425 protein-coding genes, 2 tRNA genes and 14 pseudogenes (2 of these 441 cut by a window edge) are annotated in these 453,194 nt (G+C 59.7%); 220 read left to right on the top strand and 221 right to left on the bottom strand.

The window, feature by feature from the left end; all coding sequences use genetic code 11:
- The 3 genes in view from J3P85_RS19680 to J3P85_RS19670 are tightly spaced (each overlapping or abutting the next) and all read left to right on the top strand, a layout consistent with a single transcriptional unit that may run on beyond the window.
- On the top strand, positions 1-1,229 hold the 3' portion of the coding sequence (locus J3P85_RS19680; RefSeq protein WP_434703084.1) for a terminase large subunit domain-containing protein. It extends 73 nt beyond the left edge of the window; the window shows 1,229 of its 1,302 coding nt (coding positions 74-1,302); the start codon falls outside the window, past its left edge; the stop codon is at positions 1,227-1,229.
- A complete protein-coding gene (locus J3P85_RS19675) occupies positions 1,226-2,686 on the top strand; it encodes a DUF4055 domain-containing protein (protein WP_434703083.1) in 1,461 nt (486 codons plus the stop codon). The genes J3P85_RS19680 and J3P85_RS19675 overlap by 4 nt, the downstream gene beginning before the upstream one ends.
- Positions 2,661-3,746 carry a minor capsid protein gene (locus J3P85_RS19670; RefSeq protein ID WP_434703082.1) on the top strand — a complete coding sequence of 362 codons (1,086 nt, stop codon included), beginning with the start codon at positions 2,661-2,663 and terminating at the stop codon, positions 3,744-3,746. The genes J3P85_RS19675 and J3P85_RS19670 overlap by 26 nt, the downstream gene beginning before the upstream one ends.
- Positions 3,747-3,766: 20 nt before the next feature.
- Here J3P85_RS19670 and J3P85_RS19665 read toward each other — a convergent pair whose 3' ends face one another.
- Positions 3,767-4,087, bottom strand: coding sequence for a helix-turn-helix domain-containing protein (locus J3P85_RS19665; RefSeq protein ID WP_434703081.1), 321 nt, complete (start codon positions 4,085-4,087; stop codon positions 3,767-3,769).
- 118 nt (positions 4,088-4,205) lie between these two features.
- Here J3P85_RS19665 and J3P85_RS19660 point away from each other — a divergent pair, with 118 nt between their 5' ends.
- Genes J3P85_RS19660 through J3P85_RS19645 form a run of 4 tightly spaced genes read left to right on the top strand, consistent with a single transcriptional unit; the run spans position 4,206 to position 7,055 of the window.
- Positions 4,206-4,913, top strand: coding sequence for a hypothetical protein (locus J3P85_RS19660; protein WP_434703079.1), 708 nt, complete (start codon positions 4,206-4,208; stop codon positions 4,911-4,913).
- Between the two features lie 11 nt (positions 4,914-4,924).
- Positions 4,925-5,893, top strand: coding sequence for a major capsid protein (locus tag J3P85_RS19655; RefSeq protein ID WP_434703078.1), 969 nt, complete (start codon positions 4,925-4,927; stop codon positions 5,891-5,893).
- A gap of 50 nt (positions 5,894-5,943) precedes the next feature.
- Complete coding sequence (locus J3P85_RS19650) at positions 5,944-6,510, top strand: hypothetical protein (protein ID WP_434703077.1); 567 nt, start codon at positions 5,944-5,946, stop codon at positions 6,508-6,510.
- Between the two features lie 41 nt (positions 6,511-6,551).
- Entirely contained in the window at positions 6,552-7,055 is a 504-nt protein-coding gene (locus J3P85_RS19645) for a DnaT-like ssDNA-binding protein (protein ID WP_434703076.1), read from the top strand.
- 2 nt (positions 7,056-7,057) lie between these two features.
- On the opposite strand, the gene J3P85_RS19640 is transcribed toward J3P85_RS19645, so the two are convergent.
- The gene (locus J3P85_RS19640) at positions 7,058-7,363 is read right to left on the bottom strand and encodes a hypothetical protein (RefSeq protein ID WP_434703075.1); all 306 of its coding nucleotides are present in this window, start codon (positions 7,361-7,363) and stop codon (positions 7,058-7,060) included.
- Positions 7,364-7,385: 22 nt separating this feature from the next.
- Here J3P85_RS19640 and J3P85_RS19635 point away from each other — a divergent pair, with 22 nt between their 5' ends.
- The 10 genes from J3P85_RS19635 (at position 7,386) to J3P85_RS19590 (ending at position 15,129) form a co-directional block, all read left to right on the top strand.
- Entirely contained in the window at positions 7,386-7,754 is a 369-nt protein-coding gene (locus J3P85_RS19635; protein ID WP_434703073.1) for a hypothetical protein, read from the top strand.
- Positions 7,751-8,347 (top strand): hypothetical protein, encoded by a 597-nt coding sequence (locus J3P85_RS19630; RefSeq protein ID WP_434703072.1) that lies wholly within the window; start codon positions 7,751-7,753, stop codon positions 8,345-8,347. The genes J3P85_RS19635 and J3P85_RS19630 overlap by 4 nt, the downstream gene beginning before the upstream one ends.
- Positions 8,344-8,760 carry a phage tail terminator-like protein gene (locus J3P85_RS19625; RefSeq protein WP_434703071.1) on the top strand — a complete coding sequence of 139 codons (417 nt, stop codon included), beginning with the start codon at positions 8,344-8,346 and terminating at the stop codon, positions 8,758-8,760. The genes J3P85_RS19630 and J3P85_RS19625 overlap by 4 nt, the downstream gene beginning before the upstream one ends.
- 69 nt (positions 8,761-8,829) lie before the next feature.
- Positions 8,830-9,477: a phage tail protein gene (locus J3P85_RS19620; RefSeq protein ID WP_434703070.1), complete on the top strand. Its 648-nt coding sequence runs from the start codon at positions 8,830-8,832 to the stop codon at positions 9,475-9,477.
- A gap of 9 nt (positions 9,478-9,486) precedes the next feature.
- The gene (locus tag J3P85_RS19615; RefSeq protein WP_434703068.1) at positions 9,487-9,870 is read left to right on the top strand and encodes a phage tail assembly chaperone; all 384 of its coding nucleotides are present in this window, start codon (positions 9,487-9,489) and stop codon (positions 9,868-9,870) included.
- A 47-nt stretch (positions 9,871-9,917) separates the two neighbouring features.
- Positions 9,918-10,190, top strand: coding sequence for a DUF1799 domain-containing protein (locus J3P85_RS19610; protein ID WP_434703067.1), 273 nt, complete (start codon positions 9,918-9,920; stop codon positions 10,188-10,190).
- Between the two features lie 27 nt (positions 10,191-10,217).
- Entirely contained in the window at positions 10,218-13,265 is a 3,048-nt protein-coding gene (locus J3P85_RS19605) for a phage tail tape measure protein (protein ID WP_434703066.1), read from the top strand.
- Positions 13,265-13,603 carry a phage tail protein gene (locus tag J3P85_RS19600; RefSeq protein ID WP_434703065.1) on the top strand — a complete coding sequence of 113 codons (339 nt, stop codon included), beginning with the start codon at positions 13,265-13,267 and terminating at the stop codon, positions 13,601-13,603. Before J3P85_RS19605 ends, J3P85_RS19600 begins: the two co-directional genes overlap by 1 nt.
- 9 nt (positions 13,604-13,612) lie before the next feature.
- Entirely contained in the window at positions 13,613-14,362 is a 750-nt protein-coding gene (locus J3P85_RS19595) for a phage minor tail protein L (RefSeq protein WP_434703064.1), read from the top strand.
- A gap of 2 nt (positions 14,363-14,364) precedes the next feature.
- Positions 14,365-15,129 carry a C40 family peptidase gene (locus J3P85_RS19590; protein WP_434703063.1) on the top strand — a complete coding sequence of 255 codons (765 nt, stop codon included), beginning with the start codon at positions 14,365-14,367 and terminating at the stop codon, positions 15,127-15,129.
- Positions 15,130-15,135: 6 nt separating this feature from the next.
- On the opposite strand, the gene J3P85_RS19585 is transcribed toward J3P85_RS19590, so the two are convergent.
- The gene (locus J3P85_RS19585; protein ID WP_434703062.1) at positions 15,136-15,795 is read right to left on the bottom strand and encodes a hypothetical protein; all 660 of its coding nucleotides are present in this window, start codon (positions 15,793-15,795) and stop codon (positions 15,136-15,138) included.
- Between the two features lie 375 nt (positions 15,796-16,170).
- Here J3P85_RS19585 and bamE point away from each other — a divergent pair, with 375 nt between their 5' ends.
- The 10 genes from bamE to J3P85_RS19535 all read left to right on the top strand — a co-directional run bounded on the left by bamE (position 16,171) and on the right by J3P85_RS19535 (position 25,901).
- Positions 16,171-16,458 carry an outer membrane protein assembly factor BamE domain-containing protein gene (bamE, locus tag J3P85_RS19580; protein WP_434703061.1) on the top strand — a complete coding sequence of 96 codons (288 nt, stop codon included), beginning with the start codon at positions 16,171-16,173 and terminating at the stop codon, positions 16,456-16,458.
- Positions 16,459-16,932: 474 nt separating this feature from the next.
- Positions 16,933-17,526, top strand: coding sequence for a tail assembly protein (locus tag J3P85_RS19575; protein WP_434703060.1), 594 nt, complete (start codon positions 16,933-16,935; stop codon positions 17,524-17,526).
- A 58-nt stretch (positions 17,527-17,584) separates the two neighbouring features.
- Positions 17,585-21,154, top strand: coding sequence for a phage tail protein (locus tag J3P85_RS19570; RefSeq protein ID WP_434703059.1), 3,570 nt, complete (start codon positions 17,585-17,587; stop codon positions 21,152-21,154).
- Between the two features lie 319 nt (positions 21,155-21,473).
- Positions 21,474-22,148: a hypothetical protein gene (locus tag J3P85_RS19565; protein WP_434703058.1), complete on the top strand. Its 675-nt coding sequence runs from the start codon at positions 21,474-21,476 to the stop codon at positions 22,146-22,148.
- A gap of 12 nt (positions 22,149-22,160) precedes the next feature.
- Entirely contained in the window at positions 22,161-23,264 is a 1,104-nt protein-coding gene (locus J3P85_RS19560) for a pyocin knob domain-containing protein (RefSeq protein WP_434703056.1), read from the top strand.
- Positions 23,264-23,575 carry a hypothetical protein gene (locus J3P85_RS19555; protein WP_434703055.1) on the top strand — a complete coding sequence of 104 codons (312 nt, stop codon included), beginning with the start codon at positions 23,264-23,266 and terminating at the stop codon, positions 23,573-23,575. The genes J3P85_RS19560 and J3P85_RS19555 overlap by 1 nt, the downstream gene beginning before the upstream one ends.
- Positions 23,572-23,940 (top strand): phage tail protein, encoded by a 369-nt coding sequence (locus tag J3P85_RS19550; RefSeq protein WP_434703053.1) that lies wholly within the window; start codon positions 23,572-23,574, stop codon positions 23,938-23,940. The genes J3P85_RS19555 and J3P85_RS19550 overlap by 4 nt, the downstream gene beginning before the upstream one ends.
- Before the next feature lie 59 nt (positions 23,941-23,999).
- A complete protein-coding gene (locus J3P85_RS19545) occupies positions 24,000-24,425 on the top strand; it encodes a cell wall hydrolase (protein ID WP_434703052.1) in 426 nt (141 codons plus the stop codon).
- On the top strand, positions 24,422-24,934 hold the full coding sequence (locus J3P85_RS19540) for a lysis protein (RefSeq protein WP_434703051.1): 513 nt from the start codon (positions 24,422-24,424) through the stop codon (positions 24,932-24,934). The genes J3P85_RS19545 and J3P85_RS19540 overlap by 4 nt, the downstream gene beginning before the upstream one ends.
- A 385-nt stretch (positions 24,935-25,319) precedes the next feature.
- Positions 25,320-25,901: a hypothetical protein gene (locus tag J3P85_RS19535; protein ID WP_434703050.1), complete on the top strand. Its 582-nt coding sequence runs from the start codon at positions 25,320-25,322 to the stop codon at positions 25,899-25,901.
- 127 nt (positions 25,902-26,028) lie between these two features.
- On the opposite strand, the gene J3P85_RS19530 is transcribed toward J3P85_RS19535, so the two are convergent.
- The 3 genes from J3P85_RS19530 to J3P85_RS19520 all read right to left on the bottom strand — a co-directional run bounded on the left by J3P85_RS19530 (position 26,029) and on the right by J3P85_RS19520 (position 27,751).
- Positions 26,029-26,709, bottom strand: coding sequence for an SOS response-associated peptidase family protein (locus J3P85_RS19530; protein ID WP_434703048.1), 681 nt, complete (start codon positions 26,707-26,709; stop codon positions 26,029-26,031).
- 2 nt (positions 26,710-26,711) lie between these two features.
- Entirely contained in the window at positions 26,712-27,452 is a 741-nt protein-coding gene (locus J3P85_RS19525) for a hypothetical protein (RefSeq protein WP_434703046.1), read from the bottom strand.
- 89 nt (positions 27,453-27,541) lie between these two features.
- On the bottom strand, positions 27,542-27,751 hold the full coding sequence (locus tag J3P85_RS19520; RefSeq protein WP_186707499.1) for a hypothetical protein: 210 nt from the start codon (positions 27,749-27,751) through the stop codon (positions 27,542-27,544).
- 120 nt (positions 27,752-27,871) lie between these two features.
- On the opposite strand from J3P85_RS19520, the gene J3P85_RS19515 reads away from it, so the two are divergent.
- From J3P85_RS19515 to J3P85_RS19495, 5 genes are all read left to right on the top strand, one after another.
- A tRNA-Ser gene (locus tag J3P85_RS19515) sits at positions 27,872-28,000 on the top strand.
- Between the two features lie 200 nt (positions 28,001-28,200).
- Positions 28,201-28,602, top strand: coding sequence for a hypothetical protein (locus J3P85_RS19510; RefSeq protein WP_434703044.1), 402 nt, complete (start codon positions 28,201-28,203; stop codon positions 28,600-28,602).
- A 390-nt stretch (positions 28,603-28,992) separates the two neighbouring features.
- Positions 28,993-29,253 (top strand): YHYH domain-containing protein, encoded by a 261-nt coding sequence (locus J3P85_RS19505; RefSeq protein ID WP_434703042.1) that lies wholly within the window; start codon positions 28,993-28,995, stop codon positions 29,251-29,253.
- A gap of 74 nt (positions 29,254-29,327) precedes the next feature.
- Complete coding sequence (locus J3P85_RS19500) at positions 29,328-29,816, top strand: hypothetical protein (protein ID WP_434703041.1); 489 nt, start codon at positions 29,328-29,330, stop codon at positions 29,814-29,816.
- A complete protein-coding gene (locus J3P85_RS19495) occupies positions 29,809-30,570 on the top strand; it encodes a DUF1828 domain-containing protein (RefSeq protein ID WP_208666149.1) in 762 nt (253 codons plus the stop codon). The genes J3P85_RS19500 and J3P85_RS19495 overlap by 8 nt, the downstream gene beginning before the upstream one ends.
- A 73-nt stretch (positions 30,571-30,643) precedes the next feature.
- Here J3P85_RS19495 and J3P85_RS19490 read toward each other — a convergent pair.
- Positions 30,644-30,895 (bottom strand): annotated as a pseudogene (locus J3P85_RS19490) (type II toxin-antitoxin system RelE family toxin).
- A gap of 286 nt (positions 30,896-31,181) precedes the next feature.
- Here J3P85_RS19490 and J3P85_RS19485 point away from each other — a divergent pair.
- The 4 genes from J3P85_RS19485 to J3P85_RS19470 all read left to right on the top strand — a co-directional run bounded on the left by J3P85_RS19485 (position 31,182) and on the right by J3P85_RS19470 (position 34,837).
- Entirely contained in the window at positions 31,182-31,445 is a 264-nt protein-coding gene (locus J3P85_RS19485) for a hypothetical protein (protein WP_434703040.1), read from the top strand.
- 315 nt (positions 31,446-31,760) lie between these two features.
- Positions 31,761-32,276 carry a hypothetical protein gene (locus J3P85_RS19480; RefSeq protein WP_434703039.1) on the top strand — a complete coding sequence of 172 codons (516 nt, stop codon included), beginning with the start codon at positions 31,761-31,763 and terminating at the stop codon, positions 32,274-32,276.
- A 204-nt stretch (positions 32,277-32,480) separates the two neighbouring features.
- Positions 32,481-32,852 carry a hypothetical protein gene (locus J3P85_RS19475; protein ID WP_434703038.1) on the top strand — a complete coding sequence of 124 codons (372 nt, stop codon included), beginning with the start codon at positions 32,481-32,483 and terminating at the stop codon, positions 32,850-32,852.
- A gap of 35 nt (positions 32,853-32,887) precedes the next feature.
- On the top strand, positions 32,888-34,837 hold the full coding sequence (locus J3P85_RS19470) for a hypothetical protein (RefSeq protein ID WP_434703037.1): 1,950 nt from the start codon (positions 32,888-32,890) through the stop codon (positions 34,835-34,837).
- 180 nt (positions 34,838-35,017) lie between these two features.
- Here the strand turns inward: J3P85_RS19470 and J3P85_RS19465 are convergent, their stop codons facing one another.
- Positions 35,018-35,743 (bottom strand): type II toxin-antitoxin system HicB family antitoxin, encoded by a 726-nt coding sequence (locus tag J3P85_RS19465; protein ID WP_434703035.1) that lies wholly within the window; start codon positions 35,741-35,743, stop codon positions 35,018-35,020.
- A gap of 2,073 nt (positions 35,744-37,816) precedes the next feature.
- On the opposite strand from J3P85_RS19465, the pseudogene J3P85_RS19460 reads away from it, so the two are divergent.
- From J3P85_RS19460 to J3P85_RS19445, 4 genes and pseudogenes are all read left to right on the top strand, one after another.
- Positions 37,817-37,906: pseudogene (locus J3P85_RS19460) on the top strand (transposase domain-containing protein); the annotation flags it as partial.
- 87 nt (positions 37,907-37,993) lie between these two features.
- Positions 37,994-38,359 carry an NIPSNAP family protein gene (locus J3P85_RS19455; RefSeq protein WP_434703034.1) on the top strand — a complete coding sequence of 122 codons (366 nt, stop codon included), beginning with the start codon at positions 37,994-37,996 and terminating at the stop codon, positions 38,357-38,359.
- A gap of 294 nt (positions 38,360-38,653) precedes the next feature.
- On the top strand, positions 38,654-39,319 hold the full coding sequence (locus tag J3P85_RS19450; RefSeq protein WP_434703033.1) for a hypothetical protein: 666 nt from the start codon (positions 38,654-38,656) through the stop codon (positions 39,317-39,319).
- 171 nt (positions 39,320-39,490) lie between these two features.
- A pseudogene (locus J3P85_RS19445) lies at positions 39,491-39,859 on the top strand (IS21 family transposase); the annotation flags it as partial.
- A gap of 94 nt (positions 39,860-39,953) precedes the next feature.
- On the opposite strand, the gene J3P85_RS19440 reads toward J3P85_RS19445, so the two are convergent.
- Positions 39,954-40,241, bottom strand: coding sequence for a type II toxin-antitoxin system Phd/YefM family antitoxin (locus J3P85_RS19440; protein WP_024619455.1), 288 nt, complete (start codon positions 40,239-40,241; stop codon positions 39,954-39,956).
- Between the two features lie 271 nt (positions 40,242-40,512).
- Here J3P85_RS19440 and J3P85_RS19435 point away from each other — a divergent pair, with 271 nt between their 5' ends.
- Both J3P85_RS19435 and J3P85_RS19430 read left to right on the top strand, forming a co-directional pair.
- Complete coding sequence (locus J3P85_RS19435) at positions 40,513-40,977, top strand: hypothetical protein (RefSeq protein WP_434703030.1); 465 nt, start codon at positions 40,513-40,515, stop codon at positions 40,975-40,977.
- 276 nt (positions 40,978-41,253) lie between these two features.
- The gene (locus tag J3P85_RS19430) at positions 41,254-41,526 is read left to right on the top strand and encodes a hypothetical protein (RefSeq protein ID WP_018610855.1); all 273 of its coding nucleotides are present in this window, start codon (positions 41,254-41,256) and stop codon (positions 41,524-41,526) included.
- A 139-nt stretch (positions 41,527-41,665) separates the two neighbouring features.
- On the opposite strand, the pseudogene J3P85_RS19425 reads toward J3P85_RS19430, so the two are convergent.
- The 3 genes and pseudogenes from J3P85_RS19425 to J3P85_RS19415 form a co-directional block, all read right to left on the bottom strand.
- A pseudogene (locus tag J3P85_RS19425) lies at positions 41,666-41,974 on the bottom strand (addiction module antidote protein).
- A gap of 166 nt (positions 41,975-42,140) precedes the next feature.
- Positions 42,141-42,665 (bottom strand): DUF2867 domain-containing protein, encoded by a 525-nt coding sequence (locus J3P85_RS19420; protein WP_434703028.1) that lies wholly within the window; start codon positions 42,663-42,665, stop codon positions 42,141-42,143.
- 24 nt (positions 42,666-42,689) lie between these two features.
- Entirely contained in the window at positions 42,690-43,334 is a 645-nt protein-coding gene (locus J3P85_RS19415) for a DJ-1/PfpI family protein (protein ID WP_434703026.1), read from the bottom strand.
- 126 nt (positions 43,335-43,460) lie between these two features.
- Between J3P85_RS19415 and J3P85_RS19410 the strand changes: the two genes are divergently transcribed.
- The 5 genes from J3P85_RS19410 to J3P85_RS19390 all read left to right on the top strand — a co-directional run bounded on the left by J3P85_RS19410 (position 43,461) and on the right by J3P85_RS19390 (position 46,537).
- Complete coding sequence (locus tag J3P85_RS19410) at positions 43,461-44,021, top strand: TetR/AcrR family transcriptional regulator (RefSeq protein WP_434703024.1); 561 nt, start codon at positions 43,461-43,463, stop codon at positions 44,019-44,021.
- Between the two features lie 113 nt (positions 44,022-44,134).
- Entirely contained in the window at positions 44,135-44,896 is a 762-nt protein-coding gene (locus J3P85_RS19405) for a hypothetical protein (RefSeq protein ID WP_434703022.1), read from the top strand.
- A 481-nt stretch (positions 44,897-45,377) separates the two neighbouring features.
- Entirely contained in the window at positions 45,378-45,923 is a 546-nt protein-coding gene (locus J3P85_RS19400) for a DUF4410 domain-containing protein (RefSeq protein ID WP_186707507.1), read from the top strand.
- An 86-nt stretch (positions 45,924-46,009) separates the two neighbouring features.
- Positions 46,010-46,228 (top strand): hypothetical protein, encoded by a 219-nt coding sequence (locus J3P85_RS19395; protein WP_434703020.1) that lies wholly within the window; start codon positions 46,010-46,012, stop codon positions 46,226-46,228.
- Between the two features lie 108 nt (positions 46,229-46,336).
- Entirely contained in the window at positions 46,337-46,537 is a 201-nt protein-coding gene (locus J3P85_RS19390; RefSeq protein WP_434703018.1) for a hypothetical protein, read from the top strand.
- A gap of 78 nt (positions 46,538-46,615) precedes the next feature.
- Here J3P85_RS19390 and J3P85_RS19385 read toward each other — a convergent pair whose 3' ends face one another.
- The 3 genes from J3P85_RS19385 to J3P85_RS19375 all read right to left on the bottom strand — a co-directional run bounded on the left by J3P85_RS19385 (position 46,616) and on the right by J3P85_RS19375 (position 48,083).
- Positions 46,616-46,834: a hypothetical protein gene (locus tag J3P85_RS19385; protein ID WP_434703017.1), complete on the bottom strand. Its 219-nt coding sequence runs from the start codon at positions 46,832-46,834 to the stop codon at positions 46,616-46,618.
- Between the two features lie 146 nt (positions 46,835-46,980).
- Complete coding sequence (locus J3P85_RS19380; protein WP_434703015.1) at positions 46,981-47,196, bottom strand: DUF6434 domain-containing protein; 216 nt, start codon at positions 47,194-47,196, stop codon at positions 46,981-46,983.
- A 29-nt stretch (positions 47,197-47,225) separates the two neighbouring features.
- Positions 47,226-48,083 (bottom strand): AraC family transcriptional regulator, encoded by an 858-nt coding sequence (locus J3P85_RS19375; protein WP_434703013.1) that lies wholly within the window; start codon positions 48,081-48,083, stop codon positions 47,226-47,228.
- 140 nt (positions 48,084-48,223) lie between these two features.
- On the opposite strand from J3P85_RS19375, the gene J3P85_RS19370 reads away from it, so the two are divergent.
- The 4 genes from J3P85_RS19370 (at position 48,224) to J3P85_RS19355 (ending at position 50,770) form a co-directional block, all read left to right on the top strand.
- Positions 48,224-48,730 carry an AAA family ATPase gene (locus J3P85_RS19370; protein ID WP_434706407.1) on the top strand — a complete coding sequence of 169 codons (507 nt, stop codon included), beginning with the start codon at positions 48,224-48,226 and terminating at the stop codon, positions 48,728-48,730.
- 242 nt (positions 48,731-48,972) lie between these two features.
- The gene (locus J3P85_RS19365; RefSeq protein WP_434703011.1) at positions 48,973-49,380 is read left to right on the top strand and encodes a hypothetical protein; all 408 of its coding nucleotides are present in this window, start codon (positions 48,973-48,975) and stop codon (positions 49,378-49,380) included.
- A gap of 291 nt (positions 49,381-49,671) precedes the next feature.
- The gene (locus J3P85_RS19360; RefSeq protein ID WP_434703009.1) at positions 49,672-50,271 is read left to right on the top strand and encodes a hypothetical protein; all 600 of its coding nucleotides are present in this window, start codon (positions 49,672-49,674) and stop codon (positions 50,269-50,271) included.
- A 214-nt stretch (positions 50,272-50,485) separates the two neighbouring features.
- Positions 50,486-50,770, top strand: coding sequence for a hypothetical protein (locus J3P85_RS19355; RefSeq protein WP_434703007.1), 285 nt, complete (start codon positions 50,486-50,488; stop codon positions 50,768-50,770).
- Positions 50,771-50,834: 64 nt separating this feature from the next.
- On the opposite strand, the gene J3P85_RS19350 is transcribed toward J3P85_RS19355, so the two are convergent.
- The 4 genes and pseudogenes from J3P85_RS19350 to J3P85_RS19335 all read right to left on the bottom strand — a co-directional run.
- Positions 50,835-52,709: a UvrD-helicase domain-containing protein gene (locus tag J3P85_RS19350; protein WP_434703005.1), complete on the bottom strand. Its 1,875-nt coding sequence runs from the start codon at positions 52,707-52,709 to the stop codon at positions 50,835-50,837.
- Complete coding sequence (locus J3P85_RS19345; RefSeq protein ID WP_434703003.1) at positions 52,706-55,015, bottom strand: AAA family ATPase; 2,310 nt, start codon at positions 55,013-55,015, stop codon at positions 52,706-52,708. The genes J3P85_RS19350 and J3P85_RS19345 overlap by 4 nt, the downstream gene beginning before the upstream one ends.
- Positions 55,016-55,640: 625 nt before the next feature.
- The gene (locus J3P85_RS19340; RefSeq protein WP_057451612.1) at positions 55,641-56,075 is read right to left on the bottom strand and encodes a hypothetical protein; all 435 of its coding nucleotides are present in this window, start codon (positions 56,073-56,075) and stop codon (positions 55,641-55,643) included.
- An 81-nt stretch (positions 56,076-56,156) separates the two neighbouring features.
- Positions 56,157-56,438 (bottom strand): annotated as a pseudogene (locus tag J3P85_RS19335) (transposase domain-containing protein); the annotation flags it as partial.
- A gap of 61 nt (positions 56,439-56,499) precedes the next feature.
- On the opposite strand from J3P85_RS19335, the gene J3P85_RS19330 reads away from it, so the two are divergent.
- Positions 56,500-56,793 (top strand): FAD-dependent oxidoreductase, encoded by a 294-nt coding sequence (locus tag J3P85_RS19330; RefSeq protein WP_434706406.1) that lies wholly within the window; start codon positions 56,500-56,502, stop codon positions 56,791-56,793.
- Here the strand turns inward: J3P85_RS19330 and J3P85_RS19325 are convergent.
- Positions 56,775-57,698, bottom strand: a complete 924-nt coding sequence (locus tag J3P85_RS19325) for a LysR substrate-binding domain-containing protein (RefSeq protein ID WP_434703001.1) — start codon at positions 57,696-57,698, stop codon at positions 56,775-56,777. The genes J3P85_RS19330 and J3P85_RS19325 overlap by 19 nt on opposite strands.
- A gap of 104 nt (positions 57,699-57,802) precedes the next feature.
- Here J3P85_RS19325 and J3P85_RS19320 point away from each other — a divergent pair, with 104 nt between their 5' ends.
- Positions 57,803-58,252 (top strand): PACE efflux transporter, encoded by a 450-nt coding sequence (locus J3P85_RS19320; RefSeq protein ID WP_434702999.1) that lies wholly within the window; start codon positions 57,803-57,805, stop codon positions 58,250-58,252.
- Positions 58,253-58,276: 24 nt separating this feature from the next.
- A complete protein-coding gene (locus J3P85_RS19315) occupies positions 58,277-58,843 on the top strand; it encodes a DUF4765 family protein (RefSeq protein ID WP_434702997.1) in 567 nt (188 codons plus the stop codon).
- A gap of 214 nt (positions 58,844-59,057) precedes the next feature.
- On the opposite strand, the gene J3P85_RS19310 is transcribed toward J3P85_RS19315, so the two are convergent.
- Positions 59,058-59,486: a DUF2628 domain-containing protein gene (locus tag J3P85_RS19310; protein ID WP_434702995.1), complete on the bottom strand. Its 429-nt coding sequence runs from the start codon at positions 59,484-59,486 to the stop codon at positions 59,058-59,060.
- A 303-nt stretch (positions 59,487-59,789) separates the two neighbouring features.
- On the opposite strand from J3P85_RS19310, the gene J3P85_RS19305 reads away from it, so the two are divergent.
- Both J3P85_RS19305 and J3P85_RS19300 read left to right on the top strand, forming a co-directional pair.
- Positions 59,790-60,500: an AzlC family ABC transporter permease gene (locus J3P85_RS19305; RefSeq protein WP_434702993.1), complete on the top strand. Its 711-nt coding sequence runs from the start codon at positions 59,790-59,792 to the stop codon at positions 60,498-60,500.
- On the top strand, positions 60,497-60,805 hold the full coding sequence (locus J3P85_RS19300; RefSeq protein WP_186707518.1) for an AzlD family protein: 309 nt from the start codon (positions 60,497-60,499) through the stop codon (positions 60,803-60,805). The genes J3P85_RS19305 and J3P85_RS19300 overlap by 4 nt, the downstream gene beginning before the upstream one ends.
- A 53-nt stretch (positions 60,806-60,858) precedes the next feature.
- On the opposite strand, the gene J3P85_RS19295 is transcribed toward J3P85_RS19300, so the two are convergent.
- Positions 60,859-61,065 (bottom strand): hypothetical protein, encoded by a 207-nt coding sequence (locus J3P85_RS19295; RefSeq protein ID WP_434702992.1) that lies wholly within the window; start codon positions 61,063-61,065, stop codon positions 60,859-60,861.
- Positions 61,066-61,288: 223 nt separating this feature from the next.
- Positions 61,289-62,500 (bottom strand): MFS transporter, encoded by a 1,212-nt coding sequence (locus tag J3P85_RS19290; protein ID WP_434702991.1) that lies wholly within the window; start codon positions 62,498-62,500, stop codon positions 61,289-61,291.
- 129 nt (positions 62,501-62,629) lie between these two features.
- On the opposite strand from J3P85_RS19290, the gene J3P85_RS19285 reads away from it, so the two are divergent.
- The gene (locus tag J3P85_RS19285; RefSeq protein WP_434702990.1) at positions 62,630-63,166 is read left to right on the top strand and encodes an anti-virulence regulator CigR family protein; all 537 of its coding nucleotides are present in this window, start codon (positions 62,630-62,632) and stop codon (positions 63,164-63,166) included.
- A gap of 259 nt (positions 63,167-63,425) precedes the next feature.
- Here J3P85_RS19285 and J3P85_RS19280 read toward each other — a convergent pair whose 3' ends face one another.
- On the bottom strand, positions 63,426-65,270 hold the full coding sequence (locus J3P85_RS19280; protein ID WP_434702988.1) for a sigma-54-dependent Fis family transcriptional regulator: 1,845 nt from the start codon (positions 65,268-65,270) through the stop codon (positions 63,426-63,428).
- Positions 65,271-65,689: 419 nt separating this feature from the next.
- Between J3P85_RS19280 and J3P85_RS19275 the strand changes: the two genes are divergently transcribed.
- The 6 genes from J3P85_RS19275 to J3P85_RS19250 are packed head-to-tail and all read left to right on the top strand — an operon-like array spanning position 65,690 to position 71,643.
- Positions 65,690-66,784 carry an ABC transporter ATP-binding protein gene (locus J3P85_RS19275; RefSeq protein WP_434702987.1) on the top strand — a complete coding sequence of 365 codons (1,095 nt, stop codon included), beginning with the start codon at positions 65,690-65,692 and terminating at the stop codon, positions 66,782-66,784.
- Complete coding sequence (locus J3P85_RS19270) at positions 66,784-67,893, top strand: ABC transporter ATP-binding protein (protein ID WP_434702986.1); 1,110 nt, start codon at positions 66,784-66,786, stop codon at positions 67,891-67,893. Before J3P85_RS19275 ends, J3P85_RS19270 begins: the two co-directional genes overlap by 1 nt.
- Complete coding sequence (locus J3P85_RS19265; RefSeq protein ID WP_030142069.1) at positions 67,890-68,756, top strand: carbohydrate ABC transporter permease; 867 nt, start codon at positions 67,890-67,892, stop codon at positions 68,754-68,756. The genes J3P85_RS19270 and J3P85_RS19265 overlap by 4 nt, the downstream gene beginning before the upstream one ends.
- Positions 68,757-68,766: 10 nt before the next feature.
- On the top strand, positions 68,767-69,567 hold the full coding sequence (locus tag J3P85_RS19260) for a carbohydrate ABC transporter permease (protein ID WP_014337490.1): 801 nt from the start codon (positions 68,767-68,769) through the stop codon (positions 69,565-69,567).
- A gap of 10 nt (positions 69,568-69,577) precedes the next feature.
- Positions 69,578-69,850 (top strand): DUF2160 domain-containing protein, encoded by a 273-nt coding sequence (locus J3P85_RS19255; protein WP_186707524.1) that lies wholly within the window; start codon positions 69,578-69,580, stop codon positions 69,848-69,850.
- A 50-nt stretch (positions 69,851-69,900) separates the two neighbouring features.
- A complete protein-coding gene (locus tag J3P85_RS19250; protein WP_186707525.1) occupies positions 69,901-71,643 on the top strand; it encodes an ABC transporter substrate-binding protein in 1,743 nt (580 codons plus the stop codon).
- Positions 71,644-72,448: 805 nt separating this feature from the next.
- Here J3P85_RS19250 and J3P85_RS19245 read toward each other — a convergent pair.
- A pseudogene (locus J3P85_RS19245) lies at positions 72,449-72,970 on the bottom strand (methyl-accepting chemotaxis protein); the annotation flags it as partial.
- A 387-nt stretch (positions 72,971-73,357) separates the two neighbouring features.
- Positions 73,358-74,236: pseudogene (locus J3P85_RS19240) on the bottom strand (cache domain-containing protein); the annotation flags it as partial.
- A gap of 445 nt (positions 74,237-74,681) precedes the next feature.
- Here J3P85_RS19240 and J3P85_RS19235 point away from each other — a divergent pair.
- Positions 74,682-75,725, top strand: coding sequence for a GlxA family transcriptional regulator (locus J3P85_RS19235; RefSeq protein WP_186709725.1), 1,044 nt, complete (start codon positions 74,682-74,684; stop codon positions 75,723-75,725).
- A 118-nt stretch (positions 75,726-75,843) separates the two neighbouring features.
- Here J3P85_RS19235 and J3P85_RS19230 read toward each other — a convergent pair whose 3' ends face one another.
- The gene (locus J3P85_RS19230; protein ID WP_250963012.1) at positions 75,844-76,257 is read right to left on the bottom strand and encodes a hypothetical protein; all 414 of its coding nucleotides are present in this window, start codon (positions 76,255-76,257) and stop codon (positions 75,844-75,846) included.
- Positions 76,258-76,758: 501 nt separating this feature from the next.
- A complete protein-coding gene (locus J3P85_RS19225) occupies positions 76,759-77,481 on the bottom strand; it encodes a pirin family protein (RefSeq protein WP_186709727.1) in 723 nt (240 codons plus the stop codon).
- Between the two features lie 334 nt (positions 77,482-77,815).
- Here J3P85_RS19225 and J3P85_RS19220 point away from each other — a divergent pair, with 334 nt between their 5' ends.
- Positions 77,816-78,766, top strand: a complete 951-nt coding sequence (locus J3P85_RS19220) for a GlxA family transcriptional regulator (protein ID WP_434702984.1) — start codon at positions 77,816-77,818, stop codon at positions 78,764-78,766.
- A 184-nt stretch (positions 78,767-78,950) separates the two neighbouring features.
- Positions 78,951-80,429: an ATP-binding protein gene (locus J3P85_RS19215; protein ID WP_434702982.1), complete on the top strand. Its 1,479-nt coding sequence runs from the start codon at positions 78,951-78,953 to the stop codon at positions 80,427-80,429.
- On the opposite strand, the gene J3P85_RS19210 is transcribed toward J3P85_RS19215, so the two are convergent.
- Positions 80,376-83,180 carry an ATP-binding protein gene (locus tag J3P85_RS19210; protein WP_434702981.1) on the bottom strand — a complete coding sequence of 935 codons (2,805 nt, stop codon included), beginning with the start codon at positions 83,178-83,180 and terminating at the stop codon, positions 80,376-80,378. The genes J3P85_RS19215 and J3P85_RS19210 overlap by 54 nt on opposite strands.
- A gap of 357 nt (positions 83,181-83,537) precedes the next feature.
- Between J3P85_RS19210 and J3P85_RS19205 the strand changes: the two genes are divergently transcribed.
- The 7 genes from J3P85_RS19205 to J3P85_RS19175 all read left to right on the top strand — a co-directional run bounded on the left by J3P85_RS19205 (position 83,538) and on the right by J3P85_RS19175 (position 90,336).
- Complete coding sequence (locus J3P85_RS19205; protein WP_186730305.1) at positions 83,538-84,359, top strand: alpha/beta fold hydrolase; 822 nt, start codon at positions 83,538-83,540, stop codon at positions 84,357-84,359.
- 126 nt (positions 84,360-84,485) lie between these two features.
- Positions 84,486-85,427, top strand: coding sequence for a LysR family transcriptional regulator (locus J3P85_RS19200; protein ID WP_434702980.1), 942 nt, complete (start codon positions 84,486-84,488; stop codon positions 85,425-85,427).
- Complete coding sequence (locus J3P85_RS19195; protein ID WP_434702978.1) at positions 85,424-85,837, top strand: DoxX family protein; 414 nt, start codon at positions 85,424-85,426, stop codon at positions 85,835-85,837. The genes J3P85_RS19200 and J3P85_RS19195 overlap by 4 nt, the downstream gene beginning before the upstream one ends.
- Entirely contained in the window at positions 85,830-86,468 is a 639-nt protein-coding gene (locus tag J3P85_RS19190; protein ID WP_434702976.1) for an antibiotic biosynthesis monooxygenase, read from the top strand. The genes J3P85_RS19195 and J3P85_RS19190 overlap by 8 nt, the downstream gene beginning before the upstream one ends.
- A gap of 118 nt (positions 86,469-86,586) precedes the next feature.
- Complete coding sequence (locus tag J3P85_RS19185) at positions 86,587-88,425, top strand: amidohydrolase (protein WP_039592859.1); 1,839 nt, start codon at positions 86,587-86,589, stop codon at positions 88,423-88,425.
- A gap of 145 nt (positions 88,426-88,570) precedes the next feature.
- Entirely contained in the window at positions 88,571-89,200 is a 630-nt protein-coding gene (gene ycaC / locus J3P85_RS19180) for an isochorismate family cysteine hydrolase YcaC (protein ID WP_014337664.1), read from the top strand.
- Positions 89,201-89,457: 257 nt separating this feature from the next.
- Entirely contained in the window at positions 89,458-90,336 is an 879-nt protein-coding gene (locus J3P85_RS19175) for a LysR family transcriptional regulator (protein WP_434702975.1), read from the top strand.
- Between the two features lie 54 nt (positions 90,337-90,390).
- On the opposite strand, the gene J3P85_RS19170 is transcribed toward J3P85_RS19175, so the two are convergent.
- The 24 genes from J3P85_RS19170 to J3P85_RS19055 form a co-directional block, all read right to left on the bottom strand.
- A complete protein-coding gene (locus J3P85_RS19170) occupies positions 90,391-90,867 on the bottom strand; it encodes a hemerythrin domain-containing protein (protein WP_434702973.1) in 477 nt (158 codons plus the stop codon).
- Positions 90,868-91,157: 290 nt separating this feature from the next.
- Entirely contained in the window at positions 91,158-91,418 is a 261-nt protein-coding gene (locus J3P85_RS19165) for a CopG family ribbon-helix-helix protein (protein ID WP_434706405.1), read from the bottom strand.
- Positions 91,419-91,770: 352 nt separating this feature from the next.
- Entirely contained in the window at positions 91,771-93,234 is a 1,464-nt protein-coding gene (gene nuoN, locus J3P85_RS19160; protein WP_003203388.1) for an NADH-quinone oxidoreductase subunit NuoN, read from the bottom strand.
- A gap of 7 nt (positions 93,235-93,241) precedes the next feature.
- The gene (nuoM, locus tag J3P85_RS19155; protein WP_053123219.1) at positions 93,242-94,774 is read right to left on the bottom strand and encodes an NADH-quinone oxidoreductase subunit M; all 1,533 of its coding nucleotides are present in this window, start codon (positions 94,772-94,774) and stop codon (positions 93,242-93,244) included.
- 39 nt (positions 94,775-94,813) lie between these two features.
- Complete coding sequence (gene nuoL / locus J3P85_RS19150) at positions 94,814-96,667, bottom strand: NADH-quinone oxidoreductase subunit L (RefSeq protein ID WP_186709762.1); 1,854 nt, start codon at positions 96,665-96,667, stop codon at positions 94,814-94,816.
- Entirely contained in the window at positions 96,664-96,972 is a 309-nt protein-coding gene (gene nuoK, locus J3P85_RS19145; RefSeq protein ID WP_003180046.1) for an NADH-quinone oxidoreductase subunit NuoK, read from the bottom strand. The genes nuoL and nuoK overlap by 4 nt, the downstream gene beginning before the upstream one ends.
- 4 nt (positions 96,973-96,976) lie before the next feature.
- Entirely contained in the window at positions 96,977-97,477 is a 501-nt protein-coding gene (nuoJ, locus tag J3P85_RS19140; RefSeq protein WP_434702972.1) for an NADH-quinone oxidoreductase subunit J, read from the bottom strand.
- Positions 97,478-97,486: 9 nt separating this feature from the next.
- Complete coding sequence (gene nuoI / locus J3P85_RS19135) at positions 97,487-98,035, bottom strand: NADH-quinone oxidoreductase subunit NuoI (protein ID WP_003180051.1); 549 nt, start codon at positions 98,033-98,035, stop codon at positions 97,487-97,489.
- 11 nt (positions 98,036-98,046) lie between these two features.
- Positions 98,047-99,054, bottom strand: coding sequence for an NADH-quinone oxidoreductase subunit NuoH (nuoH, locus tag J3P85_RS19130; protein WP_053123213.1), 1,008 nt, complete (start codon positions 99,052-99,054; stop codon positions 98,047-98,049).
- Positions 99,051-101,765, bottom strand: coding sequence for an NADH-quinone oxidoreductase subunit NuoG (gene nuoG / locus J3P85_RS19125; RefSeq protein WP_434702971.1), 2,715 nt, complete (start codon positions 101,763-101,765; stop codon positions 99,051-99,053). The genes nuoH and nuoG overlap by 4 nt, the downstream gene beginning before the upstream one ends.
- Before the next feature lie 140 nt (positions 101,766-101,905).
- Positions 101,906-103,264, bottom strand: coding sequence for an NADH-quinone oxidoreductase subunit NuoF (nuoF, locus tag J3P85_RS19120; protein WP_434702970.1), 1,359 nt, complete (start codon positions 103,262-103,264; stop codon positions 101,906-101,908).
- On the bottom strand, positions 103,261-103,758 hold the full coding sequence (nuoE, locus tag J3P85_RS19115; protein WP_186709765.1) for an NADH-quinone oxidoreductase subunit NuoE: 498 nt from the start codon (positions 103,756-103,758) through the stop codon (positions 103,261-103,263). The genes nuoF and nuoE overlap by 4 nt, the downstream gene beginning before the upstream one ends.
- 2 nt (positions 103,759-103,760) lie before the next feature.
- Entirely contained in the window at positions 103,761-105,545 is a 1,785-nt protein-coding gene (gene nuoC / locus J3P85_RS19110) for an NADH-quinone oxidoreductase subunit C/D (protein ID WP_434702969.1), read from the bottom strand.
- A gap of 72 nt (positions 105,546-105,617) precedes the next feature.
- Positions 105,618-106,292 (bottom strand): NuoB/complex I 20 kDa subunit family protein, encoded by a 675-nt coding sequence (locus J3P85_RS19105; RefSeq protein ID WP_030141322.1) that lies wholly within the window; start codon positions 106,290-106,292, stop codon positions 105,618-105,620.
- Between the two features lie 10 nt (positions 106,293-106,302).
- On the bottom strand, positions 106,303-106,716 hold the full coding sequence (locus J3P85_RS19100; protein WP_003203367.1) for an NADH-quinone oxidoreductase subunit A: 414 nt from the start codon (positions 106,714-106,716) through the stop codon (positions 106,303-106,305).
- Between the two features lie 629 nt (positions 106,717-107,345).
- Positions 107,346-108,671: an isocitrate lyase gene (aceA, locus tag J3P85_RS19095; protein WP_014337679.1), complete on the bottom strand. Its 1,326-nt coding sequence runs from the start codon at positions 108,669-108,671 to the stop codon at positions 107,346-107,348.
- A 457-nt stretch (positions 108,672-109,128) separates the two neighbouring features.
- Entirely contained in the window at positions 109,129-109,890 is a 762-nt protein-coding gene (locus J3P85_RS19090; RefSeq protein WP_434702968.1) for a secretin N-terminal domain-containing protein, read from the bottom strand.
- 256 nt (positions 109,891-110,146) lie between these two features.
- Positions 110,147-110,572 (bottom strand): GNAT family N-acetyltransferase, encoded by a 426-nt coding sequence (locus J3P85_RS19085; protein ID WP_186709768.1) that lies wholly within the window; start codon positions 110,570-110,572, stop codon positions 110,147-110,149.
- A complete protein-coding gene (locus tag J3P85_RS19080) occupies positions 110,565-111,731 on the bottom strand; it encodes a JmjC domain-containing protein (protein ID WP_434575159.1) in 1,167 nt (388 codons plus the stop codon). Before J3P85_RS19080 ends, J3P85_RS19085 begins: the two co-directional genes overlap by 8 nt.
- Before the next feature lie 84 nt (positions 111,732-111,815).
- Positions 111,816-113,186: an adenylosuccinate lyase gene (purB, locus tag J3P85_RS19075; RefSeq protein WP_434702967.1), complete on the bottom strand. Its 1,371-nt coding sequence runs from the start codon at positions 113,184-113,186 to the stop codon at positions 111,816-111,818.
- A 252-nt stretch (positions 113,187-113,438) separates the two neighbouring features.
- On the bottom strand, positions 113,439-114,062 hold the full coding sequence (gene hflD / locus J3P85_RS19070; RefSeq protein ID WP_053123192.1) for a high frequency lysogenization protein HflD: 624 nt from the start codon (positions 114,060-114,062) through the stop codon (positions 113,439-113,441).
- Positions 114,059-115,183, bottom strand: coding sequence for a tRNA 2-thiouridine(34) synthase MnmA (gene mnmA, locus J3P85_RS19065; protein ID WP_434702966.1), 1,125 nt, complete (start codon positions 115,181-115,183; stop codon positions 114,059-114,061). The genes hflD and mnmA overlap by 4 nt, the downstream gene beginning before the upstream one ends.
- Positions 115,184-115,242: 59 nt before the next feature.
- Positions 115,243-115,689, bottom strand: a complete 447-nt coding sequence (locus tag J3P85_RS19060) for an NUDIX hydrolase (protein WP_434575166.1) — start codon at positions 115,687-115,689, stop codon at positions 115,243-115,245.
- 657 nt (positions 115,690-116,346) lie between these two features.
- Positions 116,347-118,572 carry an NADP-dependent isocitrate dehydrogenase gene (locus J3P85_RS19055; protein ID WP_434702965.1) on the bottom strand — a complete coding sequence of 742 codons (2,226 nt, stop codon included), beginning with the start codon at positions 118,570-118,572 and terminating at the stop codon, positions 116,347-116,349.
- A gap of 482 nt (positions 118,573-119,054) precedes the next feature.
- Here J3P85_RS19055 and icd point away from each other — a divergent pair, with 482 nt between their 5' ends.
- On the top strand, positions 119,055-120,311 hold the full coding sequence (gene icd, locus J3P85_RS19050; RefSeq protein ID WP_053123183.1) for an NADP-dependent isocitrate dehydrogenase: 1,257 nt from the start codon (positions 119,055-119,057) through the stop codon (positions 120,309-120,311).
- An 80-nt stretch (positions 120,312-120,391) separates the two neighbouring features.
- Here the strand turns inward: icd and cspD are convergent, their stop codons facing one another.
- Positions 120,392-120,664, bottom strand: coding sequence for a cold shock domain-containing protein CspD (cspD, locus tag J3P85_RS19045; RefSeq protein WP_434702964.1), 273 nt, complete (start codon positions 120,662-120,664; stop codon positions 120,392-120,394).
- Between the two features lie 227 nt (positions 120,665-120,891).
- On the opposite strand from cspD, the gene clpS reads away from it, so the two are divergent.
- Positions 120,892-121,254, top strand: coding sequence for an ATP-dependent Clp protease adapter ClpS (gene clpS, locus J3P85_RS19040; RefSeq protein ID WP_003180089.1), 363 nt, complete (start codon positions 120,892-120,894; stop codon positions 121,252-121,254).
- A gap of 29 nt (positions 121,255-121,283) precedes the next feature.
- Complete coding sequence (gene clpA, locus J3P85_RS19035) at positions 121,284-123,554, top strand: ATP-dependent Clp protease ATP-binding subunit ClpA (protein ID WP_024616766.1); 2,271 nt, start codon at positions 121,284-121,286, stop codon at positions 123,552-123,554.
- A 338-nt stretch (positions 123,555-123,892) separates the two neighbouring features.
- On the opposite strand, the gene infA is transcribed toward clpA, so the two are convergent.
- The 4 genes from infA to trxB all read right to left on the bottom strand — a co-directional run bounded on the left by infA (position 123,893) and on the right by trxB (position 126,716).
- Positions 123,893-124,111, bottom strand: coding sequence for a translation initiation factor IF-1 (infA, locus tag J3P85_RS19030; RefSeq protein ID WP_002553999.1), 219 nt, complete (start codon positions 124,109-124,111; stop codon positions 123,893-123,895).
- Between the two features lie 122 nt (positions 124,112-124,233).
- On the bottom strand, positions 124,234-124,941 hold the full coding sequence (locus J3P85_RS19025) for an arginyltransferase (RefSeq protein WP_186710162.1): 708 nt from the start codon (positions 124,939-124,941) through the stop codon (positions 124,234-124,236).
- 57 nt (positions 124,942-124,998) lie between these two features.
- Complete coding sequence (gene aat, locus J3P85_RS19020) at positions 124,999-125,679, bottom strand: leucyl/phenylalanyl-tRNA--protein transferase (RefSeq protein ID WP_434702963.1); 681 nt, start codon at positions 125,677-125,679, stop codon at positions 124,999-125,001.
- A gap of 77 nt (positions 125,680-125,756) precedes the next feature.
- Entirely contained in the window at positions 125,757-126,716 is a 960-nt protein-coding gene (trxB, locus tag J3P85_RS19015) for a thioredoxin-disulfide reductase (RefSeq protein ID WP_434702962.1), read from the bottom strand.
- A gap of 318 nt (positions 126,717-127,034) precedes the next feature.
- Here trxB and J3P85_RS19010 point away from each other — a divergent pair, with 318 nt between their 5' ends.
- The 6 genes from J3P85_RS19010 (at position 127,035) to cysG (ending at position 134,679) form a co-directional block, all read left to right on the top strand.
- A complete protein-coding gene (locus tag J3P85_RS19010; protein ID WP_186710172.1) occupies positions 127,035-129,440 on the top strand; it encodes a DNA translocase FtsK in 2,406 nt (801 codons plus the stop codon).
- Positions 129,441-129,498: 58 nt separating this feature from the next.
- Positions 129,499-130,122: an outer membrane lipoprotein chaperone LolA gene (lolA, locus tag J3P85_RS19005; RefSeq protein WP_186609279.1), complete on the top strand. Its 624-nt coding sequence runs from the start codon at positions 129,499-129,501 to the stop codon at positions 130,120-130,122.
- A gap of 169 nt (positions 130,123-130,291) precedes the next feature.
- Positions 130,292-131,617 (top strand): replication-associated recombination protein A, encoded by a 1,326-nt coding sequence (locus tag J3P85_RS19000; RefSeq protein ID WP_434702961.1) that lies wholly within the window; start codon positions 130,292-130,294, stop codon positions 131,615-131,617.
- Positions 131,614-131,988 carry a fluoride efflux transporter CrcB gene (gene crcB / locus J3P85_RS18995; RefSeq protein ID WP_018608522.1) on the top strand — a complete coding sequence of 125 codons (375 nt, stop codon included), beginning with the start codon at positions 131,614-131,616 and terminating at the stop codon, positions 131,986-131,988. The genes J3P85_RS19000 and crcB overlap by 4 nt, the downstream gene beginning before the upstream one ends.
- A gap of 15 nt (positions 131,989-132,003) precedes the next feature.
- On the top strand, positions 132,004-133,284 hold the full coding sequence (serS, locus tag J3P85_RS18990; protein ID WP_434702959.1) for a serine--tRNA ligase: 1,281 nt from the start codon (positions 132,004-132,006) through the stop codon (positions 133,282-133,284).
- On the top strand, positions 133,285-134,679 hold the full coding sequence (gene cysG, locus J3P85_RS18985) for a siroheme synthase CysG (protein WP_434575177.1): 1,395 nt from the start codon (positions 133,285-133,287) through the stop codon (positions 134,677-134,679). It abuts the gene before it with no gap.
- 138 nt (positions 134,680-134,817) lie between these two features.
- On the opposite strand, the gene J3P85_RS18980 is transcribed toward cysG, so the two are convergent.
- The 7 genes from J3P85_RS18980 to J3P85_RS18950 all read right to left on the bottom strand — a co-directional run bounded on the left by J3P85_RS18980 (position 134,818) and on the right by J3P85_RS18950 (position 138,855).
- Positions 134,818-135,822 (bottom strand): glutathione S-transferase family protein, encoded by a 1,005-nt coding sequence (locus J3P85_RS18980; RefSeq protein ID WP_434702958.1) that lies wholly within the window; start codon positions 135,820-135,822, stop codon positions 134,818-134,820.
- An 88-nt stretch (positions 135,823-135,910) separates the two neighbouring features.
- Positions 135,911-136,912, bottom strand: a complete 1,002-nt coding sequence (locus J3P85_RS18975) for a glycosyl transferase family protein (protein WP_434702957.1) — start codon at positions 136,910-136,912, stop codon at positions 135,911-135,913.
- A complete protein-coding gene (locus tag J3P85_RS18970; protein WP_434702956.1) occupies positions 136,909-137,244 on the bottom strand; it encodes a TusE/DsrC/DsvC family sulfur relay protein in 336 nt (111 codons plus the stop codon). Before J3P85_RS18970 ends, J3P85_RS18975 begins: the two co-directional genes overlap by 4 nt.
- The gene (tusB, locus tag J3P85_RS18965; protein ID WP_250962979.1) at positions 137,241-137,534 is read right to left on the bottom strand and encodes a sulfurtransferase complex subunit TusB; all 294 of its coding nucleotides are present in this window, start codon (positions 137,532-137,534) and stop codon (positions 137,241-137,243) included. The genes J3P85_RS18970 and tusB overlap by 4 nt, the downstream gene beginning before the upstream one ends.
- Entirely contained in the window at positions 137,534-137,896 is a 363-nt protein-coding gene (tusC, locus tag J3P85_RS18960) for a sulfurtransferase complex subunit TusC (protein ID WP_186710189.1), read from the bottom strand. The genes tusB and tusC overlap by 1 nt, the downstream gene beginning before the upstream one ends.
- A complete protein-coding gene (tusD, locus tag J3P85_RS18955) occupies positions 137,896-138,288 on the bottom strand; it encodes a sulfurtransferase complex subunit TusD (RefSeq protein WP_434706404.1) in 393 nt (130 codons plus the stop codon). Before tusD ends, tusC begins: the two co-directional genes overlap by 1 nt.
- A 231-nt stretch (positions 138,289-138,519) precedes the next feature.
- Positions 138,520-138,855 (bottom strand): DUF6388 family protein, encoded by a 336-nt coding sequence (locus J3P85_RS18950; RefSeq protein WP_434702955.1) that lies wholly within the window; start codon positions 138,853-138,855, stop codon positions 138,520-138,522.
- 134 nt (positions 138,856-138,989) lie between these two features.
- On the opposite strand from J3P85_RS18950, the gene J3P85_RS18945 reads away from it, so the two are divergent.
- On the top strand, positions 138,990-139,340 hold the full coding sequence (locus J3P85_RS18945) for a hypothetical protein (RefSeq protein ID WP_434702954.1): 351 nt from the start codon (positions 138,990-138,992) through the stop codon (positions 139,338-139,340).
- A 173-nt stretch (positions 139,341-139,513) separates the two neighbouring features.
- On the opposite strand, the gene J3P85_RS18940 is transcribed toward J3P85_RS18945, so the two are convergent.
- Positions 139,514-139,945, bottom strand: a complete 432-nt coding sequence (locus J3P85_RS18940; RefSeq protein WP_434702953.1) for a GNAT family N-acetyltransferase — start codon at positions 139,943-139,945, stop codon at positions 139,514-139,516.
- Between the two features lie 299 nt (positions 139,946-140,244).
- Between J3P85_RS18940 and ggt the strand changes: the two genes are divergently transcribed.
- The 4 genes from ggt (at position 140,245) to J3P85_RS18920 (ending at position 144,625) form a co-directional block, all read left to right on the top strand.
- A complete protein-coding gene (gene ggt, locus J3P85_RS18935) occupies positions 140,245-141,972 on the top strand; it encodes a gamma-glutamyltransferase (protein ID WP_434702952.1) in 1,728 nt (575 codons plus the stop codon).
- 36 nt (positions 141,973-142,008) lie between these two features.
- Positions 142,009-142,542 carry a cysteine hydrolase family protein gene (locus J3P85_RS18930; RefSeq protein ID WP_250962974.1) on the top strand — a complete coding sequence of 178 codons (534 nt, stop codon included), beginning with the start codon at positions 142,009-142,011 and terminating at the stop codon, positions 142,540-142,542.
- A 195-nt stretch (positions 142,543-142,737) separates the two neighbouring features.
- Positions 142,738-143,958 carry a helix-turn-helix domain-containing protein gene (locus J3P85_RS18925; RefSeq protein WP_434706403.1) on the top strand — a complete coding sequence of 407 codons (1,221 nt, stop codon included), beginning with the start codon at positions 142,738-142,740 and terminating at the stop codon, positions 143,956-143,958.
- 34 nt (positions 143,959-143,992) lie between these two features.
- A complete protein-coding gene (locus J3P85_RS18920; RefSeq protein WP_434702951.1) occupies positions 143,993-144,625 on the top strand; it encodes a Vgb family protein in 633 nt (210 codons plus the stop codon).
- A 152-nt stretch (positions 144,626-144,777) separates the two neighbouring features.
- On the opposite strand, the gene J3P85_RS18915 is transcribed toward J3P85_RS18920, so the two are convergent.
- Complete coding sequence (locus J3P85_RS18915; protein WP_434702949.1) at positions 144,778-145,638, bottom strand: CAP domain-containing protein; 861 nt, start codon at positions 145,636-145,638, stop codon at positions 144,778-144,780.
- 344 nt (positions 145,639-145,982) lie between these two features.
- Positions 145,983-146,948, bottom strand: coding sequence for an EamA family transporter (locus J3P85_RS18910; RefSeq protein WP_434702948.1), 966 nt, complete (start codon positions 146,946-146,948; stop codon positions 145,983-145,985).
- 536 nt (positions 146,949-147,484) lie between these two features.
- Between J3P85_RS18910 and J3P85_RS18905 the strand changes: the two genes are divergently transcribed.
- Both J3P85_RS18905 and J3P85_RS18900 read left to right on the top strand, forming a co-directional pair.
- Entirely contained in the window at positions 147,485-148,615 is a 1,131-nt protein-coding gene (locus J3P85_RS18905) for a sensor histidine kinase (RefSeq protein WP_434702947.1), read from the top strand.
- Between the two features lie 96 nt (positions 148,616-148,711).
- Positions 148,712-149,803, top strand: coding sequence for an SMP-30/gluconolactonase/LRE family protein (locus J3P85_RS18900; protein ID WP_186710205.1), 1,092 nt, complete (start codon positions 148,712-148,714; stop codon positions 149,801-149,803).
- A gap of 172 nt (positions 149,804-149,975) precedes the next feature.
- Here J3P85_RS18900 and J3P85_RS18895 read toward each other — a convergent pair whose 3' ends face one another.
- The 4 genes from J3P85_RS18895 to J3P85_RS18880 all read right to left on the bottom strand — a co-directional run bounded on the left by J3P85_RS18895 (position 149,976) and on the right by J3P85_RS18880 (position 154,680).
- Positions 149,976-150,392, bottom strand: coding sequence for a DUF1850 domain-containing protein (locus J3P85_RS18895; protein ID WP_434702946.1), 417 nt, complete (start codon positions 150,390-150,392; stop codon positions 149,976-149,978).
- Positions 150,389-152,416: a TRAP transporter permease gene (locus tag J3P85_RS18890; RefSeq protein ID WP_434702945.1), complete on the bottom strand. Its 2,028-nt coding sequence runs from the start codon at positions 152,414-152,416 to the stop codon at positions 150,389-150,391. Before J3P85_RS18890 ends, J3P85_RS18895 begins: the two co-directional genes overlap by 4 nt.
- Positions 152,417-152,494: 78 nt before the next feature.
- Entirely contained in the window at positions 152,495-153,448 is a 954-nt protein-coding gene (locus J3P85_RS18885; RefSeq protein WP_434702944.1) for a TAXI family TRAP transporter solute-binding subunit, read from the bottom strand.
- 233 nt (positions 153,449-153,681) lie between these two features.
- Positions 153,682-154,680 carry a LacI family DNA-binding transcriptional regulator gene (locus tag J3P85_RS18880; RefSeq protein WP_434702943.1) on the bottom strand — a complete coding sequence of 333 codons (999 nt, stop codon included), beginning with the start codon at positions 154,678-154,680 and terminating at the stop codon, positions 153,682-153,684.
- Between the two features lie 166 nt (positions 154,681-154,846).
- Here J3P85_RS18880 and J3P85_RS18875 point away from each other — a divergent pair, with 166 nt between their 5' ends.
- The 3 genes from J3P85_RS18875 (at position 154,847) to J3P85_RS18865 (ending at position 158,612) form a co-directional block, all read left to right on the top strand.
- The gene (locus tag J3P85_RS18875; protein WP_434702942.1) at positions 154,847-156,022 is read left to right on the top strand and encodes a Gfo/Idh/MocA family protein; all 1,176 of its coding nucleotides are present in this window, start codon (positions 154,847-154,849) and stop codon (positions 156,020-156,022) included.
- Positions 156,019-157,110 (top strand): sugar phosphate isomerase/epimerase family protein, encoded by a 1,092-nt coding sequence (locus J3P85_RS18870; RefSeq protein WP_434702941.1) that lies wholly within the window; start codon positions 156,019-156,021, stop codon positions 157,108-157,110. The genes J3P85_RS18875 and J3P85_RS18870 overlap by 4 nt, the downstream gene beginning before the upstream one ends.
- Before the next feature lie 269 nt (positions 157,111-157,379).
- Positions 157,380-158,612: a nucleoside permease gene (locus tag J3P85_RS18865; protein WP_434702940.1), complete on the top strand. Its 1,233-nt coding sequence runs from the start codon at positions 157,380-157,382 to the stop codon at positions 158,610-158,612.
- An 18-nt stretch (positions 158,613-158,630) separates the two neighbouring features.
- Here the strand turns inward: J3P85_RS18865 and J3P85_RS18860 are convergent, their stop codons facing one another.
- Positions 158,631-159,287, bottom strand: coding sequence for a polysaccharide lyase family 7 protein (locus J3P85_RS18860; protein ID WP_186730905.1), 657 nt, complete (start codon positions 159,285-159,287; stop codon positions 158,631-158,633).
- A 246-nt stretch (positions 159,288-159,533) separates the two neighbouring features.
- On the opposite strand from J3P85_RS18860, the gene J3P85_RS18855 reads away from it, so the two are divergent.
- The gene (locus J3P85_RS18855; protein WP_434702939.1) at positions 159,534-159,869 is read left to right on the top strand and encodes a hypothetical protein; all 336 of its coding nucleotides are present in this window, start codon (positions 159,534-159,536) and stop codon (positions 159,867-159,869) included.
- Positions 159,870-160,036: 167 nt separating this feature from the next.
- Here the strand turns inward: J3P85_RS18855 and J3P85_RS18850 are convergent, their stop codons facing one another.
- The 5 genes from J3P85_RS18850 to J3P85_RS18830 form a co-directional block, all read right to left on the bottom strand.
- Complete coding sequence (locus J3P85_RS18850) at positions 160,037-161,800, bottom strand: L-lactate permease (protein WP_434702938.1); 1,764 nt, start codon at positions 161,798-161,800, stop codon at positions 160,037-160,039.
- 275 nt (positions 161,801-162,075) lie between these two features.
- Positions 162,076-162,411 (bottom strand): DUF6124 family protein, encoded by a 336-nt coding sequence (locus J3P85_RS18845; protein WP_250964480.1) that lies wholly within the window; start codon positions 162,409-162,411, stop codon positions 162,076-162,078.
- A 537-nt stretch (positions 162,412-162,948) separates the two neighbouring features.
- Positions 162,949-163,329, bottom strand: a complete 381-nt coding sequence (locus J3P85_RS18840; protein ID WP_186729661.1) for a RidA family protein — start codon at positions 163,327-163,329, stop codon at positions 162,949-162,951.
- Positions 163,330-163,402: 73 nt separating this feature from the next.
- On the bottom strand, positions 163,403-164,284 hold the full coding sequence (locus J3P85_RS18835; RefSeq protein ID WP_434702937.1) for an NmrA family NAD(P)-binding protein: 882 nt from the start codon (positions 164,282-164,284) through the stop codon (positions 163,403-163,405).
- 17 nt (positions 164,285-164,301) lie between these two features.
- Positions 164,302-164,985, bottom strand: coding sequence for an SOS response-associated peptidase family protein (locus J3P85_RS18830; protein WP_434575219.1), 684 nt, complete (start codon positions 164,983-164,985; stop codon positions 164,302-164,304).
- Positions 164,986-165,331: 346 nt separating this feature from the next.
- Between J3P85_RS18830 and J3P85_RS18825 the strand changes: the two genes are divergently transcribed.
- A complete protein-coding gene (locus tag J3P85_RS18825; protein ID WP_434702936.1) occupies positions 165,332-166,132 on the top strand; it encodes an aminoglycoside adenylyltransferase family protein in 801 nt (266 codons plus the stop codon).
- Here J3P85_RS18825 and J3P85_RS18820 read toward each other — a convergent pair.
- The gene (locus tag J3P85_RS18820) at positions 166,115-166,960 is read right to left on the bottom strand and encodes an MBL fold metallo-hydrolase (RefSeq protein ID WP_434702935.1); all 846 of its coding nucleotides are present in this window, start codon (positions 166,958-166,960) and stop codon (positions 166,115-166,117) included. The two genes, J3P85_RS18825 and J3P85_RS18820, sit on opposite strands and share 18 nt — an antisense overlap.
- A 55-nt stretch (positions 166,961-167,015) precedes the next feature.
- Between J3P85_RS18820 and J3P85_RS18815 the strand changes: the two genes are divergently transcribed.
- The gene (locus J3P85_RS18815) at positions 167,016-168,020 is read left to right on the top strand and encodes a GlxA family transcriptional regulator (RefSeq protein WP_434702933.1); all 1,005 of its coding nucleotides are present in this window, start codon (positions 167,016-167,018) and stop codon (positions 168,018-168,020) included.
- A 6-nt stretch (positions 168,021-168,026) separates the two neighbouring features.
- On the opposite strand, the gene kefC is transcribed toward J3P85_RS18815, so the two are convergent.
- The 5 genes from kefC to J3P85_RS18790 form a co-directional block, all read right to left on the bottom strand.
- Positions 168,027-169,853, bottom strand: coding sequence for a glutathione-regulated potassium-efflux system protein KefC (gene kefC / locus J3P85_RS18810; RefSeq protein WP_434702932.1), 1,827 nt, complete (start codon positions 169,851-169,853; stop codon positions 168,027-168,029).
- A 1-nt stretch (position 169,854) separates the two neighbouring features.
- Positions 169,855-170,376, bottom strand: a complete 522-nt coding sequence (gene kefF, locus J3P85_RS18805; RefSeq protein ID WP_434702930.1) for a glutathione-regulated potassium-efflux system oxidoreductase KefF — start codon at positions 170,374-170,376, stop codon at positions 169,855-169,857.
- A gap of 202 nt (positions 170,377-170,578) precedes the next feature.
- Positions 170,579-171,925, bottom strand: coding sequence for an ATP-binding protein (locus J3P85_RS18800; protein ID WP_434702929.1), 1,347 nt, complete (start codon positions 171,923-171,925; stop codon positions 170,579-170,581).
- Positions 171,922-172,632: a response regulator gene (locus J3P85_RS18795; RefSeq protein ID WP_434702928.1), complete on the bottom strand. Its 711-nt coding sequence runs from the start codon at positions 172,630-172,632 to the stop codon at positions 171,922-171,924. Before J3P85_RS18795 ends, J3P85_RS18800 begins: the two co-directional genes overlap by 4 nt.
- Before the next feature lie 41 nt (positions 172,633-172,673).
- Complete coding sequence (locus J3P85_RS18790) at positions 172,674-172,883, bottom strand: hypothetical protein (RefSeq protein ID WP_434702927.1); 210 nt, start codon at positions 172,881-172,883, stop codon at positions 172,674-172,676.
- A gap of 85 nt (positions 172,884-172,968) precedes the next feature.
- On the opposite strand from J3P85_RS18790, the gene J3P85_RS18785 reads away from it, so the two are divergent.
- The 4 genes from J3P85_RS18785 to J3P85_RS18770 all read left to right on the top strand — a co-directional run bounded on the left by J3P85_RS18785 (position 172,969) and on the right by J3P85_RS18770 (position 175,989).
- Positions 172,969-173,757: an MlaA family lipoprotein gene (locus J3P85_RS18785; RefSeq protein WP_434702926.1), complete on the top strand. Its 789-nt coding sequence runs from the start codon at positions 172,969-172,971 to the stop codon at positions 173,755-173,757.
- Complete coding sequence (locus tag J3P85_RS18780; RefSeq protein ID WP_186710719.1) at positions 173,750-173,986, top strand: hypothetical protein; 237 nt, start codon at positions 173,750-173,752, stop codon at positions 173,984-173,986. The genes J3P85_RS18785 and J3P85_RS18780 overlap by 8 nt, the downstream gene beginning before the upstream one ends.
- A 152-nt stretch (positions 173,987-174,138) precedes the next feature.
- Complete coding sequence (locus tag J3P85_RS18775; protein WP_434702925.1) at positions 174,139-175,440, top strand: Nramp family divalent metal transporter; 1,302 nt, start codon at positions 174,139-174,141, stop codon at positions 175,438-175,440.
- A gap of 69 nt (positions 175,441-175,509) precedes the next feature.
- Positions 175,510-175,989, top strand: a complete 480-nt coding sequence (locus J3P85_RS18770; RefSeq protein ID WP_434702924.1) for a VOC family protein — start codon at positions 175,510-175,512, stop codon at positions 175,987-175,989.
- Positions 175,990-176,206: 217 nt separating this feature from the next.
- Here J3P85_RS18770 and J3P85_RS18765 read toward each other — a convergent pair whose 3' ends face one another.
- Positions 176,207-176,608 (bottom strand): RidA family protein, encoded by a 402-nt coding sequence (locus tag J3P85_RS18765; protein WP_207961599.1) that lies wholly within the window; start codon positions 176,606-176,608, stop codon positions 176,207-176,209.
- 131 nt (positions 176,609-176,739) lie between these two features.
- Between J3P85_RS18765 and J3P85_RS18760 the strand changes: the two genes are divergently transcribed.
- Positions 176,740-177,666 carry a LysR substrate-binding domain-containing protein gene (locus J3P85_RS18760; protein WP_434702923.1) on the top strand — a complete coding sequence of 309 codons (927 nt, stop codon included), beginning with the start codon at positions 176,740-176,742 and terminating at the stop codon, positions 177,664-177,666.
- A gap of 33 nt (positions 177,667-177,699) precedes the next feature.
- A complete protein-coding gene (locus tag J3P85_RS18755) occupies positions 177,700-178,092 on the top strand; it encodes a GFA family protein (protein WP_434702922.1) in 393 nt (130 codons plus the stop codon).
- Positions 178,093-178,285: 193 nt separating this feature from the next.
- Here J3P85_RS18755 and J3P85_RS18750 read toward each other — a convergent pair whose 3' ends face one another.
- Positions 178,286-179,239: an alpha/beta fold hydrolase gene (locus J3P85_RS18750; RefSeq protein ID WP_434702921.1), complete on the bottom strand. Its 954-nt coding sequence runs from the start codon at positions 179,237-179,239 to the stop codon at positions 178,286-178,288.
- A gap of 633 nt (positions 179,240-179,872) precedes the next feature.
- Positions 179,873-180,673: a hypothetical protein gene (locus J3P85_RS18745; protein WP_434702920.1), complete on the bottom strand. Its 801-nt coding sequence runs from the start codon at positions 180,671-180,673 to the stop codon at positions 179,873-179,875.
- Between the two features lie 216 nt (positions 180,674-180,889).
- Here J3P85_RS18745 and J3P85_RS18740 point away from each other — a divergent pair, with 216 nt between their 5' ends.
- From J3P85_RS18740 to J3P85_RS18725, 4 genes are all read left to right on the top strand, one after another.
- Positions 180,890-181,624, top strand: a complete 735-nt coding sequence (locus J3P85_RS18740) for a substrate-binding periplasmic protein (RefSeq protein WP_434702919.1) — start codon at positions 180,890-180,892, stop codon at positions 181,622-181,624.
- Positions 181,625-181,926: 302 nt separating this feature from the next.
- A complete protein-coding gene (locus J3P85_RS18735) occupies positions 181,927-183,114 on the top strand; it encodes an AAA family ATPase (RefSeq protein WP_434702918.1) in 1,188 nt (395 codons plus the stop codon).
- Entirely contained in the window at positions 183,107-183,799 is a 693-nt protein-coding gene (locus J3P85_RS18730) for a hypothetical protein (protein WP_434702917.1), read from the top strand. Before J3P85_RS18735 ends, J3P85_RS18730 begins: the two co-directional genes overlap by 8 nt.
- Positions 183,800-184,037: 238 nt before the next feature.
- Positions 184,038-184,379 carry a hypothetical protein gene (locus J3P85_RS18725; protein ID WP_434702916.1) on the top strand — a complete coding sequence of 114 codons (342 nt, stop codon included), beginning with the start codon at positions 184,038-184,040 and terminating at the stop codon, positions 184,377-184,379.
- 482 nt (positions 184,380-184,861) lie between these two features.
- Here the strand turns inward: J3P85_RS18725 and J3P85_RS18720 are convergent, their stop codons facing one another.
- Complete coding sequence (locus J3P85_RS18720; RefSeq protein WP_434702915.1) at positions 184,862-187,030, bottom strand: TonB-dependent siderophore receptor; 2,169 nt, start codon at positions 187,028-187,030, stop codon at positions 184,862-184,864.
- Positions 187,031-187,319: 289 nt separating this feature from the next.
- Here J3P85_RS18720 and J3P85_RS18715 point away from each other — a divergent pair, with 289 nt between their 5' ends.
- Together J3P85_RS18715 and J3P85_RS18710 are read left to right on the top strand one after the other, a co-directional pair.
- Entirely contained in the window at positions 187,320-188,369 is a 1,050-nt protein-coding gene (locus tag J3P85_RS18715; protein ID WP_434702914.1) for a nucleoside hydrolase, read from the top strand.
- 97 nt (positions 188,370-188,466) lie between these two features.
- A complete protein-coding gene (locus J3P85_RS18710; protein WP_434702913.1) occupies positions 188,467-190,455 on the top strand; it encodes a M10 family metallopeptidase C-terminal domain-containing protein in 1,989 nt (662 codons plus the stop codon).
- Between the two features lie 192 nt (positions 190,456-190,647).
- Here J3P85_RS18710 and J3P85_RS18705 read toward each other — a convergent pair.
- Together J3P85_RS18705 and J3P85_RS18700 are read right to left on the bottom strand one after the other, a co-directional pair.
- Positions 190,648-190,887 (bottom strand): annotated as a pseudogene (locus J3P85_RS18705) (hypothetical protein); the annotation flags it as partial.
- A 330-nt stretch (positions 190,888-191,217) separates the two neighbouring features.
- Positions 191,218-192,135 (bottom strand): LysR family transcriptional regulator, encoded by a 918-nt coding sequence (locus J3P85_RS18700; protein WP_434702912.1) that lies wholly within the window; start codon positions 192,133-192,135, stop codon positions 191,218-191,220.
- A gap of 84 nt (positions 192,136-192,219) precedes the next feature.
- Between J3P85_RS18700 and J3P85_RS18695 the strand changes: the two genes are divergently transcribed.
- Both J3P85_RS18695 and J3P85_RS18690 read left to right on the top strand, forming a co-directional pair.
- Positions 192,220-193,011 (top strand): NAD(P)H-dependent oxidoreductase, encoded by a 792-nt coding sequence (locus J3P85_RS18695; protein WP_434702910.1) that lies wholly within the window; start codon positions 192,220-192,222, stop codon positions 193,009-193,011.
- Positions 193,012-193,344: 333 nt separating this feature from the next.
- Entirely contained in the window at positions 193,345-195,177 is a 1,833-nt protein-coding gene (locus J3P85_RS18690; protein ID WP_434702909.1) for an AAA family ATPase, read from the top strand.
- Between the two features lie 89 nt (positions 195,178-195,266).
- Here the strand turns inward: J3P85_RS18690 and J3P85_RS18685 are convergent, their stop codons facing one another.
- The 5 genes from J3P85_RS18685 to J3P85_RS18665 all read right to left on the bottom strand — a co-directional run bounded on the left by J3P85_RS18685 (position 195,267) and on the right by J3P85_RS18665 (position 198,517).
- Positions 195,267-195,851: an addiction module antidote protein gene (locus J3P85_RS18685; RefSeq protein ID WP_434702907.1), complete on the bottom strand. Its 585-nt coding sequence runs from the start codon at positions 195,849-195,851 to the stop codon at positions 195,267-195,269.
- 1 nt (position 195,852) lies between these two features.
- The gene (locus J3P85_RS18680; RefSeq protein ID WP_434702906.1) at positions 195,853-196,167 is read right to left on the bottom strand and encodes a type II toxin-antitoxin system RelE/ParE family toxin; all 315 of its coding nucleotides are present in this window, start codon (positions 196,165-196,167) and stop codon (positions 195,853-195,855) included.
- A 166-nt stretch (positions 196,168-196,333) separates the two neighbouring features.
- Positions 196,334-196,606 (bottom strand): hypothetical protein, encoded by a 273-nt coding sequence (locus tag J3P85_RS18675; RefSeq protein ID WP_210639323.1) that lies wholly within the window; start codon positions 196,604-196,606, stop codon positions 196,334-196,336.
- 423 nt (positions 196,607-197,029) lie between these two features.
- A complete protein-coding gene (locus tag J3P85_RS18670; protein WP_434702905.1) occupies positions 197,030-197,539 on the bottom strand; it encodes an HIT family protein in 510 nt (169 codons plus the stop codon).
- Positions 197,540-197,650: 111 nt separating this feature from the next.
- Positions 197,651-198,517: a LysR family transcriptional regulator gene (locus J3P85_RS18665; protein ID WP_434702904.1), complete on the bottom strand. Its 867-nt coding sequence runs from the start codon at positions 198,515-198,517 to the stop codon at positions 197,651-197,653.
- 102 nt (positions 198,518-198,619) lie between these two features.
- Here J3P85_RS18665 and J3P85_RS18660 point away from each other — a divergent pair, with 102 nt between their 5' ends.
- The 3 genes from J3P85_RS18660 (at position 198,620) to J3P85_RS18650 (ending at position 200,845) form a co-directional block, all read left to right on the top strand.
- A complete protein-coding gene (locus tag J3P85_RS18660; protein WP_434702903.1) occupies positions 198,620-199,537 on the top strand; it encodes a DMT family transporter in 918 nt (305 codons plus the stop codon).
- Between the two features lie 379 nt (positions 199,538-199,916).
- On the top strand, positions 199,917-200,360 hold the full coding sequence (gene parS, locus J3P85_RS18655; protein ID WP_434706402.1) for a type II RES/Xre toxin-antitoxin system antitoxin: 444 nt from the start codon (positions 199,917-199,919) through the stop codon (positions 200,358-200,360).
- Complete coding sequence (locus J3P85_RS18650; RefSeq protein ID WP_053189200.1) at positions 200,357-200,845, top strand: RES family NAD+ phosphorylase; 489 nt, start codon at positions 200,357-200,359, stop codon at positions 200,843-200,845. The genes parS and J3P85_RS18650 overlap by 4 nt, the downstream gene beginning before the upstream one ends.
- Before the next feature lie 420 nt (positions 200,846-201,265).
- Here the strand turns inward: J3P85_RS18650 and J3P85_RS18645 are convergent, their stop codons facing one another.
- Together J3P85_RS18645 and J3P85_RS18640 are read right to left on the bottom strand one after the other, a co-directional pair.
- Positions 201,266-201,808 carry a hypothetical protein gene (locus tag J3P85_RS18645; protein ID WP_186729690.1) on the bottom strand — a complete coding sequence of 181 codons (543 nt, stop codon included), beginning with the start codon at positions 201,806-201,808 and terminating at the stop codon, positions 201,266-201,268.
- Positions 201,809-202,055: 247 nt separating this feature from the next.
- The gene (locus J3P85_RS18640) at positions 202,056-202,250 is read right to left on the bottom strand and encodes a hypothetical protein (protein ID WP_186709262.1); all 195 of its coding nucleotides are present in this window, start codon (positions 202,248-202,250) and stop codon (positions 202,056-202,058) included.
- A 109-nt stretch (positions 202,251-202,359) separates the two neighbouring features.
- Between J3P85_RS18640 and J3P85_RS18635 the strand changes: the two genes are divergently transcribed.
- Positions 202,360-203,487 carry a mechanosensitive ion channel family protein gene (locus J3P85_RS18635; RefSeq protein ID WP_434706401.1) on the top strand — a complete coding sequence of 376 codons (1,128 nt, stop codon included), beginning with the start codon at positions 202,360-202,362 and terminating at the stop codon, positions 203,485-203,487.
- A gap of 109 nt (positions 203,488-203,596) precedes the next feature.
- On the opposite strand, the gene J3P85_RS18630 is transcribed toward J3P85_RS18635, so the two are convergent.
- The 9 genes and pseudogenes from J3P85_RS18630 to J3P85_RS18590 form a co-directional block, all read right to left on the bottom strand.
- Positions 203,597-204,670, bottom strand: coding sequence for a protein-glutamate methylesterase/protein-glutamine glutaminase (locus tag J3P85_RS18630; protein WP_186709264.1), 1,074 nt, complete (start codon positions 204,668-204,670; stop codon positions 203,597-203,599).
- 2 nt (positions 204,671-204,672) lie between these two features.
- On the bottom strand, positions 204,673-205,170 hold the full coding sequence (gene cheD, locus J3P85_RS18625; RefSeq protein ID WP_250964943.1) for a chemoreceptor glutamine deamidase CheD: 498 nt from the start codon (positions 205,168-205,170) through the stop codon (positions 204,673-204,675).
- Complete coding sequence (locus J3P85_RS18620; RefSeq protein WP_434702901.1) at positions 205,167-206,003, bottom strand: CheR family methyltransferase; 837 nt, start codon at positions 206,001-206,003, stop codon at positions 205,167-205,169. The genes cheD and J3P85_RS18620 overlap by 4 nt, the downstream gene beginning before the upstream one ends.
- Positions 206,000-206,536 carry a chemotaxis protein CheW gene (locus J3P85_RS18615; protein ID WP_186709271.1) on the bottom strand — a complete coding sequence of 179 codons (537 nt, stop codon included), beginning with the start codon at positions 206,534-206,536 and terminating at the stop codon, positions 206,000-206,002. The genes J3P85_RS18620 and J3P85_RS18615 overlap by 4 nt, the downstream gene beginning before the upstream one ends.
- A 39-nt stretch (positions 206,537-206,575) precedes the next feature.
- Positions 206,576-208,234, bottom strand: coding sequence for a methyl-accepting chemotaxis protein (locus tag J3P85_RS18610; RefSeq protein WP_434702899.1), 1,659 nt, complete (start codon positions 208,232-208,234; stop codon positions 206,576-206,578).
- Between the two features lie 34 nt (positions 208,235-208,268).
- Positions 208,269-210,371: a chemotaxis protein CheA gene (locus J3P85_RS18605; RefSeq protein ID WP_434702898.1), complete on the bottom strand. Its 2,103-nt coding sequence runs from the start codon at positions 210,369-210,371 to the stop codon at positions 208,269-208,271.
- Positions 210,372-210,407: 36 nt separating this feature from the next.
- A complete protein-coding gene (locus tag J3P85_RS18600; RefSeq protein WP_434702896.1) occupies positions 210,408-210,692 on the bottom strand; it encodes an STAS domain-containing protein in 285 nt (94 codons plus the stop codon).
- A 15-nt stretch (positions 210,693-210,707) separates the two neighbouring features.
- Positions 210,708-211,076 (bottom strand): response regulator, encoded by a 369-nt coding sequence (locus J3P85_RS18595; RefSeq protein ID WP_186709275.1) that lies wholly within the window; start codon positions 211,074-211,076, stop codon positions 210,708-210,710.
- A gap of 11 nt (positions 211,077-211,087) precedes the next feature.
- Positions 211,088-212,029, bottom strand: a pseudogene (locus tag J3P85_RS18590) (methyl-accepting chemotaxis protein); the annotation flags it as partial.
- A gap of 766 nt (positions 212,030-212,795) precedes the next feature.
- Here J3P85_RS18590 and J3P85_RS18585 point away from each other — a divergent pair.
- A complete protein-coding gene (locus J3P85_RS18585) occupies positions 212,796-214,142 on the top strand; it encodes an MATE family efflux transporter (RefSeq protein WP_411387174.1) in 1,347 nt (448 codons plus the stop codon).
- A gap of 172 nt (positions 214,143-214,314) precedes the next feature.
- Positions 214,315-214,974, top strand: coding sequence for an HAD family hydrolase (locus tag J3P85_RS18580; RefSeq protein ID WP_434702895.1), 660 nt, complete (start codon positions 214,315-214,317; stop codon positions 214,972-214,974).
- 398 nt (positions 214,975-215,372) lie between these two features.
- On the opposite strand, the gene ppnN is transcribed toward J3P85_RS18580, so the two are convergent.
- A complete protein-coding gene (ppnN, locus tag J3P85_RS18575; protein ID WP_053122984.1) occupies positions 215,373-216,746 on the bottom strand; it encodes a nucleotide 5'-monophosphate nucleosidase PpnN in 1,374 nt (457 codons plus the stop codon).
- Positions 216,747-216,963: 217 nt separating this feature from the next.
- Between ppnN and J3P85_RS18570 the strand changes: the two genes are divergently transcribed.
- Both J3P85_RS18570 and J3P85_RS18565 read left to right on the top strand, forming a co-directional pair.
- A complete protein-coding gene (locus J3P85_RS18570) occupies positions 216,964-217,497 on the top strand; it encodes a DUF3087 family protein (protein WP_434702894.1) in 534 nt (177 codons plus the stop codon).
- 106 nt (positions 217,498-217,603) lie between these two features.
- Positions 217,604-218,359 (top strand): OBAP family protein, encoded by a 756-nt coding sequence (locus J3P85_RS18565; RefSeq protein WP_434702893.1) that lies wholly within the window; start codon positions 217,604-217,606, stop codon positions 218,357-218,359.
- A gap of 202 nt (positions 218,360-218,561) precedes the next feature.
- On the opposite strand, the gene J3P85_RS18560 is transcribed toward J3P85_RS18565, so the two are convergent.
- The 8 genes from J3P85_RS18560 to J3P85_RS18525 all read right to left on the bottom strand — a co-directional run bounded on the left by J3P85_RS18560 (position 218,562) and on the right by J3P85_RS18525 (position 225,333).
- Complete coding sequence (locus J3P85_RS18560; protein WP_434702892.1) at positions 218,562-218,789, bottom strand: hypothetical protein; 228 nt, start codon at positions 218,787-218,789, stop codon at positions 218,562-218,564.
- A 63-nt stretch (positions 218,790-218,852) separates the two neighbouring features.
- Entirely contained in the window at positions 218,853-219,032 is a 180-nt protein-coding gene (locus J3P85_RS18555; RefSeq protein ID WP_082343568.1) for a general stress protein, read from the bottom strand.
- A 223-nt stretch (positions 219,033-219,255) separates the two neighbouring features.
- Positions 219,256-219,819: an ATP-dependent Clp protease proteolytic subunit gene (locus J3P85_RS18550; protein WP_250965899.1), complete on the bottom strand. Its 564-nt coding sequence runs from the start codon at positions 219,817-219,819 to the stop codon at positions 219,256-219,258.
- A gap of 118 nt (positions 219,820-219,937) precedes the next feature.
- Positions 219,938-220,993 carry a DNA topoisomerase IB gene (locus tag J3P85_RS18545; protein WP_434702891.1) on the bottom strand — a complete coding sequence of 352 codons (1,056 nt, stop codon included), beginning with the start codon at positions 220,991-220,993 and terminating at the stop codon, positions 219,938-219,940.
- Between the two features lie 278 nt (positions 220,994-221,271).
- Positions 221,272-222,351, bottom strand: a complete 1,080-nt coding sequence (gene modC / locus J3P85_RS18540) for a molybdenum ABC transporter ATP-binding protein (RefSeq protein ID WP_434702889.1) — start codon at positions 222,349-222,351, stop codon at positions 221,272-221,274.
- 3 nt (positions 222,352-222,354) lie between these two features.
- The gene (gene modB, locus J3P85_RS18535) at positions 222,355-223,035 is read right to left on the bottom strand and encodes a molybdate ABC transporter permease subunit (protein WP_434702888.1); all 681 of its coding nucleotides are present in this window, start codon (positions 223,033-223,035) and stop codon (positions 222,355-222,357) included.
- Positions 223,036-223,785: a molybdate ABC transporter substrate-binding protein gene (gene modA / locus J3P85_RS18530; RefSeq protein WP_434702886.1), complete on the bottom strand. Its 750-nt coding sequence runs from the start codon at positions 223,783-223,785 to the stop codon at positions 223,036-223,038. It abuts the gene before it with no gap.
- A gap of 477 nt (positions 223,786-224,262) precedes the next feature.
- Positions 224,263-225,333 carry an NAD(P)H-dependent flavin oxidoreductase gene (locus J3P85_RS18525; protein WP_434702885.1) on the bottom strand — a complete coding sequence of 357 codons (1,071 nt, stop codon included), beginning with the start codon at positions 225,331-225,333 and terminating at the stop codon, positions 224,263-224,265.
- Between the two features lie 148 nt (positions 225,334-225,481).
- Between J3P85_RS18525 and J3P85_RS18520 the strand changes: the two genes are divergently transcribed.
- Entirely contained in the window at positions 225,482-225,970 is a 489-nt protein-coding gene (locus tag J3P85_RS18520; protein ID WP_207961695.1) for a GyrI-like domain-containing protein, read from the top strand.
- Here the strand turns inward: J3P85_RS18520 and ada are convergent.
- The 5 genes from ada to J3P85_RS18495 all read right to left on the bottom strand — a co-directional run bounded on the left by ada (position 225,934) and on the right by J3P85_RS18495 (position 229,251).
- Positions 225,934-227,007, bottom strand: coding sequence for a bifunctional DNA-binding transcriptional regulator/O6-methylguanine-DNA methyltransferase Ada (gene ada / locus J3P85_RS18515; protein WP_434702883.1), 1,074 nt, complete (start codon positions 227,005-227,007; stop codon positions 225,934-225,936). The two genes, J3P85_RS18520 and ada, sit on opposite strands and share 37 nt — an antisense overlap.
- Positions 227,008-227,094: 87 nt before the next feature.
- The gene (gene alkB / locus J3P85_RS18510; protein WP_434702882.1) at positions 227,095-227,775 is read right to left on the bottom strand and encodes a DNA oxidative demethylase AlkB; all 681 of its coding nucleotides are present in this window, start codon (positions 227,773-227,775) and stop codon (positions 227,095-227,097) included.
- Positions 227,762-228,481 (bottom strand): 2OG-Fe(II) oxygenase, encoded by a 720-nt coding sequence (locus J3P85_RS18505; RefSeq protein WP_434702881.1) that lies wholly within the window; start codon positions 228,479-228,481, stop codon positions 227,762-227,764. Before J3P85_RS18505 ends, alkB begins: the two co-directional genes overlap by 14 nt.
- A gap of 268 nt (positions 228,482-228,749) precedes the next feature.
- Positions 228,750-228,920: a hypothetical protein gene (locus tag J3P85_RS18500; protein WP_186709303.1), complete on the bottom strand. Its 171-nt coding sequence runs from the start codon at positions 228,918-228,920 to the stop codon at positions 228,750-228,752.
- Between the two features lie 28 nt (positions 228,921-228,948).
- Positions 228,949-229,251 (bottom strand): DUF1883 domain-containing protein, encoded by a 303-nt coding sequence (locus tag J3P85_RS18495; protein WP_003182962.1) that lies wholly within the window; start codon positions 229,249-229,251, stop codon positions 228,949-228,951.
- A 202-nt stretch (positions 229,252-229,453) separates the two neighbouring features.
- Here J3P85_RS18495 and J3P85_RS18490 point away from each other — a divergent pair, with 202 nt between their 5' ends.
- Both J3P85_RS18490 and J3P85_RS18485 read left to right on the top strand, forming a co-directional pair.
- Positions 229,454-229,804 carry a hypothetical protein gene (locus tag J3P85_RS18490; protein WP_053122953.1) on the top strand — a complete coding sequence of 117 codons (351 nt, stop codon included), beginning with the start codon at positions 229,454-229,456 and terminating at the stop codon, positions 229,802-229,804.
- A 110-nt stretch (positions 229,805-229,914) separates the two neighbouring features.
- Positions 229,915-230,145, top strand: coding sequence for a hypothetical protein (locus tag J3P85_RS18485; RefSeq protein WP_186709307.1), 231 nt, complete (start codon positions 229,915-229,917; stop codon positions 230,143-230,145).
- 1 nt (position 230,146) lies between these two features.
- Here the strand turns inward: J3P85_RS18485 and J3P85_RS18480 are convergent, their stop codons facing one another.
- Together J3P85_RS18480 and J3P85_RS18475 are read right to left on the bottom strand one after the other, a co-directional pair.
- Positions 230,147-230,428 carry a hypothetical protein gene (locus J3P85_RS18480; protein WP_186709309.1) on the bottom strand — a complete coding sequence of 94 codons (282 nt, stop codon included), beginning with the start codon at positions 230,426-230,428 and terminating at the stop codon, positions 230,147-230,149.
- A 118-nt stretch (positions 230,429-230,546) separates the two neighbouring features.
- Complete coding sequence (locus J3P85_RS18475) at positions 230,547-230,759, bottom strand: hypothetical protein (RefSeq protein WP_060741669.1); 213 nt, start codon at positions 230,757-230,759, stop codon at positions 230,547-230,549.
- A gap of 234 nt (positions 230,760-230,993) precedes the next feature.
- Here J3P85_RS18475 and galU point away from each other — a divergent pair, with 234 nt between their 5' ends.
- From galU to ahpF, 4 genes are all read left to right on the top strand, one after another.
- Positions 230,994-231,833 (top strand): UTP--glucose-1-phosphate uridylyltransferase GalU, encoded by an 840-nt coding sequence (gene galU, locus J3P85_RS18470; protein WP_003182953.1) that lies wholly within the window; start codon positions 230,994-230,996, stop codon positions 231,831-231,833.
- Positions 231,834-232,190: 357 nt separating this feature from the next.
- On the top strand, positions 232,191-233,546 hold the full coding sequence (gene gorA / locus J3P85_RS18465; protein ID WP_434702879.1) for a glutathione-disulfide reductase: 1,356 nt from the start codon (positions 232,191-232,193) through the stop codon (positions 233,544-233,546).
- Between the two features lie 229 nt (positions 233,547-233,775).
- Complete coding sequence (ahpC, locus tag J3P85_RS18460) at positions 233,776-234,339, top strand: alkyl hydroperoxide reductase subunit C (protein ID WP_053122943.1); 564 nt, start codon at positions 233,776-233,778, stop codon at positions 234,337-234,339.
- A 125-nt stretch (positions 234,340-234,464) separates the two neighbouring features.
- Positions 234,465-236,027, top strand: a complete 1,563-nt coding sequence (gene ahpF / locus J3P85_RS18455; protein ID WP_434702878.1) for an alkyl hydroperoxide reductase subunit F — start codon at positions 234,465-234,467, stop codon at positions 236,025-236,027.
- 416 nt (positions 236,028-236,443) lie between these two features.
- Here ahpF and gloA read toward each other — a convergent pair whose 3' ends face one another.
- Positions 236,444-236,965: a lactoylglutathione lyase gene (gloA, locus tag J3P85_RS18450; protein WP_434702877.1), complete on the bottom strand. Its 522-nt coding sequence runs from the start codon at positions 236,963-236,965 to the stop codon at positions 236,444-236,446.
- A gap of 194 nt (positions 236,966-237,159) precedes the next feature.
- Here gloA and J3P85_RS18445 point away from each other — a divergent pair, with 194 nt between their 5' ends.
- Positions 237,160-237,687, top strand: a complete 528-nt coding sequence (locus tag J3P85_RS18445; RefSeq protein ID WP_434702876.1) for a DUF4946 domain-containing protein — start codon at positions 237,160-237,162, stop codon at positions 237,685-237,687.
- Between the two features lie 100 nt (positions 237,688-237,787).
- Here the strand turns inward: J3P85_RS18445 and J3P85_RS18440 are convergent, their stop codons facing one another.
- The 3 genes from J3P85_RS18440 to J3P85_RS18430 form a co-directional block, all read right to left on the bottom strand.
- Positions 237,788-238,153 carry a histone-like nucleoid-structuring protein, MvaT/MvaU family gene (locus tag J3P85_RS18440; protein ID WP_434702875.1) on the bottom strand — a complete coding sequence of 122 codons (366 nt, stop codon included), beginning with the start codon at positions 238,151-238,153 and terminating at the stop codon, positions 237,788-237,790.
- A gap of 223 nt (positions 238,154-238,376) precedes the next feature.
- Positions 238,377-239,921 carry an EAL domain-containing protein gene (locus tag J3P85_RS18435; protein WP_434706400.1) on the bottom strand — a complete coding sequence of 515 codons (1,545 nt, stop codon included), beginning with the start codon at positions 239,919-239,921 and terminating at the stop codon, positions 238,377-238,379.
- Positions 239,922-240,197: 276 nt separating this feature from the next.
- The gene (locus J3P85_RS18430; RefSeq protein ID WP_434702873.1) at positions 240,198-241,061 is read right to left on the bottom strand and encodes a LysR family transcriptional regulator; all 864 of its coding nucleotides are present in this window, start codon (positions 241,059-241,061) and stop codon (positions 240,198-240,200) included.
- A 222-nt stretch (positions 241,062-241,283) separates the two neighbouring features.
- Between J3P85_RS18430 and J3P85_RS18425 the strand changes: the two genes are divergently transcribed.
- A complete protein-coding gene (locus J3P85_RS18425; RefSeq protein ID WP_434702871.1) occupies positions 241,284-242,228 on the top strand; it encodes a DMT family transporter in 945 nt (314 codons plus the stop codon).
- Positions 242,229-242,479: 251 nt separating this feature from the next.
- Positions 242,480-243,556 (top strand): 4-hydroxyphenylpyruvate dioxygenase, encoded by a 1,077-nt coding sequence (hppD, locus tag J3P85_RS18420; RefSeq protein WP_434702869.1) that lies wholly within the window; start codon positions 242,480-242,482, stop codon positions 243,554-243,556.
- Positions 243,557-243,633: 77 nt separating this feature from the next.
- Here hppD and J3P85_RS18415 read toward each other — a convergent pair whose 3' ends face one another.
- The 5 genes from J3P85_RS18415 to J3P85_RS18395 form a co-directional block, all read right to left on the bottom strand.
- Entirely contained in the window at positions 243,634-246,537 is a 2,904-nt protein-coding gene (locus J3P85_RS18415) for a hypothetical protein (protein WP_434702867.1), read from the bottom strand.
- Positions 246,538-246,615: 78 nt separating this feature from the next.
- Positions 246,616-250,095, bottom strand: coding sequence for a hypothetical protein (locus J3P85_RS18410; RefSeq protein ID WP_434702866.1), 3,480 nt, complete (start codon positions 250,093-250,095; stop codon positions 246,616-246,618).
- A 109-nt stretch (positions 250,096-250,204) separates the two neighbouring features.
- Positions 250,205-251,089 carry an EamA family transporter RarD gene (gene rarD, locus J3P85_RS18405; protein WP_434702865.1) on the bottom strand — a complete coding sequence of 295 codons (885 nt, stop codon included), beginning with the start codon at positions 251,087-251,089 and terminating at the stop codon, positions 250,205-250,207.
- A 153-nt stretch (positions 251,090-251,242) separates the two neighbouring features.
- Positions 251,243-252,256 (bottom strand): aldo/keto reductase, encoded by a 1,014-nt coding sequence (locus tag J3P85_RS18400; RefSeq protein WP_434702864.1) that lies wholly within the window; start codon positions 252,254-252,256, stop codon positions 251,243-251,245.
- Positions 252,257-252,452: 196 nt separating this feature from the next.
- On the bottom strand, positions 252,453-253,763 hold the full coding sequence (locus J3P85_RS18395; RefSeq protein WP_434702863.1) for an MFS transporter: 1,311 nt from the start codon (positions 253,761-253,763) through the stop codon (positions 252,453-252,455).
- A gap of 184 nt (positions 253,764-253,947) precedes the next feature.
- On the opposite strand from J3P85_RS18395, the gene J3P85_RS18390 reads away from it, so the two are divergent.
- The 5 genes from J3P85_RS18390 to J3P85_RS18370 all read left to right on the top strand — a co-directional run bounded on the left by J3P85_RS18390 (position 253,948) and on the right by J3P85_RS18370 (position 260,164).
- Positions 253,948-255,072, top strand: a complete 1,125-nt coding sequence (locus tag J3P85_RS18390) for a sugar diacid recognition domain-containing protein (RefSeq protein WP_434702861.1) — start codon at positions 253,948-253,950, stop codon at positions 255,070-255,072.
- 306 nt (positions 255,073-255,378) lie between these two features.
- Positions 255,379-256,515 carry a glycerate kinase gene (locus J3P85_RS18385; RefSeq protein ID WP_434702860.1) on the top strand — a complete coding sequence of 379 codons (1,137 nt, stop codon included), beginning with the start codon at positions 255,379-255,381 and terminating at the stop codon, positions 256,513-256,515.
- A 239-nt stretch (positions 256,516-256,754) separates the two neighbouring features.
- Positions 256,755-257,939 (top strand): pyridoxal phosphate-dependent aminotransferase, encoded by a 1,185-nt coding sequence (locus J3P85_RS18380; protein ID WP_411387191.1) that lies wholly within the window; start codon positions 256,755-256,757, stop codon positions 257,937-257,939.
- A gap of 217 nt (positions 257,940-258,156) precedes the next feature.
- On the top strand, positions 258,157-258,858 hold the full coding sequence (locus J3P85_RS18375; RefSeq protein WP_122566285.1) for a response regulator transcription factor: 702 nt from the start codon (positions 258,157-258,159) through the stop codon (positions 258,856-258,858).
- A gap of 4 nt (positions 258,859-258,862) precedes the next feature.
- Positions 258,863-260,164 carry an ATP-binding protein gene (locus tag J3P85_RS18370; RefSeq protein ID WP_434702857.1) on the top strand — a complete coding sequence of 434 codons (1,302 nt, stop codon included), beginning with the start codon at positions 258,863-258,865 and terminating at the stop codon, positions 260,162-260,164.
- Positions 260,165-260,250: 86 nt separating this feature from the next.
- Here J3P85_RS18370 and J3P85_RS18365 read toward each other — a convergent pair whose 3' ends face one another.
- Positions 260,251-260,892, bottom strand: coding sequence for a DUF1345 domain-containing protein (locus tag J3P85_RS18365; RefSeq protein WP_250965748.1), 642 nt, complete (start codon positions 260,890-260,892; stop codon positions 260,251-260,253).
- A gap of 38 nt (positions 260,893-260,930) precedes the next feature.
- Positions 260,931-261,584, bottom strand: a complete 654-nt coding sequence (gene pncA, locus J3P85_RS18360) for a bifunctional nicotinamidase/pyrazinamidase (protein ID WP_434702855.1) — start codon at positions 261,582-261,584, stop codon at positions 260,931-260,933.
- Positions 261,585-262,083: 499 nt separating this feature from the next.
- Between pncA and J3P85_RS18355 the strand changes: the two genes are divergently transcribed.
- Positions 262,084-264,162: a putative bifunctional diguanylate cyclase/phosphodiesterase gene (locus tag J3P85_RS18355; protein WP_434702853.1), complete on the top strand. Its 2,079-nt coding sequence runs from the start codon at positions 262,084-262,086 to the stop codon at positions 264,160-264,162.
- A 7-nt stretch (positions 264,163-264,169) separates the two neighbouring features.
- Here the strand turns inward: J3P85_RS18355 and J3P85_RS18350 are convergent, their stop codons facing one another.
- Positions 264,170-265,270: a DNA alkylation repair protein gene (locus J3P85_RS18350; protein WP_434702851.1), complete on the bottom strand. Its 1,101-nt coding sequence runs from the start codon at positions 265,268-265,270 to the stop codon at positions 264,170-264,172.
- A 270-nt stretch (positions 265,271-265,540) separates the two neighbouring features.
- Here J3P85_RS18350 and J3P85_RS18345 point away from each other — a divergent pair, with 270 nt between their 5' ends.
- The gene (locus J3P85_RS18345) at positions 265,541-265,849 is read left to right on the top strand and encodes an RcnB family protein (protein ID WP_434702850.1); all 309 of its coding nucleotides are present in this window, start codon (positions 265,541-265,543) and stop codon (positions 265,847-265,849) included.
- Here the strand turns inward: J3P85_RS18345 and J3P85_RS18340 are convergent.
- Positions 265,846-266,169 carry a protealysin inhibitor emfourin gene (locus J3P85_RS18340; protein ID WP_053122893.1) on the bottom strand — a complete coding sequence of 108 codons (324 nt, stop codon included), beginning with the start codon at positions 266,167-266,169 and terminating at the stop codon, positions 265,846-265,848. The genes J3P85_RS18345 and J3P85_RS18340 overlap by 4 nt on opposite strands.
- A complete protein-coding gene (locus J3P85_RS18335; RefSeq protein WP_434702849.1) occupies positions 266,169-267,230 on the bottom strand; it encodes a M4 family metallopeptidase in 1,062 nt (353 codons plus the stop codon). Before J3P85_RS18335 ends, J3P85_RS18340 begins: the two co-directional genes overlap by 1 nt.
- 144 nt (positions 267,231-267,374) lie before the next feature.
- Between J3P85_RS18335 and J3P85_RS18330 the strand changes: the two genes are divergently transcribed.
- Positions 267,375-267,716 (top strand): FKBP-type peptidyl-prolyl cis-trans isomerase, encoded by a 342-nt coding sequence (locus tag J3P85_RS18330; RefSeq protein ID WP_092254046.1) that lies wholly within the window; start codon positions 267,375-267,377, stop codon positions 267,714-267,716.
- A gap of 15 nt (positions 267,717-267,731) precedes the next feature.
- Here the strand turns inward: J3P85_RS18330 and J3P85_RS18325 are convergent, their stop codons facing one another.
- Positions 267,732-268,853, bottom strand: coding sequence for a cytochrome P450 (locus tag J3P85_RS18325; RefSeq protein ID WP_434702848.1), 1,122 nt, complete (start codon positions 268,851-268,853; stop codon positions 267,732-267,734).
- 82 nt (positions 268,854-268,935) lie between these two features.
- Between J3P85_RS18325 and J3P85_RS18320 the strand changes: the two genes are divergently transcribed.
- Positions 268,936-269,706 carry an ArsR/SmtB family transcription factor gene (locus tag J3P85_RS18320; RefSeq protein WP_434702847.1) on the top strand — a complete coding sequence of 257 codons (771 nt, stop codon included), beginning with the start codon at positions 268,936-268,938 and terminating at the stop codon, positions 269,704-269,706.
- A 326-nt stretch (positions 269,707-270,032) separates the two neighbouring features.
- Here the strand turns inward: J3P85_RS18320 and J3P85_RS18315 are convergent, their stop codons facing one another.
- Positions 270,033-270,827: a helix-turn-helix domain-containing protein gene (locus J3P85_RS18315; protein WP_434702846.1), complete on the bottom strand. Its 795-nt coding sequence runs from the start codon at positions 270,825-270,827 to the stop codon at positions 270,033-270,035.
- Positions 270,828-270,940: 113 nt separating this feature from the next.
- Here J3P85_RS18315 and J3P85_RS18310 point away from each other — a divergent pair.
- Positions 270,941-271,868, top strand: a pseudogene (locus tag J3P85_RS18310) (DMT family transporter).
- 214 nt (positions 271,869-272,082) lie between these two features.
- Here the strand turns inward: J3P85_RS18310 and J3P85_RS18305 are convergent.
- The 5 genes from J3P85_RS18305 to J3P85_RS18285 all read right to left on the bottom strand — a co-directional run bounded on the left by J3P85_RS18305 (position 272,083) and on the right by J3P85_RS18285 (position 278,334).
- Positions 272,083-273,102, bottom strand: a complete 1,020-nt coding sequence (locus tag J3P85_RS18305) for a branched-chain amino acid aminotransferase (RefSeq protein ID WP_186706271.1) — start codon at positions 273,100-273,102, stop codon at positions 272,083-272,085.
- 281 nt (positions 273,103-273,383) lie between these two features.
- Positions 273,384-274,766, bottom strand: coding sequence for a dihydrolipoyl dehydrogenase (gene lpdA / locus J3P85_RS18300; protein ID WP_434702845.1), 1,383 nt, complete (start codon positions 274,764-274,766; stop codon positions 273,384-273,386).
- 3 nt (positions 274,767-274,769) lie between these two features.
- The gene (locus J3P85_RS18295; RefSeq protein WP_434702844.1) at positions 274,770-276,038 is read right to left on the bottom strand and encodes a dihydrolipoamide acetyltransferase family protein; all 1,269 of its coding nucleotides are present in this window, start codon (positions 276,036-276,038) and stop codon (positions 274,770-274,772) included.
- Positions 276,039-277,097 (bottom strand): alpha-ketoacid dehydrogenase subunit beta, encoded by a 1,059-nt coding sequence (locus J3P85_RS18290; protein ID WP_030141237.1) that lies wholly within the window; start codon positions 277,095-277,097, stop codon positions 276,039-276,041. It abuts the gene before it with no gap.
- Between the two features lies 1 nt (position 277,098).
- Positions 277,099-278,334 (bottom strand): 3-methyl-2-oxobutanoate dehydrogenase (2-methylpropanoyl-transferring) subunit alpha, encoded by a 1,236-nt coding sequence (locus J3P85_RS18285; protein ID WP_030141238.1) that lies wholly within the window; start codon positions 278,332-278,334, stop codon positions 277,099-277,101.
- Positions 278,335-278,527: 193 nt separating this feature from the next.
- Between J3P85_RS18285 and bkdR the strand changes: the two genes are divergently transcribed.
- On the top strand, positions 278,528-279,016 hold the full coding sequence (gene bkdR / locus J3P85_RS18280; RefSeq protein WP_003202929.1) for a Bkd operon transcriptional regulator BkdR: 489 nt from the start codon (positions 278,528-278,530) through the stop codon (positions 279,014-279,016).
- 280 nt (positions 279,017-279,296) lie between these two features.
- On the opposite strand, the gene J3P85_RS18275 is transcribed toward bkdR, so the two are convergent.
- Positions 279,297-280,160 (bottom strand): MBL fold metallo-hydrolase, encoded by an 864-nt coding sequence (locus tag J3P85_RS18275; protein ID WP_434702843.1) that lies wholly within the window; start codon positions 280,158-280,160, stop codon positions 279,297-279,299.
- A gap of 138 nt (positions 280,161-280,298) precedes the next feature.
- Here J3P85_RS18275 and J3P85_RS18270 point away from each other — a divergent pair, with 138 nt between their 5' ends.
- Positions 280,299-281,099, top strand: a complete 801-nt coding sequence (locus J3P85_RS18270) for a sulfite exporter TauE/SafE family protein (RefSeq protein WP_434702842.1) — start codon at positions 280,299-280,301, stop codon at positions 281,097-281,099.
- A gap of 176 nt (positions 281,100-281,275) precedes the next feature.
- Here J3P85_RS18270 and J3P85_RS18265 read toward each other — a convergent pair whose 3' ends face one another.
- The 7 genes from J3P85_RS18265 to J3P85_RS18235 form a co-directional block, all read right to left on the bottom strand.
- A complete protein-coding gene (locus J3P85_RS18265) occupies positions 281,276-282,145 on the bottom strand; it encodes an aldose 1-epimerase (RefSeq protein ID WP_434702841.1) in 870 nt (289 codons plus the stop codon).
- Between the two features lie 197 nt (positions 282,146-282,342).
- Positions 282,343-283,623, bottom strand: coding sequence for a TRAP transporter large permease (locus tag J3P85_RS18260; RefSeq protein WP_186706157.1), 1,281 nt, complete (start codon positions 283,621-283,623; stop codon positions 282,343-282,345).
- Positions 283,623-284,150: a TRAP transporter small permease gene (locus J3P85_RS18255; protein WP_186706158.1), complete on the bottom strand. Its 528-nt coding sequence runs from the start codon at positions 284,148-284,150 to the stop codon at positions 283,623-283,625. Before J3P85_RS18255 ends, J3P85_RS18260 begins: the two co-directional genes overlap by 1 nt.
- Before the next feature lie 76 nt (positions 284,151-284,226).
- The gene (locus J3P85_RS18250) at positions 284,227-285,195 is read right to left on the bottom strand and encodes a TRAP transporter substrate-binding protein (RefSeq protein WP_434702840.1); all 969 of its coding nucleotides are present in this window, start codon (positions 285,193-285,195) and stop codon (positions 284,227-284,229) included.
- Positions 285,196-285,251: 56 nt separating this feature from the next.
- A complete protein-coding gene (locus tag J3P85_RS18245; protein ID WP_434702839.1) occupies positions 285,252-286,157 on the bottom strand; it encodes an SMP-30/gluconolactonase/LRE family protein in 906 nt (301 codons plus the stop codon).
- Positions 286,158-286,200: 43 nt separating this feature from the next.
- The gene (locus J3P85_RS18240) at positions 286,201-287,022 is read right to left on the bottom strand and encodes an NAD-dependent epimerase/dehydratase family protein (protein ID WP_186706161.1); all 822 of its coding nucleotides are present in this window, start codon (positions 287,020-287,022) and stop codon (positions 286,201-286,203) included.
- Between the two features lie 170 nt (positions 287,023-287,192).
- Positions 287,193-288,380 carry an OprD family porin gene (locus tag J3P85_RS18235; RefSeq protein ID WP_411387493.1) on the bottom strand — a complete coding sequence of 396 codons (1,188 nt, stop codon included), beginning with the start codon at positions 288,378-288,380 and terminating at the stop codon, positions 287,193-287,195.
- 904 nt (positions 288,381-289,284) lie between these two features.
- On the opposite strand from J3P85_RS18235, the gene J3P85_RS18230 reads away from it, so the two are divergent.
- Positions 289,285-289,629, top strand: a complete 345-nt coding sequence (locus J3P85_RS18230) for a DUF6124 family protein (RefSeq protein ID WP_411387211.1) — start codon at positions 289,285-289,287, stop codon at positions 289,627-289,629.
- Between the two features lie 283 nt (positions 289,630-289,912).
- On the top strand, positions 289,913-290,533 hold the full coding sequence (locus J3P85_RS18225; protein ID WP_186729398.1) for a TetR/AcrR family transcriptional regulator: 621 nt from the start codon (positions 289,913-289,915) through the stop codon (positions 290,531-290,533).
- A gap of 52 nt (positions 290,534-290,585) precedes the next feature.
- Here the strand turns inward: J3P85_RS18225 and J3P85_RS18220 are convergent, their stop codons facing one another.
- The 4 genes from J3P85_RS18220 to hydA form a co-directional block, all read right to left on the bottom strand.
- The gene (locus tag J3P85_RS18220) at positions 290,586-291,674 is read right to left on the bottom strand and encodes an RHS repeat-associated core domain-containing protein (RefSeq protein ID WP_434702838.1); all 1,089 of its coding nucleotides are present in this window, start codon (positions 291,672-291,674) and stop codon (positions 290,586-290,588) included.
- A 249-nt stretch (positions 291,675-291,923) separates the two neighbouring features.
- Positions 291,924-293,198 (bottom strand): NAD-dependent dihydropyrimidine dehydrogenase subunit PreA, encoded by a 1,275-nt coding sequence (gene preA, locus J3P85_RS18215; RefSeq protein ID WP_434702837.1) that lies wholly within the window; start codon positions 293,196-293,198, stop codon positions 291,924-291,926.
- Positions 293,199-294,566 (bottom strand): NAD(P)-dependent oxidoreductase, encoded by a 1,368-nt coding sequence (locus tag J3P85_RS18210; protein ID WP_434702836.1) that lies wholly within the window; start codon positions 294,564-294,566, stop codon positions 293,199-293,201.
- A 181-nt stretch (positions 294,567-294,747) separates the two neighbouring features.
- Complete coding sequence (hydA, locus tag J3P85_RS18205; RefSeq protein ID WP_434702835.1) at positions 294,748-296,187, bottom strand: dihydropyrimidinase; 1,440 nt, start codon at positions 296,185-296,187, stop codon at positions 294,748-294,750.
- A gap of 607 nt (positions 296,188-296,794) precedes the next feature.
- Between hydA and J3P85_RS18200 the strand changes: the two genes are divergently transcribed.
- The 4 genes from J3P85_RS18200 (at position 296,795) to J3P85_RS18185 (ending at position 301,811) form a co-directional block, all read left to right on the top strand.
- Positions 296,795-298,273: an NCS1 family nucleobase:cation symporter-1 gene (locus J3P85_RS18200; protein WP_434702834.1), complete on the top strand. Its 1,479-nt coding sequence runs from the start codon at positions 296,795-296,797 to the stop codon at positions 298,271-298,273.
- Between the two features lie 198 nt (positions 298,274-298,471).
- A complete protein-coding gene (locus J3P85_RS18195; protein WP_434702833.1) occupies positions 298,472-299,755 on the top strand; it encodes a Zn-dependent hydrolase in 1,284 nt (427 codons plus the stop codon).
- 85 nt (positions 299,756-299,840) lie between these two features.
- On the top strand, positions 299,841-301,325 hold the full coding sequence (locus J3P85_RS18190; protein ID WP_434702831.1) for a helix-turn-helix transcriptional regulator: 1,485 nt from the start codon (positions 299,841-299,843) through the stop codon (positions 301,323-301,325).
- Between the two features lie 240 nt (positions 301,326-301,565).
- Entirely contained in the window at positions 301,566-301,811 is a 246-nt protein-coding gene (locus J3P85_RS18185; protein WP_053185383.1) for a DUF1652 domain-containing protein, read from the top strand.
- A 181-nt stretch (positions 301,812-301,992) separates the two neighbouring features.
- Here the strand turns inward: J3P85_RS18185 and J3P85_RS18180 are convergent, their stop codons facing one another.
- Together J3P85_RS18180 and J3P85_RS18175 are read right to left on the bottom strand one after the other, a co-directional pair.
- Complete coding sequence (locus tag J3P85_RS18180) at positions 301,993-303,378, bottom strand: sensor histidine kinase (protein WP_434702830.1); 1,386 nt, start codon at positions 303,376-303,378, stop codon at positions 301,993-301,995.
- Complete coding sequence (locus J3P85_RS18175) at positions 303,356-304,039, bottom strand: response regulator transcription factor (protein WP_053122824.1); 684 nt, start codon at positions 304,037-304,039, stop codon at positions 303,356-303,358. Before J3P85_RS18175 ends, J3P85_RS18180 begins: the two co-directional genes overlap by 23 nt.
- Positions 304,040-304,315: 276 nt before the next feature.
- On the opposite strand from J3P85_RS18175, the gene hcnA reads away from it, so the two are divergent.
- From hcnA to hcnC, 3 genes are read left to right on the top strand one after another with little or no spacing between them, the layout of a single operon-like run.
- Positions 304,316-304,639, top strand: coding sequence for a cyanide-forming glycine dehydrogenase subunit HcnA (gene hcnA / locus J3P85_RS18170; RefSeq protein WP_434706399.1), 324 nt, complete (start codon positions 304,316-304,318; stop codon positions 304,637-304,639).
- Positions 304,636-306,045, top strand: a complete 1,410-nt coding sequence (hcnB, locus tag J3P85_RS18165) for a cyanide-forming glycine dehydrogenase subunit HcnB (RefSeq protein ID WP_434702829.1) — start codon at positions 304,636-304,638, stop codon at positions 306,043-306,045. The genes hcnA and hcnB overlap by 4 nt, the downstream gene beginning before the upstream one ends.
- The gene (gene hcnC, locus J3P85_RS18160) at positions 306,038-307,297 is read left to right on the top strand and encodes a cyanide-forming glycine dehydrogenase subunit HcnC (RefSeq protein WP_434702828.1); all 1,260 of its coding nucleotides are present in this window, start codon (positions 306,038-306,040) and stop codon (positions 307,295-307,297) included. The genes hcnB and hcnC overlap by 8 nt, the downstream gene beginning before the upstream one ends.
- A 167-nt stretch (positions 307,298-307,464) precedes the next feature.
- Here hcnC and J3P85_RS18155 read toward each other — a convergent pair whose 3' ends face one another.
- The 3 genes from J3P85_RS18155 to J3P85_RS18145 all read right to left on the bottom strand — a co-directional run bounded on the left by J3P85_RS18155 (position 307,465) and on the right by J3P85_RS18145 (position 308,986).
- On the bottom strand, positions 307,465-308,526 hold the full coding sequence (locus J3P85_RS18155) for a 3-deoxy-7-phosphoheptulonate synthase (protein WP_434702827.1): 1,062 nt from the start codon (positions 308,524-308,526) through the stop codon (positions 307,465-307,467).
- A gap of 47 nt (positions 308,527-308,573) precedes the next feature.
- Positions 308,574-308,726: a hypothetical protein gene (locus J3P85_RS18150; protein ID WP_434702825.1), complete on the bottom strand. Its 153-nt coding sequence runs from the start codon at positions 308,724-308,726 to the stop codon at positions 308,574-308,576.
- 131 nt (positions 308,727-308,857) lie between these two features.
- A complete protein-coding gene (locus J3P85_RS18145; RefSeq protein ID WP_434702824.1) occupies positions 308,858-308,986 on the bottom strand; it encodes a hypothetical protein in 129 nt (42 codons plus the stop codon).
- 155 nt (positions 308,987-309,141) lie between these two features.
- On the opposite strand from J3P85_RS18145, the gene J3P85_RS18140 reads away from it, so the two are divergent.
- From J3P85_RS18140 to J3P85_RS18110, 7 genes are all read left to right on the top strand, one after another.
- On the top strand, positions 309,142-309,900 hold the full coding sequence (locus tag J3P85_RS18140; RefSeq protein WP_434702822.1) for a carbon-nitrogen hydrolase family protein: 759 nt from the start codon (positions 309,142-309,144) through the stop codon (positions 309,898-309,900).
- Positions 309,901-309,910: 10 nt separating this feature from the next.
- Positions 309,911-310,345 (top strand): GNAT family N-acetyltransferase, encoded by a 435-nt coding sequence (locus J3P85_RS18135; protein WP_434702820.1) that lies wholly within the window; start codon positions 309,911-309,913, stop codon positions 310,343-310,345.
- A 127-nt stretch (positions 310,346-310,472) separates the two neighbouring features.
- Positions 310,473-311,114 (top strand): response regulator transcription factor GacA, encoded by a 642-nt coding sequence (gene gacA / locus J3P85_RS18130; protein ID WP_003200277.1) that lies wholly within the window; start codon positions 310,473-310,475, stop codon positions 311,112-311,114.
- A gap of 2 nt (positions 311,115-311,116) precedes the next feature.
- Complete coding sequence (gene uvrC, locus J3P85_RS18125; protein WP_434702819.1) at positions 311,117-312,940, top strand: excinuclease ABC subunit UvrC; 1,824 nt, start codon at positions 311,117-311,119, stop codon at positions 312,938-312,940.
- A 32-nt stretch (positions 312,941-312,972) separates the two neighbouring features.
- Positions 312,973-313,533: a CDP-diacylglycerol--glycerol-3-phosphate 3-phosphatidyltransferase gene (gene pgsA, locus J3P85_RS18120; protein ID WP_434702818.1), complete on the top strand. Its 561-nt coding sequence runs from the start codon at positions 312,973-312,975 to the stop codon at positions 313,531-313,533.
- A 63-nt stretch (positions 313,534-313,596) separates the two neighbouring features.
- A tRNA-Gly gene (locus J3P85_RS18115) sits at positions 313,597-313,672 on the top strand.
- Between the two features lie 235 nt (positions 313,673-313,907).
- Complete coding sequence (locus tag J3P85_RS18110) at positions 313,908-315,749, top strand: tyrosine-type recombinase/integrase (protein WP_047882230.1); 1,842 nt, start codon at positions 313,908-313,910, stop codon at positions 315,747-315,749.
- Positions 315,750-315,878: 129 nt separating this feature from the next.
- Here J3P85_RS18110 and J3P85_RS18105 read toward each other — a convergent pair whose 3' ends face one another.
- The 4 genes and pseudogenes from J3P85_RS18105 to J3P85_RS18090 form a co-directional block, all read right to left on the bottom strand.
- The gene (locus J3P85_RS18105) at positions 315,879-316,088 is read right to left on the bottom strand and encodes a hypothetical protein (protein ID WP_371263997.1); all 210 of its coding nucleotides are present in this window, start codon (positions 316,086-316,088) and stop codon (positions 315,879-315,881) included.
- A 73-nt stretch (positions 316,089-316,161) separates the two neighbouring features.
- Positions 316,162-316,311, bottom strand: a pseudogene (locus tag J3P85_RS18100) (GNAT family N-acetyltransferase); the annotation flags it as partial.
- A gap of 141 nt (positions 316,312-316,452) precedes the next feature.
- Positions 316,453-318,363, bottom strand: a complete 1,911-nt coding sequence (locus tag J3P85_RS18095) for a UvrD-helicase domain-containing protein (protein ID WP_434702817.1) — start codon at positions 318,361-318,363, stop codon at positions 316,453-316,455.
- A 125-nt stretch (positions 318,364-318,488) separates the two neighbouring features.
- Positions 318,489-320,531, bottom strand: coding sequence for an ATP-dependent nuclease (locus J3P85_RS18090; RefSeq protein ID WP_434702816.1), 2,043 nt, complete (start codon positions 320,529-320,531; stop codon positions 318,489-318,491).
- Between the two features lie 765 nt (positions 320,532-321,296).
- Between J3P85_RS18090 and J3P85_RS18085 the strand changes: the two genes are divergently transcribed.
- A complete protein-coding gene (locus J3P85_RS18085; RefSeq protein WP_434702815.1) occupies positions 321,297-322,844 on the top strand; it encodes a DUF4041 domain-containing protein in 1,548 nt (515 codons plus the stop codon).
- Positions 322,845-323,051: 207 nt separating this feature from the next.
- A complete protein-coding gene (locus J3P85_RS18080; RefSeq protein ID WP_434702814.1) occupies positions 323,052-323,636 on the top strand; it encodes a hypothetical protein in 585 nt (194 codons plus the stop codon).
- A gap of 323 nt (positions 323,637-323,959) precedes the next feature.
- Here J3P85_RS18080 and mobH read toward each other — a convergent pair whose 3' ends face one another.
- Positions 323,960-325,684, bottom strand: a complete 1,725-nt coding sequence (mobH, locus tag J3P85_RS18075) for a MobH family relaxase (protein WP_434702813.1) — start codon at positions 325,682-325,684, stop codon at positions 323,960-323,962.
- A gap of 231 nt (positions 325,685-325,915) precedes the next feature.
- On the opposite strand from mobH, the gene J3P85_RS18070 reads away from it, so the two are divergent.
- On the top strand, positions 325,916-326,110 hold the full coding sequence (locus J3P85_RS18070) for a DUF7740 domain-containing protein (RefSeq protein WP_027912535.1): 195 nt from the start codon (positions 325,916-325,918) through the stop codon (positions 326,108-326,110).
- 155 nt (positions 326,111-326,265) lie between these two features.
- Here the strand turns inward: J3P85_RS18070 and J3P85_RS18065 are convergent, their stop codons facing one another.
- Both J3P85_RS18065 and J3P85_RS18060 read right to left on the bottom strand, forming a co-directional pair.
- Positions 326,266-327,207 (bottom strand): ArdC family protein, encoded by a 942-nt coding sequence (locus J3P85_RS18065; protein WP_434702812.1) that lies wholly within the window; start codon positions 327,205-327,207, stop codon positions 326,266-326,268.
- 130 nt (positions 327,208-327,337) lie between these two features.
- Entirely contained in the window at positions 327,338-327,667 is a 330-nt protein-coding gene (locus J3P85_RS18060) for a hypothetical protein (protein WP_434702811.1), read from the bottom strand.
- Between the two features lie 449 nt (positions 327,668-328,116).
- On the opposite strand from J3P85_RS18060, the gene J3P85_RS18055 reads away from it, so the two are divergent.
- On the top strand, positions 328,117-328,527 hold the full coding sequence (locus J3P85_RS18055; protein WP_434702809.1) for a DUF3742 family protein: 411 nt from the start codon (positions 328,117-328,119) through the stop codon (positions 328,525-328,527).
- Here the strand turns inward: J3P85_RS18055 and J3P85_RS18050 are convergent.
- From J3P85_RS18050 to J3P85_RS18030, 5 genes are all read right to left on the bottom strand, one after another.
- Positions 328,520-330,058 carry a conjugal transfer protein TraG N-terminal domain-containing protein gene (locus tag J3P85_RS18050; RefSeq protein WP_434702808.1) on the bottom strand — a complete coding sequence of 513 codons (1,539 nt, stop codon included), beginning with the start codon at positions 330,056-330,058 and terminating at the stop codon, positions 328,520-328,522. The genes J3P85_RS18055 and J3P85_RS18050 overlap by 8 nt on opposite strands.
- Before the next feature lie 10 nt (positions 330,059-330,068).
- Positions 330,069-330,377, bottom strand: coding sequence for a hypothetical protein (locus tag J3P85_RS18045; RefSeq protein ID WP_434702807.1), 309 nt, complete (start codon positions 330,375-330,377; stop codon positions 330,069-330,071).
- A 3-nt stretch (positions 330,378-330,380) separates the two neighbouring features.
- Entirely contained in the window at positions 330,381-331,763 is a 1,383-nt protein-coding gene (locus tag J3P85_RS18040; RefSeq protein ID WP_434702805.1) for an integrating conjugative element protein, read from the bottom strand.
- Positions 331,760-332,716: a TIGR03756 family integrating conjugative element protein gene (locus J3P85_RS18035; RefSeq protein WP_434702804.1), complete on the bottom strand. Its 957-nt coding sequence runs from the start codon at positions 332,714-332,716 to the stop codon at positions 331,760-331,762. Before J3P85_RS18035 ends, J3P85_RS18040 begins: the two co-directional genes overlap by 4 nt.
- A gap of 115 nt (positions 332,717-332,831) precedes the next feature.
- Positions 332,832-333,086 carry a helix-turn-helix domain-containing protein gene (locus J3P85_RS18030; RefSeq protein WP_027912527.1) on the bottom strand — a complete coding sequence of 85 codons (255 nt, stop codon included), beginning with the start codon at positions 333,084-333,086 and terminating at the stop codon, positions 332,832-332,834.
- 76 nt (positions 333,087-333,162) lie between these two features.
- Between J3P85_RS18030 and J3P85_RS18025 the strand changes: the two genes are divergently transcribed.
- From J3P85_RS18025 to J3P85_RS18015, 3 genes are all read left to right on the top strand, one after another.
- On the top strand, positions 333,163-333,504 hold the full coding sequence (locus J3P85_RS18025; RefSeq protein ID WP_434702803.1) for a LasR-specific antiactivator QslA: 342 nt from the start codon (positions 333,163-333,165) through the stop codon (positions 333,502-333,504).
- Between the two features lie 185 nt (positions 333,505-333,689).
- Positions 333,690-333,938, top strand: a complete 249-nt coding sequence (locus tag J3P85_RS18020; RefSeq protein ID WP_434702802.1) for a hypothetical protein — start codon at positions 333,690-333,692, stop codon at positions 333,936-333,938.
- Entirely contained in the window at positions 333,935-334,681 is a 747-nt protein-coding gene (locus tag J3P85_RS18015) for a zeta toxin family protein (RefSeq protein ID WP_434702800.1), read from the top strand. Before J3P85_RS18020 ends, J3P85_RS18015 begins: the two co-directional genes overlap by 4 nt.
- A gap of 24 nt (positions 334,682-334,705) precedes the next feature.
- On the opposite strand, the gene J3P85_RS18010 is transcribed toward J3P85_RS18015, so the two are convergent.
- Genes J3P85_RS18010 through J3P85_RS17970 form a run of 9 tightly spaced genes read right to left on the bottom strand, consistent with a single transcriptional unit; the run spans position 334,706 to position 342,164 of the window.
- Positions 334,706-337,453, bottom strand: coding sequence for a conjugative transfer ATPase (locus J3P85_RS18010; protein ID WP_434702799.1), 2,748 nt, complete (start codon positions 337,451-337,453; stop codon positions 334,706-334,708).
- Positions 337,453-337,869: a TIGR03751 family conjugal transfer lipoprotein gene (locus J3P85_RS18005; protein WP_434702798.1), complete on the bottom strand. Its 417-nt coding sequence runs from the start codon at positions 337,867-337,869 to the stop codon at positions 337,453-337,455. The genes J3P85_RS18010 and J3P85_RS18005 overlap by 1 nt, the downstream gene beginning before the upstream one ends.
- Complete coding sequence (locus J3P85_RS18000; protein WP_434702797.1) at positions 337,832-339,346, bottom strand: TIGR03752 family integrating conjugative element protein; 1,515 nt, start codon at positions 339,344-339,346, stop codon at positions 337,832-337,834. Before J3P85_RS18000 ends, J3P85_RS18005 begins: the two co-directional genes overlap by 38 nt.
- Positions 339,336-340,148 carry a TIGR03749 family integrating conjugative element protein gene (locus J3P85_RS17995; protein ID WP_434702796.1) on the bottom strand — a complete coding sequence of 271 codons (813 nt, stop codon included), beginning with the start codon at positions 340,146-340,148 and terminating at the stop codon, positions 339,336-339,338. The genes J3P85_RS18000 and J3P85_RS17995 overlap by 11 nt, the downstream gene beginning before the upstream one ends.
- Positions 340,145-340,786 (bottom strand): PFL_4703 family integrating conjugative element protein, encoded by a 642-nt coding sequence (locus J3P85_RS17990; RefSeq protein ID WP_434701828.1) that lies wholly within the window; start codon positions 340,784-340,786, stop codon positions 340,145-340,147. Before J3P85_RS17990 ends, J3P85_RS17995 begins: the two co-directional genes overlap by 4 nt.
- Positions 340,783-341,196, bottom strand: a complete 414-nt coding sequence (locus tag J3P85_RS17985; RefSeq protein WP_434702795.1) for a TIGR03750 family conjugal transfer protein — start codon at positions 341,194-341,196, stop codon at positions 340,783-340,785. The genes J3P85_RS17990 and J3P85_RS17985 overlap by 4 nt, the downstream gene beginning before the upstream one ends.
- Before the next feature lie 7 nt (positions 341,197-341,203).
- Positions 341,204-341,575: a TIGR03745 family integrating conjugative element membrane protein gene (locus J3P85_RS17980; RefSeq protein ID WP_434702794.1), complete on the bottom strand. Its 372-nt coding sequence runs from the start codon at positions 341,573-341,575 to the stop codon at positions 341,204-341,206.
- A 17-nt stretch (positions 341,576-341,592) separates the two neighbouring features.
- Complete coding sequence (locus J3P85_RS17975; RefSeq protein WP_434702793.1) at positions 341,593-341,832, bottom strand: TIGR03758 family integrating conjugative element protein; 240 nt, start codon at positions 341,830-341,832, stop codon at positions 341,593-341,595.
- A complete protein-coding gene (locus tag J3P85_RS17970) occupies positions 341,829-342,164 on the bottom strand; it encodes an RAQPRD family integrative conjugative element protein (protein ID WP_434702792.1) in 336 nt (111 codons plus the stop codon). The genes J3P85_RS17975 and J3P85_RS17970 overlap by 4 nt, the downstream gene beginning before the upstream one ends.
- 348 nt (positions 342,165-342,512) lie before the next feature.
- On the opposite strand from J3P85_RS17970, the gene J3P85_RS17965 reads away from it, so the two are divergent.
- Positions 342,513-342,968, top strand: coding sequence for a hypothetical protein (locus J3P85_RS17965; RefSeq protein ID WP_434702791.1), 456 nt, complete (start codon positions 342,513-342,515; stop codon positions 342,966-342,968).
- Positions 342,969-343,228: 260 nt separating this feature from the next.
- On the opposite strand, the gene J3P85_RS17960 is transcribed toward J3P85_RS17965, so the two are convergent.
- The 12 genes from J3P85_RS17960 to J3P85_RS17905 form a co-directional block, all read right to left on the bottom strand.
- Complete coding sequence (locus tag J3P85_RS17960) at positions 343,229-343,960, bottom strand: TIGR03747 family integrating conjugative element membrane protein (protein WP_434702789.1); 732 nt, start codon at positions 343,958-343,960, stop codon at positions 343,229-343,231.
- An 89-nt stretch (positions 343,961-344,049) separates the two neighbouring features.
- Positions 344,050-346,155 (bottom strand): type IV conjugative transfer system coupling protein TraD, encoded by a 2,106-nt coding sequence (gene traD / locus J3P85_RS17955; RefSeq protein WP_434702788.1) that lies wholly within the window; start codon positions 346,153-346,155, stop codon positions 344,050-344,052.
- A gap of 9 nt (positions 346,156-346,164) precedes the next feature.
- Complete coding sequence (locus tag J3P85_RS17950) at positions 346,165-346,680, bottom strand: integrating conjugative element protein (protein ID WP_434702786.1); 516 nt, start codon at positions 346,678-346,680, stop codon at positions 346,165-346,167.
- Positions 346,677-347,225, bottom strand: a complete 549-nt coding sequence (locus J3P85_RS17945; RefSeq protein ID WP_434702784.1) for a lytic transglycosylase — start codon at positions 347,223-347,225, stop codon at positions 346,677-346,679. Before J3P85_RS17945 ends, J3P85_RS17950 begins: the two co-directional genes overlap by 4 nt.
- The gene (locus tag J3P85_RS17940; protein WP_434702782.1) at positions 347,207-347,926 is read right to left on the bottom strand and encodes a TIGR03759 family integrating conjugative element protein; all 720 of its coding nucleotides are present in this window, start codon (positions 347,924-347,926) and stop codon (positions 347,207-347,209) included. Before J3P85_RS17940 ends, J3P85_RS17945 begins: the two co-directional genes overlap by 19 nt.
- A 9-nt stretch (positions 347,927-347,935) precedes the next feature.
- Positions 347,936-348,607: a chemotaxis protein gene (locus J3P85_RS17935; RefSeq protein ID WP_434702781.1), complete on the bottom strand. Its 672-nt coding sequence runs from the start codon at positions 348,605-348,607 to the stop codon at positions 347,936-347,938.
- Positions 348,604-349,146, bottom strand: a complete 543-nt coding sequence (locus J3P85_RS17930) for a PilL N-terminal domain-containing protein (protein ID WP_434702779.1) — start codon at positions 349,144-349,146, stop codon at positions 348,604-348,606. The genes J3P85_RS17935 and J3P85_RS17930 overlap by 4 nt, the downstream gene beginning before the upstream one ends.
- 106 nt (positions 349,147-349,252) lie before the next feature.
- Entirely contained in the window at positions 349,253-349,999 is a 747-nt protein-coding gene (locus J3P85_RS17925; protein ID WP_434702777.1) for an ABC transporter substrate-binding protein, read from the bottom strand.
- A 53-nt stretch (positions 350,000-350,052) separates the two neighbouring features.
- Positions 350,053-350,547, bottom strand: a complete 495-nt coding sequence (locus J3P85_RS17920) for a JAB domain-containing protein (protein WP_434702775.1) — start codon at positions 350,545-350,547, stop codon at positions 350,053-350,055.
- A gap of 99 nt (positions 350,548-350,646) precedes the next feature.
- On the bottom strand, positions 350,647-350,904 hold the full coding sequence (locus J3P85_RS17915) for a hypothetical protein (protein ID WP_434702773.1): 258 nt from the start codon (positions 350,902-350,904) through the stop codon (positions 350,647-350,649).
- Positions 350,905-350,975: 71 nt separating this feature from the next.
- A complete protein-coding gene (locus J3P85_RS17910; RefSeq protein ID WP_434702772.1) occupies positions 350,976-351,557 on the bottom strand; it encodes an STY4534 family ICE replication protein in 582 nt (193 codons plus the stop codon).
- A gap of 866 nt (positions 351,558-352,423) precedes the next feature.
- A complete protein-coding gene (locus J3P85_RS17905; protein WP_434702771.1) occupies positions 352,424-352,765 on the bottom strand; it encodes a helix-turn-helix domain-containing protein in 342 nt (113 codons plus the stop codon).
- A 208-nt stretch (positions 352,766-352,973) separates the two neighbouring features.
- Here J3P85_RS17905 and J3P85_RS17900 point away from each other — a divergent pair, with 208 nt between their 5' ends.
- A complete protein-coding gene (locus J3P85_RS17900; protein WP_434702770.1) occupies positions 352,974-353,231 on the top strand; it encodes a hypothetical protein in 258 nt (85 codons plus the stop codon).
- Positions 353,232-353,274: 43 nt separating this feature from the next.
- Here the strand turns inward: J3P85_RS17900 and J3P85_RS17895 are convergent, their stop codons facing one another.
- The 18 genes from J3P85_RS17895 to J3P85_RS17810 form a co-directional block, all read right to left on the bottom strand.
- Positions 353,275-355,242 (bottom strand): DNA topoisomerase III, encoded by a 1,968-nt coding sequence (locus J3P85_RS17895; protein ID WP_434702769.1) that lies wholly within the window; start codon positions 355,240-355,242, stop codon positions 353,275-353,277.
- 315 nt (positions 355,243-355,557) lie between these two features.
- Entirely contained in the window at positions 355,558-356,364 is an 807-nt protein-coding gene (locus J3P85_RS17890; protein WP_434702768.1) for an oxidoreductase, read from the bottom strand.
- A gap of 372 nt (positions 356,365-356,736) precedes the next feature.
- On the bottom strand, positions 356,737-357,192 hold the full coding sequence (locus J3P85_RS17885) for a single-stranded DNA-binding protein (RefSeq protein ID WP_434702766.1): 456 nt from the start codon (positions 357,190-357,192) through the stop codon (positions 356,737-356,739).
- A complete protein-coding gene (locus J3P85_RS17880; protein ID WP_434702765.1) occupies positions 357,189-357,707 on the bottom strand; it encodes a DUF3158 family protein in 519 nt (172 codons plus the stop codon). The genes J3P85_RS17885 and J3P85_RS17880 overlap by 4 nt, the downstream gene beginning before the upstream one ends.
- A complete protein-coding gene (locus tag J3P85_RS17875) occupies positions 357,704-358,459 on the bottom strand; it encodes a PFL_4669 family integrating conjugative element protein (RefSeq protein WP_434702764.1) in 756 nt (251 codons plus the stop codon). The genes J3P85_RS17880 and J3P85_RS17875 overlap by 4 nt, the downstream gene beginning before the upstream one ends.
- 144 nt (positions 358,460-358,603) lie before the next feature.
- Entirely contained in the window at positions 358,604-359,791 is a 1,188-nt protein-coding gene (locus J3P85_RS17870; RefSeq protein ID WP_434702763.1) for an STY4528 family pathogenicity island replication protein, read from the bottom strand.
- Entirely contained in the window at positions 359,788-360,336 is a 549-nt protein-coding gene (locus J3P85_RS17865; protein WP_434702762.1) for a DUF2857 domain-containing protein, read from the bottom strand. The genes J3P85_RS17870 and J3P85_RS17865 overlap by 4 nt, the downstream gene beginning before the upstream one ends.
- The gene (locus J3P85_RS17860) at positions 360,333-361,895 is read right to left on the bottom strand and encodes a ParB family protein (protein WP_434702761.1); all 1,563 of its coding nucleotides are present in this window, start codon (positions 361,893-361,895) and stop codon (positions 360,333-360,335) included. The genes J3P85_RS17865 and J3P85_RS17860 overlap by 4 nt, the downstream gene beginning before the upstream one ends.
- Before the next feature lie 14 nt (positions 361,896-361,909).
- Complete coding sequence (locus J3P85_RS17855; RefSeq protein ID WP_434702760.1) at positions 361,910-362,119, bottom strand: hypothetical protein; 210 nt, start codon at positions 362,117-362,119, stop codon at positions 361,910-361,912.
- 85 nt (positions 362,120-362,204) lie between these two features.
- Positions 362,205-363,047, bottom strand: a complete 843-nt coding sequence (locus tag J3P85_RS17850; RefSeq protein ID WP_434702758.1) for a ParA family protein — start codon at positions 363,045-363,047, stop codon at positions 362,205-362,207.
- Between the two features lie 4 nt (positions 363,048-363,051).
- Positions 363,052-363,282: an AlpA family phage regulatory protein gene (locus J3P85_RS17845; RefSeq protein WP_434702756.1), complete on the bottom strand. Its 231-nt coding sequence runs from the start codon at positions 363,280-363,282 to the stop codon at positions 363,052-363,054.
- 108 nt (positions 363,283-363,390) lie between these two features.
- Positions 363,391-364,143, bottom strand: a complete 753-nt coding sequence (locus tag J3P85_RS17840; RefSeq protein ID WP_434702755.1) for a hypothetical protein — start codon at positions 364,141-364,143, stop codon at positions 363,391-363,393.
- Positions 364,144-364,905: 762 nt separating this feature from the next.
- On the bottom strand, positions 364,906-365,925 hold the full coding sequence (locus J3P85_RS17835; RefSeq protein WP_434702754.1) for a Gfo/Idh/MocA family protein: 1,020 nt from the start codon (positions 365,923-365,925) through the stop codon (positions 364,906-364,908).
- Positions 365,926-365,931: 6 nt separating this feature from the next.
- Positions 365,932-366,819: a shikimate dehydrogenase family protein gene (locus tag J3P85_RS17830; protein WP_434702753.1), complete on the bottom strand. Its 888-nt coding sequence runs from the start codon at positions 366,817-366,819 to the stop codon at positions 365,932-365,934.
- A 116-nt stretch (positions 366,820-366,935) separates the two neighbouring features.
- On the bottom strand, positions 366,936-368,372 hold the full coding sequence (locus J3P85_RS17825; RefSeq protein WP_434702752.1) for an MFS transporter: 1,437 nt from the start codon (positions 368,370-368,372) through the stop codon (positions 366,936-366,938).
- 283 nt (positions 368,373-368,655) lie between these two features.
- Entirely contained in the window at positions 368,656-370,236 is a 1,581-nt protein-coding gene (locus J3P85_RS17820; RefSeq protein ID WP_434702751.1) for an aldehyde dehydrogenase (NADP(+)), read from the bottom strand.
- A gap of 60 nt (positions 370,237-370,296) precedes the next feature.
- Entirely contained in the window at positions 370,297-371,844 is a 1,548-nt protein-coding gene (locus tag J3P85_RS17815) for a UxaA family hydrolase (protein ID WP_434702750.1), read from the bottom strand.
- A 123-nt stretch (positions 371,845-371,967) separates the two neighbouring features.
- Positions 371,968-372,954, bottom strand: a complete 987-nt coding sequence (locus J3P85_RS17810) for a LysR family transcriptional regulator (protein WP_434702749.1) — start codon at positions 372,952-372,954, stop codon at positions 371,968-371,970.
- Positions 372,955-373,074: 120 nt separating this feature from the next.
- Between J3P85_RS17810 and J3P85_RS17805 the strand changes: the two genes are divergently transcribed.
- The 6 genes from J3P85_RS17805 to J3P85_RS17780 all read left to right on the top strand — a co-directional run bounded on the left by J3P85_RS17805 (position 373,075) and on the right by J3P85_RS17780 (position 379,318).
- Positions 373,075-374,253: a fumarylacetoacetate hydrolase family protein gene (locus J3P85_RS17805; protein WP_434702748.1), complete on the top strand. Its 1,179-nt coding sequence runs from the start codon at positions 373,075-373,077 to the stop codon at positions 374,251-374,253.
- Between the two features lie 286 nt (positions 374,254-374,539).
- Positions 374,540-375,346 (top strand): IclR family transcriptional regulator, encoded by an 807-nt coding sequence (locus tag J3P85_RS17800; protein ID WP_434702747.1) that lies wholly within the window; start codon positions 374,540-374,542, stop codon positions 375,344-375,346.
- The gene (locus J3P85_RS17795; protein ID WP_434702746.1) at positions 375,343-376,143 is read left to right on the top strand and encodes a fumarylacetoacetate hydrolase family protein; all 801 of its coding nucleotides are present in this window, start codon (positions 375,343-375,345) and stop codon (positions 376,141-376,143) included. The genes J3P85_RS17800 and J3P85_RS17795 overlap by 4 nt, the downstream gene beginning before the upstream one ends.
- A gap of 3 nt (positions 376,144-376,146) precedes the next feature.
- Positions 376,147-377,040, top strand: coding sequence for a fumarylacetoacetate hydrolase family protein (locus tag J3P85_RS17790; RefSeq protein WP_434702745.1), 894 nt, complete (start codon positions 376,147-376,149; stop codon positions 377,038-377,040).
- A 21-nt stretch (positions 377,041-377,061) separates the two neighbouring features.
- The gene (locus J3P85_RS17785) at positions 377,062-377,757 is read left to right on the top strand and encodes a hypothetical protein (protein WP_434702744.1); all 696 of its coding nucleotides are present in this window, start codon (positions 377,062-377,064) and stop codon (positions 377,755-377,757) included.
- Between the two features lie 280 nt (positions 377,758-378,037).
- A complete protein-coding gene (locus J3P85_RS17780) occupies positions 378,038-379,318 on the top strand; it encodes an OprD family porin (RefSeq protein WP_434702743.1) in 1,281 nt (426 codons plus the stop codon).
- Between the two features lie 79 nt (positions 379,319-379,397).
- Here J3P85_RS17780 and J3P85_RS17775 read toward each other — a convergent pair.
- From J3P85_RS17775 to J3P85_RS17760, 4 genes and pseudogenes are all read right to left on the bottom strand, one after another.
- Positions 379,398-379,907: pseudogene (locus J3P85_RS17775) on the bottom strand (aldo/keto reductase); the annotation flags it as partial.
- A gap of 174 nt (positions 379,908-380,081) precedes the next feature.
- Positions 380,082-381,500 carry a sugar porter family MFS transporter gene (locus J3P85_RS17770; protein ID WP_434702741.1) on the bottom strand — a complete coding sequence of 473 codons (1,419 nt, stop codon included), beginning with the start codon at positions 381,498-381,500 and terminating at the stop codon, positions 380,082-380,084.
- Positions 381,501-381,597: 97 nt separating this feature from the next.
- Complete coding sequence (locus tag J3P85_RS17765) at positions 381,598-382,557, bottom strand: sugar phosphate isomerase/epimerase family protein (protein ID WP_434702740.1); 960 nt, start codon at positions 382,555-382,557, stop codon at positions 381,598-381,600.
- The gene (locus tag J3P85_RS17760; RefSeq protein ID WP_434702738.1) at positions 382,554-383,582 is read right to left on the bottom strand and encodes a Gfo/Idh/MocA family oxidoreductase; all 1,029 of its coding nucleotides are present in this window, start codon (positions 383,580-383,582) and stop codon (positions 382,554-382,556) included. Before J3P85_RS17760 ends, J3P85_RS17765 begins: the two co-directional genes overlap by 4 nt.
- A 336-nt stretch (positions 383,583-383,918) precedes the next feature.
- Between J3P85_RS17760 and J3P85_RS17755 the strand changes: the two genes are divergently transcribed.
- Positions 383,919-384,944: a LacI family DNA-binding transcriptional regulator gene (locus J3P85_RS17755; protein WP_434702736.1), complete on the top strand. Its 1,026-nt coding sequence runs from the start codon at positions 383,919-383,921 to the stop codon at positions 384,942-384,944.
- A gap of 218 nt (positions 384,945-385,162) precedes the next feature.
- Here the strand turns inward: J3P85_RS17755 and J3P85_RS17750 are convergent, their stop codons facing one another.
- On the bottom strand, positions 385,163-386,212 hold the full coding sequence (locus J3P85_RS17750; RefSeq protein WP_434702735.1) for a LacI family DNA-binding transcriptional regulator: 1,050 nt from the start codon (positions 386,210-386,212) through the stop codon (positions 385,163-385,165).
- 162 nt (positions 386,213-386,374) lie between these two features.
- Here J3P85_RS17750 and J3P85_RS17745 point away from each other — a divergent pair, with 162 nt between their 5' ends.
- Genes J3P85_RS17745 through J3P85_RS17730 form a run of 4 tightly spaced genes read left to right on the top strand, consistent with a single transcriptional unit; the run spans position 386,375 to position 389,909 of the window.
- The gene (locus J3P85_RS17745) at positions 386,375-387,463 is read left to right on the top strand and encodes a fatty acid desaturase family protein (protein WP_434702733.1); all 1,089 of its coding nucleotides are present in this window, start codon (positions 386,375-386,377) and stop codon (positions 387,461-387,463) included.
- Positions 387,464-387,499: 36 nt separating this feature from the next.
- Positions 387,500-387,820, top strand: coding sequence for a MocE family 2Fe-2S type ferredoxin (locus J3P85_RS17740; RefSeq protein ID WP_434702732.1), 321 nt, complete (start codon positions 387,500-387,502; stop codon positions 387,818-387,820).
- 18 nt (positions 387,821-387,838) lie between these two features.
- On the top strand, positions 387,839-389,071 hold the full coding sequence (locus J3P85_RS17735; RefSeq protein ID WP_434702730.1) for an NAD(P)/FAD-dependent oxidoreductase: 1,233 nt from the start codon (positions 387,839-387,841) through the stop codon (positions 389,069-389,071).
- 1 nt (position 389,072) lies between these two features.
- Complete coding sequence (locus J3P85_RS17730; protein ID WP_434702729.1) at positions 389,073-389,909, top strand: sugar phosphate isomerase/epimerase family protein; 837 nt, start codon at positions 389,073-389,075, stop codon at positions 389,907-389,909.
- 289 nt (positions 389,910-390,198) lie between these two features.
- Here the strand turns inward: J3P85_RS17730 and J3P85_RS17725 are convergent, their stop codons facing one another.
- On the bottom strand, positions 390,199-391,689 hold the full coding sequence (locus tag J3P85_RS17725; protein ID WP_434702728.1) for a CoA-acylating methylmalonate-semialdehyde dehydrogenase: 1,491 nt from the start codon (positions 391,687-391,689) through the stop codon (positions 390,199-390,201).
- A 216-nt stretch (positions 391,690-391,905) separates the two neighbouring features.
- On the opposite strand from J3P85_RS17725, the gene J3P85_RS17720 reads away from it, so the two are divergent.
- The 13 genes from J3P85_RS17720 (at position 391,906) to J3P85_RS17660 (ending at position 403,648) form a co-directional block, all read left to right on the top strand.
- Positions 391,906-392,817, top strand: a complete 912-nt coding sequence (locus J3P85_RS17720; RefSeq protein ID WP_434702726.1) for a LysR family transcriptional regulator — start codon at positions 391,906-391,908, stop codon at positions 392,815-392,817.
- Between the two features lie 223 nt (positions 392,818-393,040).
- The gene (locus J3P85_RS17715) at positions 393,041-393,883 is read left to right on the top strand and encodes a substrate-binding periplasmic protein (RefSeq protein WP_434702725.1); all 843 of its coding nucleotides are present in this window, start codon (positions 393,041-393,043) and stop codon (positions 393,881-393,883) included.
- Between the two features lie 57 nt (positions 393,884-393,940).
- Positions 393,941-394,762, top strand: a complete 822-nt coding sequence (locus J3P85_RS17710) for an amino acid ABC transporter ATP-binding protein (RefSeq protein WP_434702724.1) — start codon at positions 393,941-393,943, stop codon at positions 394,760-394,762.
- An 11-nt stretch (positions 394,763-394,773) separates the two neighbouring features.
- Complete coding sequence (locus J3P85_RS17705; protein ID WP_434702722.1) at positions 394,774-395,445, top strand: amino acid ABC transporter permease; 672 nt, start codon at positions 394,774-394,776, stop codon at positions 395,443-395,445.
- 10 nt (positions 395,446-395,455) lie between these two features.
- On the top strand, positions 395,456-396,121 hold the full coding sequence (locus J3P85_RS17700; RefSeq protein ID WP_434702720.1) for an amino acid ABC transporter permease: 666 nt from the start codon (positions 395,456-395,458) through the stop codon (positions 396,119-396,121).
- A gap of 24 nt (positions 396,122-396,145) precedes the next feature.
- Complete coding sequence (gene dapA, locus J3P85_RS17695; RefSeq protein WP_434702718.1) at positions 396,146-397,027, top strand: 4-hydroxy-tetrahydrodipicolinate synthase; 882 nt, start codon at positions 396,146-396,148, stop codon at positions 397,025-397,027.
- Positions 397,028-397,198: 171 nt separating this feature from the next.
- Positions 397,199-398,482: an NAD(P)/FAD-dependent oxidoreductase gene (locus tag J3P85_RS17690; RefSeq protein WP_434702717.1), complete on the top strand. Its 1,284-nt coding sequence runs from the start codon at positions 397,199-397,201 to the stop codon at positions 398,480-398,482.
- Positions 398,479-399,960 (top strand): aldehyde dehydrogenase family protein, encoded by a 1,482-nt coding sequence (locus tag J3P85_RS17685; RefSeq protein ID WP_434702716.1) that lies wholly within the window; start codon positions 398,479-398,481, stop codon positions 399,958-399,960. The genes J3P85_RS17690 and J3P85_RS17685 overlap by 4 nt, the downstream gene beginning before the upstream one ends.
- Positions 399,961-399,970: 10 nt before the next feature.
- Positions 399,971-401,002 (top strand): proline racemase family protein, encoded by a 1,032-nt coding sequence (locus J3P85_RS17680; RefSeq protein WP_434702714.1) that lies wholly within the window; start codon positions 399,971-399,973, stop codon positions 401,000-401,002.
- Positions 401,003-401,034: 32 nt separating this feature from the next.
- The gene (locus tag J3P85_RS17675) at positions 401,035-401,748 is read left to right on the top strand and encodes a GntR family transcriptional regulator (RefSeq protein ID WP_434702713.1); all 714 of its coding nucleotides are present in this window, start codon (positions 401,035-401,037) and stop codon (positions 401,746-401,748) included.
- Between the two features lie 162 nt (positions 401,749-401,910).
- The gene (locus tag J3P85_RS17670) at positions 401,911-402,618 is read left to right on the top strand and encodes a GntR family transcriptional regulator (RefSeq protein WP_434702712.1); all 708 of its coding nucleotides are present in this window, start codon (positions 401,911-401,913) and stop codon (positions 402,616-402,618) included.
- 264 nt (positions 402,619-402,882) lie between these two features.
- On the top strand, positions 402,883-403,275 hold the full coding sequence (locus J3P85_RS17665; protein ID WP_434702711.1) for a hypothetical protein: 393 nt from the start codon (positions 402,883-402,885) through the stop codon (positions 403,273-403,275).
- 82 nt (positions 403,276-403,357) lie between these two features.
- Positions 403,358-403,648, top strand: coding sequence for an RES family NAD+ phosphorylase (locus tag J3P85_RS17660; RefSeq protein ID WP_434702710.1), 291 nt, complete (start codon positions 403,358-403,360; stop codon positions 403,646-403,648).
- Positions 403,649-404,112: 464 nt separating this feature from the next.
- On the opposite strand, the gene J3P85_RS17655 is transcribed toward J3P85_RS17660, so the two are convergent.
- The gene (locus J3P85_RS17655; RefSeq protein WP_434702709.1) at positions 404,113-405,219 is read right to left on the bottom strand and encodes a DUF2855 family protein; all 1,107 of its coding nucleotides are present in this window, start codon (positions 405,217-405,219) and stop codon (positions 404,113-404,115) included.
- A 27-nt stretch (positions 405,220-405,246) separates the two neighbouring features.
- Positions 405,247-406,644 (bottom strand): NAD(P)/FAD-dependent oxidoreductase, encoded by a 1,398-nt coding sequence (locus tag J3P85_RS17650; RefSeq protein ID WP_434702708.1) that lies wholly within the window; start codon positions 406,642-406,644, stop codon positions 405,247-405,249.
- A gap of 110 nt (positions 406,645-406,754) precedes the next feature.
- Between J3P85_RS17650 and J3P85_RS17645 the strand changes: the two genes are divergently transcribed.
- Positions 406,755-407,363: a TetR/AcrR family transcriptional regulator gene (locus J3P85_RS17645; RefSeq protein ID WP_434702707.1), complete on the top strand. Its 609-nt coding sequence runs from the start codon at positions 406,755-406,757 to the stop codon at positions 407,361-407,363.
- 78 nt (positions 407,364-407,441) lie between these two features.
- Here J3P85_RS17645 and J3P85_RS17640 read toward each other — a convergent pair.
- Both J3P85_RS17640 and J3P85_RS17635 read right to left on the bottom strand, forming a co-directional pair.
- Positions 407,442-407,561: pseudogene (locus J3P85_RS17640) on the bottom strand (type II toxin-antitoxin system RelE/ParE family toxin); the annotation flags it as partial.
- A complete protein-coding gene (locus tag J3P85_RS17635) occupies positions 407,558-407,848 on the bottom strand; it encodes a type II toxin-antitoxin system ParD family antitoxin (protein ID WP_434702706.1) in 291 nt (96 codons plus the stop codon). The gene J3P85_RS17635 and the pseudogene J3P85_RS17640, both read right to left, overlap by 4 nt.
- 353 nt (positions 407,849-408,201) lie before the next feature.
- Between J3P85_RS17635 and J3P85_RS17630 the strand changes: the two genes are divergently transcribed.
- From J3P85_RS17630 to J3P85_RS17480, 31 genes and pseudogenes are all read left to right on the top strand, one after another.
- Entirely contained in the window at positions 408,202-411,681 is a 3,480-nt protein-coding gene (locus tag J3P85_RS17630) for a PAS domain S-box protein (protein WP_434702704.1), read from the top strand.
- Between the two features lie 343 nt (positions 411,682-412,024).
- Positions 412,025-413,518 carry a cellulose biosynthesis protein BcsE gene (gene bcsE / locus J3P85_RS17625; protein WP_434702702.1) on the top strand — a complete coding sequence of 498 codons (1,494 nt, stop codon included), beginning with the start codon at positions 412,025-412,027 and terminating at the stop codon, positions 413,516-413,518.
- Positions 413,515-413,709, top strand: coding sequence for a cellulose biosynthesis protein BcsF (gene bcsF / locus J3P85_RS17620; protein ID WP_208666893.1), 195 nt, complete (start codon positions 413,515-413,517; stop codon positions 413,707-413,709). Before bcsE ends, bcsF begins: the two co-directional genes overlap by 4 nt.
- Positions 413,702-415,321, top strand: coding sequence for a cellulose biosynthesis protein BcsG (bcsG, locus tag J3P85_RS17615; protein WP_434702701.1), 1,620 nt, complete (start codon positions 413,702-413,704; stop codon positions 415,319-415,321). The genes bcsF and bcsG overlap by 8 nt, the downstream gene beginning before the upstream one ends.
- A complete protein-coding gene (gene bcsR, locus J3P85_RS17610) occupies positions 415,318-415,542 on the top strand; it encodes a cellulose biosynthesis protein BcsR (protein ID WP_434702700.1) in 225 nt (74 codons plus the stop codon). The genes bcsG and bcsR overlap by 4 nt, the downstream gene beginning before the upstream one ends.
- Positions 415,539-416,261: a cellulose biosynthesis protein BcsQ gene (gene bcsQ, locus J3P85_RS17605; RefSeq protein ID WP_434702699.1), complete on the top strand. Its 723-nt coding sequence runs from the start codon at positions 415,539-415,541 to the stop codon at positions 416,259-416,261. The genes bcsR and bcsQ overlap by 4 nt, the downstream gene beginning before the upstream one ends.
- Positions 416,258-418,849 carry a UDP-forming cellulose synthase catalytic subunit gene (gene bcsA / locus J3P85_RS17600; protein WP_434702698.1) on the top strand — a complete coding sequence of 864 codons (2,592 nt, stop codon included), beginning with the start codon at positions 416,258-416,260 and terminating at the stop codon, positions 418,847-418,849. Before bcsQ ends, bcsA begins: the two co-directional genes overlap by 4 nt.
- Positions 418,846-421,110 (top strand): cellulose biosynthesis cyclic di-GMP-binding regulatory protein BcsB, encoded by a 2,265-nt coding sequence (bcsB, locus tag J3P85_RS17595; RefSeq protein ID WP_434702696.1) that lies wholly within the window; start codon positions 418,846-418,848, stop codon positions 421,108-421,110. Before bcsA ends, bcsB begins: the two co-directional genes overlap by 4 nt.
- On the top strand, positions 421,110-422,225 hold the full coding sequence (gene bcsZ / locus J3P85_RS17590) for a cellulose synthase complex periplasmic endoglucanase BcsZ (protein ID WP_434702694.1): 1,116 nt from the start codon (positions 421,110-421,112) through the stop codon (positions 422,223-422,225). Before bcsB ends, bcsZ begins: the two co-directional genes overlap by 1 nt.
- Entirely contained in the window at positions 422,213-425,437 is a 3,225-nt protein-coding gene (locus J3P85_RS17585) for a cellulose synthase subunit BcsC-related outer membrane protein (RefSeq protein ID WP_434702692.1), read from the top strand. The genes bcsZ and J3P85_RS17585 overlap by 13 nt, the downstream gene beginning before the upstream one ends.
- A gap of 211 nt (positions 425,438-425,648) precedes the next feature.
- Positions 425,649-427,418: a diguanylate cyclase gene (locus J3P85_RS17580; protein ID WP_434702691.1), complete on the top strand. Its 1,770-nt coding sequence runs from the start codon at positions 425,649-425,651 to the stop codon at positions 427,416-427,418.
- Positions 427,419-427,809: 391 nt separating this feature from the next.
- On the top strand, positions 427,810-430,542 hold the full coding sequence (locus J3P85_RS17575) for a PAS domain-containing protein (RefSeq protein WP_434702689.1): 2,733 nt from the start codon (positions 427,810-427,812) through the stop codon (positions 430,540-430,542).
- Positions 430,539-431,168, top strand: coding sequence for a response regulator (locus tag J3P85_RS17570; RefSeq protein WP_434702687.1), 630 nt, complete (start codon positions 430,539-430,541; stop codon positions 431,166-431,168). The genes J3P85_RS17575 and J3P85_RS17570 overlap by 4 nt, the downstream gene beginning before the upstream one ends.
- 166 nt (positions 431,169-431,334) lie before the next feature.
- A complete protein-coding gene (locus J3P85_RS17565) occupies positions 431,335-431,976 on the top strand; it encodes a response regulator transcription factor (protein ID WP_434702685.1) in 642 nt (213 codons plus the stop codon).
- Between the two features lie 385 nt (positions 431,977-432,361).
- Positions 432,362-433,504, top strand: coding sequence for a methyl-accepting chemotaxis protein (locus tag J3P85_RS17560; RefSeq protein ID WP_434706398.1), 1,143 nt, complete (start codon positions 432,362-432,364; stop codon positions 433,502-433,504).
- 11 nt (positions 433,505-433,515) lie between these two features.
- Entirely contained in the window at positions 433,516-433,884 is a 369-nt protein-coding gene (locus J3P85_RS17555; RefSeq protein ID WP_433861544.1) for a response regulator, read from the top strand.
- Positions 433,885-433,919: 35 nt separating this feature from the next.
- Positions 433,920-434,228, top strand: a complete 309-nt coding sequence (locus J3P85_RS17550; protein WP_434702683.1) for an STAS domain-containing protein — start codon at positions 433,920-433,922, stop codon at positions 434,226-434,228.
- 13 nt (positions 434,229-434,241) lie between these two features.
- On the top strand, positions 434,242-436,368 hold the full coding sequence (locus J3P85_RS17545) for a chemotaxis protein CheA (protein ID WP_434702681.1): 2,127 nt from the start codon (positions 434,242-434,244) through the stop codon (positions 436,366-436,368).
- A 56-nt stretch (positions 436,369-436,424) separates the two neighbouring features.
- Positions 436,425-438,068, top strand: coding sequence for a methyl-accepting chemotaxis protein (locus J3P85_RS17540; RefSeq protein ID WP_434702679.1), 1,644 nt, complete (start codon positions 436,425-436,427; stop codon positions 438,066-438,068).
- Between the two features lie 4 nt (positions 438,069-438,072).
- A complete protein-coding gene (locus J3P85_RS17535) occupies positions 438,073-438,594 on the top strand; it encodes a chemotaxis protein CheW (protein ID WP_434702678.1) in 522 nt (173 codons plus the stop codon).
- A 65-nt stretch (positions 438,595-438,659) separates the two neighbouring features.
- Positions 438,660-440,294 (top strand): annotated as a pseudogene (locus tag J3P85_RS17530) (MCP four helix bundle domain-containing protein); the annotation flags it as partial.
- A 144-nt stretch (positions 440,295-440,438) separates the two neighbouring features.
- Positions 440,439-441,212 carry a methyl-accepting chemotaxis protein gene (locus J3P85_RS17525; protein ID WP_434706397.1) on the top strand — a complete coding sequence of 258 codons (774 nt, stop codon included), beginning with the start codon at positions 440,439-440,441 and terminating at the stop codon, positions 441,210-441,212.
- A 31-nt stretch (positions 441,213-441,243) separates the two neighbouring features.
- Positions 441,244-442,146, top strand: coding sequence for a chemotaxis protein CheW (locus J3P85_RS17520; RefSeq protein ID WP_434702677.1), 903 nt, complete (start codon positions 441,244-441,246; stop codon positions 442,144-442,146).
- Between the two features lie 43 nt (positions 442,147-442,189).
- Complete coding sequence (locus tag J3P85_RS17515; protein WP_434702676.1) at positions 442,190-444,196, top strand: methyl-accepting chemotaxis protein; 2,007 nt, start codon at positions 442,190-442,192, stop codon at positions 444,194-444,196.
- A 45-nt stretch (positions 444,197-444,241) separates the two neighbouring features.
- Positions 444,242-445,048, top strand: coding sequence for a CheR family methyltransferase (locus J3P85_RS17510; RefSeq protein WP_434702675.1), 807 nt, complete (start codon positions 444,242-444,244; stop codon positions 445,046-445,048).
- Positions 445,041-445,553, top strand: coding sequence for a chemotaxis protein CheD (locus J3P85_RS17505; protein ID WP_434702673.1), 513 nt, complete (start codon positions 445,041-445,043; stop codon positions 445,551-445,553). Before J3P85_RS17510 ends, J3P85_RS17505 begins: the two co-directional genes overlap by 8 nt.
- The gene (locus tag J3P85_RS17500; RefSeq protein WP_434702671.1) at positions 445,550-446,611 is read left to right on the top strand and encodes a protein-glutamate methylesterase/protein-glutamine glutaminase; all 1,062 of its coding nucleotides are present in this window, start codon (positions 445,550-445,552) and stop codon (positions 446,609-446,611) included. The genes J3P85_RS17505 and J3P85_RS17500 overlap by 4 nt, the downstream gene beginning before the upstream one ends.
- 105 nt (positions 446,612-446,716) lie before the next feature.
- Positions 446,717-449,218: a sensor domain-containing protein gene (locus tag J3P85_RS17495; RefSeq protein ID WP_434702669.1), complete on the top strand. Its 2,502-nt coding sequence runs from the start codon at positions 446,717-446,719 to the stop codon at positions 449,216-449,218.
- A 266-nt stretch (positions 449,219-449,484) separates the two neighbouring features.
- The gene (locus J3P85_RS17490; RefSeq protein ID WP_434702667.1) at positions 449,485-451,413 is read left to right on the top strand and encodes a TonB-dependent receptor plug domain-containing protein; all 1,929 of its coding nucleotides are present in this window, start codon (positions 449,485-449,487) and stop codon (positions 451,411-451,413) included.
- A complete protein-coding gene (locus tag J3P85_RS17485; RefSeq protein WP_434702665.1) occupies positions 451,410-451,943 on the top strand; it encodes a YfiR family protein in 534 nt (177 codons plus the stop codon). Before J3P85_RS17490 ends, J3P85_RS17485 begins: the two co-directional genes overlap by 4 nt.
- A gap of 4 nt (positions 451,944-451,947) precedes the next feature.
- Positions 451,948-453,194, top strand: partial view of a diguanylate cyclase domain-containing protein gene (locus J3P85_RS17480; RefSeq protein WP_434702664.1) — the 5' portion only. Its footprint extends 31 nt past the window's final position; only the first 1,247 of its 1,278 coding nucleotides appear in the window; the start codon lies at positions 451,948-451,950; its stop codon lies beyond the right edge, outside the window.

Raw genomic sequence — 453,194 nt, 5'->3', positions numbered from 1 at the left:
TCGGCTCGGGCAAGACTTGGGTGGGCTGTTCGGCACTGAGCAAGCACTTCATGGAGTGGCCTGGTGTCAACGCTGGCTACTTCGCTCCGACTTACCCGCAGATCCGGGACATCTTCTATCCAACCATGGATGAGGTGGCCTATGACTGGGGGCTGAAGACAAAGATCAACCAGGCGAACCATGAGGTTCACATCTACAGCGGCCGGCAGTACCGCGGCACTGTGATATGCCGGTCGATGGAGAAGCCACAGACCATCGTCGGCTTCAAGATCGGCCACGCCCTGGTGGATGAGCTGGACGTGCTGACGGCTGTCAAGGCGCAGCAAGCCTGGCGCAAGATCATCGCCCGGATGCGCTACAACCTGCCCGGGCTGAAGAACGGGGTGGACGTCACCACGACGCCGGAAGGCTTCAAGTTTGTCTTCCAGCAGTTTGTGAAGCAGTTGCGCGACAAGCCGTCGCTGAAGGACATGTATGGCCTGGTCCAGGCGAGCACGTTCGACAACGAGCTGAACCTGCCGGACGACTACATCGAATCGCTGATGGAGTCGTATCCGCCTCAACTGATCTTGGCGTACCTGAAGGGCCAGTTCGTCAACCTGACGTCCGGCACCATCTACACGGCCTACGACCGAAAGCTGAACCAGTGCTTCGATACCTTGCAGCCCGGAGAGCCCCTGTTTATCGGGATGGACTTCAACGTCGGCAAGATGGCGGCCATCACGCACGTCAAGCGTGAGCACGGCATGCCCAGGGCGGTCGATGAGCTGATCGACGGCTACGACACCCCCGACATGATCCGTCGCATCAAGGAGCGGTACTGGCAGCACGACGGCAACGACTTCAAGAAAACCTGCGAGATCAGGATCTACCCGGACGCCTCGGGAGATTCACGCAAGTCCGTGAACGCCAGCATCACTGACCTTGCCATGCTAAAGCAGGCTGGGTTCACGGTCATCGCTCCAGCGGCAAACCCGCCGGTGAAGGACCGAATCAACGCCATGAACGCCATGTTCTGCAATGCGCAGGGCGAGCGACGCTATCTGGTGAACCCGTTCACTTGCCCAACCTACGCCGATGGCCTGGAGCAGCAGGTGTGGGGCGCGAACGGGGAGCCAGACAAGACCGCCGGCATCGATCACGCAAACGACGGCGGCGGCTACTTCATCCACCGCGAATACCCGATCGTCAAACCGATCACCACAATGAAAATGGGAGTCGCCCGATGACGGACGTCACTTTCACCCGTCCCGAGTACACGGCGGCGCGATACCGCTGGCGCTTGGTGCGCGACGTCTGCAAAGGGTCAGAGACCATCAAGGCTGCCGGTGACCATTACCTGCCACGGCCGAACGCCACTGACACCAGTCAGGACAACAAGGGCCGTTACGAGGCTTACAAGAAGCGAGCGGTGTTCTACAACGCTACCGGACGGACGAAGCATAGCCTGGTAGGCGCTGTGTTCCGCACCTGGCCGACGCTGACTGTTCCTGCGGCGCTCGACTATGTGTCCAAGGATATCGACGGCCAGGGTGTGAGCATCTACCAGCAGTCGCAGTCGGTCATCGGGCACCTGCTTGAAGTCGGCCGGCATGGGTTGCTGGTGGATTACGCTGCTGTTAAGGCTGGCACCGTGAGCAAGGCGGACGAGCTTTCCGGTCGGGCCCGGGCAAACGTTGCCAGCTACCCAGCCGAAGCGATCATCAACTGGAAGACACGTCAGATCGGTGGCAGACATCTGTTGAGCCTAGTGGTCCTCCGCGAAGAGGTCGATGTCGATACTGCAGATGGATTTGGCATTGAGCGGGCGGTTCAGTATCGGGTGCTTCGCCTGGACGCCTTCGGCATCTACACCCAGGAAGTCTGGAAAGAGGGTTCCAGCGAAACGGCGATGATCGTCGCACCTTTTGCTCCGCTGAACGGAACCGGCCAGCCCTGGCAGGTAATCCCGTTTCAGTTCCTTGGCAGTGAGAACAACGACTCGAGCATCGACGATTCGCCGCTATACGACATGGCCGAGGTCAACATCGGCCATTACCGGAACAGCGCGGATTACGAAGAGGCAGCCTATTTGGTTGGGCAGCCTCAGCCGTGGATGGCTGGATTGGATGAGCAGTGGCGCGATCACATGGAGAAAGGCGGCATCTTCTTGGGCTCTCGTGCGCCTTGGATACTTCCGGTCAATGGTTCGTGCGGTGTTTGGCAGGCCCAGCCCAACACGGTTGCCAAGGAGGCCATGGACGCCAAGAAGGAAGACATGGTGTCTCTCGGTGCCAGGCTGATCGAGCGGGGCAGCGCGGTGAAGACCGCAACCCAGGCCGATAACGACAGCGCGGCAGAGCACAGCGTTCTCTCCTTGGTGGTGAGCAATGTCAGTGAGGCCTACAGCCAATGTCTTGTCTGGATGGCTGAGTTCGTGAATGCCACGGGCGAAACGTTCTACAAGCTCAACCAGGACTTCAGCCAGATCAGCCTTGACGCGACGATCCTGGTCGCGCTGTTCAACGCAGTGCAGGGCGGCAAGATGCCGGAGGGAGACTTCTGGCAATACCTGCGTGATCGCGGCGTGATCAACCCAGAAAAGACGGACGACGACATTCGGGGCGAGCTTGAAACGCAAAGCGCTGGGCCTGACCTGGATGATGACGAGGCGAACCTAAATGGCGGCAAACCAAGCAATCCTTGACGCCACCATCCGGCATGCTGTCTTCCTTGAGCAGCTGAAGTCGGGCGAGGTGAAGAAGTTTGTACCCTTCCTCAGAGAGATCGACCGCTCGATTCGTGAGCGGCTGACCCGGGCGGATTTGACGGATTACACCGTCGCCCGCTTGGAGCGGCTGCTGAGCGAAGTCGACAGCATGCTCCTGGGCATCTTCGATCGGTACAGCGAGAAGCTGAACCTCGACCTGGTGGACATCGCCAACTACGAGGCCGAGTTTGAGGCAACCAGCCTGACCCGGGCGGCGCCGGTCGGTGTGTCGTTCGACGCCGCAGTGCCAGGTGCTGCTGCGATCAGGGCAGCCATCCTCACTAATCCGCTCAGCGTGCGCGGTGCTGACGGCGGCAAGCTGCTCAAGACCCTCATTGATGACTTCACTGCTACAGAGAAGCAACGCCTCACAGGCGCGATCAGGCAGGGCTTCTTCGAAGGCCAGACAAACTTCCAGATCATTAAGAACATTCGCGGGACCAAGGCGCTTCAGTACAACGACGGCATCCTGGCCTCGACCAACCGCAACGCCGGCGCCATCGTGCGGACGGCCGTGCAGCACGTCGCGACCCAGGCGCGCATGGAGACGCTTAAGGTGAACTCCGATGTCGTGCAATCGGTGGAGTGGGTCAGCACCCTGGACACGAAGACTACTAGCCAGTGCCGAGCGCTCGACAAACGCCGGTTCAAGCTGACGGAGGGGCCTAGGCCGCCGATCCACATCAACTGTCGCTCGACGGTGGTGGCGGTGACTCGCTTCAGCACGTTGTTCGCCGAGGGCGCCACCAGGGCATCGATCGGCGACCGAGGTGCCCAGCAGGTGAGGGCAGACCTCAGTTACTACGACTGGCTCAAGCAGCAGCCGGCGGCGTTTCAGGACAAAGCTATTGGCCCGGTTCGGGCGAAGTTGTTCCGTGAAGGCGGCCTGAGCATCGAGCGTTTCGCTGAGCTGCAGCTTGATCGCAATTTCAAGCCGCTGACTCTCATACAGATGAAGGCTCTTGAGCCATTGGCGTTTGAGCGGGCGGGTTTTTAATCGTCCCGCTCAATTTGTGCTCAGTAGCTGATGCTGACGCTCGAAGCACCGCGCGCTTTGAGTTCACGGATGATTTCTTCGACTGTCGCCTCAGCCAACAATGCTTCGCTCGGCGCCGTTTCCGCAGGAATTACTTCGGAACCAAAAAGAACACCATTCAGCTTATCCCACGTCTCTTGGCGAGGCGCACAGAAGCAGGAGTGGTCGCGATTCTCGTAGCGAGAAGGCATGGCAGGGTTAATATTAATGGCGTGTGCAAGTTGGGTGAAAGTTAGTCCTTTTTGTTCGCGCGCAGCCTTCAGTGCCTCTGGAAAATCTTTGCTTGTTGGGAATGGCAGCATTTTCAACATCCTCTGTGTTTTCGTGTTTGGCTGATAATACAGTACCAATACTGTATTGCAAGTTAAAAGTTAGTCATCCGCAGGCAGGGCCTGCACCTACGTCTCTGGGAGACAATCAATGCTGAAATTCCAACTGGATACCCTGGAAGGGGTAGATGAAGCCGTGCGCGCTCTTTACACCGAGAAGGACGGTAAGTTCGTGCTCGGCATTGAAGGTCTGCCGCAGCCTGAAGATGTCTCGGGCTTGAAATCCAAGGTCCAGGAGCTGCTGGACGAGAAGAAGGCTGCCGACAAGGCACGCAAGGATGCCGAAGAGCAGGCCCGCCTCGATCGCGAGGAGGCCGCTCGCAAGTCCGGCAACGTCGAAGAGCTCGAACGATCCTGGACTGAAAAATACAACCGCCGCGAAGCTGAGCTGAACGGCATGCTGGAACAGGAGCGTGGAACGCTGGGCGGACAGATCCGGGATCTGACCGTTGGCCGTACCGCAACTGACATCGCGTCCGCCCTGGCAATCCCGGGCAGCGCCAAAGCCCTGTTGCCGCACATCGAGCGCCGCCTTGGCGTCGAGCAGCGCGACGGGAGGCCTGTTGTGGTCGTCCTCGATCCGCAGGGCAAGCTCTCGGCGGCAACGCTGGATGAGCTGAAAGCAGAATTCGCAAACGACACGGCCTTCGCGCCGTTGATCGCGGGTAGCAAGGCATCTGGCGGCGGGGCTGCGGGTGCTGGAGGTGGCGGCGGGGCCGCAAAAGGAAAAATCGGCGGCACCAAAGAGGAACGACAGGCAGCAATTGCGAGCCGGTTCCCGGATCTCCCTCAATCGTAAGGAAATAACTCATGTCCCTGTCGCAAATGCAGGTTTTCAACGAATACATCATGCCGGCGACTCTCGAGACGCTGGACCAGTATCTCGCTGCTTTCAACGCCGCCAGCCGTGGCGCAATCGTGCTGTCCCCGGACGGCTTCACTGGCGACTTCCTCCAAGAGTCGTTCTTCCAGACTCTGGCAGCGGCCCAGCGTCGCGTGGATCGCTACAGCGCAAACACCGCTGTTGCTGCTACCGACCTGACCGAACTGAAGAACACCTCGGTGAAAGTTGCCGGCGGCTTTGGTCCGATCCGCTACGAGCCATCGCAGATGACCTGGTTGGAGCGTCCAACGGCGCAGGGCGTCGAGGTTGCGAGCCGCGCGTTCGCTGAAATCCTGCTGAAGGATCAACTGAATACCGCGATCGCCGCCCTGGTCGCTGCTATCACCGCCCAGGCTGCTGCCGTCAACGATGTGTCTGCTACCGCTGGCATCACCTACGCCGGACTGAACAACGCCCACGCGAAGTTCGGCGACGCAAGCCAGAACTTGGTCACCCAAGTGATGCAGGGCACCAGCTACCACAAGTTGGTCGGCCAGAATCTGGCGAACCAGCAACAGTTGTTCCAGGCCGGCAACGTCCGCGTGGTGGACATCCTCGGCAAGATATCCATTGTGACGGATGCCCCGGCGCTGATGCAGGCGGGTACGCCGAACAAGGAAATCATCCTGTCCCTGGTCCAGGGCGCCGCCCTGGTTCACGACGGCCGCGACATTGTCAGCAACGTCGAGACCACCAACGGCAAGGAGCGCATCGAGACCACTCTCCAGACCGACTACACCTTTGGCTTGGGCCTCAAGGGTTACACCTGGGACACCACCGCCGGGGGCAAGTCTCCAACCGACGCCGAGCTGTCTACCGGCACCAACTGGGACAAGACCGCTACCAGCATCAAGCACACCGCCGGTGTAGCTCTGATCGGTGACGCCTCCAAGTAACCCTTCATAGCTGAGCCGGGTATCTCGCCCGGTTCGGTGAGGACATGATCATGAACGATAAAAACGTCTGGTATCTGCCAGGTCCGTTCCATCAGTATCTGGAAGATGTAAAAGCCCTGGCGAAAAAGGCAGGCCTTCGCATCATCGACGCGAACGTGACCGAAAGCCGTGAAGATGCGGCCGAGGACACTCCTAAGGTAACGATCAGGGCACCGGCACAGCCGTTTGTTCTGGTCGTTGACGAAGGCGAGCAATTCGACGTTGCCGAGTTGGTTGCCCAGCTTCGCGGCATTGCTGTCCTCATCAATGCTGTCGAAGGCTTGGCGCCGCTGGAGCATCCTGGCGCTGGCGAACTGGCTATTCGCCTGTTCGATGTTCTGAAGAGTATCAATGAAGGCATGGATCACCTGGATGGCCTGCGTAGCACGTTGGCGGATGAAAACGAAGCGCTGCGAGGAGAGGTCGAAGCGCTCAAAGCAGCAGCCGACCAGTCGAAGGCCGAACAAGATAAGACCTCAGCTCTCAAGGCCAAGCTCGACGACGCGGGTGTTTCCTACCGCTCCAATGCTTCGATTGAATCGCTGGAAAAGGCTGTCGCTGAACTGTCCAAGGACTGATACTTCGGTCGATCATCAGAACCCAACTTGCGAGTTACTCCATGACACTCATCATCGAGGACGGCACCGGCAAGCCGGACGCCGAAAGCTACGCGAGCGCCGAGGATCTGGCGCTGTATGCCGTGAAGTTCGGCGTCGTCATTCCTGCTGATGCGCCCGCGCAAGAAGCGTTGCTTCGCCGGTCCGCCTTGGCGATGGATGGTATGACCTGGAAAGGTCGGAAGATGAGCAGCGATCAGGCGCTGGCCTGGCCGCGTCGAGGTGTTGAGCTGGACTGCGAGATCAAGCCGGACAACTACCTTCCTGCGCGGATTCAGTACGGCCAGATGGCATTGGCTGCCGAGATCCATGTCGATGACATTGATCCGATCGAGCAGCGCAAAGGTGCGATTACCCGAGAGCGTGTTGAAGGCGCAGTTGATCGCGAGTACACGACTATTTCAAACACCAGCGGGCGACTGTTGCCGGCTGCGCCGGATCGGCCGAGTGCTACGCAGTTTGCTGATTACTTGCAGAGGCGTGGGCTATTCGCTGTTCGGGCGTAACGCTACATCCCGAGTTCATGCTCAAGCAGCTCAGCTTTAAAAATTTTGACAAGTGATTCTTCGCTACTCCCTTTGATAGCGGCAGCCAGTACCGTTATGGGGACAGGAGAGAAATCCCCAACTGTGGGCACATATTTGTCCTGAATATCCTTTGTTAAGCATTCAGCTCTGGTGCCGAGCAGTACGAGTCGTATCCGTTCCCGCAACGACATCCTATACGGGTACTCCGCAAAGCGACCCTGGTCAATCGACCTTTCGAGATGAGAGATTGCCTCCAACAAATAGGTGCCTTTTTCTTGATTGTTCATCCGAATTCCTTGGGTAATTTCCATGACCTTCTACGAAGAAATGGCCGTGATGGCTCTGGACATGATCACAGAGTTCGGTCAGCCCGTAATCATCCGGGATATCAAGTTAGGTGAGTACGACCCTGGCACAGGCACCGTGCCACCGGATACCGTCGTTGAGCAGACCGCCCAGGGCATTCTGCTGGACTTCACCGGGCAAGAATTCCAAGCCAACAGCCTCATCAAGGTTGGCGACAAAAAGCTCAAGATCGCTGCGCAGGGCCTGGATTGGCCTCCGAGCCTTCTGAACAAAATCATCGTTCAGGGGCGCATATGGTCGATCATTCCGCCGCTGAAAGAGATCAACCCGGCCGGCACGCCGATTCTTTATGAACTGCAGGTGAGGTCATGAGCAGGGCAGGCGCCGGGCAATCTGGCAGCTTCACGCTGAGCCTGGCCGAGTTCGCTCAACAAGCCACGGAAGCCATCGACGCGAGTCTGCGCGAGATAATCATCGAGGTGGGCAGCAGCGTCATACGCATGTCACCGGTGGGGAATCCCGAGATCTGGGCACAGAACACCGTGGCTCGCGAGTACAACAAGGCCGTCGACGACCATAACAGCGCGCTACGCAGCGACCCAGCCAATCTGACCAAGGCCGGACGGCTGAAGCCTGGACGGAAGCTGAACGATGGCATGGATATCATCGCACCGGAAGGTTATGTGGGCGGGCGGTTTCGGGCCAACTGGCACCTTTCGATCAATGTCGTTGAAAACGTCACGTTTGACGAGGTTGATCCTGGCGGGCAGGCGACGATAGCTGCGCTGGTCTCGGCGGTCAGTGATTTCACGGCGGGCCAGACTGCCTACCTCATCAATAACCTTCCATACGCCATCCCGCTGGAATTTGGGCATTCGACCCAGGCGCCTGGCGGCATGGTTCGTATCACCGTGGCCCGCTTCCAGCAGATCGTGCAGGAGGCCATCAGGAATAACCAGGTATGAGCCACAAGATCATCCGCTCGCTGTTGGAGTCGCGCCTGAGCGCCTGGGCGAGCGATCGAACGCCAGTGTTGCGCATCGCGTACCAGAACGTTGCGTTTACCCCGAACAACGACGAGACGTACCTGCGAGCGTTTCTCCTGCCGGCCGGTACCGACAGTAACGACCTGGCCGGTGCACACCGGCTGTACACCGGCTTGTTTCAAATCACCATCGTGACACCGACAGGCAATGGCCCCTCGGGTGCAGAGACGATCGCTGACGAACTTGCAGCGCTATACCCCCTCAACGACCGGTTGATTCGCAACGGCCTCACAGCCCTGATCATGACTCCGGTTGAGCCAGGTCCCGAACAAACTGAGAACACCGCGTTCGCCTTGCCCGTCTCGTTCCAGTACCGAGCCGACACCACTTAATCCGCCCGTTGGGCAACCCAGAAACCCGCCATCGAGCGGGTTTCGTCATTTCTGCACAGAGGAAAACCCATGAGCGTCTCGATTCCCAACGGCACTACCTTCGAAATCGCCAGCGTCATGAGCGCTGCGAAGCCGTTCACTGCAATTTCCAACGCCAATCCGGCTGTCTTGACCGCAGCGGCCCATGGCCTGGCCGATGGCGACATCATCGTCATTGACTCGGGCTGGGCGAAACTCAACGGTCGTCCGTCTCGGGTGATTGACTCCGATGTCGGCGACTTCGCCGCGGAAGGGATCAACACTACCAGCGTCAAGAGTTTCCCGGCTGGTTCTGGGGCAGGCTCTGTCCGAGCCGCCTCCAGTTTCATTCAAATTTCCCAGATCACTGAGCCGGCCGCCAACGGCGGTGAGCAGCAGTTCCTGACCTACGGGTTTCTGGAAGATGACGACGACCGTCAACTCCCGACCACCAAATCGGCCAGCAGCATGACGCTGCCGGTGGCAGATGATCCCCATCAACCGTTCGTTGCGGTCGTTGAGGCTGCGGACGAAGACAAGGAGCCGCGGCTGATTCGCGCAAATCTCCCGTCTGGCTCGACCATCCTTTACTACGCCTACGTGTCGATCACTGCGACGCCGACGCTGAGCCGGAACAACATCATGACCCGGACCATCACTCTGTCGTTCGCGTCCCGTCCAACTCGCTACAACGCCTAAGGAGGCCTCATGGCAAAGTTTTCAATCGCGCCGAAGCCGACCTTTACGGTCGACGTAGCGATACCCCAGGTGGGCGGCAAGCCGGTCATGGTCCCGTTCACGTTTCAATATCGCGACCGCACCGCCCTGGCTGAGCTGTTTGACGCTTGGAGTGCAAAGGCTGAAGCCTTGAACGAACGTTTCAAAGGCACTGAGCCAACCATCTCCGATATCACCCAGGCGGAAGTCGAGCAGGGTGTCGAGCAGGTTCGGGATCTGGTCGTTGCATGGGGTTTCAGCGACAGACTGAACGACGAGTCCATCACCGCTCTGGTGAAGAGCTGCATCGGTGTTTCGGATGCTGTTGTGAAGGCGTACAGCGACGCCTTCGGCAAGGCCCGCCTGGGAAACTGACCGCCGCCGCCCGGGCGCTCTACGAGCCAGCCGCAACCGCCGAGCAATTGGCGGTATTCGGATTCTCCCCTGAAGACTATGACGAGACGTTCGAAGTCTGGCCGGACGCCTGGTCTTCGTTCCTCGTCATGGACGCCATGGGAACGCAGTGGCGTACCGGCGCGTGCGGCGCTACCGGACTTGATTATGCCGTGCTGCCCAGCGTGATGCGCCTTATCGGCGTGCCTGCAAAGGATCGCCCGACAGTTTTCCAGGACATTCGTGTGATGGAGTCGGAAGCGATCGCCGTAATGGCTGAGTTACGCGATAACCGCCCGTGAGAACGGGCACCTATTCAAGGTGAGTCGATGAACATTGCAGAACTCGGCGTCAAGATCGACTCGGCCGATGCAATCCAGGCCAAAACGAGTCTGGATGAAATGGCGAAGGCCGGCGGCCGCGCCGAGAAGTCCGCTGTTTCGCTGATGAACGAAATGCAGGCCCTGGAGAAGTCGCTGTCCACCGGCGCCAAAACCACCCAGGACCTAGCAAAGCAAAGAGACGCTCTCGCCAAACTGACCAAGACCGGCGCCTATGGCGAGGCTGAGTTCACCAAGATCACCGCCCAGCTCGACAAGCAGCAGGTCGCCCTTGCAAAGTCCACCATGGATGAGCAGAAGGCCCTGAACAGCCTTTTGGGTGCCATTGATCCGGCCCGCGCGGCACTGGCGAAGCTGGACAAGCAAGTCGAGGATCTGGGAAAGCACCTCGACGCCGGGCGGATCAGTCAGGACGAGTTCAATTCCTCGCTGAGCAAGATCGACAAGGACTACGCGAAGCTAGAAAAGACCGCCACGGGGTTCGACAAGCTGCGTCTCGGCACCCGCCAAGCCCAGGAAAACGTCGTTCAATTGGGTAATGCGCTGTCCTCGGGTGACTGGGGTAGCGGTGTGCGTGCTGTCGCTCAGTTGGGCGCTGGCGCGGAGGTGTCCGCCGCCAGAATGCTGACCATGCTTGGGCCTCTCGCGCTCGCGGCAGCCGCTGTAGGTGTCCTGGCGTACTCTTACTACAGAGGCAGCGAAGAACAGGACAGCTTCAATAAATCACTAATACTGACCGGCAACTACGCAGGCGTAAGCGCCGGGCAGCTTGGGGATATGGCGCGCCAGGTGGGCGCTACAGTCGGCACAACCGGGCAGGCCGCCGAAGTGCTGGCGCTGCTGGCCGGGAATGGCAAGATCGCTGGCGAAAGCTTCCTGGGCATAACCCAGGCCGCCGTGTCGATGCGGGAAGCCACCGGCAAAGCAATCAAGGAGACGGTAGCCGAGTTCGAGAAGATCGCCGACGAGCCGGTGAAGGCCTCGGCCGCGCTCAACGAGCAATACCACTACCTGACGGCCTCGGTTTACTCCCAAATCGCAGCGCTCGAAAAACAGGGCGACCATGCCGGCGCGGTGAAGCTGGCAACCGAGCAGTACGCCGACGCAATCAACGAGCGTACTCCGAGAATTCTGGAAAACCTGAGTTTTTGGGAGAAGGGGTACAACGCGGTAGCGCGGGCAGCGGATAGCCTGAAGAACCTGGGTCGTCCGGATATCGATGCTGACATCGACCAGGCCCGGCGGAATCTGGAGCAGGCTCAATCAGGAAATGTCGGGGCGTTTCAGAACCAGAAGAAAATGGTTGAGCTCTATGGCAACCAGCTCAACATGCTCGAGGATCAGAAGGCTGCGGCGGAGGACATCGCCAAGTGGGAAGGTGAGCAGGCCAAAGCTCAGCGGGATGCTGTCACGGCGATGGGCAAGGTTGATGCCTTGAGCAAGTCCGCCTGGACGAATGAGCAAAAGCGCGCCGACGCACTGAAGGAGTACAAGCGGCAGCTCGACGATATTCGCAAAGTCAGCCCCAACGATGCGCGTCTGAATCAGGCCGTGGTCGATAAGAACATTGCGAATATCAACGACCAGTTCAAGGATCCGAAGGCGGCTGCAGGTGCTGTCGACCTGACCAGCTTCAACAACTCGAAAAACGCGCTCAACGAAATTCTGTCCGATTACAAAAACGCCCAAAAGGAACTGGACGCAGCCCAAAAATCTGGTCTTGTCTCGCAGTCTGACTATCTGCTGAAACGCCAGGCGATGATCGGCAATCAGCGCGACGAAGTAACCGCCGCTTACGAGGCGGAAATCTCGGCGCTTGAGGCGACCAAGGGTAAAGCCGGTACGTCAGCCGCCCAGCGTATCCAGTTGGACCAGAAGATTGCTGACGCGCGCTCGGCGATGGTCAAGGCTCAGAAGGAATCCGATTCTGAGCTGGCCGTGCTGTCCGCGAACGAAGAGGGCCGCCTAAAGAAACAGGCCCTGGCCGTCAACACTTATACCGGGGCACTGCAACGCCAAGTTGAAACGCTTCGAGAGCAGGGGATTCGAGCAGCATCCGGCCTGGGTCAGGGTGATCGGCAACGTGGGCTGACAGATCAGCAGAACGGCATCGACGATCGCATCAACCAGCAGCGGCTCGAACTGGCGAATCAGTACGGCGACGGCTCGCGCGGCATGAGCCTCGACGAGTACACGCAGAAGCTCAACGCACTGAAAGCCACGCAGCAGGATCTGCACGACACAGTGCTGGCCAACTACGACGATATGACCGCAGCCCAGGGCAGCTGGAGCGCTGGAGCATCGTCGGCCTGGCAGAACTACCTGGAGTCGGCGCGGGACGTGGCCGGACAGACGAAAAGTCTGTTCACCAATGCCTTCAGCTCGATGGAGGACGCCATCGTCAACTTCGCCATGACCGGGAAGTTGTCCTTTGCGGATTTTACCAAGTCCATCCTAGCGGACATGGCGCGTATTGCGACCCGGGCCGCGGCGTCTTCAGCAATGGAGGCTTTGTTCGGCCTTGCGGCCTCTGCCGCCGGATCGTATTTCGGTGGCGGCGCAACGTCGGCCGGCTCCACCCAGGCAGGCTACTCCGGCGACCTATCAGGCTTCACCCCGGGCAGCATTCAGGCCAAGGGCGGTGCGTGGTCGGGCGGCGTGCAGATGTTCGCCAATGGCGGAGCCTTCACCAACTGCATCGTGAGCAAGCCGACCGCGTTCGGCATGTCCGGCGGCGGTATTGGGGTAATGGGCGAGGCCGGGGAAGAGGCGATCATGCCGCTGACCCGCACGGCTGGCGGCCAACTGGGCGTTCGCGCTATCTCGGGTGGCGGTAGCGGTGGCGGGAACGTTTACAACTTCCCCGTCGCGGTTTCTGTCCAGACCACCGGTGACGGCGGCACGACCACCACGGAAGACACCACGCAGTTGGGCAAGGGCATTCAGCAGGCGGCCAAGACTGAAGCCGATACAGCAATTGCCCGGGGCTTGCAGCCAGGCGGCGCCATCTGGCGCGTTATCAACGGGAGGGGCTGATGGCTATCGAAACATTCACCTGGCCCACCCAGCACGGAGACGCGCCCGAAATCACGTATCGGGTGCGTACCTCCCGGTTCGGGAGTGGTTACAAGCAGACCGCCGGCGATGGGCCCAATAACAAGGAAGACAGCTATCCGATTACCTATACGGGCCCCCGGGCTAGCGTGAAGCAGATCATGGATTTCTTCGACCGACACGCCGGCGACAAGGCTTTCCTCTGGACCACACCATTGGGGCAGTTGGGGCTGTTCACCTGCATCAATCCGGTCCCAACCCCTGTTGGGGGCGGGGTCTTCAAGCTAACGGCCACGCTCGAACGGGCCTTCCATCCATAAGGGGCAACCATGCCGTTGATCAGTGACATCCAGGTTCTTGAGCCTGGCAGCGAAGTGCTGCTCTTCGAATTGGACGGCTCCGACTACGGTGCGGACATCCTGCGCTTCCATGGGCACGCGATTCCGCATACACAGGCTGAGCTGATCGCCGCCGGCTCTGCCGCTGATGAGCTGCCGGCGAAGCCTATCTACTGGCAAGGCAACGAGTACAGCGCCTGGCCGATGCAGATCGACGGAATTGAGTCCAACGGCGACGGCACGGCGGTTCGTCCCACGCTGTCGGTGGGCAACGTCAACGGCCGCATCACTGCCTTGTGCCTGGCCTTTGATGATCTGCTCGAGTTCAAGTTGACCATGCGGCACACGCTGGGCACGTACCTGGATGCCGAGAACTTTCCATCCGGCAACCCAACGGCAGACCCAACCCAGGAGACGATCGAGGTCTGGTACATCGACCAGAAGACGAACGAGGACGGGGAAACCGTGACCTGGGAGCTTGCTAGCCCGGGTGATGTGGGCGGGGAGTCCATAGGACGCCAGGCCACGACCCTGTGCCATTGGTGCCTCACCGGCGGCTATCGCGGCCCGAACTGCGGCTACACCGGACCCTACGTGACAACGGACGGGGTGGTCACCGATAACCCCGAACTGGACGAATGCGATGCCACGCTGGGCCGGGGCTGCATTCCGCGCTTCGGCGAGGGCAATCCGCTGCCTTTCGGCGGCTTCCCCGCCGTTTCCCTGATCGCCCGGAGCTGACCATGCGCAAACACATTTTGAGCGCGATCCAGGCGCACGCGGCGACCGAGTACCCGAAAGAGTGCTGCGGGCTTCTGCTGGCCCTAGGCCGGAAGCAGAAGTACTTTCCATGCAAGAACATCGCGACGGAGCCGAACGAGGAGTTCAGCATCGATCCGGAGGAATACGCCGCGGCTGAAGACCTTGGCGAGATCATCGGCATCGTTCATTCGCACCCGGACGCCACCAGCCGGCCGTCGCCGCGCGACCTGGCGATGTGCGAAGCCACGGCCATGCCCTGGCACATCCTGAGCTGGCCGGAGGGCGACCTGCGTACCGTGGTGCCCACGGGCGAGACACCGCTGCTAAAACGCCCATTCGTCCACGGTGCCTGGGACTGCTGGCAGGTTTGCGCCGACTGGTACAAGCGCGAGTGGGGGCTTGAGTTCGAAGCCTTCAAGCGCGCCGATGGCTGGTGGGAGAGCAGGGACAGCACCAGCCTGTATGAAGCGAACTACGAAGCCGCCGGCTTCTACCGGGTCAATCAGCCGCAGCGCGGCGACATGATTGTGATGGAGGTAGGCCGGACGGTTCATCCTAACCACGCTGGAATTTTTCTCGGCGCGGAGCCGGCGCTGCCCGGCGAGGATGCCCAGACGTCTGGACCAGGGCCGTTCCTGCTGCACCACCTGTATGGGCGCCCGAGCGAAATCATCGTCTTCGGCGGTCCCTGGCATGACAGAACACGACTGATCCTCAGGCACAAACATATCTGGGCGACCCACTAAGTGTGCCTACGGCACGCGTCGTAGATCGGTGAGATCAACACTGCAAAGGAAATTGTGTACCCATGAAATCAGATCCTTGTGAGTCTGAGCAGACTGAGCGCGCGGGTAAATCGTTATTAGAAATTGCGGCTCTTTTTCACGGAAGGAAAATGCCCGATACTTCCATTCCACATTACTGCGAAGCGCATCCGCCAGGCCCGGATATGCAGCGCAATTCGTCGCATTCCACTGGAGCCATTGAGGGTAGATTGCCTTGATGGCGTCTTCGTCACGGGCGATAGCGGGATCGCGAGGGGTGAATTCAATATAGGTGTAGTAAACCCCGTCAATATCGCCTGCAATACATCCTAACGTCATGAATGCCCGGCCTGGCTTGTTCATGGAGATGAGCAAATCCCTGAGACCGTTTTCCTCAGTGGCCTCATGGATGATGTCGATCAGCTCCGGGTTGGCGACTAGGTCAATGCCGCCATTGTTCCTGTCATCATTGACAGATATCTCGGCCGGTTTAAACGGCCAAATGGCATAGCCTGTAGAGTCGTCATCCTTTTTCATTTCGGCTTTTACCGCTTGACTCGCTACCACATTGACCTCCAGGTCATAAACGCGCCGATATTGGCGCAATCCCAGTCCTTGGGCTTGCAGGCAAAGGACTGGGGAATCCATTGAATGGCTCGCCAGTTAGTCGTTCCAGTCCTTCACAATGTAAAGGCTTGGTTTTCCATCTTTGCCTACTGGCTCGAATTCGAAGACAGCGGTGGATGAGCTTTGTTCGCTATGGAATCTGATGGTTCCGGCCCACGGATTTTTCGATGAGATCTCAACGCTCCGATGCAAGTGCTTTAGATCCGGATATCGCTCGCTGATTGCTGTTTCTAGTAGCTGAGATACATCTGGTGTCATTACAGGAGTTTTTGCCATCTCACGTTTCCTTTTGCTGTGAGATCACAAGGCTACTATTCATCAGCACTACGCGTTACTGGGGATTCGTACAGGCGGAAAGCGGTGGTACAGTCGGCTCTTTAGGGATGAGGAATAGCCATGAGGATTATCAACTTCGTCGCCACTGCCGTACTGGCGCTTGTGCTTGCAGGCTGCGCCGGGACTAACTTTTCGTATGATGATGCCAGGAAGGTCAAGGTCGGGATGACCGAGGACGAGGTAACTCAAATCATGGGGCCTCCGTACTCTGTCGTTTCCAGGGCGGACGGTCAGATGTGGGTATGGAGCCATGCGAACGGGATGAGCGGAGCAAGCCGCGTGATTTCCTTCAGAATGGTGGACGGGAAGGTCGTAGAGGTGCCTGTGATTCCGTCCAGCTTCAAGTAGTTTCCAGAGATTGAATGCCGGCCCAGCCCACCCGCTGGGCTTTTTCATTTCTGATATCTTGTGGCCATCTTCCACAGGAGTGACCCCATGAGATTGTTCTTAGGCGCGGTAGCTGTTGCTTTGCTGGCGGGGTGCTCATCGCCATCCGATCTGATGTCCTCTGCCCCGGTAGTAACTGTTGCGTCTGCCAAAACGCCAAAAGCCTTTGCTCTTTGTGTATTTCCTGAATGGCAGGAACACAACTCGAATGCGAGCATGAGCGAAACGGCGACCGGGTACCGGCTCGTTAGCGGTTTCGCACAGCAAACGGACGATGTGCTGGATATTAGCCAGGCCAAGTCTGGCAGCGTCGCAAAGCTATACCAGCGTGTGGCGTGGTCTCAGCTGGGGCGGGGCGGGCTTCGAGACTCGCTTCAGAAATGTCGATAAATACGAAACCGCCGAAAGGCGGTTTTTTTATGGTTGGAGAAAATCATGGCTAGTGCTTCGTTTGCCAGAGGCATGACTACGGTCAAGCTTTCAGGCTCTCTCGCCCGAAAATTTGGGAGAAACCACCCGCGACAGATTGATTCAGGGACGGCTCGTGAAGTGTTCAAGGCATTGAACTGCACGATCGATGGCTTCGAGAAGGAAATCAAACGGCTGGCTTCCCTGGGCATGCGCTTCGCAGTGTTCCGCAATCGCAGGAACGTAGGTGAAGCAGAGTTCGAACTCGGCGGCACTCGCGAGATTCGAATCGTCCCGGTGGTAGAGGGGAGTAAGCGTGGTGGCGTACTGCAAACCGTGGTGGGCGTGGTTCTGCTGGCGATTTCCTATGTATTTCCAGTCACTGCACCATATTTAACCCCTGCGGGTATTGGGCTGATCGCCGGCGGCGTCATCCAGATGCTCAGCCCCCAGGCATCGGGCCTCAAGCAGAGCGCCGGGCCTGAGAACGCGCCGTCCTATGCCTTCGGCAGCGCCAAGAACACCACGGCCAGCGGCAACCCCGTCCCGATCTGCATCGGCGAACGCCGGTGGGGCGGAATGATCATTTCAGCCTCGATCTACGCCGAAGACAAACAGTAACGAGATCGCAGCAAGCAGGCCGCCCATGAGGCGGTTTTTTTTTCGCCTGGAGGAAAGCATGGGCGCAGCACAGCAGATAGAAATCCACGGCGCGAAGGGCGGAGACAAAAAGCCTAAGTCTCCGACTGAGGCCAGCGACAACCTGCGCTCGACGAACGTGGCGAAGCTGCTCATTGCGGTGGGAGAGGGCGAGTTTGAAGGGGTGCCCACGGCTGCCGACATCTACCTGGACAACACGCCAATCAATGACGCCAGCGGCAACGTCAACTTCCCCAACGTGAAGTGGGAGTGGCGCTCCGGGTCTGTCGATCAGACCTACATCCCCGGAATTCCATCTGTTGAGAACGAGACATCGTTGAACATCGAGCTGCGCAGCGATGCGGCCTGGGTTCGGTCCGTTACGAACACCCAACTTTCAGCCGTGCGCCTGCGCTTCGCCTGGCCCGCGCTTCAGCGCCAGGACAACCAAGGCAACATTGGCGGCTATCGCATCGAGTACGCAATCGACGTGGCTACCGACGGCGGAGCCTATCAGCAGGTCCTGATCGATGCCGTAGACGGCAAGACGACCACCCGTTACGAGCGGTCCCGCCGTGTTGATCTGCCAGAGGCAACCACAGGCTGGCAGATCCGCGTCCGCCGCATCACGCCGAACCAGAACAGCAACAAGATTGCCGACACCATGCTGATCGCCGGCTTCACCGAGGTGATCGATGCGAAGCTGCGCTACCCGAACACCGCGCTGCTGTACATCGAGTTCGACGCCGAGCAGTTCACCAACATCCCAGCCGTTACCGTGAAGTGCAAGGCCCGGAAATGGCAGGTCCCGAGCAACTACGACCCGATCAGCCGCACCTACACCGGCACGTGGGACGGCAGCATGAAGCTGGTCTGGACCAATAACCCGGCCTGGATCACGTACGGCGTTTGCACTGAAGACCGTTTCGGTCTGGGCAAGCGCATCAAGGCGTTCATGGTCGACAAGTGGGAGCTGTACCGGATCGCGCAGTACTGCGACCAGCTCGTTCCCGACGGCCTGGGCGGCACAGAGCCGCGCTTCCTCTGTGATATGAACCTGCAAGGCAAAGCCGACGCCTGGACGCTGCTGCGGGACATCTCCGGCATCTACCGCGGGATGACCTACTGGGCCCAGGGCCAGCTGATCATGCAGGCCGACATGCCGCGTGCGCAGGACTTCGACTACGTATTCACCCGGGCCAACGTTATTGGTGGAAAATTCTCCTACGGCAGCGCCTCGGCGAAGACCCGGTACACCCGGGCCCTGGTCAGCTACGACAACCCGGCGAACAACTACGACACCGACGTCATTCCGTTTTCGGATCTGAGCCTTCAGCGCCGCTATGGGGACCGGCCAACCGAGTTGAGCGCCATTGCCTGCACCCGCGCCTCCGAGGCCCAGCGCCGGGGCAAGTGGGCGATCCTGAGCAACAACCTGGACCGAACCGTCACCTTCAAGACCGGGATGGAGGGCGTGATCCCGCTCCCGGGCCACATCATCCCTGTGGCCGATTCTCTGCTGGCTGGCCGGGAGATTGGCGGGCGGATATCGGCTGTGGCCGGTCGTGTTGTGACTCTTGACCGCGACACCCTGGCGAAGGCCGGGGACCGACTGATCATCAACCTGCCCGGCGGGCGCGCAGAAGGGCGCACCGTACAGAGTGTCGCTGGCCGTGCCGTGACCGTGACCGTCGCCTACAGCGAGGCGCCGCGGGCACAGCTTCAGTGGGCGCTGGATGCTGACGACCTAGCGATCCCGTTGTACCGGGTCCTGCGGACCAAGCGCACCACCGAGGGCGACTTCGAGATCAGTGCTCTGCAGTACGAGCCAAGCAAGTTCGCCTTTATCGACACCGGCGCACGCCTGGAAGACCGGCCGATCAGTGTCATTCCGATCACCGTCGTGCCTGCGCCTACGAGTGTCACAGTCGTATCGACCTCCTCGGTTGTCCAGGGGTTGGCCGTGGCCACCATGACAATCAGCTGGCCTGCCGTCGATGGGGCGGTGGCCTATGACGTCGAATGGCGAAAGGACAGCGGGAACTGGATCAAGGTCCAGCGCACCGGCTCGACCAACGTCGATGTAGTGGGCATCTATGCCGGCGCCTACGTTGCCCGCGTCCGCGCGGTGAGTGCATTCGACATCTCGTCGATCTGGCGTAACTCCGTGCTGACCGAGCTCAAGGGCAAGGAAGGCCTGCCGCCGGCGGTGTCGTTCCTGACGGCGACCTCGCTGCTGTTTGGCATCGGCCTCAAGTGGGGATTCCCTGCTGGCGCCGAGGACACCCAGCGGACAGAGATCTGGTACGGCCCAACCAACGTCCTGGAAAATGCCACGAAGCTGGCCGACCTGGCGTATCCCCAGAACGATTACAACCTGCAAAGCCTGCTGGCCGGGGCCACGTTCTTTTTCTGGGCACGCCTGGTGGACCGCACCGGGAACATCGGGCCATGGTACCCAGTCGGCAACGGGGTGCTGGGCCAGGCCAGTTCGAACGCCGGGCCGATCCTTGATTTGATCAAGGGGCAGATCACGGAAACGGAGCTCGGTGAGGATCTGCTCACGGAAATCGAGAAAATACCCGGCCTCCAGGACCAGATCGACGCGCTCGACGACATCCTGCTCTATGACCCGGCCAAGACCTATGTCAAAAACGACATCGTTCGTCAGGGACAGCGGCTGTACCAGGCCAAGGGGCCCGTGCCGATTAACAAGCCACCGCCAAACACCACTTACTGGCTCGATGTGGGGCAGTCGGTCGAGACGGCCAATGGCCTGGCGCAGCAGGTGGCGACCAATACCGCTGACATTACCGAGATCGACGGCGTGGTCACCGCCCAGGCCACGGCCTTCGAAGCCTTGCGGGCAGCGTATCGGGACGACAACGGGGAAGGGGAGCTGGCCGATGCAATCAAGGGATGGACCAGCACCGCGGCTATAGCCTCGGAGAGCAGCGTTCGAGCCTCTGAAAACGAAGCCTCGGCCCGGCGCCTGACCACTTTGGATGCCCAGGTGGCCGGCAACGCGGCGAACGTCACCCTGCTCGAACAGGCGGTCGTCACCAATCAGCAGGCCACGGCTCAGCAGCTTTCCCAGATCAGTACCACCGTTGGCCAGCAACAAACCGCTATCCAGCAGAACACGTCGATCATCAACGACGTGAACGGGAAGGTGAACACGAGCTGGTCCGTGAAGATGCAGTACAACTCCGGAACAGGGCAATACATCACCGCAGGCGTTGCCTTGGGCATCGAGAACGGCCCGGCCGGCCTGCAAAGCCAGTTCCTCGTGAGTGCTGACCGGTTCGCGATTGTGAACACCATCGCTGGCGGCGCCGTGTCGGTTCCGTTTGCGGTCCAGGGCGGCCAGGTGTTCATGAACTCGGCCTTCATCCAGGACGGCAGCATCACGATGCTGAAGATCGGCCAGTACCTGCAATCGGATAACTACTTAGCCGGCTCGCAGGGCTGGCGCTTGGATAAAGCCGGAAACCTGGAGTTCAACGGTCCAGCACCTGGCGGTGGGCGCCTGACCATGACCAATCGCGCGATCAAGGTCTACGACGAAAACGGCGTGAAGCGCGTGCAACTTGGAGATCTTTCGGCATGAGTTACGGGCTGGAAATCCGGGATGAGAACGGCAACGTCACGCTCGATCCATCGTCGTTCACGATGAGAGTTGTGTATAGCGGTGTAGTCACTGGAAGTAACTCAAAAAACTTCCAAACTATATCTGTGCCCGGGCTGACACCAACCAACGGGACTGCCTTTGTAGTCCCGATTGGAAGTTACGATATTAATCTGGCTTCGCAGCTTGAAACGGAAGTTATACTCGACGCTGTCCGCGTTTATAGCTATGTTCGAGGTCGCGAGCAGTACAGTAGTACCACTGGCGTAACAATGCGTCTAATCGCCATAAGGTTTTCCTAATGTCTTTCGGACTAGAATTCACAAACGATAGCAATGTCGTGACTGTAGATTCCGAGTTCACTCGGCTCGTTGTTTTGGCGAAGGGTACTTATTCGCCGACCCAAGAGTCTGGGCTAGGGTCTGTAACATCGTTTCCACGAACCATTACCAGCCAGGAGCCGCCGCTAGTATTTGTCCGTCCTGCCGGTAGTAGCGGTATAGCTGGCCTGTGCTTGATGCGGGTAATTGGGTCCCCCGGCGCTTGGACCGGCTTTTACGTGCGGGCCTACAACGAAAATACCTTGCAACCAAACGGTTCATACTTCGCTTGCGGGTTCGCAGCCACTGCACTTGCAGATTTTGGAATGAGGATTTGGGATGGTAGCTCAAAGCTTTTGTTTGATAGCGGCACCCCATACGCTAGATTTACAAGGTCTTTCCAGAACTGGACATATATAAAAAGTGATAACACCTCCCAGGGGGTGACCCGAAGCTATTACCGGGTCAATTTTGATTTTCCGGTTGGCGAATACATGCTTATCAACACGTTTAGCATGCACATGCTGGCTGATGACGGGCTAAATCGGTCGTTATATTGTTGGTGGGATTTTTCGGGCGGGAATCTCTACGCGATAACAGTTGGACCGTCCAATCCCATTGTGTTCTTCATGCCCGCTGTATTTGCGAAACTATAAAGGAAATTTTATATGCCCTGGTATAAAGCGGGGACGGTCAACGTCACCCTGAATTCCAATGCCGTTACAGGCACTGGCACCGCCTTCATCGTAAACAGCCGGGTCGGTGATGCATTTCGTGGGCCGGATGGCCGGTGGTATGAGGTCACCAACGTAGCGAGCAACACGGCGATCTCCATCGATCCTCCGTACATCGGCGCGACGGCATCTGGCGGCAGCTATGCGCTGGCACCCATGCAGGGCTACGTCAAGGATTCAGCTGATGCGCTTAGATCCATCGTGAACGCATACGGCTCCCAGCTCGCAGCCCTCAAGACCACCGGCAACTACGACGTGCTGCCGCTCAACAAGGGTGGTACTGGCGGTACGGATCTCCAAACCGCACGCGAAGGGCTGGGGCTTGGAACGGCCGCAACAGCCACGCTGACTACCTCCGCGGCTGATTCGACAGTCGGTCGCGTCCTCAGGGTCGGTGACCACGGTATCGGTGCTGAATCGTTGAACAGCGTCGCCGGGACCACTATCGATGCTCTCAGGTCCAATGGGTTCTATTATGTTGCGTCAGGCGCAAACCAGGGCAGCGCACCTTCTTCTACTAACGGTTACCTTTGGAACAGGAGTATCACGCAGGCTTACGCTATCCAAAATTATTACGTGGTCACAACCGGCGTTGAATACAAGCGAGTGCTCAACAACGGGACGTGGACGGCCTGGAGTGTGGTAGGTAGTCCTATTGTCGGGACGACGTCTCAGTCTGGCGGGGTTCCGACAGGAGCTATTATCGAGCGGGGCACAAACTCTAACGGAGAATATACCCGCTTCGCTGACGGTACTCAGATATGCATGGTTAGTATGCCTACCATAGCCCAAGCCGTTAACACTGCGTCAGGTACTCTTTTCCAATCGGCGAGCGTCTCTATTACTTGGTCAATGCCATTTTTTGCTACACCTACAGTTTCTAGTTTTGTTGGAAGGAACTCGTCTGACACAATCTCATTAGGAATTACATTGCGCACTGTTTCTAACGCAGCGTGCGATTTCAAATGGTGGAGCACTTTCTCTTCAGCATCGTTGGGAGTGTTTGGTTCTATTATTGCAATTGGAAGGTGGTATTGATGAAAATCATACTGAGTCCTCAGCGGCGAGATGACACGCTAGAAATAATAAAGAACGGCGATGTCCTGACGGTTAATGGCGAAGACTTCGACTTTACGCTAGTCGGCGATGGCGACACGTTACCGCGGCATGCAATAAATTCGATCTGGTTCGCTGGGGATGTAGATCGAATCAATGGCGAGCTGGTTCTGACACTGCTGCTCCCGAACCCCTGGAACTACAGCCCCGAACAGGCCTTCCCGGTTCCGCTCAAAAATGTCCTGGACGGCCCGGTTGTGTTCCCTGGACCACTTATCGAGGCAGGCATATGAGCAATATTGACTGGTCCCAACTGATTACCAAAGCCATCAAGGATGCCGCGGCAGCGGCCGCTCAACTGGCCGCGGCGAAGGCCGAGCTATCAGCCAGGAATGCCAGAGCGCTGGCGCAAATCGAGCGCATCCAGGATCGCATCGATACGATCGGCTTCGGCATCGACATCGGCGAGGCAACGCCAGAGGAGGAGGCTGAGCAGGTCGCGCTGGGAGCGCCGCTCAAGGCCTGGAAAACGTACAAGTTCGCCCTCGGCAAGGTCACGGTTCAGCCGACTTGGTACCAGGCGCCGGTGTGGCCTACTGAGCCGGCAATTCCCGAGATTATCGCCGCTCCGATGCTGGCCGCCGCTGAACCCATCTGACGTAACTAGAACACCGCAACCCGCCATCGAGCGGGATTTTTTTTGCCCGGAGAAAAGTTATGACCGCAACCGAGAAAGACCGCGACATCCTCGCGCGCACGCTGTGGGGCGAAGCCCGTGGCGAGAGTTTCGCCGGCCAGGTGGCGGTGGCCTGCGTCATCCGCAACCGCGTGAACGACGGTAAGGACCGTTCGTGGTGGGGCGAAGGCTACGCCGGCGTCTGCCTGAAGCCGTACCAGTTCAGCTGCTGGAGCCAGAACGACCGGAACTATCCTTACCTGAGCGGCGCCAAGCCGATCCCGCCGAAGCAGTTCGCCCAGGCGCAACGGGCGGCGGATCTGGTGATCTCCGGCCAGGAGCCAGACATCACCAATGGCGCGACCCATTACTACGCGACCACGATGCCGAAGCCGCCAGCCTGGGCCAAGGACGCAACCCAAACCTTCCGCCTGGGCAATCACATCTTCTTCAAGGACGTGCCATGAGCCCCGGAACTCTGAAGCTGCTCATCGCCGGGGTGGCCGTGGCGCTGATCCTGGCGATCAGCGCGACATGGAAGGTGCAGGACTGGCGGTACAGCGGGCAACTGGCAGAGCAGGCCAACGCCCATCTATCCGACCTCGCCAAGATCGGCAGCGCGGCCGCGGACCAGGTTCAGGCAGAGCAAGGCAAGCGCCTGGCCCTGGAGCAGCAGCTGACCACCAGTGACCAAACCCACCACCGAGCCCTTACCGATGCCCAACGTAATCAAGATCGCCTGCGCGATCGCCTCGCTACTGCTGATGTCCGGCTGTCAGTCCTACTCGCCGAGGATCCTGCCAGTTGCAGCGGAGTGCCTGCCACCCCCGGCGCCGTCGGCGTGGTTCATGGAGCCCGTCGAGCCCAACTTGACCCAGCGCATGCTCAAAGAATTATCGCCATCACCGATGCCGGCGACCGGGGGTTGATCGCGCTGCAGGCGTGCCAATCTTACGCCCGTTCGGTTTCCCGTTGATTTGAAGCAGCCGCCAACAAGTTAAGCTACGATTGAGATCAGCTAGCATAAAGAAACGATATGAAAGATGCGGCAGAGCAGATTTTTCCGTCGCAGCATGCAGTCTCGACATCTGGTATCTCCCGTGAAGAAATATGGAGGCTATAACATGAGAGAAGCAAGACCTGCGATACCGGAGTCTATTAGACGGCAAGTAAGGAAAGAGTGCTATTTCGGGTGTGTTTTATGCGGGTGTCCAATTTTCGACTACGATCACATGATTGACTATGCCCAGTTACCTGAACATCGTGTAGATAACCTCGTCTTGTTATGCAGGTCGCATCATACAGACAAAACAGGAGATAGGTTGTCTTTGGAGAGGGTCCGTTACGCCAGAGCCAATCCTGTGAATAAGCTCAAGTCTCTTACTTCGGCACATAAGCTTGAGGGCAACAAAGAGATTGAATTGTTGCTAGGTTCAAACCGCTCTGTAGTTAATCTGTCCTCGGAGAGGGACAGTCATTATGCTCTTTGGGTAAACGGTGTTGGATACCTAATGCTGCACTTCGAAGATGGCTGGCTGACATTTTCCATGAGATCCACGGATGCGCAAGGAAACGTATTGCTGGTAGTAGATAGAGGGCAGCTTAGTGTCGCCACCAATGCATGGGATTATAGATATGAGGGAACAAAGCTAAAGATATGGGAGGGCAAGGGGAAAGTGCTGTTTGAAGCAGATATTAGTAATTATAGGGTGCATGTTACAAAAGGCACATTCATAGATTCTCATCAAGACGGCTTCATTATAGAAGGAGATGTCATGGCCGCTGTCGCAGGCGGGACGGCTAAAAGTTGGTATGATGCCTGTGTGAGTGAGGATTGCGAGACTGGTAGTTGGGCTTTTGCACGAATGAATCTTTTACCAGAAGGAATTCCACGGGGGTTTGGTATCGTGCGGGCTATTGGAGAACTAAAGTTTTCGGATTGAGCATCGAAACGCTCGGCTCAACGCATTGGTTTATTACAGAGATCAATTCATCCTGCCTTCGAACGCAGGCAATAGGAAATAGGACTTGGAGCGCTGTGTGTGGCCCCGATTAGTCCAGGACTATTGTTCATGTGTTTCGTTTAATCAGATCGGGGCCTTGGTTCCTCACGTTTCCAATAGCCCGGTCGACCTTGAACCACTCGAAGGCCTCGGCCGGCTCGCCCTGATGCAGGACTATTTGCTCGGCCCGCTCCTTTGGTGTGGCCGGATCCAGCCACTCGCGGGCCAGGTCCGGCGTCAGCACTACCGGACGGCGGTCGTGGATGTCGACCATGCCGCCCACGCTGTCGGCGGTGATGATCACAAAGCCGTCGTGCTCACCCGGCTCACGGCCACCAGCGGGGAACTGGCCGATGGACGCGCACAGGACAGGAGCCTGGTCTCGCCGGCGGATCAAGTAGGGCTGCTTCTTGGGGCCGCCCTCATCGACCCACTCAAACCAGTTGTTGATAGGCGTTATGGAGCGGTTCGGCCAGATCGACCGGTAGAAAGGCCCGTGGGCGACTTTCTCGACTCGGGCATTGATCGGCGCTGCCCGGTCTTTGGCCCAGGCCGGCCGCCAGCCCCAGCGCACCAGATCGGCGTGTAGGACATCATCCTCCAAGTGGAAGAGGGCGAGCTGCTGCGACGGCGCGCCGTTGTACCTCTCCAGCGGCAGGTCGCCGGCAGAGTTCACCATGGGGTTGGGCATGCTCAAGGCGGCCACGAAGTCGTGGATGCCGGAGTACTGCGAGAGTCGTCCACACATGTTTAACCCCCTGAATTATGAAGATAGCTACGGCTCAAGAGCTTGGGGACGAAACCCTGGCCGTCGCATACAATGCAATCCTCTCGTTTGCCAAAGCGGTCTAGGCACGTCGAGCACTGACGGAATCTCGCCAGTTCCAGAAAGGGCCTGATTCTCTCCACGATGTCGACGTCCCGGGTTTCAGTAGCGACCTGGACGACATCGACCATCCAGCGATACACGTCTGGATCCTCAATAGCTGTGTACACCTTTCCCTGCACCATCCGCCTGGCCTCGATCAGGTCGAACTGCCTTCCGTCTGCCATAGTCAGGACCAACCCCTCGATGCTCCCGGTTTCCGTCGAGGAACTGTATTTCAGCACCAGCCCAGTCTCGTCCCGGTAAACCTTCCCATCATAGGGGCGGAGTGAATCGCTACTGCTTGCATCCAGGCGGAGAACAGAATGGAAAATCGTCCCGATCCTTGGCCCTCCGCCTCGGGGGAGGACGTCATAACCATATGAGGGCCGGAAAATAGTCGGGTTCGATTGCAGCTCTTCTACGGCGTGCCAGTACGCGGCGTTCGCCATTTCATCCATCTCGAATTGTTCAATCCGATCAATGAGCCCTTCCTCTGCTAGCCGGGCGCTTGACTCGAGGAGGGTGGAACGATGCGCCTCCGGGCTCTCCATTCGGAAGTCGTGGTCGTCGAGGGTTGTTCGCCAGAGCTGGATCCTCAGCGCCTTGGCCTGTTCAAAGTTCATGATGGGGATCGCTTGCTAGATACTGTTTGTATGTACAGTAATCGAGGCGATGAGATCCGGGCGAGTGTGAGCCGACGAGCAGCGTTATTTCATTCCGGCGCCATCAGCACGGCAAGCGTCAGCTTGATAAATTCTTCGTTCCTGTCGATGGTGTCCAGGGCGCCGCGCACGTTGTCGGCCACGTCAGCCGAGCCGCGTGCCTCTACCCAATTGGATAGCTCCATGATGGCGGCCTCAAGCGCGAGCTGGTTCTCGTTGATTTTGCACAGCAGGGAAGGGAGAAGGTCCGAGTTGGGCATGTGACGACTCCTTGGGCAATGGAGTCAGCGTAGCAGTTTGGGGAAGAGGGGCTTGTCGGCAGGACGCCGGAGGAGGGGCAATACTGTAGGAATATACAAGCCTAAGTTATTGATTCTTATAGGGTGATACGTCGAATTTAAAACACTCGGCAGGGGTAAACTTTCCTTTATTTTTCATGATGTTACACTTGCTTCACGGTCACCTTGACATGGTGGGGGTCGTTGGTTCGAGTCCAATCGCGCCTACCAAACAAAATCCGCTCTGCTGGGCGGTCTAGAAGGGCTCACCGAAAGGTGGGCCCTTTTTGCGTCTGGGGGTTTTTAACGCTGCGACGTAGGAGGTTTCTGAAAATCTCTTCAAGGGCACTAATCTGACCCCAAGCCCCTCGCCGGAGGTTTTTTATCGCGTTACGCTCTGAGCGTTTTCAGGAAAGAGGTTTGGTAAGGCGATGGATAGGCGTATCGGTGGCGTTAATGTGCAGTTTCTTATGAAACGTGTTGTTGCCGATCTGAGCAAGCTCGATACCGACATGAGTCAATGCACCAAGATTTTATGCGAGGAAAGCGTTCCCGAACGTTATCTGGAAGGCCACCCTTTTGGCCTGGTCGCAGATAACCTGAGGTTCGCAGAGAAGAAGCTCCGTGAAGTTGGCGCTCCGCTTGGGCGCGAAAAAGAGCTCAATACGCTGCTTCGAGCTGTAGCGAAGGCACGCTCGGTCGCGGCGATGAATAATTCCCTTATACGCCAACGCACCATCGTTCCGAATATCATCGAGAGCGATATCGACTTGGAAGGGCTGAAAACCCTGACGACACGCAACACTCAGCGTCTGATCGATCAAGTCGGATAGTGGTTATTCGAGTCGAAATCCATCCTGAATTGCGGGCTGATATCGAGTTGGCACTCGCAGCCCATCCTTTTGCACTAGGCCAGATAATCAAGGATTTTACCCGTTTGAGGGAAAACGGGGGCCGACCACGATTGTGATATGGTCCGATTACCAGCTCAAATCGTGGTCTGTCCTCGATTTTCCGTCGGCAAAGCCAAACCAGGCAGCCGTGAATGCGACGTAGACGAATATGAACATCAGCGCCTCAAACAGGCGCATCGCTGATAAGCGATTAGGGGGGGGCACGTTCTCCAGGCTGAGCGAGAGGGGCTACCTTCATGCTCGTAGTGGCGAATTAATGGTGCTAAATTCTGCGCATCCGTCAAAGGAAACCATCACAGGAAGTGGACTGTGAAAATCATCACCCTTGTACTGGCCGCAGTTCTCGCAGTCGCCTCTGTTTCTGCAATCGCTCACGGTGGCCGCACGGACAGCCAGGGCTGTCATAACGACAAGAAAGCTGGAACACGTCACTGTCTGAGCGCCGTAGAACTCTTGACCCAGGGACGGTTAACCGGGCCGAATCAGGAGGCTGCGTCTCGGCCTCCAAGAGGATCGCCCCTATTCAAGCGGTCTAGCGCAGATCTGACGTTGCGGTCGACCATAAACTAGGGGATGGAGAGAGGCGAAGGCGGGAATGACTGTGCGGGTGAGGCTGAGTACGCCAACAACATCAAGGAGTGGTAATGCACAAAGACACCTGGCTAGACGACTGTCGCCAGTGGTGCCAGCGGATAAAATTTCTATCGGAAGATGTGGAGTGGTTCGAAAAGCCCTCCCACAGCGGATGGCTTGAAGCTACCAGCATGCTGCTGGATGATCGTCGCGTTACCATTCCGCATCTGTACTTCAAGGGCGAGTTTCAGCCTGGGAGGATGGGCGAGCGGGTTAGTTATGGGCTTATGTACCGGGAGGGCAAGGAAAAACGCCGCGTTTTCATGCTTGAGGTTTGGCCAGAGCATGAGCGATCCCATAGAGAAAAAGGAATGGACATGTTCGGGCCTCACCTTCATCTTGGTGACGAGCGTTTGGCTCAAGTGACAAAAAAGGTCCGGTCGTCTATCAGTGGTGCCACCGAGCGCCGGTGGGTTGAGCGATTCGTGCGCCACGCTAGAATTGTAAGCAGCAGTGGTCGTTCAATATCGACTCCTTTCGAGGACGATCTATTTGGGTGAGGGTATGTGCAGCATTGGATGCGGAGATTTTTTCTCAAAATCGGGATGGCATTGCCAGACCGTTAATGTAGGTAGCGGACCGGCTACCTACATAAGCACGCCTATAACCTTGCCAGGGGGAAAGCCTCTCGATTTCTACCTGATTAAGCGCGGAAACCATATTGAATTTACCGATGACGGAATAACAATTTTCGCGCTTCGCTCGCTTGGCTACGCTCTCGGCGACAAGAGAAACTGGAAAGGTCTCGAGAATCTTGGCGTCCGCCACGGTTTTGAATTGACCAGCGCAGGCGCCTTTGAATGCGTTTTTCCCGAAGATGATCTCGATATTTGGGGAGCGAAGATTCTTCGGCTTATGGCTGCGATTGCTACCTGGGAGGAAGACAGGTTTTTTGAAGGAGATACTGACTTCTCGTTGACTGAGGAAGTTGAAATGCTGCTTCGGGCCAAAGACCCGGAAAGGAAGCTGCTCAGAAATGCTGCTCTCAGGGTAGGCAAGGTTGATGTCACCTTCGACTTCTTGTGGGGAGATACATACGTTGATGCTGTCGCTCCGGTGCAACAGTCAATCAATGCTCGGCTCAGGAAGGCCGTGATCATCAATAAATCCGAAGAGCCAGTTGATGTATTGTTCATAGTTGATGATCGGGACAAGAAACAAAAAGCCGAGGACGAAATCAATGTTCTTGGCGGACTGTCCCCAACGATATTGTTCAGTGACTTTCAGGCGCATTACAGTTCCGCCGTTCACTGACTCCAGCCCGGCCCTGCGCCGGGCTGCTTGTATCTGCCTACCGATTCCTGGCCGAATCATAGACGCCGCTTCGTTACCGCTTGCCGACAGTCAGCACCAGAATGACAATCCGTGCATTCTCAACGCGGTACACGAGTCGGTAGCCGGCTCCGCGCAATTTGATCTTGTAGAAATCCGTCTTCCCGTGAAGCGCATCTCCTGGCTCTCGTGGCCCGGCCTGCCGTTCTTGGAGCTTTCAAAAGAATTGGAGGTGGGTGGTGCCGTCGAGCTTCCGCAGTTCTTTTAGAGTCTTTGGATCCCACTCAACTCCGTACTCAACGGCCATTGGCGATATCTACCTCGGCCTCTCCGATGAGACCGTTGAGAGATACTCGAATGGGTGTTTCGTCGGCGTCAGAAAAGGGAGGAAACGGGACGGAAAAAAGGGAAAGGGGACAAGGGGAAAGGGACAGATTTATTTTTGCTGTGTGTCCCGTCTCAAGAGATCTAGAAGGCTTTGACTGTTAACCTCTCCCAGCTGAGGAGAGGTAGACAATGCTCCTTTAGAAAGCGCACTGATGTCGCTAGAATCTGGAATGTGTATCACCCCATACCGAGCACTGGAGGCAATCATGGCTGGATCTGAAAAAAAAGCGCTCTCTGAAGAAGCTATCCAGAACCTGGAAGTTCAGATCCCGGACGTGGCAGCGGGCGCTACCCATGCAGCTTTTGTCCGCGCCCTTGCAGCTGGGCACACGGTGCTCATGGTTGAGGGAGCCCACCTGGTTGAGTCGAAGGCTGACGGCAGCATCCGTGTAGTGGGTGAAGCTAAGCCTCGCCGTAAGGTGACTGTCGGAGAAGTCGTCAAAGTTCGTCGTCTCAGTGTCTATGCCTAGGTTGCGGGTGTTTGCCGGTCCTAATGGTTCCGGTAAGAGCACCATCAAGGACCAGATCCCCTCAAATCTCATTTGCACCTAACGGTACTGATCTTCAGTTCCACGAAGAAGAAATACCTGACTGGTTTATGAATACGTATGTAGACCAAGTCCTATAAGTTAACGCTCTGTAAGTGATAACCTACAAGTTCTTCTAAAGATTTGGATACTGTTATGACAAGCTGTTTGAGGACGCTCGGAGCTCGCCTCGCTAACAGTGTAGTGGTCCCCGCCGCTTGGATATCGGGGCTTGCGACGATAGGACTCTTGTGGGGCATGATAGAGTTTTCGTCCGGTAAGCTTACAGTCGAAGGACGCCAGCTCTTCCTGGCTTCTGTTTCTATTTTTTGCCTCGCCATATGGCACTTGATACGGCGCAAGAGACGAGCAAAGGCGCTTGTAGCATCCATCAACCTAAAAGAAGGCCTGAGCCTTGACGATACTCAGTTGCTCGGCTTTCCAAACCCTCTATTTTTTGCCTTTGACCCTTCCAACAAAAAACTTGCTCAATGCCAAAGCGCCACCGGCGATTATCAAGTTCGAGATTTCACCTGGGTAACAGGCTGGCAGTGTGAGTGGAAACAGATTGACACCAGGGTGTCGGGCGGGGTTCTTCAAATAGTCGATGGGGCGGGCATGAGTGTTCCAGCCGACGAGATTCGGCGTAGATTCATAGGATTCTCAGTGGTTTTGACGGTTGCCGATACAAGTCATCCCCTCCGTCGTTTTCCAATGAGCCGGAGCGCAGCCGAAGGGTGGTGTGCCCGGTGCAATGTGCTTTTCAAGTGCTGAACCCGAAGCATCACACCCGAAAAAAGCGAGAAAGGGCAGATTTGTTTTCGCTTCGTTGCGCTGCGGGCTTCCATCGAATGGATTCGCTTGGATGAACTAGCTGCACGATTGGAAATAATCCGTTTCCTTTTTCCGCTTTTTCCGTCCTTTTTCCGTCTAAGATATTCTCCGAATAATTTCGCAATTGACTCTAGGGGAACGGGTATGCGCGAGTCAGATGCCCTGTGCGACGAAGCAGTGGATGCTCAATGGGCGCGAGAGGACGTACTGGCACGCCACTTGAAGCCGCTTCTAGATCTCTACGACCTCAAATGGCGTGGCCATGGGCACATTTATGTCGATCATCAAGAGCATAACGTTCTTGCCGCGAGTATGGTTCTGGTTGAACTGGGTAGCATTCTAGGGGTGCCTTCTGCAGTGGTCCGGGCTAGGCTGATCGAGTTGGGATGGTTAAGAGATGTTCGCGATACTCAGCCCAACCCGAATGAGGTCAAGCGTGTAGAGCTATTGCATAGAATCACGAGCGACCGAGAGGTCGATTGCTCTGAATGCGACGATGAATTTGATGAGGATTAGTCCTACAATGCGGCCTGCCTTGGTAATGAGGTTGTATGCAACCGGAACACTTTGATCTATCCACGCCTCTTTTCCTTCCCATCACGGAAGAAACCTGCGCAGGTTTGCTCGAAGGCTCCCAGGAGGCTCTCGACGTACTGACAGATCCGGAGCTGGCCGCAATGCTGGTCATCCAGAACCTTGTACAGGTCACCGAAAAGGATCTTACCCCGACAGCCGTCGAGCGAATTCTTGTCAAGCTGTTGGATTGGGCAGCGGACGCACCTAGCCTGACAAAGTCTAAGTTGCTGCCAGAGGCAAAACGTTTATTCGACCGCCGTAAACTATATTTTGGCATCGAAACGATCAAGAAATCGAATCTACGCTTCCTGCTCGCCGATGAAGTCATTGCTCAGAAATACCTGTTGTCCAGCGGTAGGTGGGACGTCGACTATAAGTATCGCCATGTCCGCTACCATCATCCCTTCCAGAGGCAGATGGTTACCACCTGTCACGATGAACGCTGGTTGAGTGGCGCACAGGATCATCTTGTTAGGACTTTTAGAGCCAATCTGGACGAGCACCTGCATGTGCAAGGCTACGCGGGAATTGGTAAAAGCCACCTGATGGGTGCGTTGGTTGAATGCTTGCAGCCGAAGACTACGCTGGTACTGGCGCACACCGAGGAAAAGCTTGCGACCCTACGCAAGCGAATGAAAAACAACAGCAGTGAACCGACCTGCAGCACTTTTCGCAAGTTTGCATCGGTACTTCTTCAACGCCGAATCGTTCATCCAGTAAATGAAGGAGGAGGGCCAAGCAAGCAAATGCTCGCCCAACAGCTGAATATCGTCGGGCTGGGATCGCACGATACACCGGCGACTATGGATATTTGCTTGAGAATGTTGGAGCTCTATTGCCGGTCGCGGGACTACACCTTGTCGGCTAAACACATGCCTGCTCTACACAAGTTGCTATCCAAAACCGATGCTATGGTGCTGCTGGAATATTCGAGTCGGCTATGGACATACATTCAAGCAAATCCAGAGTGGGGACGCCGCACTGGCTTCGAAGTGTTACTGATGATCAAGTGTGCCAGTCTGGAAGGTTGCGTGGTGTCGCCTCGCTATTCGCATGTGCTTATCGACGAGAGCCAAGATGTTCCAGCTTCCTTGCTTCAGATTCTAGAGCGCGGACGTCAGGTGCTGGTTACCTTGGGGGACGAGTACCAGCATGCAGAAAGCGATGTTGTCGCCCGTGGGCAATCGGTTCGGCAGAGCACCATTGGCTTCTCAGTGCGCTCTGGTCGTAACATCGAGCGCTTGGTCAATCCCTTGATCTCCCGGCATTCAAGAAAGACCAAGGAGCCTTTCGAAGGTGCTCGCCATGCAGACGTCGGCATTGAGGAGTATCCTGAGGCATTCGTACCGCCAGAGGAGTGCGTTGTGCTCACGGCTTCTTTGTGGGACACCATGAAGTGGGTTATCCAATTGCGCGACCTGAGATGCCCATTTAGTTTTTACTCTAGCAAGGAGCAGAAGGACCTTTGGCGTTTCATGACCACTGCCATCGGTTTGTTCAATCCGCGCTTTCACCAACTGGGTGAGGAAGCAGCGCATCCATATTTCAATGAGTGGACGCATTGGCAACAGGTGCGAGAAGCGAACCAGTACGACGACTCCTTTCTATGGTTAGAGGCCGAACTGGAAAAGGGTTTTAGAGTGGCAGACGTCACTCAAATGAGCACTCTAGTAGGTCAGCCTGGCAAAAGCTGCATGTTGATGAGAGCAGAAGAGGCAGGGGGTATGGAGTTTGATTATGTGCTCCTGACCCCGGGGTTGCTCACAACGTCGATGTTTAAGGACGCCTATGAATTTGATCGGCGGATCTGTGCTGTCTACATCGCCATATCCCGAGCTAAGCGGAGGCTTTATGTTCCTTACAAAGTACATGACTGGATTGTACATCACGACACTCAGAAGTTTCGCGAAGTCTTTGCTCGTTGATAACGTCGTTGAATCTAATGCAACATTCTGGGCAGGATTCGCTTGGTTGGATCGGGAGCCGGCAGAAAATACACCCCTTTTTCCGTCCCGTTCATATGCCAGCAAGCGGCACCAACTGGATCAGCTAAAACAATACCTCAGGACATAGGCGCCTCGACATTGATTGGCGCCTTTTCGTTTTCAGCCGCGTTGCTCCAAATCCTCGTCGTGAGTAGGGCCCAGGTTTTCATGTTTCAGCCTCGCAAGGCTAAAAGCATCCCAACCAAGGCTGCTGAGGCGTTCAGAACTTTCACTGAGCCACCAAAACTCATTGTCGTCACCGTCTAGAACTACGGTTGCGATCTTTGGTGGAACGGCGGCGTACTCCTGTGCCAGCCCAGTTGGCAGGCTCAATTCATCCAAGCCTTTATTTGCAAGATGCACAAGGTAACGGGTGGCCGTCGGCTCTTGAATTTGGCGAATCAACAATCTGGTTGGGTTCTGGCTCATTACCTTAATATCAACGTAGAGCTCAAGAGCATCCAAGGCGCGTTCGACCTGATCCATTCTGGAGGTGTGGAGAAAGTCGACCAAGCGATCGCCTTGGGCCTGATGCACGCCGAGCAGCCGGCACAAGTCGGCCTTTCGCATATCTCGTTCCATCATGGTGTTCCAAAGCGCAATCTTCGCCACAGTCACCGCAGGTAGATGGACGACGTGTTCGCCTTCCAGCGGGTCCGACGCGGGCGGAATCGAGCGGCGCTCATCGACGTAGATGGAGAGGGTGGATTCAATCCCGTCCAGGGCTTCGCGGATTGCGTGCTCCCGGTCATCCCCGTAGCTGTTCAGCTCTGGCAAATCACGGCAGAACACGGCAACGCCTGGGGCGCGACCGTCCTGTTCGAATCGGATTGGATAGTCGTACATGGTCATTCCTTGAAGATAATCGTCAGCGCTCAGGTGTGGGGAAAAGGCTCTCCAGAGCCCAGTTGTTTATTGTTCGCCTTACCGGTCGGTCCGGCCTTTCCTTGGAGCCGTGATCCGCGAGATAGATCTGTCGCGGTGGGCGGACTTTGAAGGGGCTTCCCTTGCCTGCTTCGAAGGTCACCCTTCGGGTCTTCACCATTGTCTGAGCTCGCAGAAATTCATCACTTCGCTTGGTTGTTTGGATAAGCCACTCTACAACATTTCTGTTGTAACGATACAACATTTTTGTATTGTTGGTTTCGGGCAGTGCCCAGACTATGCAGGCTATTTTTCTTTCTTGAGTGACGATGGATGCTGCTGATCTAGGCACGCTTCGCGTCGGAAAACGGGGAAGGAAAACGGGGGACAGACCACAATTATGAGGCGGGCGGATCACAGATAAACTCAAATCGTGGATCATCGCCGGTTTCTAGGGCGCGTACCTTTAGTAGCGCACAAAGAAAAGCCCGGCTGGGGAGGCCGAGCTGAAAGGGTTTCACTAGGAGCGGAGATGACCATAGGCGTTCGGCTGTGAAAGGGATGTGAAGATTGCGTTCAGTTCGAGTTTTAAAACCGTGATCTGTCCCAAGTTTCCGCTGTGCACTGTTGGAGGCTGGGCTGTGATTGAAGGCTGATCGGGATCGCCTTTCACTTGCGCGTGGTTCTGGCATGAGCAACGTAACCCGCCTACACCATGCGCTTCCTTTGAGCCAGCACATCAAACAAGGCCGTGACGGATCTTGACGTTGCTGCTGCCAAGGCCATCGTGCCGGATTGCCTTAAGGGCTGGTGGTGGCAATCCTTCACGGACAGGCTCACGCCCAGGCGTACGAAATAGTGGCTCGGAACGCTGGTCCAGACAGGTGTATAGCCTGTTACGGTTTTCGCACCGCTTCAATGAGCGCAGAGATCGGATCGGGCTTGTCATTCATACGTGTATCGGAGCCTGCCTCAAATATAACCTCAGCACTTATGAGTAACTGGTCGTTGAGTGTGAGCTTGCAAAAAGTGACACGGGGCTTAGAGCTAGAGGTTTGATTCAGCGGGTCGCATTTGAGAAAGCCCACATGGCCTTTAAGGGGCACCTTCGTTCCCGCGATAGCGTCACTGAGCTGAAACTGAGGCGGCATCCGATTTCCTAGGCCTGCCCATATTTGAGGTTGATCATCAAAGGAAAAGCCCGAATGGGATCTTCCGCATAGATTCACGCCGGTACGCTTACCGTCAATGATCTGCGCGTCCCAGTAGCATACATACTGTCTGGTTACGACGACGATCTTCCCGGGGCCGTAATTAACCTTTGTCTCTTTTGGATAGCTGGCGCACCCACTCAGAGCTAATGCGGCAAAAACGGATACTGCTGTGAGACGGTTAGGAACGAATTTCACTGGCCAGCTACCTTGCTATTAAATGGCGCCAGTAATACCGGCAAATAGCCACTGTTGCAAGCATGAGCTGATGATGGACAGGTCATGCCCTTCGTCGTCGCTGGTTGAATGAATGTCTCCAGTCAGGCGCCGCCATCCCGCGACCGATGGTGGCAATTTGGTTTGATTTGGGGTTGAATGCTGCGTTCATTCCACACGATCTGGATGCGGATATGTCGAAAGCTCGGGCGCTACGGGCCTTAGCAATTGCCCTGGTAATTACTGCCACAGGCGGCTGTATCTCCTACACTGAAAAAGCAGCTGAAGGATTAACGGATTCTGACGTTGCGCGTATTGGCCTAACCGACAAGTCGCTGTTCATTGCCACAGTTGACGGCCGGAAAACCAATTTCGCACTCGCTACCCAAACAGAATATCGACTCACTTCCGGTAGGCATCGACTGGAACTCAGGTATTGGGTCGGCACTACCAGTTCTTTGGATCGAAAGCTTCGAGACGTTAATCTTGTCGCTGGTCGCTTATACAAGCTTACAACCGCCCCCAGTGACACTTGGTGGGACATGATCATTGTCGATACGAGCACCGGGGAACGAGTGGATGAGCACGTTCCGCCCCGTTAACCCCCCTTGTGCTTGGCTTAATCTAGTCTGCGAGGCTCAACGGGCATGAACCGTATGCTTATTTGAAAGGCGTCCTTGCGCGCCTGCCGACGCAGCGAGCAAGTGAGATTACGTAACTGCGGCCGCATAGCTGGAATCCCGCCTAATAACGTAAGCTGGGATGTACGGATACTTACGTTGAAACTCCACATGGAAGACTTGGAATGACTCGAATTATTGAAATCCTGATGTACACCTTAAAGCCAGGATCGGGATTGGACTTTCATCAAGTAATGCAAAATGTAAGTGTTCCGCTTCACCTGGAAGCTGGCATAGATGTCGTTTCTTATGGCGGCTCATTACATGATTGTGATAGCTATCACCTGATTCGCTCCTATGAAAGCGAGAGCCATCGCCAAGTATCTCAAGATGCTTTTTACGCAAGTGCTGCCTGGAAACAGGGCCCGAGAGAAGACATTATCAGTCGGATTGAGATCAGTACAACGACAGTTATGGCGTTCTCTCAAGACGCAATTGATGCCATCAAAGCTTCCGTAAATCTATCTAGCGTCCAAGCTCGATCAGCGTAGCTGACATCGATAAAGGCAGACCCCGTAGCCTGCGGGCATCAGGAAGATGTGTTGGCCGGACGGTTACGTCCAGGCAGCAGCAAGGAGACGTTTGAATGAAATTCTCTCGGAATGGATCGGTACCAGAGGGAAAACGGGGACTGACCACGATTGTGATACGGTCCGATTACCAGCTCAAATCGTGGTCTGTCCTCGATTTTCCGGTTTTCTGCGATTTTCCCTCCGATTTTCCCTGCCTGGGTTCGGTGCCATCAGGGATAATCGCCCCAACAACCACAGGGAGAGGGATGCAGCATGACCTACAATCTTATCGACATAGGCAAACATCCAGAAGAGCCTTTAAATATTCATATGTTGCTCCCTCTTCCGGCAAATACCCCATTTGGAAATTTCCAACTCAAGTGGATGGATATGATGTCGAGACTCAACGAAGCAAATCGGCAGATTATCGTAAGTCATGATACGTGGGAGGCAACAGTTGGGGGTGACATAGAAGACAGTATGAAAGATGTTTTCAACAGACACCGCTTCTCAACGGAATACGCAGTAACTGGGATGCGAAGGGTTGCGGATGAGCTTGTAGGCTTGGTCTGGTGTTTGGAAAGACTAGAAATCACCGGAGAGTATCCGAAGAAAATCAAGATCGATAGCATTGGAGCAGTCAAAGAGTCTTATAACGGACCGAGTGGCCTTATTAAGCGTCATCACGGGCTGATAAAATTATTGAATGAACTTTCCAACACATTCAAGCATTCGTTCATTCAGTCAGATCTGGCAAGAGTGGGGCAAGATGAGCCATTAGTGTTAGCGTTGAACCTCAAGGGCGCAGACCATAGGAATGAGCCAGTATTCTACACAGTGAGGATGTCAGAACTGGTACGTTGCTACACTCAGTTCTTCCATGAGTGTCGTGAATGGCTCAACCAAAACTGCATGTCTCGAAACCAGCAGCACCAATGACATGGCTCTATCAGGATGAGGATTCCATGGCCATCCGGACACCCATTCCACCAACATCCGGACACTGATTCCGCGGCCATTCGGACACTTTCAGGCAGGCAGCAACGCAGGATATTCACTACCATCGATCTCTTTTATCGAAGCGAAGAGGTCGTCGTGGAGCGTTTATCTATGCGTAAAATCCGAGAGGTACTACGCCTAAAGTTCGACGCCGGCCTGTCCGTGCGCAAGATCGCCGCCAGCTTGTCCATCGGCCATTCGAGTGCAGGAGATTACCTTTGCCGGTTCGCCGCTAGTGGGCTTCAGTGGCCCATCGATATTTCTGATGCGGAGCTGAATCGACGGCTGTTTTTCCACCGGCAGTGTCTGGGCCCACCGATCAGCGCCCGATGCCTGACTGGGCGTGGGTACACGCCGAGTTGCGCCGCCCCGGCGTAACTCTGGCCTTGCTCTGGCAGGAATATGCAAGGCTTCCAGTACAGCTGGTTCTGCGAGCACTACCGCCTATGGGTCGCCAAGGTCGACGTGGTCATGCGCCAGGGGAAAGCGGGGACAGACCACGATTATGAGACTGGCCGATTATAGGCGGACCAAAATTGTGGTCTGTCCCCCTCGGTTCTCCTCGACTCCGTACTCAACGGCCATTGGCGATGTCTGCCTCGGCCTCGCCGATGAGATCGTCGAGAGATACTCGAACGGGTGTTTCGCTGGCATCGAGCCGTGCCTTGACCAAGTGAACCAGTTCCAGTTCGTCCAGGCGCTCAACCATCGCCTCGTACACGTTGGCAGGGACCATGTAGCCCATAACGCGGTTGTGATTCAGCACTGCCACGGGCAAGCCATTGGCGCCGCTCAGGACGGCAGAGGGGTTCTTCTTGAGTTCGGATACGCTGACGGCCACATCGGCCAGAATATTTTGCATAGATAAGGCTCCTATATAGGTCGTTATTTTGGTCTTTTACTGCTGTGTAGGGAAGCGTTCAGCGTTCCAATCCCTCGTTCAAAGGTTGGATGGAACTTGGCGCCGGACGTTTTTGTTTCGGAAAAAGGGAGATATTTATTTTTTGCGTCTGCCTGAAAGCCATCTGTCGATGGAGTCGCTTGGATCAACTGGCAGCCGGCTAGAAAATAAAGCTGTTCCTTTTTTCTCAATGACCGGCGGTGGCAATTTGGTTTAGGTTGGGGTATGACGGATGACCGGCATGGGCCGGCTTGAGGATAAGTCGATGCTTTATCGGGGCGAGTGCAGGGCTGTGCATGACTCAAACAATGGAAAGATTTTTCCCAAGAATATGAATGGTGAAACAGAGGTTGTTGCACGGAGGGATGGACGAATCCGTTATGACGGGCGCTTCACACACGGGCCAACCGAAGCCAACAGGGTTGCAGCGCACCAGATCGAAACGGGACTTTATGGCGGCTGCTCCGTTTCCACTACACGCTCACACGATGAAGCTAAACGATTCGCTTTGTATGCTGATGACCAAGGCGTTGTCTACTGGATTGACGATAGTAAATTCGAGGCGCATGGCGTTCTAGCGATAGAGCCAGAAAATCCAGAGATCCCGAGTGAACAGGAAGTAACCATTCGCGCTGGCGACGGCGGAGAAATTCCTGCTGCACTGATCGTTCGTGTTGAACTAGTGGAGCGAAGCTGACCCGCCTACTAACCCCTGGATGAATTGGAGGCAGGGGGAAAAGGGGCGAAAAAGGGGGGAGCGTCTGCCCCTTCGCTACGGCTTATGAGGACTCAAACGAGCGCCGCGAAAGGCATTGACGCAAATTCCTACACAAACCTCGGAAGCTAACGCATTGCAGCATCTAGGTAGGCGACTTATTGTCTCTATATCGCCCAGATGGCGATTCGGGTTTGGCGACTCGATTGAATGAAGCGCAGAAGCTCCTGCTCCTTATCAATTGAAGAGGTACTACTCATGACCCGATACATGCCCATCACCGGCATCGACTGTATCCCCGCAACCCTGCTCATCGACACCGAAGCGCCTCTGGACGTCCTTTTCGAAACCGCCGATTACCGCATCCGCACGGTGACCCAAGTCCTGGAAAATATCGCGTTTCGCTCGGACATCAGCTCAGACACCGTGGTGCTCACTGATTTTTGTAAATTGCTGACCACATCGTTACGCGATGGTTGTGATGTCATGGATGTGATCGGAAGACGATTGCGGGCGCAGGTGGCGGAATAATGAAAACGGGCGACTAATCAGTCGCCCGTTTTCATAAAGCTTGGGAAAAAATTCAAGAGGGCAGGGCATGTGTCCCGATTGTTTGCAGGGTACGGGTAAAGAAGAGGCCAAGCCAAAAAATAAGGAAAGGCACCCATACTCAGGCAGGCGAATGTTCAGCTCCATGCCCAGGCTGCGCATCAAGATCAATGCCTAGCGCTTGAATGACTTTGAGTACGGTATCGAATCTCGGCTTTGATCCAGGTGCGAATGCCTTCTACAAGCTTTCTCGGCCCCTGCCAGAGTCTTTAGCGATCTGCGCCATGCCTCGGGCCTTGGCGACATAACCGATCGCTAGGAGAAACTCCTCGTTATCACCATCAGCCAACACTTGAGAAAGGTATTCACTGATGGCTTCGTCGCTATCGAGTAGTGCCGCCATGTCAAATGTCGTCAGGTGTTGGCTCATGTTCAAATCTCCTTGCCAATTTCTTCGCTTAAAACCTTGGACTGTCCCCAGTCTTTTGTCCTCAGTCTCTGCGGTTTGTCTGTAAAACCGCGCCTCCCATTTTTAGGGCGGCTTCGCCACCCAGCGGGAGCAAGCTCCCTCGCCACAGGGTTTTTGGTGTCTCGCCTCAGGCAGCCAAAGGCCAACCAATGCGCGCTGCACGGCGCAGGCTCGCCTTAACAACCAAACGATGAAATGGCGCAATTACGAAGATGTAGGCCCGGCCCAGACGGTTGTGGCACTGCACCACGGTTGAAAAAACCAGTTGGCGACTACCTTCCTGCTCTACCTCTCCAGAACACAGGATCGATATGCGGAAGTCGAGGTGCTTGTCGTCCTCTCCCAACACGATTTCAGTCTGGTCGGTGCTGTAGACCTTGAAGATTTGAATCCGATGAGCAAGTGTCGCCAGATGCCTGGCTGTCTTGAGCCCAAAACAGCCAACGACAGTGTCTCGGACTTTCATGAGCCATCCGATCCAGGATGGCTGGTGGGAAAGGATGAATCGAGCGAGCACTTCTGGATCGCTGGACGTGCCCGCTGGGAGTCGAATCGCAAAAGCGTCCGCCAGGTTCGTCGACTTGTAAAGGTGGGTGACGCCGGACCTCGAGGGGACCGGCACAGACATAATGAGCTCAAATTCTCGGGGCATCGGGGATCTCTTCCTGAGTGCTAACTACCAATTAGATGACATGCCATGTCGCGTTTCTTGTTGGGAGGCGGCCACTTCTCCTTGTCGGATACTGAGCCCGATCAGCGCATCATACAGCGCCTGCTGCCCAGCGGGCAGAACAGGGAGCAGCGTCGCACGGCGCTTGTCGGCATCGAACCAGGATTCAACCAACCATCCCACCAGGTAGAGCGCCGAAAGGCATCCGCCAGCGGTTGCGACGTTGCCCTGGCATACAAGAGGCTGGTCCACGGGCTCAAGTCCCAGGGCTTGCAAGCCCGATCGTGCATCCGGGTGTGTCGTTGCTCGGCCGCTGAGCAGCCCAAGCCGTTGGAGAATGAAAGCGCCGGCGCAGATGGAGCCGATTCGCTGGCGTCTGGGGTCAAGTTCAAACGACGGCAGGAAATCCGGGGAGGCCAGTGCGGCGGGTATTCCTTCCTTGCCGCTGGCGAACAATACCGCGTCGGCACTATTGGCCTCGGAAAGCGGACCGTGCACCGAAACAGGCAGGCCATGTGCCGATCGTACGACAGGGCTGGAACCTAATATTCGTACGTGCCAGTCCTCGGTGTTGCGGCCTAAGATGTCCCACATCAGGAATAGGTCGATATCGGTGAATTGGTCGAAAGCAACCAGGACGATTTTCTTCAAGGCGAGCTCCATGAAAAGTGCTGGCGTGCAAAACGCAACGGCCATCTTTGCCGGCGTTCGCAGGGTATCTATCGGTTGCGCGCCATACACAGCCTGTATGGCGATAAATAAGGAGCGAAATAACGGATGGAAAAACTAACGCGTCACCATTGGATCGCGGCAGGTTTCGAGGCCCTCGATCAGACAGGGCATATTGGCGTGTCAGCCGAGAGTCTATCGCGCCGATTGAATGTGACCCGCGGATCGTTCTATCACCATTTCCGTAATCGCGAAGACTTTGTCCGCACCTTGCTGGCCGCTTGGGAAGAAGACTACACGGAGCGCATGCTCGCTTTTGCGGCCCAGGGTCGTAGCGCGGGCGAAATCTTGAAACGCTACTTGAGTGTTGCCGCTGAGAAACAACCTGGGCGAGAAGTGTCCATCCGAGCCTGGTCGCTGCACGATCCGTTGGTAGGCGAGGTTCAGCAGCGTGTTGACGCACGACGATTGGACTTCGCGATACGGACGTGTCGTCGTTTGGCCCATAGGCCAGGCGAAGCAGAAGTGATGGGGCAGGTGGCCCACCTGTGCCTGATTGGGGGGCAACAGGCGGGGCTGCGGCGTGATGCCGCTCGCTTCAACCGTTTCGTGCATCGAGCCTTTTCGCTTTTCGAAGGGGTTCTTCCACCGTGGCGGTCCAGGTCGTAAGAAGAAATGAGCAGGGGAGTGCCTGACCTGATAGCGTCGTGGAAAAGGGCCATGAATGGGCCGCGAATGGGCAAACCGTGTGTTCCGATGTCTATTCGGAATGAGGACCGATAATGCCGTACAACTACACGAACGGCCGCTACCTGGTCTTCAAAGGCCGGGGCAGCGATGGGGCGCCCTTGGGCCGGCTTCATCAGGACGGAATAGTTCGAAATCTTCAGGGTGAGCCGCTGTATTACGTAAACACGGACGAACATGCGTTCGTTTCGGTCGATTTTATCTTTCAAGGCGGTATACAAAAATGTAGCGGCACGTTTTATGTGCTCGGCGACAAAGTTCTTTTCACATTTTCCGAGATGACGGTCAAGCCACAGGGAAACGAGACCGAGGAGGAGGCGCTTCACAGGGAATTCAAAAAAAGGGCGTTAAGTTTGGCAGGGCAGATCGTCCAGGCGAAAAATGAGATGGTGCAGGCACGCCTGGATATGGCCTGGTCCAATTTAAATCTTTTCCGCCGTTTTCGTGCCTTCTTGACGAGCCGAGCCCGTAGGGAGCGAACATCACCAGGGTGGCGTTACAGTGGGTTGGAAAGTGGTCATGAGCTCAAATCGAATGTCTCTTCATCGTCACTCGCGACAATGGTTTTGTGGGCTGCGGATGCAAGGAAAACGCGGGCAGACCACGATTATGAGGCGGTCCGATTACACATAAACTCAAATCGCGGTCTGTCCTCAGCCTTCTGGTGTCCGCCGTTTGAGGTGGGTTCTATAGCTGCACTTGCAGGAAGTCCTCGTCGTAACTCGCGCTGGGAAAACATCCAGTCAATCTATACGCCGCGTTTTGCCCGGACACTCGTCAAATTGATTGGGAATTAAATGAAACAGGTAGTGTTGGCACTTTCGCTGGTCACATTGGCAGCCTGTATGCCTTATCAATCTGTGAGCTCGCCAGATCCAAATTGGATGCGTCTGGGTGGATATGAACCTGAAGGCTATCCGAGGACGTTTGTCGAGAACCTAAGCGGCGATTGCTCTTTGGTTACCGAGTCATGGTCTGACAGTAGAATCAACGGTCGTATTCTGTGGAAGAAGCGGCAGTCTCGAGAGCCTGTTGCCTGTCCGTAGGCGCCTGTGTAAGGGCTGACTTCGCGTCGGGAAGAGGGGACAACCCACGATTTGAGACCGCCAGATTAATGTACGCAATATCGAGGGCTGTCCCAGTTGTTCTGACTCCCGCCCTTGGCTCGTAGCAGCGAAGCAATGGTGCTAAATTCTGGGCGTCCAGCGTGTGGGCCCATCTGGCTCGGCGGGGATATTTAACGCCTCTCTCAACCGATTTTGTGGATATGGAAATTCAATGAACACACCTAAGCTTTCGATTGCGCTGTCCTGTGCTGTTGCAGTTTTGATGTTGAGCGGATGCGCTGCCTCTGTAAAAAGCGGCGGAACTGAAACGCTCGTCATTCAGGAGTCAGCCAAGCAGAACCTGGTTGTAAACTTTGAGGGAAATAGCAAGGTTCAACAAAACGAGGACTGGCCTCGCTTGAAGCGAGAGTGGAATGACGCTCTGCAAGTCGAAGCAACTCGCGCCGGCTACAGACTTACAGAGGCTCAGGCGTCAAGCCAAGAGGGTAAGGAGGGTGTCGGTATCAAGATCAACGTGACCAATTTCCGTTACCTGACTCCAGGCGCTCGCTACGGAGCAGGGGTCATGGTGGGAAATGCATGGGTCAATTCCAGTGCCGATTACTCGGACCTGAAATCAGGCCGCCTGATTGGAACTCGCACCTATGACACCTCCTCGTCGGCTTGGGAAGGCGTTATGTCGGCCATGACCCAAGAGCAGGTTCAGGCTATTTCTCAGAAAATCATAAGTGACATCAAGAGCGCAAAAGCCAAGTAGTGCGATCTTGGGTTACCCGTGCCGGTTAACCGGAGCGGGTAGCATCATGAGTGGGACAAAGTAAAGCGGTTTGCGGAAGAGCACGGATGAGTCAATGGAAAACACAGGGATTCTGGAGCAAGGCGTGGCTCTATGCGCTGTTGGTATTTCTAGCAGCGTTTACCTTTTACTCCGATGCGACCTGGTTGGGCGACGGCTCATCCGCACGCAAGCGGGTCTTCAGCCCCGGCTTCATCGCGTTCTGCACGTTGGTGGCTGTGTTTGAACTGATGATGTTGAATCACTTCTATAGTGCGAGTGGATGAGGTTCTCCCTATCTCCTGCCTGGCGGCATCCCTCCAGCTTCACTCAATCTAGCCTCGGGACTTTCCTTTAAATTGATATGAAGCAACGCGCCCGAGGACGATTGATCAATGCCCAAGAAACTTCAGGAAAGTAAAACAGCAACGGCTGCTGACATCGAGCGCTCTATCCAGGCACTGAACAAAATGGCTGAACGCCTCTGGGGCGACGGTCGGGAAGCTGAGGCGAAAGCCTTGCTTGATGCCTTGGATGCTTTAAACAGAGCGCTCGACAGGATAAGGATTGGGGAGAGTCGCAGAATTCTTCATTAATGCTTAAGGGGGGAATGGGGACGCTCACGATATGAATCGAGCCGATTACACGAGGCCAAAATCGTGGTCGGTCCCCGGCTACGGGGACTGAAACTGATGCAGCGCCACCATCATCGCAATCACCACAGCAGCAATTCCTAATCCCATCGTCCAGTTCGACTCGGGTGTATCCTTGAACCACATACCTTTACTCGGGTAACGCCCCAAGCTGATCAACTTGACTATTGGCCAGCCGATTGGAAAGAAAATAGCCCGCCCCACAGGTTCGAGAACGAATTCCACTAATGCGTCCAACATCGTAGCTCCCCCTCGCATATGCGCTCCTTGGTAAGCGTATCGCAAGTACGCCTTGCGTAGTAAAACGGACGCCCACTTACGCGACGGGCTGATTGCAGGTGAGCTCAAATCGTGGCCTGTCTCCGATTTTAGTCACGCCCGCTCGTTCAATGGCCATCGCGATTACGCTGCCGCCACTCGTCAACGACCTCTCCAAGCGTCTTAGGGACGCCATCACGTATCCAGGCCATAAAGCCTCTATCAAATTTAAACTTCACACCGCAGTGCTCCACCATGAATCTACGTACGTTCTGTGTGTTTCGATAATCCTTGCAAACTGGCGTATCTCTTGTGAGCTGGTCACTGTGCCAATTAAAACTCATGGGGCGGGCTCCGTACTGGATGGTCAGACCTATAAATCCATGACATCGGATGCTTGGCGTCTTGCAAGGGGTATCCACACGTCCACGTAACCCATCCCTCGGGAAGGTTCGAAATCCGGACTGTACTGCTCGAACTCAGGCGCGTCGGCGAGCTCGTATTCGGATTCAGGCAGCCAGTGATTGAAAATGGTGAAGAACGTCTGATGGATCGTCGAGATATGGCCTTGGTGTCGAAACACGCCATAGTTTTGCTGCGGCACCCTGAAATAACAAAAAGCCGGAGGAAGACTGTCGATGCAGGACACCTCTGTGCCGGCAATGTACTCAAAACTACCGTCCAGTCCAGGGTTACAGCACAGGCCATAGCTCCAGTTGTTCACCTGATCGGGGACCCGTCCCAGGTAGGGGGAGAACGCTTGCCACAAACCGACGATGCCTTCGTTCTTATCGAAGGTATAACGATCCCCCATACCTGCGATGAAAAACGCTGCCCTGGTTTCAAAGCGAGGTTCGGAGAGTGTTATGAGCTTCCTTTCTTTCATACGTAACGGCTCCACTAGCGAGAGATGTTCATCCTCGTTTCCACGCACCTGCTTCGGCGTGACTCCAAACAGATCGCAGAAGGCGCGAGTAAAGGCTTCATGGGAACCGTAGCCGGCATCCAGCGCTACTTGCAGAATGTCCGGCGCACCTCGACGCAAGGCCAGTGCTGCTTGGCTCAACCGCCGAGCACGGATGTACCGCATCACCGACCAGCCCGTCGACAACGCAAACAAACGGGCCAAGGCAAAGGGAGACAGGTTGCAATGGCGCGCGACACGTCCCAGATCGAGTTGGGATCCCAGCTCCAACTCGATGTACCACAGGGCCCTCTCGATATTCAGCATGACGATCTCCATGAATGCTGAAAGCGACGTTATCAAATGCATGGGGAGAACATTTGATCGTTCTTGCGGTTTTTGCTTTCTACTGCCGTATAACGGGCTGCTGCCTACACTGGATTAACTCATTCATTCAAGGAACTGGAATGCTCATTGTTTTCAGCGGCCTGCCCGGCACCGGAAAAACGACTATCGCCCATGATCTCGCCGCTACGACAGGCGCCGTGTACCTGCGGATCGATACGATTGAACAGGCGATTCGGAACTCGGGGGCGCTTGCGCAAGATGTGGGGCGCAGTGGTTACATGGTCGCCAATGAGCTGGCCCTGAGTAATCTTCGTTTGGGCCGCACGGTTGTCGTTGATTGTGTCAATCCGGTCATCGAAAGCCGAACCGCGTGGAGCGAAGTTGCCTCACGGGCGGGTAGTCGGTTGGTAAATATCCAAGTGATTTGCTCCGATAAACATGAACATCAGCGCAGGGTAGAAACGAGGGAAGGTGACATTCCCGGGCTGACGCCACCTACCTGGCAATCTGTACTGGATCATGAATATGAGCCATGGGACGAAGCTCCGTTTTGCATAGACGCAGCCATGGCCTCTCCGGCGCAAGCAGTCTCGATGATCATCAATCGATTTCTGTCCAGGGAGTAGGATTGGGACCGGTAGAAGGTTGGCTTCCTCCGTAAACGAGAGGCGGGGCAGACCATGGTTATGAGGCTGGCGTGTCATAGGTGAACTGGCCAGGGTGCTCCGTCCGCAGTTTCTTAATGTCAGCAAACACTGCCGCCGCGCTCGTTGGCGTGCGGTAAATCGCTTGTAGGGTTCTGTCCGATCTAAAGAACATCGGAGCAATGTCGATACCTAGTTATCGTGCATTCATGGAGCGGATGGATATGTTTGATTTTTTGGCCGGCAAGGCGAAGGCGTTATCAGGATCGGTGGGTGAAAAGGTCAGCTCCGCAAAGGATTCAATCCTGGATTCTGTAGGGGAGGGGAAAAACGTAGCGGTGGATTACCTGGAAAAAAACTGGCCGCAAATAGAGCGCGTTCTGGTTGATGGCTTGCTTACCGTTACGCATGACCGCATAAAGGACGATGAGATCTTCTTGCTTGTGGCAGAGAAGGCTTTTGAGCTTTTGCCCGCCCCTGTGCGGCTACTCCTGCCGAGGTCTACTTTTCTGGCACACACCGAAAAACATCGTGCATCCATTGTCGAAATGATAGAGACCAAGCGTGAGCAGCGCCTGGCGCTTGAAGGTCCCGCCATGATTGAGCCTGAAACAAAACCTGCCGGGGTGTAGACAGGAATAGGCATTTTTGGCTTTCTGCTGCGTCATGGTTAGAAGAACTCAAATCGTGGTCTGTCCCCCCGTTTCCATGCCAGGCGACTTATAAATCGCCCGTTTCATAAGATTTGGCAGAGCCCCCTCCGGGCGGTTTTTTATGACTGGAGAAAAGCCTTTTCCGTGTGCGCTCATCTGGCTCGGCGGGAAATATCTACCTCCGCCTCAACCCCATTTATGGATACGAAATTCGATGGATAAACCCAAGCTTTCGATTGCCGTTGTGCCTTCCCGTCGGAGGGGGAAAGTATGAAGCGGACTGTGCTTGTTGCGATTGCGATTGCGATTGCGATGCTGAGCGGGTGCAGCACGGGGCCTATCTGGAAAATATCCAGCGAAACCGATGTATTTTCCAAACGAACTTCAACGATAGTCACTCTCGGAAATTACACGGCGGGTACCTCGATCCTGAATATTTCGAATGTACTTCCAGTTGTACGTAAGGAGAAAGAGGGAATCTACGTCGGGTTGATGTCCGATGGCGATGTCCCGATTCCGATTGTCACAGCTCAAATATGGATTGATCAGAACGAGATATGGACAATATCCTCTCAAGAAACCCCTATCATATTGGCGAAGCCCTCCCTGGCATATGTCTTAGGACCACAGCCGAAGCTTATAAAACAGGCCCAGGCGCAAGGCCTGAATGTAAACAAAGTGACAGGTGGCTGCGCAGTGGCTGGAGGGGATAAAGCCAAGGCGATTCTTAAGCAAATGCTTACTGGCCGAGTTTTAAAATTTAGAACGGTTGATATCGATAACGCTGCGTCCTCGACCCAAGAAGTGGTCCTGGACGAGTCATTCTTTAAATCGCTCAAATCAATCGGGGTCGGTCCGAAAAGCCTATAAGCGTCTAAACGTTTGAGAAAACGCGTCATGATGGCAAAAGCCCAAAGTTCCTGCCTGTCTGCGGTTATCCGCCCGTCGCCAGCTTCCCAAGTCCCCCCAGCTTCCCTTTGGGAACTGGCCCGCTGGCGTGGTGGTGATCTGCGGGAGTCAGACAGTTGAAACTTCCACCCTTACGAGGCGATCTCCTAAGCATCGGCTAAAAAGGAGGTCAGGTATGAATTGCTATCTATGTGGGTTAGAAGCTCAACAGTCTGAAGAGGGGCAAAAGGGTGAGCTCGTCAATTGCGCTGACTGCGGTACATATACAATTTCAGGCCTTGTTCTAAAAGAGCTGGGGACCAGGAAACTCAATTATCCGAAAATGCGCGATGACCTGCACCGCCAGCGGCAGTTCAACGCTACCTCTGTTGCCGAAATTAATACCGAGACGGCCATCTGGGGCGTAACCGTTCAGCAAACACATTTTGCTGAAGCTGCCGCTGGAGGCCACGGTGAATAGGCGTTGCGCCCAATCGGCGGCTATGCAAGGTTGAGTGCCTCTGCCTGCCCCCTCAAGAGCTGCTTTAAAGCACTACGACCTCTTCGGCTGTCAACCAGCCAGCGTCAATAACTCTATCCCTCGCAACCTCTGGCTGAGAGCTGTAAACCACGATAGCCAAGCTCTCCTCTGCACGACTGCAGGTGACGTACAGAAGCCTGCGTGTGCGTGACATCGACGTGTCTTTACCCTCGCTCTCATTCTTCATATCTGTGGCGGAGGCAGGTGTAACACCGAGCAATTTCTCATAGCTGAACAGAAAACCACCAGCTTCTTCGTCGTTCAGGATGACCATCACCCGGGGAAACTCCAGGCCTTTGACGCCCTGGTGGGTACCGTAGGGCGAGAGGCCATCTGCGTAGCCTGCGAATGCCGCCATCTCTGAGTAACGACGCCCTAGGACAACCCGATAAGCATGGATTTCAAGCGCCTCGCGATCGGAGGTTTCTGGTGCTGGGTCTGCAGTGGCTCCTTGAGCCATTGCAGCAACGAGCCGATCAGGCAGCGCAAGCAAACCCGAACTCTGGAGGATTTTAGCCACCTCTTCAATCAAGGGATCGTTATCTCTGAGCATCCCGCAGAGTGCATAGGTCGCAACCCCAACAGACTCCAGCAGCTCGAATTGATTGTTGCCAGCCGCCTCCAGGTGCTTAGGATCAAGCAAAGGAGAGCGCAACCGCACCGCCTCCATGAGCGTGAAATCATCCGAACGGGCTGCGGCGACGATTGGAGCGACCCCATCGAAGAAAACCTTGAGGATGGGTAGCGTACCGTCCATCAGCGCGGTATTCAGATGTGCAACTGCATAGAGCGGAGCGAACACGCCTTCAAACCCCATCCGACGGGCAGCCATCTTGTGCTCTAGGATCAGCGTCTTGCGGCCATCCTTGCCGGCGGCCCACTGCGCATCACCCGTAATCTCTGCCATTTGCTCAGCGATCTGGTCTTCCAAGCTGAAATCCTGCCCGGGCGCTTGCCGGGTACAGAACATACGTACGGTACCTTGGGCAGCTTCCGGCTTTGGTATCTGCAGATGATCATCGGCGCCGGCGCGGATATCGTTGATCAATTTGACAACCCGAATCGGACAACGGCGATTGATACGTTTTTCAGGCTTGGCCCAATCTGGTGGTATCGCCTCATCAAGCCCTGGCTTCCCGTCGTTATAGATACGTTGCATCGTGTCGCCGAGCAGTCCTAAGCAAAATCTCCCAGGAATCGCTGCCTGAGCTTTCAGAAATGCATCCATGAGCGCGCCATTCGTATCCTGGCTTTCATCGATGAGCAGCACCGGGTGCCGATCCGCCATAACATCGAGTAAAGGCGGCTGGGGCAAAAACGCTGCAGCCATCTGGATGACTTCACTGTGGTTCAGCGATTGCCTACTTACGTTGTCTCCCGTCGGGCTGTAGGTAAATTCAGGAATTTCATCCAGGGCCACCAAACGACGAGCTTTGCTATCCCGGCTCGCCTGGTTAGCCAGGGACGTCTTGTTCACTGTTCTCGCCCGACCGAGCCTGTCGTCCAATTCAGCGATGTCGCTCGCAAGTTTGATACGTAACCATGCACGAATATCGTCGTTGAAGCCCTTGATCATCTTCCAACAGAAAGCATGAATGGTTGAAACCTCAACCAGCGGATCGTGCTCAAGGCGACCTGCGATTTCCTCACAGGCTGCGTTGGTGTACGTGATGATCGCTATTTGCCGCCCCTCAAACGTGAGGCGCTGACGCTCACGTTCCTTGAATGATTTCACCGCTACGACGAGTGAGTGGGTCTTACCTGAGCCGGCACCAGCGTATAGGAAGAAACTGCGTGGCGTCTCCAGGTTCAGGCATTCCTGGATAACGTCATCCGCAGTCGGCGTGACTTCATCGTCGACACCCTTTATGACACTCATTTGGCAGTCACCTCGACACTGGCCGCCGGGATAATCAAGAGCTCCTTGCTCTTCTTCTGCAGCTTTTGCTCTAACCAGACGAGCCCTTCCCGGATGTACTCTGGAACAGCGACCTTGGCAAAGTCGGGGTCTCCAAGCACCTGTAGCGCGAACTCCGCCTTGTCACCCGACCTGAGCGCGTCGAACAAAGCCTTACCTAGGTCGTCTGCGGTTTCAGAATCACGCAGCGCTTTGGCGAAAGCCTTGGTCAGACCCCGCCCCTGCTTCGTTGCAAAGTGCTGCACATTACTCAGCACCAAACTGTCTTCAAACGTGTTGGGCAGCGCCTGGACTTCACCTTTAGTCTTAGGCAGAACGATGTTGATGGGGGTCTGATACGCGATTCGGATCGCAAACAAGTGGTCTATCTGCTGCGATTTTTGCTCCCCATCCAGATCCAGCAATGTGTCGACATCGTGCCCTATTCCCAAGGCGGTCACCCAACTACGCAGGGTGGGGTTGTTGGTTTCTTGTTTGGCCTTGCGCTTGACGGGTACCGCTGACTTCTTCAGTCCGGCGTCCAAATCCGTGATCACCAGGGTCACAATTCCCAGCGCATCGACTAATGGCCTTAGGCGATGTGCGTGACTGCCTCCGATATCCAGGACGGTGATGTAGCAACGATCAAGGAACGGAAATTGACTGCGTAAGAAATGCGGCAACATCATTCGTTCCGCAGCGCCTTCAACCAAGATCACCGCGTCAGCGAAGAAGAGATCAGCATGCTGCGCCCGCAGGTAACGAGTCACGAACTCCTTGGTTTGCCTGTGACGGTTTTTGTCACCGAACACGGTGCTCAAGTTAGAGACGGTGGAAACCGGGATGCGTACACCGGCCATTCCTGCGGGTAACCTTCGGAAATACCGAAGGTTTGCATAATCAGTCTCGTGAGCAACATGGCTGGAGTGGGAGCTGACCACCAGCTGTGTTTTGAGCCTCGGGTACTTCTTGAGAAGCGGCTCATTACATAGGACGTGATACGCGTGCTTGATGAAGGCCTGCTGCACTTGGACATGGAGATGAGCCTCAGGCTCCTCAACCAGCACAAGGTGGATCGGCTCGACGCCTGCGTCGGACTGCTCCTCGGTATTTTTGTACTTCCTCAGCCACTCATCCCGAAATGCCATCAACTGGAAAATCATCGAGATCAGGTTTTGGTAACCGAGGCCGTTGGATGTTTCCGGGAGGCACATGGGAGGAGCACCAGGTGCGCCCGAGACTGAATCCAACTCGAACAGCACTGCAGCTTCATGGTTCATGCCGTCCGTAGGGGAAAGCCGGGTTTCTACCCTGATCGCCGGGTCAGTAGTATTCGGATAGCCCAGACCGGCGACCTCTACAAGGGCCGGAGCGAAACTGGAGGTTAGTCGAGAGTCGAATGCCGACTGCGCCGCTTGAATGGCTGTCAGCGCCTCCAAATCCGAAATGTCAGGGCTATCACCAGGATCGAGATGCCGACTGTAGTAAGCACGCAATTGCTCAGTTAGTTTTTTTCCTGAACCACCTCGACCCTCAGTGATGGACTCCTCGGCGCTGTCACCGAAGCCGCGCTGCGCATTGATCTCGTGCACGCGTATGAGATCGGTCAACGGATTGCTCTCCAGCGGAAGTGAATTCGCAGACAGCGCTTGCAGGCTGGCGTGACGAGTCTCGGGATTTGGGTCGCAGAGCTGCGCCGGGTCGAGACGGTACCAGCGTATGGTGAACATCGCCCCCAAGCGCCGGTTAAGGTAGTCATGCAGGCTTTGCGGCCAAAGTGACAGCGTGGGCGGAGTTTTTCCTTTCTCGGTCTTGTTCGAAATCTCATGCAACAGCGTTTTGACCCGGTTACGCTCTTTCCTGTAGTCGGTGAAGAGTTTGGCCATGTCCTTAGGCTCAAGTCGAAAACGCATCCCGACAGAGCCGCCTTTCCAGGCAAAATTGGGAATCAGATCCTTGATGTAGTGCAGTTCCCCTTTCGAGGCTTCCACCCATAGATCGAGAGTGGGTAACCAATGCGTCCACTCATTTGCCGCTGGAATCTCGAAGGTTTCGTCAGCTCCTTCCCACGCGACACCAATATCATTGATGGTCGTGAGGTGAGCAAGCGTTAAATCCTGGAGGCGAAAAGCAGTCGCTCTCGAGAGCAGGAATTTACGCAATGCCAACATTGCGGAGGACTTACCGCTGTTGTTGGCCCCGACCAACAGAGTGGTGGTGCTCGCTAGGTCGATTCGAACGGACAGGAGCTTGCGGAAATTCGCGATCTCCAAATATTGGATCTGCATAGCCTCTTCCTTGTAACGGCTGAAGGTAATTCGCCGGGCTGATGAATTCTGAGACTCTAGCTCAGCGCCTGCAGCGCTCCAATACTCGTAGTGGGTTTTCGCCACTACGTTCTGGTTATGGGGGCGGCAGCGATCACGAGCCAGGTTCAATCGACGAGCACCAAGACTGCAATCAAGCTCAACACATCATCGTGATCTGGCTCGCTGCTAGTTTGCCCAGATATGTCCTTGGCGACCCCATGCAGGCTATTTTCGACATCGCACAGAACCGCCTGGTCGACTGTAACACTGATATCCTCTACCACTTCCCTAGGATTGATGCCTTGATCACGCCTTGGAAATGGCGCCTAGCCCAAGCGAAGAACCTGGGGCACTGGCTACTCCGAGTGAGAGAACTGCTGGAAGCCGGTCACCCAGTTGATCTGGCTGCTGCTCCCCGCGAAGTCCAGTGGACACAGAGTAAGCGTCCGCCCAACACGCCTTGCGTGATGATCAGCTTCCCTAGGGAAGCAAGAAGTCTACCTCGTAGATACCCCGCGCCGCGCGGATGGTCACAGGGGGTGTACCAGGCCTTACATAACTCAACTCCCATGCAAGCCAGTCATCTTCAAAATAACTTGCGTTTCTACAGAGAGTCGATCTGCGCTTGAAGTCGGATTGCCGACATTTCAAATGCTGTTTTTTCTAAGCTGACTGTTCCCAGAGGGTGTGGCGGGACAAGCCAAAATAGGTAGGTGATCCACTTCGAATATGTTTCCCCAATTGCTGCGCGCAACTGGGGGTGCCTGCGGATCTCCTGATCCACGCTAGCGTTTCCTGACTCCATTTTGTCCTCAATGCATATTTTGGGGGCTTCAATGATTTTGGATTTGGAAAGCGCGACTTCGTAGCTGTTTGCTCCGTGCTTCTGCAATGCGGTATCAGCATTTGCTAGCGCCGTGGCCCCTATGATTTCGCATTCATATGCCCAATTTTTTAGTGACGAAACAAAAGTCGTCGTTTCTGAAGCGTAGGCCGGAGCAGACAAAGCGAGCAGCACGAGAGCGCTGAAAATTTTCAAGTGGATCCCTCCCCAAATAGAGCGCGAACTTTACCATCTGTGACGCATAGCGTAAGCGAACGGCGCCCCCACCTTGCGTGATTACGCCGGCTGCCACTTATGCGACAGCAACTCGTCAATCTGACTCATCTTCTGCGTCGGCAGCCGCGCCAGCACGTCTTTCAAATAAGCATACGGATCATGCCCGTTGAGCCGCGCCGACTGGATCAAACTCATGATCGCCGCCGCACGTTTACCGCTACGTAACGAGCCAGCGAACAGCCAGTTCGAGCGCCCAAGAGCCCACGGCCGGATTTGATTCTCGCACCAGTTGTTATCGATGGGCAGAGCACCGTCATCGAGATAGTGCGTCAGCGCTATCCAGGACGTCGATCTTGATTGCCTGATCATCGGCGCCGGCCCCGCCGGGTTGATCAAACTGGCGGTGGAGATTGGCGCCGAAACCGACCAGCAGGGTGCGCTGCGTGTCGACGCGCACCAGGGCACCACCGTCCAGGGCTTGTATGCGGTTGGAGACGTTGTTGATTCGCTCAAGCAGATCAGTGTCGCCACCGGCCAGGCAGCCGTGTGTGCGACGGCGGTGCATAACAGCCAGGAAGTGCGGTTGTGGACCGAGCGCATGACAAGAGGACATGCTTGGATTCAGTTTGAATGCCTGTCGGTACGATTGCTTATGCACTTCAGGACGAATACGCAGCCTCACCTTTCCCGGATATAAACTCCCCGATCATTGCTCATTGAACCGTTACTCTGCACCAACAACCACTCACTAAAAGCCCTCACCTCCACCTGCCGCTCCCGCCCCGGCACGCACACCACCGTATATCGCGCGCCCGCCAAACGAACCTCAGGCCGGTAATCAATCAACTCCCCCCGCGCAACCGCGTCGGCAACCAGCACATTGCTGGCGAGCACCAGCCCATGCCCGGCGATCGCCGCTTGCAGGGCGTGCTGTTCCTCGTCATAACGCCGAAAACGTGCATTTTCCAGCCAGCCCAGGGTGCCAGCCTTGGCGCACCATGCCGGCCAGTCGACCGCCACCTTGGCGCTGTTCAGCCATGGCACGTCGATCAGTTCAACAGGCGAGCCCGCTGCGGGTGGTTGCCAGCCGGGGCGGCAATACACACCGAAATACTCGTCCAGCAAAGGCTGTTCGAACAGTTGTGGATCCGGCGTGAACAGGGCGCGGATCGCCAGGTCGATGCTGGCATCACGTCGCAGGTCCACTACGTCGTTGCTGCTGTGCAGGCTGACGTCGATCTCCGGATGCAACCGATGAAAATCCCCGAGCCGAGGGATCAGCCACAGGCTGGCGAACGCCGGCGTAGTGCTCACCACCAGCGACTGGGCGGCACACGAGGGCGACAGTATTTGCAGGCCCTGTTGGATATCGAGCAGGGCGCGGTGCATGTAAGGGTGAAGGCGCTCGCCGTCGGCGCTCAGGCGCACGTTTTGACTGGAGCGTTCGAACAGACGCACACCCAGGAAGGCTTCAAGGCTTTTGACTTGATGGGAGATCGCCGCCGGGCTGACGTTCAGTTCCTGGGCCGCGGCCTTGAAGCTGCCCAGCCGTGCGGCGGACTCGAAGCCGCGCAAGGCGGTGAGGGGCAGTTTGGCGAACATGCGGGTGGGTTACTCAGGTTGAGCGTGGCTCAATTTAGCTCAATTGTGCGCGGGGGCTCAACTTGCCAGGCTGTGGTCTTCCAACCCAGCCAAGGAGTCCAGCGATGCAAGGCACACCCCGTAAAATTCTCCAGGCCATCCTCTATGAAGCTGGTGGTGTGCTGTTCGTGGCACCGGCGCTGGCGCTGACCTACGAACAAGGGATGGGCTATTCAACCCTGCTGTCCCTGGTGATTTCCGCCGTTGCGCTGGCTTGGAACATGGTTTTCAACGGCCTTTTCGAAGGGTGGGAGCGTCGCCAACCCAGCCGCCATCGCAACTGGCAGCGGCGGTTGCTGCATTCCCTGGGATTTGAAGGCGGCTTGACGCTGATCCTCACGCCGGTGATTAGCGCATGGTTGGGCATCAGCCTGTGGTTGGCGCTGGTGACCAACCTGGGGTTGTTCGTGTTTTTCTTTTTTTACTCGCTGGTTTTTCAATGGGTGTTTGATCGAGTGTTTGATGTTCCGCTTTCGGCGCAGGCCGATCAGGGTTCCGTTTCCAACGCCCGTTGAGTCAGTCGCAGGGCGGGAAATCAGATGTCTTCCTATACTCATCGGTCCGGCCCGGACATTCACCGGAGCCATCATGGAAGAGGAAATAACATGGCTTCCACCAGTAGGACACTCGCTCCGCAAGATGAAAGCGGGATAGCCGGTGCTTTAGAGGGAATCGTCACGAAGACCGATGTCATTGCCGAGGCGATAAGGAGCGGCAATCACAAAGATGTGGTGCTGGTTCGGGGAGGGAGCGCTACAGGTTGCGCAGCGGCAGTCAATGCCTCTAGTGCCGGTGGGGAGCCGGCGAATGCGGGTTGTGGAGTGCCAACTCTGCAGCAAATGATCAGTCAGGTGGGTGGGTCTCAGCCAGGTATACCCCAGGAGAAGCTACCAGAGTTCACTTCCGTTCCTGCCAACGCCACAAAATGGGCCCGGCGCGGAGGATGGCTATTGGTAAAGATCAATACGAGATATCTCATCGCCGGAGACGCTAGGGAGACAGGTTGGGTTTGCCTCAAGAATGCACCGTTGGTTTTCGCGTCCTTTCTTCCGCACCCCAACCCCTTAACGGCGGAGGAAGGAAAGGCCTTCCTTAATGCGGATTAGCGCAGTCACCAAAGAGTCAGGGCGCGCTGACGGCGCAGTGATCGTGAAACCTAGGCGATTGAACGTGTGCTGTGATGGTAGCTGAAAAGCGAAACAAAGCCGCATAGCAAGCCCGCCGTGGACCGGAGCGTTGAAGCTCTTTCTTGCCGCCGGAAACAGCAAAACCCGCACGCTCTATGACGAGGTGCGGGCTCTTCATGACCCAAGCCTGCAATCAGAGACGCATGCCTTTGAACGGGTTCCAGCCTTGCTCGCCTTTAACTTCCTTGAGGTAGTACGCGTAGTTGGCCATCAGCGCGTACATCATCGACATGGCAATGCTCAGCCCCGTGCTCAACGGCCGCGGAAACTCCATGCCAATGATGGCGAAAATAACGCTCAAGGCGATGTTGATCGCCAGGAAAATACCCAGCAGGGCCAGGTTCTTCTTCCAGAGGCCCAGGACGAACAGGTAGATAGGGCCGAAGAAAAATGCGATCACGTTTGCATTGATGAGGATTTTTTTCTTGAAGCCAGGCAGCGCTTTGAAGGCTTCCTTGTAGCGCGGGTCGCTTGGCGCACCGTAGGTGTCAAAGAAGTCGAAGCGTTCCTGCCACTTGGCGCTGTATTTACCGGCGTTTTGTACTTGTTCAGTCGTGTTCATTTTCAAGGCTCCTGTTTTCCATACTTAATTTTTTCTTTCTTCCAAGAAATCCTGTGCTCTGGTTCAGAGCATTGGCTGCTTTGGTTTTTGTCGAAGAACGCGCGTGAATCTTTAGGGTGCCCATTTTGCCGCTTTATGGCTGGAGGTGTGGAACATTCCGCACTGGCCGCTTGTGCGGTCGCCTGGTCTGTGACGGGCTTCACTCTATTGATTCGCTGGATTGTCCGGTAAAAAGTTTTCGGCATACAGAATCAGCTTCATACTCCCAGTTTTACACCGTGGATAACCAGAAGAGGCGATGTTTTGTCGAGCGATCAACCCCATCTGCATGAGCTAACGCTGAAGTACATTTACGACGGTTTCAAGCAACTGATCCCCCTCTCTCTTTTTGTCGTCGTGTTCGGCGTTGCTTTCGGCCTGGCGGCTGCGCAAACGGGTTTGAGCGATGCGTCAGCTGTGCTCATGAGCACGTTGGTTTTTGCTGGCGCTTCTCAATTTGCCGCGCTGGATCTGTGGGGGCAGCAAGTGCCGGTCGTTCCACTGATGATCACCGTTTTCGCCATCAACGCCCGGCACTTATTGATGGGCGCGACACTTTACCCGTGGTTGCGGGAGCTGCCCGTCGCCAAACGCTACGGTGTCATGCTGGTTGTTTCGGACGCCAACTGGGCCATGGCGATGCAGGCGTTCAGTCGAGGCAAGCCGGGGCTGGGGATTCTATTCGGCGGCGGCATTGCGCTCTGGGTCACTTGGATCCTGGGCAGTTGGCTGGGGCTTCACTTTGGCAGCGCCATCGAGAACCCGGTCAGTTTCGGGCTCGATATGGTGATGGGCTGTTTCTTGTTGGCGATGGTCGTGGGCGGGAAAAAGAACCTGCGCATGTTCATCATCTGGACGGTGGCGGCCTGCTCATCGCTGTTGGCCTTCTGGTATTTGCCGGCTAACAGCCATGTCGTGGTGGGCGCTTTGGCGGGAGGCGTCCTGGGCGCCGTGTGGATGGAGAAACAACGATGAACATTGAAACGGCGGGTTATGGCACCTTGCTTGTCATCTTGATCATGGCCGCAGTGACCTTGGCCACTCGGTGGGGCGGTGTTTTCGTGATGTCGTTCGTGCCGATCAACTATCGGGTGCAGCAGTTCATCACGGCCATGTCCGGCTCGGTGTTGGTGGCGGTGCTGGCTCCGCTGGCGGTTAAAGGTGACAACGGCGCACGCCTGGCTTTGCTGGCCACCGCAATCGTCATGCTGACCCTTAAAAAGCCGCTGCCGGCAATTGCGGCCGGCATACTTGCAGCGGCTTTAGCCAGACAGTTTTGAACGGCCGAGTCGCCCGCTTACAAACGGGCGATGGAGGCTCATCAACGCCCAGGTCAAAAACTCAGCGCAGCCGCTTCCCCGAACGAGTGATCTTGTACACCTGTCATAAAATGCAGCGACATCTCTTGGGGCGCCTCGTGGGGGGGAATTTCAAAACTTCCCACCACCTGTCCCTGAAGCGCACTCAACCGCATCGACTCTTCTTCCTTTAACTTTGCCATTCTCGCGTGGTTCGCTGCGATTTCGTTGAGAGTTGACACGGTACATCTCCGTTTGCTGACCCAAGCATTGATTAATTTGCCGCCGCGTCAGAATTATGTCGTTCTTGGCTGCTGAGACAGGCCAGTGCAAACCCTGAGCCAGACATGGCCGCCTGTAGATTCCAACATTTAACAGGTGACGAATGGTGGGAAGACGCGCATCGACGCTGGCAACGATGCAACCATGCCTCAAGAATAAGTCACTGATAATACAAGCCGAGGGTCAATCTGAATCGGTACGGTAGACGCTTTTCCCCTGTGTTGATTGCCTGTTCATCACGACCACTCCGACTCCGATCAGGCTGGTGACCACCGCCAGCAGCAGAATCACCTCCTGCGTCCCAACAGGCGCTGCCAACACCGCGACGAGCAAGCCCGCGAACGGTTGCGACAGGTTGTTGAGCAGCGTAATCACGCCGACGGTCTTGCCAAAGTCCTGTGGGGGAATGACCTGCTGACGGATGCTGCGCATGTACACGTTGAACATCTTGTCGAAGCCGACGATCAGCAGGAAACCGACGACGTAGCCCCAGAGGGTCGGGCTGAGCGCGGTGATGAAAGCGCCGACGGCAATCAGCGTGTAGGAGAGGGCGCCGAGGAGTTTCAAGGGCAAGGTGACCCGGGCCAGGAGAAACAGGATGACGATGGTGGTCACGGCACCGGCCGCCTGCAACCCGGCGTAATCATCTTTTCCGGCGCCATAGTGGCCGATGACCATGGCCGCCGACGTGGCGAGGGTGACGCCGATGATCAGGTTGACGCCCACCGCCAGGCTGATGACTTTTTTCAGTTCCGCCAGGTTGCGGATGTGACCAAGGGCAATGCGCAGCGGGTTCAACCAGAGGTCGTGGTGTTGCTCGAAGGACTCGAGGGTGACCGAGCTGGTGCGCTGCCAGTACAACATGGCCAGGTCTGCCAGCAGGAACAGCCCGGCGATCGCCAGCACCACCCAGTGCCACGCCCACACCTCGAGCAGCAGCGCTGCGACCAGCGGCCCCAGCACCAGGCCGGTCTGGTCGGCGATTTGTGAATAGGACAGCGTCTTGGTGTAGGTGTAGTGCTTGAAGATGTAAGGCAAGACCACTTCGCGGGCCATGATTCCTTGGGTGGTCAACACGCCACAGAGGGCCGACAACGCCACGATCCAATAGACACCGCCAAAGACGCCATAGAGCACGACTGCGACGCCGCAGGCTGCGGCGCGATAGACTTGGCTGATGTGCAGGATGCGAATCGGCGGGAACTTGTCGCACAGCGCGCCGCAGATCGGGAACGCCAGGTAGCGTGGCAAGGATTCGACAAAGAACGCCAGGCCCGCCCAGGAGACGCTGTTGGTGGTCTGGAAAACAATCAGCGGGACGATGAACAGCAAGATCTGATCGGCCAACCGCGAGAGGAACATCGAGACGAAAAAAGCCAGGTAATCCTTGCGCATGGAGCTCCTTGATTGCGGTGTTCAGGTGTTATCCGGTCCAGGCAAGCGACGCGAAGCGTGATATGGAACTAATATCACCGTTAGTCTCTATATCTTTACAGGGGATGTCCCTTTTCCGAGAGAACTGCCATGTTCAAATCGCGCTCGTTGATTGCTGCTGTTACCTGTTTCGCCTTGGCGGCGGGCCCTGGCATTGTTGTCGCGGACCCGGGAAACGGCAAGGGAAACGCTCAATTTGATCAAGGTCCCGGTCAAGGGCAAGGAGGCAAGGGCGGGCAGGGCAACAAAGGTGGGCAAGGGAATCCTGGTAACAAGGGTAACCAGGGCGGCAAAGGCAACCAAGGCAACCAAGGCGGCAAGGGAAACCAAGGCGGTGGCAGTGATTGGCATAACGCCCCCAGCATCGACCGTGGCGGCATCCTGGGTGTGATTGGCGGTTATCGCGATTATTGGAGCCCCGGTCCGGCATTGCCGCCGGGCATCCAGAAAAACCTGGCCCGAGGCAAGCCGTTGCCACCCGGCATCGCCAAGAAGCTCGATGGCCGGCTGTTGGGACGCTTGCCGCACTATGACGGTTATGAATGGCAGCAGGTCGGCACGGACCTGATCCTGGTGGCGATTGCCACTGGCATCATTTATGAAGTGCTCAACGGTGCGTTCGACTGAGCCGGTACTTCCAGTTAGGAAATGAAACCTGTAGGAGCGGGCTTGCTCGCGAAAGCGGTGGGTAAGGTACTTCATCATCGGCTGAACTGACGCTATCGCGAGCAAGCTCGCTCCCACTGTTTTCGTGGGCGTTCAAGCAATCGGCATTCACACAAACTCCCTGTGGGAGCGAGCTTGCTCGCGATAGCGGTGTGTCATTCAACGTTGATTTGGCTGACGCGACGCCTTCGCGAGCAAGCCCGCTCCTACAGGTTTTGTATCAGCTTTCCAGCTGCCGCAGGCGTTTGTACAAGGTATTGCGGCTGACCCCCAGTCGGCGCGCCAGGTGCGAGATATTCCCGCCCACGGCTTGCAACTGGCGGTTCAAATCCTCGGCATCGTTGAGGTCCACCGTCAGTGGTTCAGGGGTTTCCACCGGTTCCATTTCCAGGTCGACAAAAAAGTCGTCGGGCAGGTGTTCCGGACGGATCGGCTGTTCCTCGGCCATCGCCAGGGCCACTTGCAGTACGCTGCTGACCTGTCGCAGGTTGCCCGGCCAGGGGTGGCGTTCAAACAGGTCCATTACCTCACGGCTCAGGCCGGCCCATTGGGTCGGTTCGCGGTGGTGTTCCCACAGGCGCTTGAACAGGGCCTGCTTGTCGCTGCGTTCGCGCAAGGGCGGCAGTTCCAGGGTCAGGCCGCCGATGCGGTAGTACAAGTCTTCGCGAAACCGCCCCAGTTGCACCTGTTCGCGCAGCGAGCGGTTGGTGGCGGAGATGATGCGGATGTCCACCGGGAACAGCTCGGCGCTGCCCACCGGTTGCACGCAACGTTCCTGCAAGACCCGCAGCAGCCGGGCCTGGGTCGGCAGGGGCATGTCGCCAATCTCGTCGAGAAACAGCGTGCCGCGGTCGGCCTTGCGGATCAGGCCGATGCTGCCTTTCTGGTTGGCGCCGGTGAACGCGCCTTTCTCATAACCGAACAATTCCGACTCCACCAACTCGGCGGGGATCGCGGCGCAGTTCACGGCAATGAATGGCTGTTTGGCGCGCGAACTGGCCTGGTGCAGGGCCTTGACGAACACTTCCTTGCCGACGCCGGTCTCGCCATGGATCAACAGTGGAATGTCCTTCTCCAGCAAGCGCTCGGCCTGGCGCACGGCTTTCTCCACGCGGCTGTCACCGAAGTGCAGGGTGTTGAGGCCGATGGTGTTGCTGGAGGGGGTCGGCGCAGGCGTTGCTTCGGTGAACAAGCGTGCCCTGATCGACACCTGGTTCGGGCGCCTGAGCAGACATTGGAATCGATTGCTGCCAGACGCTTGCAGGGCGAACGGCAGGCCGTCGGGCTGGTTCAGCAGTTCCAGCAGCGACACCTTGAACAGGCTTTCGATGCTGACCCGTGACAAGCTCAGGCCCAGCAGGTTATCCGCGCGTCGATTCGCCGAGAGCACCTGGCCGCTTTCATCGAAAATCAACAGCCCGGCCCACTGGCTGTCGAGGTTGTTCAAACCGGTGTTGAACGTCAGTTGGAAGTGTTCACCGCGAAACAGGTTGAGGATCAACCGGTTCTCCACGGTCTGGCTCATCATCTTGACCATGCCCAGGGTGTGGGACGGCGGCAGGTAGCTGTCGCTGGAGACGTCCAGCACGGCGATGACCTTGCGCTCGGCATCGAAGATCGGCGCGGCGGAGCCGGTCATGAAGCGGTTGGCCTTGAGGAAATGTTCATCGTGTTCGATGTGCACCGCCTGTTCGCAGGCCAGCGCGGTGCCGATGGCGTTGGTGCCGGTGCAGCGCTCCATCCAGCTCGCCCCGGCGCTGAAGCCATGGGCCAGTTTCGGCTCGATGAAGCGCTGGGTGCCCCAGGAGGTCAGCACTTGGCCCTGGTTGTCGGCCAGCATGATCAGGCAATTGGAGTTGCTGAGGATGTTCTCGTAATACGGCAAGACCTCCTGATGGGTGGTCTGCACCAGCGAATGCTGGCTTTCCAGCAAGTGGGCGATGCCTTGGGCGGGCAACTGATCGAAGGCCGGCACGCTCTGGTGATTCAGGCCGAAGGCGCGGCAACGGGACCAGGAAGCCTGGATGATGGCCTCGTGGGACAAGGCAGGAGCAGGTGCGGCCATGGGGCACTCTCGCAGGAGCTGTTTTTATTGTTGTGGCAAGTCTCGCACAGACTCCTTGTGCTGGGGCAGGCCTGAATACCACTTCATACACAGATCCTGTGGGAGCGGGTTTGCTCGCGATAGCGGTGCCTCAGTCACATCAATGCCGCTGAAACACCGCTATCGCGAGCAAGCTCGCTCCCACAGGGGCATGGCCAGGCTAGCCGAAAACGTTCTTTCAGTGTTGTTCAAAATTGTTCATTGTCAACCCGTCCATTGTTCAGTTGTTCATTCCTGATTGTTCACTTCTGTTCATCAACGAACGCCTTTTGCCTGCCACTCCAGGAAAATATCAACCCGATCAATGGCTTGTGATTTCTGGCACGGCTTTCGCTTTGAAGCTCGGGTCGCTTGACTCCAAATAATAAAAAGGCCGAGCCATGTCATTAAAGCTTGAGCACATCTGTCGCACCGTCGAAGGCCAGACCTGGATCGACGATGCCAATCTGAGTTTCGAACCCGGATCCTTCAACGTCCTGTTGGGCCGCACGCTGTCCGGCAAGACCAGCCTCATGCGCCTGATGGCCGGTCTGGACAAGCCCGACAGCGGCCGCATCCTGATGAACGGCGTCGACGTCACCCACCGTCCGGTGCGGCTGCGCAACGTGTCGATGGTTTACCAGCAGTTCATCAACTACCCGACCATGACCGTTTTCGAAAACATTGCCTCGCCGTTGCGCCAGGCCGGTGTGTCCGAGGAGATCATCCAGGGCAAGGTCCTGGAAACCGCAAAAATGTTGCGGATCGAGAAATTCCTCAAGCGCCATCCTCTGGAGTTGTCCGGCGGCCAGCAGCAGCGCACGGCCATGGCCCGGGCCCTGGTCAAGGACGCCGAGCTGATCCTGTTCGACGAGCCTTTGGTGAACCTCGATTACAAGCTGCGCGAAGAGCTGCGCCAGGAAATGCGCGAGCTGTTCCAGGCTCGCCACACCATCGCCGTCTACGCCACCACCGAGCCTAACGAGGCGCTGGCCTTGGGCGGCACCACCACGATCCTGCACGAGGGCCGGGTGATTCAGAGCGGCAAGTCGTCTTCCGTCTATCACCAGCCGCAAACCGTGCTGGCCGCCGAGCTGTTTTCCGAACCACCGATCAACCTCATGCCGGGGCGGATCGCCGGTAATGAAGTCAGCTTCGCCAATTTTGTCCACTTCCCGCTGAACGTCGACCTGCGCCCGGTGGGCGAGGGCGAGTTCCGCTTCGGCGTGCGCCCCAGCCATATTTCCCTGGTGCCGAGCAACGACGACGACCTCGAGCTGGCGGTGACTGTCGAGGTGGCCGAGATCAGCGGCTCGGAGACGTTCCTGCATGTGCGCAACGAACATTTCCTGCTGGTGCTGCACTTGCCAGGGGTGCATGAGTACGACGTGGACGCGCCGATCCGCATCTACATTCCGACCCATAAACTGTTTGTCTTCGATGCCCAAGGCAAGCTGGTCCAGGCCCCGGGCCTGCGTATTGCGAGGGTTGCCTGATGGCTGAAATTCGTTTGCAGAACCTTGCCCACAGCTACACCAGCACCCCGGCGGGCCCCGAGGACTACGCGATCCGCGAGATGAACCATATCTGGGAGCAGGGCGGCGCCTATGCGCTGCTCGGCCCTTCGGGTTGCGGCAAATCCACCTTGCTCAACATCATTTCCGGCTTGCTCAGCCCTTCCGAAGGGCAGGTGATGTTCGACAGCAAAGTCGTCAACGACCTGACCCCGGAACGCCGCAACATCGCCCAGGTGTTCCAGTTCCCGGTGGTCTACGACACCATGACGGTGTTTGACAACCTGGCGTTCCCGCTGCGCAACCAGGGCATGGCCGAGGCGAGGGTCCACACCAAGGTGCAGGAAATCGCCGAGGTCCTGGACCTGCAGAACCTGCTGGACAAAAAGGCCCGTAACCTCACCGCCGATGAGAAACAGAAAGTCTCCATGGGCCGCGGGTTGGTGCGCGACGATGTGTCGGCGATCCTGTTCGACGAACCGCTGACGGTGATCGACCCGCACCTGAAATGGAAACTGCGGCGCAAGCTCAAGCAGATCCACGAGCAGTTCAACATCACCATGGTCTACGTCACCCATGACCAGTTGGAAGCCTCGACGTTCGCCGACAAGATCGCGGTGATGTACGGCGGCCAGATCGTGCAGTTCGGCACGCCTCGGGATTTGTTCGAGCGCCCCAGCCACACCTTTGTCGGCTACTTCATCGGCAGCCCGGGGATGAACCTGATCGAAGTCACGGCGCAGCCCGGTGGCGTCGGCTTCGCCTCGACCCATTTGCCCCTGTCGGACACCTTGCAACGGCGTATCGCCGAAGCCGAGGGCAAAAGCTTGAAGGTCGGCATCCGCCCCGAGTTCGTGCATGTCTGGGATGGCCCTTACGACGACGCGATGCGGGCCGACGTGGTCCACGTCGAGGACTTGGGCACCTACAAGATCCTGACCCTCAATCTCGATGGCGCACCGCTTAAGGTCCGCCTGGCTGAAGACAAGCCTGTACCGGAAGGCACGGCGTACATCAGTTTTCCGGCCCAATGGCTGATGGTCTATGCCGATGAGTATTTGCTGGAACCGTTGAGTGAGGTGCAGCCATGAACAAGGTGCAGAACAACAAGGCCTGGTGGCTGGTGTTGCCAGTGTTCCTGCTGGTGGCCTTCAGCGCCGTGATCCCGATGATGACCGTGGTCAACTATTCGGTGCAGGACATCTTCGATCAATCCAGCCGCTACTTCGTCGGCGCCGATTGGTACAAGCAGGTGCTGCTCGATCCACGGCTGCACGATTCGCTGCTGCGCCAGTTCATCTACTCGGCGTGTGTGCTGCTGATTGAAATCCCCCTGGGCATCGCCATCGCCTTGACCATGCCGACCAAGGGCAAGTGGTCGTCCCTGGTACTGATCATCCTGGCGATTCCGCTGCTGATCCCGTGGAACGTGGTGGGCACCATCTGGCAGATCTTCGGCCGCGCCGACATCGGTTTGCTGGGCTCCACCCTTAACGGCCTGGGCATCAACTACAACTATGCGGCCAACACCATGGACGCCTGGGTCACCGTATTGGTGATGGACGTCTGGCACTGGACGTCGTTGGTGGCGCTGCTGTGTTATTCGGGGCTGCGGGCGATTCCCGACGTCTATTATCAAGCGGCGCGGATCGACCGGGCGTCCAACTGGGCGGTGTTCCGGCACATCCAGTTGCCGAAGATGAAGAGCGTGCTGCTGATCGCCGTGATGCTGCGCTTCATGGACAGCTTCATGATCTACACCGAGCCGTTCGTGCTCACCGGCGGCGGGCCGGGCAACGCCACCACGTTCCTCAGTCAGACCCTGACGCAGATGGCCATCGGCCAATTCGACCTGGGCCCGGCGGCGGCGTTCTCCCTGGTGTATTTCCTGATCATTCTGTTGGTGTCCTGGCTGTTCTACACCGCCATGACGCACTCCGACGCCAACCGTTGAGGCCCGCACAATGAGCAAGAGAAAGCTGATTCCGCTGTTGATCTACATCCTGTTCCTGCTGGTGCCCATCTACTGGCTGCTGAACATGTCGTTCAAGAGCAACACCGAGATCCTTGGCGGCCTGACCCTGTGGCCCCACGATTTCACCTTCCACAACTACAAGGTGATCTTCACCGACCCGAGCTGGTACACCGGTTACCTCAACTCGCTGTACTACGTGAGCCTGAACACGGTGATTTCCCTGGGCGTTGCGTTGCCGGCGGCCTATGCGTTTTCCCGTTATCGGTTCCTGGGGGACAAGCATCTGTTTTTCTGGCTGCTGACCAACCGGATGGCGCCACCGGCAGTGTTCCTGTTGCCGTTCTTCCAGCTGTATTCGTCCATCGGCCTGTTTGACACCCATATCGCCGTGGCCCTGGCTCACTGCCTGTTCAACGTGCCGTTGGCGGTGTGGATCCTCGAAGGGTTCATGTCCGGGGTGCCGAAAGAAATTGACGAGACCGCCTACATTGACGGCTACAGTTTCCCCAAGTTCTTCGCCAAGATCTTCATTCCGTTGATCGGCTCCGGCATCGGCGTCACGGCATTTTTCTGCTTCATGTTTTCCTGGGTCGAGCTGTTGCTGGCCCGTACGCTCACCTCGGTGAATGCCAAGCCGATCGCGGCGGTCATGACCCGTACGGTGTCGGCGTCGGGTATCGACTGGGGGGTGCTGGCGGCGGCGGGGGTGTTGACCATCCTGCCGGGCATGCTGGTGATCTGGTTCGTTCGCAACCACGTGGCCAAGGGCTTCGCCCTGGGCCGGGTCTGAGGAGTCGATGATGGAATGGATGAACTGGACCGTCCCGACGGCGGCGTTTTTTGGTGTCATCGCCTTGCTGCTGGTGGGCATGACGACGTGGGAATTGCGTTCGCCGAGTATCCCTCGGCGTGGTTTCCTGCCGATTGCCACGACCCGTGGCGATCGGTTGTTTATCGGTCTTCTCGGTAGCGCCTACCTGCACCTGCTGGTGATTGGCGTGACCGACTGGAGCATCTGGATAGCGTTCGCGTTGTCTTTGGTGTGGCTGTTGGCAGTGATGCGGTGGGGCTAATCGCGACAACGCGACGATCAGGCTCTTAAACCCAAACAGGAGAGGTCTCTATGTTCGATAAAAACAATAAGCTGCGACATAGCGTTTCATTGGCAGCCATGCTGGCACTCAGCGGGCTGAGCGCTACGGCCTGGGCCGACGCCTATGAAGACGCCGCTAAAAAATGGATCGGCAGTGAATTCAAGCCGTCGACCCTGACAGCCGAGCAGCAGCTTGAAGAATTGAAGTGGTTCATCAAGGCCGCCGAACCGTTTCGCGGGATGAAAATCAACGTGGTGTCGGAAACCATCGCCACCCACGAGTATGAATCCAAGGTATTGGCCAAGGCCTTCAACGAAATCACCGGGATCCAGCTGACTCACGACCTGCTTCAGGAAGGCGACGTGGTGGAGAAGCTGCAGACCCAGATGCAGTCGGACAAGAATATCTATGACGGCTGGGTCAACGACTCGGACCTGATTGGCACGCATTTCCGCTATGGCAAGACCGAGTCGATCACCGACCTGATGGCCAACGAAGGCAAGAATTTCACTTCGCCGACCCTGGACCTCAAGGACTTCATCGGTATTTCCTTCACCACCGCGCCGGACGGCAAGGTCTATCAACTGCCCGACCAGCAGTTCGCCAACCTGTACTGGTTCCGCGCCGACTGGTTCGAGCGTGCGGACCTGAAGGCCAAGTTCAAGGAAAAGTACGGCTACGAGTTGGGCGTACCGGTGAACTGGTCGGCCTATGAGGACATCGCCAAGTTCTTCTCCGAAGACGTCAAGGAGATCGACGGCAAGCGCGTCTACGGCCACATGGACTACGGCAAGAAAGACCCGTCCTTGGGCTGGCGCTTCACCGATGCCTGGTTCTCCATGGCCGGCGGCGGCGACAAGGGCCTGCCCAACGGTTTGCCCGTGGACGAGTGGGGCATTCGTGTCGAGGACTGCCATCCGGTCGGTTCCAGCGTGACCCGTGGCGGCGACACCAACGGTCCAGCGGCCGTGTTCGCCACCACCAAATACGTGGATTGGATGAAGAAGTACGCGCCACCGGAAGCGGCGGGCATGACCTTCTCCGAATCCGGCCCGGTGCCGTCCCAAGGCAATATCGCCCAGCAGATTTTCTGGTACACCGCTTTCACCGCCGACATGACCAAGCCGGGCCTGCCGGTGGTGAATGCCGACGGCACGCCGAAATGGCGCATGGCGCCGTCGCCACGCGGTCCGTATTGGGAAGAGGGCATGAAGCTGGGGTATCAGGACGTGGGTTCGTGGACGTTCATGAAGTCCACGCCTGAGAAGCAGAAACTCGCGGCCTGGCTCTATGCGCAGTTCGTGACGTCCAAGACGGTATCGTTGAAGAAGACCATCGTTGGCTTGACGCCGATTCGTGAGTCGGACATCAACTCCCAGGCCCTGACCGACCTGGCACCGAAACTCGGTGGCCTGGTGGAGTTCTACCGCAGCCCGGCCCGCGTGCAATGGACCCCGACCGGGACCAACGTGCCGGATTATCCACGCCTTGCGCAGTTGTGGTGGAGCCACATCGCCGAAGCGGCCAGCGGCGAGAAGACCCCACAGCAAGCCCTTGATGGCTTGGCCAAGGACCAGGACGCGATCATGACGCGCCTGGAACGCTCCAAGGCCCAAGCCACCTGCGCACCTAAGATGAACCCTGAGCGCGACGCGCAATACTGGTTCGACCAGCCGGGTGCTCCGAAGCCGAAACTGGCGAACGAGAAGCCGAAAGGCGAAACCGTGAGCTACACCGAGCTGTTGAAGTCGTGGGAAGCGGCCCGCAAGTAAAGCCCCCGCTGTGAGTGTGAAAACGGCACCGAAAGGTGCCGTTTTTTTTGTGCCTGGGCTTACGGCGACAGACAGACCCACCGCCTTCGCGAGCAGGCTCGCTCCCACAGGGTTTTGTGGTGAATGCAGATATGGCTGACACCACAAGTCCGCTGTGGGAGCGAGCCTGCTCGCGAAAGCGGTGTGCCTGTCACGGGAACGCTGAGTGCACCGCCGCCATCGCGAGCAAGCTCGGCTCCCACAGGGTTTTGTGTTGAATGCAGATATGGCTGGCACCACACGTCCACTGTGGGAGCGAGCTTGCTCGCGAAAGCGGTGTGCCTGTCACGGGGATGCTGAATGGACTGCCGCCTTCGCGAGCAGGCTCGCTCCCACAGGGTTTTGTGGTGAATGCAGGTATTGCTGGCACCACAAGTCCACTGTGGGAGCGGGCTTGCTCGCGAAAGCGATGTACCTGTCACGGGAATGCTGAATGTACCGCCGCCATCGCGAGCAAGCTCGGCTCCCACAGGGTTTTGTGGTGAATGCAGATATGGCTGACACCACAAGTCCACTGTGGGAGCGAGCCTGCTCGCGAAAGCGGTGTGCCTGTCACGGGGATGCTGAATGTACCGCCGCCATCGCGAGCAAGCTCGGCTCCCACAGGGTTTTGTGGTGAATGCAGATATTGCTGACACCACACGTCCACTGTGGGAGCGAGCTTGCTCGCGAAGAGGCCGGCACATCCAGTCTATTCATTGGCTGTGACAACGCCTTCGCGAGCAAACTGCTCCCACATTCGATCTTCAGTGGACGTAAGCCCGGTTTAGAACTTGAAGCGCCCCACCAACCCCTTGAGCTGTCCGGAAATGTCCGTCAAGCGCCCCGAGCCGGTCTGCGCCGTGTGAGCAAACTCTTCGACCAGCTGCGCATCGGCATGAATCTGCGCGATGTGCCGGTTGATGTCCTCGGCGACCTGGTGCTGTTGCTCTGCCGCCGTGGCGATTTGCGTGTTCTGGTCGCGAATCGAGTCCACCGAGTTGCGGATCTTGTCGAAGCTGTCCCGCGCCTGCTGGATGCGCTCGACGCTGGTGTGTGACACCTGGAGGCTGCTTTGCATCTGCTGGGTCACTTCCTGGGTGCGCCGTGCGAGGTTGCCCAGCAGGCTGTCGATCTCGCCAGTGGAGTCGGCGGTGCGGCGGGCCAGGGCCCGTACCTCATCGGCTACCACCGCAAAGCCGCGACCCTGGTCACCGGCGCGCGCGGCCTCGATGGCGGCGTTGAGGGCCAGCAGGTTGGTCTGCTCGGCGATGGAACGAATGGTGTCGAGGATGGTGTTGATGTTCTTGCTGTCCTGCTCCAGCGCCTGCATGGTCTGGGTCGACTGCTGCAGGTCCTCGCTCAGTTTCAGCACGCTGCCCGTGGCTTCGCCGATGTGATGCTGGCCATCGTGTACATCGCGATAACCCTCGTCCGCACTGGTGGCGGCCTGGCTGCACGAGCGGGCCACTTCGTTGGCGGTGGCGACCATTTCGTTGAACGCGGTGCTCACCAATTCAACGGCCTGGCGTTGGCGCCCGGCGGCGTCGTTCATGTTCTGGGCCACGTGGCTGGTATCGGCTGCGGCGGTCTGCAAGTCGGAAGAGGCGCTGCCGATGCGCTGCATCAGTTGCGCGATCATGCCCAGGAATTGGTTGAACCAGCCCGCCAGGGTGGCCGTTTCGTCCTTGCCTTGCACCGAGAGTTTACGGGTGAGGTCGCCTTCACCCTCGGCGATTTCCTGCAGGCCGTTGGCTACGCCGCGAATCGGCCGCACGATGACGCTGGCGAAACTGGCGCCCACCACAGCGAAGACCACGGCCAGCACGGCAGCAATGGCGGCGATCAGCCAAGTCAGGCTCGAAGCCTCGGCCATCACTTCATCGCGCTTGATCAGGCCGATGAAACGCCAGCCCAACCCTTTGGAACTGACCACGTTGGCCATGTAGGGCACGCCGTCGATCTCGATCTGGGTCACGCCATCGCTGCTTTTGGCCAGCTCGGCATAGTTGGGGCCCAGGTCGGCCAGCGGCTTGAAGTTGTGCTTGGCATCGGCGGCGTCCACCAGGACGTTGCCGTTGGCTTCCACCAGCATCAGGTAGCCACTGTCGCCCAGCTTGATGTTCTTCACCAATTCGGTCAGTTGCTTGAGCGACACGTCCAGGCCGACCACGCCCACCAGCTTGCCGGCGGCGTCGGAAACCGTGTGCACGATGCCGATCAACGACACATCATCCGGCGCCCAATAATAAGCGTCGGTGCGCACGGTGGTGCCCGGCGCGGCGATGGCCGCCTTGTACCATGGACGCACCCGTGGGTCGTAGTTGGAGATTTTGGGGTCGTCAGGCCAACTGGCATAACCGCCGTCGGCCAGGCCCAGGGAAAGGTAGGCGGTCGTCGGGTGACTCTTGGCGAATCGGTCGAAGATCTCCAGCAGCTGTTTATTGTTCTCGGTAAGCGGGATTTGTGCGGCGTCGGCACCCGAGTAGTTCTTCAGATCCTTGGCTGCGACGATCCGTGGATCCTTGGCGAAGAATTCGACGTTCTGGCTGATGCCATCGAAGAACTGCTTCATGCCGTTGTCGATCTGGCGGATTTCTCGGCCGCTGCTGTCCAGGAAGTTGGCTTTCGCAGCGTCGCGCAGGTTCAGTACGACAAGCACCGCCACCAGGATAACGGGAAGGCAGGCGATGGTCGCGAACGCCCATGTCAGCTTCTGTTTGATATTCATGACTTCTCCCGCGGAATATTTTAAGTGTTGGAACGGCGGAAACGGCTGTGGTTGGCGTTGCGAGTCTCTGGAAGGGAAAAGCGCCCATGCCTACTGTCAGTGTATCGACCAAAGTCGTAGGCACTTGAGGCTTGCCTTTTTTGGCGCGGGCCGAACGGTAGACGGCGCAGGTGCGAATGCGGCCGGCTTGACTTGTCTGGAAGATAACGTGGTCTGCCCTGCGCCTTCGCCCTGCGGCAGGGCACCCACGTGCAGCCAATCCTCATCTTTGATGTATTAACGAGGCCCTATGCCAAGCGCATTCGAGAGCGTACTCAAAAACAAGAACATGGCTTATCGGCCACTCGGATCGGCACCCGCCAGCCAGGCGCCGATCCGCGTCGCGTTTGTATTGATGGACAACTTCTCGATGATGTCCTTCACCGGCGCCGTGGACGCGCTGGTGACCGCCAACCTGATGAGCGACATGCCCCTCTACGAGGTGCTGACGGTGGGGGTGTCGGGTGGTCAGGTGACGAGCGACCTGGGCATTGTCATCTCGACGGACATCGAACTGGCGCAGATACCGGAAAACCAGGATGTGCTGATCGTTGCCGGAGGCTTTCGCGTGAAGTTGCAAGGCCATCCCTTGCTGCGCCGCAAGCTGCGGGCCAATGCGACGTCCGGGGCGATCCTGGGCGGGCTGTGGAACGGTGCCTTCTTTGTGGCGGATGCCAATCTGCTGGATGGTTTCGAATGCGCTGTTCACCCCGAGAGCCGCGCCATGATGGCGGAGGTGTTCCCCCATGTGAAGGTGTCCAATCGTGCCTATGTGGTTGACCGGGAGCGGGTCAGTTGCGCGGGTGCCAACAGTTCGCTACGCATGATGCTCCAGTTGATCCGCCAGACGGGCGGGGCGATGTTGGTGGGGGCTATCGAGGAAATCCTGCGTTGCGATGAGTCCGGCGAGGATGCGACAGACCTGCCGCCGGTTTTTGTCGAGACCGACCCGACGCTGCCGGAAAGCCTCAAGTTGGCGTTGGAACTGATGTGGCAGAACGTGGAAGAGCCCTTGACCATCGATGAGCTGGCGGCGTGCGTAAAGATTTCCAAGCGCCAGTTGGAGCGGCGCTTCTGCAGTTTTCTCGGTGCGACCCCCACGCGTTATTACCTGGAGCTGCGCCTGACGCGCGCGCGCCAACTCATCCAGCAGACCAATCGGTCCGTGACCGAAATCGCCGTGGCGACAGGTTTCGTCAGTTCGCCGCACTTCCAGCGTCGTTTTCGGGATTTCTTCGGTGTGCCGCCTGGCAGCTACCGTTCGAAATCGGAGCGCAAGCAAGCCTTGCGATGAAGACGCTGATTGATCAGGGATGAGTATCTAGAGCGGGGAGAGGGCGTTGCCGGGAGCTGTGCGGGAGCCAGGTGGAGCAAGCCTTGCTCCCACACAGCTCCCGCGTCACGGACACAAATCAGCTGTTATCGTCGGTTTGTGTTTCGGTAGGCAGGTCTTCGGTTTGCGGAGCGGCTTGCGATGCGGTCAAGGTCGTCTCCTTGCACAGCGTCTTGCCAACTTCGTCGGCGATCGAGCCGTCGATGATCCGTCCTTGCATCTGGTCGAACTCGGCTTTCTCCAACCCTGCGAGACTGTTGTACATGCCCATGTGCCGTACATTGCGGCTGGCACAGTCGAGTTCCAGTTTCGTGTAGTTGGTGAAGTAAGTGCCCTTTCTCTGCACGGTGGCCTGGATGGCTGAACCGCTGTCGACAGACGAGACGATGGAGTACACGGCATCCGAATCATCATATAGGTATTTGATGTTCTGGACGTCCGCGGTCGCAGTGCACGCAATCGAGATTAAAGCGAAGGATATGGCGGTTTTCATGCTTTCTTCCGTGAATAAGCAAGTCAGGAGAGAATTGGTGGCAAAGTGAAATCATTTTGCCTAGGCTCTAGCGTTGGGTCAATTTACTTCAAGCAGTATCAATGACCGTCGGTCAGAAACGAAATATTTTCGGGAACTTTATAGAGCGCCGTGCTTCGTGGCAACAGACGAGCGCGTTCAGATTACGCAATGATGCTGTCCGAAGCGTGCTGTAGCTCCAAATAGATCAAAGCCTGAATTTGACCCATCGGCTGACTTTTTTTAGAAGTTTTTCGTCTGAGTTGTCTTCGTAATCACGACTTCAAGACTTTCGAACGACAGTCACCCACCGCTGAATCCGCCACTCATCCACTGTGGGAGCGAGCTTGCTCGCGATGGCGTCAGGTCAGTTGATACTCATGTGACTGACAGTCCGCCATCGCGAGCAAGCTCGCTCCCACAGGGGTTAAAGGTTGATCCATGAGATCTGTGGCAGTTTCTCCCACAGGGTATAAGGGCGCTTCACGGCATCTGCGGCAATTCCTGCGGCCGCAGATCGAACACCAGCACCTCGGCATCCTGGCCATTGCTCAAGGTCAGCGCCTGCTCCTGGCGCACCCGAACGCCATCCCCTTCCTGTAATTGCACGCCGTTAAGCTCGACAGCGCCCCGGGCCACGTGCACGTAGGCATAACGATCCGCTGCCAGGGCCAGGGTGGCGCGTTGCTCGCCATCGAACAACCCGGCGTAGACCCGCGCGTCCTGGCGCACCTGGAGCGAGCCGTCGGCCCCATCCGGGGAGATGATCAATTGCAGGCGTCCCTGTTTCTGCTCGCGGCTGAAGTGCTCCTGTTGATAACGGGGTGTGGCACCGCTGACGTCGGGCACGATCCAGATCTGCAGGAAGTGCACCGGCTCGTCCGCGCTGTGGTTGAACTCGCTGTGGGCCACGCCGCTGCCAGCGCTCATCAACTGCACGTCACCGGGGCGAATGACCGAGCCCGTGCCCAGGGTGTCCTTGTGTTCCAGCGCCCCTTCGAGCACATAGGAAAAGATCTCCATGTCCCGGTGCGGATGCTGGCCGAAACCCTTGGCGGCGGCGACCCGGTCGTCGTTGATGACCAGCAGGTCGGAGAAGCCCTGTTCGTTGAGGTTGCGGTAGCTGGCGAACGAGAAGGTGTGGAACGAGGTCAGCCAGCCGTGGCGAGCAATGCCGCGGTCCGAAGCTTTGCGAAGGGTCAGCATGATGAATTCTCCTGATGTCTTGGGCGGCGGCTGGGGCCGTTCGCCGGGTTCAGAAGAAGGTTAATGGTTACCGATAAATTCAATAAGCAGGTGGAAAACGAAAGACTGTCCGTTTTGAGTGGACAATAGAGAATGCCTACCGGCGGATGCTTCGCTTCGACATAATGCTGAGTCCTGATACCCCATAAAAAACCTGTGGGAGCGAGCTTGCTCGCGATAGCGGTATATCAGCGACATTGATGCTGGCTGATCAACCGCTATCGCGAGCAAGCTCGCTCCCACATGGGATCATCTGTGGCCTACAGTTCCCCTCGATTTTTTGGCGTCTTTCTTGATGAAAACCGTTGCAATGGTGCTGTTCCCGGATTTCTTGCTGCTCGACATGGCCGGGCCGCTGGAGGTGTTTTCCATCGCCAATCGCTACCTCGAGACGAACCAGCGTTATCAACTGCTGACCCTGGGGACCGAGCGCGGGCCGTTGCGCGCATCCAACGGCGTGGCGGTGCAGGCCGATATCCATATCGACCAGGCCTGGGCGGCCTATGACGTGTTGTTGGTACCGGGCGGGCCGGGGGCCTATAACGATCAACATCCGGGGCTGCACACCTGGCTGCGCGCCGCGGCGCAACGGGCGACGCGCTACGGTTCCATCTGCACCGGCGCCTTTGTGCTCGGTGAGGCGGGCTTGCTCGACGGTTATCGCGTCACTACCCATTGGCATTACACCGAACGCCTGATCCAACGTTTCCCCGAGGCCTTGGTGGAAACCGACAAGATCTTCCTGCAGGACCGCCGCCTGATCACCTCGGGCGGCGTCACCGCCGGGATCGACCTGGCCCTGTCCATCGTCGCCCAGGACCATGGCCGCAAAATCGCGTTGGACGTGGCCAAGGTGCTGCTGGTGGTGATGAAACGCCAGGGTGGCCAGGCGCAGTTCAGTCCCTCGGTGGCGGCGGTGTCGACACAGGAATCGGCCATCACCCGGGTGCAGAATCATGTGATGGAGCACCTGGAAGAGCCCTTCACCATCGAACGCATGGCCGCGCTGGCCGCCATGAGTGCGCGGCATTTCGCCCGGGTCTTTGCCCGAGAAGTGAAGATGACGCCCATGGAGTTCCTGCAAGGCGCACGCATCGACCGGGCGCGCCAGTTGCTGGAAACCACTGACCTGCCACTCAAGACCGTGGCGTTTCGCAGCGGCTTCGGCAGTGTGCGGCACATGCGTTTTCTGTTCGGTGAAAAGCTCGGCCTGACCCCGGTGCAATATCGTCAGCAGTTCAGTTGAGCCGTCGGTGTCCGTCCAAGGCACCGTGATGTCCGTGGTGCTCCCTGTGCCAGCATTGTTCTGTGGCGTGCGCCTGCCAAGATAACGGCGAACCCCTTGGAAAGGATGCGCAGGAGCCCAGGGCAGACGTGTTCGGTGATCCGCACGCTGACGCCTGCACCGGTTTTCCGGCGCTGGATCGCCCATGAACAGTTTCGTCAAACCCGACAGCAAGCCGGCGGTGAGCTTCGGTCCGTTTGCCTTCTACCGGCAGCAGCGGCTGGTCACCCGTGACGGCCAGCCACTCGCATTGGGTGGTCGCGCCCTGGATGTTTTGCAGGTGCTGGTGGAGCACGCCGGCCGTTATGTCAGTAAGCAAACCCTCATCGCCCACGTCTGGCCTGACAGCGTCGTGGAAGACATCAACCTGCGGGTGCACATCGCGGCGCTGCGGCGGGCCTTCGGCGACGGGCGGGACGGCGCGCGCTATATTCTCAACCATCCGCGACAAGGCTATTGCCTGGCGGTTCACGAGGACATCCAGACGCCATTCAGTCTCCCAGCCGAGCGACACAACTTGCCCACGCGCTTGAGCCCGGTGGTCGGCCGCGACAGGATCCTGGGACGGTTGTTGGCGCAAGTGCCTCGTCAAGCCCTGACCACAGTGACCGGCCCGGGCGGGGTCGGCAAGACCACCGTGGTGCTGCGGGCGGCAGAGCTGTTGCTTGAACATTTTGACGACGGTGCCTGGTTCGTTGACCTGGCCGCCATCAGCGAGCCCTCGCAGGTGACGGCTCAGGTGGCCGGCGCGCTGGGCCTGGCGCACGGGGCTTTAGGCCGGCGCCTGGAATCCTGCCGGATGTTGCTGGTGCTCGATGGCTGCGAGCATGTGCTCGGCGCCTGTCGGGAACTGGCCCAGGCGCTGGCTGTGACGGCACCGGGGGTGGCGCTGTTGTGCAGCAGCCGCGAACCGCTGGAACTGCCGGGCGAAAGAATCGTGCCACTGCCGGGCCTGGCCGTGGCATCGCCCCTCGAGTCGGAGCACCAGATCGTCGCATGCCCGGCGGTGCAACTGCTGATTGAGCGGGTTAGCGCCCGGCAGCAGGATTTCAAGCCCCATGGCCGCGACTGGCTGGTCCTGGCCCAGATTTGCCAGCGCCTGGACGGCTTGCCGCTGGCGCTGGAATTGGCGGCGGCCCAGGTCGACGCCTTGGGGGTGGCTGGGGTGCTCGAACAGTTGGACTACGGTTTGTCCCTGTTGAGTCATGGGCGGCGTACCGCAGTGGCCCGGCATCGGAGCCTGGAGGCGGTGTTGGATTCGAGTGTCGAGCGTTTGAGCGCTGACGAACGAACCGCGTTCCAGCGCCTGGCGGTGTTCGAGGGACCGTTTACGCTCAAGGCGGCGCAGGCCGTGATCAGTTGCGCTGAACTGAGTGTCGGGCAGGTGCCCAGGTTGCTGTTGCGGTTGGCGAGCGTGTCACTGCTGATGGTCGAGCCGTTGGCCGAGGGCGGGCGTTTTCGACTGCTGCACACCACCCGCGCCTATGCCATGGACAAGCTGCGGCGCAGCGGTCAGTGGCCTGTGTTTCATCGGCGTTACGTACTGCAAGGTGCTTGGGGGGCGCGGCGTTCACGGCCCCAGCCGGCGAGTCAGCGTTTGGAGCAGCGCGTCGGCTTCCAATAGGTCAGGGGTGTCAAAGCCCTCGCTGAAACGGCGGTAGACCGGCCCGAGCAGTTCCTGCGCGGCATGCACCTGCCCTTGACGTTGCCACAAGCGGGCCAGGGAGGTCGCGCTGCGCAGTTCCCAGGCCAGGGCTTGATGACGACGGGCCACGGCCATGGCGTCCAGCAGTTGCGCTTCGGCGGTTTCCTCCAGGGACGGCTCGTTCCGCGCCAGCAAGGTTTCGGCGCCGGCCCGCAGAATCTCCGCCGAACACCAGCCCGCAGCGCCACTGCGGGCCCGTTCCAGTTGCGCGGGGCTGACCCAATCAGGGCGCAGGGTGACGACGATGTCCTGGATCAGCCCGTTTGTCGTACTCGGCTCCAGCGTCTCGCCATCCAATACCCAGGTGTAATGGCAGGCCCAGTCATGGAACAGCATCACCGAATGTTTCTTGGCCTGCTGCTTCAACAGATCGAGCCTTTCCCGCGTGGTCGAATGATCGCCGGTGTAGTGGGCGATCACGCAGCCGGTGAGTGCCAGGGTGTAGCAGATCGAAATGCCGTGATTGATCTGCAGGGCGATCTGCAACGCCAGGTTGGCGGTGCGCCGGGCTTTCTCGGCAAAACCTTGTAGCCAGAGGATCCGCGCCAGAATCGTCAGCGCCGCCACGCTCTGGTCGTATTGCACGCCGAAGCCGTGACTGAAGCGGCTGAGGTGGCCGCTCTGGGCCAGGCGCTGGATCACTTGCTCGGCTTCATGCCGCGCCGCGCCCTGGTCACCGGTGAAATGCAGTGCCAGCACCCGCAGGCGTTGGGCGCTCAGGGACAGGGTCGGGTCGCCCTGCAAACCCAACCGATCGAAATCCAGGCTGTGGTCCAAGGCCTGTTGGTAGCGGCCGCAACTGAGGTCGACGGTCATTTGCCCGGACACGGCCCGCAGCTCGCCGGCCAGGTCCTGGCATTGCCGGGCCAACTGCCGGGCGGTGGCGAAGGCCCGCACGGTGGCCGGTGTACCGCCCTCGGTGTGGTAGTTGAAACTGGCGTGGGCCAGTTCCAGGGCCAGGGTCAAGCGTGGGCAGGGACTGGGGCTGGCCCGCAGCAAGTTCAGTGCCCGGTTGACGTAGAGGCCGTGTTCCTTGAGCAGCGACAGTTCCTGCCAGAGGGGCAGGGTGCGAGCAGTCAGGCGAATCGCCACGGCGTGTGAACCCTGCGGGCCCAGGCCTCGGTCGAGCGCGGCGCGGATGTCATCGCGATAGTCGGCGTAGCGGGCGATCCACAATCGAGTAGGGGTGTTTTCCCAATCGCTTTCCGCTTGCCCCATGAGCGCCAGGCAGCGTTCGGCGTGGCGTTCCTGGCTGGCCGCCAGTTCCCCGGCTTCGGCGAGTTTTTCCAAGGCATAGCGGCGGGTGGTGTCCAGCAGGCGATAGCGCACCTCTTCATCGCCGATCTCAACGTTGAGCAACGACTTGGCGACCAACTGGCTGATCGACACCAGCACCTGTTCGGGCGCCACATGCTGGCCGACGATCACCGCCGCGGCCGAGGCCAGGTTGAAACTGCCCATGAACACCGCCAGCCGCCGCAGGCAGGTCTGCTCGCAGGCCGTGAGCAGCGCGAAGCTCCAGTCCAGCGTGGCGCGCAGGGTCTGCTGGCGCGGTGCGGCGCCGGTGTCGTTGTGGAGCAGGGCGACGCTGTCTTGCAGGTGTCGGTGAAGCGCCTCCAGGGTGAAGCGGCCAAGCTGTCCGGCGGCCAGCTCGATGGCCAGGGGAATGCCGTCCAGCCGCTGGCAGATGTCGATCACCAACGGCACCTCGCGGTCGGTCAGTTCGAAGTCGTCACGGCTGGCCATCGCACGCTCGGCAAACAGTTGCAGTGCCGGGTACTCCAGGGCGGGATAACCCTCGATGGGCATTTCCCTGGGCGGAAACGCCAGGGCGTCCAGGCGCTGCATGTGTTCACCTTCGGCGCGCAGGCCTTCGCGGCTGGTGGCCAGGATGTGCAGGTGAGGCGCACCACGCAGCAAGGTTTCGCTGAGCTGGGCAATGGCGTCGATCAGGTGCTCGCAGTTGTCGAGCACTAGCAACAGATGCCGTTCCTTGAGCTGTCGGCCGAGGGTGTCCAGCGGATCGCCGTCTTGCAGGGGCAGGTCGAGCAACGCACAGAGGTTGGGAGCGATCATGGCCGCGTCGTTGAGCGACGCCAGGTCCAGCAGGTGGGTGCCGTCACGGTAATAGCCGATCAGCCGTTCAGCGACCCGCAGGGCAACGGTGGTCTTGCCGATGCCGCCGGTGCCGACCAGGGTAATGAAGCGTTTTCGCGGCAGCTGGGCCACCAGGTTTTCCACCAGGGCCTGGCGACCGATCAGGCGCGTGCGCTGCAGTGGCAGGTTGCGCGCCAGGGACGGATGGGGGATGCGCGCCAATGGGTCAAGGGATTTGAAAGCCAGCGGCGCGACAAAGCTGTAGCCGCGCTGCGCCACGGTGACGATGTAGCGCTGCCCGGCCTGGCCGTCCCCGAGGGCCTTGCGCAGGGCTGCGACGTGTACGCGCAGGTTGGTGTCTTCCACCACGCTTTTGGGCCAGACCCGGGCGATCAGTTGTTGCTTGCTCACCACCTCGCCAGCGTGTTCGAGCAACACCAGCAGGATCTCCACGGCCCGCCGCCCCAGGCGCAACGGTTGCTCGCCCTCCAGCACCAGGCGCTGGCGCGGATGGACCCGGTAAGGGCCGAAGTGCACCGTCTGTTCGACGGGCAGGCTGAGGTAGTGGCTCATGGTGCTCTCAATGTTCTGGTCCCGATGCCTGGGCTTTACCCGAGCATATTCCTCAGGTTTGGCTTCAAGCGCAACGGCGCAGGCTCTACTCCCGGCCTTCCAGACGCCGAACCTGTGGCGAGGGAGCTTGCTCCCGCTGGGCCGCGAAGCGGCCCCAAAGGCCCCACCTCCCAATCAATCTGACACTCCGAGGTGACAGTTCTGGGGCTGCTGCGCAGCCCAGCGGGAGCAAGCTCCCTCGCCACAAAAGCGGGTTTTTAACACCGCCGTTCCGAAAAAATTAACAACGTTTAACTCACGCAAACGTCTCCTCCGACCGGACCATGAAGCGATCCACCCACCTCAAGGAACCCTGTCATGAGCACCTTCATCACCCGCGACGGCACCGAGATTTACTACAAGGATTGGGGCACTGGGCAACCAGTGGTCTTGAGCCACGGCTGGCCGCTGAACTCGGACAGTTGGGAGGGGCAGATGATGTTCCTGGCGTCCAACGGCTACCGGGTGATCGCCCACGACCGCCGTGGACACGGGCGCTCCAGCCAACCCTGGGACGGCAACGACATGGACACCTACGCCGATGACCTGGCTGAGCTGATCGAACGGCTGGACTTGAAAGACGCGGTGTTGATCGGCTTCTCCACGGGCGGTGGTGAAGTGGCGCGCTACATCGGCCGCCATGGCGCGGCCCGCGTCGCCAAGCTCGGCCTGATCTCGGCGGTGACGCCGTTGATGCTCAGGACCGCGGCCAACCCTGGTGGCTTGCCCATCGAAGTGTTCGACGGTTTCCGCCAAGCCTCCCTGGCCGACCGTTCTCAGCTATACAAAGACGTGGCCAGCGCGTTTTTCGGCGCCAACCGCCCGGGCGCCAAGGTCTCCCAAGGCATGATCGACTGGTTCTGGATGCAAGGCATGCAGGCCGGCCACAAGAACACTTACGACTGCATCAAGGCGTTCTCGGAGACCGACCTTTCCGAAGACCTGCGCAACATCGACGTGCCGACCTTGGTGGTGCACGGCGATGATGACCAGATGGTCCCCATCGAAGCGGCCGGCATTGCCGCTGCCCAGTTGCTCAAGAACGCGCAGTTGCTGGTCTACCCGGGTGCGCCCCATGGCCTGACCGATACCCACAAGGACCGGCTGAACGCGGACCTGTTGGCGTTCATCCAGGGTTGATCAAACCACACACCTGTGGGAGCGAGCTTGCTCGCGATGGCGTCATTACATTCAACATCGATGCAAGCTGACCCACCGCTATCGCGAGCAAGCTCGCTCCCACAGGATCGATAGGATTTCACTCCCATGAACCGCAACGATTTACGCCGTCTCGACATGAACCTGCTGGTGATCTTCGAGGCGCTGATGTTCGAGAAAAACCTGACCCGCGTCGCCGAAAAGCTGTTCATGGGCCAGCCGGCGGTGAGTGCGGCGCTGGGGCGGTTGCGGGATCTGTTCGACGATCCGTTGCTGATCCGTCACGGTCGCGGCATGGAACCGACGCCGCGGGCCCTGGCGATCCTGCGAGAGCTGCAACCGGCCATGGACACCATCTCCGGCGCGGTCAGCCGGGCCAAGGCGTTCGATCCGTCCACCAGTTGCGACGTGTTTCGCATCGGTCTGTCCGACGATGCCGAATTCGGCCTGTTTCCTCCGCTGCTGAGCCAACTGCGCGAAGAAGCGCCGGGGATCATCGTGGTGGTGCGCCGGGCCAATTTCCTGCTGATGTCCTCGCTGCTGGCCAGTGGGGAAATCAGCGTCGGCGTCAGCTACACCACCGACCTGCCGGCCAATGCCAAGCGCAAGAAACTGCGGGACATTCCCTGCAAGGTCTTGCGCGGCGACAAGCGCCCGGGGCCGCTGACCCTGGACGAATACTGCTCGCGGCCCCACGCCATGGTTTCGTTTTCGGGCGACCTGAGTGGCAACATCGACTTGGACCTGGCCCGCATCGGCCGGAGCCGCAAAGTGGTACTGGCGGTGCCGCAATTCAGCGGGCTGCGAGCACTGTTGGCGGGCACCGAGCTGATCGCCACCGTGCCCGACTACGCCGCCTGCGCACTGGTGGAAGGCTGCGCGTTGCGCGCCGAGGACCCGCCGTTCGAGATCAACGCCGCCGAACTGTCGATGGTCTGGAGCGGCGTGCATGACAACGACCCGGCCGAACGCTGGCTGCGTTCGCGCATCGCCAGCCACATGTCGCAACCACTGCCGGCCGCTGCGGCCGCGGACGGAGCCGACCGATGAACCTGACCGATGAGCGCCCGTTGCAGGACCTGGGCTTGTTGTTCCTGCGCCTGAGCGGCGGATTGTTTTTGCTGTGGGTCCATGGCTTGCCGAAGCTCTTGAACTACAGCAGCGAGCTGACCCGCATCGAAGACCCGTTCCACCTCGGCGCGGCGCCGACCCTGATCCTGGCGATTTTCGCCGAGGTGCTGTGCCCACTGTTGATCATGGCCGGTGTGCTGGTGCGCCTGGCGTGCCTGCCGATCCTGTTCCTGCTGGCCGTGGCGCTGCTGGTAGTGCATCCGCAGTGGAGCCTGGAAGAAGGGCAGTTTGGCTGGTTGCTGTTGATTGTATTTACCAGCGTGTTCATTGCCGGCCCTGGACGCCTGGCGCTGAACGCGCGTTTTGATGGAGTGCTGCGTCATGCCTGAGTCCCAAACCCTCGGATCCACCGCGAGCCCGGCGGTACCCGGTTTCGATGAAATCGTCACCTTGGTGGTCAAGCACCGAATCAAAGCCGGGCAGAACGATGCCTATGAGGCCTGGTTGCGGCGCATCGTCACCGTGGCCGGCCAGTGGCCGGGCCATCTGGGCGTCGACGTTGTGCGGGGCAAGCAGGACGGATTGTCATTGTTTACCTGCGTGCTGCGTTTTCGCTCCACCGAAGCCATGCAGCGCTGGCTGGACTCCCCCGAGCGGCGTGAATTGGTGGCCGAGGCTGCGCCACTGTTGGCCGACGGTGATCAGATCGAGGTCGGTTCCCATAAGGAATTCTGGTTCGCCCCGTTGGCCGATGCCGCCACGCCACCGCCGCGCTGGAAGCAATCGGTGGTGACGCTGCTGGTCATCCTGCCGCACACCTTGCTGGTGCCGTTGCTCTGGGGCCCGTTGCTGCAACTCAACGCCTTTCTGTCCAACTACGTGGTCGCCACGTTTTTGATCACCGTGACCATCGTGCTCTCGGTGGTGTACGTGTGCATGCCGCTGGCGACCCGGCTGTTCGCGCCGTGGCTGGAAGCTTCCACAACCCACGAACACTTGGAGCCCGGTCATGGCCGATAAGGACGACCCAACCGATCCGCTGCGCCGCCAATTGCTCGCCGCCGGGTCCTTGCTCAGCGCGGCGGCGGCCTTCTGGCCACGCCTGTCCCTTGCTTCTTCCCATTCACAAGGAAATCCTATGAACGCCGACCTGATTCTGTTCAATGGCCAATTCCACACCGTCGATCGCGAGAAGCCCCGCGCCAGTGCGGTCGCTATCAGCCAGGGCCGCTTCGTCGCCGTGGGCACCGACGCCGAGGCCATGGCCCTGCGCGGCAGCGGTACCCAGGTCATCGACCTCAAGGGCCGCACCGTCATTCCCGGTCTCAACGACTCGCACCTGCACTTGATCCGGGGTGGCTTGAACTACAACCTGGAGCTGCGTTGGGAAGGCGTGCCGTCGTTGGCCGATGCCTTGCGCATGCTCAAGGACCAGGCCGACCGCACGCCAACGCCGCAATGGGTTCGCGTGGTGGGCGGCTGGAACGAATTCCAGTTCGCCGAAAAGCGCATGCCGACCCTGGAAGAACTCAACCAGGCCGCCCCCGATACGCCCGTGTTCGTGTTGCACCTGTATGACCGCGCCTTGCTCAACCGCGCCGCGCTGCGTGTCGCCGGCTACACCCGCGACACGCCGAACCCGCCGGGTGGCGAGATCGTACGCGACAGCAAGGGCGAGCCCACCGGCATGCTGGTGGCGCGGCCCAACGCGATGATCCTGTACTCGACGCTGGCGAAAGGGCCGAAGTTGCCGCTGGAATACCAGGTCAACTCCACCCGCCAGTTCATGCGCGAACTCAATCGCCTGGGCCTGACCAGCGCCATCGACGCTGGCGGCGGCTACCAGAACTACCCGGACGACTACGAGGTCATCGAACAGTTGGCCCGCGAGCAGCAGTTGACGGTACGCATCGCCTACAACCTGTTCACCCAGAAGCCCAAGGAAGAACTCACCGATTTCAAGAACTGGACCGGCAGCGTCAAGCTGCACCAGGGCGACGATTTCCTGCGGCACAACGGCGCCGGGGAAATGTTGGTGTTCTCGGCGGCGGACTTCGAAGACTTCCTCGAACCGCGCCCGGATCTGCCACCGGGCATGGAACAGGACCTGGAGCCGGTGGTGCGTCACCTGGTGGAGCAGCGCTGGCCGTTCCGCCTGCACGCCACCTACGACGAATCCATCAGCCGCATGCTCGACGTGTTCGAGAAGGTCAATCGCGACATTCCGTTCAATGGCCTGCCGTGGTTTTTCGACCACGCCGAAACCATCACGCCGAAAAACATCGAGCGTGTACGGGCACTGGGCGGTGGTATTGCGATCCAGGATCGCATGGCCTTCCAGGGCGAATACTTCGTGGATCGCTACGGCGCCAAGGCCGCCGAAGCCACGCCGCCGATCAAGCGCATGCTCGCCGAAGGCGTGCCGGTGGGCGCTGGCACCGACGCCACCCGCGTGTCGAGCTACAACCCGTGGACTTCGTTGTACTGGATGGTCAGTGGCCGCACCGTCGGAGGCCTGTCGTTGCACGAAGAGGGCCTGCCGCGCCTGACCGCGCTGGAGTTGTTCACCCACGGCAGTGCCTGGTTCTCGTCGGAGCAGGGCAAGAAAGGCCAGATCAAGGTCGGCCAACTGGCGGACCTGGCGGCCCTGAGCGCGGACTTCTTCAGCGTCGAGGAAGAAGCCATCAAGTGGATCGAGTCGGTGCTGACCGTAGTGGACGGCAAAGTGGTGTACGCCGCTGGCGACTTCGAAAAACTCGGCCCAGCCAGCGTCCCGGTGCTGCCGGACTGGTCGCCCGTGGTCAAGGTCCCGGGGCATTGGCGCCCGAGCTCCCCATTGCAGGCGCAAGTCCACCAGTGCAGCGGGCCGTGCAAGGTGCATTCCCACAGCCACGAACGGGCGCGACTCTCGAACGTCCCGGTCAGCGACTTCCAGGGTTTCTGGGGCGCGTTTGGCTGTTCCTGCTTTGCCTTTTGACTGAACAAACATCTATCCCCCTGTGGGAGCGAGCTTGCTCGCGAAGGCGGCGGAACATTCAACATCACCGCCGCCTGACACTCCGCTATCGCGAGCAAGCTCGCTCCCACAGGTTTCGTAACATCCATCCCAAAGGAGTCACCCCATGAGCAACGTTCCCGCCTACAACCGTCTGAACAAAGACGACGCGGTCGTCCTGCTGGTCGATCACCAGACCGGTCTGATTTCCCTGGTCCAGGACTTCTCGCCCAACGAGTTCAAGAACAACGTGTTGGCCTTGGCCGACCTGGCGAAGTTCTTTGAACTGCCGACCATCCTGACCACCAGCTTCGAACAAGGCCCCAACGGCCCGATCGTGCCGGAACTCAAGGAAATGTTCCCGGACGCGCCGTACATCCCGCGTCCAGGCCAGATCAACGCCTGGGACAACGAAGATTTCGTCAAGGCAATCAAGGCCACCGGCCGCAAGCAACTGATCATCGCCGGCGTGGTCACCGACGTCTGCGTGGCATTCCCGACCTTGTCGGCGCTGGCTGAAGGCTTCGACGTGTTCGTCGTCACCGACGCTTCGGGGACCTTCAACGAAACCGTGCAACAAGCCGCCTGGGTGCGCATGACCGCTGCTGGCGCGCAGATGATGAACTGGTTCTCGGTGGCCTGTGAGCTGCACCGCGACTGGCGCAACGACATCGAAGGCCTGGGCAACCTGCTGTCCCAGCGCATTCCGAACTACCGCAACCTGATGAACAGCTACTCGGCGCTGACGGCCAAGTAAGCGGTTCATGTTGTATGACGCCCGCCTTGTGCGGGCGTTTTTGTGCAGGGCATTAAACCCTTTCAAACCGAACCGCTATCGCGAGCAAGCTCGCTCCCACAGGGTTTGAGGTGTATTCAGGTTCTGTCATCACTCGGAACCCATGTGGGAGCGAGCTTGCTCGCGATGGCGTCAGCCCATTCGAAACCTTTCCAACCTGCTTTACACCACCCACAATGCCCAACTCATCTCCCTGACTGTCCACCCCAGGAATGACAATGAACCCCTTCGAAGAAATGCGCATCTTTGCCCAGGTCATGGAGTCAGGCAGTTTCACCGCCGCCGCGGACAAGCTCGGGCTGTCCAAGCAGTTCGTCAGCCGCAAGCTCATGGCACTGGAGCAGCGCCTGGGTGTGCGCCTGCTCAATCGCTCGACCCGCCGGCTGGACGTCACCCCGTTGGGCCAGCGCTACTACGAAGCGGCGCTGCGCCTGCTCAATGACGTCGAACAAGTGGAGCAGGGCATCAGCGGCCAGACCAGCGAGCCCCGCGGCACGATTCGCCTCAGCGCACCGCTGTCCTTCGCTGTGGCGCACCTGGGCAGCCTGTTGCCGCTGTTTCTGCAACGCTATCCGGGCGTCAGCGTCGAGGTGGACCTGAGCGACCGTTCGGTGGATCTGCTGGGGGAGGGCTATGACCTGGCGCTGCGCATCGGCGTGCTGGAGGATTCGACCCTGATTGCCCGGCGCATCGCGACCATCGAGCGGGTGTATTGCGCCAGCCCCACCTACCTGGCGCAAAAAGGCACACCCGCGCGGCCTGAAGACCTGCGCAGCCATGACTGCCTGCCCTATGGTCACAGTCGTCAGGTGCAGTGGCGTTTCGCGGGGGCGGGCAAACCGTTGACGCTGGAGGTCACGGGGCGCATGCGCGCCAATAATGGTGATTTGCTCAGAGACGCGGCCATTGCCGGCATGGGCATCACCTATCTGCCCGCTTTCATCCTCGGCGATGCCTTGAAGGATGGTCGGCTGATCAAGGTCCTGGAAGGCTTCGAGACCGAACCGTTGGCGCTATCGGCGGTGTATCCCCAGCATCGGCAAAGTGCACGCCCAGTGCAGGCGTTGGTGGAATTCTTACGCGACCAAATGCAGTAAAGGGGCGCAACGCATTCAGCCGCCACATGACGGCTGAAGCATCTGGCGCTTTGATCAGGCGGCGAGGTTGGCGCTGCTCAGTTCTTTTTTGTACTGCGCTTTCATGGTTTCCATTTCCGCGCCCAAGGCGTCGAGCTTGGCCTTACCCAGCAGTTTTTTCGCGTGGGGGAACATTTCCTTTTCTTCTTCTTCGATGTGGTGCTCAAGCAGTTCCTTGACCACTTTCACCCGACCGGCGAATTCCGGCTGGGTTGGATCGGTGGTTTTCAGGTCCGGCAGCACCAACGAGTCGACGGTGCGGTGTTCTTCCTTGGCCTCGTAGTACATTTCGGCCTCGTCCTTGCCACCGGCTTGCTTGAACGCCGGATAAAGAATTTCTTCTTCCAGGCGAGTGTGGATGGAAATTTCCATTTCCAGTTTCGCCAACAGGTCGGAGCGTTTTTTCACAGCGCGCTCGGTCGACTCGCTCAGTTGAGTCAAGATGGCTTTGACGCGCTCATGGTCGGCTTTCAACAGATCGATGGCATTCATGGGGAGCTCCTCGGCAATTCACGGATGCGGGCAGGCTTCGAGCGCCGACGCCGCGTAAGCGTTGAATTGCATGAGCTGTGCCAGCCGAGACGGGTTTTAAAATGCTTTAAAAACAATGGGTTGAAGTGTTCTTGATTTTCAGCGTCGTGCAAGCTGCATGAGCCGGGAAAAAAACGCGTTGCAGTTTGCGCTGATGGCACGCCACGGCGCGTTCGAATCGACATACATCTCAGCCGATCACCAAATGGAAAGGCCACTGCGCTTTGGCAGTCAGGTTGGTCGAGCCGAAGTTATCGATCCCCGTTGAGACTATCGGCCCAAGCCTGGACTGCTTGGTGGTCAATCACTCGGCCAGTGTCAACATCGGCCAAGGCCTCATGAGTCAGGAGACTGCGTTCCTCTTCCTGGTTTATCCAGGCAGATAGCGCTTGTTTAACGATCCAATCCTTGGAGCGCCCGAGGCGTTCGGCCATCAAGTCGACTTTTTCGGCCAGGTGCACTGGGACGTGAGCTGTAACCGACCGGGTTTCGTGGTGGCTGTCATGGCGGATTTCTCCATTGCAGTTGGCGGTACACGCCCTGTCTTCTGAGGCAGTCGCTTCTGGAAGGATGATCGTAGATGATTGTTGCCGATATTCTCTGCGGCAAACTATCAGATGTAATAAGAAACCGTCTCACTTTCAGAAAAAACACCAACCCGTGGCGAGGGAGCTTGCTCCCGCTCGGCTGCGTAGCAGTCGTAACGTTCGTTTACCCGATGGTCCGTGTTGAGCTGATCGAGGCTGCTGCGCAGCCTAGCGGGAGCAAGCTCCCTCGCCACGGTTTTTGATCACTCGAATCCTGCTCAAAAAAAATGCCCGCATCTCACGAAACGGGCATTTTTGTTCGGTGACGCTCAGGCAATCACCCCGTCAGCCCAGCCTGCTGAACCAACGTCAGCAACGGCTGCGGGTACACACCCAGGAAGAACGCCAATACGGCGATGGCCAGCAGCATCACGCCGCCTGCCTTCTGTTCCCAGTGCAACTCGGCGTCGTGGCGACGCAGGTTCGGTTCCATCAGGTACAGGGTGACCATGACGCGCAGGTAGTAGAACACGCCGATGGCGCTGCCCAGCACCAGGGAGCCGACCAGCCACCATTGGTGGGCCTCGACGCCGGTGGCGATGATGTAGAACTTGCCGATGAAGCCGGCGGTCAGCGGAATGCCGGCCAGGGACAGCATCATCACGGTCAGCACGGCGGTCAGGTACGGACGGCGCCAGAACAGGCCGCGGTATTCGTACAGGGCGTCGGCGTCGCGGCCGTTGTACGGCGAGGACATCAGGGTGATCACGCCGAAGGCGCCGAGGCTGGTGATCACGTAGGTGACCAGGTACACGCCGATGGCTTCCACGGCCAGGCCCTTGCTGGCGATCAGGGCGATCAGCAGGTAGCCGAAGTGGGCGATGGACGAGTAACCCAGCAGGCGCTTGAGGTTGCTCTGGGTCAGTGCCAGCAGGTTACCGAACAGGATCGACGCGATGGCGATGATGGTCAGCACGTTGCTCAGCACACCGCTGCTGGCCACTGGCGAGATCTGGAACAACCGCACCATCACTGCGAACACCGCCACTTTCGACGCAGTGGCAAGGAACGCCGCCACGGGCGCCGGGGCGCCTTCGTAGACGTCCGGGGTCCAGAGGTGGAACGGGACCAGCGACAGCTTGAACGCCAGGCCGATCAGCATCATGCCCAGGCCCAGTTGTGCGATCGGGCTAGGCAGGCCGGTGGCGGCCAGGGCCTGGCCGATGCCGACGAAGCTCAGGGTGCCGGCTTCGGCGTAGAGCAGGGCCATGCCGAACAACAGGAACGCGGAACCGGCCGCCGACAGCACCATGTACTTGATGCCGGCTTCCAGGGAGCGCTTGTTGAAGAAGGCGTAGGCCACCAGGCCGTAGACCGGTACCGACAGCAGTTCCAGGCCGATGAACAGGCTGGCCAGGTGTTGCGCGCTGACCAGGACCAGGCCACCGGCGGCAGCCATCAGGATCAGCAGGTACAGTTCTTCGCGGTTGCCCGGGTAACCCGAACCGCCATCGCCGAGGTAGGCGTGGGCGAGGGTGACGCAGGCCAGGGTGGCGACCAGGATCAACGCCATGTAGAGGCAGGCGAAGCTGTCGATCTGGATCAGCGGCGTGACCGCCAGTGGCGCGACTTTCAAGGCCGGCAAGATCGACAGCAAGGCCAGGTTCAGCCCCGCCACCGACAGCAGGAAGGTCTGTGAGTGATTGCGCCGCCAGGCGATCGCCAGCATCACCACGATGATCGTGGCGCTGGTGATCAACAGCGGCGCAAGCGCGATAAAGTGTTGAATCGTGAATTCCATAGCGCTCTTACCGGGCCGAAGCGAGTTGAGAGAAGGCGGTGCCGAGCCACTGCTGCACGCCATGCATCGTGGCGGCAGAGGTGTCGAGGAACGGTTGCGGGTAGACGCCGAGGTAAACCAGCAGCACCGCAAGGCCGAGCACCATGATCAGTTCGCGACCGTCCATGCCACGCAACACTTCATCCGACTTGGCCGGACCGAAGTAGGCGCGGTGGATCATGATCAGCGAGTAGACCGAACCGAACACCAGGCCGGACGTGGCAATCGCCGTGATCCATGGCGCACTGACGAACGAGCCGATCAGGATCAGGAACTCGCCGACGAAGTTGCCGGTACCCGGCAAGCCCAGGGAAGCGGCCGCGAAGAACAGGCTGATGGCCGGCAGGTAGGCGATGCGCGACCAGATGCCGCCCATCTCACGCATGTCCCGGGTGTGCAGGCGCTCGTACAACTGACCGCTGAGGATAAACAGCGCCGCGGCCGACAGGCCGTGGGCGAGCATCTGGATCACCGCGCCTTGCAGGGCCAGCTGGCTGCCGGAGTAGATCCCGATCAGCACGAAGCCCATGTGCGAAACGCTGGAGAACGCGATCAGGCGCTTGATGTCGGTCTGGGCGAACGCCAGGAACGCACCGTAGAAAATCCCGATCAGGCCCAGGGTCATGGCAATCGGCGCGAACTCGGCCGAGGCATTGGGGAACAGCGGCAGGGCGAAGCGCAACAGGCCGTAGGCCGCCGTCTTCAGCAGGATACCCGCCAGGTCCACGGAACCGGCGGTCGGCGCCTGGGCGTGGGCGTCCGGCAGCCAGGAGTGGAACGGCACCACCGGCAGCTTCACCGCGAAGGCGATGAAGAAGCCGAGCATCAGCACGTACTCGGTGGTCTTGGACATCTGCACTTTCAACAGGTCGGCGTAGTTGAAGGTAATCACGCCGGTGTTGTTGAAGTTCACCAGGACCAGGCCAAGGATCGCCACCAACATGATCAGGCCGGAAGCCTGGGTGAAGATGAAGAACTTGGTCGCCGCGTAGATCCGGGTTTTCTTGCCGTCCGAAGAGCTGTGACCCCAGAGCGCGATGAGGAAGTACATCGGCACCAGCATCATTTCCCAGAAGAAGAAGAACATGAACAGGTCCAGGGCCAGGAACACGCCGACGACGCCGCCCAGGATCCACATCAGGTTCAGGTGGAAGAAACCGACGTGACGCTGGATCTCTTTCCAGGAGCAGAGCACCGAGAGGATACCCAGCAGGCCGGTCAGCAGGATCATCAGAAGCGACAGGCCGTCGAGGGCCAGGTGCACGCTGATGCCGAAGCGCGCGATCCAGGCGTGCTTGAACTCAAGCGCCCAGGTCGGATCGGCGCCAGGGGCCGGTGCAAATGAATAGTCGCCGGTCGCCCACAGCCAGAGGCCGAGCGCGAGTTCCAGGGACATGGTCAGCAGCGCAATCCAGCGCGGGAGCGTGGAGCTGGAGCGCTCCGCGATCCAGCACAGCAGGCCGCCGATGAAGGGGATCAGGATTAGCCAGGGCAGAATCATGACGGGCTCGTTTCCTTTCGCAAGTTCGCAAGGTTCATATCAGACCGCTACCAGCACGATGGCGCCGATAACCAGCACGGCGCCAGCCGCCATGGAAGCCGCATACCAACGCAGTTGTCCGGTCTCGGTACGGCTCAGGGCAGTGTGGCCGCCCTTGGCCATGCGCGGGATCAGGCCAATGGTCTGGTCGAGCGGGTCTTTGCGCAGAATGTGGCTGATCGCAAGGTATGGCTTGACGAACAGTTTGTCGTAGATCCAGTCGAAGCCCCAGGCGGCGAACCACCAGGCCGAAAGGAAACGCCCGATGCCGCTGTTGGCGATTGCCGTGACGAAACGGCGCTTGCCGAGGAACAGCAGGGCAGCCAGCAGGATACCCGCCAGGGCGATGGCGCCCGAGGCGATTTCCAGGCTGTGCTTGGCTTCGCCGCCGGCATGGCCGACGCTTTGCGGCAGCACATCGGCCAGCGGTGGGGTGATCATGGCGCCGACGAAGGTCGACAGCACGATCAGCACCGACAGCGGCAGCCAATGGGCAATGCCGTGGCCTGCGTGGGCTTCGGTCTTGGCTTCACCGTGGAACGCGATGAAGATCAGGCGGAAGGTGTACAGCGAGGTCATGAACGCACCCACCAGGCCCGCGTAGAGCAGACCCTGGTTACCGCTGGCGAACGCTTCCCAGAGGATCTCGTCCTTGGAGTAGAAACCGGCGGTGACCAGGGGCAGGGCCGCCAGGGCCGCGCCGCCGACGATGAAGCTGGCGTAGGCCAACGGCAGTTTTTTCCACAGGCCGCCCATCTTGAAGATGTTCTGCTCGTGGTGGCAGGCAACGATCACCGCACCGGAGGCAAGGAACAGCAGCGCCTTGAAGAAGGCATGGGTCATCAGGTGGAAGATCGCGCCTTCCCAGGCACCGACGCCCAGGGCCAGGAACATGTAGCCGATCTGGCTCATGGTCGAGTAGGCGAGGATGCGCTTGATGTCGGTTTGCACCAGGGCGGCAAAACCGGCCAGCACCAGGGTCACACCGCCGACGATGCCGACCAGGTGCAGGATGTCCGGCGCCAGGGCGAACAGGCCGTGGGTACGGGCGATCAGGTAGACACCGGCGGTCACCATGGTCGCGGCGTGGATCAGTGCCGAGACCGGGGTAGGGCCGGCCATCGCGTCCGCCAACCAGGTTTGCAGCGGCAGTTGCGCGGATTTACCGACGGCGCCGCCCAGCAGCATCAGGGTCGCCAGGACGATCCAGAAGTCACCGACCTTGAAGTGCTCGGGTGCCTTGACCAGCAGTTCCTGGATGTTCAGCGTACCCAGTTGCTGGAACAGGATGAACAGGCCGATGGCCATGAACACGTCGCCGATCCGGGTCACGATGAACGCCTTGAGCGCGGCGTTGCCGTTGTTGCGGTTGCTGTAGTAGAAACCGATCAACAGGTACGAGCACAGGCCCACGCCTTCCCAGCCGAAGTACAGGAACAACAGGTTATCGCCGAGCACCAGGAACAGCATGCTGGCGATGAACAGGTTGGTGTAGGCGAAGAAGCGCGAGTAACCGGCTTCACCGCGCATGTACCAGGAGGCGAACAGGTGGATCAGGAAACCCACGCCGACCACCACGCCGAGCATGGTCACCGACAGGCCGTCCAGGTACAGGGCGAAGTTCGGCGTGAAGCCCTCCACCGCCATCCACTGCCACAGCACCTGCACGTAACGGCCACCTTCCGGTGGGGCGACGTTGAATTGCCAGATCACGTAGGCCGTGACGATGGCGGACAGGCCGATGGAACCCACGCCCACCAATGCCGACAGGTTTTCCGACCAGCGTCCACGGGAGAACGACAGCAGCAGGAAACCGACAAGAGGAAATATGAAAGTCAGGAAGAGAAGGTTCATCCGCGCATCTCGCTGGCAGCGTCAATATCGAGAGTGTGGAAGCGGCGATACAGCTGCAACAGGATCGCCAGGCCGATACTGGCCTCGGCGGCTGCCAGGCTGATCACCAGGATGAACATGATCTGTCCATCCGGTTGCGCCCAGCGAGCGCCCGCGACGATGAAGGCCAGGGCGGAGGCATTCATCATGACCTCCAGGCTCATCAGCACGAACAGGATGTTGCGGCGGACCATCAGGCCGACCAGACCGAGGCAGAACAGGATGCCGGCAACCGCCAGGCCATGTTCGAGAGGGATAGCAGGCATGTGATTACTCCTTCGCCTCGTTACGGCCCAAATGGAACGCCGTGACGGCTGCGGCAAGCAGCAGCATCGAGGCGAGTTCGACCACCAGCAGGTACGGGCCGAACAGGCTGATGCCCACGGCCTTGGCGTCTACGATGGTGTGGCCGATGGCCTGGCCGCTCTGGTGAGCGAACAGCACATACAGCAATTCACCCAGCAGCAGGGCGGACAGGATCACCGGTCCCGCCCAGATGCCGGGCTTGAGCCAGGCGCGTTCCTGCTGGACCGCGGCCGGGCCGAGGTTGAGCATCATCACCACGAACACGAACAGCACCATGATGGCGCCGGCGTAGGCGATCACTTCCAGGGCACCGGCGAACGGCGCGCCGAGGGCGAAGAAGGTCATGGCCACGGCGATCAGCGAAATGATCAGGTAGAGCAGGGCGTGCACGGGGTTGGTGTTGGTGACCACACGAAGCGTGGACACCACCGCGATACCCGATGCGAAATAGAAAGCGAATTCCATCTTTCTTCCTTAAGGCAGCAAGCTCTTCACGTTGATCGGTTCGGCTTCGTTCTGCGCGGCGCCTTTTGGCTTACCGGCAATGGCCATACCTGCAACACGATAGAAGTTGTAATCAGGGTTTTTACCGGGACCGGAAATCAGCAGATCTTCTTTCTCGTACACCAGGTCCTGACGTTTGAACTCGGCCATTTCGAAATCCGGCGTGAGCTGGATCGCGGTGGTCGGGCACGCTTCCTCGCAGAGGCCGCAGAAAATGCAGCGCGAGAAGTTGATGCGGAAGAAGTCCGGGTACCAGCGACCGTCTTCGGTTTCAGCTTTCTGCAGCGAGATGCAACCTACCGGGCACGCCACGGCGCACAGGTTGCAGGCCACGCAGCGTTCTTCGCCGTCGGGGTCGCGGGTCAGGACGATGCGGCCACGGTAGCGGGGCGCCAGATAGACCGGCTCTTCCGGGTATTGCAGGGTGTCGCGTTTGCGAAAGCCATGGCCGAAGATCATGACCAGGCTTCGCAGTTGGGTACCGGTACCCTTAACGATGTCGCCAATATATTTGAACATGGGTCAAATCCTCACTGAACCGCGGCCGCAGGCGCGTTCATCAAAACGATCGCAGCGGTCACCAGCATGTTGATCAGGGTCAGCGGCAGGCAGAATTTCCAGCTGAAGTCCATCACCTGGTCGTAGCGTGGGCGCGGGATCGAGGCGCGCAGCAGGACGAACAGCATGATGAAGAACGCGGTCTTCAGGGCGAACCAGACGAAGGACAGTTGCGGCAGGATGCCGAACGGACCGTGCCAGCCACCGAAGAACAGCGTTACCAGCAGTGCCGAGATCAGGATGATGCCGATGTATTCACCGACGAAGAACATGCCCCACTTCATGCCGGCATATTCAATGTGGTAACCGTCGGCCAGTTCCTGCTCCGCTTCCGGCTGGTCGAAGGGGTGACGGTGAGTCACGGCCACGCCAGCGATGAAGAAGGTACAGAAACCGAAGAACTGCGGAATGATGAACCACAGGTTCTGGGCCTGGTACTCGACGATGTCGCGCATGTTGAACGAGCCGGCCTGGATCACGATGCCCATGAGCGCCAGGCCCATGAACACTTCGTAGGACACGGTCTGGGCCGAGGCCCGCAGGCTGCCCAGCAGGGCGAACTTGTTGTTGCTCGACCAGCCGGCGAACAGCACCGCGTACACCGACAGGCCGGCCATGGCGAAGAAGAACAGCAGGCCGATGTTCAGGTCCGCCACGCCCCAGGTCGGGGTGATCGGGATGATCGCGAAGGCGATCAGCAAGGCGCTCATGGCCACGATCGGCGCCAGGGTGAAGATCACCTTGTCGGCAAACGGTGGTGTCCAGTCTTCCTTGAAGAACATCTTGATCATGTCGGCGGCGATCTGGAACATGCCGAACGGGCCGACGCGGTTCGGACCGTAGCGGTCCTGCCACCAGCCCAGCAGGCGACGTTCGACGAAGCTCAGCAACGCGCCGCAAACCACCACGGCCAGCAGGATCACGATGGCCTTGAGGACCGTCAGGATCACAGCGATCACTTCAGGGGTGAACCAGCTCATTGCGCTGCCTCCTGCAGACCGTCGACAGTCTTGCCGAAAATCGCCGGTGGAATACCCGCCAGGCCAGCCGGCAGGGCCACCAGGCCGGCGCCCAGTTCTTCATTGATGCGCAGCGGCAGACGCAGGGTCTGGCCGGCCACGTTCAGGCTCAGCAGGGCGCCGTCGTTGACGCCCAGGCGATCGGCTTCCGACTTGGCCAGCGACACGTAGGCGGCGGGGATGCGTTCCTGCACCGGTGCGGCTTTGGAAGAGTTCTCTTCGCTGCCGAACAAGTGATGGAACGGTACGACCTGCCAGGTGCCCGGTGCCGGGTTGAAGGCACGCGGAACGCTGGCGAACCAGCCCAGGCCATCGCCCTGGCTTTCGATCAGGCGGGTGCCCGGGTCACCGGCACGCAGGTGACCACCGACTTCGTCCTGGAACTTGTTCCAGGCTTGCGGCGAGTTCCAGCCCGGCGACCAGGCGAACGGCACTTGCGAGCGCGGTTCGGCGGAGCCCGAGTAACCTTCCATGGAGAACGAGAACGCGGTGTCCTTGTCCTGGGAAGTGCGGGGTTCGTGGACACTGATGTTGGCGCGCATCGCGGTGCGACCGGAGTAGCGCAGCGGTTCGCGGGCCAGCTTCAGGCCCTTGATGCGGAACGCGGCCGATGGCGCGGCATCGACGATGCGCGCCAGTTGCGGGCTGCTCGACGCGACGGCGGCGGTGACGTGGTCCAGTTGCGTCCAGTCGATCGGCTGGTCCAGCAGGGTGGCGCGCAGGGCATGCAGCCAGCGCCAGCCTTCGTGGACCAGGATGCTGGCGTCCAGGTAAGTCGGGTCGAACACCTGGAAGAAGCGCTGGGCGCGACCTTCCTGGCTGACCAGCGTACCGTCGCCTTCGGCGAAGCTCGCCGCCGGCAGCACCAGGTGGGCGCGGTCGGTGGTGGCGGTTTTCTGATGGTCGGCGACGATCACAACCTTGGCGGCGTTCAGCGCGGCATCGACCTTGGCCCTGTCAGTGCGGGTGAACAGATCGTTCTCCAGCACGACGATGGCGTCGGCGTTGCCGTCGATCACGGCTTGCAGGGCAGCATCGACGGATTCGCCACCGAGCATGGCCAGGCCGAGGCTGTTGGCTTCCGGCACGATCAGGCTGATGGAACCGTTCTTCTCGCGCAGCTTCAAGGCCTTGGCGATGTTGGCGGCGGCTTCGATCAGCGCCTTGGAACCCAGGGAGGTGCCGGCGATGATCAAGGGGCGCTTGGCCGCCAGCAGGGCGTCGGCGATGCGTTGGGCGAGGGCGGCCGCTTCGCTGTCCAGGCCGTCGACGGCCGGGGCGCTGGCGTCCAGGGCGTGGGCCACGGCGAAACCGATGCGGGCCAGGTCGTCCGGGGCGGCGTGGACGCATTCTTCGGCCACGTCGTCGAGCTTGGTTTCAGCGAGGCTGGCGATGAACAGTGGGTTCAACGCGTCCTGGCCGATGTTCTTCACGGCGGCGTCGAGCCATGGCTGCACGCGCATGGCGTCGGCCATGGCCTCGGCCTTGCCCTTGACCGACTGGCGCAGGGCCAGGGCCATGCGGGCGGCGGTCTGGGTCAGGTCTTCGCCAAGGACGAACACCGCGTCGTGGTCTTCGATGTCGCGCATCGTCGGCACGGGCAGCGGGCTGTCCTTGAGCACTTGCAGCACCAGGCGGATGCGTTCCAGCTCGCCGGCTTCGATGCCGCTGTAGAAGTGCTCGGCGCCAACCAGCTCACGCAGGGCGTAGTTGCTTTCCAGGCTGGCGCGAGGCGAACCGATGCCGACAATGTTGCGACCGCGCAGCAGCTCCGCGGCCTTGTCCAGGGCTTCGTCCAGGCTCAGCGTGGCGCCGCCCGCCAGCAGCGGCTGGCGTGGGCGATCCTTGCGATTGACATAGCCGTAGCCGAAACGGCCACGGTCGCACAGGAAGTACTGGTTGACCGAACCGTTGTAGCGGTTTTCGATGCGACGCAGTTCGCCGTAGCGTTCGCCCGGGGAAATGTTGCAACCGCTGGAGCAGCCATGGCAGATGCTCGGCGAGAACTGCATGTCCCACTTGCGGTTGTAGCGCTCGGAATGGGTCTTGTCGGTGAACACACCGGTCGGGCAGACCTCGGTGAGGTTGCCGGAGAATTCGCTTTCCAGGGTGCCGTCTTCAACGCGACCGAAGTACACGTTGTCGTGGGCACCGAACACGCCCAGGTCGGTGCCGCCGGCGTAGTCCTTGTAGAAACGCACGCAACGGTAGCAGGCGATGCAGCGGTTCATCTCGTGGGAGATGAACGGGCCCAGTTGCTGGTTCTGGTGGGTACGCTTGGTAAAGCGATAACGGCGCTCGTTGTGGCCGGTCATCACGGTCATGTCTTGCAGGTGGCAGTGGCCGCCTTCCTCACAGACCGGGCAGTCGTGAGGGTGGTTGGTCATCAGCCATTCGACGACGCTGGCGCGAAACACTTTCGCTTCTTCGTCGTCGATGGAGATCCAGCTGCCGTCGGTGGCAGGGGTCATGCAGGACATGACGATCCGACCACGCTTGTCGTTTTCGTCGGTGTACTGCTTGACCGCGCACTGGCGACAAGCGCCAACGCTGCCAAGGGCGGGGTGCCAGCAGAAATAAGGGATGTCGAGGCCCAGCGACAGACATGCCTGTAACAGGTTGTCTGCGCCATCGACTTCGAGCTCTTTGCCGTCTACGTGGATAGTGGCCATGGTTCAAAGTTCTTCGTTGGCCCGGTGTCAGCGGGCGTGGCTAATGGAATCTTGTCGTTCGTCCGAATCCAAACAGCCTGGTAAAAGGCGTCATCGGACGAAAGGCGCAGGGCACGGACCCTGCGCCTTCTAAAGCGTCGTTACGCGCCAACCATGGTCGGCGTGACCACCTGATTGAGGTCGCCCGCGCGGGTTGGCGCGATGCCGGCCTCGAATTCAGGGCGGAAGTATTTGATCGCGCTGCCCAACGGCTCCACGGCACCCGGTGCGTGAGCACAGAAGGTCTTGCCCGGGCCGAGGAAACCCACCAGACCCAGCAGGGTCTCGATGTCGCCGGGCTGGCCTTCGCCGTTCTCGATGGCCATCAGCAGCTTGACGCTCCAGGGCAGGCCATCGCGGCAAGGGGTGCAGAAACCGCAGGATTCGCGCGCGAAGAACTGCTCCATGTTGCGCAGCAGCGAGACCATGTTGACGCTGTCGTCCACCGCCATGGCCAGGCCGGTGCCCATGCGGGTGCCGACCTTGGCGATGCCGCCAGCGTACATTTGCGCGTCCAGGTGTTCCGGCAACAGGAAGCCGGTACCGGCGCCGCCAGGCTGCCAGCACTTGAGCGTGTAGCCGTCGCGCATGCCGCCGGCGTAGTCCTCGAACAATTCGCGACCGGTGACGCCGAATGGCAATTCCCACAGGCCAGGGTTCTTGACCTTGCCGGAGAAGCCCATGAGCTTGGTGCCCATGTCTTCGCTGCCGTCGCGGGCCAGGGATTTATACCAGTCCACGCCGTCGGCGATGATCGCCGGCACGTTGCACAGGGTCTCGACGTTGTTCACGCAGGTCGGCTTGCCCCACACGCCGACGGCGGCAGGGAAGGGCGGCTTGGAGCGTGGGTTGGCGCGGCGGCCTTCCAGGGAGTTGATCAGCGCGGTTTCTTCACCGCAGATGTAGCGCCCGGCACCGGTGTGGACGAACAGCTCGAAGTCGAAGCCGCTGCCCAGGATGTTCTTGCCCAACAGGCCCGCGGCCTTGGCTTCTTCCACGGCACGGTTCAGGTGCTTGGCGGCGGTGGTGTACTCGCCGCGCAGGAAGATGTAGCCACGGTAGGTCTTCAGCGCACGGGCGCTGATCAGCATGCCTTCGATCAGCAGATGGGGCAGTTGCTCCATCAGCATGCGGTCCTTCCAGGTGTTGGGTTCCATTTCATCCGCGTTGCACAGCAGGTAGCGGATGTTGATGGATTCGTCCTTGGGCATCAGGCCCCACTTCACCCCGGTGGGGAAGCCCGCGCCACCACGGCCCTTGAGGCCGGAGTCTTTCACGGTCTGGACGATGTCGTCGCCGGCCATGTCGGCGAACGCCTTGCGCGCGGCGGCGTAGCCGTTCTTGGCCTGGTATTCGTCCAGCCACACCGCTTCGCCGTCGTCACGCAGGCGCCAGGTCAGGGGATGGGTTTCGGCCGAACGCTGGATGCGGTTGGCGGGCCCGAAGGAAGTCAGGGTCATACGTAGCCCTCCAGCAGTTTGGCGACGCCGTCAGGCTTGACGTCACCGAAGGTGTCGTCGTCGATCATCAACGCCGGTGCCTTGTCGCAGTTGCCCAGGCAGCACACCGGCAGCAGCGTGAAGCGGCCGTCGGCGGTGGTCTGGCCCAGGCCGATGCCCAGTTTGCTCTGGATCTCGCCGACCACCGATTCGTGGCCGCCGATGTAGCAGACCATGCTGTCGCAGACACGAATGATGTGACGGCCGACTGGCTGGCGGAAAATCTGGCTGTAGAAGGTGGCTACGCCCTCGACGTCGCTGGCCGGGATGCCGAGGATCTCGCCGATGGCGTAGAGCGCGCCATCAGGCACCCAGCCACGTTCCTTCTGGACGATCTTCAGGGCTTCGATCGACGCCGCGCGCGGGTCTTCGTAGTGATGCAGCTCGTGCTCGATGGCCGAGCGCTCGGTTTCGCTCAGGGCGAAACGGTCAGTCTGGATAAGCGTGCTGTTCATGCTTAGCGGTCCACGTCGGCCATAACGAAATCGATACTACCCAGGTACGCGATCAAGTCCGCGACCATGCTGCCTTTGATCACCGAAGGGATCTGCTGCAGGTGCGGGTAGCTTGGGGTACGAATCCGGGTGCGGTAGCTCATGGTGCCGCCATCGCTCGTCAGGTAATAACTGTTGATGCCCTTGGTCGCTTCGATCATCTGGAAGGACTCGTTGGCCGGCATGACCGGGCCCCACGAAACCTGCAGGAAGTGCGTGATCAGGGTCTCGATGTGCTGCAGCGTGCGCTCCTTGGGTGGCGGCGTGGTCAGCGGGTGATCCGCCTTGTACGGGCCTTCCGGCATGTTGCGCATGCATTGGTCGATGATCTTGATGCTTTGGCGCATTTCCTCGACGCGGACCATGCAGCGGTCGTAGGCGTCACCGTTGGCCGCCAGCGGTACTTCGAACTCGAAGTTCTCGTAGCCGGAATACGGACGCGCCTTGCGCAGGTCGAAGTCGCAACCGGTGGAACGCAGGCCGGCACCGGTGACGCCCCATTCCAAAGCTTCTTTGGTGTTGTAGGCGGCGACGCCGATGGTACGACCCTTGAGGATGCTGTTCTGCAGGGCTGCCTTGGTGTATTCGTCCAGGCGCTTGGGCATCCACTCGACGAACTCCTTGACCAGTTTCTCCCAGCCGCGGGGCAGGTCATGGGCCACGCCACCGATGCGGTACCAGGCCGGGTGCAGGCGGAAACCGGTGATGGCTTCGATCACCGTGTACGCGCGCTGGCGGTCGGTGAAGGTGAAGAACACCGGGGTCATCGCGCCGACGTCCTGGATATAGGTGCCCAGGAACAGCAGGTGGCTGGTGATGCGGAAGAACTCGGCCATCATGATGCGGATGACATCGACCCGGTCCGGCACCTTTATCCCGGCGAGTTTCTCGACCGAGAGCACGTACGGCAGGTTGTTCATCACGCCGCCGAGGTAGTCGATGCGGTCGGTGTACGGAATATAGCTGTGCCAGGACTGGCGCTCGGCCATTTTCTCGGCGCCACGGTGGTGGTAGCCGATGTCAGGCACGCAGTCGACGATCTCTTCGCCGTCCAGTTGCAGGATGATGCGGAAGGCACCGTGGGCCGAAGGGTGGTTCGGGCCCAGGTTGAGGAACATGTAGTCCTCGTTGGCGCCCGAACGCTTCATGCCCCAGTCTTCAGGCTTGAAGCGCGCGGCTTCTTCTTCGAGCTGTTGCTTGGCCAGGGACAGGCTGAACGGGTCGAACTCGGTGGCACGGGCCGGGAAGTCCTTGCGCAGCGGGTGACCTTCCCAGGTCGGCGGCATCATGATGCGGGTCAGGTGCGGGTGGCCGGGGAAATCGATCCCGTACATGTCCCACACTTCACGCTCGTACCAGTTGGCGTTCGGCCAGATGCCGGTCACGGTCGGCACGCTGAGGTCGCTCTCGGACAAGGCGACCTTGATCATTACGTCACTATTACGCTCGATCGACATCAAGTGATAGAACACGGTGAAGTCGACGCCGTCGGGCAGCCCCTGACGCTTGGTGCGCAGGCGTTCGTCCACGCCGTGCAGGTCATAGAGCATGACGTACGGCTTGGGCAGGTTGCGCAGGAAGGTCAGGACTTCGACGAGTCTGGCGCGGGCAACCCAAAGCACCGGCATGCCGGTGCGGGTCGGCTGGGCGGTGAACGCCTCGGGGCCAAAACGGTTGTTCAGTTCGACGACCACATCCTGGTCGTCTGCCTTGTAAGGCGGGATGTACAGAGCACTGCCTGTAGTCATGGTTATTTATCGCTTTCGGTCAACGTAAAGAATGAAGCCAGGTTCTCGTTTCTTGTACAGAGCAGAGCTGGATCAGACTTCGTCGGGGCTGCGCAGGTTGGTGACTGCGATACGCTGTTCGCGGCGCTGTTCCTTTTGCGACGGCATCTCGGCGCGATAGACGCCTTGATCGCCAACGACCCAGGACAGTGGGCGACGCTCCTGGCCAATCGACTCCTGCAACAGCATCAAGCCTTGCAGGAACGCTTCAGGGCGAGGTGGGCAGCCAGGCACGTAGACGTCCACGGGCAGGAATTTGTCCACGCCTTGAACGACGGAATAGATGTCGTACATGCCACCGGAGTTGGCGCACGAACCCATGGAGATGACCCACTTGGGTTCGAGCATTTGCTCGTAGAGACGCTGGATGATCGGCGCCATCTTGATGAAGCAGGTACCGGCGATAACCATGAAATCCGCCTGGCGCGGCGATGCCCGTATCACCTCGGCGCCAAAGCGCGCGATGTCGTGGGGCGCCGTGAAGGCGGTGGTCATTTCCACGTAGCAGCACGAAAGGCCGAAGTTGTACGGCCACAGGGAGTTCTTGCGACCCCAGTTGACCGTGCTGTTCAGCACGTCTTCGAGCTTGCCCATGAAGATGTTCTTGTGGACTTGATCTTCTAACGGATCGGCGACGGTTTCCCGCTTGCCAATCGGATACTGCTCGTTAGGAGCATCGGGGTCGATCCTGGTGAGATTGTATTGCATTGCCAAAGCCTCATTGTTTCAGCTTCGCTTGCCGCTTGCGCCGAGCTTCCGGAGCCCAATCAAGTGCCCCCACCCGGTAAAGGTAGACAAGACCTGCCAACAGAATTGCTATGAAAACGAGAGCTTCGACGAATCCGGTCCAGCCGCTTTCGCGGACGGACACAGACCATGCAAAGAGAAAGAGGGCTTCGATATCGAAGATCACGAACAGCATCGCGACCAGATAGAATTTGGCTGAGAGCCGCAAGCGGGCGCCACCGGTAGGTAGCATGCCGGACTCGAACGGTTCATTTTTGCTGCGGCCCCAGGCTTTTGACCCAAGCAGGCTCGACACGCCGAGCATGAAAGCACACAGGCCAACAACGCCCAGAAGGAAAATGGCAAAGCCCCAGTTGTGGGCCATGAGTCCTGTCGCTTCGGACATGCTGGAAATCCTTAACAGAGAGCAAAGGTCTCTGAGCTTGAATGAAATAACGCAGTGACGATATGTCGCAGCAATCAATCGCGGTGATTTTATGGCTAAACACCGGGCAAGTAAAATTCCTATAGCGAAATTATTTATTGGAATAAGGACATAGCGCGCCTCCATGACCCCGCAGCCCCGGCGGGGCGGGCATTGACCCGTTATTCAACAATTATATTTCGTGCAGGTTGTAACAAGGAAAGCTCCAGCTAAATGATAATTATTATTGTTTGGCGTGGCTTTTGATCAATACTGCGACGCAGTGGCTGAGAACTTTTCTTACATGCTCGTTAACTGCAGTTGTCAGCGCCGGCCGTTTTACTCTTTTTCAGACTGCCTGATACTGCGTTCGATCAATTTTTCTGCGTATCCGCTCATTTCCTGTGGGAGCGAGCTTGCTCGCGATAGCGGTGTGTCAGTCACCTGCATTTCAACGGATCTGGCGCTATCGCGAGCAAGCTCGCTCCCACAAAGGGTGGGGGCGGTCTGCGAAGCATAGGCAAAAAAAAGCCCCGAACCAGTCGGGGCGTCAGATCGTCGGCTTTGCGGTTAGCTTTTATTCGGTCCGCAAGGGCCGTTTGGCTCATGGATCAGTGGAACTGTTCTTCTTCGGTGGAGCCGGTCAGTGCGGTCACCGACGAAGTGCCGCCCTGGATCACGGTGGTCATGTCGTCGAAGTAGCCGGTGCCCACTTCCTGCTGGTGAGCCACGAAGGTGTAGCCCTTGGCGGCGTCAGCGAACTCCTGCTCTTGCAGCTTCACGTAGGCAGTCATGTCGTTGCGGGCGTAGTCGTGCGCCAGGTTGAACATGCTGTGCCACATGTTGTGAATGCCGGCCAGGGTGATGAACTGGTGCTTGTAGCCCATGGCGGACAGTTCGCGCTGGAACTTGGCAATGGTCGCGTCGTCCAGGTTTTTCTTCCAGTTGAAGGAAGGCGAGCAGTTGTACGACAGCAGTTGGTCCGGGTATTCCTTCTTGATCGCTTCGGCGAAGCGGCGGGCTTCGTCCAGGTCCGGCTTGGCGGTTTCGCACCAGATCAGGTCGGCGTACGGCGCGTAGGCCAGGCCGCGGGCGATGGCTTGGTCGAGACCGGCGCGCACTTTGTAGAAGCCTTCCTGGGTGCGGGTGCCGGTCACGAACGGCTGGTCGTACGGGTCGCAGTCCGAGGTCAGCAGGTCGGCGGCGTTGGCGTCGGTACGGGCCAGGATGATGGTCGGTACACCGGCAACGTCGGCGGCCAGGCGGGCAGCGGTCAGCTTCTGCACGGCTTCCTGGGTCGGCACCAGGACCTTGCCGCCCATGTGGCCGCATTTCTTCACCGAAGCCAGTTGGTCTTCGAAGTGAACGCCAGCGGCGCCTGCCTCGATCATGCTCTTCATCAGCTCGTAGGCGTTCAGGACGCCGCCGAAACCGGCTTCGGCGTCAGCCACGATCGGTGCGAAGTAGTCGATGTAGCCTTCGTCGCCCGGGTTCTTGCCGGCTTTCCACTGGATCTGGTCGGCGCGACGGAACGAGTTGTTGATGCGCTTGACCACGGTTGGAACCGAGTCCACCGGGTACAGCGACTGGTCGGGGTACATCGACTCGGCGGAGTTGTTGTCCGCGGCCACTTGCCAGCCCGACAGGTAGATCGCCTGGATGCCGGCCTTGACTTGCTGTACAGCCTGGCCGCCGGTCAGGGCGCCCATGCAGTTGACGAAATCTTTCTCGGGACGGAAGGCTGGCTTGGCGCCCTGGGTGACCAGGTTCCAGAGCTTCTCGGCGCCCATCTTCGCAAAGGTGTGCTCAGGTTGAACCGAGCCACGCAGACGGACGACGTCAGCAGCGGAATAATTGCGCTTCACGCCTTTCCAGCGCGGGTTTTCAGCCCAGTCTTTTTCAAGGGCTGCAATTTGCTGTTCGCGTGTCAGTGCCATGGAGATAAACCTCGTCGCATAGGTCTTGGTGGAAAATTCCTGCTCCTGCCGACCAGGGGGCTGGCGTACAAGTCGGTTCAGGCGGGGTGGCGACGGGATGAACGATGGGCTCGAGGGGAAAGTGAGCAGGTAGGGGCGAACTGCGGGCGCATTCGGGCGTCGTGGGCCTTTCATACGAACTCAGAGTGATGCCGGGTTACCTAGTTACGCTTCCGTCCCTCGGGACAACTTCGTTCCAGTCGCAACCTCGTCAAACACACCTTGTGGGCGGTACAGACACGAATCGGCTCGCAGGGTAGTTGCAAGCGTCGACCCGAAGGCCCTTGCCAGGGCCCCTGATTAGCGGGAGCGAGGCCATCATGCCTTCGGTTTTTTGGCTCGTCAAACGTTTTGTAGTGCTTTTTTTATGGCACTACATCTTTGGTCTAATACGACTCATCAGTCAGTTTTTGGTGCTTCAGTTCAGGGTGTCGACCTTGACCCGCAAAATCATGTCGTCGCGTCCCTGGGTCGAGTAGCTGCGGGTCAGGCCCTGTTTATCGGCCTGGGTCTGGCGATTCACCCCCGCCAGGGTGATCCATTCGCCCAGGCGTCCGCTGACCGTTGTGTCGGTACTCTGGACGTTCACTACATCGGGACGTTCCTGGCTCATGCGGTCACGGTTGGTACTGATACTCAGGTGAACGGTTTCGCCGGTGACGCTGGCGGTGACATAGAAACCCTGGGTGACGTTACGGTATTCGGTCTGGCTTTGCAGGCGGCCGTAGTTGTCGGTCTGGCTGCTGGTGAACGGTACGCTCTGGCCGACCTGGATCAGCGCCGGCTGGCCTTCGCTGGCTTGCACCTGCTGCACGCCGCCGTCACGGCTGGCGGTGCTGCGGTTGATGATGCGGGTCTGGCTGGGCGCGGCGCCGTTGATGGAATAACCCTGGTCGCCCTGCAGGTTGTTTTCGTTGGTATCGACGGTGATCAGCAGGCGCTTGGGCGCGGTGTCCAGTTGGGCGAGGAATTGCCGGAGTTCCTCGATCTTGCCGGGCTCGGCATTGACGATCAGTTGGTTGCCGTAGGCGCTGACCTGGCCGTCCTTGCCGATGAAATTCTGTGCCACCGGCAACAGGTCGGCGCTGGTGCGGTAGTTCAGCGGCACGATTTGCGTGTCGGCCATGGCTGACAGGCTGCCACCCAGCAGCAGGAGGGTCACCAGGGTACGTAGAAGCATGTCCATTTCTCCGTGAGACAAAGGCCTGATATTGCCAGTTTGTCGGCCTCGGGTGGGGCAAGTTGAATGGTAGACGGCAAAACGCCCCGGCATCGGTGGATGGCGGGGCGTTTTGGGGTGTTGATGGTGCTCTTGTGGCGAGGGAGCTTGCTCCCGCTGGGCTGCGCAGCGGCCCTCTTTTTTTGGGGTCGCTGCGCGACCCAGCGGGAGCAAGCTCCCTCGCCACAGGGTATTGTGTTGCTGCTTCTAGCAGTGTTCAGGCCGAGCGCCGCACCATGTCCACATGAGGAATCCCGGCCTCCAGGAACTCCTCGCTGACCACCGCAAACCCCAACCGCTCATAGAACGGCGTGGCGTGCACCTGGGCGCTGAGCATCTGTTGCTGGAGCCCACGCTTCTCGGCTTCGGCGATTACGGCGTGCATCAGCGCATCGCCCACCTTCAGGCCGCGCCAGTCCTTGAGGACCGAGACCCGGCCGATATGGCCATCGGTCAGCAGGCGCGCGGTGCCGATGGGGAAGTCGCCTTCGAAGGCCAGGAAATGTACGGCATCCTGATCATCCGAATCCCATTCCAGTTCGGGTGGTACGGATTGTTCGGCAATGAACACGGTCTCACGAATGCGCCGGATCTCGGCGTTATCCTTTTGCCAGTCTGCGACACGAACGTGAATTTTATTCATCGGCAAACCCCAGGCTGCCTTGCTTGACCAGCTCGCAGACCAGGCCGCGACCGTCTTCGTCGGCCAACCATGGGCCGAGGTTTTCGATGTGCAGGGCGTCGGCGGCGCAGATCATTTTCAGCAATTCACGCAGCTTGCCCGGCAGGTAGCGGCTCTGGCCGCTGGCGAACAGCAGCAGGTCATCGTCGACTTCCGACCAGGCCAGGCGCGCGCTCGGGTTGCGGATGATCACGGCGCCTTGTTCCAGGCTGGCCAGCAGGTCGTCTTCTTCCAGCTCCGGGCCCACCACCAGCTCCGGGTAGCGTGGCTCGGTCATGAACTGGCCGAACCAGGTCAGCAGCAGGCGCTCGTCGCTCATGTGCTCGGCCAGCAGGCCTTTGAGGCGGTCGAGGGCGTCGTGCTGGATCTGGTGCGGGTCGCTCACCGGGCGCGCGTCGGCGTCGGTGTAGCGTTCTTCGTCCGGCAGGAACTGGCTGAGGAAGTCGGTGAAGTGGGTCAGCACTTCAGCGGCGCTCGGCGCACGGAAACCCACCGAGTAGGTCATGCAGTCGTCCACGGCCACGCCGCAGTGGGCCAGGCGCGGCGGCAGGTAGAGCATGTCGCCGGGTTCCAGGACCCACTCGTCAGTGGCTTCGAAGTCGGCGAGGATGCGCAGGTCGGCGTGTTGCAGCAGTGGGCTTTCGGAGTCGCACATCTGGCCGATTTTCCAGTTGCGCTGGCCATGGCCTTGCAACAGGAACACGTCATAGTTATCGAAATGCGGACCCACGCTGCCACCCGGGGCGGCAAAGCTGATCATCACGTCGTCGATGCGCCAGCTCGGCAGGAAGCGGAAGTTTTCCAGCAGTTCGCTGACTTCCGGTACGAACTGATCCACCGCCTGCACCAGCAGGGTCCACTCGCGCTCCGGCAGCTTGCTGAATTCGTCTTCGGCGAACGGGCCGCGACGCAATTCCCAGGGGCGCTCGCCGTGCTCGATCACCAGGCGCGATTCGACTTCTTCTTCCAGGGCCAGGCCGGCCAGCTCGTCGGCATCGATCGGGCTTTGGAAGTCAGGAATCGCCTGACGGATCAGCAGGGGTTTTTTCTGCCAGTAGTCGCGCAGGAACTCCCGTGCCGTGATGCCGCCCAGGAGTTGCAGAGGAATATCAGGATTCATGTGTAACCTATTGAAAAAATATACTTTTCAGACGCGAATAAAAACGCCCGGCGCGGCCGGGCGTCTCAAAGTTAAAGCGATGGATCAGATGCGCTTGGCTTGTGCCGCCGCGTTGCCGATGTAGCTGGCTGGCGTGAGCTTCTTCAGCTCGGCCTTGGCTTCGGCAGGCATGTCCAGGCCATCGATGAAAGTCTGCAGCGCTTCAGGGCTGATGCCCTTGCCACGGGTCAGTTCTTTCAGCTTTTCATACGGGTTTTCGATGTTGTAGCGACGCATCACGGTCTGGATCGGCTCGGCCAGGACTTCCCAGCAGGCGTCCAGGTCGGCGGCGATCTTCTGCTCGTTCAGTTCCAGCTTGCTGATGCCCTTGAGGCTGGCTTCATAGGCAATGATGCTGTGGGCAAAACCCACGCCCAGGTTGCGCAGCACGGTGGAGTCGGTCAGGTCGCGCTGCCAGCGGGAGATCGGCAGTTTGCTCGCCAGGTGCTGGAACAGTGCGTTGGCGATGCCCAGGTTGCCTTCGGAGTTTTCGAAGTCGATCGGGTTGACCTTGTGTGGCATGGTCGAGGAGCCGATTTCGCCAGCGATGGTGCGCTGCTTGAAATAACCCAGGGAGATGTAGCCCCAGATGTCACGGTCGAAGTCGATCAGGATGGTGTTGAAGCGTGCGATCGCATCGAACAGCTCAGCGATGTAGTCGTGCGGTTCGATCTGGGTGGTGTACGGGTTGAAGCTCAGGCCCAGTTCGTCTTCGATGAAGGCGCGGGCGTTGGCTTCCCAGTCGATGTCCGGGTAGGCCGACAGGTGGGCGTTGTAGTTGCCCACGGCGCCGTTGATCTTGCCCAGCAGCGGCACGGCGGCCACTTGGGCGATCTGGCGCTCCAGGCGGTAGACGACGTTCGCCAGTTCCTTGCCCAGGGTGGTCGGCGAAGCCGGTTGACCGTGGGTGCGCGACAGCATCGGCACGTCGGCGAAGCGGATCGCCAGCTCGCGGATGGCCTGGGCGGTCTGGCGCATCAGCGGCAGCATCACCTCATCACGGCCTTCGCGCAGCATCAGGGCGTGGGACAGGTTGTTGATGTCCTCGCTGGTGCAGGCGAAGTGGATGAACTCGCTGACATTGGCCAGTTCCGGCAGCTTGGCCGCCTGCTCCTTGAGCAGGTATTCGATGGCCTTGACGTCGTGATTGGTGGTGCGCTCGATCTCTTTGACGCGCTCGGCGTGCTCCAGCACAAAGTTTTCCGCCAGGGTGTTGAGCACCGCGTTGGCTTCGGCGGAGAACGCCGGGACTTCAGGGATGGCAGGGTGAGCGGCCAGGCGCTGGAGCCAGCGCACTTCAACCAGGACGCGGGCACGGATCAGGCCGTACTCGCTGAAAATCGGGCGCAGGGCCTGGGTTTTGCCGGCGTAGCGGCCGTCAACAGGGGAAACCGCAGTGAGCGAAGAGAGCTGCATGGGGTGTTCTCGGACAGTCGGGCAACGAAATGGGGCGCGTATCATACATGAAAACCAGCGCCGGTCCGTCGCCAACTGACCGGCGTGTTACGCGTAACAAGATAAAGCTAAAGCTATTGATCACCTGTGGCGAGGGAGCTTGCTCCCGCTGGGGCGCGAAGCGGCCCTGAATCCAAGCCGCGCGCTAGATCCGCCGGGCTCAGGGGGCTGCGTTTGCAGCCCAGCGGGAGCAAGCTCCCTCGCCACAAAGGCTTATTCGTTGCGCATCAACGGGTAAAGCTCTTTCAGCAATTTGCGTCGGCTGATCACCAGTTGCCAGCGATGGCCGCCCAACTGCCGCCACAGCCGTGCCGAGCGGATCCCGGCCAGGAGCAGGGCGCGGATCTTCGAGGCATTGCTCGGCTGTTGCAGGTTGCGCATGTCGCCGTGCACCTGGATGCGCTGGCGCAAAGTGCTCAAGGTGTCCTGGTACAGCGAGCCGCAGGCCGCGACGACGTTTTCGTGAGCCGGGCCGAAGTGTTCGACCTGGGACTGGATCTGCGGCAAGCGTTTGCCGATGGTCTCCAGCAGGTCGTCGCGCTTGGCCAGTTGGCGCTCGAGGCCCAGCATCGACAGGGCATAGCGCAGCGGTTCGCGTTGCAAGGCGCTGGGGTCGCGCTCCAGGGCGCCAATCAGCGCACGGTAACCTTCACGCAGGTTCAAGTCGTCGCCGCCGTAGACCTCCAGGGTGTCCTTGGGGTCGCGAACCAGCAGGCTGCCCAACATGCAGGCCACGCCTGCTTCGGAGGCCTGGCCGGTCTTGGCGATCCGGTCCACCAGCACGGCGGCGAGAAACACACCGCCCAATGCCGTCAGTTGTTCCTGGATAGGGGTCATGCCTGGCTGCTCCAGGGTTGCGCGACTTCGATCACGCCGCCGCCCAGGCAGACGTCGCCGTCGTAGAAAACCACGGACTGGCCGGGGGTGACCGCCCGCTGCGGGTCATCGAAGGTGGCACGGTAGCCCGTGGCGGTTTTTTCCAGGGTGCAGGGCTGGTCGCTCTGGCGATAGCGAACCTTGGCCGTCAGGCGGCGGGGCTCGCTGAGGTCGATCGGGTTGACCCAGTAGATGTCGGAGGCGAGCAGGGCGCGGGAAAACAGCCAGGGATGGTCGTTGCCCTGGCCGACGATCAGCTCGTTGTGTTCCAGGTCCTTGACCAGCACGTACCACGGCTCTTCGCCGGCGTCTTTCAGCCCGCCGATGCCCAGGCCCTGGCGCTGGCCGATGGTGTGGTACATCAGGCCATGGTGACGGCCGATGACCTCGCCTTCGGTGGTCTTGATCTCGCCCGGCTGGGCCGGCAGGTATTGCTTGAGGAAATCGCTGAAACGACGCTCGCCAATGAAGCAGATCCCAGTGGAATCTTTCTTCTTGGCAGTGGCCAGGTCATGTTTCTCCGCAATTGCCCGTACTTCGGGCTTTTCCAGTTCGCCCACCGGGAACAGGGTCTTGGCGATCTGCTCGCCGCCGACGGCATGCAGGAAGTAGCTCTGGTCCTTGTTCGGGTCCAGGCCCTTGAGCAGTTCGGTGCGGCCGTCGCTGTCGCGGCGACGTACATAGTGGCCGGTGGCGATCAGGTCTGCACCGAGCATCATGGCGTAGTCGAGGAACGCCTTGAACTTGATTTCGCGGTTGCAGAGGATGTCCGGGTTCGGCGTGCGGCCGGCCTTGTATTCGGCCAGGAAGTGCTCGAACACGTTGTCCCAGTACTCGGCGGCGAAGTTGGCGGTGTGCAGCTTGATGCCAATCTTGTCGCACACGGCCTGGGCGTCCGCCAGGTCGTCCATGGCGGTGCAGTATTCGGTTCCGTCGTCTTCTTCCCAGTTCTTCATGAACAGGCCTTCCACCTCGTAACCCTGCTCGATCAGCAGAAGGGCGGAAACGGAAGAGTCCACGCCGCCGGACATGCCGACTATGACGCGTTGCTTGGGAGTGTTCGAAGAGGCTGGATCACGCATAGGAATTCAATGAGTGTCTTGAAAAAGGACGCGATTCTATCAGGCCCGGGCGCGCAAGGCTAAAGAGAAGGGCGGATAAGCTCCAGGCTATGGCGATGGCCGGCCAGATAATCGTCGATGCAGCGGATGATCAGCTCGCTGCGCCAGTGTTCGCGCTGCTCGAGCAATTCGTCGCGGGTGAGCCATTTGGCGCCTAGGATGCCATCGTCCAATTGATACTCGGGATGGTGTTTCAGGGCCTTGGCGGCGAAGCAGACCCGTTGGTAGGTCACGCCGTTGCTGGGGGCGGTGTAGAGGTAGATGCCGGTGACGCTGGTGGGCTCGACGTCCCAGCCGGTTTCTTCGAGGGTTTCGCGCACGGCGGCTTCGATCAGGGTCTCGTTCGGGTCCAGGTGGCCGGCGGGCTGGTTGAGTACTGCGCGTCCGCCCTTGGATTCTTCCACCATCAGGAAGCGGCCGTGGTCTTCGACGATGGTGGCGACGGTGATGTGGGGGTGCCAGTTCATTAAGGCTCCTTTATTTCTCAGGTGTGGGCTGCTGTGGGGGTGTCGGGATTTTGTTGGTTGAGTACATATCCGTTGCTGCGGTAACGGCTGCTTAGGGTTCCGCCCTTACGGCGGGTCACTTTTTTCAGACGCCAAAAAAGTAACCAAAAAGGCTTGCCCCACCACTCGGTGCCTCGCTTAGGCTCGGCATGCCCTCACTCCGGCATTGCTCCGTGGGCCGCCGCGAAGGGCCATCCATGGCCCAGCGCGGCTAACCCGGCATCCATGCCGGGTTGCCCACTGCGCAATGCCTGCGTTCGGCCATCGTGGTTAACGGGGCGTCCGAGATCAAGATCAAGATCAAGATCAAGATCAAAAGCGAGGCGACCTAACAGCCGGCCTGTCTCTAGCGGCTTTACTTCAACCCAGCTGTGGGAGCGAGCTTGCTCGCGAAGGCGGCCTGACAGTCGACCTGTTTCTGGCGGCTGTATCCCAATCCAACTGTGGGAGCGAGCTTGCTCGCGATAGCGCTGGGTCAGTCAATATCAATGTTGAATGCTACATCGCAATCGCGAGCAAGCTCGCTCCCACAGGGGAATATAGTGTCAGGGGAAATAGGGTGTCCCAGAAACACAAACCCCGGCACAAGGCCGGGGTTCGTGGTGCTTCCTTACAACCTTACACCAGCGCAGCAATCGCCGCGTTGAAGGTGTTGCTCGGGCGCATGGCCTTGCTGGTCAGTTCCGGGTTGGCGAAGTAGTAACCGCCGATGTCCACGGGCTTGCCTTGCACGGCATTGAGTTCGGCAACGATTGTTTCTTCGTTGTCGGTCAATGTCTTGGCCAGGGTGGTGAACTGGGCCTTGAGGGCTGCGTCGTCATCCTGGGCGGCCAGTGCCTGGGCCCAGAACAGGGTCAGGTAGAAGTGGCTGCCGCGGTTGTCGATGCCGCCGACCTTGCGCGAAGGCGACTTGTTGCGGTCCAGGAACTCACCGGTAGCCTGGTCGAGGGTCTTGGCCAGCACCAGGGCTTTCGGGTTGTTGTAGGTCACGCCCAGGTGTTCCAGGGACGCGGCCAGGGCCAGGAACTCGCCCAGGGAATCCCAGCGCAGGAAGTTCTCTTCCAGCAATTGCTGAACGTGCTTGGGTGCCGAACCGCCGGCGCCGGTTTCGAACAGGCCACCGCCATTCATCAGCGGCACGATGGACAGCATTTTGGCGCTGGTGCCCAGTTCCATGATCGGGAACAGGTCGGTCAGGTAGTCGCGCAGCACGTTGCCGGTCACCGAAATGGTGTCCTTGCCTTCGCGGGTGCGGCCCAGGGTGAACTTCATCGCGTCGACAGGCGACATGATGCGGATGTCCAGGCCGCTGGTGTCGTGGTCCTTCAGGTAGGCCTGGACCTTCTCGATGACCACGCCATCGTGGGCGCGCATCGGGTCCAGCCAGAAGATCGCCGGGGTGCTGCTGGCGCGGGCACGGTTGACGGCCAGCTTGACCCAATCCTGGATCGGCGCGTCCTTGGTCTGGCACATGCGGAAGATATCGCCAGCCTCGACGTTCTGCTCCAGCAGGGTCTGACCGTTGTTGTCCGAAACACGCACCACGCCGGCGACCTTGATCTGGAAGGTCTTGTCGTGGGAGCCGTACTCTTCGGCTTTCTTGGCCATCAGGCCGACGTTCGGCACGCTGCCCATGGTGGTTGGGTCGAAGGCGCCGTGTTGCTTGCAGTCTTCGATCACCGCCTGGTAGATGGTGGCGTAGCAGCGATCCGGGATCACGGCCTTGGTGTCGTGCAGCTGGCCGTCGGTGCCCCACATCTTGCCGGAGTCACGGATCATGGCCGGCATCGAGGCGTCGACGATGACGTCGCTCGGCACGTGCAGGTTGGTGATGCCTTTGTCGGAGTTGACCATCGCCAGGGATGGGCGTGCCGCGTAGACCGCCTGGATGTCGGCTTCGATCTGCGCCTGCTGTTCGGCTGGCAGGGCCTTGATGCGGGCGTACAGGTCGCCGATGCCGTTGTTCAGGTTGAAGCCGATCTGCTCCAGCACTTGCGCGTGCTTGGCCAGGGCGTCTTTATAGAACTCGGCCACGATCTGGCCGAACATGATCGGGTCGGAGACCTTCATCATGGTGGCCTTGAGGTGAACCGACAGCAGCACGCCTTTTTGCTTGGCGTCTTCGATTTCGGCGGCGATGAACTCGCGCAGGGCGTTTTTGCTCATCACGGCGCAATCGAGGATCTCACCGGCTTGTACGGTGGTCTTTTCCTTCAGGACAGTGGCAGTGCCGTCCTGGGCGATCAGCTCGATTTTCACGTTGCCGGCGGCGTCGATCAGGGCGGCTTTTTCGCTGCCGTAGAAATCGCCGGTGCTCATGTGGGCTACGTGGGACTTGGAGTCCGCGGCCCAGGCGCCCATCTTGTGCGGGTGCTTGCGGGCATAGTTCTTGACCGACAGCGGTGCGCGACGGTCGGAGTTGCCTTCGCGCAGGACCGGGTTCACGGCGCTGCCCTTGACCTTGTCGTAACGGGCGCGCGCGTCTTTCTCGGCATCAGTGGTCACGGTTTCCGGGTAGTCCGGCAGTGCGTAGCCCTGGGCCTGCAATTCCTTGATCGCGGCCTGCAGTTGCGGCACCGAGGCGCTGATGTTCGGCAGCTTGATGATGTTGGCTTCAGGCGTAACGGCTAGGTCGCCCAGTTCGGCGAGGTGGTCGGCTACGGCTTTGTCACCCAGTTGCTCGGGGAAGCTGGCCAGGATGCGCCCTGCGAGGGAGATATCGCGGGTTTCCACGGCGATATCGGCCGAAGCGGTAAAGGCTTCGACGATCGGCAGCAGCGAATAGGTGGCGAGGGCAGGCGCTTCGTCGGTGAAGGTATAGATGATCTTCGAGCGGGTGGGCATATTCGGATTAACTCTCTTCTTTGCTAAAGCATGCGCAGAAACTCGAGGGGCGCCGGGTAAGCGCGTTCGTTCAAAGTCATCCGTGAGCCGAATGTCGAGGTTTCTTCGCGGTGATGTTGGGTGCATCAGTCGAGCGTCAAGCGGTCGGGCCGCGGTAACGGTCCGGCTTTCAAAATGGCGGAAAGTCTCGTAATAGAGCCGTCAGCCGTCGTGACCCTGTGGTCAGCGGCGGCATTATACATAGGTAGCTGGCGATCTGCCGATGGTTCATAGACTTCCGTACACGTCCATTGGTCTAAACGTCGCAGTACTCCTGGGGCGGACTATGCTCATGTTTGGCGCTTTTCCCTTGGTTTTCAGGCTTGTACACGGCGAAGTGCAAGGCTTTGCCACGGATGGGCCTAACGTAGGGTTTGCGTGCCGATTCAACTGGGGTACGCTCGAACGCAGCCAGATGTTCAATCCAAGCAATGGAGTTCAGCATGGGGTATCAAAAGATTCAGGTTCCAGCCGTCGGTGACAAAATCACCGTCAATGCAGACCATTCTCTTAATGTTCCCGACAACCCGATCATCCCCTTCATCGAAGGCGACGGCATTGGCGTCGATATCAGTCCGGTCATGATCAAGGTTGTGGACGCTGCGGTTCAGAAGGCCTATGGCGGCAAGCGCAAGATTTCCTGGATGGAAGTCTATGCCGGTGAGAAAGCGACCCAGGTCTACGACCAGGACACCTGGCTGCCCCAGGAAACCCTGGATGCGGTCAAGGACTACGTGGTGTCCATCAAGGGCCCGCTGACCACACCGGTCGGTGGCGGTATCCGTTCGTTGAACGTAGCCCTGCGCCAGCAGCTCGACCTGTATGTCTGCCTGCGCCCGGTGCGCTGGTTCGAAGGTGTGCCAAGCCCGGTCAAGAAGCCTGGCGACGTGGACATGACGATCTTCCGTGAGAACTCCGAGGACATCTACGCGGGCATCGAGTGGAAGGCCGGTTCGGCCGAGGCCACCAAGGTCATCAAGTTCCTGAAAGAAGAAATGGGCGTGACCAAGATCCGCTTCGATGAGGATTGCGGCATCGGCGTCAAGCCGGTTTCCAAGCAGGGCACCAAGCGCCTGGCTCGCAAGGCCCTGCAATATGTGGTCGATAACGATCGCGATTCGCTGACCATCGTGCACAAAGGCAACATCATGAAGTTCACCGAAGGTGCCTTCAAGGAATGGGCCTACGAAGTGGCGGCCGAGGAATTCGGCGCGACCCTGCTCGACGGTGGGCCGTGGATGCAGTTCAAGAACCCGCGGACCGGCAAGAACGTCATCGTCAAGGACGCCATCGCCGATGCGATGTTGCAGCAGATCCTGTTGCGTCCGGCTGAATATGACGTAATCGCCACCCTGAACCTGAACGGTGACTACCTGTCCGACGCCCTGGCGGCGGAAGTGGGCGGTATCGGTATCGCGCCGGGCGCCAACCTGTCCGACACCGTGGCGATGTTCGAGGCCACCCACGGTACCGCGCCCAAGTACGCCGGCAAGGACCAGGTCAACCCGGGTTCGCTGATCCTGTCGGCGGAAATGATGCTGCGTCACATGGGTTGGACCGAAGCGGCCGACCTGATCATCAAGGGCACCAATGGCGCGATTTCGGCCAAGACCGTGACCTATGACTTCGAACGCTTGATGGAGGGTGCCAAGCTGGTGTCGTCCTCGGGCTTCGGTGATGCCCTGATTTCGCACATGTAAGCGGATCGGCGCTCAGCGCGAATGCCCGGCTCGAGTGATCGAGCCGGGCATTTTTATTTGGGTGGGGTGGCGACTGCCGGTCAATGGGGTTCGGTGACCCTGATGCTCACTTCGACAGGGGCGGGCGCGCCTTCGACAGCGGCAGCTTGAATATTGACCGCATGCAGGCCCTTGGGGCCTTGGATGATCTCGAACGTCACCGGTTGCCCGGCCTTCAGGGTCTTGTAGCCGTCCATCTGGATCGCCGAATAATGGGCGAACAGGTCTTCATCCCTGCCGTTCTCAACAATGAAGCCGTAACCCTTGGCATTGTTGAACCATTTCACCTTACCCTTCTTGTTGACGACCGACATAACCCATTTCCCTCTGCAACGCACTCCATCACTGGAGTATCATCCAGTCCATCCGCAGGCTAATCTTGTTAACAGGATAGATTCCACGGACCTTTTTAACCCACGATGGGCTCTATTGGTTGTAACACCGATTTCCCGATAGTCAAGGTGGCTCCGGTGGTCGTGGTTGAAATCGCCCACAAGCGCCCCCATCACTGTATTCGCCAACTAAACGAACCTTTCTTTCCATGCATGCAGTCAGCCAGATTCGACTAACATTCAATCAGGATCGCCCGGATCTACACGACGACGATTCCGCAGGCATTGCTGTTCAGGAAGCAAAGCCCGCATTACAGGCGCCACCGATGTACAAGGTGGTTTTGTTCAACGATGACTACACACCGATGGATTTCGTCGTCGAAGTGCTCGAGGTGTTTTTTAACCTGAATCGGGAGCTGGCGACCAAGGTCATGCTGGCCGTCCATACAGAGGGACGGGCAGTATGTGGAGTGTTTACCCGCGACATCGCCGAGACTAAGGCCATGCAGGTCAACCAGTACGCCCGGGAAAGCCAGCATCCGCTACTCTGTGAAATCGAGAAGGACGGTTAACGCCGACCACTTGGGTATGAGGTGAAGCTATGTTAAACCGCGAGCTCGAAGTCACCCTCAATCTTGCCTTCAAGGAGGCTCGTTCGAAGCGTCATGAATTCATGACCGTCGAGCACCTGCTGCTGGCCCTATTGGATAACGAGGCTGCCGCCACCGTTTTGCGTGCCTGCGGCGCGAACCTCGATAAACTCAAGCATGATCTGCAGGAGTTCATCGACTCCACCACGCCATTGATCCCCGTTCATGACGAGGATCGCGAAACCCAGCCAACCCTGGGCTTCCAGCGTGTCCTGCAACGTGCTGTCTTTCATGTGCAGAGCTCGGGCAAGCGTGAAGTCACCGGCGCCAACGTGCTGGTTGCGATTTTCAGCGAGCAGGAAAGCCAGGCGGTGTTCCTGCTCAAGCAGCAGAGCGTTGCGCGTATCGATGTCGTCAACTACATCGCCCATGGCATCTCCAAGGTGCCGGGGCATGGCGATCATTCCGAGGGTGAGCAGGATATGCAGGACGACGAGGGCGGTGAGTCTTCTTCTTCAGGCAACCCGTTGGATGCCTATGCCAGCAACCTGAACGAACTGGCGCGCCAGGGACGTATCGATCCGCTGGTCGGGCGCGAGGCGGAAGTCGAGCGCGTGGCCCAGATCCTGGCCCGGCGTCGCAAGAACAACCCCTTGCTGGTGGGCGAGGCGGGCGTGGGCAAGACCGCGATTGCCGAAGGCCTGGCCAAGCGCATCGTCGACAACCAGGTGCCGGACCTGCTGGCCAACAGCGTGGTGTATTCCCTCGACCTGGGCGCCTTGCTGGCCGGTACCAAATACCGCGGCGATTTCGAGAAGCGCTTCAAGGCGTTGCTCGGCGAACTGAAAAAACGTCCCCAGGCGATCCTGTTCATCGACGAAATCCACACCATTATTGGTGCCGGGGCAGCGTCGGGCGGGGTCATGGATGCGTCCAACTTGCTCAAGCCGCTGCTGTCGTCGGGTGATATCCGTTGCATCGGCTCGACCACGTTCCAGGAATTCCGCGGGATCTTCGAGAAAGACCGTGCCCTGGCCCGGCGTTTCCAGAAGGTCGATGTGTCGGAGCCTTCGGTGGAAGACACCATTGGCATCCTGCGCGGCCTGAAGGGGCGTTTCGAGCTGCACCACAACATCGAATACAGCGATGAAGCCCTGCGCGCGGCGGCTGAACTGGCCTCGCGCTACATCAATGACCGGCACATGCCGGACAAGGCCATCGACGTCATCGACGAAGCGGGTGCCTACCAGCGCCTGCAACCCGTGGAGAAGCGGGTCAAGCGCATCGAAGTGCCGCAGGTCGAGGACATCGTCGCGAAAATCGCGCGTATTCCGCCCAAGCACGTCACCAGTTCCGACAAGGAACTGCTGCGTAACCTGGAGCGTGACCTGAAGCTGACGGTGTTCGGCCAGGATGCGGCCATCGACTCGCTGTCGACCGCCATCAAGCTGTCCCGTGCCGGTCTCAAGTCGCCGGACAAGCCGGTCGGTTCGTTCCTGTTCGCCGGTCCTACCGGTGTCGGCAAGACCGAGGCGGCACGGCAACTGGCCAAGGCGATGGGCATCGAGCTGGTGCGCTTCGACATGTCCGAGTACATGGAGCGCCACACCGTATCGCGTCTGATCGGTGCGCCTCCGGGTTATGTCGGTTTCGACCAGGGCGGCCTGTTGACCGAAGCCATCACCAAGCAACCGCACTGCGTATTGTTGCTCGACGAAATCGAGAAGGCGCATCCGGAAGTCTTCAACCTGCTCCTGCAGGTCATGGACCACGGTACGCTGACCGATAACAACGGACGCAAGGCGGACTTCCGTAACGTGATCGTCATCATGACCACGAACGCCGGTGCCGAAACCGCGGCTCGCGCTTCGATCGGTTTCACCCATCAGGACCACTCGTCCGATGCGATGGAAGTGATCAAGAAGAGCTTCACGCCTGAGTTCCGCAACCGCCTGGACACCATTATCCAGTTTGGTCGCCTCAGCCATGAAGTCATCAAGAGCGTGGTGGACAAGTTCCTTACCGAACTTCAGGCCCAGCTCGAAGACAAGCGTGTGTTGCTGGAGGTCACCGACGCGGCCCGCAGCTGGCTGGCGGAAGGTGGTTACGATGTGACGATGGGGGCGCGGCCGATGGCTCGCTTGATCCAGGACAAGATCAAGCGTCCGCTGGCGGAGGAGATCCTCTTTGGCGAGCTGGCCGAACATGGCGGTGTGGTTCACATCGACATCAAGGACGGCGAGCTGACCTTCGACTTCGAAACCACGGCCGAAATGGCCTGATCGTTAGCTGCAATAAAGCAAAAGGCGCCGAAAGGCGCCTTTTTGCTATTTCAGCCACCTCAACCCCCTGTGGGAGCGAGCCTGCTCGCGAAGGCGTCGGTACGTTCGGCATAGATGCAAGCTGACCCACCGCTATCGCGAGCAAGCTCGCTCCCACAGTTTGTCTTGGGCAAGGCACAAGATTAAGTTTTGCCCCGATACCCTGTGGGAGCCGAGCTTGCTCGCGATGGCGTCGGTCCGGTCGACATCGATGTTGACTGATGCTCCGCTATCGCGAGCAAGCTTGGCTCCCACAAACAAAAACGCCCGGCATCAGCCGGGCGTCTTGTATTGACTTGTTAGCGAGCGCGGTAAGTGATGCGCCCTTTGCTCAAGTCATAGGGCGTCAGCTCGACGCGCACTTTGTCACCGGTAAGAATACGAATGTAGTTCTTGCGCATCTTGCCGGAGATATGCGCGGTTACGACGTGCCCATTTTCCAACTCCACACGAAACATGGTGTTGGGCAGGGTGTCGACGACAGTGCCTTCCATTTCGAAGCTGTCTTCTTTCGACATGCAGTAAAGCCCTCGGTATCCAGTGAATGGCCCGGTGCAACTGCGCCAGGCAAAAGCGGCGTGCATTGTGCCCGAAAAAGGGGGTTCAAGCCAAGGGGTTCTAGCTTTTAAGCCGAAGGGGGCTAACTCAGGACAACCCACCGCTGGTTAACCAGCAATTCGATAGGCCGATATTGGGTCTTGTAGTTCATTTTCTTGCAGTTCTTGATCCAGTAGCCCAGGTACACCGCTTCCAGCCCCAGGCGCCGCGCTTCGTTGATTTGCCAGAGAATGGCAAAGCGCCCCAGGCTGCGACGTTCCTCTTCGGGCTCATAGAAGGTGTACACCGCTGAAAGGCCGTTGGGCAGCAGGTCGGTGACAGCGATGGCAACCAGTCGCCCCTCGAGGCGGAATTCATAAAAGCGGGAAAACGGCAGGTCACGCACCAGGAAGGTCGAGAACTGATCCCGGCTGGGCGGGTACATGTCGCCATCGGCATGGCGTTGTTCGATGTAGCGCTGGTACAGGTCGAAGTATTCCTCAGTGAACTGCGGCTTGGCCGGGCGGACCTGAAGGTCGGCGTTGCGCTTGAAAATGCGCTTCTGCTGGCGATTGGGCAAAAACTGCGCCACCGGAATGCGCGCCGGGACGCAGGCGTTGCAATGTTGGCAGTGGGGCCGGTAAAGGTGGTCGCCGCTACGACGAAAGCCCATTTCCGACAGGTCTGCGTAGACATGCACATCCATGGGCTGGCTAGGGTCGAGGAACAGCGTCGTGGCCTGCTCCTCCGGCAGGTAACTGCAAGAGTGGGGCTGAGTGGCATAGAACTTCAAACGCGCCAACTCGGTCATGAATCAACCCTCGGATGAGCTTTAAATCTAATTGTAAGCCAGGAGCGCGGATGTCGCTCAGCAAACCCAGGTCGCACGGTTGGGTTGGTCCAGGTGCGCCTCCAGATACTCGGCGAACCGCGTGCGCGGGATCGAGCGGGCGCCGAGGCTGTGCAGGTGCTCGGTGGGCATCTGACAGTCGATCAGCACGAAACCGGCGGCCTTGAGATGTTGGACCAGCATGGTGAAGCCGAATTTCGACGCATTGTCGGCCCGGCTGAACATGGATTCGCCAAAAAACAGCTGGCCCATGGCCAAGCCATACAGGCCGCCCACCAGGGCCCCTTGGTCCCAGACTTCCACCGAATGGGCGAAACCGCGCCGGTGCAGTTCCAGATAAGCGGTTTGCATGGCCTCGGTGATCCAGGTGCCGTCGGCGTAGTCCCGGGGCGCGGCGCAGGCTTGGATAACCGCGGCAAAATCCTGGTCGAACGTCACGTCATAGCGCTGCTTGCGCAACAGCTTGCACAGGCTGCGGGAGACGTGCAGTTCGTCGGGAAATAACACCGTGCGTGGGTCTGGCGACCACCACAGGATCGGTTGCCCCTCGGAAAACCAGGGGAAGCAGCCGTGGCGATAGGCCTGGATCAGCCGGTCGGCCGACAGATCGCCACCGGCGGCCAATAACCCGTTGGGATCGCGCATGGCTTTTGCCAGTGGCGGAAATTCGAAGCTGTTGCGTTGTAACCAAGTCAGCATGGGTGTCCGGCTTGTAGAAGGGGAGGGCGGGGTGACGGGGCTCGCCCGTCACGAGCACCCGCCGGGAAGGTTAACCGTCAAACGGCCGGGATGTCATCGAGATACTTCTCCGCGTCGAGCGCGGCCATGCATCCGGCGCCGGCGGAGGTAATCGCCTGGCGATAGACATGGTCGGCCACGTCGCCAGCGGCGAATACGCCTTCGATATCGGTCGCGGTGGCGTTGCCTTCGCTGCCGCCGCGCACGAGCAGGTAGCCGTCGCGCATCGCCAACTGGCCCTGGAACAGATCGGTGTTGGGTTTGTGGCCGATGGCAATGAACACCCCGGCCAGGGACAGGGTGCTGGTTTCGCCGCTCTCGCTGTGTCGCAGGCGCGCGCCGGTCACGCCGCTGGCGTCGCCCAGGACTTCATCCAGATTCTGGTTCCAGTGCAGCTTGATATTGCCGCTGCTGGCCTTTTCGAAGAGTTTGTCCTGGAGGATTTTCTCGGCGCGCAGCTTGTCGCGGCGGTGGACCAAGTGCACTTCTCGGGCGATGTTCGACAGGTACAGGGCTTCTTCGACCGCGGTATTGCCGCCGCCAACCACCGCCACCACCTGGTTGCGATAGAAAAAACCATCGCAAGTCGCACAGGCGGAAACCCCTTTGCCGGCGAAGCTTTCTTCCGAGGGCAGCCCCAGGTACTGGGCCGAGGCACCGGTGGCAACGATCAGCGCATCACAGGTATAGGTGCCGCTGTCGCCGATCAATTCGAACGGGCGCTGCTGCAACTTGGCGGTGTGGACATGGTCGTAGACGATCTGCGTGTCGAAGCGCTCGGCGTGCCGTTGCATGCGCTCCATCAGCACCGGGCCGGTCAGGCCTTCGACATCGCCGGGCCAGTTGTCGACTTCCACGGTGGTGGTGAGCTGGCCACCGGCCTGTATGCCGGTTATGACAACGGGTTTGAGGTTGGCGCGGGCGGCATAGACAGCGGCGCTGTACCCCGCAGGGCCGGAACCGAGAATGATCAGGCGGGAATGCTTCACTTCGCTCATAAAAAACACCTCATAAGCCTTTGTCACAAAAGAGAATGCATGGTCCAATTGACGCGTGTGCACCTTGAGTCCGGCTATGCTGCTACCAGCGCGTGGCCAATGCCTTGGCGTCGACAAACCCGTACAATGCATGGGTTTTGAACGCAGGATGACCCAAAGATCAAAATTTTCCGCCGCACCGGCAGTTTTCTGGATGCACCTCACAGTGGTAAAAGTAGTACCGGTTGTGCACATTCACTTTTTTACCTGCTCGTCATGGGCAGTTTTTTATAGTCATTCAACAGATGGACGCGCCGTTGGCGCAGGAAAAGAAGCGTTTTGAAGAAATCCACCGCAGCACCCAAACCAGTCGTTCCGCTCTGGCGCCAGCAATTGCACTACCGGCTCAAGGAAGGTGCGTTGATCGCCATCGGCGCCCTGTGCCTGTTCCTGATGATGGCCTTGCTGACCTACGGCAAGGACGATCCGGGCTGGAGCCATAACAGCAAGATCGACGATGTGCAGAATTTCGGCGGTCCGGCCGGCTCCTACAGCGCCGACATCCTGTTCATGGTGCTGGGCTATTTCGCCTATATTTTCCCGCTGCTGCTGGCGATCAAGGCCTACCAGATCTTCCGTCAGCGCCATGAGCCGTGGCAGTGGAGCGGCTGGCTTTTCTCCTGGCGCCTGATCGGCCTGGTGTTCCTGGTGCTGTCGGGGGCCGCGCTGGCCCACATCCATTTCCATGCGCCCACCGGCTTGCCGGCCGGGGCGGGCGGTGCCCTGGGGGAAAGCCTCGGCGACCTGGCCAGGAACGCCCTGAACATCCAGGGCAGCACCTTGTTGTTCATTGCCCTGTTCCTGTTCGGCCTGACGGTGTTCACCGACCTGTCCTGGTTCAAGGTCATGGACGTCACCGGCAAGATCACCCTCGACCTGATCGAACTGATCCAGGGCGCCGTCAACCGCTGGTGGGCGGCGCGCACCGAGCGCAAGCAACTGGTGGCGCAACTGCGTGAAGTTGACGACCGCGTCCACGACGTGGTGGCCCCGACCACACCGGACAAGCGCGAGCAGGCCAAGGTCAAGGAACGCCTGATCGAGCGTGAGCAGGCGTTGAGCAAGCACATGTCCGAGCGCGAAAAACAGGTGCCGCCGGTCATTACCATGGCCCCGCCGAAGCCGCCGGAGCAGAGCAAGCGCGTGCAGAAAGAGAAACAGGCGCCGCTGTTCGTCGACAGCGCGGTGGAAGGCACCTTGCCGCCGATCTCGATCCTCGACCCGGCCGAGAAGAAGCAGCTCAATTATTCCCCCGAATCCCTGGCGGCCGTCGGCCACTTGCTGGAGATCAAGCTCAAGGAGTTCGGCGTGGAGGTCTCGGTGGACTCGATCCACCCGGGCCCGGTGATTACCCGTTACGAAATCCAGCCGGCCGCTGGCGTGAAGGTCAGCCGCATCGCCAACCTGGCGAAGGACCTGGCGCGTTCCCTGGCCGTGACCAGCGTGCGGGTGGTGGAAGTGATTCCCGGCAAGACCACCGTGGGCATCGAGATTCCCAACGAAGACCGGCAGATCGTGCGCTTCTCCGAAGTGCTGTCGACGCCTGAGTATGACAACCACAAGTCGCCGGTCACCCTGGCCCTGGGCCACGATATCGGCGGCAAGCCGGTCATCACCGACCTGGCGAAGATGCCCCACCTGCTGGTGGCCGGTACCACCGGTTCCGGTAAGTCGGTGGGGGTGAACGCGATGATCCTGTCGATCCTGTTCAAGTCCGGCCCGGAAGACGCCAAGCTGATCATGATCGACCCGAAAATGCTCGAACTGTCGATCTACGAAGGCATCCCGCACCTGCTGTGCCCGGTGGTCACCGACATGAAGGACGCCGCCAACGCCTTGCGCTGGAGCGTCGCCGAGATGGAGCGCCGCTACAAGCTGATGGCGAAGATGGGCGTGCGCAACCTGTCGGGCTTCAACGCCAAGGTCAAGGAGGCCGAAGAGGCCGGTACGCCATTGACTGACCCGTTGTATCACCGCGAGAGCATCCACGACGAAGCGCCGCTGCTGCACAAGCTGCCGACCATCGTGGTGGTGGTGGACGAATTCGCCGACATGATGATGATCGTCGGCAAGAAGGTCGAAGAGCTGATCGCCCGTATCGCCCAGAAGGCCCGTGCGGCCGGTATCCACCTGATCCTCGCCACACAGCGGCCGTCGGTGGATGTGATCACCGGCCTGATCAAGGCCAACATCCCGACCCGCATGGCGTTCCAGGTGTCGAGCAAGATCGACTCGCGGACCATCATCGACCAGGGTGGCGCCGAGCAATTGCTGGGTCACGGTGACATGCTCTACATGCCGCCCGGCACCAGCCTGCCGATCCGTGTGCACGGCGCGTTCGTTTCTGACGACGAAGTGCACCGCGTGGTGGAAGCCTGGAAGTTGCGCGGCGCCCCTGAATACAACGACGACATCCTCAACGGTGTCGAAGAAGCCGGCAGCGGTTTCGAAGGCAGCAGTGGCGGCGGTGACGACGATGCTGAAACCGATGCGCTCTATGACGAAGCGGTGCAGTTCGTCCTGGAAAGCCGTCGGGCCTCGATTTCCGCCGTACAGCGCAAGCTGAAGATTGGCTACAACCGCGCCGCCCGCATGATCGAAGCCATGGAAATGGCCGGGGTGGTGACGGCCATGAACACCAACGGTTCGCGCGAAGTACTGGCGCCGGGCCCGATGCGCGACTAATGACCCGGGCGGCCTGCTGAAGCGTCGCCCGAACCCCCACGACTTCATGAGGACTCCCATGCGCCTGATTCGCATGCTGCTGTTGCCCGTACTGGCCTTGTCTACTTTCTCGGCCCACGCCGGCGAAAAGGACGTGGCTCGCCTGACCCAGTTGCTGGGCGGCTCCCAGACCCTGACCGCACGTTTCTCCCAGCTGACCCTCGATGGCAGCGGCACCCAGTTGCAGGAAACCGCCGGCGACATGGCCCTGCAGCGTCCGGGCCTGTTCTACTGGCACACCGATGCGCCAGCCGAACAGCTGATGGTCTCCGATGGCAAGAAAGTCTCCCTGTGGGACCCGGACCTGGAACAGGTCACCATCAAGACCCTCGACCAGCGCCTGACCCAGACCCCGGCGCTGTTGCTCTCCGGTGACATTTCCGAGATCAGCCAGAGCTTCGACATCACCTCCAAGGAAGCCGGTGGCGTGATTGATTTCACCCTCAAGCCCAAGACCAAGGACAGCCTGTTCGACAGCCTGCGCCTGTCGTTCCGCAATGGCCTGGTCAACGACATGCAGTTGATCGACAGTGTCGGCCAGCGCACCAATATCCTGTTCACCGGGGTCAAGGCCAATGAGCCGATTGCCGCGTCCAAGTTCAAGTTCGACATCCCCAAGGGTGCCGATGTGATCCAGGAATAATCCGAGATAACGCCTGTGGGAGCGAGCCTGCTCGCGAAGGCGGCGGATCAGTTGGAATTGATGTGACTGACCCACCGCTATCGCGAGCAAGCTCGCTCCCACAGGGGAACTGAGTTGTTCGTCGTTTAACTGATCGGCAACAGGACCCAGCGGAGGTTTTGTAGTAATCATGGACCTGTTTCGAAGCGCCCCGATTGCCCAGCCATTGGCCGCCCGCCTGCGCGCGACCAACCTGGATGAGTACGTCGGCCAGGAACATGTGCTCGCCCGCGGCAAGCCTCTGCGCGAGGCGCTGGAGCAGGGCGCCCTGCACTCGATGATCTTTTGGGGCCCGCCGGGCGTCGGCAAGACCACCCTGGCGCGGCTGCTGGCGGAAGTCTCCGACGCGCACTTCGAAACGGTGTCGGCGGTGCTGGCCGGGGTCAAGGAAATCCGCCAGGCGGTGGAAGTCGCCAAGCAGCAGGCCGGGCAGTACGGCAAACGCACGATCCTGTTCGTCGACGAAGTGCACCGGTTCAACAAGTCCCAGCAGGACGCGTTCCTGCCCTACGTCGAAGACGGCACGCTGATTTTCATCGGTGCCACCACCGAAAACCCCTCGTTCGAACTCAACAACGCCTTGCTGTCGCGGGCGCGGGTCTATGTGCTCAAGAGCCTCGACGAAACGGCGATGCGCAAGCTGGTGCATCGGGCGCTGACCGAGGAGCGTGGCCTGGGCAAGCGGCATTTGAGCCTCAGCGATGAAGGCTTCCAGATCCTGTTTTCCGCCGCCGATGGCGACGGTCGACGCTTGCTCAATCTGTTGGAAAACGCCTCGGACCTGGCCGAAGACGACAGCGAGATTGGCGTCGAGCTGTTGCAAAGCCTGCTGGGCGATACCCGCCGGCGTTTCGACAAGGGCGGCGAGGCGTTCTACGACCAGATTTCGGCGCTGCACAAATCGGTACGTGGCTCCAATCCCGACGGTGCCCTGTACTGGTTTGCGCGGATGATCGATGGCGGCTGCGATCCGCTGTACCTGGCGCGGCGCGTGGTGCGCATGGCCAGCGAAGACATCGGCAATGCCGACCCGCGGGCCCTGAGCCTTTGCCTGGCGGCGTGGGACGTGCAAGAGCGCCTCGGCAGCCCGGAAGGCGAGCTCGCCGTGGCCCAGGCCATCACCTACCTGGCCTGCGCGCCGAAGAGCAACGCCGTGTACATGGGCTTCAAGGCCGCGATGCGCAGCGCTACCGAGCACGGTTCCCTCGAAGTGCCGCTGCACCTGCGCAACGCGCCAACCAAGCTCATGAAGCAGTTGGGCTATGGCGATGAATACCGTTACGCCCATGACGAGCCGGACGCCTATGCGGCTGGCGAAGACTATTTCCCCGATGAACTCGACCCCCAGCGCTTCTACCAGCCGGTGCCTCGGGGCCTTGAACTGAAGATCGGCGAGAAGCTCAACCACCTGGCGCAACTGGATCGCCTGAGTCCACGGCAGCGGAGAAAATCTTGATCCCCTTGATACTGGCCGTTTCCGCTGGCGGCGTTGCCGGCACCTTGCTGCGTTTCGCCACGGGCAACTGGATCAACGCAAATTGGCCGCGGCACTTCTATACCGCGACGCTGGCCGTTAATATCGTGGGCTGTCTGCTGATCGGCGTTCTATACGGTCTGTTTTTGATTCGCCCGGAAGTGCCCATCGAGGTGCGGGCCGGGCTGATGGTTGGCTTTCTCGGCGGCCTGACGACTTTTTCATCCTTTTCACTGGATACGGTGCGCCTGCTGGAAAGCGGGCAGGTGCCGCTGGCCCTGGGCTACGCGGCCATCAGCGTATTCGGCGGGCTGCTCGCCACCTGGGCCGGCCTGTCCTTGACCAAACTTTGATAACGAGAGACCGACATGCTCGATTCCAAACTGTTACGTAGCAACCTCCAGGACGTAGCGGACCGCCTGGCTTCCCGTGGCTTTGCCCTGGACGTCGCGCGCATCGAAGCGCTGGAAGAACAGCGCAAGACCGTCCAGACCCGCACCGAAGCCCTGCAGGCTGAACGTAACGCGCGCTCCAAGTCCATCGGCCAGGCCAAGCAGCGTGGCGAAGACATCGCGCCGCTGATGGCCGATGTCGAGCGCATGGCGGGCGAATTGAGCGCGGGCAAGGTCGAGCTGGACGCGATCCAGACCGAACTGGATTCGATCCTGCTGGGCATCCCGAACCTGCCTCACGAATCGGTGCCGGTCGGTGAAGACGAAGACGGCAACGTCGAAGTGCGCCGTTGGGGCACGCCGACCACCTTCGATTTCCCGGTGCAGGACCACGTGGCGTTGGGCGAGAAGTTCGGCTGGCTCGACTTCGAAACCGCCGCCAAGCTGTCGGGCGCGCGTTTCGCCTTGCTGCGCGGGCCGATCGCCCGTCTGCATCGGGCCCTGGCACAGTTCATGATCAACCTGCACGTGACCGAGCACGGCTACGAGGAAGCCTACACGCCGTACCTGGTCCAGGCCCCGGCGCTGCAAGGCACCGGCCAGTTGCCGAAGTTCGAGGAAGACCTGTTCAAGATCAGCCGCGACGGCGAGGCCGACCTGTACCTGATCCCGACCGCCGAAGTCTCGTTGACCAACATCGTCGCTGGCGAGATCGTCGACGCCAAGCAACTGCCGATCAAGTTCGTGGCCCATACGCCGTGCTTCCGCAGCGAAGCCGGGGCGTCGGGCCGCGACACCCGTGGCATGATCCGCCAGCACCAATTCGACAAGGTCGAGATGGTCCAGGTCGTCGAACCTTCGAAGTCCATGGAAGCCCTGGAAAGCCTGACCGCCAACGCCGAGAAAGTCCTGCAACTGCTGGAACTGCCGTATCGCACCCTGGCGCTGTGCACCGGCGACATGGGCTTCAGCGCGGTGAAGACCTACGACCTGGAAGTCTGGATCCCGAGCCAGGACAAGTACCGCGAGATTTCGTCGTGCTCCAATTGTGGCGACTTCCAAGCCCGCCGCATGCAGGCGCGCTTCCGCAACCCGCAAACCGGCAAGCCGGAACTGGTCCACACCCTCAACGGCTCCGGCCTGGCCGTAGGGCGTACCCTGGTGGCCGTGCTGGAAAACTACCAGCAGGCCGACGGTTCGATCCGGGTGCCCGAGGTATTGAAACCCTACATGGGCGGCATCGAGGTCATCGGCTAAATGGACTATCTGCCACTGTTCCACAACCTGCGCGGCAGCCGCGTGCTGGTGGTAGGCGGCGGGGAAATTGCCTTGCGCAAGTCCCGCCTGCTGGCCGATGCCGGCGCGTTGTTGCGGGTGGTCGCACCGGACATCGAACCGCAGTTGCGGGAACTGGTCAGTGGCAGCGGCGGCGAGTGTGTCCAGCGCGGTTATCTGGAGACGGATCTGGACGGTTGCGTGCTGATCATTGCCGCCACCGACGACGAACCGCTCAATGCCCAGGTTTCGGCCGACGCTCATAAGCGTTGCGTGCCGGTCAACGTGGTGGACGCGCCGGCCCTGTGCAGCGTGATCTTTCCGGCCATCGTCGACCGCTCCCCATTGGTGATAGCAGTGTCCAGTGGCGGCGATGCGCCGGTGCTGGCGCGGCTGATCCGGGCCAAGCTGGAAACCTGGATTCCTTCGACTTACGGGCAACTGGCGGGGTTGGCGGCGCGTTTCCGCAATCAGGTCAAAGGTTTGTTCCCCGATGTCCAGCAGCGCCGGGCGTTCTGGGAAGAAGTGTTCCAAGGCCCCATCGCCGACCGTCAGTTGGCCGGGCAGGGCGGCGAAGCCGAGCGTCTACTACGGGAAAAGATCGACGGCCAGGCGCCGAACGCGCCGGGCGAAGTCTATCTGGTGGGGGCCGGGCCGGGTGATCCGGACCTGCTGACCTTCCGCGCCTTGCGCCTGATGCAGCAGGCGGACGTGGTGTTGTACGACCGCCTGGTGGCCCCGGCGATCCTCGAACTGTGCCGGCGCGACGCCGAGCGCATCTACGTCGGCAAGCGCCGCGCCGACCATGCCGTGCCCCAGGACCAGATCAACCAGCAATTGGTCGACCTGGCCCGCCAGGGCAAGCGTGTGGTGCGGTTGAAGGGCGGCGATCCGTTCATTTTCGGCCGTGGTGGGGAAGAGATCGAAGAGCTGGCGGCCCATGGCATCCCGTTCCAGGTTGTTCCGGGCATTACCGCGGCCAGTGGTTGCGCGGCCTACGCCGGGATCCCGCTGACCCATCGCGACTACGCCCAGTCGGTGCGTTTCATCACCGGCCATCTCAAGGACGGCACCAGCGATCTGCCGTGGGCCGACCTGGTGTCCCCGGCGCAGACGCTGGTGTTCTACATGGGGTTGGTTGGCCTGCCGATGATCTGCAACGAGCTGATCAAGCACGGCCGTGCGGCGGACACGCCGGCGGCGTTGATTCAGCAGGGTACGACGTCCAACCAACGGGTTTTTACCGGTACCTTGGCGGATTTGCCAAGGCTGGTGGCCGAGCATGAGGTGCATGCGCCGACGTTGGTGATTGTTGGGGAAGTGGTGCAGTTGCGCGAGAAGTTGGCCTGGTTTGAAGGGGCTCAGGGGCAGGTCTGACGACCGCGTTGTTCCCATCGCGAGCAAGCTCGCTCCCACATTTGATCGGGTTCGGCCAAAGAATCAGCGCCAACACCAATCCAATGTGGGAGCGAGCTTGCTCGCGATGAGGCCCTCAAATACAACGAAGATCCAGGATCAGCTCTCAGCCCGAAGCCAAATCCCTTTCCCACTCAACCGCTCCCGATCATGGGCGACGGTAAAGTCCTGCTTCGGCCCCTTGGGCACGATCCCATTCGGATTGATGGTCTTGTGGCTACCGTAGTAATGGCCCTGGATGTGGGTGAAATCCACGGTTTCGGCAATCCCCGGCCATTGGTACAGCTCTCGCAGCCAGTTCGACAGGTTCGGGTAATCGGCGATGCGCCGCAGGTTGCATTTGAAGTGGCCGAAGTACACCGCGTCGAAGCGGATCATCGTGGTGAAGAGCCGGATGTCGGCCTCGGTCAGGTACTCGCCCGCCAGGTAACGACGGTCTGCCAGCAACGTTTCCAGCCAATCCAGCTCGGCAAATAATCGGTCGAAGGCTTCTTCGTACGCCGCTTGGGTCGTGGCGAATCCGGCCCGGTAGACGCCGTTGTTCACCGCCGGGTAGATGCGCTCGTTCAACGCATCGATCTCGCCGCGCAGGTGTTCGGGATACAGGTCCAGGTCGTTGCCGGTCAAGCCGTCGAAAGCACTGTTGAACATGCGGATGATTTCCGCCGATTCGTTGCTGACGATGCGTTGTTGCTGTTTGTCCCACAGCGCCGGCACGGTGACGCGGCCGGTGTAGTCCGGCGTGTCGGCGGTGTAGCGCTGATGAAGGAATTGCAGATCGTCGAGTTTGTCACCCGTGGAGCCGTGGGCCTGGTCGAAGGTCCAGCCGTTCTCCAGCATCAGGTAGCTGACCACCGAGACATCGATCAGGTTTTCCAGGCCCTTGAGCTTGCGAAAGATCAGCGTGCGGTGGGCCCAGGGGCAGGCCAGGGAGACATATAAATGGTAGCGCCCGGCCTCGGCGGCAAAGCCGCTCTCGCCGGAAGGGCCGGCGCTGCCGTCGGCGGTCACCCAATTGCGGCGTTGCGCCTGCTCGCGCTGGAAACTGCCGTCCTTGCTTTCATACCACTGGTCCTGCCAGCGGCCCTCGACCAACAAACCCATCTGAATGTCCTCGCTCAATAATCATTGGAGACGAGTCTATTCCGATAGGTTCGAACTAAAAGCGCAAAGGTTGGGCGTTAATGATCGGTTAAATCGAACGGTCCCGAGCCGCCCAGTACTGTTGGGCCTTTTCAAACGCTTCTTCGCGGGGATGGCCCAGGCCGCGCAGAGCTAGGGCCATGGTGGCGATCAGCGCCAGTTGCGGGTAGCTGTCCTCGACGTCACCACGCCAGATTGCCTTCAAGTGCTCAGGGTCGAGGCGCTCGGGTTTGACGTGGCGCTGCTCGGCCAGTCGCGGCCATTCTTCGTCCCAACTGGCGCCGCCGGTGGTGCCATACAGGTGGCTATCGGCATCCGGGTTGATCTCGATCTCGCCGCCGTCGCCCTTGATCACGATGGCGGTATCACCGAGCAAGCCGCTGGCATCGCGATGCACGGCCTGGTAGCCCGGGTGAAAGATGCTTTGCAAGCCGCAACGAGCCGCCAGCGGATTGAGGATCCGCGCCAGGGAATGGATCGGCGAGCGCAGGCCCAGGGTGTTGCGCAGATCGATCATGCGCTGCATTTGCGGCGCCCAATCCACCAGCGGCATGAAGGCCAGGCCGCCGTTGTCCAGCGCGCTGCCGACCTGTTGCCAGTCCCGGCACAGCGGGATCCGCAGCAAGCCCAGCAATTGTTCGGTGTAAAGCCGCCCGGCGGTGTGAGCGCCGCCGCCGTGCATGAAAATCCGCACGCCGTTCTGCCCCAGGCATTTGGCCGCCAGCAGGTACCACGGCAAATGGCGCTTCTTGCCGGCGTAGGTCGGCCAGTCGAGGTCCACCGTCAACGCCGGAACCACCAGGCGCTCACGCAGGGCTTCGGTGAAGCCGGCCATTTCCTCGGCGCTTTCTTCCTTGTGCCGCAGCAGCATCAGGAAGGCGCCCAGTTGGGTGTCCTCGACTTTTTCATCGAGGACCAGGCCCATGGCTTCGCGGGCTTCTTCGCGGGTCAGGTTGCGGGCGCCGCGCTTGCCTTTGCCAAGGATGCGCACGAACTGGGCGAATGGGTGTTCGGCCGGGGTTTCAAGGGTCAGCGCTGGGAAGTCGGTCATAAGCAATTCGTCGGTTTGGGCAGGCCCGCCAGCTTGGCGGCGAGTTTGGCGGGAGTGCCTTTGAACAATCGGTTCAGGTGCAGGCTGTTACCTTTGTCCGCCCCCAGTTTCAGCGCCGTGTATTTGATCAGCGGCCGGGTCGCGGGGGAGAGTTGGAATTCGTCGTAGAAGCCGCGCAGCAGTTCGAGGATTTCCCAATGTTCGGGGCTCAAGTCGATGTCTTCGGCGGTGGCCAGGGCGGTGGCGACTTCGGCCGACCAGTCGTCCAGGTCGGCCAGGTAGCCGTCCTTGTCCAATGCGATGGCGCGACCGCTCACGTTCAGCGTATTCATAGCCAGGTGTTGACCTTGTCGTGCTCGATCGACAGCTCGACGAAACCTGAATAGTTGATGGCTTCGGCCCAGTCTGGCGTGTCCAGGGCGCGGGCCTGTAAGTCTTCGGCGAGCACGAACAGGCTCACGCCCGCAGCCTGCAGCACGTCAAACGGTGGGCTGCCCGGTTGCAACGCGTACGTCGCGTCTCCACACAACAGCAGCGCATCCTGATTGCCCAGTACCCGCAGGCAACTGGCGAGGCGGTTGTCGCCGAAGGGCGAATGAGACAATACATGCAAAGTCGACATCAGAGGGTGATCACCTGGTCGTAGCGGTCGATGAGCGCGGCGATGTCCGCTGCACCCAGTACTTTCACCTCGCCCAGCGCCAGGGCATCGGTGGCGACGCCGCGTTCGGCGGCGCTGTCGGCGCAGAGAAACAGGTCGTCGACACCGAACATCGGCAAGGCCTGCAGGTTGGCGCTCAGGTCCTTTTGCTGGACGGCCTTGGCGTTCTGGCCGGCGCTGAGCTGGAACACGCCGTCATCGAGAAACAGCAGGCCGATGGGCAGGTCGAACGCCCCGCCCGCGAGGACGATGTCCAGCGCTTCGCGGGCACCGGGACCAGACCAGGGGGCTTGGCGGCTGATCAGCAGTAAAGACTTGGCCATCACGCGCCTCCAAAACAGATCAAGCGGTCGGCGTCCTGGATTGCGTCGTGCAACTGGCCCAGCCCGGACAAGGCCCAGGGCGCTTCGACACTGGCCGCCGAGCGCTGATAGCGCTGGGCCTCTTCCTCGTTCAACACGCCACGGCGCAACGCTGCGGCGATGCAGACCACGCCGTCGAGCCGGTTCTCGCTGACAAAGGCGCGCCACTGCTGGGGCAGGTCCTGCTCGTCCTGGGGCGTGACGACACTGGCACAGGCGTTGTAGACGCCGTCCTGATAGAAAAACAGCCGTACGATCTCATGTCCACCCGCCAGCGCCGCCTGGGCAAACAGCAAGGCACGGCGCGAGGAGGGCGCATGAGCGGCGGAAAACAGCGCGATGGCGAACTTCATGACAGACCCGATCAGCAAAACTGCGGCCATGATAAAGCTTTATGGGCGGTGGGGCGATTGCCAGGGAAGGGTGAGATTTTTTGGGGGTTAACCCTGTGGCGAGGGAGCTTGCTCCCGCTGGGCTGCGCAGCAGCCCCTGGATCTGGCAACGCAGTGTGTCAGGTTGAATGAGTTGCTTTTTTTAGGCCTGCTGCGCAGGCCAGCGGGAGCAAGCTCCCTCGCCACAAAGGCTTAGTGCTTGGCCTTCAGGCCGTTCAGTTCGCAATACTCGGCCCATTCCATCCCCGCCATTTCCGCCACTTCCTTATGCACCTCCAGGCGCTGGGCCTGGTAGTCCTCGGGCGAGGCGGCGGTCAGTTGCAGGGTCAGTTCCCAGGCAAACAGCCCCAGGCGCTCGGCCTCGGCTTCGAACGCTTCATGCAGGCGCTCGGCGCGGTACTGCGCGGCGGTCTCGCCCTTGGCCTGGGCCAGCAGCGGGTTGAGGTGGTCCAGTTCGTGGCGCAGTTCGGGGCGCTCATCGAGAAACTGTTCCAAGGCTCGTTCGTGTTGCTGTTCGGTTGCCGCCATGGTCACTCCTTGGGGGACAGGGCGCGACAGAGTGCGTGAATCGGTGTTCGCTGTCGCGGGTAAATTTCAGTAAAGCAGCACGATGGCCGGGGCCGCAGTGCTACAGTCCGTTTTTTTCTCGATGAGTGAACGCAATGCGAATGTTGACCGTGGCCCTGGCCGCCACCTTGCTGGCCGGCTGCGCGGGTTCGGCGATGAACGAAGCCCGGACCCAGGCCCCTTACAAGACCCTGACTTCGGAAAAACCCGAGCAGGTCGTGGCCCAGTGCGTGCAGTTTTCCTGGCAGGACGAGGCAGTATTCGGTGTCGATGCAGGCGCCTACTTGCAACCGGGCAAGAAGGGCGGCTCGACGGTTTACACCCGTTCTGCCGAATCGTTTGTCGATTTGCATGCCGGGGCGACGGGCACCGAGTTGAGTTATTACGCCAAGCAAGACGACTTCGTGGCCAAGCGCCGGTTGGCGGCGTTGGCGACTTGTCTTTAAACCGATAGACCGAGGTGCCTGCCATCGCGAGGCCGGGGCTGCCGAAGATTGCCATCCGCCGCAGCCCCCCCTGTGGAAGCGAGCTTGCTCGCGATTGCGGCGGGTCAGTCGATAGAGATGTTGACTGTTAGAGGGCTATCGCGAGCAAGCTCGCTCCCACAGGGGGTGTGGTTTCAGTCAGAGGCAGCCAGGCGCTTCTGGAAGAAGAAGTGCTGGTGGCCCGGCGGGTAGTCGTCGATCTGGCCGATTTCCGTGAAGCCGTGTTTGCGGTAGAACGCCGGCGCCTGGAAGTCGAAGGTGTCGAGCCAGATGCCTACGCAGTTTTTCTCCCGGGCCAATTCTTCGGCCATCTGCATCAGGGTCGAGCCGGTGCCCTGGCCCCGGGCCTGTTCCGGCACGACCAGCAAGTCGATGTACAGCCAGCTAAAAAACACTCGGCCGTACAGCCCACCGACAATCTCCCCCTGTTCATCCCGCACCAGCCAAGCCACCAGTTCAGGCACCGTCCCGCCGGTCTTGGCCGTGTTATAGGCGCGTAGCGGGGCGAGGATGGCCTGGCGTTCTTCGTCGGTGGGTGTGTCCGTGCGTTCGATTCGTAGCGTCATCGGCGATGTCCCTATGCAGTCAAGATGAACCGCAGGAGCCTATCCCAAAGGTTGCCTTGGCGTCATCCGGTCGACTTGGAAACAGGCGCATTACGCAAACCGAGCCATACTGAAGTGTCCTGAAACAGCCACTCGTCAAAAAAAGTGGGAGCAAGGCTTGCCCGCGATGCAAACATCTCGGTGTAACTGAAAAGCCGAGGCGATGCCATCGCGGGCAAGCCTTGCTCCCACAGGTGATACAGGACACTTGTGCTCTTGATGCGTTCCCCCGACTTTCTAAAACAAGAAGAGGCCGACTCATGAAGTTCGAATCCTTAGCCCGGACCCTTATCGCTACGTCGTTGACCCTCGGTTGTTTATCGACGTACGCCGCCTCCCAGGCGCCAGTGGCCGCCGAAAACGGCATGGTGGTCACCGCCCAGCACCTGGCGACCCATGTCGGGGTCGACGTGCTCAAGAACGGCGGCAATGCCGTGGATGCGGCGGTGGCGGTGGGCTATGCCCTGGCGGTGGTGTATCCGGCGGCGGGCAACCTGGGCGGGGGCGGTTTCATGACCCTGCAACTGGCCGATGGCCGCAAGACGTTCCTGGATTTCCGCGAAAAAGCCCCCCTGGCCGCCACAGCGAACATGTACTTGGACAAGGACGGCAACGTCGTGCCCGAACTCAGCACCCGCGGCCACCTGGCAGTGGGTGTGCCCGGCACCGTGTCCGGCATGGAACTGGCGTTGAGCAAGTACGGCAGCAAGCCCCGGGCGGAACTGATCGCCCCGGCCATCCAGTTCGCCGAGGAAGGCTTCACCCTGGAGCAGGGCGATGTCGATCTGCTGGAAACCGCCACCGAGGTGTTCAAGAAAGACATGCGTGACTCCGGTGCGATCTTCCTGCACAACGGCGAGCCCATGCAGGTCGGCCAGAAGCTGGTGCAAAAGGACCTCGCCAAGACCCTACGGGAAATTTCCGCCAAGGGCGCCGACGGTTTCTACAAGGGCTGGGTCGCCGATGCCCTGGTCACTTCCAGCCAGGCCAACAAAGGCATCATCACCCAGTCCGACCTGGACAAATACAAGACCCGCGAGCTGGCCCCGGTGGAATGCGACTATCGCGGCTACCACATCATCTCGGCACCGCCACCCAGTTCCGGCGGGGTGGTGCTGTGCCAGATCATGAACATACTCGACGGCTATCCCATGAAGGAACTGGGGTTCCATTCGGCCCAGGGCATGCACTACCAGATCGAAGCCATGCGCCACGCCTACGTTGACCGCAACAGTTACCTGGGTGACCCGGACTTCGTGAAGAACCCCATCGACCATCTGCTGGATAAAAACTACGCCGCCAAGCTGCGGGCCGCGATCGAGCCGCAAAAGGCCGGCGACTCGCAGAAGATCAAGCCCGGCGTAGCGCCCCATGAGGGCAGCAACACCACCCATTACTCCATCGTCGACAAGTGGGGCAACGCCGTTTCGGTCACCTACACCTTGAACGACTGGTTCGGTGCCGGGGTCATGGCCAGCAAGACCGGGGTGATCCTCAACGATGAGATGGACGACTTCACGGCCAAGGTCGGCGTGCCCAACATGTATGGCCTGGTACAGGGCGAGGCTAACGCCATCGCGCCGGGCAAGGCGCCGTTGTCATCCATGAGCCCGACCATCGTCACCAAGGACGGCAAGACGGTCATGGTGGTGGGCACCCCGGGCGGCAGCCGCATCATCACCGCGACGTTGCTGACCATCCTCAACGTGATCGACTACGGCATGAACCTCCAGGAGGCGGTCGACGCGCCGCGTTTCCATCAACAGTGGATGCCGGAGGAAACCAACCTGGAGACCTTCGCGGCCAGCCCGGATACCCAAAAGTTGCTGGAAAGCTGGGGGCACAAGTTCGCGGGCCCGCAGGACCCCAACCACATTGCCGCGATCCTGGTGGGCGCGCCGTCATTGAGCGGCAAGCCCGTGGGCAAGAACCGCTTCTATGGCGCCAACGATCCCCGTCGCAACACCGGGCTGTCGTTGGGTTATTGAGGGAGCGCGGTTCCGATACCGTCAGAAGAGGGAAATATGAACACCGCATTGCTGATCATCGATGTCCAGGAGGCGCTGTGCAGCGGCGAAGAAGAGTGCTTCGACCGCCAGCGCATCCTCCAGACCATCAACGACCTCAGTGCCAGGACCCGGGCTGTCGGCCGGACAGTGATCCTGATCCAGCATGAAGAACTGGAGGGCGCGCTGGCCTATGGCGCTGCCGGCTGGCAACTGACCGCCGACCTGTTGACCGCGGCGGATGACCTGCGGGTGCGCAAGACCACCCCCGACGCCTTCTACCAGACCGACCTGCAACCGCTGTTGCAGGCCCGGGGCATCGACCGCCTGGTGATCTGCGGGTTGCAAACCGATTGTTGCATCAATGCCACCGTGCGCCAGGCCCATGCCCTGGGGTACGACGTGGTCCTGGCGGCCGACGCCCACTCCACCGTGGACAATGGCAGCATGGCGGCCGAGCAGATCATCGCCAACCACAACAACCGGCTGGGGCGGCTGAGCAGCGCGGTGTCGCGGATCGATGTGGTGGCGGCGGCTGACATTCGCTTATAGCCGATACCCATTGCTTGGGCTGCGGCAGGTTTGGGTTGGGGCACGCATTTGTGGCGAGGGAGCTTGCTCCCGCTGGGGCGCGAAGCGTCCCCCATGAAGCTGCCCACATCAACCTGACACACCGTGGCGCCTGGCCTTGGGGCCGCTGCGCAGCCCAGCGGGAGCAAGCTCCCTCGCCACACAGGTCATCGTTTCATGGATCACGAGATCACCACGGCAGCGCGCGCACTGGCAGCGGGAGACCCCGTGGCCGCGCTCAATCGCATCGCCTTGCGCAACGATGCCCCAGCCCTCGCGCTGCGTGGCATTGCCATGGCGCAGTTGGGCGATCTGGCCAAGGCCCGGGCCCTGATGCGTCGGGCCGGCGCGGCCTTCGGGCCCCAGGAGGCGGTGGCAAGGGCGCGTTGTGTGATCGCCGAAGGTGAAATCGCCCTGGCGTCCCGTGACCTGGCATGGCCGATGAAACGCCTCGACGCCGCGCGGGCGGTGCTCGAAAGCCACGGCGACCGAGCGAACGTCGCCCATGCCCACACGATCGAGATCCGCCGCCTGCTGTTGATCGGTCGACTCGACGAGGCCGAGCTCAAACTCGTTGATCTGGATCTTGCCTGGCTGCCTTCGGCATCACGGGCGACTTGCGAGTTGGTGGCCGCGGGGATCGCCATGCGGCGTCTGCAAACGCAAACCGCCCGCGCCGCCCTCGAACGAGCCGGGCACGCCGCCCGGCAAGCGGGAATCGGTGCGCTGAGCGCCGAAATCGAAAGCGCCTGGCAACTGTTGAGCACGCCCGCCGCGCGCCTGATTGCCCGGGGCAAAGAGCGCCTGCTCGTGCTGGAAGAGGTGCAAGCCCTGTTGGCCGGGGTGGCGCTGGTGGTGGACGCGTGCCGTTATGGAATCAGCGGCGCGGGCATTCAGGTCGACCTGGCTCGGCGCCCGGTGTTGTTCGCCCTGGCGCGGGCGTTGGCGCACGCATGGCCCGGCGACGTGTCGAGGGCATCGCTCATGACCCAGGGCTTTGGCTTGAAGCTGACGGATGAGACCCATCGCGCGCGACTGCGGGTCGAGATGGGGCGGTTGCGGGCAATGCTTCGCCCGTTGGCGGAGGTGAAGGCCACCCCGCGCGGTTTTACCCTGGTGCCGCGGCAGGCTGACGAGGTCGTGGTGCTCGCGCGCCCCGTCGAGGAACCCTACGGGGCAGTGCTGGCGCTATTGGCCGATGGCGAAGCCTGGTCCACGTCGGCTTTGGCGCTGGCCCTGGACATCAGCCAGCGCAGCGTGCAGCGGGCCCTGGAAACACTGGCCGCCGCCGGCAAGGCGCAGTCGTTCGGGCGCGCCAGGGCCCGGCGCTGGATGGCGCCGCCGATGCCTGGATTCGCGACGGTATTGTTACTCACGGCACTGCCACCCGATGGCTAGGATGCACTCAACCCCTACCGATGAGGCGAGTGAGATGAAACGTTCAGAAGCACAGATCCTGCGTGAATACGGCCCATTTCCGGGCGTCGACTGCGTGCACGGCGTCAGCCATGATGGCGAGCGCGTCTGGTTCGCTTCAGGCGAGAAACTGCACGCCCTCGATCCCGCCAGCGGCCAGACCGTGCATGCGCACGATGTCCCGGCGAACGCGGGCACGGCGTTCGACGGTGAGCATTTGTTCCAGATCGCCGGTGACAGCATCCGCAAGATCGACCCGCGCACCGGCCAGGTCCTGGCCACGATTCCGGCCCCCAACAGCGGTGATGACTCCGGCCTGGCGTGGGCCGAAGGCTCGCTCTGGGTCGGTCAGTACAAGGCGCGCAAGATCCTGCAGATCGACCCCGCCGACGGCCGGGTCCTGCGCACCATCGAGTCCAACCGCTTCGTCACGGGCGTGACCTGGGTCGATGGCGAACTGTGGCATGGCACCTGGGAAAACGACGAGAGCGACTTGCGGCGCATCGATCCGCAAACGGCGCAAGTGCTGGAAAGCGTGACGATGCCGCCGGGGATCGGTGTGTCGGGGTTGGAGTCTGACGGCGCGGATAGGTTTTTCTGTGGTGGCGGAGGCAGTGGCAAGGTGAGGGCGGTGCGTCGGCCTGTATGAGTGCAGGCCGATTTGCCGTAGCCTTTGTGGCGAGGGAGCTTGCTCCCGCTCGACCGCGAAGCGGTCGCCAACGCCTTGGGTCTGCTTCGCAGTCCAGCGGGAGCAAGCTCCCTCGCCACCACAGCGGATGGTTCAGCGCTGGGAGTAATGTTTCACGGCGCGCCAAGCACCATCGTCCAATACACCCCCGCATCGCTGCGTGAATCGCGGGCCGAGGCTGCGCCCATTTGGGTGAACATCGGGTTCATCAGGTTGGCGCAATGTCCGGGGCTGGCGAGCCAATCGTGCAGGGCCTGGCTTGGTGAGCGTTGGCCGGCGGCGATGTTCTCGCCCAATTTACGTCCGCGAAAACCGGCGCTCTTGGCCCGATCGGAGGTGGAGCGTCCGTCCGGGTCGCGATGGGCGAAATAATTCTCCCGGGCCATCGAGCGGCTGTGGCCTTGGGCCGCCGTGCCCAAGGCGGCGTTCCAGCTCAGCGGCCGAGTCGCCGCGAAGCGCTGGCGTCCGCACATCCGGGGCTTGGCCCTGGCGGCATTGACCTGGGCCAGCAGCGCCTTGTCCGACGCCCCCGCATCGCTCATCCGCGTGCCGCCCATGGGCTGCGCCAGCACGACGCGCCATTCATCCCCGACCCGATTGACGCCGATATCGGCGTACTGGCTGTCCAGCAACGCTGCGCAATGTTCATCGGCCAGCATTTCAAAGGCTTCTTCGGCGTCCCGCGCATCGGTCAGGCGAATGCTGCGCACGGCCTGGGCCTGATAGCCGGCGTCTTTCAAGGTCTCCCGCAGACCGCCGCGAAAACCGATCGGCAGGCCCAGGCTCGAACGCAGCACCAGCGGCTGCGCCGCCCGCACCGTGCGCCATTCACAACGGCGGGACTGGCTACGGAAGTCGTTGATGGCTTCCACCAGCTGCCTTTCGCCGCGGGCCTGGGCGGGGCTGGTGAGTAAGGGAAACAGGGCAAGCAGGCACAGCGAAACGAAACGGCAAGAGCGAACAGGGTGGCGCATGGGGCGAACGGCTCAAGAAGGGGGAGTTGCGTTAGCGCCAGGCTTGGCGCCGATCAGTTGGAAAATTCGTCGCTGCAGGTCGGCGAGGTTTTCACGGCTGGGGTAGGACTGTGGGTTTGGGAACAAGTTTCCGCAGGGCGAAGACTTAATTTTCAGGTCCGTGTGGGTCTGTCTGGACCCATGGCGGGGCATACGCTGTAGCGCTGACTGAACACCTTTGTGGCGAGGGAGCTTGCTCCCGCTGGCCTGCGAAGCAGGCCCAAGGCATTGGCGACCGCTTCGCGCTGGAACGCCAGCCCGGCCGAGCGGGAGCAAGCTCCCTCGCCACAATGGGTTCGGTCAATTCAATTTGTCGGTTCAGCCACCGGCGCCTTGGCCCGCTCAACCTTGCGATAGGTCAGCAACACGATGCCCGTCACCACAATCGCACCGCCCAGGATCTGGCCCGGGTTGAGCATCTGGTCCAGCACCAGCCAACCGATCAGCAGCGTCGCCAGCGGTTCGATGTTCATCACCGGGGCGTTGCGTGGCATGTCCAGGCGGGGCACGGAAATGAACAGCACGATGAACCCGGTGCCATAGAGCACCACCAAGGTCGCCAGGGCGAACCAGCCGGTGCTGCTGGCCGGCAGGTCGAAACCGCCGGGCAGGGCACCGGTCAGGCCGGCGAGGTTGACGCTGCTGAACACGATGAAAATCGTCAGCAGGCTGCGGACTGAGCCGCGCACCTGGGACAACTTGTGATCAGTGATCCACAGCGCACAGGCGAACACACACGCGGCGCAGAAGGCCAGGCCCACCCCGAGCAGCCATTGCGGGCCAACGTCCTGTCCAGACGACAACCGCGCCGGCACTTCCAGCACGAACACCAGCCCCACCAGGATCATGCCCATCAACGCGGCGGTGCGCGCCGTCGGGCGGGGGCCACCCAACGCCCAGGTCAGCAAGGCCAGCAGGATCGGAAACACGTTGCCCACCAACAAGGCCAACGCCACCGGCACCCGCGCCACAGCGGAGTACAGGCACAGGCTCTGGGCGCCGATCAACAGCCCCAGGGTCAATTGCCAACGCCAAGCACCGGGCGGCAAGCGCAGACTCTGCCGTTGCCAGAGCACCATCGCCGCCAGCACCAGCAGCGTCCCGCCCGAACGCAGCAGGATCGCCAGCAACACCCCGGCACCGTCATCGAACGCGGCCCGGGCGGCGACGTGGTTGCCGGCGAAGGCGCAGCCCATGCACAGCAGGACCAGTACGGCGAGGTGGCGGGGTAACGGTGTGGGGGTAGCAGGTGTGGCGGTGGAGCGGGTCATGGCAGATGTCTCGAAGGCGACCGCCAAGGCAAAAGGCCCTGGATCGGTTATTTTTAAGTTATAAGTTGTCGTACAACTCTAAGGTTTTTACCTCATGGGGTGCAAGGGACAAGATCGGCGGGCCTGTGCGCTCGGTTGTATGGGGGCGGTCGCGATAGCGGCGGTTCAGTCACATGGATGCTGGGCTTGCTGGCCTCTTCGCGAGCAAGCTCGCTCCCACAGGGGGGACTGGATGGGCATGAGTTTTGTGTCTGCTGAAAATCCAGTGTGGGAACGAGCTTGCTCGCGATAGCGGGGGTTCAGTCAATGAAGATGTTGGATGTGCCGGCCTCTTCGCGAGCAAGCTCGCTCCCACAGGGTGACTGGGTGGGCATGAGTTTTGTGTCTGCTGAAAATCCAGTGTGGGAGCGAGCTTGCTCGCGATAGCGGTGGTCCAGTTACATGGATAACAGCATTACGCACATTGCCCCGCGCTTTGCTGTACAACCATCAGGCCGCTGTGTCGTCTACAGCATTGCCTTCTTGCGGAAAAACTCATGCGCCTGGCCGATTTCATCCTCGACAACATCGAGCCGATTCTTCAGGCGTGGGAAGACTTCGCCAAAACCATCACCCCCGCGTCCATTGGCATGGATTCCGTGGCCCTGCGCGACCATGCCGAGCAGATGCTGCGCACCATCGCCGCTGACCTGCGCACTTCGCAAACGCGCCAGGAGGCGATTGCCAAGTCCCACGGGGAAGCGCCGGCGACCGAGGCCGAAACCGCCGCCGAAACCCATGCGGTCATCCGTCAGTCCTCGGGTTTTACCGTGGAGCAAATGGTCTCCGAATACCGGGCCCTGCGCACCAGCGTGCTCATGCTTTGGATGCCGCACATGCAACTGGATCACAAGCAGGTCATGGACGATCTGATTCGATTCAACGAGGCCGTGGACCAGGCCTTGGCCGAGTCCGTGGTCAGTTATTCGGCAGCGGTGGATGCGTCGCGCAACATCTTCCTGGGGATTCTCGGGCATGACCTGCGCAGCCCCTTGGGCGCGATCCTGCTGAGTTCCGAAGTGCTGCTACGGGCCGGGGACCTGCCCGCCAAGGCCACCAAGATCACGTCGCGCATCTACACCAGCGTCAAGCGGGCCAACAAAATCGTCGGCGATCTACTGGATTTCACCCGTACCCAACTCGGCTCGGGCATTCCGGTGCAGCGTCTCAACGGCGATCTGGTGGCCGCCTGCGAAGGCATGGTGGAGGAGGCGCGGGCCTATCATCCGGAAAGCGAAATCCTCTTTGAAACGACCAGTGCCCTGGAGGGGCTGTTCGATCCGGCCCGTATGGAGCAGGTGTTCGCCAACCTGATCGGCAACGCTGTCCAGCATGGCACCGAAGGCACGCCGATTACCGTTTCGTTGAGCGTTGAACGGGATATGGCAGTGATCGCGATCAACAACCAGGGCAAGCCTATCGAGAAAGAGGCCATCGCCAGCATCTTCAATCCGATGGTCCGAAATCTGCGCAGCGGTGAAGCGCAATACGGTTCCACGGCCGGGCTCGGGCTGGGCCTGCACATCGCCTCGGCAATCGTATCGGCCCATCAGGGCACCATCGAGGTGCATTCGAAGGCACGAGTCGGCACGACCTTCACCGTGCGCATACCGCTGCACCCGAGCTGAGGAATTGCCCAGGTGAGCCGCTTCATCTGCTTGTACGATGTCTTATCACGGAGTAAAACTGTCGTCCCGTCCAATAATAATTAACGGAGACGCACGATGGATGCTTCGCAATCTGCAACCGCCGCCGATCAAGGCCGCCGGGTCTTCCTGAAAAAATCCCTGGTGGTCTCGGCCGCCGCCGCCACCCTGGGCAACCTGCCGGGGCTCGCCCAGGCCGAGCCCTTGAGCCAGCGTTACCCAGACCCGCTGATCAACATCCTTGATCCCAGCTTCATGGATTTGCGCATCTTCAACGCCAGCGTGGAGAAGCTCGCCAGCGGCCTGCGTTGGGCGGAAGGGCCGGTGTGGGTCGGTGACGGGCGCTACCTGCTGGTCAGTGACATCCCCAACAACCGCATCGTGCGCTGGGATGAAATTACCGGTGGCCTGTCGGTGTACCGCGAGAACTCCAATTTCTCCAACGGCATGTGCCGCGATCGCCAAGGGCGACTGCTGGTGTGCGAAGGCTCCACCACCGCCAGCGAAGGCCGGCGTATCACTCGCACCGAACACAACGGCACCCTCACCGTGCTGGCGGACAGTTTCGAGGGCAAGCCTTTCAACTCGCCCAACGACATCGTCTGCAAGCGGGACGGTTCGGTCTGGTTCACCGACCCACCGTTCCAGACCGGCAACAACTACGAAGGGCACAAAGTCACCCCGGTCCAACCCCACGCGGTGTACCGCATCGACGGCGAAACCAGCAAGGTCAGCCGGGTGATCGACGACCTGGCGGGGCCGAACGGATTGTGTTTCTCCCCGGACGAGAAAACCCTCTATGTGGTCGAAGGCCGGGCCAAGCCCAACCGCTTGGTCTGGGCCATCGCAGTCAAGGCCGACGGCACCCTGGGCGAGCGGCGCAAGCACATCGAAGGCCTGGATTACGCGGCGATCGACGGCATCAAGTGCGATGAAAGCGGCAACCTCTGGTGCGGTTGGGGCGGCAATGGCGACCCCAAGGCCGACCTGGAAAAACTCGACGGCGTGCGCGTGTTCAACCCCGAAGGCAAGGCCATCGGGCACATCTCCCTGCCGGAGCGATGCCCTAACGTCTGCTTCGGCGGCCGGGAAGGCAATCGGTTGTTCATGGCCGGCAGCCATTCGTTGTATTCGCTGTTCGTGAATACCCGAGGGGCGACGTTTGCCTGATTGAAGCACCCATCTTCGATGGCGTGATGATCTCTGTGGCGAGGGAGCTTGCTCCCGCTGGGGCGCGAAGCGGCCCCCAATGAAACTGATTGAATCAACCAGACACACCGCGCTACCTGGTTGAGGGGCTGCTACGCAGCCCAGCGGGAGCAAGCTCCCTCGCCACAGATGTCTACTTTTTCTCGGGTGTTTTCTGATGGGGTCGGGACTGTCCGCAACTCCACAGCTCCACCGTCGGCTGGCCCGCCGTAGGCGGCCCCAACCAATGGCTCATCGGCCGACACCTCCCGTCGAAACATAATTGATAATCACCGGCCTGGGGCGTGCGGCCCAGTTTCAGCGGTTGCAGGGGAGGCACCTGGCGCTGATAGTACCAACTGCCCTTTTCCAGCCGGGCATTGTCGGGAATCTCCATGCCCGCGCCGTTGCCCTTGACCCTGGCCTCACCCAGGACGAGGCCCTGCTCACTGACGCGATAGTCTTCCTCCCAGCGGATCTTCTCGATGGTGTGGGTCCACGCCAGGGTGAAATCGGTCACGGCAAGCTGGGCCCACACCACGCCGGACAGGCCCAGGCACAGCCCGATCACGCCAAGGCCCGTCCGCTACGTCGCGCGCGCCAGACATGCTGGAAGATCAGCAGCCCACCCAGCACGAAGCCAATCTCATCGGTCAGGGGCAGGGCAACCACCAGTAACGCGCCAGCGGCGAAGCACAGCAGGCGTTCCCAAACCGGCATTTTCTGTTGCAGGAAACCGGTGGAGGCCATCCCCCAGAGCCCGACAGCCAGTAACGTCTTGATCAGCATGTACGCCGTCATCCACAGATTGTCGCCCTGGAGCATCAAGGCCGGGTTATAGACCGTCATGAACGGGATGACGAAACCGGCGAGGGCGATGCGCACCGCCCAGAAGCTGATCTTCAGGCCACTTTCCCGGGCAATGGGCGCGGCGGCGAAGCAGGCCAGTGCCACCGGTGGGGTCAGGTCGGCGAGGATGCCGAAATAGAACACGAACATGTGCGACACGATCAGCGGCACACCCAGTTCCAGCAGGGCCGGCGCGGCGATGGAGCTGGTGATGATGTAGTTGGGAATGGTCGGGATACCCATGCCCAGCACCAGGCAAGTGAGCATGGTGAGGATCAGCGACAGCAACAGGTTGTCCCGGCCGATGGCGAGGATGTAGCCGGCAAAGGTGGAGGCCACGCCGGTCAGCGACACCACGGCGATGATGCTGCCCACCAAGGCGCAGGCGATCCCCACCGGAACAGCGTGACGGGCACCGTCCACCAAGGCGTGCAGGCAGATGACCAGGGTTTCCCGCGTGCCTTGCATGAACCAGCAGGCCACCACCAGCAGGCCGATCACCGCGAACACGATACCGATACCCAGCCGGAAGAAACCGACGCAGAGTATGCCCAGCGCGACCCAGAAGGCGCAGCGCAAGGCGTAGTTGGAGACTTTGAGAATGATCGCCGAGCCGAGGATCACGATGGCCGTCAGCGCTAGCCCGACCATGCCGGAGAACAGCGGCGTGCGTCCGGAAAACAGCAGATAGACCAACACCCCCAGCGGGATCAGCAGGAACCAGCTCTCCTTGACCGCGCCCCAGGCGCTGGGGCATTGGTCCTTGGGCAGGCCCTTGAGGTCGGAGCGCTTGGCTTCCAGGTGAACCATCCAGAACACCGAGCCGAAGTACAGGCAGGCGGGTATCAATGCGGCCTTGGCGATTTCCACGAAGGGCACGTTGATGGTTTCGGCCATGATGAACGCCACCGCGCCCATCACCGGCGGCATGATCTGGCTGCCCATGCTCGACGTCGCTTCCACGCCGCCGGCAAACGCGGCCTTGTAGCCGAAGCGTTTCATCAGCGGGATGGTGAATTGTCCGGTGGTGACCACGTTGGCGATGCCCGAGCCGGTGATGGTGCCCATCAGCGCCGATGACACCACGGCCACTTTCGCCGGGCCACCCAGCTTGTGGCCGAACAGGCCCATGGCGAAGTCGGTGAAAAGCTTGATCATGCCAGCCTTTTCCAGGAAGGCACCGAACAGGATGAACAGGAAAATGTAGGTGGCCGATACGTAGGTCGGCGTGCCGTACAGCCCTTCGGTGCCGAACGACAATTGGTTGATGATTTGATCGACGCCATAGCCGCGATGGGCCAAGTCGCCCGGCAAATACTCGCCGAACAGGCCATAGGCCAGGAATACGCCGCAAATGATCGGCAGCGCGATGCCCATCACCCGCCGTGCGGCTTCGAAGACCAGCACGATCAGGATCACGCCGATGACCATGTCGGCGGTGGTCAGGTCGCCAGAGCGCTGGATCAGGTCGGCTTCGAACACCCATTGATAGACGGCCGTCGCCACGCCCCCCAGGCTCAAGACCCAGGCCAAGGGTTGCCAGGGCCGCTGCTTGCCATAGGTCGGGTAGCTGAGGAACACCACCCACAGCAGGAAGCCGACGTGCACGGCCCGCAGCACGATGCTGGAAACCGGAGAAAACGCCGCGGTGACGATCTGAAACACTGAAAACAGCAAGGCCACGTAGAACAGGGTCTTGGGCCAGTCCCGCGGGTCCGTGGCGATGCCGTGCTGGTCTTCACTCATGAAATGCCTGCCTGTTGTCGACGTGCGGAGGTGGAACGCAATGCTGCAACGGCGGCGCGCGCCGTTGCAGGCCAGGGGCTACAGCGCGCCCACTTCCTTGTAGTAGCGCTCGGCACCGGGGTGGAGCGCTATGGGCAGGTTTTTCGCGGCGTTTTTCAGGTTGATGTCCTTGGCCGCCGAATGGGAAGTGCCCAGGCGGGCTAGGTTGTCGAACAGCAGCTTGGTCATCTGATAGGCCACTTCGTCCGGGACGTCCGCGCGGGTCACCAGGATATTGGTGATGGCCACGGTGGGCACGGCCTCGGCCTGGCCATCGTAGGTGTTGGCGGGGATCATCGCGCCCTGATAGGCCGGGTTGCCGATTTTCTGTACCACGTCGGTGGGAATCGACACGTAATTCAACTTCATCGTCGACGCCAGGTCACGAATGGCCGCCATGCCCAGGCCGGAGGATTGCAGGGTGGCGTCCAGTTGCCGGTTCTTGATCAGGTCGACCGATTCGGCGAACGGCAGGTATTGGACCTTCATGTCGTTGTAGGTGAGGCCGGCCGCCTTGAAGATCGCCCGGGCGTTGAGCTCGGTGCCGGATTTCGCCGCGCCCACGGAAACGGTCTTGCCCTTGAGGTCCGCCAGGGTCTTGATCCCCGATTCCTCGCTGGCAACGATCTGGATGTAATTGGGGTAGGCGCCGGCAATCGCCCGCAGCTTGGTCAGCGGTGCCTTGAAGCCGGCATCCTCCACGCCGTTTTTCGCATCGGCCACCGAGTCGCCCAAGGCCAGGGCCAGTTCCCCGCGCCCGGCTTGCAGCAGGTTCAGGTTTTCCACCGAGGCCTTGGTGGCCTGGACCGATGTCTTGGAACCTTCGATGCCACTGCTGTAGATCTGTGAAAGCCCGACCCCGATCGGGTAATACACACCACTGGTGCCTCCGGTCAGGATATTGATGAACACCGGGGGAGCCGCGAGGGCGGTGGTGGTGACCGCCAAGGTTGCGGCGGCGGCCAGGAGGGTGAAGCGCTTGTTGACTCGCATGGGAAACTCTCCGTCTTGTTATGGCTTTATGCAGAGTCCTTCCACTGTAGTTCAAACGGGGGCGGAGGCGAGTCGAGGCACCGTAAAGGCTTTTTGTGGCGAGGGAGCTTGCTCCCGCTGGGCTGCGTAGCAGCCCCTCGACCAGGCAGCGCGGAGTGTCAGGTTGATTGAGTCCTGCTTTGGGGCCGCTGCGCGCCCCAGCGGGAGCAAGCTCCCTCGCCACAGGTTCCCGGTCACGCCACGGGCGCTGTACTGCCCCGCACCGTCAACTCAAACGGCAACACCACATGCCGTTCGGCAATCGGCTTCTTCTCGATCAAGGCAATCAGCATCTGCACCGCCTTTTGACCAAACGCTTCGGCAGGCTGGGAAATGGTGGTCAGGGGCGGGTCGCAGTAGGCGGCGAATGGGATGTCGTCAAAGCCCACCAGGGAAATATCCTCGGGCACCCGCAGGCCCATTTGCTTGATGCGCCTGAGCGCGCCGATGGCCATTTCGTCGTTTTCACAGAACAGCGCGCTGGGGCGGTCGGCCAACGCCAGCATCGCGCCGGCACCGTCGTCACCGGCCTTCAAGGTGAAGTCGCCATGGCAAATCAGGCTGGGGTCGACGGCGATGCCGGCCTGGCCCAGGGCATCTTGATATCCGGCCACGCGGTCCAGGGTCAGCGGGCTGCTGCGCGGGCCCTTGATGATGCCGATGCGCCGGTGGCCGAGGCCGATCAGGTGCTCGGTCATGGCCTGGGCGGCGGCGCGGTTGTCGAGGCTGATGGTCGGGTAGGGTGCACCCTTGACCACTTCACAGGCGTTGACCAGCGGCAGGCTTTCAGCGCCTGTGGGGATCGATTCGTAAGGATCGCTGGCGCGCAACTGGATCACCCCGTCCGCCTGGTGGGCATAGACCAGGGCGGCGAACTCCCGCTCGATCTCCACCCGGCCCTGGGTGTCGCACAGCAGCAATCGGTAACCCGCCGCCTGCGCGGCCTGCTGCGCGCCACTGATGACCCGGGCGAAAAACGTGTTGGCGATGGCCGGCACCAGGATCACCAGGTTGCCGGTGCGGCGGGAGCGAAACTGCACCGCCATCAGGTTGGGCCGGTAGCCGGCCTGTTCCACTGCCGCGTTGACCTTGTCCCGGGTCTCGGGAAGCACCCGCTCGGGGGATTTCAGCGTTCTGGACACCGTGGCCACTGAAACACCCGCCAGCCGGGCCACTTCACGAATGTTGGACAAAATCACCTCGGGGAACAGGGGTACGGTGGGGGAGCTTACCGCAGGTTGGGCGCCTGACAAATGTTCAGGTGTGAACCCGTTGGGTTTGACACGGAGGGAAACTGAGCCTAGATTTCCGCCATGATGTAACCGGTTACATCATCATCCTGACAGGAAGAGAATCGCGATGAATCCTGTAGCACCGAAAATAAGAATGGGCTTCGTCGGCGGTGGAGAGGGCGCGTTCATCGGCCAGGCCCATCGTCAGGCGGCGGGCCTGGATGGCGGTTTCGAGCTGGTGTGCGGCGCGTTCAGCCGCGACCCTCACAACACCCGGCAAACCGGCGCGGCCCTGGGCCTGACGGCGTCGCGTTGCTACCACGACTGGCAGCAGATGCTCGACACCGAAGCGCTGCTGCCCCTCGACCAGCGCATGGAATTGCTGGTGATCGTCACGCCCAATCACCTTCACGCACCCATTGCCAGCCAGGCCTTGAAAGCCGGTTTCCATGTGTTCAGCGAGAAGCCCGCCGCCCTGGACCTCAAGGAGTTGCTCGCCCTCAAGCAAGTGCTGCAAGGCAGCCGTTGCCTCTACGGCCTGGCCCACACCTACCTGGGCTATCCCATGGTGTGGCAGGCCCGGGACATGGTGCGTTCGGGTGTGATCGGCGCGGTGCGCAAAGTGCTGGTCGAATACCCCCAAGGCTGGCTCAGCCAGGATGTCGCCGCCCAGGGCAACAAACAGGCCGAGTGGCGTGACGACCCTTCGCAGTCCGGCCTGGGCGGGTGCATCGGCGACATCGGCACCCATGCGTTTTCCCTGGCCGAGTTCGTCGCCGACCAGCCGATCCAGCAGCTGTGCGCGGCGTTGGGCACCCATGTCCCGGGCCGGCAGTTGGACGACGACGCGGCGATGCTGTTCAAGATGGCGGGCGGTGCCAGCGGTGTGTTGATCGCCAGCCAAGTCTGCACCGGCGAAGAGAACCCGCTGAAGATTCGCGTCTACGGCGACAAGGGCGCCTTGGAGTGGCGCCAGGAAGAACCGGCGAGCCTGATCCATCGCGCCTTCGACCAACCCTTGCGCATCCTGCGCAGCGGTGTCGGCCAGCCGTGGCTGTGCGAGGCGGCTCAACGTCGCATGCGTCTGCCGGCCGGGCATCCCGAGGGCTACCTGGAAGCCATGGCCAACCTCTATGGCGATTTCGCCCAGGCCATTCGCAGCCATGCCGAAGGCCCTGACGCCCCAGGCGTACCCGGCATCGAGACCGGTTTGCGGGGCATGGCGTTCATCGAGGCCGCGATCCTCAACCACCGTGGCGAGGCGAAATGGACCACCGTGCAAACTGGAGCATCCTTGCTGTGAATACCCCCGACCCAACACCGAGCGGCCTGCGCGGCCCCGGGATTTTCCTGGCGCAGTTCATGTCCGCCGAGGCGCCGTTCGACACCCTGGCCAACATTGCCCAGTGGGCCGCTTCGCAAGGCTACAAAGCCATTCAAGTGCCGACCTCGGGCACGCAATACATCGATCTGGCCCGGGCCGCCGAGAGCCAGGACTATTGCGATGAACTCAAGGCCACCTGTGCCGAGGCCGGTGTGGAGATCAGCGAGTTATCGACGCACCTGCAAGGCCAGTTGGTGGCGGTGCACCCGGCGTTCGACGCGCTGTTCGATGACTTCGCCCCGGCCCATGTGCGTGGCCAGCCCCAAGCGCGGACCGAGTGGGCGATCGAGCAACTCAAGCTGGCCGCCCGCGCCAGCCAGCGTCTCGGGCTGAAGGCCCATGCGACGTTTTCCGGTGCGCTGTTGTGGCCGTATGTCTATCCGTGGCCGCAACGCCCGGCGGGTTTGGTGGAGCAGGGTTTTGCCGAACTGGCCCGGCGCTGGTTGCCGATTCTCGATTGCTTCGACGCGGCGGGGGTGGACCTGTGCTACGAAATCCACCCCGGCGAAGACCTCCACGACGGGGCCTCGTTCGAGCGCTTCCTGGAGGCGGTGGATCATCACCCACGGGCGGCGATTCTCTACGACCCCAGCCATCTGCTGCTGCAACAGATGGATTACCTGGGCTTCATCGATCGCTACCACGAACGCATCCGCATGTTTCACGTCAAGGACGCCGAATTTCGCCCCGATGCCCGTTCCGGCGTGTACGGCGGCTACCAGGGCTGGGTCGATCGCCCCGGGCGGTTCCGTTCATTGGGTGACGGCCAGATCGACTTCAAATCGATCTTCAGCAAGCTGACCCAATACGACTTCAGCGGTTGGGCGGTCCTGGAATGGGAATGTTGCCTGAAGGATTCGCAACAGGGGGCTGCTGAAGGGGCAGCGTTCATCCAGCGGCACATGATCAGCAAGACCGGCAAGGCGTTCGATGATTTCGCCAGCGTCACGGCGGATGAGGACTCCAATCGGCGGTTGTTGGGTTTGTCCCCAATACCAAAAGCGTAACTCCTGTGGCGAGGGAGCTTGCTCCCGCTGGGCTGCGCAGCAGCCCCAAATAGGCTGGCGCGGTTTTCCAGAAACACCGCGCCAGTGGATTTTACGACTGCCGCGCAGCCGAGCGGGAGCAAGCTCCCTCGCCACAAAAGCAGGCCACAAAAGCAGGCCATAAAAAGCAGGCCACAAAAGCAGGTTACAGAAGCAGGTTACAGAAGCAGGCCACAAGCGCTGTGCAAGCTTTTCATTTTCACAAGAACAACAATAAAACGGTGACTGTCATGACCACGATGAATGCACGCCTGAGCGTGATGATGTTCCTGCAATTCTTTATCTGGGGCGGCTGGTTCGTCACCCTCGGCACCTTTCTCTCCAGCACCCTGGGCGCCAGCGGTGGGCAGATCGGCATGGCCTTCTCCACGCAATCGTGGGGGGCGATCATTGCGCCGTTCGTCATTGGCCTGATCGCCGACCGCTTCTTCAACGCCGAACGGATCCTGGCGGTGCTGCACCTGCTCGGTGCGGTGTTGCTGTATCAGCTGTATTCGGCGGCGGATTTCAGCGTGTTCTATCCGTACGTGCTGGTGTACATGGTGGTCTACATGCCAACGCTGGCCCTGGTCAATTCCGTGGCGTTCCGGCAGATGCGCGACCCGGCGCTGGAGTTCTCTCGCATCCGGGTGTGGGGCACCATTGGCTGGATCGTCGCCGGCGTGGTGATCAGCTTCGTGTTCGCCTGGGATTCGCGCGAAGCGATCGCGGCTGGCGGCTTGCGCAATACGTTCCTGATGGCCGCCATCGCGTCCCTGGTCCTCGGGCTCTACAGCTTCACGCTGCCGGCCACGGCACCGCTCAAGGAACAGGCCAGCGCTGGCGGCGTCAAGCAACTGCTGGGGCTGGATGCGTTGGGGCTGTTGAAGGATCGCAGTTACCTGGTGTTTTTCATCGCCTCGATCCTGATCTGCATTCCCTTGGCGTTCTATTACCAGAATGCCAACCCGTTCCTGGCCGAAACCGGCATGACCAACCCCACGGCGAAGATGGCCATCGGGCAGGTCTCGGAAGTGTTGTTCATGCTGCTGTTGCCGCTGTTCATCCAGCGCTTCGGCATCAAGTTGGCGCTGCTGGTGGGCATGCTGGCGTGGGCGTTGCGCTACGTATTGTTTGCCTACGGCAATAACGGCGACCTGGCGTTCATGCTGTTCACCGGCATTGCCCTGCACGGCATCTGCTACGACTTCTTTTTTGTCTCGGGGCAGATCTACACCGACGCCAAGGCACCGGAGCGCTTCCGCAGCTCGGCCCAGGGCCTGATTACCTTGGCGACCTATGGTGTGGGGATGCTGATCGGTTTCTGGGTGGCGGGGCAGGTAACCGATCACTTTGTCGTGGCCGGTGGGCATGACTGGCAGAGCATCTGGCTGTTCCCGGCCGGTTTCGCGCTGCTGGTGTTGGTCGGCTTTGTGTTTACCTTCCGTGGCCAGCAGGCAATCGCTGCGCCATCAAAGGCCTGAAACGGGGCTGGGCGCCAGTCATTTGTGACTGGCGCTCAGTTTGGTGTAGGTCACTTTCCCGCCTTCATTGGAATAGCCCTTGTTATCCAAGGTGTAGACGCCGGCCTTGAAATAGAAGTTGTAGCCTTGCCAGGACTTGTCCAACTTCACCTGTTTACCGCTCTTGCCGATCAGCACCGAGAGCTGGCCTTGCTTGTCCATTTGCAACGTATACGAGAAGGATTTGTTCAACGGCACCTTGGGCACGGTGTAGATCACCGGGCTTTTCTTGTCCTTGGGCTTGAACCGGTATTCCACGTCGATATTGCCGATGCCCTTTTCGTAGCGGTACACCAGTTTCAACAAGGGCGTCGGCGCATCCTTGGCGTGAATCTGCGCCACCACCACACGGCCTTCGGAAGGCACCTGGTTCACCGACAGCTCGCCCTTGAGGGTGTTGATGCCGCTGTTGTAGCGCCAGTTGAGGTGTTTCCCGTCCCGGCTGGTTTCCCGCAGTTCGGAACGCGGGTATTTGCTGTTACCGGTATGGGAGCCGGTCACGGGCGCCCAGAAGATGATCCTCTGGCCGTTATTGTCGAAGTACTTGTTCTTCAAGGTCGGCATGGCTTTGGTCGCCACGACCTGCGCCGGCGTTTGCACCGGCAGGGTTACGCTCCAGACAGTCACGTCAATCATATGAAATCCTCCAACGGGAGCGGCCGTTATCTGGCGGCCGTCAAGACAAAGAACGGCCTTCCGTGGCGTAGTTTTCATGTTATCGACGAGGGTCTGTTTCGCTGGAGGCGCATCTGACGGATGGCTCTGCGATGAGCTTTTCAGGCACTGAATTGGGCGGATTTTGGTGTATCAATTTATTGCTGATGGGGTAGAGTACGCGCCGCCCGAGAGACGGATCCCGGGCGTCTTCCCATGGAGCGTCAAATGAATCACATCAGTAAAGTTGTAGCTTGCGCACTGTTCGGCCTGGCCCTGGCGGGTTGCACCGGCACCCCGATGAAAACCCAGCAATACGACAGCACCCAATACACCGTTGTCGGCCACAGTGAAGCCAAGGCCACCGGCCTGCTGCTGTTCGGTCTGATCCCGATCCAGCAGAACAACCGTTTCGTGCGCGCCCAGAACGCCGCGATCAAGGCCAAGGGCGGCGACGCCATGATCAACACCCAAGTCCAGGAAAACTGGTTCTGGGCCTGGGTCCTGACCGGCTACACCACCTCGGTGTCCGGTGATGTGGTCAAGCTGAAAAGCGTTCAGTAAACGTGCATTCAAGGTAGGTGCGCCTATCTGATTTGAAGGCGTTCACCCGTGGCGAGGGAGCTTGCTCCCGCTGGGGCGCGCAGCGGCCCCGTTTTTTTGCGGTCGCTGCGCAACCGAGCGGGAGCAAGCTCCCTCGCCACAACAGCCCGATCATGCCCGATCCTCTGTCAGCGTCCGCCCACCACCATATGCGTGAACGGCTCGACATACGCCTGCAACGTCACCAGCCCGCCCACCAGGATCGCCAAGACCACCGAGTGGAAAAACACGTAGCGCAGGATTTCGCCTTCGTGGCCGTACCAACGGGTCGCGGTGGAGGCGACCACGATCGACTGGGCGTCGACCATTTTGCCCATCACCCCACCAGAACTGTTGGCCGCGGCCATCAGCACCGGGCTGATGCCCAACTGTTCCGCCGTCACCCGTTGCAAACCGCCGAACAACACGTTGGATGCCGTGTCCGAACCGGTCAGCGCCACGCCGAGCCAGCCCAGCAGGGTGCCGAACATCGGATAGAAAATTCCCGTGGCGGCGAAAGCCAGGCCCATGGTCGCGTCCAGGCCTGAATAACGCGTGAGGAACCCCAGCGCCAGCATCGCCACGATGGTGATCAGCGAGTAGCGCACCACCCACAGCGTGCGCAGGTAGTGGCGCGCCAGTTGCGGGATGGAGTAGCCCATCAGCAAGCCACCGAGAATCGCCGCCAGGAAGATGCCGCTGCCCGTGGCGGTGAACCAGTTGAACTTGTAGACCGCTTCCTCGGTTTTCGGCTGCGGGACCACGGGCGGGACTTTTTCGATCTGCTGGTGGATGGTGCCGAAGGTCACCAGTGGCGAGAAGATCGGGTTGGCCTCGCGCATCGGCTTGCCTTGGGGGTCGAGCTTGGCCGATTGGGTTTGCGGGTCCAGTGCCGGGCGGGTGTCGAACAGATTCTTGAAGCCCTGGGTGCCCCAGGCGAAGACGAATACCGTGAGGATGATCCAGGGCATCCAGGCACGCAGCACGGCGGGGCGATTGTCACTGCCGAAAGCGCCGGTGGTGACCGGTTGCTGCTGCTCGCTCGCCTCGATCTTCGAATCATCGTGGCGCCCCGTCAACGCCGCGGACGTATGCACCGTGGCCGGTTTCCAGACCTTGAGGAAACCGGTGAGGCAGGCCATTGAAATCAACGCGGCGATGACATCCACCAGCATCGGCCCGTGGTAGTTGGACACCAGGAACTGCGGGATGGCGAAGCTGACGCCGGCCACCAGGATCGCCGGCCAGACCTCCAGCATCTTGCGCCACCCGGCGAAGGCCCAGATCAACCAGAACGGCACCAGCACCGAGAAAAACGGCAACTGCCGACCGACCATCATCGACAATTCCATTTCATCCAGCCCGGTGACTTTGGCCAGGGTGATGATGGGCGTGCCGAGGGCGCCGAACGCCACCGGCGCGGTGTTGGCGATCAGTGCCAGGCCCGAGGCGGCCAAGGGAGAAAACCCCAGCCCGATCAGGATCGCACCGGTCACCGCCACCGGCGTGCCGAAGCCCGCCGCGCCTTCGAAGAACGCGCCAAAACAAAAGGCGATCAGCAGCAGTTGCAGGCGCCGGTCGTCGGTGATGCGCGCGAGGGAGTCCTGCAGGACCTTGAACGAGCCGTTTTCGGTGGTCAGCCGGTGCAGGAAAATGATGTTGAGGACAATCCAGCCGATGGGCAGCAGGCCGTTGGCCGCGCCATACAACGCCGCCGAACCGGCCATGTCGGCCGGCATGCCGAAGGCGAAGATCGCGATCAGCAAGGCCGAGGCCAGGGCGTACAACGCCGCCAGGTGCGCCTTGACATGAAAGAACGCCAGGGACGCCAGCATCACCACCACCGGAACCGCCGCCAGGAGCGTCGACAGCACCGCATTACCGAAGGGATCGTAGACTTGTTGCCAGACCATGTTCCACCTCTGCTTTTTATTGTTGGAAGTGCAGGCCCCGGGGGGATTGGCAGAGAAGTATAGGCGGGGATTTGTTAAGCGATTGCCAGGCAACCCCCTGTGGCGAGGGAGCTTGCTCCCGCTGGGTGGCGAAGCCGCCCCAAGATTTCTGCATTGAGCAAAAAACTTGGGCCTGCTTCGCAGTCCAGCGGGAGCAAGCTCCCTCGCCACAAAAGCGGGTTCGCGCTGGCCTCTGGGCGCTGTTCCTCAGAGGCCAGTTTCAAGGGGTGGATCGGCTAGCGTGCTTCGACGTTATCCAATGCTCGGTTCGCCAGCATTGCGCTCAGTTCGATCAATTGCTGGATACCCAGGGCAATGTGGCGCCTTGAGCCTTTCAGGTCGAAGGCCAGGTCACTGACCATGGCATTGGCCGAGGCCAGGTTTTCGCTGAGGTTGGCGAGCAGGGTTTCGGTGTCGATGCCGGGGGCAACGGTGAACAGCTGGCCGGGATCGGCTTCGGGTTTGCTGGGTTTGGGCTTGAGGTAGGAGTCGAGGATGCGGTCGGCGGCTTTGTCGAACGCTTTTGAATTGGATGGATCTGTATCCGGTGGGTTCGGCGTTACTTTGAACATAGTCGAGGCTCATGTGGAAGTTTGACGGAGCCATCACCCTCGCTACCAAACGAAGGGTGGCGGCCATACGCAGGTTGGTAGACCGGTCCACATGAACACCGGCGCGCCCGAGGGCGCCCTACGCATGGCCACCATTGAATGCAAATGCTGAAACGCGCCTGCAAAAAAGTGAGCCGTGCGTCATGTAGAGGCCGGGCTACCAAACCCGATCGCTGATTTATCAGCGACGGGGAAACGATAAAGCCCGGCCCACAGGCGCACAAGCCGGCGGATTCTGGCGTAGTTGTAGGTAACGGCGCAAGACAACGTAGCCCGAACCCGAACGTTCCTACATCTGAATAAACGCAGGCTTGTTTGGAGCGGAAATAAGGCCAGCAACACAACCCTTGTGGCGAGGGAGCTTGCTCCCGCTGGGTGGCGAAGCCGCCCCAAGATTTCTGCATTGAGCAAAAAAACTGGGCCTGCTGCGCAGTCCAGCGGGAGCAAGCTCCCTCGCCACAAAAGCAGTGCAGCGCTACAACGGTGGAGTGCGTCCGCTTAACCCTTCGCCGCCATCGCCGTCACTTCCACCTTCATCCCCTCGACCGCCAACGATGCCACGCCCACGGCGGCGCGAACCGGCCAGGGTTTGGCGAAGAAGCGTTTGTAGACCTCGTTGAACGCGGCGCGATCGGCCATGTCGGTCAGGTAGATGGTCAGGTGCAACACCCGGTCCATGGAACTGCCGGCACCCTCCAAGGCGGTCTTGAGGGCTTGCAGTGTGCATTCGCTCTGCAGCGTGATGTCGCCCAGTTCCAGGCTGCCGTCGGCGCGGGTGGGGATTTGCGTGGAAACCAGCAGGCCGCCGAAGCCGGCGACGTCGGAGGAAATCGAATCGGCATCCGGATCTGGAATAAACGTGATGTCTGGGTTGCTCATGCAAGGCCTCATGCAGGAAAGAAAAAGGACCGCCGCAGTTTACCGTCCATTGCCGCGCCGTTCCTGCATTCCTTTAGCCGTGCGTTTCCAGGCCACGGTTTTGCACCAGCGCCTGGATGTAGGCCTCCAGCGTCGTGGTGCCGTGCAGGGCCGCGTCGTCGCCCACCTCGAAGCCGCTGTCGAGGCTGACGGCGCTCATGCGCGCATAGGATTGCGCCGCAGCGGGGCTGAAGCCGAGGCTCCGGAAATGGCTTTCCCATTGGTCCCTGGGTATCACCTGTACCGCGACCGGCCGGCCGAGCGCCTGGGAAAACGCCTGTGCCACATCATTGGGCGAATACAGGCGAGGCCCTTGCACATGACGCACGCCAACGTCGTCAATCGGCGAAAGCAAGCGCGCGGCGGCGACCTCGCCCAAGTCCCGGGGCGCCACCATGGGAAACGCCAGGTCGGCGGGGAACAGCGTGGGCAGCTTGCCGGTCTCGCGGACGGTGTCGAGCAGGTTGTCCCAGTTACTCATGTAGTAAGCCCCGCGATTGATCGCCGCCGGGATCGACTGGTTGCGCACGCCTTCTTCCAATTCCCACAAGACGCTGAGATCGCCGATGCGCTCACCGGGCTGGGCGCCGGCGGTGGATTGCACGACGATTTTCTCCAGGCCCGAGCCGTCGAGGGCCGCGAGGATGTTGGCGACCGTGCGCCGTTCCACCGCGTCGGTATCGGTACTGGGCGCGGCGGGCGGGTTGAGAATGAACGCCCTGCGCCCGAGCCGAAAGGCGGCACGCAATGACTCGACATTTTCAGCATCGGCTTCGACGATTTGAGCGCCCCTGGCGTGCCATTCAGCGGCGTGGCTGGCATTGCGGGTCATGACCATCACGGCATGCCCTGGCGCCAGCAGGGCCCGGGCCGTGGCCGATCCAACGTGGCCCGTGGCGCCCATGATCACGTACATGGCTTCATCTCCTGGAATCAAAGGCCGCCCTGGGCCGGACGTTGGCTGGTTTGCGCCGGTTCAAGGGGCGGTTGCGTGCCGTTCAGGCGTGCGACCAGTTGTTGTGCCTGTTCCCATCCCAGATCGGGCTCCAGCCAGTCGAGAGCGTCGTCGGCGCTGAAGGCCAGGACTCGTTGTTGCTGGTTGGCGATGTCGCCATAGGTCACCAGGGCCAAGCCGTCACAACCAAACGAGGTCTCGCTGGCCTGGGCCAGGGCGGCCAGGAAAATCGGCGCCGATTGCCGAGCGGTCAGGTAGGCGAGGCGTGGCGCCTGGGAGGGCGAGGCGGGTGCTTGCGACTCATACCAGCCCTCCACGGCGACCAGCACGCGGCCTTCATGCTTGATGGGATCGAAGACCTTGGAACGCATGACCAGGTGCAAGGGCAGGTGCGTCAGCGGGGGCATGGTGCCCACCGACCAGATCGGCGACCAGCCCCAGCGAACCTTGATGCATTCCAAGTGCCCGCCGCGACGACGAATGGCGCTGACCTGCATGTTGGGCTTGACCAGGCTGTGCCGCTCCTGGGCCTTGGGCGGCGTTGTCTCGTACAGGTCCAGGGGCGTGACGGATGTACCGAAACGGCTGCCGGAGGTGTCTCGCTGGGCGAAATACGCCAGGGAATCTTTTGAAGAAACGTGTTGAACCAGACCGTCACACATAACGAAAACTCCGGCAGTGAAACGCAAAGAAGCCTTGATGTACCCGCCGTTCAAACCGTGGTTGCCGTGGCTTTCAGCGGTGTCATGTAGGTCCGAACCCGTGGCGAAATGCTTGGTTCGAAAATCCTCGCGGCGGGGAGACGAGCGGGCAATTGGGGTGGATGCACTGACGCCATCGCGAGCAAGCTCGCTCCCACAGGGATTTGCGGTGGGATCATAAATTTCAGCTACACCGCCGCCCTCTGTGGGAGCGAGCTTGCTCGCGATGGCGGCGGGCAGCCAGGGCTTGCCCTGGCGCGGGCATTGGAAAAATACTAGAAGGTCTTCAGAAACGAGCCAAGCTCCAATGACTGCACTTGCACCGACTGACATTTCCTTGCAAATCGACCGTGCTCGCGTGGTGTTGGAGCGCCATTTGGGCGAGGCTGTGAAAGCCATCTACTTGTTCGGCTCGGCGGTGGACGGTGGGCTTAAACCCAAAAGCGACATCGATTTGTTGGTGATCGTTGACCAACCGTTGGCCGAAACCGTGCGTCGTGGGTTGCTGATGGACTTGCTGTCGGTTTCGGCCTGGCCAGCCACTGAGTCGCTTCGGCCGCTGGAAGTGACCGTGGTCGCCCAGGGTTCGCTCCGGCCTTGGCGTTATCCGCCGGTGCGCGAGTTGCAGTTTGGCGAATGGCTGCGCGAGGATTTGCAGGCCGCTCAGGTCGAGCCGGCCATTGAAGATCACGACCTCCCCATATTGCTGACCAAGGTCCGGCAGCATAGCCGTCACTTGGCCGGCGCGCCCGCTACCGAACTTATCGACCCGGTGCCCGAGGCGGATCTGGCAAGGGCGCTGTATGACACCACCACCCAATGGAACGAAGACGCTGACTGGGAGGACGAGCAATGCAATGTGGTGCTGGCCCTCGCGCGGATCTGGCTGACGCTCGCCACCGGAACCATCTCGCCCAAGGATGTGGCGGCGGCCTGGCTCATGGAGCGTCTGCCAGCCGCCCATCGCCCTTTGCTCGCCCTGGCGCGGGCGTCCTATCTTGGGCTGGCCGAGGACACTCTGGCTGCCCGGCCCCGACAAGTGGCCGCGTTTGTGAGTTATGCCCGGGCAGAGATCGACAACCTCTACGGGTTAGCGTGCCAAAGGTAGCTTTGGGAGAACGCTCAAGGCGAGTGAGCCGTCCGTCCCCGCGCCAATGCTCGCCTGGAAAACCAACCTCTCGCCATCCTCCGGTATCAACAACCGGCTTGCGACACCGGCCAGTGCGGCGGCGTCGGCCAAGGCCTTTCGGGTCGTCGGGCAATGGCTGATCGCTTCCAGGTGATTGGCCACCACGGTCCCACGGCTCAGACGGATGAATTCCAGCGTCTCGTCGATGCCCATGATGATGTCGCCGCCGATATCGAACCGTGCCCCGCCTGCCGGCACCACGCTGACCTGCGGCTGGTGGCGCAAGACGAATTCGCGCACGGTGGGGGTGAGCACGGTGTCGCCGGTGAGGTAGACACTCGGTTCGCCGGGCAACTCGATCAGGTAGCCGACGCCGTGTTCCATCAACTTGCCCACCAGGCCCAGCCCATGGGTGCATCTCACGGAGCGAATGGTGCCGCCGAGGAAGGGGTTGGGTTGGTCATGTGCCTGGGCAAGTGGCTGGACGTTCAAGCCACGCTTGACCAGGTACGGGGCGTCATGGGGTGTGCAGATGACCGGGATCTGTCTTTCCCTCAGCCAGCGCTTGGCCGCGCGGTCCAGATGGTCGAAATGGCCTTTCTGGCAATGGGTGATCAGGCAGTGCGTGACCGTCTCCAAGTCCTTCGCTGTTGACGCCGGAAGCGCCACCAGCGGATTGCGCTGGTTGGCACCAAACAGTCGAAGCGGTGGCAGCGTGCCCTTGTCTGCCAGCATCGGGTCGACGAGCACGCGATACGGGCCGAATTCGAGAAGGATCGTGGCGTTACGGATCTGCTGGATGTTCATGAGGCGTTCCTGTTGAGCGAGCGCTTCATGGTGCCGATCCGGCCCGGTGTGCATAATGGCCGGATCTGACATCTTTGATTCGTTTCATGCCATGACCCAGAAACTCCGAATCGGTCTGCTCCTGTTTCCCGGCTGCATGCCCGCCGGCCTGTTCGCCTTTGCCGACCTGCTGCACGCCGCCAACCGCAGGCGAGGGCGGGCGCTGTTCGAGGCACGCTACATCGCGTTGCAGGCCGGGCCGGTGCTGTGCGCCCATGGCGTGACCCTGCACGCGGAAGCGGCCCTGGACAACGCCGGGCTGGATGCGGTCCTGGTTCCCGGTTTCTGGGCCGAATCGGCCGAGCAGGTGAATGCCGTCCTGACCGAGCAAACAGCCCTTTTGAGCGCTTTGTCGAAGCAAGCCCGAGCACTGCAGCTCTGGTCCTATTGCACCGGCGTCTGCCTGCTGGCCGCCAGCGGTCGATTGGACGGGCAGGGCGCGACGGTGACCTGGTGGCTGGCGCAAGCGATGCAGCAGCAGTATCGAAAAGTCCTTTGGCAAAGCGAGCAGAACTGCGTGTTCAACGCGCGCACGGCGACCGCGTCCGGGGTGAACGGCTACCTGCCCATCGCCGAACAACTCATCGAGCGCAGCGTCAGCAGTGATGTGCTGCGCGACATTACCCGGCTCATGGTGCTACCGCGCCCGGCTATTCCCCATGCGGCGTTCCAGGGCAGCACGCTGATCGAGCAACCCAGCGGATGGCTGCGGCAGTTGCATGGATTGATCGAGCAGATGCCGGCCGAGGGGATCACCGTGCAGGCCCTGGCAAGCGCGCTGGCGGTGTCCGAGCGCACCTTGGCGCGCAAGGTCAACCGTGAAACGGGGCAGGCCGTCGCGGCCTACGCCCGGCGCATCAAGTTGAACCAGGTCAGCGAGCGCCTGACGTTGACCTCGCTGCCCCTGGCCAGCATCGGCGCCGAGCTGGGTTTCAGCAGCAGCTCCAACTTGCAGCGCATGTTCAAGGCGCTGACCGGGCTGACGCCGATGGCATACCGGCGCAAGTTCGGGCGTGTGTGACGCCGGTCAACTCGGCGTCTTGTCGGTTTCGTTGCGATGGTGTTCCGGCCAGTTGTCCACGGGGTGGGCACGGTCTTCGTTGAACATCTCCGTGAGCAGCGCATTGGCGCGGCGGTAGGCGTCATGCCGGAACTTGAGGTCGTCTTCCGGCTGGGCGACGATTTCTTCCAGCATCTTGAGGTTCAATCGGCGGAACTGATCCGCTCGCTCACGCGCTTCGTAAGCCCCGACGCCCATGCGCTCCAGCGCACTGCGACCCAAGGACAGCGCGCTCTCGAAGGTCTCCCGTTCGGCCGCCTCCACGCCCATCTGCCGCAGGATGATGAGGTGGCCCATGTCCCGCGCCCGTACGATCAACTGCAACGCCGGGAAGTGCTCCTGGGCCAGGCGGGTCAGCGTCAGGTTGTCTTCCTGGTTGTCGATGGCGTTGATCAAGACCATCGCTTGGGCGGCGCCGGCCGCATGCAATAAGTCGAGGCGCGTGGCATCGCCATAAAAGACTTTCACGCCGAATTTGCGCAGTGTCTCGATGTTGTCAGGGTCGTGATCCAGTACCACCACGTCGACACCGCAGGACATCAGCAGGCGTCCGGCGATCTGCCCGAAGCGGCCGAAGCCGGCGATGATCACGCGGGGATTCTGCTGGTCGACGAGGTCGGATTCGCGCTTGTTTTTCTGGGTGACGGACTCGAAGCGATCCAGCAGCAGGATCAGCAGAGGCGTCAGGCACATGGACAACGCCACCGCCAGGGTCAGGCTCTTGCCCCATTGGTCGGTCAGGATCCCGGCCAGTGTTGCGGCACCGAACACCACGAAGGCGAATTCGCTGCCCTGGCCCAGCAACACCGCTTGCCAGGAACGCTGGCCGGCAGGGACATTCAAGAAGCGGCTGATGGTCTTGATCACCAGCAACTTGATCAGGATGAAACCCAGGGTCAGGGTGATGACTTTCAGCGGTTCGTTGATCAACGTGCCGAAATCGATCGACATGCCGACACCGATGAAAAACAGACCCAGCAGCAGGCCCTTGAACGGCTCGATGTCGCTCTCCAGGGCGTGGCGGTATTCGGAACTTGCCAGCAGCACGCCGGCGAGGAATGCGCCCATGGCCATCGACAAGCCGGCTTCCTCCAGCAGGAAGCCGAAGCCGAACACCAGGAAAAGTGCGACGGCACTGAAAATCTCGCGCAAGCCTGAGCGTGCGGCGAAGCGCAGCAGCGGTCGTGTCACGTAGCGCCCCAGCAGCACGACGATGGCGATGGCGGCGACGATTTTGCCAATCGATAGCAACAGTGCGGTGCCCGATGGCGTGTCGCCGTGGGCCGACAACAACGGAATCATCGCTACCAGGGGAATGGCGGCGATGTCCTGGAACAGCAGCACGGCAAAACTGCTGCGGCCGACGGCGGTGGCGGTCAGGTTGCGTTCGCTCATGGCCTGCATGGCGATGGCCGTGGAGGACAGGCTCAGGGTCAGGCCGACCAGCAGCGCTGCCGTCCAGTTCAGGCCCAGGGCCGCGCAGAACGTTGCGATCGCGCCGCCGCAGGCGAGCATCTGCAAGGCGCCGCCGCCGAAGACCATCCGGCGCAGGGCCCAGAGCCGCTTGGGATCGAGTTCGAGGCCGATGATGAACAGCATCAGCACCACGCCGATTTCAGCGAACTCCAAGATCGCCTTTACATCGGTAATCAGCTTCAGCCCCCACGGGCCGATGATGCACCCGGCCAGCAGGTAACCCAGCACCGGGCCCAGGCCAAACCGAACGGCAATCGGTACGATCAGCGTCGCCGAGGCCAGGTAGATCAGCATTTCAATCAGGCTGTGCGTCTCCATCTCAATCTTCCTTCCAGGCGGCCAGGCGTTCGCCGTAATGTTCGATTTGGGCGCGTTGGGCCTCGGAGTCGGCGGCATACGCGCCATGCACCGCAACGGGTTCCAGCCAGCGCATGCCGCAATAAATGGCCGTGGCGTGGAGGGGTTGGGCCAACGCTGCAAAACCTGGGTAGGCGCCGATCTGGAAATGATCCTGTTCGCCACCCGTGGTCACGGCCCACAGCAACCGCTTGTCCTTGAGCGCCGTGGCGCCTTTGCCATAGGCCCAGCCGTGGGTGAAGACTTTATCGATCCATAGTTTCAGCAGCGGCGGGGTGCTGTACCAATACATCGGGTGCTGGAGGACGACCAGCTCCGCTTGTTCCACTGCTCGCTGTTCCGCTTCGACATCGATATCGAAATCGGGATAAAGCGCATACAGCGAACGTATGACCACGTCCGGATTGCTGGATACCCGCTTGAGCATCTGCTGGTTGACCCGCGATTTGTCGGGGTAGGGGTGCGCATAAATGATAAGAATCATCGGTGAATTCCTTGGTTTGGCTCCGTCGATTCTTGTCTGTCGTGAGCGCGAGCGATGGCACATGGAGCCGAGCGATACAAACACTTGGCGCCGAGCGATACAAACAAGAGCGCCTTCCCTGGCTGGGTCGAGGCCGGAAAGGCCGGACATCCTACCGAGGAAGGCGCTGATTGTTTAGCGCGGATCGATACATCGGGACACTTCAGCCAAGCGGCAGCGAGACCCTGGCCTCCAACCCGCCACCCTTGCGGTTCCTCAGGGTCAGTGTCCCGCCATGCTCCAGCACGGTCGCCCGGGCCGCCGACAGGCCCAGCCCGACGCCGCCGGTGTGCTTGTTGCGCGAGCCTTCGATGCGAAAGAACGGCGTGAAGACCTGCTCCAAGTGCTGGGCATCGATGCCCGGCCCACGGTCGAGGATGCGAATGTCTACCCGGTGGGCGTCGGCTTGGAGCCGAACCGTCGGCTCGCCGCCATACTTGATCGCGTTGTCGATCAGGTTGACCAAGGCGCGCTTGATGCCGATGGGCCGGCCGACGTACACGAAGCGCTGGGCGCCTTCGAATGCGACCTCGGTGCCGGCGTCCTTGAGGTCATCGACGATGGTGTGCAGCAGTTCGGCCAGGTCGAACGCGGTGGCATGTTCCAGCCGGGCATCGTCGCGGAAAAACTCCAGGGCCGAATTGACCATCGCCTGCATTTCATCCACGTCCCGGAACAGGCGCGATTGCTGCTCGGCATCCTCGATGAACTCCCCGCGCAGGCGCATGCGGGTCAACGGTGCGCGCAGGTCATGGGAGATGGCCGCGAGCATCTGTGTGCGGTCCTGCAGGAAGTGCTTGAGCTGGGCCTGCATGGCGTTGAACGCGAGGATCGCCTGGCGGATTTCGTGGGGGCCGATCACCGGAATCGGCGGCGCCTGGTGGTCGACGCCAAAGCGCCGCGCACCTTCGGCAAAGCGTTCCAGCGGTGCGGCCAAGTGCCGGGTGGCGATCAGCGCGACGATAAACGTCGAGAGCAGGATCAGCGCGATGATGATCAGGTTGCGCGCCCATTCGCCCAGCCCCCAACTGCGCGACGGCACGGAGAAAATCACCCAGGAATGGTCGGCCAGTTCGATGATCACCGCGTAGCGCGCATCCGCTTGGTGGGCCGGCCAGTCGGCCGGTTCGTAGGCTTCGATCCTGGCGTCCGGTCGGCCCAATTGCTGGCGCAGGAGCGCCGAGCCTTCGCTGAATTCCGGGTCATCGATCACCGGTAGCAGCGCATCCTCATGGCGTTGTAGCCATTGCGCGTTGAATGCCTGGTTGCTCGCAGCCTTGGCAATCGCGGGCCGTTGTTCGGGGGCGACGGAGTCGATGATGCGGGTGATGGTGGCGGCCCTTTCCATCAGGCCGGTTTCCATCAGGGGAGGGCGCGCCCAGGCACCGGCCAGCAGGCTGAAAAGTTCGTTGAGGGCGAGCAAGGTCAGCATGGCGATCATGGTGGTCAGGGCGATCCAGCGCGCCACCGTGTCCCTTGGTCGATGAATGCCCGGGCGCGCGGGCTTCATCGCTTCACCACATGGGGGCTGAACAGATAGCCGCTGTTACGCACGGTGCGAATCATCGAGGCGCCGGGGATGTCGGTTTCCAACTTGCGTCGCAGGCGGCTGACCTGGACGTCGATGCTGCGATCGAACGCCTCGAAGGTTTCGCCACGGGCCAGGTCCAGCAATTGCTGGCGCGTCAGCACCCGGCGCGGGTGTTCGGCAAACACCAGCAGCAATTCGAACTCGCCGCTGGACAGCGGGATCATGACCTTGTCCGGTGAGCGCAATTCGCGGCGGGTGACGTCCAGCTGCCAGTTTTCGAACTCCAGGATTGGCCGGGACGAGTCGTTCAGCGAGGCCCTGGCTTCACCGGTGCGCCGCAGCACGGCACGCACCCGGGCCAACAACTCCCGGGCGTCGAACGGCTTGGTCAGGTAATCGTCCGCGCCCAGCTCCAGGCCGACGACGCGGTCGCTCAATTCACCCATGGCAGTGAGCATGATGATGCCGACCGTGTGCTCGGCCCGCAGCCGTTGGCACAGCACCAGGCCGTTGTCCCCCGGCAACATGACGTCGAGGATGATCAGGTCCGGCACCTGGCGTTCCACCGCTTGCCACAGGGCATTGCCGTCGGCGGCCACGTCCACGCTATAGCCATGTTGTTCGAGGAATTTGCGCAAGAGGGCGAGGACTTCGAGGTCATCGTCCACCAGTAGTAAATGGCTCACGGTGGGCACGCAGGGTAATGAATACAGGGGGAATACTAGGGTCAATCCAGGGCCTGCGTCATATATTTCAACCCGGAAACAAAGTTGCCGGCGGGCAATATTGTGGAAATCTGCGGGCAAAAAAACGGCGGCAGGATGGCCTTGATGTCGGTCAGTTGAACAGCCAGCCAACGCCGAACCCGTGGCGAGGGAGCTTGCTCCCGCTTGAGTGCGAAGCGCTCACCGCTTTTTAGGGCCGCTTCGCGCCCCATCGGGAGCAAGCTCCCTCGCCACGGGTTCAGTGTTGGCTTTTGACCGGCCTACGCAGCATCCCAATCCTCGCCGAGATCACCCCGTATGCCGATCACCCAGCCCGTTCCGTTGTTCGTTCGCTCCACCGTCGTGGTTGTATTGGCGGCACTCGCCAGTGGTTGCTCCAGCACGCCAGCCGCAAAACCAGGCTCGTGTGAAAGCGCGACCTACACCGTTTACGATCCCGCCGAACCCGTCAACCGTGGCATCTTCGCGTTCAACCGAACCGTGGATGACTACGCACTGGCACCGGTGGCCCGTGGTTATCGCAAGCTGCCGGAGATGTTCCAGGCCGGCGTGCACAACTTCGTGGCGAACTTCGGCGAGCCCAAGGTGTTCATCAACGACCTGCTGCAAGGCAATGCCCAGCGCTCGGTCAACACACTGGGCCGTTTCGTCATCAACTCCACGGCGGGCATCGTCGGGCTGATCGACGTGTCGGGCAAGCTGGGCATCGAGCGCCACAAGGCCGATTTCGGCCAGACCTTCGGCGTCTGGAACCTCGCCCCTGGGCCCATCCTGGAACTGCCACTGCTGGGCAGCGCCAACCTGCGGGATACGACGGGCAAAGTGCTGAGTTTTGCCGTCGACCCGTTCGGCGACAACAGCAGCACGGTCGAGACCCTGGGCACGATCAACACCGTCGGCGGCATTGTCGATGGCCGTGCCGAGGCGTTGCCGATCACCGATCAATTGCAGACCGAAGCGGATTACTACGCGGCTCTTCGCGATGCCACGGCGCAGCGGCGTGCCGATCTTGTCGCCCAGGGCAAGTTGGGGTCGGTGGTGGAGGACAATCGGCAATGCCAGGAGGGAGGGGCCGCTGATGAGTAACGAGGCGCTGGTCTTGCATCGGCGAATGCGTTTGCTCCAGCCGGATGCATTGCATTGTCGTGAGGTGGAACTGCGGTTGGCCGAGGACGGTAGCCACGTGCTGCTCAACCATTATGTCGAGCTGTATCGCCATCAACGTCTCGGTTGGTGCGCCCTGCGGCAGCATCGGGTGCCGTTGGCGGCGATAGTGCGCTGGATGATCGATAACGGCGAACAGATGAGGGGTTAGTGGCAATCTGCTGCTTAATACAGCGGCATTTCGGGAGCAAATGCCGTGAAATATTTGTACATAATTACGGATTAATAATGGTTGTACGACGTCGTATCTAATATGTTCGACTGTGGCCGTTTCTTACAAAAAAAATAAACGGAGATTCACCCATGACGAGCATTCCTACCGCTGAGGGACAAGCTGCGGCGCCCGTGCAAGGCCGTTTCGTACGCCTGCTGAAGCTTCTGGGCCCCGGCATCATCGCCGTTCTTTCCTGGCTGGGTGCCGGCGACCTCATCACGTCATCCGTGGCCGGCGCAAACTACGGCTACGCGATGATGTGGGTCCTGGCGGTCTCTCTGCTGCTGCGCTACCTGATCGTCAACATCATCGCGCGCTTCCAGCTCTGCAATAACCAGGGCATGACCATCCTGCAAGGTTATGCCCAGCTCAATCCGTTTTTCGCCTGGTTCCTGCTGGTGTATGCGCTGCTCATGGGGCACCTGATGAATGCCTACATGATCAAGGGGGCCGGTGAGGCCCTGGCCATGCTGCTCAAGATTGACTACCCGCTGCTGTGTTCGGTGGCGGTGGTATTGGCGGTGTGGATGCTCGTCGGGCGCAATATCTATTCGATGATCGAAGGCGTGATGAAAGGGCTGCTGGCGATCATGACGCTGGCGTTCCTGGCCCTGGCGGTGATGTCCGGCCCGGATGTCGCCGGCATCGTCAAAGGCACCATCGGCTTCAGCATTCCGCCCGATGAAGGCGTGCATGGCGCGCTGTTGGTGGCCGTCTCGGTGATCGGCGCAGTGGCCGGTTCCATCGCCAATTTCGTTCACCCGTATGTGATGCGCCAGAAGGGCTGGGTAGGACCTGAACACAAGCGTATCCAGCGCAACGACCTGCTGTTTGCGGTGTTTGTCGGGATCATCATCAACCTGGCCATCTGGATCGTCGGCGCGGAAATCCTGCGACCCAACGGCATCGAGGTCAAAACCCTGGGCGACCTGGGCAAGGCCCTGGAAATATTCTTTGGTCCGATCGGTTGGTACGTATTTTTCGTGGGTGTGTTCGCCACGCTGTTCGCCAGCATCTCCGGCAAGACCACGGCGTTCCCGATGCTCATCACCGACGCCTTCCAGCATGTGCGCCCCGAGCGCCGGGAGCGTTACGGCAAAGAGTTCCACCGTGACCCAATGCACAAATGGTTCATGCTGTTCATTCTCGTGACGCCACTGATCTGGTCGCTGCCGGGCATGCCGGACTTCGTCACGCTGACCATCGGCGTCAACGCGCTGAACATCATTGGCTTGCCAGTGATTTCCTTGGGCCTTTTGATCATGTCCAACCAGAAGTCCTTGCTGGGCAAGGAGTACCGCAACAACCTGTTCGAGAACATCGCGCTGCTGTTTGCCACAGGCCTGGCATTGTGGGTTGCGTTCCAGTTGGGGGTCGATCTGTTTACCTGAGGCCCGGCCATCTGAAACTTTCGGGGGGACTGCTAGACTTTATCGTCCAGTCCCTTTCGGAGAAGCGGAATGAACAATAAAAACAGGATCTGCCTCTGGTACGACGGCAACGCCGAGGAAGCTGCGCAGTTCTACGCAAAAACCTTTCCCGACAGCGCGGTGAACGCTGTCTACCATGCCCCAAGTGATTATCCGTCGGGCAAAGAGGGCGATGTGATCACTGTCGATTTTACGGTGATCGGTATTCCTTGCGTCGGCCTCAACGGCGGGCCGGTGTTCAAGCACAACGAGGCCTTTTCATTCCAGATTACAACTGAAGACCAGGCCGAAACGGACCGTTTGTGGAATGCGATCATCGACAACGGCGGCCAGGCAAGCGCCTGTGGCTGGTGCAAGGACAAGTGGGGTTTGTCGTGGCAGATCAGCCCGCGGGTGTTGCTTGAAGCGGTCGGCAGTCCTGACAAAGCCGTGGCCAAGCGGGCCTTCGAAGCGATGATGACCATGACCAAGATCGACATTGCCGCGATTGAAGCGGCGGTGAAAGGCTAGCCGGCGAATCACCGCCATTCCCCCTTGTGGGAGCGAGCTTGCTCGCGATAGCGCCGGCACAGCCAACATTAATGCAAGCTGACCCTCCGCTATCGCGAGCAAGCTCGCTCCCACAGTTGTTTTGTGGTGTCTTCGATTTCTCGGCCTGCCCACATCCCCTTGTGGGAGCGAGCTTGCTCGCGATGACGGCGGCACAGCCAACACCATGCAAGCTGCCCTACAGGGTGGCCTCAGGCACCCTGGCAATCACCTTGATCTCAAACTGAAAACCATACAACCAAGTCACCCCCACCGCCGTCAGTGTCGGATGCGGCGCGTTGCCCCAGAATTCGGGCACGACGCTCCAGACCCGTTCGAAGATCGACTCGGGGTCGACCATGAACACTGTCACGTCCACCACATCGTCAAAACTGCAATCGGCCGCGGCGAGGATCGCCTTCAGGTTGTTGAACGCCAGCCGGACCTGAGCCTCCAGGTCGGGCTCTGGCGAACCGTCGGCGGTGCTGCCGACTTGCCCGGAGACGAACAGGAAACCATTGGAACGAATCGCCGGCGAATAGCGATTGCGCTCATACAGTGCCTGGCGTCCAGGTGGGAAAACCACATCACGCTGTGTCATGAATACCTCCATCAAAAAGTGGTTTCAAACGATGAACTCACTCTAGGGGCTTGTATCCGGGCGATAAACGAGCAACCTTGGCGCACACTGTTTGTGAATCCCAAACAATCGGACCAATACCCGGGGCAGAAATGGACCGTTTTGATGCGATGCAAGCGTTCGTGCGAGTGGTAGAGGCGGGCAGCTTTACCAAGGCGGCAGAAACCCTGCACATGAGCAAGACCACCGTGACCCAACTGGTGCAGCAACTCGAGGCACGGTTGCGGGTCAAGCTGCTCAACCGCACCACACGCAAGGTCAATGTCACCGCCGACGGCGCGGCTTATTACGAGCGGGTGATCCGGTTGCTGGCCGACATGGACGATGCCGAGGCCAGCGTGGCCGGCGCCCAGGCGTTACCTCGCGGGCGACTGCGGGTAGACGTGCCGAGTCCGCTGGCGGCGATGATCCTGATACCAGCCTTGCCGGTGTTCTACGCGCGATACCCGGACATCCAGATCGACATGGGCGTCAGCGATCGCCTCGTCGACATGCTTGATGAAAACGTCGATTGCGTGGTGCGCGGCGGTGAGTTGCGGGATCAATCACTGATCGCCCGACGCGTTGGCGACCTGGCCCTTGGCGTCTTCGCCGCCCCGAGTTACCTGGCACGGTTTGGCACGCCCGCGCACCCTCGCGAACTGGAAGATTCGCACCATCGCACCGTAGGCTTCCTGTGGGCTCGCACCGGCAAATCCTTGCCCTACGCCATGCGCCGTGACAGTGAGCTGCTTCACGTCAAAGGGCGCTACGCGTTGGCCATCGACGACGGCAACGCCTACCTCGCGGCCGGGCTGGCGGGGCTGGGCGTGCTCTGGCTGCCCGAGTACATGTCCCGCCGTCACCAGGCGCAAGGGGAATTGGTGCCGCTGTTCGAAGACTGGCAGCTTGACCCGATGCCGCTGTACCTGGCTTACCCCCCGAACCGGCATATCAGCGCCAAGTTGCGGGTGTTCATCGATTGGGTCGTGGAGCTGATGGCGCGGCATGCGCCTATTATAGATCGATCTGTTTCGTGAAATTTGGCTGTCCAGTTGTAGAGGAGATACACCATGGACCGATTCACCGGCGGTTGCCTGTGCGGCAACGTTCGACTTGAAGCCTCGGGGCGCCCGTATCGTGTCGGCCTTTGTCACTGCCTCGATTGCCGCAAGCATCACGGGGCCTTGTTCTATGCGGCTGCGGTGTTTCCCCAGGACGCGGTGACGATCGAGGGTGAAACCCGGGATTACGCCGGCCGATTTTTCTGTCCTCGCTGTGGCTCGTCGCTGTTTGCCCGCTCGGGCGACGAGATCGAAGTGCACCTGGGGACCTTGGACGCGCCCGATCAACTGCTGCCCACCTACGAAAGCTGGACCGTGCGCCGTGAGTCTTGGTTGCCGGCGTTTGCGCTTACCCGATGTTATGAGCAGGATCGTGAGGGTACGGGGCGGTCTGAGGAATAGAGGCAATGCGTTCCACCGCTATCGCGAGCAAGCTCGCTCCCACAGTTTGGTCGGTGGTGTGCTCAATGCCGGATTCACAACCAAACCCCGGTGGGAGCGAGCTTGCTCGCGATAGCGGTAGGTCAGTCAACTGCAATGCTGACTGATCCGACGCCTTCGCGAGCAAGCCCGCTCCCACATGGCATCTGCGCTTTTATTCCTTGAGGAAGGTCAGCAGATCCTGGTTCAGCCGGTCCTTGTGGGTCTCGGTCAAGCCGTGCGGTGCGCCAGGGTAGACGATCAGTCGGGCGCCTTTGATCAGCGCCGCCGAGGCCCGGCCTGCTGCGTCGATCGGCACGATCTGATCGTCATCGCCATGGATGACCAGGGTCGGCACGTCGAACTTCTTCAAATCGCCGCGGAAATCTGTCGCCGAGAAGGCCGCGATCGAGTCGTAGGTATTCTTGCTGCCACCCTGCATGCCCTGCACCCAGAACGATTGGATCAGTCCCTGGGACGGCTTGGCGCCCTTGCGGTTGTAGCCGTAGAACGGGCCCGAGGCGATGTCCAGGTACAGCTGCGAGCGGTTCTCCAGGGACGCCGTGCGCAGGCCGTCGAACACTTCGATAGGCAAGCCACCAGGGTTGGTTTCTGTCTTGAGCATCAACGGAGGGACCGAAGAAACCAGCACGGCTTTTTTCACCCGGGCGGTACCGTGGCGACCGATATACCGCGCCACTTCACCGCCCCCCGTCGAGAAGCCCACCAGCGTCACGTTCTTGAGATCCAGCGCTTCAATCACCGCCGCCAGGTCGTCGGCGTAATGGTCCATGTCGTTGCCTTCCCAAGGCTGGCTGGAGCGACCATGACCGCGACGGTCGTGGGCAATCACCCGATAGCCTTTCGAGGCGAGGAACATCATCTGGCCTTCCCAGCTGTCGGAGTCCAGCGGCCAGCCGTGGCTGAACGTCACGACCTGGCCATCGCGCGGGCCCCAGTCCTTGTAGTACAGCTGCACGCCATCCTGGGTGGTGATGTAGCTGGCGGACTGGACCACGCTGCCGACAGCAGACACGCTGGCAGCGGCCTGGACCGGCGACGCGGCTTCGGCGTTGAGGGTGGCCAAGGCCAGGGTCGCGACAGCCAGGGTGCGGTTGAAGGTGTTCATCGTGTCTCTCTCCATAAGGTCGGTTTGATCTGCGGCGATCGTCATCGATCGCGTTGGTGGGCAGATTAGAGAGAGAGGCCGATGACGAGAACGGCGTGGGCATCGATAGCAACTATGGGAAAATCGGATAGCTGCGTTGCGCTTCGGTTGCCGTGACTCGTTCGTGGCGAGGGAGCTCGCTCCCGCTGGGTGGCGAAGCCGCCCCAAACGGAGCGACGCGAGTCTTCCTGGTGTATTTCATTGGCCGATGTGCGACGGCTGCGCCGCCGAGCGGGAGCAAGCTCCCTCGCCACAATGTATTGTTCAAGCGCCCTGAAATCGCCCTCAACCAAACGAAGGCATCGGCCCCAACGAATTAAAGATCCACACGACCACCGCTACGGCCGCCAGCACCGCGACAACGATGCTGATAAGCACCCATTTAAGAATTTTCAGCCCTTTCGACGGAACCCCTGGCGCGAGGGGCTCCACCGGGAACGTCATCTCCCCGGCGCATCGAGGGCAAACAGCGGTGTCGTCAAGGAGGAGGTACCCGCAGTGTTCACAGTTTGTCATGTCGTCACTTCAAGGCTCAAAGGAGGGTAGCCCTCTATGGGCTTGTAAAAGCGGCCGAAAACACCGGACGCCAGTCTCTTAATATTTGTAGACGATGCCCAGCCTGCCCATGATCTCCAGGGCATTGACCAGGCCCAGGCCATTCATGGGCAGGCAGACGAAGGCCTGGTATTCATCGAAGTGCGTGCCGATGGCCAGCAACTTCAAATCATGGGTTTCCAGCGGCCCATTGAAGTAGTGCAGGAGCGCGCGTTCCCAATCGTCGGCGCGGTTGACCGCCTCGATGGTTTTACGCTCGGGCGTCGGGATTTCAATGCCCAGTTGCTGCAATGGGGCCAGGGCATTGACCGCATCTACGCCGCAGGACGACCATTCCTTCCATTCGAACCCGGCCAATTGATTGGCCTCGGTGAGCGCTGACTCGACTTGCGTCCAGGCCCAATCCCACTGCCCGGTAGGCGCCGGCAGGTTCTGAATGAGTGCTTGCGCGTGAGCCTCGTCGAACAGGCTATCGAACAGGTCGGCGAGGGTATCGGCCAGATCGGGCTGCGGCCCTTGCCCCTGGGTGTCCAGGTCGTGGCTCAAGCGCTGCCACAGGCTGCCCAGCTCGTCCCAATCCTCGTCATCCATGTCATCCTCGATCACCAGGGCCTTATGGCCGCGCAGGTAATTGTCCAGCCGCGTCTTGCGCACGCGCACGCTGCCTTCGGCGAGATCGGCTTCATAGCTGCGGTAATCCAGGTAGTTGGTCTGGAACACGATGCGGTCTGGAAACACTTCATGGGCAAGGCTTTCCTCCACATCGAAATACGCCGCGCCTTCGAAATCGCCATGGGCGCTGATGATGCGTTGCAACGACAGGGGATCGATTGGGTTCATGTGGGCTGGGTCACAAGGAGGAGGGCGAAAGGGAGGCGCCGTGCACGTTGGCCGATATCCGGTTCGCGCTGATCCTATACCAAGCGCCAGTGGCTGCTAAGGGGCGGAATGTGGACTGCGTCAACTGCCGGGCAAGTGTTTGGGTCTATGCTTACCTTGCCTTCGTGAATCAGGCCCACCCATGCACGAACACCGAACGGTCCACAGGGAGTACGCGTGAGACATTCGATACCGGCTGCAGCGTTGTTTTGCCTATTGCTCGGCACGGTTGCCAGGGCTGAGCAGTATCAAATCGTCACCGAAGAATGGGCGCCGTACAACTACCAGGAAAACAACCGGCTCACCGGCATGACCACCGAAATCGTCCGGGCCATTATGGCGCTGACCGGAGATGATTTCGAGGTGCTGCTGCAGCCCAGCATGCGCACCAGCCAGATACTCAAGCACCGCCCCAAGACCATCATGTATTCCATGTTTCGCACGCCTGAACGCGAATCGCAGTTCAAATGGGTCGGGCCGATCGTGGAAGAGTCCATCCACCCTTATCAATTGGCCAATGCGCCGCCGCTGGACACCCTGGAACAACTCCTTAACGCCCCGCAGATCACCACCCGCCACGCCGGCCTGGTACCTCAGATGCTGCAGTCACTGGGCTTCAACAACCTGGACAAAAGCGCCACCGAGAGCAAGCTGCTCTACCGCATGCTGCTTGCCGGTCGCACCCAGATCATTGTTGGCGACACTGATGCGGGCGTGGCTTATTACAGTCGTCAACTGGATATCGCCCCGGGCACCCTGCGACGGATTCCTATCGAACTGTATCGCTCATCGCTGTACATCGCCTTCAGTCCCGACAGTGAGGATGAAGTGGTGGCGGCGTGGTCCCGGGCGTTGGAGCAATTGCGGAGTTCGGGGGAGTTGGCGCGGATTCAGCGGCGGTATGAACGATAGAACTGCGGAGCTGGCCGAGCCCGACTTGGGTGCGCATAGCAGACGTTGGACGTGGTAGCTACGCGGAGCAGCATGGAATACCGTCCTACGGCAAATGATCGTTTTGTAGTAAACCAAAGAAATCTCCGACAACTTTTTAGGGTTGGCCTTCGCAAGCGCACCGCCTACGATCTGACCTTGTCTCATTGCTTCGCGTAGCATCGATTGCCTGGCAGCCCGCACTGGGTGACTCGACTAATTTCCGGTAATGTGACGGGCCATGACTTGATGGAGCCCCATCTTGCAAAAATGGGACTATTAGAATGCTTCGTAAGTTGAGTGTTTACGGTTTCAAATCAGTCCACGAGCAAAGTATCGAGCTTGGCCGTGTGAACTGCTTTATTGGCGCCAATGGCGTTGGGAAGAGCAATATTCTAGAGGCGCTAGGGGTGCTCGGCGCTGCGGCGAATGGCATTGTTGACGATGAAAGCTTGCTGCGTCGTGGGGTTCGAGCAGGTCTACCACGACTCTACAAAAGCTCTTTTGCTTCTGAGCGAACACCTGCGCACATTGGAATAGGCATCGTAGGGGACGGCAATGAGGCTTACCGTGTTTCTTTGCTAAACCCACTCGATGCGCCCGATCCAGCCTGGACTTACAAAACCGAGTTTTTGTCGGATGGCGCCGACGAGATTTTGTCTGACGGGGTTCGCAACAAAAAGAATTTGAACCCACAGTCGGGTTTGGCCGCACTTCGATTAGTTGAGTTGGACCCTGACAACCCGGCAGCGAAGTTGATGCAAAGCCTGCAAGAGTATGCGATCTACTGTCCCAATACTCCGTCGCTGCGCGGGAACGTGCCTGACGTTCAAACACGCCGACCCGTGGGGCTGAGTGGGGGGCAATTGGCGGAAGGCTTTGAAGCTTTGCGCAAACAGTTGGAAAGCCAAGGCGACGCCGGTGAAGAAGTACTGGACCAAGTGCTGGAGTTGATCGACTGGGTGGCCGATGTTCAGGCGACTAGCCATGGCGCATCGCTGATATCCAGTCAGGTACCAAGAACCAAGCTCATGCTGAAATTCACTGACCGCTTCATGAACAAGTCGCGCAATGAGCTGACCGCTTATGACGCCAGTGAAGGAGCGCTGTATGTTTTGTTTTGTGCTGCGCTCTGTTTGTTGCCGCAAGCACCGAAAATTCTGGCCATCGACAACCTGGATCAGGCCTTGAATCCACGCTTGTTGTCCAAGTTGACGGCTCGCCTCAGCAATTGGCTTATGTATAACGATCCGGATCGCCAATTGCTGTTTACGGCACACAACCCGGCGGTGTTGGACGGGCTTGATCTGTCAGACCCCGAAGTCCGCTTATTCGCGGTTGAGCGAAACAGCAATGGCCTCACCGTAGTACGACGCATCGAGTTGTCTGCGAAGCTGACGAAAATGAATGAGCAATATCCATTATCCAGGTTGTGGATGATGGGGCATCTGGGGGCGGTGCCAAATGTCTGATTTGCATATTGCCTTGGTCGTGGAAGGGATAACCGACCTGGTAATTATAGAAGCGGCCCTCAAAGCCATTGTCGAAAAACCCTTCACATTGACGAAGCTTCAACCAGAAGCGACCACGCCCAAGATGGGTGAAGGCTGGAGCGGTGTATTGAAATGGTGCGATGCCTCTGGTCAAAGGCACCCGGCATGCTTGGATAGCGACCCTACGTTGGAGCAGTTTGATTTGCTGATCATCCATCTGGATGTGGATGTTTCGAGCGAGAGATACGCAAATGCGGGGACCGTGGTTCAAAGCATGGCCGTGCAAAAGAACTGGGGCGCTTTACCTTGTGCACAACCCTGTCCCCCTGTCATCAATAGTGTCACGCCCTTGACGGCTACGTTGGATAGCTGGCTGCGTCCAGCTAGCAGGGGAAGTAAAACAGTACTGTGCCTACCTGCGCAGGCTTCGGGAACCTGGCTTGCGGCTGCCTCTCTTCCAGCCGGTCATGCACTGCTGCTCGGAGCAGAGTGCAATATCAGAGTCGAATCCAGTCTCGCTGGATTGTCGTTGAATCAGCGGATCCGTAAGAAGGAACGTGAGTACCGTCAACATGCAAGCAAGGTGACGAGTAATTGGTCTGCAATCAAAGCAATTTGTTCTCAAGCCGTGGAGTTTGAGTCCGCTGTTCTCGCTGCTATTTAACCTAAGCTGAATTGAACGATGTGGTATTGCTTGGAAAACGATGTTTCTCCCATAGGACGTTGAGTTCCTGTACTAATCTATCGAATGACGGTTTCGTAAGGGCAACCGAAGGGATGTCAGGCTGCGGAGTACTTAGAGCACTGGACATACCCATTTTTTTGGATGACTCATCTAGGTCCAATAACGGATCCGCAATACACTTTGCCTAATTCGATTTAGAACAATCTGGAGAGCCATCATGACCAACGATTCTCAACCGCAATCCAATAAAGACAGCACTGTCATTCCTGCGGCTGACGCAAACCCTGATAGTCAGACTGGATCCGTAAACTGGAACTGGTCGGTGCTAACCGTGGTCCCGATCATTGTTATCCTCCTCGCGGTTTGTGTGGTTATCGGCACTGTACCTATCCCTAGTTGGGAAACATTCATTCCCCCGCTCCTGATGATCGCCGGCATTCTTACAGTTTATGCGGCTGTCGCTCTTGTCAGTTCATCGGATGGAAATGTTCTTCGTCTAGTTTGCCTATTGGCGATCATCGCCGTGGTGGTCATGTGGATGCGAGGACAAATAGCGTAGCGTGGTCTGACATCGGGCGGACACGTGCCTATAAGTAAAACGGGCGTTCTCAGGCGCCCTTACTTTCCGTGAAAAACCCGCAGTACAAGAGCACGGACTTATAGCTGGTACCCACCACTTGCCTCGATTACTTGAGCGGTCACCCGGCGGCTTTCATCGAACGTCGATTCGCCCATTGTCGCAAAGACGGCTCAGCGCGGCTTGAACGACGAAAATAATAGGGTCGTAGTGAAATGGTGGGGATAGGCGAATGCCAGTCAATTAAGCGAAATCAAGCAGAACAATAACCCTGTGGCGAGGGAGCTTGCTCCCGCTGGGTCGCGCAGCGGCCCTGTTTTTGGGGCTGTTACACAGCCCAGCGGGAGCAAGCTCCCTCGCCACGGTTTGTGTGTTTGTCAGGGTTAGGGGGATAGGCCTGTTTCCAGACAAGTAGAGCCTCCGTTCAGGCCGAAAGGGGGCGTTCCAAATGGTACCCGTTTCTTCTAGAAACTGTACTTGGCCGTCAACATCATATTGCGCGGACTGCCGTAGGCATCACCGCCGTAGCTTGCGGAGTTGGCGATGGTCGAATAGTACCGACAGTCGAAGATGTTGTTGGCGTTGACCTGCAAATCCAGGTTCTCATTGACCCGGTAGCCGGCCATCAGGTCCGTAACCGCGTAGCTGCCTTGTTTGAGCCGGTATTCACCGCCATTAGCCAATGGGATGTCGTTGTACATGCGGCTCTGCCAGGAGACGTTGCCACCCACGCGCAGTTTTTCCAGCGGGCCCTGGAATTGGTAGCTGGTGGTCAGCTTGAACAGATGCTCCGGTGTATCGGTGTCGAACTGCTTGTTCACATTCTGTGGATTGGCGGCATCCTTGATGGTGTGGGTGCGCGCGTAGGTATAACCACCGCCGACTTGCCAGTTTTCGGTCAAGGCGCCTTGCAATTCGAAGTCGATACCTTGGCTGCGGATTTCACCGGAGGCCTCATAACAGCTTGCTTGTGGGCAGTTTGCCGTGAACAGTTGCACGGCGCGGTTTTCCTGGTCGACGCGGAACAGCGCCACGCTCGCATTCAGCGCGCCACCAAAATATTCGCCCTTGATGCCGACCTCGTAGTTCTTGCCAATGATCGGCTTGACCGGGGTACCCGAGGTGTCCTTTTCACGTTGCGGCGTGAAAATGTCGCTGTAGCTGACGTAGGCCGAGTGATGGTCGTCCAGGTCGTAGATCAAGCCAGCGTAACGGGTGACGTTTCGGGTGACCTTGTAGTCGGTGTCGCCGTCCCGGTTATCGTAGTCGTACCAGTCCAGGCGCCCGCCGAGGATCAGCTTCAGCGGGTCGGCCAAGTTCAGGCGTGTGGTGAGGTAGACGCCATCTTGAGTGGTCACTTCACGCTGGTCGTTGGTGTGGACGAAATTCGGTTTACCGGCATTGATCGGCCAGTTCATGTCGTACGGGCTGTAGTTGTGGGCGGTCATGTCGTAGATGCGCTTGCTGGCGCCCACCACCAGTTCATGGGTGCGCCCGAATGCCTCGAAGGGGCCACTGGCAAAGGCATCCACGCCGGCCTGGTTTTCATCGAAGTCGGCTTGGTAAACCGTGCGGGCCAATGTGTTATTGACCCAGCGCGATTGGTAAGAACCGGAGAACAATGCGTTCTGTTCGGCGTAGTTGGCGTTGACCTGAAGGCTCCAGTCATTGGCCAGGCGATGACGGACTTCAGCGAATACCGTGTTGATCTCCTGATCCTTGTTCTCCCAATCCGTACCTGGATTGTAGGAGCGCGGGAGGTCCAAGTGATGGCCGTCCTGGCCGATCATCGAAGAACCCCAGAAGTAATTGGTCTTGTCCTTCTGATGGGAAAACCCCAGGGTCAGGGTGGTGTCTTCGCTCAGGTCCGCTTCGGTGACCGCATAGAACAGGCCATGATCCTCCTCGACGTTGTCGATGAAGCTGTTGGCATCGCGGTAAGAGGTCACGACCCGGCCGCGCAACGTGCCACTGTCATTGAGCGGGCTGGAGGCATCGACCTCGCCGCGGTAGTCGTCCCAACTGCCGGCGGCACCGGTCAGGGTAACGCTCTGCTCGGCCAATGGCCGCTTGCGGATCAGGTTGATGGCGGCCGAAGGGTTGCCTGCGCCCGTCACCAGGCCGGTCGCACCGCGCACAACCTCGACTCGATCAAACATCGCCAAGTTAGGCTGAGCGCCGACGTTAACGCCGTCGTAGCCACTCGGGATGCCGTCATACATCAGGTTGTCGATCTCAAAACCGCGCGCCTTGTAGGTCTGCCGGCCAGGACCGCCGGAAAAGTCCAGGAACAAACCGGGCGTCGCCTTGACCACGTCGTTGATGCTGGTCATCACCTGGTCATCCATGCGCTGGCGCGTAATGACGGTGACGGCTTGTGGGGTTTCACGCATGGTCAGCGGGAGCTTGGTCGCGGTCGACATCGCGCCGGTGGTGTAGGACTCGGTGCCTTCCGTGGTGCTGCCCAGTTGACCGCTGCCGGAGACTTCGGTCGCGTCCAGTTCCAGGGTGGCGGGTGGGGTGGTGCTGTTGTCATCGGCGTAGGCGGGGGCCAGGGTGGTCATGCAAATGGCCATGGCCAGAAGATTGCGGGCAGGGGTGAAGTGACGCGGCGGGGTGGTGCGAGTCGACATGAGCAGGTCCTGAGTTACTAATGCTTGTGAGAGTGATTCGCATTAAGTATTGCAGGATTTATCTGACGGATAAAGCTTGTAGAGGTTGGACTAGGCGATGCGCAGGGGCTTGCAACGGGTACATTCTGAAGCCGCGTGACCGGGCGGCGGTAAATCGCTTACTGGAGGCTATTAAACAGGCGTTTATTTTGCGCGATGCTACTGTTACATCGCACCTGCGGCGGGAGGCGACCGCTGACGGAAGACCTATATCGGACGTGAATTCTTCATTGGCCAGGAGGCTAGCACTATGTCAGCACAATCCCTCACGCACCTGCTTATCGATACCGATGTCGATTTCGACGACTACATGGCCATCTCATATTTGCTGAAGCATCCTGCGGTCAAGGTCGAAGGCATCACCGTGACAGGGGTGGGCGCTGTTCACTTGAGTCACGGCGTTCAAAACATCAGCAACTTTCTCACCGTGTTCAATGACCCGGAGATCGAGCGCATCCCCGTTGTCGCTGGCTTTCAGCGGCCCATGGTGTACAGCAATACCTTTCCCTTTGAAACACGCCAGGCAGCGGATCAACATTACGACGCGTCGTTTCCACGGACAAACCTGAACCCCACGGGAACCGATGCGGTCGCGTTCTTAAGGGATACATTGAAGAACGCCGATCATACATTTACCGTATTGATGATCGGTGGCGGCACGACGTGGGGGCATTTGTTTCAGCAGGCTCAAACGGATAAGGCATTACAAGACTTGTTGCGCAGCAAAATAGATGGCATCGTGATGATGGGAGGCAATTTGTTGCCGCAGTACGTCCAGCCCGGCGCGGGCGGCAATATTATCGACACCCTGGGCGACTCTCCCTACTACACCAATAAGGTCGCAGAGTGGAACATCTTCCTGGACCCGCTTGCTACTCAATATGTTTTTGAGGGCGGTGTTCCAGTGCAGTTGGTTGCGCTGAATGCTTGTAACCAGATCCGCATCGATCGGGATTTCCTGCGAGCACTCTCCAGCATTCACAACCCGGTTGCTCAATTTCTCACAAACGTGCTGCAAAGCTCGACCATCGCCCCCGGTATCGGCGCTTATCTGTATTTTTGGGACCCGTTGGCGGCCATCGCGATAACCGACCCTGGGTTTCTTCAATTTACCCGTTATGGCCTGCGGGTCGAGCAAGCGCTGAACGAAGAACAGGATACGAGCGGGCAGTTGATTCCGGATGACGCTGGCGCTCCGGTCGACGTTGCCCTGGGAACGTCACCAGGGTTCGTCTTGTCGCTTTACCTGAACACTATTGCCGGGAAGTCGGCCGAGGCCACGACATCGATAGCAGAGTAGTAGGTCGTCCAGGAACTTCCCTTCGTCTTGTAAAGTGGCAACCTGACTGAGCCGTGTCTATTGTCTCTGGCGACAGATAGCTATCGGAGGCATCGACATGACTCAGATCATTTCGCCCGCCGCTTCAGCTGTGCGGAACACGGGCATGGTCGCCACAACTTTATGGGGCTCGGACAAAATCGGCGGTATCGCGGTCGATCCGGACGGTACTCTCTGGCTTGGCGCTTATAGTCGCCTGGGGCTCGGCGGCGAAGAGGATTCAGGCTTCACCGGTAGCCTGGTCCGGTTCAATGCCGACGGCAGCCTGGACCGCAACTTCAGCGGAGACGGTAAATCCCTCCTCCCGGTGGCGCTCGATATCGAGGACGGCGGTAATGCGGCCGTGCAGCCGGGAGGCGGTTACCTGGTGACGCGCTACGTGAAAGTAGGCGATGCCTGGGTGTCGGGCATCAGTCGTAACTTGGCTGACGGCAGCCTCGATACGAGCTTCGGCAACGGCGGCACCGCGACAGTGCCTTTCTATTGGAATGAAGATCTAGGCCAGCAAGCGTCGTTCTCCGTGCAACGCGACGGCAGCTTTTTCGCAAGCGCTGGGTATGCCTCTGGGGAGATCTACATCGCCCGCTTCGACGCGACGGGGACCTTGGTCTCGTCTTTCGGCGAGGCTGGGGTCCTGCATCTGCCGGCGTCCGTCGGCATTCACCCCAGCCGCACGCTCGACGTTTCGCTGCAGGCAGACGGGAAGGTCTTGGTCACGGGGCAAGCGACCCTGACCCGCCTCAACCCGGACGGTACCCTGGACAGCAGCTTTGCAAACGGCGGCAGCCTGGCCCTGGATGTTCACGCCAACGCCCTCGTCATCCAGGACGACGGCAAAATCCTCCTGGCGGGCGCCTCGGGCGGTGTAGCGACCGTCATTCGACTCAACGTCGACGGCTCACTCGACACCGATTTCGGTGACCAGGGGCAGGTACGTTGGGGCTCGGAAAGCGCCCCTTTCGCCGTCGCCGACATGATCGTGCTGGCTGACGGCAAGCTATTGATTGGGGGAAGCCAAGGCACGAGGGCGGACGGTTATCTGGCCGCGTTGGTTCAGTTGAACCCCGACGGCAGCCTGGACCACAGCTTTGGCAATCCCGACGACGGTTATTACCACCTCGACGGGGGCCTCGATGATGACTACTTGCTCGGTACCGCCTCGTTCGACGATGCAATCTTTGGCGGGGCCGGTAACGATCTGCTCGATGGCCAGCAAGGTCGTGACCTGCTGACGGGCGGCGCCGGGGACGATACGTTCTGTTATGAGTCAGTCACCGACAGTTACCGAACCGCAACCGCGGCCCATAGCGACCGAATCACCGACTTCGACCCCAACACCGACACGATCGATCTCTCGTCCCTGGGCTTCCTCGGGCTGGGCAATGGACATGACGGAACCCTGGCAATACGCGTCAATGAAAGCGGGACGCGGACCTACCTCAAAAGTTTCGAGGCCAACGCGGATGGCGAACGTTTCGAATTGGTCTTCGACGGTAACTTGGGCCAAGCGCTGAATGAAACCAATATCCTGTTTCAACAAGCCAGGTTGACGGGCACCGAAGGGGCCGACCGTTTACAAGGTAACGCCCGAGGCGAAATCATCGAAGGGCGCGCGGGCGATGATCGCCTGTATGGCGCGTTAGGGAATGATGTATTGGTGGGCGGAGAGGGCCGGGACCAATTGGTGGGTGGCGGCAACAACGATGTGTTCCGTTTCGACTTGCTGAGCGATAGTTACCGTACCGCCACCGAAAACCACACTGATCGCCTGGTGGACTATACCGCGGGGGAAGACACGATTGATGTGTCCGCTTTGGGCTTTACCCGGCTGGGAAATGGTTACGACGGCACGTTGGACGTGGTTTTTAATGAAGCCAAGGACCTGACTTATTTGAAGAGCTACGAAGCTGACGCGGATGGGGCTCGATTCGAGTTGAGCTTGATGGGGGATCATTCCGGGTATCGTAATCTGGATGTCGTCTTTGCCGAGCCCTCGGACGGTGAGGTTTTTCAATTGGTCGGAGTGGATGCCAATTTCTGGGTGTGAAACGCGAACCTGGAAAAGGGGAGCTCTATACCCCCCTATGATTTTCATGAGGCTCGATGATAGAAGGTCCGCTTCTGCGGAGGCCTGTCCGGTTAAATGAACTTGATCAGCAGCGTGGTGACGGTGGCCACCGTGCCGATCAAACCGGTGGCGACCGCGACTGGATACCAGAAAGTTTCGCGAGAGAGTGGGTCATCGATGGCTTGCAGGCGCGCTGGTCGTGTGTACCTTGGCCAGGCGCAGGCGCCAGTCGCCGCCATGCCGGAGGCGGCATTCTTCTTCGGAGTCGAAACTGACACAGCGGGCCATATGGGGGACGTGTACGCCGGCGTCGTTCAGGGCGACGGTGGTCAGCTCACGCATGCGTTTGTCTGCCCCCGTTGAGAGGGCGTGTTCCTGGCTGGCGCGGCTGTCGAAAATCCAGATCACGCGCGGTGTGTCAGGCTAATTGAGCTGACGACATGGGTCTGCTGCGCAGCCCAGCGGGAGCAAGCTCCCTCGCCACAAAGGCAACAGCTTGCACCTGATGAACTGACCCACCACCGAACCGCTCTTGTGGCGAGGGAGCTTGCTCCCGCTGGGGCGCGAAGCGGCCCTGAAACCTGGCACCCTTGGCTTTGGGGAAAGGCGCGATAGCCGACGGTGTGGGTCAGCCAGGCGAAGCCCGGGATTTCAGTTTTGGCGGTTTCACAGGCTTCGGTCAGGGTGGCGATGAGACGACGCTCAATACGGGCGTTGTCATCGTTTGATGGTCCGGTCCATTCATTTCTGCATGCCGGTTGTTTCCAACGTCGAAGCAATAAGCTCGCGCAGCCACATATGGGCAGGATCGCGATGCAGTCGCTCGGGCCATAACATCAGCATTTCAAACCCGGGAATGGCCAGCGGAGGTGGCTGGACGTGAAGCGCTGGCTCATGTTTCACCAGGCTTTCCGGCACCACCGCAACCAAATCGCTGTGCACCAATGCTGAGACCAGCGAGTTGAAATTGGACACGGACAATACCACTCGCCGTTCCAGACCTTCAGCTGCCAGCGCGTGATCGGTACTGCCAACGAAGCCGGCGCCATCAGGTGACATGATGGCATGTTCAAGGGCGCAGAACGCTTTGAGCGACAGCTTGGTTGCCAGGGCGGGATGGTCGCGCCGCGCCGCCAGCACATAGCGCTCATGAATCAAGGAGCGCTGACGCAACTTGGGCGGCGCTTCATCGCGGGTGTGCAGCGCCAGATCGATAAGGCCGTTCTCCAGATCCTTGGCATAGTCGCCAGTCGGTTTATTCATAAGCGCCAACCGCGTGTACGGGGCCAGGCGCCTGAGCTGCGAGAGCGACGGCCAGATCAAGGCCGTCGTTGCATAATCACTGGCAGCGATCTTCCACGTTTGATCGGACCGTCCGGGTTCAAAAGCGGCAACAGGACTCAGTGCGCTCTCCAGCGCGGCCAACGCGTCACGCAGGGGCCCCTGCAATTCGCGAGCTCGCTCGGTGGGCGACATCCCTCGGGGGCCAGGCAGCAAAAGCGGATCATCAAGCAGATCTCTCAGCCTGCCCAATTGCAGGCTGACGGTCGGTTGCGCGAGATTGAGCAAGCGCGCCGCCCGCGTCACATTCTGCTCGGCCAGCAAGGCATCCAATGTGACCAGCAAATTAAGATCCAGACGGCGCAAGTTATTGTGCATGCAAATACCATGTGTTTCGGGAATTCATTTCTATCATAGCGGATGCATGCTTACGCTGAGGGACAAACTCAACGCGGAGCCCTCATGAACATACTGCTGATCTACGCCCACCCCGAACCTCGTTCGCTCAATGGCGCGCTCAAGGATTTTGCGATCACTCACCTGGAAACAGCAGGCCACGAGGTCAAAGTCTCAGATCTCTACGGCATGGGGTGGAAAGCATCCCTCGATCCGGACGACGCCCCAGGTTATGACGCAGAAACGCCTTTCAACCCGGCGCTTGAATCCCAGCGTGTATTTGCCGCTGGCAGCCAACCGGCGGACATCCAGGCAGAGCAGGCCAAATTGCGCTGGGCCGATGCCGTCATCTTTCAATTTCCGCTGTGGTGGTTCTCGATGCCCGCGATTCTCAAGGGCTGGATCGAACGCGTCTACGCTTACGGTTTTGCCTATGGTGTCGGCGAACATAGCGAAAACCACTGGGGCGATCGCTACGGCGAAGGCAGCATGACAGGCAAGCGCGCCATGTTGGTGGTCACAATGGGCGGTTGGGAATCCCACTACAGTGGCCGAGGGGTGAACGGCGCGTTGGATGACCTGCTATTTCCCATCCAGCATGGGGTGCTTTTCTATCCTGGCTTCACGGTCATGCCGGCCTTCCCAATCTATAAAACCAGCAAGATGGACGCCGCCCGGTTCCAATCCATTTGCACGGCTTATGCCGCTCGTTTGGATACGCTTTTTAGTGATCAACCCTTGCCATTTCGTCGCCAGAATCACGGTGATTATGAAATTCCGGCGTTGACGCTTAAGCCGCATCTTGCAGTTGGTCGTTGTGATCTTGGTATTCATATCAGTGACGGGGAGAGGGTTTGAGGTGAAGCGCGCACAGCAGTCAGTATGCGGGCAGCCCGGGAAAACCGACTTTTTTAACACAATCGGCCAGAAGCGGGCTTTTTGGGCGTTTTGCCATTAGCTTTCTATAATCGAGCTATAGTCGAGTGAATGGCTGCACCACAGCCCTCACTTGAAGGTCGCGAAGTTTTAAAGCCACGTATCCGCAGCGGAGTCTCCGTTTTGATAACGCCTGAGGCCCTCTGTCATTACTTTCCATCCGGCAAATCGGCATAACCGTCTTGCCGCCGACTGAGATTTATCAGCGGTTGCTCAAAAAAGTATTGAACGACAACTTCAGATAAGGAAATCACGATGCGCCTCAAGACCGTTAAGCTCACTCATTTTCGCGGTTATCGCGCGACGACCGTCATTCCTATTGATGAGGCTATGACCGGCATCGTAGGCCGAAACGACTATGGGAAGTCGACTGTTCTCGAAGCCCTGGCCATCTTCTTCGACAGCGTGGATATCAAGCCTGACAAGAGTGATATGAATTGCTTTAGTGTGTCGGAAGGGCATGACCAGTTCGAGATTGCTTGCGAGTTCGATGACCTTCCGGATTCCTTGGTGCTGGATGAGAACGCGCAGACCTCGTTGTCGCAGGAGTTTCTGTTGAACGCAGAGGGCGCCTTAGAAGTGGTCAAAACCTTCAAGGCCAGCACTGGCAAACAGGATCGCACCGCCATTCGCTGTCAACACCCCGCAGACAAAGCGCTCGCCAGCCTGCTGAGTCTGAAAATGACAGAACTGAAAAAACTTGGCGAGCAATTGGGAATCGCTGAACAAGTGGCGGATCAGCGGGTGGCTTCCCAATGGCGACAGGCCATTCGCGATGCCTCCGGAGATGTTGTTTGCCAGGAAACGTTGCTTGATGTCGGCAAAGGCCTGTCGACGGAGGGCAAATCTATCTGGGACAAAATTGAGGCTCTGTTACCCACTTTCGCCCTTTTCAAGGCGGACCGAGAAAGTAGCGACGGTGACGCGGAGGCCAAAAACCCTCTACAACTAGCAGTCAAGGAAGCACAGGCCGCGCTCCAAGAGCAAATCAGCGAGCTTGAGCGGCAAATCGCAAATAGTGTTCTGGATGTCGCCGAACGCACCCTCGACAAGCTTCGGGAAATGGCACCCGAGCTAGCCAACGAGTTGACCCCACGCTTCAAGGAAAAGCCCAAGTGGAGCTTCAACTTTACTTTGGAGGGGGAGAACGGCATTCCCATCAACAAACGCGGTAGCGGCGTGCGTCGCCTTATTCTGCTTAACTTCTTCCGAGCCGAGGCGGAAAAAAATGCACTGTTGGGTAGCCCACGAAACGTGATCTATGCCATTGAAGAACCGGAGACCTCTCAGCACCCTAACTATCAGATGATGCTGATGAAGGCGCTGCTGGAACTCTCCAACCAGACCAATCGGCAGATAATCGTTACCACCCACGTTCCTGCGCTAGCAGGGCTGATTCCCATTGAGGGAATTCGTTACGTAACTAAAGATGAAAACGGCGTCCCAATCGTGAAACTGCCCAATCATGAAGTACTTAAAGAGGCTGCCGAGAGTCTGGGCGTACTTCCCGAGACAGGAATGGAACGGGCAAAAGGCGTCGTGCTGGTGGAAGGCAAGTCCGATGTGATTTTCCTCCGCCATGCATCAAATACCCTCAAGGCTAGTGGCGACCTCCCATCCAGTCTAGAGGACGCTGGCATTATCCCTATCCTGATTGGGGGTTGCGGTAGTGTAAAACACTGGGTCACTCTAAACCTCGCCGACGATCTCGGGCTGCCTTGGTGCGTGTTCCTTGACTCCGATATAGGCGGAAGCCCAGAGCAGGTCGCCGCGATCATAAAACGTAAGCAGGAAGTTGAAGGACGAGGCCGGGCGTTCTACTCGACACGTAAACGGGAGGTCGAAAACTACCTCTGCCCCGACATGATTGATGCTCAAACCGGGATAAGAGTGGTTTTCACCGACACTTGCGATGCCAAAAAAATTATTGGCAAGGCAGTGGGCATCAAAGCCGACGATGTGATCGATAAACTCTGGCCACTGATGACGGCTGAGCAGATCCTCCGTTGCTCTATGTACCGTGATAATGGTGAGGATCGTGCTGAGCTTAAAGAGCTGCTGGAGAGTTTGCTGAAGCTAGTCGCGTGAGTTTCGCAATGGCTAATGCGTGGCCGAGGTCTGCTTTCGGCCAATGGGACACTCTGCCGAGGTCTGCTCCACGAGAAAAGGGGAAAGATTTATTTGCTGGATAATAGTTCCGTTCCCTTATTGCCCCCTTTGTTGTTATTTATATTTCCAGTCCCGGGTACGCTTAGAGGTGTTTCCGGTACGGCAGGCTTGGCGGCAGCTGGTTTTCTCGCAGCAGGTTTTGCGCTTGGTTTGGCTGCTGCTACGGTTGGCTTTTTCGCAGCGGATTTCGCGGTAGGTTTGGCCGCAGCTACCGATGGTTTGCTAGCGGTTGGAGCCGCAGCTTTGGGAGCCAGCGCTAGTGTTGTAATCGGTTGTACGGTGAGTTCTACACCGATCGCAGTCATTAATTTTCTGATGGTTTCAAACCGTGTTTTTGCACCAGACTTCAGCACCTTATAAAGGCTTTCACGATTAACCCCTGCATCCTTGGCGACTTTATTGACACCTTTAGCTTTTGCAACTTCGGCCAGCGCATGAATAAGACCCTCCGTATCATCGGCTTTCATACTTTCAGCCAAATAAGCCGCTATAGCTTCTGGGGTATCGAGAAAGCGCGAAGCCTCGTAACGAGTCGTACCGGTAGTGCCGAGGTTAAGGACCGGCATATCCTCTGGGTTGAATTTGTCGCTCATGTCATTTGCCTCTCAGGGCATCAAGAATCACTTTGGCTCTCTTAATGCCTCGTCTTTGATCTGTTTTATCGCTTCCGCTGAGCATCAAGTACGCTTCGATCCCCGAGCGTACAAAATACACTCTGTACCCCGGTCCGATAAAAACACGCATTTCGCTCACCCCGTCGCCAACCGGTTCGCAATCACCAAAATTGCCATTTCCGGCGCGATCCAGGCGGGCCAAGATGGCCGCTTTTCCTTGAGCGTCCTTCACACTGTCAAGCCAATCCTCAAAATCGGGCGTCTGGTGGATCTCGTATATTTTCTTGTCGATCATAGTCCCATTGTAGCCATATGGCTACTCCTGGCGGGTGGGAGGTTGAGTGCAGATCATGGTTCTTTTCATCAAGCATGGAGCTGATGGTGTCGCTCTGGCTGGCAGTAGGTGTTATTCGCATGATCCAGTTGCACGAAAACGGGCGCATTAGGCGCCCGTCGTTCCATCAGCTTTCGACCTGCGCCTGAAGTCGCCTACCAATTACCTCCAGCAAATCACAGCCATCACGCAACGGAATCACCAGAAGCTGTGCGAAGTCCGAAAGCACCACCGTATCGCTGGTGATTTCAGAACGAAACGCGATGTTTTCCAGTACCTGAGTCACCACGCGGATGCGGTAATCGGCGGTTGCATGCAGGATGTCCAGCGGTGCTTGAGTATCAATGAGGAGGGAAGCAGGGGTGCAGTCGATGCCGGTGATAGGGACGTATCTTTCCATGTTTTAAACTCCAATCGAATAAGGTTTAACCGCTCAATCGTCGCCAAACAATTGGGCGGCAGTTGTACGCAGGTTGGCGAGCCGGGATTGGAGACCGGCAGACCCGAAGGTCTCCCACGCACAACTGCCATAACAGGCAGCCGTGCAAGTGTGCCAAAGCCCTCGCAAAAAACGCAGTACTTTTGCACCCAATCCCTCAGGTCGCCAAACCTGATCGCCGTTTGGGGCGACGAGAATGACTATAGGTTTCATCGATTCTGGCGGACAGGTGAGGGATTCCCACGGTTTTGTAGGAATTGTGACAATTCCGTGTGGAAAGTGCGTATCGACTAATTTCGGGGTTACCAGGCAGGCGGATTACCTGGGTTTCAACAGTTTCCTTCCCAAGCACGGCCCCAAGTTTTCAGTCTGAAAAAAACACCTTCAGCCCGCCTCTCTTGAAATCGGCGAAGCCCCGAACGCCTCCCGCAACCTTTCAATCACCTGGCTGATAGAAGGCCCTTGGATCGCTGGCGGCGTCGGGCTCTCACCAAACTCACGCCATATGTATAACGTCAGTTCCGCGCCATCGGTCAATGTCTGGATGTTCTCTTGAGTGCCAAAGGTCTCCAGCAGCCTGTACCGCGAATCTTTCCAGAACAGCTCCTCGACCCAGTCGTACACCGGGATGAAATGGAAATGGATGGGGTAGCGGGGATCGTGGCCGAAGCGGCTGATGTAAAGCCATTTGGGGTTCAGTTGTGTTTCAAGAACGCTCTGGATGTTTGCCATCAGGCCACCCAGTTCTGCGAGTGCAGGTTCGGGCAATTGGGCCAGGGAGTTAACGTGATGCTTGGACCCGAGCATGAGGTAGCCGGGCAGGGCGGAGGCCAGGTGGTGGTTGACTAGCCAGTGGGTGGTTTCGTGGAGGATGAAGTGTGGGGCTAATTTCAAAGCTGACTCCCTGTTAATTTGAAATCTTCGTTTATCAGGATGATCGGGTATTGGGTCTGCTTCGCAGCCCAGCGGGAGCAAGCTCCCTCGCCACAAGGGGCAGTGCTGAAACTAGCTTTCGAACTCCGTTTGCAGCATCGTCAAAAATGCCTCTCTGGCAGGATGCCGGCCGGCGTTTTCATGCCAGTAAAAAAGGTTATCGATCCCCGCCAACTCCGCAAACTCATACCCCGTCCAACCCGCCCCCTGGCGGTATTGCTCATAGATCCCCCGGGGCACCAGCGACACGCCGGCACCGGCGCTGACACACCCAACAATGGCGCCATAACTGGCGATGCTGGTGATCGGTTGCACTTGGTCATGACGCAGCAACCACTGTTCCAGCGCCAAGCGGTACGGACAGCCCGTGGGCCACATGAAGATCGCCTTGCCTTGCAGATCGGCGGCGCTGCGCAACGGGCCGTGGGATTCGGAGGCGATGAGCACCAGGTCTTCGCGGTACATCACGGCTCGCTTGAGTCCAGGCCGTTCGATGTCCACCGCTACGATCACGCCATCAAGTCGGTGATGCTGGATATCGTCCAGCAACTGCGCCCAGGTGCCGGTGCTCAGTTCCAGTGACACTTGCGGATACTGCGCGTGGTATTTGGCGAGCAACTGGGGCAGACGCCCCGTGGCGCTGGACTCGATTGCGCCGATGCGCAGTGGGCCACTCGGGGCGCGGGTGGGGGCGACTGCGCGGCGGGCTTCTTCCGTCAGGCTCAGGATTTTGGTCGCGTACTCCAGAAACACTTCGCCCGCCGGGCTGACCCGCAGCCCGCGCCCTTCGCGGAAAAACATCGGCGTGCCGAGTTCCCGTTCCAGGGCCTTTAGGCGTGCGGTGATGTTGGACGGCACGCAGTGCAGCACTTCGGCGGCGCGGGCGATGCTGCCGGTGTCGCAGACCGTCTTGAGCATGCGCAGTTGGGACAGTTCCATGGCTCACCAAAAGTGAATGGTTGTTCGAGTTTAAGTCACTTGTGCTGAGGTGGGGTGGTTTCGATACTTCGAGGCAAATCGGCCAGTGAGCAGGAACTCTAGATGGAAACGCGTTTTGCGCTGGTTGAAGGTTCCTCCGGCAAAACCGGTGTGAAGGTTTTCCTTGCGACGCTGTTGGTGATCGTTTGCTGGGCCTATTCGCCGATTGGTATCCGCATTGGCTTGCAGGCTTATGAGCCGGGTCAGTTGGCGTTGATGCGGTTTCTCATCGCTTCGGTGTTCATGGCCCTTGTGGCGATGGTGAAGGGTATTTCCTGGCCACGTCTCAGGGATTTGCCGTTGCTGGCGGTGTTGGGTTTCTTTGCCGTCAGCCTGCACCACATCGCCCTCAATTACGGTCAGCGGGGCGTAAGCGCCGGGGCGGCCAGTGTGCTGGCCCAGTCCACGCCTTTGTTCAGTACGTTGCTGGCGCATTTTGTCTTCAAGGACAGGGTCAGGGGTTGGCAATGGGCGTGTGTGCTGTGCGGCTTGCTTGGCGCAGGCGTGGTGGTCGCGGGGGATCGTGGCTTGGGTGACATGGACGCCCATGGGCTATTGATCCTGTTGGCGGCGCTGTCCTGGAGTGTGTATTTCGCTTTGCAGAAGCACCATGCCCATCGTTATGACGGTTTGACCGTGGTTTGCTACACCGTTTGGTCGGGCACGATCCTGTTGTTCATTTTTGCGCCGGGGATGTTGAGCGCGGCGCGACAGGCTTCGGCTTCGGTGAATCTGGCGGTGTTGATTCTCGGTATTTTTCCCAGTGCGTTGGCGTACCTTGCTTGGGCTTACGTGTTGGTGCACAGCAACGTGAGCCGCGCTTCCATGGCGCTTTACCTGATACCGCCTACGGCGATGTTGATGGCTTCTTTGGTGCTGGCTGAGCGCCCGTCAGCGATGGTTATTGTGGGGGCGGTGATTGTATTGATGAGTGTATTGGCGTTGAGGCTTGAGCCGGGGAGTGGGGCAAAAGTCGGTTGATTCCGTTGTGGATGTAGGCCATGAGGTTGGGTGTTGTCGCACACGGAATGTCACGGAGCACCGTCCTACGGATAGGCGACCGCTTTGGGATAAATCACAGAAGTCTCTGACAACTTTTTAGGGTTGGCCTTCGGAAGTACCGCACTTACGATCTGGCGTTGTCTCGGTGCTCCGTGTGGCATCCGGCACGCTCAGTTTTGTTTTATATCGTGAGGACAGATCGATGCCTGAAACCCTATACGTCAAGGCCAACGAACTGAGTTGCCGCTATCGCGACATTTGGCGCTATGATTGCGTCAAATGTCGTACGGAGGTCAATGTTATGTCCCTAGCGAAGCAAGCAGACAAGCCGGCTGTGAAATCCGCCGGAAAAACTGGTATGGAGGCAAGGATAACCAGAAAGCCTACGGAGGTGCTGTTGCATGGCCGTAAAGGTGATGAGCGTTTGCTGATTATCCGGTATGCGCAGGAAGGCTTTTACCTGAGCGACGTCAAGGACATGCTTTCTACGTCCACTCTGTACATGGAGCAGGATCTGGTTCAACGCATTACCGGGAGATCCGTCAGGACCGTCCAGCGTCTGGCGAAGGAGACCAAGCCAATACGCCTGAACCAGCAGCAGAGTACGGTTGCCTTTCAGTATGCTCAGACCCTGGAGCACGCCACCAACGTCTTTGGCAGCCAGCAACTGGCTGAGGACTGGTTGAAGAAACCCTGCAAGTACCTGGACGGTTACGTGCCATTGGAACTGATCGACAACTCGCTGGGCTTCCAGGCGGTGGAGGATTACCTGAACCGGATTGAACATGGGGTTTATCAATGAATCCTTTGCCCTGGGACGGACGATGGCACGCTTGGCGCCTTGACCGGGAGGTCTACAAGGATACATGGGACAGCGGCATCGGGGCGCAACGAACCGGTGGCCGTTGGAATCCGCCCGGACGGCGGGTTATCTACGCTTCGGCTGACCCGTCCACGGCCATTTTGGAAGTAGCGGCCCACCTGGGATTCGACGCGTTGGACAGGGTGCCTTACTTACTGACATGTTTTGAGGTGCTGGATCCGGCGCTCATCAAAGTGATTCAGGTCGAAGACGTGCCAAACCCCAACTGGCTCATTCCGGCTCGACCGTCGCCTAATCAGCAGCAGTTTGCTGACGAACTGCTGGCGCAGCATCCCTTTGTATTGATTCCTTCGGCGGTGACTCGACATTCCTGGAATCTACTAGTGAGCTGCGATTTGGCGGCGGATCAGTTCAGGCTTGTCTCGCAGGAAAGGTTTGGCCTGGATACTCGATTGGTTAAGTGAAGGTAAAGGTTGTGTTTCACGCCTACAGTTTCTTCCACCGACGTCCATAGGTCGTGCGGTAGGTTCCCCCAGTGACGCAGCACCCACCGGCCCCAAACGCCATACGCCCCAGCTCAACCGTAACCCCATCCTCTCCATTACTCAGCGACTGCCGCGAACAACTGGTGAAAAAAGGGTAGGGCTCCGTTTCCAGCACCACGGTCCAGGTCAGGTCTTTCGCAGACTGGCCCTCGATCTTGTAAACCGCACAATCGTGAACAACCAGATGAGCCAACTGCCCTGCAAGCAGTCCCTTGAAAACGAGCTCAGGCGGCGCGTCGAGCAGGGCGGTTTTTAGCGTGTCCGGCTCTGAGCCGTACTCGCAAGCCGTTAGCGTGCACATGGCGAGAACCAGGCACGCTTGCCAGGCACGGGGTCGCATTACTTCTTGACCGGGTAATCCTCCCCCCACATCCGCACCGTGCTGACCGCCTCGTTCATGCCTTCGAACACGAATTTCTGGCGCACGGCGGTCTTCGGCGGGATGGTGACTTCGTCCGGGTTGTCCAGGCCGGTGAGGCGGTTGGAGTAGCCCGCCTGGTCAATGGCCAGCAGCACGCCGGTCTGGCCGAGGTTGACCACGCGCAGTTGGGTGTCGGTGCTGTTCTTGAAACCGAGGGTAATGCTGACGTTTTCGTCGCTGGGTTCGAGCTTCAACACTTCAACGGCGATGCGGTCTTTCATTTGTTCGCCGGAGGAAATGATCGCGGCGCCATCGGTGCCTTGGGCTGATTCGCGGCCATCGAGCACACCTTCGCTGACGCCGCCCAACAGGTTCTTGCCGGCGGTAATGAACGTTGAAACAGCGGCTTTGGTCGAGTCCTTGATGAGGCTGCCGTCGGTTGGCTCGCCTTCGGCAAAGCACAGGGAGCTGAGCAGGAGGCTGGAGACGAAGAGGGTGGTGCGTGACGGCAGAAAAGTCATACCTGGATCCTTGAGGGTGGCCTGCGACATCGCCTCTCAGAAGGGCGAGCGGCAATCATAGCCGTGATCGAGGACCGTTAGCGATTTACCTGCTTGAGTTTTCGGTCGTGCGCGGCGGCCCAGTCTCGGGTTAATCGCATTGAGCGAGTCCTGTGCTGGCCTGGGGTGCGCGTCTGATCCGTACTTTCCTGCCTCAGGTGCCTCTGTAACGCGCCCAGTCCCCACCCCAGAATAACCACCCGTTGGCCTATCGGACGGCCCGTGTACTGCAATTTCTTGATTCGGGAGTGCTCATGGCGAAGATGGCAATTTTTTTAGGTGGGTTTTTGGCACTGACGCTTTTGATCGGCGTACTGGCGACGATTTCGCCGGTATAGGCAAGGTGGTTGGCGCTTTTTCCGGGCGACGACGTGACGATTTCATTGAACACTGCGGTGCCCATAACGACTAATCCCCAACAGGCCACTTGATTTGCGCAAGGGATCAGGCGGCGTTTGACCTGGCGCGGCTCCATCACTCATGCGCAGCCGCAGGATTTCAAGGGTGGGGCGATGATTGAGGGTTTCGAGGCGTTTTTCACGGGGTACATGATTCTAGGTATTTCACTGGCTAGCTGGATCTTTGCATGTTGTGCAGCTGTGCTCAGCTACGTGCTCGCGAAAACCGCGATCCGGTTTGTGTTCAGGAGAATCCAGGCAAGGGCGAAGGCGGGCAATGGTCATCTCAGCTACATTGCCAGCCAAGTGCTCTCAGCGACCAGTAACACGCTGCTGTTATTGGCGTCGATTCTGGTCGGTATAGGCATCCTTGATTTGCCTGAACGTTGGCTCAGTCGCGTTAGCAGCCTTTGGTTCGTGGTGGCGGCGTTGCAGGTCGGCTTATGGACGAACCGAGCGTTGGCGCTGTTGCTGCATCGCTATTTCTCGGTCCATGGTGCGAACGGGACATTCCAGGCAAGTGCGTTGGCGACCCTGAGCCTGTGGGGCGCAAGGGTGCTCCTGTGGGCGGTGATCTTGCTCGCGATGCTCTCGAACGTTGGCGTTAACATCACGGCCTTCGTGGCGAGCCTTGGTGTCGGTGGTATCGCCGTGGCACTGGCGGTCCAGAATATTCTTGGCGATGTGTTCGCCTCGCTGTCGATCGCCGTTGACAAGCCATTCGAGGTGGGCGACTTCATCGTGGTGGGTTCGCTCGCCGGTACGGTGGAGCACGTTGGCCTGAAAACCACCCGGATACGAAGCCTGGGGGGCGAGCAAATTGTCATGGCCAACGCCGATATGATCGGCAGCACCATCCAGAACTACAAGCGGCTGCAGGAGCGTCGGATCGTCTTCGAGTTTCGCCTGACTTATGAATGTTCCACCGAACAGATCAGGCAGATCACGCAACGGGTTGAAGCGATCATCAGGAATGAAGACAAAGCCCGGTTCGACCGGTGTCATTTCAGAAGTTTTGGCGAGAGCGCCCTTGAATTCGAGACGGTGTATATCGTTCTGGACGCCAGTTACAACGTCTATATGGACGTCCAGCAACGGATCAACCTGGCGATAATGGAAGCGGTTGCAGAGCTCGACACGCAGTTTGCGTTCCCGTCACGCATGGTCCATGTCGCTTCATTGCCCGAGTCTGCGGCACTGCGCCCGGTCACACAGCGTTCGTCGCGTGCCGGGCATGCTTGAGGTCACTGCTGATGCATGGGGCGCCTACGATCTTTGATGCTTTGGTGTAAGAATTAAAAGATCGCAGCCTCGCTTCGCTCGACAGCTCCTACAGGGGGCTTAGGGGCTGTTATCGATGCAAGATCACCTGGGCAATCTCCTGCAACCCCATCACCCGTTGCGCAGCATTGAGCTTGATCGCTTCCTTGGGCATGCCGAAGACCACGCAGCTGGCTTCGTCCTGGGCCACGGTGCTGGCGCCGGCGTCGAGCATTTCCTTCAGGCCGCGGGCGCCGTCGTCGCCCATGCCGGTCATGATGATGCCGGTGGCGTTGCGGCCGGCGAACTTGGCCACGGAGCGAAACAGTACGTCTACCGAGGGCCGATGGCGGTTGACCAGCGGGCCGTCCACCACTTGCACGTGATAGAACGCGCCGCTGCGAGTCACCATCATGTGTTTGCCGCCCGGTGCGATGAGCGCCAGGCCCGGGTGGATACGGTCGTTGTTGCGGGCTTCGCGCACTTCGATCTGGCACAGGCTGTTGAGCCGGGCCGCGAACGAAGCGGTGAATTTTTCCGGCATGTGCTGGACGATGACGATGCCCGGGCTCACGCGCGGCAGGGCGGTGAGCACCGCTTCCAGGGCCTGGGTGCCGCCGGTGGACGTGCCGAGGGCGACGATGCGCTCGGTGGTCTGGGCCATGGCGTGGCCGTTGGCGGCGGGCAGCATGGCGTCTGCCGTGAGTTTGGTCGCTGGCGTCAACGCCGCCGGGGCCGGGCGCTTGCCCAGGTTGCGCACGTTGACCTGGGCCGCGGCGCGGATCGCCGAGACCAGTTCCGGCGCTGATTCCAACAGAAAATTTTTCAAGCCGGTGGTGGGCTTGGTGATGATTTCCACCGCGCCAGCCGCCATCGCTTGCAAGGTGGTTTCCGCGCCCCGGGGCGTCAGGGACGAGCAGATAACCACCGGCGTGGGCCGCTCGCTCATGATTTTTTTCAGGAAGGTGATGCCGTCCATGCGCGGCATTTCCACGTCCAGCACGATCACGTCGGGCCACTCCTTGGCCAGTTTGTCCATGGCGAAAATCGGGTCGGACGCCGCGCCCATGACGTGGATGTCCGGCGTGTCGCTGAGGATCGCCAGCAACACCTGGCGAACCACGGCAGAGTCATCCACCAGCAGTACATTGATCTTTTTTGACATGGTCAGTGCCGGGTCCTTATGGGTTGGTGCCTGACCCACACATCACCGCTGCACAGGTCGAAGATGATGCTGCGGTGGCCGGTGCTGCCCATGTCCTGGGCGATGAGATCGAGGCGATAGAGGGCGGCCATCTCCAGCGCGGCGTTGACGTTCAGCCGCGCCACATCGCCGTAGGGCACATGGCGCTGCAGCTCGGGGAACATCTCGCCGCCGCCGAACAGCTTGAGTTGGTAATCCTCTGGGTCGGTGTGGTGCGCCCGGGCCTGGAGGATGAACAGTTCGATGGCCTCGTCTGCGTAGAGGCCGTTCAGTGCGGTGGAGCAGCGCACCCGACTGGGCAACATGAAGTGGCACATGCCGCCGATCCGGCGCTCGGGATGCCACAGCGTGATCGCCACGCAAGAGCCGAGGATCGTGCGCAGGCGGGTCGGGCAGGTGGCGAAGCGAAATTCCCCCGGCGCCAGGTACACCTCGGCCACGTCCCTGATGGCGGCGCTCATGGTTTGCGGTAGATCGAGGGCGCCACCAGTTTCAACGCATCGGACACACCGTTGAGGCTTTCCGAGTGGCTGACGATGAAGTACCCGCCGGGCTTGAGCCGCGGCAGCAGGCGGGCAACCACTTTGCTTTTGGTGGGCTGGTCGAAATAGATCATGACGTTGCGCAGGAAGATCACGTCGAACTCTCCCAGCTCCGGCAAGGTGTCGTTGAGGTTGACCTGGATGAAGTTGACTCGGCTGCGCAACGCCCGGTCGATGAGGAACGTGCCTTGCTGGCTGCCGGTGCCCTTGAGGCAGTATTTCACCAGCAACGGCTGGGGCAGGGTGCGGGCGCGTTCCATCGGGTAATGTCCGGCGCGCGCCTTGGCCAGCACCTGGCTGCTGATGTCCGAACCGATGACTTCCCAAGGCGTGGTGCCCAGCCCTTCGGCGAGGGTCATGGCCAGGCTGTAGGGTTCTTCTCCCGATGAGCTGGCCGCGCTCCACAGGCGGAAGGTCTTGCCGGGCGTGGCGTGGGGCAGTACGTGTTGACGCAGGAAGTCGAAATGCTTGGGCTCGCGGAAAAAATAGGTCTCGTTGGTCGTCAGCAGGTCCAGCGCCACCTGCAATTCATCGGTGCGCTGGCCGTTCATGATCAGCTTGAAATACTCGCCGTAGCTGTCCAGCCCATAGTGCTTGAGGCGCTTGAACAAACGCCCGGCCACCAGGGCTTTCTTGGCCTCGGACAAGCTGATGCCGGCGGCTTGGTACAGCCAGGACTGGAACTGGCCGAACTCTCGGTCGGTGAGCGCCTGAGCGTTCAGCGTGCGTTCCTTGCAGGTATCGGCGTTCACGGGGCATCCACTTCCAGCGCGTTCGGGCTGGCTTCGGCGAGTTGGGACATTTCGTCGATGGACAGCACGCGGTCCACCTCCAGCACGATGACGAACTTGCCATCGACCTTGGCCATGCCACTGATGAAGTCGGCACGGATCTTCGCACCGAAGCTCGGTGGCGGTTCGATCTGCGAGGCCGGGATTTCCAGCACCGCCGACACCGTGTCCACCAGCAAGCCGATGTCCTGGGCGAGGCCGTCGGCGCTGGACGCTTCGATGATCACCACGCACGAACGCCGGCTGATCGCCGAATTCGGCCGGCCGAAACGGGCCGACAAATCCACCACCGGCACCACCGCGCCCCGCAGGTTGATCACCCCGCGCACGAAGGCCGGCATCATCGGCACCACGGTGAGGTTGCCGTACTCGATGATTTCCTTGATGCACAGGATGCCGATGGCAAACATCTCCGTGCCGAGCATGAACGTCAGGTATTGCGCTTCTTCCTCGACCGCGAGGGCGGTTTGACGTGTGGTCGCGATGGCGCCCATTGCCTTTTCTCCTTTAAGCAAACCTGTGGAACCGGGCCATCAGAACCGGGTGAACTCGGATTCGTCCGGGGCGCTGGCCATGTTGTAGGCAAATGCCTTGGGCATGACCGGTGCCGGAGTCCGGGCCGGTTTGCGGCTGGACGGGCCGGGGGTGTTGTCGATCCGAGCGACCTGGACGGCGGATTTGGGCGGCGTGTCCAAGGTGAAGAAACTCATGGCCTGTTGCAGTTGTTCGGCCTGGCTGCTCATTTCCTCGGCGGTGGCGGCCAGTTCTTCGCTGCTGGAGGCGTTTTGCTGGGTCACCTGGTTGAGCTGGGTCATGGCGGTATTGATCTGCGCCACGCCGGCAGCCTGTTCTTCGGAGGCGGCGCTGATTTCCTGCACCAGGTCCGAAGTCTTGTTGATCGAGGGGACCATCTCGTTGAGCAGGTTCCCGGCCTTCTCGGCCATATCGACGCTGCTGGACGACAGCTCGCCGATTTCCTGGGCGGCCACCTGGCTGCGTTCGGCCAGCTTGCGCACTTCGGCGGCGACCACCGCGAAGCCTTTGCCATGTTCGCCGGCACGGGCGGCTTCGATGGCGGCGTTGAGCGCCAGCAGGTTGGTCTGGTAGGCGATGTCGTCGATGATGCTGATGCGCTGGGCGATTTTCTTCATCGCCACCACGGTCTGCTGCACCGACTCGCCGCCGTCGGTGGCTTCCTTGGCGGCCTTGCTGGCCATGCCGTCAGTCACCTTGGCGTTTTCGGTGTTCTGGTTGATGCTGGCGCTCATCTGTTCGATGGAGGCACTGGTTTCCTCGACGCTGGCCGCCTGTTCGCTGGTGGCCTGGCTCATCGACTGCGCGGTGGCGCTGACTTCTTCGGAGGCGCTGGCCAGGTTGTCCGCGGCGTTACGCACTTCGCCGATGATGTGCGAGAGCTTGCCGACCATGTTCTGCATGGCGTTGAGCACCATGCCGGTTTCGTCCTTGGAGCCGCCTTCGATTTTTGCGTTCAGGTTGCCTTCGGCCAATTGTTCGGCAACGACGGCGGCCTGTTTCAGCGGCCTGGAGATGATGCGCGAAATGAACAGTGCCAGGCCCACGCCCACCAGCAGGGCGGCAACCAGCACGGCGATGATCGACAGGCGTGCGTTTTCATACAGCTGGGTGCCGTGAGCACTGGCGACGTCAGCGCCAGCCGCGTTGAGCTCGACCAGTTTTTGCAGGTCGCCGGTCACCAGGTCGAACCGACGCTTGGACTCGCCCTTGAGCATCGCATTGGCCTGCTCGGTCAGGTTCTGCCGCGACAATGCGAGCAGGTCTTTGCTGATCGCCAGATAGGCGGCCCAGTCGTTGCGGGTGGTGTCGAATATCTGCCGATCTTCAGCGCTGGAGAGCAGTTTCTCGTAGGTGTCCAATCGCGTGTCGAAGGCCTTCTTGGCTTCCTCGGCTTCTTGCTCGAGGGTGACGCGCTCCTGTTCGGAGTCGGCGACAATATGGCGGTTTTCCTTGAGGCGATAGCTCGCCGCATAGAAGCGCATGCCCGAGGCGGCGCGCATGGACGGCATCCAGTTTTCACGGATGTCGAGGGCGGTGTGGTTCACCTGGCCCAGTTGAATGATCGAGAACACCCCCATGACGGCGGTCAGCGCCAGCACCACAAGAAATGAAGTGATCAGTTTGGTGGCGATTCTAAGGTCGTAGAACCATTTCATTGGGAAGTACCTCTCCATGGAGTTGCTAAAAGCGTCAGCGAGCGTTGGCTTGTTGTAATTGAGTCGGGTTGAAGCGGTTTTCGGCCTGGGCGATCTGCGTGAGCAGGGCCGGTACGTCGAGAATCAACGCCACGGCGCCACTGCCCAGGATGGTCGAGCCACTGATGCCGCGAAGGGCGCCAAACAGCTTGCCCAGCGGCTTGATCACGGTCTGGAATTCACCGAGCAAGTCATCCACCACCAGCCCGGCCTTGAGTTCGGCGTAGCGCACCACCACCACGTTCTGCCGACGCGCGGGCGGGCCTTCATGGTTGAAGTGATCGCGCAGGTAGACCAGGGGCAGCACCTCGCCACGCAGGTCGAGGTAGCCTTGTTCGCGGCTGGCGAGCCCATCGTCTTCGCTCAGTTCGATGCATTCCTGGACCATGTCCAGCGGAATGACATAGGTCGACTGACCGATGCCCACCAGGAATCCATTGATGATCGCCAGGGTCAGCGGCAGGCGGATGCGCACCACGGTGCCCTTGCCGGTTTGGCTGTCGAGGTCGACGGTGCCGCGCAGCAGGGTGATGTTGCGCTTGACCACGTCCATGCCCACGCCACGCCCCGAGAGGTTGGTCACGGCCTGGGCGGTGGAGAAGCCGGGTTCGAAAATCAGGTTGTAGATCTCCTGGTCGGTGGGGCTGGCGCCCTGGGGCACCAGGCCACGTTCCTGGGCTTTTTCCAGGATCCGGTCACGGTTCAGGCCGGCGCCGTCGTCGGCAATTTCCAGCACGATGCTGCCGGAGTCGTGGTACGCGTTGAGGTGCAGGTGCCCCTTGGCCGGTTTGCCGGCGGCCAGGCGGGCCTCGGCGGTTTCGATGCCGTGGTCCATGGCGTTGCGCAGCAGGTGCATGAGCGGGTCGCCGATTTTTTCCACCACGGTCTTGTCCAGCTCGGTCTCGGCGCCGCTGATGATCAGGTCGATGTCCTTGCCCAGTTCCTGGCTGACATCGCGCACCACCCGACGGAAGCGATTGAAGGTTTCGCCGATGGGGATCATGCGCAGGCGCAGGGCGCCGTCGAGGATTTCTTCCACCAGCCCGGAGACTGATGAAGTGGCTTCCTGCAACGGGTCGTTGTGGCAGGTGCGGGCCAGCAGGCTCGCACCGGCGCTGGCGATGACCAGTTCGCCCACCAGGTTGATCAACTCGTCGAGCTTGTCGGCATTGACCCGCACGTAGGTGCCGTCCTTGCCCTTGCTGTCGCTGGTCACCGGCTGTTTGTCGGTGGCGATCTGGGCGGGCATGCGCGGCGTCTTGCGCTGGTCGCCGAGCAATTCGCCGGTGGCGACCAACGCGGTGTTTTCCTCGGGCGGCTCCGGCGAGGTCGTGACCAGGCCAGTGTTTCCCTGTGGCGCGGCGGCGTCATCAATGGCAACGATCTCGATTTCGCAGTCTTCCCGGACGAAGTCGAACACTTCGTTGATCGCGCCGTGACTGGCGGCCGAGCGAAACGCGATGTCGAAGCCCAGGTAGCAGGACTCGGCGTCCCAGGCTTCGGCGGCGGGCAGGGCATCGGTCAGGGTGGCGATGTCGACGATTTCACCCAGGGTTTGCAGGTAGCGCAGGAACGACAGCGGGTCCATGCCGTTGCGGAACACGTCCTGGCCGAAGCGCAGGGAGATGTGCCAGAGGCGCGTTTCGCCGGGTTCACTGTGGCGGGTTTCAGGGGCTGGCGTCGGGGCCGCGGCGGGCGAGGGTGCCTGGTACTCCTGCAGGATCTGGCACAGCTCCACTTCCCGTTGCAGGGCCGGCGGCGGCAGCGTTCCGCCCTGGCTGGCGGCCACGTTGATCAGTTCCAGCATGTGATCGCTGGACTTGAGCAGCACCGCGATCAGGCCGGCGTCCACCTCGACGCTGCCGTTGCGCAGGCGATCGAGCACGTCTTCGACGATGTGGGTGAAACTGACGATCGGTTCCAGGCCGAACAGCCCGGCCGAGCCCTTGATCGTATGGGCCGCCCGGAAGATCGCACCAATGGCGTCATCGTCACCAGGGTCGGTTTCCAGGTGCAGCAGCGACTCTTCCATCGCCTGCAACTGTTCCCGTGCCTCGACGATGAAGGTCTGTTGTGCCTGATCGAGATTGATGCTCACGCTCATATCCTTTGTCGTGTCCGACGTATTGCAGTCCTAGGCAACCAGGTTGCACAGGGCAAGTGTTTCCGTAACGGCCTTGCTTTGGCCGGTCAGGCTCAGTTGAGTCCCGGCCTTGGAGGCCTCGCGCTGCACCATTAGCAGCAGTTGCAGGCCGGCGCCGTCCATCTCGGTGATCTGCGAGAGATCCAGGGCCATCCGCGGTGTTGCGCCCAGGTGCGGCAACCATTGCGCGGCCAGTTCGGCCGCGGTGTAGATCGTCAGCTCGCCGTCGATGTGCACCTGGGCGGTGTCATCGGTTGTTTCGTAGTGCAACGGCATCTAAGCCTCCGGCCATCAAGGAAGAATCAGCTTGGAGACCGCCGCCAGCATCTGCGCCGGCTGGAACGGCTTGACCACCCAGGCTTTGGCCCCAGCAGCCTGGCCTTCCTGTTTCTTCGATTCCTGGGATTCGGTGGTGAGCATGATGATCGGCGTGAACTTGTAGCTGGCCAGCTTCTTGACCTCCTTGACGAAGGTGATGCCGTCCATGTTGGGCATGTTCACGTCGCTGATGATCAGGTGCACTTTCTGGCCGTTGAGCTTGCCCAGGGCGTCCCTGCCATCGCTGGCTTCGATCACGTCATAGCCGGCACTTTTCAACGCGATGCCGACCACCTGCCGAACGCTCGCGGAGTCGTCGACAACCAATACACTTTTAGCCATGAACGGCTCTCCTAAAAGAAGGTTATTTCCTGTGAAGTCTGTTGCGCGCTTGAGTCGCCGTGGTGATTGCGGCGTTGCTCGTCGGTGGCGTAAGTGGTTTCCATGCGCGCCAGCCATTGGCGGGCGTCGATGGAGACGGCCTGTTCGGGCGACTGACTGGCCTGCTGCAGGTGCACATGCAGGTCCTCGATGTTGTCGCGCACGTGGCTGAGGATCTGGCTGACCCGGTCCTGGAATTGCAGGCTGACCAGCACCTCGGTGAGCTCATCGCGAATGCCGAAGCTTTCCCGTTGCAGCATGTCGGCCGAGTCGGCCAGCCGGCCAGTGACACTCTTGAAGCGCTCCAGCACCTGCTGGATGCTCTGCTCGGAGGCGCTGACGGAATGGCTGTCCTGGTCGGCACCGCTGGACGCGGCATGGACCAGCTGGGTGATGGCGGTGTTGATGATGTCGACCTTGGCCGACATCTGCTGGCCGGTCTCGCTGGACTTGCTCGAAAGACTGCGCACGGCGTCGGCCACCACGGCAAAGCCACGCCCGGCTTCGCCGGCACGGGCGGCTTCAATGGCGGCGTTGAGGGCCAGCAGGTTGGTCTGCGCGGCAATCGCTGCGACGTCGGCGGCCATGGTCCGCAGTTCGCCGGTATAGGCCGTCAGGTTGCGCACCTGGGCCAGGGTTTCGTCGCGGCTGGCCTGGGTGGCTTTAAGGGAATCGATGACCTTGACCAGTTCGCCTTCGCTCTGGGCCAGCACCTGCACGGCGCCGCCGCTGCTCTGCCCGGCCAGTTCACCGGCGGCCAGTTGCGAGGCTTGCACGGTGTCTTCCAGGCGTGACGAAATGCCGGTGAAGCGGCTGGTCAGGGAGACGATCGCGGTTTCGGTCTGCTGCCGGGAGCTTTCGACTTGCTTGGCCCAGATCGGCATGGCACCGAGAATGACTTCGTTGAATTGTGCGTGGGTTTTATGAGCCTGGTGCTCGCTGCCTTGCAGATCGTGGTCGGCCATGGCGGCGGCGAGGGCGCTGTCGAGCTGCTGGCGTTGCGAGCGTGCAGCCCACACGCCAACCCCGGCGCCCAAGGCCAGGATCGCCACGCTCAAGCCAATGTTCGATGCACTCGCGCCATTGAGCGCGAGCACGCCAACGCTCGCGGCAATGGCCACCAGCACGGCACTCCAGAGGATGCGCGGTTGTGGTTGGGAAAGGGAATGACCGTGAGAATACGACGTCATGGTTCGGTCCTTGAACAGTGTTGCGGACAGGTTATTTGCGAATAACTGGTTATCTGCGACCCTTACTCGGACTTTAAGACCGGCTGTCCGATTCCGATATTGCCGTAGGCATTGGCCTACCCAGTACGTGGCACTGTGCCTTCAGATTAGACGCTGTCTGGGAAATGTCGAATGGCCCCGACGAAGGTATAAGCCGCGTGGCGGGAAGTACGCGCAGAGGGGCTTTTGTGGCGAGGGAGCTTGCTCAAGGGGCCTTTGTGGCGAGGGAGCTTGCTCCCGCTGGAGCGCGAAGCGGTCCCAAAAGCGGCTGGCGAGGTCAGCCTGATATACGGCGTGTCCAGGTTTCGGGGCCGCTGCGCAGCCCAGCGGGAGCAAGCTCCCTCGCCACAAGAGCCACAAGAGCAGCCTGCGCCGAATCTTCTGAAACGAGTTGTATGGATTGAGCTAAATTACCGGCACCCGGATTTTCAAACCTGCCATCAGAGTCCTCATGCCCACCCAGCCTCTTTGGAAAACCTATCTCCTGTTCCTGCTTCCCATGGTCCTGTCCAACTTCCTGCAGTCCATGTCCGGCACGCTCAACAGCATCTACATCGGCCAGATGCTGGGGACCCAGGCGTTGGCAGCGGTGTCGGGCATGTTTCCCATCGTGTTTTTCTTTATCGCCTTGGTGATCGGCCTGGGCGCGGGGGCCGGGGTGTTGATCGGGCAGGCCTATGGCGCCGGCGAAACCGGCAAGGTGAAGGCCATTGCCGGGGCGACCTTATTGCTGGGGGCGATCATCGGCCTGGCGGCGGCGGTGCTTGGCAGTGTCTTTGCGCGAGAGGCGTTGCAGGGGCTCGGCACGCCGGCCGACGTGCTGGAGGACGCCGTTTCCTATGCCCGGGTCATGCTGTGGATCTTGCCGATGTTGCTGGTATTCGTGCTGTTCACCCAACTGCTGCGCGGGGTCAGCGATACGGTGTCACCGATGTTGGCGCTGCTGGTGTCCACCAGTGTCGGGCTGCTGCTCACGCCGGCGTTGATTCGCGGCTGGCTGGGTTTGCCGCAAATGGGCATCCAGAGCGCGGCATGGGCGGGGCTGGTGGGGACGACGTCGGCGATGCTGATGCTGGCGTGGCGCCTGAATCGTCGCGAGCATGCCCTGGCGCCGGACCGTGCGTTGTTCGCCGCGATGCGCCTGGACAAGGACATCCTTGGCAAAGTGCTGCGCATTGGCCTGCCCACAGGGTTGCAGATGGTGGTGATCTCGTTGTCGGAGTTGGTGATCCTCGCGCTGGTCAATCGCCACGGTTCCGAGGCCACGGCGGCCTACGGCGCGGTGACGCAGATCGTCAACTACGTGCAGTTTCCGGCGCTGTCGATTGCCATCACCGCCTCGATCCTCGGCGCCCAGGCCATTGGCGCCGGACGCCTGGAGCGCCTGGGGCCGATCCTGCGCACGGGGCTGGCGATCAACCTCTGGCTCACCGGTGGGCTGGTGCTGCTGGGCTATCTGTTGTCCCACTGGCTGTTGGGGCTGTTCATCACTGACCCGGCGGCGCGGATCCAGGCCGAGCACCTGCTGCATATCATGCTTTGGAGCTTGCTGGTGTTCGGTTTCCAGGCAATCGTCGGCGGCATCATGCGCGCCAGCGGCACGGTGCTGGCGCCGGTCGCCATTTCGATCTTCTGCATCGTCGCCGTGCAAGTGCCGGCGGCGTATCTGCTGGACGCCCGCTTCGGGTTGCAAGGGGTGTGGATGGCGTTCCCGGTGGCTTACCTGAGCATGCTGCTGTTGCAGACGTTGTACTACAAGCGGGTGTGGCAGCATCAGCCGATCGAGCGCCTGGTGTAGCCGATCCAGCACCGGACCCTGTGGGAGCGAGCTTGCTCGCGATAGCGTCGGCACATTCAGCATCGATGCACGCTGACCCACCGCTATCGCGAGCAAGCTCGCTCCCACAACGGTCCAGGGGCATGACGATGTTACAGTGGCCGTCATGCGCCCCTTCATCATTGAGGATCCGATGCCTGTCACTCTGCGCTCCAATATCGCCTACCGCGCCTTCCTGTTCGACATGGACGGTACGTTGCTCAATTCCATCGCCGCCGCCGAACGGATCTGGACACGCTGGGCCCTGCGCCATGGCGTGGACGTGGCAACGTTCCTGCCGACCATCCATGGCGTGCGCGCCATCGACACCATCACCCGCCAGCACCTGCCGGGGGTGGATGCCGAGGCGCAGGCCGAGCAGATTACCCGGGAAGAAATCGAAGACGTCGAAGGGGTGGTGCAAGTGCCCGGTGCGCTGGCGTTCCTGGAAAGCTTGCCGCCGGAGCGCTGGGCAATCGTCACCTCCGCGCCCATGGCGTTGGCCTTGCGGCGCATGGAAGCGGCGGGCATCCCCCGTCCCGCCGTGATGGTCACCGCCGAAGACGTCAGCGACGGCAAGCCCAATCCCGCCTGCTATCGCCTGGCCGCCGAACGCCTGCACGTGGCGCCCCAGGAGTGCCTGGTCTTTGAAGACGCCGAGGCCGGAATCCGGGCAGGCGAGGCCGCCGGGGCTGACGTCCTGATGGTGACGGCAACGCACACGCACCCAGTGGTCACCCTTCACCCGCAGATCAAGGATTACCTCGGGCTAGGCCTTGAAGTGGATGAAGCCGGGCTGATGCGGATTCTGTAACCACAGCTGATCCCCTGTGGGGGCGAGCTTGCTCGCGATAGCGGTGGGTCAGCCTGCATCGATGTTGGATGTGCCGGCGCCATCGCGAGCAAGCTCGCTCCCACAGTTTTTTGAGTCGCCCACAGGCATCGCAGCCCCCACAAATCCCCCTGTGGGAGCGAGCTTGCTCGCGATAGCGGTGGGTCAGCTTGCATCAATGTTGGATGTGCCGGCGCCATCGCGAGCAAGCTCGCTCCCACAGTTTTTTGAGTCGCCCACAGGCATCGCAGCCACCACAAATCCCCTGTGGGAGCGAGCTTGCTCGCGATAGCGGTGGGTCAGCCTGCATCGATGTTGGATGTGCCGACGCCATCGCGAGCAAGCTCGCTCCCACATTGGAGTGGTGTAGGGGCTGGAGGTCAGGTCACCACGCGATAGCACGGCACATACGCCGCGCCGCCCGGCAGTTTCATGCGGTGCTGGGCGACGAAGGCCTGGAGCAGGCGGTCGAGGGGTTCCATGATGGCGGGGTCGCCGTGGATTTCGTAAGGGCCGTGTTCCTCGATCAGGCGGATGCCCTTGTCCTTGACGTTACCGGCCACGATCCCCGAAAACGCCCGGCGCAGGTTGGCGGCCAGTTCGTGGGCCGGCAGGTCGCGGCTCAGGCCCAGGCTGGCCATGTTGGCGTGGGTCGGGTCGAACGGGCGCTGGAAGCCCTCGTCGATCTTCAGCAGCCAGTTGAAGTGGAAGGCGTCGTTGCGCTCGCGGCGGAACTGCTTGACCTCCTTGAGCCCCTGGGTCATTTGCCGGGCCACTTCGGCCGGGTCGTCGATGATGATCTGATAGTGCTTCTGCGCCGCCTCGCCCAGGGTGGCACCGACAAACGCGTGCAACTGGTCGAGGTACGGCGCGGCGCTTTTCGGCCCGGTGAGCACCACTGGGAACGGCAGGTCCTGGTTGGCCGGGTGCATCAGGATACCCAGCAGGTAGAGGAACTCTTCCGCCGTGCCGGCGCCGCCCGGGAAGATGATGATGCCGTGGCCGACCCGCACGAAGGCTTCCAGGCGTTTCTCGATGTCTGGCAGGATCACCAGCTCATTGACGATCGGGTTCGGTGCCTCGGCGGCGATGATGCCCGGCTCCGTCAGGCCCAGGTAGCGCCCGCCATGGATGCGCTGCTTGGCGTGGGCGATGGTGGCGCCTTTCATCGGGCCTTTCATCACGCCCGGGCCGCAGCCGGTGCAGATGTCCAGGCTGCGCAGGCCCAGTTCGTGGCCGACCTTCTTGGTGTATTTGTATTCTTCGGTGTTGATCGAATGACCGCCCCAGCACACGACAATTTTCGGCTCGACACCCGGGCGCAGGGTGCGGGCGTTGCGCAGCAGGTGGAACACGTAGTCGCTGATGCCCTGGGACGAGCTGAGGTCGATGCGCTGGCTGTCCAGCTCGTTCTCGGTGTAGACGATGTCGCGCAGGGCGCTGAACAGCATCTCGCGGGTGCTGGCGATCATTTCGCCGTCGACGAACGCGTCGGCTGGCGCGTTCAGCAGCTCCAGGCGCACGCCCCGGTCCTGCTGGTGGATGCGGATCTCGAAGTCCTTGTAGGCTTCCAGGATGGTCTTGGCGTTGTCGACATGGGCGCCGGTATTGAGGATGGCCAGGGCGCACTGGCGGAAGAGGTCGTAGATGCTGCCGGAGCCGGCTTCGCTCAGTTGTTGCACTTCGCGCTGGGACAAGGTTTCCAGGCTGCCTTTCGGGCTTACCGAAGCGTTGATTACATGTCTTTGAGTCATTCAGCTTTCCTTGAAAACGATGCCATGCACACAACGACGGCATCTTGAAAAAAACGTCCACACCGAAAGATCGCACGATCCTTGCGCCATCGCCATGGACTTCGATCCTCGCCCGGCGAGTCGGTAGCGATACAAAATGAGCCCCAGCATAGCTAAATCGACCGGGCAGGCGATAATGCGTGACTCTTTTGATGCCGTACAAGGAAATTGCGCCACGATGTTCGAGATCAAACCGTGGGATGGCGACACCTACCGCAGGCAGACCCGCCGCAGCACCCTGATCATCGCGGTGGTGTTCCTGGCCCTGGCGATGTTGCTGTCCAGCCTGGCCGTGATGCTGTTGGGTACGCCCGGAGGTGATAACTTTCGCTTCAACCTGGGCGGAGTGATGGTCGCCGTGTTGGCGATGGCGGTGCTGATGCGCCAGTATTTCTGGTCGCAGCCGTGGATGGCCGCCGCGGTGTACGGCTGGCAACTCAAGCGCAGCCTGATGAAAATCACCAACGTCATGCACCAGGTGACCGCCGGTGTGCAGGCCCAGGACCCCGCCGCCATGAAGCTGCTGCGCTTCTATCACCTGGGGCTGGCGCAGATGCATCAGCTGGACGCGAACTCCAGCGCCCAGGGTTCCCTGGCGCGAGAGGCCGACGCGCATCTGGCCAAGATGCAGGCGCTGGGCCTGGACACTGAACAGTCGCGCCTGGACCCGAGCTGGATCGAGACGGTGAAGCAAATCCATAGCGCCGGTTGATCGCAGAGGTTGCCGATGCGCGCCATTCGTCGGTAGGTCGCCAGGAAAATCAAACCCGCCCCCGGCACTGTCTTTCTCATGAACAGTCATGAAAAGGAGAGATGACATGCCAGATCGAAGCGTTTATGGCGCCTGGACGCTGCTTTGGGCGTCGGCTTTGGGATTGACCGGTTGCGCGGGCGGCACGAGCGGCTCGCCCGTCGATGCGCCGGGCGCGGCGAAGACCCCGACCACCGCGACGCTGGAAACCGGGGCGCGGCTCATGCAGGACAAACCGCCGTTGCGGGCGCTGGACACCTACCTCGATGGTTTTCATTTCTATAACGGGCGGATGTCCGGGCAGATGGAAGCGCATCACTACTGCACGGCGCTGAACGAGGAAGTCTTTCAGTGCGCGATCTTCGACGGCAATACCTCCAGCGCCAAGCTGATGGGCGTCGAGTACATCATCAGCAAGCGTTTGTTCGAAGGATTGCCAGCCAGTGAAAAACAGCTGTGGCACAGCCATGTGCACGAGGTGAAATCCGGGCAATTGATCGCACCGGGGATTCCCCAGGCCGCGGAAACCCGGCTGATGGAAAACCTGATCAGCACCTATGGCAAGACCTGGCACACCTGGCACACCGAACAGGGCAACGCGCTGCCTTACGGAGTGCCTCAGTTGATGATGGGGTTCACGGCCGATGGGCAGATCAACTCACGGCTGGTACGCGAGCGGGACGGTCGGATGGGCATCGACAGCGAAGCGAAAAAGCGGGCCCGAGCGGGTATTGAAGCGCCGGCGATCGATCCCGGTGCGGACGCCTGGCAGAAAGGGCAGGTGTGGCAAATTAAGGATCCGACTGGGGATCACACCCATTAAAAGGTTGTCGAAATTCCGCTTTTTGTGGCGAGGGAGCTTGCTCCCGCTGGGCTGCGCAGCAGCCCCATTAACCCTCAGGCATATCACTGACCGAGTTGAGCAATAGAGGGGGCTGCTTTGCAGCCCAGCGGGAGCAAGCTCCCTCGCCACGAAGTGTTCGAAGTAATAACGGCGGGATAGGACGTCGCGCAGTTAGTTTGAACTACGGCTGTTTGAAATGCCCCGGCACACCATGTTCTTCTTCGTTGGGCCGGGTTTTTTTCTGAACTTGGACATCGCTGAGTTCAACATCCTTGAGTTCACTGAACGTCGCCCTCAAGAGTGCTTCGGCTTCGTCGGCATTCAATGTCTCGGTGCTTGCCTCCACCACACGATTGTCAGGTTGGTTGTTGCTGATGAAACTGATGATGAATCGATCCTGGTTGCTCATGGGCGGCCTCGGTGCGGTTAAGCGCCAGGGCGCAGCAGCACTGCGCCCCGACGGTTTTCCAGGTTACGATTTCCTGCCGCCGCCATGGCTGCGTTCGCCACCTTTGCGGCCGGCTTCAGAGGCTTTTTCCCGGTCATTTGCAAAATTGCCGCCCGAAGCGTGTCCGCCTTTCTTGCCGGCTTCCGAAGCTTTCTCACGGTCATTTGCGAAATTACCTGGGTTCTTGTTTCCGGTGTTAGCCATTTTGAGAATCCTCATTTTGGTTAAAGCGAGCAAAAACTGCCTCGCCTAACTGTGAAAGAAAATTCCCGAGGGAAGTTTAAAGAAAACGTTTCGTTGGCGACGAACGGTAATCAGCTTGCTAAGCACAGGGAAAAAGTTATACAGCCGCTTCGCTTGGAAGTTGTACAGGATTGCCGCTTTTAATTGAAACGCCAACGAACATGTTATTTGTCAATGCCATTGTTTAATCTTCACCGCCGCTGACTTTCCAATGCTTGGCTTCCGCGGGGAACACCACTTGTTCGACCCGGTGGGCGATACCAAAGGCCAGGGAATTCTCGGCCGGAATCACCCGCTCCTCGGCGCACAGGCACTTGAATATATCCAATTGGGTCGCCGCGCCGGCGGTTTCCTTGACGTAGATCTCCACGTACCGCGCCACGTCGTTGTCCAGGCTGGACAGGTACTCGCGCAAGCGTGAATGGTCCACGGATTTCTGGCCGAAATACCAGTTCATCGGATGAATCAGGAAGCGTGAATGCGGGGTGGTGGTGCGGTCGCTGGCGGCCAGGAACATGACGATGCCCATCGACTCGATATTGCCGGCGTTGACTGCACGCACCGGCACCGGGAGGGACTTGATGAAGGTATACAGCGTAAAACCGAAGTTGGTGCTGCCGCCGACGGTGGAGAGGTTGAGCATCAGTGAGTCGGCGCCTTGCTCGATGGCCTCCAGGCAGTTGTCGCGAAAGCGTTCGGTGGTTCCCTGGTCGATCTGGCAATGAAAATGGACAATGTGTTCGGACATCTGAAACTCCTGTCGATTTCACCCTTTTTGAATACCTGCGCAGTGGTCGTGCCCTACAGTTGGGAGTCCGGTGGTCTGCCGATGTTCCACCTCCTTGACTCGCCGCGGGTCCATTGCGTTAACCCGATTGCGCCTGTTCGCAGGCCTCGGCCGTTTGGGTCATACGCTTCAAGAATAGCGCCAGTCCGGCTTCTTCTTCGCTGAGGCCTTTGCGGGCCCGGGGTTTGGGCAAGGCCTTCAGGGCGCCGAGCAGGAAACCTTCTACTACTGCAGGGTGGATGTAGCATTTGCGACAGACGGTCGGCGTGTTGCCCAGTTGTCGGGAGACCTGCCTGACCATCTCGGTAACGTGCCTCTTGGCTTCGGTCTCGGTTTCCCAACGCAGCGCCCGCAGCCCGGCCAGCGCGGCTGCGCTGCCGGCCCAGGTGCGGTAGTCCTTGGCGGTGAAATCGGCGCCGGTCAGCGTCTTGAGGTAGGCGTTGATGTCCGAAGAGCTGATGGAATGGCGCTCGCCATGTTCGTCCAGGTACTGGAACAGGTTCTGCCCGGGGATCTCCTGGCAGCGCTTGATGATCCGCGCCAGGCGCCGGTCCTTCACGGTGATCTGGTGCTCGACGCCGCTCTTGCCACGGAACTGGAAGGCGATGGCGCTGCCGTTGACCTCGACATGTTTGTTGCGCAGGGTGGTCAGGCCGTAGGAGCGATTGGCGCGAGCGTATTGGGGGTTGCCGACGCGGATCAGGGTCACGTCCAGCAAGGTGATGACCGTGGCCAGCACTTTGTCCCGGCTGAAGCCGGGCGTGGCGAGGATTTCTTCCAGGCGTTTGCGCAAGCGTGGCAGGGCGCGTCCGAACTCCAGCATCCGCGAATACTTGTCCGCATCGCGCACCTCACGCCAGCGCGCATGGTAGCGATACTGCTTGCGCCCGCGGGCATCGCGCCCGGTGGCCTGGAGATGACCACGGGGGTCGGTGCAAATCCAGACATCGGTGTAGGCCGGCGGCACCGCCAGGGCGTTGATGCGCTGGATCTCGGCGGCGTCGGTGATGCGCTGGCCTTGCGGGTCGAAATAACAGAATTTGCCCCGGAGCTTCTTGCGGGTGATGCCCGGGGCCGTGTCATCGACATAATGCAGGTCGGCCGGCAGTGCATCCGGCGGCAGGGTGTCGGGCATGAAAAAAGTCCTTGGCAACGAATCCGGTGGCCTGTGAATTCATTGACCGCAGGCTGTTGCGGTCGTGCCAAGATTCTGAGGCTGCCTTTGCCAAACCTGTGGGAGATTCCGGGACTGCCCCCGCCGAACCTGTGGGGGATTCTGGGACTGCCCCCGCCGAACCTGTGGGAGCGAGCTTGCTCGCGATGGCGGTGGATCAGTTTGCATAGAGGTTGAAGGTGCAGGCGGCATCGCGAGCAAGCTCGCTCCCACACGGGGTCATCTGAGTTGCTCAAATCCTACGCCAACACCGCCACCGCCTTGATCTGCGCCCACAACACCTGCCCCGGGTGCAGCTTCAACTGGTCGCGGGAGTAGCGAGTAATGCGCGCCAGCAGCGGGGTGCCGGCCGCTTCCAGGCGGATCAGCACATGGGCGGCGTTGTCGGCGGCCTGTTCGCTGATCACGGTGACCGGCAGGCGGTTGAGAATACTGGTCTGGACATCGTTCGCCAGGCTGAGGCTGACATCCCGGGCCTGGACCTTGAAGCGCAGCGATTGGCCGAGGGCCAATGAGGTATGGGCCACGCGGACGTTCAGTTGGCTGTCGGGCAGGTTCAAGGTCAGCAATTGATACGCCGGGTCATAGCCGTTGACCTTGCCTTCGATCACCACTCCGGCGTCATTTCCCAAGGCCAATGGCAGGTCGAGCCGGGCCAGGGTTTCGCCGATGGGGCCGCTGGCCTGGGCGCGGCCAGCGTCGAGCAGCACGATATGATCGGCCAGGCGCGCCACTTCGTCCTGGGAATGGCTGACGTACAGCACCGGGATGTCCAGCTCATCGTGGAGCCGTTGCAGATAAGGCAGGATCTCGTTTTTACGTCGGGTGTCGAGGGCCGCCAGCGGCTCATCCATCAGCAACAGACGCGGGCTGGTGAGCAAGGCGCGGGCGATGCCCACCCGTTGGCGTTCGCCGCCGGAGAGGTTGTGCGGCTGCCGATCGAGCAAGTGCCCGATGCCCAGCAGGTCGGTGGCCTGGTCCATGTCCACCCGCCGTTGTGCCGGTGCAATGCGCTTGAGGCCGAATGCCAGGTTGGCCCGCACCGACAGATGGGCAAACAGGCTCGCCTCCTGGAACACGTACCCCACGGGACGCTTGTGGGGCGGCACGAACACACCGCGCTCACTGTCCTGCCACACGTGGCCATTGACTTCGATAAACCCCTGGGCCGGCCGTTCCAATCCGGCAATGCAGCGCAGGCAGGTGGTCTTGCCGGAACCGGAGGGCCCATACAAGGCTGTCACGCCACGGCCCGGCAGTTGCACATCCAGGTCCAGGGAAAACGCCCCATGGTCGAGCTGCAAACGCGCGTGAATCATCGATCAGCTCCAGCCGGCGCGGGCTCGGCGGCTGGAGTACAGCGCCAGCAGCACGAGGAATGAAAACACCAGCATCGCCGCCGCCAGCCAGTGGGCCTGGGCATATTCCAGGGCTTCGACATGGTCGTAGATCTGCACTGACACCACCCGGGTTTTCTCCGGGATGTTGCCGCCGATCATCAGCACCACCCCGAATTCGCCGACGGTGTGGGCGAAACCGAGGATCGCCGCGGTGATGAAGCCGGGGCGGGCCAGGGGCAGGATCACGCTGAAAAACGTGTCCCAGGGCCCGGCCCGCAAAGTGGCGGCGACTTCCAGGGGGCGACTGCCGATGGCGGCGAAGGCGTTCTGCAACGGCTGCACCACAAACGGCATGGAATAGATCACCGAGCCGATCACCAACCCGGTGAAACTGAAGGTGAGAGTGCCCAACCCGAGGGCTTGGGTGAACTGGCCGACCCAGCCGTTCGGCCCCAACGCCAGCAACAGGTAGAAGCCGATCACCGTGGGCGGCAGCACCAAGGGCAGTGCTACCACCGCACCCACCGGCCCGCGCAGCCAGGAGCGGGTGCGCGACAGCCACAATGCGATGGGCGTGCCGATGAGCAGCAGGATCACCGTAGTCAATGACGCCAGTTTCAGGGTCAGCCAGATGGCGGCGTAATCGGCGCTGGTCAGGGGCATTTAGCGTTGGTAACCGTAGGTCTGGATGATGGCGGCGGCTTTCGGGCCTTTAAGGTAATCCACCAGGGCGGTGGCGGCGGGGTTGTCCCGGCCTTTGTCGAGGATCACCGCGTCCTGTTTGATCGGATCGTGCAGGTCGGCAGGGACGATCCATGCCGAACCGCTCGTGACTTTGCCGTCCTTGTACACCTGGGACAAGGCGACAAAGCCCAGTTCAGCGTTACCGGTGGAGACGAACTGATAGGCCTGGGTGATGTTCTGGCCTTCGACCCGTTTGCCTTTGACTTGGGCGGTCAAACCGAGCTTGTCCAGCACCTGGGTCGCGGCCAGGCCATAGGGCGCGGTTTTCGGGTTGGCGATGGACAGGTGTTGGAAGTCGCCATGCTGGAGGACCTGGCCCTTGTTGTCGACATAACCGGCCTTGGCCGACCACAGCGCCAGGGTGCCGACAGCGTAGGTAAAGCGCGAGCCTTTGATGGTGTCGCCTTCGCTTTCGAGCCTGGCCGGGGTGGTGTCGTCCGCGGCGAGGAAAACTTCGAAAGGCGCGCCGTTCTTGATCTGCGTGTAGAACTGCCCGGTGGCGCCGTACGCGGGTACCAGTTTATGCCCGGTGTCTTTTTCGAAAGCGGCGGCGATGGCCTGGATCGGCGCGGTGAAATTGGCGGCGACCGCCACCTGCACCTCGGCGGCCTGGACGGCACCAATCGTCATGAACGGGAACAGTAACGGCGCGAAGTGGGTGAGGCGCATGGGTGAGGCTCCGGGGCAGGTTCGCTATATACCGGAATATATAGCGAATGACCGACAAACGGAACGCGGCATTTTGCCTGGGTAGTGAGGGTGCCAGGGCTGGCCCCATCGCGAGCAGGCTCGCTCCCACACGAGGCCTGGGGTGGCAGCCGGATTCACGTTCACCGCCGAACCCTGTGGGAGCCGAGCTTGCTCGCGATGGCGGTGGATCAGCTTGCATCCCTGTTGAATGTGCTACCGCTATCGCGAGCAAGCTCGGCTCCCACGGGTCCGGTGGTGTGTCCAGATTTCCCGGTTGCCCCCTATCCCCTGTGGGAGCGAGCTTGCTCGCGATGGCGGTGGATCAGCTTGCATCCCTGTTGAATGTGCTACCGCTATCGCGAGCAAGCTCGGCTCCCACAGGTCCGGTGGTGTGTCCAGATTTGCCGGTTGCCCCCTATCCCCTGTGGGAGCGAGCTTGCTCGCGATGGCGTTCGATCAGACATTCGCCCTGTGGAGTCGGGCCAATGCCTCCTCGGCCAACCGCCGCGTCAACTCGGCCGCCGGTAACTCGCGGCCCAGAGGGAAGGCCTGGCCGGCCCAGAGGTTGCTGAAGTCTGCTTCGCCCTTGGCCCGCAGCGGCATCAACGCGCCGCCGGCCAGGGGGAACGCTGGGGCCAGCGGACTCATCGGGCCCACTTCGCGCATCACCCGGTTGACGATGCCCCGGGCCGGCCGACCCGTGAACAGGTTGGTGACCGCGGTCTGGCTTTCCTTGGCCGTGCGCAACGCCCGGTGATGGGACGCGCTGATCTTCGCCTCGGGCGTGAATAGATAGGCGCTGCCCAATTGCACCGCCGAGGCACCGAGGGCGAACGCCGCGACAATCCCCCGCGCATCGCCAATGCCACCGGTGGCGATTACCGGCACCTTCACCGCATCCACCACCTGCGGCAGCAAGGCAAACAGCCCGACCTGGGTGTTGAGGTCGTCGCTGAGGAACATCCCGCGATGCCCCCCGGCTTCATAACCCATGGCAATGATCGCGTCGCAACCGTGCTGTTCAAGCCAGATGGCTTCCTCGACGGTGGTGGCCGAAGAAAGGATTTTCGCCCCGGTGGCCTTGACCCGGTCCAGCAGGGATTTTTCCGGCAGACCGAAATGGAAACTCACCACCTTGGGACGCATCTCCTCCAGCACCCGGCAGGCCGCATCATCGAAAGGCGTGCGGTTGGACACCGGCGTTGGTGCGTCGAAGTCGACGCCCAGTTCCTCGTAGTACGGCTTGAGCCGTTGCTTCCAGGCCTCGGCCCGTTGTTCGTCGAAGGCCGGTGGCTGGTGAGCGAAAAAATTCACATTGAACGGCTTGTCGGTCTGCTCGCGGATGGTCGTCAGCGCCTGGCGCAGTTGTTCGACATCGAGCATCGCCGCCGGCATCGAACCCAACCCGCCGGCATTGCAGGTCGCGACCACCATGGCCGGCCCGGTCACCCCGGCCAACGGGCCCTGGATGATGGGCAGCTCGATACCGAGCAAGTCAAGAATGCGAGTGTCTGGCCACTGGCTCATGTACGGGTCTCCGACGGCAGAAGGAAACAGCGTTTTTAACAGGTGTGGGCCGGCGACGGCCAGTCGAGTTTTTCAATCGAGTGCTCGCCGCTTGATCCCGACGCCGTGAGGGTTACCATGCGGGCTTCATACACAAGGAGCCTGACCCATGGATGTGAAACTCAAGACTGTCGAACCCTTCACCGTGGCCGGTTTGCAGGTGCGCACCCGCAACACCGACGAGCAGCATCCCGACACGGCGAGGATCGGCCCGATGTGGCAACGATTCTTCACCGAAGGGTTGTTCGACACGATTCCGGCCCGGCAGTCGGAGTCGTTCGTCTACGGTGTCTATTCCAATTACGAGTCCGACGCCACCGGCCACTTCGACGTAACGGCCGGGGTGCAGGTGGATGCCACCAGCGCAGGCTACCCCGCCGTGGACATCGAGGGCGGGGATTACCTGGTGTTTTCGGCCAAGGGGCCGATGCCCGATTGCGTGATCCAGACCTGGGGCCTGATCTGGGCGTACTTCGCCGATAACCCCCAGACGCTGCGCCGTTTCACCACCGATTTCGAGGTCTACAGCGGCCCCGAATCCGTGGCGATCTACATCGGCATTCAATCCCCAGACGAGCGCTCCAGCGCCAGCAACTGACGCTTGCGCTCCACGCCCCAGCGATAGCCCGACAGGTTGCCGTCGCTGCGCACCACCCGGTGGCAAGGGATCGCCACTGCCAGGCTGTTGGCGCCACAGGCCTGGGCCACGGCGCGCACGGCCTTGGGCATGCCGATGCGCTGGGCGATCTCGGCGTAGCTGGCGGTGCTGCCGGCGGGGATGTCCCGCAACGCTTGCCAGACTCGCTCCTGGAAGGCGGTGCCGCGCAGGTCCAAGGGCAGGTCCAGGCCCAAGGCGGGAGCTTCGATGAAGCCCACCACTTGGGCGATCAACTGCTCGAACTCCCGGTCGGCACCGATGAGGTTGGCCCGGCGGAATTTGTCCTGCAGGTCCCGCACCAGGGCATCCGGATCGTCGCCCAGCAGGATCGCGCACACGCCACGCTCGCTTTGCGCCACCAGGATCGCCCCGAGGGAGCACTGGCCGACGGCGAACCGGATGTCGGTGTTCTGCCCGGCGGCGCGGTAGTCGGCGGGCTTCATGCCCAACACCTTGTCGGCCGCCTCATAGAAACGGCTGTTGGAATTGAAACCGGCGTCGTACAGCGCCTCGGTGATGGTGCCGCCATCGGCCAGGCGTTCGCGCACCTTGCGTGAGCGGTGGGCGGCGGCGTAGCCCTTGGGCGTCAGGCCGGTGACCGCCTTGAAGACCCGATGGAAATGAAAGGGGCTCAAGCCGGCGCTGTCTGCCAGTTCATTCAGGCCGGGCAGCGCCTCGGCCGCCTCGATCTGCCGGCAAGCCGCCGCGACCCGGGCCGCTTGTTGGGCGGCGACCTGGGTCTGGTCCCGGGCCACGCGCTTGCTGGGCCGGTAGCCGGCGGCCTGGGCCTGTTCCGGCGTGTCGAAGAACTCGACGTTGCGCGGGTTGGGCAGGCGCGACAGGCTGCTGGGGTGGCAGTAGATGCCGGTGGTTTTCACGCCATAGACAAATGTTCCGTCGGCGCGCGGATCGCGGGCGAGCACGGCGGCCCAGCGAGGATCCTGTTCAGCGGCGAGATTGTTTGAAGTGCTGTTCATGGTCGTTATTCCATTGGCCCGTTTTGGCTACATTAGCCAGCCTGCGAGAGGGCGACACTCCGGGTCTTGCGGTCGAATTCTGCACCTTCACCCGGCGGTGCGAAACGTCAGGTTGATCCGCTGGGCGCCCAGGCGCGGGTGTTGTCCTTCCTTGAGCGGCAGCACGCCGTGGTAACGCAAGCGGTCCACGCCGCCCCAGACCACGATGTCGCCATGGAACAGCGGGATGCGCAGGCTTTTGTCGCTGCGCGCGAAGCCGCCGAACTGGAACACCGCCGGCAAGCCCAGGGACATCGAGACGATGGGGGCGTCGAGGGAGCGCTCGTTCTTGTCCTGGTGCAGCGACATTCGCGCGCCGGGCACATAGCGGTTGATCAGGCAGGCGTCGGGCTCGAACGCCTCGAACCCCGCCTGGCGGGCGGCAGCCTGGGCCAGTTCGCGAAACACCGCCGGCATGTCGGGCCAGGGACGGCTGGTCTGCGGGTCATGGGCTGTGTAGCGATAGCCGCTGCGGTCGGTGGTCCAGCCCAGCGCGCCGCAACTGCTCAAGGCCACCGACATGGTAAAGCCGCCGGGCGTGACCATCTGCCGGAACGGCGCAGCTTGCAAGACGCTCTCCAGCGCCGGCAGCAAACGCTCGAGCCAGGGCAGGGCGAACCCGCGCAGCACGAACGCTTGCTGGCCGATTTGCTCGACCTGGCCGGGCGTGGTGGGCGCCTGCTCGGCGAACAGGTCCAAGGTGACCGGTGTGTCGTTATTGCGCATCATGAAAAATGATTCCCAAGGTGTGCCGCCTGCCGCTGTGCACGCAACTGACGCCATGGCGCATGTTCACCCGATAATAACCGCGAACGCCTTTGACCGGCCGCTGGTGCACGGCAAATACCACGGCGTCGCCCTGTGCCAGATCGATGACCAGGGGCCGCGACTGCATGCGCGGGCGCTGTTCGGTGAGGACAAACTCGCCACCGGTAAACTCTTGGCCCGGTTCCGACAGCAGGATCGCGACCTGCAAGGGGAACACCTGTTCGCCGTACAGATCCTGGTGCAGGCAGTTGTAGTCCTGCGGGCCGTATTGCAGCAACAACGGTGTGGGGCGCGATTGTCCGGCGGCGTGGCAGCGCTGGATAAAGTCGGCGTGTTTGTGGGGGTAGCGCACGTCCAGGCCCATGCATTCATTCCAGCGGTTCGCCAGCGGCACCAGCATGGGGTACAGCGACTGACGCAGCTGTTGGATGAGGTCCGGTAGCGGATAGCGAAAATACTGATACTCGCCGCGCCCGAATCCGTGGCGGGCCATGATCACCTGCGATCGGAAAAGACTGGGGTCGGTGTACAAACCACTCAGTTGCCGGCATTGCGATGGCGGCAGCAGGTTGCGAATGATTGCACAGCCGTCCTGGTCGAGACTGTGCTCCAGGGTGGGCCAGTCCAGATTGACGAGGTGTTGGGGCAGGGAAAGCGTAGGGGGCATGATGGCAATCCTTGTTGGAAAGGACTGTTCAGTCTGCGCAGTGCGGCGTTGCCGGGCACTCCGATTCTTGCGGTACGCAGCCATCCCTGTGGCGAGGGAGCTTGCTCCCGCTGGGCGGCGAAGCCGACCCAAAATGACTGGCGTGTTCTTGCAGGCAGACCGCGCCAGCAGGTTTTGCGACTGCTGCGCAGCCGAGCGGGAGCAAGCTCCCTCGCCACAAAAGCATCGTGCCCACCCAGTGGCTACAAAAATCAATCAGGATGAGCCATTACAGCGCCTTGCTGACCTTGACCTCGCTGATCACATCGCCGGTCTCGCCGTGCAGCTTTTGCAACGCGGCCCGGGCTTCTTCCTCGGTGCCGGTTTCCAGTTGCGCGAATTCGAAGCGGCGCTCGTCGTTGAGCTTGTACTTGATAACGTATTTGGTCGTCTGGGCCACGGTTTTGCCTTTCTTGAAAGGGCGATGTTCAGCTCAGTTTCGAGCTGGAGCGCCGGATAATCTTGATCTTGTGGGTCAGGGTCGGCTTGCGCGTGACGCTGATTGCACGGCGGTTGACGGTGTCGATGGTGATGTTCCAGAAACCGGTGCTCGGCGCCGTGATCCTGGCCGGGAAGGTGTCGAACGCGCCACCGTGATACGTGTGCCGGCCGCCGTTCTTGAAGCTGCGGAAGTTGGCGTCGTTCATCAAACGGATGTTGCACATTTGCGAGCATTCGATGACGACAATGTCGTCTTCGTTCAGGTGCTCGCGCTGGTGAATGAATTTCATGGGCGCCTCCAGAAGGGCTTTTTCTACAAAATCAAAACGATAGCAAGGGGCAATGAGGCGCAGTTTATCAGCCCCGAGTGTTAATATCCGGCCCGCGCGCCAGGCTTTGTTCATTTATCGCAGGTAGCGGGAAAAAAAAGCGGTGCGGCACCGGAGCAAAACGGTGTTTGCACTGTCGGAGCATCTTTATTGGAGGAAACATATGAAGCGCAGCGTGTGGGTGTTGGCATTGGCCATGAGTGGATGTGCATCGGTATCGGACATCAACCAGACGCCCCCCACCATGAGCGTCATCTCCGGAAAGAAACCCCACGAATATGCCAAGTGCGTGGCCGACAAGCTGGCTAGCAGCCGTGGTTCGCTGCAGATGGAGCCGCACAAGAACGGCGTGCGGCTGATCGTCCCGGGCAAACTGTCGACCCTGCCAGCGGCAGTGTTCGACATTGACGAGCGTTCCAGTGGTAGCAGCATCAAGTTGCACGAAAGCATGTCCAACGTGCCCGTGCGTCCGGGCGACGTGCAGGATGCCGCCAACGCCTGCATTTCCGGCTGAACACCGTCAGCGCCTGACGAGCGGACCGGCCATCGGATAAACTGCTGTCCCTCGACAAAAAATGCCGCCACGGTCAACGTTGGCGGCATTGTCATTCATGGAGTCACTCGATGAAACGCGAGCAGGTGCGCGAGCGCCATGCAGAAGGCCTTATCTTTGCTACCCACGTGATCCAGAACCCGGCGAGCCCGGGCGAATGGATCGTGTTCTTCAAGAAAAGCGCCGGGCGCAGTTTTTTCCTGGTGGATGAGCAGGACGAAGTCGAGTCCTTCAGCCAGCTCGATGACCTGGTCGAGACCATACGTGGGCTGGGCATCAAGTTCGCCGAAATACACATCTAACTTATTTGCAGACCACCACGACACTGCGGCTGCTGAAGTTGCCGACGTCGACGCCCAGGGTCTTCTCGCTGTCCTTGGCCTGGGGCGTGCCGTCGGTGCCGACGATGCGGTAGCCGGTGCCGGCACAGGACGCATCGGCCTTTTCATAGCAAGTCGCCCAGGAATTGGCCTCACCCGAACAGTCGATCGCCAAGCCTTGCTCACCATTATCGAGATAGGTTTTTTCGGCTGAGGCACAGCCCGCCAGGGCCAGGACTGTAAACAGCGCCAGAAGTGTTTTCATGGGATCGTCATCGAGGAGGGAAGGGCACTGGCGAGGTTATAGCGAATGGCCATTGCGGTACAGCTAAACAAGCCTCGTTCAATCACCGGGCGGCATTGAACGAGGCTCGCCCGTTTATTTATTTCTTGCGGCGGGGGCTACGTGCAGGGGCGCTTTCGCGTTCTTTCGTCGCTGGAGCCGCGCGTTCGTCCTGGAATACCGCAGCCACTTCCACTGCCATGGCCTTGCTGGGCAAGGGACCGGCGACCTGCTCGCCGTGGTAGTTGATAATCCACCACTGGCCGTCCTTGCCCTGGCTGACCGAATAACCGTTTGCGTTTCTTGCCGACATCTAGCTGCCTCAGTTGGCGTGATCAAGGCCGCCATGATACGTCAAATGCTCGCAAACAGCGCTCACTGGCGTACAGTGGACCGCTGCAGCCATCGAAACGAAAGGCGATTGAACTATCCGCCGTTTTTTATTTCTCTATGATGGCACCGGTTGGCCAGTGCGGGCATTGTAAGGTGCCCGTCGCCTGATTAGACTGCGCCGAAACTCGTACACACCGCCTTTTCAAGGACTTATATGATCAAGAAATGCTTGTTCCCAGCAGCCGGTTACGGTACTCGCTTCCTGCCAGCGACTAAAGCCATGCCCAAAGAAATGCTGCCGGTGGTGAACAAGCCACTGATCCAGTACGGCGTCGAAGAAGCCCTTGATGCGGGTCTGACTGAAATCTCCATCGTGACTGGCCGTGGCAAGCGCGCCCTGGAAGACCATTTCGACATCAGCTACGAGCTGGAAAACCAGATCAAAGGCACCGACAAGGAAAAGTACCTGGTCGGCATCCGCAAATTGCTGGATGAGTGCTCGTTCTCCTACACCCGCCAGACCGAAATGAAAGGCCTGGGCCACGCGATCCTGACCGGTCGCCCACTGATCGGTGACGAACCGTTCGCCGTGGTCCTGGCGGACGACCTGTGCGTCAACCTCGAAGGCGACGGCGTCCTGACCCAGATGGTCAAGCTGTACAAGCAGTTCCGCTGCTCCATCGTGGCGATCCAGGAAGTCGATCCGCAGGAAACCAACAAGTACGGCGTGATCGCCGGCGAAATGATCCGCGACGACATCTACCGCGTCCACAGCATGGTTGAAAAACCAAAGCCTGAAGACGCGCCGTCGAACCTGGCGATCATCGGTCGCTACATCCTGACCCCGGACATCTTCGACCTGATCGAACAGACCGAGCCAGGCAAGGGCGGCGAAATCCAGATCACCGACGCCCTGATGAAGCAGGCCCAGAACGGCTGCGTCATGGCCTACAAGTTCAAGGGCAAGCGTTTCGACTGCGGTGGCGCCGAAGGCTACATCGACGCGACCAACTTCTGCTTCGAGAACTTCTACAAGACGGGCAAGGCTTACTGATAGCCTGCGTCACGCCTTGAAAAAACGCCCCGACTGGTTCGGGGCGTTTTTTTTGCTTGGGGAAAAATCTCGCAACGCCTCAATCCCACAAATAAAACCCTGTGAGGTATGAAAATCCTGAGACCACCCAAAACTACTGTGGGAGCGAGCTTGCTCGCGATGGCGGTGGGTCAGCTTGCATCGGTGCTGAATGTGCCGACGCTATCGCGAGCAAGCTCGCTCCCACAGAAATTGCGCTTAGGTTGCCCATTCGATCCAACCCAACTGGCTTTTCCATTTTCCGCCCCCATAACCATCGCAACGCTGCCTCTGGCGAAAACAGCAGGTATGCTGGTGACCTGCCGAAGGAGATAGAAGATGGCCTACGATTTTGACTTGTATGTGATTGGCGCCGGTTCCGGTGGCGTGCGGGCTGCGCGGTTCGCCGCCGGTTTCGGGGCCAAGGTGGCCGTGGCGGAAAGCCGCTACCTGGGCGGGACCTGCGTGAACGTGGGCTGCGTGCCGAAAAAGCTGCTGGTCTACGGCGCGCATTACGCCGAGGACTTCGAGCAGGCATCGGCCTATGGCTGGACGGCGGGCAAGGCGAGTTTCGACTGGGCCACGTTGATCGCCAACAAGGATCGCGAGATCAATCGCCTCAACGGTATCTACCGCAACCTGTTGGTCAACAGCGGCGTCGAGCTGCACGAAGGGCATGCCAGGCTGACCGGGCCCCACGAGGTCGAGATCAATGGCCAGCGCCACACCGCCGAACACATCATGATCGCCACGGGTGGCTGGCCGGTAATCCCTGACATTCCAGGTCGCGAGCATGCCATCAGTTCCAACGAGGCGTTTTTCCTCAAGACGTTGCCCAAGCGCATGCTGGTGGTGGGCGGCGGCTACATTGCCGTTGAATTCGCCGGAATTTTCCATGGCATGGGCGCGCAGACGTCCTTGCTCTATCGCGGCGACTTGTTCCTGCGTGGCTTCGACGGCGCCGTGCGCAAGCATCTGGCTGAAGAGCTGCAACGTCGTGGCCTGGATCTGCAATTCAACGCCGACATCCAGCGCATCGATAAAGAAGCCGACGGCAGCCTCAAGGTGACGCTCAAGGACGGTCGCACGCTGGCGACCGATTGTGTGTTCTACGCCACGGGCCGACGGCCGATGCTGGACAACCTTGGGTTGGAAAACACGGGCGTCAAGCTGGACGAAAAAGGCTTCGTGCAGGTCAACGAAAAGTACGAGACCACCGAACCGTCGATCCTGGCCATTGGCGACGTGATCGGCCGTGTCCAGCTCACCCCGGTGGCCCTGGCCGAAGGTATGGCGGTGGCGCGGCGGCTGTTCAAGCCCGAGCAGTATCGACTGGTGGATTACCGGATGATCCCCACCGCCGTGTTCAGCCTGCCGAACATCGGCACGGTAGGCCTGACCGAAGAGCAGGCCCGGGAGGAGGGGCATGAGGTACAGATTTTTGAAAGCCGTTTCCGGCCGATGAAGCTGACCCTCACCGACTGCCAGGAACGCACCTTGATGAAACTGGTCGTCGATGCCAACACCGATAAAGTCTTGGGCTGCCACATGGTCGGGCCGGATGCCGGGGAAATCGTCCAAGGCTTGGCCATCGCCCTCAAGGCCGGCGCCACCAAGCGCGACTTCGACGAAACCATCGGCGTGCACCCAACGGCCGCCGAAGAATTCGTGACGATGCGTACCCCCGCCGCCTGACGCAGCTATATGCGCTGCATAGAAGCTGCGATCTTTCTACCGACACTTGAGTCCCAAGCGAAAGATCAAAGATCGCAGCCTTCCCCACCTCCCACAGATTTCTTCTATCTATATAGATTCCTGATAGCCAAAACCAATCATTCACATCAGGTTTGCCAATGAGCCAGCCTGGAGATGAGTGGGTAAGATTCTCTCCATCAACTTTTCAACCCCTGACGGAGAAACATCGATGCCTATCATCAACAGCCAAGTTAAACCGTTCAACGCCACCGCTTTCAAAAACGGCGCTTTCGTCGAAGTCTCGGACGCCGACCTGAAAGGCAAGTGGTCTGTCGTGTTCTTCTACCCGGCTGACTTCACCTTCGTCTGCCCAACCGAACTGGAAGACCTGGCCGATAACTACGCCGAGTTCCAGAAACTGGGCGTCGAGATCTACAGCGTTTCCACCGACACTCACTTTGCCCACGCGGCCTGGCACAACACTTCGCCAGCCATCGGCAAGATCCAGTACACCATGATCGGCGACCCGACCCACGTCATCTCCCGCAACTTCGACGTGCTGATCGAAGAAGTCGGCCTGGCTGACCGCGGTACTTTCGTGATCAACCCGGAAGGCCAGATCAAGATCGTTGAAATCAACGACGGCGGTGTAGGCCGTGACGCTTCCGAGCTGCTGCGCAAGATCAAGGCCGCTCAGTACGTTGCCGCTCACCCAGGTGAAGTCTGCCCAGCCAAGTGGAAAGAAGGCGAGGCCACCCTGGCTCCGTCCCTGGACCTGGTCGGCAAGATCTAAACCTGTGAGTCATCCGAGGGCGATCCGCTCTTAATCAAGTAAGCCGCTTCGCCCCACAAAACGCCCGGGCGAGATTCGCTCGGGCGTTGTTTTTTCTGAAATTCAAAAAAATGGAAATCGCCCGTATGTTGGACGCCAATCTTAAAGCTCAGTTGAAGTCATACCTGGAACGGGTCACCCAGCCGATCGAGATCGTCGCCTCCCTCGACGACGGTGCGAAATCCCAGGAAATGCTCGCGTTACTCCAAGACGTCGCCAGTCTTTCCCACCAGATTACTTTGCTCGACAACGGCACCGATGCGCGCAAGCCTTCGTTTTCGTTGAACCGCCCCGGAGCCGATATCAGCCTGCGTTTCGCCGGTATTCCCATGGGGCATGAATTCACTTCGCTGGTGCTGGCCCTGCTGCAAGTCGGTGGCCACCCGTCGAAGGCCAGTGTCGAAGTCATTGAACAGATCCGCGCCCTTGAAGGCGAGTTCAACTTCGAGACGTATTTCTCGCTGTCGTGCCAGAACTGCCCGGACGTGGTCCAGGCGCTGAACCTGATGGCGGTGCTGAACCCGAACATTCGCCACGTCGCCATCGACGGCGCGCTGTTCCAGGCCGAAGTCGATGAGCGCCAGATCATGGCTGTGCCCAGCATTTACCTGAACGGCGTGAACTTTGGCCAGGGCCGCATGGGCCTGGAAGAGATTCTCGCCAAGATCGATACCAGTGGTATCGAACGCCAGGCCGAGAAAATCAGCGCCAAGGACGCCTTTGATGTGCTGGTGGTCGGCGGTGGCCCGGCCGGCGCTTCGGCGGCGATCTACGCGGCCCGCAAAGGCATTCGCACCGGTGTGGCGGCCGAGCGTTTCGGTGGCCAGGTGCTCGACACCATGGCCATCGAGAACTTCATCTCGGTCCAGGAAACCGAAGGGCCAAAACTGGCCGTCGCCCTGGAAGAGCACGTCAAGCAGTACGACGTGGACATCATGAACCTGCAACGTGCCGACGGCCTGGTGCCGGGCAAGGACGGCGGGCTGCATGAAATCAAGTTCGCCAGCGGTGCGAGCCTCAAGGCCAAGACCGTGATCCTGGCGACCGGTGCCCGCTGGCGCGAAATGAACGTGCCGGGCGAGCAGCAATACCGCAACAAGGGCGTGGCGTACTGCCCGCACTGCGACGGCCCGCTGTTCAAGGGCAAGCGCGTGGCGGTGATTGGCGGTGGTAATTCCGGCGTCGAAGCGGCGATCGACCTGGCCGGTATCGTCGCCCACGTCACCTTGCTGGAGTTCGATGTGCAATTACGTGCCGACGCGGTGTTGCAGCGCAAACTGCACAGCCTGCCGAACGTGACGGTGATCACCAATGCCCAGACCACCGAAGTGACGGGTGATGGGCAGAAGGTCAACGGCCTGCGCTACAAGGATCGTCCGAGCGGTGAAGTGCGCGACGTGGCGCTGGAGGGGATCTTCGTGCAGATCGGCTTGTTGCCCAACACTGACTGGCTCAAGGGCACCGTTGAGTTGTCACCCCGTGGCGAGATCATCGTCGATGCCCGAGGTGAAACCTCGATCCCTGGCGTGTTCGCCGCCGGTGACGTGACCACCGTACCGTACAAGCAGATCGTGATCGCCGTGGGCGAGGGCGCCAAGGCTTCCCTGAGTGCCTTCGATCACCTGATCCGCACCTCCGCGCCGGCCTGAACAACCGATAGCGGAAAACACAAAACCCCATGAGCCATTGGCTCATGGGGTTTTTTATTCGAATCACGCATTCTCCTGTGGGAGCGAGCTTGCTCGCGATAGCTGCAGTCCATTCAATATTGATGTGCCAGACAGACCGCTATCGCGAGCAAGCTCGCTCCCACAAGGTAATGCCGTTCACTTAAGAAAAATGATGACCTTGTGGCGAGGGAGCTTGCTCCCGCTCGGCTGCGAAGCAGTCGTAAACCGGCGGGGGCGGTGTGTCTGATACGCCGCACTTGGCAGGTTTTGGGGCCGCTTCGCGACCCAGCGGGAGCAAGCTCCCTCGCCACAGGTTTGTCGATTGCCTCAAGTGAACAGCATTGGCTCCCACAAGGGGCTGATGTGGTTGTAGAACTTGTGATCCTGCTGTGGATTTACAACGGCGCAGGCTGGATGATCTCGACCCAGTAGCCATCCGGGTCCTTGATGAAGGCCAGGCTTTTCATGCGACCGTCGCTCAGGCGCTTCTGGAAGTTGCAGCCCAGTGCTTCGAAGCGCTCGCAGGCTGCGACGACGTCCGGTACCGAGATGCAGATATGGCCGAAGCCGCGAGGGTCGGTGTTGCCGTTATGGTAGGCGAACGCCGGGTCGCTTTCGGTGCCGTGGTTGTGGGTCAGTTCCAGGATGCCAGGGATCGACTTCATCCATTCGGTACGCGCTGCCGCGTCCGCCGGGATCTGGTGCTTGTCCACCAACGCCAGGAAATACAGGCTGAATTCGGCTTCCGGGAAGTCGCGCTTTTCCACCAGCGAGAAACCCAGCACGCGGGTGTAGAAATCCAGGGACTGGGTGATGTCCTTGACCCGCAGCATGGTGTGGTTGAAGACGAACTGGGCCGTGGCGGCGTCAGGTTGGGCGGTGACGCCAGGGAAAGTATCGAGTTCGTGCAGGCTCATGGGCCCTCCGGAAAAAAAGTGGGGCAAACGGCGTCGCAAGCGTGGTCGCGACGGTTCCTGGGCTTGCGTCAACGGCTTCCTTGCAGGTGCGCCCATGATACGCAAGGGACGCGGTGCCGCCAAACCGCGCGTGGCTATTGCCTGGTTCTGCCTCGGCCTTCAGACTTCACGCTTCGTTCTTGAGTGCCAATGCAATGATTCGACCGTTCCTTTCGCTGTTTGTCCTGCTGCTAGTGAGCGTCGGCGGCGTCCAGGCGTCCGAACCGCAAATTACCTGGCCCCAGGGCTGGGTCGTCGAACCGCTGCCGGCAGAGGCGTTGTCCTCGGCAGCCCCGGGAACCCTGCGCCAACGGGCAACCAAGCGTGATCCGGCTGGCAATGCCGTGATGGTCTTGGAGCTGACCACGACCCCGGTCGCCCCCGATCACCAAGTCAACTTGCAAGGCGTGTTGCTGGAAATGCGCAAATCAATCCAGAAGGATTTTTTCCAGGGCGGTTATCAAAGTGTGTGCACTAAGGTGCATGCTTCCATGTTGGGTGGCGTAACTGCATTGGAAACCACTTGCACGATCACGCAAAACGGACGACATGTATTGTCTCAGGCACTCGTCGCGGCACTAAATGAGGGCAAGGCTTATGTGCTGTCCTATGCCGGGCAGGCGCAGGCGTTTGTTGAAAGCGAGGATGAAATACAGTCGGTGCGAAACAGTTTGAAACTATGATGCCTCCAACGTAATACCCCAAAGGGGTTAACCTTAAAGTTTAGTCCATAAAAAAGCCCTGAATATTCAGGGCTTTTTGGCCTGGGCTGTCAACGCACTGTCAACCACGCAACCAGGAATCAACAGTCGCTGCACCGTATTGTTCTTTCCAGGCTTTCAGGCCGCGGTGATTGCCGCCCTTGGTCTCGATCAACTCACCGGTGTGGGGGTTCTGGTAAACCTTCACCACGCGCGCACGACGGGTCTTGGTAGGCTTGGTCGACTGCAGGCTTGCCTTGGACGGGTTCGGGTCGAGGATCGCGACGATGTCGCGCAGGTTCTTGCCGTAGGCTTTCATCAGTCCCTGGAGCTTTTCCTCGAATTCGATTTCCTTCTTGAGCCCGGCATCGTTCTTCAGTGATTCCAGCTGCTTGAGCTGTTCTTGAAGGGCCTTTTCGGCTGCACGAAATTCAGCGAGTCTGGACAAAATGATTACTCCAATCAAAATATTTGGCTGATACCAACCGCAAACAAAGCTATAAGCCAAGCGCCTTGAAGCGACTCGGTGTTAATGACTCTCTCCTGTTATGTGGCACAGGTAGAAAAATTGTAGTAGTTAATCCGGAAAGTGTAAATCGTAACTTTTTCGTTATGTAACAACAGCAAACGTTTTATCAATGGGCAGGTCGTCGTCAATAGATCGACGGCAGTTAACTGCCATTAGTGCCGGTCAACGCCTCAGCGAATGCCTGCCCGCTAATGGGACGACCAAATAGATAACCCTGCAGAAAGTTCACCCCATTTACGCTCAGGTAGTCGCTCTGTTCGACGGTTTCGACGCCCTCGGCCACCATGTCCAGGTCCAACTTGCCCGACAGTTCGATGATGCTATCGAGGAGGTGACGCGACAGGGCGTCGGCACCGATCATCGCGACAAAACTCTGGTCAATCTTTAGAAAATCCACGTTGAACTGGCGCAAATACGCCAGGCTGGAATGGCCGGTGCCGAAATCGTCGAGCGCGATCTTGACCCCCAGTTCTCGCAGTAGGTCGAACAGTTGCCGGGTCACGGGCGTCGGTTCGATCAGCTCGCGTTCGGTCAACTCCAGCACCAGGGTTATCGCACCCGGCGCGAAGGCGCCGAGAAACTCGCGACAATCGTCCACCAGCGCCAGATCCTGGCAGTGGCGGGCGGTGATGTTGATGCCGACGTGAAACGGCGCTTCGAGTCGTGGCGCGAGCGGCACCAGCAGGCGCATGGTTTGCTGCATCAGCGCACGGGTCATCGGCACGATCACGCCGCTGTGTTCGGCGAAGGGAATGAACAGGTCCGGACGGACCAGGCCTTCCTTGGGGTGGTTCCAGCGCATCAGCACCTCGACGCCGGCCCAGCGTTTGCTGTCGCTGTGCACGACCGGTTGCAGGTAGGGCACGAACTCGCCGGCTTCCAGCGCCCGTTGCAGTTCACGGCTGGGAGACGAGGCGCGCTTTTGCAGCCAGTGTCCGAGTGTCCCCGCCACAGCGCCAAAGAAGATCAACAGGCTGAACAGCGGCGGATACTCCCGGGCCATGTAGCGCCAGGTTTCACCCTCCTCGAATCCGGCTTCCACATGAAAGGCGTAGCGCGATGAGCCCAGCTCGCTCTGGGCCACCGGCAGCCCGGGCAAGGGCGCTGGCCGGACCTTGCCGTCCGCCGCCAGCCAATTCGGCCCGATTTGCAGCCGCAGCCGGGTCTGGCCGCCGATCAGGCGCAGGACATTGGCCAAGTGATACCCGTCAAGTGTGGCCAAGGCGCCTTGCCGACCCTCATTGAGCCTGTAGATCAGCAGTGCGGTATCCGGCGTGACCGGGTTGCCGGCCATGAGCCACAGCGTGCCCTGATGATAATCGCTCGGATTGACCCGCTCTTCGAAGGCGCCGAACAGCGAGCTGCAATAAAGGTTGTTATCCCAGATCAGGTTGGTCGAGCGGACAAATGGCCGGCGCGTCACTTGTTCGCGTAGGGCCAGCTTCACCGCTTCGCAGGGCTGGCCGGCCAGGGGCAACAATTCACGGGCCGCCATGGCGGTGTTGTCGAGCATCAGCTCGATCTGCCGGACCAGTTCCTCGGCGGTCTGCCGGGTGTGTTGCGCCAGCGTCCGTTCGGCCTGCATGTACAAAATAGCCAGCCCTGACAGTATCGGCACCAGGCCGCAGAGCAGGGTGACCAGGTAGCGGCGGGGCCGAGTGTGCGAGCGGGTGGTGGTCAAGGGCATCGGCGGCACGACCTGATGAAAAAGGGGGTAGGGGGGAAGCATTGAATGCCGACCATGATAGATGGCCTGTCGGGTGCTTGCCTTGCCCGCAATTGATTCAAGCTGACCCACTGCCATCGCGAGCAAGCTCGCTCCCACATTTGATCGAGGGTGTTTTATGAACGCCGCAGAGCTCCTGTGGGAGCGAGCTTGCTCGCGATGACGGTACATCCGTCGATATCAATAGCGCCTGACACGACGCCTTCGCGACCAAGCCCCACAGGTTCAGTGCCGGGCTCATGACTGCCGGGCCAGTTCGATGAACGCCAGGGTGGCGGGCGAGGCCTGGCGGCTGTCCAATACCGCCAGGCCGATCTGGCGCGGCACCCGGGGCGACAAGGGCCTGGTGACGTAACCAGGGTTCTCGGCATCTGGCAACGACCCTTCGGACACCACGCTCACCGCCTCGCCACGCCTGACGACATCCAGGGTGCTGAGCAATTGCGAGCAACGCAAACGCACGTTCGGTGTCAGCCGGGCGGCATTGAACAGGCGCGTGACCAGCTCCGACGATCCCGCCTCGGTGAGCACGAAGGGGTCGTTGCACAGGTCCTTGAGGCTTAGGCTGGCCTGGCCGGCGAGGGGGTGTGCGGTGGGCAGCAGGGCGACCATCTGATCTTCCATCAGCATGTACGTATCGAAACGCTCCTCGGGCAGCACCACGAAACCGACATCGATCCGCCGTTCGTCCAGCCATTGGACCACCTGCCTGTCGGGCCCTTCATCGATGTGCACTTCGATCCCCGGATGCAAGGCTCGATAGCGCCGCAGAATCCCAGGCAGCAGTTTCATCGATGACGTCGGCCCGAACGAGCCGATGCGCAACGTGCCCCGGCGCATGCCCCGGGCATCGGCGGCTTCCTGGCGCAAGGTGTTCGCCAGCCCGAGCATGGCCCGGGCCCGCAGCAGCAATTGCTGGCCAATATCGCTGAGCTCCACCACCGACTGATGCCGCCTGAGCAATTCCACGCCCAGCTCTTGTTCCAGGGATTTGATGGCGTGGGACACCGCGGATTGACCAATGCCCAAGCGCGTGGCCGCAGCGGTGAAACCACGCAGCTCGGCGACCAGGGAGAAGATTTCGAGTTGGGTGAGGGTCATGAGAGATTGCTCATTTTACGATGATTGGACATGAGCCGAACAATACGGCATCCCAACCGTCCACGGAACCGTGGCCCAGGCGCTTTTCCGTGGCGAGGGAGCTTGCTCCCGCTGGACCGCGCAGCGGGCCCATTGCGGGTGAATCAGAGGGCTGCTTCGCAGCCCAGCGGGAGCAAGCTCCCTCGCCACAGGTCATTCGTCTCATTTCAATGTGGTGAAACCATGAAAACCCTCGAACAAGCCGTCCCAACCCCCTCGGACCTGCCGGTCTACCTGAAGCTCGCCATGGTCACCATGATCTGGGGTGGAACCTTTGTGGCCGGCCGGATCCTTGCCGATGCCCTGGCACCGATGTTTGCCGCCAGCCTGCGTTTCCTGCTGGCCAGCATCGCGCTGCTGGTGTTTCTCGCCTTGGCCGGGATTCCGCTGGTCCGGCCCAGTGTGAAGCAAGGGCTGCAGCTGGCCGCGCTGGGGTTCTTCGGGATCTTCTTCTATAACCTGTGTTTCTTCTATGGGTTGCAATACATCAATGCATCACGGGCTTCGCTGATCGTGGCGTTGAATCCGGCGGTGATCGGGCTGGCGTCCTGGTGGCTGTTCAAGGAACGGCTGAGCCGCTTGAAAGTGGCGGGCATCGTGCTGTGCATCGGCGGGGCGGGATTGGTGATCGTCAGTCGTGATCCGTCCTTGTTACAAGGCGCGGCGCAGGCCTGGATTGGCGACCTGCTGATTTTTGGCTGTGTGCTGGGCTGGGGGATCTATTCGCTGTTTTCGAAAACACTCAACGAAAGCCTCGGCCCCTTGCAGACCGTGACCTGGTCGATTCTGTTGGGCACGCTGATGTTGTGGCTGACCAGCGCGGCGGCGGGGGAGATTCGTCTCCAAGCCCTGGGCGGGCTGGACGTGGAGCAATGGCTGAGCCTGTTGTACCTCGGCGTGCTGGGCTCGGCCCTGGCTTATATCGCCTGGTACGACGGCATTCGTCGGATCGGCGCGACCCGCTCCGGCGTGTTCATCGCGCTCAATCCGCTGACGGCGGTGCTGCTGGGCGCGCTGTTGCTGGACGAACGGCTCACGGCGTTGATGTGTATCGGCGGGGGCGTGATCCTGGCGGGCATCTTCCTGTGCAACAAACCCCTTGCGCGGTCGAAGGAAAAGGCGATTTGATACAGGAGGCGGACAAATTCGGTTACGCTGTGTAGAATCGATTTACGCATATAAGAATAACGTCTTCTGGCAGCAGAAGCCTCGCCCGCAAGAGCCTTGGGTCGACAATGAAGATACTTGGGTTTCAACTGATCTACGGCGATTTCCTCGCCCGCAGCGTTCGTGGCATTTCCTGCGCGCCGCCCCGTGCCCTCAGCATTGCCTGCAACTAACGTTTTTTTGTTAATTGACCCGCATGATGAGGCGCCGACATGGCAGATCTATACGAAAACCCCATGGGCCTGATGGGCTTCGAATTCATTGAGTTCGCATCCCCGACCCCCAACACCCTGGAGCCGATCTTCGAGATCATGGGCTTCACCAAGGTGGCCACCCACCGGTCCAAGAACGTGCACCTGTATCGCCAGGGCGCGATCAACCTGATCCTCAACAACGAACCCCACAGCGTCGCTTCGTACTTCGCCGCCGAGCACGGCCCGTCGGTGTGCGGCATGGCGTTCCGGGTCAAGGATTCGCAGCAGGCCTACAAGCGCGCCCTGGAACTCGGCGCCCAGCCGATCCACATCGAGACCGGCCCGATGGAGCTGAACCTGCCGGCCATCAAGGGCATCGGCGGCGCGCCGCTGTACCTGATCGACCGTTTTGGCGAAGGCAGCTCGATCTATGACATCGACTTCGTGTTCATCGAGGGCGTTGATCGCAACCCGGTGGGGGCGGGCCTGAAGATCATCGACCACCTGACCCACAACGTTTACCGCGGGCGCATGGCCTACTGGGCCGGTTTCTACGAGAAACTGTTCAACTTCCGTGAGATCCGCTACTTCGACATCAAGGGCGAATACACCGGCCTGACCTCCAAGGCCATGACCGCGCCGGATGGCATGATCCGCATCCCGTTGAACGAAGAATCGTCCAAGGGCGCCGGGCAGATCGAAGAGTTCCTGATGCAGTTCAACGGCGAAGGCATCCAGCACGTGGCCTTCCTCACCGATGACCTGATCAAGACCTGGGACCAGTTGAAAAGCATCGGCATGCGCTTCATGACCGCGCCGCCGGACACTTACTACGAAATGCTCGAAGGCCGCTTGCCGAACCACGGCGAACCGGTGGATGAACTGCAATCGCGGGGCATTTTGCTGGACGGTGCTTCCGAGCAAGGTGATAAGCGCCTGCTGCTGCAGATCTTCTCGGAAACCCTGATGGGGCCGGTGTTCTTCGAGTTCATCCAGCGCAAGGGCGACGATGGTTTTGGCGAAGGCAACTTCAAGGCGCTGTTCGAGTCGATCGAGCGTGACCAGGTGCGTCGTGGCGTGCTGACGGCGGACTGAGTCCTGACTGTCCAAAAAAACCGCCCGGCGTGATGCCGGGCGGTTTTTTTATCGTGCGCCAGGCTGCTGGAAGGGGTTCAGGTGTGCTGGACCTCGAACAAGCCTTTGCGTCGCAAGTGAGCCTTTAGGGCCGCCAGGTTATCGAACAGATGAGCCTGGGTCAGGTCCCATTTCGGATAAACGATATACAGTTTTCCCGCCTCATCCTTGCTGATCAATGTCCTTATTACAGAGCTATCTCTGGAGCGATGGAAAATGGCCGTCCCTTCCGGCCTTTCCGAGAGAAAGTACATTCCCGGCTGATTCAACTGTGGATAGGTATCCCTTAGCCGCAGTGGCGACAGAGCAAGGGTCGTCGTGCCGCTGATCTGCTTCAGGCCAGCAGCTTTGAGGGCCCAGATCAGTGCCTCGATATTCTGGAACTGCACACCCGTTACCTGCTGTAGCCGGTGGGGATATTGGGAGACGTCCGTGATATTGATCGAAATCCGGCCATTGGACCTGAGCAAAGGATAGACGCCGAACTCGCCCAGCCGGTGTTTCGCCAAGTACAGTTGAAAGCCTTCGCCCTCTGTTTCGATCAGGAACTCGTCAGGCCTGTTCAGCAGTTTTCCGGGGCTGACGGGTGCTCGCAGTACTGGGTGAATACCGGTGTTCATTTCGATCAGCAGGTCCGATTTCACATACCGGTAAGCTTCGCTGGATGGGTTGCGAGTACCGGCGGGCTGTGCGATGGGCAGGAGGCTGGAGATGATTTCACCTTCATCGGGAATCACGCGTGTGGGTTGGCTGCCGGCATCGACCACACGCACCCCAACGGCACCTTGCAGTTCCGCCAGGCCGGGGACGTTTGCAACGGTGTTGGCGTAGGCGCTCTCAACGAGTGCCACCCATTTGTGCGGGCCTCGTTGGCGCTGGTCGACTTCTATGACGGTATGGGCGATGTACTTGAAGTTCTTGGCGCGCTCAGGGGCATGTCGCCTCAGCTCGTCGCGAAAACTGATCGAAGTATCCAGCGCCTGCACCCTGATGCCGTTCTGCCGGGCCGCGTTCACAAGGCTCACCAAGGAATGGGCACTTTGCGGATCCTGGTGTTGGAGTTCATCCTGGCGACGAAGATTGGCTCGCAGCGTGTCGGACATCTCTGCGTTGGACGCGAATGCATCGAGCCCAGATTGATCGTATTCGGTGATCAGGTTTTCCAGATACAAGGTCTTGACCTGTTGCTCCTTCAGGACCGGCATGTTCTCCATCAGCAACCTTCGGGCGCCGATTGCGTTATAGGCTCCCCCCATGACCAATCCATCGCAAGCACGATAGACACTTTCCAGGACCGTTGTAAGCGAGCTGTGGCGTGGCAATGTCGGCACAGCCGGCCTGGGGCGGCCCACAGATTGGCCTTCAAAGAAGTAGTGGCTGGCACTGATGGTGTCCCTGGCGCGCTGGTAACGTTCCGTCAGCGCAGCATCGGCGTCCGGGCCGGGCCGGTGCGGGATTCTTGCAAAAACACTGTCGGGATCTGGTGAGAGTTCGGTCCTGCGTATCTCCGATGTAAGGACGCGCCGGTATCGAGCAGGCAGTTCAAACGGCCTCAGCCCCTGGCCTCCAACGTTCAGGTTCAGGTCAGCGGCCGCACGTGACGCCTCCTGGATGACTTGCATGTCTGGGCCGTGGGCCAGATCCTCGACGTGGACACTCATGACACCTTGCAGTTGCGCCAGGCTATGAGTGTCCGGGTAAATGAAAGTGGTGCCACGGTGCAGTAACCAATCCAGCTCCATGTTTCTTTTGCGATACCAGGGGGCACCTACCAGCGCGATCCATTGACCTTGCGGATGGGCGAGGCGGTCGGCGTTGATCACTTGGGTGGCGTGATAGGCAAGCAAGCGCCTGGAGGGATCGTCCCCGGACAGTTGCGCTTGATAGCGGGCGGTACAGTCCAACGCCTGGACCCGCAGGCCATTCTCACGTGCCGCAACGAGCACATTCTCGTAGGTATAAGGGGTCGGAGGAACAGCGTCGGTATTGAGATCCAGGTGTTGCAGGCGACGCTTCAGTTTGCCGTCCATCACGCCGGTCGCGGCGAAGCTATCGAGGCCGACCTGGTCGATGTCGAGCCTCAAACGATCCAGGTACAACGTTGTCACACCGCTTTTGACCAGCGCCGGCATGTTGTCGATCAAGAGCATCTTGCTGCCGGTGCCAGAAAACCGTTCGGTCATCACCACGCCCGGAGCATGGGTCAAAATCGTCTCGAGAAGGTGGGGAAACGTCTTGATTCCCGACCCTTGGGGAACATGGGCGCGGGGGGTTAACTGGACGTTTTGAAAATACAGGCTGGCGTCATCCTTCAATCGACTCTGTTGGGTTCGATAAGTGGGACCCAAGGCAGCGTCACGCGCTTTGACGGACTGGCTCGACAATCCCTCGCTCCGGCGATCAAAAATCGCGCGTTGGTCCATGTCCAGTTGATACAGGCGTAGCTTGGTAAAAAAGACATTTTCGCGCCAGGATGTCGACCCTTCGGGCTTGTAGAGTGCAGGTCCTGACGCGGACGGCTCATTGTCATCCCAGGCGTAGTAGGCTTTCAAGGCTGGATCATAGGTGACCCTGGCGACGTTCCTGTCATCCAGATCCACATATTGCTCATTGCCCTTGAGCCGAAGTCCATTTTCTTGAGCCGGTGGCAATCCTTCGGGTGGATTGCGGACGTATCGGGCCAGAGAACGTGGCGACGTATCCGCCGCTGTCGCGGTGCTGCTGGAAATGTTCGCCAGCACGACGGATAACGGCTGGTTGTCCGGGACGGAGAGGTCGGCGGAGCTGCTGGGCTCCGCCGCCGATGGCTGGGCATGCGACGTGCTGCTGGCGCCAGGCGCTGGAGGACGTGTCGGTAGGGGGATAGCGGGCACTCTGATCGTGCTCAGGTCCGTGGTGGGCGTGTCGGTTCCTTTTGGGCGCAGAGGTTTTTTTGGAGACATATACTCTTCCTTGGTAGGTGTCGTGGTGTTCAGACCATCCGGTGCCGAGGCGTGCGGTTGTGACGCGTCGATGCTGGTCTATGGAAAAGGCTGGGTGTGGTCTGTATGGACGGTTTTGACGAAGTCATCGTGAGGGGCCGCGAGGTTGTCGATTTCCAGATCCGCGCTGTTCACTTCCCGTGTGTCGTCGCGGTCCAGGACCCAGCGCTGCTCCAATGTGTCGTAGAACATTGCCCCGGGTGTGCCATCGATGAGACGAACGCCATCGACACCGAGGAAGGTCGTCGCCAGGCTGTCGTCGGCTTCATGGGCCTGGATTTCATCAAGCACCGAGACGACATCGGCATGGAACCGGGCGTTCAGGTGCAACAACCGCGCCTTGTCCGAACGGGTGTCGAGCTGATATCTGCCCGATGACAGGTTTACATACACGATCTCCTGAGGTTTGCGATCGTCTGGCACGAACAACAGCCGCACATCGCCGAGCAGGATCCAGGTCGTTCCGATGAAGATGTCCGTGCGGTCCAGGTTTATGTCAAACGTATCGGCGTGCACATTCCAGATCGACGACTCGGTCATGCTGGCGGTGCAAAGGCGTAACGTCGCGCCGGGGCTGGGGTGCACTTCGTACGTGGACATGTTGCCCTCCAGCACGTAGATGCTGGTGTGCTGACGCTCAGGCAGGCTGATTCTCTGCGGTCTGGCAGGTAGCCGTATGACTTCCTCAACCGGCGAGCTGAAGACATAGCGACCCGCGCGCCGGCGCAATGCCTGGCGGCAATCGATTTCTCGGTTTCCCGGATTCCGGTGATCGTCGTGATAGGAAAACCGCCCAGTACCTACCCGGTAGGAAGTGCCATCGCGAAGGACCAGGACGATGGGACGTACAAGCGACACCCCCGTGGACATCAATATCCCCGCTACGTTGGAGGGCACTCCCTGATCATGCTTGATCCAGTGCTTGAGCGTTATCCGGGTACCGTCCGTGAATGTCAGCACCAGGTTCATGTCCCGGTAGGTCAGCCAATACCAATAGCTGATCGTTCGGTTTTCTACATGATATTGAGCGTGGACGCTCTCGAGTTCACTGTCGTCATAATCCAGGAATAGGGTGGTGGTCGGCTTGGTCGGTTGCTGCGGGATGATGAACACCGGATGGTGGCATTCCCTTGGAACGAAATAGCGCTCGGCGGGAACATCCGGCGAGGCACCGGTCCCGCCATTAAAAATGACCGGCGCCGGTGGCGACATGCCCTGCTTTACGATGATTGCGTCGATTGGTTGGTCTTCCGGGGTTGCCAGCTCATCAGGCAGGTCAGGCTTGAATGTAAAACCGTCGTGCGTCACGAATAACAAAGCGTCATTGCGCAGGATTCGGCGATTCTCAAGCTGGATGTAGACGCCGGTAATGAACACTTCCCGACGCGAGTCAGCTGTTTCTGCATCGTCGGACAACGTCAACTTCAATGAAGTGTCCTGCACCCACCAGTCCTTGATCCCTTCCATCGGATACCCGAGTTCAATGATGCTCGGTTCCTTGCCATCTTCGCTAATGCGTACCTCGCCACTCTTCACCGCAATGTAATAGCGATCCTTGCCGGGACCGCCATCGACCCGGCTGGTGTTACCCATCAGGTAAAACAGATCATCGCCGTCTCCCCCCGTGGCGCTGTCTTCCATGCCATTGAGCGTGATGGTGTTGGCGTGTCGATTACCGATGACTCGGCTATAACCGCGCGGGAGTGTCTCGACGTTTTCGATCGAGGTGATCGTTGCGTAGTGGACGGGGTTGGTGTCCTCGTGGGATCTCAACAACGAAAGCCCGCCAGGCAGGCTGATTTCATGGCCGGTGTACGCGTGGCTGCCGTTGAAGTCTGGAAGCTCGCCTTTTATCGACAGCGTGTCGCTTCCGGCTCCGCCATGCAGTGCGTTGGTGGCGTTGGCAATAGGCGTCTTGAGCGTCTCGCTCGCATGGAACATGAATACGTCGTTTTTGTAGCCTCCCGTCAGGTTCTTCTTGCCGGTCGAAAAACTGAAGTAGTTAGGTCGGTCATGCACGCCATGGACTTGATCGTTGCCGCCGCCCAATTGCCAATAGATACCCTTGTCTTTTCCGGGCAGACCGACAGTCATGGCTGGCGCGCGATCGAGGCCTTTGGAGGCATCGATCACATCGTCACCTTCCACCACCTGCGGTGTGTTCACCTCCCGGTAAGGTTGCTCGCCGTCTGCCCATTGGAGTTTCCAGTGTTGGGTCGGTTGCATCTCGACCTGGAAACGCCCATTGAAAAGCGCTTCGACGCTGGGTTCCAGCTCACCGCGCAGCAGGTTTCGGGCTTGCGCCTCCAGCGCCTTGGCATAGGCGACGCGCGTTCGCTCGACCTGGTAGCGTTCCATGACGTCGCTATCGAGATCTTGCCCGGTAAAGGCGAACCAGCCCGAGCGCCAGCGTTCATTGACGCTCAACTCGATGTAGTCGTCGATGTCATCGACCTGGCGGGCGGCTGCGTAGATCCGCGAGCCCAGGATCAGAACCGCGCACGCTACCAATCCGGCCACGCCAGTGGAGCCAAATCCTGCCAGCGCCGCAGACCCGAGTGCGACGGAAAGGCCTGCGCTTGCCACGTTCATGCCGGCGGCGACGTAGTGGTCCATGGCTTCTTTGCCCTTGGATTTTGCGGCGGCGTCGAAGGCATTGATGGCGTGGTAAATATCGAAAGGGAGGGTGAGGATGCTGGCCATCAGGCCGGCGCCACGAAGGAGTGATTTTCCCGCCGTGGTGGCCTTGAAACCGACGAGGACGCGGTCGCCTTGGCGCAGCATTTGTTGACCGGTCTTCAACAACCCATGCTCGGTCAGGATCGATGTGAACTCGGCGCCGATCTCTCCCGAGCTGACCGCTACTTCGGTCAGGTCGCTTTGTCGCAGACCGTCACGAATGCCCACCAGGCCGCTGTAGATGCCATAGAGTTGCATGCCCAGCGCCGCGGTCAGCATGCCGCGACTTTTCAGCCTATCGACCCACGTTGGCATGCCTGACGCAATGGCCGAGCTTTCAAAGGTTCGCATGGCTTGCAGCGCGTTGAGCAGTTTGTTGACTTTGTTCATCGATGCGCTGGGGGCATGCCCCGCAGAAGCGTCAAGAATGGCGGGTGTGCTGGGTGACCGATTGGAGGCCAGCTCGAACAACACGACAATGACATCGGGGGCGCCGGCCGAGAGGGAGGACTTGATGTGATGCTCGACCATCAGTGGATCGAATCGGATGGCGTCGATCAGCGCGCCGTCCGGTTGCAGCAAGAGTGACGAATCGGTCCCGGTCAGGCTGTCGGTGAGCTTTGCGCCCATTCGATAGAGTTCGACGCGACTTATCGTCAACTCGCCAATTTTCACCGGCCCCAGGCGTTCGTCCAAGCTTGCGAGTCGTTCCCGGGGAGGCGGGTTTCTGTCCGCCTGCGGGTCGTGATCCTTGGAAGAGGAAGCGACATCGGTGATTATGACGGGGGCAATCCGCTCAGTCCCCGGACGCACGGATTTACCTTGGCGACGTTCTGGCATCGATAATTCCTTTTATCGTGATGTCTGTCGAGCGGCCTCCTGGCGCTCGTGCGGGGCATGATAAAGGAGCTGGATCTAGCGTGTGGTTCGATAATGTATCCCGATGCGATCAGGCTCTTCGTCGCTGCCGCACCAAGTGCTTGAAGCCTTCGAACACCAGCACTGCCACGGCCATCCAAATGGGGATATAGGTCAGCCATTCCTCGGCCTTGATGCTTTCCCCCAGCAGCAGCGCAACCCCCAGCAGCAACACCGGTTCCACATAGCTCAACAAGCCGAACAGGCTGAACGGCAGCAACCGGCTGGCGACGATGTAGGACACCAGCGCGCTGGCGCTGATCACGCCGAGCAATGGGATCAGCCAGGTCAGCCGCGGGTAGTGATCGAACACGGCGAAACCTTGTTCGCCGCTTTGCACGAACCACAGTGCCACGGGCAACATCAGGGTCATGTCCAGCCAGAGCCCGCCGAGGTTGTCGGTCTTGATGCGTTTGCGCAGGATGAAATAGATCGGGTAGCCGATCACCACCAGCAAGGTTGCCCAGGAAAAACCACCCACTTGGTACAACTCGTTGAACACGCCGAGGGTGGCGAAGAACACCGCGACTTTCTGCAGATAGGAAAGGCGCTCGCCATAGACGAGCCGCCCGGTCAGGACCATCGACAGCGGCAACAGGAAGTACCCCAGCGATACGTCCAGGCTGTAGCCGTTGAGCGGCGCCCACATGAACAGCCACAGTTGTGCGCCCATCAAGGCCGATGACGCTATCGCGCCCAGCAGCAAGCGCGGTGTGCTGATCAAGCGTGCAACAAGATCCGAAACGAGCTTCCATTCACGGGAAATCAACATGAACGCGGTCATGCACGGCATCGTCAACAACATCCGCCAACCGAAAATCTCCAGGCCGGTCAGTGGCGTGAGCAACGAGGTGTAGTAATACATGACGGCGAACAGCACAGAGGCCGAGACCGATAGAGCGATGCCTTTGGACACGGATGCCTCTTGTTATTGGAATTGCAGCACGATACGGAAAGCCGTTTACCCGTGGCGAGGGAGCTTGCTCCCGCTGGGTCGCGTAGCGGCCCCAAAAGAGCGACTGCTGCGCAGCCGAGCGGGAGCAAGCTCCCTCGCCACAGTCTGTGCATGTTACGACGTACGCGGCACTCGCCCAGGCACGAAATGGCTCACATCATTGAACCCCGGCGTCGAAGCATGCCCCGGCGTCACCAGCGAATCGATGAAGGCTTCATCTTCCGCGCTGATCTTCACCGATTGCGCCTTGATGTACGAATCCCATTGCTCCTCGGTGCGCGGTCCGACGATGGCCGAGGTCACGGCGCTGTTGTTCAACACCCAGGCGATGGCGAACTCGACGATGCCCACGCCTCGGCCCTGGGTGTACTGCAGGATTTGCTGGGCAATGCGCAGGGATTCGACCCGCCATTCGGTTTCCAGGATGCGTTTGTCCTGGCGGCCGGCGCGGCTGTTGGCGTCCGGCGCCACGTCCGGCGCGTACTTGCCGCTGAGCACGCCACGGGCCAGGGGGCTGAACGGCACCACGCCGAGGCCGTAGTTCTGGGCCGCGGTGATCTGCTCGGTTTCCGCCTGGCGGTTGACGATGTTGTACAGCGGTTGGCTGATCACCGGCCGGTCGATGCCCAGGCTGTCGGCGATCCGTATCACTTCGGCGATGCGCCAGCCACGGTAGTTCGACAGGCCCCAGTAGCGGATCTTGCCCTGGCGAATCAAGTCGCCAATGGCCGACACAGTCACGTGCAGCGGGGTGTTGTGGTCTTCGCGGTGCAGGTAATAGATGTCCAGGTAATCGGTGCCCAGGCGCGTCAGGCTGGCCTCGATACCATTGAACAGATGCTTGCGGCTCAGGCCGCTGCGGTTGGGCACGCCGTCCGGCGGGCCGAAACCGACCTTGGTGGCCAACACCCACTCCTGGCGGCGACTGGCGATTGCCTCGCCGACGATTTCCTCGGAGCGACCGTTGGTGTAGACGTCCGCGGTGTCGATGAAATTGATGCCCTGGTCCCAGGCCTTGTCGATGATCCGCAGCGAATCCTCAGTGCGGGTCTGTTCGCCGAACATCATCGTGCCCAGGGTCAACGTCGAGACTTGCAACCCGGAATGGCCTAGCGTGCGGTAGCTCATGACAAGATCCTTTTATCCATGGGAAAGGTCCAATCAAATACCAGAACCGCCGCGTGGATCCAACCGATTTCTCAACCCCTCACCAATCAACTGTGGGAGCGAGCTTGCTCGCGATAGCGTCAAGTCAGCCAACATCTGTATCGACTGATTCACCGCCATCGCGAGCAAGCTCGCTCCCACAGGGGGCACAGGGGTGTCAGGCCCGCAAGGTACGGGTCATGCGCAACGCCAGCAGGCTGCCGCAGACGATCACGCCCGCCAGCAGGTACAGCGCCGCGTCGGTCGAGCCGGTGGCGTCCTTGACCCAGCCCACCAGGTACGGGCTGAGGAAGCCGGCCATCTGGCCCATGGAATTGATCAACGCCAACCCGCCGGCCGCCGCGCCGGCGCTGAGCATCGCGGTAGGCACCGGCCAGAACATCGGCAGGCCGGTGAGGGCGCCCATGGTGGCGATGGACAGGCCGATGATGGCGATGGCCGGGGTGGTGGCGAAGTTGACCGCGATCAGCAGCCCGACGGCCCCCATCAGCATCGGCACCACCAAATGCCAGCGACGTTCCTTGTGCAAGTCCGCCGAGCGGCCCACCAGCAACATGAACACCGCCGCCAGCAGGTAAGGGATTGCACTCAGCCAGCCGATCACCAGGTTATCGCTGAAGCCCAGGCTCTTGATGATCGACGGCAGCCAGAAGTTGATGGCATAGACGCCGCTCTGGATGCAGAAGTACACCAGGCCGAAGGCCCAGAGTGCCGGGTTCTTGAACACCGCCAGCAGCGAGTCGGTGGTGGTCTTTGGTTTGTTGGCCAGGTCTTCGGCGTGATCGGCGGTGAGCACGGCGCGTTCCTGGTCTGTCAGCCATTTGGCCTTGGCGAAAGTGTCGCTGAGCAGGAAGAACGCCAGCGCCCCGAGGATCACCGTCGGGACGCCTTGCAGCAGGAACATCCACTGCCAACCCGCCAGGCCGCCCTGGCCCGCGGCGAAGTGGTTGAGGATCCATCCGGAAAACGGGCTGCCCAGCAGGCCGGACACCGGAATGGCCGACATGAACAACGCCATGATCCGGCCGCGACGGAACGTCGGGAACCATTGCGAGAGGTACAGCACCACACCTGGGAAGAACCCGGCTTCAGCGGCGCCGGTCAACAGCCGCAAGGTATAGAACTCGGTAGGGGTGGTGACGAACAGCAGGCAGGTCGACAGGGTTCCCCAGGTGATCATCATCAGCGCGATCCAGCGCCGCGGGCCGAATTTGGTCAGGGCCAGGTTGCTCGGCACGCCGCACAGCACGTAGCCGATGAAGAAGATCCCGGCGCCGAGGCCGTACACGGTTTCGCTGAATTTCAGGGCGTCGAGCATCTGCAACTTGGCGAAGCCAACGTTGACCCGGTCCAGGTAGTTGAACAGGTAGCAGATGAAAATGAACGGGATCAAGCGCAGGGTAATGCGCTTGTAGACGGTATTTTTTTTGTCGGGGGTAGCCAGGAGGGCTGTTGCGCTCTGGGACATGGCGGGTCTCTCTTTATTATGATTTTTGCGAGCCAAGGGGTAACGTTGACCGCCCCTTGAGTCTCGGCCAGCCCAAGGTCCCGTGTCTTTGTGCCGGAGCACAGGGTTTGAATACAGACCCTGTGCGCCTGACCAAACCCATGCCTGGAACAACAATCCACGCCGCCTGCAAGGAACACCGCCCATGTTCGAACTCGATCACGACCTGGCGCAGGACATCGTCGACCGGGCGATGGCGATCCTGCCGTACAACGTCAATGTCATGGACAACCAGGGCCTGATCCTGGGCAGCGGCGAACGCGAGCGCATCAATACCCGTCACGAGGGCGCGCAACTGGTCCTGGCCAACGGGCGAGTGGTGGAGATCGACGAGCACACCGCCGTGCACCTCAAGGGCGTACAGCCGGGCATCAACCTGCCGCTGATGCTCGACCAGCGGCTGATCGGCGTCCTGGGCATCACCGGCGAGCCGGCGCAATTGCGCACCTACGCCGAACTGGTGCGCATGACCGCGGAGATGCTGCTCGGCCAGCGCAACCAGCAGGCCGAGCAGCAATGGCGTCGCCAGCGCTGCGATGACTTGCTGGCGTTGCTGCTGGGGGACGCCGGGGATTCGCCGCGATTGTTGGACGAAGCCCGGCAAATGGGTCTCAAGCCGCAGTTGTCGCGGGTGCCGTACCTGTTCGAACTGGGCCTGGAGCATGGGCCCGGGCAGACGGTGGAGACCTTGAGCGCCTGGCTGATGTCGCGCTACCCGGACAGTTGGTGCCTGACCTCGTCCAAATCATCCTTGCTCTGGTGCCGGCCGGTCACGGCTTCGGTGGAGAACGAGCGGCTGCTGGCCAAGCTCGATGGGTTGGGCTGGAACATTCTGCGGATTGCGGTGGGCGGTCAGGCCGAGGGGTTGGCGGGCCTGCGACGCTGCTATCGACGGGTAGCGGACTTGCTGGCCTACGGGCGTGATGTGTTGCCGCAGTCGCGCGTGCTGGCGCTCAACCGTTATCGCCTGCCGGTGTTGCTCTGGCGTCATCGCAGCGACGATGCCCTGGACGAATTGCTCACCCCGTTGCGCAAGGTCATCGCCAAGGACAGCAACGGCCAGTTGCTCGCCACCTTGCGCAGTTGGTGTGAACACGACGGCCAGAGCCAGGCCTGCGCCGACGCCCTGGGCATCCACCGCAACAGCCTGCGCTATCGCATGGAACGCATCGCCGAACTCAGCGGCGTGGACCCGTTGCGGCTGGACGGGATGCTGGCGTTGTATCTGGGGGTGCAACTGTTGCCGCAGATCGAGAGCCCCCCGGTGTAGAACCTGTGGGAGCGAGCTTGCTCGCGATAGTGGTGTGTCAGCTTGCGCAGGTGTTGGATGTGACACCGCCATCGCGAGCAAGCTCGCTCCCACAGTGGTTCTGTGTTGTATGCAGATCCTGAGTTTACGCAGGCCCATGTGGGAGCGAGCCTGCTCGCGATGAGGCCGGCCGCTTCAACCTGAATTTCCCTGGAAAACCGTTTTTTGTAATTTTGAACAATAATGCCCGGTGTCTTTTGTGCGGCGGACCGGCGTCACGGCTGCGGTCAGCTGGCAGCATGCTGTGCATCGGAACCGGAGAATAATATGAAAATAATCATCGCCCCCGACTCGTTCAAGGACAGCCTCAGCGCCCAGGGCGTCGCCGATGCCATCGCCCAGGGGCTGGCCGAGGTCTGGCCGGATGCGCAGTTGATCAAATGCCCGATGGCGGACGGCGGGGAGGGGACGGTGGAGTCGGTGTTGGCGGCCTGTCACGGTGAGTGGCGCCGCACCCGGGTCCGCGGTCCGTTGGGTGTCGCCGTCGAGGCGCGCTGGGGCTGGTTGGCCGAGAGCCGCACCGCAATCATCGAGATGGCCGAGGCCAGTGGTTTGCAATTGGTGCCGCCGGGGCAACGCGATGCCTGTTCCAGCAGCACCTACGGCACTGGCGAGCTGATTCGCGCGGCCCTCGATGCAGGCGCCGGGCGGGTGATCCTGGCGATTGGCGGCAGTGCCACCAACGACGGCGGTGCCGGTGCGATGCAGGCCCTGGGCGTGGCATTGCTGGATGAGCAAAGCCAACCCCTTCCACCCGGAGGCCTGGCCTTGGCGAACTTGTCGCGCATCGACCTGAGCGACCTCGACCCGCGCCTGGCCCAGGTCAGCTTCGAGATTGCCGCCGATGTCGATAACCCGCTGTGCGGCCCCCACGGTGCGTCTGTGGTTTTCGGTCCGCAGAAGGGCGCCACTGCCCAGCAAGTGCAGGCGCTGGACCGGGCTCTTGGGCATTTCGCCGAACAGTGCGCCCGGGCGTTGACCAAGGATGTGCGCGACGAGCCGGGCAGCGGCGCGGCCGGTGGCCTGGGCTTCGCGGCCAAGGCGTTCCTGGGGGCGCAGTTTCGTACCGGGGTGGACGTCGTCGCCCAGTTGACCGGGCTGGCCGAAGCGGTCAGCGGCGCCGACCTGGTGATTACCGGCGAAGGCCGTTTCGATGCCCAGACCCTGCGCGGCAAAACTCCTTTCGGCGTGGCCCGCATCGCCCGCCAGCATGGCGTACCAGTGGTGGTCATTGCCGGCACGCTGGGGGAGGGCTACCAGGCGCTGTATGAACACGGCATCAATGCTGCCTTCGCCCTGGCCAGCGGGCCGATGACCCTGCAAGAAGCCTGCACCGACGCCCCGCGCCTGCTGAGCGAGCGCGCCCGGGACATCGCCCGGCTTTGGCGGGTGGCGGCGCGGTAAGCCCGATAGGCACTTGGCCCAGGAGTAGGGTGAACCTGTGGCGAGGGAGCTTGCTCCCGTTGGGTTGCGAAGCGGCCCCAAATGGAAGTGCCGACCAGATGCATTGAAGTGAATGGTTTCAGGGCCGCTTCGCGCCCCAGCGGGAGCAAGCTCCCTCGCCACAAAAGCGCTGCGAGGGTGGCGCGGTGTGTGATTTGAGATAGGGTTGAGGCTGGATATCGCGCAATCAGGAGAGATACATGCGCTTCTCAGCTTTGACCCAACGCATCACCGGCGAGGGTGCCGCCGCCTGGCAGATTCACGACCGGGCGCTGGCCATGCGCGAACAGGGCATGGATGTGTTGTTGCTGTCAGTGGGCGATCCGGACTTCGACACCCCGCGCGCCATTGTCGAGGCCGCGGTGGGCAGCCTGCGGGCCGGTGAGACTCACTATTCGGACATCCGCGGCTTGCACACCTTGCGGGCCAGCATCGCCCGGCGTCATCGCTTGCGCTGCGGCCAGCCGGTGGGGGCCGAACACGTCGTCGTGCTGCCGGGCGCCCAGTGCGCGGTGTATGCGGTCGCGCAATGCCTGCTCAACCCTGGCGACGAAGTCATCGTCGCCGAGCCGATGTATGTCACCTACGAAGCGGTGTTCGGTGCCTGCGGCGCGAAAGTCCTGCCAGTGGCGGTCCGCCCGGAGAACGGTTTTCGGGTCGAGCCGGCGGACGTTGCCCGTCTTGTCACCCCGCGTACCCGGGCGATGCTGCTCAACAGCCCGAACAACCCATCCGGCGCCAGCCTGCCGATGTCCACTTGGCAAGCATTGGCGCGGTTGTGCATTGAACATGACCTGTGGCTGATCAGTGACGAGGTCTACAGCGACCTGCTCTACGACGGCGAACACATCAGTCCGGCCAGCCTGCCGGGCATGGCCGAGCGCACCGCGACGATCAACAGCCTGTCCAAATCCCACGCCATGACCGGTTGGCGGATCGGCTGGGTCGTTGGCCCCGAAGCCCTCACTGACCATCTGGCGAACCTGTCGTTGTGCATGCTGTTCGGCCTGCCGGACTTCGTGCAGCGCGCAGCCCAGGTTGCCCTGGAGCAAGCGTTGCCGGAAGTCGCGCAGATGCATGAAGAATATCGCCAGCGCCGCGACCTGGTGTGCGCCATGCTCGACGATTGCCCGGGGCTCAAGCCGGTGCGGCCCGATGGTGGCATGTTCGTGATGGTCGACATCCGCCAGACGGGCCTCGATGCTCAGGCGTTTGCCGAGCGCCTGTTGGACGATCACGGCGTGTCGGTATTGGCCGGCGAGGCGTTTGGGCCCAGTGCGGCGGGGCATATCCGCATCGGGCTGGTGGTCGATCAGCTGAAACTGGCGGATGCATGCCAGCGGATTGCCTCGTGTGCGGCGGATCTGCTACGGGCCCAGCGGTAAAGTTTTGTAGAGGCTGTGTGAAATTGTGTAAGGGTTTTGCTCGTGGATGAGCAGGGGCGTATATCCTTGGCAGCTTGAGATTTTCTGCGCTGGCGATATCGCCATCGCGAGCAAGCTCGCTCCCACAGGGGCTTCGGTACGACACAAAACCCTGTGGGAGCGAGCTTGCTCGCGATGAGGCCCTGCCAGGCGCCACAGCACTTTTCTGGAAACACCCATGCCCAACATCCTCCTGGTCGAAGACGACACCGCACTCTCCGAACTGATCGCCAGTTACCTGGAACGCAACGGCTATCAGGTCAGCGTGCTCAGCCGTGGCGATCATGTGCGTGAGCGGGCGCGAGTCGACCCGCCGGACCTGGTGATCCTCGACCTGATGCTGCCGGGGCTGGACGGCTTGCAGGTCTGCCGCCTGCTGCGGGCCGACTCGGCGACTTTGCCGATCCTGATGCTCACCGCCCGGGACGACAGCCACGACCAGGTCCTGGGCCTGGAAATGGGTGCCGACGACTACGTCACCAAGCCTTGCGAGCCCCGGGTGTTGCTGGCGCGGGTGCGTACCTTGTTGCGCCGCAGCAGCCTCACCGAGCCGCAGACGGCCAACGACCGCATCCTCATGGGCAACCTGTGCATCGACCTCTCCGAGCGCACCGTGACCTGGCGCGGGCAGCCGGTGGAGTTGTCCAGTGGCGAATACAACCTGCTGGTGGTGCTGGCCCGGCATTCCGGCGAAGTGCTGAGCCGCGACCAGATCCTGCAGCGCCTGCGGGGCATCGAATTCAACGGCACCGACCGTTCGGTGGACGTGGCGATTTCCAAGCTGCGGCGCAAGTTCGACGACAACGCCGACGAAGCCCGCAAGATCAAGACCGTGTGGGGCAAGGGTTATCTGTTCAGTCGTTCCGAGTGGGAATGCTGAGCCGATGTGGAAGCTGCTGATTCGCCTGTACCTGGTCACCATCGTCTCCTATAGCGCGGCGATCTACTTGATGCCGGAGTTGGTGATCCGCCTGTTCCAGGAGCGTTTCCTGACCTACAACCTCGATTATTCCCGGGGCCTGCAAACCCTGATGGTCAAGCAGTTCCGCGCCGTGCCCAGCGAGCAATGGCCGGCGCTGGCGGCGCAGATGGACAAGGAGTTCGAGCCGCTGCGCATCGAACTGGCCGCGGTCGATGACGCGGGCTTCAGCGCCGATGAGCAGGCGCGTCTCAAGCGCGGCGAGAACGTGGTACGCCTTGGCGACTGGGCCTGGCGAACCCTGGCGGCGGCGCCGCTGGACGAGCGTACGGCGGTGAAGATGGTCGTGCCGCCGGACCCGGCCGATGTCAGCTGGTTGTACTGGAGCATCAACGTGTTGATCGGCGCGACGATGCTGGCCTGCCTGTTGCTCTGGCTGCGGCCGCACTGGCGCGACCTGGAACGCCTCAGGCGCACCGCCGAGCGTTTCGGTAAAGGTTATTTGGATGAGCGTACGCACATTGCTTCCAGCTCGAACATTGGCAGCCTGGCCCATGTGTTCGACACGATGGCGGGGGACATCGAGAATCTGCTCAACCAACAGCGGGACTTGCTCAACGCCGTGTCCCACGAATTGCGCACGCCCCTGACGCGGCTCGATTTCGGCCTGGCCCTGGCGCTGTCCGATGACCTGCCGGCGCCCAGCCGCGAGCGCCTGCAAGGGTTGGTGGCGCACATTCGCGAACTCGATGAGTTGGTGCTGGAACTGCTCTCCTACAGCCGTTTGCAAAACCCGCAGCGCCTGCCCGAACGGGTCGACGTGGCGCTGGACGAATTCATCGACAGCATCCTGGGCAGCGTCGACGAGGACCTGGCGGCGCCGGACGTGGTCATCGACGTGCTGTTGCACGGTGCGTTGGAGCGTTTCGTGCTGGACCCGCGCCTGACCGCCCGAGCGTTGCAGAACCTGCTGCGCAATGCCATGCGGTATTGCGAAAAGCGCATCCAGGTCGGTGTGCTGGTCGGTGACCAAGGCTGTGAGATCTGGGTCGACGACGATGGCATCGGCATTCCCGACAGCGAGCGCGAGCGCGTGTTCGAACCGTTCTATCGCCTGGACCGCAGCCGCGACCGCGCCACGGGCGGCTTTGGCCTCGGCCTGGCCATCAGCCGCCGGGCCCTGGAAGCCCAGGGCGGCACGTTGACTGTCGAGGCTTCGCCACTGGGCGGGGCGCGCTTCAAGCTGTGGTTGCCGACACCGTCCTGAGGTTCCCCGCGCTGTCTATTGCCCGACGCTGACCCTGTGGCGAGGGAGCTTGCTCCCGCTGGGCCGCCAAGCGGCCCCAATGCGCCTCACCCAAACAACCCCGCCGCAATATTGATCGAAAACCCCAGGATCGCCGTGTTGAACACAAACCCGATCAACGATTGCGCCAACACGATCTTGCGCAATTGCCGCGTGGCAACCCCCACATCCGAGGTCTGCACCGCCACGCCGATGGTGAAAGAGAAGTAGAGGAAATCCCAATAGTTGGGCGTGGTCAGCCCTTCGGCAAATCGCAGCGCCGGCTCCTTGCCTTCCCAGGTGTAATACAACCGCGCGTAGTGAACGCTGAAAATCACCCCGATCAGCAACCATGAACCGGTCACGGTCATCGCCGTGAAGCCGTAATGCAAGAGCTTGCCGGCGGCTTGCAGGTCGCGGCTGCCCGCCAGCTCGAAGGTGATGGTCGCCAGGCTGGCCAATGCCGCGACGCAGACCATCAGCAGCACCAGCCCGGCATTTTCATCTTCGATTTCGGCGATGCGTTTCACATCGGGCGCCTTGGCCCGCACGGTCAGCCAGAACATCAGCACCAGGTAGGTCCAGACCCCGGCATTCCAGCCGATCAGGACCTTGCTGATGATCGAGTCCACGGGAACCAGGATTCCCACCGCCAGGCCAAGGACCGTGGCGCTGGAGAGACGCGGGTGGGTGCGGGCGAGGAGGGGCATGGCGGCTCACTGTCCGGAAAAGAACCTAGTATGAGCCATCAGGCAAAGAGCCGGCCGTCTATCGCGCTCGACTCGATCAATTGCACACCCGCTTCCTGCATCCGCCGGATCGCTGCCTCCAACGAGCCATCCTTATCAATGCCCCGGCAGGCGTCCAGCACCACAAACGCGTTGAACCCGGCCAAGCGGGCATCCAGCGCCGAAAACATCACGCAGAAATCCAGGGCCAGGCCCACCAGGTACACGGTGTCGATGCCGCGCTCCTTGAGATAGCCGGTCAAGCCGGTGGGCGTCTGGTGGTCCGCTTCCATGAAGGCTGAGTAGCTGTCGATGTCCGGGTTGCAACCCTTGCGGATGATCAGCTTGGCATGGTCAAGCTTGAGTGACGGGTGCAGCGCGGCGCCGTGGCTGCCCTGTAGGCAGTGGTCGGGCCAGAGAGTCTGCTCGCCGTAGGGCAATTGGACGGTGTCGAAAGGTTGCTTGCCCGGGTGGCTGGAGGCAAACGAAGCATGCCCGGCCGGGTGCCAGTCCTGCGCGAGGACGACGAGCCTGAAGGACTGGCCGAGCTGGTTGATCAACGGCACGATCTCATCGCCGCCCGGCACGGCCAGTTGGCCGCCGGGGATGAAGTCGTTCTGTACATCGATCACCACGAGTGCAGTGGTCAAGGCTCGGTTGGCTGGAACGCTCATGATTGGAATCCTCCTTGGAAGTGGTTCTTCGAGAGTAGCTGAACGATCTTGGGCCGGTGTGCGGACCGGAGATCCAGTGTGGGAGCGAGCTTGCTCGCGATGGCTGCGGCACATTCAACATCGATGCAAGCTGACCCACCGCTTTCGCGAGCAAGCTCGCTCCCACAATGGATTTGCGGTCGACGCATGGCCGATGGCTAGCCGGTTAACCTTGTGGGAGCGGGCTTGCTCGCGAAGAGGCCGGCACATCCCACATCTATGCAGCTGATCCACCGCCTTCGCGAGCAAGCTCGCTCCCACAGGGCATCTGCGGTGAGCAGATCGCGATGGCTCCCCAAAAAAATATTTCACCCTGCTGCCTGTAGTGTCTTTCGTCGAAAATATCCCAGGTTTGATGGCTTTTTGACATTTGGTTCGTGCGTCCCAGCCACGATTCAGTACAATCGCCGGCCCCACCGGGCATGGAAGCCGTCCGGTTCTCCTGTTACGAGAAAAAACCATGCTCATCGGCAGTTATTCCCCCGCCCTTGTTTCGATTTCCTTGTTTGTTGCCGTGCTGGCTTCCTACACCGCGCTGGACCTGGCCGGGCGGATCGCGACCGCCAAGGGGCGCGCCGCGCATTTGTGGATAACCGGGGGCGCGCTGGCGATGGGGGTGGGCATCTGGTCCATGCACTTCATCGGCATGCTGGCGTTCACCTTGCCGATCGAGCTTGGCTACGACGTATCGATCACCGCGCTGTCGCTGCTCACCGCGATTCTTTCCAGCGGGTTTGCCTTGTGGCTGGTCAGCCAGCCGCGATTGCCGGCGTGGCAGTTGGCTTTCGGGGCGCTGATCATGGGCGCCGGGATCAGCGCCATGCATTACACCGGCATGGCCGCGCTGCGGATGCAGCCGGGCATCGATTATGACCCGACGCTGTTCGGTGCTTCGTTGGTGATTGCCGTCGGCGCGTCTGCCGCGGCGCTGTGGATTGCCTTTCGCCTGCGCCAGAACACCCCCCACGTGCGTCTGGCCCGGGCGGGCGCCGCGGTGATCATGGGCATCGCCATCGTTGGCATGCACTACACCGGCATGGCAGGGGCGCGCTTCAGCGAGGGCAGCTTTTGCGGCTCGCTGGATGGCTTGAGCAGCAAGGGCCTGGACAATCTGGTATTGATCACCACCCTGGCGGTATTGGCCATTGCCCTGCTGACCTCGATTCTCGATGCGCGCCTGGAAGCCCGCACCGCCGAGCTGGCCCAGTCCCTGACCCAGGCCAACCGGGAACTGACCCAGTTGGCCCTGCACGACCCCCTCACCGGACTGCCCAACCGTGTGCTGCTGGCCGATCGGATCGACCAGGCCATGCATCGGGTGCAAGAGCAGGGCGGTTGCTTCGCCTTGATGTTCATCGACCTCGATGGTTTCAAGCCGGTCAACGACGCCTTTGGTCACCACATGGGCGATCTGTTGCTGCGGGACGTGGCCCTGCGCCTGCGCGAAGACCTGCGCAGCCAGGACACCCTGGCGCGGATCGGCGGTGACGAGTTCGTGCTATTGGTGCAACTGGCCGAGCCCGACGATGCCCTGCGCCTGGCAGCACGCCAGGTTGGCCTGATCGGGCGCACGTTCCGGGTTTCTGAGCATGACTTGCAGATCTCCGCCAGCGTCGGCATCGCCGTTTACCCTGGCAATGGCCAGAGCGCCGAAGAACTGTTGATGAACGCCGACGCGGCGATGTATCACGCCAAGGGCGCCGGCAAGAACGGCTACAGCTTTTTCGACGCCTCGATGAACAGCAACGCCCGCAAGCAATTGCAGTTGCTGCAAGATTTGCGCACGGCCGTCGAACAGCGGCAGTTCAGTCTGCATTACCAGCCCAAGTTCGATGCGGCCAATGGCCGTCCGGTCGGGGCCGAGGCCTTGTTGCGCTGGACCCACCCGACCCAGGGCCTGTTGATGCCCGACACGTTCATCGACCTGGCGGAAAAGACCGGCTTGATCATCCCCATCGGCGAATGGGTCTTGAACGAGGCCTGTCGGCAGATGCGCGAATGGTACGTGCTCGGTTATACCGACTGGCGCATCGCGGTGAACCTCTCGGCCTTGCAGTTCTGCCACACCGGTTTGGTGCAGAGCGTGGCCAAGGCGTTGGAGACGCATAAGCTGCCGGCCAACAGCCTGACCCTGGAAATCACCGAAACCACCGCCATGAGCGATGCGGACGCAAGCATGACGGTGCTGCAACAGCTGTCTGACATGGGCGTGGATCTGTCCATCGACGACTTTGGCACCGGCTATTCGAGCCTGATGTACCTCAAGCGCCTGCCGGCCAACGAGCTGAAGATCGACCGCGGCTTCGTGCGCGACCTGGAGCACGACAGCGATGACGCGGCCATCGTCTCGGCCATCGTCGCCCTCGGTCAGGCGCTGGGCCTGCGGATCGTCGCCGAAGGCGTGGAGACCGATGTGCAGCAAGACTTCCTGACCCAGCTGGGCTGCGATTCGCTGCAAGGTTACCTGTTGGGCCATCCGCTGCCGGCCGAGCGTTTCCTGCAGGAGATTCGCCAGGCCAAACGCCTGGCGGTGGTCTGAGACGCCCTCAGGGAACGATATCGAACGCCGTGCTACCCAGTCGCTCGCCGTTGACCAGCAGGTGCACAGCATGCCGGCCCGCGTAGTGTTTGCGGGTGGTCAGCTCGCGAATGTATTGGGAACGGCTGAGGTTGACGCGACCTTGGGCGGGCAGGTCGAAGGTCTTGAGCTTGAAGACCTTGGCCGAGGTGCCGCCCGAGGCCTTCACGTAGTCGATGGCGTAGTCGATCACCAGGCGCTGGCTCTGTTCGAAGGTTGATTGCACGGTGAAGGACAGCGTGACCTGTTCCCCCAGGCGAATCACCGCTGGCGTCACCTGCAAATCCAACACCTGGACCTGCGCCTTGCCGCCGGCGCCGATCACCCCCAGTGCCCTGGGGTTGCCTTGCTTGATCAAGCTACGCAGCGCATGCCGGGCGATCCACGCCGTGTGACGGTCTTGCAGTGGCCAGCCTTCGATCTGGTCCAGCACCCAGTCAGGATGCTGCTTGGTGACGTCGTTGAGGTGGTTGGCCACGGATTTGCGTACATAAAGGCTGTCGTCGGCCTTGAGCGTGTCGAGGATCGCAGCGGCGAGGTCGGGGTTGGCCTGGATCGGCTCCAGGTGAAACGACCACGGCAAGCGTGGCCGGCTGCCTTCGCTGGCGAGGCGGCGCACGTGCTCGTTGGCGTCCAGCGCCCAGTCGTGCATGACCTTGAGGGTGCGCTCCAGGTCATCGCGCAGAAAGTGGCGCACGGCGAACTCCGACGAGCCGAACCGGGTGAAATACTTGAGCGCGTCCAACGACACGTCGAAGTGCTGCCGGCCGTAGGACGCCACGTAGTGCGGGAGGAACATGCTGACGAACATGCTGTTCAGGCGCGGGGCCAGGGCGCGCAGCACCTCCAGCGATGCCTCGTAATCGAGGGGCAGCACCGCGTGCAGGCACTCACTGACCCGGGCCATGCGCTGCATCACCGACAAATCGGCCAGCCCATCGTTGGCCATGTGCAAGAACGCCTTGGTGTCGAAGGCTGGATACACCCCGCGCATTTCGCCGGCGATGTGCTCCAGGCGGGCGTTGTTGAAGATTTCCTTGAGGGCAGGGGAAGAGGTGGTGGTGCTCATGGTGGGTCCGTCCGGCGGGTTGTCGTTCAGGCTTGCCACTATGCCATGCGCAACCGTGGCGAGGGAGCTTGCTCCCGCTCGACTCTGTAGGAGCTGGCGAAGCCTGCGATCTTTTGATCTTTTGATCTTTCGCTTGAGGCTCAAGTGTCTGGGGAAAGATCGCAGCCTCGTTGCACTCGACAGCTCCTACACAGCTCCTGCATTGAACGGAATGATTCGCCGCCCGTGCAGTCCCAGATTCTGGTCTTTTGAATAATTTGGAGTTTTTCTATGCGCCAACCCACCCTGATCGCCAGCCTGTTCCTGATCGCCGGCCTCACCGCCTTTGGGCCTGTCGCGCAAGCGGTCGAGAAAACCGGTGACGCCCTGGAGCATTCGCCGAGCAATGGCCGCAGGCTGGTGGAGAACGACCGCGTACCGGCGGACTACCAGCGTGCGGACAGGGCCGTGAAAAACTGGAAGCAGAAGGCACTCGAGCAGCCGACAAACGACCAGCAATGGGTGCAGATCGACGACAAGTACTTGCTGATCGAAACCGTGTCCGGCGCCATCGTCAAGATCGTTCCGGCTACCCGTTAAAGCACTTCACCTTTGTCCCACAAATGCACCAACTCGCCAGGTGCCCGGTCCTCGGGCACCTGCAGCACCATCTCGTCGTCCTGATCGTTGGCGCGATAACGCACCTCGATCTGGAAAAACCGCTGGTCCCCGCGCCCGGGCGTGGAGGAGGTCAGCGGCAGGCAGCCCTCCAGGACCGAGCAGATGCGGGTGCGCTGGTCGAGGTCGCACTGGGCGAACTCGATTTCCCGTGGCCGGGTCAGCGCATGGATGGCGGCCACGCCGCCCTGGCGCGACAGCCGTACCACGGCCTTGTCGTCGAGGTCTGGAAGGGTTTTCATCAGCTCTCCTGTGTCAGGTCGACGCCGACCTGGGCCCAGCCGTTCTGCACCGCTTGCACTTCCCGCGTGCCGAAGCGCTGGCGAGCGTGCTCGACAGTCAGGCGGGCGAAGGCGCTGAAGGACGCGTCATTGGCCAGTCTTCGGTCGCACAAGGTTTCATACCAGATCCGGCCGGCCTTTTCCCAGGCAAATCCGCCCAGCGTGGTCGCCGCCAGATAAAAGGCCCGGTTGGGAATGCCCGAGTTGATGTGCACGCCACCGTTGTCTTCGCGGGTAATCACGAACTCACGCATGTGCGCCGGTTGCGGGTCCTTGCCCAGCAACGGGTCGTCGTAGGCGGTGCCGGGGTTGGACATGCTGCGCAGGCCGTCGCCGTTGATCTTGTCGGTGAGCAGGTCGGCGCCGATCAGCCAGTCGGCCTGGTCGGCGGTCTGTTCGAGCACGAACTGTTTGACCAGCACACCGAACACGTCGGAGATGGACTCGTTCAGCGCACCGGACTGGTTGGCGTAGATCAACCCGGCTTCGCTTTCGGTGACGCCATGGGCCAGTTCGTGGGCCACCACGTCGAGGGAGCGGGTGAAGCGCTGGAAGATTTCGCCATCGCCGTCGCCGAATACCATCTGCGCGCCGTTCCAGAAGGCGTTTTCATAGCCCTGGCCATAATGCACGCTGCCCACCAGGGCGAAGCCTTTGTTGTCGATGGAGTCGCGTCCCAGGATCTTCCAGAAAAAATCATAGGTGGCGCCGAGGGCATCGTAGGCCTCGTCCACGGCCGGGTCGCCGCTGGCCGGCTGGCCTTCCAGGCGTACCGGCTGGCCGGGCAGTTCCATGCGGTTCTGGGCGTCGTGCACGCTGCGTTGCGGGTGTCCGGCCTTGCCGGGCTTGGGCAGTGCCGCCGCGACGGGCGGGTGGCTGGGCGGGCCAGGGTTGTGCCGCAGGTTGCGCACGTGGGTCAAGGTGCCGAGGGCGCTGGAACGTTGCTGTTCGGAGCCATGGGCAATGATGCGATTGAGGATGTACGGCGGAATGAAACTGTGGAGCGGGCGAGAGTCGATCATCAGAAAATCCTTATCTGAAATGCAGGGTCGATACCCATGTGAACCGAAGAGGCCGTTGCGGTTCCCTGGCCATGGCAGACAACGTTTGCCATGAGCCCTGATTTCTGCGAAAACCCCGCGCCTGGATCACACGAGGGATGCGCCATGAATGAAGAATTGCAAATCATCGACCTGCAACAGGGCGACGGCAAAAGCGTAGTCAAAGGTGCGCTGATCACCACCCAATACCGCGGCACCCTTGAAGACGGCACCGAATTCGATTCGTCCTACAGTCGCGGCAAACCTTTCCAATGCGTGATCGGCACCGGCCGTGTCATCAAGGGCTGGGACCTGGGCCTGATGGGCATGCAAGTCGGCGGCAAGCGCAAGCTGCTGGTGCCGGCGCACCTGGCCTACGGCGAACGGTCCATGGGCGCCCATATCAAGCCCAACGCCAACCTCATTTTCGAAATCGAGTTGCTGGAAGTCCTGACCCGGGATGATTGAGGGGAGTGGAGCGGGTCAGGATCGCTCGCTGAACACTGGGATGCGTCCGTTGACCGAGGGACGGTAGCGCCAGGTCAACTGCTCCAATCCGGGTTCGCTTTCCAGAAGTACCGCCAGGGTGGCGTGGGCGATGCCCATGGCCAGGGTTTGGCCCGGACATTCATGACGCCCGCTGCCGAAGCTGAAACTGCGGCGGTTCGGTCGGTCGAGCAACAGCGTGTCCGGTCGTGGGTTGAGCTGCGGATCGCGGTTGGCCGAGGCCAGCAGCACCAGGATCGTTTCGCCGGGGTTCAAGGCGCTGCCGAGGATTTCGCAAGGGGCGGCGACGAAGCGGCGGGTGTTCTGCACGGGCGGGTCGAAACGCTGGATTTCGGCCAGCAACGGGCCGACTTGTGCCGGATCGTCCCGCAGTGCCTGGCGTAACGCTGGATCGCCGATCAGCGCCAGCAGCGCGTTGCCGATCAGGCCAGCCGTGGCTTCGTAGGTTTGCGAGAGCAGGCCGATCAGGTTGGCGATCTTGCTGTCCGACGCCGTGCCTTCGAAGCCTTGATCAATGTGCGTCAACAAAGGGTTGTCCTGCGCCTCGATCCGTTCCTCGAACAACCTCGCCAGTCGTTCGCTGGCCCGGTGCGCCGCGTCCAGTTGCTGCGCCTGGCTCAGGGGCGACAGGCAGGCGACGAAGTTCCCTGTCAATTCGCTGATCAGGTGACTGTCCGTCGGGTTGAAACCCAGCAACGCCGCGACCACGCTGACCGGCCCGATGAACTGGGCCTGATGCAGGCCTTCGGCGCCGTCCCGGAACAAGCGGGCCCTGACCAGTGCTTCGACCTGTCGGGGGGCGATGTCCTGCAACCCCGGCGCAATCGCCGCCCTCGGGCACCGCTGGCGTTCACCTTCGTTCATGCGCATCAGGTGGCCGAACACGCGGCCGGCCGGCCCCCCGGCGATGGCCTTGGGCACGGGCTCGTGGGCCGGGCGCACATGGCAATCGGGATGATGCAAGACTGCACACACTGCCTCGGCGCTGCTGGCTATCCACAGGTTCAGCCCGGGGTCGAAGGCCAGCCCGCCGGCGGCGCGCAGGGTGGCGTAGAAAGGGTAAGGGTCGGGATGCGTCGCGGCGATGATCGGGTCCATGAAGCGCTGCCTTGTTCGTGAGGAAGAAAGTGTTGCTACTATCTCCAGTCGATGCATGGCTTGATTCGTCAGGGAGCGAAATATGAACGCAGAACAGCATGATCTGGGCGTGTCCCACGTGGCCGCGGCCATCGCCGAGCCGGCCCGCACCCGAATGCTCTGCGCGCTGATGGACGGTCATGCTCGCACCAGTACGGAGTTGGCGAGCATCGCCGAGGTCAGCGCTTCAACCGCCAGCGCCCATTTGGCGAAACTCAAGCAGATGGCCCTGGTGCGCCTGCATGTCCAGGGGCGGCATCGTTATTACAGTTTGGCGGACCCGCGCGTGGCCCGGGCACTGGAGGCGCTGATGGTGATCGGCCAGAGCGCCGCGCCGACCTTCACGCCGCGCACGCCGGATCGCCTGCAATTTGCCCGCACCTGCTACGACCACATGGCCGGCACCTTGGCGGTGCGCCTGCACGATCGCATGTTCGAGATGGGGTGGTTGGTGGAGGTGGAGGGCGAGGGTTATCGGCTGAGTGAACCCGGCGAAGCGGCGTTCGACGGATTGGGTATCGATGTCCAGCGCCTGGCCACGCAACGCCGCCGATTCGCCTGCCCCTGCCTGGACTGGAGCATGCGCCGCCCGCACCTGGGGGGAGCCTTGGGCGCGGCGTTGCTGCAAGTGGCGATCAAGCGCAAATGGGTGATCCAGGACCTGGACAGCCGGGCGCTGGGGGTGACGGCCAGTGGTCGCAGGGAGATGGCGTCGCGGTTTGGGATCAATGCCGAAATCGACGTCAAACCCACTGGCGCTATCGCGAGCAGGCTCGCTCCCACAATGGATCTGCGCGGAACACAAGGCCCATGACCACCCAAGATCCCTGTGGGAGCGGGCTTGCTCGCGAAGGGGCCTTCACATCCACCTCCATGCAAGCTGACCCACCGCTATCGCGAGCAAGCTCGCTCCCACAATGGGCCTGCGCTGAACACAAGACCCATGACCACCCAAGATCCCTGTGGGAGCGGGCTTGCTCGCGAAGGGGCCTTCACATCCACCTCCATGCAAGCTGACCCACCGCTATCGCGAGCAAGCTCGCTCCCACAATGGGCCTGCGCTGAACACAAAACCCATGACCACCCAAGATCCCTGTGGGAGCGAGCTTGCTCGCGATAGCTATTCCAGCACCACCCTCGTCATCCAGCCATGTGCCTGCGCCGATACTCATCCGGCGTGGTGCCCATCATTTTTCTGAACATGCTGATGAATGCCGAGGCGCTGCTGTAGCCCAGGTCCAGGCCGATGGTTTCCACACTCTGGCCGCGTTCGAGCAGGGCCAGGGCCTCGATGACTTTCAGGCGCTGGCGCCATTCCACCAAGGACATGCCCAGGTCGCGTTGGGCCCGGCGCATCAGTGTGCGCTCGGTGGTGTTGGCGGCGCGGGCCAGTTGCGGCAAGGAACGCGGGTCGCTGGGGTTCGTCTCCAGGGCCCGCAATACGGGCCCCAGCAGTGGATCATCCGAGAAAGGCAAGTAACTGCCGACATGGGGCGCCTGCGTCAGCTTGTCCACCAGCACCTGCAACAAGCGCTGCTGCTCGGGCGTCTGCGGTTGGCTCGGTGGGTCGCTGCGCAGCTCTTCCAGCAATGCGCGGATCAGCGGGCTCAAGGTCAGCGCGCAGGGTACGGCCGGCAGCGCACCGCAGAGTTCGGCCGCCAGGTACAGCGAACAATGGCAGGCTTCATGCCGATTGAAGCCAACATGTTCCATGTCCGGCGGCAGCCAGATGCCGTACTGCGGTGGCGCCAGGTAATGGTGCTGGGCAATCTCGATTTCCATCACCCCACTGTAGGAATAGACGAACTCACCCCAGGCATGCCGGTGCCGCGGGTAAGTGGCGTGGGCCGGCATGCAGCCGATACGGAAGAAAATCGGCGAGGGCAGGGCCGCGTCGAACGGAGGAATCTTCAGGTGTTGGGCTGGAGGCTGCATATCGACCGCAATGGCGGATTACCGGGATGGCTTGTCGGGTAATCACTATATCCAGCAAAGGTGTCAGGCAGACAATCCTTTCATCTGTTATTTCTGCCTAAAGGACTTTTCCCATGACCACCCGCCGTGCCCTGGATGGCCAGGTCTGCGCCCTGATGACCGGCCTCTGTGCCATTTGGGGTTTCCAGCAAGTCGCGATCAAGGCCGGCGCCGCCGACATGGCGCCGATGCTGCAACTGGGCGTGCGCTCGGCCATCGCCGCGGTACTGGTCTGGCTGTTGGTGCTGGCCCGCGGCGAGCGCCTGTCCCTGACCGATGGCAGTTGGCGCCCCGGCCTGTTGGTGGGGTTGTTGTTTGCCTTGGAGTTCGTATTGGTGGGCGAAGGCCTGCGCCATACGACGGCTTCGCACATGGTGATTTTCCTCTACACCGCACCGATGTTCGCCGCCCTCGGCTTGCACTGGAAACTGCCGAGCGAGCGTCTCAAACCGGCGCAATGGTTGGGCATCGCCGTTGCATTCGGCGGGGTCGTGGTGGCCTTCAGTGGCGGCTCGGGCGCAGCGAACGGCAGCTCATTGCTTGGCGATGGCATGGGCTTGCTGGCGGGGGCGCTGTGGGGCGCAACCACGGTGACGGTTCGTTGTTCGCGGCTGACCGACGTGCCGGCCAGCCAGACGCTGCTTTATCAATTGGTGGGCGCCGGGGTGCTGTTGATCGGAATCTCGGCGGTGCTGGGGCAAACGACGATCAATCCCACGCCACAACTCATCGCCAGCATGGCGTTCCAGGTATTGCTGGTGTCCTTCGCCAGTTTCCTGGTCTGGTTCTCCCTGCTACGCCGTTACCTGGCTTCGCAACTGGGGGTGCTGTCGTTCATGACGCCGCTGTACGGCGTCGGATTTGGCGTCTGGTTGCTGGATGAGCCGCTGGAACCGAACTTTATCGTTGGCGCGGTGATGGTGCTCGGCGGGATCTTGCTGGTCAGTGGTTACGGATGGTTTCGCCAGCGTTGGGCGGTGGCCGGTTTTGCGGCGGGAGTAACTGAGCGAAGTGTAAAAAAAGCCCACCCCTGCAAGAACAGGCGTGGGCTTTTTGTTACTGAACTGCCTCACCACTCAGTCAGATGTGGTCACTGTGGCGAGGGAGCTTGCTCCCGCTCGGTTGCGCAGCGACCGCAAGATCTTGGGTCTGCTGCGCAGCCCAGCGGGAGCAAGCTCCCTCGCCACAAAAGCGTTTCAGCGCTTAAAGCGTTGGATCAAACCTTGACGATCCAACCCGCCGGCGCTTCCACGTCGCCGGTCTGCACGCCGGTCAGCTCTTTGTAGAGCTTCTGGGTGATCGGGCCGACTTCGGTTTCGCTGTGGAACACGTGCAGCTTGTCCTTGTAGCTGATGCCGCCAATCGGCGTGATCACCGCAGCGGTACCGCAGGCGCCGGCTTCCTTGAAGTCCGCCAGTTTGTCGATGAACACGTCGCCTTCGATCACTTCCAGGCCCAGGCGCGATTTGGCCAGTTCGATCAGCGACAGGCGGGTGATGCCCGGCAGGACCGAAGGGGAATTGGGGGTGATGAATTTGTTGTCGTGGGTGATGCCGAAGAAGTTGGCCGAGCCGACTTCCTCGATTTTCGAGTGGGTCAACGGATCCAGGTAGATGCAGTCGGCGAAACTGGCCTTCTTGGCCTGGGAGCCGGGCATCAGGCTGGCGGCGTAGTTGCCACCGACCTTGGCCGCACCGGTGCCTTGCGGGGCGGCACGGTCGAAGCTGGAGATCAGGAAGTTGTGCGGGGTCAGGCCGCCCTTGAAGTAGGCGCCGACCGGGATGCAGAAGATCGAGAAGATGAACTCGGGTGCGGTGCGCACGCCGATGTTGTCACCCACGCCGATCACGAACGGGCGCAGGTACAGCGCGCCGCCGGTGCCGTAAGGCGGGATGAAGCGCTCGTTGGCGCGGACCACTTGCTTGCAGGCTTCGACGAACTGCTCGGTGTCGACGTGCGGCATCAGCAGGCGGGCGCAGCTGCGTTGCATGCGGGCGGCGTTCTGGTCCGGGCGGAACAGGTTGATCGAACCGTCCTTGCAACGATAGGCCTTCAGGCCTTCGAAGCACTGCTGACCGTAGTGCAGGGCAGTGGAGCCCTCGCTGATGTGCAGCACGTTGTCTTCGGTCAGGGTGCCTGTGTCCCAGGCGCCATCGCGCCAGTGCGACAGGTAGCGCTTGTCGGTCTTGATGTAGTCAAAGCCCAGTTTGTCCCAATTGATGCTCTCGTTACCCATGACACCCTCTATTTCCTGACAACCGTCGAAACGGTTCAAGGCTTCTGACGTTTTGAATGGGGACAACAATACTTCATTCCGGTGGTGTTTCGCAGCCTGCGCGATGAGGAGCAGGAGATATTTGCTGCCGACTCCTCGTGGCGAGGGAGCTTGCTCCCGCTCGGCTGCGAAGCAGTCGTAACCCGGTCAACGCGGTGTGACTGAATAATCCCTGTGTCTGGATTGGGGCCGCTTCGCAGCCCAGCGGGAGCAAGCTCCCTCGCCACGGGTGCAGCTCAAGCCTACAGATGCAACGCATGCCCCAACGCCCGCAACGCCGCTTCCTGCACGGCCTCGCCCAGCGTTGGATGGGCATGGATGGTGCCGGCGATGTCCTCCAGGCGCGCACCCATTTCCAAGGATTGGCCGAACGCGGTGGACAGCTCCGACACGCCCACGCCAACCGCTTGCCAGCCGACGATCAGGTGATTGTCCCGGCGCGCCACGACGCGGACGAAACCGCTCTTCGATTCCAGGGTCATGGCCCGGCCGTTGGCGGCGAACGGGAAGCTCGACACGATGCAATCCAGGCCGGCAGCCTTGGCCTCGTCCGGCGTCTTGCCCACCACGACCAGTTCCGGGTCGGTAAAGCACACCGCCGCGATGGCCGTCGGGTTGAACTCCCGGTGCTGGCCGGCGATCAGTTCGGCGACCATCTCGCCTTGGGCCATGGCCCGGTGGGCGAGCATCGGTTCGCCGCTCAGGTCGCCGATGGCCCAGACATTGCGCATGCTGGTCTGGCAACGGCTGTCGATCTTCACCGCCGAACCGTTCATCGCCAGGTTCAGCGCTTCGAGGTTCCAGCCCTGGGTGTTGGGTTTGCGCCCAACCGCCACCAGCACCCGGTCGGTGTCCAGGTTCAGCGTGTCGCCATTGGGATCACGCACTTGCAAGGTGCTGGCCTGGGTGTCGAAACCTTCGACGCTGTGCTTGAGGTACAGCTTCACGCCCAATTGCTTGAGCGCCTCGTGCACCGGTTGCGTCAGCTCGCCGTCATAGGCCGGCAGGATCCGCTCCTGGGCCTCGACCACGCTGACTTCGGCGCCGAGCTTGCGATAGGCGATGCCCAGCTCCAGGCCGATGTAGCCACCGCCGACCACCACCAGGTGCTTGGGCACCGAGGTGGGGGCGAGGGCTTCGGTGGACGAGATGATCGGTCCACCTATCGGCAGCATCGGCAGGTTGACGCTTTTCGAGCCGGTGGCCAGCAGCAAGTGTTCGCACTGGATGCGGGTGTCGCCGACTTCGACGGTCTTGCCATCGATGACCTTGGCCCAGCCGTGAATGACCTGGACCTTGTGCTTCTTCAGCAGCGCGGCGACGCCGGTGGTAAGGCGATCGACGATACCGTCCTTCCACTCCACGCTCTTGCCGATGTCCAGCGTTGGCGCCGAAACCGTGATGCCCAAGGCTGAGCCCTGGCTGTGATGCCGGGTCTGGTGGAACTGCTCGGCCACATGGATCAACGCCTTGGACGGGATGCAGCCGATATTCAGGCAGGTACCGCCCAGCGCCTGGCCTTCCACCAGGATCGTTTCAATGCCCAGTTGGCCGGCGCGGATTGCCGCTACGTAACCGCCCGGGCCGCCGCCGATGATCAGCAGCTTGGTGTTCAAAGTTTGCATGGCTTACTCCACAAATAAAGTGGCAGGTTGTTCGAGCAAGCCACGCAGGGCCTGGATGAATTGCGCCGCGTCCATGCCGTCGACCACCCGGTGATCGAAGGAACTGGAGAGGTTCATCATCTTGCGAATCACGATCTGGCCTTTGATCACCATGGGCCGCTCGACGATTTTGTTCACGCCGACAATCGCCACTTCCGGCAGGTTCAGCACCGGCGTGCTGACGATGCCGCCCAACGCGCCAAGGCTGGTCAGGGTGATGGTCGAGCCGGACAGTTCATCGCGACTGGCCTTGCCATTGCGGGCGGCCGTGGCCAGGCGCGAGATTTCCGCCGCGCTGTCCCACAGGCTGCGAGCCTCGGCGTGACGCACCACCGGCACCATCAGGCCGACGTCGCTCTGGGTGGCAACACCGACATGCACCGCACCGGAGCGATGGATGACCTGGGCCTCGTCGTCGTAGCGCGCGTTCATCTGCGGAAAGTCCCGCAGGGCCACGACCAGGGCGCGGACCAGGAACGGCAGCAAGGTCAGCTTGCCGCGCCCGGCGCCGTGCTTTTCATTCAGGTGAACCCGCAGCTCTTCCAATGCGGTGACGTCGATTTCCTCGACGTAGCTGAAGTGCGCGGCCCGTTGGGTCGCTTCCTGCATGCGCTGGGCGATCTTGCGGCGCATGCCGATCACCGGGATCTGCTGCTCGTCATGGCGCTCGGCATAACCCGAGCCGCCCTTGGCTTGTGGCGATGAGCCCTGGGCCAGATAGGCTTCCAAGTCTTCGTGCAAGATTCGCCCGGCAGGGCCGCTGCCCTGGACCAGGCGTAACTGGATGCCCAGGTCCAGCGCGTGTTTGCGCACGGCCGGCGAGGCCAATGGACGCTCTTCTGGGTCGCGGGCCACAGGCGCTTGCGGGGCGCAGCGTGGTGCGGCGGCTTTTTCCACCACCGGTTCAGGCGTGGCCACTGGCGCTGGCTTTGGCGCCTGTACAGCCGCCGCTGCTGGAGCCGGTTGCGCCGATTCTTTCAAGTTACCCGCACCTTCGACTTCAATGCGGATCAGTTCGCTGCCCACCGCCATGACTTCACCGGGCTCGCCACCCAGGGCGATGACCCGGCCATGCACCGGTGAAGGGATGTCGACCATCGCCTTGTCGGTCATGACGTCGGCCAGCACCTGGTCTTCGACCACCATGTCGCCGACCTTGACGTGCCACACCGACAGTTCAACTTCCGCGATGCCTTCGCCGATGTCCGGCATCTTGATAACGTGCGTGCCCATTCAGACCTCCATGACCCGTTTCAACGCCGCGCCCACACGGGACGGCCCAGGGAAATACGCCCACTCCTGCGCGTGCGGGTAGGGGGTGTCCCAACCGGTGACACGCTCGATGGGCGCTTCCAGGTGGTGGAAGCAATGTTCTTGTACCAGCGACACCAGCTCGGCGCCGAAACCGCAGGTGCGGGTGGCTTCGTGGACCACCACGCAGCGGCCGGTTTTCTTCACCGACTTGACGATGGTCTCCAGGTCCAGCGGCCAGAGGCTGCGCAGGTCGATGACTTCGGCGTCAATGCCGGTCTCCTCGGCGGCGACCTGGGAAACGTAGACGGTGGTGCCGTAGGTGAGGATGGTCACGTCCTTGCCCGGACGGGTGATGGCGGCGACGTCCAGCGGCACGGTGTAGTAACCGTCCGGCACTTGTGCCTGCGGATGCTTGGACCACGGTGTTACCGGACGGTCGTGGTGGCCGTCGAACGGGCCGTTATACAGGCGCTTGGGTTCGAGGAAGATCACCGGGTCATCGTTTTCGATGGAAGCGATCAGCAGGCCCTTGGCGTCGTAGGGGTTGGACGGCATCACGGTGCGCAGGCCGCAGACCTGGGTGAACATCGCCTCGATGCTCTGGCTGTGGGTCTGGCCGCCATAGATTCCACCGCCGCAGGGCATGCGCAGGGTCATCGGCGCGGTGAACTCGCCGGCCGAGCGATAGCGCAGGCGCGCTGCTTCGGAAATGATCTGGTCCGACGCCGGGTAGACGTAGTCGGCAAACTGGATCTCGGCCACCGGCCGCAACCCGTAGGCGCCCATGCCCACCGCCACACCAACGATGCCGCTTTCGGAAATCGGTGCGTCGAATACCCGCGAGGTGCCGTACTTGTTCTGCAGGCCTTCGGTGCAGCGGAACACGCCGCCGAAGTAACCGACGTCCTGGCCGAACACCACGACGTTGTCGTCGCGCTCGAGCATCACGTCCATGGCCGAGCGCAGGGCCTGGATCATGGTCATGGTGGTAGTGGTCATGGCGGTGTCCAACGCAATATTGTTGTTGTGATCGTTCATGTCAGATCCCCAACTGCTGACGCTGGCGCTTCAAGTGCTCCGGCATCTCTTTGTAGACGTCTTCGAACATGGTCGCGGCGCTTGGAATCTGCCCGCCGGCAAGGGTGCCGTACTGCTCGGCTTCCTTCTGCGCGGCGATCACTTCGGCTTCGAGCTCGGCGGTGACGGCGGCATGTTCCTCTTCGGACCACTGGCCGATCTTCACCATGTGCTGCTTGAGGCGGGCAATCGGATCGCCCAGGGGGAAGTGGCTCCAGTCATCGGCGGGGCGGTACTTGGAGGGATCGTCCGAGGTGGAGTGCGGGCCGGCGCGGTAGGTGACCCATTCGATCAGCGCCGGGCCGAGGTTGCGGCGGGCGCGTTCGGCGGCCCAGCGCGAGGCGGCATAGACCGCCATGAAATCGTTGCCATCGACACGCAGGGAGGCGATGCCGCAACCGACGCCGCGTCCGGCGAAGGTGGTGGCTTCACCGCCGGCAATGGCCTGGAAGGTGGAAATCGCCCACTGGTTGTTGACCACGTTGAGGATCACCGGCGCGCGGTAGACGTGGGCGAAGGTGAGGGCGGTGTGGAAGTCCGATTCGGCGGTGGCGCCGTCACCGATCCAGGCCGAGGCGATCTTGGTGTCGCCCTTGATCGCCGAGGCCATGCCCCAGCCCACGCCCTGGATGAATTGCGTGGCGAGGTTGCCGGAAATGGTGAAGAAACCGGCGTCCTTGACTGAGTACATGATCGGCAACTGCCGGCCCTTGAGCGGATCGCGCTCGTTGGACAGCAGTTGGCAGATCAGGTCCACCAGCGGCACTTCGCGGGCCATCAGGATGCTTTGCTGGCGGTAGGTGGGGAAGCACATGTCGTCGATGTTCAACGCCAGGGCCTGGGCGCTGCCGATGGCTTCTTCGCCAAGGCTCTGCATGTAGAACGACATCTTTTTCTGGCGCTGGGCGACCACCATGCGGTTGTCGTAGATGCGCGTCTTGAGCATGGCACGCATGCCCTTGCGCAGGATCTCGACGGGGATGTCCGCGGCCCAATCGCCCAGGGCATTGCCTTGGTCATCGAGCACGCGGATCAGGCTGCGGGCCAGGTCGGCGGTGTCGGCGGGTTCGACGTCGATGGGAGGTTTGCGCACCGTGCCGGCATCGGACAGATGCAGGTAGGAAAAGTCGGTCTTGCAGCCGGGACGGCCCGAGGGTTCGGGGACGTGCAGGCGTAGCGGTTCATACGCTGGGTTCATGGCTTTCTACGCTCGATCTTGTGAATTTCTTGTAGTGGGCGCGCTAGCTGACGAATTCCCTGGGTAGGTGGGAAATTGTCCTACAACAATCATAGGCTCGACGAAGAAGAATATTTTTCTCTGTTCGCTTGCTGTTCAGATCATTTGCAGATAAAAAATCTGCACAACGATAAAAAACAGGACTATTTGTCTCATGCGTAAATTGGATCGCACCGACATCGGCATTCTGAACAGCCTTCAGGAAAACGCCCGCATCACCAACGCCGATCTCGCCCGTTCGGTCAACCTGTCACCCACGCCGTGCTTCAACCGCGTCCGGGCCATGGAAGAGCTGGGGGTGATCCGCGAGCAGGTCACGCTGCTGGATGCCGACTTGTTGGGGTTGCACGTCAACGTGTTCATCCATGTGAGCCTGGAGAAGCAGGTGGAAGAGGCGCTACAGCACTTTGAGGAAGCGATTTCCGACCGGCCGGAGGTGATGGAGTGCTACCTGATGGCGGGCGATCCGGATTACCTTATCCGCGTGCTGGTGCCGACGATCCAGTCATTGGAGCGGTTCATGATGGACTTTTTGACCAAGGTCCCGGGCGTGGCGAACATCCGCTCCAGCTTTGCCCTCAAGCAGGTGCGCTACAAGACCGCGCTACCGTTGCCGGCCAATGGGTTGACCTTGGGTACCTGAACATCAAAGGATCGCAGCCTTCGGCAGCTCCTACAGGGGAGTTGTGGATTTCTGACGGCTCATTGTTGCCTGACCCACCGCCATCGCGAGCAAGCTCGCTCCCACATTGGATTTGTGGTGTTGCCGGGTACTCAGACCGCCGCCAATCCCCTGTGGGAGCGAGCTTGCTCGCGATGGGGCCATCACCTCCAACATCAGCACAAGCAGACCCACCGCCGTGGCGAGGGAGCTGGCTCCCGCTGGGCCGGTCCGACGCCTCGGGCGCAGCAGCCCCAAGCGTCTAGAGCTGGTTGATCGGAATCTTCAGATAAGTCACGCCATTGCCCTCGGCCGGTGGCAGGTGTCCGGCGCGCACATTCACCTGGATCGCCGGCAGCAGCAGGGTTGGCATGCCCAGCGTCTTGTCGCGCTGGGTACGCATGGCCACGAACGCGGCTTCATCAACCCCATCGCGGACATGAATATTGTGCTGGCGCTGTTCACCCACGGTACTCACGCACTGGGGCTCCCGTTCCTCCGGTGGATAGTCATGACACACATACAGCCGCACGCCCGCAGGGAAGGCCAGCAGCTTGCGGATCGAGGCGTAAAGCTGATGGGCGTTGCCACCGGGAAAGTCGCAACGGGCGGTGCCGACGTCGGGCATGAACAGCGTGTCGCCCACCAATATCACGTCGCCATCGATCAGGTAGGCCATGTCCGCCGGGGTGTGGCCGGGCACATGCAGCGCGGTGGCCTTGAGGTTGCCGATCAGGAAGGACTCGTCGGCCGCGAACAGGTGGTCGAATTGCGAACCGTCGACGGCGAATTGCGGCTCCAGGTTGAACAGGGCCTTGAACACGTTCTGCACCTGGCCGATGGACTCGCCAATGGCAATCTTGCCGCCCAGTTCCCGACGCAGATAAGGCGCGGCGGACAGGTGATCGGCGTGAGCGTGGGTTTCCAGCAGCCATTGCACCGTCAACCGATGTTCACGCACAAACGCGATTACTCGATTGGCCTGCGCGGTGCCGCTACGGCCCGAAGCCGGGTCATAGTCCAGCACCGGATCGACCACCGCGCAGTGCCCGCCGTCGTGTTCGTACACGACGTAAGTAAAGGTCTTGGAGGCGGGGTCGAGAAAACTTTGGATCTGCGCGGGCATGACAGCGGACCTGTGCGGGAAGAAGCGGTTGCTACGCTTGAGGTTTACAACTTATGGTCCGCAGCTTAGTGAGGGCCAAGGCGTCCTGCAAATGCGATCGCATCTGCCAACAGGTGTGCGCGGCTTGAGAGAACCTGAATGTTACTGGCAAGTTTTTTTGGTGTGGTCATGGGCCTGGTCCTTGGCCTGACGGGCGCGGGCGGCGGTATCCTGGCGGTGCCAGCATTGGTGTTGGGACTGGGCTGGAGCATGACCCAGGCCGCGCCGGTGGCGTTGTTCGCGGTGGGCAGCGCTGCGGCGGTGGGGGCCATTGATGGGCTGCGTCATGGGCTGGTGCGCTATCGAGCGGCATTGCTGATTGCGCTGCTGGGCGCGGTGTTCTCGCCGCTGGGCATCTACCTTGCCCACCAGCTTTCGGAAAAAACCCTGATGATGCTGTTCAGCCTGTTGATGGTACTGGTGGCGGCGCGCATGTTGCGCCGGGAAACGCCGCAAGCGGGGCCCAGCGATCACGGTGCCGCCAGTTGGGGCCAGAAGAATTGCATGCTCGACCGCCAGACCGGGCGCCTGGCCTGGACCGCCCGCTGCACCGCTACGTTGTCGGCATTGGGTGCAGTGACAGGCATGGTCTCGGGGTTGCTGGGCGTGGGCGGCGGCTTCCTGATCGTGCCGGCGTTCAAGCAACTGACTGACGTGCAGATGCGCGGGATCGTCGCGACGTCCTTGATGGTCATCAGCCTGATTTCGCTGATTGGCGTGGTGGGCGCGTTTCATGCCGGCGTGAGCATCGACCGGGTCGGGGCGGTGTTCATTGCGGCGAGTATTGCTGGGATGGTGCTCGGGCGGCGATTGTCGGCCCAGGTCCCGGCCCGGGTGTTGCAGGTGGGGTTTGCCGGGGTGTGCCTGACGGTGGCGGTGTTCATGCTGGTGCGGGCTTAGCGACGACGAATCAGGATTGCACATTGCCTTTGTGGCGAGGGAGCTTGCTCCCGCTGGACTGCGAAGCAGGCCCATACGGTCTTGACCCACGGCGTCTGCTTCGCAGCCGAGCGGGAGCAAGCTCCCTCGCCACAGGGGGCGATGTGATCCGCCTGACCACGGGGAACGCGTGATGTTTACAACGCTCGGCACTGCATCGAAAACCCCAACGCCACCGATTGCCCTTGCTCAAGCAAACGCAACCCCGGCCGTCCTGGCAGGTGATGGGCATTGACCGGATGACTGACCGGTTCGATGCAGAAGAAATCCAAACCCACTGGACAGTACAGCAGGAAAAATTCGCTGCCGCTGGCACGGCATTCCAGTTCATAACCCAGGTCCGGTTGTTGGATCAGGCACTGCCCATCCCAGCCACCGAAGCCGTTGTCGACAAGGGTGTCCGGCAGTAACCGGGACTGCTGGAAATCCCACTCCGAGGGAACGCCCCTCAATTCCGTTGGCAGTTTCGCGGCGTCGCACATCCACACTTCGCTGGCACCGGTTTGCAGGCGAGTACCGGTTGTGCGCGGGAAATACGGATGCAAACCCAGTCCGTGCCAGGCGGCCTGTTCGGCCATATGTGTCACATGCAACGCCATTTGCAACTGGCCGCCACTCAAGCGGATCCGCAAGCTGGCGCAATAGGCGAACGGGGTTCGACTGTCGAGTTGCAGCAGCGCTTCCTGGTCGTTCTGTTCGGTGACCTGCCACGGTTGCTGCCAGGCACTGCCATGGATCGGAAACGGATCGTTGGGGCTGTTGGCCTCCAGGGCGAGCCAGCCGCCAGGGCAATCGAAACCGCCTTGGGCGATCCGGTTCGACCACGGGATCAACGGGAAGCAGCCGAGTTTGCCTGGCAGACCGTTTTCCAGTGCGTGCGGTGCGGGCGGGCGTAGCAGGGGAGCGCCGGTGCTGCGCAATGTCCATTCAACGAGGCTGGCGCCCAGGTGCGGGGCCAGGGTCAGGCGGGTCAGTTCGTCTTCGAGGTGGAGAAGGGGCTGCGTCATGGTGGTCGCGTCTATACGGAAGGGCTGATATAGGAAGAGCAGATAGCTTTTTAGGAAGGTCAGATAGCTTTTGTGGCGAGGGAGCTTGCTCCCGCTCGGCTGCGGAGCAGACGCCCGAGTTCAAACCGGGTAGGCCTGCTGCGCAGTCCAGCGGGAGCAAGCTCCCTCGCCACAAGGGGGCTTGCTCGCCTACAGGGTTACAACACCAAATGCGGCAACCACAGCGAAATGGCAGGCACGTAGGTCACCAGCAGCAGCACCAGGAACAGCATGGCGTAGAACGGCAGCAGGGCCTTGACGGTGCTTTCGATGCTGACCTTGCCGATGGCGGAACCGACGAACAACACCGCGCCCACCGGTGGCGTGATCAGGCCGATACCCAGGTTCACCAACATGATCATACCGAACTGCACCGGGTCCACGCCGATGCCGACGATCACTGGCATCAGGATCGGCGTCAGGATCAGGATCAGCGGCGCCATGTCCATCACGGTGCCCAACAGCAGCAACATCACGTTGATGCACATCAGGATCACGTAACGGTTGTCCGACAGGGTCAGGAACGCGGTGGTGATCTTCGCCGGGATTTCCATCAGCGTCATGATGTAGCCGAAGCTGGCGGCGAAGCCGATCAGGATCATCACGATGGAGATGGTGCGTACCGTACGGTGCATCAGTTTCGGCAACTCGCTCCACTTGTAGTCGCGATAGATGCACATGGTCACGAAGAACGCCCACACCACGGCAATGGCGGCCGATTCGGTGGCGGTGAACACACCCGAGAGAATGCCGCCAAGGATGATGAACAAGGTCATCATGCCCCACATGGCTTCCTTGCAGATCTTCAACGCTTGCTTGAGCGGAATCACTTCGCCCTTGGGGTAATTGCGCTTTTTCGCGAAAACCAGGCACAGCGCCATCAGGCAGAGGTTCATCATGATGCCGGGGACGATGCCGGCCATGAACAGCGAACCGATGGAGACGGTGCCGCCAGCGGCAAGGGAGTACAGCACCGCGTTGTGGCTGGGTGGTGTCAGCAGCGCTTGTACCGAACCACTGACGGTGACGGCGGTGGCGTATTCACGCGGGTAGCCCCGGCGTGTCATTTCCGGGATCAGCACCGAGCCGACCGAGGCCGTATCGGCCACCGAGGAACCGGAGATCGCGCCAAAGAAACTCGACGCCACGAGGTTGACCAGGGACAAGCCACCGCGCACGAAACCTACCAGCACGCTGGCGAAGGCCACCAAGCGGCGGGACATGCCGCCCTCGGCCATGATCGCACCGGCCAGGACGAAGAACGGAATGGCCAGCAGCGAGAATTTGTTCACCCCGCCCGTTATCTGAATCATCATGGCCTGGAACGGAATATCGATCCACCACGCCCCGATCAGGGCGGCAGCGCCCAGCGCGTAGGCGACCGGCATGCCGATCAGGATCAACAGCAAAAAACTGCCCAGCAGAATCAGAGCGTCCATTAAGCGGCACCTTCGTTTTCTTCAACCAGGTCGAACTGCACGACCCGACGCTGGCTTTGATCACCCAGCAAGAGTTTTTCCAGGACAAAAATCAGGGTCAGGAAACCACCGACCGGGATCGGCATGTACGTGATGCCGACGCGCAGGGTAGGGATGGCGCTCATGAACTGGTTCCAGGTGGTCATGCACAGCTTGGTGCCCCAGATGGTCATGAAAATGCACACGGCCGCCATCAGCAGCTGGGAGAAAATCGACGCCGCGTTTTTCAAGTGAGGTGGCAGGCGGCTGGTGACCATGTCCACGGCCATGTGCGAGCCGGAGCGGTAACTGGCGGCGGCACCGATGAAGGTGAACACGATCATCAGCAAAATGGCGGTGGGTTCCGGCCAGCTCGAGCCTGAGCCCAGCACGTAGCGGGCGAATACCCCCCATGGAATCATCAGGGCAACTGCCAGGACGGAGAGGCCGGCGACCCAGATGCAAGTCATGTAAATCTTGTCGTTGATACGCAGCAGCAAATTCTTCATCGGGTTCCACCGTAACTGGGCGCGCCTCTTAACCGCAGGCGCGCCCAGCCGTTTCATGAGTACAGATTAAGAGGCCTTACTGGACAGCTTCGATGCGCTTGATCAGGTCGGCGTACGGCGCACCGTATTTGGCCCGGATTGGCGCAGTGGCGTCATAGAAGGGTTTCTTGTCGACGGTGATGAACTCGACGCCGGCGGCCTTGAGTTTTTCTTCACTGGCGGCGGACTTCTTGTCCCACAGCACGCGTTCTTCAGCCTGGGCAGCCTTGGCGGCTTTTTTCACCATGTCCTGCTGCTCTGGGGTGAGCTTGTTCCAGGTGATTTTCGACATCACGATTGGCTCAGGCAGGATCAGGTGGCCGGTCAGGCTGTAGAACTTGGCGTTCTGGTAGTGGTTGTGCTCGAGCATGGTCGGCGGGTTGTTTTCTGCGCCGTCGATCACGCCGGTCTGCAAGGCGCTGAAGATCTCGCCGGTGTCCATCGCGATGCCGTTGGCGCCCATGGCGTTGAAGGTCTCGATGAACATCGGGTTGCCTTGGACGCGAATCTTCATGCCCTTGAGGTCTTCGATCTTGCGCACCGGCTTCTTGGTGTAGAGGTTGCGCGTGCCGCCATCCATCCACGCCAGGGCCACCAGGCCGAATTCGGAGTTGGTGATCTTGTCGAGGATCGCATCGCCGACTTCACCGTCGATCACGGCGCGCATGTGGGCCTGGTCGCGGAAGATGAACGGCATGTTGAAGACGTTCACGTCCGGCACCACAGGGCCGACGATGCCCAGGCTGACGCGGGACATCTGGATCGCGCCGGCTTGCATCTGCTCGATGACTTCTTTCTCAGAGCCCAGTACGCCACCCGGGAAGTACTTGAACTTCAGTTCGCCCTTGCTCTCTTTTTCCAGGGTTTTACCCATGGACTCTTCGGCAACCACGGTCGGGTAGCCCTTGGGGTGGATGTCGGCGATCTTGATGTCCAGAGCGTGTGCCGCCTGGGCCAGGAAGGCCAGGGGCAAGGCCGCGATCAGAAGTGTGCGTTTGAAATTCATGGTCAATCTCCAGTGTTGTTGTTTTTATGTCTATCGATGTGAAGCGGCAAAGCAGATCAGTTCGCGGAGTGTTTCCATCCTCCGAACGCAGGTTCAGCCAGGCCCTTGACGCCGGGGTTCAGCGCGAACACGCCACCGGCCAGGGATTGCGGGTCGTTGTCGTCGCCCGGGCGGATCGAGGTGACAAAAAGGGTGTCCAGCTGGCTGCCGCCAAAGGCGCACATGGTCGGTTTTTTCACTGGCACTTCCAGCGAACGGTCGAGACGTCCGTCCGGGGTGAAGCGGTGAATCAACCCAGCGTCGTTGGCGCAGATCCAGTAGCAACCGTCGGCGTCGACCGCCGCGCCATCCGGGCGACCGGCCAACGGCAGCATGTCGACGAACAGCCGGCGGTTGGACGGGGTGCCGCTGTCGATGTCGTAGTCGAAGGCCCAGATCTGTTGGATCAGCGGGTGAGAATCGGAGAGGTACATCGTCCGGCCGTCGGGGCTGAAACCCAGCCCGTTGGGCACGATGAACCCACTCAGTTGCGCCTCCACCGGGCTGCGTTGCCCGGCGTCATAACGGTACATCCGGCCTTCGTCGGCGTTCGCGCCCATGTTCAGCACCATGCTGCCGGCCCAGAAACGGCCCTGGCGGTCGCAACGGCCATCGTTGAGGCGCATGTCGGTGCGGCTGTGTTCGACGCTTGCACAGAGTTCGCTGTCCAGGCTGCCGTCGTCATGGGGGTGCAGGCGAAAGAAACCGCTTTCCATACCCGCGATCCAGCCGCCGTCCTGGTGGCGGGCGATGCAGGCGAGCATTTCGGGGGCTTCCCAGCCTTGGATTTTTCCGCTGCTGGCGTTCCAGCGTTGCAGGCCGCCGTTGGGAATGTTCACCCAGTACAGCGAGTTTTCCTCGGGGACCCACACCGGGCTTTCCCCGACAGCATTGCGTGCATCGACAATCAATTCGGCTTGCATGGTGATTCCTTGGTTCGTTCGTATCCCATGAACAACAGACGAATCAGTCGTCGAACGGGCCGGCTGCGACAAAGGCACCGCCCTGGTAGATCCTGGCCGGATCATCGGCGGCCGGCATCGGCTGCGCTTCGACCTTGTCGCGGAAAATTTCGGAAGTGTCCTTGGGCTGGTAGCCCAGGTGGGCGGCGTGGCTGTTATCCCACCAGACATCGCGGTTGGCGGATACGCCGTAGACCACGGTGTGGCCGACCTTCGGCGTGTAGAGCGAGCATTCGATCAGTTGGGTGAGGTCGTCGAAGCTCAGCCAGGTGCTCATCATCCGGCGGTTCTGCGGCTCCGGGAACGACGAGCCGATGCGGATGCTCACGGTCTCGATGCCGTAGCGATCGAAATAGAAACTGGCCATGTCTTCGCCGTAGGACTTGGACAGGCCGTAGTAGCCATCCGGACGGCGGAGGCAATGGGCGTCGAGGGCCTCGTCCTGCTTGTAGAAACCGATGACATGGTTGGAGCTGGCGAAAATCACACGCTTGACGCCGTGCTTGCGCGCCGCTTCATAAATGTGGAACACGCCACTGATGTTGGCGCCAAGGATCTCTTCGAATGGGCGCTCCACCGAGACGCCACCGAAATGCAGGATGGCGTCGACGCCTTCCACCAACTGGTGCACGGCCTGTTTATCCGACAGGTCGCAGGGCACCACTTCTTCGCTTTCGTCGATGGCCGGCGCCATGTTGGCGATGTCCGACAGGCGAATGTGGCGGGCGTAAGGCTTGAGGCGTTCGCGCAAGACTTTGCCAAGGCCGCCGGCGGCGCCGGTCAAGAGCAGGCGATTGAAGGGGGGGCGAATCTGTGTCGTGGTCATGGCATTACCTGAGCAAACAGTGAGAGGTACAGTTGTTATAAGTTGTCGTACGACCGAGAGGAAATATCCTTATCCTTCCGCTACCTTGTCAACGTTTGATCGACGAACCGCTCTGGATCGGCGTCCTTGCCGCAGGTTGCCATGGGATGCGCCCATGGCAATATCCCGTGTTACAGCAGCGAGATCGGGTAGTTGAAGATGATTCGGTTTTCGTCGAATTCGTTGGTGCTGAAGTCACGACGAAGCGACGAGTTACGCCATTTCACGTTGAGGCTCTTCAGCACACCGCTCTGCACGGTGTAGGCCAGTTCACTTTCGCGGCCCCATTCCTTGCCGTCGTCAACGGTGGCGGTGTGTACGTTGTCGCCGCTGATGTAGCGGTTCATCAGGGTCAGGCCCGGCACGCCGACGGCGGCGAAGTTGAAGTCGTGGCGCACTTGCCAGGATTTTTCCTTGGCGTTGTCGTAGCTGGAGTTGTAGCTGTCGTTCGCCAGGGTGCCGCCGCTGGTGCCGTTGACGCGCATCCAGGCGTCGTCGCCGCCGACTTTCTGCAGGCCGACATAGAAGGTGTTGCCGCCGTATTTGGCCGAGAGCATGGCGAACGCGGTTTTGTTATCCAGGTCGCCGGCCAGGGCACTGCCGTTTTCCTTGCCGGTGAAGTAACCGAGGTTGGCGCCCAGGGTCCAGTCGCCCATGGGCTGGCTGTGGGTCAGGTTGAAATATTGCTGTTGGTAGATGTCGGACAGTTCCGCGTACCAGACGCCGACCTGGGTGCGTTTTTCGTTGAAGGCGTATTCACCGCCGCCGAAGTTGAAACGGTCGGAGGTGAACGCGCCGCGGCCGTTCATCGACATGTCTTCCATGCTCGCGTCGTTGCGCGGGCTGTTGCCACGGAACTGGCCGCCGTAGAGGCTCAGGCCGTTGATTTCGGTGGAGGTCACCTGGCCGCCGCGGAAAGTCTGGGGCAGGGAGCGACCGTCGTCGGAACGCAGGATCGGCAACACCGGCATCCATTCGCCGACCTTCAGCTCAGTCTTCGAGACCTTGGCCTTGAGGGCCACGCCCAGGCGACCGTAATCGTCGGCCGGGCGACCGTCGTCATGAATCGGCAACAAGGACGTGTTCGCAGTACCACGGCCGCCGTCGAGCTTGACCGAGTACATCCCCAGCACGTCCACGCCGAAGCCGACCGTGCCTTGGGTGAAACCGGACTTGGCGTCGAGAATGAAGCTCTGGGTCCATTCTTCGGCTTTGCCTTGGGCATTGTTCGGGTTGGTGAAGTTGCGGTTGATGTAGAAATTGCGCAGGTTCAACGTGGCCTTGGCGTCATCGACGAAGCCTTCGGCGCTGGCGGTCATGGGCACAAATGCGGCAAGGCTGCTGCAACCGAGCAGGACCAGGGCGGGGCTGGAGCTCAGAAGGGTACGGCGGTTTGGACGATGGTTGGGCGAAAAACGGACACGTGTGCTCACTATGGCGCTCCCTACTTTTTGTTGTTTTTATTTGTCATACGTCGTCGTACAACATGGCGGTGATTATTTGGAAGCGGCTGCTCGTTGTCAACTGGCCATTATCGGAATTATCCAACTTGGGTGTGCTTCAAAATGAGGCAGCGCAATGGCTGTCGCTGGCGCAGGCCAGGATCGAAAGCGGTGGCACCGGGTGGATACGGGGTTTGAGAATAGCGGTGAGGGTGCTTGGTTGTGCGATGACTGGTCTAAGACATTAGTCGAATGTAGGCGACCGGAAGGCTGAAGCGGGCTCTTTGTGGCGAGGGAGCTTGCTCCCGCTGGGTGGCGAAGCCGCCCCAGGAATTTGTTCTGAAACAAAGAAATTTGGGCCTGCTGCGCAGTCCAGCGGGAGCAAGCTCCCTCGCCACAAGGGTTTTGTTGTTGGCCTTATTTCCGCTCCAAACAAGCCTGCGTTTATTCAGATGTAGGAACGTTCGGGTTCGGGCTACGTTGTCTTGCGCCGTTACCTACAACTACGCCAGAATCCGCCGGCTTGTGCGCCTTGGGCCAGGGTTTTATCGTTTCCGGGTCGCTGATTGAATCAGTGATCGGGTTTGGTAGCCCGGCTTTTGACTTGTCGCATAGCCCTCGTCATACAGTCCATTTCGGAACTGTTTTATGGCGGTCATGCGCAGGGCGTCTTCGGACGCGCCGGTTCTCCAAGTCACCGGTCTACCAACCCGCGTATGGCCGCCACCCTTCGTTTGGTAGCGAGAGTGATGGCTCCATTTTTCGATTTGGAGATTCATCTATGTTCAAAGTAACCCCCAACCCACCCGATACAGATCCATCCAACTCAAAAGCGTTCGATGAAGCCGCCGACCGCATCCTCGATTCCTACCTCAAGCCCAAACCCAGCAAACCCGAGGCCGATCCCGGCCAACTGTTCACGGTCGTCAAAGGCGTCGACACCGAAACCCTGCTCGCCAACCTCAGCGAAAACCTGGCCTCGGCCAACGCCATGGTCAATGACCTGGCCTTCGACCTGAAAGGCTCAAGGCGCCACATTGCCCTGGGGATCCAGCAACTGATCGAACTGAGCGCAATGCTGGCGAACCGCGCGCTGGATAACGTCGAACCCCGGCAGTCGACCTAACGCAGAACCCGCTTTTGTTGATCATTCCCATGCAGGAGCGTGGAATGATCAAAAAACCGAACTCGCTTTTGTGGCGAGGGAGCTTGCTCCCGCTGGGCTGCGCAGCAGCCCCAAATGGACTGACGCGGTTTTCCTGGGATAGCGCGCCAGCCGGTTTTACGACTGCTGCGCAGCCGAGCGGGAGCAAGCTCCCTCGCCACAAAAGCTTTCCCACAAGCGGCATCGGTGTTTTCAGTGGTGGGCGGATGCTAGTCTTGACCAACGCTGTTGCCAGGGAGCCCTCATGGGCAATCACAAGATCGAGATTCGTCGCAGTAACGTCGAGAAAATCCTGTTGGCCGCCGAGAAGGTCTTCGCCGAGAAAGGTTTCGGCAGCACCGCCATGGCCGACATCGCCGCCGAAGTGCAGTTGCCGCGCTCCAACCTGCATTACTACTTCAGCACCAAGAGCGAACTTTACAGCGCCGTGCTGTTCGACCTGCTGGAAGTCTGGAAACAGGACGCCTTGTGCTTCGAAATGTTCGACGACCCGCGGGTGGTGCTCAGCAGTTACATCCGCGCCAAGATGAACCACTCCCGCAGCCGGCCCTACGGCTCTAAAGTCTGGGCCAACGAAATCATCCACGGCGCCCCGACCCTGGGCGAAGCGCTGGACGCCAGTCTCTATGACTGGGCCAAGATGAAGGAAGCGAAAATCCGTCAGTGGGTGGAGGACAAACGCATCCTGCCGGTGGAGCCTTCAAGCCTGCTCTACATGATCTGGGCTTCGACCCAGCACTACGCCGACTTCGATCATCAGATCAATATTCTCAATGATCACCAGCCGCTTTCGGACATGCAGTTCGAGCGGGCGGTGCAGACGGTGACCAGTGTGATATTGCGGGGGATTGGGTTGGAGCCGTAGCCCGCTTATCAGGTTGATGCACGAGTAGCATGTTTTGTTGGGATTGGATTCGTTATGTTTGTTGATTGCGAATACTCTTCAGGTTTTCCCAAGCACTGCGTTTGATCCTCTGCCTAGCTCTAGTGACAACCGACAAACGGGAGCTCAACAACCACTGTTTGGCGTTCGGATTTTCTCTAGCATGCTCGTAACGGTGTAACGCCTTCTCGTATAAGTTGTGCCATTTAAGATCAGCGTCTATGGAGGTTTGAGGATTATTTTCCACATAGTGATCCCATTTTTGCGAGTAATCTCTTAGCTTCTTTACAGTCGTGCGCGCTTTGAGCTGCGCTTTGGTGGGCGGATTTTTTTGGGGGTGAGGCTTAGTGTTCGGTTTCTCAGGAGGTAATTCTGCTGCTGTAGGACGTCTTCTACCAGAAATGGAGGCCTCCGGGCGAATGTTGGTACTAGACCGTTGAAGCAATTCGCTTGGCGGGCCAGGCACTACTTCTGGGGAAGATCGGGAAGCAGTTCGGGAAATTGCTCTCGATGAAGGTTCTAACCCATTTAGCGTTTCCCATGGTCTATGCAGCTTTACGAAGTTCCATGGTTTGAAGATGGTGACAATAGGACTATTCCCACTCGGATCATACCGATTAACCGGATCCCCCCCACAATACGCATACGCATTAATCCCCCCATCCCCAAAAGGACTCAACTCATCCGGACTGTTAAACCGCATCAACACCGGATTAAACGCTCGATTACCCTGTCCCAATAAATAATGCCCGGTAATCGAATCAGGACGCTCACCATTGAACCCAAGCAAACTGCTCAAACCACTTTGCGCAGACCGATGACCATAGGCGGTATAAGCCATGGGCTGAGCGTCGACACCGGCCAGCGTGTGCAAAACCGACCGCTGCTGGTCCGTTGCCAGCAACGTCGTCTCGGTGACATTGGCGATGTGCAGGCGTTGCGCCAGGGGCTGGGCTTCATGGCGAAGGATCGTGAGTTCTAGCTGGCCTTCGATCTCATTGACCAGTTCGTCGTTCTGGTAAAAACGCTGCGTGTCCACGTGATCCGCAGGTTTCAAGCCGGTCAGGCGATCCAGGGGGTCGTATTGGTAACGGCACAATATCTTCATCGCTGATGTCGACATGGGCTTGGCTCTAGTTGATGGGCTCGGCTGGGTCAGGCTCGGGTATTTTTCGGGGGGTGTCTACTAGCAGAACTGTTAGTCGATGGGATTGGGTTAGAGCCTTGAGAGGTGTGTTGGGGCTGATGACCCTATCGCGAGCAAGCTCGCTCCCACAGGGGGATCGGTGGTGAACACAAAATTTGTGTTCACCATAAATTCAATGTGGGAGCGAGCTTGCTCGCGATGGCGCCCGTCCAGACCCCGCAGTCCTCAAGCCGTTACATGGTAGGGATTCCTCGGATCATGATTCCAATCCAAAAACGGCTTGCCGGTGTCCACCGTCACCATTTCGATGCAGTCCTGCACCGGGCAGGTGATCTGGCACAGGTTGCAGCCCACGCATTCCTGATCGATCACCTCATACACACGGGTGCCGTCCGCCTGCTTGAGGCTGGCGATGGCCTGGTGCGAGGTGTCTTCGCAAGCGATGTGGCAGCGCCCGCAACCGATGCACGCTTGCTGGTCGATCTTGGCGATGACCTGGTAGTTGATGTCCAGGTACTTCCAGTCGGTGGTGTTGCCCACCGCACGGCCGGAGAACGCCTGCAGGTTGGCGTGGCCCTGGCTGTCCATCCAACGTGACAGGCCGTCCTTCATTTCTTCGACGATGCGAAAACCATGCAGCATCGCCGCCGTGCAGACCTGCACCGCGCCGCTGCCCAGGGCGATGAATTCGGCGGCGTCGCGCCAGCTGCCGATGCCGCCGATGCCGCAGATCGGCAGGCCGTGGGTCTGCGGGTCGCGGGCGATTTCCGCGACCATGTTCAGGGCGATGGGCTTGACCGCCGAGCCGCAGTAACCGCCGTGGGTGCTCTGGCTGCCGACGCTGGGCAGGGCGACCATGCGGTCCAGGTCTACGCTGGTGATGGAGTTGATGGTGTTGATCAACGACACCGCATCCGCCCCGCCCCGATGGGCCGCGCGGGCGGCGACGCGGATGTCGGTGATGTTCGGCGTGAGCTTGACGATCACCGGCAGTGAGCAATAGGTCTTGCACCAGCGGGTCACTTGCTCGACGTACTCCGGCACCTGGCCGACCGCCGCGCCCATGCCCCGTTCCGGCATGCCGTGGGGGCAACCGAAGTTCAGCTCGATGCCGTCGGCGCCGGTGGCTTCCACCAGGGGCAGGATGTTCTTCCAGGATTCTTCGACGCAGGGCACCATCAGCGACACGATCAACGCCCGATCCGGCCAGTCCTTTTTCACCTGGGTGATTTCCCGCAGGTTGATCTCCAGGGAACGGTCGGTGATCAGCTCGATGTTGTTGATGCCCAAGACCTCGCGATTGGCGCCGTAGTGGGCTGAATAACGCGAGGACACGTTCACCGCCGCCGGGTCCTCACCGAGGGTTTTCCAGACCACGCCACCCCAGCCGGCCTCGAAGGCGCGGACGACGTTGTAGGCCTTGTCGGTGGGTGGCGCGGAGGCCAGCCAGAACGGGTTGGGGGCTTTGATGCCGGCGAAGACAATCGACAGATCGGCCATTTACGCAGCCTCCACGTTAAGCATCAGTTGAGCGTTGATCGCCTCGGCGGCGAGTTTGCCGTGCTGCACGGCCTGCACGGTGAGGTCCTGGTCGAGGCTGGTGCAATCGCCGCCGGCGTAGACCCCGGGAACGCTGGTGCGCAGGTGTTCGTCCACCAGGATCCGCCCGTCCTGGCGCTTGAGCTCCCGGGCCAGTGGGTCCACCAGCGCGTTGTCGTCGAAGGCTTGGCCGATGGCTTTGAAAATGGCGTCGGCGGGCAGGTCGAAGGTCTCGGCGCCGATGACCAGTCGGCCGTTTTCCAAATGGGTACGGGAAAAGCGCATGCCGCGCACATGCCCGGCGTCATCGAGCAACACTTGTTGCGGTTGGGCCCAGGTCAGCAGGCGCACCTGGTTGGTCTTGGCGATGTCTTGTTCGTGCAAGGTGGCGCCCATGTCTTCAAGGCCGCGACGGTAGACCAGGTTGACGTCCCGGGCGCCGAGGCGAGCCATTTGCACGGCCATGTCGATGGCGGTGTTGCCGGCGCCGAGGACGATGCAACGGTCGGCCAGGGGCAACTGGCTGAGGTCATCGGCCTGGCGCAGTTCGCGAATGTACTCGGTGGCGGCCAGCAGCCCCGGGGCTTGTTCGTCGCTCAGGCCCAGTTGTTTGCTGGCGGCCAGGCCGAGGCCGAGGAACACCGCGTCGAATTGCTGGTGCAGGTCGCTCAGGCTCAGGTGCTCGCCGAGCTTCTGGCCGTGGCGGATTTCGATGCCACCAATCTCCAGCAGGAAGTCCAGCTCCCGTTGGGCGTAATCGTCCACCAGTTTGTATTTGGCGATCCCGTATTCGTTGAGGCCGCCGGCCTTGTCCCGGGCTTCGAAAATCACCACGTCATGGCCGTGCATCGCACTGCGATGGGCACACGACAACCCCGCCGGCCCGGCCCCAACCACGGCGATGCGCTTGCCGGTGGCGGCGGCCCGTTGGAACGGGTGCGCGCTGAAGTGGGCGTTGTCCACCGCGTAGCGTTGCAGCGAGCCGATCAACACCGGGGCGCATTCATGAACGTTGTTGCGCACGCAGGCTTGCTGGCACAGGACCTCCGTGGGGCAGACCCGGGCGCAACTGCCTCCCAGGATATTGGCCGAGAGAATTGTCTGCGCCGCGCCTTGGACGTTGTCCTGGTGGATGTTGCGAATGAACGAAGGAATATCGATCTCGCTCGGGCAGGCGTTCACACAGGGTGCGTCGTAGCAATACAGGCAGCGGGACGCTTCCAGGTGGGCCTGGCGCGCGTTGAGGGGCGGCGCCAGGTCGCTGAAGCGGGCGGCGAGGGTGGCCGGGTCTTCCTGGGAATGGGGGAGATGACTCAAGGGCTGGATCATGGAATAGGCCTCACGGTGTTTGAGGTGCTGCCTCTGGTGGGCAGTGTATTTTTGGTGTCTGGGCTGGCCTCATCGCGAGCGAGCTCGCTCCCACAAGGGAGCTGCTGTGCACATGGATTTGGCGTTCACCCAACATCCAGTGTGGGAGCGAGCTTGCTCGCGATAGGCCGCAGGCCTGGGTTCAGCGCTCCACGGCAACCGGCTTGTTCAACTCAGCCCGCTTGCTCAGCAAATCGAACACCGCCGGATACGCCGGCCGTTCGATGTAGCGCCCCGCGCCGCGCTCGGCCCGCAGGTCGCCGTCGGCCCACACCAGCCGACCCTGGCTGATGGTGTGGCTGGGCACGCCGCGTACGGTCTTGCCTTCGAAGATGTTGAAGTCCACTTGCTGATGGTGGGTCTTGGCGGAAATCGTGCGGCTGCCCTGGGGATCCCAGAGCACCAGGTCGGCGTCGGCACCGACGCGAATCGCGCCCTTGCGCGGGTAGAGGTTGAAGATTTTCGCGGTGTTGGTGGAGGTGAGGGCGACGAAGTCCTGCATCGACAATTTGCCGCTGTTGACCCCTTCTTCCCAGAGCACCGCCATGCGGTCTTCGATCCCGGCGGTGCCGTTGGGGATCTTGCTGAAGTCGTCACGCCCGGCGGCTTTTTGTTCGGCACAGAAGCAGCAATGGTCGGTGGCGGTGGTGTGTAGGTTGCCGGACTGCAGGCCACGCCAGAGTGCTTCCTGATGCCCCCGTGGGCGGAAGGGCGGGCTCATCACGTAGCCGGCGGCGGTCTGCCAGTCCGGGTGGCGATAGACGCTGTCGTCCAGCAGCAAGTGCCCGGCCAGGACTTCACCGTAGACCGGCTGGCCCTTGCTGCGGGCGTAGGTGATTTCGTCCAGGGCTTCCTGGGTGGACACATGCACCAGGTACAGCGGCGTGCCCAGGGTTTCGGCGATGCGGATGGCGCGGCTCGCGGCTTCGCCTTCCACTTGCGAAGGCCGTGACAGCGGATGGGCTTCGGGGCCGGTGATGCCTTGGGCCAGCAGCTTGCGTTGCAGGTGATACACCAGTTCGCCGTTCTCGGCGTGCACGGTGGGCACCGCGCCCAATTCCAGGCAACGCTCGAAGCTCGCCACCAAGGTGTCATCGGCGGCCATGATCGCGTTCTTGTAGGCCATGAAATGCTTGAAGCTGTTCACGCCGTGGTGGCTGACCAGCTCGGCCATTTCTTCGCGGACCTGTTCGCTCCACCAGGTGATTGCCACGTGGAAGCCGTAGTCGCTGGCGCTTTTTTCGGCCCAGCCGCGCCATTGATGAAAGGCTTCCATCAGTGACTGCTGGGGGTTGGGAATCACGAAGTCGATGATCGAGGTGGTGCCCCCGGCGAGGCCCGCCGCCGTGCCGCTGAAGAAATCTTCACTGGCGACCGTGCCCATGAACGGCAACTGCATATGGGTATGGGGATCGATGCCGCCGGGCATCAGGTATTGACCGCTGCCATCGAGCACTTCGACAGCGGCCGGAACATCCAGGTTGTCACCAATGGCCTGGATCACGCCGTCGGCGCAAAACACATCGGCGCGATAACTTTCATCATGGGTAATAACGGTGGCACCACGGATCAACAGAGACATTCCGAGTTCCTCGCAGGCATGACCGACTGTTGTCGGTTCTTTATGTTTTAGCCATCACGGTGGGTAAAGTCGTGCCGGTTTATATTCCTGTCACGACTGTCAGGATTAGACGCTAGCTGGAGTTATTGAAATGAGCAAGATTATTTTCTATAAGCTTATGCGTTAATTAACCTATTGAAACTTAAGGATTAAGTTACACAATCACCAAAATGGTGAGCCTGCTCACCATTTTGACGCACTTGACAGGATCGTTATTTGAGCGAGATTTGTCATGGTAAATCAGCGGCTTGAAAGCGTTGGAAGTGCGGGCCAGACACCTCGCGTTGTTTCGGGGTGCACCACTTTGAATCTCCCGCTCGACAGGGCGTGAAGGTCATCTAGCCTCAATGTCGCAAAGCCGGGACTGAAACAAAGCAATCACTTGGCTTTAAAACGTTAAACATCAAAAGGTTGAAAGGGTTATATCGATCATTCGGTCAGCTCGGCGTGTTATTCGGCACGGTTATTGAGTGCTGTCGTGGCCTGGCGGGGTGGTGGATAGCACGCGTGCAAGTACTCCGGCCATCGCCAGTCGATGAGCAAAAATAATGAAAACAGTGGAGCGGACATGACCAGATCAACAGTGACCGAGCGCGACGGATTATTCGAGCTTGAAGCCGGCAGCGACGTCCTCGACAGCCCCCGTTATAACCACGACATCGCGCCGACCCAGGTGCACGAGCGAACCTGGAACAAATGGCACATCACCGCACTGTGGGTGGGCATGGCGATCTGCGTGCCGACCTATACCCTCGGCGGCGTGCTCACCGCCTATTTCGGTTTGACAGTGGGCGAGGCGCTGCTGGCGATCCTGTTCGCCAACATCATTGTGCTGATCCCCCTGACCCTGAACGCCTTCGCCGGGACCAAGTACGGCATTCCGTTTCCGGTGCTGTTGCGCTCGTCCTTCGGCGTGATTGGCTCCAACGTGCCGTGCCTGATCCGCGCCCTGGTGGCGTGCGGTTGGTTCGGCATCCAGACGATGTTCGGCGGGTTGGCGATCCACTTGTTTCTCGGCTCGGTGTTCGAAGGCTGGAAGAGCCTGGGCGGCACCGGCGAAGTGATCGGCTTCATGGTGTTCTGGGTCATCAACCTGTGGGTGGTGTTGCGCGGTGCCGAGTCGATCAAGTGGCTGGAAACCTTGTCTGCGCCATTGCTGGTACTGGTGGGGGCGGGGCTGTTGGTGTGGGCGTTGCCCAATGTCTCGTTGACTGAACTGATGGCGGTCCCGGCCAAGCGGCCTGAAGGCGCCGGGGTGACGAGCTATTTTCTGGCCGGGCTGACGGCCATGGTCGGCTTCTGGGCCACCCTGTCGTTGAACATTCCGGACTTCAGTCGATATGCCAAGAGCCAGAAAGACCAGATCGTCGGGCAGATCATTGGCCTGCCGTTGACCATGTTCCTGTTCGCCTCCCTCGGGGTGGTCATGACCGCCGCCTCGGAGAAATTGGTGGGGGTGACCGTCTCCGACCCGGTGACGTTGATCGGGCACATCCAGAGCCCGGTGTGGGTGGCGCTGGCCATGGTACTGATCATCGTCGCCACGCTCTCGACCAACACCGCGGCCAACATCGTTTCGCCCACCAACGATTTCCAGAACCTGGCGCCGAAACTGATCGGCCGCACCAAGGCGGTGATGCTCACCGGATTGGTGGGGCTGGCGCTGATGGCCCATGAGTTGTTGAAGAAACTCGGCCTGATCGTGTCCGAGGTCAGCCTCGAGTCGGTCTATTCCAATTGGCTGCTGGGCTATTCGAGCCTGCTGGGGCCGATTGCCGGGATCATGGTGGTGGATTATTTCCTGATCAAGAAACAGCAACTGGACCTGGCCGGGCTGTACCGCGACGACATTTACCCGGCCTGGAACTGGAACGGCTTCATCGCCTTTGGCGTGCCGGTGGTGCTGACGCTGCTGTCCCTGGGCAGCGACGCGTTCAGTTGGTTCTACAGCTACGGCTGGTTCACCGGCTCGGCGCTGGGTGGGGTGATTTATTACGGGTTGTGCGGTATGCGAGCGAGCCCGTCCGTCGCCAAAACAGCGGTGTGAAGGAGGGCCTCATCGCGAGCAAGCTCGCTCCCACAGAGGATTGGGGCGGATGCAAAGCCTGTGTGCATATCCAATCCCCTGTGGGGATTGGGGTGGATGCAAAGTCTGTATGCACAGCAGATCCCCTGTGGGAGCGAGCTTGCTCGCGATAGCGGCCTCAAACACACCCGAAAAATGCCTGAAAAAAAGGAGATCCCCATGAACGCAGCCCTCGACGTCCTGCAATCCACTCATCAGCACATCAACCGCGACCGGCTGTGGCAATCGCTCATGGACTTGGCCCAGCTCGGCGCCACGGTCAAGGGCGGTGTGTGCCGGCTGGCCCTGACCGACCTCGACCGCCAGGCCCGCGACCTGTTCGTGCAATGGACCCAGGCGGCGGGCTGCACGGTCAGCATCGATGCGGTGGGCAATATCTTCGCCCGCCGCCCGGGGCGCAATCCGAACCTGCCACCGGTGATGACCGGCAGCCACATCGACACCCAACCCACCGGCGGCAAGTTCGACGGCTGCTTTGGTGTGCTATCCGGGCTGGAAGTGCTGCGCACCCTCAATGACTTGAACATTGAAACCGAAGCACCGCTGGAGGTGGTGGTCTGGACCAACGAAGAAGGCTCGCGCTTCGCCCCGTGCATGATGGGCTCCGGGGTGTTCGCCGAGAAATTCACCCTCGAAGAAACCCTCGCCAAGACCGACGCCGAAGGCATCAGTGTGGGCCAGGCGCTCAACGCCATCGGCTATGCCGGCCCGCGCACGGTCAGCGGGCATCCGGTGGGTGCGTACTTCGAGGCGCACATCGAGCAGGGGCCGATCCTCGAGGATGAGGGCACGACCATCGGCGTGGTGATGGGTGCCCTGGGGCAGAAGTGGTTCGACCTGACCTTGCGTGGCGTCGAAGCCCACGCCGGGCCGACCCCGATGCACCTGCGCAAGGACGCCCTGGTGGGCGCCTCGATCATCGTCGGCGCCGTCAACCGCGCCGCCCTCGGCCATCAACCCCATGCCTGCGGCACGGTCGGTTGCCTGCAAGCCTATCCGGGATCGCGTAACGTCATTCCCGGCGAGGTGCGCATGACCCTGGATTTCCGTCACTTGGAACCGGCGCGCCTGGATTCGATGATCGCCGAGGTCAAGCAGGTAATTGAAGACACCTGTCGGCAACACGGCCTGACCTTCGATTTGAAACCCACCGCCGACTTCCCGCCGCTGTATTTCGACAAGGGCTGCGTCGACGCCGTCCGCGGCGCTGCCCAAGGGTTGGGCCTGTCCCACCTGGACATCGTCAGCGGTGCCGGCCATGACGCGATCTTCCTCGCCGAACTGGGCCCGGCCGGAATGATCTTCGTGCCCTGCGAAGGTGGCATCAGCCACAACGAAATCGAAAACGCCGCCCCGGACGACCTCGCCGCCGGTTGCGCAGTGCTGTTGCGAGCGATGCTGGCTGCCTCCCAGGCGATTGCCGAGGGACGCATGGCAGCGTGAAGGGGCCGATGCACTATTGCAAGGCCATGTGGTCGTAACTTTCAGCGCATCCATGCTTGAAACCTACTGACCACATGGAGACCCAATGAATCAGCAAGTCCCGACCACCGATACCAACCGTCGTCAATTGCTGCAGATCATTGCCGGGCTGTCCGACGGGGTGATGTTGATCGAGGTCGACCAGACCATTGCCTGGGCCAACGCCGCAGCGTTGGCCATGCACGGCGTCGAGGACCTCAATGAGCTGGGCACCACGGCCCGGCAATACGCCCGGCGTTTTCAGTTGCGTTACCGCAACAACCATCCGTTGACCGAAGACAACTACCCCATCGCCCGGGTGGCCCGTGGCGATGAGTTCAGCGACGTGCTGGTGGAGGTCACGCCCAAGGCCGACCCGGATCGCACCTGGGTGCATCGGATTCGCAGCATGGTGCTGGCCGACCGTAATGGTGAGCCGGAACTGCTCGTGCTGATCCTCAGCGATGCCACCGAATGGGCCAGCGCCGAGCAGCGTTTCGAAAAGACCTTCGGGGCCAACCCGGCACCGGCGGTGATCTGTCGTCTCAGCGACCTGCGCTACATCAAGGTCAACCCGGGATTCCTGGAGATGACCGGCTATAGCCGCGACCAGGTGATCGGGCGTTCGGTGTATGAACTGGATGTGCTCGAAGCCGCCGAGAAACGTGACCTGGCCATCGAGCGCCTGGGGCACGGCGCGACCATTCCGCAAATGCAGGCTGAGTTGAAGTTGCCCGATGGCACCGGCAAGCAGGTGATCGTCGCCGGCCAGCCCCTGGACCTGCATGACGAAGACTGCATGCTGTTTTCCTTCATGGACATGGAGCCGCGCCGCAAGGCAGAGACGGCGTTGCGCCAGAGCGAGGAGCGCTTTGCCAAGTCGTTCCGCCTGTCGCCCGTGCCCACGTTGGTGTGCAGCGCCGAACAGCAGCTGCTGGAGATCAACGAAGCGTTTCTTCAGACCACTGGCTACGCCAGCGAAGAGCTGTTGGGTAAAACCGTGGAGGAAATCGGCTTCCTCGACAAGGCCGCCAGCGTCGCGCTGTTTGCCCGGCTGGAAAAGGCCGCCGCTGTCTCGAGTATCGACGTCAAGGTGCACAAGAAAGGCGGCGAACTGATCGACTGTGAGGTCGCTGCCGACACGGTGCTCATTCAGGACAAGCCCTGCTACCTGCTGGTGCTGATGAACATCACCGAACGCAAGCGCTCGGAACTGGAACTGGTGGCGGCGATCGAGGAGGTGATGAAGGACGCGTCCTGGTTCAGCCGGACCCTGATTGAAAAGCTGGCCAACGTGAAGAGCATCAATGCCCAGGGGCCCAGCGCATCCTTCACCGAGCTGACGGCCCGCGAGCGTGATGTGCTCGGGCTCATTTGTGAGGGGTTGGCCGACAAGGAGATCGCCGCGCGCCTGAAGCTTGCGCCTAATACGGTGCGCAATCATGTGGCTACACTGTATTCGAAACTGGATGTCCATAGCCGCAGCGAGGCGATTGTCTGGGCGCGGGAGCGCGGTTTGTTCGCCAATGAATGGCGAATGAAGGCACCGTGATAGCCAGTGCAAATGCACCGGGTATGCTGGTGCAAATTCAGGTTTTGCCAGGGGGGGCGGTTCCTTAGGCTGTGAGTGTGCGACATCCTCCGTGATGCCGCGTCCCCCACGAAACACTCAAGGAATACGCCTCAATGTGCTATGAACGAACCCCATACGTGAGCGACAGGATGTCTATGCGGACCAGGAGGTCGGAGCTGTCTACCGTTCATTTGCGCCCCCGGGGCTGAGGTGCATCGTATGACCCATCTGGCCCCCTTGCGTGCCCGCCTTGAAGAAAGTTTTACGCCTTTGGCCTGCGAATGCAGCCTCAATGGCGATGGCACCCTCACCGTGCGCCTGTATCACCGTGAAAGCGGTGAGGTGGACCTGGTGGTAAGCGGCATGAGTGTCGACAGCGTCCGCTCGGAAGAGAGCATCGCCAAGTTGATCGATGAGCTGCGCTACGAGCTGCAAAACACCCCGCCGCATCGCAGTGAGCCCTGATAGCTAAAGATTTGGCACACTACCCCCTGTGGCGAGGGAGCTTGCTCCCGCTGGGCCGCGCAGCGGCCCCAATATCTGTCGAATGCACACGCCAGCCAAACCCTATCCATCGGTTTTGCGACTGCTTCGCAGCCGAGCGGGAGCAAGCTCCCTCGCCACAGGGGCTGCTCCAGCCCTGTGTTTACAACAATGTCGCCCGGCAATCGAGCACCAACCGCGCGCCGCCGTACTCGCTGCTGCCCACTTCCAACGTGAACCCATGCAGGTTGACGATCGCCGCGACGATCGACAAACCCAGGCCAAATCCGCCGTGCTGGCTGCTGCCCTCGGCGCGATAGAAACGGCGAAACACGGCCTTGCGCTCCGCCTCGGGGATGCCCGGGCCGGAGTCGAGCACTTCGATGCGCGTGCTGTCGCCCTGATCGACCCCGCGCAGGATCACGGTGCCCCCCGGTGGGGTGAACTTGATGGAGTTGCTCAACAGGTTCGACACGGCCTCGAACAGCAAGGCCCGGTCGCCGTTGAGCAGGGGCAGGGCGTCGGGCGCCTCCAGGATGAAGGTCAGTTCGCCTTCCTCGGCCAAGGGCAGGTAAAAGTCGTGCAATTCTTGCAATAGCTGCAACGGATCGAGGCGCACGAAGCCCGAGCGCCGCTGCTGGTCCTCCAGTTCGGAAATCCTCAACAAGCCACGAAACCGCGCCATCAAGGTGTCGGTCTCGGCGAGCACCTGGTCCATCTGCAAGGCCTCGGCGGAGCCGTCCGGTGCTTGCTGCTGGATGCGATAAAGTTGGGCGCGCAGACGCGTCAACGGGGTGCGCAGGTCATGGGCGATGTTGTCGCATACACCCTTGACCTCGTTCATCAAGCGTTCGATGCGTTCGAGCATGGCATTGACGATCGCCGCCAGCATGTCCAGCTCATCGCGCCGGCTCGACAATGGCAGGCGATGGGTCAGGTCACCGGCGACGATGGCTTCGGCGCTGGCCTGCAACTGGCGAATCCGTCGTAGCGGTCGGCGGCGCAACAGGTGCCAACCCGCGATGCCCGGCAGGATCGTCAGCGATACCCCCCAGAGCAGCGCGTGCAAGATGATCCGCGTCACGGCGAACAGCGAGCCGTTGTCCCGGGCAAGGACCAGCCAGCGACCGTCCTGGGTCCGGGTCGCCACCGCGTCGCAGCTGTCGGAAGGCACGCCCGGTTGATCGGAATCGACGCAGCCGCCGAGCATGTGGATCTTGCCGTCCAGCGGCAGGTCGGCGGGCACCCGCTGGATCGGTCCGCTCAAATGGCGCAATTGCGGATCGAACAGCCCGTAGGCATCGACCCCGCGCTCGTCCAGCGTCAGGCTGGCCATGAGCGCATCTTCCAGTTGGTCGCCGTGGATCCGGGCGAACAGGTGTTGGCGCTGCATCAGGGAGTGCTTGGCCAGGCTGTCGAGGTAGCCAAACACTTCGTAATACATGACCCCCATCAGGATCGCGCTCCAGATCACGAACAGCGAACTGTACAGCGCCAGCAGACGGCTGCTGGAGGAGCGCCAGCCCTTAGCGGGGTTCAGCAATGACATAGCCGGAACCCCGTACCGTGCGAATCAGCGGTTCCAGGCCCGGCGGGTCGATTTTCTTGCGCAGGCGGCCGATGTGGACGTCGATCAGGTTGGTGCCGGGGTCGAAGTGATAACCCCAGACTTCCTCGAAGATCATCATGCGCGAGAGAATCTGGCCGCTGTTGCGCATCAGGAATTCCAGCAGCTTGTATTCGGTGGGCAGCAGGCTGAGCAGTTGTCCGTTGCGGCTGGCTTCGCGGCTGATCAGGTTCAGCTCCAGGTCGGCCACCCGCAGCGCGGTTTCCGGCTCGCGGGTGCCATTGTTGCGCCGCAGCAGCACTTCGACCCGGGCGGCCATTTCATCGGTGGCGAACGGCTTGGTCAGGTAATCGTCGCCGCCGGCCCGCAGGCCACGCACGCGTTCGTCCACATCGGAGAGGGCGCTGATCATCAGGATCGGCGTGGCCACGCCCATGGTGCGCAGGGTGGTGACAATCACCAGCCCATCGAGTTCGGGCAGCATGCGGTCGAGGGTGATCAGGTCGTAGTCGCCGCTGACTGCCCGTTCCAGGCCTTCGCGACCGTTGTCGACCCAATCGACATCCAGGCCGTTGCGGGTCAGCTCGGCAACGATTTCACGAGCGGTCACGGCGTCGTCTTCGATGGTCAGGATGCGGTTCATGGGCGGTACCCTGTAGAGAAATTGGAGCGATTGCGCAGCATTCTGCCAAAAATCAGCTGTCGGCTTCCTGAAAAAAAGTTCATGGACCGGCACACCGATTCGCTGGCCTGGATCAACACTTGGTCACAAATAATCCCTAACATGAATTTCGTGCGCACTATCATGTCGCGTCTGTTGCCCCGCTTCGGTGCGCTGTTGCCGGGTGCCGACGCGAACCGGTGGATGTGTGCCGCAAGGAGCCGAAACTTCACTGAACCTTCAAGGAAGAGCAGCATGATGCAACCTCAAGACGTTCTACGCCGAACATTCGATATCCAGCCGTTGAGCCGCGCCGACATGACGGTGCGCCTGGACGGGCAAGTCGTCAACGCCGCCTGCGGGGAAACCGTCCTTACCGTCATCCAGTCCCTGGGGCAACGCCAGGTGGCCCGCAACGACCACGACCAGATCAGCGGCGCCTACTGCGGCATGGGTGTGTGCCAGTGCTGCCTGGTCAAGATCGACGGTCGCCACAAACGCCGTGCCTGCCAGACCCTGGTGCGCCCTGGCATGCAGATCGAAACCCGGGTCAACCGCATCACCGAAACGGAGGCGCCATGAGCCTGGAACCGGTGATTGTCGGCGGTGGGCCGGCGGGCATGGCAACGGCCATCGAGCTGGCCTCCCACGGGGTTCGTTGCACACTGCTCGAAGAAGCGCCGCGCCTCGGTGGCGTCGTGTATCGCGGGCCGCTGCGCGATGGCGTCAGCCTCGACTACCTGGGGTCGCGCTACAGTGACGCCCTGGAGAAACTCCACGGTGAATTCCAGCAACACGCCGGCCTTATCGACGTGCGATTAAGTAGCCGGGTCATCGGCGCCGAAGGCTTCCGGGCGCTGATGCTGCTGGATGCCGACGAGCGTCTGGGGGAGGTCGCCTATTCCCATCTGGTCCTGGCGGCCGGTTGTCATGAACGCAGCGTGCCGTTTCCTGGCTGGACGCTGCCGGGGGTGATGATGCTCGGCGGCCTGCAATTGCAGATCAAGAGCGGCGTGGTCAGGCCGCCGAGCCCGGTGGTGATCGCCGGCACCGGCCCGTTGCTGCCGCTGGTGGCCTGCCAACTGCACGCTTCGGGCGTGGCGGTGGCGGGCGTCTTCGAAGCCTGCGCGTTCGGCCGGATCGCCAAGGAAAGTCTGGCGTTGCTGAACAAGCCGCAGCTGTTCCTCGATGGCCTGAGCATGTTGGCCTACCTCAAGCTCAATCGCATTCCCGTGCGCTATGGTTGGGGCGTGGTACAGGCTGACGGCGAGGGCGAGTTGAGCCACGTCACCGTCGCGCCTTACTCCACGACCTGGGAACCCGACCTCAAACGCGCCGAACAGGTGCCGGCCCAGACCCTGGCGGTCGGCTACGGCTTTATCCCGCGGACTCAATTGAGCCAGCAGATGGGCCTGGAGCACGGTTTCAGCGAGGACGGCTATTTGCGGGCGGTGTCCGATGCCTGGCAGCAAAGCAGCGAAGCGCACATTCACCTGGCCGGCGACATGGGCGGGATTCGTGGCGGTGAAGCGGCCATGCTCAGCGGGCGCATCGCAGCGCTGTCGATCCTGATGCAACGCAACGTACTCGATCCGTCCGAGGCCCTGGCCCAACGGGAACGCTACCAGGCGCAATTGCAGCGGATCATTCGCTTTCGCGCCGCCGTGGATCGCTACACCCAGCGTGGCGCCGGACAAACCGCCTTGCCGGCCGCCGACACGGTGATCTGCCGCTGCGAACACGCCACCCGCGCCGACATCGACCGGGCGCTGGAGCAAGGCGTGCAGGACATGGCCAGCCTGAAGATGCGCACCCGCGTGAGCATGGGCGATTGCCAGGGGCGAATGTGCGTTGGCTATTGCAGCGACCGCTTGCGCGAAGCCACCGGTCGCGCCGACGTCGGTTGGCTGAGGCCGCGTTTTCCCATCGATCCGATTCCCTTTTCAGCGTTCCAGAACGTCGCCACGGAGGCCGTTTCCCATGATTAAGGACTATGACGTGGTCATCGCCGGAGGTGGTGTGATCGGGGCTTCGTGCGCCTATCAACTGTCCAAGCGCAAACACCTGAGGATCGCCTTGATCGACGCCAAGCGCCCCGGCAACGCGACCCGCGCTTCGGCGGGTGGGCTGTGGGCCATCGGTGAGTCGGTGGGCCTGGGATGCGGGGTGATCTTCTTTCGCATGATGTCGGCCAACCGCAAGCGCCAGACCCAGGGTGCCGCTGTGGCGGTGGATGCCAGCACCCCGCACATCCTGCCCCAGTCGTTCTTCGATTTCGCCTTGCAGTCCAACGCAATGTATCCGCAGTTGCACCGCGAGTTGATCGACCGTCACGGCATGGATTTCAAGTTCGAGGAGACCGGGCTCAAATTCGTGATCTACGACGAGGAAGACCGTTCGTACGCCGAGCACATCGTCGCCTGCATTCCCCACCTGGCAGACCAGGTGCGCTGGCTCGACCAGGCGGCCCTGCGCGCGGCAGAGCCGAATGTCAGCCATGAGGCCCTGGGCGCGCTGGAGTTTCTCTGCGATCACCAGGTCAGTCCGTTCCGCCTGGCCGATGCCTACACCGAAGGCGCCCGGCAGAACGGCGTCGACCTGTTCTTCAACACCCATGTGACCGAGGTGCTGCGCAGCGGAGCGCGGGTGACCGGGGTGCAAACCGCCGAGGCGGGGACGTTCAACTGCCGAACCCTGATCAACGCCGCCGGTGCCTGGGCGGCGGACCTGAGCGAGCAGGCCACTGGCGTGCGGATTCCGGTCAAGCCGGTCAAGGGCCAGATCCTGCTGACCGAGCGCATGCCGAAAATCCTCAACGGCTGCCTGACCACCAGCGACTGCTATGTGGCACAGAAAGACAACGGTGAAATCCTGATTGGCAGCACCACGGAAGACAAAGGCTTCGACGTGACCACGACTTATCCGGAAATCGAAGGGCTGGTACAAGGCGCGGTGCGCTGTATCCCGCAGTTGATCGACATCAATCTGAAACGAACCTGGGCCGGCCTGCGTCCGGGTTCGCCCGATGAGTTGCCGATCTTGGGGCCGATGCGCGGAGTGGCGGGCTACCTCAACGCCTGCGGGCATTTTCGCACCGGCATCCTGACCTCGGCCATCACCGGGGTGCTGCTGGATAAACTGGTGAACAACGAACCCCTGCCACTGGACATCACCCCGTTCCTGGCGGATCGCTTCGAAGTGGCGCCGACGGTAAAGCCCAGGGAAGTGGAGCTGGCCTGAGCGATCGCCGCACATAGCCAGCATCAATGTCGCCTGACATACCGCTATCGCGAGCAAGCTCGCTCCCACAAGGGGGGCGGTGGTGTACCTGAAATCTTGGTACACCGCAGAGCCCTGTGGGAGCGAGCTTGCTCGCGATGGCGTCAGGTCAGTCAGTACCTATTGGGTCATTGCAACTTGCGATGAGCCTCACGCAATAGCTGCTCGGTGGACTCCCAGCCCAGGCAACCATCGGTGATCGAGACGCCGTAGCGCATCGATGGGCCCAGCGGCTGGCAGCCTTCGAACAGGTGACTTTCGAGCATCATGCCGATCAGGGAACGGTTCCCTTGCAGTCGTTGTTCCAGCACGTCATTGAACACCTGGGGCTGGCGCAACGGGTCTTTGCCGCTGTTGGCGTGGCTGCAATCCACCATGATCCGCGCCGGTATCTCCAGGCGAGTCAGGTCGTGGCGTATCTGCGTGACGCTCTGGCGGTCATAGTTCGGCCCACGATGGCCGCCGCGCAGCACCAGGTGGGTGTCGGGGTTGCCCGGCGTCTGGATGATCGCCGGATGCCCCTGGCTGTCGACGCCGAAATGCCGATGGGGGTGGGCCGCCGAGCGCATGGCATCGCAGGCAATGCCGACTCCGCCGTCCGTGCCGTTCTTGAACCCTACCGGCATGCCCAGGCCGCTGGCCATTTCCCGGTGGATCTGCGATTCGGTGGTGCGCGCGCCAATGGCGACCCAACTGAGCAGGTCATCGAAGTAATGGGCGGCCATGGGTTGCAGCAATTCGGTGGCGACGGGCAGGCCCAACTGGAGTAAGTCGCGCATCAGCGCCCGGGACAAAGTCAGGCCGGCGGCCATGTCATCGCTGCCGTCCAGGCCAGGGTCGTAGGCCAGGCCTTTCCAACCGACGGTCGTGCGGGGCTTTTCCACGTAGGCCCGCATGACCAGCAGCATGCTGTCGCTCACTTCGTGGGCCAGGCGAGCCAGGTTGGCGGCGTATTCGAGGGCGGATTTCGGATTGTGGATCGAGCAGGGGCCGACGATGACCAGCAGGCGGGCGTCTTCACCGTCGAGGATCGCGCGGATGGCCTGGCGATGGGCACTCACTTGGTGGCTCAACGCGGTGCTGAGCGGCAATTGCTGCTTGAGTTGCAACGAGCTCGGCAGACGCAGGGTCAGGGCTTCGTTGGCAGGGTTGAGCGTGGACAGCGGCAAAGCGGAGACGGACGAATTCATGATTTGGCTTCCTGGACGGGGGGCGGGTTCGTTCCCGCGCGCCGGTCCTAGTGGGGTGTTCGACAATTGGCCGGATTGGCCCGCAATTGAGGCTTGCCACCGGTAGGTGACCGATCGGAGGCGGCAGGCTGTCCCGAACGGTGGTTGGTAAATCGCCAGGCGGAAAAACTGTCGTAACGGTAATAAGTGGCGTAGTTCATGGTTCAATCCTCAAGTTGTCGGGTGCTGAAAATGTTTGGAGCCGAAAAAACAAAACCCCCGGTCGGGAGGCCGACCGGGGGTTTGGAAAACTCTGGAAGGCGACCCGTTTAAAGTGGGCGCCGGTTGGGTATCAGGCGCGCCAGTGGCTAAACCAATACCCAAAATAAAAGCTGACCGGAGTTTGAACGCTGTTCGCCCGGGCAGCCGCAACCGAGCGCGGGGCGCTGGCGGTTTTAAGCGGTGAAAGGGCGTTGAACATGGTCTGTCTCCGATGAATGGCCCTGAGCTTACTAGAGGGCGGGGCGCCGATTCAATCAGAAAATTCTATCGAGGCTATGTAAGTGTTCGTCCTGGCTTGAGTCCGCAGGGCTTTATGACACACTTCAGGCTTGCACCGTCTTCCAGGGATGAACCATGACCGTTCCAACCTTCGCCGCCGCCCAGTCGATTTCCATTGCGGGGGACACTCGCGCCAACCTCGCGAGCCATCAGCGTTTCATGCAAGCCGCCGCTGAACAGGGGGTGCAGTTGCTGGTCTTTCCTGAGTTGTCGCTCACCGGTTACGAACGTGGCCTGGCGGCAGATCTGGCGGTTCTGCCGGAGGATGCCGTACTGCAACCGCTGCGTGACTTGGCGCAAGCGCTCGGTCTGACCACCTTGGTGGGCATGCCGATTAGGCTGTCGGCGGACGGCCCGGTGTTGATCGGCGCGCTGGTGCTCGGCGCCGACGGTTCCCTCGGGGTGTACAGCAAGCAGCACCTGCACCCGGGGGAAGAAGTCGCCTTCGCCCCGGGCCATGGTGGCTCAATGCTGACGATGGGGCAGGATCGCATCGCGCTAGCGGTGTGTGCCGATTTCTCCCACGCCAGCCATGCGGCCGCGGCAGCCGGGCAGGGCGCGACGCTGTATGCCGCAGGAGTGTTGATCACCGAGGGTGGCTACGTGCCGGATACGACGTTGTTGCAAGGTTATGCCCGGCATCACACCATGACCGTGCTGATGGCGAATCATGGCGGCGTCACGGGCGGTTGGGAATCGGCTGGCCGCAGTGCCATTTGGGGCCCGGACGGTTCGCTGCTCGTGGCAGCACCGGGCACGGGCGAGTGGTTGGTGATTGTTCGCCGCGACGCCAACGGCTGGGCCGGGCAAGTCATGCCGGTGGCAGTGCTTTAACGAGGTATTCATGAGTTTCGAATGGCGTGCCGCAACGAACGGGGATATCGACTTCGCCCGGCAACTGACCTGCGACAACATGCTTGCTTATTACCTCAGGCATGATTTGCTCTGGCAGGACGAAGCGTTCGACTTGGCCTGGATCATTCGCCAGAACTGGATAATCAGCCGGGCAGGCCAGGCGCTGGGTTTTATCAGCCTCAGCCGTGATACCCGGGCGTTGTACATTCGCGAATTGCAGATTGACCAGGCGTTTCGCGGACAGGGCGCCGGCACCTGGGCGATCGGACAGGTTTGGGGCTTGGTGGGGCTGGAGCGTCGGCCGGCGCTGCGCCTGACGGTATTCAAGGATAATCCGGCCAGGGCGTTGTACGAACGCATGGGCCTGCGGGTCGTCGGCGAGGACGAGTATTTCCTGAGGATGCAGCGAGACGCTGGTGCTTGAAGCCTTGGATACCGTGCCGATAAAGATGCGTTGTAACTTTTATCTGTCCCTTTGCGCTAGGTCTGCGGGATGCTTTTTTGCTAAGGTGTCGTGCAACCCAAATAAGACCAAATCGTGAGGTGTCTGCTTGATTAGGGTGTTAGTGGTCGATGACCATGATCTCGTCCGTACGGGCATTACACGAATGCTGGCTGACATCGATGGCCTGCAGGTAGTTGGCCAGGCTGAATCCGGGGAAGAGTCCCTGATCAAGGCGCGTGAATTGAAGCCCGACGTGGTGCTGATGGACGTCAAGATGCCCGGCATCGGCGGCCTGGAAGCCACGCGCAAGCTACTGCGCAGTCACCCGGACATCAAGGTGGTCGCAGTGACCGTCTGTGAAGAGGACCCATTCCCCACCCGGCTGTTGCAGGCGGGCGCGGCGGGTTACCTCACCAAGGGCGCTGGCTTGAACGAGATGGTCCAGGCCATTCGTCTGGTTTTTGCCGGGCAGCGCTACATCAGCCCGCAAATCGCCCAGCAATTGGCGATCAAGTCGTTCCAGCCAACCAACGACTCGCCCTTCGACGCACTGTCGGAGCGGGAAATCCAGATTGCCCTGATGATCGTCGGTTGCCAGAAGGTGCAGATCATCTCCGACAAGCTGTGCCTGTCGCCTAAAACCGTCAACACCTACCGTTACCGTATCTTCGAGAAGCTTTCGATCAGCAGTGACGTCGAATTGACACTGTTGGCGGTGCGCCACGGCATGGTCGATGCCAGCGCCTGAATATGACTGAATTGTTTGATCCCAGCGCGTTCCTCTCCACGTGCAGCGGTCGCCCCGGCGTGTACCGCATGTTCGACAGCGAGGCGCGCCTGCTTTACGTCGGCAAGGCCAAGAACCTCAAGAAGCGCCTGGCCAGTTACTTTCGCAAGACCGGCCTCGCGCCGAAGACCTCCGCCCTGGTGGGGCGCATCGCGCAAATCGAAACGACGATCACCGCCAATGAAACCGAGGCGCTGCTGCTCGAGCAGACGCTGATCAAGGAATGGCGCCCGCCGTACAACATCCTGCTGCGCGACGACAAATCCTACCCCTACGTGTTTTTGTCCGATGGGGCGTTTCCGCGCCTGAGCATTCATCGAGGCGCAAAAAAGGCCAAGGGTCGCTATTTCGGCCCGTATCCCAGCGCCGGGGCGATTCGTGAAAGCCTCAGCCTGTTGCAGAAGACGTTTTTCGTTCGCCAGTGTGAAGACAGCTACTACAAGAACCGCACCCGGCCCTGCCTGCAATACCAGATCAAGCGCTGCAAGGCGCCGTGCGTGGGGTTTGTCGAGCCGCAGGTCTACGCCGAGGACGTGCGTCACTCGGTGATGTTCCTGGAAGGCCGCAGCAATGCGCTGACCGATGAACTGTCGGCGGCCATGGAGGAGGCAGCGGTCAACCTTGAGTTCGAACGGGCCGCCGAATTGCGCGACCAGATCGGCCTGCTGCGCCGCGTGCAGGACCAGCAAAGCATGGAAGGTGGCAGCGGTGACGTGGACGTAATCGCCGCGTTCATCAACCCGGGCGGCGCCTGCGTGCATTTGATCAGCGTGCGGGGCGGTCGCGTGCTGGGCAGCAAGAACTTCTTCCCGCAAGTGGGTATCGAGGAAGACGTGGCCGAGGTCATGGCGGCTTTCCTGGGCCAGTACTACATCAGCAGTCCGGAACGCGACTTGCCTGCCGAGTTGATCGTCAATGTGGTCCATGACGATTTCCCGGCCCTGATCGAAGCCATCGACAAGCTTCGCGGTCGTGAACTGACCATCAGCCACCGCGTTCGCGGCACCCGTGCCCGTTGGCAGCAACTGGCCGTGACCAACGCCGAACAGGCCCTGGGCGCGCGCCTGGCCAACCGGCAACACGTGGCGGCGCGGTTCGATGCCCTGGCCGATGTCCTCAACCTGGACGAGCCGCCGCAGCGGCTGGAGTGCTACGACATCAGCCATTCCAGCGGCGAGGCGACCGTGGCGTCCTGCGTGGTATTTGGTCCGGAAGGTCCGATCAAGTCCGACTACCGCCGCTACAACATCGAAGGCGTCACGCCGGGCGATGACTATGCGGCGATGCACCAGGCGTTGATGCGGCGCTTCGGCAAGCTCAAGGACGGGGAGGGCAAGTTGCCGGACATCTTGCTGGTCGACGGCGGCAAGGGCCAGTTGTCCATGGCCCGCGATGTGCTCAATGAGCTGATGGTCCCCGACCTGATCCTGCTGGGCGTGGCCAAGGGCGCGACGCGCAAGGCCGGCTTCGAGACCTTGTACCTCAACGATGCCGCCCATGAATTCACCCTCAAGGGCGATTCGCCGGCGCTGCACCTGATCCAGCAGATCCGCGACGAAGCCCACCGTTTCGCCATCACCGGACACCGTGCCCGTCGCGGCAAGACGCGCCGTACGTCTACACTGGAGGGTGTGGCAGGCGTCGGCCCGACGCGCCGTCGCGACTTGTTGAAACATTTTGGTGGATTGCAGGAACTGTCTCGTGCCAGCATCGAGGAGATAGCCAAAGCACCCGGTATCAGTAAAAAGCTCGCTGAGTCGATTTATGCAAACCTGCACAGCGAGTAGAATGCCCGTCAACCTCGCAGCCAGTTGTGCCGATGAATATCCCAAATCTGATTACCGTTCTACGCGTCCTGCTCATTCCGATCTTCATTTTGCTGTTCTATTTGCCGTACCACTGGAGCTACCTGGCCTCCGCCTCGGTCTTCGCCTTCGCCGCCGCGACGGACTGGCTGGACGGTTACCTGGCCCGACGCCTCGAGCAGAGCACGCCGTTCGGTGCCTTCCTCGATCCGGTGGCCGACAAGCTGATGGTCGCGGTGGCCCTGGTGCTGCTGGTGCAGGAGCACGGCAACCTCTGGCTGACCTTGCCGGCGGCGGTGATCATCGGCCGCGAAATCGTCGTCTCGGCGCTCCGTGAATGGATGGCCGAGCTGGGCGCCCGCGCCCAGGTCGCGGTGTCGAACCTCGGCAAATGGAAAACCGCCGCGCAGATGCTCGCGCTGGTGATCCTGCTGGCCAACCCTTCGGATTTCAGTTTCTGGGTGCTGTTGGGCTATGCGCTGTTGCTGGTTTCCGCAGGGCTGACGCTGTGGTCGATGGTCCAATACCTGCGCGCCGCCTGGCCGCATCTGCGGACGGATGTAGAGCCGAAATAAAACTTTTTTGAATCAAAGGGTTGACGGCGTAATTTGAATCTATAGAATGCGCCACACCAAGACGCGGGAATAGCTCAGTTGGTAGAGCACGACCTTGCCAAGGTCGGGGTCGCGAGTTCGAGTCTCGTTTCCCGCTCCAAATATTGCGCTACAGAGTTCCACTGAATTCTGTAAGTGATTGAAATCAGGGCCTTTAGGCCCTTTTTTCGTTCCAGCGGGAACCACTGAAATCCAGCTCCATCCAGTGCTTTTAAGTCCCGATTTAAGTCCCGAATGAGGATCTTGGATTTGGATGTGCACTGAATCGGTTTTTTGCTGGAGCAGCTTGGATAGCGAGACGAGCATCTGGCCCTGACTCTGTTCAGGAGCTCGCGATGGCACTCTCAGATACCACCGTTCGGCAAGCCCGAATCACCGGCAATGACTACACGATAGGCGACACGGATGGGCTCGCGCTCAACGTGACCGCACGCGGCGGGAAAATCTGGCGTTTCAGATATTACTGGGCGGGTGTGCAGAAGCGCATGTCTCTCGGCAGTTATCCGCAAATCAGTCTCAAAGAAGCCCGTACTCGACGTGACGAGGCGCGCGCCTTGGTCGCCCAAGGCATCAATCCCTATGAGCACCGTAAACAACAGCGTCGTGCTGTTCGTTTTGCGGCAGAGCATACCTTCGAGGCCGTGTTCAATCAGTGGGTGGAGTTTCGCAAACTGAGCCTGAAGGAAGGCCGCCAGAGCACGCTCTCGCAAATCTTGAGAATCTTCAATAAAGACGTCCTGCCCACGCTGGGTGGGCGGTCCATCTACGATATCAATCGTCACGATCTGTTGGATTTGCTGAGCAGGATTGAGCAGCGCAAGGCCTTAACGACCGCCGAAAAATGCCGGACCTGGTTCAACCAGTTGTTCCGCTATGCGCTGGTGAAGATCGAGGGGCTGGAACACAACCCAGCTTCAGACCTTGATGTGGTCGCACTTCCCAAACCTCCCGTGACGCACAATCCATTTCTCCGAATGGATGAGCTTCCGGCATTGATGGCTGCTCTTCGAAACTACGGTGGCGCCAACCAAACTCGGCTTGGCCTTCGGTTGTTGTTGCTGACCGGTGTCCGCACGGGCGAATTGCGCTTGGCGACACCCGACCAGTTCGATCTGGAGAAGCGCTTGTGGGTCATACCGGCGGAAGTGGTGAAACAACTCCAGCTAGCGATGCGGAAGCCTGGTAAGCAGACTCAAAATGTACCACCTTATATAGTGCCGCTGTCAGTTCAGGCGCTGGAGATCGTGCGTCACTTGCTGGACCAGGTTGTCCCCGCACAGCGCTACTTGTTTGCGCATCGAAGCGACCTGAGCAAGCGTATCAGTGAGAACACGCTGAATGGCGCGTTACGTCGGATGGGGTACGCCGATCAACTTACCGGGCATGGGATGAGGGCGACGATCTCGACGGCGTTGAACGAGATCGGATACCCGAAGGTTTGGGTGGATGCTCAGCTTTCTCATGCCGATCCGGACAAGGTGAGCGCGGCCTACAATCACGCGGAATATGTCGAGCAGCGCCGGACCATGATGCAGGATTGGGCGAACCGTCTGGATCTGTGGGGGCAGGGCCAGCTGAAAGCGGCAAGCTCTCCGCTTACCATCCGTTTGGAAGGGGCCCCTTCGTTGCCGTCGCTTGAAAACGCGAGCGCGAATTCCATTCAGTTCAACGTCACCTCTCCAATGACAACCGTCTCGGCGTCCAAGGCGTCGATTAACAACGAGCCGGCTCTTGTCGCGTCGCACCAGTCGCCTGTCGTACCTCTTTCGGTGCCGACTGAAAAACCGCACCAATCTCACGTGTCTGACATCCAGCGCGAACGTGCCGAGATGCTAGCCACCTATGAAGCTTTGAATAATTTGCCGCTGCTTGTCTTCGCCAAACTGGCAGGCAAATCCAGAGATCAGATCAACCGCGATATCAAGGCTCGGCGCCTGCTGTCGCTGAGCCTGGGGAATCGCGGTCAGCGCATTCCCGATTGGCAGCTTGATCCATTGCGGCACAAGTTGGTACTTGCTGCATTAGAGCGGTTTCCGGATGTCGATGCGTGGCGGCTTTATCGGACGGTCTGCGAGCCTCATGAGCGATTTAAGGGTCGTTCGCCAATCGATGCGCTCACTCTGGAGAATTTCGACGTGACTGTGCGAATCGTTTGCAGTGCGCTGGGTTCAAGCTGAGGTGCTGTTTTCGTGCTGTGATAACGGATGTCGTTGCTTGCTTGGGTCCATCTAGCTCGGGCTGCCCTAAATGCGTGGACTTCACGCGTTGCCTGAGGTGCGGCGAAGATGGTCGGCAAGAGGCGTCTATTACGCAGGAATACATCCTTTTGGCATCTTGCTCCCGCCCTCTCTTGTCAGCTCTTCATCCCGAAGGAACTTGACGCACACGGGTTCAGGATCATGTTCGTCAAGATTTTCGATTCGTCCGCTCGGCATAAAAACGGCCTTTGCAATCAGCGCTTGTGAAGTGCTGTTGGAGGCATTGGTTGAAATAAACAGCTTGGGTGTTTTGCTCATGGCTTCGGCTGCAGGCCGTAGACGTCACACCCAGACGCTGATGAGCCGGTGACACGATCATCAGCGCCACAAAAGCGTGGTTGAAGAAGTCGTGAGTGAGTACCAGATAGCCTACGCAATGTCCGGCATCGATTGCTATCAGGCACTGCTGACGAAAGACGGCCTCATAGATAAAGACGTGACGAGTGCAGAGGGAAGTTGCGTAGGTATCCAGTTCGATCAATATGCGTGAACATCGTCGGGCATCGCCTGGCGGATAATCCAGCGGGTGCTTGAGGGAAGGTTATCGATGCGCAGCACTGGAGTTATCCTCCTGAAATTACCCGGTGGGAGATTGCGTCAGCAAGTGTCGAAAAAACAAAGTCTATGATGAAGTGCAATCGATGATGGTCCAGCCCGTCTTGCGAATGAGGTCGAGTTCTCTATCTTTCAGGGCATCCTTTCGCAGGGCAAGACACAGTAAGTGAGACGGGCGCGTCATTGCAACGTAGTGCAGTTTGAGGCGCTCCATTAAAGCTGAGTTCTCGCCTGTGTTATCGGTGGAGATCTTGGGTTTTTTACCTGTTAGCCATGGAATTAGAGTTTTTAATTGGTGAGCCTTTTGAAAGGTTTCTAGCACCAGTGTTGCCGTGTGAGTTTCACCCTTTACACCGTGGATTGATCCTAGGCGTATGGTTACTTTCGGATCGATTCCAGGGTATAGAAACCTATTCTCCCTGCCTAACGGGCCGACTGCGATTGCATCTGTGAAGGCTTCTGAGTCTGTCCATTCAAAATAATTGTCGTGCTCTGCGATTTCGACACGTGCAATGGTTCCGGCGATGGCTTTTATGGCGGATGTGAATTCTGGCCATTCCGATTTCTTGGGTGCGGATTTGCAGGCGATCAGATATTCAAGAGCGTCTTGGTACTGATGACGGGCTGCATCATGTTCGGATAGCAACTCGAGAACATGTCTGTGCGGGGATTTTCTCGTCTGAGTGGCAAAGTCGCTCGTGCTCAGGTGGATCGCGTGAAGAATGCCCTCAGCAAATCTATTTACTACGGGGCTGGTGCTGCCAGCGGTGGATAGTTCCATTCTGGCGCAAGCGAGGTACATGCCAAGTGTGCTTGGCTTGGGCTGTTGTCCAGCCAATTGCGAAGTATAGTCGGGTGCGTAGTGACCCATGAATCGCGGAAGTTTATCGGTCTTATCTGATCGGTGAACGGCTGCTACGGCTGTGAAATCGCCATGCACCAGTGCTTCTGGAGTGAATGCGTCTATGAGGTACTGGGCATATGTGGGAAGTACTTGCAGAATGGATTGATCATCGAAAAGAAAAATGGCGTTTTGACAGCTTGGGTGATTAATTTTGCTCGTCGTCGGACCTCTGCCAATCAGTGGTTGCGGCCTTAATCCGAGTGGTGCTGCAATGGAGGCTATTGACTGACCAAATCGGAAACTGTTCGGCAGATCTATTTTGTTTGTGCCCGGAAATGGATGTGTTGTACCACCGGTATCAGTCGAGGTGCCACCGTAGATCGCCTGATTGGAGTCGCCATAACGTTGCCGGATGGAGGGCGCGTCTCCATCGCAAAAGAGTTTGTGGATGAACTCAGATTGGAGTCCGCTGTTATCTTGCACTTCGTCTACAAGCACGAGTGGAAATCTCTGTCGGATTGTAGTGATCACTTCGGGGTGTTTGTTAATCAACTCATAAGCCCAGACAAACATTTCGTGAAAGCAATAGAAGCCTGCTGCTGTGGACTCCCGGCAGGCTTTCTGGATTGATTTTGCTGTTGCTGTATGGGGTGGATGCCTATTCCCCGAAAAATCGGGTTTTGTATAGATTAATGGTGTGTATTCATATTGATTCTCAAGGTACGTCCTTGTGCCATACGGTAGCCGCCACCGACGATCCTTCTCGGCAAGCTCTGTATCGATGATCTTGACGTTCTTGCCGTTTGAGCGAAGCCAGGGAAGCGCCAAGAATTCGTTCACGAACGAATGAATCGTGCCTATAAAGTGTGGGTGCTGAAGGAGGCTATAAGATGTGCTATTGGTGCTGAGGCGTGCGCCAATTTCTGCACGAGCAGCATTAGTGTGGGAGATTACGCAAATTCCCTGCCCTTTTTGCTGCCAGCGATCGGCAAGGATTCCAAGCTTCGCGACGAGCAGAGTGGTCTTCCCGCTGCCTGGGCAAGCTTCGACATCAAGTGTATCTAAGGAGCGGATGACTTCCAGGCGGGGATCATCTCCGTCGGGTCCGGAAAATGCGTTAGATGGCAGGCCCATACTAAGACATGCCCGCTCAACGTCAGCCTGGGAGATCGTGCCTATACGTTCTATTCCATATGCCACTTTCGGTCATCCATTTCGATAAATGTATAAGTGCTACGCTATAAGGTTTTGTGGGCAGGCTAAGCTAACGCCGCCGCGTTTACATCTGCGCTTGGTGACGGTGGCGCGCTACTTTCCGATTGAGGTACCGTTGGCAGGGGTTCGGTAACATGAGCGATTGCTTGTTTAACATATTCAGGCAGAGACTCGATTAACACTTCTGCAGACAAAGAACCTTCAGAGATTGAGTCTTCAAGTATTTCACACAAATATTGTGCGGCGATTGCTTTTGATACACTTGAGCCGGTGAATGGTCCGTAGATATTGGAGCAGTGGGCATCCTTTGGTAGATCAAGTGCTTTCAGTGCGTTGTATCCTAAGTTTGCAGTCTTGATTACGTCGGCTTTTGTGATGGATGCATCGTTTAGCTTGTCATCATTCTTCGCAAGTTGTCCTGCAAGATATAATTGTTGTGCAAGCCCCGAGAATGCCAGGTCATACTCAAGCGTCCACTCATCTGCCACAAACGTTCGGACCCATTGCTCGTTCGCCTTGTCGCGTATGGTGAGTTTTTTCGCTTCAAGCTCGACAGCTGTAAAGTCAGACTTTACCCGCCAGCGGCGGGTTGAAGTAGTCAGGGGAGGTGTGGGCGCGCCTTTTTCTACTTTTCCGATGATCTGCGGGGCGCAATCTGGCATGACATCAAGGTCTGTAATGCACGAAACAGGAATTCGAAGTTCTCCCGTCAATTCGGGTTCTTTGCGCATAAAAATGCGCCCATAACGCCCGAGCCCCACGCCCCCGACATTTACAACCGAGACGCCGTAATGTTCAAAGTCTCTACCAATAAGTTTGGCGATTACAGGCAGTAGGATGTTCTCGGCATCGCCTTCTACAATAACTACGCCGCGTGCGAAAAATAGATTTGCTTTTGTGACGTCAAGAAAGCGTTGGAGAAAACGGTAGTCCGATGAAGTGAGCTTCGTATGGCCTTCCGTCAGAGGGTAGGCGCGCCCCTCTCGGATGAGCACGAGGTTGTTGAGTTTGACGTCTGCGCCAAGATTTGGGCTGTGCGTTGTGACGATGATTTGTATCTGTTGGTCGTCGATTCTTTTCTTTTCAGTCTGTGCTTGTAGGAATGAAATTAGCCGTAATTGGCGCTGTGGATGAAGATGCGCCTCAGGTTCCTCAATAAGAAGCAGGGGGAAGCCGTCTGCTTCGGTTCCCATCAACAGTAACTCACAGGCCATAAAGAGAATGTTGTTTGAGCCAAGGCCGCGTAGATAGGACTCTTCCTGATCATTGCTGAGGTTGACCTCTAGCTTTTCCAGAAGCTGTCTAAGCCGAACGCTGTCATCACTGTGCCCGCTGATCTGTACTCTGGCGATCAGGTCATCGTCTTTGAATGAGAGAGGCTGCAAATAGTCCTGGTTTAGTTTTTCGCGTGTTGTTTTCACCCCATGTGCATTCGCGATTAAGTGGCTGGAATAGTCACCGATACCAAGTACGCTGAGATCTTCGGGAACCGGAGTGGGGTTGGTGTTTGCATCAAATTTGTCACCGTGATCCTTTATGTCCTTGGTGTGCTGAAGTATCTGGGAGAGGCGTGAGCCGCGACCTGCAGTCATTGCGCGCTCGGCATCGCGTAATGGCCTCAGGTAGGTGGCTTGCAGCATAAAACGCGCCCCTGAGTCCATTAGTGGGCCGTCGCTGTCCCTGCCAGTCCGCCACTCGATCGGTATGTACCTTCGCGTCGAGGTGCCCAACTCGCTGCGCCGTGCAATCCAAGTGATGATCAGTGACGTATGGGGGCCATCTTCATAAGTGAGGTACTCGGCAAAGGCGCTGCGGTCACTTTTCGTCAGCCCAGAAAACGTCAGTTGTATTTTTATTTCACGTGAATGGCCTTTGACTGCGCAGTTGTGGAAGTCGGTGAACTCGAGGCGTAATGACTCTTGATCCCGGGTGCCCAGCACGAATCTGAGTGCATCGATAAATGCTGTTTTTCCTGCATCGTTCTCACCCACAAGTGCTGTTAGCCCGGGGTTTAGAGAAAGCTCGAATTTTTTGTCGCCGGACCCAAAAAGACGAAAATTCTCAATATTAACTTTGGCTATATACAACGCTGGCGCTCCTTGCAGGTGATATTCTTAGTCTTCGAAAGGCATCTTGCCACTATGCCATTAGCGGTTTTTTTTACCAGCCCTACTTTCGTCAAGCAATGACTCAGGGAGCCCCTACGCCCGCCGATGATGCCCTTACGGCCGACTGCCCCAAAACCCCACCCTAGTGGCAGCTGCGGCATCAACAGCAGATGCCAGTAGATGTCGCCCTTCGCACCCTTGTTGAACAGCTCGACCAGTGGCGAGGTCGACCCGCGTCAGTACGATGGCTGAGGCCACCGCCCGGTCTGGTATCGCGTCCAAGCACATATAACACCACATGTCCGGGGTGCTTGGTCTTTTCGATATTCATGATCGGATGCGTGTCGTTGGGGTCGATAATGACCTCTAGCGGCAGGCTGCGGCGCTGAGGTTGCTGGAGGTCAGCATCGACAGAAGATTGCCTGGGACGCGGTCAACGTGGCGCAGGCAGTTACCTCTCGCCGCCCAACACCATCGCGGTGGAGGAACCACCAACTATCCGCCCCCGCTGCGGGCAATGGCGTGTTTCACCTCTAATCGCGCGGCGGTGGTGGTGCCCCCTCCCGACGGTGTGACAGTGCGCCGGGCCGTCACGATTGCATCAGTAACGGTGGGCCGCAGGCCGCCTGAGCGGATCAGGTTTCGGGCGGAGGGCTCGCCCATCAGCAGGTCGATGGACACGGCGCCCCACTAACTGGAAGGGACGCCGATGACCATGCGCTCTTCCAGCAGATCCGCGAGTATGTGACTGAGCTGGATGCCAAGCAAGGTTGGAGTTTCGCTGAAACCAACAAGTGCATGACGGCCAGCCTGCTGGTTCTGGCCAAGGACAACGTGCTGGATCGGATCCATATTTGCGTCGGATTACGTTATAAAGACATCCAGTTTGATTCGCACTTAGCAACCCTTAACTCGGGAATATGGAAGGAATCTATGCCTATAAGTGACTATTGGAAGGGCCCAGCGCATCGGCAGCGGGCGGATGATCTGGCAAGGCAGCTTGCAGCCTTACAGGTGCGTTATGCGGAACTGGAGGCGCTCTCCAAGGCGCTCGGCGCCATGGAAGTTGTGGAAGTCCGAGGGTTGATCGAACAAGAGAAAGCGAAGCTTTCAGCTGTGCGCCAGGAGGCTCACAGTGCTGAGCGGGACGTGGCGGCGCTCGCGCAACGTTCCTCTGAATTGAAGGGTGAGATTCTTGTCTGGGAAGAAGTGCTGCTTCTGGAAAGCTTTGCGCTGTATCAGCCCAAGTTCAAGCTGACCACCAGCCATGAATACAAATCCCGCCTCGACAGTGTTCGAGAGCGCCAGAAGGCGATGATCAAGAGCGCAGAGGCTGCGACCGGGAATATGGGTTGGACGGTTAACAACAGTGAGGCGCAAGGGCGCAAGCTGGTCAACGATATGATCAAGCTGGTGATTCGCTCGTTCAATAACGAAGCCGACAGCTGCGTAGACAACGTAAAGTTCGACAACGTCGAATTGGGCGAGAAACGAATTCTCAAATCATTCGAAGCCTGCAACCGCCTCGGCAAGGTGATGAGCGTGGAAATATCACGCCGATACCTGAACCTCAAACTTGATGAACTGCACCTAGCCCACGAGTTTCAGATCAAGAAGCAGGAGGAGAAGGAAGAGGCAAAGCGCGCCCGAGAAGAGCTGCGGGAACAACAGAAGCTTGAGCAGGAAATTCGCGCAGCGCGGGAAAAAATCGCCAAGGAGCGCAAACACTTCACAGCGGCAATGCGTGACCTTCAAGCGCGCTTGGACAAAACCGAGTCCGAAGAAGAGCGGGCTACCCTCTTGGCGAAACTGGCAGAGGTTGAAGCGGGCCGGGCCGAGCTGGAAAGCGAAGAAAAGCTGATTGACTATCGCGAACAGAATGCCAAAGCCGGCTATGTGTACGTGATCTCCAACGTCGGTGCGTTTGGGGAAGGGGTCTTCAAGATTGGCATGACACGCCGCCTGGAACCCATGGACCGCGTCGATGAGTTGGGAGACGCATCGGTGCCGTTTTGGTTTGACGTCCATGCGATGGTCTTCTCAAACAATGCCCCGGCATTGGAGGCGAAATTGCATGAACGCTTTGCGGCCGGTCGCCTGAACAAGGTCAACGGTCGCAAGGAGTTCTTCCGTGCGGACATTGCTGAGATCGAGTCGGTTATTCGAGAAAACTACGATGCTGCTGTCGAGGTTAGCCACGAGGCGCCGGCTGAGCAGTATCGCGAAAGCCTTCGAATGGCGTTGCCCAAACCCGAAATCCAGCAAGCAGAGCGGGCCGTAGCTCAAAGCTAAAATTACCGTCGGACGCCCTTGATTGGCCGCTTCTGTCTGAGCAAAGGGCATTCCGACGGGAACATTGAGCGATCCATCAAACACCGCTTCCGGCTAAAAGTTGCTGCTCGCAGGGCTGCTTCCGAGTCACTGGGGAAAAAGTGCAATCTTGAACTCAAGAGAGGTTGCTAAACTTCGGACTTTCTTTCATCGCTGTAAGGAGCAAGCATGTCTTTTGATGACTTTATGACGGATAACATCATCGTTCGAAAACAGAACGGTGACCTGCTCGAAGGGTTAAAAGCTAGCGTACAGAGCGACAAAATTTTCCTAGAGCGTTCGGATGTACTCATTGAGCCCAGGGATTTGATCGAGCGGCGTATGTCCAATGGCGCCGTTGAAACTTTCGAAGTAATTGACCCTGGCTTTTTCGAAGCCTTTCAGGGGTTTCAGGCGCACTATCAGATGTCGGTGCGTAAATTAGGTCTTCCGGAGGCCAAGCAACGTGTTGAAAGTATTACTTACAACATAAGCGGTCATAACGCCCGTATCAATAATCACTCGGTCGACCAATCGACGAACACAGTGAATATGGGCACTGACCTGGGGGAGTACATCGAAGGTTTACGTCAAGTCATACAGAGTCTGACTGACGCCCAGCAAAAGCAGGATGCGCTGGAAATTGTTAATGCAGTTGAGGTTCAGCTTGCCTCGCCGAAACCCAGTAAGGCTGTCGTATCCTCCTTGTTGAAAGCGTTGCCCAACCTAGCAAGCATCGTCACGCTGGCTTCTGCAATTATCTCCGTACTCTGACAGGGATCGAAAATACTGAGATGAGGCTGGGTCATTCAGTGAATGTCATGGTGAGCCAGCCAACGTTCCTCGTACAGGCGCTAGTTCGAGCGGTTTTCTGCGTATCGCGAGAGGCAGAAAACGGCCAAAGTCAATGGGATACGTCCACGGAACTAGGGGCGATTCATTGAGTATCATCACTCGATCATATTAGAAGCGGAGTCTTTGTCGTACAAAGAGCTCCATGTCGCTCTGACTGGTGGAGTCAAGACGATCATTATCGTTACGACTGCAACCGCCATTCCAGGGTGACGGAACACTAGGGAACGATTTTCTTTGTGCCATTACCTTATCTCTAGCATGAGGTAGGGGTTGTCCGGGGGGAGTGATTTTAAGATTAGTTCGGGATCTTCGAGTAGATAACCTTTGAGTTTTGCCCTCTTGCGGGGGCCTTGGATCTGGCAAGTCCATATGTTTAGACCATTATCACGCTTTTTGTGAACCTTCGATTTTTCAAACTGCTTCTGCACCCAGCGCCACTCTTCAATTTCATGGTCAGTCCCCTGTGAGATACCAGGAAACTCCTGGGCAAAGCGTTGGAAAAGACCAGGAGTGACCAGGAAGAAGGTACCACCCACCGTGTGGATTTTGGCCTTGCTGTCGTTGATGATCAGTTTGTGGCTCAGAATGCCTTCCTTGACCCAATTCAGGAATGCCTGGCCTGGGTTATCCGATTGAAGCGGTGAAGTTTCGATAGCACTTTCTGACAGTGCGTCACTGGCCTCAGGCTCTTCCAACTCGAACATGTCTAGCAGCGTGCCGAGGTAGTCTGCATCCTCTAGTGCCAAGGGATCCGGCTGCGGTTGGCTTTGACCAGGTCCTGCACTGCCTGTCTCGGGCGCTGCTACTGGTACCGGGGTATCAGTTGAGTGGTCATGGGCTGCAATGCTCACCGTTCCGTTGAAAGCCTCGGGGCGCTCTTCGCTCCCCCAAATCAACGCTGGTTGAAGGCGCAGCAAGGTAAAGGTTTGCTCCCAGTTCTCCTGGGCGACGAGCGCAGTCCAGATGGCTTTGCCTTCCGGCGTGGACTCAACCAATCCATGCGATTGCAGCTCGTCGAACACCGCGAGGTTAGACGAGGGAATGCCTTCAATCGATTGCGACAGCAGATAGGCTCGCAGCTTGTCTGTGACCGTCTTACTGACCAGCCACAGTGCGTCCTGGGTCAGCCATCCCGCGGCACCCGGCTGGTTGAGTTTCAGCTCGTGCTGAACCAAATGACGCAGTCCGCTGATCAAGTGATGTTGCAGTGAATGAATCGGCGCTTGCAGCGCCTTGCTCGGGTTTCCGCCGATGTTCTGTGCGGTGGAAACACGGTCTGCCTGCATCACCAACTCACCGAGCACACCGGCACGTTCATACTGACCCGCTAGGACATACAGCAGGTTGGCCCAGAGCGATGGAAATCCACTGAGCCAATCGAGGATTGAGCGGTCGAGAATCTGGGTGTAGAGCAAGCCTGCGGCTGCGCCGTGCAGGTGGTAGTCACGACCCTTGAGGTAGCGAAAACGGTAGGGCTGATCCAGGGATCCCTGCCAAGGATGCCAGACACGGCCATCCTGGCGTTCGACCAGCAGGTCCACGGCGATCTTGCCGATGTCATGAAGCAACGCGCCGTAGGCGATGCCAGCGGACCAAGCGTCGGTCTGGGCGGCTTGGTCTTCGGGTGCGGCGCCGGTGGGAAGCAGATACGACTGACGCAATTTCAAACTACAAGCGACCAGCTCTAACCCATGGTCGAGCATGCCGCCAAGATAAGCATGGTGGTGCGTCTCGCTGGCAGGAAGCTCTTGTACCAGCTCGGCGTAGCGATGGATCGGATTTAAATAGAGCTGGCTGAACTGCGGATGGGAGAGGGCGGTGTACTGCCAGATGCGATCGAGCAACTGACGGCGGTGCTCCGCGGCTAACAAGTTATGGGGCGACTCGACGGGCAGGTAACCTTCAGCGACGTTTATCGTCGGTGGCGGAGGAGGCTTCTGCCTTTTGTGCCGAAACAGACCGAGCATCGTGACCTCCCGAGAAATGGCAGGATCAGTGGCCTTTTAGCCTTTTCGGATAGGGCTCTTACCCTTGAGTCCCCATTCCCCTTCCTACCCTTACCGATCCTTTTGACGCGTTGCCCTTTGTGCGGCAATGGGAATATCGATTTGTCCTGGTGCCGTTTTATAGGACGCGCATGCTGGTACGAAAAAGGAAAGTGTCGGTACACTGCGGTGCGAATTTTATCGGGTCTTGCCATGAACCTTACTGACGCCACGCTCATACTGCTGCTCGCGGCACGTATCCATGGAACAGACGAAGCCGTCAGGGCCTCGGCGAAGAGCGTGGTCAAGAAGCTCCCGCGCAGCAAACGTGATCTGATCTACAAGGTGATCGACAGCCGAAGTCCACTCGAGCTGGTGGATTACCTGGCGGAGAATCTGGATACGTAACGGCGTACTGCGGTTACGGGATTACCTCATGTTCTTTGCGTCAGAGCTCCGCAGTGTAGGGATTTTTCTGGGCATAGAAAAAGGGTCCAACTCGTGTTGGACCCCAAGAAGCGTGTGCAGCGATGAGGTGACGATCAAGCTCCATCGTTCATGCATCACGAGTTATCCATTACCGTCTGCTTCTGTTGCTGCTCCAGGTTGAGCACATACTCCGAAGCGCATCGGGCCTGGCCACTGGCGCGGAAAATCGCGCGGTTGTCAGTCTTGAGCAGGCCGAGCCAGGAGTCGATGTAGCCCTCGTGCCTCAGCTCTCCCTGAATGCCGGCATAAGCACATAAAAAAGCAGCACCCATTTCGGCGATCAATTCTTCAAATGCATAGCCTGGCGAGCCGAATGGGCAAGGTGAGGTCACGCCTTCGCGCTGCAATCGAGAGTGATGTCCGGTCCAGTGCGTCAGCTCGTGAAGTGCAGTGGCGTAGTATCCACCTTGATCGTGGAATTGCGATTTTGTCGGCAGTTGGATGAGATCCCTGATAGGGTGGTAAAAGGCTTCGTCGGCAAATCGATGAATGATGTTTGCGCCCGAACGTAACAACAGATTTTCCGCAGCGCCGTTGGGGAAGAAGGGATCGCTCGGTTCCGTCTCGAGCACGGTTTCGTTGAGCGTTTCGAGCCCTTCCGTTTGCTCGATGTTGAACAGAAAATGCGTCCTTAGAATGCCAAAGTGAGCGACCTTGGGCTGACCGTTTTCATCGAGTACGGGTTGGCCTGATTCGGTCTGTTCTTCGCGTTCCATCGGTTTGTAGAGCACTGCCAGGGTGCTGTGCTCACCCTTAAGGATGTGCCCGCCGGCTTTTTTGGCTTGGTTGAAAGTCAGCCAGCGACCTTGAGTGAACCCCTGCAACCTCGCCTCGGTCCAGAGCAGCGGTAAATTGATGCCCGAATAGGGACGCTGGGTGAAGGCGTTGATGGGGTAGGGGTGGTGATGACCGACGTCAGCTGAGCCACTTGAGGACCAAGGTTTGATCCAGGGCGCTACGCCTTGGTCTAACGCGGTAACGATCTTGTCTGTCACGTCTTGGTAGATATTGCGCATGGCATTTCCCTCGAAAAACCGGAGGAACGCCTTGCCCGTCGGGGAGGGTTCCCCGGTGGGTGTTGATTGGATTGGTGCAGGACTGCGTATAGCCTGAGTTGGATCAGTGGCCGGGTATGGCCGTTTGCGTTTAGCGTTGCTGCTCTTCCGCAAGCGCTATCAGTAAGGCGTTAGGTTGGTCTGATGCCTGAAGTAGGCTGAGCCTCAGTCGCAGCAATGGTTCATGTTCTGCATCGCTCACTGAGCCGAACTTGGCTACCTCAAACACCACGTAAGGTGCGTTTGGATCGGCCAGGTGAGCTTTGAAGGCTGCGCGTACCACGTTGCTCAGCCTATCGAGCTGCAGTTTTTCAGGATGATTCGAATCATCGAGCAATACTGCGTGTTGCCACGCGTCTGGAGTGAACACAACGGGCAAGCGCAGAGTGTTCAGTGCTTCGCTTGTGAGTGAGTCGGACATGGTGTACCTCCGTTGAGAGCGAAGAAACCTGTCCCATAGGGAAAAGAATTCCCCGCTGTGGGTTGAAGAAAAACAAGAGGGTATGGGGTGAGCAGAACCTGAAAGACGCTCGGAAGAGCAGTAGGCGTTCATCACCCGTGAAACGTGACCGTGCGAGCCACCGAACGCTAATCGCACTTGGGGGGAACCATCACCGGAGTGACGTAGCTTTGAAGGCTCTGGCTACCTGGGAAGGTGCTGTCGATAACAGCGATCCGTACCCTCTATGTAGCTGGATGATATGGACGGGTCAACGGCCATAGAAGCGCTGGTGCACGAGCTGCGTCTTCTGTCTTCCAATGAAGAGTTTTTCGACCGAGCAAGCTGATAAACGGTTAAGCGTGGGCGATTTTCAGTAGTAGGCTGTAATCTCGATTTCCACAGGAACACGTTCAGAAGAGGGCGCAATCATGCCGGCTCAGCAGCCACTTCAAATCTCCCGCGCACACCGCTGGGCATATGCATGCGGTATGTCGGTAAAACGTGTTTATCGCAGGTTGAAAGGATTTGAATCTCGTGTCGCTCAACGTGCGGTGGCGACAGGTATGCCTGCGGGTGGGCTATTGGTTCGTGGGAGCTTTCTGGTTACGAAGCTGGCATTCCTCCTTGGGTTGCTCTTTATCGGTTTCTGGTTGGTCGCTTCTGTCGTAACGATGATTGCTGTGATTGGTCTCCTGTTGTCCAAGGCTGCCATTGACTCGGATCTTGAAGGCAATGATCCAGGTCCAGACTTTTTAGGGGCCAACTCCTATCTAGGAAATTACGACGACAACGGCCATTACATCGGGCATTCAAAATCATCGAATAGTGATGTCAGATGATCCTTTTCGTAGCTCCCATCAACTGATCTGTGCCTTTGCCTGCCGCGCCATGCGCTGCCTTGCTCGCACTTCCTAGCATCCCTTCAAGGCTGCTGCCAACTGAGTAGCCTGCCCAACTCATAGCAACCAGAAATAGACCTGGCAGAACCAAGAAGATCGCCCCCATCACATACTCAATTACCTGCGCCGTCACGGTTCCATCCATAAATCCGGATGTCGGCAGGGACAAAAGCGCCTGATCGGACGCCGACACCTGGTTGTACAAGGTATCGAGCATGCTCGAGTCGACCCAGCGGGCCAACTCCCACCAGAAGGTCAGCATGTGCAGCGTGAACAGCGCGAACGTCACCGTCAAGACAGTCTTTAGCTGGTAGGTACTGACGAGTAGGATCAGCGGCAAGCTGATGATGACACCCATGATCAGGAAAGCCTGCACCATTGGCAGGGCGGCGCGTAGCGCGTTCATCGCCGGGAAGTTGCTGAAGGAGCCTAGGGCCAGCCCAGTGTTGGTGGCCAGGTTATTGAGCCCTTGATTGATCGACCCACCGCGGGCACTGGAGCCATAGTCCTGATACACCTGTCCGGGCGACATGGACATCGATTGTTGGCGCGGGCTGACCAGTTCGCGCAGGGTGGCATCCTTGATCTCGCTGCTTGAACGACCAGTCAACCAGCCTTTCAGCTGAGCCAACAGCGAAGGATCGACTTGCTCGATCAAGCGCTCTCGCAACCCGACACCGCCATCATTCCACCACTGTTTGCAAGTGGGGTAGCCAGCGCCATTCTCCAGTCGTGGCAAAGAAATATCGCGTGTTTCATCATAGGGCCAACTGACTCGCGGTGTCCGTGAGCGATCGGTGTCGTAGTAGCCCGGAGTGTCGAGAAAATAGCTTGAGCCGATCCAGGACGCATCATGACTTTGCGCCTTGTCCAGCTGCGGACGATTGGTGAAGAGCCGAGAGCGAGAATAGCCGTAGCAGTCACGAGTGAAGTCGGCGACTTCCTGTAGCAAAATCTGGTTATCGATGCGCGAACTGTCGATCTCCATGCGCATCTGCCGGATGTCCGGTGCGCAGGGAATGGAGGCGGTGGCCGCTGCGGTCACTCCTTTACTCAAGGCGTGCACCAGAAACCACCAGATCGGCACATTGGCAGAGCGTTCGCCGATGGTGTTGAAAGTGATTCCCCAGGCGGTTTCCGATGGCTTGGCCACACTGACACCGCAGCGTTGGCTCGCTGCATCATCGAAGGCCATTGAGGCGAGGTTTAGCGGGAAGACCGGCGCGCAGCCGAACAATACGACGATGTAAGCCAACCAAAGCCGGTTTTCGATTCGAGGCACCGAGAGCAATCCCTTGTTGCCTTCATCCGCGCCTTGCTGACGGGCCGACAACCATTCTTGCAAGATGATTGCACCAAAGGGCGCGGCGAACAGCCCAGTATCGGACAGGACGTTCCAGATACCGTTGTTAATGATCCATGCCAGCAGCGAGAGGTAAAACTCCAGGTAGCTGTTTGTGCTCATGAGCATGGTCGTGACCTCACAATCGAGTGAGCTCGACGCAGGTAAAGAGCAAGAGCCCTAATGTCCCGGCGCGTTTCACGCGCAGTCGGTCCTGCGGTCGATGTCGGTAGCGCCTCAGCAGGTCCCACCAGAGCGCAAAGAGGACGCCATAGAGCAGGGCGCGCCACCACCGCAGATAAGGCCGTATCGATTCCAAGGTTTGCTGCCAGACCTCGAAACTGCCCAGCGCAGTGCGGCCGATCCAGGCGATCAGTGCGGCGGTCAGGATCATCCCTGCGGCGATCCCTAGACTTGAAAGCAAAGTGAATAGCAGTGAGCGTTTCATGGCTCATTTGCGCCTGGCGTCAGCGTCGTTGAGTCGGCCAGGTTCAGGGTCGCCTTGCTCGACGGTGCGCGACGCATCGGCACCTCCGGCATGTCGATCGAGCACCAGACTGGCGGTATTAGTGGTGAGCATCTGCCGGACCTGCAGCTCGGTCTGCAACAGGCGGATTTCGCGCTCCAGCGTGTCGATGTTTTTCGTCAAGGCTGTTTGGGCCGGTTCGGCGGAAGCGATGTTAGGTTCGTGGCTGCCTGCCAGCAGCGTGCGTAATAGCAGGAGCGCTTTGTCGAGCACGCTGGATAGGGCCGTCTCACTGGCCAGGCGCCGTGCCAGAAGTTCCTGATCAGGATCGTCGCGCAGGGCTTCGATCACACCACGGGTCACCGGCAGCATCGGGCTGGAGGCTTTGCTCAGATTGTCAATGGTAGGCGACAATGAGCCGGACAACAGCCCTTGCAGGGTCTTGAGGTGCTCACTGTAGGCCTCCTGGATCAGCGGCGTCAGTCCGCTGCCAGCGGTAGCCCGCAGAGTCTCGCAGGTGTCGCAGGTCGCGACTTCGGTCTCGCCCAACACTTGAACAGCCCATTCGGATTCCTCTTGGGGTGAAGTCCATGCCTGGCAAATAGCGCCGCCCAGGCAATCACTGCTGCTGATCGAGGCGCTGTCATCCACGGACCGGTTATGCAGCAGGTTGTAGCCCGCGCGCACTACGTCGGAGGTTGCCCGGATGGGTGTTTGTCCGCTACCTCCAGCCTTCTGCCCGCCGACCCATGACACCCCATTATTGCCGTTACGGGCCTCGGTGTTTTTCACTGCGGCCACCGCATCACCGCCGGTTTGTTCGAGGTTGCCCTGCATCTCCTGGTTCTTGGCCAATGCGCCCCAGCCGGCTTGACCGACCTTGTCCGCCATCTTCTCAGCCATGGCCTGGCAGGTCAGTTTGGAGCGGTCGAAGTCGATACGCCCCTGCATCACCCCGTTACTGAGCAACTCATAGAGACCGGGATTAGCGCGCTGAATAATCAGCGCCGGCAGCGACATGACTGCTTGGGTCGCGTTCTGCACGATGCTGCCCATGATCTGCTGGAAACCTTCGGTGACGCCGTTCAACTGGTTTTGCAAGGTGTTGGTGAGGCTCATGTTTCCGCACATCATGTTCGCCTGCCAGGATCCGCCGACACCGAGCCCGTTGGGGCGATAGAGCGAGCTCGGCGAGCCCGCTGCCGAGCCACCACCGATGGTGTACATCACCCGGTCGTCGAGCACTTCGCCTTGAGTGCCTAGACGGTAATCGTCCTCGGCGGCATGGGCATGGGTGGCCACGGCGAGCAGCCCGCTGAGCAATAAAATCATCGAGCCCAACCATGATCCTGCGAGAAGTCGACTCATGACCTTCCACCTTCGAAGTCGATGCTGAACAGGAAGGTCTGTCCCTCACGCTTGCAGCAGCTATAGGGGCGCCACAGCGACCAGGCGTAGCCGCCATCCGCGCTCTGCACCGGATCGCTGGGGAAGATGGCGCATGTGGGTTGAATCCGGGGGGAGAGCAATTGCCATTTGTGGGTCGAAGCGTCGTTTTCAACGATCGGGCCAGGCGGCCAATAACCATCGCGTGGTACGGGTGTGAGCGGGACATACACGTGCGGTTGCCAGTTGCGGGTAATGACGTCACCCGCTCGCTGCGCCATCACCGCAGCGGCTTTGAAGTCGTCGGGTTGCACCAAAAATCCTTGCCGGGGATAGACGTTGCCCCACATGTTTCCCGCGAGCTGACGACCGATTTCACGGATCCCGGGCACGAGCGACTCGGGGTAAAAGCTTTCCGGGATGCCATGACGCCAGGCCAGTGAGTCCCAAGTGCTCAGGTAGTAGGGCATGAACGCAGTGGCGCCGCTGGTGCAGGCGTAGCCGGTTTGCAAGGCAAGTTGCGTGGCGGCCCAGCCACCGGGATGGCCGATGCCATCAACATTTTTGAAACGAGGCAGGTTATCGCGCTGGGTGTTCGGCGTGATTAGGTTACCGCCACCTTCCGCACCGCTGGTGGGAGATGAGAGAGCGGCCATCTCGGTCCACGGATTGCTACCGGTGGTGGCATAGCTGGAGACCACCAGTTCAGGAATGAAATGACGAACCTTGGTTGAGGTTTTAACCGTGCAGCCAAAAGGGGTGCAGAGCAACCAGAAGCAGATGCCGACGACCCTGTACTCGATGCAGTCTGGAGAAAGCACGGAGGCGGTAATGCTGCCGGTATCCAGCGCTACGCTTGACCCGGATGCCAGCAGAATGCTCAGCACCAAAGGATGTAACTTCTGGGGCGAAATATGCGGGCAGGCAGCAGACATGATCCAGACTCTGGGTGTATGGCCTGGACAGGTTCAATAATCGAGAGAGGGGTGTCAGTGAGAAAGCCGAGCGCGGGATCGTCGGTTTACAGCGACCTTCTAAATCGGCAGATGGTCATTCAGCGCTCAGTGTACGAGCAAGCACGTCAGACTCAATGAGCAGCTGATCCGTTTTGATCTCGAAAATGTTGGCGAGTTTGCAGAGGACCAATAACGACGGATTGCCTACCCCTCGTTCGATTTGACTCACGTAGGTACGATCCACCTCGGCCATGAGCGCCAATTGCTCCTGGGTAAGGTTCTTCACGCGTCGCATCGAGCGGATATTTTCCGCGAGTTGCAGACGGAGCTGTTCGAAGTCTTGAGTCATGCGCGCAAACTGCGCCTTGAGGGACTCTCAATCCACGGGATATAGTCTACATGGCTCTGATTCGGGCGCTTTTTTGATGCTTAAGCGAAGTGCCAGTTTTGTTTCTATGCTGCTTGGGACAGACCCAGCATTAATAATTAAATCGAAAGCTAAGGTGTCTATGGACGAAAATTACGTTTCAATTCCGGCGGCGGACGGTTGCCCGAGTCTGCTGACACCGTGGGGCAGCGAATTTGCGCCCATGATCGAACGTGGCGTGCAATGCGCCCAGGCCTGGCTTAATACACCCGGTGACGTACCGCTGTGGTGGGAACTGGCGCAGGCACGGAAGACTTGTCCGGCAGGAGAATCTCAGGATGCTTTCGAAGCAGGATTTTTATTGAGGATTCAGCAACGGCTTCAAGGCGTTTTACCGTAGCCGTGCGGCTCCAACCCTGACGATATGGCCTACACGGGAAAATCTACTGGAAGGTATGGTTCCAGGCTCCATTCCTCTAGAATGGAGATCTGACAGAAGTGACTTTGGTCTGTGATAAACAGATTTACGTAGCTAGGATTCTGATAAGTGCAGATTCTGCATGCTCTGAGAACGTGGAGCGCGATATGAAAGCCGACCAAGTGTTGAGTGACGATCTGGTGAGCCGACTGGAGGGTAAAATCCCAGCCATGGCTGAAGGTGCGATCAATACGGCCTATATCAACGCGCTGGCGGCCGGACGCAGCGTGATGGAAGTCATGGATGGCAAGCTCGTTGAGACGACTGCCGATGGCAAGCACAAGGTTATTCGAATGGCCAAGCCCAAGCATAAAGTGACCTTGGGCGGCATTATCAAGGTGCGTCACTGCTCATGACGGTTCCTCGGCTGAGGATGTTTGCCGGTCCTAACGGTTCTGGCAAAAGCACGATGAAAAGTGCCGTTCCTTCCCATCTGATTGGTATCTACATCAATCCGGATGAAATCGAAAAGGCTGCCAAAGAGGGTGGACGCCTGGAGTTCAGCGATTTTCAACTGGAAGTCGAAGGTGACAAGGTTCTCGGCTTTATCAAGGCGCACCGACTGATTCGGTCGACCCAGCTCGTTGAAGAGGCATCCAAAATAGGCTTCAGCAATAACGGCCTGAATTTCCAGTCCGTCGCGATGAACTCCTATTTTGCTTCCGTGCTCTCTGATTTCATGCGGCACAAGCTCCTTGAAGCGCAGTTGTCTTTCACCTTCGAAACGGTGATGTCTAGCGAGGACAAAGTCGCTTTTATGCTTAAGGCAAAAGCGTCGGGATATCGCACCTACCTCTACTTTGTCGCCACTGAAGATCCTGACATCAATATCAACAGGGTCAAGAACCGTGTTGCAGCCGGTGGGCATCCAGTGCCGACCGACAAAATTGTGCAGCGCTACGGTCGTTGTCTGAATCTGTTACCAGCGGCCATTGCAGCCTCTAACCGGGCTTACATCTTTGATAACTCCGGCGCGGACCTTGTGCTGCTCGCTGAAGTAACGGACGGAACTGACCTTGAATTCAGGGCTGATGAGGTTCCTGACTGGTTCATGCAAGCCTACGTGGAGCGGGTATTCAACGATTTGTTACCTGATTGATCGAAACCCAAGATCAGCTCCGTTTCACTTAATTCCTCGCATCCTATCGATCCGTTCAGCTACCCGGTAAGCCGCCTCTAATTCCGAGCAGCCGGTGCTCTGCATCAGTGTCCACCGTTCGGCTTTTTCCTCGGGCTCCGTCATGGCCAGGGCGAGATAAAGACTGGACGGCACGGCCCGAAACAGCGTTTCGAGCTTCTTCGATAGCACCACTCCTTCGGTGTATTTCCCCGGCTCCTTACTGGCGGAGAGCAGCAAGGCTTTCTGTGCCGGCGTGAGTTTCTTGAACCGTGCGATTTCTTCGATTTCCGCGGGCGGCATGTTCAAGCAAATCCACCATTCGATCATGTTGAGCATGGTCTGCGCGGCGGTGGGGAAGTCGGCAAGGTTTTGCGTCGCCAGCCAGAACCAGGCTCCGAGCTTGCGCCACATCTTCGTGCCTTTGACCACGAAGGGCGCCAGCAGCGGGTTCTTGGTGATGATATGGCCCTCGTCGGTGACCATGATGATCGGTCGGCCTAGGTACTGGTCGCGCTCGGCAAGGTTGTTCACGGTGTTCATCAGGCTGATGTAGCTGATGGACATCTGTGCCTCGTAGCCTTCGCGAGCGTAAGTGGCGAGATCGACAATGGTCACATCGCTCTCGGGCCAAGGTGTGCCTTCGCGATCAAACAGTTCACCTTCGAAACCCTGGCAAAACAGGTCGATAGACTCGCCCATTTCTTGGGCACGCTCACGACGCTTCTCCGGCAAGTGCGTATCGGCGGCGACTCGCAGCAACGCGTCGCGCACGTCGCGGGTCAGTACCTGGCGAATCGCCGCCGCACAGGTCTGCGCCGCATCGAGAATGCACTCGCGGATTAAGCTGCGATCGGCCCGACTCAGGCGGGCTTCTTCCTTGGCCTCGCCGCCAGTGATCATCAGCCGGGCGGTGATCTCCAGTTCGCCAAGAACATCGCGCTGGTCTTCTCTGCTGGCTGCCGTCTCATCGTCCCACTCATCTATGGAAAGACTCGCCATCTGATCTGGCTGCTCGACTAGACGGTAAGCATCAGCGAAAGGCGCGAGGCTGACCGAGGCGCCAGGTTTCAATTGGACCTTATTGACTGATAGGCCTTGCGTTGCGAAGTAGTCGCCCTGCAAGCCGAATGAGTTACCGGCCTCAATGATAAACAGGCGAGGGCGGTACACCGCCATGACCTGCATCAGCAGGGTGACCAGGGTGGCCGACTTACCGGCGCCGGTCGGACCGAACAACAGCAGATGGCCGTTCATGGCCCGGTCTAGGCGTGACAACGGATCAAAGCTCAACGGCGAGCCACTACGATTGAACAAGGTGATGCCCGGGTGACCGGTACCGGTACTGCGCCCCCACACCGGGATCAGATTCGCCAGGTGCTGGGCGAACATCAGCCGCGTGTACCAGTTGCGCGTGTCGCGGGCCGGGTTGTAAGACATCGGTAGCCAACGCAGGTAACTGTTGCACGCGGCGACCTCATCGCCTTCACGTACCGGTTGCAGCCCCGCACCCAGCAGCGCGTTGGCCAGGCTGACCGATCGCTGGTGCAATTGCTGTTCATCGTGACCGCGCACGTAAAATGCCAGGGTGCCCCGGTATAGCTTGTGCTGACGGCCGATGATCGCGCGAGCCTCTTCAACATCCTGACGGGTCTGGGTCGAGGCCAGGTTTTCACCGATGGCTTTGCGCGCCAGACGGTTCAGTTGCTCCTCGAGCACATCTTGGGTTTTGACCACCAGGGTCAGACTCATCACCGTGCCTTCGGGTAACTGGTCGAACAGCGCATTCACCGCGTCGCCCTTGCGAGTTTCACCAGTGAGTTGACCAATCAAGGGAGGCCGCCGCAGTTTGTCCACCACCATGACCCGATGGGGTTGTCCATCGAAGTACCAAAGTCCCTGTTGCACATCCGAACGCGGTTCGTTGAAAAACAGCCGCTCGGCGAAGTCGTGATCGAAGGGTAACTCCAGCGACTCGCCATCACTTGACTCCGGATAGTCCACGCATTGGTAGAAATCCTCGGGCGCTTCATCCGTGAGCCTGGGCGCCGGATTGAACCAGGGCAACAACCAAGCATACAGACCGTGGCCATCGACTCGCGCCGATTGCACCCCGCATGCCTGCAACGAAGCCACGATACGTTCGCAAGCCTGTTGCAGGGATTGCACCGGGGTAAGTCCCGTCTCCTCAATGCCATCCTCAAGCCAGCGATAGATCACCAGGCGCACCCGTCGATTATTGCCGCGCCAGGGTAGGCGCGTGACGGCCTTGTCCTCGAACAGACCTCCCGGCTTGGCGATGGCCTTCAGATGACGACGACTGAGTTCCAAAAACGTTTCGGTGAAGACCGTGCCTCGCGCGCTGTTATGAATATAATCGGTGAGCCGCGTCAGGTAGGGGGTGAAATCGTTATCGTCCTGGCAGAAAAACTGCGCCACCCACGGCGCTTGGTCCAGCTCATCGAAGCTATCCTGCAGGGCATCCTCGAGGGCATCGCGGGCGGCCATCAACCAATCGGGTTCGCGCCCTTCAGTACCAATGGGCAGCAACTCGAACACGGCACCCACCGAGCGGTTGTCATCCAGTAGAAAACACTGCTGGGTGTCGAGGTATTCGACCCATGGCAGGTGATCGGTGAAGCTGGGGTTATGCGCATAGAGTGCAGCTTCATCGGCCAAGGTGGCCCGAGGGCGCAATGGGTGGCGCCAGGCTTTCCATGCAGAAGTTCGGTTGCCCGCATCGCTGGTACGCACTACAAGTCTTCCTGACGTTCACCGGGTAATGCGTACTGCACCCGTTGGTAGAACGGAAAGACGGTCGAGTAACCAGGAACCGGTGCTTGCTCGGTACCACTCAAATGCGGATACACGTACAGCACCAGATCGGGATTGGGCAGGCGCGGGAACAGGTTGCGGATCTCGTTCGCCGCTGTGCGCGTGTACGGTTCCTGGAGAGCCGCGGAGACATCTGCCTGAGCCAGCGGACGGCGTAACTGCTGCCTAGCATCCAACAGTTGCTGCTGAGTGCCTTGCGACCCGGCGTTGTTCCAGATGTCCAGCATGGTCTGCTCGCCATGGGGCAGCAGCGTCTCCTTATCAGTGGAACACCCCGTCAGGACCAAGGAAAACACGCTAGTCCAGGTCAGGCAGAGAAACGTGGTCTTTTTCATGGCGAACGCTCCGGCCCTTGGGCTCGTAGTCGATAGTAATTTCATGGTCGAGGTGCAGCGCGACTTGGGCGGCCGGTGGCACGTACACGGCAGCAAAGGTCTCGCCATACAGTTTGTTGATCCACTCGCGAATGTCGCTGACCCCACCACTGAGAATTGAATTCAGCGCGCTATTGCCACTGCTGCTGGTGACCCCAAGCGTACTGCCGCCCGAACTGATCACGCTGCTGTTGTTCTGCTCATCCCCAAGCAAGGCGGCGACACCGGCGCCGGCGGCGGTGATCAAGCTCTGGCTGCCGAGGTACTGTTGAGCGTTTGAGCGGCGTTCGCCGGCAATGCACGGGATGCCATATGGATCGGATAGGTAACCGAGTCCGCCACGAATCTTGTCGGTGTTCGAGCTCTGGGCGGTGGATGCATTGCGGCTGGCGACTGCCTTCGGCTGAGGCACCGTGCGAATACTGCCGTCGGTAAACACAAAGGTAATTGACTCGACCTGTCCGCGTACGCACGACAGGATCCAGTCGCCGGAGGCCGTGCCGCTCATAACGGCCCCCGCGACGTCCGGCAGATCGATGCCGTTGGCGGTCAGGTTCTCAGGGCCGACCAGCACTTTGAAGGGATAAGGATCATTCACGGTGCCGTCGACTGGGACTCGGCCGATCAGCGCGGTCATGGCGACCGAACCCATCAATGTTGCGTTTTCGGGAATGGTGTAGACCGGCTTCGCGCCTTCGGTACGATCAGCGGAGCGTGTCAAGTCACGTTCACCCTTGGAGACCTCGCGTAACTGCTTCTGGCTGCGGTCGATGGCATTGTCCTTCAAACCCTCCAGTGAGTTGAAAGCAGTAGGCAGACTCATGGCGGCCCCGGTCTTGGTATTGCCCTGGGCGTCAGTGGGCATAGCATCCAAGGGCTCAATCCACTGCAGTGCATCATTGGCAGAATGCTGCCCTTCGAACTGAGCACCGTCGCCCGGTTCAAGCCCCAGTCCGATCGGCATATCCTTGCCTTTGCCGGTCAACCCCGACAACTGTTCCTGCAATTGCGTCAGCAGACCGCGAGCCTGACGACTGTCTTGTTCTGCTTTGAGTCGGGCTTCGTTGGCTTGTCGGCGGCCTTCGTCGACCTGCTGGGTCACACTGCCAAGCGCCGTTTGGATTCGCGAATCAACACTGTTTTCCCTGTCCCGCAGGCGATTGTTTTCCGCCTGCAGCGAATCGTTGTGTTTCTTCAAGCCGAGCATGTCGCTACGCATGGCCTTCACTTGGCCGATCAAGGTGGCGACCGTATCGCGTGGAGTGTCGCCCGCAACACCGAGCGACTTGGCTTGCTCGGCGGATAACTGAATATTGTCCTGGCCAACTGGGTGCTCTGGAGGGGAGGTACTACCCGCTATCCAGGTTTTCAAGATGATGAAAGCCACGCCCAGCAGCACAGCTGGTACTAGCCATTTAAGTAAGGCGTTAGCTTTCATCGTCGGCACCTTCCGAAACAGGCAGGAGCAGCGCGGCGTGTTCAAGACCGGCGCCGCGGGTGACGAGGTAGGCAACCGTAGTGTCTTCGGCGCTGCCGACAGGTCCGAGGAAGGTGTGCTGGAATGCCGCGGCGAATAGCTTGGCCTGTAGCCAACGCGGATCGAGTTGCACCGTCGCTGAGCCACGGTTGCGCAACTTCACTGCTGTAACCCAGTAGTCTCCGAGTTGCCAGGCGGCGACGGGCGTGCTGGACACGTTTTCGGTCGGCAGCAGGGTTGGCAGTTCTGTGCGCAGCTTTAGCGGGACGCGACGTACGCCGGGCAGGGACTCCACGGTGCGTAGCGGTGCGTACAGGCTTTGCGCGGCGTAGCGCGTCAAAGCGACTGGGATTGGCGTACGTTCTGGAGCAGGGACGGTGCTGGATTCAGCCTCGGTAGGCTGCTCCTGAGCATTCTCGAGAATACGCACGGGTTCCAGCGGTTGATCGCCAGGCTTGGCTGCAATGTCCAACAGGATGATCTCGCCCGTCGCGACCGATTGCAGCTGTAGGCGGGTCGGGGCGATGGCCTCCGACGCGCGCAGGTACAGCGTGCCGCCAGTTGATTGCACACGCAGCTTGCCCGTCAGGGTTGAGGGCACTCCGACGCGAACAGCCTCATCGACAAAGACCACCCGCTCCTGATTGATCACCAGCGGTACCGCGAGGGGGAGGCGTTCCCAACGCATCAACTCAACTGCCTGCGCTGCAGCTCCCCATAGCATCAGTGCGATGGTGAGCGCCGGGGTAGACATCCGCTTCATGAATCACCTCCAGGCAGAGCGATTTTTTGTGGCGTGCCTTGATAACAATCCAGTGCCAGTCCCCACTTGTTGCGTTCGGGATCGAGGTCGAACCGCACCACGCGTAGTGGATAGCGCACCACCACCCGTTTCACCGGTTCCGCGGCGTAATATTCATCAGCGTTGAGGTCGAGGGTGACCAGCCAGCTATCGCGGTCGAGTTGCTTGACCCTGAGTTCCGGATCTTCGCTGTAACCGCGGCCCAGAATTTCGTAGACGCCACGCACCCGCTGGCGGAGTTCACCGGCGGCCTTGCGGTATTCGTAGTCGCCGTCGAGGAAGGCCTTGCAGGCAGGTGTCAGGTAGGACTGCAAGCCATAGATGGCGCGGCGATAATCCTGCTCGCCATCCGAGGGCCAGCGGTTGAGCTGACCAAAGATATACAGGGCAAAGGCATAGATATTTTCTGAAGGGATATCCCACCACTTGCGAGTGCTGCCCGAGCGCAGATCTGGTGGTACATGCACGGTCAGATCGGTCGGTGCCGAGCGCCAGCCGTACCAGAGTCCGGCACAGACCAGGACAAGGATCACTACTGCCAGGCGCAGGCTGAAGATATGGGCCTGTTGGGCATCCACCTTGTTCCGAAAGCGGCTCATCGCTGCCACCGGCACAGAGCAGGGCGCAGCCGACGCGAACGGCGAACCGTCCAGGCGCCGGAGTGAAGGATCAAACTTCCGCGACCCAGGCGCCAACGGCTGGCGAGGACCCATTCGAGGTTGCGGTACAACCAGGTCTCGGGGCGGGCTCGTTTGGCCCGACGCAGTAGCGCCCCACCGGCCAATAACACTACCGCCATGCCTGCGATCATGCTGGTTGGCGCCACGGCAATAGAGGCGGTGGCAATCGCTAGAGGAACTCCCAGCACCAACCCAATGATTGCGCCGGTACCGAGCGCTACCCACATCTCATCATTAGTCAAACCGCGCAACACGGCAGGATCACGATTGAGTCGCTCAGGCAGAAACACTAAGGTGCCGTCGGCAAGGCGTTCGATAGTGTCGTTCATGTCCGCCTCACAGAATTGCGGCAGCCTTGGTTAAGAACCAGATTATGATCACCACCAGCAAGGCGCCGATGCCTACCACGGCGCCGAGGTCCTTCCAGGTCTTGCGCTGGTTCTGCACATCGGCATAGACGGTTAGGGAGTGCCAGGCCACGCCCAAGAAAGCGAGCAGGGCGATCAGCAGTCCGAGCAGGATGCCGCCGTCGTAGGCGTAGTTTTTGATCGTCTCGATCAACCCGGAGCCTTCGCCGCGTGAAGGGGCTTCCATGGTGGGGAGCTCGGCGAAAGCCAAGCTTGGACCGAGCACCAGCAGTAGGCCGATCAAGCGCTGGCTTGCAAAATCACGCAGGTTGTTTTTCAGGGGGACAAGGCACTTGAGCATGACGCTGATCTCCGGAGTTAGGACAGGGTGAAGAACATCAGGACCACCAAGGTGAGTAACGCGCGCGCCGCGCTGCCGCCGAAGGCTCCGAAGCGCACACTGCTGGTGGCCCATCCCCGGTAAGCCGTCCACATCACCCAGGCGCTCCAAAGCAAAGCCAGAACGAGAACCATGGACAGCCACAGCGTTGAACTGCTCTGCGGTGAGAACCCGGAGGCGTTTAGGAACGCTGAGTTCTGAGCGTCAGTCATGCTCATGGCGACGGCTCCGCGAACGGAGTTTCAAGGCGGTAATCTCCAACCAATTCAGTGGGGTCGCGAGGTTGGGCGCGGGAAGGGGACAGGTAACCTTGTACTCCCAGGCGGAGGCGCTGGATGTCCTGAGTCAGCCGGGGATAGTCGAAGCGATAGCGTTCGTCGGGTCCAGACCTGTTGGTTGCCTCAGCTCGTGCCGCTAGGCGTTCGATAATGCCGAGTTGCTGCTGGACTAGGCTGAGCTGTTCCTGCTCATGAGCAGATGCGGCATAACTGCTGCCATCGACGATAACAAGCGAGAACAGTAACAAGTAGCGAGAGGCGGTAGTTGGCATGATGCTGGCTCATATGGATCTGGGAGCAGAATCAAGTCAGAGGCCGAATTTTTCCTTAAGAAATCTGAGGGCAGATGCATCGTTTTTTGAAGCATAGGAAGATTTACATTCCGTATCGCCGCTCATTTATACCAACCTCACGTAGCCGACCAAGGGAGAGGCTTGCCCAGCGATACCGTTTAGGAGCCGCTAAGATAGAAGTGACGATTCCAATAGCTCGGACGGTATATTTTTCTGTCAGCGTTGCAAACCTTCCGCCCGAACGCTAACAATGCATGAGGCTAAAGTTCATTCTTTCTAGGCCGATACCGTGAAGAAACTCGACTAACGCCTAGGAATTGGACCTCAATGAAAATTGCATCTTTCGATACTACCGCTGTAATGCCAATCCGGGTCGTGTCCCCTTCATCAGTTTCAGTGACCGAAAGCTCAGCCAGTTCAAGCTCTACGTCCGTCACTACGAAGGTTCAGATCTCGAAGGAAGGCCATGAGAAACTGGACAGTGAGAAAAATGCAGACATTGATCGAGCACCACTACCAGAGGACGTTAAAGAGGTTCTGAAGAATATTCGTAAACTCCAGGAAGAAATCGCCCAGAAAAGCCAAGAACTGATGGAGCTGGCAAGCGATAAAACCCTGTCTGACGACGATCTCAAGCAGCGGCGAGAAGTTTTGACGACCGAGATAAGAAGCATGCAATCCGCCTTGAGTCAGGCAACAGGCGCTCTGAACAATGCAATGTCCAATCGCAATATGGATACCGAAGGCCGGAGTTTAGCTAAGGGTCTTGTTGGGATTAAATAGGCGACGTGAGTTATTTGGCCGGATGGAATTTGCAGACGGCATAAGGCTTCGGCGGCCTAGGCCTGACTTACCTATGCCGCCGCTCCTTGACCGCGCAATAGAGGTGCGGATCCTTAACCCAGGGCGACCGTTTTTTCGAAACTGTGACGCAAAAAACGTAGCTATTTTATTTGCATGCTCAAAGAAATTTCTCTTAATCAATAGTTCGTGGCGCCCCCGGTCGCCTTGATATCAATGCGCTGGCCGCGATAATTAAGCACTTAGAGATATTTTTTGAAAGTCATCACTGTGATCGCTACTGTTGTTCCGAGTATCACAGCGCTGGGCAAAAAAACGGCCATAGGAGTGAGTGAAAAGGGCAGGGACAGGTAGATTACCCAAGGTACGATCAGCAGAGGCATCACTGCACGTTTAGCGCGGTGATAAACAAAACTGCTTTCTCGGCCCGCGCCAAATTTGCGTAGGTCACGGCGCATCAAGCCATCGATAACACCGGTGAATGTAGCCAGCAGAAACAATGGTGTGGCAAGGAACAGAATGGTCATGCGCACCACGAAGGTAAGGATCACATACACCGCCGCCAGTACTAAATCCTCAATGCTCACATAGAGCTGATTGGCCCAGCTCCATAAACCGTTACCCTGACTCGACGTGCGCGCCTGTTGGGCAAACTCCGCCAAGCCAGTCTTTACCAGCAGCCACTTGTTGAGGCACTCCAGCCACTGGACAATCGTGGGCCCAGGCTGTTGGATGAAAAGTGAATGTTTAAAGTGCTCACTGAGCCACCGTAGTTCATTGATTAGCATGGCCTGGCTGTGTCGCCAGCCCTGATCGCCCCAAAAAAAGAGCAGACCAGCCCACTCGATCAGGATTGAGAACAGCAATGAGGCCATGAGCAATCCGATGATGCGCAGGACTAGGCCGATCACGGAGATGATCAACCCCGGGCGCTGGATCGGTTGTGGCGATGTGTTCCGGACGGAGGTCGCCATTGTTCACTTCCTCAGCGTTGCAGTGTTTTTATCGTCACGACGCCTTTAGGATCGTTTTATGCTGAATCGAAACCTGTGGCGGTGCCGGGCTACCCCACCTGATCCAGATCGAAGTTTATGGTTGGACCGCCACCGCTTGCGCTCCACCATTGCCCCGCTTGCTCGTTGTAGGTGGCCCGCATCCGCTGAATAAGCTCCTGCAGGTCCTTGGGCATGGCGTCGTCGTTGGAGGGATTAGGCAACGGCATGCGGACCTTCCAGAGCTGTCCACCAGCCTGGAAGGAGAACATTTGCCCCTTGGGCAAGCTGACGATATGTGCCGGCTCGATCAGCGGCACACTGGTGCTGCTGATGCGATCTTGCGAGGACGAAGTGAAGTCGGTGTTGGCCTCAGGATCGGAAGTGTCTGTGGCTCCGGATACCAGCGTTTTTGTCAGTACATTCACCATAGGCAACTGCTTGGTGAGTAACTCCGCGGTAGCGGTTTCGCGCACTCGGAGCATTTGCAGGGTGTTAAAGTTGCCAATCACTTGACCGGCTTTGGCCCGGTTGCCAATGCGCGCCTCGATATCGCTAAGGGTTTGGGTATAAGCCGTTACCTGGATACCCGCTCCGCCGCCCTTGTTGATCAGCGGGATGAACTCATCGCCCATCAACTCGTTAAACTCATCGGCGTGCAGGTTGATCGGCAGCTTGTCGCCGGTGCCGCCCGATTGGGGTAGGCCATGGTCAATGCCATGTTTGTAGATATGGCCCGCGACTGAGACCAAATCGGCGAACATGGAATTGCCCACAGCAGCGGCGACCTCTGCATCGGTCAGCGCATCCAGACCAACGTAGACAATGCCGCGTTTTCGAATGATCTGCATCCAATCGAATATTGGCCGTGGGTCATCTAAATCGGTGTAGTTGGGAGCCAGTAGCTGGGCGGTCTTGCCGGTGGTGAGTTTCTCCAGCAGTGGTAGCAGCGAGGCGACGATCTTGTCGAAATAGGTACGGTCGTAACGCACCGCCGAACGCAATCCGTCCAATACCGGATCAAATACTCGCTTCATGGCCAGATATTGCTCGATCGCTACTACACGCTTTTCGCGCCCGATCATATGCCGGGGAATGTTCTTCTCGGTGAGCTTGCCTTCAAGCTGGACGATCGCTTCCCAGGCTTTCGGATCGGTTCTGGCGAAGAACTGCTGGGCGTATTCGATGAACAATGCATCGATGTTGACCACATGCCGTTGGATCTGCAGGTAGTCTGGGCGTCGGCCCAACTCGATCAGGGCGCGGGCGATGATATTGACGAAGCGCCAGGCGAACTCGCGAAAGGCCGCCGAGTTGCCTTCACCGCTGAGTTGCCCAGCGATGCGTGATGCCACTTCTGAGATGCGTCCGAAACGGCCAACGGCGTTGTAGCGGGCGGAAATTTCCGGCCAGCCCAGATGGAACACATAGAACTCCTTTTCCCGACCGGCCCGTTTGGCTTCGACGTACATCCGCTTGAGCAGGTCAGCATCGCCCTTCGGATCGAAGACGATCACTACCTCGTGTTCAACGCGATGGATGTCTTGCGTGATGTACACCTCGGCGAGCCGGGTCTTGCCAACACGGGTCGTGCCCAGAACGAGGGTATGTCCGACTCGTTCACCCAGCGGCAGACTGACTTCCGTTTCGTTGGGCTCAACCCCATGTAACAGCGGCGAGCCACCAACTGGCGGCAAAGGTCGCAATGGATTAAAAACGCTGTCCCACGCTGTGACACGGGCTAACGCTGAGAGCGGAAACGGTGCATGTTCCAGACGTCGTTCGAGTCCACGTGCCAGGCGGTAACGGGTAGGTTGCTCGACATAGTGAGCGACCGCTGGGTCTTGGGCTTCGACCAAGCGCTGTGTATGCAGGCGGGTCCAGCGAAAGCCGCGGCCCATGAACAGACGTTGGCGGCTCACCGGAATCTGCCGGCTGGTCAGCTCGTAGCGGGGCAGACGGCGGATATTGCGGCGATAGCGCAGCACCTCCCAGGCTTGTCGCAGGCGGATCAGGCCGAACAAGGTGTAAGCCAGCGCCGCAACCAGCCCGATCTCGGGTGACAGGGCCACCGCCCAGGGCGAGAACATACACAGCACTGCGGCCGCGATGCAGATTGATACGGTGTACAGCTCCACTGCTGGCCGGAGTTTAGATTCCATCGCATGCTCGGCCATGACCTGGACTCACTGTTCCAGTGAGGTGGCAGTGATCAAGACGGGGTAGTGCTCAATCCGCAGGCGGGTGGCAATGTCATTGCCGTTGACCGGCAGGATTGTGATACCGGGCGCGGCTGCGCGAATTCGCGCTAAAGCTTCGGTATCGGTTACTTCAATCGCCAGACCGGCCGCGCCCATTTCCTGCAGTTCAGTCGCACGTTGACGAAGCCAAACCAGTGAAGCGGAATCCTCACCGACCAGAAAGAATGGTTGTAAGTTCGGCATGTTCAGTGGGCGAGACCTGATCTGGCCGGGGCTCAAATGAGAGCTGCGGACGGGCAGTATCCAGGATTCATCGGCAAACGTGGACAGATCCGCATGTATGGCGCGATCAGGCTGGGTCTTGTTGTTTATTGGTGGCTTGTCGGCTTGAAGTTGGGGGCGGATGAAGTCGCTAGGTCGATCTCCTGCAACGGACAATTCCGATTGGGTGAAAGCAGCCAAGAGCATGGAGAAGTAACACGCAATGGGAGTTCGCTTCATGGTGGTGTGCCCTGTTTAAAGGAAACCTGCAGTCGTTCAATTTGTTGGGAAAAACCGGCGCGGTAACGCGCGGCCAGTGTCCCTCCTGCCGGGCGGTGATAGCGGCCAGCAGCTGACACCCAATCACCGGTGACAGCGTGATGCTCTTGCAACAGCGCAGCAGTCACGGTCAGATTGCGGTAGGGTTCAAGGGCTTCGCAGGGACTGGAAAAATGTTGTCCGTGGTAACCCAGGTTGATTTGCCCGAGCCCGGCATCGACCCGCTTGGCGTCATATCGAGCAAGCGCCTGAAGCAAGGCGTGACAGGCGGCCTGACGAGTGGCGAAGCGGTAAGGGCTACCGGCAATGTTGAGTGTCCAGGGCCAAGGCAGCAGTCGACCACGGAGGCGGGCGCCACTCTCCTGCTGGGCAATCGCGAACAACACCGTAGGAGGGATGTTGGCGTCATGCGCCGCCAGTTGATAAGCCGGAGGCGGAAGTTCGTCAGCGTGGACGGCGAGCACTGTCAGCAAGGGCGCAATAGAAATCAGTCGAGACGTTGCCATTGTCCATTCACCTGCTGAAATTTGACGGGTAGCGGTCTCGGGGCACCCAGACTGAACCAGCGACCACGATCATGGTTCAGGGTGATTTGTCGGCGTTGAACCTTGTTCGGATCAATTCCAGCTTGCCGGGCCCAGCCACGGACATGTTCATCCTCGCCTTGGCTGCCCACCAGGTAGATATCAAAAGCCGTATCACTGCTTTGCAGACGCTGCGCTTCGGCGGTGCACGCTGGGCAATGGTCCTCGACAAACAGCGCTTGGCGCGGCTCTACCGATGAGCTGGTTAGGGGTGGGGATGTCATACCCTGGATCGGCAACAACCCTGGAAACAGCTTGGCCCAGGCTGCGGTGTAAGCGTTTTGGTAGGCCAACTCGCGCTCGGCACGTTTAGCTTCCAGCGCTACCTGCAATTCGGCATAGCGCTGGCGTTCTTGGTCGGTCTCTGCCTCGACGCCGAGCGCAGTCAGCGGATCGAGGTTAGGGCTCCAAAAACCACGCGGGCTGGCTTGGATCTGTTCGAAGCGTGTCCATTCCTGCTCCGTAAGCCCCCAGCTCGTCGCCTGTTCAGAGTGCGAACGCCCCAGCGGAGTGGATTGAGTTTCCTGAGTTCTTGACGGTGTTGTGACAGGATTTCCCATCGCAGCGCCTATGCTAAGCAGTGAAACGAGACAGACGAAGGGGCACAGTAGCGCTCGGTTCATGATCGTTTCTCAAGGTAGTTGTACTGTCTGGTCTGGCTGAGTGGTCACCGCGAAGATGGCCGCGGTCCGCTCCAGCACTTTCAACTGCCATGTGCCGAACTGCTCGCCGTTGTGCAGCAACTGGATATCCTTGAGCGAGCGACTATTAGGAGGAGCGACCGCCAGAAAGCGCTCGCCACCGCGAGACTCGACACCCAGTACTGAGAATGGCGGCGAGAGCGGGGTAGGCTTGGGGCGAGCGGCTTTTTTCGGCTTGGCCGAGGAAGATGTCAGTGGTGGGATTGATGGCTGGGTCTTGAGGTCCAGGAGTTGCTGCTCAACGTGCTCAAGTCGTGCGCGTAGCGCGATCATGTCGGCTTCGGCGGCACGGTCTGCCAGGCCGTCGCGTAGCTCCTGTATCTCTTGCGCCCATTGATCCAGCATCGGATCGAGGGTATTGGCCTGTTGCTCACCGGTATCGACCATCTGCTTCAGGTCTTGCAGTGCGTACTGCAGCTTTTCCTGTGCATCCAAGAGGGCGCTTGAATCACGTTGCAAGGTATCCAGGGTCTGTACGCGTTGGGCGTTCGAATTTTCCAGCTCGGTCACGCGTTGATACTGGTTATACAAACCACCACTCAGTCCGGAGACCGCCAGGCAAAGTGAGCCGACAATGAGGGTTTGAAACGTCGAGGCTTTCATGGGCGTGCCTCCGGCTGATGGGACGAGGTTGGTGTGACCCGCACCGTGCCAGCATCATTTTTCTCCCGTTCGAAGCAGACCGAACGGCTGACCTCATCGGTCGTGAGTTGCCATGCGGGGCCAGCCAGCACTTGTAGCGCGTTGCGCAGTGAGATCGGGCCGAGCCGGTAATGGACGGCGGGCAGAGGCCGGGTAAACAGCATTTTTACTGGTTCGGTGGTAGGGCACAGCGAATAACCCGAGCGCTGCAGCACGTAGTGCATCGCTTCCTGTACCGAAGAATTCAGGTGGGACGGAATGCTCACGTCAACGATTTGAGCGAGAAGATCACGTTGTTCTGTGGTGGGCTCGGTGCTGACCCGCGTATAGCGGCCATAGCGGAGCTCTGACGGATGGTTTTCGTCGGCCGGGCTCGTCGATAACTGGGGCCGATTGGAGTCACCGTCTATCTCTGGATGAGTCGGCAATGGGATTGGGATTTGCGCGGTGCAGGCACTCAACAAGCCCAGCAGGCAGACAGGCGTGAAAAAACGCTCCATGGAAAAAACCTCATGTCAGATTCAGTGCAGAACCTGACATGAGGTGAAGGAGCCATTCAGTGAGAAAGTTGATTCAAGGCGAGTCGTGTTAACGCTGAAGGCCTTACTACTCATCAAAAATGGCTAGCCCGTCCAAGACGGCAGCGTCGGGATCGAAAATCAACAGCCTCACATCCGCCAATGCTGCCAGATGCAGTACGTTGACCAAGGCTTCCGGCGTACCGGCGTCGAGTTGCTCTTGCCTCAGCGATGAGTAAGGAGCGCCCTCGATTTTCACCAAGTTATCGTCGGTCCAGGGCGTGCCGATCAGCTTGCACCCGACGCCATTACAGCCTGGCAGGGCAAAGGGTTCAAACAGCAGTCCGGTTGCCCTGGGGGCGAAATTGCCAACCCGGCTTTCCAAGTGGTGCAGTGCTTCGTCAGTGAGGTGTGCGGTACTGATCTCCCAAGTTCGACTGTAGTGTCCTGTGTCGAAGCTCAAACGATGGGCCATGGCTTGGGCTTCTTCCAGGGAATACAGGTCACCGACGTGATGTCGTTCGTTGAGCATTTCGCCAGTTACGGCATAGATCACTTGCCGCACTAGTCCGGTGGACGGGAAGCGTTCATCCAATTCATCCGGGATGGACTGACCCTCGTTAATCAGAGCGAAATCGTCATTGAACAGGCAGGGGTACAGTTCTAACGCATCGTCGGGCAGATGGGCTTGTGAGTCATGGACGGGGCGAAAGCAGGGAGGGCAGTCATTTGTGTAGGTGATCTGTAGCAGTCGTTCGATATGCAGTTTGTCGTAGCCGCGAGCAAATGGATTCGAGGTTTCCGGCAGAGCTGAGGGGTGGGGTGTTGGGTTCATGAGGATTCTCCAGCGGGGAAATGAATAAGGCGTCCGGAGACGCCTTTGGGGGGTTAAAGCCAGCCATGCTCGGCAAGGGAGAGAGGATGACCTTCACCGACGATGAAATGATCGAGTACGCGAACTTCGACCAAGGCCAAGGCCTCCTTCAGTCTTGCGGACAAGGCGTGATCCGCCAGGCTGGGTTCCGTGCAACCGGAGGGATGGTTGTGTACAAAAATCGCGGCTGCTGCGTTATGCGTTAGCGAGCGCTTGACAACTTGGCGGGGGTAAACGCTGGCACCATCAATGCTGCCCTGAAAGAGAATCTCGAATGCCAGAACGCGATGGCGGGCATCGAGAAAAATCACACCGAAAACCTCATGCTCTTGAGGTGCAATATGTAGTTTTAGATATGAGGCCACGGCGTCAGGCGACGTCAGGTTGGGGCCGCGGGTGAACAGCCGACGATCCAGGATGTGCAGCGCTTCGTCGATCAGCTGGTTTTCCTGGGCGATACGATCAGCCTCGACATTCGAGGTTTCAATCAGGGTGAGTTGGGTGCTCATGGGGTACCTCCTAAGGGAACAATCCGGGGGTACACCCCTGGGAGAGTGGTGTCCCCGAGGTGGATATAGAGTCACGGGCATTGCTCGATGACGCGCTGTTCACAACCGAGTGAATCGGTGGCGTTGTCCGTGCAGGTGGGAATCACAACCGTCGCAGGGCAATGGGGAGGAGGTTCTTATTCCACGGCCAGTTTCGGGATCGAAATCGGCACTGATGGGCATTAGCCGAACCAGCCCACGCTGGAGACCGGCGATGCGTTCCTCGACCTCATCCGTCGTGTAATAGAGTGATAACGTGCTGCAGTCCTCGTAAGCCGTAGCGAACAGGCAATCGTCGCAAAGCCAGAAGGATTCCATGATGGTTCTCCTGTGCTGATTGAAAAAAAGGCGCTCGATTGAGCGCCTTGAGGTAAACAATCGTGGATCGTTCAGGCGGACTGAACAGTACGTTTGGCAACACGTCGAGCCGTGCGGGAAGTGGGTGCAGATTCAGGTTCAATCCTGGACTCTGTTGGGTTGTCGGTATCCTCAGCTTCGGCATCGGCCGATGGTGGGGATGGCTCACTGTTTGGCGCTTGCTCAGCAGGTGCTGTTGCCTCCTGCCTGGCAGGCGCTTTGTATTCGAACGTGCCGTTGACCTTGATCCAGTCGATGTACAGCAGACGACCTTTCAGGCTGGCACCCGGCTGGCCTTGTTTATCGCCTTTCTCATAGAGAAATGGGTCGATCCACAGGTCGCCGATGCGGAACGACAGCAAGACCTTTTTCTCGGCTTTGACGGCGTCCATATAGAGACGTACCAAACGTTCAGCTTCGCCTCCAGCGACCTTGCAGTCGAAGCGGGTGTACTCGACCGCATCGGTGGCACCGTGCAGGGCGGCGATATCGCAGGCCATGAATGGCTGGCCGCGGCGGACTTGTACTTCACGAACACGGTTGAGGTAGCCGATACCGACGGTGTGCAGATTGAAGTAAGTGGTCGCTTCTTGGGATTGGTTGGCGTGGGCCATGGTGGTTCTCCTTTAAGGAAAAACGGCGACACACAGTTCCCTGACGGGGAAGTGAGTCCCCGTCAGGGTGGGTAAGGTGAAGGTGAGCGATGAGCGACTCGACACCGGCAAGCCGATGACAATCAGAACGATGCGCCTGGGGAATAGCGATGCAGCAGAAGAGGATCCGCAGTAGTGGTTTGCGGATCTGGGATAGTGGGCATTCATCACCGCTGAAGCGGTAATCGTGCGAGCCTCCGAATGCTGATCGCACTTGGGTAAACCACCACGAGCGTGGCGTAGCCTTGAAGGTTCAAGCTACCTGGGCTGGGCTGTCAACGACAGCGAACCACACCCTTTGTATAAGCCTGTCACAGGGAAGGGTCAAGACGCCGCAAGCTGATTTTTTATGACCGGAATGCAGTGGCAGTTACTGGACTAAAAAAAGTGAAGAGTGGGCCTGGCGGGTGCCAGGCGAGGAAGAGAAAAACCACCTTTGGCGAACTTCTGCAGTCGACAAGCTCCTCGCAAAACTTGATTTAACTGCGCCATGATTCGCCAACCGACCCTTGTCGTGGCCTGGGTCGGAATATGCTGGCACGCATCCGCGCACAAAGGGTGCCCAGTGTTTCCCCGGTGGGCTCCGGGACTGAATGCGATCGCCGTAGCGGATGACCGCTAATGCCTGGCAAAGGCAACAGCGGTCATCCGCCACCACGATCAGGTCGAGCACAAAGCGGGAATGACATTCCGCAGAAGAGAGGGCTCCGAACTCAAGAAGTCCGACCGAGCTACCCGGAGCGAATCGGTCTTGGGTCGCCGTAGCGATGATCCTAAGGCACTACAGCAGAGGGGACGGGACGCCGTCAACCCAGCGGGTAAAGACGTTATTTGCTACTGAGATGAGCGGCTAGCTGTTCGACGGTCGTCAGGATAAAGGCACGGTCTCTTTCTTGAAGGCCGCTCAGCAGGCCCGCGATCATCTGGCCCTGGTCGTTTGGGCGATTGCTCGTCTCCGTCAGCAGTTCATCCATCCGGCAGTCGAAGATGTCCGCTAGTTGCATCAGCTTGACCACGGAAAGCTCCACCACACCCCGCTCAAGGCGCGAAATGGCCTCGCTGCCAATCCCCAGGCGTTCAGCCACCTCCTCCTGGGTCAGATTCCGCTGGGTTCGGTGCTTCGCGATAATGCGCCCGATTTGGGCTTGGGTTGGATGTTTATGTGCCAAGTGATGAGTTCTCCAATTCAACCCGAATGGTTGAGCAAAGACCCATTGACATGAACATCCTTAACGGTTGAGTATCGACTTATTAGGTTGTTATATTGGCTGAAATAGCTGTGTAATGCGACGAGGCTTCTGTTCCTCCAGGATCAGACTCCAAGATGGCCAGTGAGAATGAACGGTCTGATAGGGCCAAGCTGAGGGTTGGTTGAGCATGGAAGAGGAGAGCAAGGATGATATGGATCGGATCTGGGATCGAACACTGGAGCTGTTCATCAAGATTCATGATTGCCCTGAGAATCCCGAGCATTTCGAGAGTCTTGTCCACTGGCTCAACGAAAATCCTGCTCACCTAGAAGCGTTCAACGAATTGGGGCAGATATGGATTGCGACAGGTCTCGCCTTGGCCCGTGAAATTGGACAACCACTAAGTGAATTGGAGAGGGGGCAGCCGCCGTTGATGATGCACTGACCCGTACATCGCTCCAACACTCATGTTGATCTCCAATGACGCGTCACGGGCGATGCGTATCTTTTCTGATGGGCACAGTGCCCTTACAGTTCGGATAGTGTGAGCATGACCAGAACGGGCCTGATTTTCCCTTACGCCTGAGCATTGAGGCGTTGCAAATGGGGCACACCGGACCGGCTTCGATAGGCATGGCTAAAGTAAGTGAGCCGCAGCGTGCGACCAGCTGCGCTATCCAATTCGCTTGCTTGGCGACGAACGCATCTAGGGTCAATCGTCCCGCTTCGATTTCGTCCAGGGCCTGCTCCCAGATCGCGGTCATACCCGGATCCGCAACTGCAACGGGTACCGCTTCGATCAGGGTATGGGCCGCTGCCGAGGCCATCAAGGCGCGTTTTTTCTTTAGCAAATAACCGCGATCAATCAACCCCTTGATGATGCCCGCTCGTGTAGCTTCGGTACCGATACCGGTGGTGTCCCGAAGTTTTTGTTTCAGGCGTGGGTCATTGACCAGTTTGGCCACATTTTTCATCGCCTTGATCAGATCGCCCTCGGTGAGAGGTTTGGGTGCGGAGGTGTGCATGGACTTGAGTTCGACGTCGTCCACGGTGCATTGAGTACCCTGTTGCAAGACTGGTAAGACCTGGGACGTGTGACTGAGGTCATCTTCTTCAGTCTGTTCGTAGAGCAAGCCTTTCCAGCCCTGGACCAGGATCTGTTTGCCAACGGCGGTCAATCGTTCTTCGCCACATTCCAGTTCGACCTGTGTTCGATCAAACTCATGGTGCGGCAGAAATTGCGCGAGGTAGTGGCTACGGATCAGTTCGTAGACATCACGCTCTTGTTCAGACATCCGCGTCAGGTTCGCCGGTTCAGTGGTGGGGATAATGGCATGATGCGCGGTGACCTTGGCCTCGTTCCAAACGCTAGAGCGCAATGATTGATCGAGGCTTCCGAGCGCAGGTCGTAGCGCGGGATCCGTTTTGAGCAGGGCATCGAAAACTGTGGGTACCTCGTTAACCATACTCTCTGGCAAATAGCGGCAATCGCTGCGCGGGTAGGTAGTGGCTTTGTGGGCTTCATAGAGGGCTTGGGAGATGTTCAGGGTTTCCTGAGCGCCGAGTCCCAGCTTGCGTGAGCAGACTTCTTGCAGTGTGCTCAGGTCGAAGGGGAGGGGCGGGGCTTCGCGGAAATGTTCAGTCTGCAGCGAAAGTACGGTGGCGGTCTCCCTTCTAGAGATCGCTTCGACGGACCGTCTTGCAAGCGCCTGCTGCAAGCAACGACCGGCCTCGTCTTGTCCTGAGCTTGGTGGTATCCACGACGCGGTGAATGGTTGCCCCATTGAGGAGAGATGCACGTCCACGTCCCAGTAGGGCACCGAGACGAAGCTGGCAATTGCTCGATCCCGATCGACCACCAGACGTAACGTGGGTGTTTGGACGCGTCCAACCGACAATACACCGTCGTAACCTGCCCGCCGTCCGAGGAGGGTGAACAACCGACTGAGATTCATGCCTATCAGCCAGTCAGCGCGGCTGCGGGCGAGGGCTGAGTGGTAGAGTGGCAAGGTCTCCTGACCAGACTTCAGCGAGGACAGTGCTTTGCGAATCGATGCTTCGTTGAGTGCGGATAACCATAGGCGCTGAACGGGACCTCGATAGTTGCAGAGCTCCAGTAGCTCGCGGGCAATCATCTCACCTTCGCGATCGGCGTCGGTGGAGATGACGACGGTGGTGGCTTCCCTGAGCAGGCGTTTGATGACTTTGAACTGTGCCGCGGTCTTGGGCTTGACCTCGACCTGCCACTGCTCGGGAATGATCGGTAGATGATCCAGCGACCAGGATTTGTACTGATCTCCATAGGCTTCAGGTGGGGCTGTCTCCAGCAGATGGCCGATACACCAGGTGACGGTTGCCTCGGGGCCGATCAGGCAACCCTCACCACGTCGGCTGGCTTCGAGTACCTTGGCGATGTCCCGACCTTGGGACGGTTTCTCGCAGAGGAAGAGACGCATAGAACTGCTCCGGATTGAGTTCGGAGCAGCGTTGTTGGAAACAGCAATGCGAGATATGAGAAACCTGAATGGCAGGTTCCTCATATTAATCGGTGAGGTCAACCTTGAATGGTCCGATGTTGCTATCCCAGGATCGCATAGCCGTGGACGGCACCTAGGACGGCCAAGGTATCGGCGTTTTGAGCACTGGCCCGACTTTGTCTATGCGCGAAAACGCGGTTTCGGCGAAACGACGGCCGAAGCCGCAGAAAGAACCTGCGATATCAGAACCAAGCGCTTTGAATGCTTGCAGTTGCTGGAAGATTGGACAGCGATTCAGGCGAGCCCAAATGTTTTCCTAAGGCCTTTTTCGACCGGGCCAGCAGGCATGAAGCGGCGCAACTTGGCCAGAAGAGATGCCTCGCCTTTTGGCGTACGGCGCATCTTCCATGCACCCAAAGCGGCATCGACTACTGTGTTGGCAACACTATCGGGCGCGGGTGCTTTTTGGACATTTTTTTGGATTGCTTGGGAAACGACACTAAGCTCTTTGCTGTAATCGGATATCTTGGAAGCAGTTTGGGGAGCATTGATATCCAGGTTGGTTTTGGTAAAGGATGGTTCGACAAGCGCCACGCGAACTCCGAATTGACGAACCTCGTGATCCAAGGTCTCGGACAGTCCTTCAACGGCATGCTTGGACGCCGAATACAGAGCCATGTACGGGGCAGGCAGAAAGCCCAGCACTGAGCTGATGTTGACGATGCGACCAGAACGCTGCTCGCGCATATATGGCAGCACCGCCTTGGTCGTGCGCAGAATGCCAAAGAGGTTGGTATCGAACAGTGTTCTGGCTTCGTCGATCGAGGTTTCTTCTGTTGCGCCGAGCAGGGTCACGCCCGCATTGTTGACCAGCACGTCGATGCGCTGGGCCCGGGCGACAACGGTTTGGATTCCTTGTTGCACCGATGCATCGTCACAGATATCCATTTCGACCAGCTCGACACCGGGTATCGGCTGTGCTTTGGCGGTATTGCGCACACTGCCGAATACGCGGCAGCCCTGCGCTGCGAACTTCAAGGCGGTGGCGCGCCCGATGCCGGACGACACGCCGGTCACGAGAACAATTTTGGAAGTGGACATGGCAGTTCCTTATCAAGATAGGGTGGGAGAGCAGTGGATCAGCGTGACGATGGCGTCTGCCTTGTCCGGAATGAGATGGAATACATGGCCGACAGGATCACCAATGTCAGTGGGGTGTCCGCGCTGATATCGCCGGTGAAGCGTCCCCAGGTACTGAATAGACATAAGAGTTCCGTCGACGAAGTGGTGAATTTTCTCATTTTGTGCCATGTGACTGAATTGGTCAATGGTCACAATGGCTCGACGCATTTGGGGTAAGCTGCGCGGCACCAGGCTGAGTCGTTGTGCCGCGTGCCGCTCAGGAATAACTTGAGTGTTAATGCTGTGGAAGGTGTGTTGTTCGATCAGATTAGGTCGTCTTCGGCATAGTGATTACTCACTGCGCTTTTTTGGCTTCGACGCGGGTGAACTGGTTTGCTCTGTATTTTGAGCGACCTTTGTCGTAGTTGCGGCCGGTTCACTGGATCGTTCGCGCATGATCACACTGTGCACGCGGTGAGGTAGGATACCGACTCGACGGGCCTCGATCTTGAAGGTCACCCGCGTATTGTCTTCGCTGTCCTCCCACTCGTCGCGCACGGTGCGGCCTTCGACTAGCACGCGCATGCCTTTCTGGTACAGCGTGCTCCAGTGTTCAGCCTCGCGGTGCCAGAGCTCAACTGGCGCCCAATAGCCGCCCCGATCTTCAAAACTGCCCTCGCGTGGCACCGGGTTGTCGAAGTACACATTCAGCCGTAGCAAACGTCGTGGCTCGTCATTGCCTGATGAAAATTCCTGGAACTCTGGCGCACTGCCAATGTTGCCTTCGCCGACAAAAAAAGTACTCATCCTGGTATCTCCACTGAGGTTGTGAGTTGGCGCATTAGCCGTTCGGCACTGGCCATTTTGATCGCGCAGGTCAATGCCTGACGGTAGAGCGAATGCACCACGCTCATCTGCAAGTTCAGCGCAATGCGCTCGCATTCGAAACGGTGCAATTCCTCGCGTATGGCTTGCGGCAAGGCCTTGTTGGTGACTTGGCGTTCCCAGACCGCAACCCCCATACGAGCGAAGTCACGGGTACGCCAACGTAAAAAGGTGCTTCCTGCGCTGGTGTTTTGCAGCACCAATCGAATATCCAGCAGTGAGTAGGGAGGTTGTCCGGCTTGCTGCACCACAGCCTCCATCAGGTGAGCTAACTGCGCCTCGGTTTCCCTCGCCATCTGCGCCAGGTGCTCCAGCTCTCCCTTACCCTTAAAAGGTTTTAAAAGGCCTTTTAGGGAGGCAGCGTATTCGAGTCGGCGATAGGTGTCCGGTGTCAATGCTTCGAGGGGCAATGGTTGAGCCGGTGTCATGGGACTCATACTTCGTCCTCCAGCCCATCCACTGCCGTAGATGGGACTACCGCGTCGTCCACCAACGCATCAGCGTCATCCACTGTCACAGAGCCACGACGAGTGATCGGTGGCGCGAACTGGGAGCGGCGATGTCCCTCAAGAATGTCCGTGGGAGGCGATCCGAATTTCTCCATGGCCGCCAGGGCGCGAGCATTGCCCGCAGCCATATCATCGCGTGTGACACCTGCAAGTCGATAACGCTGCGCCTGGCCGAACAGGCTGCGCAGCAGATGGGCACCGTCGTCGATCCAGGCTTCCATGTCTCTGCGACCAATCAAGGCGGTGTGGTGGGCCAACAGAGTGTGGCGCACCAGCGTGTCGTAGTCCGTCAGCAGGTAGACGGCGAGAAATCCCAGTTGGCTGCCGATGTACAAGGGCAAGGTGACGGGGTGGATATTGAGGTTGTCGCTCATGTCGATCTGCGTCGGCAGGTCTCGTCTGATCCGATCCAATTGTTGGGTCAGTTCGAGCATCCCAGCCTTGGCCTGTAGCAGTTTTTCTTCGAGCTGCACGATAGCCCAGTCAGCGTAAGGATCGTCCTGTGCTGCGGCTTGTTTGATCAGATTGGTGACGCTGATGTAGCCGGCCATGCCCATGATCGAGTGGACGCCTTCACGTGCGGTTCGACCCTGCCAGATACGGGCGGCGTGGTGGGTGTGCAGTGTCAGGGTGATGCTGCTGCGCAATGAGCCCAGGTTGAGCTGGTAGTGATCGGCCACGGTGTTGTCCTCGCATAGGCTTGGACGAGGACGTTGCGACAGATGAAGCCCAAGGGCAGCCAAAAAGCTGAATGCGGTCTGTTCGGTTTGGTTCGAGACGGCTAATTTCTGAGACGCTCGGCAATGATGCCAGTGGCATCAAATCTACTGACGTCCAGGGCGTTTGCCGCGCAGCTGACGCAACTCTTTCAGACACGCCTGGGCCAGGGCAGAGGCGGGTTCGCCCTGTTTCCTTGCTCGGCTTGAAGGGGCGTGTGGCGGTTCTGCAATGGCTAACGATTCAACCTGACCTGCCCAAGGACGAAAGTCGCCTTTCAGCGCTCGCTGGACCAGGCCCATCAAATACGCCGCTGGCTTACGGATTCCGCCGGCCGCACAGCGCGCGCCCGCTTCGTTGAGCACCGCCTGCCGCTCCGCTGGTTTGAGTTTGTTCAACGCCACGGCGATGGCCTGACGTTCGTTTGGGCTCAGTTGCAGTGGAGCGGGCCAGTGCAGGTTATCCACCGCTGGGGTCGCGCGCGGTACAGTACGAATACTTTCTTTTAATACAGTACAGGCGGCGTTCGGATTCCGAACAGTGCCGGAAACATTGACGTTCAGACCCGGTTCGGAATCCGAACGAGGTTCCACACGATTCCGAACGGGGTGGTCGCCACCCCGTTCGGAATCGTGTAACGCTCCATCGGTCGCCTGATCCAATCCTTGTTGTTTCCAATGTTCACTCCAACTGTCGAGCCGGGTAGGGAGTCGACCCAGATCGATATCGGTGTCTTGGCGGAGTTCTTCTAAAACATGCTGAGCGACAATTCGCACCGCCTTGGTTGCATGATCGAGGGCGTGTCCGACTAGCTCCAGGTAATCCTGATCCAGCTCCATGGCTTCGGCGGGGGTTAACGGTTCATCGTGCAGAACGTACAGAGAACCTTGTAGGCGCCCGCTGAGCTGATCGCGGCCACGACTCACCAAGCTGAGCCAGCGGGTCAGCCTGAGCATCGTCAAGACGCGAGCGATGGTTTCACGGGAGGCTGTTACACCATAGGGTACGCTGGACAGGTAAGGTTGCAGATCTTCGTAGCGCGGTGTGACCACTCCCTGGCCTTGCAGCATAAGTCGAAATACTTGCCATGCATTACGTTCCAGCGGAGTCAGCCGACAATCCAGGAGCAAGCGACGCGGCACGACTTCGTGTGATTGGCCACTGAACAGAAAGCCAGCCTGTAGAGCCTGGTTGGAGGGTGGTTCAGTGGTGGGGCGTGCGGGCCAGCGTTCATTCAGCTGCTGGGTGCATTGCTGCAGGACACGTTGCCAGCGACTGTAGGGGGCGGTGTTCATGTTCTGTTGCTGTAATGGTCGATCTGCTGCCAAACGATGGTCAAGCTGATCTGCTGCTCTTCCGCCAACATCATCATGGCGTCGAGCTGATCCTCGGCACCGTCCTGAGCGCGCAATTGGCACCAACGCTGCCAGAGCGCGTGTTCCTGCGCTTCACTCAAGTTCTGTGGGCGCCCCTTACGGGTTTCTATCTTGAGCAGGCGTCGGCGTAGGGCGGTTTCCGAATGTGCCAAGCCGAAGCACTGATACATGATGGTACTGCTGGCTCCAAGCTTGAGCGCTCGGTTGATCAAGCGCTCATTCTGCTCGTCGCGTTCGGCCTGGTCGATCAAACGATGTAGCACCGGCGAATCAATCTTGACCTCAACCCAGGGGACGGTGGCATGGGCCAGGCGTGACAGCGTGGTAGGCGGCAAAGATTGCAGCAGGTAGATGTCCTCTTCACCCAGTCCGAGTGCCTTGCAGCGTTGCAAGTTGCCCAGGCGCACCTCGTGAAGGACCTGGGTCAGCATGGCCTGGTTGAGCACATTGAAGGACAGGTTCATGGCAGCTCCCTTGGTGAGTTGTCTTCAGGGGCAATCGTTAAGTCGACCAGGCGCCGGGCTAAGCGAATGAGGCGATACAGTTTTATCAGTAGAGCGTCGGGCAATCGCTCCAGTCCTACGTCCACGGCGGGACGATCTGTCAGCGGGAGCTGATACACCCCCAATAGCAGTTGGCCGAACAGGGCTGAGGGCAATTGCTTGCGATCTTCCCAGTTCACTTCGTCTTGAGCGCGCAGTAGGGCAAGGAGCATTAGGTGAACGCCGGTCGCACGAGGCGCCGAAAAATCCAGTTGCTCCATGTTGAGGGCGAAGCCCAAACCACACTTCTGATCGATGATGCTCTCGGGATGTCCGGCATAGGCCGCCATTTCCCGAGCCAGTCCAGCAATGGCAAATCGCAGCTGCTCGGGGGTATCCAGTGTTGGGGCGATAATCCAGATATCGTCGAACGTGCAGATTTCGACGGTTGGTGCTGGTTCGGGGGCAGTATCGCGATCAATCTGTTCGCGAATCTGTTGGACACGTGACGGAGGGTTGACTGCTGGTGGGACATTCACTTCGGGCAGTGTGAGCGGCTCCTCTTGCGCTGTTTCGGTCTGGGTTCTGGTCTCAGTTGATTCGGGCGAGAGAGGGCCAGTTGCGGTTTCAGCAGTGTTTGGCGGATGGCTGTTCTCTGAGGGCGTGACAGGCGTCCGGATGGGCCGTTGTGTATCGCTCAGTTCCAGAGCCAACATGCGGTAGGACTGTCCGAGTAAGCGGCTCATTCGTTCGAGCAATTCATCCTGGACTTGCTCAAGATCGAGGGAATCCGGGGCAGCATCAAATTGGCCCAAGGTGTCGAGCCAAAACTCGGGAAACGATGTGGCGTCGGTTGGATAACGATTCCAGGTTTGTTCAGCCTGGCTACGTAGAGCGATCAGGCGTTCAATTTTGGGTTTGCCCAACCCGGCGTATAGGGTTTGTGGGATGGCAGGCAGTAGGTATTCGAGGGTGTCGAGCATCCGGCTGATGTGCGACTGTGAAATGGGGTAGCCTCCAGCGGCAAGACGGCGCGCCAGTTCGCGTTGCGAGAGCGCTGCTCCATCCGATTTGAGCATGGTTTTGAGTTTGGCTACTGCCAGAGCACGTTCGATGAAGGTGAGCTGGCCGTGCAGATCGCTTTCGGCCAGATGGCCGAGCAGGGTGGTGACTTCATTGCTCCAGGGCCGGAACAGGCAATGAATGCGAAAGAAGCGCTCATCGTGGGTTTCCTGCCATAGCTCGCCGAGAATCGCCAATCGCGTATTACCGCCGTTGCGGATGATGAAATAGGTTTCACCCGGGCGACGGGTAATCGGCGGCGGTTGATCCAGCCCGCGTTCACGGATCGAGGCTTTTATATCCTCATAAAGCGGATTGCGGATGAAGCGTGGGTTGTGTTCGTAGGGCCGTAACTGCTCCAGCGTGACCAGCATGGGGGTGTCGATGACTGGATCGGACAGTCGTTCCAGCTCTGGGCCTCTAGAAAAATGGTCCTGGTGCAGTTTGTCGGTGATCTCCTCTTGACTGAGCTTCTTCATTGGAAAAGCCTCAGTTAACGCCGGTTACGCAAATGGTCACCAACCTCGAACTTAACGATTTCGGCTGTTCCCGAACTTTCGAAATACCGAGACAGTTCCGCTAGAAACCAACCCATGACCGATCTCCCACGCTGCAGGCGAAAGACTACGGTGCAGTATTCCTCGCTAGGTGGATGATCTTGTCGAATGGATGGCTGAACGATGATGGGGAACTGATCCAACATTAAAAGACTCCTCGCCAACGCTGTTGGCCTCAAGTTTGAACAAACAAAATGGCCTGGGGGGAAATACGGGTTTCGGGGATTCGCCTTATCGAACCTCTGCGTATCTGCTCACTTTAGAAATCAGTTCACGCCATTCTGGAAACAATTCGATGGCTAGCGCTTGCATGGTTTCCAGCGCTGGTCGTGAGCGTCGTTGACCTGATTGGCGAGTCTCGATTCGGTGGGCTGGTAGCCCAAGAGAGGCGGCGTTGAGATAAGCCACTCGGTCCGGAACTACTGTGTCTAGGACTGAGATGTTGGGGGCACCAGTGAAGGCGTCATGTAAGCCACGGATGATCATTCGCGTGTCTACTCGGATGCTATTTACCTGGTTCAGTAGCAGTCGTAACGGTGGCAGCGTGATACCCAGGTGGCGAAATGGTTCGAGTTCACCGAACAGCCTCAAAGTGCCGCGACGCAGTTCGCGGGCGGCTAGCATTTCCGGTGTGATGGGGGAGAGGGCAGTATCGCAGGCGAGGATGGCCATCTCCAGCAGCACGCTGCGTGCGCCTTGGGTGTCGATCAAAAGCAGGTCATAACGGGGGCGGAAATCGTCGAGCAGATTGCGCAGCCGTAATCGCCCGTCAGGGGCGTGCAGCAGTAATGTACTTAACTGTCCCTGAGCGTCGTTGGAGATGATCAGATCAAGCCCTACGATTATGGTCTTGGAAACGATTTGTGCAGGCGTTGTTAAGTTGAGGGCAATGAGCTCGTACGCGCCAGCTACAGCTTTTTGGCTCAAGACGTAATAGCTAGAGAGGGTGGGTTGGCTATCCAGATCGAGCAGTAGGACGCGTAGACCAGCATCCGCCAGCAGACCGCCGAGGTTGGCGGCTAGTGTGGTTTTGCCTACTCCACCTTTAGTGGAAACCACCGATACCACGCGCATAGCATCAGCCCCGCTGCGCCAAACGCTCGGTAACCCACCGTTCGATCTCCAGCGAGTCCCAGCCCACAGCACGCAATCCAATGCGCTTGGCTTGAGGGAATTTGCCTTCCTTCATCAGGTTATAAATATGCGCACGTTTGAAGCCGGTTTTTCGCTCCACCTCGTCACGCCGCATGATGTGGCGTTCGACCTGTGGTTGAGCTTCTTCAACGAAGGATGAGGATTGGCTAGACATGCTGGTCGCTCCTGGCGTCGGTTGGCGCATCTGGGAAGTGACCTGAATTCAATATCAGAAAATGAGACTAGTCATTGCAATGCAATTGACGGTATTGCAATGCAATCCTTACCGCCTGGCTTGGGCAAGACTACGTCGACCAGCCGCAAATTTTTCATCCAATGAACGTTTACCTAGCCCAGGAACCTCTCCGTAGTGCGCGGTTATAGAGTCGACGATTGAGGCTTGGCTGTTGAATATCGAATGACGTCTTCCGGCTTCGGAGGAGCCGAGCATGGTTTCGACTAGCGCTCCAATGATGTTGAGGAAGCTGGCTTTGCTCTGCTCGCTCACGTCTTTTTTATTCTCGGCAAGCGAGCGAAGGCTTTCGCGCTCCAGTCCAGCGGCGGTTAGTTCGTCAATCAACTCCTGAAGCCTCGCTTCGGCTGCTTTCAACTGTACCTGAAGAGCTTCCCTATCCGCCTGGAGGATAAGGTAGGTGTCATAACGGACAGCTTCGTCAGGGGCGGTTGGATGAAAAAGGAAAGACGGCCGCTGATCTGGGTATCGATGAAGTACCCATGACTTTAAATCCGAATGTCGGATGGTCAGCAGCTTGAAGTCAACAGGTGTTCCTGGCGGAACGGTGGTGCCTAAAGCACCGTAGCGCAGGTCCTGATTTCGTATGGCATCCAGGATTATTTCTAACTTCTTGTAAAGGAATGGCCATTGTGGGAAGGCTGTGATGAGACGCTCAGGGCTATCCCAAGCTAACTCGAGAATCTTGGCTTCGTAATCTATCAAGCCACACCAGCGTATGGCCGCTTCGATGGGTCTATAGAAGAGCTTTTCATAGGAGTTAAAACTATTAGATCCGTACATAGAGGTAGCTTCCTATTAAAGGGCAGACCCGCTAGGTACTGTCGAAAAATCTAATATCGTGACCTAGGCTTCCGTGCGGTTGCTGTCCTGTGTTTTTCTGATTGTTTGCAAGTTTCTTATATCCTGCCTGGCTGATAAGTCGGAGAGATTGGACCGTCGCAGGGGGCTACACGCGTTGTAAGTATCGGGTTACTGCGGAGTTTAACCCTGTCAGTTTGAACAGCTATTTGGGCATGACGCTCATTACAATTTCTCGTAAACGGATATAACGTGGATTTTTGAGCGATATAGTGCCCGCCTTCGAATCCGAACATCTAAGCCAGAAAAAAACGGCCGGTTAAGGCCGTAAGTGGGATAAGCAGGTGGAGCGGCGGCGCGTTATCAACCACACCGGAACGCTGCTGGACGCCCGGCGAGGAGAAACGTGAATTTCCTCGAATGGCCAAGTTCGTGACTATCCTACAAATTAGTCACGAGTTGTCAACCGTCTTTCCGTTCGCCATTCCCCTGGTTGCACATTTCCAATGTTGTCGAAAAAGCTCCAAAACTCAGTTTCACCCTCATTTGCGGGGCCTTGTCCCATGTCATGACTAATGACGATAAACATCACATGTCAATATGACTCTGTGTTGAGAGTTCACCATGAGTCAGCATCGCAGCAGGTTTCCGGTTTTCTTCTGGTCAGGTCTTCACCCATCCATTGTGCGCCGTCCGTCAGTTTCGGCTTTGCCGAGGGCGCCGCCTGCATGCTGTTTCGGGAGATCATTCAGGAGTCGGCGTGAGCGTCAAAAGCGTACCTCCCTGCCGAGCTGAAGCGTAGGCCGCGTCCATGACCTGCATGATTGCCTCGGCGTCGCGTAACGATGCGATTGGCTTGGCCCCATTCCGACACTCAGCAAGTACTTGCTTGACGAACAGAGGGTAATAGACGTCAGTGTCCAGCTGCAGTCGGCGGCTTCGAGTACCGGCGGAAAGGTTCTGTCGATCCCTTATTTCGATTCGGTCAGGACCGGATTTGGCGTACATGTGATCGGATGAAAGGGTGAAGGAGAACTCTCGTTGTTCGTCGGCGGTACTGGGGAAACTGTATCCCGTTTCCACAACGCCGATCACGCCATCTTCAGTCTGCAGGGTCAATAACGAATAGTCTTCGACGGCACCGCGATGCGTCAGTGAGTTCATGACGGCTGATACTCGCGAGACCTCCTTACCAGTCAATAGCCTGAAGAGATCGATGAAGTGTGTAGCCACGTTGATCGTTGATCCGCCTCCTGAAAAAGCGGGATCGATGGCCCAGCCTGAGCCTGCCGTTTCATAACGAGCGGGCGGACCTACGATGAAACGGAAGGACATGTAGTTGAAGTCTGTGGCCAAGCGTCCCTCAGCATCTTGCAGAGCACTCAGCAGTTCACTCATGCGGAAGATCAGCGGTACAGCGCAGTAGAGATTGGCTTGCTCGGCCAGCTCACATAGCCGGGTGACCTGCGCCATGTTGATGCCGCAGGGTTTCTCCAGGGCAAAGGGGATGTTTCGTGCGATCACGGCCTCTGCCAGCGACGGCATTTGCGAATGCCTGCCGAACACGAAAGCAAAATCGAGCTCTTCGCGCTCAAGCAACTCATAGGATGAGCTATACAAAGGACATTTGAATCGCTCGGCAATGGCCTCGCCTTTCACGTGCTCCGAATCCGATACGGCCACCACTTGGACCCCAGGGGTCTCAAGAGCATTCAGATACAGCGGGACATGCCAATGGCCGACCTCCAGTAACGCGACTTTCATATGTACTCACTCCTGGCGCGGTGCCGTTACGTTATCGGGGTGGTAATCGAACCCAAGGAAGCGCAGTGCAAGCAACGCCTGACCTTTGTGCATGGGGCCACCGTCCTGGGTATGGCACCCTCGTTTACGCGCAGCCTCGCAAAGCGGTGTCGAGTCCGGCGAGTTGATGATGTCCACGACGAGGGTGCCGGGCTGGAGCCGCTCGGGGTCCACAGGCATCGGATCATTCCTGTTCATACCAAGCGGCGTGGCATTGATTACGACTTCATAGCCGTGTGGGTCGGGTGGACCGAAATGCGTGATGCAACCTGTTTCGGCAGCAACGGATTTCGCCAGCTCCTCGGCGCGGTGTTCGTCGACATCGGAGACAGTGAGCGATTGCGCGCCCGCCGACGCGACGGCAAATGCGATCGCTCTGCCTGCGCCTCCAGCACCGACCAAAAGAACGTTTTTGTTCGCTGGATGGTAGCCTTCCCATTGCATGCCAAGCACGCAGCCGAGGCCATCGAATACGGCGCCGACCCAGCGTCCGTCCGCCTCGCAACGGATGACATTGATTGCACCGACTTGACGTGCAGTCGGATGAAGTTCGTCGACAACAGCCAGCATCCTTTGCTTGTGAGGCATGGTGACCAGGATGCCGGCAAGATTGTTCAGCGCTCTGGCACCCTTCACGAACGCGGGCAGATCATCAGCCTTGACCGCTAATGGAATACAAACCGCGTCTGCCTGCTGTTCCATGAAGAGTCGGTTGAATAATTGCGGAGACTTGGCAGCCGTCAGCGGATGGCCGACCAATCCATAAAGCCGAGTTGTTCCTGTGATATGTGAGGCCATGGTTGCCTGATATTTGATGTTGACGGGAAGAGGCGTCCCGGCGGCTGCTTGGGCCATGCACAGCGTCGAGGGCTATGCATTGGCAGTGCCTGCCGCATGATGGTGCTCTGCCCGCCGGGCCTATGTGGGTCGCGAAAACCTAATGGTCGCACCAGTGTGATCATCGAAAGTTGTTACGAGCGCAGTTGGCTAGCCAGATCCTTCGGTGCATCTGCCTGAGTTGTGCCCTGCATCGCTTCGTCCCGCATACGATCGTATTCTTCTTTGGCCATAGGCACTGCGTTGCGCTTGCCGAGATCTTCAAGGCGAATCCGGTAGGTTTCACGCGTAGTGAACGCCGCGATTGCAGCGATTGCACAGATACCTAATGTAAGAGAACCGATTTTCAGTGGGATATTCTCGGAGCCGGGAGGCGCGACAGTGACGAAAATTGCTGGGAGAAACGCGGTCATCGCGGTCCCGATGTTCTGTCCGATGGCCATGCCGGTCACACGCACCCGCGTGCGGAACAATTCGGGAAATAGGCTCGGGAATACACCGTTGAACCCCTGATAAGCGACGCCCCACATGAGTACGGAGAGTACCAGCGAGAGCCACAGGTTGTGGACGCTGATAGCGTACAGGTACGCGTACGAAAGCAGTCCTGCGCAGAGAACGCCAATTATGACGGGGGGCCTGCGCCCGATCTTGTCCGAGAGGTTACCGACGAAGGGGATCAGGATCACCGCGCACATGTTGCCCAACAGCGGAATCCACAAATAGATGCCAGCAGGGAATCCGATTCCATAGGCCGGTTGAACCGCATAGGTAGCGCCGAATACCGAGGCGACGATGGCGATCACCGCGGCAAGTGCCATGCAGATCACACGCAAGAGATCACCCCAGCTCTGCCGGATGACTTCAACAACCGGCAGAACAGAAGCTTCTTCGCCTAGCTTTTTTTGCTCGGCAAATGCCGGCGTCTCATCCACCTGGCGACGAATGACGTAGCCCATGATGACTACGACGACACTGAGCAGGAACGGAACCCGCCAGCCCCAGGAATTGAACTGATCTGCTGGCATAAAATGAGCGAGAGGCAAGAAGACGGCTGCCGCGAGTAACTGCCCGGCCTGGACCCCTTGAAGGGTAAAGCTCGCGAAGTAACCACGACGACCGGATGGCGCGTGTTCAAGAATCATGGAGCTGGCGCAGGAGATCTCCCCCGCCACCGCAAACCCCTGAATCAAGCGCATCGTCACCAGCAGCATCGGTGCCCAGATCCCTATCTGTTGGTACGTCGGCAGAAGTCCGATGCACATCGTCGAGAAGCCCATCAGGAACATGCAGTAGACCAGGACCTTTTTACGGCCGTGGCGATCACCCAAATGCCCCAGGACAACGGCGCCTATCGGCCGGGCGATATAGCCCACACCAAAGCTGGCCAGAGAGGCGATGATGCCGACCGCAGGGTTGTCAGATGGAAAGAAGAGCTGTGGAAACAGCAAGGCCGCCGCAGTCGCGTAAATAAAGAAGTCGTAATACTCCAGTGCCGAGCCGATCCAACCGCTGGCTGCGGCTTTCTTTGACTGGCCTTTGGAATGAGCGTCGATCGGAATGCTCTGCTTCATGACGTGTCTCCGGTTTCTCAATTGTTGTTATTGTAACTTCGTTCCATCAGTAATTCTGTTACGCGGTTTGCCGCCCTGTCAAGGAAGTTGTTCCTTGGTCGATGAAGGGAACGCAGGTTATTGGTGATGTGTGAAGGGCGTCCTCGCTAAGCCGAGCGGGCACCCTAAAGCCCGCTCGTGCAATTGAGCGAACAGGGTGAAAAAGAAGCGGGGTGACCTTGAGGCGGGCTAGTCCGCGCGTCTTCATCAGTCCCTCTACATCGCGTGTTGCACGCTTGCCAACCTACAAGCTGTCTCGCGAGGGGCAACCGTCGACGAGCCTCGAAATGTTCAACGGATTGGCATTCTTGAGCGCATCGGGAAGCAATGCATCAGGGTAGTTCTGGAAGCAGACCGGCCTCAGGAAGCGGTCGATGGCCAAGGTCCCGACCGAGGTGCCGCGACTGTCGGAAGTCGCAGGATAAGGGCCGCCGTGCACCATTGAATCACAGACCTCGACACCCGTTGGGTAGCCATTGATGAGGATGCGACCTACCTTCACCTCCAACAAAGCAGTCAACTCTAAGAATTGCGTAAGGTCTTCTGGCTCACCGATCAAGGTTGCGGTCAATTGCCCATGAAGGGCACTGATGGCAGCGTTGAGTTGGGCCTGGTCATTGACTTCGATGAAGATAGACGTGGGGCCGAAGACTTCTTCTTGAAGAGCCTTGTCGCCGTTAAGTAGCAACTCTACGTCGGCCTTGAACAACTGTGGTTGGGCCTGGTGCCCCTGTTGGGTGCTGCCAGCGAGGTGCGCGATGCCGGGGTGCGCATGCAGGTTCTGCAAGCCAGCCACGTAGCTGCGCAGGGTGCCAGCATTGAGCATTGTCTGTGCCGGTTGGTCGTTCACCAACGCTGCCACTCTTTCCTGAAAAGCACTGAATGCATCCGAGCGAATGCCAACCACCAGGCCGGGATTGGTGCAGAACTGGCCACAACCTTGAACCACCGAGGCGGCAAGATCGTGAGCGATGCTATCAGCTCGACGCGACAGCGCCTGAGGCAGGATCACTACCGGGTTGATGCTCGACATCTCGGCGAAGACTGGAATGGGCTCGGGGCGAGCGGCGGCCATGTCGCACAATGCTCGACCGCCTTTGAGCGAACCGGTGAAACCAACACCCTTGATGAGCGGGTGTTTTACCAAGGCTTCGCCTACGCCACTGCCATAAATCATGTTGAAGACACCGGCAGGCACGCCGCTACGCTCGGCCGCCCGGATAATCGCGTTGGCGACCTGTTCTGCAGTCGCCATGTGGCCGCTGTGGGCTTTGAATATCACCGGACAACCCGCCGCGAGCGCAGAGGCGGTATCGCCGCCGGCCGTGGAGAAGGCCAGCGGAAAATTACTGGCACCAAACACCGCAACCGGACCGACGGCGGTGCGGTACTGGCGAAGGTCAGGGCGCGGCAACGGCTTGCGAAGGGGTAATGCCTGGTCGATGCGAGCGCCATAGAAATCACCGCGCCGCAGTACGTTTGCAAACAAGCGCATTTGACCGCTGGTGCGTGCACGTTCGCCCTGGATACGCGCTACAGGCAATGCGGTTTCACGGCATACCAGGGCAATGAACTCCTCGTCCAAAGCCTCCAGCTCTTCAGCAATGGCATCGAGAAATTCAGCCCGTTTGCTCGCGCTCAGACTGCGGTAGCTGGCGAAGGCGTTGTTGGCTGCATGGGCAGCGTCCTCGATTTCTTGCGCTGTCGCCTGGTGGAACGCATAGGGTAAGGTTTCCCCCGTGCTGGCATCCACGCTCTTGACGATGATGGTGCCCGCGGCGCTGCGATGACCGCCGATAAAGTTCTGGCCGGTGATGAGAGGCATGGTTGTCTCCAGATTGAAGGTGTAAGCGATAGCTGGGCAAGGCGTTCCCAGGACTGAAACTCAGGTGACGGCGCCGATCTGCCAAGGCACGAACTCATTTTGTCCGTATCCGTGTTGTTCGCTCATGCTGCGTTCGCCCGAGGCAATGCGCAGCATGGTTTCAAAGATCACTGCACCGCACGCTTCGATGGTCAACGTGTCTTCGGCTATTTCGCCGCAGTTGATGTCCATGTCTTCTCGCTGACGAGCCCACAAGGCGCTATTGGTTGCCAGCTTGATTGATGGGGCAGGGGCACAGCCATAGGCCGATCCGCGCCCGGTGGTAAACGCAATCAGGTTGGCACCGCCAGCGACCTGGCCGGTTGCGGAGACGGGGTCATAGCCAGGGGTGTCCATGAAAACCAGCCCGTTGGACGTGATGGTCTGAGCGTATTCGTAGACATCCATCAGGTTGCTCGAGCCAGCCTTTGCCACAGCGCCCAGGGACTTTTCCAGAATGGTGGTCAAGCCACCGGCCTTGTTGCCGGCAGAGGGGTTATTGTTCAACTCGGCCCCCATACGCTCGCAGTAGCTTTCCCACCAATGAATTCGAGCGATCAGTTTTTCGCCTACTTCACGGCTGACAGCCCGCCGCGTCAGCAAGTGTTCGGCACCGTATATTTCCGGGGTTTCGGAAAGAATCGCGGTACCGCCGCAGGCGACCAGGCGGTCTACCGCATTGCCCAACGCAGGGTTGGCAGTGATACCGGAGTAGCCATCCGAGCCACCGCACTGGAGCCCGACGGTCAGATGGCGGGCGCTGACCGGTTCGCGCTGAATCTGATTGGCTTCGCCAAGCAATTCCTTCACCTGGCCAATGCCACTGGCGATGGCCTTGGACGTACCGCCACTGTCCTGAATGTTGAACGTGCGCAGCGTATGACTGCGGGTTAACCCTTGGGTCGTGAGTAATGAGTCGATTTGATTCGTCTCGCAGCCCAACCCAATCACCAGTACGGCCGCAAAGTTGGGATGGGTTGCATATCCGGCAAGCGTCCGGCGCAACATGCTCAGACCATCACCTGCAGGGTCGACGGCGCAGCCGGCGGAATGCGTCAGAGCAACCACACCGTCGACGTTTGGACACGCTTGCAGTGCAGCGGGATTGATGTCCCGACGAAAATGGTCTGCGATGGCCCGGGCGACTGTGGCAGAGCAATTCACTGACGTAAGAATGCCGATGTAGTTGCGCGTCGCGACGCGTCCATCCGCGCGCACGATCCCCATGAACGACGGGGCTTCACTCGGTTTGACGTTGGGCTTGGCATCGACGCTGAAAGCATAATCTCGAGTGAATTCCCCCATGGCCAGGTTGTGCACATGGATATGCTCGCCGGCTTCTATGTCGACCACCGCAAAACCAATGATTTGCCCATAGCGCCTGACCGGTTGACCGGCTTCGATACGCCGGGAGGCCACTTTATGGCCCGGCACAATCGCCTGCCGGACGGTCACGCCTTCCTGCTCGAGAATTTCGCCAGCGAGTAGCGGTCGGCGTGCGATCAGCACATCGTCCAGTGGGTTCAAACGCAGCACAGCTGCTGCGCCGGTTTTCATGATCAGTTCCATCGCATCCTCACGGGCTGCTGGGTGGTGCGCGGTCACTCATGGCGCCGCACTTTTGTGCCGGCACTATAGGATTCATAGAAATGGCTGCCTAATGAGAGCTTTCGATTGCTCGATAACTTTGCCTCATCGACTTTTACGGGGCTCGCTGCTGCGCCTCTTCTCTGGAGCCGTTTGCCGCAATCTGGCGAACTCCAACAAGGTCGCAACAAACATCCGCGTTGGCTCTGACAGGGGCTCATCCTTGCGAGTGATAACCCCGTAATCCTGGGATTCAACTTTGAAGGGTGTGTTGAGGATTTGAAGCTGCCCATTTTGCAGTTGTGACTGGACCATGGACTCGGGGAGCATGGCGAGCATTGGCCCGGATTGAAGCAACTGCAGGAAGGTTTGCATCGAAATGGTCTCCACCGTGTTGGTCGGCGGGGCGATCTTGAACGTCCTGAACGCGCGCTCCATGCGTTGTCGGATCGGCGTATTAAACGGATACATGACCCATGGCCATTCGCTGAGTGCTTCGATGGGGACCGCTTCAAGTTGGCACAGAGGATGTGCACTGTTCACGACAAGGCAGAAGGGTTCAGGTCCCAGCGAGGTGAATTCGAAAGGCTGACAATCCTCATCCGTGAAGCGCGCGATGATCAAATCGAGTTTCTTTTGTTCGAGCATTTCCAGCAGGTGGTTGCTGGTTTGTTCGATCACCTCAATAGAGAGGAGGGGACGCTCACGTTTTATGCTGGCGATGGCTTCAGGCAGCACCACTGATGTTGCGGCGAAAATGGTGCCGATTTTTAAATGACCATGCCCGCCTTTTCGCAACTTGTTGACCTGGTCAACGAATGACTCCGTGTCTTCCAAGGTAATACGCGCATAACGGGCCACGAATTCCCCAAGTTCGGTAAGAACCAGGCTGCGCGTTTGACGCTCGAACAGCGGAAAGCCGAGAAGAACTTCCAGATCGCGCAGCAATTTACTGATGGCAGGCTGCGTAACATTCATATGTTCTGCAGTGGTGTGCATATTGCGGGTCTTGGCCAGGCTATTGACCAGTACCAAATGTTTGATCTTCAGCCAGCGGGAAACACTGGCAAAAGTGATTTGGTCGTTTTCCATCTGATAAGGCCTTGTCTGTCGATAACAAAACAGCATTGATTAGTGAGATTCTTTCATTGGGATTTACGGGGGCAGTCCATTAGTTTTACGGTTCTGATGGCCGACTGATCTGGAAGCTCTATGGCGAATGTGAAACTGACGCGCGAAAACACCCTGCCCATGGATGGCGTGGCCGGAACGCTGATCGGCCGTGCCTGGATCCCGGGGGCGATTGCCGGCCCTTCGCCGGTGGTGCTGCGCGATGACGGTGTGTTTGATCTTTCTGAAGTCTTTTCGACAATAAGCGAACTGCTGGAACACACCTCGCCGTTGTTGGCTGTTCGTCAGGCGGCTGGCAGGTACATCGGGACTGTCGAGCAATTGCTTGGGAACACCGGCAGCCATGCCGATCCCGGCAAGGCATCGCTGCTGCCCCCGGCAGATCTGCAAGTCATCAAGGCGGCCGGGGTGACGTTCGCCTCCAGCATGATTGAAAGGGTCATCGAGGAGCAGGCCCGAGGCGATGCCGCCAAAGCCGAAAGTGTTCGCCATCTGGTGCAAGAAGCCATAGGCGATAACTTGCGGGCCATCAAACCGGGTTCGCCAGAAGCGATGCGTCTTAAAACGGTGCTGATCAAGCAGGGTATGTGGTCGCAATACCTGGAGGTCGGTATCGGCCCGGATGCGGAGATTTTCACGAAGGCACCGGTTCTGTCCGCCGTGGGCAGCGGCAGCGAAATCGGCATCCATCACAAGTCCGAATGGAACAACCCAGAGCCGGAGATCGTGCTGGCGGTGAACAGTCGCGGCCAAGTGCATGGCGTCACCTTGGGCAATGACGTCAATCTGCGTGATTTCGAAGGCCGCAGCGCATTGCTGTTGAGCAAGGCCAAGGACAACAATGCGTCCTGTGCGATTGGCCCGTTCATTCGTCTGTTCGATGAAGCGTTTACCCTCGATGACGTGCGCAATTGCGTCGTGGATTTGCACGTCCGGGGCGATGACGGGTTCATCCTTAAAGGCAGCAGCTCCATGGCGCTGATCAGCCGTGACCCGTTGGATCTCGTGGCTCAGACGGTCGGCGGCGATCACCAATACCCCGATGGCTTCATGCTTTTTCTTGGGACCTTGTTCGCGCCTACCCAGGATCGTGCAGAGCCGGGAAGTGGCTTTACCCATAACCAGGGTGATGAGGTCAGCATAGGGAGCCCGTTGCTGGGCACGCTGCGCAACACCGTCACCTACAGCCATGAGGCCGCACCTTGGACGTTTGGCTTGCGAGCGTTGATGCACAATCTTGCTGCCCGCGGACTGCTTTAGGTAAGGCGCGGTGGTGAGAGGCATTGGGCGTTCTTCCGCGAAGATTGAACCTACACAGGCGTACGTCTATTGATAAAAAGCCGGACCTGAGGGTCCGGCCTTTAATATCTGTCGGGCGTGCCACGCTCTGAAGACCCGGCTGCGTGGCCGGGTCTGTCCCGAGAAAGCCAACCAGAGACAAGCGGTTTGACTTATCGGATGGCGCCTGCATACTATTGGAACGGTGTTCCATTACGAACAATGTTGCTCACATTCACCTCATTGTCAAAGATAAGTCGAGAAAAATATGAGAGTCGTCAAAGGTGCTGTCGACCGTTGCCTGGAGGCCATCGAGCTGCTGGCACGTGAAGCTCGCTGGATGCGGATGTCCGATATCGCAGCCGAGCTGGGCTTGGAAAAAGGGCCTGCCCATCGAGTGCTTGCTCAGTTAGTCGAGCAAGGGTGGGCAGAGCAGGATGAAGCTACCTCGCAATACCGCTTGACCCTTAAGCTGGCACTGCTGGGGCAGCGCTATTTACATGGGATTGGCTTGCCTGAATTGGTCCAACCGATCCTTGAGCAAGTGGCTGTTCAGTGCCAAGAGCTGGTGCGGCTGACGGTGGTCAACGAGGGCACGTTGTCCTGGTTGTCTTCGGCCCAAGGCGCCGCGCCGGGGCTCATGTATTCGCCGGCCGTGGATAAACCGATCAATCTCTACGCCACCGCCAATGGCAAGGTCTGGCTGGCCTCGATGCCGGATGAACTGGCCATTGAGCATGCGCTGCGCAGTGGGCTGGGGAAAGCTGACGCCGGGATGGGGCAGGGGCCGAAAGCGATCAACAGCATCGAAGGCTTGTTGGCCGAGCTGGCGCTGACTCGCAAGCGCGGGTATGGCCTGGTCATCGAAGAAGCCGAGGCGGGGGTCTGGGCGATTGCCGTACCGGTCAAGCTGATTCCGTCCGGTACTGTGGTCGGCACGATGAGCATCGCCGGCCCGGTCTTACGCATGCAGCCTGAGCGTTATGACGAATTGCATGCCTTGCTGGAAGATGCAGCCAACAAGCTGGGTACGGTTTGGCCGCGCCAGAACAGCGTGCATCCGGAGAGCGTATGAGCCAGCTCGCACCTGCATGGACCGAGGTAGGGTTGGGGCTGGAGGTCGCCGCTGCCGCTCTGGTCCGTGCACGGCTAGAGGGTGTTCGGCTGGCATCCTTGCCAGGCCCGAATCTGCCAAACAGCCTGGCACAAGGTTTTGCCATCCAGCAGCATGTAGGGCTATTGGCTGGAAAAACCGTAGGGGGATGGAAATGTGCGTTACCCCCGGCTGGCAAGTGGATCGTTGCTCCGATCTATAGCGACAGCATCGTAAAAGGCGAACGTTACCAAGTGGCTGCCGAGGCCGATAAGGCGCGCATCGAGCCCGAACTGGCGTGCGTCCTGGCCCAAGATTTGCCGGCACGTGTCGAGATTTATACCGCTGAACAGATCGCTGCAGCGATCAGTGACGTGCACTTGGCATTGGAAGTGATCGACTGCCGTTACACCGATCCACAGACACTGCCGTTCGAGCAATTGCTCGCCGACGGTCTATTCAATCACGGCCTGGTACTTGGGGCGTCAATCACGCTGTCGAACCCTGCCAGCATGCCCTCTGAACTGGATATCACCCTGAGCCATGCGAAGGCAGAGCCCCTGAATATCAAGGGCCGCCATCCGGACGGGGATCCGTTGTTGCCGATCGTATGGTTGGCCAACTTTCTGTCTACACAAGGGATAGGGCTGCAAGCAGGGCAGGTGATCATCACCGGGTCCTATGCAGGTGTTCTCGATGTGCCGGTTAATCAGCCACTGCATGTCCAGTTTGGCGAGGCCGGCTCATTGTCTGTCCATTTTTCAACGCTGGAGGAATAACAAATGCGCTTAGTTCGTTTTGGTTTACCGGGGCAGGAACAGCCGGGAATTTTGGATTCGCAAGGAATCGTGCGAGACCTTTCGGGCATTGTCGACGACATCGATGCGTCGGCCCTGAGCCCGACAGTGTTGGAAAAACTGCGTGCTGTTGTCGTTGAAAAGCTGCCAGTGGTTGCGCCTGGCACACGTCTGGGGCCATGTGTAGGCAGCGTACCTAATCTGATTTGCATCGGTCTGAACTACTCCGATCACGCGGCTGAAACGGATACACCTATCCCGAGCCAACCGGTGGTCTTCAACAAACACACCGCGTCCATCAGCGGACCTAATGACCCGGTTATTTTACCAACCGGGGCTCAGAAGCTGGATTGGGAAGTCGAACTGGCTATCGTCATCGGTACGCCTGCCTGGCAGATCGATGAGTCGCAGGCTCTGGATCACATCGCCGGTTATTGCTTGGCCAATGATGTTTCCGAGCGGGCTTATCAGCTGGAGTACGAAGGTCAGTGGACCAAGGGGAAAAGCGGTTTTTCTTTCGCCCCACTGGGGCCTTGGCTGGTTACCCGTGACGAAATTGCCGATCCACAGGCACTTGACCTCTGGCTCGACGTGAATGGCAAACGTCTGCAGACCGGCAATACCCGCACGATGATTTTCAGCGTGACACATATCGTCGCGTACCTCAGCCGCTTCATGCCGCTGATGCCGGGCGACGTCATCATTACCGGTACGCCACCCGGTGTGGGGCTCGGGCAAAAGCCGCCGGTATTCCTCAAGGCGGGTGACACCATGCGTGTCGGCGGCCAAGGGCTGGGTGAACAATTTCAGACCGTTGTTCCTTACGTTGCTGAAATGGGAGCTGCATGGGTCGCCGGTCGCCATCCCAATGTTGACTGACTATTGCTAGGGGAAAACGCTATGAGCTTTGCAGGAACAGGTGTAGTCGCGATCTGGCACGATCTTTTGCCCGAAGCGCGGGACGAGTTCTATGAGTGGCATAACCGTGAACACATGCCGGAGCGGGCTGGAATTCCTGGCTTTTTGCGGGGGCGCCGATACATTGCTTTGGATGCAGGGCCGACCTATTTCAACCTCTATGAGGCTGACACCGTGCAGGTGTTGGGTGGGCAGGATTATTTGTCGCGCCTCAACAGTCCGACGGCATGGACCCAACAGTCGGTACAGTCCTATCGCAACGTCGCGCGATCCATTTGCGCGGTCACTTACACCAGCGGTGTGGGGCAGGGCGCGTATCTGTTAACGGTCCGTTTCGATGTTGTCGAAGGGCGGCATAAACTGGTTTCAGACGCATTGCGCCAGAGCGTGCTTCCTCCGGTTGCTGATAAACAGGGTATTACCGGCGTGCATTTGTGCGTGGCTGATGAGGCCGTCAGCAAAGTTGAAACCGCAGAGAAAAAGGCCCGCGCCGAAGGCACCCAGATACCGGCCTGGATCGTCATGATCGAAGGTTGTGCGCCTGACTACGTCCGTGTCGCCGGCGAGTCTTTTGTGGCTGAGCTGCAAAGGCTGTTGGAGGGGCAATCGATGGGGCCGGAAACCACGCTTTATCAATTGGAATACACACGTTGCAAAACGCCGGGAAGTGCGGGTTGATCGCCGAGCGTTCGAGTACGTTTTAACTTTCAAGTCGTTGTTTTTGCGCAATTCCCCACGAGCGTGCCATTACGGGCATTGAATCAGGCTCGCGTCTGCGCACGCTCGGGTTTTGCTTAAGGCGATATTAAACAGTTATCAAGTTTTTCAATAAATGGCTGTTAAAAGACAGCAATGGATTGCCGCAGTTGCTCGATAGTCAACGCTTCGCGCACCTGTGAGCAAGTTGAATGACGAGCTAAAAACGCAATAAAAACAATAATAACTCTGAGAAAACATCATGCGCTACCCTATTAGTTCCCGCAGCGTACCTTCACATCAATCCCTGATCAGTCTGACTCTTGCGGTCTGCGCGGGTTCGTCAGCCGCTGTTCAAGCCGATCAAAATAGTGGCTTTGTCGATGGCGCTACGGCCACCCTCAATTTGCGCAACGCTTACATCAATCGCAACTTCACCAACCCGAACAACGTCCAAGGCAAAGCCGAAGAATGGACCCAGAGTTTCATCCTCGACGCCAAGTCTGGCTTCACCCAGGGGGTGGTCGGTTTCGGCGTGGACATCCTGGGCATGTATTCGGTCAAGCTCGACGGCGGCCGTGGTACAGCAGGTACACAACTGCTGCCGGTGCATGACGACGGTCGCCCCGCCGATGACTTCGGTCGCCTGGGTGTGGCCCTGAAGGCCAAGGTATCGAAGACTGAACTGAAGGTCGGCGAATGGATGCCAGCGCTGCCGATCCTGCGCTCCGACGACGGCCGCTCCCTGCCGCAAACCTTCCGTGGCGGCCAGGTGACCTCCACCGAAATCAACGGCCTGACCCTCTACGGCGGCCAGTTCCGTGGTAACAGCCCGCGCAACGACGCGAGCATGGAAGACATGTCCATGAACGGCCGTGGCGCGTTCACGTCTGACCGTTTCAATTTCGGTGGCGGCGAATACGCCTTCAACGAAAAACGCACCCAGGTCGGTGTGTGGTACGCGGAACTGTCCGACATCTACCAGCAGCAATATTTCAACCTGACCCACAGCCAGCCCATGGGCGACTGGACCCTGGGCGCCAACCTCGGTTATTTCACCGGCAAGGAAAACGGCAGTGCTTTGGCTGGCGATCTGGACAACAAGACCGCGTTCGCCATGCTCTCGGCCAAATACGGCGGCAACACCTTCTACGTCGGCCTGCAGAAAGTCGGTGGCGACGATGCCTGGATGCGCGTCAACGGCACCAGCGGCGGCACCCTGGCGAACGACAGCTACAACTCCAGCTACGACAACGCCAAGGAAAAATCCTGGCAGCTGCGCCACGACTTCAACTTCGCCGCCGTCGGCGTGCCGGGCCTGACCCTGATGAACCGCTACATCAGCGGTGACAACGTGCACACCGCCACGGTTGACGATGGCAAGGAGTGGGGCCGTGAAACCGAACTGGCCTACACCGTGCAGAGCGGTGCGCTGAAGAACCTCAACGTGAAATGGCGTAATGCGTCGATGCGTCGGGACTTCAGCACCAATGAGTTTGATGAAAACCGGATTTTCATTAATTACCCCATCTCGCTGCTATAAAAACGTCTTTCGATCGAACTCCTTGAATAAGTAGGCGGCGAGTTGGTGGCGTTCATATTACGGGCTTCTCAAACTCGGATTACGCCACGACTCGATCCGCGCTCTCGGCCCAGGGGATTACCGTACGCGCAGATGCTGAGGGCGCCAGGACGCTTGCTGTATCGAGACGGCTAATGTGCTAGGCGGAAAGTTCAAGCGACAGCGCTCCGAGGTTGTCGGTGAGCTGGGTCATTGAGCGTGGCCCGATGATCGGCACCGCCCCGTGGGTGCCTGCCCAGGCGATGGCGACCTGACCCGCACTGGCGCCGATCTCATTCGCGATGGCAATAACGGCGTCGAGGATTTGCGTACGCTGCGCCGAATTTTCCGGCTGGAACACCCGGCCGCCCAAACCTTCGGCGCGACCTTTCTCCCCTTGGCGGTACTTGCCCGTCAGCATGCCGCCGCCCAGCGGCGACCACGTGACGATACCAAGGCCCAGAGCGTGCGATGCAGGGAACAGGTCGGCTTCGGGTTCGCGATGAACCAGGCTGTGCTGGAACTGCGCAGCTGCGATGGGAACGGTGTGCGTGAGTTCGGCCAAGGTCACTGTATTTTATGATGTTCTCCGTTGATCGAGGCGCGAGAATATCGCCTGTTTGGGCGACGGCTGCGACGCCATGGGACACCAGTCGTGCCCATGGCGGCAGCCCATACCTTCGCCCTCCGTACAACGAAACAGGAAACGGAGGAACGGCAGTTAGCGTGGCGACTTCATCGCCGTCTAACCATACAGCCGCTGTTCAATTTCTTCGAGCGTGCTGCCTCGTGTCTCCGGCACCCACACCGCGACGAAGGTCAGGGACAGGAGGCCTGCTCCCACGAACACAAAGAAGGTTTGGCCGATCCCAATCGTCGCAACCAGGGATGGGAAGAACATGCCGATCATCACATTGGTCAACCAGAAGGCTGCGATCGCCATACCCATGCATCCGCCGCGGATGCGCATCGGGAAAATTTCCGCCAACAGTACCCAGAAAGCAGGTCCGATCAGCCCTTGCATGGAGGCAAGGAACATCGCCATGGCTCCGAGGATGAGCATGGCGCGGGTGACGGAGGGGTCGACAAAAACTGAAACCAGGCCAATCAACAGTAATGACAATGTGGTGCCCGTGAAGCCGAGCAGCATCATTGGGCGACGGCCGACGCGGTCCAGTAGAGCAATGCCCACGAACGTTGCGCCAATCGAGATGACGCCGTTAACGACGTTGGCGATCAGTGCGCTACGTTGTTCCAGGCCAGCTTCTGTGAGGATCTGCGTGCCGAAGTACATGATTGAATTGACTCCGGTCAACTGCGATGTAACAGCGATACCGATGCCAATCAAAAAGATTCGTCGCGCGCCTTTTTGAGACAGGTCGCGCCAGCCGCCTTTTTTGATGAAGCGTTCGTTGCTGATCTGTTGGGTGATGGCCTCCATTTCAGCCTTGGCGTAGTACTCTTCCCGTACTAGTTTCAGTACCTCCAGGCCCTCTCTGAAGCGGCCTTTGGTTGCCAGCCAGCGCGGGCTTTCCGGCATGTAAAGCATGCCCAACCAGAGGGCCACCGCTGGCAGGGTAGCCAAAGCCAGCATCCATCTCCAAACACCATCGAGATCGCTAAACAAATTGCCCAGTGTGGCGTTAGTGGTGAAGGCCAGGAATTGCCCGGTGACGATCATCAACTCGTTGCGGGTGATGATGCGACCACGGATGCTGGAGGGGGCCATCTCTGCAAGGTACGCCGGCACGACGACTGATGCGCCGCCCACCGCTAACCCCAGCGTGAAGCGGGCGGCCACCATCACGTTAAGGGTGGGGGCTAGCGCACAAGCCAAGGCGCCAAGAAAAAACACCACGGCGAGGAAAAGAATAATGCGGCGGCGCCCCTTGAGGTCTGATAAGCGACCGCTGAACAGCGCACCCATCATGGCGCCGATCAATAGAGCACTGGCGACCAAACCTTCGGTGAAGGGTGTCAGGCCCAGGTCATCTTTCATGTAGAGCAGGGCACCATTGATGACACCGGTATCGAAGCCGAATAGCAAGCCGCCAAACGTGGCAATCCAAGTGATTTTTTGCAGGTAGCGCTGTGCCTGGTGTTTTTCAGGACTCACATAGGAGGCTGAGGTGTCTGCCGTATTTCCGTAGGAATTAATTGTCATTGTGATATTCCTGACTGAAACTCATGGGGGATGCTCACTCGCCATCGCGGTCAGCGTTTTTAATAGCCAATTACATGGGGTTTTCTCGTGGTGCGATTCAGATGGGCTGGGGTTTGAAATCGCTGGTGGCAACCGGCATGACGCTCTGTAGCAGCCTCACGGACTTTTCCAAACCCTCAAGGCTGTTGAGTAAAACGTCCTCGTGCTCGATCGATAGCCAGCCGTCGTAGCCCGCCATTTTCAAGCGGTAGCAGAACTGCCGCCACCATTGCTCACCGTGGCCGAATCCAAGTGTGATGTAGGACCAGCTACGGGATGAGATGTCCATCAATGAGCCATTTTCCAGGAGTGAGTCCACGGCCTGGACTGGCGCATTAAGCAACGTGTCTTTGGCGTGCACATGGTAAATGGCATCGCCCAATGCCTCGGCGGCCACCAGCGGATCGGCGCCCATCCAGAACAGATGAGAGGGATCAAGGTTGGCGCCAATCACCGGTCCGATTGCATTGCGCAGCTTGAGAAGCGAGCGGACGTTGTAGACGCACTGATTGCCGTGCAATTCCAACGCGATACGCTCGACCCCGTTCTCCCGTGCCAGATCAGCTATCTCGCTCCAGAATGGCAGCAGGCGTTCTTCCCATTGATAGCGCAGCATTGTCTGGGTCTCGGGAGGCCATGAGGCAACCACCCAGTTCGGCATACTGTCGCCGGCCTGACCCTCAGGTAAGCCAGACATGGTGCAGACGGTCTTGACGCCCAACTCACCGGCCACCCGTATCGTGTCCTTGAGGCACTGGCCCTGTGCAGGCTGCGTGGGATGCAAAGGGTTGCCGTTGGCGTTCAGGGAAATAATTTCCAGGTTGTGCTCTTGGAAGCTGCGTTTGAGTGCCTGGCGTTCTTCGGTGCTGGTGAGCATCTGCGCCAAGTTAAAGTGGGGCGCGGTCGACCATCCGCCGGTGTTGATCTCCAGGCCCGACACGCCCAGCCGTTCAGCTTGCTTGAGCATTTCATGCAGGGGCAGATTACCGAGGCTATCGGTGACGAATCCCAGCTTCATGACGTAGCTCCTTCGTGCGGCCGATAGAGGGGCGGTGCTTGCAGCGTTGGCAAAACGACCCGGCGACGTTGGTTGAGTGCCTCGATGCCGGCTTGGGCGACAATGGCGGCGCAATAGCCGTCCCAGGCATTCGCGGCATGGACCGGGAACATACCTGTGTTGATGAACTCTACGAATGCTTTGTTCTGCAGGCGGTAGGCGTCGGCGAAACGCGGCCGCCAATCGGCAGCGTACCGTTCAAAACCCTGAAGATGGGTGTTGAAGCGAGCATGTACGGGGGTGGCCAGTTGCACGGAACCTTTCTCGCCCACCAGCTCGCCACGTACGTCGTACCCATAATGGGCGTTGTTGTTGATTTCGATGTTCACCAGGTGGCCCTCGCGGGTTTCCAGCACCATGAACACCGGAGCGCCGACGCCGTCCGTGGACGTGTGGGCGGGTTGGAACACTGATATGGCAAGGTATTCAGTGTCGAGAACGTGACGTGCTACATCGAATTCATGAGGCGCGGAGTTACTGATCGCCATTTGCCCGCTGAAGTTGGCGGGGGCTTCTACGTTACGGTGGAAGTTGTGCATCATCACCGCCCGACCTATCACGCCGTCGCTCAAGGCACTTTTCATTTCCCTGTACGAAGGGTCAAACCGGCGCATGAAGCCCAGCTGCACGAATTGGCGACCCTGGGATGCCTCTTTGTCGATGACGGCCAGGCACTGGTCCGGGCTTTGAGACAGCGGCTTTTCACACAGCGCGGGTTTCCCTGCCTCAATGGCTGCCAGGGTCAGGACCGCATGGGTTTCGTCCGGGCTGGCGATGATGATTGCATCGACATCGGACCTTGAAAGCGTGACCAGTGGGTCGGTGGAGACGTCGGCAGCGCCATAACGATCAGCTATCAGCTTCGCTCGTTCTGGCGAGGCGTCACACACCACATGCAACGTGGCTCCCGGAAGATCCTGGGCAATGATGCGGGCGTGATCTTCCCCCATGATACCCGCGCCAATAACGGCGATTCGTATGCTCATGTTCAACGACCTATCAATGGGCGAACGTCATTAACGCAGCGTCGGACCCGCGCGCGTGTTGACAGAGAAGGAGATGTACGTGGGCCATAAGCGGCGTAGCCGTGGCGGTCGAAACCAACCGATGAGGCGAGTGATTCATGGGAGCAATCCTGGCGGTTGTTGTGTTTGTTATGCCCCGATTATTGGCACCGAAAAAACAATCATCAAGAAGCGCCATAGGCCGTTTATGATGTAAAAAACCTCAAGTTGAAAATCCGGTTATGGTTACCTCTGGCTTGAAAATAGCCGTAAGGACTGTGTATATGGTGTAAAGAACATCAAGAAAGGGCGGGCTATATGACAACGCAAACATCGGCGCGCTTATGGAAGGGGCCCACTGTTCAACAGGTTGCCAAAGTGGCCAGGGTCGGGGCAGCGACCGTCGACCGTGTGCTGAACAACCGTCCCGGCGTACGAGAAAACACACGTCTGAAAGTGCTGGCGGCGCTGGATAAGCTAAAGAAGGATTTGGCTGACGGCATGGCAACGTTGCAGATCAAGCTATTTTGCGATTCGGGCGAAACCTTCAATGCGACGTTGGCCGAAGCCGAGGCGTTGGTGAACGCTTCGACACCTGGCGTCGTCGTGCATGGCTACTATGTACCGACTAACCAGGTCGATCCCGCCACTTTTGCTGATCAGGTTCAGGCTGAGGGCGCCTCAGCCGATGGTATGATCGTCGTATCGCGGGAGCATCCGGCAATCAACCGAGCGGTTCGCAAACTGTGCAGCCTGGGTATTCCAGTGGTGTGCCTCACCACCGACCTGCCTAACTCCGGGCGTAGTGCTTACGTCGGCAATGATCAATATGCGGCGGGCAGTGTTGCTGGGTTGCTGATCGGCAATGCGTTACCTAAAGCGCACGCGAAAATCCTGCTGGTGACCAGTGTGCCGTTTCGCTGTCAGCAAGAGCGGGAGATGGGGTTTCGCAGGGTGCTTCGCTCCGAGTTTCCGTATCTGAAAATCGACGAACGAGTGATGTCCGACGATCGCCCTCAGACCACGACTGAACAATTGACGCGTTATTTTTCCAAGCACGACTACCCGGCAGCCATCTACAACGTGGCCGGCGCCAATCGGGGCGTTGCTCAGGCAATCGAGACTATCGCGGCTGAAGATCGGCCTATTTTCGTCGGCCATGAGCTTACGGTTCATACGCGGGCGATGCTGGAATCCGGCGTCATGGATTATGTGATTTCTCATGATTTCGTTGGCGAGACTGCCGCAGCGGTGCGCTGGATACGAGGAACGATTGAGGGAGCGGCGAGCACGCCACCTTCAACACAGATCTTGATTCACACTCGATATAACTGTGGTGCGTAAGGCTACGTTGCGGTTGCTATTTTATTGTTTACTCTGATCATGGTTTTGAACGCAGCTCAGGAAGGACATCCAAGCGCTCGCTCGTTACTGGATCAGCGGCGGGCCATGTCCGCCAATAACCATTCACGAACACCTCGGCTTCCGAAACACAGACGCTGGTGCCGTAGTAAATGGCGGTTAACCGCGCCATCAAGGGCCGAACAAGTTGTGCCAGCCCATCAGCTTTGGGAATTCTCCGATGTCACAATCTGCAGCGGGATATGGACCCGGTGACGCATAGGATCGAACTGCTCGGCAGTCTGCAATTCCACCAGTAGGTCCACCAGGGCCGTGGCAGTCTGGCGCGGCTGAGAATCGATCACCACGTCGACCAAACCCTGGGCCAGGGCTCGGCGTGACAGCTCGGTGGACTCCTGCAAAATGCAACACAGCGCCGGGCGCTTGGGCAGTTGCGCCAAGGCGTTGATAATCCCGTCGCCACCGCCGCCTACCACGCACAACCCGCGCAAATCGTCATGCCGAACCAGCAGGTCGAGGGTTGCTTCTTCAGTGATGTCGCAGTTATCCAGATTGATCAGCGGCTCCAGCGGGCGCAACCCAGGTGCGTGTTCGGCCAAGTAACTGTGCAAGCCTTCGACCCGCTCCTGGTGGCCAAGAAAGCGATGGCCTCCGAGCAGAATGCCGATGCTGCCTTTGCGCGCGCCACAGGTGCGGGCCAGCAGCCACCCCATCGTGCGCCCGACTACCTGATTGTCCTGGCCGACATAGGGCTCGGCCGCCGCCTCATGAATGCCCGACAGCAATGCCACTGCGGGCACTCCGGCCTCGCGAATCTGGGCAAGGGTGGCGTTGATCAGCGGATGGGCGAAGCTGACCACCGCCAGGCCGTCGCATTGCACCGCCAACTGTTCGATCTGGGCAATGATGGCGCTGGGGGTGCGATCAAAAACGTATTCGAATTGGCAGGTCAGGTTGGCCCCGACCTGGCGCTGCGCGGCCTCGGTGATGGCTTGGGCCAGGTTGGCGTAGAACGCTTGGGCGGTGCCCAGCAGCAGGATGCCGAAACGGTACGTGGGGCGGCGTTCGAGAATGCGTTGGCCGATCAGCCGTGCGGCAAAATAGCCCACGGCTTCGGCGGCCTGGAGCACCTGTTCGGCAGTGGCTGGATTAACCGGGGCGCGAGCGTTGAGCACGCGGTCGACGGTGGCGACACTTAAGCCTGCGTGTTCGGCGACCGTGGCGATGGTAGGGCGTTTATTGTTACTCATGATGCACCTTCAAAGCGTCTTGATAGAAAACTATCAAGCCCCGCAGGAGCTGGATGATAGCTTGATAGGGAATGTATTCAAGGCCTTGAGGGGGCCTTTCACGCTCTCTATATTTTCTTACGCAAAGCACCTGACATCTCACGCTTGCGGAGAACAATAACAATGTCTCAAGACAACACCGCCTCTACTCGGGACTATCGCCTGACCGGCCCTGAAGCCGCCCGCGCGGCTGAAAAAGGCCTTGTATCGGCCAGTTGGTACCAGTCACCCATCTCCCGTCAACGCATGAAGCAACTGATGCAGCGCCGCGACGGCCCGGCCTTGCTCGACACCGCCATCTGGCTGCTGACCCTGCTGATCACCGGCTTCGGCGGCTACTGGTTCTGGGGTACTTGGGCTTGTGTGCCGTTTTTCCTTGCGTATGGCGTTCTGTACGCCACCGCCTCCAACCCGCGCTGGCATGAAACCGTTCACGGCACTGCCTTCAATACCCGCTGGATGAATGATGCGCTCTACCAGGTGGCGAGCTTCATGTGCATGTTCGAGCCCCATGTGTGGCGCTGGAGCCATGCTCGGCACCATACCGACACCATCGTCGTCGGCCGCGATCCGGAAATCGTCGAACCGCGTCCACCGAGCTTGTTCATGATGCTGCTGAGCCTGTTCCAGATCCCGTTGCTGCTGAAGACGATGGGAGGCGTGTGCCGGCACGCGGTCGGCAGAATGGGTGCCGAGGAACAGACGTTTATCCCTGAGTCCGAATGGTCCAAGGTGTTCCTGGCGGCCCGTATCTGGCTCGTGATTTACGCCGTTGTCTTTGGTGTGGCGCTTTACCTGCACAGCTGGTTGCCGCTGATGTATATCGGCCTGCCCATCCTGTATGGCGGCTGGTTGTCCTACCTGTTAGGCCTCACCCAACATGTGGGCTTGGCGGAGGACGTGCTGGACCACCGTAGCAACTGCCGCACCATATATATGAACCGGGTACTGCGCTTTCTGTACATGAACATGAATTATCACCTTGAGCACCACATGTACCCGATGGTGCCGTACCACGCCCTGGCGCAACTCCATGAAGAGATCCGCCACGACTGCCCGCCGCCTTACGCCAACATAGGCGAGGCCTTCAAGGAAATCATTCCGACCCTCTTGAAGCAGCGCAAGGATCCGACGTATTTCGTGCGACGCCCCGTCGGTAGCTCAAGGCCTGCCACCGACGCTCATCCACAGGCTGAAGCCACCCTGGGCTGACACCTTCCGGCTGTATCCCGAACAAGAGAAAACGCCATGAACGATCAATGGGTCGATGTATGCGCCGTGGGCGAAATCAATGAAGAAGACGTCATTCGCTTCGACCACGGTCCGCATACCTATGCCATCTACCGCTCTGCTGACAACGAGTTTTTCGCCACTGCTGGCCTGTGTACTCACGAGTCGATCCACCTGGCTGACGGCCTGGTGATGGACCATGTCATCGAGTGCCCCAAGCACAATGGGCGCTTTGACTATCGCACCGGCAGAGCCTTGGGGGCGCCAGTGTGCGTCAATCTCAAGACCTATCCGGTACGGGTCGACGCGGGACGGGTCCTGCTCGCCATTTCGGCTTGACCGCCAGGAGTGCACGCCATGAATGCGCCACTGATTATCGTCGGCGCCGGCCATGCCGGTGGCCGTGCCGCGCTGACCTTGCGCGAGCAGGGTTATACCGGTCGGCTGATCCTGATCGGCGATGAACGCCATTTGCCGTACGAGCGTCCTCCGCTGTCCAAGGGCTTGCTGCAGGGCACGATGGACCTGGACGATTGCAGCCTGTGGAGGGATAGCCAGCTCACTGGACTGAACATCGAACACCTGGCGGGCAACCCGGTAAAAAGCCTGGATCCGCAGCACCACCGCCTGCAATTGACCGACGGACGTTGGTTGCCCTACAGCCGATTACTGTTGGCGACCGGGGGCAGAGCGCGTCGCTTGTCCCTGGCGCCTGAACCTCTGGCCAACGTGCTTTACCTGCGCACCCATGACGAAGCCCTGGCCCTGCGCAGCGCATTGATACCCGGCACGCGCCTGGTGATCATCGGCGGTGGCTTTATCGGCCTCGAAGTCGCGGCAACGGCCCGGACCTTAGGCTGTCAGGTGACGTTGCTGGAAGCCGGGCCACGACTGGCCGGGCGAGTATTGCCTGAAGCTGTGTCCCAGGCCTTGTTGGAATTGCATCGGCAACAGGGCGTTGACGTGCGGCTGAACGTAGCGCTTGAAAGGGTACAAGGCATTGAACGCGCTGAGGCGGTGCAACTGGTGGACGGCCAGGTGCTGCCCTGTGACTGGGTGATGGTCGGTATCGGCATGCAACCCAACATCGAATTAGCCGCGGCGGCGGGGCTTGAAGTGGGCCAGGGGATTCGAGTCGATGCCCAGTTGCGCACCAGCGCGCCAGACATCTTTGCTGCCGGCGATGTGTGTGAGTTTCGCCTGCACGCCGACGCGTTATTCCAGCGCCAGGAAACCTGGCGCAATGCCGAGACCCAGGGCCGCCACGCGGCATTGAATCTGTTGGGCGGCGAGTTGCCGTTCGAGGGTGTTCCCGGCTTCTGGTCTGATCAGTACGACTGGGGCTTGCAGACAGTGGGCGTGATCTCACCGACGCCACCTTCGGCCGTTCGCGCCCTGGCAGGCGGTGGTCTGCTGCTGTTCTACCTGGACACCGAGCAACGTTTGCAAGGCGCCTGCGGTTGGGGGCAGGGCAACAGCGTTGCCAAGGACATCAAGTTGTGTGAACGGCTGATTGCCAACTTGACCCCACTCTCTGTGGACGCATTGGCCGACGCCGATGTGTCGCTCAAACATCTGCTAAGGCCCTGACATGCGTGAACTCCTGGTATTTCAGTCCCTGTGGGCCATGCAAGATCACCGTGGTCAATGCGATCTTTCCCTTGAGGCGCAGGTGGAGAAGATTGCCGCTGCTGGCTTCGATGGAATCACCGACCATTTCTGGATCGCGCCACAGGCCGAACGTCTGCATGCCGCTGCCAAGGCGCAAGGCCTGCAAATCGAAGGTCAACTGTTTCCCCGCACCGTGAGTGACTTGGCGCAAGCGCTTGAGGTTGTCTCCCGCTACGGCTGCCACCACCTCACGCTGCAAGCCGACGTCCGGCCGCGCACGCTGGCGCAGGCGGTCGCACTGATCGAAGGCTGGCAGCGTCTGGCCGAGCAGGTGGACTTTCCGATCCTGCTGGAAACCCACCGCTATCGTCTCACCAGTGACCTGTTGTTCACCCTCGATTTGCTCGCGCAGATGCCCGACCTCAAGTTGTTGGCTGATTTGTCCCATTACGTCGTGGGCCGCGAATTGCCTGAGTCGGCCGCGACCGAAGACGACGAACAGATTCACACCATCCTACGACACAGTTGGGGTTTTCATGGGCGGGTCGCTAATAGCGAGCAGGTCCAGGTGCCCTTGACCTTCGCCCAGCATCGCCCCTGGCTGGACCGGTTTCTGGGCTGGTGGCGTTACGGAATCAAGGATTGGCTGGCGCGACCGAACAAACCCGCGAGCCTGTCCTTCACCTGCGAACTTGGCCCGCCACCCTATGCGATCACGGGGAGTGATGGGCGCGATATAACGGATCGCTGGGGCGAGGCGCTGATGCTGAAGGAACTGATGCGTGGTGTTTGGGATGAGTGTCAGGCGGGGGACTGATCTAAGGCATGGAGGGTTGTGACGGTCTGTATCAGTGGATTAATAACGCAAACTCTTTAAATTTCAATGGGGCGGACACCGGATGCGAGTCTCGTTTCTCGCCCCAAGATTCAGAAAAGCCACTCAAATGAGTGGCTTTTTATACGACTGAAATCTATATGCTGGGGCGTGAGCCGTTAGCGTTTGTGGTCAATCATTGGGCAGATGCAGCTGCACTCCCACGGCGTCATGAGGAAGTCGGTCGACCTCAATTACATCGTCGGTAGCCACTAACACCGCTTTTGACCCGTTAAAGGCTTGGAAACGCAAACTGCGACGCCTCGTGGCTCGCGCGTTTGGGCCAACGTTGAGTGATTGCCTTGCGTTTGGTATAGAACCGTACGCCATCCGGTCCGTAGGCATGCAGGTCGCCGAACAGCGAGCGCTTCCAGCCGCCGAAGCTGTGATACGCCACCGGGACGGGCAGGGCGACGTTGACACCCACCATGCCGACTTCGATTACGTAGCAAAACAGCCGGACGGCTTCGCCGTCGCGGGTAAAGATGCAGGTACCGTTGCCGTATTCATGGTCGTTGATCAGGCGCATGGCCTCTTCAAGACTGTCCACTCGCACGATACACAGCACCGGACCGAAGATTTCTTCTTTATAGATAGTCTGCTCGGTAGTGACGTGGTCGAACAGACATCCGCCAATGAAGAAACCTTCTTCGTGGCCAGGTACTTTGAAATCCCGACCATCGACCAGCAGGCTCGCACCGGCCTCGATACCTGCGTTCACATAGCCGATGACTTTGTCCATGTGCGCGCGGGTGACAAGCGGGCCCATGTCCAATCCGCGCTCGGTGCCGGCACCGATCTTCAGTGCCTTGATCTGTGGCGTCAGCTTGGCGATCAGGGCGTCGGCCACTTGATCACCCACGCAAACGGCGACGGAGATGGCCATGCAGCGTTCCCCACAGGAACCGTATGCGGCGCCCATCAACGCGTTGACCGTGTTGTCGAGATCAGCGTCCGGCATGACCACGGCGTGGTTTTTCGCACCGCCCAGCGCCTGCACGCGTTTGCCGCGTCGGGTGCCTTCAGTGTAAATGTACTCAGCAATAGGCGTGGAGCCGACAAAGCTTAGCGCCTTGACTTCCGGTGCCTCGATCAGCGCGTCGACCGCAGTCTTATCGCCGTGCACGACGTTCAGAACGCCCTTGGGCAGGCCGGCATCGTGGAACAGTTGCGCAATCAATAGGGTTGAGCTCGGATCACGTTCCGATGGCTTGAGAATAAAGGTATTGCCGCAGGCGATCGCCAATGGATACATCCACAACGGGACCATGGCTGGGAAATTGAAGGGTGTAATGCCCGCTACCACGCCGATGGGCTGGAAGTCAGACCAGGCATCAATACTCGGTCCTGCGTTGCGGCTGAACTCGCCCTTGAGAATTTCAGGCGCGGCGCAGGCGTACTCGATGTTCTCTATCCCGCGCTTGAGTTCACCCGTTGCGTCCTCCAACGTCTTGCCATGTTCCTCACTGATCAGTTGAGCAATGTTGGCTTCATTGGCTTCCAGCAACTGCTTGAATCGGAACAGCACCTGCGCCCGTTTCGCCGGGGGCGTATTGCGCCAGGCAGGGAAGGCGGCCTGGGCGGCGTCGATTGCTTCTCGAACGGTTTCGATGCTGGCCAGGCCAACCTGGCGGATGACCTGGCCGGTGGATGGATTGAACACATCGGCCATACGGCCAGCGTGTACGGCCTGGCCGTTGATCAGGTGGTGAACGTTACTCATAAAAAACCTCATATCCAGGATCGTGCTTGAAGTTGCGGTTGCTCGACAGAGGCATCCAGTGTGAATCCCGTTGGAGCTGGCTGGCCAGGGAAGTCGTTTACTGCAGGACTTGGTGCATGGGGCCAATCCTACTGATGGAGATGACCTAGCTTGTGCTCTCTCAATAGGTGAGTTAAATCTATATCCACTTCACTTAAAATATTGTAAGGCTCACCTATGGCGAAGAAGTCTCCTTTGAGTCAGGTCAGTGATTTCGACCTGCGTTTACTACGGATTTTCAGAACGGTGGTGGAATGCGGGAGTTTCGCCGGCGCAGAAAGCGCCTTGGGCATCAGTCGCTCGGCCATCAGTCTGCACATGAGCGATCTGGAAAAACGTCTGGGCATGCGCCTGTGTCAACGGGGCCGTGCCGGCTTTGCCCTGACTGATGAAGGGCGTGAAGTGATGCGCGCCGGCGAGGCAGTGCTGGTCGCGATCGAAGGCTTCCGCAGCGAGGTCAACCAGATGCATCAGCAGCTTCGCGGCGACCTGAACATCGGCATCGTCAACAATCTGGTCACCCAACCCAAAATGCTCATTACGCAAGCCCTCAAGGCCGTGAGGTCCGAGGGGGCGGGGGTGCGCGTCAATCTGAGCATGAGCACGCCGGGGGAGATCGAGCGTGGCCTCCTCGATGGACGGCTGCACGTGGGTGCTGTTCCGCTGATCACGCCGCTGTCGGGGCTGGACTACAGTTTGCTGTACGAAGAACGTTCCAATCTCTACTGCAGTGTCGAGCACCCACTGTTTCAACGCGCTGGCGCTGTCAGCAACGAAGATTTAGCGAGCGCCGATGCCGTGGTGCCCAGCTATCGTATGACCGCCGAAGCCATAGGCTTGCATCAGATGCTCAACTTGGCCGCTTCCGCCACGGACCGCGAGGGCATTGCTTTTCTGATCCTCACCGGCAGCTACATCGGATTTCTGCCTGACCACTATGCCGCGAACTGGGTGGAAAAAGGGATGATGGTCGCCTTGAGCCCAGATCGCCTGTTCTTCGAAACCAAACTAGCCGTTGCGACCCGCAAAGGGCGTCGGCAAAACCTGATTCTTGAACGCTTCCTGGAAGCTCTTCAGCAGTCCCGTTAATTCCGCGCTGTACATCTCTCCCTCCCATCGCATCTGGCGAGCCCATCCATCGATGGCTCGCGTTGTCGTTTGTCGCCTTGGAAAAAGTTTTACAGGCCCTGTTGACACGAACTTTCACACGGTCCTAATCTGTATGCAGCACTGAGCACAACGTAATGCACATAAAAACATACAGCCACGATTCTCTTCTGCCTAAAACAAAAACCTTACGGAGAGCTTCAAAATGACTCGTTTTTTCCCTCGCTCCATCTTCAATGCAATGCTCGGCGTAACAGCGATGGGGGCCTTGCTTGCCCAAGCCCCGGTTCAGGCTGCCGAATCCCAGATATGGAAAGATGTGCAAAAAGCGGGAGTGCTGCGTTGTGGTGCGGCGGTCGCGGCGCCCTATGTGATGCGCGATGCCGCATCGTCCCAGTACAGTGGTTACTTCGTGGACCTGTGTCGCGACTTCGGCGAGAAGGTTCTCAAGGTCAAGGTCGAGTTTGTCGATACGGTCTGGGACAACCAGGTGGCAGGGTTGCAGAGTGGCAAATGGGACCTGTCCATGGCCTTGAATCAGACCCCTGAACGCGCCCTGGCGGTAGCGTTCACGGTACCGGCAACCGACTATCAGATCTCGCTGCTGATCAACAAGGACAACCCCAAGCTCGCCGGTGCGGGCACATCGATTGCTGACTACGATAAAGCCGGCGTGACCATTGCGGTGATGTCCGGTAGCGCAGCAGACAAGGCGGTCTCAGGCTTGGTCAAGCAAGCGACCATCGTGCGTTTGCCAGGCTCGGATGAAACCCGCCTGGCCCTGATGTCGCGCCGTGCGGATGTGCTGGCTGATGCCAGCGACACAAACCATCTGTTCGCCTTGGCCAACCCCGATTGGTCCAAGGAAGTCATGCCCAAGCCGGCGATTGCCAAGCAAGGGGTCTCCTTCGCTATTCGTCGCGATGTTTCGCCCGCTGACCTCCAAGTACTGAACATCTATCTCAGCCAGCGCCGCGAGGCGGGCGAGATCGATGCGCTGGTGGACAAGGCATCGGCGCAAGTCAACGCGGCTAACAAAGCTCAGTAACCCCCGCTCAGAATCCGAGGGCTGCCGGTTGCGGCAGCTCTCCTGGAGGCACTTCCAATGAATACTCCCCATTTGGTGGCGGCTCAGCCACAGCCGGTGCACGCTTGCGATGTGGCCTCTGTCGGCGACTTCATCCAGCTTCGCGGGGTCTGCAAGTCTTATGGCGAGCAGCTCGTGGTGATGGACAACCTCAACCTGGACATGCGTGCCGACGACAGGCTGGTGATCATCGGCCCGAGTGGCAGTGGCAAGAGTTCATTGCTGCGGGTGCTGATGGGGTTGGAGGGTATCCAGGGTGGAACCATCGATTTTCAGGGCAAGCCCTACATTTGTGGGAGCAAGCGCCAAGGCAAGCCATTGGATGCGGCCTTGCACACCCAGATTGGCATGGTGTTCCAGCATTACACCTTGTTTCCGCATCTTTCCGTATTGAGCAACCTGACCTTGGCGCCCATGAAGGTCCATGGCCTGTCCAAGGCACAAGCCACCGAGAAGGCCCGTGCCTATCTCGCTCGCCTCGGCCTGGAAAGCAAACTCAATGCGTATCCGAGCCAACTCTCTGGTGGACAGAAGCAGCGGGTGGCCATTGCCCGTGCCTTGATGCTCGAACCCAAGCTGATGCTGTTCGATGAAGTCACGTCGGCCCTCGATCCGGAAATGGTCATCGAAGTGCAGAACGTGATGCTGCAGCTGGCGGAGCAGAAGATGGCGATGATCATCGTGACCCACGACATGCATTTCGCCCGTCACATCGCGACGCGAGTGGTGTTCTGCGCCAACGGCAAGGTGGTTGAGCAAGGGCCGCCTGAACAGATCTTCACCCAGCCCAAAGAAGCCCGTACACGGGAATTCCTAGAAAAAGTCCTGCACCTGGACTGAGGGCTGACGCCATGAACTATCAATTCGATTTCCACTTCCTCAATGGCAGTTTCGATGCGCTGTGGGAAGGCTTGAAAGTCACTCTGCAGTTGGCGTTGGTTTCCAACCTCATTGGCATGGTGCTCGGTTTCGGTTTGTGTCTGTTGGCCATGAGCCGTTGGTTTTTTATCCGCTGGCCCGCTCAGTTGTTCATCGAGTTTTTCCGCTGCACGCCGGCCCTGCTGCAGATTGTCTGGTTTTTCTACTGCGTGCCGATGCTGTTCAACGTGTTCATCGACCCGGTTGCCATGGGCTTTCTGGCGTTGGGCCTGAATCTTACGGCGTTCAACGCCGAAGCTTACCGGGCCGGCGTTCAAGCGGTGCCCCGCGAGCATCTGGATGCCTGTGTGGCCCTGGGCTTGCGCCCGTTTCATCGGACATTTTACGTCGTGCTGCCCCAAGCCTTGCGCAGCGCGTTACCGGTACTGATGACCAACGGAATCGGCACTTTGCAGCAGAGCGCCCTGGTCGCCATCGTCGCGGTCTCGGACCTGATGTACGTAGGTAAGAGCCTGGCCACGGAGGCTTATCGTCCGCTGGAAACCTACACCCTGATCGCCTTGATCTACTTCGTGCTCTCACTGCCGATTGCCCAGTTGGTGCAATACATCGAGCGGCGGCAAGACACTGCGAACGCGCACTAAGGAGAACGTCATGACGCTTGATTTTTCCATCGTTCTTTCTTACTGGCATGTGCTGCTCAAGGGGCTCGCGCTGACGTTGGCTTTCACGATCAGCTGCGCGATCATCGGCAGCCTGGCTGGCTTTGTGCTCAGTCTGTTGCGCAATAGCCGGATCCGGTTGCTGACCCTGCCGACGACACTCTTCGTTGAGTTCTTCCGTGGCACACCGCTGATGATCCAGTTGTTTTGGATCTTCTTTTGCCTGCCGGTGGTGTTTGGCCTGGATATCCCCCCATATGCCTCGGTGCTGATCTCGCTGATCCTGTATATGGCGGCAATCACCTGCGAAACCTTCCGTGGCGCCCTGAAATCCATCGCCAGCGAACAACACGACGCCTGTACCGCCTTGGGATTGACCTCGCGGGTGAAGGTGGTTTACGTGATTTTCCCCCAGGCACTGCTGCGGGCTATCCCGCCGCTGTTGTCGAACGTGGTCAGTCTGTTCAAGGAGAGCGCACTGATCTCCTCGGTCGGCGTGGCGGACCTGATGTTCGTCGGCCAGAACATTTCCAACAGTACGGCCCGACCGGTCGAGTTCCTTTCAGCTGTTGCCGTCATCTATTTCCTCGTGGCCTTCCCACTGACGCGTCTGGTCGGTGTGGTCGAAGCCCGCATGCTCCGGCGTTATGCCTACTAACCCACTCTCTCCAGGAGAATTTCCATGCTTGAACTCAAAGGTATCCTGCCTGCCCTCGTTACACCTTTTGATAAAAACGGCGCGGTTGACCACACCATGCTTGCCGATATCATCGAGCATCAGCTCAAGGCAGGCGTCCATGGCTTCGTGCCGCTGGGCTCCACCGGCGAATACTACGCGCTGACGAACGAAGAGCGCCGCCAGATACTGGCTACCGTCAAGGAAGTGGTCGGCGACCGCGGCACCCTGATTGCCGGTGCCAATGGTTCCTGCACCCGTGAAGTGCTGGAGCAGGTCCAGCAGACCGTGGACGCTGGCTACAACAACCTGCTGATTGCCCCGCCATACTATGCGCTGCCTTCCCAGGAAGAGTTGCTCAGCCACTACAACACGATTCTTGAAGCGTTCCCGCAAATCAATGTGGTGCTTTACAACTACCCGGTCCGCACCAACGTGGAGGTCGGTTTCGGGGTGATGCAAGCACTCAAGGACCACCCGCGCGTTGTCGGTATCAAGGAAAGCAGTGGCAACCTGCTGCGCGGTATCGAGATCGGCGAGAACTACAAAGGCAAGATCCAATTGTCCTGTGGTTCCGACGATCAGGCCCTGGACTTTTTCATCTGGGGCGCGACCAGCTGGATCTGCGGCCCCGCCAACGTCTTCCCGGAAAAAGTCGTCGATTTCTATCAGAAGTTCAGCGCTGGCGACCTGGCCGGGGCACAGAACGTCATGCGCAATCTGTTCCCGATCATGTCCAATCTGGAAAGTGGCAAGTTCGTGCAGAAGGTCAAGTACGGTACCGAGCTGGCGGGCTTCCAGGCCGGCAATGCCCGTGCCCCACTGTTGCCGTTGACTGACGATGAAAAAGCCGAGTTCCGTAGGGTATTCGAAGCGGCCCAGCGTTAATACGTCATCGGTGCTGGCGCCGAACGCGCCAGTACCGGCGGCCGCAAGCAGCTTGCCAGCGCGACGCCCGAAGTCTATTGAAGGAGGGGCGGGAGGCTTTCCTGGCAAGTGCTGCAAAGGTTTTTGCGCTGGACGATGAGCTAACGATAGGTCGCATCAAGAGAGCGTCATATGAATTTTTCAGGAACGTCCATTCAACAACAGGCGGTTGTCATCGGCGGTGGCATCGTCGGCGTCTGCTGTGCTCTCTATCTGCAGCGCGAGGGGCATCAGGTGACCCTCGTGGACCCGGCTGCACCCGGGGACAGCACCGCCAAATGGAGCTGTGGCCAGATAGCGATCAGCGAAGTCATCCCGCTGTCCAAGCCTGGCATCCTTAAAAAAATCCCTGGCTGGCTGATGGATCAGAATGGGCCATTGGCCCTGCGTCCCAGCGCCTTGCCAGGCATTCTGCCCTGGTTCCTGCGTTTTCTGGCCTGTGCTCGTCATTCTCGAATCGTTGAGATCGCCAGCGAGATGGCCACGCTGACCGAACATGTCTATGACGATTACGCGCCGTTGTTGGAGGCCTGCGAAGACAAGGCCCTGCTCGGTCAACGCCCGGTCATCGAGGTGTTTGATTCGGCAGCCGGCGTGCCCCATGAACGTCCCCATCTTGAGTTGCGAAAGTCACTGGGTTTCCAGTCCCAAGAATTGGGCGCCGATGATATCGCTGACCTCGAGCCCACCCTGGCCGGAAAATTCAAGCACGGTCTGCTGTTTCCTGACTGGCGTGCCGTGAGCGATACAGAAGGTTTCATTGCCGCATTGACCCAAAGCTTCATTGAGCAGGGGGGCGTGCGTCTGCGCGATCAGGTCAAGCGCATCGATAACGTGGACGATCTGGCCACCGGCGTCACCTTGGCCGACGGTCGGCGTATTGCCGCTCAGCATGTGGTCGTAGCCGCGGGCACCGGTTCGCGGGAGTTTTTCAGCCAATTGGGACTGAACATTCCCTTGGCCGGCATTGCCGGCTACCAGGTGGTGCTGCCGGATTCGGGGGTGGAATTTCGCCATTCGGTGATCTATGCCGATGGCGGTTTCTGTTTCAGCCCCATGACGCGAGGGCTGCAAATTGGCGGCACCATCGAGTTCGCGGCGGCGGGGGCCGAACCCAACTTCAAGCGCGCCGATATCATTCTGGAGAAGGCCCGTCGCGTCCTGCCACAACTGCGTACCGAGAACCTGCAATACGGGGTCGGTTATCGGCCCTTCCTCCCGGACACCAAACCCATCATTGATCGCTCTGAACGGCTGACCAACGTTTACCTGGCGTTCGGGCACGGCCAGCTCGGCCTGACGTTGGGCGCCACCACCGGCCGTCTGATCGCCGACATGGCCGCGGGCAGGCCAACGGCACAAAACCTGAAGCCCTTCAGCGCCAATCGCTTCGCCCTTATTGGAGGACATGCATGAGTGCCTACAACCAGCTTTACATCAACGGTCAGTGGGTCACGCCGATCCGCAAGGGGACTTTCCAGACCTTCGACCCCAGCAATGAAGCGCTTATTGCCGAAGTCGCTGCTGCCACCGCCGAAGACATCGACCTGGCTGTCAAGGCCGCCCGGCAGGCCTTCGATTGGGGGCCGTGGGGGCAAACCAGCGGTGCCGAGCGTGCCGTTGTGTTGCGGCGTATCGCCGAGGGGGTTCGTGATCGCCAGCAGGCGTTGGCGGAACTGGAAGTACGCGACAATGGCAAGCCGTTACCCGAAGCACTCTGGGATATCGGTGATACCGCCGGTTGTTTCGATTTCTATGCGGACCTGGCCGAAGGCCTCGACGGCCATGCCGAGCAATCGGTGCCGCTCGCCGACGACCGCTTCAGCAGCGTGGCGCGCAAGGAAGCGATTGGCGTAGCCGGGGCGATCATTCCGTGGAACTTCCCGATGCTGATGGCCGCCTGGAAAGTCGCGCCGGCCCTCGCTGCCGGTTGCTGCATGGTGCTGAAACCTTCAGAACTGACGCCGCTCACCGCCTTGGAACTGGCGCGTATCGCCGACCAGGCCGGGCTGCCAGCCGGTGTATTGAACATTGTGCCGGGTTTAGGCCCGGACGCTGGAGCCCCCTTGGCCGAACACCCCGGGATCGACAAGCTGGCCTTTACCGGCAGCGTGCCCACCGGCAGCCGGATCATGCAAGCGGCGGCAAGGGACATCAAGAACATCAGCCTGGAACTGGGCGGTAAGTCGCCTTTCATCATCTTCGACGACAGTGATATCGAAACGGCTGTCGAGTGGATCATGTTTGGCATCTTCTGGAATCAGGGCCAGGTTTGCTCGGCAACCTCGCGCATCCTGGTGCAGCGCGACTTGTATGAGCCGCTGCTGCACCGTCTCAAGTCCGAAGCGGCGAAGATCACCATCGGTAATGGCTTGCGTGAAGGCGTATTGCTTGGCCCGCTGGTGAGCAAGGGGCAGTATGACAAGGTCCGCGAAGCCATTTCCCGCGGCAAGGAGGAGGGCGCGCGCCTGGTCTACGGTGGCGACCGGCCGGCTGGGTTCGACAAGGGTTTCTACCTGCGGCCGACCATCTTTGCTGACGTGGCTGAGGACAGCTGGATCTGGACCGAGGAAATATTCGGCCCGGTGGTGTGCTTGCGACCGTTCGACGATGAGCAAGAGGCCCTACGTTCGGCCAATGACTCGCGCTTCGGCCTGGCTGGCGCGGTGATGTCAAAGGATCTGGAGCGTGCCGAGCGGGTCGCCCGTAAGCTGCGTGCCGGTATCGTTTGGATCAACTGTTCGCAACCGACCTTCACCGAGGCGCCCTGGGGCGGCTACAAGCAGAGCGGCATCGGTCGCGAACTGGGGGAGTGGGGGTTGAACAACTATCTGGAAACCAAGCAGATCACCCGCTTCGACAGCGATCAGCCCTGGGGCTGGTACATCAAGTAAGGAGGCCGTCATGCGTTGGAAGAAAACACTGCAACTGGTGGATGTCCACTGCGAAGGTGAAATCGGCAAGGTCATTACCGGCGGGGTAGTGGGCATTCCCGGGGAAACCATGCTGGACAAGATGAACTACATCAACGAGGTGGACGACAGTTTGCGTCGCCTGGTGGTGCTGGAACCGCGTGGTTGCCTGCAGATGTCGGTCAACCTGCTGCTGCCTCCCACCCGACCTGAGGCCCATGCCGGTTTCATTGTGTTGCAGGCCGACAAGGCCCACCCCATGTCCGGCAGCAACTGCATCTGTGTGGTCACCGCGCTGCTGGAGCTGGGCATGGTGCCCATGCAAGCGCCGGAAACCACCGTCGTGCTCGATACTCCCGCGGGGCTGGTCACGGCAAGGGCTCGTTGTGAAGACGGTCGTTGCCTGAGTGTTTCCCTGGACATGGTCCCGGCCTTTGTCGAGCATCTGGACGTGACGATCGAAACCGAGGCCTTCGGCCCTATCAAGGCCGATATCGCTTTTGGCGGCGTCTATTACGCGCTGATCGATGTCCATCAGGTCGGCTTGAGCATCGCGCCGGAACATGCCCGTGAACTGGCCAATGCCGGTGTGGCGCTCAAGGCGATCATCAACCGCCAGGTCAGCGTCCGTCATCCGTTATTCGATACCGTTAACGACGTCGCCTACGTGATGTTCCGCAATCGTCTGGACGCCAGCACGTACCAGACCTGCACCACCTTGCCGCCCGGGCGGGTGGATCGCTCGCCTTGCGGCACCGGCAGCTCGGCCAACCTCGCCACCCTGGCCGCACGAGGGCTGGTAGCCGTCGGTGATCAACTGACCTCACGCTCGACCATCAATGGCGAATTTCAGGTGCAACTGTTGGGGCTTACCGAGGTGGCGGGACGGCCGGCGGTGCTGCCACGAATAACCGGGCGAGCCTGGATATATGGCATTCAGCAACTGGGTGTCGACCCGGATGACCCACTGGCAGCGGGTTTCATGCTCAGCGATACCTGGGGACCGGCGTTCCCCGATAAGTGAGGCCTGACGATAAAAATAACGAGATCAATGTTATGGGCGTTGTAACGATCACACCAAAAACGGTTGATAAAGTACGGCGCCATGGCGGCCGTCATGTGTATGAAGAGTTGCGCAAGCAGATCTTGACGCTGCAGCTCAAGCCAGGTTCGCAACTCGACGAAGTTTCCTTGGCGACACACTTCGGAGTATCCCGCTCGCCCGTTCGTGATGCATTGGCACGCCTGATCAGCGAAGGTTTGGTAACGATCCTGCCGAACCGTACGACCTTGGTCACCCCCTTTGAGATCGAGGCGTTTCCCAAGTACATCGCGGCCCTCGACCTGACCCAACGTGCAGTGACCCGCCTGGCAGCGCTCAATCGCAGCGAGGCGGACCTGGCACGCATTCGTAAAGCCAACGACATCTATGTGCGAGCACTGGCGCAAGGCAGCTTTCAGGAAATGTCCGAAACCAATAAAGCCTTTCATCTGGAAATCGCCAAGGCGGGTCGCAATCATTACTTGACCCGTTACTACGAACGACTGTTAGGTGAAGGCCAGCGCCTGTTGCACCTGCACTTCGACTTCATTGTCAGCTCGCAGACCTTGACCAGTCCGGATCATGATCACGATCGGATCATCGAAGCTATTGCCTCGGGCCATGCGGATGCCGCAGAAGCCGCCTCGCAGGAGCACACATTGCTGTTTCGCGATCGTTTTCTGGATTACATGCGCCAAAACCTGACTAAGAATATCTCGATTCTTTGACGCGACCGGCATTGGGAAAGCGATCGGATCCGGAAGATAACCCCGACGATTCCCGTTGCCACTGGGGGAGGATTCGATAGGCAGTGCCGAGCCGGCTGCGTTACTCTTGCCAGTCTAATGACCTGCCATTTGATTGCGCGGGGCAGTATGCAGAGAGAGCTGATGAGTAGTGATAATGCAGTGCCGGAAAGCAACGGCCGTCGACATGGTGGGCGATACATCTATGATGAGTTGCGAAAGCAGATCCTGACGCTCAAGCTCAAGCCGGGCGCGCCTTTGGACGAAGTTTCCCTGGCAACGCAGTTTGGTCTGTCTCGCTCCCCTGTTCGAGATGCCTTGGCTCGCCTGGTTAGCGAAGGGTTGGTAACCATTCTCCCGAACCGCACCACGCTGGTGACACCGTTCGAGATCGAGGAGTTTCCCAACTATGTCTCGGCGCTGGATTTGATCCAGCGTGCAGTTTCCCGTCTGGCTGCGATACAGCGCACCGACGAAGATCTGCTGCAAATCCGCGCCACAGAGGACGCCTATATGGCGGCCATCGCCAAAGGCGACTTTCAATCCATGACAGAACTGAACAAAGCGCTGCACATGGACATTGCACGAGCCGCCAAGAACCCCTATCTCTCTGACTACTACGAAAAGCTGCTGGGGGAAGGCCAACGCCTGCTCCACCTGCAGTTCGATTACATTGTCCGCTCAGCCAGCACCAGCAGGCTCGGCCGTGACCACGAGGAGATAGTGGAGGCGATTGCCGCGAGAGACGCCGACGCGGCGGAGCAGGCGGCTCATGAACATACAATGCTGTTTCAGCGTAGGTTTTTGGATTTCATGCAGCAGAATCTCATCGCAAATATGTCTGTCGGCTAGGGGAACGATGGCCTCGCGCTTTTCGTGAATACGAAAGGCGCCAAGAGCTGGCACTTCCGCTTTTATGGGGCCGGCAAGCACCTCCGTATTGCTTTCGTTCCCCATGGCGCTCCCCTCAAACCAATCTATACGTCCAGATGAATGGAAGCCAGGTAGTGAAGGGTTATCTAAGATATGCGTCAGGACCCGAAGTCGCTAGAACGACCGGCCGAGGTGTTTGTGACCCGTAAGCCGCCTTCGCCTCGCCTGCTGAAGGAAGCGGCTATGCTGGTCCAGGCCCGCAAAGCAGTCCTGGAGAGTGGTGACTGGTTGACCGCCGCAGACATCGCGCAGGTGGCCCAATTGAGTACCCGCAATCCGAGTGCTCAGCCCAACAAGTGGAAAAAGCAAGGACAGATCTTTGCCATTAGTCACGGTGGGGTCGACTATTTCCCGGGTTACGGCTTGAACCCGGACGCGGGCTATCGGCCGTCCAAAGCAATGGCCAAAGTCATTGAAGCCTTCGCTGGCCATAAGGACGGCTGGGGTATGGCTTACTGGTTCCGCTCAGATAACAGTTTTCTGGGCGGCAAAAGGCCCCAGGACCTGTTGGCATCGGTGCCTGATCGGGTGATTGCTGCCGCACTGGATGAGATCCAGGGGATTGTCCATGGCTAAGCAGCGTACCGAGTCCAGTGAGGGTAGGGCGACGCCTCCCACGGATTTGGCGGCGTCCGTTACCCCAGCGCCTGTGGCTACGTTGCACGTCACTTTCACCATGATCGCCAAGGGCGACGTGCTCCACCGCGTGCATCAGGAAAAATATCAGCCAGATCAATTCAATCCCGGTGTGCACGGCAACGCCCGCTTCAGCCCGATCCAGGATGATCAGGGGCGGGCGATTCCCACCTTGTATGGCGGCACGACGGTTGAGTGCGCCTTGATGGAGACCGTCTTTCACGACGTTCCCCACACGGCTGGCTTCAAGAGCTTCGACAAAGCCGGATTCCTGGTGGTGCGCTCCACCCACGGGGGGCGTCACGCAGCTTGACTGGCGACTCGACTGTGTTCGACACGGTGCTCAATCTGGCAGAGCGGATTGGGGTCGTTATCATCGCGGGGAAAAACTGAGCCAAAATGACCGAACAGTGGCCCCTGGAATCAGCTCTCTGAGGCTGGAATTGCCATAAACACATATAAAAGCGCTCACTAGGAATTCGGCAGATTCCAGCGACAGCTTTGAAATGTAGAGCAGGCCTGTGTAGAGGTCTTGGTGTGATGACTGCTTTGAGTTGTTAGATGCGGTTCGCCGCTGACCGCTTTCGACCCAAAGGGGGCGGTCGCGGCCAAGAGTGATTGGTCAGCAACAAATAAATCTGAGAATCATCTGGCCGGTTATTGGTCTCGCCGCTTTCCGCCAAAGGCATTCAATGGGCGCTTTGGCCGCAGTTGGGTATGCATTATCTGCATCCCTATTCTGCGGCATAAGCGCTCACGACCGAGGCGGGCATTGGCTTACCTGGCAGCTTCAAGGCCGATGACCACACCTTCGTCAGCGGCAACGCGACCCTGGCAGATGTCAGGGTAAATCTCAGCCAGGCCGTCCAGCCCCTGCACTGTTCTGACCTTTAGCCATTGCCGACTCCAACTGGCCGAGGCCCTTAGAAACTGCTGGCTGCGCTCGGCAAAAACCTGCGGGCCCCAGTCCTTCATGCGTTGTTGAACGTGGCCAGGCGCAAAGAAGAATTCGCTGCGCTCCGAGCTGATGCCGGACTCGCTCTGGCTTTCATCCCAATGGGTCAGGCCCACGTTGATACAGTAAGCCAGGTTGTCGCCCAGATAATCATTCAGCGCCTTCAGCAATGCACCGTTGCCCGACATGTCAACAATGACGCTGGCAATACGGTTGTTGAGGGTGCTGAGCTGAGCGTAGTCGAGCACGTCGTCGTAGATGTCCAGCCGCTTCACCAGTGGCAGGTTGCGGGTGGAGGTGAGGGCGATGGTGGCAGGTGCCTCCTCGTCCTGCGCCAGCGCGTAGGCCAGGCCGGCGCTGGTTTTGCTTGACGCACAGAGGATGATGATCTGCTTGGCACCATACCAGCCTTTGGCCTTGAGCGCGTCCCATAGGCAGAAGGAGGTAATGTGCAGCGGCCAGAGCAACATGCGCTCGGATTCGGTAGCCGGGTCGTAATGGGGGTCGTGCAGAACCCGGTTGTAGCTGTTGTAACCCGGCGGCAGTTTGGCGCGGTGGGCGCTGCTATCGATCAATCGGGTGTTGGATACCTGGGTTGGCTGCATGATCAACTGGGTGGCCGGAGGAAAGTAGCCGAACAGGCGCTCACCGACCGGTACCTGCACACAACGGGACTCAATCACATCGGCGAAACCCCAAACCGGTATCACGCCCCAGCCCTGGCTTTGCTCGCCGACTGGCGGGAAGAATTGCCAGTAACCCAGCTTGTCGCCAGTGGCGGCATAGGTGATGTTGTTGGCGGTGAAGGAGAAGCTGTCGACCGCCAGGCGAACCTGGCCGTCCGCTAACTGGCTTTGCTCTTCTGCTGCACTGAGGGTGACCAGCCGTTGGTTCAGAAAGTCATCTTTGCGGATCTGGAACTGCTGCATGTTATGGCCTGCCGTATTTATTGGCTGCTAATTGATCTCTGCAAGAAAGCGCTGGATCTTCATCATCGCGGGCGCTGAGTTGTCGCGCATGCGCGCGAGAATCGCCTGTTTTTCCGCGTCTTCCTTGCTGGCGCTGCGTACCAGCTTGGCCGTCATGTCGAGACGGTTGGCCAGCAGCCAGCTACGCAGGTCTTCGTTTTGCGACCATTGATGCTGGTTCAGCATCAGCGCCGCCATCATGCGAATCCAGTCGGTATCGTGATTGGGTAGCGGAACTACTGAGCAGATGCGGTTTTTTTCTGCCTCATCGCTGTAGCTAGCTTCCACATGGGCAATAAAGGCCGCACTAAACACCGGCTGGTAGGAGCGTACCGTCTGCGGGGTAATGAGGTTGCCCTGGAAGACCTTCTTGATGGCCAGATTGGTAATGGCACTGGCTGAGCAATCTATGTGCAGGTTGTTGGCTGAAGTCGGAATGCTGCCCCGCTCGAGCACGATCTGATCAGTTTGCAGATGGGTCACCCGGCCCTTGCGTACCACGTTCTTGATGCGGCGCAGCTCCTGCAGCTCGAGTTGGCTGATGGTTGCTCCATGGAACATCTGCGGCTTTATCTGCTGATCGACTCTCAGCAGCACACCAGCCTGTTCGAGCCGCTGGAACAGATCATCTACCGAGTCTGCTTGGGCGATGGCTTCAAACTGCGCGGCGATCGAGCCTATGGTGGTGTGGAAGAACTCTTCGGCTGGCTGGGTGTTGCGCCGATCGAGCAGCCAGGCATCGCGCGAGACTAACCAGCAGATGCGATCCGGGTCGACCTGATGTTCCAGCAACCACAGACAGGCATCGATGCCGGTTTTACCTCCGCCGATTACCACATAACTGTCCGCCGGCTGCCTCACCCTGGGCAGATCGTTGAGCGGCATGAACTGCACGCCGGCATCGATCTGGAAGCTGGGCGTATGGGTAGCCGGCACACTGGTTTTCAGGTAGGTGGCGTCTACTGTCTTGCGCGTATTGGCGCGGAAACGCTGGGCGGTCAGGCTGTGCTCGAACAGCCCTTCGCCTAGGTAGGTACACATGGGAAAGTACTGCACGCGACCAGTGGGCAAGAATTGGTGGCGCATTACCTCGTCAAAGTAGGCCAGTACTTCGGCGCCGGAGGCGAGGTCACTCAGGCCCTTGTTGAGACCCACTTCGTCCTTGCGACCCTTGCTCAGCTCGCGGGAGCTGACACCGTAAGAGGCAGAAGGCTGGTGCAGGGTGACAAAGGGATAAGCCAGGTTCCAGTGACCGCCGGGCTGCCCGTACTGATCGACGATGATAATGCTGGCAGCAGACTCGCTCAGCAAGGTATCGGCGAAGGCCATGCCCACGGCGCCGCTGCCGACTATCAGGTAATCCGCTTCAAGTTGTTGTTCGCTCACGGTTTGTACCCCTGTTTTCGACTTCAGTGGCTGAAAGAAAAACAACCATAACAGCGTTATGGTTGGTCGAGGGTATAACACTGTTATGAAGAGTCAAGTACAATCGCGGGATGAATGATTCAAAACGCAAGATTCTCAAAGCTGCCTCGATGTTATTCCTTGAGGGCGGTACCGCTGCGCTCAGCGTGCGCGCCATTGCCGCGCGTGCTGGCGTGTCCACTATCGGCATCTACAGCCACTTTCAGGGTAAGCAGGGCATTCTGGATGCGCTTTACATCGAAGCGTTCAACGCCGTGATCGAGGCACTGGCGGTCGATGATCTGGCCACCGACGCGCGCGAAAGAGTGTTGCTGGCATCGCGTCGCTACCTGCAGACGGCCGAAGAGTACGAACCGCATTACGGCTTGATCTTCGGCAAGTTGGATGACAGTTATCAGCCCTCGGACCAGGCGCGCTCATTGGCGGCCTCCGGCTTTACGCGTTTGAGCGAGGTAGTTGGTGGCTTACTTGCGGCGGATGCTCCTGCCAGCGCCAAACGTGATGCGGCGTTGCAGATATGGGCCTTGATACACGGCTTTGTGGGGTTAAAGAACCATGCGGTAGTGGAACTGGTCGATATGCGCGGCTGGGAGGAGCGCGCCATGGAGGCGGTGGTCATTCTGGTAGACTGCATTCTTCGTCAGGTACAACACCCAGACGGTACAACCTCGCTGCGCTGAGTGTGGGTGCGTCTGACCGGAAAGGATTTATTTATGGACGAACCGGCTGCTTTTGGCCGTTTTCTGCCTGTCGTGGGTGAGGATCAACGCCTGGTAACACTGGCGTGCTTGATTGCCGAACTGCGCCTGGGAGAGTCTGAGGATGTCGACAATGTCGGCGCGCGCCGCGTTGAAAATCCGATACTGCGACGTGCTCAGTGTTTCTCGCGCGCGGGGAGGGTGGCCTCCAGGTTCAAGCCCTCGAGGTAGTGCTCCAGATCCCCTTCGTTCAACTGATTAAAGCGCCCGTGCTCAAGGTCCATGATGCCGATCGAGGTCGCCTGACGCAGGGCCTCAATTTTGGCGGCGTCTTCGGCGACACGCTGTTCCAATAGGCGCAAACCTTCTCGCATCACTTCGCTGGCATTTTGATAACGGCCGGACTGCACCAGGTCATGGATAACCTGTTCCTGGTGGGGGGTGAGCACAACGTTTCGCGTCGCCATAATTAGCTCCAGCTCTGGGCAAACAGGTTCTTTTGATCATTGGCATTATGCCATTTTGCCCGGAGTACATAGCGTGAGAGCTGTATCTGACGAACCGCGTCGTATCGCGTGGCGCCGCGTTCGGTGCTGCCCGCGTCGGCATTGTGGCGCTGCTATCGTTGTTTCTTTTATACGGGCAAATTACTGTCAGCCGCTCTACCCGATGACTGACAAACTTCAAATAGCTCCCGTCATTGACAAAAGGGGGGATAACGCATAGTTGGTGATGCATTGTCTGCCTTCCACTTTAATGCCCCTGACCAGACGAATTTCCCCTTAAGCTGCTCGTGAGCGAAGTACACATGATTTTCTCTATGAAAACGGATGCTTTGACCGCCCGAATAGCGCAGGCCCAACTCTTCGATGCGACATTCGAACTGGTGTCTTCGGCGCTCGTCCTGCTCGATGGCCAGGGCCGGATGCTAAAGGTTAATGACGCTTTTACCGAGCTGTTCGGCTACAGCCTGCCGGAATTGCTCGGTGCACCGTTTTCAGAGCTGCTCGATCGTCCTGATGACTTGAGCCAAAAGCCCCAGGACGGGCAATTCTTGCTTATCCATCGCCCAAGCGAGCTGGTTGAACGGCGTTTTCGGCACAAGGATGGCAGCCTGTTGCGCGGACAAAGCAAGATGGTCACGGTCGGGACGTTGTCGCTGTGTGAGATCGTTCCGATTGAAGTCCCGGTGGATGAGGGGCTGGGGCAGCACCAGTGGTTGCAACGGATCGTTGAAACCGCGCCAGGTATCATAGGCACCTTTCGCTTGAACAGTGACGGTACTGCCTCTGTGCCCTGGGTCTCGTCCTGTTATGAAGAATACTATGGCGTGACCGCGGAAGATGTGAAGCGGGACGCCAATGTTCTGTTTGAGCGGCTTCACCCTGAGGACGTTGGCCGGGTCCGGGATTCGATTGCCGAGTCGGCGCGTACGTTAAATGATTGGCAATGCGAATACCGGGTATGCCATCCCAAAAAGGGTGAGATCTGGCTGGAGGGTCGCTCCAAACCGACACGGGAGGCTGATGGTGCGGTTCTCTGGGTGGGTTTCCTGCACGACATCAGCGAGCGCAAGCGCATGGAGCAGGCCCTACTTCAGAGCACGGCTCGTTACCAGGAGGTTTTCGATAACTCATCGGATTGCCTGTATCTGTTGGAGGTAACCGGTAATCGACAGTTTCGATACATAGCGGTCAATGCATCTTTCGAACGAACCTCGGGGCTCGACCGGCAACAGTTGATGGGCCGCTGTCTCGGCGATGTCATTCCTCACGCCGGACAAAAGATTATGGCCGCAATCAAGGATTGCCTGGCCTGCGGCCATATCATAGAACGGGAAAGTGAACTTGAATTGCCTGCCGGCCTCATTGCCCTGCACACGACTTTCATTCCAGTACGGGACGAGCAGGGTGTCGTCTATCGCATCGTTGGCATCAGTCGCGACGTCAGCGAGCGCAGACGAATGGAGAGCCGCCTGCTGACGAGTGAGCAGCAATTTCGAGCATTGGCAGAGAACTCGCTCAGCCTGATTATTCGCTATGACCTGAACGGCCGCCGAACCTATGTCAATCCAGCCTTTGAGCGCGAGACCGGAATTCCCGCCGCCCGGGCGTTAAATACGCCGCTTGAGGCCGGATGGAGCGCAAATCTGCCGGTAGCTGAGTACCAGAACTTGCTACGTCAGGTGATCGATACTGGCGAGCCGGCGGAGACAGTTCTGGAGTGGCCCTGCGCGCGAACCGGAAAAAGGGTGGTGCACGCTGTTCAACTGATTGCCGAGCGCGGAGTGGGCGGCGAGGTTGTCAGTGTATTGGCCAAAGGGCATAACATCACCGCGCTCAAGCGCCACGAGCGCCTGGAAGAGGCCAGGCTATGTCTTTTCGAGCAGTTGGCGAAGGGGGCTCCGTTACCGGAAGTTCTGGCGCTGGTGACCCGTTTTATCGAGCAGGGGCGGGCCGATTTTATCGCTTGCGTCATGTTGGCGGACGACGATGGTCGGCATTTGATTCCGGGCTCGGTTTCACACCTGCCGCACTCATGCGTGCAAGCCCTCGGCCGAGTCAGGATCGGCGAGGAGATCGGTTTATGCGGCACGGCCGCTTGGCGTGGGGCAGCGGTGATCACTGAAGATCTGCTCGCGGACGCCTGCCGTAGCGCCTTGCGCGAACGACTGATAGAGGCCGGGTTTCGCGCGTGTTGGTCAAGACCTATCCAGGATTCGCGAGGGAAGCTCCTTGGGACGTTCTGTGTTTATTTGCGTCAACCGGGGCGGCCTTCGGAGGACGCTCTCAAACTGATCCATCAAGCCAGCCATCTGGCAGCCATTGCCATCGAGCGCAAACGTGCCGAGACGTTGCTGCTTGATAGCAAAAAGCGCTATCGGGACATTTTTGATAATTCTCTGGACTCCCTGTTTCTTCTGGATGTCAGCGAAGATGGACAGTTTCGCTATGTTGAGGTCAACCCGGCTTTTGAGCGTCGTATCGGTATGGGGCGTGGGCAACTGTTGGGCCGGACCCTGGAGCAAACGCTCGCGCCCTTTGCCGTGGCGATTGCCATCGAACGGTGTCGGCATTGCGTGCGTAACGGTGTCCCGTTTGATAAAGAGGATGAGTTCGATCTGCCCAGCGGGCACCTCGCCTTTCATACGACGCTGATCCCCGTGCGAGGTGCCGATGGACAAACCCGGCGAATCGTCGGTATCGCACGCGACATCACCGAGCGCAAACACGCGGAACGTGTCGTGCATGCGCGGGAGCAAGAGTTTCGTGCGCTGGTGGAGAACTCTCCGGATGTCATCGCTCGTTTCGACCCGCAAGGGCGTTTTCTATACGCCAACCCGGCGGCGCAAAGGGTGCTCAAACAAACGCTGAGCGAACTGCTTGGCAAGACCTTCAGTGACGCATTACCGAATTCGCCAACAGCACAGTCTTTTCAAGACAAGCTAGAGCTGATCATCCAGACCGGCGACGTTCTCGACGAGGAGTTCACTTACGAGATACCGCTCTCACAAAATGAGCAGATCATCTGCCATCAGGTTCGCACCGTCATTGAATATGACCGACGTGGACGGCTGCTCAGCATTCTCGCCGTCGGTCGCGATATCAGCGCCATGCGCGCCGCTGAGCGGCGCCTGGAGGAGTCCAATGGTCAACTGCGCCAGTTATCGAGCTATCGCGAAGCCACGCGGGAAGAGGAGCGAAAACGCATCGCCCGGGAAATTCACGATGAGCTGGGTCAACAACTCACTGCGCTGCGCATGGGGATTTCCATGCTACGCCTGCAATTTGGTCAGGATCATCCCGCGCTGGTGGAACGGGTCCAGGCACTGATGGCGCGGACCGACCAGACAATCGAGGTCGTGCGCAACGTCGCCACCAGCCTGCGTCCTGCCGCATTGAACATGGGCTTGATTCCGGCGCTCGAATGGCTGGTGTCCGAATTTTTGCAGTGCACCGGTATAGCCTGTCGACTACACGTGCCAACAACTCGACTGAAACTCGACGATGAACGCGCCACCGCAACTTTTCGGGTTATTCAGGAGTCGCTGACCAACGTTACCCGTCATTCACGGGCCAGCCTGGTGGTGATCCACCTCGAGAGTGGAGACGACTACATCTTGATAGAGGTGTGCGACAACGGTCAGGGGTTCGACCCGATGTCATTGCCCAAAGGCTCGCTCGGCCTGCTTGGCATGCGAGAGCGCGGGGTGATGCTGGGCGGCAAAGTCACCATCGACAGCCATCCCGGCCAAGGTGTCCGGGTTCGCGTGCATATTCCCCTGCACGCCGACTCCTGACGGAGCACGGGCTTTACCCACACGGCCGACGGCCGCGTGGGTGATCTGATTCGGGTAGGGGCCGCCCTACCGACACCACCAAAATGCCTATTTAAAATCAGCCTTCACCGATAGGTGATACCTCGCGCGATCCGCACAATGCGCCATTGTTATGACATCGCTGTTTTCCGTGCGGAACGGACAATGGTGTCATTGATGCGTTGGTTCATTCGAATGGCTTGGATGTCGGTTCATGGTTTCTTGGGATTGAACGAGTGACTCACTCAGCGCGCTGACGTGGAGGAGTGTGGGTTTGAGTCATGTTTGCTTAGCCATACGGGACATGCCGGATGAGCAGCTATCGATGCGCTCAGGCGGACTGTATTGGGTCTGCGTCGACCGCGTCGGCGATACCGAGACCTTGGCGCTACAAGGGTTGAGGGCATTACCTGCACAACACCGGGCGACCCTGGTGTGGAGTGGTTATGTTCCGGAGCAATTGATCAGTGCCCTGGATGATCGATCCGCGACAGGCCCTTCGCAGCTGTTCGAAGTCGCCGAAACCGATATCCATTTGGCGCTCCAGTCGCTGCCATCCGAGTTGAGGCGCGCGGCAACGACGTCTGGAAGCCTGCTCATGCTGATGTTGCCCGCAACCAGTTGGCAAGCCTTCGACGCGGCGAGCCTGCAGCGGTGGTGTGAGGGGATGCGGCGCTGGTTGCGCGAGCACCGGTGCACGCTTCTGGTGTTGTGCCATGGACAGGCTCCGCGGCTGCATGGCGAGCTGGTTCGTCTCGATGAGTATTTGTCCGGGTTGGCGCAGTTGTACCGGCGCGATGGCGGCATTCACTATCAATCGCACTTCTGGCACAACGACCAAGGCGTTTGCGGCGCTCGGGAGTTCGAGTTCGAGCTGAACACCACGGGCTTTGGCCTGGCCCAGGCCGAGCAGGCTAGTCCAACCCCCACACGCACAGATGACCAGCGCATCTATCTTGCCCAGCGCACCGTGCTGGAAGGTGCTGCGGCGCCATCGGAACAGTGGAGCGTGTTCGAGCGACGTATCGATCTGTTGCAACAGGCCGCTCAGGCCCGAGCCGCTAGCGTGATGGTCGCTGTCGAAAGTGATCAGCAGGTAGAAGCGCTGGCCCGTGATCTATACGCGTTGCGCCAACGTTGCGGTACGGCACTGAAAATCATCGTGCGGGAAATGGAGCCTTGCTTGCGCTATCGCGATGAGCGCCTGTTGATGACCTGTGGAGCGAACATCATCGTGCCCTTTGGCAACGCGTTGCCCCGGTTCTTTAGTCTGGTCGACAGCGTGCAGGGCCAGGTTTGGCGTCGCAGGCGAGCGAGCCGTGACCTGGAGTCATTGCTCGCACGCTTGCGTGCGCCGATGACGCGCGGTCTGCTGGCTCCCCGGGAGTTTCTCTCGGCGCTGGAGCAGATCTATGGCGGTGCTTCTGGCGAAGTCGAGCACCAATTGCTGCGGTTGCAGCCGCGACCGGCGCTGACGATCGAACAATGCCTGCACCAGATCAACCTGCGCCGGTTCGGCGATATCGCCACTGTGGTCGATGGCGTTTTCTATTTGTTTCTGTTCGCTTGCCGCAACGATGGCCTGGAATCGGCGCTGGGCAATATCTGTCGCCTGCCATGGCGCACTCTGTTCAGCGACTGCCAGCCTCTTGCCGAACTGGATGATTTGCCGCAAGCCGCCTTCCATGACGCCGCGAGTCTGCCGGACACGTTGTGCCTGGCCCGGGACCGAGCGGAGACAGCGACGCGAGCACGAGCCGAAATGGGTGCCTACCTGCCAGAGCGAGCCCGTTTGGCGATCACGGACTACTGCGAATGAGCTATTACGAATTACTCCAAATCATTGCCGCGAGCAGCTTTTTGACGTTGGCGCTGGCCCTGTTGTTGCGTGGTTTCTGGCGCCAGGGGCGAGACTGGCTCCAGAGCCTCCTGCCGCCACGTTATTTGAAGCCTTACCGGATGCCCCAACGCGCACCGACGCGTCGGCCCATGAGTACGCCGCATGAGTAAGCTCCTGTCCGCGATCCCGGCAAGCACCGTGCGGGCCTGGCCCGGCCTGGGTCATTGGAACCTGTATTTCATGGTCAAGCTAGCCTTGCAGTGGGGCGGCTACCTGAACGTTCAGATTCTGCCCAATCTGTTGTTCGCGGCGTTTTTGCTGTTGCCCCTGAACAGCCGTTTCAGTGTGAACGGGCGTCGGCTGATCGCCGTGCCGGCGGCGGTGGCGCTGTTCTATCAAGACACTTGGCTGCCACCTTTGAACAACTGGATGGAATGGCCTTCGGTGGCGGATTTTTTCTCCGGTCATCTCTTGGGATTGGCCGAGCGTCTGGTCGACTGGAACCTCGTTGGCTGGTTGCTGCTATTGGCGGTGGCGTATCTGTTTGTCCAGCCCTGGCTGCGCATGACCACGCTGAGCCTGGTTGGGCTGGCCTGGTTGGGCTGTGCCAACCTGCTGGCGTTGTACCCGAGTGACGAGCCGAGCACCACGTCGGTCAGCGTGTCGGGGGATGCGGTCGTAGGAACGAGCGCAACGGTCGACACCTACCTGCGGCAGTTCTACCGCGCCGAGGCCGAGCGATGGGTGGCATTCACGCCTTCGACCTCTGCCACGCAGCCCTTCGACCTGGTGCTGATCAATATTGACTCCATGGCCTGGGACGATCTGGATTTCAGCGGTTTGCGCGACCACCCGTTGTTGCGGCAAATGGATGTGCTGTTCGACCACTTCAATTCGGCCGCCTCCGAGCGGGTACCGGCCACGCTTCGGCTGTTGCGTGCTGGGTGCGGCCAGACGCCTCTGAGCCAGTTGTATAGCCCTGCCAACGAGCCTTGTCTGCTGTTCAACGCGTTGGGTCGGCAAGGTTTCGTCGGTGAAACCTTGCTCAATCACACCGGGCAGCTCGAGGGTTTTCTAAACGCGGTGCAAACCCTGGGCGCGTTGCCGGAACCGGAGATGAATGTCAGCCATTTGTCGCCCGTGCTGGCGGGGCCAGACGGCTCACCGGTGTTGCGCGATGGCGAGGTGTTGGACCTCTGGTGGCAGCACCGCCAAGCGCAACCCGACCAGCGAGTGGCGCTGTTCTACAACACCCTGACTTTGCATGAGGGCAACCGGCTCGTGACGGCTGATGGTGCTGGCCGTCGCGCCAGCTACAAAGCACGGGCCCAGACGCTGCTGGACGACTTGAACGGTTTTATTGAACAACTGGCGCTAAGCGGTCGTCCCGTGGTTGTGGTGATGGTGCCGGATCGCGGCGCGGCCCTGCGCGGCGACCGCATGCAGTTCCCCGGTATGCGTGAGATACCCGGCCCGTCGATCACCTGGGTGCCCGTCGGCATCAAGCTGATCGGCATGGGGCGCAATCCGCGCTCCGCCCCTTTGCACATCAGCGAACCGAGCAGCTACCTGGCCTTGGCGCAAATCATCGACCGACTACATGCCTCGCCTTCTCGCGCTGATGATCAGTTGCCGGATTTGCAACCTTTGCTGAAAGGCTTGGCGCAAACCTCGTGGGTGTCCGAGAGCGAAAACAGCGTAGTGCTGGATTACGCCGCAACGCCTTATGTACGGATCAGGGAGAAAGACGCATGGCTGCCTTACCGGGCGATGTCCAAATGAGCATCAGATTACTGTCGCGCACAGAGCGGGCCGATGACATCGCTCGATTAAAGGCCGAGTTGCAATTGCCCGCCTTGACGTATGTCGACGTCTCGCTTCAGAAAGAGTTGCGCCGTGCGTTGCAGCGCTGGCCGTTGCTCGCCGAATTCGAGCAGACGCAACGTGCGCCTGGGGCGCGGGTTTCGCTGGCGCGCCAAGACGAGCCGGAGGTGGCAACGTGACGTCCTTGGGTTTGCACGGACTGCGGGGTGGCGCTGGCAGCAGTTCGTTGCTGGCGGCCCTCGGTTACGCCTTGCACACCCTGGAGCAGCGCGTGCTGCTGGTGGACATGTGCCCGGAAAATCTGCTGCGCCTGCACTTCAACCTGGCCGTCACGGAGACGGACGGATGGGCGCGGGCGCTGCTCGATGGCCAGGATTGGAAAGGCCAGTTCTGGAACCTTGCGCCGAACTTGAGTGTGCTGCCCTATGGTCGACTCTTCAGGGCCGACCAGAGGCGTCTGGAACAGGAGTTAAGCCATCAGCCCGGACTCTGGCACAGGCGCATGAATGCCTTGGCCGAGCATTTCGATTGGGTACTGTTTGATCTGCCCCATCGCATGCCCTGGCTTGGCCGCGCCGTGTCCTGCCAATTGCATATTCAGGTGATAGAAGCCGACGCCGCCTGTCATGTCTTGCTGCAACAGCAGGAGGAAATGGCCGATTACCTATTGCTCAATCGGTTCGACCCGGCCAGTCAGATTCAACGCGACCTGATGCTGATCTGGCGCCAACACTATGATGCGCGGCTGCTGCCGGTGACCGTGCACAGCGATGAAGCGATGCGCGAAGCATTGGCCTGCAAGCAGCCGGTGGGCCGCTATGCGCCGGGCAGCCTGGTGGCGCAGGACGTGCTCAGCCTGGCGATATGGTGCCAGACCCAACAAGGGGAGGGTGCATGATCGCCCGCTGCTTCCCTTATCAGTACTTGCGCGATAAGCACGGATGCGGGCTACTGGTTGCGCTGCTGCTGGCGTTGGCGAGCGTCCTGGCCTGGTTGGTGTTGCGCTTGGAGTCAGCCGCCTGGCGCCAGTTGTTGGACCAGCGCCAACGCTGGTATCCACAGTTGGTCGACAAGTCGCCGAGTCTCGGCGATCCGTTGCGTTACGCCCTGCAAAGCGTCTGGTTGCTGCTGATACGACCGGTCGCGCCAGAGCAGCGGTCGAACTCGTTTAGCGGGTGGACGAGGGTCGTCGCCCTGAATCGGACGGTGTGGCTGCGGCTGAGCAATGCGCTCCAACAGCAGACCCAACGTATTCGTGATCACTCGCGAGTCACCCAAGGTGTCCACTGGTGGAAAGGCCTGGAGCGGCACCGCCAATGGTTGCTCGGCGGTTTCCTGGTCGCCCAGTTGGTTCTGCTGACGGTGTTGTGCATCACTGAACCGTTCGGTTATGTGGAGCAACTGGTCTTCGGACTCTTGCTCTGGGGCCTGACCATGCTGGTACGCGGCATGCCCGGGCGTTTCGCGACCTTGTTGATGGTGGTGTTGTCCACCATTGTCTCCTGCCGTTACTTGTGGTGGCGCTACACCTCGACGCTGAATTGGGATCAGCCCCTGGATCTGGCCTGTGGCCTGGCCCTGCTGGCGGCGGAGACTTACTCCTGGATCGTGCTGATCTTTGGTTACATCCAGACCTGCTGGCCACTGAACCGTGAGCCGGCGCAGTTGCCGGAGGATACCCGGCACTGGCCGACCGTCGATTTATTGATTCCGACCTATAACGAGGACCTTTCGGTGGTGCGCGGCACCGTGTACGCCGCCCTGGGCATCGACTGGCCGGAAGAAAAACTGCGGATCCATATCCTGGACGACGGCAAGCGCGAAGCCTTTCGCCAGTTTGCCGCCGAGGTCGGGGTCGGCTACATCATTCGTCCTGACAATCGCCATGCCAAGGCCGGTAACCTCAACCACGCGTTGGGTCGCCTGGACGGCGAACTGGTCGCCCTGTTCGATTGCGACCATATGCCGGTTCGCTCGTTCCTGCAGTTGACGGTGGGCTGGTTCCTGCGCGATCCCAAATTGGCGCTGGTCCAGACGCCCCATCACTTCCTGTCCGCGGATCCTTTCGAACGTAACCTGTCGGTGTTTCGCAACAGGCCGAACGAGGGCGAACTGTTCTACGGTTTGATCCAGGACGGCAACGACATGTGGAACGCCGCTTTCTTTTGCGGCTCCTGTGCGGTGCTGCGGCGTTCGGCGCTGGATGAGATCGGTGGATTCGCGGTGCAGACCGTGACTGAGGATGCCCATACTGCCTTGCGCCTGCATCGCGCAGGGTGGAATTCGGCGTATGTACGCATTCCCCAGGCGGCCGGCCTGGCGACGGAAAGTCTGTCCGCCCACATCGGTCAGCGCATCCGTTGGGCCCGAGGCATGGCGCAGATTTTTCGTACCGACAACCCCTTGCTGGGCAAGGGCCTGACGGTGTTCCAGCGGATCTGCTACGCCAATGCGATGATGCATTTTCTCGCCGGTTTGCCGCGGTTGATATTTCTGGTCGCGCCCTTGGCTTTCCTGCTGCTGCACGCCTACATCATCTATGCCCCGGCGTTGATGATCCTGTTGTACGTGTTGCCGCCGATGATCCATGCCAGCCTGACCAACTCGCGCATGCAGGGCCGCTATCGGCAGACATTCTGGGGCGAGGTTTATGAGACCGTCCTAGCCTGGTACATCGCCCGACCCACCACGGTGGCGCTGTTCAGCCCGAACAAAGGCACCTTCAACGTCACCTCCAAGGGTGGTCTGATGGAGTACGACCGGTTCGACTGGAAAATCGCCCGGCCCTATCTGGTCCTGGCGGGCCTGAACATCGCGGGGCTGGGTTTCGCCTGTTGGCGGTTGGCCACGGGGCCGGCCAATGAGGTCGGCACGGTGTTGGTGAGCTCGCTGTGGGTGATCTACAACCTGTTGATCCTCGGTGCGGCGGTAGCGGTCGCGGCCGAAGTTCGCCAGGTGCGCCAGACGCATCGGGTGCAGACCCGGTTACCGGTGGCGGTGCGCCTGGACAGCGGCCATTCGTACCCAGGCACGCTACTCGACTATTCCGATGGCGGTGTCGGCGTACAGATCGACGTGCCGTTGGCGCTGCCGGTTGGCGGGCGTATTTCGTTGCTGATGCAACGTGACTCGCGGGAGTTCCTGTTTCCCGGTCTGGTCAGCCGCAGCCAAAAGCAATTCGTTGGCATCAACTTCGGCCAGCTGTCCACCCGGCAAAAAATCGATTTTGTGCAGTGCACATTTGCCCGTGCCGATGCCTGGTTGAACTGGGGTGAAAACTATGTCCCGGACAGGCCCCTGCATAGCCTGATCGATATTTTCAAACTCGGTGCCAAGGGCTACTTCCAACTCTACCAATACCTGCCTTCGTGGGTCCGCCGCGTGGCCGGACCGCCGCTGCGCCTGGTGGGCTGGCTGTTGAGTTACCTGCCGCGGATGCCGTCCTCATTTTTTTCATCTTCTTCTCGGTCAGTGAGCCCTACATGAGTCGCTATTTCAGTAAATCCCTGGTTGCCGGCCTGGCGCTCCTGACCCTTGGCGGCGCACAGGCTCAAGGCCTCGCAACGCCGCCGCTCGATTCGGTCCCGAGCTGGAGCAACACTTACAATTTCGCTCAGTTGGGGCACGCCGCCGACAACCTGTTGCTGGGCATTCATGACAGCGAGCAGATCGAGTTTTCGTTGCGTCGCGACCGCATCGCCAGCGACGCCCGCTTGCGGCTGGAGTTCACACCGTCGCCCGCGTTGCTGCCGGTGCTGTCACACCTGCGGGTGTACCTCAATGACGTGCTCGTCAGTGTGCTGCCCATCGAGAAAGAACAACTGGGGCGCAAAACTTTCCGCGACGTGGCGCTGGACCCGCTGCTGATCACCGACTACAACCGGGTGCGCCTGGAGTTCGTCGGCCATTACACTGACGTTTGTGAGGACCCGGCCAACAACGCGCTATGGGTCAATATCGGCCGTCGCAGCGAGATCGAACTGCACGAGCAGGCGTTGTCACTGCAGAACGACCTGGCCTATTTCCCCTTGCCGTTCTTCGACTCGCGGGGCCAGGACAAACCGAGCCTAAGCATGGTTTTTGCGGCATCGCCAACCCTGGGCGAGCAACGCGCGGCGGGTGTCCTGGCATCTTATTTCGGCAGCAAGGCCGGTTGGCGTGGCATGCGTTTTCCGGTGTTATTCGACCGTCTGCCCGGGACCGGCGCCACGCCTGCGATTGTTTTCGCCACCAATGATCGTCGCCCGCTGTTCCTGGCCGACCTGGAGCAGTTTCCAAAGGTCGCGGCACCGGTGTTGCAAATGATCGACAACCCGCAGGCGCCTCACGGCAAGGTGCTGCTGGTGCTCGGTCGCGATGATGAGGATCTGCTGGTCGCTGCCCGCGCATTGGCGCTGGGCGGGGATCTGTTGCGCGGTTCGCGGGTGACGGTGGACAAAGTGCAGCAACTCCAGCCCCGGCAACCCTACGATGCGCCCAATTGGATTCGCACCGACCGCGCGGTTCGCTTCGCCGAGTTGATCAGCTATCCCGGGCAGTTGCAGGCGAGCGGCTTGCGTCCGGCGCCGATTAGCGTCGATCTCAACCTGCCGCCGGATCTGTTTGTCTGGCGCAGCCAAGGGGTTCCGTTGCAAATCAACTATCGCTATACACCCAGCGTGGTCACCGATGAGTCGCGGCTGAACATCAACCTCAATGATCAATTCATCAGCAGCTTGCCATTGCCAAGCGGTGATAGCTCGAAGCTGCAAAAGCTGCGCCTGGCGGTGCTGTCCACCGACCCCGCCAATCCCGATGAGAAGGTGTGGGTGCCCGCGCTGAAAATCGGCGAGCGCAACACCCTGCGCTTCGACTTCAACTTTGCCAGTACCCTTGGCAGCGCTCAACGCGATCATTGCCAGACGACGTTGCCGGCAAGCAATCAGGCGGTGATTGACGAAGCCTCGACGATCGATTTGTCCGGCTATCACCATTTCATTGCCATGCCGGACCTGAAGGCGTTTGCCCGCAGCGGCTTCCCGTTCACGCGCATGGCCGATCTGTCGCAAACGCTGGTCATGGTGCCGGCCCAGGGCAGCGCCGTGCAGATCAGCACATTGCTCGAAACTCTCGCGACGATCAGTGCCCGTTCCGGGGCGCCGGCCCTGGGCCTGCAACTGTCCGCCGACTGGAGCCTGGCGACCCGCACGGATGCCGACCTGTTGGTGTTGGGAGGGGTGGGAGCCGGTGTCGGCGAGATTGCGGACACGAACCTGATGCTCGATCAGCTCCACGACTGGTTGCTGGAACCATCCAGCCAGGCTCTGAACGGTTCGTCGGCGCGTGCCGGTGAGCTCAACGACATCAGGCGCCAGCCGGCTCATCGGGTCGAGGTCTCTGCACAGGCGCCGATTGCCGCCTTCGTCGGGCTCAAGTCACCGTTCCATGAGCAGCGCAGCATTGTCGCACTGCTGGCCAGCACCGACGCCGATTACCAACTGCTGCGCGATACGCTCGCTGACAGCGCGAAGATGGACGCCGTGGCGGGTTCCGTGGCGCTGCTGCGCAGCAGCGGCGTAGAAAGCAGCCAGGTTGGCGAGCAGTACTTCGTCGGACATCTGCCCTGGTGGTTGTTGCTCTGGTTTCAACTCTCCGAGCACCCGGTGTTGCTGGCGCTGACCGTGGTGCTGATCGTACTGCTCATTGCATTCGCGTTGTGGCGCTCGCTCGGCTGGGTGGCCCGGCGGCGGCTGATGGGGCAACAGTAATGCAAGTCAGAGGTTGTCTGGCGCTGCTGTTGAGCCTGTGTGTCGTTGGCCCGGTGAGTGCGACGCAGTGTGACTGGCCGGCTTGGGAAACCTACAAGCAGGCATTGGTGAGCCCTGAAGGCCGGGTCGTCGACCCCTCCACCGCGCAACGGGTCACCACGTCGGAAGGGCAAAGCTATGGTCTGTTCTTTGCGCTGGTGGCCAATGACCGGGCGAGTTTTGCCCGGTTGTTGAGCTGGACCCAGGACAACCTGGCCGGCGGCGACCTGTCTCGTCGATTGCCGGCCTGGCAGTGGGGGCGCGACCAGCAAGGCCAATGGAAGGTGCTCGACACCAACAATGCCAGCGATTCCGATTTGTGGATTGCCTACAGCCTGTTGGAGGCGGGGCGACTCTGGCGCCAACCCGCCTATGAAAAGCTCGGGCTCAATATGCTCTGGCTGAATGCGGCGCAAAACATGCGCAATGTGCCAGGGCTGGGCCTGATGCTACTCCCGGGAGGGCAGGGTTTTGACAGCGCCGACAGTTGGCGGCTGAACCCCAGCTATCTCCCCCCGCAACTGCTGGCACGCTTTGCCCAGGTTGCGCCGATCTGGCGTGAGCTCGCCGTCAACTCGCAGCGCTTGCTGGTGGAGGGCTCGCCCTTGGGGCTGGCTCCCGACTGGTTACTGTGGCGAGCCGGGCAGGGCTGGGCAGCCGATAGTGTGACAGGGGCCAAGGGCAGCTACGACGCGATCAGGGTCTATCTATGGCTCGGGATGCTGGCCGAGGATGCGTCCGGAAGGCGTGAGTTGCTTGAGCATTTCCACCCCATGCTGGCGCAGGTCACGCGTCTGGGCGCGGTGCCGGAAGTACTCGACACCCGCACCGGTGCCGACATCGGCAAGGGTCCCGTGGGCTTTTCCGCGGCGCTGCTACCCCTGTTGGCCAGCGCGCCCGACAGCGCTGAGGCACTGAAGGGACAGCGTGAACGGCTGCGCCAGGAACCGCCCGCGCCCGATGCTTATTACAACCGCTCGCTGCTGTTATTCGGCCAAGGCTGGGACGAGCGGCGATATCGATTTGACAAGAACGGACGTCTGCTACCGAACTGGGCGGGCGCATGCAAAAAGTAACGGGATGGGCGTTGTTGGGATGTCTGTGTGGGCCGGTGCTAAGCCAGGCCGCCACGCCAATTGATCAGCAGCAGCGGTTTCTGGAGCAGATGCGTACCGGCGAGGCGCTTTATCGTGAAGACCTGGTCCGTGACGCATTGGCGCGCCTGAACCTGATTGCCCCCGAGCAGCCACGAGTGCTGGTCGCCGGGATCCGCCAGGCACTGCTGCAACAGGATCAGCCGCTGGCCGCGCGCTTGTTGGCGACCTTGCAGCGCCAGGCTCCAGGCTCTCAGGAGGTGCTCCAGGCCCAAAGCCTGTTCACGTTGCAAAGCCCAGTCGGGCAACAAGGCTTGCATCAGGCGCGAGAATTGGCTGCGGCGGGAAAAGCCCAAGAGGCTGTCGGGGTGTACCGGCAGCTATTTGGCGATGCCCCGCCGGATCTTGCCAGCGCCGTGGAGTATTGGCAGGCACGCAGCGGCATGCCCGGGCAGCGGGCAACGGCCATCGACCAATTGCAGGCACTGGATCGTCAGTATCCGGGCAATATCCGCCTGCGACTGGTGGTGGCCAACCTGCTGTTCGCGCAGAAAAAGGACGCAGAGGGCCTGGCGATCCTGCATCGGTTGGCGACTGATCCACTGGCGAGCAAGGATGCCGCCGAGCAGGAATACAACTACCTGAGCCGTCTGCCCATCAGCCCGAACAGCGTGCGCGGCTGGCAGGATTTTGTCGCTCATTATCCCGATTCGCCTCTCAAGGGAAAAGCCTTCGAGCAGTTGCAATTTCAGCAACAGCGCTTGGCCGATCCAGCCTGGCAGGCGGCGGCCAAACGTCGGCAGCAAGGCCCGAAGACCGCCGACCATTATTCAGTATTGTTGCGCCAGGGCGACCAGGCCCTGCGGCGCAAGGAGCTGATCAAGGCCGAGAAGGCGTACCAGCAGGCCCACACAATACGGCCGGGTGATGCGAGGGCATCATGGGCACTGGTCCGTCTGTACCAGGCCCATTCACCACAGCAGCTTGAGACCTTTCTCGATGGGTTGTCGCCTGCGCAGCAGCGCGAATTCCAGGCGTTGCGCCAGAGCCTCGCGCTCGCGCGTTTGAAAGCCCAGGCCGATGCCGCCACGCAACGGGCCGATTGGGCGCAGGTCAACAGCCTGCTGCTCAAGGCCCGGACGCTCGATGGGGACGACCCCTGGCTGGCCTTTCATTTGGCCAAGGCCCAGCAGGCGCTGGGACAGAGTGGCGCGGCCGAGGACACCTTCAGCCAACTGATGCAGCGTCAATCAAACCATCCCGAGGCGCGTTACGCCCAGGCGCTGTATTTGAACGCCAACGGCCGGGACGGCGAGGCGCTGGACGCACTGACGCGGATCCCACGATCGGCCTGGACTCAGCCAATGCAGGACTTGGCCAGTCAGTTGCAACGCCGCCTGCTGCTGGGGCGAGCCAAAGTGCTGCGCGATGCCGGTCAGGAAGTCCAGGCGGTAGCCCTACTGCTGCAGCGACCGAACAGCCAGGACTTGGTGACAGTCGCCAGTTGGGCATTGCAGCGCGGTGACCGGGCCCAGGCTCAAACCTATTACCGCCAAGCATTGCAGCGCGATGCGCAGAACGCCGAGGCGCAGTTGGGCTTGATCGAAGCCCTGATCGCCGACGGTCAAATGCAGCCGGCACAGCAGCGGTTGGAGCAAACGGCTGTGGCACCGGTCGCGAGCCCTGATCACCGGCGACGCCTGGCCAATGCCTGGGCCGCCGTTGGCCATCCGGAAAAGGCCGATGCCCTGTTCGCGTCATTGCTGAACACACCGCAAAACGATCCGCTGATCTACCGCGACGGCGCCCGGTTGATGGCCAGGCAACAACCCCAAGCAGCATTGGATCAGTACGCCCGTGGCATGGCGGCTGCCGGCCTGCTGACCCCCGCCCAGGCCAGCCCACGGGACGATCACGCCCTGACCCTGGCCAGTCGCGAAAAAGACAGCGACGACTGGCTGCCGCGCAGCTTGCGCCGGGGAGTCGAGGACGTGTACCAGCGACAGAATTCGACGGTCCATCTCTACCATGACATCGCCTGGCGCTCCGACAACACCACGCCGGGTGTCTCCGACTTGCTGGCGCAAACCTCGATCCTGCGCATCGACGCACCGGTGGCCGAAGGCCGAGGCTTTGTCCAGGCCGAAAACATTGATCTGGATGCCGGGGCCTTCGACACCGATGCCGACGGCCTGCATCGCGAGAGATTCGGTACCTGTGCGCTGCGCCTGCGCAATCGTGCAACCGGTGCTCAGCTACCCGACGGCTGCCCGGGCGAGACGCAACGTGCGCGTGGCAGCACACTGGCAATCGGATGGCGGGACGAGCGTTGGGCCGTGGACATCGGCCATTCCGCCGAAGGCTTCCCCGTCGCGAACTGGTTGGGCGGGGTCAGCTTTGCCAGTGACTGGAACAGCGTGAACTGGACACTCACGGCCTCGCGGCGACCGGTGAGGGATTCGTTGTTGTCCCACGCCGGAACCGTCGATCCCGTCAGCGGCGTTCGCTGGGGCGGCGTCACCGCCAGTGGCCTGCGCCTTGACCTGAGCCATGGGACCAGCGCGGTGGACGGTGTCTGGGCCAGTCTTGGCGCGCATTGGTTGCGAGGCGAGAACGTCGCCAATAACAACCGTCGTTCGGCGATGGGCGGTTACTACTACAACCTGATCCAACGGGCCGACGAGCGTCTGCAGACCGGCCTGACGCTTATGTATTGGGGTTATGACAAGGACCTGAGCGAGTTCACCCTGGGGCAGGGTGGCTACTACAGCCCGCAGCACTATTACTCGCTGGGTATTCCACTCGATTACGCCTGGCGCAACGCCGACTGGTCGGTGCGGCTGGAAGGTTCGCTTGGCTGGGCCTATGCGACCACCCAGGCCAGTGAACTCTATCCCCTGGAGGGGGCCGGGGCGAACTGGCTGAGCAGCGTGCAGCAGGCAGGTTTCAGCGCCGAGGATGTGAACCAGGTTAAAGCCGCAGGCTCCACCAGCGGCGCCAACATTCGCCTGCAAGGCCTGGTCGAGCGCCGTCTTTCGGATCACCTCGTACTGGGCGGCGGATTGGCCTGGCAGCACAGTGAAGACTACGCGCCGAGTCGCGCCTTGTTGTACCTGCGATACACCTTTGACCCTTGGCAAGGGAACCTGCCTTTGCCGCTCGAGCCGATTTCACCCTATGCGCAAATGCGCTGATCGGTCACAGACTTCATGCTGTCAACCGCCGCCGTCGGGAGAGGGTGGTAAAGGAAATCGATAGATGGTACGAGAAAACCCCAGTGGCGTATCCGCTAAGCATTCGTTGACCAGGCGTGCCCTGCGCCTTGCCATATTGCGCATTGGTCTGGTTTCGCTGAGTGCGGGGGCGATTTCGTATTATGTCAATTCCACCTCGATCGAGCGGGAAGTGACAGGGCAATTGCTGCTGTCTACTGAGCAGTCCTTGCAACGTGAGTCCTTGCCGTTTCAGGAAATCAAGGACCTGCAGCAGAACTTTCTCAACGAGTTCGCCGAAACCCTGGCCCGGCCCGGCATGAAGGCCACGCTGGTGGACGACTTCCAACAGATTTTCTATCGCCACGAGGACGGTTCCTATACCCAGCGCCCGCAGCTGTTCGAAGGTCAACCGCTGGCCGACGGACGTCGGTTTGCCAGGATGTCAGCGACTTATGCCCCCGATGTCGCACCCGATGACGGCATCAAGGCACGATTTGCCCTGTCGTATCTGCTGTCCCACAAGTACGGGTCCAGCACCAAGGGCCGGCTGTTCAATTTCTACGGTGTGGTGCCGGAAAAGGGCTTTCCCATCTATCAGGACGCCGATATCGCCAAGGTATTCACCTACTCGGGCCCGGAAGCCCTCAAGCTTGAAACCTATGAGTTTTATGCGCGCGGCTTTGGTACGCCCAGCAACGACACGCTGTTTACCCGCATGTATTGGGATTTTTCCAACAATGCCTGGATGACCACCATTGCCACCGCCGATGTGGCAGATTCCTCTGGAAAACACCAGATTCTGGCGTGTGTCGATGTGCTGCTCGACCAGTTGATGAACCGGATTGCCAAACCCGCCATGCAGGGGGCGTATAGCTCACTGTTCATCGCCGACGGGGAGGGCACGCTGATCTACCATCCCAGCGCCATGGAGCAAGTCAAAAGCAGCGCGGGGGAGGCGTCGATCCGCTCGCTCAAGCTGACTCAAGACTACCCGCTGCTCGAAGTTGCTTCCGTTCTGCCCCCTGGTCAGGCGCGGATCGTCCAGACACAGGACAACATTGTCGCAATGGGTTTGATTCCCGGGACACCCTGGGTGCTCGCCGTGCACTACCCTCGGTCGCTGATGAGCCCGGCCATTTTCGACAACCTGGTCATCGTGGTGGTCCTGGGGTTGCTGACGCTGTTGGTGGAGGTGTTCATCCTGCGCTCGATCCTGCAAAAACAGGTCGCCATCCCGTTGTTTCGCTTGATCCAGGCGACACGCAGGCTCGGTGTGGGCAACGAGCGTCCCTATCTTGAGCGGCTTCCCACGCGGTCTCCCGACGAGATCGGTGAACTGGCCCGCGCCTTCGCCAAAATGGCCGAGCGAGTCCAGGACGCCCAGGCGCATCTGGAACTCAAGGTGCAGGACCGTACCGCCGAGCTCGAAGAAGCCAATCGACAATTGTATGAGCTAAGCACCATCGACGGTTTGACCGGTATCGCCAATCGTCGGCGTTTCGATGAAGCACTGATCAGTGAATGGCGTCGTGGTGTGCGCGCGGACACCGTCTTGTCACTGATGCTGATCGATGTCGATCATTTCAAGCGATATAACGACCATTATGGGCACCAGGCCGGTGACGATTGTTTGCGAAGCGTTGCCCGCACGCTAAAAGACCATGCCCTGCGGGCGGGTGATTTGGCGGCGCGCTACGGCGGCGAGGAATTTGTGCTTATCACCACCACCGGAGTGGGCAGGGCGCTGGACCATGCTCAGGCCGTTTGCCTGGCGATGGAAAGCCTGGCGCTGCCCCATGCAATGTCACCCTTTGGCGTGGTCACCGTGAGTATAGGTCTGGCGATCATGCCCTTTACCCAGGAAGGGGCAGTGGGCGATTTGCTCAAGCAAGCCGACGAGGCTCTTTACAGCGCCAAGGCTCGGGGGCGCAATCAGGTAGTGCTGGCAGAGACTTTGTGATGTGTTCGAAATCGAGGATGTCCATTGCCATAAAGGATTCGTGGTGCACGCTGAATGCATAGGCGATGGCGGGCAAGGGTGGGAGGTGCTATGAATCTAAGGTGCCATTACACCTTCGACCCTTGGCCATGCGACCTGCCTTGCCGGTCGCTCCTGTACCCTATGCGCACCTGCGCTGATCGATAACAGGTTTCACGCAGATCGGACGCCGCCGTCGGGAGATGGCGGCAGAGGAAATCGATAGATGGTGCCAGAGAACTCCGAGGGTGTTTCCCCCAAGCATTCCCTCACGACCCGTGCCTTGCGTCTTGCCATTGTGCGCATTGGTCTGGTGTCGCTGGGCGGCGGGGCGATTTCCTATTACGTCAACTCCACCACAATCGAACAGGACGTGACCTGGCAATTGCTGTTGTCCACCGAGCAATCCTTGCACCGCGAATCCTTGCCGTTTCGGGAGATCAAGGATCTGCAGCGTAACTTTCTCAAAGAGTTCAAGCAGATCCTGTCCCGTCCCGGCATGGAGGCCAGGCTGGTGGAGGATTTCCAGCAGATTTTCTACCGCCACGAGGATGGTTCCTATACCCAGCGTCCGCATCTGTTCGAAGGCCAGCTCCTGTCCGATGGACGCCAGTTCGCCCGGATGTCGGCGACCTATGCGCCCGATATCGTACCCAATGACGACATCAAGGCGCGATTTGCCCTGTCGTACCTGCTGTCCCACAAGTACGGCTCCAGCAGCGAGGGCCGACTGTTCAACTTCTATGGCGTGGTGCCGGAAAAAGGCTTTCCCATTTACCAGGACGCCGACATCGCCAAGGTGTTCACCTACTCGGGACCTGAGGCTCTCAAGCTCGAAACGTACGAGTTCTATCAACGCGGTTTCGGCACTTCGGGCCATGAGACGCTGTTCACCCGGATGTACTGGGATTTTTCCAACAATGCCTGGATGACAACCATCGCCACGCCCGATGTGGCCGATGTTTCCGGCAAGCACGCTATTCTGGCCTGTGTCGATGTGCTGCTCGACGCGCTGATGGAGCGTACAGCCAAGCCCGCCATGCAGGGCGCCTATAGCACACTGTTTATCGACGACGCCGAAGGTACGCTGATTTACCACCCTACCGTCATGGAACAGGTCAAAAGCAGCGCGGGCATGGCTTCTATCCAGTCGCTCCAGATGGTCCAGCACTATCCATTGCTAGAAGCCGTTCCCGACTTGGCGCCGGGCCAGGCGCGGATAGTCCAGACGCCTGATGACATCGTCGCGATGGGCCGGATTCCCGATACGCCCTGGGTGCTCGCGATTCATTATCCACGGACACTGATGGTACCGGCCATTCTGGATAACTTGGCTATCGTAGTGATTCTCGGGTTACTGACCTTATTGGTTGAAATTCTTATCCTGCGCTCCATCCTGCAAAAACAGGTGGCCCATCCGCTGTTCCGGTTGGTCCAGGCGACACGGCGGCTCGGCATGGGTAAAGAGCGTCTTTACCCTGAACAATTACCCACCCAGTCCGTCGATGAAATCGGTGAACTGGCCCGCGCCTTTGGCAAAATGGCTGAGCGGATCCAGGACGCCCATGAACGTCTCGAACTCAAGGTGCAAGAGCGTACTCGCCAAGCCAGCCGCCTGGTCGCCATTGCCAAGGAGCGGGAGCGTGCCGAGACGCTGCTGCTCGAGAGCGAACAGCGCTATCGGGACATCTTCGATCACTCCATGGATCCGCTGTTCCTCTTGGACTTGACCGACGAGGGCTTGCGCTACATTGAACTCAATCCAGCCTTTGAGCGAGCGATAGGCCAGGGGCGCATAGAACTGATCGGCCGAACCGTGGAGCAGACATTGCCGGCACACGCTGCGGCGGCGGTCATCGCCGAGTACCGGCGCTGCGTGGAAGGCCGTGTCCCACTCGACGAGGAACATGAGCTGGATTTGCCGGCCGGGCGCCTCACGTTCCACACCACGTTGATTCCTGTGATTGGTGCCGATGGGCATGTGCAGAGGATTGTCGGTATCGCTCGCGACATCACCGAGCGTAAACACGCCGAACGACTTCTGCATACCCGTGAGCAAGAGTTCCGCGCCTTGGTGGAAAACACGCCCGATATCATCGCTCGTTTCGATCTGCGGTGCCGCTTCTTGTATGCCAATCCCGCGGCGAGAGATTTACTTGGCCATCCGTTGGATTTTCTACTTGGCAAAAATGCCTGTGAGGTATCGCCGGATTCGGATGTCGCACGCTTCTTCCACCATGCGGTTGGACAACTCGTTGATACGCGTGATGTGACCGAGGAGGAATTATCGATCAGTGTCCCGATCAGGCGGGGCCAAGAAGTCTCCAGCTATCAGGTCCGCCTGGTGCCTGAACGGGATCGATATGGGGCGCTGGTGAGTATTCTGAGCGTTGGACGCAACGTCAGCGCCATGCGTGCAGCCGAGCAGCGCCTCAAGGAATCCCACGCGCAGTTGCGCCAGCTGTCCAGTCACCGGGAGTCCACGCGCGAAGAAGAGCGCAAGCGCATTGCCCGGGAAATTCACGACGAACTGGGTCAGCAGCTCAGCGCGCTACGCATTGGCATTTCGCTGTTGCGTCTGCAGTTCGGCAATGATCAACCGTTGTTGGTGGAACGGGTCCAGATATTGATGGGGCGCGTCGATGAAACCATTCAGGTGGTTCGCAACGTGGCCACCGCCTTGCGTCCCTCGGCTCTCGACATGGGCCTGACCTCGGCACTCGAATGGCTGGTTTCGGAGTTCTCGAAAAATACAGGCATTGCCTGTCGACTCAAGGCGCCAACGGCTAGATTGGAGCTTGATGACGAGCGTGCCACCGCCATCTTTCGCCTCATACAGGAATCGTTGACCAACGTTTCCCGCCACGCCCAGGCGAGTCAAGTGAACATTCGCTTGGAGTGCCTCGCCGAACACGTCGTGATCGAAGTCTCCGACAATGGCAAGGGCTTCGATCCAGCGCAATTGCGCAAGGGCACACTTGGGATGCTCGGCATGCATGAGCGCGGACACATGCTGGGCGGAACGGTTACCATAAGCAGCGCCCCGGGGCAGGGAGCCTGTGTGCAGGTGAATATTCCCTTACAGATAGACCCGGAGGACATATGATCAAATTAATGATCGCCGACGATCACGCCATCATGCGCGAAGGCTTGAAACAGCTCTTCGCGTTGGCCGCGGACCTGCGCGTGGTGGCTGAGGCGGAAAATGGCGTCTTGCTGCTCGAGCGGCTGCGCCAAGGCGGTATCGACCTGTTGCTACTGGACATGAGCATGCCGGGCATCTGTGGCGATGATTTGGTCGCCCGAATACGTGCCCATTATCCGCAACTGCCGATCCTGGTGTTGAGCATGCACAATGAAGTGCAGATCGCCCAGCGTGCGCTCCGCTCGGGAGCCTCAGGTTATCTGACCAAGGACCGCGACCCCGAGACCCTGCTCGCGGCCATACGTCGCGTCGCGGCCGGAGGGCGCTACATCGATGCCGGACTGGCCGAGCAAATGGCCTTTGCCGCCTCAGGCCTGGGACCGAGCAATGAGCATGACGCGCTGACCGACCGGGAACTCCAAGTGTTGCGATTGCTCGCCCGAGGCCTGAGTGTCTCAAGCATTGCGGCGGAGCTGATCATTAGCCACAAGACTGTCAGCACGCATAAGGCGCGCTTGATGGAAAAGATGGGGTTTCTCAGTACGGCCGATATTGTGCGCTATGCGATGAGCAAGCAATTGCTCTGACCGGCCCATGTCCACGCCAGCAGGACATGAGCATACGTCGGGCACGCTTTGGCGCGTGCAATACGACCTAAGGCGTGTAGGCGATCCGATCACGTCATGCCACGCTCGCTACCGATCAGGCCATACGTCTGTCCTTTCCGGTAGCCCAGCCCATGCACTCAGAACCATGTCCAAATCCATCCGCCTGTTGATTGCTGATGACCACGCCATCATGCGCGAAGGGCTGAAGCAGATGTTCGTTTTCGCCCACGATGTGCAAGTGATGGCTGAAGCCGACAGCGGTGCCACGGCGTTGGACAGGCTACAACAGGGCGATATTGATCTGCTGTTGCTTGATATGAATATGCCGGGACTCAGCGGTATAGAGATGATTTCGCACATTCGCGCCCAGTACCCGGACCAGAAAATACTGGTGTTGAGCCTGCACGACGAACCTGAGGTCGCCTTGCAGACTATCAGGGCCGGCGCTAACGGGTACCTCTGCAAGGTGTGTTCCCTCGAGACGCTATTGGGTGCTATTCGTCGCGTGGCATCCGGCGCACGTTTTCTCGACCCTCACATCGCCGAGCGCATAGCGCTTGGTAACCCGGGGCCGGGACAACATCCCTACCATGGCGTGCTCACCGAGCGTGAGCTTGAGGTGCTGCGCCTGTTTGCCGGCGGCAGCAGCGTGACCCAAATCGCCGAGATGTTGACCATCAGCAGTAAAACCGTGAGCACTCACAAGGCTCGGCTGATGGACAAGATGGGGTTTTCCAGCAGCGTGGAAATCATCCGCTACGCCGTGATGCAGCAGCTCATCGAATGACGGCAGCGCTCTTTGAGCACCGTACCTGATTATCGGACGCAATCCGGGCTCGCGGCAGCCCATCCCGCCCTTTAGCCAAACCCACCCAGCCAATGGTCGACCGATCATGACGCTCGTCCCTGCACGATCACGTGTGTAGGCGACATTTTCCGTGGGTAAGGCAGCGCCTACCCCATCCGCCCGAACGCCTACCTGAAAACCAGCACAACCCGATGTCGGCCATTGGCTACGACCCGCATCATTAGGTGATGTCATTTTGCTTCTAGTTTTTTCAGCACTGGGTTTACCCGTACAGAGCTCTACCTGACGGGGCCGGTGGCCGGATGGAGAATTCACCTTGAGCGTAACGATTACCCACCCACGCCCGACTTCGGCAGGGGCGCCCGTGGCATTGCTAGCCCTGGCCCTGCTGGGGACTGCCTGTGTCCTGGGCGCTGGAGGGTTGGACCTTCAATCGGCGGGGCTTGCGGCGTTGCTCCTGATACCCGGCGCAGCGGCTGCGTTGCATTACCACGCTCGCGACCGTGCCCAGCGCCAGACTCAACAAACGGCCGACGCCAACCTGCAAGCGAGCGGGGGCGGTAATAACCCGTCCACCTGCCGCTGCGGCCTGGAACCGGTATGCCGCGGGGTGCTGCCGGTATGGGCAGGCCAGATCGAAGTCGCCCGCAGCCACACCGAAGAGGCCATCACCGCGCTGGCGGTGCGTTTCGCCGATATCTCCCAGCGTGTGGAGCGTGCCGTTTCGACCACGCAAGACGGACGCTCGGCGGACGGCGGATTGGTGGCGTTGCTGGGCACCAGCCAGCACGAACTGGACGCTATCGTCGCCTCGCTGCGGGCCGCCCTGGCGACCAAGGCGTTGCTGCTCGATGAAGTGATGGTGCTTTCCAACCTCACCGAGCAATTGCAGACGATGGCCCAGGACGTCGGCAATATCGCCAAGCAGACCAACCTGGTTGCCCTGAACGCGGCCATCGAGGCCGCCCGTGCCGGTGAGGTGGGGCGTGGCTTTGCCGTGGTGGCGGATGAAATCCGCAAGCTCTCCAGTCTTTCCGGCGAAACCGGCAGGCGCATCGGCGAGACCGTGAACACCGTGAATGCGGCCATTGCCAAGACGCTGGCGATCTCCCGCGAGTATGCCGAACAGGACGAAGCCACGGTGACCCATTCCGGTCAGGTGATCGAGCAGGTCATCCGGCGTTTCCGCGGCGCCACCACCACGCTCCTGGACTCCTCCCACACGTTGCGCGAGCAAAGCCAGTCTGTCGGCCAGGAAATTTCTCAAGTACTGGTGGGCTTGCAGTTCCAGGACCGGGTCAGCCAAGTGCTGGGCCTGGTTCGCGATGACCTGGAAAAACTGCACCACAGCCTTGCCGAGGGCGAGCGGGGCAACGTCGCCACGCTCGATGCCGATGCCTGGCTCCAGCAACTGGCGAGTACCTACACCATGCCCGAGCTGCATGACGTCCATCAAGGCGGCGCCCGAGGCGCCTCCTCCAGCGAATCCGAAATCACCTTCTTCTAGGAGCCTTCCCCATGGCCAAAACCATCATGATCGTCGATGACTCCGCGTCCCTGCGCCAGGTCGTCAGCATCGCCCTGAAAAGCGCCGGCTACGAGACTGTCGAGGCCTGTGACGGCAAGGACGCCTTGAGCAAGCTCGACGGTCGCAAGCTGCACCTGATCATCAGCGACGTCAACATGCCGAACATGGACGGCCTCTCTTTCGTCCGTGCGGCCAAGCAGCTGCCGGCCTACAAGTTCACGCCGGTGATCATGCTCACCACCGAAGTCAGCGACGCCAAGAAGCAGGAAGGCCAGGCGGCCGGGGCAAAGGCTTGGGTGGTCAAGCCCTTCCAGCCGGCACAGATGCTCACGGCCGTCTCCAAGCTTGTCCTGCCGTAGACACCGGCCTTTTTATTTCAATCGGATAGACGCTTATGAACACCCACGCCCCTCAACGCATCGCCATCGACGGCGAGCTGAGCATCTACACCGCCGCCGAATGGAAAAGGCGCCTCGATGAGGTGATCGGCCAGGGAGGCAACGTGGAGCTGGATCTGGAAGCGGTGCAGGAACTCGATACCGCCGGGCTGCAACTGCTGATCATGGCCAAGAAAGCCTTGATCGCTCGCGGCCGGCAGTTGCAGTTGAGCCACCACAGTTCAGCGGTAGTGGAGGTGTTCCGATTGTGCGACATGGCCGATTTCTTCGCCGACCCGATCCTGCCGCAACTGAACCATTCATGAAAAGGCCACGACCATGAACCTGGATGACGCACAACAGACCTTCATCGTCGAGAGCCTCGAGTTGCTGCAGCAAATGGAAGATGCCCTGCTGCATATCGAACTGGCCCCGGACGACGATGACACCATCAATGCCATTTTTCGTGCCGCCCACACGATCAAGGGGTCGGCCGGCCTGTTCGGTCTGGACGACATCGTGGCCTTCACTCATGTGGCCGAAAGCGTCCTGGATCGGGTTCGCGAGAAGCAGTTGCACTTCGATGAGGCGTTGACGGCGTTGTTCCTGCGGGTCTGCGATCACATCGGCGTGCTGGTGAAACTGGTCGCCGACCACAAGCTGCCGGAGCCGTCCGTGCAGCAAAACGGTGCCCACCTGCTCAACTTGTTGCGCGGGCTGTTGGGCGAAACCCCCGAGCCGGTGGCACACACCACGCAGCCCGTCGAAGCCGAGCCAGACGCCGAATACAGCGGCGATTCATCGCAGATTCACCACTGGCATATTTCCTTGCGCCTGGGCCGCGACCTGCTGCGCAACGGTATGGACCCGTTGGCGTTCATTCGCTATCTGTCCACCCTGGGGCATATCTGCAACATCGTGACCCTCAGCGACAGCCTGCCGGCGGGGGCAGAGATGGACCCGGAAAGCTGCTACCTGGGCTTCGAGATCGGTTTTCACAGCAGTGCCGACCAGGCCACCATTGAAGGCGTGTTCGAGTTCATCCGTGAAGACAGCCAGATACACATCCTGGCACCCCACAGCAATACCGATGAATACCGGCAGATGATCCAGGCGCTACCCCCGGAGAGCCTGCGTATGGGGGAGATTTTCCTTATACGCTGCGGTACTCAGACGTCCTTGGCGCCGGACGCTGCGTCGAGCGGTTCGTCCATCGATCCGTCAGCCATTGACCCGCCGATCATTCCCGCGCAGGAGCCCGAGGCAGCACTGAAAAAGTCGCCCGTCAAAGACGTTCGCCAAGCAGAAAACAGCTTGATCCGTGTCGACGCGGGCAAGCTCGATCAATTGATCAATCTGGTCGGTGAACTGATCATCGCCGGCGCCGGTGCCAATCTCGCCGCTCGCAACGCCGGCGCCAGTGAACTGGTGGAGGCCACGGCGGTCCTCGCACGCCTGGTGGAAGAAGTCCGCGACTCGGCATTGACCCTGCGCATGGTGCAGATCGGCTCCACCTTCAACCGTTTCCAGCGTGTGGTGCGCGACGTTGCCAAGGAACTGGGCAAAGACATCCTGCTGGACATCAGTGGCGGTGAGACCGAACTGGACAAAACCGTGGTGGAGCGCATCGGCGACCCGCTCACTCACCTGGTGCGCAACGCCATGGACCATGGCATCGAATCCGCCGAAGTACGCCGGGCCCAGGGCAAGCCGGCCCAGGGACGGCTGCGCCTGAATGCCTTTCATGACGCTGGCAGCATCGTCATCGAGGTCGCCGATGACGGCGGTGGCTTGAACAAGGCAAGGATCCTGGGCAAGGCCATCGAGCGAGGTCTGGTCAGCGAGGGGCAGAACCTCAGCGACCAGGATATTTTCAACTTGATCTTCGAGCCGGGGTTTTCGACTGCCGAGCAGGTCAGCAACCTCTCCGGTCGCGGCGTCGGCATGGATGTGGTCAAGCGCAACATCACCGCCCTGCGCGGCAGCGTCGAGTTGAACAGCGTCGAGGGCCAAGGTACGACCTTGCGCATCCGCCTGCCACTGACCCTGGCGATCATCGACGGCTTCATGGTGGGCATCGGCAGTGCCAGCTACGTGATTCCCCAGGACATGGTGGTGGAATGCATCGAGCTGCCCGCCAACGAGGGCCGTGACTATCTCAACCTGCGTGGCGAGGTACTGCCGTTCATTCGCCTGCGGGAGCTGTTCGACATCGAAGGCACTGCATCGCGCCGGGAAAACGTGGTGGTGGTGCAGTTCGCCGGGCAACGGGCCGGCCTGGTGGTGGATCGCCTGCTGGGTGAATTCCAGACCGTGATCAAACCGCTGGGCAAGGTCTTCGGTCGGGTCGGCGGGGTAGGTGGTTTCACCATCCTGGGCAGCGGGGAGGTCGCCTTGATCCTGGATGTCAGCGGCCTGATCAAGCAGATCGTCGGCACCCGGCAGCCCGCGAATGCCGACAACTGACAGCCATTTTTTATGCCTGCGTCCTTAATTTTTCGATAGATAAAGAAGATTCGAACATGAATACGTTTTCCAACATGAAGGTCGGCACGAAGATCGGCTCAGGGTATGCGCTCGTGCTGTTGTTGATGCTTGCACTGGTCATCATGAGCATCGGCGGTCTTTCAAATGTGCACCTGATCGTTAGCGACATCACCGATAACGCCTATCCGAAAGTGCAGATCAGTAACGATATCGACAGCGGGCTGGGCGACACCAACATTGTGATTCGGGACCTGATTCTCAAAGGCGACGAACAAGAAATGAAACGGTTGCAAAAAAAAATGCAGGTCATCCGCCAGGAGCAGGATGCACGGATGGAAGCCCTGGAGAAGCTGCTCAATGAGCCCGACGAGATAAGCCTGTTCAAGAGCCTGAAGACCGTTCGAGACAATTACGGTCAGGCGCTTAATCGCGCGGTCGAGCTGGGGGCAACCAACCAGGCCGATCAGGCCATGGCGCTGCTCTATGGCGATCTGGAGCAATTTCAGGGGCAATACGCCAAGCAGCTCAACGACATGATTGAGTTGCAGGAAGCCTCCTTCGCGGATAACGACAAACAAGAGCAGGCCGAGTATGACCGGATTCGCTTGCTGTCCTTCATCCTGCTGGGTGTTGCCACTCTGTTGGGTGGGCTGAGCGCGGTCCTGATTACCCGGGCGATTACCCGCCCACTCAACGATTCGGTGCAGGTTGCCAATCGCCTGGCCCAAGGTGACCTGAGCGTCAGCATCGAAGTCGAAAGCCGCGATGAGATAGGCCAGCTCAAAGGTGCCCTGCAGGGCATGGTGGCGAAGCTTTCGCAGATCATTGGCGAGGTGCGCAGTTCGGCCAATGCCTTGAGCAGCGCTTCGGAAGAAGTGTCTAGCACCGCGCAATCGATGAGCCAGGCCACAGGCGAGCAGGCCGCCAGCGTCGAGCAGACCTCGGCCTCGATCGAGCAGATGTCGGCGTCCATCGAGCAGAACACCGAAAACGCCCGGGTCACCGAGGGCATGGCCGGCAGTGCCGCCAAGCAGGCCGTCGAAGGTGGCGGGGCAGTGAAGGACACCGTCGCCGCGATGAAGAGCATCGCCGACAAGATCGGCATCATCGACGACATCGCCTACCAGACCAATTTGCTGGCCCTCAACGCCGCCATCGAGGCCGCCCGCGCCGGCGAACACGGCAAGGGGTTTGCCGTGGTGGCGGCCGAGGTGCGCAAGCTGGCCGAGCGCAGCCAGGTCGCGGCCCAGGAAATTGGCGAAGTGGCCAAGGGCAGCGTGGCCCTGGCCGAACGCGCCGGCAGCTTGTTGGACGAGATCGTCCCTGGCATCAGCAAGACCAGCGACCTGATCCAGGAGATTTCGGCGGCGTCCGAGGAGCAGTCCTCCGGCGTTGGCCAGATCAACACCGCGATGAACCAGCTTAACCAGATCACCCAGCAGAACGCGTCGGCGTCCGAAGAACTGGCCGCCACTGCCGAAGAAATGAGTGGCCAGGCTGAGCAGCTGCAACAACTGATGGGCTTCTTCACCCTGACCGGCCCTGGTGAGACGGATCGAGGCGTGCCATCCGCTGGCCCGTCGAGCCGATCCAGGGCTGTCGCGACCCTGCCGGTCCCTGTTCGGGTGGCGGGGACTCGCGGCGCGGTGCCGGCCGGCTTCGTGCGTTTCCAGGAGTAATCCCATGAGCCAATCGATCAACGTGCAGAGCCCCGACAGTGCGCCGCAAGTGCGGCAATACCTGACGTTTACCCTCGGCGGCGAACCGTTCGCCGTGGGTACGCTCAGCGTCAAGGAAATCATCGAATACGGCCAGCTTACCGCCGTGCCGATGATGCCCCCCAGCATTCGTGGCGTGATCAACCTGCGCGGCGCGGTGGTGCCGGTCATCGACCTTGGCGCGCGCTTCGGCGGCCGCCTGACGCAAGTCGGTCGGCGCACCTGCATTGTCATCCTGGAGGTGGATCACACCGAGGGCCAACAAGTGATCGGCGTGCTGGTGGATGCGGTGAACGAAGTACTGGAGATTGCCCCGGCGGACATTGAGCCGCCGCCGGCCTTCGGCGCGCATATCCGTACCGATTTCATCCTGGGCATGGGTAAGGTCGGTGGCCGTTTCGTCATCCTCTTGGACATCGGCCGAGTGCTTTCGGTGGACGAACTCGCCGCGCTGACCGAGGTCGCGCAGACGGCAGCCGGCGAGTAAGACGAAGCAAAAAGAAGCCATGGCGCTTGTGAGCGCTCCTGACAATTCAAACAAGTGGAAATGCCATGTTCAAGAATATGCGGGTCGGCGTTCGCCTGGCCCTTGGTTTCGCCGCAGTGTTGGTCCTTACCGCCATGCTCGCCTATATGGGCATCGCGCGCATGCAGGACATCAAGGCCGACCTCGACGAAGTCGCCAGTCTGCGCATGGCCCGCATTATTCAGGTCGCCACGCTGCGTAACGAGATGAACATCATCGCGCGGACCAGCCGCAACAGCATTCTGATCACTGATCCGGAGCGTACTCGCACGGAAATCGAACGGCTGCGGGTGGCACGCGCCGCCTTTGACAAGGTACTCGGCGAGATGGAGCTTGGCGTTTCCAGGGACGAATCCCAGCAGATTTCGACCGATATCCGCGCCCGTTTCCAGAAAATTGTTCCGATGACGGATGAGGTGTTGCGACTGGCTACCGATAATCGCAACCAAGACGCGGCCAATCTCCTGATGGGGGAGATGGCAGAGCAGCAGGAAAGCCTGTTCGCCGCCCTCAACACCATGGTGGCCTACCAGCAGCGGCAAGCCGAGGAGGCCGTCAGTCAATCGGCCCATAACTACAGCATCGGTGTCCGGTTGATGCTCGTCGTATTGGCCACGGCTATTTTGCTGGGTGGGCTGATCGCCTTCTTCATCACCCGCTCCATCAGCCGGCCATTAAGGGAGGTCATTGATGCGACCAACCGCCTCGCGGCGGGCGATCTGAACACAACTGTCGCCACCGCACGCCGTGATGAGACCGGCCAGCTCAATACGGCCCTGCAGCGTGTGTCCGCCGGCTTGCAGATGTTGATCGTCGAGATGAATCGCATGTCCGTGGAGCATGACAAGGGCGACATCGACGTGATCGTCGACACGAGCAAATTCCAGGGTGCCTACAAAACCATGGCCGAAGGCGTCAACACCATGGTGCAAGGTCACATCGGGGCAAAGAAAAAAGCCATGTTGTGCGTCAAGGAACTGGGTGATGGCAACCTGGATGCGCCGATGGAACAGCTGCCCGGCAAAAAGGCTTTCATCAATGCCGCCATCGAGACCACACGCCAGCAGTTGAAAGATGCCGCTGCCGCCGCCGCTATTGCCACCAACCTGAAGACCACCCTGGATAACGCCTCTGTCAACGTCATGATGGCGGATAACGACGGCATCATCCGCTACATGAACCGGTCTACCGAGGCGTTGATGCGTCGCTCCGAGGCCAACATGCGCAAGGCGCTGCCGCAGTTCAGCGCGGACAAGATCATTGGCGCGAACTTTGACATTTTTCATAAGAACCCCAGCCACCAGCGCAACTTGCTGAGCAACCTGCGCGGCACTCATGTCGCTCAGGTGCCGGTGGGCGATATGGTGTTCAGGCTTAGTGCCAGCCCTATCTATAACCCCGACGGCGAGCGCCTGGGCACGGTATTGGAATGGATCGACCGTACCTTGGAAGTCGGCGCCGAACAGGAAATCGTCCAAGTGGTAGCAGCCGCGGCCGCGGGGGATTTCTCGGGGCGTGTCGCCAGCGAAGACAAAGAGGGTTTCTACAAGCTGGTGGCAGAAGGCATGAACCAGATCGTCGGTACGGCGGACAATGCGCTCAAGGATGTGTTGCGCGTCCTCAGTGGCCTGGAGCAGGGCGATCTGACCCAGGGCATCGATAAGCAATACCAAGGGACGTTCGAGGCACTCAAGAGCGCGGTCAATAATACGATTGCCAAGCTTTCCAACATCATTGGCGAAGTTAACGGCGCGACCGGGAATATTGCTTCAGCCAGTGACGAAATCAGTTCTACCTCCCTTTCCATGAGCCAGGCGGCGACCGAGCAGGCCGCCAGCGTCGAGCAGACCTCGGCGTCGGTGGAGCAGATGTCCGCCTCCATCGAACAGAACAGCGAAAATGCCCGGGTCACTGACGGCATGGCCGGCAGCGCCGCCAAGCAAGCGGTCGAAGGCGGCGAGGCGGTCAAGCAGACAGTCGCCGCGATGAAAAGCATCGCCGACAAGATCGGCATCATCGACGACATCGCCTACCAGACCAATTTATTGGCCCTCAACGCCGCCATCGAGGCCGCCCGTGCCGGTGAACACGGCAAGGGGTTTGCCGTGGTGGCGGCCGAAGTACGCAAACTGGCTGAGCGCAGCCAGGTCGCGGCCCAGGAAATCGGCGAAGTGGCGAAGGGCAGCGTGGCCCTGGCCGAACGCGCCGGCAGCCTGCTGGACCAGATCGTCCCGGGGATCGCCAAGACCAGCGACCTGGTCCAGGAAATCGCCGCGGCTTCCGAAGAGCAATCCACCGGTGTCAACCAGATCAACACCGCGATGAACCAGCTCAACCAGATCACCCAGCAGAATGCCTCGTCCTCCGAGGAACTGGCTTCTACCGCTGAAGAAATGAGCAGCCAGGCCGAACAGCTGCAGCAACTGATGCGGTTCTTCACCCTGGCCGGGCATAGCGCCCACGAACCGGTCGGTACCCTTGCCGGACAACGCTCCGCCACCGGCGCCGCCCACCCCTCGATCAGCCGTGGCAAGACGGACAGGGCGGCGCCGACAGGTTTTGTGCGGTTCCAGGAGTGATGTCATGGGTTCACTGATCTCTGGAGGCGGTTTGTCGTTCTGGTTGCTGTTGGCCGTCGTGCCCGGCCTTGTGATGCTGGTTGGCTGGATGGTCCTCCAGAGACGCATCGATACCCGGCCAAGCGCTCCCGTCGAGCCGGATGCCGGGGTTGAGCCCCTCAGGTTGAATGATTTGCATCAGTCGATCGAACAGCTCAACGCCATCGCATCGGTTTTTCGCGACTCAGTGCCCGGCGCCTTCAAGGCCGGGCAGGCCGGGAGGGAAGAAAACGCTTCGCCCGCGCTACCGGACGTAACATCTGGCGCCACCCATGACCAGAACCTGGCCAGGCTCGCCGCCAAGATGCACCTGCTGACCGAGCTTACCGCCCATATGCTCGAAAAAAAGCAGGATCTGGCACGTACCGAAATCGATCTGGCGTTGGCCGCCGACAGCCCAACCCCCAGCAACTACTACCTCTCGCTGACGGTGGGCGGCGAACTGTTCGCGGTAAGCACGTTAAACATCCATGCCATCGTCGAGGCCAGTCAACTCGTCACTAAACCGCCCACGACCTTGACGTTGCGCCGGGCGATTAGGTTGCGCAATACGTTGGTGCCGGTGATCGACCTGAGCTTGCACCTCGCCGGGCGCCCTATAGAGATGGGCTGGGGCACCTGTGTTGTCATCCTCGAGCTGCCCCGTGACGATCATATGCAAAGATTGGGCGTGGTGGTGGATGGGGTCCATAAGGTGCTGGAAATTTCACCCATTGAAATCGAACCGCCGGTGATCAGTGACAGCAAAGTCCGCAATGACTTCATTCTCGGCACAGCCACTGTCAGTCAGCGCCGGGTCAGTCTGCTGCATGTCGAGCGCGGATTTTCGGCAAGCGGTTTCGTGCTACCGCGCTCGATGGCCCAGCCGACGGTACAGGAGTGCTTGCCGACATGAGTGCTCACCTGCAAATTCCTGACAACGTACCGAGATCCCTTCAATGAATTTGTTAGAACGTCTGTCTTTACCCGGCAAGTTTTCCCTGCTGGCCCTGTTGTGCCTGGGGTTGATTGCCGCGCCGACGTCGCTGTATGTACTCGGTTCCTTGGGTCAGAGTCGCCAGGCCGTACAAGAGTCCCGTGGCACGCAACCTGTTCAGCAGGTGCTCGCTCTCATTCGAGCGATGCAGCAACACAGCGGCCTTTCATCCGCCGTGCTGGGAGGCAACCGTGTGCTGAACGGGGACAGGCTGAGCAAGCAGGCCGATGTGGAGCGCGAGTTCGAACGAACCGAACGCGAGCTGCGCGAGGCTCAAGTTCCTTCCGCCGTCCTGGATTCGTTGCAACAGATGCATCGCCAATGGGGTGAGCTGGCGAGCCAGGTATCCCTGGCGGCCCTTGACGGTACCCAAAGCATGACGCGGCATGTCGAACTGATCATGGCGGGTCTTCAAATCGAGGATTCGCTGCTCGATCATTTCGAGTTGTCGCTGGACCCGATCTTCGAAACCTACTACTTGATCACTGGCGCTCTGGTTGAAGTCCCGCATACCAGCGAATTGCTCGGACAGTTGAGCGCGACGGGGGCTTTGCACTTGGCGCGGAGGCAGATACAGCCCGAGCAACGCGCGGCCCTGAGCAGCCTGACGACTCAAACGTTGAATAGCTTGGACAAGCTGAACCGCGCTTTCGCAAAGGTCAATGCCGCCAGCCCTTCATTCAATGCCGTATTGAGCGGCCCTCTGGCGACGTTGCGTCCGCAAATCGAACAAACGCTGAAACTGACCGAGACCCATCTGATTGCCGCGGGTGAACTGCATTACCCGGCCGCGGATTATCTGGCGGCCTATACCCGGACCATCGACGCGCTGTTCACCTTCAACCAGCCGGCCCTGGTTGTCCTGGCCGAGGCGCTCGAGGCCCGACGCGACAGTGCACGGAACAGTGTGATCCTGATGTCGGCTGGCTTGCTGGTGCTGTTGCTGGCCGGGACCGCATTGGCGACCTCGATGGTCCTGCGCCTGCTCAAGCAGCTTGAGGTTGCGTTGACGGCGGCCGAGCGCATCACCGCAGGCGATTTGAGCCATTCAATAGACGCCTTCGGCACCGATGAACCGGCCCGCTTGCTGCACGCGCTACATCGCATGCAAGAAGGACTGCGTGGCACGGTCAAACACATCGTGCGCTCCGCCGAGCGCCTGGCCTTGACCGCCGGGGAACTGAGTACAGTGACCCAAGACGCCACGCGCGGCTTGAATCGACAGAACGGCGAACTGGATCAAGCGGTTACCGCTGTCAACGAATTGACCACCGCGATTGCGGATGTAGCACGCAATGCCGCCTCGGCATCCGAGGTTTCCCAGTCCGCCGAGCAACGTTCTCTAGACGGCCGGGGGAGTGTTGGTCGGACGGTGGAATCAATCGAGTCGTTGACCGGTGATATTGAGCATGCCACCGATACCCTGCAATTTCTGGCGAAACAGACTGGCGCCATCACCACCGTGCTTGATGTCATCCGTAGTATCGCCGAGCAGACCAATATGCTGGCGTTGAACGCCGCGATCGAAGCGGCGAGGGCAGGGGAGAGCGGGCGCGGTTTTGCCGTGGTAGCGGACGAGGTACGAGCCTTGGCGCAGAGAACCCAGGAGTCGACCAAGCAGATCGAGGGCATTATCGACTCGGTGCAAAAGGGTAGCCAAGGTGCGCTCAGTGCCATGCAGGACAGCAGCGGAAAAACGAGAAAAACATTGGAAGTTGCCCGCGAGGCGGGCTTGGCGTTGGGTTTGATCGCAGAGGCGATCGTGCAGATCAACGAGCGCAACCTGAGCATTGCCAGTGCGACCGAGCAGCAGTCCCACGTGGCCCGTGAAGTCGATAACAACCTGCTCAATATTCGCGATGTTTCCGTGCTGGCGTCGAGCAGTGCGAACCAGACTCATGCATCCAGTCGTGAACTCGCGGGCCTGGCCGGCGAGCTGAATGCCATGGTCAAGCACTTCATTGTCTGAGAAAAAGGCGCCGCATCATGAAATATCTGCAAGGATCTACACGCAATGAATAACCTGGTGCTCTCCGATAAGGAGTTCCAGCAGTACCGCGGCATGATCTTTGACATCGCCGGGATCAGCTTGTCCGATGCGAAGAAGCCGCTGGTCAGTGGTCGCCTGGCCAAGCGCATCCGTCAACATGCACTATCGAGCTACAGTGACTACTTTCGCCTGTTGATGCGTGACCAGGCAGAGCAGCAAGTGGCGGTGGACCTGTTGACCACCAACGAAACCTACTTTTTCCGCGAACCCAAGCACTTTGCGTTCCTGCGCGAGCGCATCCTGCCGGAGCTGGCGCAGCGCACCACGCTACGGGTCTGGAGCGGGGCATGCTCCACCGGCGAGGAGCCCTACAGCATCGCCATGACCCTGGCCGAAGCCTTGGGCAATCGGCCCTGGGAACTGCTCGCCTCGGACCTCAGTACGCGGGTGCTGGAAAAGGCCCGCAGCGGCCTGTATCCCGCCACCGATGCTGAAGATATTCCCCGTCCGCTGCTGGTCAAGCATTGCCTCAAGGGCGTCGGCGAGCACGCCGGCACGCTGCTGATCGATCCAGCCCTGCGCAACCGCGTGAGCTTCCAGCAGATCAACCTGAACGCCGCATTGCCCCCGTTGGGAGAGTTCGAGGTGATCTTCCTGCGTAACGTGATGATCTATTTCGATCTCGAGACCAAGCGCCAAGTGGTGCGGCGTCTGCTGCCGCTGCTCAGTCCCGGTGGTTATTTCATCATCAGCCATTCGGAAAGTCTGAACGGGGTCTGCGACGAGCTGAAAGTCGTCGCGCCGTCCATCTATCGGAAGCCCCATGCGTAGACCCGACGGCATCATCGAAATTTTCCTGCAACCGGGAGAGTTGTATTTCGGCGACCGCTACACGCGGATCCGAACCCTGCTGGGCTCCTGCGTATCCCTGGTGCTCTGGCATCCAACGCTGTTGATCGGCGGGATGTGCCATTTCATGCTACCGACGCGGCCCAAGCCGTCCATGAACGAGCTGGACGGCCGCTATGGCGACGAAGCCATTGAGCTGATGCTCCGCCAAGCCCGCTGCCACGGTGTGTCGGCCACGGAATTTCGCATCCAACTGTTCGGTGGCGGTGACATGTTCCCGGCCATGGGCAGAAAAAAGGCCGCTCATGTGGGCAAGAAAAACGTCGGCGCGGCCCTGCAATTGCTCCAGGCCCATGGATTGACCTGCCGGGGTGCCCATGTGGAAGGCATCGGTCATCGCAACCTGATTTTCGATCTCTGGAGCGGCCACGTGTCCCTCAAACACATTCCATCCGCCATGGGTGCCCGCCAGGACTGTGACGTATGAAACCCATCAAGGTCATGATCGTCGATGACTCGGCCGTGGTGCGCCAGGTGCTCTCAGCCATGCTCACCGAGCGCCCGGGAATCGAAGTGATCGGCGTCGCCGTCGATCCACTGTTCGCCCTGGAAAAGATGCAACGCCAGTGGCCTGACGTCATCGTGCTGGACGTGGAAATGCCACGCATGGACGGCATCACCTTCCTTAAAAAACTGATGGTCGAACGGCCGACCCCGGTGGTGATCTGTTCCACCCTCACCGCCGCCGGTGCCCAGACAACCTTGCAGGCATTGGCCGAAGGGGCGGTGGGAGTGATTGGCAAACCTCAAGTGGGCCTTAAGCAGTTTCTTCACGCCGCCGCCGACGAACTGGTCCAGGCCATCCAGAGCGCCGCACGGGCGAACCTGCGCCGCCTGGTACCCCAGGCCAATGCCAGGCTGTCCGCCGACGCCATCCTGCCGGCCGGCAACCAAGCCATGCCGCAGACCACCGAGACACTAGTGGCGATCGGCACCTCTACCGGTGGCACTCAGGCATTGGAATCGATACTCACACGCCTGCCGAGGGTTTGCCCCGGCTTGCTTATCGTCCAGCACATGCCGGAGCGTTTCACTGCAGCCTTCGCTGAACGGCTGAATCGGCTGTGCCAGATTGAGGTGCTTGAAGCACGGGATGGCGACAGGGTCACGGCCGGGCGCGCACTGATCGCGCCAGGTGGCCGACACATGCTGCTCACACGCAGCGGCGCCCAGTATCAGGTGGAGGTTCGCGACGGTCCACCGGTCAGCCGGCACCGCCCCTCGGTCGATGTGTTGTTTCGCTCTACTGCTCGCGCGGCCGGCAGGAATGCGCTGGGCATCATCATGACCGGCATGGGCGACGACGGCGCGCGCGGTCTGAAGGAAATGCGCGAGGCCGGCGCCCGGACCCTGGCCCAGGATGAAGACAGTTGCGTGGTATTCGGCATGCCCAAGGAAGCGCTCAAGCTGGGGGCGGCGGAGCGCGTATTGCCCCTTTGCGATATTCCTGCGGCGATCCTCGCCAGCACGACTGGAAGGACGTGAGCATGGCCTTCTTTTCCAACGAGTCCGGGCGCCGCGATCAGGTGGCCCTATGCGCAAAAGGATTAAACGCAACGACTCTCTCACCGACAAACCAAGGTGGCGAGTATGAATAATAAATCAGCGCTTGCGAGTCAACCCAACGCCGAAGACGTCAAGGCCTCGCCCGACAGCCTGGCGTTTCGCACGCTGGCTGAAAATACACCGGATAGTATCGCCCGTTATGATCGCCAGGCGATGCGCACCTACGCCAACCCGGCCTTTGCCCGTATGGTTGGAGTGCCCGCTGAGGTCCTGCTCGGTAAAAAACCCAGCGATGCTGGCAATACTCCCGAGATGCTTGCCTACGAGGCGACCCTGCTGGAGGTGGTACGCAGCGGCCAACCCGCCGAACACGAGTTGTCCTGGACGGGGGGCAACGGCCTGATCACCAGTCAGATACACCTCGTTCCGGAGCGAGGGGGCGACGGTGAAGTCATCGGCGTGCTGGCCGTGGGCCGCGATATCAGCCAACTGCGGCGCGTCGAGCAGGAGCTTCGGGCCAGGGAGCAGGATTTTCGCACCCTGGTGGAAAACTCGCCGGATGTCATCGTTCGCTATGATCGTGAAGGCCATCGCGCCTACATCAATCCCGCCTTCGAGCAGGTCTATGGGATTGAACGGAGCGAAGCCATTGGCACCCCCATTACCTACAGATCTCCTCTGCCAGCCGAGGTGACCGGGCGCTACCACCGGGGCATCCTGAGTCTGCTGAAGAGTGGTCAATCCGCCGCAGTGGAGGCGACCTGGACCAAGGCCAACGGCGAGCAGATCGTCCAGCATGTCCAGGCGGTGCCTGAGTTCGACCAGCACGGCCAAGTCGTCAGTGTGTTGACCATCGCCCGCGACATCACCGCGCTCAAAGCGACCGAGCGACGCCTTGAGCAGGCCGAGGCCATGGCGCGCCTGGGTCACTGGCAATTGGATTATCGCCTTGGCACGCTGCGGCTGTCGGCGGAGCTCTGTCGTATGGTCGACAAACCGCGCAATTGGTGCCCTGGCCAGGCTGAACTGATTTCCATGCTCGTGATCAAGGATCGCGGACGGATCCTTGATTGTCTCTGTCAGGCTTCCTCCGAACGGGCCACGTCCCTGATGCTCGAATACTGCATAACAGTGAGCGGGCGTCAGCTGCATCTGCACTCCGAAATGAGTATTGAATACGCTGCCGACGGCAAGCCGCTGCAAGCACTGGGTACAGTCCAGGACATCAGTGAGCTGAAAGCCTATCGGGAGCGAATGCATTCCCTGGCCTTTTATGATGGCCTGACCGAACTGCCCAATCGCGCACTGTTTAAAGAGCGTTTGCAGCAAGCCCTGATCGCGGCGGGGCGTAGCGGCGGTCAGGTTGTGGTGTCGATCCTCGACCTCGATAACTTCAAGGTGGTGAACGATACCCTGGGGCACGGCGCCGGGGATGAGCTGCTGCGTGAAGCCGCCAGGCGCTTGCAACGTTTCGTCTGCGGCAATGATACGGTGGCGCGCCTGGGCGGTGACGAGTTCGCCCTGATTCTGACAAAACTCACCGATACCATCGACCTGGAAAATCTGGGCAAAAGAATCCTGCAAACCATTACGGGCATCTACCGGATCCAGGGCCGGGAGGTTTTCGTCTCCGGTAGCCTTGGCATCGCCCGCAGCCCCGCGGACGCCAATAACATCGGCGAACTCTTGCAGTACGCCGATTCGGCGATGTACCACGCCAAGGCGCACGGAAGGAACAATGTGCAGCTCTATTCGCCGCGCTTCACCCAACTGACTGTAGAGCGTCAGGCCTTGGCAACCAGTTTGCGCAATGCCCAGCGCAACGGCGAGTTGACGCTGCACTATCAGCCACAAATCGACTTGGCCAGCGGCCGCTTGACGGGAGCTGAAGCCTTGTTGCGCTGGAATCATCCGGAGCACGGACAGGTACCACCGGACAAGTTCATTCCGATTGCCGAGGAAACCGGGCTGATCGTGGGCATTGGCGAGTGGGTCTTCGAAAGGGTCTGTCGCTTTGCCGCGGTCTTGAACAGTGGCGGTCGCGACCCAGCGCTGAAAATAGCCGTCAACCTGTCGCCACGGCAGTTCCAGATGAACGATCTTCTGGGCTCGATCCGCACCATCGTGCAGAACACCGGCTGCGAGCCAGGTTGGTTGGCGCTGGAAATCACCGAAGGCTTGTTGCTGGACAGTAGCGTCGGGGTACGCGAAACCCTTGAACAGCTGAACCTTATGGGTTTCTCCATTGCCATCGATGATTTTGGTACCGGTTATTCGGCGCTCGGTTACCTGAATCGCTTTCCCATCGAAACCCTGAAGATCGATCGCTCCTTCATTCGCGACATCGAACACAACCGTGACAGTGCCGAGTTGGTCAAGGCGATCATCTCCATGGCCAACAACCTGCGTTTGTCCTTGGTAGCCGAAGGCGTCGAAGAAACCTCCCAACAAGCGTTCCTGCAAAGTTATGGCTGCCAGAGTGCGCAGGGTTGGTTGTATGGCAAAGCCGTGCCGCAGGCAGATTTCGAGGAACTGTCGGTATTAACGGCGGCGAACCGCGATTGGCGGACCCTGAAGAACGATTAAGTGCCGCAGACAACGGCGTTTTGCCAAGGGCGTAGGCATCCCCCTACCTGATTATCAGGCGATGTCGATAGTGTTGCGGCCAAATAGGTGGCACTTTGGAATCGAGTCTGTGCAGCTGCCAACGCCTTTGATGCGCGCCAGGCAGCCACAGATTCCAGAAAGTCAGCACAAAAAAGCCAGGCACTACAGGCATTCTGCTCTCCGAAGCAGGGTCGATCCGAACGCAGCGGTTTCAGTGCCAAGGCCAAGAGAGCCCGACCCAGACCATGCCATTACGCCCCGTCGTCGCGCCGCCAACCCGGTACGCTTTGCATAGCGTCTGTCGATGCCTCTGGGTTTCGGGCTTCTGGCTGCTCTCACGTGCGGTAGTCGCCCAGGATCTGACCAGCCTCCCTTTTGAGCAATTGCTCGACACCGAAGTGGTCGGTGCCTCGCAATTCTCTCAGCAGCTCACCGACGCGCCATCCGCCGTTTCGGTGGTCACCGCCGAGGAAATACGTCGCTTCGGTTACCGGACGCTCGCCGAAATCCTGAACAATATGCGTGGCCTGAACATCGGCTTCGATGGCGCCTATTATTTTCCCGGAGGGCGTGGTTATGGCCTGCCCGGCGAATACGCCGGGCGCGTCATGTTGCGTATCGACGGCCAACCGGTCGCCGACAACATCTTCAACCAGATCTACCTCGGTGAGGATGGCCTGCTCGACACCGAGTTGATCGAACGGGTCGAATACGCGCCGGGACCAGGCGCCGCGCTGTATGGCAACAATGCCTTGCTCGGTGTGATCAACGTTGTGACCCTTCGCGGCCGCGACCTGAACGGTAGCCAGGTGGCCGTGACGACCGGCTCGAACCAGGATCGCAAGGTCCGCGCCAGTTGGGGTGAGCGTCTGGAAAACGGCGGTGAATGGCTGGTTTCGGCCTCGGCGTCCAAGGCTGATCTGCCCGATGTCCACTTCGACGGTGATGTCCTGCGCGATGATCTGGACGGGCAGCGACTGTTCATCAAGGGATCGCAAGGCGCGTGGAGTCTTGAGGGAGTATTCGCTGAGCGCAACCAGCAAGAGGTGACGATCCCCCTTGGCGCCAGATGGAACTTCTCCGATGAAAACACCTTCTGGAAGCTCGGCCATGATACCGACCACGGTAGCTATCGCTCCTCGGTCAAACTTTCTTATGGCAGCTATTTGTACCGTAGCGCTTATCGCGAACCTGTCGAGGACCAACGCCCGTTCACCGAGCACATCAGCGCCGACGGACGTTGGTGGGATCTGGAGGGCACAATCAGCAGTGTCGCCTTCGAGGGCCACCGTTTGGTGCTGGGCAGCGAGTACCGTAACGACTACCAGCAGGACCAGCAGATACAGAGCTACTTTCCCCGCCGCGACGAATACGAGGAGTATCACAGCGAGGGCGCAGCCCAAACCCTCAGCGTTTTTGTCCAGGACGAGATTGAGCTTGCTCACGACCTGAGTTTGAACCTGGGGGTGCGTGTCGATCGGCGCAACAGCAGCGGCACGATGGTGCGTAGCGCGCCCCGCGCCGCCCTGAGCTATACCGGTCTGCCTTACACTACCCTGTCTCTGTCCCAAGGCACCGCCACCCGCTTTGCCAGCCGTAATGAGCAGACCCTGTATAACATTCCCTCCGTCGAGTCGGAACGTGTCGCCACCACGGAGTTCGTCGCTGATTATCGCCGCGGCGACTTCCGTGTGCTGGGCAGTCTCTATCGCTACGGCATCACGGACCCCATACGACGTTTCGCGGAACCGACATTGGAGCGGGTCGACACCCTCGGCGCGGAACTCGAAACACAATGGCAATGGCGTCGTGTTCAGTTTCGTGCCAGTCATACTCTGCAGCGCTCCGAAGACAACCTCGGTCGTAATCTGGTCAATTCGCCGCATCACTTGAGCAAGCTGCAGGTATCCGTGCCGCTGGCTGGGGAACATCTGCGCGCGAGCTTCGCTGGCCGCTACGTGGGTAAGCGCCTGGTAACACCCGAAACGAGCGCTTCCGGCTATGCGATCGCTGACCTTACCCTGACGAGCGAGGAAGTCCTGCCAGGTGTAAGCGTCACCGCCGCGGTGCGCAATCTTTTCAATCGCCAGTACAGGGACGCATCGCTCTACGACGGCGAGATCGAGCGGGGCGAACGCAGCCTATGGTTCAGCGTGGGGTATGCGTTCCAATGAAGGCTATCGTCCTCCACCTGCTCGTTTTTGCCACCTGGTACCTGCCAAGTCCGCCCGTCTCGGCTGACGCGGCGGTGGACGAACGCGCGATGAAGGTCGCCTATCTCTACAACTTCACGCTGTTCGCCCAGTGGCCCTCGTTGTCTGCCGCTGACTTCCAGGTCTGTGTACTCGGCAGTACCCCCCTGGATGAAGAGTTGGCCCGGCTCAAGGGCAAGCCCGCACAGAACGGCCAGCCGATCGTCATACGGTGGATTGCGCCCAATACTTCGCTCACCGGCTGCCAGGTGCTCTATGTCGACGAGCACAACAGTAGGACGCTCGATGCGCTGCTTCAGCAGCTTGCCGCGGCGCCGATCCTGACCATCACCGACGCGGCCGGCTTTGCCGATCGGGGCATCATGATCGAAATGCGCCGGCAGGGCCCTCGCATCGTTTTCGACGTCAACCTGGCTGCCGCGCGGCGGGTGAATCTGGACTTCAGTTCTCGCTTGCTCAAACTCGCCAGTTTCGTGGCGAACAGGTCCTAAACCTATGCGTTCCTTACCCTTCAAGGATCGGCCGCTACGCGACAAGCTCACCCACACGGGATTTCTACTGACCGCTGCGGTCATGGCGCTTCTGCTACTGACACTGTTGGCCTACCAGATGGTCGTGCAACGCAACGCATTAGCAGAAGCCATAAGGGTCCATGCCATGGTGATCGGCAGTAATGGGGCCGCGGCGGTCATGTTCCACGACGCCCAGGAGGCGCAAGAAACGCTGAACTCCCTGACGCACATTCCGGACATTACCTGGGCGGCGTTCCTGTTGCCCGATGGCCAGGAGTTGGCCACTTATCAGCGGGAAGCCAAGGAGGAGGGCGCCGGTCGGGTAATGGCCGAAGGTATCGGTTGGCGCTCTCTGCTCGTGCGCCAGCCGGTTGTGCTCCACGGTCGGGTCATCGGCAATGTCGTGGTGCAAGCGAGCCTTTCCTCTTTGTACCGCAGTCTGGCGTATCAGACCGCGTTCGGGTTGCACGCAGCCGCCCTGGCCCTGTTCTTGTCCCTAGTACTTTCGCGTCGAATGGCGTCGAGTATCGTGCAGCCGTTGTTGAGCCTGGTTCAGTTGACCGAGCAGATCAGCGCCAAGCGGGATTTCAGCCTGCGGGCGATCGTGTACGGAGGTGATGAGGCCGGCCGTCTCGCCCAAAGTTTCAATGACTTGATGGCGCAGCTTGAATGGCACGACGCGCGAACCAGCGCCGAACTGCAGCAGCGCCGTCTGGCTGAACAGCAGCTCAACAAACTGGCCTATTACGATCCGGTTACCGGCCTGCATAACCGGCATTACTTCAAGGAGAAACTCGAGACGGCGGTGACCGAGGTGCTGCGCTACGGCACGTCCTGCGCGCTACTTTTCATCGACCTGGACGACTTCAAGATTGTCAATGACACGCTCGGCCACGAGACCGGAGACACACTCCTGACCCTCGTCGCTGAACGACTGCGTAGCACATTACGCAGTAGCGATGTGGTGTGTCGGATTGGAGGTGACGAATTTGCCGTGATCCTGGAAAGTCGAGCCAACGCCACTCAGGCCACCCAGGTTGCTTCGAACATCGTCGGCGCGCTGTCGAGTTCCTTTGGCATCGATGGGCATCAGATAAACATCGGCGCGAGCTTGGGCATCAGCCTGTGTCCCGATCACGCGTCAGACACTGTCAGCCTCCTGCGCAACGCAGACATGGCCATGTATCACGCCAAGGGCAATGGTAAGAATAACTTCTATCTGTATGCACC

The organism is Pseudomonas sp. Z1-12 (genome assembly GCF_051132015.1).
Classification (GTDB): Bacteria; Pseudomonadota; Gammaproteobacteria; order Pseudomonadales; family Pseudomonadaceae; genus Aquipseudomonas; species Aquipseudomonas zanjanensis.
This window is presented reverse-complemented; position numbering and strand designations above follow the sequence as displayed.

Excerpts from the sequence above, each read along its gene's own strand:
- J3P85_RS18070 (WP_027912535.1), top strand. The coding sequence starts at position 325,916 with ATGAACCTTACTGACGCCACGCTCATACTGCTGCTCGCGGCACGTATC.
- J3P85_RS18635 (WP_434706401.1), top strand. The coding sequence starts at position 202,360 with ATGATTGAGGGTTTCGAGGCGTTTTTCACGGGGTACATGATTCTAGGT.
- cheD (WP_250964943.1), bottom strand. The coding sequence starts at position 205,170 with ATGAGCGCCGCCATCAGGGACGTGGCCGAGGTGTACCTGGCGCCGGGG.
- J3P85_RS19260 (WP_014337490.1), top strand. The coding sequence starts at position 68,767 with ATGAGCAAGAGAAAGCTGATTCCGCTGTTGATCTACATCCTGTTCCTG.
- J3P85_RS18385 (WP_434702860.1), top strand. The coding sequence starts at position 255,379 with ATGAAAATAATCATCGCCCCCGACTCGTTCAAGGACAGCCTCAGCGCC.
- J3P85_RS17820 (WP_434702751.1), bottom strand. The coding sequence starts at position 370,236 with ATGCCTCTCATCACCGGCCAGAACTTTATCGGCGGTCATCGCAGCGCC.
- clpA (WP_024616766.1), top strand. The coding sequence starts at position 121,284 with ATGTTAAACCGCGAGCTCGAAGTCACCCTCAATCTTGCCTTCAAGGAG.
- J3P85_RS18110 (WP_047882230.1), top strand. The coding sequence starts at position 313,908 with ATGGCACTCTCAGATACCACCGTTCGGCAAGCCCGAATCACCGGCAAT.
- J3P85_RS17935 (WP_434702781.1), bottom strand. The coding sequence starts at position 348,607 with ATGAAAGCCTCGACGTTTCAAACCCTCATTGTCGGCTCACTTTGCCTG.
- J3P85_RS17925 (WP_434702777.1), bottom strand. The coding sequence starts at position 349,999 with ATGAACCCAACACCCCACCCCTCAGCTCTGCCGGAAACCTCGAATCCA.
- dapA (WP_434702718.1), top strand. The coding sequence starts at position 396,146 with ATGCTTGAACTCAAAGGTATCCTGCCTGCCCTCGTTACACCTTTTGAT.
- J3P85_RS17965 (WP_434702791.1), top strand. The coding sequence starts at position 342,513 with ATGAAAATTGCATCTTTCGATACTACCGCTGTAATGCCAATCCGGGTC.
- J3P85_RS18390 (WP_434702861.1), top strand. The coding sequence starts at position 253,948 with ATGTTCGAACTCGATCACGACCTGGCGCAGGACATCGTCGACCGGGCG.
- clpS (WP_003180089.1), top strand. The coding sequence starts at position 120,892 with ATGCATGCAGTCAGCCAGATTCGACTAACATTCAATCAGGATCGCCCG.
- J3P85_RS19205 (WP_186730305.1), top strand. The coding sequence starts at position 83,538 with ATGAGCACCTTCATCACCCGCGACGGCACCGAGATTTACTACAAGGAT.
- J3P85_RS19475 (WP_434703038.1), top strand. The coding sequence starts at position 32,481 with ATGCGCGAGTCAGATGCCCTGTGCGACGAAGCAGTGGATGCTCAATGG.
- aceA (WP_014337679.1), bottom strand. The coding sequence starts at position 108,671 with ATGGCACTGACACGCGAACAGCAAATTGCAGCCCTTGAAAAAGACTGG.
- J3P85_RS18005 (WP_434702798.1), bottom strand. The coding sequence starts at position 337,869 with ATGAAAAAGACCACGTTTCTCTGCCTGACCTGGACTAGCGTGTTTTCC.
- mobH (WP_434702813.1), bottom strand. The coding sequence starts at position 325,684 with ATGCTCGGTCTGTTTCGGCACAAAAGGCAGAAGCCTCCTCCGCCACCG.
- J3P85_RS18435 (WP_434706400.1), bottom strand. The coding sequence starts at position 239,921 with ATGCCCTTGACCACCACCCGCTCGCACACTCGGCCCCGCCGCTACCTG.
- J3P85_RS17805 (WP_434702748.1), top strand. The coding sequence starts at position 373,075 with ATGGCGAATGTGAAACTGACGCGCGAAAACACCCTGCCCATGGATGGC.
- J3P85_RS18095 (WP_434702817.1), bottom strand. The coding sequence starts at position 318,363 with ATGGGCCTGCCATCTAACGCATTTTCCGGACCCGACGGAGATGATCCC.
- J3P85_RS19675 (WP_434703083.1), top strand. The coding sequence starts at position 1,226 with ATGACGGACGTCACTTTCACCCGTCCCGAGTACACGGCGGCGCGATAC.
- hydA (WP_434702835.1), bottom strand. The coding sequence starts at position 296,187 with ATGTCTCTGTTGATCCGTGGTGCCACCGTTATTACCCATGATGAAAGT.
- J3P85_RS18265 (WP_434702841.1), bottom strand. The coding sequence starts at position 282,145 with ATGACGCAGCCCCTTCTCCACCTCGAAGACGAACTGACCCGCCTGACC.
- J3P85_RS17975 (WP_434702793.1), bottom strand. The coding sequence starts at position 341,832 with ATGAGCATGACTGACGCTCAGAACTCAGCGTTCCTAAACGCCTCCGGG.
- J3P85_RS18395 (WP_434702863.1), bottom strand. The coding sequence starts at position 253,763 with ATGTCCCAGAGCGCAACAGCCCTCCTGGCTACCCCCGACAAAAAAAAT.
- bcsB (WP_434702696.1), top strand. The coding sequence starts at position 418,846 with ATGAGTCGCTATTTCAGTAAATCCCTGGTTGCCGGCCTGGCGCTCCTG.
- J3P85_RS18875 (WP_434702942.1), top strand. The coding sequence starts at position 154,847 with ATGAATCCTGTAGCACCGAAAATAAGAATGGGCTTCGTCGGCGGTGGA.
- J3P85_RS19560 (WP_434703056.1), top strand. The coding sequence starts at position 22,161 with ATGCCCTGGTATAAAGCGGGGACGGTCAACGTCACCCTGAATTCCAAT.
- J3P85_RS19405 (WP_434703022.1), top strand. The coding sequence starts at position 44,135 with ATGCCGTACAACTACACGAACGGCCGCTACCTGGTCTTCAAAGGCCGG.
- J3P85_RS18760 (WP_434702923.1), top strand. The coding sequence starts at position 176,740 with ATGGACCGTTTTGATGCGATGCAAGCGTTCGTGCGAGTGGTAGAGGCG.
- J3P85_RS17795 (WP_434702746.1), top strand. The coding sequence starts at position 375,343 with ATGAGCCAGCTCGCACCTGCATGGACCGAGGTAGGGTTGGGGCTGGAG.
- J3P85_RS19285 (WP_434702990.1), top strand. The coding sequence starts at position 62,630 with ATGTTCAAATCGCGCTCGTTGATTGCTGCTGTTACCTGTTTCGCCTTG.
- alkB (WP_434702882.1), bottom strand. The coding sequence starts at position 227,775 with ATGATGCGCAATAACGACACACCGGTCACCTTGGACCTGTTCGCCGAG.
- J3P85_RS19665 (WP_434703081.1), bottom strand. The coding sequence starts at position 4,087 with ATGCTGCCATTCCCAACAAGCAAAGATTTTCCAGAGGCACTGAAGGCT.
- J3P85_RS19410 (WP_434703024.1), top strand. The coding sequence starts at position 43,461 with ATGGAAAAACTAACGCGTCACCATTGGATCGCGGCAGGTTTCGAGGCC.
- J3P85_RS19200 (WP_434702980.1), top strand. The coding sequence starts at position 84,486 with ATGAACCGCAACGATTTACGCCGTCTCGACATGAACCTGCTGGTGATC.
- J3P85_RS18650 (WP_053189200.1), top strand. The coding sequence starts at position 200,357 with ATGAATCCTTTGCCCTGGGACGGACGATGGCACGCTTGGCGCCTTGAC.
- bcsF (WP_208666893.1), top strand. The coding sequence starts at position 413,515 with ATGAGCTATTACGAATTACTCCAAATCATTGCCGCGAGCAGCTTTTTG.
- hcnC (WP_434702828.1), top strand. The coding sequence starts at position 306,038 with ATGATTAAGGACTATGACGTGGTCATCGCCGGAGGTGGTGTGATCGGG.
- J3P85_RS17830 (WP_434702753.1), bottom strand. The coding sequence starts at position 366,819 with ATGGCCCAAGCAGCCGCCGGGACGCCTCTTCCCGTCAACATCAAATAT.
- J3P85_RS19175 (WP_434702975.1), top strand. The coding sequence starts at position 89,458 with ATGAACCCCTTCGAAGAAATGCGCATCTTTGCCCAGGTCATGGAGTCA.
- J3P85_RS19480 (WP_434703039.1), top strand. The coding sequence starts at position 31,761 with ATGATAGAGTTTTCGTCCGGTAAGCTTACAGTCGAAGGACGCCAGCTC.
- J3P85_RS18835 (WP_434702937.1), bottom strand. The coding sequence starts at position 164,284 with ATGTACGTGATCATGGGCGCCACGGGCCACGTTGGATCGGCCACGGCC.
- J3P85_RS18475 (WP_060741669.1), bottom strand. The coding sequence starts at position 230,759 with ATGTCGGCAAGAAACGCAAACGGTTATTCGGTCAGCCAGGGCAAGGAC.
- J3P85_RS18850 (WP_434702938.1), bottom strand. The coding sequence starts at position 161,800 with ATGGTCTGGCAACAAGTCTACGATCCCTTCGGTAATGCGGTGCTGTCG.
- J3P85_RS18890 (WP_434702945.1), bottom strand. The coding sequence starts at position 152,416 with ATGAGTGAAGACCAGCACGGCATCGCCACGGACCCGCGGGACTGGCCC.
- cysG (WP_434575177.1), top strand. The coding sequence starts at position 133,285 with ATGGACTATCTGCCACTGTTCCACAACCTGCGCGGCAGCCGCGTGCTG.
- J3P85_RS18290 (WP_030141237.1), bottom strand. The coding sequence starts at position 277,097 with ATGAACGATCACAACAACAATATTGCGTTGGACACCGCCATGACCACT.
- J3P85_RS17895 (WP_434702769.1), bottom strand. The coding sequence starts at position 355,242 with ATGCGTCTCTTCCTCTGCGAGAAACCGTCCCAAGGTCGGGACATCGCC.
- J3P85_RS19620 (WP_434703070.1), top strand. The coding sequence starts at position 8,830 with ATGAGCGTCTCGATTCCCAACGGCACTACCTTCGAAATCGCCAGCGTC.
- J3P85_RS17555 (WP_433861544.1), top strand. The coding sequence starts at position 433,516 with ATGGCCAAAACCATCATGATCGTCGATGACTCCGCGTCCCTGCGCCAG.
- J3P85_RS19625 (WP_434703071.1), top strand. The coding sequence starts at position 8,344 with ATGAGCCACAAGATCATCCGCTCGCTGTTGGAGTCGCGCCTGAGCGCC.
- J3P85_RS19000 (WP_434702961.1), top strand. The coding sequence starts at position 130,292 with ATGGACCTGTTTCGAAGCGCCCCGATTGCCCAGCCATTGGCCGCCCGC.
- J3P85_RS17790 (WP_434702745.1), top strand. The coding sequence starts at position 376,147 with ATGCGCTTAGTTCGTTTTGGTTTACCGGGGCAGGAACAGCCGGGAATT.
- J3P85_RS18545 (WP_434702891.1), bottom strand. The coding sequence starts at position 220,993 with ATGCCCGACACCCTGCCGCCGGATGCACTGCCGGCCGACCTGCATTAT.
- J3P85_RS17915 (WP_434702773.1), bottom strand. The coding sequence starts at position 350,904 with ATGGAATCCTTCTGGCTTTGCGACGATTGCCTGTTCGCTACGGCTTAC.
- J3P85_RS17980 (WP_434702794.1), bottom strand. The coding sequence starts at position 341,575 with ATGCTCAAGTGCCTTGTCCCCCTGAAAAACAACCTGCGTGATTTTGCA.
- J3P85_RS18885 (WP_434702944.1), bottom strand. The coding sequence starts at position 153,448 with ATGCGAGTCAACAAGCGCTTCACCCTCCTGGCCGCCGCCGCAACCTTG.
- lpdA (WP_434702845.1), bottom strand. The coding sequence starts at position 274,766 with ATGCAAACTTTGAACACCAAGCTGCTGATCATCGGCGGCGGCCCGGGC.
- J3P85_RS19060 (WP_434575166.1), bottom strand. The coding sequence starts at position 115,689 with ATGAACTGGCACCCCCACATCACCGTCGCCACCATCGTCGAAGACCAC.
- J3P85_RS17485 (WP_434702665.1), top strand. The coding sequence starts at position 451,410 with ATGAAGGCTATCGTCCTCCACCTGCTCGTTTTTGCCACCTGGTACCTG.
- J3P85_RS19100 (WP_003203367.1), bottom strand. The coding sequence starts at position 106,716 with ATGTCCGAAGCGACAGGACTCATGGCCCACAACTGGGGCTTTGCCATT.
- J3P85_RS18725 (WP_434702916.1), top strand. The coding sequence starts at position 184,038 with ATGACCAACGATTCTCAACCGCAATCCAATAAAGACAGCACTGTCATT.
- J3P85_RS18630 (WP_186709264.1), bottom strand. The coding sequence starts at position 204,670 with ATGTCAAAAAAGATCAATGTACTGCTGGTGGATGACTCTGCCGTGGTT.
- J3P85_RS19025 (WP_186710162.1), bottom strand. The coding sequence starts at position 124,941 with ATGACCGAGTTGGCGCGTTTGAAGTTCTATGCCACTCAGCCCCACTCT.
- J3P85_RS17665 (WP_434702711.1), top strand. The coding sequence starts at position 402,883 with ATGCTGGTCCAGGCCCGCAAAGCAGTCCTGGAGAGTGGTGACTGGTTG.
- nuoH (WP_053123213.1), bottom strand. The coding sequence starts at position 99,054 with ATGAGCTGGTTCACCCCTGAAGTGATCGCTGTGATCCTGACGGTCCTC.
- J3P85_RS17715 (WP_434702725.1), top strand. The coding sequence starts at position 393,041 with ATGACTCGTTTTTTCCCTCGCTCCATCTTCAATGCAATGCTCGGCGTA.
- J3P85_RS17720 (WP_434702726.1), top strand. The coding sequence starts at position 391,906 with ATGGCGAAGAAGTCTCCTTTGAGTCAGGTCAGTGATTTCGACCTGCGT.
- J3P85_RS18925 (WP_434706403.1), top strand. The coding sequence starts at position 142,738 with ATGGATCACGAGATCACCACGGCAGCGCGCGCACTGGCAGCGGGAGAC.
- J3P85_RS17990 (WP_434701828.1), bottom strand. The coding sequence starts at position 340,786 with ATGAGCCGCTTTCGGAACAAGGTGGATGCCCAACAGGCCCATATCTTC.
- J3P85_RS17655 (WP_434702709.1), bottom strand. The coding sequence starts at position 405,219 with ATGCAGCAGTTCCAGATCCGCAAAGATGACTTTCTGAACCAACGGCTG.
- J3P85_RS17845 (WP_434702756.1), bottom strand. The coding sequence starts at position 363,282 with ATGTCTAGCCAATCCTCATCCTTCGTTGAAGAAGCTCAACCACAGGTC.
- J3P85_RS19325 (WP_434703001.1), bottom strand. The coding sequence starts at position 57,698 with ATGTTCGCCAAACTGCCCCTCACCGCCTTGCGCGGCTTCGAGTCCGCC.
- J3P85_RS18720 (WP_434702915.1), bottom strand. The coding sequence starts at position 187,030 with ATGTCGACTCGCACCACCCCGCCGCGTCACTTCACCCCTGCCCGCAAT.
- J3P85_RS19385 (WP_434703017.1), bottom strand. The coding sequence starts at position 46,834 with ATGTTGGACGCATTAGTGGAATTCGTTCTCGAACCTGTGGGGCGGGCT.
- J3P85_RS19220 (WP_434702984.1), top strand. The coding sequence starts at position 77,816 with ATGAAAACCGTTGCAATGGTGCTGTTCCCGGATTTCTTGCTGCTCGAC.
- J3P85_RS17535 (WP_434702678.1), top strand. The coding sequence starts at position 438,073 with ATGAGCCAATCGATCAACGTGCAGAGCCCCGACAGTGCGCCGCAAGTG.
- J3P85_RS18030 (WP_027912527.1), bottom strand. The coding sequence starts at position 333,086 with ATGACTCAAGACTTCGAACAGCTCCGTCTGCAACTCGCGGAAAATATC.
- J3P85_RS18335 (WP_434702849.1), bottom strand. The coding sequence starts at position 267,230 with ATGATCGACTCTCGCCCGCTCCACAGTTTCATTCCGCCGTACATCCTC.
- J3P85_RS18820 (WP_434702935.1), bottom strand. The coding sequence starts at position 166,960 with ATGAACATCCAGCAGATCCGTAACGCCACGATCCTTCTCGAATTCGGC.
- gloA (WP_434702877.1), bottom strand. The coding sequence starts at position 236,965 with ATGAGCCTGCACGAACTCGATACTTTCCCTGGCGTCACCGCCCAACCT.
- J3P85_RS18200 (WP_434702834.1), top strand. The coding sequence starts at position 296,795 with ATGACCAGATCAACAGTGACCGAGCGCGACGGATTATTCGAGCTTGAA.
- J3P85_RS17970 (WP_434702792.1), bottom strand. The coding sequence starts at position 342,164 with ATGCCAACTACCGCCTCTCGCTACTTGTTACTGTTCTCGCTTGTTATC.
- J3P85_RS19595 (WP_434703064.1), top strand. The coding sequence starts at position 13,613 with ATGCCGTTGATCAGTGACATCCAGGTTCTTGAGCCTGGCAGCGAAGTG.
- J3P85_RS19465 (WP_434703035.1), bottom strand. The coding sequence starts at position 35,743 with ATGTACGACTATCCAATCCGATTCGAACAGGACGGTCGCGCCCCAGGC.
- J3P85_RS19270 (WP_434702986.1), top strand. The coding sequence starts at position 66,784 with ATGGCTGAAATTCGTTTGCAGAACCTTGCCCACAGCTACACCAGCACC.
- ycaC (WP_014337664.1), top strand. The coding sequence starts at position 88,571 with ATGAGCAACGTTCCCGCCTACAACCGTCTGAACAAAGACGACGCGGTC.
- J3P85_RS18840 (WP_186729661.1), bottom strand. The coding sequence starts at position 163,329 with ATGAGCAACCCAGACATCACGTTTATTCCAGATCCGGATGCCGATTCG.
- J3P85_RS19650 (WP_434703077.1), top strand. The coding sequence starts at position 5,944 with ATGAACGATAAAAACGTCTGGTATCTGCCAGGTCCGTTCCATCAGTAT.
- hcnB (WP_434702829.1), top strand. The coding sequence starts at position 304,636 with ATGAGCCTGGAACCGGTGATTGTCGGCGGTGGGCCGGCGGGCATGGCA.
- J3P85_RS18155 (WP_434702827.1), bottom strand. The coding sequence starts at position 308,526 with ATGAATTCGTCCGTCTCCGCTTTGCCGCTGTCCACGCTCAACCCTGCC.
- parS (WP_434706402.1), top strand. The coding sequence starts at position 199,917 with ATGGAGGCAAGGATAACCAGAAAGCCTACGGAGGTGCTGTTGCATGGC.
- J3P85_RS17735 (WP_434702730.1), top strand. The coding sequence starts at position 387,839 with ATGAATGCGCCACTGATTATCGTCGGCGCCGGCCATGCCGGTGGCCGT.
- J3P85_RS19655 (WP_434703078.1), top strand. The coding sequence starts at position 4,925 with ATGTCCCTGTCGCAAATGCAGGTTTTCAACGAATACATCATGCCGGCG.
- J3P85_RS19300 (WP_186707518.1), top strand. The coding sequence starts at position 60,497 with ATGAACATTGAAACGGCGGGTTATGGCACCTTGCTTGTCATCTTGATC.
- J3P85_RS19450 (WP_434703033.1), top strand. The coding sequence starts at position 38,654 with ATGACCTACAATCTTATCGACATAGGCAAACATCCAGAAGAGCCTTTA.
- J3P85_RS18770 (WP_434702924.1), top strand. The coding sequence starts at position 175,510 with ATGAACAATAAAAACAGGATCTGCCTCTGGTACGACGGCAACGCCGAG.
- J3P85_RS17750 (WP_434702735.1), bottom strand. The coding sequence starts at position 386,212 with ATGAGTAACAATAAACGCCCTACCATCGCCACGGTCGCCGAACACGCA.
- J3P85_RS17710 (WP_434702724.1), top strand. The coding sequence starts at position 393,941 with ATGAATACTCCCCATTTGGTGGCGGCTCAGCCACAGCCGGTGCACGCT.
- hcnA (WP_434706399.1), top strand. The coding sequence starts at position 304,316 with ATGCAACCTCAAGACGTTCTACGCCGAACATTCGATATCCAGCCGTTG.
- J3P85_RS19290 (WP_434702991.1), bottom strand. The coding sequence starts at position 62,500 with ATGCGCAAGGATTACCTGGCTTTTTTCGTCTCGATGTTCCTCTCGCGG.
- J3P85_RS18920 (WP_434702951.1), top strand. The coding sequence starts at position 143,993 with ATGAAACGTTCAGAAGCACAGATCCTGCGTGAATACGGCCCATTTCCG.
- J3P85_RS18930 (WP_250962974.1), top strand. The coding sequence starts at position 142,009 with ATGAACACCGCATTGCTGATCATCGATGTCCAGGAGGCGCTGTGCAGC.
- J3P85_RS18755 (WP_434702922.1), top strand. The coding sequence starts at position 177,700 with ATGGACCGATTCACCGGCGGTTGCCTGTGCGGCAACGTTCGACTTGAA.
- J3P85_RS19360 (WP_434703009.1), top strand. The coding sequence starts at position 49,672 with ATGAAGCGGACTGTGCTTGTTGCGATTGCGATTGCGATTGCGATGCTG.
- J3P85_RS18570 (WP_434702894.1), top strand. The coding sequence starts at position 216,964 with ATGTTCGAGATCAAACCGTGGGATGGCGACACCTACCGCAGGCAGACC.
- J3P85_RS18000 (WP_434702797.1), bottom strand. The coding sequence starts at position 339,346 with ATGAAAGCTAACGCCTTACTTAAATGGCTAGTACCAGCTGTGCTGCTG.
- J3P85_RS18430 (WP_434702873.1), bottom strand. The coding sequence starts at position 241,061 with ATGACCCTCACCCAACTCGAAATCTTCTCCCTGGTCGCCGAGCTGCGT.
- J3P85_RS19190 (WP_434702976.1), top strand. The coding sequence starts at position 85,830 with ATGCCTGAGTCCCAAACCCTCGGATCCACCGCGAGCCCGGCGGTACCC.
- nuoI (WP_003180051.1), bottom strand. The coding sequence starts at position 98,035 with ATGTTCAAATATATTGGCGACATCGTTAAGGGTACCGGTACCCAACTG.
- J3P85_RS19310 (WP_434702995.1), bottom strand. The coding sequence starts at position 59,486 with ATGAACACGACTGAACAAGTACAAAACGCCGGTAAATACAGCGCCAAG.
- J3P85_RS18950 (WP_434702955.1), bottom strand. The coding sequence starts at position 138,855 with ATGGCGGCAACCGAACAGCAACACGAACGAGCCTTGGAACAGTTTCTC.
- purB (WP_434702967.1), bottom strand. The coding sequence starts at position 113,186 with ATGCAGCTCTCTTCGCTCACTGCGGTTTCCCCTGTTGACGGCCGCTAC.
- J3P85_RS19670 (WP_434703082.1), top strand. The coding sequence starts at position 2,661 with ATGGCGGCAAACCAAGCAATCCTTGACGCCACCATCCGGCATGCTGTC.
- J3P85_RS18645 (WP_186729690.1), bottom strand. The coding sequence starts at position 201,808 with ATGACTTTTCTGCCGTCACGCACCACCCTCTTCGTCTCCAGCCTCCTG.
- J3P85_RS17680 (WP_434702714.1), top strand. The coding sequence starts at position 399,971 with ATGCGTTGGAAGAAAACACTGCAACTGGTGGATGTCCACTGCGAAGGT.
- J3P85_RS17865 (WP_434702762.1), bottom strand. The coding sequence starts at position 360,336 with ATGAACCTGTCCTTCAATGTGCTCAACCAGGCCATGCTGACCCAGGTC.
- J3P85_RS18285 (WP_030141238.1), bottom strand. The coding sequence starts at position 278,334 with ATGAACCCAGCGTATGAACCGCTACGCCTGCACGTCCCCGAACCCTCG.
- J3P85_RS18230 (WP_411387211.1), top strand. The coding sequence starts at position 289,285 with ATGTTCAAAGTAACCCCCAACCCACCCGATACAGATCCATCCAACTCA.
- modB (WP_434702888.1), bottom strand. The coding sequence starts at position 223,035 with ATGCCCCTGACCAGCGCCGATTACGCCGCCATCTGGCTGACCCTGAAA.
- J3P85_RS17685 (WP_434702716.1), top strand. The coding sequence starts at position 398,479 with ATGAGTGCCTACAACCAGCTTTACATCAACGGTCAGTGGGTCACGCCG.
- J3P85_RS18565 (WP_434702893.1), top strand. The coding sequence starts at position 217,604 with ATGCCAGATCGAAGCGTTTATGGCGCCTGGACGCTGCTTTGGGCGTCG.
- J3P85_RS18220 (WP_434702838.1), bottom strand. The coding sequence starts at position 291,674 with ATGTCGACATCAGCGATGAAGATATTGTGCCGTTACCAATACGACCCC.
- J3P85_RS18490 (WP_053122953.1), top strand. The coding sequence starts at position 229,454 with ATGAAGCGCAGCGTGTGGGTGTTGGCATTGGCCATGAGTGGATGTGCA.
- J3P85_RS17630 (WP_434702704.1), top strand. The coding sequence starts at position 408,202 with ATGAAAACGGATGCTTTGACCGCCCGAATAGCGCAGGCCCAACTCTTC.
- J3P85_RS19255 (WP_186707524.1), top strand. The coding sequence starts at position 69,578 with ATGGAATGGATGAACTGGACCGTCCCGACGGCGGCGTTTTTTGGTGTC.
- J3P85_RS17870 (WP_434702763.1), bottom strand. The coding sequence starts at position 359,791 with ATGAACACCGCCCCCTACAGTCGCTGGCAACGTGTCCTGCAGCAATGC.
- J3P85_RS18055 (WP_434702809.1), top strand. The coding sequence starts at position 328,117 with ATGCCGGCTCAGCAGCCACTTCAAATCTCCCGCGCACACCGCTGGGCA.
- J3P85_RS19395 (WP_434703020.1), top strand. The coding sequence starts at position 46,010 with ATGAGTCAATGGAAAACACAGGGATTCTGGAGCAAGGCGTGGCTCTAT.
- J3P85_RS19520 (WP_186707499.1), bottom strand. The coding sequence starts at position 27,751 with ATGCCCAACTCGGACCTTCTCCCTTCCCTGCTGTGCAAAATCAACGAG.
- J3P85_RS17500 (WP_434702671.1), top strand. The coding sequence starts at position 445,550 with ATGAAACCCATCAAGGTCATGATCGTCGATGACTCGGCCGTGGTGCGC.
- J3P85_RS19590 (WP_434703063.1), top strand. The coding sequence starts at position 14,365 with ATGCGCAAACACATTTTGAGCGCGATCCAGGCGCACGCGGCGACCGAG.
- ada (WP_434702883.1), bottom strand. The coding sequence starts at position 227,007 with ATGAACAGCACTTCAAACAATCTCGCCGCTGAACAGGATCCTCGCTGG.
- J3P85_RS19265 (WP_030142069.1), top strand. The coding sequence starts at position 67,890 with ATGAACAAGGTGCAGAACAACAAGGCCTGGTGGCTGGTGTTGCCAGTG.
- J3P85_RS19320 (WP_434702999.1), top strand. The coding sequence starts at position 57,803 with ATGCAAGGCACACCCCGTAAAATTCTCCAGGCCATCCTCTATGAAGCT.
- J3P85_RS19315 (WP_434702997.1), top strand. The coding sequence starts at position 58,277 with ATGTCTTCCTATACTCATCGGTCCGGCCCGGACATTCACCGGAGCCAT.
- J3P85_RS18330 (WP_092254046.1), top strand. The coding sequence starts at position 267,375 with ATGAATGAAGAATTGCAAATCATCGACCTGCAACAGGGCGACGGCAAA.
- J3P85_RS18380 (WP_411387191.1), top strand. The coding sequence starts at position 256,755 with ATGCGCTTCTCAGCTTTGACCCAACGCATCACCGGCGAGGGTGCCGCC.
- J3P85_RS18865 (WP_434702940.1), top strand. The coding sequence starts at position 157,380 with ATGACCACGATGAATGCACGCCTGAGCGTGATGATGTTCCTGCAATTC.
- J3P85_RS19575 (WP_434703060.1), top strand. The coding sequence starts at position 16,933 with ATGGCTAGTGCTTCGTTTGCCAGAGGCATGACTACGGTCAAGCTTTCA.
- bcsZ (WP_434702694.1), top strand. The coding sequence starts at position 421,110 with ATGCAAGTCAGAGGTTGTCTGGCGCTGCTGTTGAGCCTGTGTGTCGTT.
- J3P85_RS18235 (WP_411387493.1), bottom strand. The coding sequence starts at position 288,380 with ATGACCGCCAGCGCCGAAGGCTTCGTCGATGACGCCAAGGCCACGTTG.
- J3P85_RS19280 (WP_434702988.1), bottom strand. The coding sequence starts at position 65,270 with ATGGCCGCACCTGCTCCTGCCTTGTCCCACGAGGCCATCATCCAGGCT.
- J3P85_RS19215 (WP_434702982.1), top strand. The coding sequence starts at position 78,951 with ATGAACAGTTTCGTCAAACCCGACAGCAAGCCGGCGGTGAGCTTCGGT.
- J3P85_RS19355 (WP_434703007.1), top strand. The coding sequence starts at position 50,486 with ATGAATTGCTATCTATGTGGGTTAGAAGCTCAACAGTCTGAAGAGGGG.
- bcsR (WP_434702700.1), top strand. The coding sequence starts at position 415,318 with ATGAGCATCAGATTACTGTCGCGCACAGAGCGGGCCGATGACATCGCT.
- aat (WP_434702963.1), bottom strand. The coding sequence starts at position 125,679 with ATGCTGACTTGGTTACAACGCAACAGCTTCGAATTTCCGCCACTGGCA.
- J3P85_RS18580 (WP_434702895.1), top strand. The coding sequence starts at position 214,315 with ATGCCTGTCACTCTGCGCTCCAATATCGCCTACCGCGCCTTCCTGTTC.
- J3P85_RS19430 (WP_018610855.1), top strand. The coding sequence starts at position 41,254 with ATGACCCGATACATGCCCATCACCGGCATCGACTGTATCCCCGCAACC.
- J3P85_RS19455 (WP_434703034.1), top strand. The coding sequence starts at position 37,994 with ATGACTCGAATTATTGAAATCCTGATGTACACCTTAAAGCCAGGATCG.
- J3P85_RS18480 (WP_186709309.1), bottom strand. The coding sequence starts at position 230,428 with ATGAAAACACTTCTGGCGCTGTTTACAGTCCTGGCCCTGGCGGGCTGT.
- J3P85_RS18615 (WP_186709271.1), bottom strand. The coding sequence starts at position 206,536 with ATGGGCGCCATCGCGACCACACGTCAAACCGCCCTCGCGGTCGAGGAA.
- J3P85_RS18915 (WP_434702949.1), bottom strand. The coding sequence starts at position 145,638 with ATGCGCCACCCTGTTCGCTCTTGCCGTTTCGTTTCGCTGTGCCTGCTT.
- J3P85_RS18845 (WP_250964480.1), bottom strand. The coding sequence starts at position 162,411 with ATGTTCAAAGTAACGCCGAACCCACCGGATACAGATCCATCCAATTCA.
- J3P85_RS18785 (WP_434702926.1), top strand. The coding sequence starts at position 172,969 with ATGCCGATCACCCAGCCCGTTCCGTTGTTCGTTCGCTCCACCGTCGTG.
- pgsA (WP_434702818.1), top strand. The coding sequence starts at position 312,973 with ATGAATATCCCAAATCTGATTACCGTTCTACGCGTCCTGCTCATTCCG.
- J3P85_RS18745 (WP_434702920.1), bottom strand. The coding sequence starts at position 180,673 with ATGAACCCAATCGATCCCCTGTCGTTGCAACGCATCATCAGCGCCCAT.
- J3P85_RS17585 (WP_434702692.1), top strand. The coding sequence starts at position 422,213 with ATGCAAAAAGTAACGGGATGGGCGTTGTTGGGATGTCTGTGTGGGCCG.
- modC (WP_434702889.1), bottom strand. The coding sequence starts at position 222,351 with ATGATTCACGCGCGTTTGCAGCTCGACCATGGGGCGTTTTCCCTGGAC.
- traD (WP_434702788.1), bottom strand. The coding sequence starts at position 346,155 with ATGGCCGAGCATGCGATGGAATCTAAACTCCGGCCAGCAGTGGAGCTG.
- J3P85_RS18610 (WP_434702899.1), bottom strand. The coding sequence starts at position 208,234 with ATGAAATGGTTCTACGACCTTAGAATCGCCACCAAACTGATCACTTCA.
- J3P85_RS19645 (WP_434703076.1), top strand. The coding sequence starts at position 6,552 with ATGACACTCATCATCGAGGACGGCACCGGCAAGCCGGACGCCGAAAGC.
- icd (WP_053123183.1), top strand. The coding sequence starts at position 119,055 with ATGGGGTATCAAAAGATTCAGGTTCCAGCCGTCGGTGACAAAATCACC.
- J3P85_RS17825 (WP_434702752.1), bottom strand. The coding sequence starts at position 368,372 with ATGAAGCAGAGCATTCCGATCGACGCTCATTCCAAAGGCCAGTCAAAG.
- J3P85_RS18050 (WP_434702808.1), bottom strand. The coding sequence starts at position 330,058 with ATGCTCATGAGCACAAACAGCTACCTGGAGTTTTACCTCTCGCTGCTG.
- ahpC (WP_053122943.1), top strand. The coding sequence starts at position 233,776 with ATGCCTATCATCAACAGCCAAGTTAAACCGTTCAACGCCACCGCTTTC.
- J3P85_RS18775 (WP_434702925.1), top strand. The coding sequence starts at position 174,139 with ATGACGAGCATTCCTACCGCTGAGGGACAAGCTGCGGCGCCCGTGCAA.
- J3P85_RS18295 (WP_434702844.1), bottom strand. The coding sequence starts at position 276,038 with ATGGGCACGCACGTTATCAAGATGCCGGACATCGGCGAAGGCATCGCG.
- J3P85_RS18680 (WP_434702906.1), bottom strand. The coding sequence starts at position 196,167 with ATGATCGACAAGAAAATATACGAGATCCACCAGACGCCCGATTTTGAG.
- J3P85_RS18695 (WP_434702910.1), top strand. The coding sequence starts at position 192,220 with ATGAACATACTGCTGATCTACGCCCACCCCGAACCTCGTTCGCTCAAT.
- J3P85_RS18375 (WP_122566285.1), top strand. The coding sequence starts at position 258,157 with ATGCCCAACATCCTCCTGGTCGAAGACGACACCGCACTCTCCGAACTG.
- J3P85_RS18365 (WP_250965748.1), bottom strand. The coding sequence starts at position 260,892 with ATGCCCCTCCTCGCCCGCACCCACCCGCGTCTCTCCAGCGCCACGGTC.
- trxB (WP_434702962.1), bottom strand. The coding sequence starts at position 126,716 with ATGAGCGAAGTGAAGCATTCCCGCCTGATCATTCTCGGTTCCGGCCCT.
- pncA (WP_434702855.1), bottom strand. The coding sequence starts at position 261,584 with ATGAGCGTTCCAGCCAACCGAGCCTTGACCACTGCACTCGTGGTGATC.
- lolA (WP_186609279.1), top strand. The coding sequence starts at position 129,499 with ATGCGCCTGATTCGCATGCTGCTGTTGCCCGTACTGGCCTTGTCTACT.
- J3P85_RS18945 (WP_434702954.1), top strand. The coding sequence starts at position 138,990 with ATGCGAATGTTGACCGTGGCCCTGGCCGCCACCTTGCTGGCCGGCTGC.
- J3P85_RS19185 (WP_039592859.1), top strand. The coding sequence starts at position 86,587 with ATGAACGCCGACCTGATTCTGTTCAATGGCCAATTCCACACCGTCGAT.
- J3P85_RS18255 (WP_186706158.1), bottom strand. The coding sequence starts at position 284,150 with ATGAAGAATTTGCTGCTGCGTATCAACGACAAGATTTACATGACTTGC.
- J3P85_RS19635 (WP_434703073.1), top strand. The coding sequence starts at position 7,386 with ATGACCTTCTACGAAGAAATGGCCGTGATGGCTCTGGACATGATCACA.
- J3P85_RS17785 (WP_434702744.1), top strand. The coding sequence starts at position 377,062 with ATGAGCTTTGCAGGAACAGGTGTAGTCGCGATCTGGCACGATCTTTTG.
- J3P85_RS18855 (WP_434702939.1), top strand. The coding sequence starts at position 159,534 with ATGAATCACATCAGTAAAGTTGTAGCTTGCGCACTGTTCGGCCTGGCC.
- J3P85_RS17995 (WP_434702796.1), bottom strand. The coding sequence starts at position 340,148 with ATGAAGCGGATGTCTACCCCGGCGCTCACCATCGCACTGATGCTATGG.
- J3P85_RS17885 (WP_434702766.1), bottom strand. The coding sequence starts at position 357,192 with ATGAGTACTTTTTTTGTCGGCGAAGGCAACATTGGCAGTGCGCCAGAG.
- J3P85_RS17515 (WP_434702676.1), top strand. The coding sequence starts at position 442,190 with ATGAATTTGTTAGAACGTCTGTCTTTACCCGGCAAGTTTTCCCTGCTG.
- J3P85_RS18345 (WP_434702850.1), top strand. The coding sequence starts at position 265,541 with ATGCGCCAACCCACCCTGATCGCCAGCCTGTTCCTGATCGCCGGCCTC.
- J3P85_RS18750 (WP_434702921.1), bottom strand. The coding sequence starts at position 179,239 with ATGAACACCTTCAACCGCACCCTGGCTGTCGCGACCCTGGCCTTGGCC.
- J3P85_RS19605 (WP_434703066.1), top strand. The coding sequence starts at position 10,218 with ATGAACATTGCAGAACTCGGCGTCAAGATCGACTCGGCCGATGCAATC.
- ggt (WP_434702952.1), top strand. The coding sequence starts at position 140,245 with ATGAAGTTCGAATCCTTAGCCCGGACCCTTATCGCTACGTCGTTGACC.
- J3P85_RS17930 (WP_434702779.1), bottom strand. The coding sequence starts at position 349,146 with ATGGAGCGTTTTTTCACGCCTGTCTGCCTGCTGGGCTTGTTGAGTGCC.
- J3P85_RS18525 (WP_434702885.1), bottom strand. The coding sequence starts at position 225,333 with ATGAGCCAGTGGCCAGACACTCGCATTCTTGACTTGCTCGGTATCGAG.
- J3P85_RS18560 (WP_434702892.1), bottom strand. The coding sequence starts at position 218,789 with ATGAGCAACCAGGATCGATTCATCATCAGTTTCATCAGCAACAACCAA.
- mnmA (WP_434702966.1), bottom strand. The coding sequence starts at position 115,183 with ATGCGTGATCCAGCCTCTTCGAACACTCCCAAGCAACGCGTCATAGTC.
- J3P85_RS17850 (WP_434702758.1), bottom strand. The coding sequence starts at position 363,047 with ATGCGCGTGGTATCGGTGGTTTCCACTAAAGGTGGAGTAGGCAAAACC.
- galU (WP_003182953.1), top strand. The coding sequence starts at position 230,994 with ATGATCAAGAAATGCTTGTTCCCAGCAGCCGGTTACGGTACTCGCTTC.
- J3P85_RS18355 (WP_434702853.1), top strand. The coding sequence starts at position 262,084 with ATGCTCATCGGCAGTTATTCCCCCGCCCTTGTTTCGATTTCCTTGTTT.
- bcsG (WP_434702701.1), top strand. The coding sequence starts at position 413,702 with ATGAGTAAGCTCCTGTCCGCGATCCCGGCAAGCACCGTGCGGGCCTGG.
- J3P85_RS17490 (WP_434702667.1), top strand. The coding sequence starts at position 449,485 with ATGCCATTACGCCCCGTCGTCGCGCCGCCAACCCGGTACGCTTTGCAT.
- J3P85_RS19230 (WP_250963012.1), bottom strand. The coding sequence starts at position 76,257 with ATGAAAACCGCCATATCCTTCGCTTTAATCTCGATTGCGTGCACTGCG.
- kefC (WP_434702932.1), bottom strand. The coding sequence starts at position 169,853 with ATGGAGACGCACAGCCTGATTGAAATGCTGATCTACCTGGCCTCGGCG.
- J3P85_RS19235 (WP_186709725.1), top strand. The coding sequence starts at position 74,682 with ATGCCAAGCGCATTCGAGAGCGTACTCAAAAACAAGAACATGGCTTAT.
- J3P85_RS19105 (WP_030141322.1), bottom strand. The coding sequence starts at position 106,292 with ATGCAATACAATCTCACCAGGATCGACCCCGATGCTCCTAACGAGCAG.
- nuoE (WP_186709765.1), bottom strand. The coding sequence starts at position 103,758 with ATGAACAGCACGCTTATCCAGACTGACCGTTTCGCCCTGAGCGAAACC.
- hppD (WP_434702869.1), top strand. The coding sequence starts at position 242,480 with ATGGCAGATCTATACGAAAACCCCATGGGCCTGATGGGCTTCGAATTC.
- J3P85_RS17900 (WP_434702770.1), top strand. The coding sequence starts at position 352,974 with ATGGAAGAGGAGAGCAAGGATGATATGGATCGGATCTGGGATCGAACA.
- J3P85_RS18495 (WP_003182962.1), bottom strand. The coding sequence starts at position 229,251 with ATGAAATTCATTCACCAGCGCGAGCACCTGAACGAAGACGACATTGTC.
- J3P85_RS18640 (WP_186709262.1), bottom strand. The coding sequence starts at position 202,250 with ATGGGCACCGCAGTGTTCAATGAAATCGTCACGTCGTCGCCCGGAAAA.
- J3P85_RS17755 (WP_434702736.1), top strand. The coding sequence starts at position 383,919 with ATGACAACGCAAACATCGGCGCGCTTATGGAAGGGGCCCACTGTTCAA.
- J3P85_RS18195 (WP_434702833.1), top strand. The coding sequence starts at position 298,472 with ATGAACGCAGCCCTCGACGTCCTGCAATCCACTCATCAGCACATCAAC.
- J3P85_RS18275 (WP_434702843.1), bottom strand. The coding sequence starts at position 280,160 with ATGCCCGCGCAGATCCAAAGTTTTCTCGACCCCGCCTCCAAGACCTTT.
- J3P85_RS18595 (WP_186709275.1), bottom strand. The coding sequence starts at position 211,076 with ATGGCTAAAAGTGTATTGGTTGTCGACGACTCCGCGAGCGTTCGGCAG.
- modA (WP_434702886.1), bottom strand. The coding sequence starts at position 223,785 with ATGCGCCTCACCCACTTCGCGCCGTTACTGTTCCCGTTCATGACGATT.
- nuoN (WP_003203388.1), bottom strand. The coding sequence starts at position 93,234 with ATGGAATTCACGATTCAACACTTTATCGCGCTTGCGCCGCTGTTGATC.
- J3P85_RS17770 (WP_434702741.1), bottom strand. The coding sequence starts at position 381,500 with ATGACAATTAATTCCTACGGAAATACGGCAGACACCTCAGCCTCCTAT.
- J3P85_RS18735 (WP_434702918.1), top strand. The coding sequence starts at position 181,927 with ATGCTTCGTAAGTTGAGTGTTTACGGTTTCAAATCAGTCCACGAGCAA.
- nuoK (WP_003180046.1), bottom strand. The coding sequence starts at position 96,972 with ATGCCTGCTATCCCTCTCGAACATGGCCTGGCGGTTGCCGGCATCCTG.
- J3P85_RS18675 (WP_210639323.1), bottom strand. The coding sequence starts at position 196,606 with ATGGAAAGATACGTCCCTATCACCGGCATCGACTGCACCCCTGCTTCC.
- J3P85_RS17565 (WP_434702685.1), top strand. The coding sequence starts at position 431,335 with ATGTCCAAATCCATCCGCCTGTTGATTGCTGATGACCACGCCATCATG.
- tusB (WP_250962979.1), bottom strand. The coding sequence starts at position 137,534 with ATGTCGACTTTGCATGTATTGTCTCATTCGCCCTTCGGCGACAACCGC.
- J3P85_RS17700 (WP_434702720.1), top strand. The coding sequence starts at position 395,456 with ATGACGCTTGATTTTTCCATCGTTCTTTCTTACTGGCATGTGCTGCTC.
- J3P85_RS18250 (WP_434702840.1), bottom strand. The coding sequence starts at position 285,195 with ATGAATTTCAAACGCACACTTCTGATCGCGGCCTTGCCCCTGGCCTTC.
- J3P85_RS18325 (WP_434702848.1), bottom strand. The coding sequence starts at position 268,853 with ATGGACCCGATCATCGCCGCGACGCATCCCGACCCTTACCCTTTCTAC.
- J3P85_RS18025 (WP_434702803.1), top strand. The coding sequence starts at position 333,163 with ATGCTTAAGCGAAGTGCCAGTTTTGTTTCTATGCTGCTTGGGACAGAC.
- bcsA (WP_434702698.1), top strand. The coding sequence starts at position 416,258 with ATGATCGCCCGCTGCTTCCCTTATCAGTACTTGCGCGATAAGCACGGA.
- J3P85_RS17855 (WP_434702760.1), bottom strand. The coding sequence starts at position 362,119 with ATGTTGGATCAGTTCCCCATCATCGTTCAGCCATCCATTCGACAAGAT.
- J3P85_RS17635 (WP_434702706.1), bottom strand. The coding sequence starts at position 407,848 with ATGGCGACGCGAAACGTTGTGCTCACCCCCCACCAGGAACAGGTTATC.
- J3P85_RS18800 (WP_434702929.1), bottom strand. The coding sequence starts at position 171,925 with ATGAAGCCCGCGCGCCCGGGCATTCATCGACCAAGGGACACGGTGGCG.
- J3P85_RS17860 (WP_434702761.1), bottom strand. The coding sequence starts at position 361,895 with ATGAAGAAGCTCAGTCAAGAGGAGATCACCGACAAACTGCACCAGGAC.
- J3P85_RS17550 (WP_434702683.1), top strand. The coding sequence starts at position 433,920 with ATGAACACCCACGCCCCTCAACGCATCGCCATCGACGGCGAGCTGAGC.
- J3P85_RS19660 (WP_434703079.1), top strand. The coding sequence starts at position 4,206 with ATGCTGAAATTCCAACTGGATACCCTGGAAGGGGTAGATGAAGCCGTG.
- gorA (WP_434702879.1), top strand. The coding sequence starts at position 232,191 with ATGGCCTACGATTTTGACTTGTATGTGATTGGCGCCGGTTCCGGTGGC.
- J3P85_RS19345 (WP_434703003.1), bottom strand. The coding sequence starts at position 55,015 with ATGCAGATCCAATATTTGGAGATCGCGAATTTCCGCAAGCTCCTGTCC.
- J3P85_RS19600 (WP_434703065.1), top strand. The coding sequence starts at position 13,265 with ATGGCTATCGAAACATTCACCTGGCCCACCCAGCACGGAGACGCGCCC.
- J3P85_RS19630 (WP_434703072.1), top strand. The coding sequence starts at position 7,751 with ATGAGCAGGGCAGGCGCCGGGCAATCTGGCAGCTTCACGCTGAGCCTG.
- J3P85_RS18690 (WP_434702909.1), top strand. The coding sequence starts at position 193,345 with ATGCGCCTCAAGACCGTTAAGCTCACTCATTTTCGCGGTTATCGCGCG.
- J3P85_RS19390 (WP_434703018.1), top strand. The coding sequence starts at position 46,337 with ATGCCCAAGAAACTTCAGGAAAGTAAAACAGCAACGGCTGCTGACATC.
- J3P85_RS18305 (WP_186706271.1), bottom strand. The coding sequence starts at position 273,102 with ATGGGTAACGAGAGCATCAATTGGGACAAACTGGGCTTTGACTACATC.
- J3P85_RS17840 (WP_434702755.1), bottom strand. The coding sequence starts at position 364,143 with ATGTACGGATCTAATAGTTTTAACTCCTATGAAAAGCTCTTCTATAGA.
- J3P85_RS18035 (WP_434702804.1), bottom strand. The coding sequence starts at position 332,716 with ATGTCTGCTGCCTGCCCGCATATTTCGCCCCAGAAGTTACATCCTTTG.
- J3P85_RS18860 (WP_186730905.1), bottom strand. The coding sequence starts at position 159,287 with ATGATTGACGTGACTGTCTGGAGCGTAACCCTGCCGGTGCAAACGCCG.
- nuoJ (WP_434702972.1), bottom strand. The coding sequence starts at position 97,477 with ATGGAATTCGCTTTCTATTTCGCATCGGGTATCGCGGTGGTGTCCACG.
- J3P85_RS19170 (WP_434702973.1), bottom strand. The coding sequence starts at position 90,867 with ATGAATGCCATCGATCTGTTGAAAGCCGACCATGAGCGCGTCAAAGCC.
- J3P85_RS17645 (WP_434702707.1), top strand. The coding sequence starts at position 406,755 with ATGAATGATTCAAAACGCAAGATTCTCAAAGCTGCCTCGATGTTATTC.
- J3P85_RS18700 (WP_434702912.1), bottom strand. The coding sequence starts at position 192,135 with ATGCACAATAACTTGCGCCGTCTGGATCTTAATTTGCTGGTCACATTG.
- J3P85_RS18045 (WP_434702807.1), bottom strand. The coding sequence starts at position 330,377 with ATGAAACGCTCACTGCTATTCACTTTGCTTTCAAGTCTAGGGATCGCC.
- J3P85_RS18665 (WP_434702904.1), bottom strand. The coding sequence starts at position 198,517 with ATGGAACTGTCCCAACTGCGCATGCTCAAGACGGTCTGCGACACCGGC.
- J3P85_RS17570 (WP_434702687.1), top strand. The coding sequence starts at position 430,539 with ATGATCAAATTAATGATCGCCGACGATCACGCCATCATGCGCGAAGGC.
- J3P85_RS19195 (WP_434702978.1), top strand. The coding sequence starts at position 85,424 with ATGAACCTGACCGATGAGCGCCCGTTGCAGGACCTGGGCTTGTTGTTC.
- J3P85_RS18145 (WP_434702824.1), bottom strand. The coding sequence starts at position 308,986 with ATGTTCAACGCCCTTTCACCGCTTAAAACCGCCAGCGCCCCGCGCTCG.
- J3P85_RS18790 (WP_434702927.1), bottom strand. The coding sequence starts at position 172,883 with ATGGGGCGCGAAGCGGCCCTAAAAAGCGGTGAGCGCTTCGCACTCAAG.
- J3P85_RS18320 (WP_434702847.1), top strand. The coding sequence starts at position 268,936 with ATGAACGCAGAACAGCATGATCTGGGCGTGTCCCACGTGGCCGCGGCC.
- J3P85_RS18685 (WP_434702907.1), bottom strand. The coding sequence starts at position 195,851 with ATGAGCGACAAATTCAACCCAGAGGATATGCCGGTCCTTAACCTCGGC.
- J3P85_RS17545 (WP_434702681.1), top strand. The coding sequence starts at position 434,242 with ATGAACCTGGATGACGCACAACAGACCTTCATCGTCGAGAGCCTCGAG.
- J3P85_RS18520 (WP_207961695.1), top strand. The coding sequence starts at position 225,482 with ATGGATGTGAAACTCAAGACTGTCGAACCCTTCACCGTGGCCGGTTTG.
- J3P85_RS17525 (WP_434706397.1), top strand. The coding sequence starts at position 440,439 with ATGAGCCAGGCGGCGACCGAGCAGGCCGCCAGCGTCGAGCAGACCTCG.
- J3P85_RS18210 (WP_434702836.1), bottom strand. The coding sequence starts at position 294,566 with ATGATCCAGCCCTTGAGTCATCTCCCCCATTCCCAGGAAGACCCGGCC.
- J3P85_RS18970 (WP_434702956.1), bottom strand. The coding sequence starts at position 137,244 with ATGAATACGCTGAACGTGAGCGGTCGCGCCATCGCATTGGACAAGGAC.
- preA (WP_434702837.1), bottom strand. The coding sequence starts at position 293,198 with ATGGCCGATCTGTCGATTGTCTTCGCCGGCATCAAAGCCCCCAACCCG.
- J3P85_RS18060 (WP_434702811.1), bottom strand. The coding sequence starts at position 327,667 with ATGTCCGACTCACTCACAAGCGAAGCACTGAACACTCTGCGCTTGCCC.
- J3P85_RS18980 (WP_434702958.1), bottom strand. The coding sequence starts at position 135,822 with ATGGGTTTGTTGGTCGAGGGCCGCTGGCAGGACCAGTGGTATGAAAGC.
- J3P85_RS18730 (WP_434702917.1), top strand. The coding sequence starts at position 183,107 with ATGTCTGATTTGCATATTGCCTTGGTCGTGGAAGGGATAACCGACCTG.
- serS (WP_434702959.1), top strand. The coding sequence starts at position 132,004 with ATGCTCGATTCCAAACTGTTACGTAGCAACCTCCAGGACGTAGCGGAC.
- J3P85_RS19525 (WP_434703046.1), bottom strand. The coding sequence starts at position 27,452 with ATGAACTTTGAACAGGCCAAGGCGCTGAGGATCCAGCTCTGGCGAACA.
- J3P85_RS19640 (WP_434703075.1), bottom strand. The coding sequence starts at position 7,363 with ATGAACAATCAAGAAAAAGGCACCTATTTGTTGGAGGCAATCTCTCAT.
- ahpF (WP_434702878.1), top strand. The coding sequence starts at position 234,465 with ATGTTGGACGCCAATCTTAAAGCTCAGTTGAAGTCATACCTGGAACGG.
- J3P85_RS19545 (WP_434703052.1), top strand. The coding sequence starts at position 24,000 with ATGACCGCAACCGAGAAAGACCGCGACATCCTCGCGCGCACGCTGTGG.
- J3P85_RS18815 (WP_434702933.1), top strand. The coding sequence starts at position 167,016 with ATGGCCGGATCTGACATCTTTGATTCGTTTCATGCCATGACCCAGAAA.
- J3P85_RS18445 (WP_434702876.1), top strand. The coding sequence starts at position 237,160 with ATGATTCGACCGTTCCTTTCGCTGTTTGTCCTGCTGCTAGTGAGCGTC.
- tusC (WP_186710189.1), bottom strand. The coding sequence starts at position 137,896 with ATGGCCAAGTCTTTACTGCTGATCAGCCGCCAAGCCCCCTGGTCTGGT.
- J3P85_RS17880 (WP_434702765.1), bottom strand. The coding sequence starts at position 357,707 with ATGAGTCCCATGACACCGGCTCAACCATTGCCCCTCGAAGCATTGACA.
- J3P85_RS17765 (WP_434702740.1), bottom strand. The coding sequence starts at position 382,557 with ATGAAGCTGGGATTCGTCACCGATAGCCTCGGTAATCTGCCCCTGCAT.
- J3P85_RS18400 (WP_434702864.1), bottom strand. The coding sequence starts at position 252,256 with ATGAGCTACCGCACGCTAGGCCATTCCGGGTTGCAAGTCTCGACGTTG.
- hflD (WP_053123192.1), bottom strand. The coding sequence starts at position 114,062 with ATGACCCCTATCCAGGAACAACTGACGGCATTGGGCGGTGTGTTTCTC.
- J3P85_RS17690 (WP_434702717.1), top strand. The coding sequence starts at position 397,199 with ATGAATTTTTCAGGAACGTCCATTCAACAACAGGCGGTTGTCATCGGC.
- J3P85_RS18315 (WP_434702846.1), bottom strand. The coding sequence starts at position 270,827 with ATGCAGCCTCCAGCCCAACACCTGAAGATTCCTCCGTTCGACGCGGCC.
- J3P85_RS19565 (WP_434703058.1), top strand. The coding sequence starts at position 21,474 with ATGTCTTTCGGACTAGAATTCACAAACGATAGCAATGTCGTGACTGTA.
- J3P85_RS17985 (WP_434702795.1), bottom strand. The coding sequence starts at position 341,196 with ATGAACGACACTATCGAACGCCTTGCCGACGGCACCTTAGTGTTTCTG.
- J3P85_RS18830 (WP_434575219.1), bottom strand. The coding sequence starts at position 164,985 with ATGTGTGACGGTCTGGTTCAACACGTTTCTTCAAAAGATTCCCTGGCG.
- J3P85_RS18585 (WP_411387174.1), top strand. The coding sequence starts at position 212,796 with ATGCCCACCCAGCCTCTTTGGAAAACCTATCTCCTGTTCCTGCTTCCC.
- J3P85_RS17705 (WP_434702722.1), top strand. The coding sequence starts at position 394,774 with ATGAACTATCAATTCGATTTCCACTTCCTCAATGGCAGTTTCGATGCG.
- J3P85_RS18150 (WP_434702825.1), bottom strand. The coding sequence starts at position 308,726 with ATGAACTACGCCACTTATTACCGTTACGACAGTTTTTCCGCCTGGCGA.
- J3P85_RS17780 (WP_434702743.1), top strand. The coding sequence starts at position 378,038 with ATGCGCTACCCTATTAGTTCCCGCAGCGTACCTTCACATCAATCCCTG.
- J3P85_RS19485 (WP_434703040.1), top strand. The coding sequence starts at position 31,182 with ATGGCTGGATCTGAAAAAAAAGCGCTCTCTGAAGAAGCTATCCAGAAC.
- J3P85_RS18190 (WP_434702831.1), top strand. The coding sequence starts at position 299,841 with ATGAATCAGCAAGTCCCGACCACCGATACCAACCGTCGTCAATTGCTG.
- J3P85_RS18260 (WP_186706157.1), bottom strand. The coding sequence starts at position 283,623 with ATGGACGCTCTGATTCTGCTGGGCAGTTTTTTGCTGTTGATCCTGATC.
- J3P85_RS17960 (WP_434702789.1), bottom strand. The coding sequence starts at position 343,960 with ATGGCGACCTCCGTCCGGAACACATCGCCACAACCGATCCAGCGCCCG.
- J3P85_RS18600 (WP_434702896.1), bottom strand. The coding sequence starts at position 210,692 with ATGCCGTTGCACTACGAAACAACCGATGACACCGCCCAGGTGCACATC.
- J3P85_RS18765 (WP_207961599.1), bottom strand. The coding sequence starts at position 176,608 with ATGACACAGCGTGATGTGGTTTTCCCACCTGGACGCCAGGCACTGTAT.
- bamE (WP_434703061.1), top strand. The coding sequence starts at position 16,171 with ATGAGGATTATCAACTTCGTCGCCACTGCCGTACTGGCGCTTGTGCTT.
- J3P85_RS17940 (WP_434702782.1), bottom strand. The coding sequence starts at position 347,926 with ATGAACCGAGCGCTACTGTGCCCCTTCGTCTGTCTCGTTTCACTGCTT.
- tusD (WP_434706404.1), bottom strand. The coding sequence starts at position 138,288 with ATGAAGTTCGCCATCGCGCTGTTTTCCGCCGCTCATGCGCCCTCCTCG.
- J3P85_RS17505 (WP_434702673.1), top strand. The coding sequence starts at position 445,041 with ATGCGTAGACCCGACGGCATCATCGAAATTTTCCTGCAACCGGGAGAG.
- J3P85_RS18940 (WP_434702953.1), bottom strand. The coding sequence starts at position 139,945 with ATGACGCTACGAATCGAACGCACGGACACACCCACCGACGAAGAACGC.
- J3P85_RS19530 (WP_434703048.1), bottom strand. The coding sequence starts at position 26,709 with ATGTGTGGACGACTCTCGCAGTACTCCGGCATCCACGACTTCGTGGCC.
- J3P85_RS17815 (WP_434702750.1), bottom strand. The coding sequence starts at position 371,844 with ATGGAACTGATCATGAAAACCGGCGCAGCAGCTGTGCTGCGTTTGAAC.
- J3P85_RS19210 (WP_434702981.1), bottom strand. The coding sequence starts at position 83,180 with ATGAGCCACTACCTCAGCCTGCCCGTCGAACAGACGGTGCACTTCGGC.
- J3P85_RS18245 (WP_434702839.1), bottom strand. The coding sequence starts at position 286,157 with ATGCAAGCCGAATTGATTGTCGATGCACGCAATGCTGTCGGGGAAAGC.
- J3P85_RS19225 (WP_186709727.1), bottom strand. The coding sequence starts at position 77,481 with ATGCTGACCCTTCGCAAAGCTTCGGACCGCGGCATTGCTCGCCACGGC.
- J3P85_RS18550 (WP_250965899.1), bottom strand. The coding sequence starts at position 219,819 with ATGTCCGAACACATTGTCCATTTTCATTGCCAGATCGACCAGGGAACC.
- J3P85_RS18140 (WP_434702822.1), top strand. The coding sequence starts at position 309,142 with ATGACCGTTCCAACCTTCGCCGCCGCCCAGTCGATTTCCATTGCGGGG.
- J3P85_RS19085 (WP_186709768.1), bottom strand. The coding sequence starts at position 110,572 with ATGAATAAAATTCACGTTCGTGTCGCAGACTGGCAAAAGGATAACGCC.
- J3P85_RS17835 (WP_434702754.1), bottom strand. The coding sequence starts at position 365,925 with ATGAAAGTCGCGTTACTGGAGGTCGGCCATTGGCATGTCCCGCTGTAT.
- nuoL (WP_186709762.1), bottom strand. The coding sequence starts at position 96,667 with ATGAACCTTCTCTTCCTGACTTTCATATTTCCTCTTGTCGGTTTCCTG.
- J3P85_RS19435 (WP_434703030.1), top strand. The coding sequence starts at position 40,513 with ATGACCGGCATGGGCCGGCTTGAGGATAAGTCGATGCTTTATCGGGGC.
- J3P85_RS19510 (WP_434703044.1), top strand. The coding sequence starts at position 28,201 with ATGGATAGGCGTATCGGTGGCGTTAATGTGCAGTTTCTTATGAAACGT.
- bkdR (WP_003202929.1), top strand. The coding sequence starts at position 278,528 with ATGCGTAAATTGGATCGCACCGACATCGGCATTCTGAACAGCCTTCAG.
- ppnN (WP_053122984.1), bottom strand. The coding sequence starts at position 216,746 with ATGACTCAAAGACATGTAATCAACGCTTCGGTAAGCCCGAAAGGCAGC.
- J3P85_RS17890 (WP_434702768.1), bottom strand. The coding sequence starts at position 356,364 with ATGTCCACTTCCAAAATTGTTCTCGTGACCGGCGTGTCGTCCGGCATC.
- J3P85_RS17945 (WP_434702784.1), bottom strand. The coding sequence starts at position 347,225 with ATGGCAACGTCTCGACTGATTTCTATTGCGCCCTTGCTGACAGTGCTC.
- J3P85_RS18555 (WP_082343568.1), bottom strand. The coding sequence starts at position 219,032 with ATGGCTAACACCGGAAACAAGAACCCAGGTAATTTCGCAAATGACCGT.
- J3P85_RS18415 (WP_434702867.1), bottom strand. The coding sequence starts at position 246,537 with ATGTCTCCAAAAAAACCTCTGCGCCCAAAAGGAACCGACACGCCCACC.
- J3P85_RS18350 (WP_434702851.1), bottom strand. The coding sequence starts at position 265,270 with ATGAGCACCACCACCTCTTCCCCTGCCCTCAAGGAAATCTTCAACAAC.
- J3P85_RS19420 (WP_434703028.1), bottom strand. The coding sequence starts at position 42,665 with ATGCCCCGAGAATTTGAGCTCATTATGTCTGTGCCGGTCCCCTCGAGG.
- J3P85_RS18910 (WP_434702948.1), bottom strand. The coding sequence starts at position 146,948 with ATGACCCGCTCCACCGCCACACCTGCTACCCCCACACCGTTACCCCGC.
- J3P85_RS17910 (WP_434702772.1), bottom strand. The coding sequence starts at position 351,557 with ATGGCCCACGCCAACCAATCCCAAGAAGCGACCACTTACTTCAATCTG.
- J3P85_RS19550 (WP_434703053.1), top strand. The coding sequence starts at position 23,572 with ATGAGCAATATTGACTGGTCCCAACTGATTACCAAAGCCATCAAGGAT.
- nuoF (WP_434702970.1), bottom strand. The coding sequence starts at position 103,264 with ATGACCCTGACTTCCTTCGGGCCCGCCAACCGCATCCAGCGTTCGGCC.
- J3P85_RS18015 (WP_434702800.1), top strand. The coding sequence starts at position 333,935 with ATGACGGTTCCTCGGCTGAGGATGTTTGCCGGTCCTAACGGTTCTGGC.
- J3P85_RS19370 (WP_434706407.1), top strand. The coding sequence starts at position 48,224 with ATGCTCATTGTTTTCAGCGGCCTGCCCGGCACCGGAAAAACGACTATC.
- J3P85_RS18270 (WP_434702842.1), top strand. The coding sequence starts at position 280,299 with ATGTTACTGGCAAGTTTTTTTGGTGTGGTCATGGGCCTGGTCCTTGGC.
- J3P85_RS17670 (WP_434702712.1), top strand. The coding sequence starts at position 401,911 with ATGAGTAGTGATAATGCAGTGCCGGAAAGCAACGGCCGTCGACATGGT.
- J3P85_RS19350 (WP_434703005.1), bottom strand. The coding sequence starts at position 52,709 with ATGAGTGTCATAAAGGGTGTCGACGATGAAGTCACGCCGACTGCGGAT.
- J3P85_RS17740 (WP_434702732.1), top strand. The coding sequence starts at position 387,500 with ATGAACGATCAATGGGTCGATGTATGCGCCGTGGGCGAAATCAATGAA.
- J3P85_RS17920 (WP_434702775.1), bottom strand. The coding sequence starts at position 350,547 with ATGAGCACCCAACTCACCCTGATTGAAACCTCGAATGTCGAGGCTGAT.
- J3P85_RS19090 (WP_434702968.1), bottom strand. The coding sequence starts at position 109,890 with ATGCTTCTACGTACCCTGGTGACCCTCCTGCTGCTGGGTGGCAGCCTG.
- J3P85_RS18660 (WP_434702903.1), top strand. The coding sequence starts at position 198,620 with ATGGAAACGCGTTTTGCGCTGGTTGAAGGTTCCTCCGGCAAAACCGGT.
- J3P85_RS18225 (WP_186729398.1), top strand. The coding sequence starts at position 289,913 with ATGGGCAATCACAAGATCGAGATTCGTCGCAGTAACGTCGAGAAAATC.
- J3P85_RS18485 (WP_186709307.1), top strand. The coding sequence starts at position 229,915 with ATGAAACGCGAGCAGGTGCGCGAGCGCCATGCAGAAGGCCTTATCTTT.
- J3P85_RS18780 (WP_186710719.1), top strand. The coding sequence starts at position 173,750 with ATGAGTAACGAGGCGCTGGTCTTGCATCGGCGAATGCGTTTGCTCCAG.
- J3P85_RS18715 (WP_434702914.1), top strand. The coding sequence starts at position 187,320 with ATGTCAGCACAATCCCTCACGCACCTGCTTATCGATACCGATGTCGAT.
- J3P85_RS19375 (WP_434703013.1), bottom strand. The coding sequence starts at position 48,083 with ATGCTGAATATCGAGAGGGCCCTGTGGTACATCGAGTTGGAGCTGGGA.
- J3P85_RS18020 (WP_434702802.1), top strand. The coding sequence starts at position 333,690 with ATGAAAGCCGACCAAGTGTTGAGTGACGATCTGGTGAGCCGACTGGAG.
- J3P85_RS19080 (WP_434575159.1), bottom strand. The coding sequence starts at position 111,731 with ATGAATCCTGATATTCCTCTGCAACTCCTGGGCGGCATCACGGCACGG.
- J3P85_RS19055 (WP_434702965.1), bottom strand. The coding sequence starts at position 118,572 with ATGCCCACCCGCTCGAAGATCATCTATACCTTCACCGACGAAGCGCCT.
- J3P85_RS17540 (WP_434702679.1), top strand. The coding sequence starts at position 436,425 with ATGAATACGTTTTCCAACATGAAGGTCGGCACGAAGATCGGCTCAGGG.
- J3P85_RS17760 (WP_434702738.1), bottom strand. The coding sequence starts at position 383,582 with ATGAGCATACGAATCGCCGTTATTGGCGCGGGTATCATGGGGGAAGAT.
- J3P85_RS17675 (WP_434702713.1), top strand. The coding sequence starts at position 401,035 with ATGGGCGTTGTAACGATCACACCAAAAACGGTTGATAAAGTACGGCGC.
- J3P85_RS17950 (WP_434702786.1), bottom strand. The coding sequence starts at position 346,680 with ATGAAGCGAACTCCCATTGCGTGTTACTTCTCCATGCTCTTGGCTGCT.
- J3P85_RS18180 (WP_434702830.1), bottom strand. The coding sequence starts at position 303,378 with ATGTCATTGCTGAACCCCGCTAAGGGCTGGCGCTCCTCCAGCAGCCGT.
- J3P85_RS19400 (WP_186707507.1), top strand. The coding sequence starts at position 45,378 with ATGAACACACCTAAGCTTTCGATTGCGCTGTCCTGTGCTGTTGCAGTT.
- J3P85_RS18505 (WP_434702881.1), bottom strand. The coding sequence starts at position 228,481 with ATGCCCCCTACGCTTTCCCTGCCCCAACACCTCGTCAATCTGGACTGG.
- J3P85_RS18975 (WP_434702957.1), bottom strand. The coding sequence starts at position 136,912 with ATGACCGACTTCCCAGCGCTGACCCTTGAAACCCCGGCCGAACACCCA.
- J3P85_RS17495 (WP_434702669.1), top strand. The coding sequence starts at position 446,717 with ATGAATAATAAATCAGCGCTTGCGAGTCAACCCAACGCCGAAGACGTC.
- J3P85_RS18410 (WP_434702866.1), bottom strand. The coding sequence starts at position 250,095 with ATGCCAGAACGTCGCCAAGGTAAATCCGTGCGTCCGGGGACTGAGCGG.
- J3P85_RS18040 (WP_434702805.1), bottom strand. The coding sequence starts at position 331,763 with ATGAGTCGACTTCTCGCAGGATCATGGTTGGGCTCGATGATTTTATTG.
- J3P85_RS19570 (WP_434703059.1), top strand. The coding sequence starts at position 17,585 with ATGGGCGCAGCACAGCAGATAGAAATCCACGGCGCGAAGGGCGGAGAC.
- J3P85_RS19585 (WP_434703062.1), bottom strand. The coding sequence starts at position 15,795 with ATGGATTCCCCAGTCCTTTGCCTGCAAGCCCAAGGACTGGGATTGCGC.
- J3P85_RS18105 (WP_371263997.1), bottom strand. The coding sequence starts at position 316,088 with ATGAGCAAAACACCCAAGCTGTTTATTTCAACCAATGCCTCCAACAGC.
- J3P85_RS18825 (WP_434702936.1), top strand. The coding sequence starts at position 165,332 with ATGACTGCACTTGCACCGACTGACATTTCCTTGCAAATCGACCGTGCT.
- infA (WP_002553999.1), bottom strand. The coding sequence starts at position 124,111 with ATGTCGAAAGAAGACAGCTTCGAAATGGAAGGCACTGTCGTCGACACC.
- J3P85_RS19380 (WP_434703015.1), bottom strand. The coding sequence starts at position 47,196 with ATGAGTTTTAATTGGCACAGTGACCAGCTCACAAGAGATACGCCAGTT.
- bcsE (WP_434702702.1), top strand. The coding sequence starts at position 412,025 with ATGCGCTCAGGCGGACTGTATTGGGTCTGCGTCGACCGCGTCGGCGAT.
- J3P85_RS19470 (WP_434703037.1), top strand. The coding sequence starts at position 32,888 with ATGCAACCGGAACACTTTGATCTATCCACGCCTCTTTTCCTTCCCATC.
- cspD (WP_434702964.1), bottom strand. The coding sequence starts at position 120,664 with ATGTCGGTCGTCAACAAGAAGGGTAAGGTGAAATGGTTCAACAATGCC.
- nuoG (WP_434702971.1), bottom strand. The coding sequence starts at position 101,765 with ATGGCCACTATCCACGTAGACGGCAAAGAGCTCGAAGTCGATGGCGCA.
- J3P85_RS17730 (WP_434702729.1), top strand. The coding sequence starts at position 389,073 with ATGCGTGAACTCCTGGTATTTCAGTCCCTGTGGGCCATGCAAGATCAC.
- uvrC (WP_434702819.1), top strand. The coding sequence starts at position 311,117 with ATGACTGAATTGTTTGATCCCAGCGCGTTCCTCTCCACGTGCAGCGGT.
- J3P85_RS18900 (WP_186710205.1), top strand. The coding sequence starts at position 148,712 with ATGGATGCTTCGCAATCTGCAACCGCCGCCGATCAAGGCCGCCGGGTC.
- J3P85_RS19540 (WP_434703051.1), top strand. The coding sequence starts at position 24,422 with ATGAGCCCCGGAACTCTGAAGCTGCTCATCGCCGGGGTGGCCGTGGCG.
- kefF (WP_434702930.1), bottom strand. The coding sequence starts at position 170,376 with ATGATTCTTATCATTTATGCGCACCCCTACCCCGACAAATCGCGGGTC.
- J3P85_RS18340 (WP_053122893.1), bottom strand. The coding sequence starts at position 266,169 with ATGAAAACCCTTCCAGACCTCGACGACAAGGCCGTGGTACGGCTGTCG.
- J3P85_RS18905 (WP_434702947.1), top strand. The coding sequence starts at position 147,485 with ATGCGCCTGGCCGATTTCATCCTCGACAACATCGAGCCGATTCTTCAG.
- J3P85_RS19615 (WP_434703068.1), top strand. The coding sequence starts at position 9,487 with ATGGCAAAGTTTTCAATCGCGCCGAAGCCGACCTTTACGGTCGACGTA.
- J3P85_RS18240 (WP_186706161.1), bottom strand. The coding sequence starts at position 287,022 with ATGACCACGACACAGATTCGCCCCCCCTTCAATCGCCTGCTCTTGACC.
- J3P85_RS17810 (WP_434702749.1), bottom strand. The coding sequence starts at position 372,954 with ATGGAAAACGACCAAATCACTTTTGCCAGTGTTTCCCGCTGGCTGAAG.
- J3P85_RS19365 (WP_434703011.1), top strand. The coding sequence starts at position 48,973 with ATGTTTGATTTTTTGGCCGGCAAGGCGAAGGCGTTATCAGGATCGGTG.
- J3P85_RS18425 (WP_434702871.1), top strand. The coding sequence starts at position 241,284 with ATGAAAACCCTCGAACAAGCCGTCCCAACCCCCTCGGACCTGCCGGTC.
- J3P85_RS18080 (WP_434702814.1), top strand. The coding sequence starts at position 323,052 with ATGTCTTTTGATGACTTTATGACGGATAACATCATCGTTCGAAAACAG.
- J3P85_RS18175 (WP_053122824.1), bottom strand. The coding sequence starts at position 304,039 with ATGAACCGCATCCTGACCATCGAAGACGACGCCGTGACCGCTCGTGAA.
- J3P85_RS19500 (WP_434703041.1), top strand. The coding sequence starts at position 29,328 with ATGCACAAAGACACCTGGCTAGACGACTGTCGCCAGTGGTGCCAGCGG.
- J3P85_RS17725 (WP_434702728.1), bottom strand. The coding sequence starts at position 391,689 with ATGAGTAACGTTCACCACCTGATCAACGGCCAGGCCGTACACGCTGGC.
- J3P85_RS19275 (WP_434702987.1), top strand. The coding sequence starts at position 65,690 with ATGTCATTAAAGCTTGAGCACATCTGTCGCACCGTCGAAGGCCAGACC.
- J3P85_RS18135 (WP_434702820.1), top strand. The coding sequence starts at position 309,911 with ATGAGTTTCGAATGGCGTGCCGCAACGAACGGGGATATCGACTTCGCC.
- J3P85_RS18710 (WP_434702913.1), top strand. The coding sequence starts at position 188,467 with ATGACTCAGATCATTTCGCCCGCCGCTTCAGCTGTGCGGAACACGGGC.
- J3P85_RS17800 (WP_434702747.1), top strand. The coding sequence starts at position 374,540 with ATGAGAGTCGTCAAAGGTGCTGTCGACCGTTGCCTGGAGGCCATCGAG.
- J3P85_RS18185 (WP_053185383.1), top strand. The coding sequence starts at position 301,566 with ATGACCCATCTGGCCCCCTTGCGTGCCCGCCTTGAAGAAAGTTTTACG.
- J3P85_RS18065 (WP_434702812.1), bottom strand. The coding sequence starts at position 327,207 with ATGCGCAATATCTACCAAGACGTGACAGACAAGATCGTTACCGCGTTA.
- J3P85_RS17745 (WP_434702733.1), top strand. The coding sequence starts at position 386,375 with ATGTCTCAAGACAACACCGCCTCTACTCGGGACTATCGCCTGACCGGC.
- J3P85_RS19555 (WP_434703055.1), top strand. The coding sequence starts at position 23,264 with ATGAAAATCATACTGAGTCCTCAGCGGCGAGATGACACGCTAGAAATA.
- J3P85_RS19440 (WP_024619455.1), bottom strand. The coding sequence starts at position 40,241 with ATGCAAAATATTCTGGCCGATGTGGCCGTCAGCGTATCCGAACTCAAG.
- nuoC (WP_434702969.1), bottom strand. The coding sequence starts at position 105,545 with ATGACTACAGGCAGTGCTCTGTACATCCCGCCTTACAAGGCAGACGAC.
- J3P85_RS17510 (WP_434702675.1), top strand. The coding sequence starts at position 444,242 with ATGAATAACCTGGTGCTCTCCGATAAGGAGTTCCAGCAGTACCGCGGC.
- J3P85_RS18370 (WP_434702857.1), top strand. The coding sequence starts at position 258,863 with ATGTGGAAGCTGCTGATTCGCCTGTACCTGGTCACCATCGTCTCCTAT.
- nuoM (WP_053123219.1), bottom strand. The coding sequence starts at position 94,774 with ATGATTCTGCCCTGGCTAATCCTGATCCCCTTCATCGGCGGCCTGCTG.
- J3P85_RS19250 (WP_186707525.1), top strand. The coding sequence starts at position 69,901 with ATGTTCGATAAAAACAATAAGCTGCGACATAGCGTTTCATTGGCAGCC.